The 461,373-nt window shown below is 46.0% G+C and carries 427 protein-coding genes, 2 pseudogenes and 6 riboswitches (1 of these 435 cut by a window edge); of the genes and pseudogenes, 129 read left to right on the plus strand and 300 right to left on the minus strand.

Going from position 1 to position 461,373, the window contains the following annotated elements:
* From ACYCS5_RS12085 to ACYCS5_RS12145, 13 genes are all read right to left on the minus strand, one after another.
* Window positions 1–119: the 5' end (the start) of a DUF6470 family protein gene (locus ACYCS5_RS12085; RefSeq protein ID WP_029514585.1), read on the minus strand. It extends 451 nt beyond the left edge of the window; the window shows 119 of its 570 coding nt (coding positions 1–119); it begins with the start codon at window positions 117–119; the stop codon falls past the left edge of the window.
* A 17-nt stretch (window positions 120–136) separates the two neighbouring features.
* A complete protein-coding gene (gene flgL / locus ACYCS5_RS12090; RefSeq protein WP_029514586.1) occupies window positions 137–1,057 on the minus strand; it encodes a flagellar hook-associated protein FlgL in 921 nt (306 codons plus the stop codon).
* Between the two features lie 62 nt (window positions 1,058–1,119).
* Entirely contained in the window at window positions 1,120–2,688 is a 1,569-nt protein-coding gene (gene flgK, locus ACYCS5_RS12095; protein ID WP_029514587.1) for a flagellar hook-associated protein FlgK, read from the minus strand.
* 18 nt (window positions 2,689–2,706) lie between these two features.
* Window positions 2,707–3,207 carry a flagellar protein FlgN gene (locus ACYCS5_RS12100; RefSeq protein ID WP_029514588.1) on the minus strand — a complete coding sequence of 167 codons (501 nt, stop codon included), beginning with the start codon at window positions 3,205–3,207 and terminating at the stop codon, window positions 2,707–2,709.
* A gap of 10 nt (window positions 3,208–3,217) precedes the next feature.
* The gene (gene flgM / locus ACYCS5_RS12105; RefSeq protein ID WP_029514589.1) at window positions 3,218–3,493 is read right to left on the minus strand and encodes a flagellar biosynthesis anti-sigma factor FlgM; all 276 of its coding nucleotides are present in this window, start codon (window positions 3,491–3,493) and stop codon (window positions 3,218–3,220) included.
* Between the two features lie 196 nt (window positions 3,494–3,689).
* Complete coding sequence (locus ACYCS5_RS12110) at window positions 3,690–4,100, minus strand: TIGR03826 family flagellar region protein (protein ID WP_069009992.1); 411 nt, start codon at window positions 4,098–4,100, stop codon at window positions 3,690–3,692.
* Window positions 4,101–4,846: 746 nt separating this feature from the next.
* On the minus strand, window positions 4,847–5,314 hold the full coding sequence (locus tag ACYCS5_RS12115; RefSeq protein WP_459761117.1) for a LysM peptidoglycan-binding domain-containing protein: 468 nt from the start codon (window positions 5,312–5,314) through the stop codon (window positions 4,847–4,849).
* A 384-nt stretch (window positions 5,315–5,698) separates the two neighbouring features.
* On the minus strand, window positions 5,699–6,265 hold the full coding sequence (locus ACYCS5_RS12120) for a ComF family protein (protein ID WP_341040172.1): 567 nt from the start codon (window positions 6,263–6,265) through the stop codon (window positions 5,699–5,701).
* A gap of 347 nt (window positions 6,266–6,612) precedes the next feature.
* Entirely contained in the window at window positions 6,613–8,727 is a 2,115-nt protein-coding gene (locus ACYCS5_RS12125; protein ID WP_459761118.1) for a DEAD/DEAH box helicase, read from the minus strand.
* A gap of 200 nt (window positions 8,728–8,927) precedes the next feature.
* Window positions 8,928–9,368, minus strand: a complete 441-nt coding sequence (locus ACYCS5_RS12130; RefSeq protein WP_029514594.1) for a hypothetical protein — start codon at window positions 9,366–9,368, stop codon at window positions 8,928–8,930.
* A gap of 169 nt (window positions 9,369–9,537) precedes the next feature.
* Window positions 9,538–10,260 (minus strand): response regulator, encoded by a 723-nt coding sequence (locus ACYCS5_RS12135; RefSeq protein ID WP_007432713.1) that lies wholly within the window; start codon window positions 10,258–10,260, stop codon window positions 9,538–9,540.
* A gap of 4 nt (window positions 10,261–10,264) precedes the next feature.
* The gene (locus tag ACYCS5_RS12140; RefSeq protein WP_013312293.1) at window positions 10,265–11,425 is read right to left on the minus strand and encodes a sensor histidine kinase; all 1,161 of its coding nucleotides are present in this window, start codon (window positions 11,423–11,425) and stop codon (window positions 10,265–10,267) included.
* 47 nt (window positions 11,426–11,472) lie between these two features.
* Window positions 11,473–14,190: a stalk domain-containing protein gene (locus ACYCS5_RS12145; RefSeq protein WP_165146210.1), complete on the minus strand. Its 2,718-nt coding sequence runs from the start codon at window positions 14,188–14,190 to the stop codon at window positions 11,473–11,475.
* A 266-nt stretch (window positions 14,191–14,456) separates the two neighbouring features.
* Here ACYCS5_RS12145 and ACYCS5_RS12150 point away from each other — a divergent pair, with 266 nt between their 5' ends.
* From ACYCS5_RS12150 to ACYCS5_RS12160, 3 genes are read left to right on the plus strand one after another with little or no spacing between them, the layout of a single operon-like run.
* Window positions 14,457–15,866 (plus strand): efflux RND transporter periplasmic adaptor subunit, encoded by a 1,410-nt coding sequence (locus ACYCS5_RS12150; protein ID WP_165146207.1) that lies wholly within the window; start codon window positions 14,457–14,459, stop codon window positions 15,864–15,866.
* A complete protein-coding gene (locus ACYCS5_RS12155; RefSeq protein ID WP_165146204.1) occupies window positions 15,863–18,979 on the plus strand; it encodes an efflux RND transporter permease subunit in 3,117 nt (1,038 codons plus the stop codon). Before ACYCS5_RS12150 ends, ACYCS5_RS12155 begins: the two co-directional genes overlap by 4 nt.
* Before the next feature lie 56 nt (window positions 18,980–19,035).
* Window positions 19,036–19,938 carry a TetR/AcrR family transcriptional regulator gene (locus ACYCS5_RS12160; protein ID WP_029514598.1) on the plus strand — a complete coding sequence of 301 codons (903 nt, stop codon included), beginning with the start codon at window positions 19,036–19,038 and terminating at the stop codon, window positions 19,936–19,938.
* A gap of 131 nt (window positions 19,939–20,069) precedes the next feature.
* Here the strand turns inward: ACYCS5_RS12160 and metK are convergent, their stop codons facing one another.
* From metK to ACYCS5_RS12425, 53 genes are all read right to left on the minus strand, one after another.
* Window positions 20,070–21,272, minus strand: coding sequence for a methionine adenosyltransferase (metK, locus tag ACYCS5_RS12165; RefSeq protein WP_459761119.1), 1,203 nt, complete (start codon window positions 21,270–21,272; stop codon window positions 20,070–20,072).
* A gap of 334 nt (window positions 21,273–21,606) precedes the next feature.
* Entirely contained in the window at window positions 21,607–21,897 is a 291-nt protein-coding gene (locus ACYCS5_RS12170) for an alpha/beta-type small acid-soluble spore protein (protein ID WP_341040178.1), read from the minus strand.
* Between the two features lie 143 nt (window positions 21,898–22,040).
* Window positions 22,041–22,619 (minus strand): hypothetical protein, encoded by a 579-nt coding sequence (locus ACYCS5_RS12175; RefSeq protein ID WP_165146201.1) that lies wholly within the window; start codon window positions 22,617–22,619, stop codon window positions 22,041–22,043.
* 45 nt (window positions 22,620–22,664) lie between these two features.
* Window positions 22,665–24,197, minus strand: coding sequence for a stalk domain-containing protein (locus tag ACYCS5_RS12180; protein ID WP_341040180.1), 1,533 nt, complete (start codon window positions 24,195–24,197; stop codon window positions 22,665–22,667).
* 99 nt (window positions 24,198–24,296) lie between these two features.
* Window positions 24,297–26,663, minus strand: coding sequence for a copper amine oxidase N-terminal domain-containing protein (locus ACYCS5_RS12185; RefSeq protein WP_341040181.1), 2,367 nt, complete (start codon window positions 26,661–26,663; stop codon window positions 24,297–24,299).
* A 540-nt stretch (window positions 26,664–27,203) separates the two neighbouring features.
* Entirely contained in the window at window positions 27,204–28,550 is a 1,347-nt protein-coding gene (locus tag ACYCS5_RS12190; RefSeq protein WP_029514603.1) for an efflux RND transporter periplasmic adaptor subunit, read from the minus strand.
* 19 nt (window positions 28,551–28,569) lie between these two features.
* Window positions 28,570–31,707, minus strand: coding sequence for an efflux RND transporter permease subunit (locus ACYCS5_RS12195; RefSeq protein WP_029514604.1), 3,138 nt, complete (start codon window positions 31,705–31,707; stop codon window positions 28,570–28,572).
* A 352-nt stretch (window positions 31,708–32,059) separates the two neighbouring features.
* Window positions 32,060–36,079 (minus strand): S-layer homology domain-containing protein, encoded by a 4,020-nt coding sequence (locus ACYCS5_RS12200; RefSeq protein WP_459761120.1) that lies wholly within the window; start codon window positions 36,077–36,079, stop codon window positions 32,060–32,062.
* 190 nt (window positions 36,080–36,269) lie between these two features.
* Complete coding sequence (locus ACYCS5_RS12205) at window positions 36,270–37,400, minus strand: glycosyltransferase family 4 protein (protein WP_029514606.1); 1,131 nt, start codon at window positions 37,398–37,400, stop codon at window positions 36,270–36,272.
* A 137-nt stretch (window positions 37,401–37,537) separates the two neighbouring features.
* The gene (locus tag ACYCS5_RS12210) at window positions 37,538–38,299 is read right to left on the minus strand and encodes a WecB/TagA/CpsF family glycosyltransferase (protein WP_029514607.1); all 762 of its coding nucleotides are present in this window, start codon (window positions 38,297–38,299) and stop codon (window positions 37,538–37,540) included.
* An 8-nt stretch (window positions 38,300–38,307) separates the two neighbouring features.
* Window positions 38,308–39,444: a polysaccharide pyruvyl transferase CsaB gene (gene csaB / locus ACYCS5_RS12215; protein ID WP_459761121.1), complete on the minus strand. Its 1,137-nt coding sequence runs from the start codon at window positions 39,442–39,444 to the stop codon at window positions 38,308–38,310.
* Window positions 39,420–41,435 (minus strand): DUF5693 family protein, encoded by a 2,016-nt coding sequence (locus ACYCS5_RS12220; protein WP_459761122.1) that lies wholly within the window; start codon window positions 41,433–41,435, stop codon window positions 39,420–39,422. The genes csaB and ACYCS5_RS12220 overlap by 25 nt, the downstream gene beginning before the upstream one ends.
* 260 nt (window positions 41,436–41,695) lie before the next feature.
* A complete protein-coding gene (locus tag ACYCS5_RS12225; protein ID WP_318627936.1) occupies window positions 41,696–43,414 on the minus strand; it encodes a phospho-sugar mutase in 1,719 nt (572 codons plus the stop codon).
* A 98-nt stretch (window positions 43,415–43,512) separates the two neighbouring features.
* Complete coding sequence (gene fabZ, locus ACYCS5_RS12230) at window positions 43,513–43,959, minus strand: 3-hydroxyacyl-ACP dehydratase FabZ (RefSeq protein ID WP_013312312.1); 447 nt, start codon at window positions 43,957–43,959, stop codon at window positions 43,513–43,515.
* Between the two features lie 879 nt (window positions 43,960–44,838).
* Complete coding sequence (locus tag ACYCS5_RS12235) at window positions 44,839–45,051, minus strand: DNA-directed RNA polymerase subunit beta (protein WP_069010007.1); 213 nt, start codon at window positions 45,049–45,051, stop codon at window positions 44,839–44,841.
* 10 nt (window positions 45,052–45,061) lie between these two features.
* Entirely contained in the window at window positions 45,062–45,889 is an 828-nt protein-coding gene (locus ACYCS5_RS12240) for a flagellar hook-basal body protein (RefSeq protein ID WP_029514612.1), read from the minus strand.
* Between the two features lie 13 nt (window positions 45,890–45,902).
* On the minus strand, window positions 45,903–46,787 hold the full coding sequence (locus ACYCS5_RS12245; RefSeq protein WP_459761123.1) for a flagellar hook-basal body protein: 885 nt from the start codon (window positions 46,785–46,787) through the stop codon (window positions 45,903–45,905).
* Between the two features lie 121 nt (window positions 46,788–46,908).
* Window positions 46,909–47,907, minus strand: coding sequence for a rod shape-determining protein (gene mreB / locus ACYCS5_RS12250; protein WP_023990703.1), 999 nt, complete (start codon window positions 47,905–47,907; stop codon window positions 46,909–46,911).
* 171 nt (window positions 47,908–48,078) lie between these two features.
* Window positions 48,079–48,366, minus strand: coding sequence for a sporulation transcriptional regulator SpoIIID (spoIIID, locus tag ACYCS5_RS12255; protein WP_007432737.1), 288 nt, complete (start codon window positions 48,364–48,366; stop codon window positions 48,079–48,081).
* Window positions 48,367–48,567: 201 nt separating this feature from the next.
* Window positions 48,568–49,308, minus strand: a complete 741-nt coding sequence (locus ACYCS5_RS12260; protein WP_459761124.1) for a peptidoglycan DD-metalloendopeptidase family protein — start codon at window positions 49,306–49,308, stop codon at window positions 48,568–48,570.
* A gap of 70 nt (window positions 49,309–49,378) precedes the next feature.
* Window positions 49,379–50,806, minus strand: coding sequence for a stage II sporulation protein D (spoIID, locus tag ACYCS5_RS12265; RefSeq protein ID WP_459761125.1), 1,428 nt, complete (start codon window positions 50,804–50,806; stop codon window positions 49,379–49,381).
* A 228-nt stretch (window positions 50,807–51,034) separates the two neighbouring features.
* On the minus strand, window positions 51,035–52,390 hold the full coding sequence (gene murA / locus ACYCS5_RS12270; RefSeq protein WP_029518503.1) for a UDP-N-acetylglucosamine 1-carboxyvinyltransferase: 1,356 nt from the start codon (window positions 52,388–52,390) through the stop codon (window positions 51,035–51,037).
* 324 nt (window positions 52,391–52,714) lie between these two features.
* Window positions 52,715–52,966 carry a DUF1146 family protein gene (locus ACYCS5_RS12275; RefSeq protein WP_013373430.1) on the minus strand — a complete coding sequence of 84 codons (252 nt, stop codon included), beginning with the start codon at window positions 52,964–52,966 and terminating at the stop codon, window positions 52,715–52,717.
* Window positions 52,967–53,313: 347 nt separating this feature from the next.
* On the minus strand, window positions 53,314–53,727 hold the full coding sequence (locus tag ACYCS5_RS12280) for a F0F1 ATP synthase subunit epsilon (protein ID WP_013312322.1): 414 nt from the start codon (window positions 53,725–53,727) through the stop codon (window positions 53,314–53,316).
* 70 nt (window positions 53,728–53,797) lie between these two features.
* Entirely contained in the window at window positions 53,798–55,198 is a 1,401-nt protein-coding gene (atpD, locus tag ACYCS5_RS12285) for a F0F1 ATP synthase subunit beta (protein ID WP_029518505.1), read from the minus strand.
* A gap of 121 nt (window positions 55,199–55,319) precedes the next feature.
* Complete coding sequence (gene atpG, locus ACYCS5_RS12290) at window positions 55,320–56,186, minus strand: ATP synthase F1 subunit gamma (RefSeq protein ID WP_023990707.1); 867 nt, start codon at window positions 56,184–56,186, stop codon at window positions 55,320–55,322.
* A 175-nt stretch (window positions 56,187–56,361) separates the two neighbouring features.
* Window positions 56,362–57,876 (minus strand): F0F1 ATP synthase subunit alpha, encoded by a 1,515-nt coding sequence (atpA, locus tag ACYCS5_RS12295; protein WP_307351413.1) that lies wholly within the window; start codon window positions 57,874–57,876, stop codon window positions 56,362–56,364.
* 19 nt (window positions 57,877–57,895) lie between these two features.
* Window positions 57,896–58,441 carry a F0F1 ATP synthase subunit delta gene (locus tag ACYCS5_RS12300; RefSeq protein ID WP_029518507.1) on the minus strand — a complete coding sequence of 182 codons (546 nt, stop codon included), beginning with the start codon at window positions 58,439–58,441 and terminating at the stop codon, window positions 57,896–57,898.
* Entirely contained in the window at window positions 58,438–58,926 is a 489-nt protein-coding gene (atpF, locus tag ACYCS5_RS12305; RefSeq protein ID WP_023990709.1) for a F0F1 ATP synthase subunit B, read from the minus strand. Before atpF ends, ACYCS5_RS12300 begins: the two co-directional genes overlap by 4 nt.
* 113 nt (window positions 58,927–59,039) lie before the next feature.
* Window positions 59,040–59,264 (minus strand): F0F1 ATP synthase subunit C, encoded by a 225-nt coding sequence (atpE, locus tag ACYCS5_RS12310; protein WP_025683777.1) that lies wholly within the window; start codon window positions 59,262–59,264, stop codon window positions 59,040–59,042.
* 104 nt (window positions 59,265–59,368) lie between these two features.
* Complete coding sequence (atpB, locus tag ACYCS5_RS12315) at window positions 59,369–60,193, minus strand: F0F1 ATP synthase subunit A (RefSeq protein ID WP_069010011.1); 825 nt, start codon at window positions 60,191–60,193, stop codon at window positions 59,369–59,371.
* Between the two features lie 29 nt (window positions 60,194–60,222).
* Complete coding sequence (locus ACYCS5_RS12320; protein ID WP_069010012.1) at window positions 60,223–60,603, minus strand: ATP synthase subunit I; 381 nt, start codon at window positions 60,601–60,603, stop codon at window positions 60,223–60,225.
* Window positions 60,596–60,850: an AtpZ/AtpI family protein gene (locus tag ACYCS5_RS12325; protein ID WP_069010013.1), complete on the minus strand. Its 255-nt coding sequence runs from the start codon at window positions 60,848–60,850 to the stop codon at window positions 60,596–60,598. Before ACYCS5_RS12325 ends, ACYCS5_RS12320 begins: the two co-directional genes overlap by 8 nt.
* 171 nt (window positions 60,851–61,021) lie before the next feature.
* A complete protein-coding gene (gene wecB / locus ACYCS5_RS12330) occupies window positions 61,022–62,191 on the minus strand; it encodes a non-hydrolyzing UDP-N-acetylglucosamine 2-epimerase (RefSeq protein ID WP_069010014.1) in 1,170 nt (389 codons plus the stop codon).
* A gap of 109 nt (window positions 62,192–62,300) precedes the next feature.
* On the minus strand, window positions 62,301–62,930 hold the full coding sequence (gene upp, locus ACYCS5_RS12335; protein ID WP_013312332.1) for a uracil phosphoribosyltransferase: 630 nt from the start codon (window positions 62,928–62,930) through the stop codon (window positions 62,301–62,303).
* A gap of 356 nt (window positions 62,931–63,286) precedes the next feature.
* On the minus strand, window positions 63,287–64,552 hold the full coding sequence (locus ACYCS5_RS12340) for an ABC transporter substrate-binding protein (RefSeq protein ID WP_340886625.1): 1,266 nt from the start codon (window positions 64,550–64,552) through the stop codon (window positions 63,287–63,289).
* Window positions 64,553–64,567: 15 nt separating this feature from the next.
* Window positions 64,568–65,404 carry a carbohydrate ABC transporter permease gene (locus ACYCS5_RS12345; protein WP_318627941.1) on the minus strand — a complete coding sequence of 279 codons (837 nt, stop codon included), beginning with the start codon at window positions 65,402–65,404 and terminating at the stop codon, window positions 64,568–64,570.
* The gene (locus ACYCS5_RS12350) at window positions 65,404–66,285 is read right to left on the minus strand and encodes a carbohydrate ABC transporter permease (RefSeq protein ID WP_029518514.1); all 882 of its coding nucleotides are present in this window, start codon (window positions 66,283–66,285) and stop codon (window positions 65,404–65,406) included. Before ACYCS5_RS12350 ends, ACYCS5_RS12345 begins: the two co-directional genes overlap by 1 nt.
* Before the next feature lie 173 nt (window positions 66,286–66,458).
* Entirely contained in the window at window positions 66,459–67,709 is a 1,251-nt protein-coding gene (locus ACYCS5_RS12355; RefSeq protein WP_459761126.1) for a serine hydroxymethyltransferase, read from the minus strand.
* A 120-nt stretch (window positions 67,710–67,829) separates the two neighbouring features.
* Entirely contained in the window at window positions 67,830–68,417 is a 588-nt protein-coding gene (locus ACYCS5_RS12360) for a TIGR01440 family protein (protein ID WP_029518515.1), read from the minus strand.
* A 219-nt stretch (window positions 68,418–68,636) separates the two neighbouring features.
* A riboswitch (ZMP/ZTP riboswitch) is annotated at window positions 68,637–68,718 on the minus strand.
* Window positions 68,719–68,796: 78 nt separating this feature from the next.
* Complete coding sequence (locus ACYCS5_RS12365) at window positions 68,797–69,381, minus strand: low molecular weight protein arginine phosphatase (protein WP_029518516.1); 585 nt, start codon at window positions 69,379–69,381, stop codon at window positions 68,797–68,799.
* Between the two features lie 103 nt (window positions 69,382–69,484).
* On the minus strand, window positions 69,485–70,045 hold the full coding sequence (locus ACYCS5_RS12370; protein ID WP_029518517.1) for a manganese efflux pump MntP: 561 nt from the start codon (window positions 70,043–70,045) through the stop codon (window positions 69,485–69,487).
* 142 nt (window positions 70,046–70,187) lie between these two features.
* A complete protein-coding gene (locus tag ACYCS5_RS12375; RefSeq protein ID WP_340886628.1) occupies window positions 70,188–71,435 on the minus strand; it encodes an L-threonylcarbamoyladenylate synthase in 1,248 nt (415 codons plus the stop codon).
* Between the two features lie 155 nt (window positions 71,436–71,590).
* Window positions 71,591–72,283 (minus strand): stage II sporulation protein R, encoded by a 693-nt coding sequence (spoIIR, locus tag ACYCS5_RS12380; protein WP_069010019.1) that lies wholly within the window; start codon window positions 72,281–72,283, stop codon window positions 71,591–71,593.
* A gap of 258 nt (window positions 72,284–72,541) precedes the next feature.
* A complete protein-coding gene (locus ACYCS5_RS12385; RefSeq protein WP_029518520.1) occupies window positions 72,542–73,735 on the minus strand; it encodes an FtsW/RodA/SpoVE family cell cycle protein in 1,194 nt (397 codons plus the stop codon).
* A gap of 75 nt (window positions 73,736–73,810) precedes the next feature.
* Complete coding sequence (gene prmC, locus ACYCS5_RS12390; RefSeq protein WP_459761127.1) at window positions 73,811–74,710, minus strand: peptide chain release factor N(5)-glutamine methyltransferase; 900 nt, start codon at window positions 74,708–74,710, stop codon at window positions 73,811–73,813.
* Window positions 74,711–74,713: 3 nt separating this feature from the next.
* Entirely contained in the window at window positions 74,714–75,781 is a 1,068-nt protein-coding gene (gene prfA, locus ACYCS5_RS12395; protein WP_013312344.1) for a peptide chain release factor 1, read from the minus strand.
* 271 nt (window positions 75,782–76,052) lie between these two features.
* Window positions 76,053–77,153, minus strand: coding sequence for a redox-regulated ATPase YchF (ychF, locus tag ACYCS5_RS12400; RefSeq protein ID WP_013312345.1), 1,101 nt, complete (start codon window positions 77,151–77,153; stop codon window positions 76,053–76,055).
* Window positions 77,154–77,286: 133 nt separating this feature from the next.
* A complete protein-coding gene (locus ACYCS5_RS12405) occupies window positions 77,287–77,778 on the minus strand; it encodes a GNAT family N-acetyltransferase (RefSeq protein ID WP_459761128.1) in 492 nt (163 codons plus the stop codon).
* Entirely contained in the window at window positions 77,775–78,875 is a 1,101-nt protein-coding gene (gene fni / locus ACYCS5_RS12410) for a type 2 isopentenyl-diphosphate Delta-isomerase (RefSeq protein ID WP_459761129.1), read from the minus strand. Before fni ends, ACYCS5_RS12405 begins: the two co-directional genes overlap by 4 nt.
* 266 nt (window positions 78,876–79,141) lie before the next feature.
* Complete coding sequence (locus ACYCS5_RS12415) at window positions 79,142–79,600, minus strand: DMT family transporter (RefSeq protein ID WP_165146139.1); 459 nt, start codon at window positions 79,598–79,600, stop codon at window positions 79,142–79,144.
* Window positions 79,601–79,658: 58 nt separating this feature from the next.
* Complete coding sequence (locus tag ACYCS5_RS12420; protein ID WP_165146136.1) at window positions 79,659–80,363, minus strand: Crp/Fnr family transcriptional regulator; 705 nt, start codon at window positions 80,361–80,363, stop codon at window positions 79,659–79,661.
* 59 nt (window positions 80,364–80,422) lie between these two features.
* Window positions 80,423–80,848, minus strand: coding sequence for a DMT family transporter (locus ACYCS5_RS12425; RefSeq protein WP_165146133.1), 426 nt, complete (start codon window positions 80,846–80,848; stop codon window positions 80,423–80,425).
* Between the two features lie 235 nt (window positions 80,849–81,083).
* On the opposite strand from ACYCS5_RS12425, the gene ACYCS5_RS12430 reads away from it, so the two are divergent.
* Window positions 81,084–82,580 carry a phospholipase D family protein gene (locus ACYCS5_RS12430; RefSeq protein WP_459761130.1) on the plus strand — a complete coding sequence of 499 codons (1,497 nt, stop codon included), beginning with the start codon at window positions 81,084–81,086 and terminating at the stop codon, window positions 82,578–82,580.
* Window positions 82,581–82,615: 35 nt separating this feature from the next.
* Here ACYCS5_RS12430 and cls read toward each other — a convergent pair whose 3' ends face one another.
* Window positions 82,616–84,127 (minus strand): cardiolipin synthase, encoded by a 1,512-nt coding sequence (gene cls, locus ACYCS5_RS12435; RefSeq protein ID WP_459761131.1) that lies wholly within the window; start codon window positions 84,125–84,127, stop codon window positions 82,616–82,618.
* 204 nt (window positions 84,128–84,331) lie between these two features.
* Here cls and ACYCS5_RS12440 point away from each other — a divergent pair, with 204 nt between their 5' ends.
* From ACYCS5_RS12440 to ACYCS5_RS12455, 4 genes are read left to right on the plus strand one after another with little or no spacing between them, the layout of a single operon-like run.
* Window positions 84,332–84,925, plus strand: coding sequence for a TetR/AcrR family transcriptional regulator (locus ACYCS5_RS12440; RefSeq protein WP_069010026.1), 594 nt, complete (start codon window positions 84,332–84,334; stop codon window positions 84,923–84,925).
* 44 nt (window positions 84,926–84,969) lie between these two features.
* Window positions 84,970–85,311: a DMT family transporter gene (locus ACYCS5_RS12445; protein ID WP_013312354.1), complete on the plus strand. Its 342-nt coding sequence runs from the start codon at window positions 84,970–84,972 to the stop codon at window positions 85,309–85,311.
* Window positions 85,311–85,625, plus strand: a complete 315-nt coding sequence (locus tag ACYCS5_RS12450; RefSeq protein WP_165146127.1) for a DMT family transporter — start codon at window positions 85,311–85,313, stop codon at window positions 85,623–85,625. Before ACYCS5_RS12445 ends, ACYCS5_RS12450 begins: the two co-directional genes overlap by 1 nt.
* 56 nt (window positions 85,626–85,681) lie before the next feature.
* Entirely contained in the window at window positions 85,682–86,614 is a 933-nt protein-coding gene (locus ACYCS5_RS12455) for a 1-phosphofructokinase family hexose kinase (protein WP_459761132.1), read from the plus strand.
* Window positions 86,615–86,871: 257 nt separating this feature from the next.
* On the opposite strand, the gene ACYCS5_RS12460 is transcribed toward ACYCS5_RS12455, so the two are convergent.
* Window positions 86,872–87,486 carry a LysE/ArgO family amino acid transporter gene (locus tag ACYCS5_RS12460; protein ID WP_165146121.1) on the minus strand — a complete coding sequence of 205 codons (615 nt, stop codon included), beginning with the start codon at window positions 87,484–87,486 and terminating at the stop codon, window positions 86,872–86,874.
* An 85-nt stretch (window positions 87,487–87,571) separates the two neighbouring features.
* The gene (gene mobA / locus ACYCS5_RS12465) at window positions 87,572–88,252 is read right to left on the minus strand and encodes a molybdenum cofactor guanylyltransferase (RefSeq protein ID WP_029518535.1); all 681 of its coding nucleotides are present in this window, start codon (window positions 88,250–88,252) and stop codon (window positions 87,572–87,574) included.
* Between the two features lie 198 nt (window positions 88,253–88,450).
* Here mobA and ACYCS5_RS12470 point away from each other — a divergent pair, with 198 nt between their 5' ends.
* Window positions 88,451–89,659: an MFS transporter gene (locus ACYCS5_RS12470; RefSeq protein WP_165146118.1), complete on the plus strand. Its 1,209-nt coding sequence runs from the start codon at window positions 88,451–88,453 to the stop codon at window positions 89,657–89,659.
* Between the two features lie 178 nt (window positions 89,660–89,837).
* On the opposite strand, the gene ACYCS5_RS12475 is transcribed toward ACYCS5_RS12470, so the two are convergent.
* Entirely contained in the window at window positions 89,838–91,556 is a 1,719-nt protein-coding gene (locus tag ACYCS5_RS12475; RefSeq protein WP_238437806.1) for a glutamine--tRNA ligase/YqeY domain fusion protein, read from the minus strand.
* 168 nt (window positions 91,557–91,724) lie between these two features.
* Here ACYCS5_RS12475 and ACYCS5_RS12480 point away from each other — a divergent pair, with 168 nt between their 5' ends.
* A complete protein-coding gene (locus ACYCS5_RS12480; protein ID WP_165146115.1) occupies window positions 91,725–92,450 on the plus strand; it encodes a copper amine oxidase in 726 nt (241 codons plus the stop codon).
* An 84-nt stretch (window positions 92,451–92,534) separates the two neighbouring features.
* Window positions 92,535–93,083: a GNAT family N-acetyltransferase gene (locus ACYCS5_RS12485; RefSeq protein ID WP_029518539.1), complete on the plus strand. Its 549-nt coding sequence runs from the start codon at window positions 92,535–92,537 to the stop codon at window positions 93,081–93,083.
* 97 nt (window positions 93,084–93,180) lie between these two features.
* Here the strand turns inward: ACYCS5_RS12485 and ACYCS5_RS12490 are convergent, their stop codons facing one another.
* From ACYCS5_RS12490 to ACYCS5_RS12550, 13 genes are all read right to left on the minus strand, one after another.
* Window positions 93,181–93,675, minus strand: a complete 495-nt coding sequence (locus tag ACYCS5_RS12490; RefSeq protein ID WP_069010031.1) for a GNAT family N-acetyltransferase — start codon at window positions 93,673–93,675, stop codon at window positions 93,181–93,183.
* Window positions 93,676–93,779: 104 nt separating this feature from the next.
* Window positions 93,780–95,030, minus strand: a complete 1,251-nt coding sequence (locus ACYCS5_RS12495) for an MFS transporter (protein WP_459761133.1) — start codon at window positions 95,028–95,030, stop codon at window positions 93,780–93,782.
* Window positions 95,031–95,076: 46 nt separating this feature from the next.
* Window positions 95,077–97,209, minus strand: coding sequence for a molybdopterin-containing oxidoreductase family protein (locus tag ACYCS5_RS12500; protein WP_069010033.1), 2,133 nt, complete (start codon window positions 97,207–97,209; stop codon window positions 95,077–95,079).
* Window positions 97,210–97,580: 371 nt separating this feature from the next.
* Entirely contained in the window at window positions 97,581–98,414 is an 834-nt protein-coding gene (locus tag ACYCS5_RS12505) for a formate/nitrite transporter family protein (protein WP_340886645.1), read from the minus strand.
* Between the two features lie 387 nt (window positions 98,415–98,801).
* On the minus strand, window positions 98,802–100,163 hold the full coding sequence (locus ACYCS5_RS12510) for an FAD-dependent oxidoreductase (RefSeq protein ID WP_340957138.1): 1,362 nt from the start codon (window positions 100,161–100,163) through the stop codon (window positions 98,802–98,804).
* A 384-nt stretch (window positions 100,164–100,547) separates the two neighbouring features.
* Complete coding sequence (locus ACYCS5_RS12515; RefSeq protein WP_459761134.1) at window positions 100,548–101,024, minus strand: glutathione peroxidase; 477 nt, start codon at window positions 101,022–101,024, stop codon at window positions 100,548–100,550.
* A gap of 87 nt (window positions 101,025–101,111) precedes the next feature.
* A complete protein-coding gene (locus ACYCS5_RS12520) occupies window positions 101,112–101,915 on the minus strand; it encodes a hypothetical protein (protein WP_459761135.1) in 804 nt (267 codons plus the stop codon).
* Window positions 101,916–101,927: 12 nt separating this feature from the next.
* On the minus strand, window positions 101,928–102,821 hold the full coding sequence (locus ACYCS5_RS12525) for an ABC transporter ATP-binding protein (protein WP_029518547.1): 894 nt from the start codon (window positions 102,819–102,821) through the stop codon (window positions 101,928–101,930).
* A 231-nt stretch (window positions 102,822–103,052) separates the two neighbouring features.
* Window positions 103,053–104,072: an LLM class flavin-dependent oxidoreductase gene (locus tag ACYCS5_RS12530; RefSeq protein ID WP_459761136.1), complete on the minus strand. Its 1,020-nt coding sequence runs from the start codon at window positions 104,070–104,072 to the stop codon at window positions 103,053–103,055.
* 104 nt (window positions 104,073–104,176) lie between these two features.
* Window positions 104,177–105,340, minus strand: coding sequence for an AI-2E family transporter (locus ACYCS5_RS12535; protein ID WP_459761137.1), 1,164 nt, complete (start codon window positions 105,338–105,340; stop codon window positions 104,177–104,179).
* Window positions 105,341–105,490: 150 nt separating this feature from the next.
* Window positions 105,491–106,504, minus strand: coding sequence for an LCP family protein (locus ACYCS5_RS12540; RefSeq protein WP_013312376.1), 1,014 nt, complete (start codon window positions 106,502–106,504; stop codon window positions 105,491–105,493).
* 91 nt (window positions 106,505–106,595) lie between these two features.
* On the minus strand, window positions 106,596–107,498 hold the full coding sequence (locus ACYCS5_RS12545; RefSeq protein WP_029518550.1) for a cation diffusion facilitator family transporter: 903 nt from the start codon (window positions 107,496–107,498) through the stop codon (window positions 106,596–106,598).
* 208 nt (window positions 107,499–107,706) lie between these two features.
* A complete protein-coding gene (locus ACYCS5_RS12550; RefSeq protein ID WP_459761138.1) occupies window positions 107,707–109,431 on the minus strand; it encodes a DEAD/DEAH box helicase in 1,725 nt (574 codons plus the stop codon).
* 553 nt (window positions 109,432–109,984) lie between these two features.
* Here ACYCS5_RS12550 and ACYCS5_RS12555 point away from each other — a divergent pair.
* From ACYCS5_RS12555 to ACYCS5_RS12585, 7 genes are all read left to right on the plus strand, one after another.
* Window positions 109,985–110,380, plus strand: coding sequence for a hypothetical protein (locus ACYCS5_RS12555; protein ID WP_459761139.1), 396 nt, complete (start codon window positions 109,985–109,987; stop codon window positions 110,378–110,380).
* A gap of 39 nt (window positions 110,381–110,419) precedes the next feature.
* Window positions 110,420–111,064 carry an immunity 50 family protein gene (locus tag ACYCS5_RS12560; protein ID WP_459761140.1) on the plus strand — a complete coding sequence of 215 codons (645 nt, stop codon included), beginning with the start codon at window positions 110,420–110,422 and terminating at the stop codon, window positions 111,062–111,064.
* Window positions 111,057–111,464: a hypothetical protein gene (locus ACYCS5_RS12565; RefSeq protein WP_459761141.1), complete on the plus strand. Its 408-nt coding sequence runs from the start codon at window positions 111,057–111,059 to the stop codon at window positions 111,462–111,464. The genes ACYCS5_RS12560 and ACYCS5_RS12565 overlap by 8 nt, the downstream gene beginning before the upstream one ends.
* A 178-nt stretch (window positions 111,465–111,642) precedes the next feature.
* Window positions 111,643–112,272, plus strand: coding sequence for a hypothetical protein (locus ACYCS5_RS12570; RefSeq protein WP_459761142.1), 630 nt, complete (start codon window positions 111,643–111,645; stop codon window positions 112,270–112,272).
* Window positions 112,273–112,354: 82 nt separating this feature from the next.
* Window positions 112,355–112,882 carry an SMI1/KNR4 family protein gene (locus ACYCS5_RS12575; RefSeq protein ID WP_029518557.1) on the plus strand — a complete coding sequence of 176 codons (528 nt, stop codon included), beginning with the start codon at window positions 112,355–112,357 and terminating at the stop codon, window positions 112,880–112,882.
* Window positions 112,866–113,426, plus strand: coding sequence for a hypothetical protein (locus ACYCS5_RS12580; protein WP_459761143.1), 561 nt, complete (start codon window positions 112,866–112,868; stop codon window positions 113,424–113,426). Before ACYCS5_RS12575 ends, ACYCS5_RS12580 begins: the two co-directional genes overlap by 17 nt.
* Window positions 113,427–113,428: 2 nt before the next feature.
* On the plus strand, window positions 113,429–113,872 hold the full coding sequence (locus ACYCS5_RS12585; RefSeq protein WP_459761144.1) for an immunity 26/phosphotriesterase HocA family protein: 444 nt from the start codon (window positions 113,429–113,431) through the stop codon (window positions 113,870–113,872).
* A 61-nt stretch (window positions 113,873–113,933) separates the two neighbouring features.
* On the opposite strand, the gene ACYCS5_RS12590 is transcribed toward ACYCS5_RS12585, so the two are convergent.
* Both ACYCS5_RS12590 and ACYCS5_RS12595 read right to left on the minus strand, forming a co-directional pair.
* Window positions 113,934–114,473 (minus strand): HAD family hydrolase, encoded by a 540-nt coding sequence (locus ACYCS5_RS12590; RefSeq protein WP_459761145.1) that lies wholly within the window; start codon window positions 114,471–114,473, stop codon window positions 113,934–113,936.
* Between the two features lie 213 nt (window positions 114,474–114,686).
* Window positions 114,687–114,749 carry a hypothetical protein gene (locus tag ACYCS5_RS12595; protein WP_459702486.1) on the minus strand — a complete coding sequence of 21 codons (63 nt, stop codon included), beginning with the start codon at window positions 114,747–114,749 and terminating at the stop codon, window positions 114,687–114,689.
* A 148-nt stretch (window positions 114,750–114,897) separates the two neighbouring features.
* On the opposite strand from ACYCS5_RS12595, the gene ACYCS5_RS12600 reads away from it, so the two are divergent.
* Both ACYCS5_RS12600 and ACYCS5_RS12605 read left to right on the plus strand, forming a co-directional pair.
* Window positions 114,898–115,557, plus strand: a complete 660-nt coding sequence (locus ACYCS5_RS12600) for a DNA gyrase inhibitor YacG (protein ID WP_069010047.1) — start codon at window positions 114,898–114,900, stop codon at window positions 115,555–115,557.
* Entirely contained in the window at window positions 115,538–115,897 is a 360-nt protein-coding gene (locus ACYCS5_RS12605; RefSeq protein ID WP_176715670.1) for a DUF7716 domain-containing protein, read from the plus strand. The genes ACYCS5_RS12600 and ACYCS5_RS12605 overlap by 20 nt, the downstream gene beginning before the upstream one ends.
* On the opposite strand, the gene ACYCS5_RS12610 is transcribed toward ACYCS5_RS12605, so the two are convergent.
* Window positions 115,887–117,521, minus strand: a complete 1,635-nt coding sequence (locus ACYCS5_RS12610; protein ID WP_459761146.1) for a DUF6138 family protein — start codon at window positions 117,519–117,521, stop codon at window positions 115,887–115,889. The genes ACYCS5_RS12605 and ACYCS5_RS12610 overlap by 11 nt on opposite strands.
* Before the next feature lie 157 nt (window positions 117,522–117,678).
* Between ACYCS5_RS12610 and ACYCS5_RS12615 the strand changes: the two genes are divergently transcribed.
* Entirely contained in the window at window positions 117,679–118,455 is a 777-nt protein-coding gene (locus ACYCS5_RS12615; RefSeq protein ID WP_459761147.1) for an SMI1/KNR4 family protein, read from the plus strand.
* 17 nt (window positions 118,456–118,472) lie between these two features.
* A complete protein-coding gene (locus ACYCS5_RS12620) occupies window positions 118,473–119,894 on the plus strand; it encodes an SMI1/KNR4 family protein (protein WP_459761148.1) in 1,422 nt (473 codons plus the stop codon).
* Window positions 119,895–119,962: 68 nt separating this feature from the next.
* Here the strand turns inward: ACYCS5_RS12620 and ACYCS5_RS12625 are convergent, their stop codons facing one another.
* Together ACYCS5_RS12625 and ACYCS5_RS12630 are read right to left on the minus strand one after the other, a co-directional pair.
* Window positions 119,963–120,577, minus strand: a complete 615-nt coding sequence (locus ACYCS5_RS12625; RefSeq protein WP_459761149.1) for a TetR/AcrR family transcriptional regulator — start codon at window positions 120,575–120,577, stop codon at window positions 119,963–119,965.
* 25 nt (window positions 120,578–120,602) lie between these two features.
* Entirely contained in the window at window positions 120,603–122,087 is a 1,485-nt protein-coding gene (locus ACYCS5_RS12630) for a phytoene desaturase family protein (RefSeq protein WP_209947763.1), read from the minus strand.
* A 318-nt stretch (window positions 122,088–122,405) separates the two neighbouring features.
* On the opposite strand from ACYCS5_RS12630, the gene ACYCS5_RS12635 reads away from it, so the two are divergent.
* A complete protein-coding gene (locus tag ACYCS5_RS12635) occupies window positions 122,406–123,641 on the plus strand; it encodes a peptidase (protein WP_459761150.1) in 1,236 nt (411 codons plus the stop codon).
* A gap of 115 nt (window positions 123,642–123,756) precedes the next feature.
* Here the strand turns inward: ACYCS5_RS12635 and ACYCS5_RS12640 are convergent, their stop codons facing one another.
* The 12 genes from ACYCS5_RS12640 to ACYCS5_RS12695 all read right to left on the minus strand — a co-directional run bounded on the left by ACYCS5_RS12640 (window position 123,757) and on the right by ACYCS5_RS12695 (window position 133,189).
* Window positions 123,757–123,864 carry a putative metal homeostasis protein gene (locus tag ACYCS5_RS12640; protein WP_016822819.1) on the minus strand — a complete coding sequence of 36 codons (108 nt, stop codon included), beginning with the start codon at window positions 123,862–123,864 and terminating at the stop codon, window positions 123,757–123,759.
* Window positions 123,865–124,044: 180 nt separating this feature from the next.
* Window positions 124,045–124,920 (minus strand): cysteine ABC transporter substrate-binding protein, encoded by an 876-nt coding sequence (locus tag ACYCS5_RS12645; protein ID WP_029518573.1) that lies wholly within the window; start codon window positions 124,918–124,920, stop codon window positions 124,045–124,047.
* A gap of 137 nt (window positions 124,921–125,057) precedes the next feature.
* On the minus strand, window positions 125,058–125,813 hold the full coding sequence (locus ACYCS5_RS12650) for an amino acid ABC transporter ATP-binding protein (protein ID WP_029518574.1): 756 nt from the start codon (window positions 125,811–125,813) through the stop codon (window positions 125,058–125,060).
* Between the two features lie 18 nt (window positions 125,814–125,831).
* Complete coding sequence (locus tag ACYCS5_RS12655; protein ID WP_029518575.1) at window positions 125,832–126,509, minus strand: amino acid ABC transporter permease; 678 nt, start codon at window positions 126,507–126,509, stop codon at window positions 125,832–125,834.
* Entirely contained in the window at window positions 126,490–127,155 is a 666-nt protein-coding gene (locus ACYCS5_RS12660; RefSeq protein WP_459761151.1) for an amino acid ABC transporter permease, read from the minus strand. The genes ACYCS5_RS12655 and ACYCS5_RS12660 overlap by 20 nt, the downstream gene beginning before the upstream one ends.
* A 219-nt stretch (window positions 127,156–127,374) precedes the next feature.
* Window positions 127,375–128,823 (minus strand): SulP family inorganic anion transporter, encoded by a 1,449-nt coding sequence (locus ACYCS5_RS12665; protein ID WP_307351282.1) that lies wholly within the window; start codon window positions 128,821–128,823, stop codon window positions 127,375–127,377.
* Window positions 128,824–129,111: 288 nt separating this feature from the next.
* A complete protein-coding gene (locus ACYCS5_RS12670; protein WP_340957183.1) occupies window positions 129,112–129,516 on the minus strand; it encodes a PIN domain-containing protein in 405 nt (134 codons plus the stop codon).
* Window positions 129,517–129,756 (minus strand): hypothetical protein, encoded by a 240-nt coding sequence (locus tag ACYCS5_RS12675; RefSeq protein WP_016822811.1) that lies wholly within the window; start codon window positions 129,754–129,756, stop codon window positions 129,517–129,519.
* A 64-nt stretch (window positions 129,757–129,820) separates the two neighbouring features.
* Entirely contained in the window at window positions 129,821–130,393 is a 573-nt protein-coding gene (locus ACYCS5_RS12680) for a hypothetical protein (RefSeq protein WP_322251538.1), read from the minus strand.
* A gap of 22 nt (window positions 130,394–130,415) precedes the next feature.
* Window positions 130,416–132,086 carry an ABC1 kinase family protein gene (locus tag ACYCS5_RS12685; protein ID WP_459761152.1) on the minus strand — a complete coding sequence of 557 codons (1,671 nt, stop codon included), beginning with the start codon at window positions 132,084–132,086 and terminating at the stop codon, window positions 130,416–130,418.
* 1 nt (window position 132,087) lies between these two features.
* Window positions 132,088–132,447, minus strand: coding sequence for a phasin family protein (locus ACYCS5_RS12690; RefSeq protein WP_013312404.1), 360 nt, complete (start codon window positions 132,445–132,447; stop codon window positions 132,088–132,090).
* Window positions 132,448–132,550: 103 nt separating this feature from the next.
* Window positions 132,551–133,189, minus strand: coding sequence for a ThuA domain-containing protein (locus ACYCS5_RS12695; RefSeq protein WP_250240673.1), 639 nt, complete (start codon window positions 133,187–133,189; stop codon window positions 132,551–132,553).
* A gap of 439 nt (window positions 133,190–133,628) precedes the next feature.
* On the opposite strand from ACYCS5_RS12695, the gene ACYCS5_RS12700 reads away from it, so the two are divergent.
* Window positions 133,629–134,078 carry an AbrB/MazE/SpoVT family DNA-binding domain-containing protein gene (locus tag ACYCS5_RS12700; RefSeq protein ID WP_459761153.1) on the plus strand — a complete coding sequence of 150 codons (450 nt, stop codon included), beginning with the start codon at window positions 133,629–133,631 and terminating at the stop codon, window positions 134,076–134,078.
* A gap of 135 nt (window positions 134,079–134,213) precedes the next feature.
* Here the strand turns inward: ACYCS5_RS12700 and ACYCS5_RS12705 are convergent, their stop codons facing one another.
* From ACYCS5_RS12705 to ACYCS5_RS12795, 19 genes are all read right to left on the minus strand, one after another.
* A complete protein-coding gene (locus tag ACYCS5_RS12705; RefSeq protein ID WP_459761154.1) occupies window positions 134,214–135,671 on the minus strand; it encodes a cobyrinate a,c-diamide synthase in 1,458 nt (485 codons plus the stop codon).
* Window positions 135,664–136,752 carry a cobalt-precorrin 5A hydrolase gene (locus tag ACYCS5_RS12710; protein ID WP_459761155.1) on the minus strand — a complete coding sequence of 363 codons (1,089 nt, stop codon included), beginning with the start codon at window positions 136,750–136,752 and terminating at the stop codon, window positions 135,664–135,666. Before ACYCS5_RS12710 ends, ACYCS5_RS12705 begins: the two co-directional genes overlap by 8 nt.
* Window positions 136,745–137,539, minus strand: a complete 795-nt coding sequence (cobM, locus tag ACYCS5_RS12715; protein WP_340933512.1) for a precorrin-4 C(11)-methyltransferase — start codon at window positions 137,537–137,539, stop codon at window positions 136,745–136,747. The genes ACYCS5_RS12710 and cobM overlap by 8 nt, the downstream gene beginning before the upstream one ends.
* A complete protein-coding gene (gene cobI, locus ACYCS5_RS12720; protein WP_340933514.1) occupies window positions 137,536–138,252 on the minus strand; it encodes a precorrin-2 C(20)-methyltransferase in 717 nt (238 codons plus the stop codon). Before cobI ends, cobM begins: the two co-directional genes overlap by 4 nt.
* Window positions 138,253–138,283: 31 nt before the next feature.
* A complete protein-coding gene (gene cbiE, locus ACYCS5_RS12725; protein WP_165146037.1) occupies window positions 138,284–139,540 on the minus strand; it encodes a precorrin-6y C5,15-methyltransferase (decarboxylating) subunit CbiE in 1,257 nt (418 codons plus the stop codon).
* A complete protein-coding gene (locus tag ACYCS5_RS12730; RefSeq protein ID WP_459761156.1) occupies window positions 139,533–140,678 on the minus strand; it encodes a cobalt-precorrin-5B (C(1))-methyltransferase in 1,146 nt (381 codons plus the stop codon). Before ACYCS5_RS12730 ends, cbiE begins: the two co-directional genes overlap by 8 nt.
* A 74-nt stretch (window positions 140,679–140,752) precedes the next feature.
* On the minus strand, window positions 140,753–141,397 hold the full coding sequence (locus tag ACYCS5_RS12735) for a precorrin-8X methylmutase (protein WP_069012857.1): 645 nt from the start codon (window positions 141,395–141,397) through the stop codon (window positions 140,753–140,755).
* 168 nt (window positions 141,398–141,565) lie between these two features.
* Window positions 141,566–142,345 carry a precorrin-6A reductase gene (cobK, locus tag ACYCS5_RS12740; protein WP_069012858.1) on the minus strand — a complete coding sequence of 260 codons (780 nt, stop codon included), beginning with the start codon at window positions 142,343–142,345 and terminating at the stop codon, window positions 141,566–141,568.
* Window positions 142,342–143,412 (minus strand): sirohydrochlorin chelatase, encoded by a 1,071-nt coding sequence (locus ACYCS5_RS12745; RefSeq protein ID WP_459761311.1) that lies wholly within the window; start codon window positions 143,410–143,412, stop codon window positions 142,342–142,344. Before ACYCS5_RS12745 ends, cobK begins: the two co-directional genes overlap by 4 nt.
* 92 nt (window positions 143,413–143,504) lie before the next feature.
* Window positions 143,505–145,301 (minus strand): precorrin-3B C(17)-methyltransferase, encoded by a 1,797-nt coding sequence (gene cobJ / locus ACYCS5_RS12750; protein ID WP_459761157.1) that lies wholly within the window; start codon window positions 145,299–145,301, stop codon window positions 143,505–143,507.
* A 311-nt stretch (window positions 145,302–145,612) separates the two neighbouring features.
* A riboswitch (cobalamin riboswitch) is annotated at window positions 145,613–145,798 on the minus strand.
* 57 nt (window positions 145,799–145,855) lie between these two features.
* Window positions 145,856–146,410 (minus strand): LOG family protein, encoded by a 555-nt coding sequence (locus ACYCS5_RS12755; protein WP_318627966.1) that lies wholly within the window; start codon window positions 146,408–146,410, stop codon window positions 145,856–145,858.
* Window positions 146,411–146,611: 201 nt separating this feature from the next.
* Entirely contained in the window at window positions 146,612–147,469 is an 858-nt protein-coding gene (locus ACYCS5_RS12760; RefSeq protein ID WP_342425379.1) for a uroporphyrinogen-III synthase, read from the minus strand.
* Window positions 147,470–147,570: 101 nt separating this feature from the next.
* On the minus strand, window positions 147,571–148,725 hold the full coding sequence (locus tag ACYCS5_RS12765) for a GerAB/ArcD/ProY family transporter (protein WP_459761158.1): 1,155 nt from the start codon (window positions 148,723–148,725) through the stop codon (window positions 147,571–147,573).
* A 42-nt stretch (window positions 148,726–148,767) separates the two neighbouring features.
* Window positions 148,768–148,992: a hypothetical protein gene (locus ACYCS5_RS12770; protein ID WP_165146022.1), complete on the minus strand. Its 225-nt coding sequence runs from the start codon at window positions 148,990–148,992 to the stop codon at window positions 148,768–148,770.
* A complete protein-coding gene (locus tag ACYCS5_RS12775; RefSeq protein ID WP_165146019.1) occupies window positions 148,985–150,202 on the minus strand; it encodes a Ger(x)C family spore germination protein in 1,218 nt (405 codons plus the stop codon). Before ACYCS5_RS12775 ends, ACYCS5_RS12770 begins: the two co-directional genes overlap by 8 nt.
* Window positions 150,202–151,827: a spore germination protein gene (locus ACYCS5_RS12780; RefSeq protein ID WP_459761159.1), complete on the minus strand. Its 1,626-nt coding sequence runs from the start codon at window positions 151,825–151,827 to the stop codon at window positions 150,202–150,204. The genes ACYCS5_RS12775 and ACYCS5_RS12780 overlap by 1 nt, the downstream gene beginning before the upstream one ends.
* Before the next feature lie 180 nt (window positions 151,828–152,007).
* Entirely contained in the window at window positions 152,008–152,346 is a 339-nt protein-coding gene (locus ACYCS5_RS12785) for a hypothetical protein (RefSeq protein WP_069012102.1), read from the minus strand.
* Between the two features lie 14 nt (window positions 152,347–152,360).
* On the minus strand, window positions 152,361–153,074 hold the full coding sequence (locus ACYCS5_RS12790) for a pirin family protein (RefSeq protein WP_069012100.1): 714 nt from the start codon (window positions 153,072–153,074) through the stop codon (window positions 152,361–152,363).
* 69 nt (window positions 153,075–153,143) lie between these two features.
* On the minus strand, window positions 153,144–154,001 hold the full coding sequence (locus tag ACYCS5_RS12795) for a LysR family transcriptional regulator (RefSeq protein ID WP_039271679.1): 858 nt from the start codon (window positions 153,999–154,001) through the stop codon (window positions 153,144–153,146).
* Between the two features lie 182 nt (window positions 154,002–154,183).
* Here ACYCS5_RS12795 and ACYCS5_RS12800 point away from each other — a divergent pair, with 182 nt between their 5' ends.
* Window positions 154,184–155,161 carry a DMT family transporter gene (locus ACYCS5_RS12800; protein ID WP_459761160.1) on the plus strand — a complete coding sequence of 326 codons (978 nt, stop codon included), beginning with the start codon at window positions 154,184–154,186 and terminating at the stop codon, window positions 155,159–155,161.
* A gap of 97 nt (window positions 155,162–155,258) precedes the next feature.
* Here the strand turns inward: ACYCS5_RS12800 and ACYCS5_RS12805 are convergent, their stop codons facing one another.
* The 6 genes from ACYCS5_RS12805 to ACYCS5_RS12830 form a co-directional block, all read right to left on the minus strand.
* Window positions 155,259–157,247: a methyl-accepting chemotaxis protein gene (locus ACYCS5_RS12805; protein WP_459761161.1), complete on the minus strand. Its 1,989-nt coding sequence runs from the start codon at window positions 157,245–157,247 to the stop codon at window positions 155,259–155,261.
* Between the two features lie 155 nt (window positions 157,248–157,402).
* Window positions 157,403–157,810 (minus strand): DoxX family protein, encoded by a 408-nt coding sequence (locus ACYCS5_RS12810; protein ID WP_069012095.1) that lies wholly within the window; start codon window positions 157,808–157,810, stop codon window positions 157,403–157,405.
* A 118-nt stretch (window positions 157,811–157,928) separates the two neighbouring features.
* A complete protein-coding gene (locus tag ACYCS5_RS12815) occupies window positions 157,929–158,789 on the minus strand; it encodes a M56 family metallopeptidase (RefSeq protein ID WP_340957224.1) in 861 nt (286 codons plus the stop codon).
* Window positions 158,790–158,791: 2 nt separating this feature from the next.
* Window positions 158,792–159,205 carry a BlaI/MecI/CopY family transcriptional regulator gene (locus tag ACYCS5_RS12820; protein ID WP_341071331.1) on the minus strand — a complete coding sequence of 138 codons (414 nt, stop codon included), beginning with the start codon at window positions 159,203–159,205 and terminating at the stop codon, window positions 158,792–158,794.
* A 146-nt stretch (window positions 159,206–159,351) separates the two neighbouring features.
* Window positions 159,352–160,191, minus strand: coding sequence for a response regulator transcription factor (locus ACYCS5_RS12825; RefSeq protein ID WP_025720336.1), 840 nt, complete (start codon window positions 160,189–160,191; stop codon window positions 159,352–159,354).
* A complete protein-coding gene (locus ACYCS5_RS12830) occupies window positions 160,167–160,562 on the minus strand; it encodes a Fur family transcriptional regulator (RefSeq protein WP_023990809.1) in 396 nt (131 codons plus the stop codon). The genes ACYCS5_RS12825 and ACYCS5_RS12830 overlap by 25 nt, the downstream gene beginning before the upstream one ends.
* A 187-nt stretch (window positions 160,563–160,749) precedes the next feature.
* Between ACYCS5_RS12830 and ACYCS5_RS12835 the strand changes: the two genes are divergently transcribed.
* Window positions 160,750–161,043, plus strand: a complete 294-nt coding sequence (locus ACYCS5_RS12835) for a hypothetical protein (RefSeq protein ID WP_049817035.1) — start codon at window positions 160,750–160,752, stop codon at window positions 161,041–161,043.
* Here the strand turns inward: ACYCS5_RS12835 and ACYCS5_RS12840 are convergent.
* Genes ACYCS5_RS12840 through ACYCS5_RS12855 form a run of 4 tightly spaced genes read right to left on the minus strand, consistent with a single transcriptional unit; the run spans window position 161,031 to window position 165,229 of the window.
* Complete coding sequence (locus ACYCS5_RS12840; RefSeq protein ID WP_165145422.1) at window positions 161,031–161,240, minus strand: hypothetical protein; 210 nt, start codon at window positions 161,238–161,240, stop codon at window positions 161,031–161,033. The two genes, ACYCS5_RS12835 and ACYCS5_RS12840, sit on opposite strands and share 13 nt — an antisense overlap.
* The gene (locus ACYCS5_RS12845) at window positions 161,237–162,349 is read right to left on the minus strand and encodes a GerAB/ArcD/ProY family transporter (protein ID WP_029518607.1); all 1,113 of its coding nucleotides are present in this window, start codon (window positions 162,347–162,349) and stop codon (window positions 161,237–161,239) included. The genes ACYCS5_RS12840 and ACYCS5_RS12845 overlap by 4 nt, the downstream gene beginning before the upstream one ends.
* A gap of 26 nt (window positions 162,350–162,375) precedes the next feature.
* Window positions 162,376–163,551, minus strand: a complete 1,176-nt coding sequence (locus tag ACYCS5_RS12850; protein ID WP_029518608.1) for a Ger(x)C family spore germination protein — start codon at window positions 163,549–163,551, stop codon at window positions 162,376–162,378.
* A gap of 43 nt (window positions 163,552–163,594) precedes the next feature.
* Window positions 163,595–165,229, minus strand: a complete 1,635-nt coding sequence (locus tag ACYCS5_RS12855; RefSeq protein WP_029518609.1) for a spore germination protein — start codon at window positions 165,227–165,229, stop codon at window positions 163,595–163,597.
* 224 nt (window positions 165,230–165,453) lie between these two features.
* Here ACYCS5_RS12855 and ACYCS5_RS12860 point away from each other — a divergent pair, with 224 nt between their 5' ends.
* The gene (locus ACYCS5_RS12860) at window positions 165,454–166,545 is read left to right on the plus strand and encodes a GGDEF domain-containing protein (protein WP_459761162.1); all 1,092 of its coding nucleotides are present in this window, start codon (window positions 165,454–165,456) and stop codon (window positions 166,543–166,545) included.
* A gap of 67 nt (window positions 166,546–166,612) precedes the next feature.
* Here ACYCS5_RS12860 and ACYCS5_RS12865 read toward each other — a convergent pair whose 3' ends face one another.
* The gene (locus ACYCS5_RS12865; protein WP_029518611.1) at window positions 166,613–167,086 is read right to left on the minus strand and encodes an Rrf2 family transcriptional regulator; all 474 of its coding nucleotides are present in this window, start codon (window positions 167,084–167,086) and stop codon (window positions 166,613–166,615) included.
* 66 nt (window positions 167,087–167,152) lie between these two features.
* Window positions 167,153–170,107, minus strand: coding sequence for a glycoside hydrolase family 3 C-terminal domain-containing protein (locus ACYCS5_RS12870; RefSeq protein ID WP_459761163.1), 2,955 nt, complete (start codon window positions 170,105–170,107; stop codon window positions 167,153–167,155).
* Between the two features lie 235 nt (window positions 170,108–170,342).
* Between ACYCS5_RS12870 and ACYCS5_RS12875 the strand changes: the two genes are divergently transcribed.
* The 4 genes from ACYCS5_RS12875 to metE all read left to right on the plus strand — a co-directional run bounded on the left by ACYCS5_RS12875 (window position 170,343) and on the right by metE (window position 176,431).
* Window positions 170,343–170,813, plus strand: coding sequence for an AbrB/MazE/SpoVT family DNA-binding domain-containing protein (locus ACYCS5_RS12875; RefSeq protein ID WP_029518613.1), 471 nt, complete (start codon window positions 170,343–170,345; stop codon window positions 170,811–170,813).
* A 294-nt stretch (window positions 170,814–171,107) separates the two neighbouring features.
* A complete protein-coding gene (locus tag ACYCS5_RS12880) occupies window positions 171,108–173,057 on the plus strand; it encodes an anaerobic ribonucleoside triphosphate reductase (RefSeq protein ID WP_459761164.1) in 1,950 nt (649 codons plus the stop codon).
* Window positions 173,054–173,551, plus strand: coding sequence for an anaerobic ribonucleoside-triphosphate reductase activating protein (gene nrdG / locus ACYCS5_RS12885; RefSeq protein ID WP_039271699.1), 498 nt, complete (start codon window positions 173,054–173,056; stop codon window positions 173,549–173,551). Before ACYCS5_RS12880 ends, nrdG begins: the two co-directional genes overlap by 4 nt.
* 204 nt (window positions 173,552–173,755) lie before the next feature.
* Window positions 173,756–173,951, plus strand: a riboswitch (cobalamin riboswitch).
* Between the two features lie 161 nt (window positions 173,952–174,112).
* Window positions 174,113–176,431, plus strand: coding sequence for a 5-methyltetrahydropteroyltriglutamate--homocysteine S-methyltransferase (metE, locus tag ACYCS5_RS12890; RefSeq protein ID WP_459761165.1), 2,319 nt, complete (start codon window positions 174,113–174,115; stop codon window positions 176,429–176,431).
* An 87-nt stretch (window positions 176,432–176,518) separates the two neighbouring features.
* On the opposite strand, the gene ACYCS5_RS12895 is transcribed toward metE, so the two are convergent.
* Entirely contained in the window at window positions 176,519–177,052 is a 534-nt protein-coding gene (locus tag ACYCS5_RS12895; protein WP_459761166.1) for a DUF6985 domain-containing protein, read from the minus strand.
* A gap of 382 nt (window positions 177,053–177,434) precedes the next feature.
* On the opposite strand from ACYCS5_RS12895, the gene ACYCS5_RS12900 reads away from it, so the two are divergent.
* From ACYCS5_RS12900 to ACYCS5_RS12920, 5 genes are all read left to right on the plus strand, one after another.
* Complete coding sequence (locus ACYCS5_RS12900) at window positions 177,435–177,764, plus strand: PadR family transcriptional regulator (RefSeq protein WP_039271704.1); 330 nt, start codon at window positions 177,435–177,437, stop codon at window positions 177,762–177,764.
* Window positions 177,757–178,308 carry a DUF1700 domain-containing protein gene (locus ACYCS5_RS12905; protein ID WP_165145986.1) on the plus strand — a complete coding sequence of 184 codons (552 nt, stop codon included), beginning with the start codon at window positions 177,757–177,759 and terminating at the stop codon, window positions 178,306–178,308. Before ACYCS5_RS12900 ends, ACYCS5_RS12905 begins: the two co-directional genes overlap by 8 nt.
* Window positions 178,309–178,312: 4 nt before the next feature.
* Window positions 178,313–179,164, plus strand: a complete 852-nt coding sequence (locus ACYCS5_RS12910) for a DUF4097 family beta strand repeat-containing protein (RefSeq protein WP_165145983.1) — start codon at window positions 178,313–178,315, stop codon at window positions 179,162–179,164.
* Window positions 179,165–179,283: 119 nt separating this feature from the next.
* Window positions 179,284–180,003: a 3-ketoacyl-ACP reductase gene (locus ACYCS5_RS12915; RefSeq protein WP_039271709.1), complete on the plus strand. Its 720-nt coding sequence runs from the start codon at window positions 179,284–179,286 to the stop codon at window positions 180,001–180,003.
* A gap of 187 nt (window positions 180,004–180,190) precedes the next feature.
* A complete protein-coding gene (locus ACYCS5_RS12920; RefSeq protein WP_029518622.1) occupies window positions 180,191–180,628 on the plus strand; it encodes an AbrB/MazE/SpoVT family DNA-binding domain-containing protein in 438 nt (145 codons plus the stop codon).
* A gap of 69 nt (window positions 180,629–180,697) precedes the next feature.
* Here the strand turns inward: ACYCS5_RS12920 and ACYCS5_RS12925 are convergent, their stop codons facing one another.
* Window positions 180,698–181,156: a hypothetical protein gene (locus ACYCS5_RS12925; RefSeq protein ID WP_029518623.1), complete on the minus strand. Its 459-nt coding sequence runs from the start codon at window positions 181,154–181,156 to the stop codon at window positions 180,698–180,700.
* Between the two features lie 120 nt (window positions 181,157–181,276).
* On the opposite strand from ACYCS5_RS12925, the gene ACYCS5_RS12930 reads away from it, so the two are divergent.
* Window positions 181,277–181,438, plus strand: coding sequence for a hypothetical protein (locus ACYCS5_RS12930; protein WP_176715742.1), 162 nt, complete (start codon window positions 181,277–181,279; stop codon window positions 181,436–181,438).
* Window positions 181,439–181,463: 25 nt separating this feature from the next.
* Here the strand turns inward: ACYCS5_RS12930 and ACYCS5_RS12935 are convergent, their stop codons facing one another.
* From ACYCS5_RS12935 to ACYCS5_RS12995, 13 genes are all read right to left on the minus strand, one after another.
* A complete protein-coding gene (locus tag ACYCS5_RS12935) occupies window positions 181,464–182,627 on the minus strand; it encodes a nitric oxide synthase oxygenase (protein WP_165145974.1) in 1,164 nt (387 codons plus the stop codon).
* A 150-nt stretch (window positions 182,628–182,777) separates the two neighbouring features.
* Window positions 182,778–183,254 (minus strand): Dps family protein, encoded by a 477-nt coding sequence (locus ACYCS5_RS12940; protein WP_165145971.1) that lies wholly within the window; start codon window positions 183,252–183,254, stop codon window positions 182,778–182,780.
* Window positions 183,255–183,698: 444 nt separating this feature from the next.
* A protein-coding gene (locus ACYCS5_RS12945) for an IS3 family transposase (RefSeq protein WP_459761312.1) occupies window positions 183,699–184,975 on the minus strand; the annotation gives its coding sequence in 2 pieces (ribosomal slippage) (window positions 183,699–184,585 and window positions 184,585–184,975; 1,278 coding nt in all).
* 109 nt (window positions 184,976–185,084) lie between these two features.
* Complete coding sequence (locus tag ACYCS5_RS12950) at window positions 185,085–186,812, minus strand: adenine deaminase C-terminal domain-containing protein (protein WP_029518626.1); 1,728 nt, start codon at window positions 186,810–186,812, stop codon at window positions 185,085–185,087.
* A gap of 28 nt (window positions 186,813–186,840) precedes the next feature.
* The gene (locus tag ACYCS5_RS12955) at window positions 186,841–187,899 is read right to left on the minus strand and encodes an ABC transporter ATP-binding protein (RefSeq protein WP_459761167.1); all 1,059 of its coding nucleotides are present in this window, start codon (window positions 187,897–187,899) and stop codon (window positions 186,841–186,843) included.
* A gap of 16 nt (window positions 187,900–187,915) precedes the next feature.
* Complete coding sequence (locus ACYCS5_RS12960; RefSeq protein WP_013312456.1) at window positions 187,916–188,704, minus strand: ABC transporter permease; 789 nt, start codon at window positions 188,702–188,704, stop codon at window positions 187,916–187,918.
* 6 nt (window positions 188,705–188,710) lie between these two features.
* Window positions 188,711–189,532, minus strand: coding sequence for an ABC transporter permease (locus ACYCS5_RS12965; protein WP_013312457.1), 822 nt, complete (start codon window positions 189,530–189,532; stop codon window positions 188,711–188,713).
* Window positions 189,533–189,559: 27 nt separating this feature from the next.
* Window positions 189,560–190,489, minus strand: coding sequence for a nucleoside hydrolase (locus ACYCS5_RS12970; protein WP_165145963.1), 930 nt, complete (start codon window positions 190,487–190,489; stop codon window positions 189,560–189,562).
* Window positions 190,489–191,562, minus strand: coding sequence for an ABC transporter substrate-binding protein (locus tag ACYCS5_RS12975; RefSeq protein ID WP_165145960.1), 1,074 nt, complete (start codon window positions 191,560–191,562; stop codon window positions 190,489–190,491). The genes ACYCS5_RS12970 and ACYCS5_RS12975 overlap by 1 nt, the downstream gene beginning before the upstream one ends.
* Before the next feature lie 174 nt (window positions 191,563–191,736).
* Window positions 191,737–192,081 carry a hypothetical protein gene (locus ACYCS5_RS12980; protein WP_029518631.1) on the minus strand — a complete coding sequence of 115 codons (345 nt, stop codon included), beginning with the start codon at window positions 192,079–192,081 and terminating at the stop codon, window positions 191,737–191,739.
* 400 nt (window positions 192,082–192,481) lie between these two features.
* Entirely contained in the window at window positions 192,482–192,793 is a 312-nt protein-coding gene (locus ACYCS5_RS12985) for a hypothetical protein (RefSeq protein WP_165145957.1), read from the minus strand.
* 32 nt (window positions 192,794–192,825) lie between these two features.
* Entirely contained in the window at window positions 192,826–193,122 is a 297-nt protein-coding gene (locus ACYCS5_RS12990) for a WXG100 family type VII secretion target (RefSeq protein ID WP_039271722.1), read from the minus strand.
* A 39-nt stretch (window positions 193,123–193,161) separates the two neighbouring features.
* Entirely contained in the window at window positions 193,162–194,625 is a 1,464-nt protein-coding gene (locus ACYCS5_RS12995) for a hypothetical protein (protein ID WP_165145954.1), read from the minus strand.
* An 82-nt stretch (window positions 194,626–194,707) separates the two neighbouring features.
* Between ACYCS5_RS12995 and ACYCS5_RS13000 the strand changes: the two genes are divergently transcribed.
* The 4 genes from ACYCS5_RS13000 (at window position 194,708) to ACYCS5_RS13015 (ending at window position 196,703) form a co-directional block, all read left to right on the plus strand.
* On the plus strand, window positions 194,708–195,064 hold the full coding sequence (locus ACYCS5_RS13000) for a hypothetical protein (RefSeq protein ID WP_165145952.1): 357 nt from the start codon (window positions 194,708–194,710) through the stop codon (window positions 195,062–195,064).
* 357 nt (window positions 195,065–195,421) lie between these two features.
* Window positions 195,422–195,778: a hypothetical protein gene (locus ACYCS5_RS13005; protein WP_165145949.1), complete on the plus strand. Its 357-nt coding sequence runs from the start codon at window positions 195,422–195,424 to the stop codon at window positions 195,776–195,778.
* 189 nt (window positions 195,779–195,967) lie between these two features.
* Window positions 195,968–196,312, plus strand: a complete 345-nt coding sequence (locus ACYCS5_RS13010) for a hypothetical protein (RefSeq protein ID WP_029518635.1) — start codon at window positions 195,968–195,970, stop codon at window positions 196,310–196,312.
* On the plus strand, window positions 196,296–196,703 hold the full coding sequence (locus tag ACYCS5_RS13015) for a hypothetical protein (RefSeq protein WP_238437811.1): 408 nt from the start codon (window positions 196,296–196,298) through the stop codon (window positions 196,701–196,703). The genes ACYCS5_RS13010 and ACYCS5_RS13015 overlap by 17 nt, the downstream gene beginning before the upstream one ends.
* 64 nt (window positions 196,704–196,767) lie before the next feature.
* On the opposite strand, the gene ACYCS5_RS13020 is transcribed toward ACYCS5_RS13015, so the two are convergent.
* The 13 genes from ACYCS5_RS13020 to ACYCS5_RS13080 form a co-directional block, all read right to left on the minus strand.
* Window positions 196,768–196,914: a hypothetical protein gene (locus ACYCS5_RS13020; RefSeq protein WP_023990839.1), complete on the minus strand. Its 147-nt coding sequence runs from the start codon at window positions 196,912–196,914 to the stop codon at window positions 196,768–196,770.
* A gap of 27 nt (window positions 196,915–196,941) precedes the next feature.
* The gene (locus ACYCS5_RS13025; RefSeq protein ID WP_459761168.1) at window positions 196,942–198,336 is read right to left on the minus strand and encodes a hypothetical protein; all 1,395 of its coding nucleotides are present in this window, start codon (window positions 198,334–198,336) and stop codon (window positions 196,942–196,944) included.
* Between the two features lie 21 nt (window positions 198,337–198,357).
* The gene (locus tag ACYCS5_RS13030; RefSeq protein WP_459761169.1) at window positions 198,358–200,385 is read right to left on the minus strand and encodes a polysaccharide deacetylase family protein; all 2,028 of its coding nucleotides are present in this window, start codon (window positions 200,383–200,385) and stop codon (window positions 198,358–198,360) included.
* Window positions 200,386–200,402: 17 nt separating this feature from the next.
* Complete coding sequence (locus tag ACYCS5_RS13035; protein WP_459761170.1) at window positions 200,403–200,660, minus strand: hypothetical protein; 258 nt, start codon at window positions 200,658–200,660, stop codon at window positions 200,403–200,405.
* 17 nt (window positions 200,661–200,677) lie between these two features.
* Entirely contained in the window at window positions 200,678–201,391 is a 714-nt protein-coding gene (locus tag ACYCS5_RS13040) for a hypothetical protein (RefSeq protein WP_459761171.1), read from the minus strand.
* A 155-nt stretch (window positions 201,392–201,546) separates the two neighbouring features.
* Window positions 201,547–202,740: a hypothetical protein gene (locus ACYCS5_RS13045; RefSeq protein ID WP_459761172.1), complete on the minus strand. Its 1,194-nt coding sequence runs from the start codon at window positions 202,738–202,740 to the stop codon at window positions 201,547–201,549.
* A gap of 26 nt (window positions 202,741–202,766) precedes the next feature.
* On the minus strand, window positions 202,767–203,957 hold the full coding sequence (locus ACYCS5_RS13050; RefSeq protein WP_069010972.1) for a hypothetical protein: 1,191 nt from the start codon (window positions 203,955–203,957) through the stop codon (window positions 202,767–202,769).
* A 24-nt stretch (window positions 203,958–203,981) separates the two neighbouring features.
* Window positions 203,982–205,427 carry an NADase-type glycan-binding domain-containing protein gene (locus ACYCS5_RS13055; RefSeq protein ID WP_340957254.1) on the minus strand — a complete coding sequence of 482 codons (1,446 nt, stop codon included), beginning with the start codon at window positions 205,425–205,427 and terminating at the stop codon, window positions 203,982–203,984.
* Window positions 205,427–206,878 (minus strand): NADase-type glycan-binding domain-containing protein, encoded by a 1,452-nt coding sequence (locus ACYCS5_RS13060; RefSeq protein ID WP_459761173.1) that lies wholly within the window; start codon window positions 206,876–206,878, stop codon window positions 205,427–205,429. Before ACYCS5_RS13060 ends, ACYCS5_RS13055 begins: the two co-directional genes overlap by 1 nt.
* Window positions 206,879–207,003: 125 nt before the next feature.
* Entirely contained in the window at window positions 207,004–209,766 is a 2,763-nt protein-coding gene (locus ACYCS5_RS13065) for an NlpC/P60 family protein (RefSeq protein WP_459761174.1), read from the minus strand.
* Window positions 209,767–209,817: 51 nt separating this feature from the next.
* Entirely contained in the window at window positions 209,818–210,195 is a 378-nt protein-coding gene (locus ACYCS5_RS13070) for a DUF4280 domain-containing protein (RefSeq protein ID WP_029518643.1), read from the minus strand.
* 2 nt (window positions 210,196–210,197) lie between these two features.
* Entirely contained in the window at window positions 210,198–210,722 is a 525-nt protein-coding gene (locus ACYCS5_RS13075) for a hypothetical protein (RefSeq protein ID WP_165145931.1), read from the minus strand.
* Entirely contained in the window at window positions 210,706–211,311 is a 606-nt protein-coding gene (locus tag ACYCS5_RS13080) for a hypothetical protein (protein ID WP_069010977.1), read from the minus strand. The genes ACYCS5_RS13075 and ACYCS5_RS13080 overlap by 17 nt, the downstream gene beginning before the upstream one ends.
* 372 nt (window positions 211,312–211,683) lie before the next feature.
* Here ACYCS5_RS13080 and ACYCS5_RS13085 point away from each other — a divergent pair, with 372 nt between their 5' ends.
* On the plus strand, window positions 211,684–212,868 hold the full coding sequence (locus ACYCS5_RS13085) for a GAF domain-containing sensor histidine kinase (protein WP_029518646.1): 1,185 nt from the start codon (window positions 211,684–211,686) through the stop codon (window positions 212,866–212,868).
* A gap of 139 nt (window positions 212,869–213,007) precedes the next feature.
* Here the strand turns inward: ACYCS5_RS13085 and ACYCS5_RS13090 are convergent, their stop codons facing one another.
* Window positions 213,008–213,964 (minus strand): nucleoside hydrolase, encoded by a 957-nt coding sequence (locus ACYCS5_RS13090; protein WP_013312477.1) that lies wholly within the window; start codon window positions 213,962–213,964, stop codon window positions 213,008–213,010.
* 210 nt (window positions 213,965–214,174) lie between these two features.
* Between ACYCS5_RS13090 and ACYCS5_RS13095 the strand changes: the two genes are divergently transcribed.
* Entirely contained in the window at window positions 214,175–214,768 is a 594-nt protein-coding gene (locus tag ACYCS5_RS13095; protein WP_029518647.1) for a hypothetical protein, read from the plus strand.
* An 81-nt stretch (window positions 214,769–214,849) separates the two neighbouring features.
* Here ACYCS5_RS13095 and ACYCS5_RS13100 read toward each other — a convergent pair whose 3' ends face one another.
* From ACYCS5_RS13100 to ACYCS5_RS13110, 3 genes are read right to left on the minus strand one after another with little or no spacing between them, the layout of a single operon-like run.
* Window positions 214,850–215,458 (minus strand): pentapeptide repeat-containing protein, encoded by a 609-nt coding sequence (locus ACYCS5_RS13100; RefSeq protein WP_029518648.1) that lies wholly within the window; start codon window positions 215,456–215,458, stop codon window positions 214,850–214,852.
* A gap of 37 nt (window positions 215,459–215,495) precedes the next feature.
* Window positions 215,496–216,005, minus strand: a complete 510-nt coding sequence (locus tag ACYCS5_RS13105; RefSeq protein WP_029518649.1) for a MarR family winged helix-turn-helix transcriptional regulator — start codon at window positions 216,003–216,005, stop codon at window positions 215,496–215,498.
* Entirely contained in the window at window positions 215,995–218,367 is a 2,373-nt protein-coding gene (locus tag ACYCS5_RS13110; RefSeq protein ID WP_459761175.1) for an ATP-dependent DNA helicase, read from the minus strand. Before ACYCS5_RS13110 ends, ACYCS5_RS13105 begins: the two co-directional genes overlap by 11 nt.
* A gap of 169 nt (window positions 218,368–218,536) precedes the next feature.
* Between ACYCS5_RS13110 and ACYCS5_RS13115 the strand changes: the two genes are divergently transcribed.
* Window positions 218,537–219,613, plus strand: coding sequence for a GGDEF domain-containing protein (locus ACYCS5_RS13115; protein WP_029518651.1), 1,077 nt, complete (start codon window positions 218,537–218,539; stop codon window positions 219,611–219,613).
* A 134-nt stretch (window positions 219,614–219,747) separates the two neighbouring features.
* Window positions 219,748–219,921, plus strand: a complete 174-nt coding sequence (locus tag ACYCS5_RS13120; RefSeq protein WP_013312483.1) for an aspartyl-phosphate phosphatase Spo0E family protein — start codon at window positions 219,748–219,750, stop codon at window positions 219,919–219,921.
* Window positions 219,922–220,004: 83 nt separating this feature from the next.
* Here ACYCS5_RS13120 and cidR read toward each other — a convergent pair whose 3' ends face one another.
* The gene (cidR, locus tag ACYCS5_RS13125; RefSeq protein WP_328801165.1) at window positions 220,005–220,892 is read right to left on the minus strand and encodes a cidABC operon transcriptional activator CidR; all 888 of its coding nucleotides are present in this window, start codon (window positions 220,890–220,892) and stop codon (window positions 220,005–220,007) included.
* A gap of 131 nt (window positions 220,893–221,023) precedes the next feature.
* Between cidR and ACYCS5_RS13130 the strand changes: the two genes are divergently transcribed.
* Together ACYCS5_RS13130 and ACYCS5_RS13135 are read left to right on the plus strand one after the other, a co-directional pair.
* Complete coding sequence (locus ACYCS5_RS13130) at window positions 221,024–221,395, plus strand: CidA/LrgA family protein (protein ID WP_029518652.1); 372 nt, start codon at window positions 221,024–221,026, stop codon at window positions 221,393–221,395.
* A complete protein-coding gene (locus ACYCS5_RS13135) occupies window positions 221,392–222,069 on the plus strand; it encodes a CidB/LrgB family autolysis modulator (protein ID WP_029518653.1) in 678 nt (225 codons plus the stop codon). Before ACYCS5_RS13130 ends, ACYCS5_RS13135 begins: the two co-directional genes overlap by 4 nt.
* Before the next feature lie 149 nt (window positions 222,070–222,218).
* Here ACYCS5_RS13135 and ACYCS5_RS13140 read toward each other — a convergent pair whose 3' ends face one another.
* From ACYCS5_RS13140 to ACYCS5_RS13155, 4 genes are all read right to left on the minus strand, one after another.
* Window positions 222,219–223,922 (minus strand): glycerol-3-phosphate dehydrogenase/oxidase, encoded by a 1,704-nt coding sequence (locus ACYCS5_RS13140; RefSeq protein WP_459761176.1) that lies wholly within the window; start codon window positions 223,920–223,922, stop codon window positions 222,219–222,221.
* 193 nt (window positions 223,923–224,115) lie between these two features.
* On the minus strand, window positions 224,116–225,606 hold the full coding sequence (glpK, locus tag ACYCS5_RS13145; protein WP_459761177.1) for a glycerol kinase GlpK: 1,491 nt from the start codon (window positions 225,604–225,606) through the stop codon (window positions 224,116–224,118).
* 57 nt (window positions 225,607–225,663) lie between these two features.
* On the minus strand, window positions 225,664–226,221 hold the full coding sequence (locus ACYCS5_RS13150) for a glycerol-3-phosphate responsive antiterminator (protein ID WP_069010984.1): 558 nt from the start codon (window positions 226,219–226,221) through the stop codon (window positions 225,664–225,666).
* A 205-nt stretch (window positions 226,222–226,426) separates the two neighbouring features.
* The gene (locus tag ACYCS5_RS13155; protein ID WP_459761178.1) at window positions 226,427–227,380 is read right to left on the minus strand and encodes an alpha/beta hydrolase; all 954 of its coding nucleotides are present in this window, start codon (window positions 227,378–227,380) and stop codon (window positions 226,427–226,429) included.
* A 260-nt stretch (window positions 227,381–227,640) separates the two neighbouring features.
* On the opposite strand from ACYCS5_RS13155, the gene ACYCS5_RS13160 reads away from it, so the two are divergent.
* Window positions 227,641–228,276: an NAD(P)-dependent oxidoreductase gene (locus ACYCS5_RS13160; RefSeq protein WP_322251578.1), complete on the plus strand. Its 636-nt coding sequence runs from the start codon at window positions 227,641–227,643 to the stop codon at window positions 228,274–228,276.
* Between the two features lie 159 nt (window positions 228,277–228,435).
* Here ACYCS5_RS13160 and ACYCS5_RS13165 read toward each other — a convergent pair.
* From ACYCS5_RS13165 to kduI, 8 genes and pseudogenes are all read right to left on the minus strand, one after another.
* Window positions 228,436–229,103 (minus strand): annotated as a pseudogene (locus tag ACYCS5_RS13165) (cation:proton antiporter domain-containing protein); the annotation flags it as partial.
* 131 nt (window positions 229,104–229,234) lie between these two features.
* Entirely contained in the window at window positions 229,235–229,825 is a 591-nt protein-coding gene (locus tag ACYCS5_RS13170) for a GNAT family N-acetyltransferase (protein ID WP_165145901.1), read from the minus strand.
* Between the two features lie 62 nt (window positions 229,826–229,887).
* A complete protein-coding gene (locus ACYCS5_RS13175; RefSeq protein ID WP_459761179.1) occupies window positions 229,888–231,249 on the minus strand; it encodes an MFS transporter in 1,362 nt (453 codons plus the stop codon).
* Window positions 231,250–231,340: 91 nt separating this feature from the next.
* Entirely contained in the window at window positions 231,341–232,492 is a 1,152-nt protein-coding gene (locus ACYCS5_RS13180; RefSeq protein ID WP_165145895.1) for a winged helix-turn-helix domain-containing protein, read from the minus strand.
* A complete protein-coding gene (locus ACYCS5_RS13185) occupies window positions 232,473–233,711 on the minus strand; it encodes a CynX/NimT family MFS transporter (protein WP_165145892.1) in 1,239 nt (412 codons plus the stop codon). The genes ACYCS5_RS13180 and ACYCS5_RS13185 overlap by 20 nt, the downstream gene beginning before the upstream one ends.
* Window positions 233,712–233,958: 247 nt before the next feature.
* Window positions 233,959–234,735 carry a 2-dehydro-3-deoxy-D-gluconate 5-dehydrogenase KduD gene (gene kduD, locus ACYCS5_RS13190; RefSeq protein WP_069010990.1) on the minus strand — a complete coding sequence of 259 codons (777 nt, stop codon included), beginning with the start codon at window positions 234,733–234,735 and terminating at the stop codon, window positions 233,959–233,961.
* A gap of 49 nt (window positions 234,736–234,784) precedes the next feature.
* The gene (locus tag ACYCS5_RS13195; protein ID WP_029518665.1) at window positions 234,785–235,429 is read right to left on the minus strand and encodes a bifunctional 2-keto-4-hydroxyglutarate aldolase/2-keto-3-deoxy-6-phosphogluconate aldolase; all 645 of its coding nucleotides are present in this window, start codon (window positions 235,427–235,429) and stop codon (window positions 234,785–234,787) included.
* A gap of 78 nt (window positions 235,430–235,507) precedes the next feature.
* Window positions 235,508–236,338: a 5-dehydro-4-deoxy-D-glucuronate isomerase gene (gene kduI / locus ACYCS5_RS13200; protein ID WP_023990866.1), complete on the minus strand. Its 831-nt coding sequence runs from the start codon at window positions 236,336–236,338 to the stop codon at window positions 235,508–235,510.
* A 340-nt stretch (window positions 236,339–236,678) separates the two neighbouring features.
* On the opposite strand from kduI, the gene ACYCS5_RS13205 reads away from it, so the two are divergent.
* Window positions 236,679–237,635 (plus strand): sugar kinase, encoded by a 957-nt coding sequence (locus ACYCS5_RS13205; RefSeq protein ID WP_459761180.1) that lies wholly within the window; start codon window positions 236,679–236,681, stop codon window positions 237,633–237,635.
* A 181-nt stretch (window positions 237,636–237,816) separates the two neighbouring features.
* On the opposite strand, the gene ACYCS5_RS13210 is transcribed toward ACYCS5_RS13205, so the two are convergent.
* The gene (locus tag ACYCS5_RS13210; protein ID WP_307351084.1) at window positions 237,817–238,830 is read right to left on the minus strand and encodes a LacI family DNA-binding transcriptional regulator; all 1,014 of its coding nucleotides are present in this window, start codon (window positions 238,828–238,830) and stop codon (window positions 237,817–237,819) included.
* A gap of 257 nt (window positions 238,831–239,087) precedes the next feature.
* The gene (locus tag ACYCS5_RS13215; RefSeq protein WP_459761181.1) at window positions 239,088–240,497 is read right to left on the minus strand and encodes an MATE family efflux transporter; all 1,410 of its coding nucleotides are present in this window, start codon (window positions 240,495–240,497) and stop codon (window positions 239,088–239,090) included.
* A 358-nt stretch (window positions 240,498–240,855) separates the two neighbouring features.
* On the opposite strand from ACYCS5_RS13215, the gene ACYCS5_RS13220 reads away from it, so the two are divergent.
* The 3 genes from ACYCS5_RS13220 (at window position 240,856) to ACYCS5_RS13230 (ending at window position 244,326) form a co-directional block, all read left to right on the plus strand.
* Entirely contained in the window at window positions 240,856–241,863 is a 1,008-nt protein-coding gene (locus tag ACYCS5_RS13220) for an acrylyl-CoA reductase family protein (RefSeq protein ID WP_459761182.1), read from the plus strand.
* A gap of 257 nt (window positions 241,864–242,120) precedes the next feature.
* The gene (locus ACYCS5_RS13225) at window positions 242,121–242,681 is read left to right on the plus strand and encodes an RNA polymerase sigma factor (RefSeq protein WP_459761183.1); all 561 of its coding nucleotides are present in this window, start codon (window positions 242,121–242,123) and stop codon (window positions 242,679–242,681) included.
* A complete protein-coding gene (locus ACYCS5_RS13230; RefSeq protein WP_459761184.1) occupies window positions 242,641–244,326 on the plus strand; it encodes a DUF4179 domain-containing protein in 1,686 nt (561 codons plus the stop codon). The genes ACYCS5_RS13225 and ACYCS5_RS13230 overlap by 41 nt, the downstream gene beginning before the upstream one ends.
* 109 nt (window positions 244,327–244,435) lie before the next feature.
* Here the strand turns inward: ACYCS5_RS13230 and ACYCS5_RS13235 are convergent, their stop codons facing one another.
* The 10 genes from ACYCS5_RS13235 to ACYCS5_RS13280 all read right to left on the minus strand — a co-directional run bounded on the left by ACYCS5_RS13235 (window position 244,436) and on the right by ACYCS5_RS13280 (window position 256,845).
* Entirely contained in the window at window positions 244,436–245,260 is an 825-nt protein-coding gene (locus ACYCS5_RS13235; protein ID WP_165145880.1) for a carbohydrate ABC transporter permease, read from the minus strand.
* Entirely contained in the window at window positions 245,260–246,126 is an 867-nt protein-coding gene (locus ACYCS5_RS13240) for a carbohydrate ABC transporter permease (protein WP_165145877.1), read from the minus strand. Before ACYCS5_RS13240 ends, ACYCS5_RS13235 begins: the two co-directional genes overlap by 1 nt.
* Before the next feature lie 16 nt (window positions 246,127–246,142).
* Complete coding sequence (locus ACYCS5_RS13245; protein ID WP_165146388.1) at window positions 246,143–247,375, minus strand: ABC transporter substrate-binding protein; 1,233 nt, start codon at window positions 247,373–247,375, stop codon at window positions 246,143–246,145.
* A 348-nt stretch (window positions 247,376–247,723) separates the two neighbouring features.
* Window positions 247,724–249,106 carry a lanthionine synthetase C family protein gene (locus ACYCS5_RS13250; protein ID WP_039271784.1) on the minus strand — a complete coding sequence of 461 codons (1,383 nt, stop codon included), beginning with the start codon at window positions 249,104–249,106 and terminating at the stop codon, window positions 247,724–247,726.
* The gene (locus tag ACYCS5_RS13255; protein WP_340845497.1) at window positions 249,103–250,986 is read right to left on the minus strand and encodes an ABC transporter ATP-binding protein; all 1,884 of its coding nucleotides are present in this window, start codon (window positions 250,984–250,986) and stop codon (window positions 249,103–249,105) included. Before ACYCS5_RS13255 ends, ACYCS5_RS13250 begins: the two co-directional genes overlap by 4 nt.
* Entirely contained in the window at window positions 250,986–254,129 is a 3,144-nt protein-coding gene (locus ACYCS5_RS13260; protein WP_459761185.1) for a lantibiotic dehydratase, read from the minus strand. The genes ACYCS5_RS13255 and ACYCS5_RS13260 overlap by 1 nt, the downstream gene beginning before the upstream one ends.
* Window positions 254,130–254,196: 67 nt before the next feature.
* Entirely contained in the window at window positions 254,197–254,964 is a 768-nt protein-coding gene (locus tag ACYCS5_RS13265; protein ID WP_165145868.1) for an ABC transporter permease, read from the minus strand.
* A gap of 13 nt (window positions 254,965–254,977) precedes the next feature.
* On the minus strand, window positions 254,978–255,772 hold the full coding sequence (locus ACYCS5_RS13270; protein ID WP_029518679.1) for an ABC transporter permease: 795 nt from the start codon (window positions 255,770–255,772) through the stop codon (window positions 254,978–254,980).
* Window positions 255,769–256,497: an ABC transporter ATP-binding protein gene (locus ACYCS5_RS13275; protein ID WP_029518680.1), complete on the minus strand. Its 729-nt coding sequence runs from the start codon at window positions 256,495–256,497 to the stop codon at window positions 255,769–255,771. The genes ACYCS5_RS13270 and ACYCS5_RS13275 overlap by 4 nt, the downstream gene beginning before the upstream one ends.
* 174 nt (window positions 256,498–256,671) lie before the next feature.
* Window positions 256,672–256,845, minus strand: a complete 174-nt coding sequence (locus ACYCS5_RS13280) for an FDLD family class I lanthipeptide (RefSeq protein WP_194362209.1) — start codon at window positions 256,843–256,845, stop codon at window positions 256,672–256,674.
* A gap of 465 nt (window positions 256,846–257,310) precedes the next feature.
* Between ACYCS5_RS13280 and ACYCS5_RS13285 the strand changes: the two genes are divergently transcribed.
* Window positions 257,311–257,661 (plus strand): hypothetical protein, encoded by a 351-nt coding sequence (locus ACYCS5_RS13285; RefSeq protein ID WP_165145865.1) that lies wholly within the window; start codon window positions 257,311–257,313, stop codon window positions 257,659–257,661.
* The gene (locus ACYCS5_RS13290) at window positions 257,610–258,053 is read left to right on the plus strand and encodes an IS3 family transposase (RefSeq protein ID WP_165145846.1); all 444 of its coding nucleotides are present in this window, start codon (window positions 257,610–257,612) and stop codon (window positions 258,051–258,053) included. Before ACYCS5_RS13285 ends, ACYCS5_RS13290 begins: the two co-directional genes overlap by 52 nt.
* Here ACYCS5_RS13290 and ACYCS5_RS13295 read toward each other — a convergent pair.
* The 10 genes from ACYCS5_RS13295 to ACYCS5_RS13340 form a co-directional block, all read right to left on the minus strand.
* Complete coding sequence (locus ACYCS5_RS13295; RefSeq protein WP_165145843.1) at window positions 258,050–258,241, minus strand: ATP-binding cassette domain-containing protein; 192 nt, start codon at window positions 258,239–258,241, stop codon at window positions 258,050–258,052. The two genes, ACYCS5_RS13290 and ACYCS5_RS13295, sit on opposite strands and share 4 nt — an antisense overlap.
* 121 nt (window positions 258,242–258,362) lie before the next feature.
* Window positions 258,363–258,536 carry an FDLD family class I lanthipeptide gene (locus tag ACYCS5_RS13300; RefSeq protein ID WP_155271705.1) on the minus strand — a complete coding sequence of 58 codons (174 nt, stop codon included), beginning with the start codon at window positions 258,534–258,536 and terminating at the stop codon, window positions 258,363–258,365.
* Between the two features lie 935 nt (window positions 258,537–259,471).
* On the minus strand, window positions 259,472–261,550 hold the full coding sequence (gene abc-f, locus ACYCS5_RS13305; protein WP_459761186.1) for a ribosomal protection-like ABC-F family protein: 2,079 nt from the start codon (window positions 261,548–261,550) through the stop codon (window positions 259,472–259,474).
* 103 nt (window positions 261,551–261,653) lie between these two features.
* Entirely contained in the window at window positions 261,654–261,797 is a 144-nt protein-coding gene (locus ACYCS5_RS13310) for an RAxF-45 family protein (protein ID WP_016822706.1), read from the minus strand.
* A gap of 80 nt (window positions 261,798–261,877) precedes the next feature.
* Window positions 261,878–263,056, minus strand: a complete 1,179-nt coding sequence (locus tag ACYCS5_RS13315; protein WP_459761187.1) for an MFS transporter — start codon at window positions 263,054–263,056, stop codon at window positions 261,878–261,880.
* Window positions 263,057–263,125: 69 nt separating this feature from the next.
* Window positions 263,126–263,225: riboswitch (purine riboswitch) on the minus strand.
* A gap of 57 nt (window positions 263,226–263,282) precedes the next feature.
* Window positions 263,283–264,242, minus strand: coding sequence for an acetylxylan esterase (locus tag ACYCS5_RS13320; protein WP_459761188.1), 960 nt, complete (start codon window positions 264,240–264,242; stop codon window positions 263,283–263,285).
* A 19-nt stretch (window positions 264,243–264,261) separates the two neighbouring features.
* Window positions 264,262–265,311, minus strand: coding sequence for a glycoside hydrolase family 130 protein (locus ACYCS5_RS13325; protein WP_340957290.1), 1,050 nt, complete (start codon window positions 265,309–265,311; stop codon window positions 264,262–264,264).
* 59 nt (window positions 265,312–265,370) lie between these two features.
* Window positions 265,371–266,204, minus strand: coding sequence for a carbohydrate ABC transporter permease (locus ACYCS5_RS13330; RefSeq protein WP_023990883.1), 834 nt, complete (start codon window positions 266,202–266,204; stop codon window positions 265,371–265,373).
* 2 nt (window positions 266,205–266,206) lie between these two features.
* Window positions 266,207–267,091, minus strand: a complete 885-nt coding sequence (locus ACYCS5_RS13335; RefSeq protein WP_459761189.1) for a carbohydrate ABC transporter permease — start codon at window positions 267,089–267,091, stop codon at window positions 266,207–266,209.
* Between the two features lie 67 nt (window positions 267,092–267,158).
* A complete protein-coding gene (locus ACYCS5_RS13340) occupies window positions 267,159–268,478 on the minus strand; it encodes an ABC transporter substrate-binding protein (protein WP_029518689.1) in 1,320 nt (439 codons plus the stop codon).
* Between the two features lie 233 nt (window positions 268,479–268,711).
* Here ACYCS5_RS13340 and ACYCS5_RS13345 point away from each other — a divergent pair, with 233 nt between their 5' ends.
* From ACYCS5_RS13345 to ACYCS5_RS13355, 3 genes are all read left to right on the plus strand, one after another.
* Entirely contained in the window at window positions 268,712–269,887 is a 1,176-nt protein-coding gene (locus ACYCS5_RS13345; protein WP_165145809.1) for an AGE family epimerase/isomerase, read from the plus strand.
* Window positions 269,884–271,083 carry a glycoside hydrolase family 130 protein gene (locus tag ACYCS5_RS13350; protein ID WP_165145806.1) on the plus strand — a complete coding sequence of 400 codons (1,200 nt, stop codon included), beginning with the start codon at window positions 269,884–269,886 and terminating at the stop codon, window positions 271,081–271,083. The genes ACYCS5_RS13345 and ACYCS5_RS13350 overlap by 4 nt, the downstream gene beginning before the upstream one ends.
* A 213-nt stretch (window positions 271,084–271,296) precedes the next feature.
* Window positions 271,297–272,310 (plus strand): substrate-binding domain-containing protein, encoded by a 1,014-nt coding sequence (locus ACYCS5_RS13355; protein ID WP_459761190.1) that lies wholly within the window; start codon window positions 271,297–271,299, stop codon window positions 272,308–272,310.
* Between the two features lie 122 nt (window positions 272,311–272,432).
* Here ACYCS5_RS13355 and ACYCS5_RS13360 read toward each other — a convergent pair whose 3' ends face one another.
* The gene (locus ACYCS5_RS13360; protein ID WP_025721956.1) at window positions 272,433–272,645 is read right to left on the minus strand and encodes a cold-shock protein; all 213 of its coding nucleotides are present in this window, start codon (window positions 272,643–272,645) and stop codon (window positions 272,433–272,435) included.
* 120 nt (window positions 272,646–272,765) lie between these two features.
* Window positions 272,766–273,281, minus strand: coding sequence for a DUF2179 domain-containing protein (locus ACYCS5_RS13365; RefSeq protein WP_013312523.1), 516 nt, complete (start codon window positions 273,279–273,281; stop codon window positions 272,766–272,768).
* A 156-nt stretch (window positions 273,282–273,437) separates the two neighbouring features.
* Between ACYCS5_RS13365 and ACYCS5_RS13370 the strand changes: the two genes are divergently transcribed.
* Together ACYCS5_RS13370 and ACYCS5_RS13375 are read left to right on the plus strand one after the other, a co-directional pair.
* A complete protein-coding gene (locus tag ACYCS5_RS13370) occupies window positions 273,438–273,614 on the plus strand; it encodes a CsbD family protein (protein ID WP_068939077.1) in 177 nt (58 codons plus the stop codon).
* A 255-nt stretch (window positions 273,615–273,869) separates the two neighbouring features.
* Entirely contained in the window at window positions 273,870–274,913 is a 1,044-nt protein-coding gene (locus ACYCS5_RS13375; protein WP_340886754.1) for a stalk domain-containing protein, read from the plus strand.
* Between the two features lie 71 nt (window positions 274,914–274,984).
* Here ACYCS5_RS13375 and ACYCS5_RS13380 read toward each other — a convergent pair whose 3' ends face one another.
* The 4 genes from ACYCS5_RS13380 to ACYCS5_RS13395 all read right to left on the minus strand — a co-directional run bounded on the left by ACYCS5_RS13380 (window position 274,985) and on the right by ACYCS5_RS13395 (window position 278,992).
* On the minus strand, window positions 274,985–275,788 hold the full coding sequence (locus tag ACYCS5_RS13380) for a copper amine oxidase N-terminal domain-containing protein (protein WP_459761191.1): 804 nt from the start codon (window positions 275,786–275,788) through the stop codon (window positions 274,985–274,987).
* Between the two features lie 191 nt (window positions 275,789–275,979).
* The gene (locus ACYCS5_RS13385; RefSeq protein WP_013312527.1) at window positions 275,980–277,161 is read right to left on the minus strand and encodes an NAD(P)/FAD-dependent oxidoreductase; all 1,182 of its coding nucleotides are present in this window, start codon (window positions 277,159–277,161) and stop codon (window positions 275,980–275,982) included.
* 27 nt (window positions 277,162–277,188) lie between these two features.
* A complete protein-coding gene (locus ACYCS5_RS13390; RefSeq protein WP_029518696.1) occupies window positions 277,189–277,620 on the minus strand; it encodes a DUF1641 domain-containing protein in 432 nt (143 codons plus the stop codon).
* Window positions 277,621–278,164: 544 nt separating this feature from the next.
* On the minus strand, window positions 278,165–278,992 hold the full coding sequence (locus ACYCS5_RS13395; protein WP_459761192.1) for an HNH endonuclease: 828 nt from the start codon (window positions 278,990–278,992) through the stop codon (window positions 278,165–278,167).
* Between the two features lie 262 nt (window positions 278,993–279,254).
* On the opposite strand from ACYCS5_RS13395, the gene ACYCS5_RS13400 reads away from it, so the two are divergent.
* Window positions 279,255–280,751 (plus strand): alpha-amylase, encoded by a 1,497-nt coding sequence (locus ACYCS5_RS13400; RefSeq protein WP_029518697.1) that lies wholly within the window; start codon window positions 279,255–279,257, stop codon window positions 280,749–280,751.
* Window positions 280,752–280,815: 64 nt separating this feature from the next.
* Here ACYCS5_RS13400 and gpmA read toward each other — a convergent pair whose 3' ends face one another.
* The 5 genes from gpmA to ACYCS5_RS13425 form a co-directional block, all read right to left on the minus strand.
* Entirely contained in the window at window positions 280,816–281,565 is a 750-nt protein-coding gene (gene gpmA / locus ACYCS5_RS13405) for a 2,3-diphosphoglycerate-dependent phosphoglycerate mutase (protein WP_029518698.1), read from the minus strand.
* A 136-nt stretch (window positions 281,566–281,701) separates the two neighbouring features.
* Entirely contained in the window at window positions 281,702–282,442 is a 741-nt protein-coding gene (locus tag ACYCS5_RS13410; RefSeq protein ID WP_023990900.1) for a Bax inhibitor-1/YccA family protein, read from the minus strand.
* A 148-nt stretch (window positions 282,443–282,590) separates the two neighbouring features.
* The gene (locus ACYCS5_RS13415) at window positions 282,591–282,878 is read right to left on the minus strand and encodes a hypothetical protein (protein WP_029518700.1); all 288 of its coding nucleotides are present in this window, start codon (window positions 282,876–282,878) and stop codon (window positions 282,591–282,593) included.
* Window positions 282,879–283,120: 242 nt separating this feature from the next.
* On the minus strand, window positions 283,121–285,415 hold the full coding sequence (locus tag ACYCS5_RS13420) for a glycoside hydrolase family 2 protein (RefSeq protein WP_459761193.1): 2,295 nt from the start codon (window positions 285,413–285,415) through the stop codon (window positions 283,121–283,123).
* A 204-nt stretch (window positions 285,416–285,619) separates the two neighbouring features.
* Window positions 285,620–286,684 carry a LacI family DNA-binding transcriptional regulator gene (locus ACYCS5_RS13425; protein ID WP_459761194.1) on the minus strand — a complete coding sequence of 355 codons (1,065 nt, stop codon included), beginning with the start codon at window positions 286,682–286,684 and terminating at the stop codon, window positions 285,620–285,622.
* A 144-nt stretch (window positions 286,685–286,828) separates the two neighbouring features.
* Here ACYCS5_RS13425 and pepT point away from each other — a divergent pair, with 144 nt between their 5' ends.
* Together pepT and ACYCS5_RS13435 are read left to right on the plus strand one after the other, a co-directional pair.
* Entirely contained in the window at window positions 286,829–288,064 is a 1,236-nt protein-coding gene (gene pepT / locus ACYCS5_RS13430) for a peptidase T (protein WP_209947651.1), read from the plus strand.
* Between the two features lie 198 nt (window positions 288,065–288,262).
* Window positions 288,263–289,099 carry a methyl-accepting chemotaxis protein gene (locus ACYCS5_RS13435; protein ID WP_069011007.1) on the plus strand — a complete coding sequence of 279 codons (837 nt, stop codon included), beginning with the start codon at window positions 288,263–288,265 and terminating at the stop codon, window positions 289,097–289,099.
* Between the two features lie 193 nt (window positions 289,100–289,292).
* On the opposite strand, the gene ACYCS5_RS13440 is transcribed toward ACYCS5_RS13435, so the two are convergent.
* Entirely contained in the window at window positions 289,293–290,168 is an 876-nt protein-coding gene (locus ACYCS5_RS13440; protein ID WP_165145785.1) for a DNA-binding protein, read from the minus strand.
* A gap of 558 nt (window positions 290,169–290,726) precedes the next feature.
* On the opposite strand from ACYCS5_RS13440, the gene hxlA reads away from it, so the two are divergent.
* Window positions 290,727–291,362, plus strand: a complete 636-nt coding sequence (gene hxlA / locus ACYCS5_RS13445) for a 3-hexulose-6-phosphate synthase (RefSeq protein ID WP_340933625.1) — start codon at window positions 290,727–290,729, stop codon at window positions 291,360–291,362.
* A 5-nt stretch (window positions 291,363–291,367) separates the two neighbouring features.
* Complete coding sequence (gene hxlB / locus ACYCS5_RS13450; RefSeq protein WP_341040269.1) at window positions 291,368–291,925, plus strand: 6-phospho-3-hexuloisomerase; 558 nt, start codon at window positions 291,368–291,370, stop codon at window positions 291,923–291,925.
* A gap of 179 nt (window positions 291,926–292,104) precedes the next feature.
* Here the strand turns inward: hxlB and ACYCS5_RS13455 are convergent, their stop codons facing one another.
* The 12 genes from ACYCS5_RS13455 to ACYCS5_RS13510 form a co-directional block, all read right to left on the minus strand.
* Window positions 292,105–294,237 (minus strand): endo-1,4-beta-xylanase, encoded by a 2,133-nt coding sequence (locus ACYCS5_RS13455; RefSeq protein WP_459761195.1) that lies wholly within the window; start codon window positions 294,235–294,237, stop codon window positions 292,105–292,107.
* A 62-nt stretch (window positions 294,238–294,299) separates the two neighbouring features.
* Entirely contained in the window at window positions 294,300–295,223 is a 924-nt protein-coding gene (locus tag ACYCS5_RS13460) for a carbohydrate ABC transporter permease (RefSeq protein WP_029518710.1), read from the minus strand.
* 567 nt (window positions 295,224–295,790) lie between these two features.
* Entirely contained in the window at window positions 295,791–296,771 is a 981-nt protein-coding gene (locus tag ACYCS5_RS13465; protein WP_029518711.1) for an ABC transporter permease, read from the minus strand.
* Between the two features lie 14 nt (window positions 296,772–296,785).
* On the minus strand, window positions 296,786–298,453 hold the full coding sequence (locus ACYCS5_RS13470; protein ID WP_029518712.1) for an ABC transporter substrate-binding protein: 1,668 nt from the start codon (window positions 298,451–298,453) through the stop codon (window positions 296,786–296,788).
* Window positions 298,454–298,683: 230 nt separating this feature from the next.
* On the minus strand, window positions 298,684–299,349 hold the full coding sequence (locus ACYCS5_RS13475; RefSeq protein WP_459761196.1) for an ABC transporter ATP-binding protein: 666 nt from the start codon (window positions 299,347–299,349) through the stop codon (window positions 298,684–298,686).
* 9 nt (window positions 299,350–299,358) lie between these two features.
* Window positions 299,359–300,648 (minus strand): ABC transporter permease, encoded by a 1,290-nt coding sequence (locus ACYCS5_RS13480; protein ID WP_459761197.1) that lies wholly within the window; start codon window positions 300,646–300,648, stop codon window positions 299,359–299,361.
* On the minus strand, window positions 300,645–301,685 hold the full coding sequence (locus ACYCS5_RS13485; RefSeq protein ID WP_459761198.1) for an ABC transporter permease: 1,041 nt from the start codon (window positions 301,683–301,685) through the stop codon (window positions 300,645–300,647). Before ACYCS5_RS13485 ends, ACYCS5_RS13480 begins: the two co-directional genes overlap by 4 nt.
* A gap of 71 nt (window positions 301,686–301,756) precedes the next feature.
* The gene (locus tag ACYCS5_RS13490) at window positions 301,757–302,164 is read right to left on the minus strand and encodes a hypothetical protein (RefSeq protein ID WP_342427468.1); all 408 of its coding nucleotides are present in this window, start codon (window positions 302,162–302,164) and stop codon (window positions 301,757–301,759) included.
* A gap of 210 nt (window positions 302,165–302,374) precedes the next feature.
* Window positions 302,375–304,138, minus strand: a complete 1,764-nt coding sequence (locus ACYCS5_RS13495; RefSeq protein ID WP_029518713.1) for a sensor histidine kinase — start codon at window positions 304,136–304,138, stop codon at window positions 302,375–302,377.
* Entirely contained in the window at window positions 304,135–305,766 is a 1,632-nt protein-coding gene (locus tag ACYCS5_RS13500; protein WP_459761199.1) for a response regulator, read from the minus strand. Before ACYCS5_RS13500 ends, ACYCS5_RS13495 begins: the two co-directional genes overlap by 4 nt.
* Before the next feature lie 274 nt (window positions 305,767–306,040).
* Window positions 306,041–306,814, minus strand: a complete 774-nt coding sequence (locus ACYCS5_RS13505; RefSeq protein ID WP_029518715.1) for a class I SAM-dependent methyltransferase — start codon at window positions 306,812–306,814, stop codon at window positions 306,041–306,043.
* A 114-nt stretch (window positions 306,815–306,928) separates the two neighbouring features.
* On the minus strand, window positions 306,929–307,270 hold the full coding sequence (locus ACYCS5_RS13510) for a cupin domain-containing protein (RefSeq protein WP_029518716.1): 342 nt from the start codon (window positions 307,268–307,270) through the stop codon (window positions 306,929–306,931).
* 347 nt (window positions 307,271–307,617) lie between these two features.
* On the opposite strand from ACYCS5_RS13510, the gene ACYCS5_RS13515 reads away from it, so the two are divergent.
* The 4 genes from ACYCS5_RS13515 to ACYCS5_RS13530 all read left to right on the plus strand — a co-directional run bounded on the left by ACYCS5_RS13515 (window position 307,618) and on the right by ACYCS5_RS13530 (window position 311,022).
* Complete coding sequence (locus ACYCS5_RS13515; RefSeq protein WP_039271834.1) at window positions 307,618–308,853, plus strand: FprA family A-type flavoprotein; 1,236 nt, start codon at window positions 307,618–307,620, stop codon at window positions 308,851–308,853.
* 36 nt (window positions 308,854–308,889) lie between these two features.
* Window positions 308,890–310,083, plus strand: coding sequence for an NAD(P)/FAD-dependent oxidoreductase (locus tag ACYCS5_RS13520; protein ID WP_459761200.1), 1,194 nt, complete (start codon window positions 308,890–308,892; stop codon window positions 310,081–310,083).
* A gap of 2 nt (window positions 310,084–310,085) precedes the next feature.
* Window positions 310,086–310,256 (plus strand): rubredoxin, encoded by a 171-nt coding sequence (gene rd, locus ACYCS5_RS13525; RefSeq protein WP_007432984.1) that lies wholly within the window; start codon window positions 310,086–310,088, stop codon window positions 310,254–310,256.
* 61 nt (window positions 310,257–310,317) lie between these two features.
* The gene (locus ACYCS5_RS13530; protein WP_459761313.1) at window positions 310,318–311,022 is read left to right on the plus strand and encodes a Crp/Fnr family transcriptional regulator; all 705 of its coding nucleotides are present in this window, start codon (window positions 310,318–310,320) and stop codon (window positions 311,020–311,022) included.
* A 131-nt stretch (window positions 311,023–311,153) separates the two neighbouring features.
* Here ACYCS5_RS13530 and ACYCS5_RS13535 read toward each other — a convergent pair whose 3' ends face one another.
* The 4 genes from ACYCS5_RS13535 to ACYCS5_RS13550 all read right to left on the minus strand — a co-directional run bounded on the left by ACYCS5_RS13535 (window position 311,154) and on the right by ACYCS5_RS13550 (window position 315,502).
* Window positions 311,154–312,974, minus strand: a complete 1,821-nt coding sequence (locus ACYCS5_RS13535) for a glycosyltransferase 87 family protein (RefSeq protein WP_459761201.1) — start codon at window positions 312,972–312,974, stop codon at window positions 311,154–311,156.
* Window positions 312,975–313,074: 100 nt separating this feature from the next.
* Window positions 313,075–313,785 carry an MBL fold metallo-hydrolase gene (locus ACYCS5_RS13540; RefSeq protein ID WP_165145770.1) on the minus strand — a complete coding sequence of 237 codons (711 nt, stop codon included), beginning with the start codon at window positions 313,783–313,785 and terminating at the stop codon, window positions 313,075–313,077.
* 375 nt (window positions 313,786–314,160) lie between these two features.
* A complete protein-coding gene (locus ACYCS5_RS13545; protein ID WP_459761202.1) occupies window positions 314,161–314,802 on the minus strand; it encodes an SDR family oxidoreductase in 642 nt (213 codons plus the stop codon).
* Between the two features lie 100 nt (window positions 314,803–314,902).
* Window positions 314,903–315,502, minus strand: a complete 600-nt coding sequence (locus ACYCS5_RS13550) for a TetR/AcrR family transcriptional regulator (protein WP_342446707.1) — start codon at window positions 315,500–315,502, stop codon at window positions 314,903–314,905.
* A 242-nt stretch (window positions 315,503–315,744) separates the two neighbouring features.
* Between ACYCS5_RS13550 and ACYCS5_RS13555 the strand changes: the two genes are divergently transcribed.
* The 7 genes from ACYCS5_RS13555 (at window position 315,745) to ACYCS5_RS13585 (ending at window position 321,312) form a co-directional block, all read left to right on the plus strand.
* Window positions 315,745–316,485: an ABC transporter ATP-binding protein gene (locus tag ACYCS5_RS13555; RefSeq protein WP_459761203.1), complete on the plus strand. Its 741-nt coding sequence runs from the start codon at window positions 315,745–315,747 to the stop codon at window positions 316,483–316,485.
* Window positions 316,482–317,243 carry an ABC transporter permease gene (locus ACYCS5_RS13560; RefSeq protein ID WP_165145758.1) on the plus strand — a complete coding sequence of 254 codons (762 nt, stop codon included), beginning with the start codon at window positions 316,482–316,484 and terminating at the stop codon, window positions 317,241–317,243. The genes ACYCS5_RS13555 and ACYCS5_RS13560 overlap by 4 nt, the downstream gene beginning before the upstream one ends.
* 123 nt (window positions 317,244–317,366) lie before the next feature.
* Window positions 317,367–317,714 (plus strand): KGG domain-containing protein, encoded by a 348-nt coding sequence (locus tag ACYCS5_RS13565; RefSeq protein ID WP_029518726.1) that lies wholly within the window; start codon window positions 317,367–317,369, stop codon window positions 317,712–317,714.
* A gap of 239 nt (window positions 317,715–317,953) precedes the next feature.
* Window positions 317,954–318,250: a hypothetical protein gene (locus ACYCS5_RS13570; protein WP_342445126.1), complete on the plus strand. Its 297-nt coding sequence runs from the start codon at window positions 317,954–317,956 to the stop codon at window positions 318,248–318,250.
* A gap of 89 nt (window positions 318,251–318,339) precedes the next feature.
* Window positions 318,340–319,242, plus strand: a complete 903-nt coding sequence (locus tag ACYCS5_RS13575) for a helix-turn-helix domain-containing protein (protein ID WP_459761204.1) — start codon at window positions 318,340–318,342, stop codon at window positions 319,240–319,242.
* A gap of 91 nt (window positions 319,243–319,333) precedes the next feature.
* Window positions 319,334–319,576 carry a hypothetical protein gene (locus ACYCS5_RS13580; protein WP_459761205.1) on the plus strand — a complete coding sequence of 81 codons (243 nt, stop codon included), beginning with the start codon at window positions 319,334–319,336 and terminating at the stop codon, window positions 319,574–319,576.
* A 554-nt stretch (window positions 319,577–320,130) separates the two neighbouring features.
* On the plus strand, window positions 320,131–321,312 hold the full coding sequence (locus ACYCS5_RS13585; protein ID WP_459761206.1) for a serine hydrolase domain-containing protein: 1,182 nt from the start codon (window positions 320,131–320,133) through the stop codon (window positions 321,310–321,312).
* Here ACYCS5_RS13585 and ACYCS5_RS13590 read toward each other — a convergent pair.
* Window positions 321,298–321,741 (minus strand): Lrp/AsnC family transcriptional regulator, encoded by a 444-nt coding sequence (locus tag ACYCS5_RS13590; RefSeq protein WP_029518733.1) that lies wholly within the window; start codon window positions 321,739–321,741, stop codon window positions 321,298–321,300. The genes ACYCS5_RS13585 and ACYCS5_RS13590 overlap by 15 nt on opposite strands.
* A 147-nt stretch (window positions 321,742–321,888) precedes the next feature.
* On the opposite strand from ACYCS5_RS13590, the gene ACYCS5_RS13595 reads away from it, so the two are divergent.
* On the plus strand, window positions 321,889–323,076 hold the full coding sequence (locus ACYCS5_RS13595) for an MFS transporter (RefSeq protein WP_459761207.1): 1,188 nt from the start codon (window positions 321,889–321,891) through the stop codon (window positions 323,074–323,076).
* A 146-nt stretch (window positions 323,077–323,222) separates the two neighbouring features.
* Here ACYCS5_RS13595 and ACYCS5_RS13600 read toward each other — a convergent pair.
* Window positions 323,223–323,318: pseudogene (locus tag ACYCS5_RS13600) on the minus strand (SDR family oxidoreductase); the annotation flags it as partial.
* Window positions 323,319–323,476: 158 nt separating this feature from the next.
* Window positions 323,477–324,421, minus strand: coding sequence for a helix-turn-helix domain-containing protein (locus ACYCS5_RS13605; protein ID WP_029518735.1), 945 nt, complete (start codon window positions 324,419–324,421; stop codon window positions 323,477–323,479).
* A gap of 166 nt (window positions 324,422–324,587) precedes the next feature.
* On the opposite strand from ACYCS5_RS13605, the gene ACYCS5_RS13610 reads away from it, so the two are divergent.
* The 3 genes from ACYCS5_RS13610 to ACYCS5_RS13620 all read left to right on the plus strand — a co-directional run bounded on the left by ACYCS5_RS13610 (window position 324,588) and on the right by ACYCS5_RS13620 (window position 332,890).
* Complete coding sequence (locus ACYCS5_RS13610; RefSeq protein WP_459761208.1) at window positions 324,588–326,786, plus strand: glycoside hydrolase family 52 protein; 2,199 nt, start codon at window positions 324,588–324,590, stop codon at window positions 326,784–326,786.
* 35 nt (window positions 326,787–326,821) lie between these two features.
* A complete protein-coding gene (locus ACYCS5_RS13615; protein WP_459761209.1) occupies window positions 326,822–328,993 on the plus strand; it encodes an alpha-glucuronidase family glycosyl hydrolase in 2,172 nt (723 codons plus the stop codon).
* Window positions 328,994–329,299: 306 nt separating this feature from the next.
* Window positions 329,300–332,890 (plus strand): family 14 glycosylhydrolase, encoded by a 3,591-nt coding sequence (locus tag ACYCS5_RS13620; protein ID WP_459761210.1) that lies wholly within the window; start codon window positions 329,300–329,302, stop codon window positions 332,888–332,890.
* Between the two features lie 180 nt (window positions 332,891–333,070).
* Here ACYCS5_RS13620 and ACYCS5_RS13625 read toward each other — a convergent pair whose 3' ends face one another.
* The 8 genes from ACYCS5_RS13625 to ACYCS5_RS13660 form a co-directional block, all read right to left on the minus strand.
* Window positions 333,071–333,184: a putative holin-like toxin gene (locus tag ACYCS5_RS13625; RefSeq protein ID WP_459761211.1), complete on the minus strand. Its 114-nt coding sequence runs from the start codon at window positions 333,182–333,184 to the stop codon at window positions 333,071–333,073.
* A 161-nt stretch (window positions 333,185–333,345) separates the two neighbouring features.
* On the minus strand, window positions 333,346–334,083 hold the full coding sequence (locus ACYCS5_RS13630; RefSeq protein WP_459761212.1) for an ABC transporter permease: 738 nt from the start codon (window positions 334,081–334,083) through the stop codon (window positions 333,346–333,348).
* 28 nt (window positions 334,084–334,111) lie between these two features.
* Window positions 334,112–334,822, minus strand: a complete 711-nt coding sequence (locus ACYCS5_RS13635) for an ABC transporter permease (protein ID WP_459761213.1) — start codon at window positions 334,820–334,822, stop codon at window positions 334,112–334,114.
* A complete protein-coding gene (locus ACYCS5_RS13640) occupies window positions 334,815–335,741 on the minus strand; it encodes an ABC transporter ATP-binding protein (protein ID WP_459761214.1) in 927 nt (308 codons plus the stop codon). Before ACYCS5_RS13640 ends, ACYCS5_RS13635 begins: the two co-directional genes overlap by 8 nt.
* 190 nt (window positions 335,742–335,931) lie before the next feature.
* Window positions 335,932–336,960 carry an NADH:flavin oxidoreductase/NADH oxidase gene (locus ACYCS5_RS13645; RefSeq protein WP_185156344.1) on the minus strand — a complete coding sequence of 343 codons (1,029 nt, stop codon included), beginning with the start codon at window positions 336,958–336,960 and terminating at the stop codon, window positions 335,932–335,934.
* A 317-nt stretch (window positions 336,961–337,277) separates the two neighbouring features.
* On the minus strand, window positions 337,278–338,582 hold the full coding sequence (locus ACYCS5_RS13650; RefSeq protein WP_039271867.1) for an ABC transporter substrate-binding protein: 1,305 nt from the start codon (window positions 338,580–338,582) through the stop codon (window positions 337,278–337,280).
* A gap of 106 nt (window positions 338,583–338,688) precedes the next feature.
* Window positions 338,689–340,335 (minus strand): response regulator, encoded by a 1,647-nt coding sequence (locus tag ACYCS5_RS13655; protein ID WP_341040295.1) that lies wholly within the window; start codon window positions 340,333–340,335, stop codon window positions 338,689–338,691.
* A complete protein-coding gene (locus ACYCS5_RS13660; RefSeq protein WP_029518755.1) occupies window positions 340,328–342,193 on the minus strand; it encodes a cache domain-containing sensor histidine kinase in 1,866 nt (621 codons plus the stop codon). The genes ACYCS5_RS13655 and ACYCS5_RS13660 overlap by 8 nt, the downstream gene beginning before the upstream one ends.
* A 121-nt stretch (window positions 342,194–342,314) precedes the next feature.
* On the opposite strand from ACYCS5_RS13660, the gene ACYCS5_RS13665 reads away from it, so the two are divergent.
* Both ACYCS5_RS13665 and ACYCS5_RS13670 read left to right on the plus strand, forming a co-directional pair.
* Entirely contained in the window at window positions 342,315–343,211 is an 897-nt protein-coding gene (locus ACYCS5_RS13665) for a carbohydrate ABC transporter permease (protein WP_029518756.1), read from the plus strand.
* Window positions 343,211–344,041 (plus strand): carbohydrate ABC transporter permease, encoded by an 831-nt coding sequence (locus ACYCS5_RS13670; protein ID WP_039271872.1) that lies wholly within the window; start codon window positions 343,211–343,213, stop codon window positions 344,039–344,041. Before ACYCS5_RS13665 ends, ACYCS5_RS13670 begins: the two co-directional genes overlap by 1 nt.
* A gap of 94 nt (window positions 344,042–344,135) precedes the next feature.
* On the opposite strand, the gene lepB is transcribed toward ACYCS5_RS13670, so the two are convergent.
* Window positions 344,136–344,756 (minus strand): signal peptidase I, encoded by a 621-nt coding sequence (gene lepB / locus ACYCS5_RS13675; protein ID WP_165145728.1) that lies wholly within the window; start codon window positions 344,754–344,756, stop codon window positions 344,136–344,138.
* A gap of 331 nt (window positions 344,757–345,087) precedes the next feature.
* Here lepB and ACYCS5_RS13680 point away from each other — a divergent pair, with 331 nt between their 5' ends.
* The 3 genes from ACYCS5_RS13680 to ACYCS5_RS13690 all read left to right on the plus strand — a co-directional run bounded on the left by ACYCS5_RS13680 (window position 345,088) and on the right by ACYCS5_RS13690 (window position 349,262).
* Entirely contained in the window at window positions 345,088–346,440 is a 1,353-nt protein-coding gene (locus ACYCS5_RS13680) for a right-handed parallel beta-helix repeat-containing protein (RefSeq protein ID WP_459761215.1), read from the plus strand.
* A gap of 112 nt (window positions 346,441–346,552) precedes the next feature.
* Window positions 346,553–348,085, plus strand: a complete 1,533-nt coding sequence (locus ACYCS5_RS13685; RefSeq protein ID WP_459761216.1) for an MFS transporter — start codon at window positions 346,553–346,555, stop codon at window positions 348,083–348,085.
* A gap of 49 nt (window positions 348,086–348,134) precedes the next feature.
* Window positions 348,135–349,262 carry a glycoside hydrolase family 88/105 protein gene (locus ACYCS5_RS13690; RefSeq protein WP_459761217.1) on the plus strand — a complete coding sequence of 376 codons (1,128 nt, stop codon included), beginning with the start codon at window positions 348,135–348,137 and terminating at the stop codon, window positions 349,260–349,262.
* Between the two features lie 80 nt (window positions 349,263–349,342).
* Here ACYCS5_RS13690 and ACYCS5_RS13695 read toward each other — a convergent pair whose 3' ends face one another.
* From ACYCS5_RS13695 to ACYCS5_RS13710, 4 genes are all read right to left on the minus strand, one after another.
* Window positions 349,343–350,290: a polysaccharide deacetylase family protein gene (locus tag ACYCS5_RS13695; RefSeq protein ID WP_459761218.1), complete on the minus strand. Its 948-nt coding sequence runs from the start codon at window positions 350,288–350,290 to the stop codon at window positions 349,343–349,345.
* Between the two features lie 196 nt (window positions 350,291–350,486).
* On the minus strand, window positions 350,487–352,445 hold the full coding sequence (locus ACYCS5_RS13700) for an acyltransferase family protein (RefSeq protein ID WP_459761314.1): 1,959 nt from the start codon (window positions 352,443–352,445) through the stop codon (window positions 350,487–350,489).
* Window positions 352,446–352,721: 276 nt separating this feature from the next.
* Complete coding sequence (locus tag ACYCS5_RS13705) at window positions 352,722–354,071, minus strand: sodium-dependent transporter (protein WP_013312591.1); 1,350 nt, start codon at window positions 354,069–354,071, stop codon at window positions 352,722–352,724.
* A 162-nt stretch (window positions 354,072–354,233) separates the two neighbouring features.
* Window positions 354,234–356,786: a DUF2339 domain-containing protein gene (locus ACYCS5_RS13710; protein WP_459761219.1), complete on the minus strand. Its 2,553-nt coding sequence runs from the start codon at window positions 356,784–356,786 to the stop codon at window positions 354,234–354,236.
* A gap of 798 nt (window positions 356,787–357,584) precedes the next feature.
* On the opposite strand from ACYCS5_RS13710, the gene ACYCS5_RS13715 reads away from it, so the two are divergent.
* The gene (locus ACYCS5_RS13715) at window positions 357,585–357,803 is read left to right on the plus strand and encodes a hypothetical protein (protein ID WP_061829527.1); all 219 of its coding nucleotides are present in this window, start codon (window positions 357,585–357,587) and stop codon (window positions 357,801–357,803) included.
* A gap of 222 nt (window positions 357,804–358,025) precedes the next feature.
* On the opposite strand, the gene ACYCS5_RS13720 is transcribed toward ACYCS5_RS13715, so the two are convergent.
* The 3 genes from ACYCS5_RS13720 to ACYCS5_RS13730 all read right to left on the minus strand — a co-directional run bounded on the left by ACYCS5_RS13720 (window position 358,026) and on the right by ACYCS5_RS13730 (window position 361,095).
* On the minus strand, window positions 358,026–358,757 hold the full coding sequence (locus tag ACYCS5_RS13720) for a hypothetical protein (protein ID WP_165145711.1): 732 nt from the start codon (window positions 358,755–358,757) through the stop codon (window positions 358,026–358,028).
* A 542-nt stretch (window positions 358,758–359,299) separates the two neighbouring features.
* Complete coding sequence (locus tag ACYCS5_RS13725; protein ID WP_165145708.1) at window positions 359,300–359,479, minus strand: aspartyl-phosphate phosphatase Spo0E family protein; 180 nt, start codon at window positions 359,477–359,479, stop codon at window positions 359,300–359,302.
* A gap of 230 nt (window positions 359,480–359,709) precedes the next feature.
* On the minus strand, window positions 359,710–361,095 hold the full coding sequence (locus tag ACYCS5_RS13730; protein ID WP_165145705.1) for a helix-turn-helix domain-containing protein: 1,386 nt from the start codon (window positions 361,093–361,095) through the stop codon (window positions 359,710–359,712).
* Window positions 361,096–361,273: 178 nt separating this feature from the next.
* On the opposite strand from ACYCS5_RS13730, the gene ACYCS5_RS13735 reads away from it, so the two are divergent.
* The 3 genes from ACYCS5_RS13735 (at window position 361,274) to serS (ending at window position 363,773) form a co-directional block, all read left to right on the plus strand.
* Complete coding sequence (locus tag ACYCS5_RS13735; protein WP_185156343.1) at window positions 361,274–361,705, plus strand: AbrB/MazE/SpoVT family DNA-binding domain-containing protein; 432 nt, start codon at window positions 361,274–361,276, stop codon at window positions 361,703–361,705.
* Window positions 361,706–361,740: 35 nt separating this feature from the next.
* Window positions 361,741–362,187, plus strand: a complete 447-nt coding sequence (locus ACYCS5_RS13740) for an AbrB/MazE/SpoVT family DNA-binding domain-containing protein (RefSeq protein ID WP_459761220.1) — start codon at window positions 361,741–361,743, stop codon at window positions 362,185–362,187.
* A 296-nt stretch (window positions 362,188–362,483) separates the two neighbouring features.
* Window positions 362,484–363,773: a serine--tRNA ligase gene (serS, locus tag ACYCS5_RS13745; RefSeq protein WP_340886806.1), complete on the plus strand. Its 1,290-nt coding sequence runs from the start codon at window positions 362,484–362,486 to the stop codon at window positions 363,771–363,773.
* A 110-nt stretch (window positions 363,774–363,883) separates the two neighbouring features.
* On the opposite strand, the gene hmpA is transcribed toward serS, so the two are convergent.
* Complete coding sequence (gene hmpA, locus ACYCS5_RS13750; RefSeq protein WP_069012254.1) at window positions 363,884–365,113, minus strand: NO-inducible flavohemoprotein; 1,230 nt, start codon at window positions 365,111–365,113, stop codon at window positions 363,884–363,886.
* A 344-nt stretch (window positions 365,114–365,457) separates the two neighbouring features.
* On the opposite strand from hmpA, the gene ACYCS5_RS13755 reads away from it, so the two are divergent.
* Window positions 365,458–366,999, plus strand: a complete 1,542-nt coding sequence (locus ACYCS5_RS13755) for a family 43 glycosylhydrolase (protein WP_340933665.1) — start codon at window positions 365,458–365,460, stop codon at window positions 366,997–366,999.
* A gap of 94 nt (window positions 367,000–367,093) precedes the next feature.
* Here the strand turns inward: ACYCS5_RS13755 and ACYCS5_RS13760 are convergent, their stop codons facing one another.
* The 5 genes from ACYCS5_RS13760 to ACYCS5_RS13780 form a co-directional block, all read right to left on the minus strand.
* Window positions 367,094–367,804, minus strand: a complete 711-nt coding sequence (locus tag ACYCS5_RS13760; protein WP_029518770.1) for a GntR family transcriptional regulator — start codon at window positions 367,802–367,804, stop codon at window positions 367,094–367,096.
* A gap of 207 nt (window positions 367,805–368,011) precedes the next feature.
* A complete protein-coding gene (locus tag ACYCS5_RS13765; RefSeq protein WP_049817047.1) occupies window positions 368,012–369,421 on the minus strand; it encodes a glycoside hydrolase family 1 protein in 1,410 nt (469 codons plus the stop codon).
* A gap of 72 nt (window positions 369,422–369,493) precedes the next feature.
* Window positions 369,494–370,822, minus strand: a complete 1,329-nt coding sequence (celB, locus tag ACYCS5_RS13770; protein ID WP_340886811.1) for a PTS cellobiose transporter subunit IIC — start codon at window positions 370,820–370,822, stop codon at window positions 369,494–369,496.
* An 84-nt stretch (window positions 370,823–370,906) separates the two neighbouring features.
* Window positions 370,907–371,239, minus strand: coding sequence for a PTS lactose/cellobiose transporter subunit IIA (locus tag ACYCS5_RS13775; RefSeq protein WP_013312602.1), 333 nt, complete (start codon window positions 371,237–371,239; stop codon window positions 370,907–370,909).
* On the minus strand, window positions 371,232–371,549 hold the full coding sequence (locus ACYCS5_RS13780) for a PTS sugar transporter subunit IIB (protein ID WP_029518773.1): 318 nt from the start codon (window positions 371,547–371,549) through the stop codon (window positions 371,232–371,234). Before ACYCS5_RS13780 ends, ACYCS5_RS13775 begins: the two co-directional genes overlap by 8 nt.
* 329 nt (window positions 371,550–371,878) lie before the next feature.
* Between ACYCS5_RS13780 and ACYCS5_RS13785 the strand changes: the two genes are divergently transcribed.
* The gene (locus tag ACYCS5_RS13785; protein WP_459761221.1) at window positions 371,879–372,994 is read left to right on the plus strand and encodes a WG repeat-containing protein; all 1,116 of its coding nucleotides are present in this window, start codon (window positions 371,879–371,881) and stop codon (window positions 372,992–372,994) included.
* Between the two features lie 73 nt (window positions 372,995–373,067).
* Here the strand turns inward: ACYCS5_RS13785 and ACYCS5_RS13790 are convergent, their stop codons facing one another.
* From ACYCS5_RS13790 to ACYCS5_RS13805, 4 genes are all read right to left on the minus strand, one after another.
* Window positions 373,068–373,505 (minus strand): hypothetical protein, encoded by a 438-nt coding sequence (locus tag ACYCS5_RS13790; protein ID WP_013312605.1) that lies wholly within the window; start codon window positions 373,503–373,505, stop codon window positions 373,068–373,070.
* A 245-nt stretch (window positions 373,506–373,750) separates the two neighbouring features.
* On the minus strand, window positions 373,751–373,906 hold the full coding sequence (locus ACYCS5_RS13795; RefSeq protein ID WP_307350890.1) for a hypothetical protein: 156 nt from the start codon (window positions 373,904–373,906) through the stop codon (window positions 373,751–373,753).
* A gap of 12 nt (window positions 373,907–373,918) precedes the next feature.
* Entirely contained in the window at window positions 373,919–374,485 is a 567-nt protein-coding gene (locus ACYCS5_RS13800; protein WP_459761222.1) for a hypothetical protein, read from the minus strand.
* Window positions 374,486–374,498: 13 nt separating this feature from the next.
* A complete protein-coding gene (locus tag ACYCS5_RS13805; RefSeq protein WP_029518789.1) occupies window positions 374,499–376,010 on the minus strand; it encodes a DUF4153 domain-containing protein in 1,512 nt (503 codons plus the stop codon).
* A gap of 147 nt (window positions 376,011–376,157) precedes the next feature.
* On the opposite strand from ACYCS5_RS13805, the gene ACYCS5_RS13810 reads away from it, so the two are divergent.
* Window positions 376,158–377,894 carry an ABC transporter substrate-binding protein gene (locus ACYCS5_RS13810; protein ID WP_069012260.1) on the plus strand — a complete coding sequence of 579 codons (1,737 nt, stop codon included), beginning with the start codon at window positions 376,158–376,160 and terminating at the stop codon, window positions 377,892–377,894.
* Window positions 377,895–378,103: 209 nt separating this feature from the next.
* Here the strand turns inward: ACYCS5_RS13810 and ACYCS5_RS13815 are convergent, their stop codons facing one another.
* Window positions 378,104–379,504 carry a transcriptional regulator gene (locus tag ACYCS5_RS13815; protein ID WP_069012261.1) on the minus strand — a complete coding sequence of 467 codons (1,401 nt, stop codon included), beginning with the start codon at window positions 379,502–379,504 and terminating at the stop codon, window positions 378,104–378,106.
* A 213-nt stretch (window positions 379,505–379,717) separates the two neighbouring features.
* Between ACYCS5_RS13815 and ACYCS5_RS13820 the strand changes: the two genes are divergently transcribed.
* Window positions 379,718–379,963, plus strand: a complete 246-nt coding sequence (locus ACYCS5_RS13820) for a DUF6953 family protein (protein ID WP_069012262.1) — start codon at window positions 379,718–379,720, stop codon at window positions 379,961–379,963.
* 42 nt (window positions 379,964–380,005) lie between these two features.
* Here the strand turns inward: ACYCS5_RS13820 and ACYCS5_RS13825 are convergent, their stop codons facing one another.
* Window positions 380,006–380,965: a helix-turn-helix transcriptional regulator gene (locus ACYCS5_RS13825; RefSeq protein WP_029518794.1), complete on the minus strand. Its 960-nt coding sequence runs from the start codon at window positions 380,963–380,965 to the stop codon at window positions 380,006–380,008.
* Between the two features lie 112 nt (window positions 380,966–381,077).
* On the opposite strand from ACYCS5_RS13825, the gene ACYCS5_RS13830 reads away from it, so the two are divergent.
* Complete coding sequence (locus ACYCS5_RS13830) at window positions 381,078–382,025, plus strand: Gfo/Idh/MocA family protein (protein WP_165145674.1); 948 nt, start codon at window positions 381,078–381,080, stop codon at window positions 382,023–382,025.
* A 41-nt stretch (window positions 382,026–382,066) separates the two neighbouring features.
* On the opposite strand, the gene ACYCS5_RS13835 is transcribed toward ACYCS5_RS13830, so the two are convergent.
* From ACYCS5_RS13835 to ACYCS5_RS13910, 16 genes are all read right to left on the minus strand, one after another.
* Window positions 382,067–383,083 carry an asparaginase gene (locus tag ACYCS5_RS13835; protein ID WP_165145671.1) on the minus strand — a complete coding sequence of 339 codons (1,017 nt, stop codon included), beginning with the start codon at window positions 383,081–383,083 and terminating at the stop codon, window positions 382,067–382,069.
* A 230-nt stretch (window positions 383,084–383,313) separates the two neighbouring features.
* Window positions 383,314–384,081 carry an amino acid ABC transporter ATP-binding protein gene (locus ACYCS5_RS13840; protein WP_165145668.1) on the minus strand — a complete coding sequence of 256 codons (768 nt, stop codon included), beginning with the start codon at window positions 384,079–384,081 and terminating at the stop codon, window positions 383,314–383,316.
* A gap of 4 nt (window positions 384,082–384,085) precedes the next feature.
* Complete coding sequence (locus ACYCS5_RS13845; protein ID WP_013312615.1) at window positions 384,086–384,802, minus strand: amino acid ABC transporter permease; 717 nt, start codon at window positions 384,800–384,802, stop codon at window positions 384,086–384,088.
* 30 nt (window positions 384,803–384,832) lie between these two features.
* Window positions 384,833–385,642, minus strand: a complete 810-nt coding sequence (locus ACYCS5_RS13850; protein WP_165145665.1) for a transporter substrate-binding domain-containing protein — start codon at window positions 385,640–385,642, stop codon at window positions 384,833–384,835.
* Window positions 385,643–385,829: 187 nt separating this feature from the next.
* Complete coding sequence (gene nikE, locus ACYCS5_RS13855; protein WP_039271913.1) at window positions 385,830–386,639, minus strand: nickel import ATP-binding protein NikE; 810 nt, start codon at window positions 386,637–386,639, stop codon at window positions 385,830–385,832.
* A 38-nt stretch (window positions 386,640–386,677) separates the two neighbouring features.
* Window positions 386,678–387,502: an ABC transporter ATP-binding protein gene (locus ACYCS5_RS13860; protein ID WP_165145662.1), complete on the minus strand. Its 825-nt coding sequence runs from the start codon at window positions 387,500–387,502 to the stop codon at window positions 386,678–386,680.
* Between the two features lie 20 nt (window positions 387,503–387,522).
* Window positions 387,523–388,353, minus strand: a complete 831-nt coding sequence (gene nikC, locus ACYCS5_RS13865; protein ID WP_080658671.1) for a nickel ABC transporter permease subunit NikC — start codon at window positions 388,351–388,353, stop codon at window positions 387,523–387,525.
* On the minus strand, window positions 388,353–389,297 hold the full coding sequence (nikB, locus tag ACYCS5_RS13870) for a nickel ABC transporter permease subunit NikB (RefSeq protein ID WP_165145659.1): 945 nt from the start codon (window positions 389,295–389,297) through the stop codon (window positions 388,353–388,355). Before nikB (ACYCS5_RS13870) ends, nikC begins: the two co-directional genes overlap by 1 nt.
* A 46-nt stretch (window positions 389,298–389,343) precedes the next feature.
* Window positions 389,344–390,969, minus strand: a complete 1,626-nt coding sequence (gene nikA / locus ACYCS5_RS13875; RefSeq protein WP_459761223.1) for a nickel ABC transporter substrate-binding protein — start codon at window positions 390,967–390,969, stop codon at window positions 389,344–389,346.
* A 158-nt stretch (window positions 390,970–391,127) separates the two neighbouring features.
* Window positions 391,128–391,904 (minus strand): ABC transporter ATP-binding protein, encoded by a 777-nt coding sequence (locus tag ACYCS5_RS13880; RefSeq protein ID WP_165145653.1) that lies wholly within the window; start codon window positions 391,902–391,904, stop codon window positions 391,128–391,130.
* The gene (locus tag ACYCS5_RS13885; protein ID WP_165145650.1) at window positions 391,901–392,818 is read right to left on the minus strand and encodes an ATP-binding cassette domain-containing protein; all 918 of its coding nucleotides are present in this window, start codon (window positions 392,816–392,818) and stop codon (window positions 391,901–391,903) included. The genes ACYCS5_RS13880 and ACYCS5_RS13885 overlap by 4 nt, the downstream gene beginning before the upstream one ends.
* Window positions 392,818–393,633: an ABC transporter permease gene (locus ACYCS5_RS13890; RefSeq protein ID WP_165145647.1), complete on the minus strand. Its 816-nt coding sequence runs from the start codon at window positions 393,631–393,633 to the stop codon at window positions 392,818–392,820. The genes ACYCS5_RS13885 and ACYCS5_RS13890 overlap by 1 nt, the downstream gene beginning before the upstream one ends.
* Window positions 393,634–393,647: 14 nt before the next feature.
* Window positions 393,648–394,577: a nickel ABC transporter permease gene (nikB, locus tag ACYCS5_RS13895; protein ID WP_165145644.1), complete on the minus strand. Its 930-nt coding sequence runs from the start codon at window positions 394,575–394,577 to the stop codon at window positions 393,648–393,650.
* Window positions 394,578–394,592: 15 nt separating this feature from the next.
* Complete coding sequence (locus ACYCS5_RS13900) at window positions 394,593–396,173, minus strand: ABC transporter substrate-binding protein (protein WP_459761224.1); 1,581 nt, start codon at window positions 396,171–396,173, stop codon at window positions 394,593–394,595.
* Window positions 396,174–396,390: 217 nt separating this feature from the next.
* Window positions 396,391–396,588, minus strand: a riboswitch (cobalamin riboswitch).
* 757 nt (window positions 396,589–397,345) lie between these two features.
* Window positions 397,346–398,653 carry a nucleobase:cation symporter-2 family protein gene (locus ACYCS5_RS13905; protein WP_029518809.1) on the minus strand — a complete coding sequence of 436 codons (1,308 nt, stop codon included), beginning with the start codon at window positions 398,651–398,653 and terminating at the stop codon, window positions 397,346–397,348.
* Window positions 398,647–399,264, minus strand: a complete 618-nt coding sequence (locus ACYCS5_RS13910; RefSeq protein ID WP_069012276.1) for a xanthine phosphoribosyltransferase — start codon at window positions 399,262–399,264, stop codon at window positions 398,647–398,649. Before ACYCS5_RS13910 ends, ACYCS5_RS13905 begins: the two co-directional genes overlap by 7 nt.
* A gap of 181 nt (window positions 399,265–399,445) precedes the next feature.
* Window positions 399,446–399,549: riboswitch (purine riboswitch) on the minus strand.
* 329 nt (window positions 399,550–399,878) lie between these two features.
* Here ACYCS5_RS13910 and rhaB point away from each other — a divergent pair.
* The 5 genes from rhaB to ACYCS5_RS13935 all read left to right on the plus strand — a co-directional run bounded on the left by rhaB (window position 399,879) and on the right by ACYCS5_RS13935 (window position 407,063).
* Window positions 399,879–401,360 carry a rhamnulokinase gene (gene rhaB, locus ACYCS5_RS13915; RefSeq protein WP_459761225.1) on the plus strand — a complete coding sequence of 494 codons (1,482 nt, stop codon included), beginning with the start codon at window positions 399,879–399,881 and terminating at the stop codon, window positions 401,358–401,360.
* Between the two features lie 12 nt (window positions 401,361–401,372).
* Window positions 401,373–402,629 carry an L-rhamnose isomerase gene (gene rhaA / locus ACYCS5_RS13920; RefSeq protein ID WP_165145633.1) on the plus strand — a complete coding sequence of 419 codons (1,257 nt, stop codon included), beginning with the start codon at window positions 401,373–401,375 and terminating at the stop codon, window positions 402,627–402,629.
* Window positions 402,630–402,696: 67 nt separating this feature from the next.
* Window positions 402,697–403,542: a rhamnulose-1-phosphate aldolase gene (rhaD, locus tag ACYCS5_RS13925; protein WP_165145630.1), complete on the plus strand. Its 846-nt coding sequence runs from the start codon at window positions 402,697–402,699 to the stop codon at window positions 403,540–403,542.
* Between the two features lie 198 nt (window positions 403,543–403,740).
* Window positions 403,741–404,634: a helix-turn-helix domain-containing protein gene (locus ACYCS5_RS13930; RefSeq protein ID WP_459761226.1), complete on the plus strand. Its 894-nt coding sequence runs from the start codon at window positions 403,741–403,743 to the stop codon at window positions 404,632–404,634.
* A gap of 140 nt (window positions 404,635–404,774) precedes the next feature.
* Window positions 404,775–407,063, plus strand: coding sequence for a GDYXXLXY domain-containing protein (locus ACYCS5_RS13935; RefSeq protein ID WP_185156347.1), 2,289 nt, complete (start codon window positions 404,775–404,777; stop codon window positions 407,061–407,063).
* A 147-nt stretch (window positions 407,064–407,210) separates the two neighbouring features.
* Here ACYCS5_RS13935 and mmuM read toward each other — a convergent pair whose 3' ends face one another.
* Window positions 407,211–408,158 carry a homocysteine S-methyltransferase gene (gene mmuM, locus ACYCS5_RS13940; RefSeq protein ID WP_165145624.1) on the minus strand — a complete coding sequence of 316 codons (948 nt, stop codon included), beginning with the start codon at window positions 408,156–408,158 and terminating at the stop codon, window positions 407,211–407,213.
* A gap of 339 nt (window positions 408,159–408,497) precedes the next feature.
* Here mmuM and ACYCS5_RS13945 point away from each other — a divergent pair, with 339 nt between their 5' ends.
* Complete coding sequence (locus ACYCS5_RS13945) at window positions 408,498–409,553, plus strand: AEC family transporter (protein WP_165145621.1); 1,056 nt, start codon at window positions 408,498–408,500, stop codon at window positions 409,551–409,553.
* Between the two features lie 17 nt (window positions 409,554–409,570).
* Window positions 409,571–410,590: a 2-hydroxyacid dehydrogenase gene (locus tag ACYCS5_RS13950; protein ID WP_165145618.1), complete on the plus strand. Its 1,020-nt coding sequence runs from the start codon at window positions 409,571–409,573 to the stop codon at window positions 410,588–410,590.
* A 51-nt stretch (window positions 410,591–410,641) separates the two neighbouring features.
* Here ACYCS5_RS13950 and ACYCS5_RS13955 read toward each other — a convergent pair whose 3' ends face one another.
* The gene (locus ACYCS5_RS13955) at window positions 410,642–411,379 is read right to left on the minus strand and encodes a response regulator (RefSeq protein ID WP_459761227.1); all 738 of its coding nucleotides are present in this window, start codon (window positions 411,377–411,379) and stop codon (window positions 410,642–410,644) included.
* Entirely contained in the window at window positions 411,376–412,962 is a 1,587-nt protein-coding gene (locus ACYCS5_RS13960) for an ATP-binding protein (RefSeq protein ID WP_459761228.1), read from the minus strand. Before ACYCS5_RS13960 ends, ACYCS5_RS13955 begins: the two co-directional genes overlap by 4 nt.
* 277 nt (window positions 412,963–413,239) lie before the next feature.
* Between ACYCS5_RS13960 and ACYCS5_RS13965 the strand changes: the two genes are divergently transcribed.
* Window positions 413,240–413,422 carry a hypothetical protein gene (locus tag ACYCS5_RS13965; protein WP_013312637.1) on the plus strand — a complete coding sequence of 61 codons (183 nt, stop codon included), beginning with the start codon at window positions 413,240–413,242 and terminating at the stop codon, window positions 413,420–413,422.
* Between the two features lie 98 nt (window positions 413,423–413,520).
* Here ACYCS5_RS13965 and ACYCS5_RS13970 read toward each other — a convergent pair whose 3' ends face one another.
* The 3 genes from ACYCS5_RS13970 to rlmN all read right to left on the minus strand — a co-directional run bounded on the left by ACYCS5_RS13970 (window position 413,521) and on the right by rlmN (window position 416,372).
* Window positions 413,521–414,453: a dihydroorotate dehydrogenase gene (locus tag ACYCS5_RS13970; protein ID WP_340933708.1), complete on the minus strand. Its 933-nt coding sequence runs from the start codon at window positions 414,451–414,453 to the stop codon at window positions 413,521–413,523.
* A complete protein-coding gene (locus ACYCS5_RS13975; RefSeq protein ID WP_029518821.1) occupies window positions 414,434–415,135 on the minus strand; it encodes a dihydroorotate dehydrogenase electron transfer subunit in 702 nt (233 codons plus the stop codon). Before ACYCS5_RS13975 ends, ACYCS5_RS13970 begins: the two co-directional genes overlap by 20 nt.
* A gap of 139 nt (window positions 415,136–415,274) precedes the next feature.
* Complete coding sequence (gene rlmN, locus ACYCS5_RS13980) at window positions 415,275–416,372, minus strand: dual-specificity RNA methyltransferase RlmN (protein WP_459761229.1); 1,098 nt, start codon at window positions 416,370–416,372, stop codon at window positions 415,275–415,277.
* A 249-nt stretch (window positions 416,373–416,621) separates the two neighbouring features.
* Between rlmN and ACYCS5_RS13985 the strand changes: the two genes are divergently transcribed.
* A complete protein-coding gene (locus ACYCS5_RS13985) occupies window positions 416,622–417,491 on the plus strand; it encodes an AraC family transcriptional regulator (protein WP_049817051.1) in 870 nt (289 codons plus the stop codon).
* A 93-nt stretch (window positions 417,492–417,584) separates the two neighbouring features.
* Here the strand turns inward: ACYCS5_RS13985 and ACYCS5_RS13990 are convergent, their stop codons facing one another.
* On the minus strand, window positions 417,585–418,490 hold the full coding sequence (locus ACYCS5_RS13990; protein ID WP_459761230.1) for a LysR family transcriptional regulator: 906 nt from the start codon (window positions 418,488–418,490) through the stop codon (window positions 417,585–417,587).
* 157 nt (window positions 418,491–418,647) lie between these two features.
* On the opposite strand from ACYCS5_RS13990, the gene ACYCS5_RS13995 reads away from it, so the two are divergent.
* A complete protein-coding gene (locus ACYCS5_RS13995; RefSeq protein ID WP_029518825.1) occupies window positions 418,648–419,388 on the plus strand; it encodes an SDR family NAD(P)-dependent oxidoreductase in 741 nt (246 codons plus the stop codon).
* An 88-nt stretch (window positions 419,389–419,476) separates the two neighbouring features.
* Here the strand turns inward: ACYCS5_RS13995 and ACYCS5_RS14000 are convergent, their stop codons facing one another.
* Both ACYCS5_RS14000 and ACYCS5_RS14005 read right to left on the minus strand, forming a co-directional pair.
* A complete protein-coding gene (locus tag ACYCS5_RS14000; protein ID WP_069012370.1) occupies window positions 419,477–419,965 on the minus strand; it encodes a hypothetical protein in 489 nt (162 codons plus the stop codon).
* Between the two features lie 163 nt (window positions 419,966–420,128).
* A complete protein-coding gene (locus ACYCS5_RS14005; RefSeq protein ID WP_029518827.1) occupies window positions 420,129–420,479 on the minus strand; it encodes a winged helix-turn-helix transcriptional regulator in 351 nt (116 codons plus the stop codon).
* Between the two features lie 161 nt (window positions 420,480–420,640).
* Between ACYCS5_RS14005 and ACYCS5_RS14010 the strand changes: the two genes are divergently transcribed.
* Entirely contained in the window at window positions 420,641–421,192 is a 552-nt protein-coding gene (locus ACYCS5_RS14010; protein WP_165145600.1) for an NAD(P)H-dependent oxidoreductase, read from the plus strand.
* A 32-nt stretch (window positions 421,193–421,224) separates the two neighbouring features.
* Window positions 421,225–421,935: an SDR family oxidoreductase gene (locus ACYCS5_RS14015; RefSeq protein WP_165145597.1), complete on the plus strand. Its 711-nt coding sequence runs from the start codon at window positions 421,225–421,227 to the stop codon at window positions 421,933–421,935.
* Between the two features lie 115 nt (window positions 421,936–422,050).
* Here the strand turns inward: ACYCS5_RS14015 and ACYCS5_RS14020 are convergent, their stop codons facing one another.
* Window positions 422,051–422,779: a YheC/YheD family protein gene (locus ACYCS5_RS14020; RefSeq protein WP_029518831.1), complete on the minus strand. Its 729-nt coding sequence runs from the start codon at window positions 422,777–422,779 to the stop codon at window positions 422,051–422,053.
* A gap of 278 nt (window positions 422,780–423,057) precedes the next feature.
* Here ACYCS5_RS14020 and ACYCS5_RS14025 point away from each other — a divergent pair, with 278 nt between their 5' ends.
* The 4 genes from ACYCS5_RS14025 to ACYCS5_RS14040 all read left to right on the plus strand — a co-directional run bounded on the left by ACYCS5_RS14025 (window position 423,058) and on the right by ACYCS5_RS14040 (window position 425,659).
* Window positions 423,058–423,603: a glutathione peroxidase gene (locus tag ACYCS5_RS14025; RefSeq protein ID WP_165145594.1), complete on the plus strand. Its 546-nt coding sequence runs from the start codon at window positions 423,058–423,060 to the stop codon at window positions 423,601–423,603.
* A gap of 133 nt (window positions 423,604–423,736) precedes the next feature.
* The gene (locus ACYCS5_RS14030) at window positions 423,737–424,315 is read left to right on the plus strand and encodes a TetR/AcrR family transcriptional regulator (RefSeq protein ID WP_029518833.1); all 579 of its coding nucleotides are present in this window, start codon (window positions 423,737–423,739) and stop codon (window positions 424,313–424,315) included.
* A 30-nt stretch (window positions 424,316–424,345) separates the two neighbouring features.
* On the plus strand, window positions 424,346–425,086 hold the full coding sequence (locus ACYCS5_RS14035) for an SDR family oxidoreductase (RefSeq protein WP_029518834.1): 741 nt from the start codon (window positions 424,346–424,348) through the stop codon (window positions 425,084–425,086).
* Between the two features lie 36 nt (window positions 425,087–425,122).
* Window positions 425,123–425,659: a Crp/Fnr family transcriptional regulator gene (locus ACYCS5_RS14040; protein WP_029518835.1), complete on the plus strand. Its 537-nt coding sequence runs from the start codon at window positions 425,123–425,125 to the stop codon at window positions 425,657–425,659.
* Here the strand turns inward: ACYCS5_RS14040 and ACYCS5_RS14045 are convergent.
* The 4 genes from ACYCS5_RS14045 to ACYCS5_RS14060 all read right to left on the minus strand — a co-directional run bounded on the left by ACYCS5_RS14045 (window position 425,592) and on the right by ACYCS5_RS14060 (window position 428,321).
* On the minus strand, window positions 425,592–426,113 hold the full coding sequence (locus ACYCS5_RS14045; RefSeq protein ID WP_080658672.1) for a DinB family protein: 522 nt from the start codon (window positions 426,111–426,113) through the stop codon (window positions 425,592–425,594). The two genes, ACYCS5_RS14040 and ACYCS5_RS14045, sit on opposite strands and share 68 nt — an antisense overlap.
* Before the next feature lie 67 nt (window positions 426,114–426,180).
* The gene (locus ACYCS5_RS14050; protein ID WP_029518836.1) at window positions 426,181–427,125 is read right to left on the minus strand and encodes a helix-turn-helix transcriptional regulator; all 945 of its coding nucleotides are present in this window, start codon (window positions 427,123–427,125) and stop codon (window positions 426,181–426,183) included.
* Window positions 427,126–427,234: 109 nt separating this feature from the next.
* Entirely contained in the window at window positions 427,235–427,591 is a 357-nt protein-coding gene (locus tag ACYCS5_RS14055; RefSeq protein ID WP_039271971.1) for a nucleotide excision repair endonuclease, read from the minus strand.
* A 70-nt stretch (window positions 427,592–427,661) separates the two neighbouring features.
* The gene (locus ACYCS5_RS14060) at window positions 427,662–428,321 is read right to left on the minus strand and encodes a hypothetical protein (RefSeq protein ID WP_165145588.1); all 660 of its coding nucleotides are present in this window, start codon (window positions 428,319–428,321) and stop codon (window positions 427,662–427,664) included.
* Between the two features lie 264 nt (window positions 428,322–428,585).
* Between ACYCS5_RS14060 and ACYCS5_RS14065 the strand changes: the two genes are divergently transcribed.
* The 7 genes from ACYCS5_RS14065 to ACYCS5_RS14095 all read left to right on the plus strand — a co-directional run bounded on the left by ACYCS5_RS14065 (window position 428,586) and on the right by ACYCS5_RS14095 (window position 433,342).
* Entirely contained in the window at window positions 428,586–429,209 is a 624-nt protein-coding gene (locus ACYCS5_RS14065; RefSeq protein ID WP_069290703.1) for an acetate uptake transporter, read from the plus strand.
* A gap of 178 nt (window positions 429,210–429,387) precedes the next feature.
* Window positions 429,388–430,926 carry an FAD-dependent oxidoreductase gene (locus ACYCS5_RS14070; RefSeq protein WP_165145585.1) on the plus strand — a complete coding sequence of 513 codons (1,539 nt, stop codon included), beginning with the start codon at window positions 429,388–429,390 and terminating at the stop codon, window positions 430,924–430,926.
* A gap of 72 nt (window positions 430,927–430,998) precedes the next feature.
* On the plus strand, window positions 430,999–431,250 hold the full coding sequence (locus ACYCS5_RS14075; RefSeq protein WP_039271973.1) for a hypothetical protein: 252 nt from the start codon (window positions 430,999–431,001) through the stop codon (window positions 431,248–431,250).
* Between the two features lie 40 nt (window positions 431,251–431,290).
* On the plus strand, window positions 431,291–431,671 hold the full coding sequence (locus ACYCS5_RS14080) for a spore coat protein (RefSeq protein WP_039272188.1): 381 nt from the start codon (window positions 431,291–431,293) through the stop codon (window positions 431,669–431,671).
* Window positions 431,668–432,804, plus strand: coding sequence for a zinc-dependent alcohol dehydrogenase (locus ACYCS5_RS14085; protein WP_165145582.1), 1,137 nt, complete (start codon window positions 431,668–431,670; stop codon window positions 432,802–432,804). The genes ACYCS5_RS14080 and ACYCS5_RS14085 overlap by 4 nt, the downstream gene beginning before the upstream one ends.
* A 32-nt stretch (window positions 432,805–432,836) precedes the next feature.
* Window positions 432,837–433,046: a hypothetical protein gene (locus tag ACYCS5_RS14090; RefSeq protein WP_029518844.1), complete on the plus strand. Its 210-nt coding sequence runs from the start codon at window positions 432,837–432,839 to the stop codon at window positions 433,044–433,046.
* Window positions 433,043–433,342 (plus strand): spore coat protein, encoded by a 300-nt coding sequence (locus tag ACYCS5_RS14095; protein ID WP_165145579.1) that lies wholly within the window; start codon window positions 433,043–433,045, stop codon window positions 433,340–433,342. The genes ACYCS5_RS14090 and ACYCS5_RS14095 overlap by 4 nt, the downstream gene beginning before the upstream one ends.
* Window positions 433,343–433,497: 155 nt before the next feature.
* Here ACYCS5_RS14095 and ACYCS5_RS14100 read toward each other — a convergent pair whose 3' ends face one another.
* Both ACYCS5_RS14100 and ACYCS5_RS14105 read right to left on the minus strand, forming a co-directional pair.
* Entirely contained in the window at window positions 433,498–434,484 is a 987-nt protein-coding gene (locus ACYCS5_RS14100; protein WP_029518846.1) for an aldo/keto reductase, read from the minus strand.
* A 174-nt stretch (window positions 434,485–434,658) separates the two neighbouring features.
* Window positions 434,659–435,288, minus strand: coding sequence for a YfbR-like 5'-deoxynucleotidase (locus ACYCS5_RS14105; RefSeq protein WP_029518847.1), 630 nt, complete (start codon window positions 435,286–435,288; stop codon window positions 434,659–434,661).
* A 190-nt stretch (window positions 435,289–435,478) separates the two neighbouring features.
* On the opposite strand from ACYCS5_RS14105, the gene ACYCS5_RS14110 reads away from it, so the two are divergent.
* The 5 genes from ACYCS5_RS14110 (at window position 435,479) to ACYCS5_RS14130 (ending at window position 440,547) form a co-directional block, all read left to right on the plus strand.
* Window positions 435,479–436,174 carry a response regulator gene (locus ACYCS5_RS14110; protein WP_459761315.1) on the plus strand — a complete coding sequence of 232 codons (696 nt, stop codon included), beginning with the start codon at window positions 435,479–435,481 and terminating at the stop codon, window positions 436,172–436,174.
* On the plus strand, window positions 436,167–437,171 hold the full coding sequence (locus ACYCS5_RS14115) for a sensor histidine kinase (protein ID WP_459761231.1): 1,005 nt from the start codon (window positions 436,167–436,169) through the stop codon (window positions 437,169–437,171). Before ACYCS5_RS14110 ends, ACYCS5_RS14115 begins: the two co-directional genes overlap by 8 nt.
* A gap of 102 nt (window positions 437,172–437,273) precedes the next feature.
* On the plus strand, window positions 437,274–438,035 hold the full coding sequence (locus tag ACYCS5_RS14120; RefSeq protein WP_069012292.1) for an ABC transporter ATP-binding protein: 762 nt from the start codon (window positions 437,274–437,276) through the stop codon (window positions 438,033–438,035).
* Window positions 438,025–439,965, plus strand: a complete 1,941-nt coding sequence (locus ACYCS5_RS14125; protein WP_029518851.1) for an ABC transporter permease — start codon at window positions 438,025–438,027, stop codon at window positions 439,963–439,965. Before ACYCS5_RS14120 ends, ACYCS5_RS14125 begins: the two co-directional genes overlap by 11 nt.
* Window positions 439,966–440,118: 153 nt before the next feature.
* Entirely contained in the window at window positions 440,119–440,547 is a 429-nt protein-coding gene (locus tag ACYCS5_RS14130) for a hypothetical protein (RefSeq protein WP_340886881.1), read from the plus strand.
* A 32-nt stretch (window positions 440,548–440,579) separates the two neighbouring features.
* Here the strand turns inward: ACYCS5_RS14130 and ACYCS5_RS14135 are convergent, their stop codons facing one another.
* The 4 genes from ACYCS5_RS14135 to ACYCS5_RS14150 all read right to left on the minus strand — a co-directional run bounded on the left by ACYCS5_RS14135 (window position 440,580) and on the right by ACYCS5_RS14150 (window position 444,877).
* Window positions 440,580–441,554 (minus strand): aldo/keto reductase family protein, encoded by a 975-nt coding sequence (locus ACYCS5_RS14135; RefSeq protein ID WP_029518853.1) that lies wholly within the window; start codon window positions 441,552–441,554, stop codon window positions 440,580–440,582.
* A 161-nt stretch (window positions 441,555–441,715) separates the two neighbouring features.
* A complete protein-coding gene (locus ACYCS5_RS14140) occupies window positions 441,716–442,678 on the minus strand; it encodes a radical SAM protein (RefSeq protein ID WP_342425453.1) in 963 nt (320 codons plus the stop codon).
* A gap of 202 nt (window positions 442,679–442,880) precedes the next feature.
* Window positions 442,881–444,095, minus strand: coding sequence for a spr1629 family repressor/antitoxin (locus tag ACYCS5_RS14145; protein WP_459761232.1), 1,215 nt, complete (start codon window positions 444,093–444,095; stop codon window positions 442,881–442,883).
* 38 nt (window positions 444,096–444,133) lie between these two features.
* Window positions 444,134–444,877, minus strand: a complete 744-nt coding sequence (locus ACYCS5_RS14150; protein ID WP_274483263.1) for a spr1630 family ClpXP-sensitive toxin — start codon at window positions 444,875–444,877, stop codon at window positions 444,134–444,136.
* A 355-nt stretch (window positions 444,878–445,232) separates the two neighbouring features.
* On the opposite strand from ACYCS5_RS14150, the gene ACYCS5_RS14155 reads away from it, so the two are divergent.
* From ACYCS5_RS14155 to ACYCS5_RS14165, 3 genes are all read left to right on the plus strand, one after another.
* Window positions 445,233–445,709 (plus strand): DsrE/DsrF/DrsH-like family protein, encoded by a 477-nt coding sequence (locus tag ACYCS5_RS14155; protein WP_029518856.1) that lies wholly within the window; start codon window positions 445,233–445,235, stop codon window positions 445,707–445,709.
* A gap of 134 nt (window positions 445,710–445,843) precedes the next feature.
* The gene (locus ACYCS5_RS14160; RefSeq protein WP_459761233.1) at window positions 445,844–447,352 is read left to right on the plus strand and encodes an aminotransferase class V-fold PLP-dependent enzyme; all 1,509 of its coding nucleotides are present in this window, start codon (window positions 445,844–445,846) and stop codon (window positions 447,350–447,352) included.
* Between the two features lie 82 nt (window positions 447,353–447,434).
* Complete coding sequence (locus tag ACYCS5_RS14165; RefSeq protein WP_029518858.1) at window positions 447,435–447,944, plus strand: DUF1036 domain-containing protein; 510 nt, start codon at window positions 447,435–447,437, stop codon at window positions 447,942–447,944.
* Between the two features lie 107 nt (window positions 447,945–448,051).
* On the opposite strand, the gene ACYCS5_RS14170 is transcribed toward ACYCS5_RS14165, so the two are convergent.
* On the minus strand, window positions 448,052–449,104 hold the full coding sequence (locus ACYCS5_RS14170) for an LLM class flavin-dependent oxidoreductase (RefSeq protein ID WP_459761234.1): 1,053 nt from the start codon (window positions 449,102–449,104) through the stop codon (window positions 448,052–448,054).
* A gap of 251 nt (window positions 449,105–449,355) precedes the next feature.
* On the opposite strand from ACYCS5_RS14170, the gene ACYCS5_RS14175 reads away from it, so the two are divergent.
* The gene (locus ACYCS5_RS14175; protein ID WP_029518860.1) at window positions 449,356–450,111 is read left to right on the plus strand and encodes an AIM24 family protein; all 756 of its coding nucleotides are present in this window, start codon (window positions 449,356–449,358) and stop codon (window positions 450,109–450,111) included.
* A 41-nt stretch (window positions 450,112–450,152) separates the two neighbouring features.
* Here ACYCS5_RS14175 and ACYCS5_RS14180 read toward each other — a convergent pair whose 3' ends face one another.
* On the minus strand, window positions 450,153–450,491 hold the full coding sequence (locus ACYCS5_RS14180; RefSeq protein WP_069012300.1) for a zinc ribbon domain-containing protein YjdM: 339 nt from the start codon (window positions 450,489–450,491) through the stop codon (window positions 450,153–450,155).
* A 263-nt stretch (window positions 450,492–450,754) separates the two neighbouring features.
* A complete protein-coding gene (locus tag ACYCS5_RS14185) occupies window positions 450,755–451,621 on the minus strand; it encodes an SDR family oxidoreductase (protein ID WP_459761235.1) in 867 nt (288 codons plus the stop codon).
* Between the two features lie 139 nt (window positions 451,622–451,760).
* Here ACYCS5_RS14185 and ACYCS5_RS14190 point away from each other — a divergent pair, with 139 nt between their 5' ends.
* Window positions 451,761–452,651, plus strand: coding sequence for a diacylglycerol/lipid kinase family protein (locus ACYCS5_RS14190; RefSeq protein WP_209950084.1), 891 nt, complete (start codon window positions 451,761–451,763; stop codon window positions 452,649–452,651).
* Window positions 452,652–452,669: 18 nt separating this feature from the next.
* Here ACYCS5_RS14190 and ACYCS5_RS14195 read toward each other — a convergent pair whose 3' ends face one another.
* Window positions 452,670–453,212 carry a hypothetical protein gene (locus ACYCS5_RS14195; RefSeq protein ID WP_039271982.1) on the minus strand — a complete coding sequence of 181 codons (543 nt, stop codon included), beginning with the start codon at window positions 453,210–453,212 and terminating at the stop codon, window positions 452,670–452,672.
* A gap of 95 nt (window positions 453,213–453,307) precedes the next feature.
* Here ACYCS5_RS14195 and ACYCS5_RS14200 point away from each other — a divergent pair, with 95 nt between their 5' ends.
* Window positions 453,308–454,222, plus strand: coding sequence for a phosphatidate cytidylyltransferase (locus tag ACYCS5_RS14200; protein ID WP_165145549.1), 915 nt, complete (start codon window positions 453,308–453,310; stop codon window positions 454,220–454,222).
* A gap of 116 nt (window positions 454,223–454,338) precedes the next feature.
* A complete protein-coding gene (locus ACYCS5_RS14205; protein ID WP_318627769.1) occupies window positions 454,339–454,686 on the plus strand; it encodes a DUF3243 domain-containing protein in 348 nt (115 codons plus the stop codon).
* A gap of 75 nt (window positions 454,687–454,761) precedes the next feature.
* Here the strand turns inward: ACYCS5_RS14205 and pdxR are convergent, their stop codons facing one another.
* Complete coding sequence (gene pdxR, locus ACYCS5_RS14210) at window positions 454,762–456,135, minus strand: MocR-like pyridoxine biosynthesis transcription factor PdxR (protein WP_459761236.1); 1,374 nt, start codon at window positions 456,133–456,135, stop codon at window positions 454,762–454,764.
* Between the two features lie 107 nt (window positions 456,136–456,242).
* Here pdxR and ACYCS5_RS14215 point away from each other — a divergent pair, with 107 nt between their 5' ends.
* The gene (locus ACYCS5_RS14215) at window positions 456,243–457,142 is read left to right on the plus strand and encodes a DMT family transporter (RefSeq protein WP_069012306.1); all 900 of its coding nucleotides are present in this window, start codon (window positions 456,243–456,245) and stop codon (window positions 457,140–457,142) included.
* Between the two features lie 87 nt (window positions 457,143–457,229).
* Here the strand turns inward: ACYCS5_RS14215 and ACYCS5_RS14220 are convergent, their stop codons facing one another.
* Window positions 457,230–459,239, minus strand: coding sequence for a fructose-specific PTS transporter subunit EIIC (locus ACYCS5_RS14220; RefSeq protein ID WP_459761237.1), 2,010 nt, complete (start codon window positions 459,237–459,239; stop codon window positions 457,230–457,232).
* Window positions 459,240–459,409: 170 nt separating this feature from the next.
* A complete protein-coding gene (locus tag ACYCS5_RS14225) occupies window positions 459,410–461,362 on the minus strand; it encodes a BglG family transcription antiterminator (RefSeq protein WP_069012308.1) in 1,953 nt (650 codons plus the stop codon).
* Between the last annotated feature and the right edge of the window lie 11 nt (window positions 461,363–461,373).

Consider the following 461,373-nt stretch of genomic DNA (forward strand, 5'->3'; position numbering starts at 1 on the left):
CGGCGTGTCGTTAATTCCATATCTGCCGAGGGCTGTCGAATCGAATACTGCCCAGGGTCTGCGTCAATATGCAGGATAGCCGGAGTTTGCCGGATCTGAAGTGTCGGAATGATGGACATCTCTCCCCCTCCTTAGACTATCTCAAGAAATCAACCAATGATGCGGATATTATTTTAGCTCCAGCTGACAAAGAAGCATTGTAAATATTCTCTTGGATCTTGGAATTCATTAAAAGCTCAGCGTAATCCGCATCCTCCGTTTTAGACTGCAAGTCCGTTAAGTTTACTTCCAGATCGCTCAATCGGCTTTGCATTAACTCCACACGGTTGGATTTAGCTCCCATTTCCGACCGGACTTTCAGCATTTTGTCCATACGCGTATCAATATTGGCCAGTTGATCCCCACTCGCTTTAATATCACCACTTGCCAAAGCTGCAGATAGCTGATTAAAAATTGTAAATAAATTATCGGCATCCGTGCTTGTTCCTACGACTTCATTACCAGTAACGTTAATGGGCAAAGCTACATTTTCACCCACTATAAAATTAACATTTCCTGTATCCGTAGCAATGGATGCTGCGCCAGACGTATCATGCGTATTATCAGCATTCAAAGGGAGGTCATAAGGCTTCTTGTCGTAGGTTTGACCGTTGAATATATATTTCCCATTCAATTGGCTGTTCACAACATCAATCATTTGTTCCTTAAGCTGGCCAATTTCTTTATTGATGCTGTCCAGCGCAGATTGTGGATTAGTTCCCGTAGAGGCCTGTACTGTAAGTTCACGTACTCTTTGCATAATTTGGCCTGCCTGATCCATGACCGTATCATTAAAATCAAGCCAAGACACTGCGCTGTCCACATTCCGTTGGTATTGTTCATTTGAAGACAATTCAGACCTGTACCTTAAGGAATACGTAATCCCTACAGGATCATCAGAGGGCTTGTTCAGTTTACGTCCAGTCGCCATCTGGTTTTGCGTATTATTCATACGCTCAGAATTTCGATTCAAATTCAGCAGAAGCTGTGAGCTCAGCATATTGTTAGTAACTCGCATAATTACACCCCTCCGTAACTAAATACCACCTGTATATAAAAACACAAGATATTTAATCATCCTTATCTTCCCACTACACCTGTGGAGTTAATTAATTTATCCAATAATTGATCGAATGTGGTCATAAACCGAGCAGCGGCGCTGTAGGCATGCTGAAACTTGATCATATTGGACATTTCTTCATCCAGTGAAACACCACTCACAGACTGGCGCATAGTTTCAACCTGAGATACGAGGGCTGTCGAGTTTTGTGTCTGTCTTGTCGCCTCTTGAGCCTCTATACCCAACTGACCAACCATAGAACTGAAAAAGCTATCAATAGTAGCCTTGTTCCCTGTAGAAACAGAAGTGAAATTGTTTAATTTCAAATTGGACATGAGGGACGCCAATGTATTATTGCCTTTAACCAATTCCTCAGTAGGAGCAGTGCCTGTTACACGAAGGGATGCTGCAATGGCGTTAGGATTATCTACTATAGCAGTATTTAACGTGATGTTGCCTGCCGTTATCGCCCCGCCATTATTTGAAGCTACAAAAAAAGGTTTACCTGCAACCATATTACCGTTAGCATCTTTATCCTCTTGGGTATAACCCAATTGATGCAAACCATTAAGACCTTTAACCGTAACTGTTAAATCCGATTGAAGTGTGCGATTGGTCCCTGTATAAGTCACTCCGTTCAGTACAGTGCCTTCTGGCAATACTGAGCCTTTAGGTAGCGTTACAGAAATATCACCGTTGGCCAATGTATTAGCAAGGTTATCCATTTGTGCAGTATAATCTGCTACAAATTGATCTCTGGAAATGATCATTCCATGTATTTCGCCTCCTTGCAAATCATTGGAAGCAAAAGCAGCTTGTAAAAAAGCGCCGTTAATACCAGTAGTCGGTGCAAACCCAGTTACTAATGCTTGACCACCCATATTAACGTTGTAGCCTTGATCAGTATCAGTTACCGTTACATTAACGATCTTCGAAATTTTATCGACGATCAAATCACGCTGGTCACGTAGATCATTAGCGTTATCTCCCAAGCCTTCAATTTTAGTAATTGATTGATTCAGGTCCGCTATGGAGTTCACATAACTTTGTAGCTCGCTAGACTTAGCCTCCACATTTGAGGTTAAATCCGCAGATAGATTGCTTAACTGTTTACTCATATGATTCATTGCATCAGTCAACGCAAGCGCATTTTCTTTAACAATAGTTCGTGCGGTTACACTTTCTGGGTCTTTACTTAAATCAGACCAAGATTTATAAAAGTTATCCAAAACCTTGCGAATCCCTGTATCAGACGGCTCATTCATAATCTGTTGTAGCTTATCAAGTGTGTTACTTCTAATTGTCCAACTACCCAGCTCAGTATTTTCTCCGCGGTACTGACTGTCCAAGAACTTCTCACGAATGCGTTCAATAGCATCAAATTCAACACCTGTTCCCAACTGACCAGGCACATTAGAACGGTTAATACCATATGCCTCCATAGGTATAGAAGCTCTCATCTTAACCGTTTGCCGTGTATAGCCTTCTGTGTTGGCATTAGCTATATTGTGTCCTGTTGTATTTAAAGCTGCCGTTTGTGTAAAAAGGCTTCTTTTAGCTGTTTCTATGGAATGAAATGTGGATGGCACTCTATTTTCCTCCTCGGATCAAGCCTTAGTGTCGAACAATCCAGGTCGTGCAGGTTGATTACTTTTCTGATCTGGATGCATATAAGTCATCTCCTGATTAGGACGACCTACAAGTAGATCTAACGAGTAATCAATAAACACCAACGATTGCTCGATGAGCTTTTGATTGATTGCATTAATTTCCTTTAATTCTGAGAGAGTGTGGGATAAGCGGCTCTGGACACTGAGGAGTTTGTTCTTATCTTCAGGATCAAAAACAAGGCGTGCCAGCTCGGTTATAGTCAAGTTAAGCTGAGACTTAATACCACGTTCACGAAGAAGCTCAAACGAAAACTCCATACGAGCTTCCTCTAGCTGTTCCACCTGTTTAAGGAGTCTGGATTCCTGATTCAAATGCTGAACCAGGCTATCCATATCATTTTCCATAACAATTTTTTTCTTACTTTTAGCTAATTCTAATAAGATAAGATGCTTTTGATCTAGCTGCTCCAGCACATCAATCAAACGCTCTAAAGGCATATTCCTTCACCTAGCTTTCGGAAGACTGCTTGAAGTAAGGTAACAGCTTATCTGCAATTTTATCGGCATCTACACGATAGGTTCCCGAAGCTACTTGTTGCTTAAGCTCCTGAATTTTCTTAACGCGATCTGCATCACTGCTGCGGTTCAGCATTTCCATCGCTTCCGGAGAAATCGAAACCTCGTCCTTGCGGCGAGACTTCTTAAGCTCCTCTTGACGCCCTGTTTCAATATTTCGTTGGTATGGATTAATAGCTCCGATGCGGTTGGTCTCGTTAATTTTCATAACTTCCACCTTCCTTAGTTATTTGATATGGTCAGAATGTATCAGACGACATAGCGTCGAACATGGTTCGTATTATGCCTCACTTCTTTATTTTGTGCATGGTTGCTAAAAATAAAAAAACCGATAAGCTCTATAAAGATTATCGGCGGTATTTGAAACTTTTTGAATAGCTGAATGTGTTTTTAATTCCCCTGTACTACTTTCCACGAAGTTTATCAATCGCGCTGTAGGTACCTGAGCCCATATTATTACTTTGATCCTGATTACTACTTTCGCGCACAGCCTGATGCAGGTCTTTAGTCAGACGTGTTCGACAAGAATCGCACATATGTCCTGCACGAATCGGTATCCCACATACCTCGCAAGGATACGTCATATTAGGTGCATTAGCAATGGAAATACGTCCCTCTCGTATAAATGTCGTGATTTGCTTTACGGATACCTCAGTAGCCTCCGAAAGCTCATGCATATGAATGCCCTTATTTTCACGTATATGTTTGACACAGCGTTCGTATTCGATTTCAATTTCTTTAATACAGTTCTGGCAGATTCCCCTGACGTTCATAATAAACAGCTTTCCACAGCGAGGACAGTTATCCAAATTCATCCTCTGTAGCGCCCCTTTCCAATTTCCGATCTTTAAATTACTTTTATCCTTACATTACCTTATAATGAAGAGCCTCGTCTAGCAAATATTTCAAAAAGAGATTTTCAGATTTTACACAATCGCACATCTTATAAGTTATCATAATAAGAGTATAAGAGAGAATGACCCATCAGCAAAAGTTTCTCTACATCTATATGCATCAATATGCAATGACATAAAAATGAAGAAAGCCCATGAAAGCTAATAACTCAGTCTAGTGTCTGTGTCTATTTATCGTCAAAAATTTCTCCGTACATTAGATAGAAAATAAAATAAGCGCCATTCCAGTTGTTTTCGGGAATAGCGCTTCATTATACAATTAAAATAGCTATATGAATATGAGTAAATGTAGAAATTAATTATCAAGATGAGGGAAAAACCGGGCGAAACAATCCTCAGAAGAATTCATGTTCACCTGTGCCCCGAATGACAACAAGAAAGTCCTGTAAATCCGGGGGAACGGCGCCATACGAATGCTCCGCACATGGAGTGTGGGTATTCATAAATCTCATGGACCTAACATCATCTCAACTTATAACCTATCTGAAATCAAGCCAGATGCACCAGTGGAAATTTGCAACCCAAAAAAACAAGCTATTTCACAAATAATTATTCAAAAAAGCATTGTTTTAATAGTGGCCTTCCCGTATACTATAGTCAAACGCTTGGTTTAAAAAACACATGTCGTTATACATTTATAATGATAATTATTTATTTGTGTTTGTTTGCGGTACTTGCAGTTCTTGGCCTGCTTTAATCAGGTTGTTGATTTTAACCAGTTCCTCAACAGTTACACCGTATTTCTCAGCAATAGAAGCCAGTGTTTCGCCCTCTTGGACATTTACTGTGATTGTATTTACAGTTGCTGGTGTTTCAGTTGTAGTCGTTGCTGGTTTTGTGGTTGTTGCTTGATTGTTGTTCTCAGTGGCTGGTTGAGCTGGTGTTGTAGTTACTGCTTTTTCAGTAGTTTCAGTTTTGAAAAACTTAGCTTCAAATGCTTTTTGTGCTGCTTCTTGCTGCTCTCTCATGATTTGGTCTTCCAATTGTTGTTTTTCGTCATCGGAGTGGGATTTCGCCATTACTTGACCTGTTGCAAGTGGACTCAACAAAGATACTGCACCTAAACTAACTGCCAACATGCTAGATACTGCTACTTTTTTCATTACGTTTTTCATGATTTATTCTCTCCTCTTTTTAGCTTTAAATTTTAATTAACTGCTTTACTACTGAGCGAGACACTCCCAATGTCCGCTCTTTAGTCATTAGCTAATCACTTATTACCAAGCATGTTAGCTATCAACAGATAGAAATTGTACTCCTCTTTTCCAAAAAAATCAACCTCTAAATTGAAATATTCTGTTTTCATCTCTCACTTCCTTACTTTTTGTTTGTCTCTATATTTTTTATTATATACCTCTCTCTAGCTTGTTGTCAAATCCTGCTGATTGTACGGCTTAAAAGACTTTTTGCTCTATTATTTAACCCTTCTTTCAAGAGAATTATAACCTTTTTTTCATAGTTTCAAGCGAAATTTCATGGGGAATACCAGATATTTAGACTTATGATCTTGCTAAGGTCAGGCAAAAAATAGTCAAATGTATTCCTTGCTCTAATGCCTTTTCTCTCAAAACACGTGCACACGCCTGCAATGTGCTCCCCGTTGTATAAATATCATCAACAAGCAAAACGGTAACGGAAAGCTTATTTTCCGTAACACATTGAGATTTAGCTTTTAAAATAAAAAACTTCAGCAAATTTGTCATATTGGGATGGACAGAAAACGCATTATTCATTGTGTTCATGCGTTCCTTTTTTGATTTAAAGCTTTGTTTGCCTGTATCTTGTGGACGAGCAAGTAAAGATAGGAAGGGGAGCTTATTCCGCTTAGCAATCTCTTCTGCCAAGATCCGAGCCTGATTGAAACCTCGCTCTGTCAGCCTCTTCTCACTTACCGGAACACAGGTCACTACATCCACACTCCACAAAGATCGCTTGAAACGAGAATGTTTAAGACCTGCAAACTCATACCTCATCGCCTGATAGGCTCGATTCATGATCTCACCCAGCAGGGAACCATACTTTTCATTCCCGCGATATTTGAACTGCCCAATCCATTCTCTCATCATTGGTGTATAGCTGGTTGCACTCCGATTGCACACATAGTAACGTACTAATCGGTCAAGCCTTACGCAATCCGGGCAAGACGTCGGACGTCCACAATAAACACAACGAATATCGTAAACCCAAGGAATTTGAAGTGAACAAGAAGTACAAATCCCGGGGAATTCGGAAAAACGCCCTGTGAGAGTGCCGCAAGCCATACATGTTTGGGACTGGCGATGGAATAACCAATTCAAAAATAGACGGGTTGTTGGAATCATCCCCATACCAGAATGCACCTTTCTTGGTAGTTTACGTACCGACATTGTTTCAGGTTTCACATTTCCAAAAAAACTTTTTTTATTTAATGCATTTAGTGCTTCGGCTCCTTCAGGTATCCTCTTTTCCGAGCCAGTTCATTCATACGTTTAATCTGTCTAATTGCTCTTTTTTGACCTCGTGTCCATTGGGGGGATGTAAAAATAACAACTCCACATGGGTCATCCTTGGACCTGCCCGCGCGACCAGCCATTTGGACAAGAGAGGCTTCATCAAAAAGACTACTGTCCGCGTCTAATACGTACACATCACTCCGTGGAACAGTTACCCCTCGCTCCAAAATAGTCGTTGTAACCAGAACACGTATTTCAGTAGCTCGAAATAAGCGTACTTTAGCGGTTCTTTCTTCATCCTGTGAGTAGGTGCCCGCAATAGGTACATCAGGCAATTGTTTAATCAGCAGCTTCACAAGTCCCTGAATATGTGAGATTCGTGTCACAAACAGGAAAACCTGTGCCCCACGTTGTATGGATACGCGTAGGCGTTGAATAAAGGATGCGGATAGCCGACCTTTTTGCAGCCATTGTTGCACTGAAGCAGTCCCCAAACGAAATGGGACAGGTAGAGGATGACGATGAAAACGAACGGGAACCTTGGCGTGTGGCAGCAGACCGCGTGCAGCCTCTTTCTGCAAGGATTGCGGTGGTGTAGCAGACAAATAGATAAACTTTCCCTTCGGCTTACATACTGCTCGTGCAGCAAAGGCAAGCATAGGATCATTGTGATAAGGAAACGCGTCAATCTCATCAATCACAACCAAATCAAAAGCTTGACGATAACGCAATAGCTGATGTGTCGTTGCCAGTGTCAACTGTCCCCTTTGCCAGCGTTCTGCGCTTCCCCCATAGAGCGTCACCATGCTCACATCGGGAAAAGCAATGGCCAAACGAGGGGCTAACTCCAGTACCACGTCGCGGCGTGGTGTTGCCACAAGTGCCGTTCCTCCGTGGTCTAGCACATATTGCAAGAGCGGAAACATCATTTCCGTCTTGCCTGCGCCCGTTACGGCCCAGAGCAAAAAACGCTCTACCTTAGTACCAGGCACCTGCCGATCAGCGTTGTACCTCGCACCTTCGCCAGGTTTCGGCGAAGACTGTCTGCTACGGGCAAGGTTGCTGCCCTGCGAAGTGGCAGCATCTGATCCCCGGCACGCAACAAAGTCGCGCCGGAACAACGCCCGGAGCCCACGGCCTTCCGGGCGAAAATGTCCCCGCACTCCGCCGTGCGGTGTGGCTAAAAAGCGCAGCGCCGCTTCGGCGGCGGCACGCTGCGCTGGGCTTAGCCCCCAGCGGTCGAGTTCCGTCGCCAGGGCTATGCCTGCTGTGCACGGCAGCGCGGGTTTCGCTGCACCGCGCAGCAGCAGCGAGCATTCACGGCTGCGTCCAAGTGCGAGACATGTCTCGCAGTAGGCGCACGCCTTACGGCCGCACGATGCGCAGCTCGTGCGGTGCACTATCCCGCTGCCACAACGGTTGCAGCGGAGTTCATGCGTACGCGCGGCAGACCAGCGCGTGCGAGGTGCTGGATCGAGGCCAGTAGCAAAGCTGAGTCGGCCTTGCAGATATGCAAGTTGTGCAGCGGATCGCCAAGTACGCTCCAAACCTGGCGCTGCCTCTGCCAGTAGCGCTTCGACTTCTGGAACGAGTAACTGGCGTCCTGACAACAAATTAGCCAGTTCATTCGCTTGTCGTGTTAAACACTCCCTCTCCAATCCATCCATTCCCGTGACGAGGTCCCTTTTTTGAATAGAACGTAAAACTCCCTTTGTTTCTCGTCTCTCATCCCCACTTTCTGTGCGAGAAGTCCAACCTTGTACATGATCCCAAATGCATATATTCTCTACTCTTCCAGATAAAATTCGTTCTCCGTCAAAAGGTTCAAGAGCCAGTTCACTTTTTAGCTGTGCGATAATATAAGCCCACCACTGCCGTTTCCCCCATCGCTCCATACCTACTAATTCCTTAAATGTTTCACACAGCTTTGTTCCCCAGGACAAGGGGAGCTCATCTCCTAATAACACCCACCTTTCGACAACATTCCCCTGCCCCTCATCTGGATTCATCCACCATGTCATATCTACTCGAATATCCACAGATAATCGGAGATTCCAATTCCCCTTATATCTCACTGCATATACTGCAATTTTCACCTTCCCCTTCTCCCCCCATTCATTACTTTTTGGGTTCTTATCACCCCAGAGAACAGCAAAAAAGCACACTTCTGTGGCTAATAGCCTGAAGTGTGCTTCACATCAAGTAGATCTCAACGATATCCCTGTTGTCTTGCCTATGCAACTGTTTATAAACATTTATATCCGATTTTGACCACGATGTCCACAATCCCCTGTTGCTAAGGAACAAGCGGAGCGTCCGCCAACGACTTGACTGTTCTAAGATCAATAACAACCTGCTTTTCACCGCCTGACTTCGGTAAAACCGGGTTCCCCGGTGAAAAACGACTTGAAATGACTGAAACATCCATATGACTATAGCGCACTAGCCGTGTCAGAATCGGTAGCGTATCGTCCATAGATTCATCATCCAGTACCGTCACATGTAGCGGCCTCCGGTGCAGCCAGGCAAGTATGTTCAACGAACGCATCACCCATTCCACACGATCTCCGTCATTGGACGTAATCACAATATAGCGAATCGCGCGATGACCTGGAGATATCGCGCATGAATCTTCGCCATTGTGATAAGCCTGAACCGCCTGTCGTATATACATAAGATGCACGACAGCGGCCCCCACGCCGTATATAAGCAATATCCAAACCAAGTGAGCCGTCACGAGGGTTCCACCTCCTCCTATAGCGACAATATATGCCGTATAACAGGAAGAGGTGTCACGGTTATGTACTGGGTTTCTGTATGAGCGGACATATCGCCCGGAGTGAAAGACGGTACAGCATTCATATCTATTAGCAGCTGCATCGTCTAATGCATGGAAAAACTACACTTTACAGCGTAACCCATCCATATTTGATTGAGTTAATAACTGCTTGTGTACGGTCATCAACCTCCATTTTTTGCAAAATACTGCTGACATGGTTTTTGACCGTTTTCTCACTAATGAATAAATATTCACCGATCATCTTGTTGCTCTTACCTTCAGCCATCAGACGCAATACTTCAGCTTCACGACGGGTCAATGGATTATTTTCACCTGCGACAAACTTCACGCCGGCTTCCTTCGTATGACCTTCAGCCATAGCCCCTGTTTCATTCAAGTAGGTCATCCGGCGGAGTTGCTGAATGAGCTTACCTGTTACCTTCGGATGGATAAACGCATAGCCTTCATGAACCGAACGAATAGCATTAATGAGGGACTCGGCCTCCATATCCTTTAACAGATAACCATTGGCTCCCTTGCGCAACGTCTCAAATACATAGCTTTCATCATCATGAATGGATAAAATGATAACTTTGACATCCGGGAACATCTCACGCAGTTTTTCAGTTGCCTCTACACCATTTTCGATTGGCATATTAATGTCCATCAGAACAATATCCGGTTTCTCTACGTTACAGAATTCCAACACTTGAATACCATCACCACATTCTCCGATGACCTCAATGTCGTCCTCCATATTCAAAATACGTTTAAGCCCTTCACGGAACAACTGATGATCGTCCGCTAAGAGAACTTTAATGGGTGCATTGCTAATTTCCTGATTTTCCATGTTGTTACTCCTTTCCCTTTTCCACGTTGGTTGGGATATGAATCACTATCTTGGTGCCTTGATTCTCAGCTGATTCGATCTCCATTCTCCCCTCGAGCAGTTCAACCCTTTCCCGCATACCAATCAGACCAAAATGCCCATGATCTTTGCTTTTTTGCTGAAAAAGCTCTGGCTTGAAGCCCAAACCATTATCCTGCACCACGATTTTTACAAGCTGCGCCTGATAGGTAATCTCAACAAGCACATAGGTAGGATAAGCATGCTTGGCAGCGTTGGTCAAAGCTTCCTGGATCAGACGGTAAATGGCTGCTTCCATCGCGGAAGAGAGACGGTGTTCCTTGCCCCTTGTTTCAAAAAGCGATCTAATCTTCGTTTTTTCTTCAAAATCCTGCACATATTTCCGGAGCGTCGGAATAAGTCCCAGGTCATCCAGGGCCATAGGACGCAAATTGAAAATGACCTTTCGCATTTCCTCAAGACTGGAGCGAACCTGTTTCTTCAAGTCTACTATTTCGTCCTGAACCATCTTAAATTCCTGCTTGGCGATCATTCTTTCCACAATTTCCGTCCTAAGCACTAGATGCGCAAGGAGCTGCGCAGGTCCATCGTGAATTTCACGGGATATGCGTTTACGCTCCTCTTCCTGAGCCAAAATAATTTTCAGACCAATAAACTGCCGGTTTTTAGCCGATTCGATGATCCGCGTCACTTGTCCCAATTCGCCCGACAAATATTCCAGCACGACTCCCATCTGCGAACCGATGGTTTCGGCGCGCTCGACAGAAGCCTCAACACTTTTGGCCCGCTTTTGAAGATCATCTCTTCTGGCTTTGAGATACATTTCCTTCTCGCGGAAAATCATCACATCGAGTTGAAGCTGTGTTGCCTTCTCATAAGCCTGCTTGATATCCTCTTCCGAATAGCGAACGAAGTCACGGCTGACCTCAGTCAACCGAATGCGGGACCGCCGATAGTTCATTTCCAGCTGGTCCACCTTTTCGATCGTTTCTGCTGTTTCCTTCAAGACGCTCTGGAGCTCCTGATTTAACGTGACCAGCTCGGTCCGGGCCGTGTCCAATATTTCGAACATCTGATATTTGCTGTTCTCCATCACCTGGATGGCATTTTTAATGACTCGGTCTATGATATCGGCTTGAAAGTCCACAAATGTTCTACTCCAATCCTAGCATTTCAAGTATATATCATACCATATCATGATTGAAGGGTGATGGTCTTCGTTTCTTGTTCCCATTTTACAGTCATTCCTAACTGCTCAGACACGAGTCTCAACGGGACTAAAGTCCTACCCCCTAGCACAACGGGTGCAACATCAGTACTTTGACGCTTCCCGTTCAGAACAACTTCTTTTTTCCCTACGGTCAAATCCATCAGCACACCACCGCGCATAACGGTGATCCGTTGATCGCCCGCATTCCATTTGGCTTGTCCGCCAAATGCGTCCAGCACATACTTAATCGGAACATACGTTGAACCATCGCGAGTCATCGGAGCTGCATCAATTGTTGTAGGTGTTCCGTTTACTGTCATTGATTTTTGTCCGATCGTCATTTGAGCTGTTCCCTTTTTAAGTCCTTCTGTGCCGACCGTTCCCGGTGTATTAAAAGAAATATTATCAAAAGCAACATTGCCTGTTTTAGCACGCTCGTCCTGACCTTCCGCCACATTGACCACATAAAGACGTTTCAGCTTCGCTGGATACGAAATATTCAAACCGCTCATATCTGCATTAATGGTTTTCCAACCGTTCCAGTCGATCACTTTAGCGAGATCAATATATGCTGTTTTGCCTTGGGCATCCTCTAGCTCCGCACGCAGCCAGTTCAGACTCTTATCCCCTCTGACATCAATTGAGATGGAAGTAGCCGCCTGTTCAAGCGTTTTCCCGGACGTGCCGTTCAATTGGGCGTAAGCATACATTTTACCACTGCCATTTGTCATATCGTAGTTCAGTTCCAGCACTTTGGAATTGGCATGGTCACCATCTCCTTGTACAACAGCCACTGTGCCGGTAACACCTTCCACATTCGAAGTAAAATCAACCGGATACGAAACATTTTCGAAGTTCTCCCAATTGTTTGTACTTGCTCCGCCAGCAGACAAGAAGACGACAGCGCTGAAACCATCATAGCGACCGATGGCATAGCCCGTTTTCACGCCTGCATCCACCGTATTTACTGTAAGTTGATTGTCCTTAACGCTTCCCTTAAAGCCAATGAACTCCCATTTGAGCGCATCTGACGTAATGCTGACACTCTGTCCATCTTTTGTCTTTGCCGTTACCGGTACAGCGATTTTAGCTCCAGCGGTAAGCGAGCCAGTTCCACTTCCTGCGGTGAGTGATGAAATTTCATCTGCTCCAAGCACGGTGACCTTAGTTGTAGCGCTGGCTGAGCCACTGGATGCCGTTAAAGTAGCCGTTCCCGGTTGGGCCCCCTTCACAACGCCGCCGCTCACTGACACAACAGCCGGGTTGCTGGACTTCCACGTCACTTGTACTTTTGAGGTATCGAAGGGATTGTAGTAGTTGTCATAGCCTTTGAAGGAATAGCTTCCGGTCTGACCAATCAGCAGCGTTTTATTGCCCTTGATGGTGAAACCTTTGAGCGTTCCTTTAGGAGCATTGGTATATACCCCCACTCCATTTACGATACTACGTTGCTCTGTACCATATTCCGTATTGAACGTAAGTCCCGCTGTCGTATCCCCCAAATCACGAGTCACCATGGTCGTAGAACCGCCCCCATCGAGGTTCATACCCTTCCAAACGCCAATATCTTTCATCAGCGTTTGCAGCTCGCTCAGGGATACACCAACGCTGTTCCCATTCTTCTCAACGGCAATGACATAAGCGTAACGCTTGTCACGGGAATATCCCAAAGCTGTACGCGCACGCGTCCCGCCTATGCTTGTTGTGCTCCGGGAAAAAGAGGTTTTCTGACCGTCATTTACTAATATGGTATGTCCACCAATCATCATCTGAAGGTTGGAAGGATCTACTTCACTCCCTGTCGATTTAACACGAAGGCGATAGCTTGTTTCTACCGTCTGTCCCACGGTCAGATGCGCTTTGGCATAATCAGCCGCTTTACCGTGAGTACGTAAAATATAGCCATCCTGCGGAACGGTCATATTCAATGTAGCATTGTCGGAGACTTGCGTAACCACACCATTTTGTACCAATACCTCGGTAGGCGTTGTCGAACTGTTTTTGGGCCGCTCAATTGCTTTCCAAGCAGATGTATAAATATACATAGCATTAGAGTGACTATAACTGCCCCCGCTCGTCTCAGGCGAATACGAAGCCTTGTTCATCCCCGCCAAAGAGAAAGACGACCCGTCTCCAGCTTTTACTGTTCCTTCAAAAGTAAACTGCTCCACCATCGGAGAACCATCTCTGGTTACAGCAAAGGCATACATGCCCGTTAAATCAGATGGAGTAGACATCAACACACCCTTGGATACTTGTCCACCGATCGGAGCTCCCTCGCTTGAGGTATTAAAATAATCCCCGTTTACACCAGCAACCGCTCCAGTCTCTTTTGCCATGCCGCCTGTGCTCTGCCGGGTCGTAAACTGTCCATTCTTCCCCGTCATGACATCCAGCTTAACGTACGGATTTTGCAAGTCTACTCGAATGATATCAGCCAGTGCTGTTCCTTTGGACCCTTTAAAACGATATTTCAATAATGTTGCACCCGAAGTAATGATCTCTTCGCCCAATTTTACAGTCGAACCAGAGGTTGCACTTGCGATTGGAGCAGACATCCAACCATTTAAGGGAATTAGAGCCCCCGTTCCAGCAACCGGACCGACCCATAATACCCCTGCCAGTGTTAACACGGCCCATCTTTTAGCGATTCCTCTGCCATTAACTTTCACTTCACTCTGTTTCTTATTACTTAAAAACATTTGGATAATAGCTCCCATCTTCAATGTATTTAAACGGTTTTGTTCCGCGCATGTACTCTATCAATAAACAAAAAAATCCTCTTATGTTAATAGACTTATTATATAGGCAAAAGTTACGAAAGTCCCGTCAACTAATTCATAAAATCTAAAACGATGAATTGACGAATGCAATATCGGCGCACTATAATACATTTGAACTCGTTAGTTCAAATAATACTTATTAGTTCACTTCTCTAATTATGACCCTATCGGAAGGATTGATAATCATGAATAAACAACGGGCCATCATCATATCTACTTTATCCCTGTGCATCGCAATGACCGGATGTTCTACAGAAAAAAAAGATGCCGCTCTAGGTTCATCTGTACAGCCAACCGTTGTGCGGACCGCAATCGTCAAATCAACGCCACTTCATACTGCCTATAACTTGTCAGGCACTCTTCAAGCCTATGAAGAACGTACACTGGCTTTTCAGAACGGAGGTATCGTCGCTAGCGCAGAAATCACTACCGGGACGGCTGTACAGAAAGGTACAACCATTGCCCGTCTAGATGACGCTGACTATAGACTGCAGGTTGCACAGGCGACAGCCTCCATTTTGGAGGCACAGGCTGGTATTGATAACGCACAGGCTAATTTACAGGCTGCTACCTCCGCAATTCAATCCGCCGATGCCGGCATTACAGGAGCTCGCGCGAATGTTAACAAGGTCAATAAAGGCGCACGTGCTCAAGAGAAACAACAAGCGCAAGCTACTGTAGATAAGGCACAAAGCGCTTATAACAAGGCCAAAACGGATAGCGAGCGTACACAGAAGCTGTTTGAGGCAGGCGCTGCTACCGCATCAGATAATGAAAATGCTCGCCTGAATGCTACCGCAGCCCTGAAAGACCTGGAACAAGCCAAGGAATCCCTGTCCCTTTTGCTGGAAGGGGCCACAGCCGAAGATCATCAATCCGCCCAAGCTTCCTTTCAAGATGCGCTTGCAGGTAAAAGCAAAGCCCTAGCGGCCAGTGAACAGGCTGTGGCTTCCCAAAAACAAGCCCATGCCAACTACGAAAAAGCCCTTGTTGCCAAGGGGCAGGCAGAACTTGCACTTTCACGCACACGTCTAATCTCTCCTGTGAACGGTGTAATCTTAGACAAAATCGTGAATACAGGTGATTTGGTCGCGTCAGGGCAAGCCGTCTATCGCATAGGCTCCATCGACCGCCTCAAAGTACTACTTCCTGTACCAGACAGTGAAATTAAGGATTGGAAAAAGGGTCAACAAGTAGAAGTAGCGCTCTATGAAGAGACCCGTCAAGGTACGGTGTCTAACGTCTATCCTTCAACCAGCACCGACACAGGAAGGGTTAACGTAGAGATTGTTATAAACAATCCACAGCGAGACTGGTTACCCGGTCAGGTCATTAAAGCTGCTCAACAGGTGACCGACAAGAATGGGATTCTCGTTCCTGCCGAAGCAGTCATTAACACGGGAAGCAAGCCTTTTATTTTCAAAGACATTCAAGGAAAAGCTGTTAAAACCCCTGTGGAGCTTGGTAATCAGGTTGTAGATAATCAGTTGCAAATCGTATCGGGACTTCGTGAAGGCGAACGTATTATCGTTAAAGGGGCAGAAAACCTGTTTGATGGAAATGCGATTCAGTCGGAGGAAGGCGGACGCCCATGATTGAGTACATCGTAAAAAAACGAAAAATTACATTGCTGTTTTTTGTCATGCTGATTTTGGTCGGAATCTTCGGTTTTTTCCAGTTACCACAGCAGGAAATGCCGGATGTCACCATACAGAATGCTATGGTAACAACAGTCTACCCTGGTGCTTCACCACAAAAAGTAGAACAAACCGTAACTAAAGAGCTGGAGAAACGCATTAAGGAAGTTGAAGGTGTTAAAACGATTAATTCGACTTCTGGTAACGGATTCTCCTCTATTTTAATTGAATCCAAAAACGGAGTTGATCCTCAAACGGTTTGGGATGATATGCGTAAAAAAGTGCAAGATGCACAAGCGGATCTTCCTCAAGGCGCTGAAGTGCCTGTTGTAAATGACAAACTAACCAGCTCTTTTATCGGCTCCTATGCCCTGACGGCTGACTCTTCCGCACCGCTGTATAAACTAAATGATTTAACAACGACTTGGAAAGATCAGCTCAATACCATTTCTGGCGTATCTAGCGTCAAATTCAATGGTCTCCCTGATCAAGAAGTACGTGTCCATATTGACAATCAGAAACTTCAGCAATACCAGCTTTCGTGGGGACAAGTGGCTCAAGCGGTTCAGGCTCAAATTGATCGGGTCCCTACTGGTAATATTGAATACAACGGACGTACCTATCAACTTATTGTTCGCGAGACCGAAAAAGCTGATGAATTGAATCAGGTCCTTTTGACACGCACCAAAGAGGGTAATCCTGTTTATTTAAGAGATATCGGCACAACGGAACTGGCCCATCCTAATACAGAATACTTTGCCTATGTAGAGGGTAAACCGGCCATTACGTTAAGTATTGGAGCAGAAACAGGCACAGACATCCCTTCTATGAGCGAAAAGGTCAATACCAAGCTCAAAGAACTGGAAAAAACACTCCCCGCAGGTGTTCACTTTCAAACTCTTTTTGCACAAAAGGATCAGGTAAGCCATATCTTTGACGACTTAAAGCGTGAAACGATTCTTGCGATTGTGGCCGTTATTCTCGTTTGTATGTTGGGGCTGAATTTGCTCACCTCTGCATTTGTTGCACTGGCCATTCCTATTTCGGTTTCGATTGCCATTATCTTTTTGCCTATGTTCGGCATCACTCTAAATCAGATTTCCGTTGTCGGTCTGATCATCGTACTCGGCATACTCGTGGATGATGCCGTAGTTGTAAATGATAATATTGAGCGTAGACTTACGGAATTAGGAGAATCACCCTCAGTCGCAGCTGTAAAAGGTACCAAAGAGGTCATGCTTTCTATTTTGGTTGCAACTCTGGCTACCATCTCAGCTTTCGCGCCATTGTTGTTTCTTCCTGGAAATGTAGGTGCCTTTATTAAACCTATTCCTGCTATTGTCTCCCTGACCATGCTTGCCTCTATGATCATGTCGCTCACCATCATCCCTATTTTTCGAGAATGGTATGAGAAGCGCAGACAGGCTCGTCACCCTCAGGGTAAATCTAAACCAGCAGGCTTGCTCGGCCAGCAGATTCATTCTTTAAACAAGCTCTATTCACAAAAACTGATGCCTAAGGTCATTCAGCGTCCCTTGTTGACAGCCATGGTCGGACTCATGCTTGGAACAGCCGCCTATGGATTAGTTCCCTTTACCTCAGTTGAACTTTTTCCTGAGTCGGAAGATCCTCATGTTGCACTAAATGTAAAAATGCCTGTAGGCACTTCAATTGCGGAAACCGACCAGGTCGTTAAAGACCTTGCAGGCTGGGTGAAAAAGCAACCTGAAACTTCCAAGGTCGTCTACAGCGCTGGAGGGACTGCCCCACAACTGTTTAGTGACATTAATAGTTCGGGTGGAAATATTAGTTATAACGAAACGGTGGGGCAGATTGCTGTCGTCGGCAAAGAAAACGTATTCGATCTCAATACGACAGTTGATGCTTGGGAACAACATGTTAAGAAATCCTATCCTGGAGTTACAGTTACGATGTATGTTCCTCGTCTCGGGATTCCAGTGGGTAAGCCCGTTTCTATTCGTATCTCAGGTCAGGATCTGAATGAACTGCAAACTCTTGCCCAAAAGGCAAAGGAGCAGATCGCGACAGTAGAGGGCACAACAGGCATCGTGGATGATATAGGAATTGAACGATATGCACTGGAGCTTGAGGTCAACAAACAAGCGATGGATCAATACCTGGTAAGTTACACAGATTTGACTCGCACCCTGCTTCTATTAAAAGAAGGAGCCCAAGTCAGCCAATTTGATACTGGAAACAGTCTGGTGGATATTAAAATGTATTTGAATCACAGCGACGAGGAGCCAAGTAAGCTTTTCCAACAATTAAGTGTAGTTAATGCAGCTGGTAAGCAAATTCCATTAAACCAGCTTGTCCAGATTAAGCCGTCATTTGCTATTCAGCAAATCAAGCATTACAATATGGAGCGGACGATTACGGTGGAAGCCGATTTGAACGGACGAACTGCAAGCGAAGCGATGGTTGATGTTGAAAGTAAGCTGGCGCAAATGAAGTTCCCAGAAGGCTACAAATGGGAGGTTGGTGGGGAAACCTCTGACCAATCGACCATATTCAAGGACTTAGGACAGCTGGCTATCGTTGTAGTCTTGCTCATTTTACTCTTGATTACTATGCAATTTTATTCTCTCTCCATTCCTATTATTATTATGACGACCGTGTACCTGGCAGCAGCCGGCGGGATTATTGGTATTTTCTTAACCGATATGCCTATCGGTTTTATGAGCATCATGGGAATCATTGCACTCGCGGGCATTGTTGTGCGGAATGGGATTGTGTTAATTGAATTTATCGAGGATGCACGACATGAAGGAATGGAATTGAAGGAAGCCGTAATACAGGCGGCCGCCGCTCGCTTCAGACCGATTTTATTGACATCCTTGGCAGCCATTGTAGGTATGATTCCGTTGGCACTATTGGGAAGCCTGCTCTTTAAGCCACTGGCGTTTACCGTCATTTTCGGTTTGTTATTCTCGACCTTGTTAACCTTGTTTGTCGTGCCGTCCTTGTATATGATCATGGCCAAATACAAGATGCGCCGTCAACTCAAAAGACAGCAGCACACAGTTATCACACCTGATCAATCTTTATGATGTATGAAGTGAGTTCGCATGCTGTCGAGTTAGTCGGTCCCTAGGGGGAAGTATGTATGGAAAGCAAAAAAAATGATATTTTACAGGCCGCCATTCGGCTGTTCTCCAGAAAAGGCTATTATTCAACATCTGTTGAAGAAATCGCCAAAGAAAGTGGGATGGCGAAGGCATCCTTCTATAAATATTTTCAAGGAAAAGAAGAACTCCCTCTAGAGATGTGTATCATTCTAGAAAATAACATTGAACAAGACATCCGGGCTCTCTACAGTAAACCTGATCTTTCTAAGCACGATAAACTACACGGTTTTATTGTACTTTACTTGAAAAATCTCGTTGAAAACAAAGTGTATCTCATGATGGATCTTCCTGAGCCTTCCATGCTTATTTTCCAGAATGAACAACTTAATTACGCATTCGAGAATCATGAATACAAATTGTACAGATGGGTTCGCGACTGCCTGATTGATATTTTTGGACCGAGCATTGAAGATCATGCATGGGACGTGACCTTTGTACTTAAAAGCATTGTGTTTGAATATATTCGCTTCTTTGCCGATCGCATGAATGATGAAACGATTGAACATCTGACACAGTTTATTATCTTCTTATCCAGTTCCTTGGCAACCAGCCTGAACAATGCTGATTCAGCTCCACATTTGTTCTGGAGCAAGCAAGGCTGGTTACCCGAAAGTGCTCTAAGTAATCCTTTTGATCAAGGCCGTCAAATTAACAGCCTTCTCCACTCTTTGGAAGACAGTATACTGCTGTCTTCTTGGAGTTCAGAGGAGAAACAGGAGTGTCAGCAAATCTACGCTCATTTAAAGGAAGAGGCTCTGAAATCGAACCCTCAGAAAGGTCTCCTGAAAGCCCTTTTTGCGTATTTGGAGCAGTACAAGGAACTGCAAAAGGTTTGTCGTTTACTTAAAAATTTATTGGACCATGCTCCGATATCCGAGTAGTCACTCAGCATTCGGTACATCAGAACAAATTCGTACTTAACAGCGAAACACATCAAAAAAAAAGACTGTTCATGCAAAGCATGAAACAGTCTTTTTGGGTTATTGCTTTTATTTTGATAACATACGAGGAATTACAGCCCCGCTTGTTCTTTTAGAATTTCAGCTTTATCTACGCTCTCCCATGGTACATCCAAATCTGTACGTCCAAAGTGACCGTAGGCAGCAGTTTGCTTATAAATTGGACGACGCAGATCCAACATGCGAATAATACCTGTTGGGCGCAGATCAAAGTTATTTCGGATCAATTCAACCAGCTTCTCATCACTCACTTTACCCGTACCGTATGTATCGACGTTAATCGAAACAGGCGTAGCTACACCGATGGCATAAGCAAGCTGAATTTCCACTTTGTCTACCAATCCAGCTGCTACGAGGTTTTTCGCTACATAACGAGCAGCGTAAGCAGCGGAACGGTCCACTTTGGTCGGATCTTTACCGGAGAATGCTCCCCCGCCGTGACGTGCATAACCACCATACGTATCCACAATAATTTTACGACCTGTCAGACCTGCATCTCCTTGAGGACCACCGATAACAAAGCGTCCTGTCGGATTAATGTAATACTTGGTTTGCTCATCCAATAATTCGGCAGGAACAACTGGCAAAATAACCTTTTCTTTGATGTCTGCTTGAATTTGCTCCAAAGTAGTATCCTCCGCATGCTGCGTAGAAACTACAATAGCATCAATACGAACAGGTTTACCATTTTCATACTCTACCGTTACTTGGGTTTTACCGTCAGGACGAAGGTAATTCAGTGTTCCATCCTTACGCACTTCAGACAAGCGCCGTGCAATACGGTGAGACATAGCGATAGGTAAAGGCATCAACTCCGGCGTCTCGTTCGTAGCAAAACCAAACATCAATCCTTGATCTCCAGCCCCAATGTTTTCCGTTTCTTTATCTACTTCAGCAGGATCACGGCTTTCCAAGGCAGCATTAACCCCTTGAGCGATGTCCGGCGACTGTTCATTCAAAGAAGTCAATACAGCGCAAGTATTATAGTCGAAACCGTATTTCGCACGTGTATAGCCAATTTCCTTAATCGTATTACGTACAATGGATGGAATATCCACGTACTCCGATTTGGAACTGATTTCACCAATGACGAGAACGAGACCAGTGGCTACCGATACTTCACATGCTACCCGTGCATTAGGGTCATTAGCCAGAAAGGCATCCAATACAGCATCGGATATCTGATCACAGATTTTATCCGGATGGCCTTCTGTTACAGACTCGGACGTGAACAAATGACGGCCTTTTACAGACATGAATTTCAACCTCCCACAATTAAAATACATGAGGATTTAATAAAAAAATCCTGACATGGTAATGGCATTATTCAGATACCTTCAAGCCATCAAATGGCGGGAGGTATCTTGTTACACCTGATTAATAAAAAATGAACCTTCTCCGGTAGGAAAAGGTTGCGTACAAGCCTCAAATGCCATGATATCCTATTTAAAACAAGGTGTCAATTCGTGTCACCCAATGACAACATTCGAAATTAGGGTAAGTCTACATGCAAACCATTTTTGATTTACATGTAAATTACCCCAGATTTTACGCTACTATATGTTCAAAAACTGTAGAAATTATTGCAACTTACAATGTACCATATTCAGATAAGCTACGTTCAGCAGATTTTATCAGTCGCTTAGTAATTTCACCACCAACCGAACCGTTCTGTCTTGAAGTTAAATCACGCCATGCTACATTCCCGCCCCCCGCAAACTCCCCCAATTCTGCAGCAAATTCACTGTCAGCCTTAGGTTGTATATGTGTATATTGGGGATTATAAACAGGTAGCCCAAACTCAGCAGCGATTTCATACTTCAAATCATCTAACCTGGCACGACTCTCGGGAATTAATCGTCTTTGACCTCTTGACGCCATCTCGTATACACCCTCCACTAAATGTATTGTCTTTCATGGGGTTAGTGTGCAGCGATTAGGTTCAACTTAGCCAAGAACAATTTGCTATCCCAAACAGTATTTAAGAAAAAGAGCCGCCGAAAGCAGCTTAAATACAAAACAGTTTACTGAACAGAATAACCGCCTCGTACCATAACGACCAGACCAAACTTCTGACCTTCTTTTACTTGAATACCTCTTCCTTCTCTAGGAAACGATAATAAATGATTTTTTTCGACAGCCTGATTATGAACAATTTCCGTTCCAGAAGTAATATCAATAGCCCCACTGGCATCCATACTATACACAACAGCATAACCATTACGTAAAATAAATTCCGAGCCTGCTTTGGCAATCAGTTTTTGACCAGGCTTTACATCAACAACCTTTAAAACCTCTGTCTGCTCTGGTGTGGAAGTTTTTCCTGCACTAGAAGTTCCTGACGCCGTTGTGTTAGAGGTAGCGTTTGTCGCTGGAGTAGGCGAACTAGTCGTTTTACTACTCGTGTTACTTGCGGGCACTCCACCTTTGATTGCCTGGGCAATTTTTTGGTCAACATAGCTTTTGGTTACGACTGGATCATCAGCTGTACCAGGTTGTCCAGAACTGGAGGCTCCGTTAACTGAATTGTTCATTAAGGAGCCTGCTACAATTCCTCCCCCAAGTAAAGCTGCAGCCAACGATACTTTATAGCGTGATTTCATGAAGTCCTCCTACAGCAGGTTATAGCAAGTATAGTTAAGTTTTAATTATTGCGCGCTTGCTCCAGTGGAACCTTGCATAGCCCAAGGCTTATTGAAAGCCACCTTCAAAGTATCAATACTTGAAACTATATCTTCCGCCTGTTGCTCAGCAGTAGTTACTTTCAAATTAGCTTCATAAACCTGAAGCTCTGTAGCCAACCCAACATCAAATTGCTTCTTAGCCATATCAGCCGCACTTCTAGCACTCACTAAGCCAGCTTGAATCTGTGAATATTGACTTTCCAATGCTTTGATATTGTTATAAATTGTTCTTACAGCTTCTTCGAGTTGTCTCTTTGTGCCTTCTGTAGCATATTGAGCTTTTTCAACATTAAGTTGTTCAGCTTCATAAGGGGTATTTCCTGGAGTATTGAAGTTGTAAAGCTTCAAGCTCAATTCAGCCAAATCCACTTTTTGCTCACTCAACCAAATAGCAGTACTGCTAGTAAGTACTTGGCTTACTTTTGTCTCTACATTATCTTTAAATTCAGAATAGACAGGCTTATCCTTCAGTTCATAACGTTGCTCTGGTTTGTAGCCAATCAACTGGTTCAAAGATACATATGCACTATCCAAATCTTTTTTAGCTTTATCCAAAGCTGCTTGATTTTGAGTCAACTGATTAGTCGCTTGGGTAACCTCATAATCACTCGACATTTGATTATCTCTCTTGATTTGTGCAACTTTAAGCTTGCGCTCAGCATCTTCGATATTCAAAGCAGCCAGCTTAACGGCATTTTGCTTTTGAAGGAGCTTATTGTAAAGATCTTTTACATTATATTCAATACTTTCTTTGGTCATTTCCAGATTCTTCTTGGTAGCCTCATAATTAAGGTTCGTTTGGGCATAACCTTTGTAAGCTTTATCTTGACCCTCATTACCTGCTTCTGCTGGAACAAAGTCAATATTTTTGCCTGTCTCTTTCAAAATTTTCCCTGCCTGATCAATACTCACTTCTCCTGTTTTCACTGAAGTACTATCAGCAATAGCCAGTTTGACTGCATCGTCATAGGTCAAGGAGTCATTATAGTAAGTATCATAAGTAACTTTGGTCACAGGAGCTGCAAGTGGCTTACTAGACAAGCTATTGGTGTCAGTAGCACTACCACTACCTTGATTCGAAATGGTCACTGTTCGTGTAGTCTGATCCCAATTTACTTTGGCGCCTAATGATTGGCTCACAAAACGTAAAGGAACGAGCACTTGACCCTTTTGAATTTGAGTTGCTGCATCGAGCTGTACCGGCTTACTGTTTTTATAAGCAAGTTTGGAGCCAATATTTAAAGTTAATGTATCGTCATTTTTAGATGCTGTTACTTTTTTAGCCTTGCTGTCCCACTCCACTTGCGCTCCCAAGCTTTCAAAAACACCACGAAGAGGCACCAAGGTTGTATTTTGACTGACTATCGGAGACTGTGTATATTGCTGAGTCACACCGTTAATAATAACCTTTATATCACCTGGTTGAGCTCCTGCAAGATTGGCGAACGCAGAAGAAAGAACTAATGTGGACAGTACTGCCACTCCAAAACGTTTCATAATTTCTCTCCTTTGTCAATAAGACTAATAAAAGAAAAGGGCTCCAAAAGGAACCCTCTTCTCATCTAATTCAGTTAACTCAAAAGAGTTGCTCTTAAATTAGTTTTTGTTTTCAACAGTAACTGTTTTTGCAGTTGCATCATAAGTGATGGATGCATCCAGCGCTCTGCTCACCCAAGCGATTGGCAGTACAGTACGGTTTTTGTTAGTTACAGCTTTAACGTCCATACGAATCACAGAACCGTTAACAGTCAACAGGTTTGTGTTCAGTTTGATTTGAGCAACAGTGCTACCTTTGATCAGGGTAACTGTGGAAGTTGCTTTGTCAAACAGGATGTTTTGTGGGGATACACCCAGAGCTTCAGCTGCATAACGTACTGGCAAGTAAGTGCGTCCGTTTTCAGCATAAGCAGCTACTTCTGCTGTTTTAGTTTCGCCGTTCACAGTGTAGGAAGTACTTCCCAATGTGAAGACAGCTTTAGTTTTAGTAGCACCTGGAGCTGGAGTTCCAACAGTTGCGATTGCTACTTCAGCAGCTGCAGTGTTGTTATCTTTCCAGTTTTGAGTGTTGTCAGTTGCGCCTTTGTATGCAGTGTAAGATACTGCGCTACCTTTCAGCTTAGCAACGATGTCGCCTTGAGCTACAGTACGGTCAACAGTCAGCTTAGGAGCCGAGATTGTGATTGTACTTGGAGTAGCAGATTCGCTGTCGATGTAGAAGCTCAGACGGCCTTTGTTGCTTTCGCCGTAAGTATCAGTAGATACGCTCTTCACTTTAACGTCACCAGCTGTAACTTTTACTTCTGGAGTAGCAGCAAAACGTACACCTGTTGGCAATTCCAAGATTACTTCACGGCTACCGTCTTTCTTAACGAAAGCTTCTTTAGCAGCTTCAGTGATTGTGATATCGCCAACTTGTTGATCGCCCAGACCGATTGTAAGGGTTGGTTTGGAAGCAGCAGCCAGAGTAACTGCTTGTTTCACAGTAGCAACCTTAACAGTACCGCTCAGACCTTGGCTACCAGCAACATCAACGTTCAGATCGCCGGAGAAACCTGGTTGCGTTGCAACTTCAACGTTCTTCAGTTTCAAAGTACCAGCGTCAGTTGTGCTGTTAGCGCTATTGAAAGTCAATTTCAAAGTACGTTTGTCAGAGTCAGTGTAGGAAACTTCTGCTCCACCCAAACCGTTAGTGTTTTCCATAGAACCAGAGAAGTTACTTCCTGGGTTATTGCTTTCAAAAGTCGACTGCCAACGAGCACCTTCAGGCAAACGCAAAGTTACAGTACGTCCTTTTACGAAAGAGCCAGCAACAGTTTCTTTAATTGTAACATCACCAATTTTTTGCTCGTCATGACCAGCAAGGATTGTTGATGGAGTAGCAACAGAAACGCCACCACCGATTTGACCGTAGCTACCTACTACGAGGGAGCTAACATCAGTTGTTGCATTACCAGAGATACTAACAGTAACATCGCCTTCTTTAGCACTGTTTTCATCATCAACATAGAATCCTACAGGCAATTGGAAAGAAGTTTGGTCGTCACTTACTTTTTTCAAAGACAAAGTAAGTGTATCGCCATCAGTGGAGTAATTCACGTCTTCTGGCTTAATTGCTTTGTCTGTCTTGGAAGTATACAAAATAGTGGCTGGTGATTTAAGAGCGGAGTCCCATTTGAAACCGCTAGGCAATTTCAACTTAATGTTGTTGTTACCCAAAGAACCAGCTGTTTCTTCTTTAACTTTCAAAGTTGCAGTAAAGTTTTCTTCGCTGGAAACAGTATCAGCAGCGCTCAAAGATACTTGACCAGAGGACACTACGTTGGCAATTGTAACTTCACCGCTAGTCAAACCACTTGCAGAAGCAGCATCAATTGTTGCTTTTACCGGTCCATTACTTGGTCCAGTCACATTGATTTTACCAAAATTCAGGTAAACCTCGGAACTATCTTTAGAGTCGTTATAATTGTTATCGAAAGATACTCTTACAGAATTACCAGTCAACTTTTCGACTTTAATCGGTTCAGCTGGGAATGGACTTTCTGCTTTAGATTTGTTATCTCCAGCATCAAGATAAACACCCAAACCATAAGTTGCATCATTAGCGGATGTAGTAACTTTTGGATCTGTAGCAAAGTTGAAACCTTTAGGCAATGTTACTGTAAAAGAAGCACCTTGTGCTAAGGAAGCTTGACTAATAGAAACTCTTGCTCTACCAAGAGAAATAGGCTCCTTAGTTGAACCAGAATTAATTGATGGATTATTTAGAGAAAAATAACTAGAAGATGCATGGATTGCAGTTGGTGCAGTCAATGCTGCGATTGGAGCTGCTACACCAGCAACCAATGTTGCTGTTGCCAGCACGTTGATCATTTTTTTATTAAACTTTGTCATAACCTTTTTTTCTCCTCCTTGAATATAACCAGAAATATTATTTTTGTCTTTTTGTCGGATCTTGTCACTCATCAGTCGTTACACCTCCTTTCCGAGCTTTATGAGAACCCTTATAAAATGATATCTGTGACAATATCACAGAAGCTTGGAATCTAGTTGAAAGAAAGCGTCCATTTATGACGTACTCCAGTATTATACAATGTGATAACAATGCAGTAAAGATTTTTTTTAGCGAATTTTGTCTTTACGCTTTTGTACCCCTTTGTTTCATACTCACCCAATTAGACGTAGCATGGGTTCAAAAAGTTGCGTCCGTTTCAAAAAAAAATTTTTTTTTTTTGAATTATGTATTCCGCTTTCCACAGTCATAATTATACTCTTGATCCTGTTCCTCCGTCATCCTACAACTTTTACCTCCTCAACCTTAAATGTACAAGGGTTATTTCCGCACATCTAATCGGTCTTTAATGGAGTATATTCGCTAAGAATTATCCATAGAATATATAAAGTACATAAAGTCTATAGATTCCCTTGAAATCTAATACTCTAATACACTTTAAGTAGTAGAAATGACGGAGTAACAGTGATTTACGTAAATATAGCCGTGACAAATTACTTCACTACATTAATCTTCGCGCCATCCGTAAGCAGACTAACGCCCTTAACGACAACATTTTGTCCTTCAGCAAGCCCCTTGGTTACCTCAACCTGTTTGGCACTTTCCTGGCCTGTCTGTACCTCTACCCGCTTAGCCACTGTTCCTTCCACTACATAAGCATACTTTTTCCCTGCCTGCTCCGTAATGGCATCCTGCGATACCAAAATGTTTTTAGGAGCTTCTGATTTCATGTATACAGTTACAACCATCCCTGATTTTAATTCGCCAGAACCATTAGGAACTGATACCTCAACAGGGTATGCCTTCAGATCATTATCCATTACCGGATTGACAGCCGATACTTTGGCCTCAATTCGCTTATTTAACGAGTCCACGCCTACAGTCACAGATGAACCCACCTGCATCTTGAGAAGCTCAGATTCAGAAACGTTAACTTTAGCAATAATAGGATTGGTATTTGCTATTGTAGCAACCGCGGATTGTGCACTAACCATTTGCCCCTGGGTTCCTGTTACTACCGATATCGTACCGGAAATCGGAGCTTTGACCACAGTATCCACCAGTTGGCTACGTGCTGTGTCTAAACTGGACTTAGCTTGATTGACAGAAGCACGAGCTACGTCAATGCCTGTTTTCTGTTGGGCAAGACGTAATGATTTTTGAGCATTGCTATATGTTGTTTGCGCACTTTGCTTGGACGTTTGTGCATTGTGAAGTGTGATCTGTGCATTCTCCACTGCAGTTAAAGCCCTTCTATGCGCTATTTGAGACTGCTCTAACTCAGATTGAGATAGAGCACCCGCACTAAACAACTGTTGGTTGCGGTTGAGCGTATTTTGAGCATCACGCACGGAACTCTGAGCATCGACCAGACTGGTCTGAGCTTGGGTGATAGTGTTGTCTTGCTGGACAAGCGCACTTTTGGCTTGATCCACGCTGGATTCTGCCTGCTGTACCGATTGCGCTGCACCTGACTCTGCTTGTTTTAAATTGGCCAGGGCAACCTGGTAAGACTCCTGGGATTGCTTAATCGAGTCTTGCAAGTCCTTTTGGTCTATAGTAAACAATGTGTCGCCTTTATTTACTTTTTGGCCCACTGTAAGGTTAATACTTTGAATTTTACCACTAATTTTCGGAGACACCTGAGCTGTCTCTTTGGGAGCAAAGCTTCCAATAATACCTGTTGAATCGTTAATACTACCTTTAGCCACTTTTGCTACTTGAACTGGAATGGCTTGCTGCGCCGTAGTCGGTGCGGCAGGGGCCTCTCCCCCACCGCAACCAGCTAATGCAACTGATAAAAGCAAAGTTGTAGCAATCAGAGCACTTTTTTTATTCATTATGTTTCTCCACCTCACCTTATATATGAACACTTTTTTGTAGTTTCGCTTCTTTTTTTAATTCTCTCTTCGCTTGTCTTTTTAATTTCCGATTCTTACGTTTTTGTATCATATTATCCATGATGACGTAGACTACCGGAATAAGAATCAATGTAATAACAGCTGCGAAGGATAACCCGAATACAACAACAACTGCCATCGGTGCTTGTGTTTCGTTACCCTCTCCTGTAGCGAATGCCATTGGGATCAAAGCTAGTACAGTAGCCAGCGTGGTCATCAAAATCGGACGCAACCGCTCAGACGCTCCATGAATAATAGCTTCATCCCGATCTTGGCCGTCTTTTCGGAGCTGAATTATAAAGTCAATCATAACTATGGCATTGTTGACGACCAAACCGACGAGCATGATGTAACCCGTCAAAGCTGAAACGCTAAGACTCGCCCCGGTTACAGCTAAACCGATAAGCACACCAATTACCGTAGGTGGAACGGAAAACATAATAACAAACGGTGTGAGCAGAGATTCAAACTGTCCTGCCATAACCATATAAATCAGAACTACAGATAGCAGAATAGCTATCCCTAAGTTTATAAAAGACTCCATCATTTGTTCAGTTTGCCCACCACCCGTATCTGCACTGTAGCCTTCTGGGAAGTGAGTACTCTTCAAAAGAGCATCTATTTTCTGTTTGACGGTTAGAATGTCCCCTGATCCATCAATATCAGCAGAAATCTGTACTTGACGTGTCTGGTCTTCACGAGTAACAGTATCGGGTACAGTCCGTTTATCAATACTTACTACGGAAGACAAAGGTACATCAATACCTTGTGGAGTGGTAATCCGCAAGGCTTGTAGATTTGACAAATCGTGGCGATTTTGCTCTGGCAATGATATCTTCACATCAATCTGATCTTCACCTGTACGATAGCTTGTGGCGACTGATCCATTAAAAGAAGTATTCACTGCAGATAAGATTTGAGTTGCTGATAAGCCATATCGACTCGCAAGCTCCCGATTAACGGTAATCTCATATTCTTCGCGAACGGCACTCAAGCTACTTTTCACATTGACCGTACCCGGTATTTTTTTCACGTCCGCAACGAGATTGTCCGAGAGTTCTCTCAGGACGTCAATATCGTCACCTTTTAGATTAATGTTAACAGCCGCACCGCTTGAAAGGCCTGTTGTGGACGTCAGTGTAATCTCTGCATCCGGAATACTATCAAATTTCTTACGAAGGCCCTCAACTACAACATCTGTTGGCTGATGCCCATCCTTGAGCGTAACACTTAAATCTGCCGAGTTGGTTGGAGTTGCACCTGAAAAGGCCGAATTGCCACCAGACCCAACTGTCACTGTCATTTTATCCAAATCAGGAACTTTCAATATTTCTTTTTCTATATCTTGAACAACCTTTTCCGTTTCTTCCAAGACCGTTCCATTAGGAAGTTTCACATTAACTGTGAATTCCCCAGTATCGGATGCTGGGATAAATTCAGCCTTAACGAAAGGAACTAGAGCCCCAGCTGCCACGAACATTAATAAAGTAATGATTAACACAGATTTTCTATGGTTGATTCCCCACTTCAGTATACGGCGATACCCACCCTTAAATTTCTCGAAGCCAATATTAAACCACACAATAGGGTTAACACCCTTATAAGTACCTGAAGAGTATATGGATTCATCTGGTATGGTAGGTAGCCAACGTGAACCGAGCATCGGCACAATCAGAAGGGATACGACCAAGGCTGCAATGTGAGAGAAAATAACTGTTAACGCCAACGGTTTAAATAGAACTCCCGCTATTCCATCAACAAAAACAACTGGTAAAAATACTACGATCTGCGCAAGTGCAGATGCCATAACGGCATTACCCACCTGCTTGGAGCCATCAATAGCCCCTTGTAGCATGCTTTTCCCTTCATGTCGTTGTCTAAAAATATTCTCAATAATAACAACAGCAAAGTCGACAAACGATCCTAACCCCAGAAGCAAACCGCTCAATGAAATAACATTAATGGTTTGTCCGGTGAAATACATCATCATAAACGTAGCTACGAAGGAAATTGGAATAACGATAGCAGCAATAATGGTAGAACGTATACTGTTCAAAAATAAAAGTAATACAATGGCTGCGATAATAAGCCCCAATATAGCATGCTCTACTAGTGAGTGTACGGAGTCGCTAATCGGTTTCGAAGCATCTGTTACCATCTCTAATTGAGTTCCCTGAGGCAATTCCTTCCGTATCGAATCTAAACTATCCTTTACAGAATTGGCGATTGAGAGGGTATTCCCCCCTGTGGCTTTAGTAACAGAAATATTGACACTTGGCTTTCCATTAAAAGTAGAAATGGTTGTAACATCATCCAAGGAATCTTCAACTGTCGCAATGTCCTTTAGCTTAACGCTCCCCTTCCCTACTGGAATTGGCGTTTCACCCATTTCTGAAACAGCTTTATATTCACCCTGAACCCGAAGTTGGATTTCTGTATTGCCTCGGTATACTGAACCAGCAGAACCCGCTACGTTATTAGACGATAGCGCTTGGCTGATTTGATCCAGCGTAATACCATAGCTTTGAAGCTTGGCTTGATCTACAGTAATCTTCACAAGCCGTTCTTGCCCGCCTGACATGCTGACTGAAGCTACTCCCGCAATTCTTTCAAGTCGCGGCTGAATAATATCCTTAGCAATAGGCTTCAGCTTGTTAACATCCTGGTCCCCTGTAAAGGAGAGTGTAATAACCGGCGTTGCATTAAGATCCAATTTAAGTACGCGCGGCGAATTTGCCGCCTTTGGAAGAGATCCTCGAACTCCATCAATTTTATCTCGCATGTCGAGGGTTGCTTGATTGATATCTACTCCCCAATTAAATTGAATGATGACCATAGATGATCCTTCTGAAGATTCGGACTGGATCGTATCTACATTCTCAATAGAAGCCAGACTCTTTTCAATAGGTTTGGTCACCAATTCCTCAACTTCCGTTGGTGTCGAGTTCGGAATACTGGTCGCTACCACAGCGATAGGCAACTTCATATCCGGCATCTGCTCGACAGGAAGCCTTAACGAAAAAATACCGCCCCCGATTAGCAAAGCAATAATTAACATAAATACTGTTACAGGACGGCGTATTGAAAACTGAGACATCTCATCACTCCCCACTCACTTCTCTATGTAATATTTAAGCACACACATCCACTACTACGATGAAATAAGCGTAAAGTTTCAGATAAATGCGCAAAAAAAACATATAAAAAAATAATAAACACATTTTGAGATAAAAGCTTAAAAAAAAGAAATTAATTACAGACGTTTAAGCTAAATCCAAAATAAAAAACGTTGTAAGGCTAATCCAAAGTTCTTACCTCATTGATATTATGGCATAGGCCCTTAATTCCAGTCAAATAGCTGATTTATAAAAAACATCCCTCTCATGTATATGAAAGGGAATTTCCATTTCGCATGGAGGGATGTTTAATAATTTCAGGTGTTTTGTTAATTAGATTTTAGGAAGCAGCTTTTTATCAGCCATAACTTTAGCTACAATAATGGCTGCATCTCCACGCAAGGTCAGGGAAGTAGGATTAAACATATATCCTTTTTTCAGATCGCTTGCATCAACAGGTGAACCCGTAATAAAGCCTTTCTTGGCAATAGCCAACACAGATGCCTGTGCATAGTAATCAATTTTGTCCGCATCTTTAAAGGTCTTAGACAGATTCTTCATGATCTTGTCATGATCTGTTTCAAGCTTCAAATTCAATGCCTTAGCGATAATGACTGCTGCATCTTGGCGTGTGATTACATCTTCCGGCATAAAGATTCTTGGTTGCGAACCTTTGACAATACCAGCGCGTGCAGCTGTTTCAATATAACGATAATCATAGAGCGCATCTGCTGATATCGTATTTGGAATAGACACGTCGTCAAAATGCTTCGCTCCGCTGAAATTAAGCGGAATTTGCAGACCTTTGACGATCATAGACGTAAATTCGCCTCTTTTAATGTAGCTGTCGGGTCCAAAGCTATTAATTGGATCCATTGGGTTCATGACACCTTTAGCCAAAATGGCTTCGATGTAATCTCTGGCGTATTTGTGCTTAATGACATCACTATACGTTTCTCCAACTTTAGCAACTACATAGTAACCGAAACGATCAAACGGTACTTTAATGGTGTGTTTTTTCGGATCCACCACACCACCAATGTTCTGCCAGTCTTTAAGATCAGAATCAAAATAGAACACCGACATTTGTTTCCCTGCATCTTGAGCAATACTACTATCATACGTCAGCGTCAATGTAGCACGCTTGGAAGGTACTAACTCGTTAGATGGGTCACGCCAGTAGAAGTTTTTGATCTTGCTGCTGTCATTTTGCGACTTGTTAGCCAATTGATAAGGATCAGCACCATATGTCACTGGATCGTAAGCATCCGTTTTGATATCATCTGCGGTACCTGGGTCAATCCAGAATACTGGACTGGACTTGGTAAAACGACTTGGGAAATCCCGGTTGAAGTATCTACTTCCGTCTGCAATCAAGCTCCGCATATCGGACAATGCTTTTTCAGTTTCAAATTCATGACGGTCTACCACACCATCTTCGCTATTTGCTATCGCAAAGTACAAAGTATGCCCAGAGAAAACCTGGTTTTTGAATTGCTGTGGTTGATCGTAATCCCGGCGAATTAGACTCGTTCCCTTCGCAAAAGCAAGTGTAAGATTACCATCGAACACTTTGTGCGATGTTTTCATCGCTTCCATGTACTGCTCGCCAGGAATATTTGTAGGCACATATTTAACAGTAATGGTCTGTTTCAGTTTTTCTTTGCCTACTGTAACCACTACGTCAATTTTATTATCTTTGTTGGCTTTTAGACCTGTTACGATGGCTTTGTAAGTTGATGGGTAATCAACGGTACCATCATAGTCAGAATCAAATCCTTCTTGAACCGCTTTTTCCTTACCTACCATAACACTATCTGCGTTACCTGCGTTCACAACAACTTGCACAAAGTTTTGATTCACGATTCTCTTTTCAGGGAGCGGACGCAAAATATCAAAAGATGTAGATTGACCTGATACTTGCAGTCGGAAAGTAGCAAATGGTCCGCTCTTGCCGCTATTGTACAAGGTAATGTTATAAGCTACTGGTGTTCCATCTTGCGAAATAGTTTGGTTTTTCAACACAAAGCTGAAATACTTTTTGTCCGGATGGTAGTACACAAGCAGGTCTTTTAAATCTTTATTTGTAAATTTATCTGTAGTAGAACCGGAATTGTATGTTGTCTTAGCATCTTCTGCTGAGAAAAACTCGTTACTCAACGTCCAGTTGACTTCACTGTCATCCGATCCCTTAATCTCCAAAATATATTGATCTTTATTAGCAATATCACTTAACGAACCATTTACCTGATCTGCTTTACCCAAATCAGCAATACTGAAAGTACCAAATACATTGATATTTTTCAGAGATGTATTGTAGTTAGTATCATCCACTTTGGTGAAATTAGCATCTTTTGATTTCGGAGCAATTTCGCTATATTTCGGCGTATTGCTCAAGCCGCTAACTGGTGTAAAAGGGATGATTCCTTGTGTGTTGGGAACAGGAATTACTGGAATATTCGTCTGTGTAAAGTTTACTTTTACCGTATTGCTATACTCAATACCTGGCTTGTATACAAACTTGATTTCATTATTCCCGTTCGCCAAGGCATTGGCTGCGGCTGTCTCAGAGGAAGCAGCAAGCTTGAAGTCCGCTCCTGAACCATCCAAATCAACCAATACATTATTAATATACAGGAATACATTTCGGTTACTTCCAGTGTAATGAATATCTGCTGCGTTGCTCACATCAAGCAATTTACCTTTAAAGTTGCCCAGCTGAGTCAATTTATAGGTATTCAAGTTTGAGCTGGATGTATTCAACGGGATTTGTTGCCCATCATAAATCGTGTCGTATTTCATAAACGGACCCTGCAACAGATTCACCGTTGCTTTAATGAACTTAGTTGAGTCACCATTCAGATAAAAATTCAGTACATTTTGTCCTTCTTTAGGCAAAGTGTCTACATAAGCAACAATTTTCTTCACTTGCGTTGACTTACCATTGATTGTCCGAATCACATCTTGAGGCGACCCTACAATATTAATCGTTACTCCGGAAAGCTCACTAATCGAAGAAGGTGCACCATTAACAACGATAAACTCCATACCTACAGGTACAGATGCAGCATCTGTAGTCTTGTTCTTCATAGAGCTACCTGTTAATTTCAGAGCTTCATCTATAGCAGCTGCTTGATCAGACCCGCTTCCCTTAATTCTGCTCAACAATTGATTATTAAAATCAGGAAGATAGTTAATATCATCAATATACGGCTGAGTGCTGCTGCGCAATGTAAATTGGACAGCCGATGGAGCTGGAGGTGTACTGCTATCCGTATAGGTTATGCCCAGAGATGCCCTGGTCAAATGATCAATAACAGCTTCTGAAGGTACAGTCACCTGAAATGGATATACTTTATAACCATTTGATGTAACCACATTTGCAGTATCAATTGTGGCATCAACTCCAGTCGCACTACCCACAGCGCTACCATTGTTACTCACATCGGTAAAACGCGCATTGATTGTGGCAACTCCTGGATCGGTTGGACCGCCTGGCACCAAAACATTACCTTTTAAAACCACACCACTTGTAGACGATACGGTAAAGTCAGGCGAAGTGGTCAGATCGGCAGAAACATTCCCATCCTTGTTCAAGGTCAAATCAGAGAATTCCGGTTTTCCCGTATAAATCGTAATTTCACGTGTAACTGTAAGAGCCTGAGTTCCGTTATTCACTTTAATATTCACTATATTTTTACCTGGACTGAGTACAACACTACCTGTTAGTTTATAGCCAGTGTAAGAGGATACATTATACGTATTACTGCTTTTTGCAGACGTAAGCGTTACACTGTCGGCATTAGGCGCCGTACCTTGAATGACTACTTTAACATCATCCGTACCGCTATTGCGAGCGTCTGTTAACACAGCTGTCTGGTTCTCTACTAATTGCTCTGTTTCACCATTCAGCGTAGCAGACAGATCATAAACCTTGGGTCCATCCTGGTACTCTACGTAAATAGAATCCTTCATCTCAGCCGAGTTTTGGCTACTTTGGAATGTAATTCGGTTCAAACCAGGAAACAGTTTGATGTCTGTAATTTGAAGTGTAGAGCCACTGACCGTAATTCCGCCTTTTTGACTCTCATTTTTATTCACCACATTAAGGGTCGTTCCATTTTTAGAGAGCTGGAATACACTATATGATATCGTGCTTCCGTTCACTCCGTTAATCGTACCGTTAACTGTAATACGGTCGGTGTTCACCGATCTGGCCGAATCCGCATCATACTTCTCATTTGGAAAAATGAAATAAGTTCCTGTCGCAGCATGAGCCGTACCTACCAGGGCCGCCGGCACCAAGCCAATGATGAGACCAACCGTCAGCAACATGGATAGCAATCGTTTCAAATCATTGTCCTCCTTTGATTCTGTCGCACCTTGGGGTACGTAATCATTCAATACTTTTTTTATCGGTAGTAAACATACAAAAAATTAGTAAATTCTCAAAAAAGGAGGGAGTTTTTTTACAGCAAACATCAAAAAAGCCTCCAAACCCGCGGTATACCGCCAAGCTTGAAGGCTTACTTTTAAATTAAAATTATAATTTTGAACGCGTTTGGGAATCTGGCTTAGCCAACAACCGAATCAGTGTGTTAATAACTGGGCGTTTGGTTTTGCCAACAAGACCAATAACCTCTGCACCGATCTGTAGGAAGAACATCATAATACAAATCACGACAAAGGTGACCCAGTTCGCTTCATTAAGCGCAGCAGACGATTGAATCACGGCCAATACACCGAAAAATGCAGCAATACCGTAGATAATCAACACCGTCTGTCTGTGACTGAAACCTAGTTCGCGTAGGCAGTGATGCAAATGACCTTTATCCGGAGAGAAAATCGGTTTTTTCTGCAACTTGCGACGAATGATAGCAAAGAATGTATCTGACAATGGTACACCGATAATAATCAATGGCGTAATAAAAGATACGATAGCAATTTGCTTGAAACCAAGCATGGATAGCATGGCCAAACAGAAACCTAAAAATAATGACCCTGTATCACCCATAAATATTTTTGCAGGATGAAAGTTAAAAAATAGGAATCCGATAATACTGCCCAGCAGCACAAGACAAAGCATAGCTACCATGTAATTACCCATCAATATCGACATCACAAAAATAGTTCCAATCGCAATGCCTGAGACACCTGCAGCCAGTCCATCCAGACCGTCAATCAAATTGATGGCATTCGTTACACCTACGATCCAAAAAATCGTAAGTGGAATGGAAATCCAGCTTTCCAAAGATGAGTATGCATCCTGAAAAGGTACATTTACAAAATCTACACGAATATCAAAAGCAAACACGACCATACACGCAACGGCAATTTGAGCCAAAAATTTCAATTTTGCATTGAGATCGAAACGATCATCGAGAGCACCAATCAGTGTAATCAGCGTACCGCCAATCAGAAAGGCTGCGATAAAGTTAATATCCCGAGAGGACAGCATTCCGTCAGGCACAAAAGGTAACACCGCCAATAAGGACAACAGAAATGCCAAGAAAATTCCCAGTCCGCCAAGACGCGGCATAATTCGGGTATGTACTTTTCGGGCATTCGGTACATCGACGGCTCCAACCTTCACAGCGAATTTCTTGACGAGCGGTGTCAGTAACAGCGCAAGTCCCAGTGCCATGATGAACCCAATAATATAGATCAATAACATTTGATCATTCGACCCCCAATTTTAAAGCAATCCCTTTTCAGATGTAACCGCATTGAATTATACTCTGATCAAAAATAAATACCAAGCTTCATATTCTGGCAAATTAGCGGGTTTTGGAGGCAGATTCAAGCTATTTATCACACTTTTGTGACGTTTTCTTTTTCGCGCATCACTTTCGCGGCGAATTTCGGCAGCGCAAGCATTCTTTTGTAACGGCTTGGCTCTTTGAGGAGTCTATATAACCATTCAGCCCGTAGCTTTTGAAACAATTTAGGTGCGCGTTTGGTTCTGCCTGATATAACATCGAAGCTGCCGCCAACCCCCATCATCACCGGTACACCCAACTTTTCCTTATATTTACCAATCCAGGGTTCCTGTGTGTCCGCTCCACGTGCTACAAACAATAAATCAGGATTTGCTTCACGAATAGCTGCAATTACGGCTTCATCCTCTTTTGGTCCAAAAAAACCATCACGCTTGCCACAAACCGTAATTGCGGGATAAAGCTCATGTACCCGCTTTGCGGTCGCTTGAATCACCTCAGATGTTGATCCCAGTAAATAAACCTTCCAATGATAGTTTTCGCCAGCTGCAAGTAATTCATGTAACAAGTCAAAGCCCGCTACACGCTCAGGTACAGGATGTCCTACATAGTTTGCAGCCCACACTACGCCGGTCCCATCCGGGACAATCAGCTCCGCCTGTTTCATCACGTTCATGTACACTGGATCTTCCAATGCTGCCATTACCATTATCGGATTGGCAGTGATCACTTGATGGGGCCGGCGAGACTCCACTGCTTGAATTAATACATTTAATGTATCTTTCATATTAAGCCTTGATACCGGAACACCGAAAATCGGGACGGTAGGCACATTCGTAACCTTATCAACTGTCACTGTATCCATCATCCTTTGCGACACAAGTAATTAACGATATGCTGCGCCGGTAAGCGAGCCTCACTTTTTAACAAAGCAATGGCCGCTCCCTGGCTCTCGATCCATTGACTTCGCTGATCCAGCAACCGCATAGACTCATTAGCCAGTTTTTGTCCATCCAGTGCCTCTGTAGTGCCTACAGGCTGGCTACCGACACGGCTGAGGAAATGATCAATTTTAGGATCATAGGATATCCCCAACGGAGGCACCTGATGGGATGCTGCATAGATCAAGCTGTGTAATCGCATCCCGATCATCAAACTGCAACGACTGACTTCCAAAAGCATCTGTTGAGGATCGGTGACTTGATCACACATGCTTACAATGCTTCCCGTCCCCCTAATATCCCCCAACAAATCCATTACCATCCTTGAAGCCTGCTCGTCATCAGGCAGATGGAAAGGTAAAAAGCGTAAGTGTACACGGCGCTCAGTAGCTAATTTTTTTAAGCCCTCCGCGATAGCCTTCAAATCGCGGCGTTCCTTATCCCAGTAACGTACAGATACGCCAACGATCGGAGGTTGATCCTGATCAGTCTCAGTTGCTGCTTTATGCAGCTCGGAACCTCGGGGCAATGGAAGCCCCATTACCGGATCAGGAACAACTTCGACAACCGGGTTCTTTAGTTTCATAGTATCCAGTAGTGCGGCAGACTGCTCATCTCTTACAGAAACATATTCACAGCGCTGAAACACAGAACGGATCATAGGATAAAATATCTTCCGTTGTACCGGGCCAATGCCCTGAGCATATACAAATGTCGGCTTTCCAGCCCATTGGGCCAGTTTCAGAATCGCCAGATAATACGGAATACTTTTAGGGCTTGTTGCATCCTGGAGCAGACTCCCGCCGCCACTTATTAGCCCATCGCTGTTTTTAATCGCTCTACGAACTTCCCCCAAACTCATCCGCGGTACAGCTTCTACTCCGTACATTTTCTGTGTCCAAGCAGGGTCAGAAGATAGAACAACAGGCTTGACCGTGATACCCGCCTGACGGCTCTCCTCCTCTAAAGCTGTCAAAATCGACTTGAGCACCGCCTCATCCCCACTATTGTGAAACCCGTAATAACCCGAGATGATTATCGTTTGAGCTGTGGTGACCATTTCTTCCAACACCCTTCCAGCACTTGCCACACGACAATTGCGATGATTCCCAGCACCAGACCGAAGCCCAATCCTAACAGCCCGCGACTAAGCGACAGTGCCGCTGGAGAGTGAATGTGAGCAAAGGTATCCACCATAGAGGCTTGACCAATAGCAGCTATAATCAGCAAATAGATTGCTTTGCGATATTTCAAACTCAGGAACGCTCCTGCAATAAACAATGGGTGAGCCATCAAAAATTCCTTATTGCGTGGACGTACACCAAACGCATTTTCAAGGAAGTTCCGGAATGCCAGCTCCGTGTTCGACACTGTACCCGCATTTCCAGTACGAGTCAAATAGTAATAACCTGCGGCTGCGATAACAGCCAATGCGATCACCCACAATACAGTAATCGGCGTACGTAGCAGCTTGGAAATTTCCTCTCGTATAGAAACGCCACGATAAAAGAAAATATATATCGCTGCCAAGAAGATCGGCAGAATGTGAAGCAAGCTTACACCTCTGAATTGGTTCAGCACAAGGCTGTAAGCAATATTATTCAACAGAGCAATAACAAATGGTACTGCAGCCAGCGACAAAATCGCTGTCCGTACGTACAGTATAAGCGTTTGAACCAAACGCTGACCTGCAGAAAGTTCAGATCCCTGTTCACGTTTAATTCTAATCGTGTGCACAGCAATGATCATTGCAACCGTTGGTCCGCTAATCGCCGCGAGTAGGGCTAGACCTTGCTCCATCAAGCTGGAGTTCAAAACATAAAGTCCTGCTGAACCTACCAAACCGAGTGCAAATGCCAGCAAAGTCAATGCCGGGACGAAATAGGACACCATAATGGAGAAGAATGCCAGTGCACCTAGTACGACAATCATTTTCAGATAGCGCTGAATGGACGAATCGACTACTTGGAATGGTTCAGCCTGTCCGAGTTCAAACCCCTTTTTCTCCATCCGTTGTACAGCGTTACCCGGCTTATCCAAGCTGTGGATCAGGTTATCTACCGAATCCTTCACCTTGGCTTCAGCAATACTACGGCTAGGCGCGGTATTCAGATACAACATGCGAATATTACGATCCTTGGTAGCCAGAGCAAAACGATCGGCCAACGTTTCCACATCCAGCGTTGCATCTTTATCGCTCAATGAGTATAAACGCACAACGTTATAGTGGATATCGTAAGCGAGCTTATTGAAGCCTGCTTGCGGTTTTTTTAAGTTTTCGATAGCAGCTAGGCCAATATCGTATTTGTTCAGCAATTTAGCAAATGCCGCTAAGCTATGCTCTTTCTCGTTATCGGTGAAGCCTTTGACTGAATCACCTTCAAACAAAATGCGTTTTACACCATTCTGCTGAAAAGAAGCAAGCATCTCTTCTGTCAACTCCTGGTTATAAGGAAGACTGTCGCTCATCCGTGGAACAATAAAAAATCCTTTGCTCCGAAGCTGCTTCATCGCAATCGGGTCAGGCTGCATGGGCTTGAGGTACGCATCCTCTGGAGATGTTTCCACAACTAACCCTTCCTGTCCCTGATAAGTCCAAGGTTTTACATTGATGTCCAGGCTTGTAAACGTACGTAAAATTAACGGCTTTAATGCCTCCGCATTTTCTTTGTCAGCAAAAACAATATACGTAAAATTCTCATTTGCAGGTGAAAGCCGTTTTTCCATATCGGCAACGTTCTGAGTCGTATAGGTTACGACACGGCCCGCTTTACGAAAATCATCCAACGTACTTTCATACATCGCCATGCTGTTCACACCCGCCTGCTGTAAGCGGTCAAGCTGCTCATTCAGATAGTCCTGCGGATGAGCCTGATACGAGGCTGCCTCCGTCAAATCCCGATAATCGAATACAATCTCTACTTTTTTACTCGAGGATTCTGTCTTCACACGATCGGCGATGACTGGAATGGAAGCCAGCAAGCCGACAGCCACCAAAATCCATAACCATTTTCGAGAAGCCGTATTCCAATACTGCCATTTCTGATACACCAAAGAACCTCCTTAATATTCGGGATTTTGCAAAATTCAATGCTGCCCACCTTGTCGTACTCAGCCTTTTGGTAGGTCACTCATTGAATTTTGCAAAATCCTCCGCTGCCGGAATAAGCCTATTTTCCCCAAAGCCTCTTCCAGGTTATTCTGCAATACAGAAATGACCTCCACGGCGTACTGCCCTTTGCCGTGAGAGGTCACCGATTACTATATCTTATCCAATTACCTTAACCTATTCTATTATAAAGGGATTTTTCTCAAGCGTCTACGCGAGACATAACAGCATCGACCAGGTGGCTGATTCTTTGCTCCGCGTCTGATAGCGAGGAACCGCGTACCGCAAAGTATACTTTGATTTTCGGCTCTGTTCCCGAAGGGCGCAGGCAAAACCACGAACCGTCCTCCAGTAAGAATTTGAGTACATTTTCCTGTGGAAGACCGTCCAGACCTTGTGAGTAGTCCAGTACCTTATCTACCTTCACGCCTGCAATCTCTTGAGGCGCGTTGCTACGCCAATCGGTCATTTTGCCCTGAATCTGTGCTACTCCATCCTTACCCTTAAGAGTACGAGACTCCAGCTTCTCAAGGAAGTAGCCAAACTGCTCGTACAGCTCTTGTAAAACATCATAGAGCGTCTTACCTTGTGTGCTGTAATAAGCAGCAGCTTCAGCGATCAGCATAGCCGCCAAGACAGCATCCTTATCGCGAGCGTAATTCCCTGCCAAATAACCATAGCTCTCTTCATAGCCAAACAAGTAGGTGTACTCGCCAGTTTGGTCAAACTGGTTCATTTTCTCGCCAATATACTTGAAGCCAGTTAGCGTGTTAAACACGGTTGCTCCAAAATGTTCGGCAATAACTGCACCCATTTCGCTGGTTACGATGGTTTTGATAACAGCCCCATTATTCGGAAGCTTGCCTGTTTCTTTCAGCTGATTCAATAAGTAGTAAACCATGATCGCACCAGACTGATTACCGGACAATACTACATATTCGCCATCACGGTTTTTCACAACTGCACCCATACGGTCAGCATCAGGGTCTGTTCCGATCAACAGATCTGCACCAATTTTCTCACCTAGCGCAATTGCCAGTTTAAACGCATCGCGTTCTTCCGGGTTTGGCGACTTAACAGTCGAAAATTCAGCATCTGGCAGCTCTTGCTCAGGTACAATATGCACCTGTTCAAAGCCGATTTTCTCCAGTACACGACGAACCGGTACATTTCCAGTGCCATGGAGAGGCGTAAACACAACTTTGAAGTTTTTGCCTGGTCCGGCTGCAATCAGCTCACGGTTCACACTCACACTGGCTACCGTATCTACAAACGCTTCATCTTCCTCTTCTCCAAGCCAAACCAACAATCCCTGTGCCTCTGCTTCCTCACGTGTCAGACTGCGAATGTCAGCAAAAGAAGGAACCTCACGGATATAACTAATTACCTGTTCAGCCTGATCAGGAACAAGCTGACCCCCTTCATCGTTGTATACCTTGTATCCATTATACTCAGGAGGATTGTGACTGGCTGTTACAACGATCCCTCCACTGGCTCCCAAATGACGTACACTAAACGAAAGCTGTGGCGTTGGACGCAAGGAAGGGAACAATTTAGCCACGATACCATTGCCCGCCAGCACCAAAGCTGCATCCAGTGCAAACTCTGGTGAAAAATGACGCGAATCATGCGCAATGACAACCGAAGGTTTGCCTTCTTTACCAGCATGCTGTTCTAAAATATAGCGAGCCAGCCCTTGAGTCGCACGTCCAATGACGTAACGGTTCATCCGGTTACTCCCTGCTCCGATCACTCCACGCAGACCGCCTGTGCCAAATTCCAGCTCTTTGTAAAAGCGATCCTCCAGTTCCTGCTCGTTGCCTTCCAATGCGCGCAACTCCTGTTTGGTTTCTTCATCAATATAAGGGTCTTGCAGCCAGCTCTCAATGCCTTCTAATGCTTTTTTACTCAACTGCGTCATACGGAATTTCCCCTCTCCATTTTTGGTTTATCAAAACAGGATTTCTATGTACACTTGCACTCGGTTCAGACCTCGTGCTTATGTCGGCAGAGCTTTATTTATTGGGGAGGGTCAGATAGAGCAAACATAATTTCGCCCTCAGCTACTACCGTATCGCCTACTTTAGCCGTAGCTTTCCCTTTGCCAAATGCGCCTTTGGAACGAGTGATTTCCACTTCAAGCGTCAACGTATCCCCAGGAACCACCTGTCCTCGGAAACGGAAACCATCCAATCCTGCCAAGAACCCGATTTTGCCACGATTGCTCTCTAGGTGCAGTAATGCCACTGCCCCAACTTGAGCCAGTGCTTCGGTAATCAACACACCAGGCATAACGGGATACCCCGGAAAATGTCCAATGAAATGAGGCTCATTCATCGTTACATTTTTAATGCCTACTGCTCTTTTCCCTTCCTCCAGCTCAATAATACGATCCACCAATAAAAATGGCGCTCGATGTGGGATAATCTCCTGAATTTGATTAACATCCAATTGCAATTTGTCCATTTACCTTAATAACTCCTCCCGCTTGCAGGTCTGACTCTGTATCAATCATGAGTTACTGCAAGCATAATATTACCCCGCCTACGCTGTATAAAAACAGCTCTTGGCGGCAACAATGTTAGATATCCTTCACCTACTGCAGAAGTGGAGGTTGAGATAAGGGGCTTTTTCCGCCGGTTATGCAACCTGAGGCGGAAGAAGCCCTTTTGCCCGTGCTTGGTTTTACCCCGCAGTGTTATAAACTTCCCCATCATTATACAGTTATCAGATGCAAAAAGAAAATTACGCGGAAGTACCATATTTGTTGCTCCTATTATGGGGGTGAAGCGAAGTTTGACTTGAGCCAAGGGGGGAGGCTACGTGATTTTTTTGATCTTCCGATCGCTGTTGCCCCTTAATTTTTTCATTTTATAAAACCTGCAAGGTTAAAATTTAGGGGCAAAGGCGGACGCTATCGCTTCTCCAGATTCAAATAAACCCCTCCGCCAAGTTACTTTTGGCCCAAAAGGAAAGCTCGCTTCAATAATGCTCGCTTGTCGCGAAAGACGAAACAAAACCGAAGGCCTCTACGATGATCTTCATTGGCCGCAATCCATGCGTGCCGTTGCAGACATAACAAAACCCTGCGCCACTGGCACAGGGTTTTGTTATTCTATACTTCCCACACAAATTGCGGGTGGCTTATTTTAATAAGAGTGGCCCCGATGGCGGGTAGCCAGCGGAGCGGGCAGAATTGTTCTGAAGAAGCGCAGCGTTTGCCTTTATCCCCGGATTCAAACATCGAATGTTTTAAAATCAAATGAATCTGGGGATAACAGCAATCGGAAGAACAATCTGCACGTGAAGCGACCTTTTCTCGCCCACCACTCATTTAAAGTAAACTTAAGGCGCAAAAATAAGATCAATGACATGCTGCCAGGTTCTCCATTCAAATACGCCTGACAACCCTTGCTTACCTACAATTACATATCCTGCAATTAAGCCGCCTAACAGCGATAACAGGAGCAGCAACGGAACTATGAAATAACGAGCAGTACGCCAGCGGGACTTCGTCTTTACAGGCACCGGACGGGAATCAGATTGTTCTTCTTTCATCACCAAATCCTTAAGCCCTCAGATTGTTGGCCATGTTCATCATCGTATCGCTAGAAGTTAATGCCCGTGCCGCCATTTGATACATCCGCTGAACTTGCATCATATCCGTCATTTCGCCCGCTAAATCCACATTAGATTCCTCGAGATAACCGGAACGCACAGATACGTCCGCTGGAACAGCACCTGCCACACCTGCAGCTCCGAATACATTTGCCTCTGTTACACCATTCAACAACACGAACAGGTTATCATCCCGCTGTTCCAGTCCTTCTGGACGCTGTACATCCATTAGCTTGATTCTCTGACCAACTGTCGGATCCCCAGTTCCATTAGCACGAATCAGCAATTCGCCATCCGAGTTAATAGCCACCTTGGAACCCGCTGGAGCAGTCACAGGAACATCATTGTTATCCAGCACGGAGTAGCCTTCAGCAGTGGTCAACATCATCGTCGCACTATCATTCGGATCAGGAATAAAATGAAAGCTACCATCACGGGTCCAAGCTTTTTGCCCATTTCCCTGAACTTCAAACATGGCATTACCCTGGATCGCCAGATCAGTAGGAATTCCCGTCTCCTTGAGCGGACCTTGCTCCATATTTTTCATGATTGCGGCCGTTCTAACTCCGTAGCCCAAATTATAACCGAGCGGCATGGCCCGTCCATTTTGGAGATAGGTTGAAGGCTGTTGTTTCACATTGGCCAATACATCTTCAAAGGAACCCTGTTTACTCTTATAACCAACTGTATTGACATTAGCAATATTATCGGCAATTAAATCCAAACGCTGCTGCACACTGGCCATAGATACCATTGCACCAATCATGGAGTTGTTCATCACTTACCCCCTGTTATACACGGCCTACTTCATTAACGGCCTTGTCCAAGCTTTTATCATAAAATTGAATTACCTTCTGATTCGCTTCATACGCTCTTAACGCAGCCATCATATCCACCATCGACTGTGAAGCATCTACATTAGATACCTCCAGGTAACCTTGACGAACGGATACAGCATCATTAGCGGTCATCATTCTAGCTGTAGCACCATCAGTATCATTCAGGCGGAAATTCCCATTACCCTCACGAACGAGCTGATACGGACGATCAATGACACTAATACCGAGCGTCGTCCCCAACGTCTGGTTGGACTGGCTATCTACCAATTCGCCCCGCTCATTTACTTTAAGCGCTGAGACAGTCCCGGTCAATTGAATTGGTTTTCCATTCGTATCCAGCACCGCTGAGCCAGTCGATGAAAGCAATGCTCCCGCTCCATTTACTTGAAAATGCCCATCACGTGTATAACGAACATTACCATTACTGTCCCGCACCGAAAAAAACGCTTCTGGACGGTAGGTGACTTCACCGTTAGCATTGATGAATTTTCCCGCCTGATCAAAAGCCATAGGTTGACCAGTAGCTGGGTCGTTCACATTAATATTGGACTGTATCGCAAAATCCGTCGCTTGTCCACTGTCCTTTAATGCTCCCTGAATGTAAGGGGAGAGGCTTTCCTCAGCAAAAACGCCAGTATTGAGCTTGCCGACCGTACGGTCCGGGTTATCAGGGTTACCACCCGTCATGGATATAAGCATTTCGGGGAAAGAACGCTGAACACTGTTCTCCTGTTTGTATCCCGTCGTATTCATATTAGCAATATTTTGCGTCACGGTGTCATGGCGTCGTTGTTGTGTCATCAATCCGGCGGCCGCAGTATATAAACCTCTCAACATGTAACGTGCACCCCAATCCTATACTCTGCTAAAATCATATGCTCGCGCGGAGGCACTAAGGCCAAAATGCTAGGCAACCTGCCTGACCGCACACGAGTCTCTTATAGTCACTATCGGCAGATTAGAACTTTTTCTTAACCACATGATCCAAATTATCCAGCATAATTCCTGTACCTTTAACAACACAATGCATCGGATCTTCGGCAACCAGTACGGGAACGCGCAGTTCTTCAGCAAGTAGCTCGTCCAATCCGCTAAGCAAGGCACCGCCACCAGTCAAAATAACACCACGGTCAATAATATCAGCTGACAGTTCCGGTGGGGTCTGCTCCAATACAAACTTGGCCGCAGCAACAATCGCTGACACAGGATCTCTAAGTGCATCCTGCACTTCATCTGCAGATATACTTAACGTTTTGGGCAATCCGGATACCATATCCCGTCCACGGATGTCCATCTCTGCACGACGTCCACTCGGATGCACAGTTCCGATAGCAATCTTGATATCTTCAGCCGTACGTTCTCCGATCAGAAGCTTGTACTTCGTTTTTACATATTTCATGATGGCTGTATCAAATTTGTCCCCTGCCATTTTAATGGAAGAAGCTGTTACGACATCCCCCATAGAGAGGACTGCAACGTCAGTCGTTCCGCCGCCAATATCCACTACCATGTTGCCGCTAGGCTCAAAAATATCCATTCCTGCTCCGATGGCAGCCGCTTTTGGCTCTTCCTCCAAAAATACTTCCTTGGCCCCGCTACGTTCCGCCGCTTCACGAATCGCTTTTTGCTCCACTGAGGTAATGTTCGTTGGCGCACAAATTAGAATACGAGGGTGGCTGTACCAGCTTTTTCCCCCCACCCGATTGATAAAATATTTTAACATCGCTTCTGTTACTTCAAAATCGGCGATGACACCATCACGTAATGGACGGATGGCTATGATATTACCAGGAGTACGTCCCACCATACGGCGCGCTTCCTCTCCGACAGCCAGGACTCTTTTTGTATCGCTTTCTATCGCGACAACGGAAGGTTCGTCAAGAACAACCCCCTTCCCTTTGACGTGGATAAGCACGTTGGCCGTACCGAGGTCGATACCGATATCATTACTGAACATATTAAAAAGGCCCCCAAAGTGATATTTTAAAAAGCTAAGATTCGACAAGAAGCGGCAAATATATGTATAAACCTACGGTTACATGTCATTTTTCGTCTTGTACCATCTTTTAACATATCATACTTCAGGGGGTTGATTCAATGGCTTTGCCAGCCAATTCACTATATATTTTTAGGACTTGCCGGAAACGAGAATCTCCCTTCGTTTGCCACTCGTTTTTTTGTACTTAATTTTCGTGGCTTCTCCCCCCCGCAGATGGCGGATGGATTTATGGTATTCAAGAATGTGCTTCACCTGATCGGCAAGATCCGGGTTGATTTCAGGCAGCCGTTCGGTCAGATCTTTATGCACCGTGCTCTTGGAGACACCAAATTCCTTGGCAATCGTACGGACCGTATTCCTTGTTTCCACGATACAGCGACCGATTTTGATGGTCCGTTCCTTGATGTAATCGTGCACGCTCCCGCCTCCCTACTGTGGATAGTTTGGTACATTATATGAGGAGCGTGCCTATATATTCGCGGTTTGGCGGGAAGACATGCTTCGGAAGGCCTATTTATTTGGCCAAAGCAGCTTATGTTTACCTTATGCACAAAAACTACACAAGAAAAAAGCAGGGAATATGGATTCCCCGCTTTGCATGCAAAGCCATGACCAGATTTATTTTTTAGGAAGCAGACCTGCTGGATTCACAGGCTTGTCATCCTGATACACTTCAAAATGCAAATGTGTTTTCAAATCCTTTTCAAGCTCGTTACGACCCGCTGAAGCAATCACATCGTTTTGTTTCACTTGATCGCCTTCTTTTACTTTCAGATCACTCAAGCTTTGGTACACCGTTTTGAGATTATTATCATGCGTAATTTCTACGACATTACCTACCAGCGGATGTTGTTCCACACGAGATACTTTGCCACTCAGGGCGGCTCTTACTTCAAACGCCTGATCGTCAGTCCGGGAAAGATCAATCCCAGTGTTAGCGGTAAATGTTTTATCGTACTCTACCATAGCTGCCGCCTGCTCATCAGCGGTCGCATTCTCATCAAAGAACGGCTTTACGACCTGTACTGCGCCAGCATCTGCCACTGGCCATGCGATATTTTCCGACTGGGCAACGACTTCCACGCTTTCTGGCTGTTGTCCGTTAACATCGGTATTCACTACACTTGTGCTTTGTACCGATGGACTAGCTGGGTCAGGTTTGAAAGACTTCTGGCTGGCATCCTGATAGACCCACACTAAAGTTAGTATAATGGCTGCTGCGGCAATGTAGGCTGCCGGGTATGCCCACCTTTTGGACAACAGCTTTTTCCACGAAGACGGCCGCGAAGCTCTTCCACCCTGAAAGGTTTTGGGTGTCTCTTCATGGTTTTGGTTCTGGTTTTTATTTTGTTCATTCATTTGCTCATCACCTCAGTAACCAGTGTTACCGGGTGCAACTCTTTTATACTTCAAAGTTTCGAAATATTTACTAACTTAGAATACGAGAGGCTTGCGCAAAAGAAATGCCAGTATAATAGTGAAGGAGTATTTGAGTGGCAGTATGACCTTCTTTGGCCATTCCATTGGCTCCCCACTGACTCATACCAACACCATGACCATAACCATAGGTTGTTATAGCAATCCGGTCCCCTTCAGCCTTCCACGTAAACTCAGCCGAACGCAACCCCAGTTTGTTACGGATCTCCGGTCCTGTAAAGATTGAGCCACCAACTTCAATCTTCTTGATGCGATGTCCTTCTGTCTTGGAGAGTATACGAATTTCTGGCATACTTCCTCCTCCAGTAGAGGCGGCAATTGCAGTACGACTTAACCCCAATCTATCGAACACGCTTTGACGACTCAGTGTGACGGTTTCTGTATAACGCGGGGCCAACTGCTTGTCCCATGGACTTGATACGCTTCGTAAATAGGGCACTGCCTTCGCCCACACATCCTCTGAATTTTCGGTGTAGCCATTGCTAGTAGAAAAAAAAGATGCCGTAATGGGCTTGCCTTCATATACCATGATCGTATCCTTGGTGTCTCGTACGGCCTGCTGAATTTTAGCCAGCTCTGCGGATTTACCAGAATGCCCCCATTCTCTAGTAAGTTTAGCTTTGGAGATATAAGCCTGATGTTTAACAGTATCCGTCACATCTGCTCCCGCAGGGGCACCGCTAGTGTCATCAGCCAGCAAGCGCCGGGCAATGAAGGTACGCGCGGCAATGGCCTGCGCTTTCAGTGCCTCCCCCTCGAAGCTGGGCGGCATTTCGGCGGCTACTACGCCGACAATGTATTGCTCCAGCGGTAACGTCTCCGTGCGACCGGTGGACGTGACATACACACGCACGTCTGGCTCTGCCGCCACCGGTACGCTACGCGTTGGCGCAGCGGGCACCGCTGGCATCGGCGGGACGCCCGGTAAGCGCGTGACGGGCGTCTCACCCTTTGCCGTCACGCTAGGCGCAGCCGGTACTGCCGTGCGGCTGCTTGGCGGCACCGGCTGCGCCGTCTGGCGAGGCCACGCCATTAGCGCGGGCACAGCCATGGCAAGCACCAGCACCCCTGCCATGGCGGCGAATGGCAGCCATGGGCGGCGGCTGCCCCAGCGTGGGGCACGCCCGGCGGAAGGACGCAGGTGCGGCAGCGGGCTTGCAGCGCATGTGTCATGGGCCGCTACTCCAGCGATAGGCAGAGCCGTATCAACGGAGTTCGCAGCGGAAGGCACGGCTGTTGTACGCCGATTGGGCTTGACGCCAGTCGGCAATGTACCTCTTGCGTCCGGCTGCTGTTGCATAAGCTTATTTTTCTGTAACAAGGTAGCTATAGAGCCAGTGTCTTCCTCCGCAAATGAAGCCTGGCGATGTTCCTTAGGATGATGAATGGGTATACGGATGCGAACCTGTGAATCTTTCATAGGCTGAAACCTCCATCAAAGGGCTAAGTGTCCGGCTGGAAGTATAGATATACTCCAGCAGATATTTTCAATCATATGAAGTCGTCCACTTTGATAGAACCATTTTAAGAGAACTGAAAGAATGAAAAAGACAGGCTATAAACAATAAAAAGAACCAAGTCCTCTCGGACTTGGTTCTTCGTTGTTTAAGAATATACGTATGCAACATGAAGCTACATGCGTTAAAGCTTAGGCGAGGGAAGGCTGAATCTTCTTAAACAGATTCCCAGACGCCTCTTCCGGCATTACGCGCTCTGTACTGGGTGAATGATCCAGTTTGGACTCTTCCACGGTCACTCTGTAAATGTCCGCTCCCAATCCGGTCAGCTTCTCAGCCAAATGAACGTAACCACGATCGATGTGATGTACACCAGATACTTCCGTTGTACCTTCTGCAATGAGTCCGGTCAGAATTAACGCAGCACCTGCACGCAAATCTGTAGAGGTTACTTTCGCACCTGTCAGCTTAGCATTACCCGTTACAATGGCAGAACGGCCTTCGACCTTAATCTCCGCATTCATGAGATGAAATTCATCCACATGCATGAAACGATTTTCAAACACGGTTTCCGTAATAATGCTCGTTCCTTCAGCGGCAAGCTGAAGTGCCATCATCTGAGACTGCATATCGGTAGGAAAACCTGGATAAGGCAACGTTTTAACATCAACCGCTTTTAACGGCTTATCTGCAATGACACGAATTCCGTTCTCATCAGGTTGAATGGTTACACCCATTTCTTCCATCTTGGAAATAACCGGACCCAAATGATCGGATATTGCGCCTTCTACATATACGTTCCCGCCTGTGATCGCAGCAGCAACCATATAAGTACCTGCTTCTACCCGGTCGGGAATGACGGTATGTTTTACACCATGCAGCTTCTCAACGCCTTCAATACGAATAACGCCCGTGCCCGCACCACGTACTTTGGCACCCATTCCATTCAGGAAATTTGCGAGATCAACAATCTCGGGTTCCTTAGCGGCATTCTCGATGGTAGTTACGCCCTCAGCAAGAGTAGCGGCCATCATAATATTCTCGGTTGCCCCTACGCTGGCTACATCCAAATAAACTTTAGCTCCACGCAGACGCCCGTTACTTTTAGCTTCAATAAAACCTTGGCCCAGGCTAATTTCCGCGCCCAATGCCTCAAAACCCTTCAAATGCTGATCAATGGGTCGCGTTCCGATTGCGCATCCGCCTGGAAGCGAGATTCTTGTGCGTCCCAAACGTGTAAGCAGCGGTCCCATAACCAAGAATGAAGCGCGCATTTTCCTAACCCACTCGTAAGGGGCTTCACAGGAAATTATCTTCCGCGCGTCAACACGAATGACCTCATCTTGGTATGTAACGCCTGCTCCTAAGGACTCCAGCACTTTGTTAATGGTCATCACATCGTCTAGAGGAGGTGCATCAATAATAACACTTTCTCCTTCTTCTCCTAGCAGAGAAGCGGCGATGATCGGCAGAACTGAGTTTTTGGCTCCGCTGACTTTGACACTCCCGGTCAATCTGTTGCCACCGCGGACGATAAATTTGCTCATCTATGGTTCCCTCCGCGCGTCATTTCTCTTTTCCATTCTGGAAAAAAAGAACATATTCCGCTATTTTCATGCCTTGCTTTTTCATTACATAAAAAAACAAGATTTTACTAATACCCTAACTGCCATCATACCACTGATTAAAACAAGTATACAAGCGTTTTTTTGTACTTGACGACCATTGTACTCTAACTGATTCAGCCAGCTATACATGTATGGTTCTTTTGTTTACCATTGTTAACAATATGACGCGATGTTATTCGACAATTCCCGCAGAGACACAGTCATAAGGTCATATAACCCGCCTACTTCATGTTAAAACAAATTCTAGAGCATCTGGCTCCAAGAGATGTAGCTCAACAGGAACCCCGAAACCAACTGTCCCAAAATAATAGCAAGAAACAAGTGCAGCAATCTGCCCTGCGGTCCTTTGGGTTGTCGGATTAACAAATCCAGCTTTAAGCTCTGTAAAGCCCACCAAGCTAATGCTATACAGATGAGCGATACGATCATAGAGATCAGCGCGGTCATACTCGCCGATTGACTTAGCTGTTCTGCCAATTGCTGTTTCCCGTTCAACCATAATTCCCCCCATCTGCGTCACAGACTTCTTTATAATACTCGGCGAACGCCTAATATGCCAGTGCTATTTCTGTTTTTAGGACATTTATTTCGACAAAATGTGATTAATCACTTCTGTTTCGTGAATTTAAAAGGTACTAAATACCTAGCAGCCAGGCAAGAAATAGGACTGTACATTTGGTCATAACAGCTAAAAAAAGAGTCCGATCACAGTGATCGAAGGAAGCAAGGTTCCTCCTCACCCTCTACCGGACATTTTCTGGCAGAAGTTATGAATTGGTCTCCTTGTCGTTCCATCCGTATACTATGCCGAACCCTTTTAAAATTCCACTTAAACTCCAATATTAATTCTTATTGGTTCTGATGCTTGTAGCATTTAGACGGTTAAGCGCCCGTTGCAGAGCTACTTCCGCCCGATGATGATCTATCTGTTCCTGCTTGCTCTGGAGCCGCAGTTCTGCCCGCTCCCTTGCCGCACGGGCACGTTCCACATCAATTTCTTCGGAACGTTCCGCGCTCTCAGCCAAAATGACCACTTTATCCTTGCGGACTTCAAGAAAGCCCCCATTGACCGCGATCACTTCGGTTTGACCACCGATTTTAATGCGTATCGGTGCAATCTTCAAGGGAGTGACCAAGGGAAGGTGTCCGGGCAAAATCCCAAGATCGCCTTCCGAGCCGCGAACACTGATGCTGTTTACCTGTTCTGTATAGACCAGGCGCTCCGGCGTCACAATCTCTAGTAAATACGTGCTCACTTGAATCCCTCCTGGAAGCTGTCCGCAGACAGCTCACTTCGTAAGGCTCGGCTAATCTTTGCCTGTATGTTTACAGCGTTTTAGCTTTTTCAACTGCTTCTTCGATGGCTCCTACAAAAAGGAAGGCCGCTTCTGGAAGGTGGTCATACTTGCCTTCCAAAATTTCTTTGAAGCTTCGTACAGTTTCTTTAACCGGCACATATTTACCTGGGAAGCCGTTAAATGTTTCGGCAACGTGGAAAGGTTGAGAAAGGAAACGCTGGATTTTACGTGCACGTGCTACCAACATTTTATCTTCTTCACTCAGCTCATCCATACCCAGGATGGCAATGATATCCTGAAGCTCATTGTAGCGGGCCAAAATTTGTTTTACCCCTTGCGCTACATTGTAATGCTCTTCACCCACAACGTCTGGAGCCAAAATCCGGGAGCTTGATGCAAGTGGATCAACCGCCGGGTAAATACCCATTTCGGAAATTTTACGTTCCAGATTCGTTGTAGCATCCAAATGGGCAAACGTTGTAGCAGGAGCAGGGTCAGTGTAGTCATCCGCAGGCACGTAGATCGCCTGAATGGAAGTAACGGAACCTTTTTTAGTAGAAGTAATCCGTTCTTGCAATTGACCCATTTCAGTAGCCAGCGTAGGCTGATAACCTACTGCTGAAGGCATACGTCCCAACAGGGCAGAAACCTCAGAACCCGCTTGGGTAAAGCGGAAAATGTTATCAATAAAGAGCAACACGTCACGGCCTTCTTGGTCACGGAAGTATTCCGCCATCGTCAGACCTGTGAGAGCTACACGCAAACGTGCACCCGGAGGCTCGTTCATTTGTCCGAACACCATCGCTGTTTTGTTGATAACGCCGGAATCTCTCATTTCATGGTACAAGTCATTTCCTTCACGTGTGCGTTCACCTACACCCGCAAATACAGAAATACCACCATGCTCCTGAGCGATATTGTTAATCAATTCTTGAATGGTTACGGTTTTACCTACACCAGCACCACCAAACAATCCGACTTTACCACCTTTGGCATAAGGAGCCAGCAAGTCGATAACTTTAATACCGGTTTCGAGCATCTCTGCTTGAGTTGTCAGCTCATCGAAAGAAGGAGCTTGACGGTGAATTGGGTTTCTAGCCGTTTCACTCATATCAGCACCATTATCAATTGGCGTTCCAAGTACGTTAAATACGCGTCCAAGAGTTGCTTCGCCGACAGGTACTGAAATAGGTGCTCCCAGATCTATGGCTTCAGCTCCACGAACCAAACCATCTGTGGAAGACATGGCAATACAACGCACACGGTTGTCACCTAGATGTTTTGAAGCTTCGAGCGTCAGGTCAATTTTGACTCCGCTCTCCAGCACAGTCCCAATATGAATGGCATTCAGGATTTCCGGAAGCTGTCCACGTTCAAACTCAACGTCGACAACCGGACCCATGATGCTCACTACGCGTCCTTTGTTCATCTTTTGGTTTCCCTCCTACAAGCTTGCACAGCCGCAAATCCGAACCACTCTGATTTGTTTTGCGCCCGCAATTTATCATAATAGTGTAGACTCTGCTATAAAACAGTCGCTATAAGCCTGATTAAGACTGAGCACTTGCTCCTGCAACGATTTCCGTAATTTCCTGGGTAATAGCCGCTTGACGAGCACGGTTATAGGTCAAGGAAAGCTCACCAATTAACTTGGAAGCATTCTTCGTAGCAGATCCCATTGCCGTCATCTTCGCTCCCAGTTCACTAGCTTTACCATCCAGCAAAGCGCCGTAAATGAGCGTTTCCGCGTAACGTGGCAGCAATACTTCCAGCACTCCTTCTGGTGAAGGCTCATACTCATAGTTAATTGAGGATGAAGCTGTAGCTGAATCCGGTGTCGCCATTGGTAACAGACGGTCAACTGTTGGAATTTGAGTCAATGCGTTGACAAAGCGGTTATAGCATAGATAAAGCTCATCAAATTCTTTAAGTTCAAAGCCTTGTACAGCCTTGCTTGCAATCGTTTTGATATCTGCAAAAGCAGGTGTATCCGACAGATCTGTTACCGATTCAGCGATAGGAAATTCACGACGTCTAAAATAATCCCGTCCTTTTCGCCCAATGATGAAAATCACAAATTCATCCTGTGAACGGTGACGTTCAGAAATCGTCTGCGTAACCTGTCGTAAAATATTGGCGTTATAACCACCAGCCAGACCACGATCAGATGTAATGATGAGATAAGCAGTCTTTTTAACCGGACGCGTTTCCAGCATTGGATGCTTGATGTTATTCGCTCCAGAAGCAATGCTACTCACAACTTCCTTAAGCTTTTCCGAGTAAGGACGAGCCGACTCCGCTTTCTCCTGAGCTTTTCTCAGCTTGGATGCAGCGACCATTTCCATCGCTTTCGTGATCTGCTTCGTACTCTGCACACTTTTAATCTGACGTTTAATCTCGCGCATACCTTTTGCCATGATTTCACCACCTTCAAGCTTTGGCAAAGCCAAAGCTAACTTCGTAAGATTCAAATCCAGCCGGGCATATGTTAAAGGGCCTGTTATTGAGGGTAAAACATGCCAAGGAAGCCAAAACCCGGAGGGCACGCTTCCTTAGAACATCTTTCATCATAAACAGGCAAATTCCAATGTATTATACCGACGTGGCGAATGATTTTTTGAATTTCTCGATAGCTGCCTTCAAAGCCGTTTCGTTATCAGCCACCAAGTCTTTCGTGTCGCGGATAGATTGAAGCACGTCCTGATGGTCAGACACCATGAAAGACAGGAAGTCTTTTTCAAAACGTTTTACATCCGCTACAGGGATATCATCAAGGAAGCCTTTTACAGCAGTATACAAGCTCACTACTTGTTGCTCTACAGCAAGCGGTTGGTTAACACCCTGTTTCAGAATTTCCATCATGCGTGCGCCGCGATCCAAACGGGCTTTTGTGGATTTATCCAAGTCGGACCCGAATTGGGAGAACGCTTGAAGCTCACGATATTGAGCAAGATCCAGACGCAGGGAACCTGCTACCTTTTTCATCGCTTTAATCTGAGCTGAACCACCTACACGAGATACGGAAATACCTACGTTGATCGCTGGACGTTGTCCTGCATAGAACAAGTCAGCTTCCAGGAAGATCTGTCCATCTGTGATGGAGATAACGTTGGTTGGAATATATGCAGAAACGTCGGAAGCCTGTGTCTCGATGAACGGCAATGCGGTAAGTGATCCGCCGCCCAACTCATCATTCAGCTTCGCTGCACGTTCCAGCAAGCGAGAGTGAAGATAGAAAACGTCACCCGGATATGCTTCACGGCCCGGTGGACGACGCAGCAACAGGGACAATTCCCGGTAAGCTGACGCTTGTTTAGTCAAGTCATCATAAACAACAAGGACATGCTCGCCTTTGTACATGAAATACTCACCCATAGCGCAGCCAGAGTAAGGAGCAATGTACAGCAATGGTGATGGCTCGGAAGCTGATGCCGTAACGACAATCGTGTATTCCAGCGCACCGTGACGACGCAATGTTTCAACAACTTGAGCTACCGTGGATTGTTTTTGACCAATAGCGACATAAATACATTTCATGCCGTTACCTTTTTGGTTCAAAATTGCATCGATTGCGATAGATGTTTTACCTGTTTGACGGTCACCGATGATCAACTCACGTTGACCACGACCAATCGGAACCATCGCATCAATCGCTTTAATCCCCGTCTGCATAGGCTCATGTACCGATTTACGGGCCATAACGCCTGGAGCCTGACTTTCAACCGGACGGAATTCTGTTGTAGCAATCGGTCCTTTACCGTCTACTGGTTGTCCCAGTGGATTAACTACACGTCCGATCAATGCTTCCCCTACAGGGACCTGCATGATTTGACCTGTACGTTTTACTTGACCGCCTTCACGAATGTCGGAGAATTGACCCAAAATAACAACACCGACATTGCTTTCTTCCACGTTGAGCGCCAAGCCCAATACGCCAGTGTCGAATTCAACCAATTCACCGGCCATAACTTTTTCCAGTCCGTAGACGCGGGCAATACCGTCGCCGACTTCAACAACAGTGCCGACTTCAACGACCTCGATATCATTTTTATATTGTTCAATCTGACTTTTAATCAATGAACTGATTTCCTCAGGTTTGATACTCAAGTGTGTTCACCCCTATCTTCTATACTCGTCTGTTAAAGGATTTCTCGAGGCGATCCAGCTTGCCGGCCAGACTGCCGTCGTACAGTGTATCGCCGATAACCACTTTTAATCCGCCCAGCAGACTCGGGTCCACTATATTTTCCACACGGATTGTTTTATGTTCACGGGCTCCGAATTCCTCGGCTACCGCTGTTTTTTCCTGATCACTTAAAGCATAAGTCGAATACACCTTTGCATGAGCAAGTCCCAGCTTGTATTCCTGAATATCGAGGTATCCGGCAAGGAGAGATTCGAACAAATCTGCTCTACTCCGCTGAATCAACAGTTTGATCGTGTTAATTAGCGAGGCAGACAACTTGCCTTCAAAACTGTTAGCCAGAACTTGAAGCTTGACCGCTTCCGTAATGTTAGGAGAATTAATGAATTTACGGATTTCAGCATCCCCCGATACAGCCTCTACAAAAGCACGTAGCTCCTGCTCGGTTTCCATAATGGTCTGTTCCTGCTCTGCCACTTCAAACAAAGCTTTCGCATACCGTTTGGCTACTACCGTATCCCGGCTCATGCTTTGCCTCCTACCTCTTTAAGGTATTGGTCGACAAGCTCTCCCTGGACTTGGTCTTCCTTGATTTCCTTTTGAATCAGTTTGGAAGCAATTTGTACCGAAGCTTTACCCACTTCGCTGCGCAGTTCGGCAACCGCCTTATTACGCTCGCTTGTGATTTCACGAACAGCTTCGTCTTTCAGGCGGACAGCTTCGTCTTTAGCCTGAACAATAATTTGCTCCGCTTGTTTGTTACCTGTTTGTTTTGACTGCTCAATAATGTCGTACGCTTCCTTACGTGCCTGCTGGAGAGCCTGCTTTTGCTCCTCAACATAAGCAGCAGCCTGTTCACGCGTCTGTGCCGCTTCATTCATTTGCTGTAATACAAGCTGACGCCGCTTCTCCATAACGGAAAAGAGAGGTCCGAATGCATAACGCGTTAGTAACCAGTACAAGATCAAAAATGCAATAATTGTGAAAACGATACTTGTCCAATTTAAACTCAATTGAAGTCACTCCTTTCCGGTGAACGTCAGTCCTAGTTATCCCTTAAGCCAAGCAACAAAGAAGGCGCGGATGGCTGTGGCCTTCCCCGCCAAACCTTGCAAGTTTCAAATTATTATGCCTTAGCGTAGAAAATAAACGCCAGAACGACCCCGATAATAGGCAAGGCTTCAACCAGACCTACACCGATAAACATTACCGTTTGCAAAGTTGATTTAGCCTCAGGCTGACGAGCGATACCTTCAACTGTTTTACTTACAATCAGACCGTTACCAATACCTGCGCCGAGCGCACCCAAACCTACTGCGATAGCTGCTGCTATTAATGCCCAAGCTCCCATTTAAAAAATCCTCCTTAGAGATGTGTATTTGTGTTGTACATGTATTTGCAGTTAAGAGCGAAGCGTACTCCTGAACTTAACTAAAAACCCGAAACTAATTTTAACTAATGCTCTTCTTCATGCGTGTCAATTGCCTGCGAAATATATACGAACGTCAAAATGGTAAAGACGAACGCCTGAATACTGCCGACAAAAATACTGAATCCTTGCCAGACCACGAGTCCCAATACGGAAGCAACCATACCTCCCACACCAAGTGCTGTCATTTTCAGCAGAACACTGATCAAAACTTCGCCGGCAAAAATATTACCGAATAGACGCATACCATGTGTCAACAGTTTTGAGAACTGCTCAATCAAGTTAATTGGCAAAAAGAATGGAAATGGCTGAATGTAATGCTTGAAGTAAGCTTTGGTATTACGGAAAATCCCCAGGAAATGAACCAGGACAAAGATCATCAAAGCCAGTCCAATGGATACCCCTGCATCTGCGGTAGGTGATTTCCACCAGCTGATACCTACATGGGCAGCTTCGCCCGGGTGAGACGCCTGTGCTTGTTCTAATGCTTCTTTGACTGGAATGATTTCATGTCCAAATACTTGGGCACTTTGCGCATTATCGAACTCGGTCACAATCCCGAACGGTAAGCCCAGCATATTTCCGACGAAGATGAACATGATCAGCGTCATCCCCAAGGAGAGGAATGGCTTCCCTTTTTTCAAATCCATCGTGCTGGTAATCAGTCCTTGAACGAATTCGACGACCCATTCCATAAAATTTTGCAGCTTGCTTGGATTGTCCACAGACAAATTGCGCGTTGCAGCAAATGCCAGTCCAAATACAATCGCGCAAGTCACAACCAGCATAATAATGACGGACAAGTCAATGTTAAATCCGCCCAATTCGATAATCGGTGATTCATGCAACATGTTTTCTCACCCCTTTCTCAGTTGAGCCATCATTTTTCCTGTAGCGCGAATATGATGCCTATAATTAAAAGAAGAAATTGTCCAGTCACCAGGCTTGCCATTACAGCGATCTCATGGAAATAGGCTGGAAATTCTAGCGCCAGCACTACTGCCAAAATAGAGGTCCCTACTCGAACGCCAAAGCCAATGCCCACCTTTTTCTTCTTGCCTTCACCGGCGGCTGCATTCGCAACCTGTCGAATTTTGTAGGCCATATACAGCACATTAAGACAGCTTACTCCCGTTCCCAGAATGATTCCGTGAGCAATGTCACGATGTTGGGGCATGAAGGCGGAGACCAGGAAACACAGAGCCATAATACCAAGCGCTACGATCCATAACATTTTTTGCATACGGGTCATCTCATTCATGGTTATCCCTCAATACCTTTCCGATCACAAGGGCAATACTTAATGCGCCTACAACCAAGCCTGCGAGAACGCTTACGCCAATCCAAATTCCGGAGCCATCAAGTTTAGCATCGAGCCACTTTCCGGCATAGAAACCACCCAATGTGCATATCGCCAAATCAATGCCGATCGCGCTCACCAATCCAATTGCCTTGAAGGCATTCCCGGTGTTATTTCGGTTGTTGTTTTGCTTGGAAGGTTTGACCACTTTTCCATGTCACCCCTGCAATTCCAGTCCATTTTACTTAAATATAAGATGCTTTGTCAATTGAGATATTTTAGCGCCCTAAAGTATAAAATCAAACGACAAAGCATCTTAAATTGCTGTATCCCTTGGTAACCGTACAGTTTAACTGTATGCTTGCCTTGTAAAGAATAATTATATCGGACGAACACCTTTTGTGAACATTGTGTGAAATTCTTCAGGACGTTCGGATTGAACGCCATAATGGTGCAAAATCGCATTGACAATTCTTACTGATGCTTTTCCATCGCCGTAAGGATTCGCTGCCTGACTCATAGAATCGTACAACGCGGAATCTGTCAAAAGTGCCTTGGTCCGATTGTACACGTTCTCTTCGCTCGTACCCACCAGTTCCAAGGTGCCCGCTTCAATTCCCTCCGGTCTTTCAGTCGTATCACGCAGCACCAGAACAGGTACTCCGAACGAAGGCGCTTCTTCCTGAAGCCCACCGGAATCCGTAAGGATCAGATGTGTATGTGGGTAAAAATTGTGCAGATCCACGACATCCAGCGGATCAATCAGCTTAATACGCGGATGGTTGCCTAAAATCTCAAATGCAGGTTCCTTCACAGCCGGACTCGGATGAACCGGATAAACAATAGCGATATCCTCAAACTCATCTGCAATGCGCTTAACTGCATTAAAAATCTGACGATGCGGTTCCCCTTGGGATTCCCGACGATGTGCTGTCATAAGAATCAGGCGTTTGCCCTGAGCCCAGTCCAGTACAGGGTGCTCGTAATCTTGGCGAACCGTATACTGAAATACGTCAGTTACTGTATTGCCTGTAACATATATTCGCGATTCAGGCTTATTTTCCTTCCGCAAATTTCCAGCCGATAAAGAAGTAGGCGAGAAATGCAGATCAGACAGTACGCCTGTAAGCTGACGGTTCATTTCTTCAGGATATGGAGAAAGCTTGTTCCACGTCCGCAAACCCGCTTCCACATGCCCTACTTCAATCTGCTGCATAAAGGCTGCATAGCTGGCGAGGAAAGTGGTCAGCGTATCGCCGTGAACCAACACGATATCGGGCTTGGCCTCACGCAATACAGGTTCCAGACCTTGAAGTACCCGCATGGAGATTTCATTTAGTGTCTGGCGATCCTTCATTACGTCCAGATCATAGTCAGGGTGAATATTGAAAACTTCCAGAACCTGATCAAGCATCTGGCGATGTTGAGCCGTAACGCATACTACGGACTCGATATGCTCTGGGTGACGCTGAAGCTCCAAAATAAGAGGAGCCATCTTAATCGCTTCCGGACGCACACCAAAAATTGTCATCACTTTGATTTTGGACATTTTCTGTTGAACCCCTTTTCATAATAAATGTCCGCTTCACAGATCTTCCATTATTTAAAATAAGGACCTGTATAACGTCCATAGATTTTGCCGAACCGCCAAAGGCAGTCTACTTGGTTCCGTACAAGCGGTCTCCCGCGTCACCAAGACCCGGAATGATATATCCATGATCATCCAGACGCTCGTCCAGTGCAGCGACATAGATGTCTACATCAGGATGTGCATCCTGCACAGCTTTGACTCCTTCAGGAGCAGCAATCAGATTCATCATTTTAATTTGAGTGCAGCCTCTCTTTTTCAACACATCAATCGCTGCGATCGCCGACCCGCCTGTTGCAAGCATTGGATCAATCACGATCAATTCGCGCTCAGTTACATCTGTAGGCAGCTTCGTATAGTATTCTACGGGTTGCAGTGTCTCAGGATCGCGGAACAGTCCCACATGACCTACCTTTGCTGCAGGCAGCAGCTTTACTACACCATCCAGCATACCCAAGCCTGCACGCAGAATCGGAATAAGACCCAGCATACGTCCGGAAATCACTTTACCTTCTGTCTCAGCAACCGGTGTCTGCACCGTAATGCTTTCCAGCGGGATATCCCGTGTAATTTCATAAGCCATCAATGTTGCTACTTCATCCACCAGCTCGCGGAAATCCTTGGTGTTGGTCCGCACATCGCGGATAAATGTAAGTTTGTGTTGGATCAAAGGGTGATCACAAACCACCAGTTTCGCCATAATATATTCCCTCCGGTATTATCGTCACGTTCTTTCGCACCAGCATATCGAACTATCCTGAGTCAAAAGGATCTATGTAACCTATTTGTACAAACCAAATAAGCACAGATGCAATGCGTGCCTGTAAATCCTGTTTATTATAACATTCCCTTGATTGATTTAACACCTGCCACCGCAACCTTTTGTCAAGGGAAAGATATGACATGTAAAATACTTAATAGGACCGCTTTACGTGTGACTTTCGTCACATAAAACCACATCAAAAAGGCCCTGACGGCACTTGACCGTCAAAGCCTGCTGGCTTTAAACTTCCTGTCCATGCTATAGCCTTTGCTTCCTCATGCAGCGGTATTCTTTTATCTATACTTCAAATTGTCCCATGCCCCCTGAAATTGCTGAAGCATTTCATCCTTTGTGATAACCCCTGCAATATAGGCTTGCATACTGCTGCTTAAATCCTGATTCAGCCCCTTCGGAAAGCGTTGGAAGTTCCAACTCCATATCTTGCCTTCCCTCACATGCCGAGATATTTCTGCACCTAGATCGCCTGTCGTCTCGTCGCTGGACGTAATACTTTTGAAGGCGGGAACAAACTTAAATTCCTTGGTGATATAATGCTTGCCTGTTTCTGATGTGACCAACCAATTGAGAAATTCTTTTGCCTCCTGCTTCACAGGCGAATTTTTATTGACCACCCAGTTCGATGCCACTCCCACCGCGAGTCTACCTCCTGTGGAGGGATCATTGTCTATAGGCGCAGGCAGAATACCCAAATTCAAGTTAGGATTAATTCCATCTATTTGCGGTTGCGTCCAGTTCCCCTGGTGCATCATAGCAGCCTTACCTGTCGAAAACAGCGTCACTTGTGTATTGTAATCCGTCGTGAGCGGATTGCGGTTCCCATATTTTATAGTCAGGTCAAGCAACTTCACCCACTGATCGAACACCGGGTTACCGGGGATGCGAGCCGTTCCTTTGTTTAAATCCTCAACATAACTTTCCGGGTTCGGCTGTCTGGCAAACGGAATATTGATAAAATGGTTCCCCAGAACCCACCATTCCGCATACCCGTTAGCAAAAGGTATAATCCCTGCCGCTTTCAGTCGCTTGGCTGCTTCCTCCAGTTCATCTATCGTCTGAGGTAGTTTGGTTATGCCCGCTTTTTTGAACAAATCCTTGTTATAAACAAAACCAAATCCTTCTAGGTTCATAGGCTGTCCATAAATCTTACCGTTAACCGTCATCGGCTTACGAGCGAAATCGTCCAGATCCTTTACCCATGGCTGATCCGACAAATCCTCCAAGTACTCCAACCACGTATCGCGGTCCTGGTAGCCCTCATTTGTGAAAATGTCCGGCTGATCGCCTGATGCGAATTTAGCCTTCAACGAAGCACCGTAGTCCGTACCACCACCGACAGATTGGATATCCAACTTGATGCCAGGGTGCGCTTTTTCATATTCTGCCTTCAGCTTATTTAGCGGTTCCGAAATCTCTACTTTGAATTGATAAATGTGTATCGTTTTCGTTTCACTCTGTTGAGCCTTCGTATTTCCGCAACCTGCAAGTGTACATGCGAGCAGCACCATCAAGGAGATGACAAGTAACGCTGTTCTTTTCATCGGATATCCCTCCCTTCAGCCTTTGACCGCACCGGCTGCAATGCCAGAAACGATGTATTTTTGCATCACCAGAAAAAACACAACAATTGGCGTGATCCCCAACACCAGTGCTGGCAGTGCCAAGTCCCATTGCTTGGTGTATTGACCAAACAACATATAGGTTGCAATCGGAATGGTGCGCAGCTCAGGATCATTCAAAATGAGCGAAGGCAACAGATAGTCATTCCATATCCATAAGGTATTCAAAATAAGCACAGTTACGAACATAGGCAGCAGGAGTGGACAAACGATGCGAAAGAACACCCCGTACCGGGATGAACCGTCCACCCTTGCCGCCTGCTCGATCTCAATAGGTACCGTTTTAATAAAGCCATGAAAAAGAAAAACGGATAAAGGCGCCCCAAAACCCAGATAACATAGGATCAGTCCTGGTATACTATTGTTTAAGCTCAATACGTTGGACACTTCCATAAGCGGCAACATAATCGATTGAAAGGGAACTACCATTGCTGCCACAAGTAAACCGAATAAAAACCGATTAAAAGGAGTGTCATGCCGAACCATCTGGTAAGCGGCCATCGAGCTGATGAGCAGCAAAAGCGCATTACTGACGATCGTGACAATCAGTGAATTCCCCAGTGCTGTGGGAAAGTTTATTTTATTCCAGGCGTTAGCATAGTTTTCAAAACGGAAGGTTGTCGGCCACGAAGCGGAATGGGCCAAAATGTCACCAAAGGATTTAACGGAGTTTACGAGCAAAAAATAGAATGGAACCAGAAAAATTAACCCGATCACAATAAGCAATATTTCAGCAACCCATGTGCCCAAACGGTAGTTTGACGTTTTTTCCATTACATTTCGACCTCCTTTTTCTTCGTGAGACGCACCTGAATGCTGGTAATGATCGCAACGACCACGAAGAAAATCATAGCCTTGGCAGTTCCCAATCCAAGTCGATTATTTGTAAACGCTTCATTATATATGTCCAACGCTACAGACTCTGTCGACTTGAAAGGTCCCCCCTTGGTGAGAGCCAAATTCAATTCAAATACTTTAAAGGACCAGGATATCGCTAGGAACAAGCAGACGGTCACCGCTGGCATAATAAGTGGCACTACAATATGACGCAAAATCTGTCTTCGGCCCGCGCCGTCAATTTGAGCCGATTCAATCAGGGCAGACGGGACATTATTTAACGAAGATATGTAAATAACCATGAGATAACCTGCATATTGCCATACAAACACAATGACAGTTCCCCAAAAAGCAGTTGGCCCATCACCCAGCCACGGCAGTTTAAAAAAGGAAAGCCCTGTTGCCTCCCCTACCGCAGAAAAGCCGCGTACAAATATAAATTGCCAGATGAAGCCGAGCAGCAAGCCGCCAATCATATTGGGCATAAAAAATACAGTTCGCAGTGCATTACGGGTACGCAACGGTTTGGTAAGTGCATAGGCTAGGAAAAAGCCAATCAGGTTCGTCAGAATGACACCACATACGGTAAACCGAACTGTAAACCAGAACGCATTACGGAAATCTGGATCATCCCTAAATATATGAACGTAATTCCCTAGCCCGAGCCATCGGATATTTTCAGATACTCCATCCCAGTTCGTCATGGAATAATACAGCCCCAGCAGGAACGGAATGACCATAATCAAGACGAAAAACAACGCCATCGGTCCCACAAATACGAGCTGCTGCAATAATTGCGCGGATTTTCTTTGACTCAATGTAATCACTCCTTTGTCGTAGATATAAAGGAAAGCGCGCATAAACCTTTACTGTAATCGCTTATTACCCAAAAATGTAAGTTTCGAGTCGTTTGGAAGCAAAAAAAGGCTGTTCTCCTCCGGCTTACGGAAGGAAAACAGCCTATAATATAAAGATTATGATTGTCGATGAATTAGTATTGAGTTCCTGGATAAATCGGGAACTTATCTGTTAACTCGCCAACCGCTTGGCTTGCTTTGGACAATACAGTATCATCTTTCGGGTTTTTAAGGGTTTCAGCAATGATTTTACCGATTTTGACCATAGCCTCTTCATCCATCCCACGAGATGTTGCAGCAGGTGTACCAATACGAATCCCGCTTGTTACGAATGGACTGGTCGGATCAAAAGGAATCGCATTTTTATTGACCGTGATGCCCACGGAATCCAATACATGCTCCGCTTCTTTACCTGTGATATTCAAATTGCGCGTATCCAACAGCATCAGATGGTTATCCGTACCACCGGATACAATGTTAATCCCCTCAGCCAACAGTGTTTCAGCCAGCACCTGTGCGTTGCGGACTACATTTTGCGCATAGTTTTTGAACGATGGCTGGAGCGCTTCACCCAAAGCAACCGCTTTGGACGCGATTACATGCATCAGTGGTCCCCCTTGAGTACCAGGGAAAATAGCTTTATCAATCGCTTGCGCCCATGCTTTGCGAGTCAGAATCAGACCCCCACGCGGACCACGCAGCGTTTTGTGTGTCGTTGTTGTTACAAATTGGGCATGCGGAACTGGACTTGGGTGAATTCCCGCTGCTACAAGGCCTGCGATATGTGCCATATCCACCATAAACAGAGCACCTACATCATTGGCAATGGAAGCAAAGGCTTCAAAATCAATAGTACGCGGATATGCACTCGCGCCAGCTACAATCAGACGAGGGCGGTGCTTGAAGGCTGCCTTGCGCACTTCATCGTAGTCGATGCGGAAGTTGTCTTCGCGGACACCATAGGCAGCAAAGTTATACAACAAGCCGGAAGCGTTAACCGGGCTTCCGTGTGTTAAATGGCCACCATGCGCCAGATTCATACCCAGTACAGTATCTCCAGGTTTGAGAGCTGCCAGATACACTGCCATGTTGGCTTGTGCTCCAGAGTGAGGCTGCACGTTAGCATGCTCAGCGCCGAACAGTTCTTTTGCGCGGTCACGTGCGATGTCTTCAACGATATCTACATGCTCACAGCCACCATAGTAGCGTTTGTTTGGGTAACCTTCAGCATATTTATTCGTCAGCACGGAGCCCATGGCTTCCATTACTGCTTCACTGACAATGTTCTCGGATGCGATTAGCTCGATATTGTGGCGTTGTCGTTTCAGTTCAAGTCCCATTGCTTCCATCACTGCTGGGTCACTTTTACGCAGGTGTTCCATCATGATTGATTACTCCCTCTCCATAGTCAATTGTTGGGTATACAAGCTAACGCCTGCTCCTCTGTTGGGTACCTCATCATCATTGCAAAAACGATTAGTACAAACATGCCGCCATGCCAAATGCTAATCGCAGTTTCCGCCGACTTCTTGCTCCAGACTGTACACCGCCCGTTGTCCGCCAATAAGTGGAGGACGGGTGAACGCCGCTGTCACACGTGCTTCGCCAATCCAGCGAAGGCTTGGGCGAAACGGAACAGCAATCGGTCGCAGATGCATGCCAATCAGCGTTTCGCCGATGTCTATCCCGGCATGAGCCTGCACGTTCGCCGCCAAACACGCGTCGCTCATAGAACGATAGGCGACGGTAGCCATAGAGCCTCCTGCTGTACGAACAGGAACAGCCGCAACCTCCATCAGTCCCAGTCGCTCCAGTACAGCACGTTCAACGACCAACGCTCGGTTCAAATGCTCACAGCATTGAAACGCTACATCAAAGCCATACTGCCTGCGAACGGACTCTACTCCAGATAACAGTTGTTGAGCCACATCGAGCGCTCCCGCCGTGCCAATTCGACTTCCAGCCACTTCACTTGTGCTAACGCCGATAACCAGCAGGCGACCAGCCCTGAGACTGGCTGCTTCTGCGATTTCCCGCACAACAGAAGTGGTCTGTGCTTCTAGCGAAATCTCATGATCCAATTGTCCCACCATTGGAACCTCCTTTGGTTGAACAGTCTCTCAGAGACTAGGCACGGTCTCATGCCCCAAGTTCAACACACTCTCTCCTGATCACAATCTCACTATATTATAGCCGATGTTTCAGATTTCGAGCAGAAAAAATGGAAGAACCTTTGAAGGAATCAACCCTCAGCTAAACATCTGGCATAACTTGTATATGAAAAAAGAGCAGTCCACACCTATGTGGAATTGCTCTTTTGCCCAGGCGACCGGCCGTATATCCGATGCTCCATCGTGGTTAATCCCACTTTTGTCGCCAGTTACATCGGATTCTCATTTTTCCACCTTATCTTAACGGATTAACCATCGAAAATCAACAGATTCCGTACAAAATAGATGAGTAAGAGCGATTTTATTCGGAAGAGGCCTTTAGCTTGTCCAGCAGCTTATGCAGCGCCGTGCGGATTTCCGCAGCTGTGACATCGTAGTCTTCTCGCGAACCGCCAAACGGATCTGAAATATCAAAGCCCGGAATCCGTTGGTGTAATTCAATCATTCGTTCACGCTCCTGCGCCGATAGCTCTTGTCCGAGTGAAGCCATCAACTGCTGTGAAGCATATAAACCGTCCAACTCCTGTACATCATTCAACACCGCATCCCGGTTCTCCACATATTCCTTAAGCGTAAATACTTTGCCCGCCGTTTGGGGAAAGCGCTGAATTACGTGCTGTTTATGTCCTTGCGTCAAGGTTAAGATCAGATGTGCCCACCCGGCAAGCCCGTCGCTCAAAGGGGTTGAGGTGATCTGATCGGATATATCGTGATCACGTAGAACCGCCTCTGCATGTCGGGATATCGGCGTGCCTTCCATCGCTGCCACTCCCGCAGAACGCACTTCCAGTTCTAGTCCATGCTCAGCAGCCAACTTACGCAGCATCCCTTCAGCCATTGGACTGCGACAGGTATTCCCTGTGCATACAAATAAGATATTCTTCAACGTTTTCACCCCCCGTATGTTAAAAAATATATAAACAGAGGATTACTATAATCCTAATCCCTTACTTTAACCCTGCACTTATTTTACACTGTCTGCGCTAAAATCAAAACATAAACATAAAGCCGAATGCCAGCAAAATGGCACCGCCCACTGCTTCCCCGTAATCTCCTAGATTGCGGCTGACCTTGCGACCCAGCAGTAGGCCCAACATCGCCATTGCTCCCCCGCAAAAACCAAATGCCAGAACAGACAGCACCAGATCACTCTGGAACATCCCCAGTGACACTCCTACAGAAAATGAATCCACGCTCACCCCAAGTGCAAACAGCAAAAGACCTAAAGGCGAACGATGATCCAATACCTGTACGCCGTCCCCTTTGAAGGAATTATACACCATATGCCCGCCTAAAAGGATGAGTAGCCCCCCTGCGAAGTAGGTCGTCACATGACCTAATAAAGAACTCATATAATGGCCCGTGAAAATTCCCAGCAATGGCATCAGAATGTGAAAAAAGCCAATAACAGTGCTGATGCGCAGCACGTCTCGCAGGCGTATCCCCTTCATGCCGATCCCTACGCCCAGCGATAACGCATCCATTCCTAGCGCTACCGCCATGATCAGAATCGTTACAACCTGCCCGGCATGGGCAGAGGCTGCCAGCATACTCCATCCCTCCATTATCCGTCTGTTCTTGTACACGTTATGCGGACAAGGGGCAAATCAGTACAAGCATGCACTGAAAGTACCCCATACCGAGAAGAGGAGGGAGGAAAATTTAATATAAGAGGCTCTGATTCGACAGAAGCTACAGGCGGACGATTCGGTGACCTGCCGCTTTAAGCAGGCGGTTCATAACGGCGTCGCCCAATCCTTTCGGCGGACAGGATTCCGCCAAAATGTAGGTGACGCCGTCCTCGTCGCAGCGGCGCAGCACGCCGTATAGGCGCTGCGCTGCCTCATGGAGCGCGTCCAGCTTGCCTAGCGTGTAGACGCGTTCTCCGGCGTAGCCGGCGGTATGCTCGTCGAACGCGAGCACTGCTGTGCGCTCTCCGCTGGCGGAAGCCTCCGCCAGCGCGGCGCGAATCCAGCCCGTCACCTCAACGGACGACGGGCCTTGTACCACGCTCAAGCGGCCTCGCGGCGCGTAGTGTGTGTACTTCATGCCCGGCGAGCGCGGCGCCGGGCTGTCCGCGTCTTCCCCGGGCGTAGCGGCCAGCGCCGGGTCCAGCACGACGGCGCGAGCAACTGCAGCGAGCTGCTCAGCCGTCACGCCGCCGGGGCGCAGGATGGTGACCGTTCCGTCGTCAGCCGCCTGCACCACCGTGGACTCCAGCCCCACACCTGTGGGGCCTCCGTCTAAAATGCCGCCGATGCGGCCCTCCAGATCCTCCCGCACATGCTGTGCAAGAGTGGGACTGGGTCTTCCCGAACGATTGGCGCTTGGCGCAGCCAACGGACAACCCGCTTCAGCGATCAAGCGCAGCGCTATCGGATGATCTGGCATGCGCACACCAACCGTGTCCAGCCCGGCCGTTACACGCGATGACAGTGCCTGCGGTACCACTGGCAATACGAGAGTCAGCGGTCCCGGCCAGAACATATTCATCAGCGCCCGGGCTGTATCGTTTATTTCTGCTACCATACCCTCTAATTGATCAGCATCAGAAACATGTACAATGAGCGGGTTATCGGAAGGGCGTCCTTTGGCAGCGAATACCGCCTCCACCGCTTTTGTACTACGAGCATCGGCTCCCAGTCCGTACACGGTCTCTGTAGGAAAGGCTACCGTCTCTCCAGCTTGGAGGAGTACAGCAGCCTCGCGTATGCCTTTTTCCGCCGCGATCCGAGTCTGTTCAGCCGAAGTTTCGTCAGAAACACCCCCGTCAGTGTTGTTCACAGGAACCAAACATCTTACATCCCACCATTGGGTATGGGAAGACTTCAATGCCTGCTTCAGCTCGCAATTCCCCTGTTCGTCCAGCTTTTGCTCCGATTTTTCCTTTTGCACAAAATCTCCGCGCAAGTCTTGCATTTGATTCAATTTATCGCTCATATCAGATCATCCCATATCTTATTGTCGTATACAGGCCAGTGATTTCGCTTGATCCTATAAGGCTACTTTGAAAGATCAGTTTATTTGGCTCTGCCATGTGTATATCTATCGTAAGCTCCATTATAGCATATGGGGAAACTTACACTCCTCAACGTTTAGGCAAACAAGCCACTCACCCAGCTGCACAGTCCCGCAAGTGCATCCCACAGAAAAAAACGCACTTCCGGCTCCTTGTCAGTGGTATTCGTCCGACTATCTCCATGATCCGTTTTTGCTGATACCGTTTGTGCCGCTGCTTCCCCACTGCCTGCATCAATAAAGCACAGCGGAGGAAACAGCACGCACCACCAATTTTGACCTTTTCCTTGCCCCAGCGTAACCCGTAGCGCTTCATAATTCCCTGCCGGGTAGACAAGACCACCGTACATTTTCGTCGGGAAAGGTACGCTCGCCAGTTCCACCTGATGATCATACGCAATGCCGCGACGAGCCAGTTCCGTACCTACCAAACGGTCAATTTCAGGTAAATGAGCATCAATCAATGATCTGGCTTGGTCTAAGCTTTGCGGGTTTTCCAACTCACTCACCCAAGCATTCATCTGCTGCACAATAGCGTCCCGTATTTCGCGTTTAACTAGCTGATCCTCCGGGCGATCCGAGTTGGCCAAAATACGCAGTCGAATGGAGTCGTGTGGAATCACCTCCAGCCCTGTTGTAGTCACTCCTGATGCTAAGGCTCCTCTTGTTCCCATGGTCATAGCAGCATCCGTCTTTTGACCTTCCCAAGACATCATTAATATCGAAATACAAAATAGTATCATTGCAGCTTGCTTTACCCAACTTCTCATCTTCGTCCCCCCAAACCCAAACTCTATCATGTCTATCAGTTTGTCCGGTTTGGGAGAGTCTAAACCTATAAGTCTTGTAAAATATTCATAACCACTTTACAGATTTTCTTCAATACACCCTCGAATCATGCTACACCAAGCTTCAGACCCTCGCCGAGGAATATAAAAAAGCCCAGATTTCACAATCTGGACTCTCGCGTTGCACCGTTTCAACTCACACACAAATACCAATCAGTATCTAGCCACAATCCAACTGTACTAGGCTTTTTTCGCCTTCGTCAAGTTCAATCTGGAAGGCTGTGGCAGATCATCCTCCAGCTCTTGGCCGTGCACCTTAATGCTCATAACCAAGCCGATACTAGCCATGTTAATAAGCAACGAGGTACCACCATAACTTATGAACGGGAGCGTAATCCCCGTAAGCGGCATAATGCCCAGAAACGCACCAATATTCTCAAAAATCTGGTACAGTAACATGGACACAATCCCGACAATAATATACGGTCCGGCGCGATCCCGGCATTCCAGCGAAATCAGGATCATTCGGTGAATCAAAATAAAATATAACAATAACAGCACTGAAGAGCCTACAAAGCCAAATTCCTCCGCTACGACCACAAAAATAGAATCCGCATACGTATAAGGAACACGCCCGGACTGTACCGAGGTTCCTTGCAAAAAGCCCTTGCCCATCATCCCGCCAGAGGCTATCGCCAGCTTGGCATTTTTGGTATGATAAGACGCCTTCGCGGTTGCCTCTTCCGGTACCAACCAAGGGTCCAACCGCTCAACCCAGTGACTACGGCCAATCCCCTTCATAAAGGAATCAATCTCATCGTGAAACGAAATATAAGCTTTGATCCCGCCGCCAACGGCGACTGCAAATACGATGAATCCGATTAACGCATGGGATGCCTTCACATTACCAATCCATAGCATACCAATGACGATGACAATGTAACCGAGCGCATTACCCAAGTCATTTTGTGCCATAACCATGGCAAACGGGACAAAGCTCACCAGAGCCACTGGAAGAACATCCTGAATGAAATACAGCCTGCTCTTGCGCTTTTTGATCAGCATATAAGTCAGAAAAATGATAAGAACCAGCTTGAATACCTCGGCAGGCTGAAGATTCAAGCCACCAATTTTCAGAAAGCCCTGAGAGTTGTTAACCGTCCCACCAAAAAATCCGAGACCCAACAGGAATATTCCGCCTCCATATACGTACAGGGCTTTTTTAATGAATATCCGAAAATCGACCATCGCTAAACCCAAGATCGCCACAAAACCCAATATATAATACCCGATCATCTTTTGATAGTCGTTGCCGTGCTCTGCCAAGTTCGTAGGGCCCCTACCTGCGCTGTATACCGTTATGATACTAATCGCCATGAGCAAAACCAGAATAAAGATAACCGGACCGTCAATTTTTTTCAATTTCTGAAGCATGATTTCCCCCTGAGCCGTTTCTCGGTCATACTCCTCTTATTCTAAAGGAAAGACTCGCAAAAAGAAAATGCACCACTACTCCGAGACGCCTAGGACATGTCGTTCAATCCCTGCAAGGTCAGGAACGATTATAATGTTCTTCCAATGACCTGCCTGTTCCAGCAGGCCAGCCACGTCTCTGGCCTGTCCCATCCCCAGCTCAAACCCGATTAGCCGGGGCGGAGCCTGAAGGAGTCCGAGCTGCTCCAGCATTGCCCGATACGGGCCGAGCCCGTCAGGACCACCATCTAACGCCATCCGTGGCTCGTGGTCGCGGACCTCCGGCTGTAGGCCAGCGATGTCAGCAGCCGGGATGTACGGCGGGTTGGACACGAGAATGTCCACCGTCGTTCCCGCAAATGGCGCCAGCAGATCGCCCTCGCGGAATTCTACGGCTGCGCCGTTCGCAGCAGCGTTATAAGCCGCTACTTTTAACGCGGCAGCCGAAATATCCCCTGCCGCTACGCGCCAGCTCGGTCGCTCAGCCGCCAGCGTCACGGCAATCGCACCGCTGCCCGCGCCGATGTCGAGCGCCTGAGGAGCACCGCTTGGCCACAGCCGATCGCCGTGCAGGAGTATCGCCTCGACGAGCAGTTCTGTCTCGGGGCGCGGAATCAGCACCGACGGCGAAACCGCGAACGGGCGTCCATAAAATTCCTGCCGTCCGATAATATACTGCGCCGGTTCACCCGCAGCTTTGCGGGCTATGATCCGTTCCCACGCCTCCTTGGCGGTGGAAGGGAACGGATCACCCAGAGCGGCGTAAAACGCCGTACCTTCCAATCCGAGCACATGCTCCAGCAACAAACGGGCATTATGCTGGGGCTCCAGAACGCCACAGCTTCCTAAAAAAGAAGAAGCCTCAACCAAGGCTTCTCTGACACTCATGTTTCGTTCCGTCGACATCCGATACACACAATCGCGCTCGTTCCCCAAAACTTAAACCTCTTGTTCCATCAAATCAGCCTGCTCTGCAATCGTGAGCGCCGATACGATTTCTTCGATCTCCCCGTTCATCACCTGGTCCAGCTTATGCATAGTTAGTCCAATACGATGATCCGTTACACGGCTTTGCGGGAAGTTGTAGGTACGGATACGCTCACTGCGGTCCCCGGTACCTACTTTGCTCTTACGCTCGCCTGCATATTTGGCTTCCTCTTCCTGACGCAACATATCCGAAATACGGGCACGCAAAACTTGCAGCGCCTTCTCCTTATTGGAGTTCTGGGATTTTCCGTCCTGACAGGTTGCCATAATACCTGTTGGCATATGCGTTACACGCACCGCCGACTTGGTCGTATTAACGGATTGTCCGCCCGCACCGCTGGAACAGAACGTATCCACGCGAATATCCTTGTCGGAAATTTCAATATCCACTTCTTCTGCCTCAGGCATAACGGATACTGTAGATGTCGATGTATGAATACGTCCACCTGATTCCGTCGTCGGAATCCGCTGGACGCGGTGTGCGCCGCTTTCGAATTTCATTTTGCTGTATGCACCGCGGCCGTTAATCATGAAAATAACCTCTTTAAAGCCCCCGAGATCATTCATGTTCGCGTCCATCAGCTCTACACGCCAGCCTTGGGTATCGGCATAACGGGTATACATCCGGTACAAATCAGCTGCGAATAGTGCCGCTTCGTCACCACCCGCTGCCCCACGAATCTCAATAATAACGTTCTTATCATCATTCGGGTCCTTCGGCAGCAGCAAAATACGGATTTTTTCATCCAGCTCCCGCTTACGAACACTCAGTTCTTCAATCTCCATTTTGACCATTTCACGCATCTCGTCGTCCAGCTTTTCACCCTGCATGGTTTTTGCAGCTTCCAGCTCTTCAACGACATTTTTATATTCGGTATATGCTTCATAAGCAGGCTGTAAATCAGACTGTTCTTTGGAATAATCTCTAAGTTTTTTGCTATCGTTCGCTACATCCGGATCGCAGAGCAGTTCGCTCAGTTTATCGTAGCGGTCCGCCAATGATTGCAATCGGTCCAACAAGCGATTCACCTCTTCAGTTAAATTAATATGAAGCCAGCTTCAATTTCACTGGCTACAGCTCTTTATTATACCAACTAATTCATGAATTAGCTACAAGAAATACTGACTAATTTAGGATTTTGCAAAAATCCACACGACATGTAATTCAATAAAAAAAGTCGCCGCCTAATATAGGCAGCGACCGCATTATCTAGCACATTTTAGAACACACATACTTGAGACATCGTCTTTTATATATCCGAATCGAGTATTGTACTCTAGAAATTTTATATTAAACATTAAAACGGAAATGCATAACGTCTCCGTCCTGCACTACATATTCCTTACCTTCCAGACGAAGCTGCCCCCGTTCCTTGGCCCCGTTCATCGAACCAGCAGCGACTAAATCGTTGTAGGATACAACCTCGGCACGAATAAATCCGCGTTCAAAATCCGTATGAATTACGCCCGCAGCACCCGGTGCCTTCGTTCCTTTGTGAATCGTCCAAGCGCGTACTTCCTGCACACCTGCTGTGAAATACGTATACAGGCCCAACAAGCGGTATGCTGCTTTAATCAAACGGTTCAATCCGGATTCAGCCAATCCCAGCTCCTCGAGGAACATCGCCTTGTCTTCGCCTTCCAGCTCAGCAATTTCAGATTCTACCTTGGCGCTAATCGGCACCACTTCTGCATTTTCAGCCACGGCAAAATCGCGTACCTTTTGCACATATGGATTGCTGTCGGCTTCCGTTACGCCATCTTCGCTAACATTAGCGGCATAGAGTACAGGCTTCATCGTCAGCAAATGAAGATCGCGTACAATCAGCCGTTCTTCATCCGACAATTCTAAGCTACGCGCAGGTTTATCAGCATATAGCGTTTCTTTGATCCGCTCCAACACTTCAACTTCTTGGGTGTACTGCTTGTTGCCACCCTTCATGTTTTTGCGGGAACGTTCAATACGCTTGTCTACGCTTTCGATATCCGCCAGAATCAGTTCCAAATTAATGGTCTGAATGTCGCTGATCGGGTCAATTTTGCCGTCTACATGGGTAATGTTCTCATCTTCAAAGCAACGTACCACATGTACAATCGCATCCACTTCACGAATATGAGCCAGAAACTTGTTACCCAGACCCTCGCCCTTGCTCGCACCGCGCACAAGTCCTGCAATATCAACAAATTCAAAAGCCGTTGGCACCGTTTTATTCGGCACAACCAGTTCGGTCAACTTATCCAACCGCTCGTCCGGTACTTCAACGACGCCTACATTGGGGTCAATCGTACAAAATGGATAGTTTGCGGATTCCGCACCCGCCTGCGTTATTGCGTTAAAAAGTGTTGATTTGCCCACGTTCGGCAAGCCCACAATCCCCGCTTTTAAAGCCATAATCAGAACAACTCCCGTTTATATAAAATATGCGTTATGCCATCCGTTAGTTTACCAACCCACATTATATATGAGAACCTATACACGCGGCAAGCATACGGTTATGGAATTCAGGATTTTACTATATCCCTATTTAGATTTCTTTGCTCATCTGGATATCTGTAATCCGATAGCCCGACTTGCGATATACATGCAAAGCTCGCTCATTATGCCCAAATACATGCAACCCGATGCGGACAGCTCCCAGCCTGCGAGCCTCCTGTTCCAAAGCCTCCATCGCCATCGTACCTAGACCCCTCCCCTGATATGAATCGTATACAAGGATATCCAGTAGAAAAGCTCCTTTTCCTTGCACGCCGTCCGTAATATTGAACCAGATGTAGCCAGCTTCCTCCTGACTCTGCCCCCCGTCATCGGAAAACATCAACATATACAGGTGAGCATGAGGTGTGTCTAGTCTCTGTGGCAGGTATCGAGCAAAACTTTCTGCCGCTCGCTCTGGTGCTTCTTCAACCGTCCATGTACCTGCTTGGATTTTCTCATCCGCATAGTCGGCAAGCGAGCGTTGTTCAAATCGATCATATTGCTCCGCATTCATCGGAACCAATGTAATAAGTCCGCTCATCCATTTACCTTCTTTCTTAGTCGAGTCGTATCTTTGAGCCCTTCTATTCCATCTACCCCAATGCCAAACATGACCGTGCGGAGTTCCAGTTCGACCTGCTCCAAACGTGCCTCCAGCGCTTCACTAGAGGCAACCGCAGAACCGAGCAAAGAACGCCCGAAGCCTGCCATGTCAGCTCCCAAAGCAAGCACCTTCGCTGCATTGACACCGTCTCTCAGTCCACCGCTGCCGATCAGAGCACCATGTGGCTGAGCGGCTCTGACTTCCACGATACAATCAGCGGTCGAATTGCCCCAGTCCGCAAACGCCTCCGCCGCCGCGCGACGCACAGGATCAGGGTTACGAAATTTCTCCACTTGGCTCCAGCTTGTCCCGCCTGCACCAGCGACATCAATAAAGGCTGCACCCGCATCATACAGTCTTGATGCCGTCTCGCCATCTATGCCCCAACCTACTTCCTTCACTCCTACAGGCACTGAAAGCTGACGACACAACTCCTCGATACGATTAAGCAGGCCGCTAAAATCCAAATTCCCTTCGGGTTGGAAAATCTCCTGCAATCCGTTCAAATGCAGCACCAACATATCTGCTCCGGCAATGTCTACTGCACGGCGACAATCGTCCACGCCAAATCCGTAGTTCAGCTGCACCGCACCCAGATTAGCAAGGATCGGGATACTGGGTGCCAGACGGCGGACTGCAAAGGTTGGAGCCAATTCTTCCCTTTCCACCGCAGCCCGTACCGAGCCGATGCCCAATGCCCAGCCGCGTCTCTCCGCTGTCTCTGCTAATCGCTCATTAATCGCTCCTGTCTCGGCGCTGCCGCCTGTCATGGAGCTAATAAGCAGCGGTGTTCGTACAGCCTGTCCTAAAAAAGTAGTATCCAGGCGAACCTCGTCAAAATGCAACTCCGGCAGAGCGCAGTGCTTAAAGACATACCGCTCCAGCCCGCTGGTGATACCTTGTCCGGCCACATCTTCTTGCAAACAAAGGCGGACGTGCTCAATCTTCCGTTCGCCTGTCCGCGCGGCAGGCAACAAAGAGCCGGATCTGTTAAAGCCGTCAGGTGCTCCTTTTTTATTCTCTGTACTACCCATCTATGTTCCACCTCATCCAAAGTCACTCTGTTTATTGTATCAAGTTCAAGAAGCACAAATAAGACCGTTCCCGAACACGGTAACCGATCTATTTATCGTCTCTTATACAAATATCGTAGCCCTTAAAGTGGTTATTTTAAGATACTTTCATTGTATCATGGATGGAAAAATATATACACGATCGTGAACATTTTTTCTTCCCCATAGATCATGTTCAAAATTTGCAATAAACCAGTTATTTTGGAAGCTCTACAGAAAAGCCGCCCCTAATTGAGCTGCCGCTTTTCTGCAAAATGTCCAAATTTAAACACAAGAATACCACCGATAATGACCAATACACCGATCAGCTTGTTAATGGTAAACGGAATTTTCTCTAATCCTAGCCATCCTAATGAATCCCACAACAGGGCGGTCCCTAATTGCGCTGTCAATACAATGGAGATCGCATAGGTCGGGCCAAGTCGTTTCATTCCTTGTACCAGACAGAACACAACACCGACACCAATCATGCCACTGAACCAGTACCACGGCTGCATATGCTGTAAAGCAAATGTATTTTCCCCTTCAAAAATAAGACTCCCGAGTAAGGAAGCCAAGAACCCTGTGCCCAGCACCAATGTTGTTGTGGCCCACGATCCTGTCCGTTCATTCACCTTATTATTGAATATCGTTTGCAGACTGACCAAGGCACCTGCGATAACCGCCAATACAATTCCTAATAACATATGTTAACTCTCCCTTGATGATCCTTGATATTCTTCTGTTTTTTACTACATGCTCCTATTACAATGATTCATAAATATTATGTCCTGCCAGTTCACTCAAACCTTTTCTGTCCCGAATGACAATATAGCCTTTTGTCCGTTCAACCCATCCATCTTCAATCATTTTGCGGATAACACGGTTGAGATGTCTATAGCTGGTTCCGATCAAATTCGCCACATCTACCAGACTGGATGCCCGTAATTCCTCATGAAAAGCTGTATTCGATTCGTCAAAAGAAACCGATAGCAGGTAGCTCGCCAGTCTGACTTCCACCGGATACATGAGATTAAAACTGGAAAAGTCGGAGTCCAGGCAAAACTTTCGCGTGACAACATCCAGCAGAAATTGCAGCAAAGGAGCATAGTCTCTGCCGTATTTGTTCATCCATTGGTGGTGAATACCGATCACATAGATCGGAGACACTGCCTCTACCGTGTTGATGACGTGACTACTCCGAATATATTCAACATCTCCTATGACCTCGATCGGTGTTTTGAAGCAAAGGATCAGGGTTTTCCCTTCTGTAGAACTGGTATAAATCTTGACCTTACCCTGCACCAGTATATATAAATGTTCAATAGAGTCCCCCTGTGAACAGAGCCGCTCCCCTTGCTCCAAACGATGCAACGACAAATAAGGATGTAGTGGCTCGTAGAGTATGGATTCCAACTCATGCAGCTGCAAAAAATATTTTAGCTGCTCTTGATCCTGAATTTCTCTCATTCCTAAGCTCACCTTCAATCTCTACATTCTAAGCTTTCTTCACAAGTTAAATTTCTATTTTAAAGCTTCAGAATAATTACACCCGCGATCATCATACCAATACCTATAAATTGTGGCAGCTTCATCTTTTGCTTCACTATACCGAACCAACCCTTGATATCTACCAGAAAGGTTAAACACAACTGCGCAATCAACAACGCCGAGATCGTGAACGTAACCCCAATATGTTGGATTGCCGTGACTTCGCTAAATATAATAATAGCTGCAAAGGCACCGCCCCAAAGATACATTGGCTTTACTTGTTTCATTTCAGCCATATTGCCATCCCTTGTAACCATCCAGACTAATGCTGCCAAAATAAAACCTATTAGCTGAGTAACAGTGGCCGCCTGCCATGTACCGATATCCTGACTAATCCGTGTATTCGCTACCCCCTGTAGCGTAATACACGCGCCTCCCAGAAAAGCAAACAAGATTCCTCTCATAAATCGTTATTCTCCCCATGTAAATGACTTTTCTATATATTAAATTATAGGGCAGTCTCTCTATAAAGGACATATGTCCTTAATGAATAGTAAAACATCCTCCATTTCATTCCATTCAGCATCCGCGTCAATCCTGCACACTTGCGTTAATAACTTGACAGTATCCCAACATAAAACTGCATGTTCCGGCACGGTAAAACGGAATGCAGCATTCAATTGAGGAGTTGATCGTCATATGATTACACGTGATCCGCTGCATTCTGTGCCGGAATATCAAAAAAGAACTAAAAAAAAGGGCCGTGCCCTTAAAATCGCCATTCTGGTACTTATCCTCTGGCTGATTGCCGTCATGCTGTACCAGACCCATAAACCATTGCCTCCGTTCGTCTCTTATGAGAGTCAGGAGTATTCAACCCATGAGGTAAACTTCTGGACGGATTTGACCTATCCCACCGGGAATGGTAATACTGCACAGCATGAAGGACAAATTTTGAATCGTATGCTCGGGATCATTGATGAAGCCGAGCAATTTATCGTCATCGATCTGTTTCTGTTCAACGACTATAAGCATAAAGGTCAGCACTTCCCCCAAGTTAGCGCACAAATGACCGATCATCTTATTGCCAAAAAGAAAGCTCATCCTGATATGCCTATCTTTTTCATTACAGATGAAGTCAATACCAACTATAATTCTGCTCCCAATCCTTTGTTGGAAAATATGAAGCGAGCAGGGATTCAAGTCGTGCAGACCGATGTAGATCCCTTGCGGGACTCTACGCCCATCTATTCGGCGGTGTGGCGTACCTTTTTCCAATGGTTCGGTCAGCAGGGCACAGGCTGGATTCCCAACCTGATGGCCAGTGACGGACCTGATGTTACGGCTCGCTCCTATCTTAAGCTGTTAAACGTCAAGGCCAATCACCGAAAATTGGTTGTCAACGAACAGACAGCGCTCATTTCTACAGGCAATGTGCATGACGCGAGCGCCTATCACTCTAATGTAGCGCTGGAGGTGAAGGGGCCCATCATCGGAGACATTTTACAAACAGAGCAGGCGGTGTTGGACTTTTCGGGCGGTGGGCAGCTTCCTGCCTATACACCACAGGCCGAACCCAAAGTTCCATCGAGTAAGGACAGCTACCGGATCAAATATCTAACTGAGGGCAAGGTGTACACCTCGGTTCTGGATGGCATCGGGCAAACGAAGAAAGGTGACAGCATTCATATGGGCATGTTTTATTTGGCTGACCGCAAAGTATTGAATAGCCTGCTGGATGCCTCTGCGCGCGGTGTAAACATCCAATTACTGCTGGACCCCAATGAAAACGCGTTTGGTCAGGAAAAAATCGGCATCCCCAATCGTCCGGTTGCCCAAGAGTTGTCCGATAAATCGGGCGGGAACATTCAAATTCGCTGGTATCATACCACCCATGAGCAATTCCATACCAAGCTGATTTATATCGCCAAGGCGCAAGGAGAGCATATCATTTGGGGTGGCTCTACCAATCTGACGCCCCGTAATCTGGATGATTTGAATCTGGAAAATGAATTGTGGGTGGCCGCTCCGGCGGACAGCAAGCTGACCCGACAGGTTGCGGCCTATTTCGATAAGCTATGGAATAATCAGGGGGCTGAATACAGCTTGGATCTAGCAGCTTACGAGGATCATTCAACATTTTGGAAAGATATTATATACCGTCTACAGGATATTTTAGGCTTTACTACATTTTAACTACCGAATAGTGCTGTAGCGAATTCGTTTATGACCTACAACAGCGGTGAAAGCAGCCGCGCGAGCGATTCCATCAAACGTTTGAACAGACGTTTTTTCATGAATTCTTCGGGTACGATCAGACTGGCAGAATGCAAATCTCGTTCGTAGTCTGTTACCATCTGCTGCACACTGTGCGTTTGAATTAACAGAGCGTTAACTTCAAAATTCAAATGAAAGCTACGCATATCCATATTGGCTGTCCCGATGGTCGCAACTTCCCCGTCAATGATGAGGAGCTTGGAGTGGAGGAACCCTTTTTCATATTCATATACCTTGACTCCAACCTCCAGTAACGACTGGAAGTACGAATGAGACGCGAGAAAAGGTAGCCATTTATCCGGTTTTGCGGGAAACAGAATACGTACGTCCAACCCGGACAAGGCAGCCATCCGTAAGGCAGTCAGGATATCTTCATCCGGGATAAAATAAGGAGTGGCAATCCAGACTGATTTTCGGGCGGACGTGATCATGGAGAAAAACAGATTTTTAAGCACTCTCCGCTCATTATCCGGGCCGCTAGCAATAATCTGCACGCCTCCGTCTGTAATGGGTTCAATACTGGGAGACAGATATTCGCTATCGAGCACCGACTCACCCGTCATGTGAAGCCAATCCTGTAGAAATATAAGCTGCAACGTCCGCACAGCTTCGCCCTTCACAATCATATGTGTATCACGCCAAAAGCCGTAGGCTTTGTTGCGGCTGAGATACTCATCTCCCACATTTAGACCACCAATTAATCCGATATTACCGTCGATGACTACAATTTTACGGTGATTACGATAGTTTACCCGGCTGGAGAAGAACAAGATCCGAGCGCCGCCGTACGCAACAACCTCTACTCCTGCATCTCTCATTTCTTTCAAAAATGACTTTGACAACTGAATACTGCCCACCGCATCGTACATAAACCGAACCTTAACACCCGCTTTAGCCTTTTCAATCAAAATTTTCTGAATGCTGGTACCGATATCATCCGAACGGAAAATGTAATATTCCATATGGATATGATGCTGCGCCTTGCGCAGCTCTTCTAGCAAAGTGGAGAAGGTTTCATCTCCATTGTTCAGAATTTGAGTTTCGGTCGCAAAATAAATCGGGGAGCGGGCCAGTCTGCGTGCCAAACGCATCAACTGCTGCTGTTCATCTGTAAAGCAGGTCAGATCCCGTTTGACTCGCAAAGCATCCTTTTCTATGCGGTCGTAAGCCTGTTGGTCACGCAATGCCTTTTTATCATACTTGCGACGCTTGAATACATTTTGCCCAAACAGAAAATAGAGAGGAAGTCCAACAACTGGCAGCAATGCCAGCAGCAAAATCCAGGACATCGTAGTGGAGGGATTACGATTCTCCGTAAAAATAATCAGACTGATGGAGATCACTGTCAGGGTGGAAAAAATACTGATGACAGTTCCTTCATTTTTGCCGATGTAATTAAACAAGCCAAAATAATAAATAATAAACACCATAGCCGCGATCAATACGGCTAGTAAGCTTCGCCTCATAACTAACCTCACTTCCAGTGGACTACATTCGACAAGTATTCTTCATTATATTGTACATGAGCCCCTTATTTCTTCCCACTTTTTTATTAAAATGTTGATAAAAAAATCCAAAGAAAAGCTTTATACAAAACACAATGATGCTGGGTTGACACTTACTTTTTTTCGTGCAAGAATAAACTAACGAACGTTAGGTAGGTGACAATAATGGGAATGGAAGAGATTCGAAAGGCCGCTCTTTTTCAATTTGCCACCAATGGGTATGAAGGAGCATCCTTGAGCAGTATTGCCGCTGAGGTCGGTATCCGAAAACCGTCTATATACGCGCATTTCCAAGGCAAAGAGGATCTGTTCCTACAGGTAGCGAGGTATGCTTTTCAAGAGCAGAATCTACGTATTTTCGAGTACTTTACGGAACGTAAAGATCAGCCGCTTAAGCATACCCTGCATGACTTCTTGTTTTGGATGGGACAGGAATATGAGAGCAACGACTCAGCCAAGTTTATGCTTCGCTTTTCCTTCTTTCCGCCTGTATCGTTGTATAACGAGGTGCTGGATATTGTTAATCCTTTTCTGGACAAAATGGAGCGAAAATTAACTCGTCACCTCCGTAATGCACGGGATCGGGAACCCTTTGGGCATATGGAGCCAGTGGATGTGGCTTTAGCCTTTATGACACTGGTGGACGGAGTCATGGTGGAGCTCCTGTACAGTGGAAGCGTCAACTACCACCGAAGACTGGACGCTGCATGGCCTATTTTTTGGCGTGGGATTACGTTAACCTCACCTCATGAAGCATGAAGCCGTCGAACTTATAAAATTTATTTTTGAGGAGAATATTCATCATGAATCGCAGTTGGATTTACGTCTTTGTTGGCGGCCTGATTGAGGTCGTATGGGTATCGGGTTTGAAGCATGCGGATTCTATACTCGCCTGGGCTGTAACCGTGCTGGCTGTGGTGGCCAGCTTTTATTTGATCATGAAGGCTGCGAAGCGTTTGCCTGTAGGCACGGTATATGCTGTATTTACTGGACTAGGGACAGGGGGAACGGTCGTAGGCGAAATGCTGCTATTCGGGGAACCGTTTCAATGGTCCAAAACGCTGTTAATCGCCCTTTTGCTGGCAGGTGTGGTCGGCCTGAAGTTAGTTACCGACCGTGATGTTCAGGAAGGGAGTGGCGCATAATGGCTTGGATTGCTTTGGTTATCGCGGGATGCTCGGAAGTATTAGGAGTCATCGGTATGAAGGGAGTTACGGTGGGCAAAGGCTGGAAGTCCTTAGTGCTTATGATCTTATCCTTTATTCTTAGCTTCTCTCTACTCAGCTATGCCATGAAAAGTTTGCCTATGGGGACTTCCTATGCGGTATGGACAGGCATCGGAACGGTTGGTAGCACGATTACAGGCATGTTCTTGTACGGTGAACAAAAAAGCGTACTGCGTGTCTTATTCATCGCCATGATTCTTGCCGCAGCATTGGGATTAAAGCTAATATCTTAGCATAAGCGAATGGCATCAAATGCTGCAAATTTTTGATCTTAAAGGAGTGGTGCCTTGTGATTACCACCGTAACGCTTAACGCAGCTGTGGATAAAATCTACACAGTTGCAGGCTTCGGTTTGAATGCCGTCCACCGCATTGAAGGCGGCCTGACGGTACCGGGCGGCAAAGGCGTGAATGCCGCCCGCGTCATCCGCTCGCTAGGCGAGCCTGTACGAGCGACCGGGTTTGCTGCCGGACACACCGGACGGCTGCTCATTGACGGGTTGAGTGCAGAAGGCGTAAGCGCCGATTTCATCGAAATGGCACATGGGGAAACCCGTCTCGCCATTACCGTGCTCGACCCGTCCGCGCGCACGCAGACCGAGCTGATTGAGAGCGGACCGACCGTTGGGCCGCTTGAATTAGCCGCACTGCGGCGCAAAATCGAGACCCTTGCCGAGGATTCGGCTTGGGTCGTATTCTCCGGCAGCCTGCCACCCGGCTGCCCGCCCGATCTATACGCCGAGCTGTGCACGCTAGCGAAGGCGCGCGGCGCGCGGGTGGCGCTGGACGCGAGCGGTGAGGCGCTGCGCTTGGGGATGCGCGGAAAGCCCGACCTCGTGAAGCCTAACGAGGACGAGGCCGCCCACTTTGCGGGAATCGACGCAGCGCGCCCGGATGCCGCTGAAGCGGCGGCAGCGAAGCTGCTGGAAGCCGGAGCGCAGCTGGCCGTTATCTCGCTCGGCGCGCGCGGGGCGCTGGCGGTAACGCATGATGCGCGCTACCGCGTGAGCCTGCCAGACGCGGACATTGTCAGCGCGCTCGGCAGCGGTGACGCCATGGTCGCCGGGCTGGTCACCGGCGCAGCTACGGGGCTGGATCTCCCTGCCATGCTACGGCAGGGAGCGGCCTGCGGCACAGCGGCAGCTCTGCACGCCATGGCCGGGAAGATCGAGCTCCAGGACGTGAAGCGTCTGGAGCAAGGCATTACGGTGACGCTGTTGTAATTCAGCGTCACTTTTTTTATTTCATCTACACATTCGCTCATTTTCATACCACAAACACAGTTGTTCCGATTCCGAATGTTCTATATTCCAACTATGCGCTTTTCCGATTTACAATCCATCCAACCCTCGGGACGCCCGAATTGCAGGCGGTGTAAATGGTGCAGGCTGTCTGGCCTTTATGCTATTTTTGATCGGTGTTCCCTTTGCATGAGCGGGGTGTTCGCTGTATTGAAGTTTTTCCTCTAACCAGGCTTGGGTCACATACTGGTAATGAAATTTATCGCCATATAAATGGCCAAGCCTAAAATAATCAGGGCCGATATTTTGTTGAGCACAGTCCCAAACTTCCCTTCTGAATCCATACGTCCCACGAGACGCCCCGCCGTTGCCAGACCAATAAACCATATCCAAGATACGGACACGGCGGCTAGACCAAAGGCCCAGCGTTCCACACCGTCATATTGAAGGGAGCTGGTTCCAATTACGCCAACCGTGTCAAGTATGGCATGTGGATTCAATAGCGATACGGAAGCAGCAAAAATCATCTGTTGTTTCGGCCGCATTGGCTGACTTTCTTCCGAAGAAGCTGCCTTCGATCTCCATAAAGTCCAGGCCATATACAGCAGAAACAAACAGCCCGCCGCATAGAGTACGTTCGTGAGCCATAGAAATTGCTGCAAAATAAGAGATACGCCCCCAACCGCAAGCGTAATCAGGATTGTGTCACAGACACCCGCCGTAATGACAGCAGGCAGTGCATTGCGAAACCGCGACTGGGACGCCCCTTGATTAAACACAAATACATTCTGTACTCCCAAAGGCAAAATCAAACCCAGCGCCAATAAAACAGCATGGATAATAGCTTCCAGCATAAATATATTCCCCCAAATTTAACCCATTATATTTCTCTGGTATTTTCTCTCCTAAATAGTCCTCGAACAGGAAGCTTGTACGTGCCTAATCCTCTTGCATTTCCTTTAAATTCTTCACGCTCTGCGTGGTCTGTTTTATACTATGCTTCAACTGCTCTATAGCAAGCTGGTAGTCCTGCGGATTGTTCATATTGAACACGGCCTTATGCCACATGTCCTCACTCACTCCCGGCAAATCTTCTACTGTCGCATAACGAACGTTCAGCTTGTCCAACCAATCGGTGAGACGAAGCCGTCCACTACGCAAACATTCCTCGGCAGACGGTAGCACGCTCCGATGGTATACAGCCAGCAACGGGTGTATACGTCCATCCATAGAAGGTATCACTGCTTGCAATGCTGGTTCCCTCGTTCCTTGCAACTCCGTCCACTTCTTAGTTACAGCGAGCAGATCATGTAGTACCTCTGGCTGTACAAAGGGCATATCACAAGCGACAACCATCCCCCACTCCGTAGTAGATGCAGATAATCCTGCATGGATACCGCTCAAGGGCCCCATGCCCCGAAAAACATCAGACACAGTTTCCATACCACTCAGGCCATATCCTTGGTTGTCACGAGTGACTACTACAACCCGCTGGGCCGCCTGCTGCAATGTAGTATACATCCGTTCAAGCATAGTGGCTCCATCAATCTCAAGCAGAGCCTTATCCTGTCCCATTCGTCTGGAACGTCCTCCTGCGACGATAATACCAGTCACTTTCACAAATATGCCCTCCTTTTTTTCTGAAAACAATTGCAAATGTGCATCATGAATTTTTTGAACAAAATTTAATTATTACATAATTGTTAATTAATTGGTTTGTTAACCCTTTCAACACATGATACATTGGAATAAAGAACCTCCCCACAGATCGGCATCGATGCGTAGTTCTCTATCGGGCTAAGAAAGGAATGGCTTGTCTTGCAAAAGAGAGAAATTCAAGAGACTCCTCTATATTCCTTAAAACTGTATAATTTTTTTCTATATGGAGCTATGGTCATTTTCTCCAGCTTCTTCCCGTTGTATCTGCAAGATATCGGCATGGACAAGCTGGAGATCGGGAGTCTGATGGCTATCGGACCTTTTGTATCCGTATTCGCGAACCCTTTTTGGGGCTATACAAGCGACCGGAGCCGTAACCTCCGACGTATTTTGCTATTTATGATTATAGGTACCTTGTTATTGCTGCAAGCTTTATTTCATGTCCATACGTATATCATGATTTATGTGTCAATGATTGGTTTTTATTTTTTTCAAAGCCCTTTATTTGCCCAAAGCAATAGCCTAATTCTCAGCTATATTGAGGGCACAGACCGGAAATTCGGCTCATTCCGTATATGGGGCTCCTTCGGCTGGGCTGTGACAGCGGCAGTTGCCGGCGTAGTTATTGACCAAACGGGGATATCCAGCATATCCACCATCTTTACGGTACTTCTTCTGGCTGCATTGATCTGCACCTTGTCGATTCCACCACTAAAAAGCTCTGTGGAGACAGCAACTATTCATTTGCGTGGCTTTGGCAGCGTTTTAATGAACGGATACTTTATATCCTTTATTTTATTGGGCATCCTTGTATCCATCCCGAATTCGATCAACAGCGCCTTTATGTCCCTGTACATCACCGAGCTGGGTGGGTCCAAACAGATGCTTGGTTTTGCTGTTTTTATGTCATCGGTATTCGAAATTGTTGTATTTTTGCTGTTTGATCGCTTCTTGAAGAAAAAGATGACCGTGATGGTAGGTTGTTTGGCACTCGTCAGTTTGCTGTTTGCCTTACGGTGGGAACTGATGGCTCTGGCCACAGACCCGATTCAGATCGTGTTTATTCAGGCACTTCATTGCGTCACCTTCGGTGGATACTTCTATGTAGGCACCCAGTTGACCGTCCTATTTACCCCTGCAGCATACCGATCATCCGGACAGGCCGTATATACCTTGACCTGGAGTGGTATATCCGGTATCGTAGCAGGTTTTGCGGGAGGTTGGCTATTCCAGAACTTTGGTGGAGAAATGATGTACCATGCAGGGGTCTTTTTCGCCCTACTTGGCTCTGCGGGATTTGCCATTATGTGGTACATGCTGTACAAGAACGGTTATCAGCCAGGACTGCCAGCGGGCACAAACGAATAGAAAGTGCCCCTTAACAACACTAGAGGAATGAGGTATCCCCTCTTCCCTTCTGGCTTGTTAGCAAGTATCGTCAAATGTATAAAGAGCGTGCATGCGTAAAATAAAGGAGTCTGCCAACGGCAGACTCCTTTTCAACTGGTCGCACGAAGCTACCATCTCTCCCACACTTTCCAACAGCCTATTGCTTAGGCAATTGGAAAGAGCTTTTCAACGATACAACACGGTTAAATACAGGCTGACTCGGTTTGGAAAGCTTCGGATCGACACTGAAATAACCATGACGGAAAAATTGGAACTTGTCCTGTGATTGAGCTTCTTTCATGTTCGGCTCGACATAGCCATGAGCAATTTCCAATGAGTTCGGATTCAATTGGTCAAGGAATGTTTTTTCTGATGCATCCTCTTCAATCTCTTCCGTGTCCTCTGCGTTAATCAAAGGCTCATACAAACGGAATTCGGCAGGAACCGCTTGAGTAGCCTCTACCCAGTGGATCGTGCCTTTCACTTTACGTCCAGTAAAGCCTGATCCGCTCTTGGTTTCTACATCATAGGTACAGTGGATTTCCGTTACATTTCCGTCTGCGTCCTTAATCACATCGTTGCATTTAATGAAGTAAGCATGTTTGAGACGTACTTCATTACCAGGGAACAAACGGAAGTATTTGCTCGGCGGATTCTCCATGAAGTCCTCACGCTCGATATAAATTTCCCGGGAAAACGGAATTTGACGTGTACCGAGTTCCGGATTTTCCGTATTATTTTCCGCCTCCAGCATTTCAACTTGTCCTTCAGGATAGTTTGTGATAACCACCTTCAACGGATCTATGACTGCCATGGTGCGAGGTGCCTTAAGCTTCAAATCCTCACGTACAAAATGCTCCAGCACCTGCAAATCGATGACTCCGTAGGCTTTGGAAATACCTGTCTCATATACGAAGCTGCGGATGGCCTCCGGTGTATAGCCGCGACGACGTAAACCGGAAATCGTCGGCATACGAGGATCATCCCAACCATCTACGTGCTTTTCATCGACCAGAAGCTTAAGCTTACGTTTGCTGGTTACGGTTTGGGCCAGGTTCAGCCGTCCAAATTCATATTGGTGCGGTACCTTTTCCATCTCACATTCAGCTACAACCCAATCGTACAGCGGGCGCTGATCTTCGAATTCCAGCGAACAGAGTGAGTGCGTTACTCCCTCAATCGCATCTTCCAGCGGATGAGCATAGGAGTACATTGGATAGATACACCATGTGTCGCCTGTATTGTGATGTGCTGTGTGTGAAATACGGTAAATAATCGGATCACGTAAATTAATGTTTCCCGAAGCCATATCAATTTTGGCACGCAACACCTTTTCACCATTTTGGTATTTGCCTGCACGCATCTCTTCAAATAGCTTCAGATTATCTTCCACACTGCGATCCCGATAAGGACTATTTTGCCCCGGTTCGGTCAGTGTGCCACGAGTTTCACGGATTTGGTCCGCGCTTTGATCATCCACATAAGCTTTACCCTTTTGGATCAGCAGGATGGCACGCTTGTACATTTCTTCGAAATAATTGGAGGCAAAGTGTTTTTCCTCCCATTCATAACCGAGCCACTTCACGTCCTCTTGAATGGAGTTCACGTATTCCGTGTCTTCCTTCGCCGGATTGGTGTCGTCAAAACGCAGATTGGTGCGTCCTCCGAATTCATCTCCTAACGAGAAATTGATCCAGATAGCTTTGGCATGTCCAATATGCAAATATCCGTTTGGCTCAGGCGGAAATCGTGTAACAACCTCCTTTACCTTACCCGTACGTAGATCTTCTTCAATAACATTTTTAATAAAATTGGGGGGAGTGATCGGCTTCTCCACGCTAATCAACCTTTCTTCCGTATAATCTGTGTAAAACATGTTCCCTTAAATATACCCTTTCACACCGCATAACTCAATAAAATGAAAATCCTTATGCTCTCTTCAGCAAAAAAAGTGACAAGTTATGAAAAAGAGTTAACATTTTCGGCAAATAAATTCGTTATAGTGTATATATCTTTTATTTTGCCCGGAAAAGGAGACCCACCCGTGTTTAAGCTGCTCATTGTGATCCTGCTGTCTATGCTTTTGTCCTCTTCCGTCATGACTTCCGGCCATCCTTCACCGGACCCGGTGAACGGAACTGTACAATCTCGTCCACTAGCCAGCGCTCCAGAAGACTCATCCGTCCGCTTATATGCTGTTAGTCCGTCACAGGGATTATTCCATTCAGCTGTATTGGAAATCGGCCAACAACGCCACACATTCCGATGGTCGGGCTCGGCAGATATTTCCACCGCACCACAATTATACTATAGGGATGTGAACGGGGATGGTGTGCGTGAAGCCGTCGTGGTCCTCACGCGTGCCTCGGGAACGGGTGTCGAATTGCAGGAGTTGCATATTGTTAACGCACGGACGATGGAAGAATATGCAGTCGAATCGGCAGCAGATGCTGTGTCCCAGCGCGTTCACAGCTCAGTGGAGCCACGTGACCACAACCGCCAGGTTCATATTGCTGTCACGATTGACGGTGTCACACACACGATGGACCCTAAAGCATCAGTATTTTACGATGATCCAGCCCAATTTACAAAGCATCTCGATTTTAGCTCTGTCGTAATGTATGATGCCGAACAGCTTCCTCTGCAAGCCACTGTATCTGGCAGTGTATCCCCAACCGAATTTGTAGGGGATTTGGATCTGAGATATGTATACGAGCATGAACGGTTCCGGGTGGGACCTATTGAATTTGAAGCTTCCTCTCCCTTTTGACGACTCTCGCAGAATAAGGTAGCATGGGATTAAATGCTAGACTGGCTGGTTTAGCGATTTTCCGAGTGAAAGAGGGGATCAATCATGTTTACATATGCGTTGGACGAACGCACAGTCCTTCGGCCGCTCACCAAGGAGCATGTGCAGCCTCTGTTTGAGCTGATCGAAATGTCCCGTGACCGCCTGCGTCAATGGCTTCCATGGGTAGACTCTACCACGGAAATCAGCCACACAGAGCAGTTCGTGCAGGGCGCCTTGAAACAAGCCGCAGAGAACGGTAGTCTGACCGCCGGAATTTGGATAGACAACGAGCTTGCTGGCATCATCAGCTACCATGAGATCAATTGGACTCACCGCTCCGTTAGCATCGGATACTGGCTTGGACACGGGTACGAAGGACAAGGTCTAATGACCAGCGCCTGCCGCGTATTCGTTGAATATGCTTTGATGGAGCTGGACTTGCATCGGGTCGAAATCCGCTCTGCAACGACGAACCGCCGCAGCCGCGGTATTCCGGAACGTTTGGGCTTTGTGCTCGAAGGCATTGTACGCGAAGCGGAATTGCTGCCCGACGGCTACATGAACCACGCAGTGTACGGTATGCTCCAAAATGAATGGAAGCAACTTCGGTAATATTGTATTGTACAACAACGCCGCAGACCTGCTCAGGTCTGCGGCGTTGTTGGTTTAGGCCGGGCATACAACCGAATTGCTGTCTGTAGCCTCCCGCCTATTTTAAGAAATAGGCCATTAACACATCATCTACGAATTGGCCTGCTATGTAAAACTCCTCATGCAAACGTCCTTCAATCGCGAAACCACTTTTTTCATAAAACATAAGGGCTTCCGTGTTGCATGAGAGTACACGCAAACTCAACTTACGTATGCCCTCCGCAGCTGCAATATCCTTCATGGAGTTCATGAGCGCTGTCCCAATGCCTTTGCGATGATAAGCTGGATGTACAGCTATATTTATTTCGAGTACATGACAATTACTAGCCAACAGCGTTGGAGGACGAAATCCAATATACCCGCAGAGTACTTCCTGTTCGATGGCGACCAGTTGAGAGCCTGGAGGCGTATTACGCAGAAACTCCCCGCGCGACTTCCAGGACAGCGAAGCGGGAGCCGTGCGTTCATTCCATACCAATTCATCCAGCGCAATCAGATCAGGAGCATCCTTCATCTCCGAATGACGTATCGTCAAGAGTTGACTTGTAAACAATTCCTTTCAATCCTTCCTGTGAAGGCTTTCCTGAAGCAATAACTACAATCATCCGTCACTTATTGTACCATAATTACAGCATAATACTGCATTTTTATTAGGACTTAAGAACTGGGAACATCCGCCTTGGACGTCATAGTATTCAAAGTATCCGAATGATGCCGGAAACGGTTCAACCAGCTGTGCAGGACGAAAAACAGGATCGACAACACCGCTACGCCTGATGCAAGCCAAAGTGTAGGCGGTAACCCACCGCCATCATACAACTTCCCCATAATATAAGGCCCCATTACCCGTCCGGCTGCGCCAATGCCCCCCACAAGCCCAATGTAAAAGGGTGCACCCCGACCTCCATGATCAGACAGGAATGCTGGAACCGCAGGTGCAATCAGCATTTCTCCCAGGGTCGCCAGAACCATAGCGAATATCATTCCAGTATAGTTCTGTGTGCCCAGCATGACAATATAAGCCGCCAAATAAAATCCTCCGGCCCATGTCATGTGCGCTGAAGCGTGATGAGCGTACAGTCGTTTTATCCAAAAAATAATGGGTTGTGCGGCAAAAATAAGGATACCATTCAGTGTCCATAGTAACCCATACATCGTTTTAGGCAAGCCCTGCTCAATAATATGGGGAGACACTCCTGTATTCCAGATCGAATTGCCGAACCATAAAAAAAGTGAGCCTAACCCCACAAAGAGATACAATCTGGTATCACGAAACAGCAAACGAGCTGGGATTTCCTCTCTTTTCTTCACAGACTTGCTGAGCTGTACTTCCCCCTCTTCCCGATCCACCCTACTTAGATAAGACCAGAAGAATCCGGCAAATACCGCAGAAGTCACTCCATTCATCACAAAGCTGAGCTGATAGGAAAGGTCCGCCAGAACGCCACTCAATCCCGTACCCACTGCCACCCCAATATTGTTAGCGACATAAATAATATTAAACAGCTCTCCACGACGGTCAGCGAAACGAAAACCTACAAACGCCTGAATCGCAGGTACAGATACGACATTAAAAAAGCCGATAAAGCCCATCATGATGACAAACGCTACCCAATGACCGCTGGTAAATGGAAGCGCGAGAAGTCCCAGCGCGTTCATCGCGAGCGAGCCAACAATCAGTTTCTTGGCTCCAATACGGTGATAGAGGGCTCCGCCCAGCACTTGACCAAAAATTCCGCCCAGAGACTGCACTAAAATCGCAATTCCTGCATCTCCCATACTACGGTTTAGCTCGTCAAACACATACATGCTAACCAACGGCCACATCAGGGAACTTCCAGCAGAATTAATCAGGCTAGCAATGAGAAACACTTTCACTTCTTTCGGATAAGACTCCAACCATTTCATATCTTTTGTTTCTCCTTTTGCATCTGACGCCATAAAAGGCATAATCTCATTGGCGCTTCACATTCACCACCGTTGAGAAGAAAGTAGCCCCCTGTCCCATATCCGACAGCCGATCAGAGGTTAACACATTGACACGCTGTCTGCGTCCTTTGCCTTCCCACCATAATCCCTGACTAATCACTGTACCGGGCAGCATCAGATCGGTGACTTTGGCTTTCAGCTCATACGTCCCCCGATCATTCCATACGGTAACCGGCTCCCCGTCCGCGATGCCTCTTGTCTGAGCATCCTCCGGGTGAATTTGTAGCAAAGGCTCCCGCTCCAGTCGCTGATGCTTGGGCAAGTTAGCGAAAGTAGAATTCAGAAAATTATGGTTTGGCGGTGAAATAAACATTAATGGATACCGCTCGTCCGCTTGCGGTCGGTGCTCTCCGTCGTACCCTTCAATCAGCGGCACATAAGAAGGCATCGCGGGCAGACCTGCTTGTTTCATTTTTTCCGAATATAGCTCAATCTTGCCTGAAGGCGTGGTTAAACGATCCAAATAAGTGGCCTTTGGCGTCATATCAAGCTTTACAAAAGGTGACTTCTTTAAGGATTCCAAGGTCACACCGTTGAGATAAGGGTTCGTTGGATTATCAAGCGCGCCTGCGATCATCTCCTCTTCACTTTCCGTAAAGGCAGCTTCATCAAAGCCCATTGCCCGTCCGAGCAGGCTAAACAGCTCATAATTGCTTTTGCTTTCCCCAAGCGGATCAATGACGGGCTGCTGCATTTGGATATAGTGGTGCCAGTACGATTTGTATAGATCTGTTCCTTCAAAAGAAGACGCGGCAGGCAGCACAATATCTGCATAGCGGGCCGTATCGGTTAGGAATAGGTCATGAACGACTGTGAACAAATCCTCTCGTTCAAATCCTTTAGTCACCCGTTCCGAATCGGGGGCTACAACTACCGGATTACTGCAATATACGAATAACGCCTTAATCGGCTGTTCCTTCTGTAGCAGCGCTTCTCCGATCCGGTTCATGTTAATCATCCGGGCATCCGGGTTCTGTCGCAGATCAGGACGCTCCAGATGGGCGCTGTTAATCTTGGCATAAGCGCCGTTGGAGCGTGACGCTCCCCCGCCGTGCTTCAGCCATTGTCCAGTGAGCGCAGGCAAGCATGTAACCGCACGTACGTTCATACCGCCATTATCATGATGCTGAAGCCCATTACCGATATTGATATACGCTGCTCTCGCAGTTCCGTACATTTCCGCCAAACGGATAATATCCGCTTCCGGCACGCCGGTAATCCGCGAAACCCGCTCTGGTGTATAGGTCTTAACATGCTCGCGCAGTTCCTCATGACCTACTGTGTAGCGATGTAAAAATTCGTCGTCCGTCAGTCCTTGAGCGAACAGTACATTCATAACACCCAGCGCGAGCGCTGTATCCGTCCCCGGATATAACGGAATGAACCAATCCCCCCATTGCGCCGTCCGGTTACGATGAACGTCAATAACGACCACCTTAGCACCTTTTTTACGTGCTTTCTCAGCCAAAACGACCTGATGCATGTTGGTGCTAATGACATTACCACCCCACACAATAATGAGGTCTGCATCCTCCGTGTCCTCCGGGCTGGTGCCGCCCTTAAAACCCATAACGGACGCCCAGCCTTCATTCCCAGCCACGCTGCAAATCGTCTGATCCAGTTGGCTTGAACCCAGCGCATTAAAAAATCGGCGATCCATTCCATCCACACTCAATACGCCCATATTGCCATAAAAGCTGTAGGGGAGAATAGATTCCGGTCCGTCCGTACGGATCAGCTCCTTGAACCGACCTGTAATGGTATTGACCGCCTCCTCCCAGCTAATTCGTTCAAACTTCCCTTCTCCTTTGGGGCCTATACGCTTCAACGGATAGAGCACCCGATCAGGATCATATACCCGCTCCGTCATATTGCGAACTTTGTTACAAATAGCCCCTTTGGTAATGGGATGATCTGGGTTTCCAGTCACCTTGATTATCTTTCCTTTTTCCTTGTGAAGCAGGAGCCCACACGTATCCGGGCAATCTAACGGGCATACAGCCGGAAAAATACCGTCCTGCTGCTCCGTCATCCGCTGTCCCCCTTGTAAGTCTTGTTGAAGCGTGGCCTCACGAGGCGCGCTATTGCGATGATCCATAGTGTTGATGCTCCTTTCCGTTACCGTTTCCAAAAATTACACTGATCTTATCATATCCACAGCTTTGGCCGATGGCAAGAGAAGGATTTTCCCACACAGCCGCTCTCCAAAATATTAAAAAAATCCGTCTGCTGCATAGAGCAAAACGGATTTTTTAAGAATCATAATTTTTTTCAACATCCTGTTTCAGCATATCTTACTGAGGGTAAAAAAGATCAAGGCATCATGGACGAGCGCACACTCATCCTCCATGCCAAATCATGGACCACTCCCAAAAAAATCCGCCATGACAGGTTACGTTCCCCCGGGCCTGTCATGGCGGATTTGCTTTGTTCATTGCTGTTTAAAGTACCATGATTAGGTAGGATCAATCAACGGATTGGATGTGCAACCGAAGAAGTAGTTGGAGATTCATTCACTGGATGTGCGCTGGCTTGAGGCTTTTTCAGATAGGCCAACCAGTAGGCTCCAGCCACAAACAGGCTACCTCCTACCAAATTCCCCAGCCAGACCGGAATGAAGTTCATAACATAATCTGCCCATGAAAAGTGGCCTGCAAAAATAGCCGCCGGAATGAGAAACATATTGGCAACAACGTGCTGAAATCCAATAGCCACAAAGGCCATGGTCGGGAACCAAATCCCCATAATTTTGCCGCCAATGGAGTCTGTGCTATATGCCAACCATACAGCCAGTGCTACGAGCCAGTTACATCCTATACCCGATATAAAAGACTGCAAAAAGCTTTCGTGTAGCTTATGTCCTGCCATATCCACCACTTTGTCCAGATAAGGGCCCGTTTCTGTCAAACCCAGCACATGCCCAAAGAAAAATGCAACGAATAACGCACCTGCAAAATTACTGAGCGTAATAATCGCCAAATTACGAAGCATGACTCCTGTCTTAATTCGTCCTGCCCATCTCGCCAAAGGGACCGCCATCATATTGCCGGTCAGCAATTCTCCGCCTGCGATCAAAACTAATACCAGACCAATAGGGAACACCGCAGCTCCAATAAAGGTGGCAATGCTTCCCCATTCTTTAGGCGCACTTGCAATAACACGTATATCCAGCAAAAACCCGAGTGCAATAAATGCACCTGCCAAAAATCCCAGTACCACCGCCACAGTCCACGGGTTGTTCGCCTTGGCCACTCCTGTTTCCACCGTCTTTTCAGCAATTTGCCCCGGTTTATAGCTCGCCATATATCCCCGCTCCTTTAATATCTATTCACTAAAATATTCTTCTTTCATATTTTATTTAAAATCAGTGATTAAGTTTGTGAAAAAAATCACTTTCGTAACTATAAAAAAAACAGCCCCTGAAAAAAGGACTGTTTTTCTGTATTATTACATCTACTGCGCTACTACGCGCTTTACATTTAATTGTATTCTTCCTTTTCAACTGCTCTTAAGAACCAAAGAACTCCACCGAGGCCTATCAGCGCCACGACTACAAGAAAAAGGATATAAAACAAACCCATAAGCTACTTCCCCCCTGATCCTTATGCTACTCTATATTGTACTATAAGGATTCATCCGTACGCCTCAGATTGTTGACAAACTTATGAACAATGTCACAGACAAATCTAATTATACAGTAACTGGGTTCCGTTCGGATATTGTAGGCAAAGCTTGTAAACCTGCCGCGTTCAAGAAATTCCAAGGCTTGTTATAATGCGGCTGGAAGAAGAAATCGACAAAGGCCAACTGGTCAATAGTCATATGGTTTTGAATGGCTACGGATAGCGTGTTAATGGATTGCGTCAAATCCACCTTCGACATAATTTGAGCACCCAGAATTCTTCGCGTCTCCTGCTCATATACCACTTTCAGTAACACTTTTTCGGAGGTTGGCATAAATTCAGGTCGGTAGCTGTCCTCAATGGTTACAGCTTCTACAGTCATGCCTTCGTCTGTTGCCGCAGCTTCCGTCATGCCTGTTCCTGCGATATTGTCTTCGTAAATTTTGATACCCGAAGTTCCTTGGGTTCCCATGTAGGCAATGGTTGGTTGCACCAGATTACGTGCCACCAGCGTACCCATACGAACTGCGTTGGTTGCCAAAGGGATATAAGCCGTTTTGCCGGTCGGATTATAGCGAATTGCACAACTGTCGCCTGCTGCAAACACGTCCGGGCAACTACTTTGCATATAGTTATCCACAATGATCGCACCGTTAGGCAACATATCTACCTGACCTTTGAGCAGATCCGTTTGAGGTCGGAAACCGATGCAGAGAATAACAAGCTCTGTTTCATATTCTCCTTTAGAGGTCACGACTTTACTTACCTTACCGTTCGTACCCTCAAAACGACTCACCGTCTCGCCAAGTACCAGCTTAATGCCATGTTCCTTCAGTGAACTTTCAATCCGGTCTGTATACTCATGGTCCAAATACTTATTCAATATACGATCAGCACTGTCGATCAGCGTTACATTTTTACCATTCATTTGGAAAGCTTCTACCAATTCAACACCAATGTATCCAGCTCCCACGACTGTAATGTTCTGTACGTGCTGGGCTTTCTCAATGATATCATTGGAATGATTATAGTTTTTACAGAGCAAGATATGATCAAGTTCAATGCCTTCCAGCTTTGGAATAATGGGCCATGATCCCGTGGTCACAATTAGTTTATCAAATGTGTCTGTAAATTCCTCACCTGTTTGGAGATTACGGGCATGCAGCGACTTGCCAGCCGTATTCACACTCGTTACCTCATGAAGCATCTTGGTCACTACACCCAAGTCAGACAGTTGATCTGGAGACGAATAAAACAGGCCGTGCGGATCTTTGACGACACCACCTACGTACAGCGCAATACCACAAGATAAAAATGAAATATTATCATTACGCTCGTAAACGGTAATTTCTGCATCTGGATAACATTTAGCTGTGTTAACGATAGCTGCTGTGCCTGCGTGTGTACATCCGATAACTGCTACTTTCATGTTGAATTCCTCCTTGGTGTGTGGGCATAAACTGTATAATAATTGTGAATAGTTTCACGTAAACAGCTCGTTAGTGTTTGTGATTTATTTCACTTCATGCGCTTATTATAGTGTGATATTTTTCACATTACAATAGCTTTTTGTGATATTCACAATTTGTCCACATTTAAAAAAGAAAGGATATACGAGATCAACTGTTTGCTGAAATGTTTTTTTGCTCCATTCAGTTTCCCCTGTAGGCGGCCTGATTATGCCCATGACTTTTACATGATACTCCCCCCTTAGACAAATGCACATGTAGAGAACAAAAAAAGGTCCGCTTCCCGGAGACATGCCGGAAATCAGACCTTTTTAAACATATATTTTGGAATGAAGGCAAAGCTACTATAGCAATTGCTCAATGGCTGCTTTCATCGCTTCTGGTGACTCCTTCGGTTCAAAACGACCCACAGGTACACCTTCACGATTCACAATGAATTTCGTAAAATTCCACTGAATTGTCCCATCTTCCTGTTCTCCAGGCTGTTGCTTTTTCAAATATTCAAACAGAGGCGCTGTATCCGGTCCATTGACGTCCACTTTGGCGAATACGGGGAAATTAACCCCGTAATTCAGTTGGCAAAATTCAGCCGCTTCCTCGCTGCTGCCCGGCTCCTGACCGCCAAATTGGTTGCAAGGAAAGCCTAATACAACTAATCCCCGATCCTTATATTCGTCATAAAGCTTTTGCAAATCCCCATATTGCGGGGTAAGTCCGCATTTACTGGCGGTATTCGCAATAACCAGCACCTTACCAGCGTAAGTATTCAGAGAAACCTCCTGATTCGCTGATGTTACGGCATTATGTGAATAGACAGACATACAGCATCCTCCTTCGTGTCACTTGGTTTAGGTTACATAACCTATTTTAACCAAAAGGTGACGGACATGCCAACATCCACAGAGACTTTACCGTGATGCCACCACTTCGAGTCTGCGTTCTTCGCGTTCGGAAGCGGACATTTTGGGGCAAGTATAACAATACCGCTGACCTCCACCTGTCTTGTAATATTGGCAACAGGACGGTTTCATGTAGGTATTTTTACCAGGGCGGTAAGGATTGTCCAATTCAACGAGACGAACCGTAAACGGATTTCTTTTACGCCCGAATATCTCTCCCTCAAGTTCACGTGTCACATACATATAATCTTGTTCAAAGCGCTCCACATCCTGAGGATCAGTCAACGATGGCTGTACTCTATCCTTAAAATACAGCAATGCCAACGGAAACTGTCCCCACATTTGGCCGATAGATGCGCTCCCCACTGTAGCAATTGCTTCCAATAGGGGCCGCATCTGCAAACTGTAAAAGTCTCGTAACACTTGCTGGGCCTGTTCGGAAGAACGGTGATCCCCATTGTTCCACGTATTGTCCAGCTCTGTTAAGTCGATGACCTGAAGACTAATAGAGGGATATTGACCTTCATAACAAATATGAAATCTGAGATTAGAAACGGACAGGTCCCAACGGCGTTCACACAGGGATACCATAAAATGCTGCGCAAACACGAGGCCACGCAACTGGTTCACAAAATAAACGGCTGCGGTTAAAACGTCTTCAGCACGCAGAAGATCGCCGTAATACTCCATCACAGAGCGGAGCTTCTCGGGTTCAAGCCATTCGGCCACTGGCCCGGAATATACTGCATCCTCCGGCGTGACTCTCACTATGTTTGCTAGTTGCTCAAGCTGATCGTAATCCAGTGATTTCATGGTATATCCCCTTTAACCTCTTGCCGCTACTTGTGCTCTAGCATCACGTCGCTCAGCAACAGAACCCACAGGTTGCTTATCTTCCACATTCATTTCTTTTATGGCTTGGCTTACCGCAGGCTGTCCAGCCAAAGCATACGGAAGACAGAGCGGTACACCTGTACGAGGATCTGTTACAATATCAGCCTCAATCCCGAACACTTCACGCAGCACATCAGGGGACATAACCTCAGTTGGAGTTCCTACCGCCTCAGCTTTCCCTTTTTTGATTGCAATCATATGCTGAGCATACCGGGCCGCATGGTTCAAATCATGCACGACCATAACAATGGTGCGCTCCTCCGAAGTATTTAGATACTCCAGCAAATGCAGCACTTCCAGTTGATGCGCCATATCTAAAAATGTCGTCGGCTCATCCAGAAACAAAATATCCGTATCCTGCGCAAGTGCCATAGCAATCCAGGCACGCTGACGCTGACCGCCAGAAAGCTGATCAATCGGACGATCGTGGAACTCGCTCATTCCCGTTACTTGAATGGCCCACTCTACCATTTTGCGATCTTCCGCTTTCATGGAACCAAAACCTTTTTGATAAGGAAAACGTCCGTAAGATACCAGTTCCGTCACGGTTAATCCTTCCGGTGCAGTCGGATTTTGCGGCAAAATAGCCAGCTGCTTAGCTACTTCCCGGGTGGATTGCTTATGAATGGATTTACCGTCAAGCAGAACACTGCCGCCCTTAGGATTCATGATGCGAGCCATCGTCTTCAGAATAGTGGACTTGCCAGAACCATTTGCGCCCACCAAGGCTGTGATTTTCCCTTGCGGTATTTCTACGTTCAGATCTTCTACAATCAATCGATCTTCATAAGCAATATCCAGATTTGCCGTTTTCAGACGAAACATGTGGAATCATCCCTTTCCCTTATCCAATATATATAGTCACGGGCTTAACGCACGACTTTCATCAAAACTTCATTCTATCTTTATATAATAAAGATATTGATAATCATTATCAAGTGTTAACTGGTTTATTTCCTATATCATACAGTGCATATCATCCAATATTTCCTCAAAAAATTCAAAAAAAGATCACAGCTCCTCGAAGCTGTGATCTTTCAAATCCGGCGAATTGCATTATGACTGTACAGAACACAGTCCAAGTGCTTCGGCCATGAGACGTATAGATTTCATTTTGGCATCAAAGTCATGAATAATGCTCGCAACCATGATCTCCTGTGCATTATAGTCCTTACTTAATTGCTCAATCTGACGCTTCACCTGTTCGGGCGAACCGACCACCATACGTTTGCGATTCTCACGTATCCGCATCCGGTCAAACGGCGTATACGGATACGCCAGTGCCTTTTCCACGGAAGGTGTTCCAGCGGAGCGCATTCCCTGCTCTAATAGTACAAGAGACAAGTCCATGCTGGAAGCCAAGCGATTGGCCTCCTCTTCGGTATCCGCACAGATCGCAAATACGGCAACAAGCGAACGTGGTTCGTCACTATGCTGGGAAGGCTGGAAGCTTTCCTGGTATTCCTTCATAGCCCCTGTGCCGCCTTCACCATTAATGAACTGCGCAAACGCAAAGCCCACGCCACGCTCGGCTGCCAGACCTGCGCTATCACCACTGGAGCCGAGCAACCACATTTCCGGTACAGTTTCTATGAGCGGCATCGCCTGTAGCGAACCGAAACGGTGATTATTGCCTGTGCTGTCATGTAAATAAGCTAACAGGTCATCCAACTGCTCAGGGTATAGATCTACACCACCTCGCATTTTGCCTTCTTGCAGGGCTCTGGTAGCAATGGGCATTCCTCCAGGCGCCCGTCCCAGACCCAAATCAATGCGTCCCGGATACAATCCCTCCAACACACGAAAGTTTTCCGCTACTTTATAAGCGCTGTAATGAGGCAGCATCACCCCACCCGACCCCACTCGAATGGCCCGAGTACGGGCGGCCAGATGTGAAATCAGTACCTCCGGGCTGGACCCAGCGAGATTTGCTGCAGAATGATGCTCTGATACCCAAAAGCGATGATAACCCAAGCGTTCCGCCTCTATAGCAAGCTCAGTGGTCTTTTGTAATGCCTGCGCATGCGTCATGCCTTCCGATACCGGAGATTGGTCAAGAATGCTGAGTTTTATCATAAAAGTCTGACCTTTCTATTTGGGAATAAGGATAGGCATTAATTATAGCATGCGTAGCCACAGTTACCCAAGAGGTGCCCCTATCAATTTTATAGTGGAAAATTTTATTTTTCGTAAAGACTTGCGTTCCCTTTATCCGCCTCATAGAGATGTGAACGCTTTTTAAAGAAACTATACAGATGTGTAACGATTACTTTCAAGACAGCATACCCCGGAACCGCCAGTACGATTCCCACCACACCAAACAAATTGCCTGCCGTCAGAATAACAAAGATAATCGTGATTGGATGTACTCGAAGAGATTTACCCATAATTTGTGGAGAAATAAATTTACCCTCTATGAGCTGTACGACTGTCCACACGATAACCATCTTGAGCAGCATAATCGGTGAGGTGACCAAGGCCACAATTAACGCAGGTGTAATGGCAATGACGGGACCTAAGTAGGGGACAACGCTCGTAAAGGACGCAATGACTGCAAGCGTCAGAGAGTAGTCCAATCCAATGATTAGATAACCAATATACAACAGCGCCCCAATACAGAAGCTGACAATAATCTGCCCACGAATATAGGAACTGACCTGATGATTCATCTCGGTCATAATGCGGTCTGTTTCTTTACGAAACATAGGCGGAAGCATTTTCAGGATAAACTGTGGCAGCTTGTGTCCATCTTTTAGCAAGTAGAACAGAATAAATGGAACCGTGGCAATCGCAAGTACCGTTTCTGTCACCACGCCCAAGAAGCTGCCCACGCCCGTCCATGCATTATTAATAAAGCTAGATAACTTTTCAGAAGCTTTGGAGGCCAGCTCAGATGGATTAATTTGAATGGTGTTCTGGAACTGGTTTACAAAATCGCTGCCGATCAGTTTCTCGAATTGTCGTTGTACTTGCTCGCTATAGGTAGGGAAATTCTGGATAAGCCCCTGTATTTGATCGCGGATTACAGGCACCACCGATGTAACCACAATCGCAATAACCCCTATAATCAGCAAAAACAGTACAATAATGGAGTATATTCGTTTCACCTTATTGCGCTCTAGTACATCAACCAACGGATTGAACAGATAGTACAACACGCCGGATAAAATGACAGGGAGAATAATCGTTTTTAACAGCACCATGACAGGTGTGAATATGTATGAAATTTTGGTAAGCACCAAGATATTCAAGCCGATCAGCAGCAGTACCAGCAGAAATAACACAAACTTGTTGTTCAGAAAAAACTTCTTGAATCGGTCTTTCCATGCCGGAGTTATTTCCACACCACATTCCCCTTCTCTTTACACAAATGAGTATATGTTCTTCATAGATACGATATATTTTTGGAACAAAATATACAAGGTTATACCCAAATAAACACAAAAGCAAACAAAGTTGTACGTCATCGTACGAACTTCGCTTGCTTTCGAGGGTTATGGAGTATCATTTATCGTGGTTGCAGCATCCACCGTCGTGGTCACAGGTTTGTTCTCCTGTTCAAAAAGATTCTGTATGAAGCGCTTGAGCTTTCTTTCGTCTACACCCAATACCTGCGCACCCTTAATGGTTTCCCCGCGCACCAATTCATTCGGCGGGATTTGCTGCTTCGCTACTGTTGTTGCATCGATATTAAAGCCCAATGAAGCCAATTGCAGCATTTCCGTAGTACTCAGGTTCGTTTCAATATAAGGAGAAATGCTATTTAAAATACTCGGCAGTTTGATTAGAGATGAGGTTGACTGAATTTTACCGCCAAGCTCGGTAATGAATTTGCGTTGCCGCTCCGTACGCGTAAAATCGGAAGTCGCATCATGACGGAAGCGTACATATTGCAAGGCTGTTTTACCGTCCATGTGCTGCATTCCCTTTTTCAAATCAATATCAAACTGGTGTTTATCTGCCTTGGAGGTATAATGCATATCTTTTTCGACATCCAGGTCAATACCACCCACAGAATCAACCAGCGCAATAAAACCATTGAAATCAGTATATACATAATATTGAATCGGTATGCCCAGCAGGTCGCTCACGGTCTGTCTGGTCAAATCCGGTCCCCCGTAGGAAAAGGCAGCATTCAATCGACTTTGCCCATGACCTGGGATATTGACGTACGTATCACGAAGAATCGACATCAGTGTAGCCTTTTTCGTAACCGGATCAATAGAAGCAACCATAACGGAGTCAGAACGCCCTGAATCCTCTCCACGGGAGTCGCCGCCTAGCAGCAGAATATTCACTCTTTCTGTCCCATCCCATTCCGGTGGGAGCGATACCTCTACAGGTTGTACATTGGTTTGAGTTTGTGCCTGCGGTTTAAATTTCGAATCCTGTCCGGAAGCAACTGAAATTTGATTCGTAAAATGATATATAGAATACGTATAATATCCGCCCACTAAAAGAACCGCCGCAGTCACAGAAATGCCTAACCATTTTAAAAATTTTCGCATATTTTCGGGTAACCTCGCTTTTATTCATCATCGTTCGGCTTTTAAAAGCATACCCTTCCTGCAAGTTATCTGTCAATTCGCGCCGTCTGTTCTAGTGGTCGTCCGCATACCATGGATTCAAATGGACAAGCACCTCATAAACCCGCGGTTCCCGCTTCATGACAGCCCCCTTAATCAGTCGAATAATATCGTGTCCCTGCTGAATCGTCAAAGAGGCATCCACTGAAGCGCGGATATCCACGATAATATAATGGCCGTGCTCACGGGCACGGATACGGTCAATACGTTGAACCTCGGCTACACTCAGTGCGGCTGCGGCGTAGCTCTCAATTTCCTCCGTTGCAATCGCCTTTTCCATAAGCACATCTATGGATTCACGGCCCATTTCCCAGGCCAATTTCAGAACTAGCAATGCCACTACGAATCCCGCAATAGGGTCACCGTAAGATAAGATTGAAATGCCCCAGTGCTCCCCAATCAGCCCCAAGCCGATACCCAGTACAGCAGCCCCAGAGGCGTACACATCAGCGAGATGATCTTTTGCCGTTGCAATAAGACCCTGACTATTGGCCGCTCTCCCGATACGAATCGTGTAGATATACAGCCACTGTTTCCAGAGCAAGGAAATAATGGCGGCCACCAATGCCAGTATATGCTCCTGTGGCATCGGTTCGAACAGTGCTGCAATCGAATGATAGCCGATAAATATACCCGCTCCAAACAATATGACCGCCACCACGCTTGCACCGATCACTTCTGCCTTGCCGTGACCATAAGGATGGTCCTCATCCGGCGGCTGGCTAGATATGCGCATCGCCCCCAGTGCCGTTGCAGAGGCAATCACGTCCCCAGCATTATGCACACCATCGGCTACCAGCACCTTGCTGTTGAACATAAGTCCTGTAATAATCTTAATGCCGGTTAATAGGATGTTGCTAATCAGGCTGATCCATGCTGAGACCATGGCGCGCTTGCCCATATCCTGTTCCTGCATGATGTATAACCCCTCCAAATTTATCTTTTGAAAAATGTATCCTAAACGCTAATCGTTTATTTCAAGGTAGCTCCGCTGCTCATGTCATCTTATGGCGCTGCTCTTTCAGCGGTATGGATGAAGATTACAATAGCCCCGGAAGATGAGCCTCCCCGGGGCTATTATGATAACCATAGTGGAGCATTCTATGAGAATACTCCTATTTTATCTATCTGGACCGTCCGCGACGGCCTCCTTGTCCTTGACCACCACGCGGGCCGCCTTTGGCTTGTCCACCGCGGCCACCTTGGCCTCCGCGTGCGGAACTGCCGCTGCTGCGGTCATACCCGCCGCGCTCGCTGCTTTGTCCCGCCGAGCGGCCTTGGCCTCCGCGTGCGGAACTGCCGCTGCTGCGGTCATACCCGCCGCGCTCGCTGCTTTGTCCCGCCGAGCGGCCTTGGCCTCCACGTGCGGAACCGCCGCTGCTGCGGTCATACCCGCCGCGCTCGCTGCTTTGTCCCGCCGAGCGGCCTTGGCCTCCACGTGCAGAACCGCCGCTACTGCGGTCATACCCGCCACGCTCGCTGCTTTGTCCCGCCGAGCGACCTTGGCCTCCGCGTGCGGAACCGCCGCTGCTGCGGTCATATCCGCTGCGCTCGTTACTGCCGCGGCTAGAGCGACGTTCGCCGCCTGCACTGTCACGACGGCCCGCCTGTTCGCGGCCGCTGCCCCGGCGTCCACCGCCGGAGTCGTTGCCGCCGTAGGAACGGCGGTCGTTTCTGCCCGAACGGCGTTCTCGACCCTGCCGATCAGCCGTATCGGAAGCAGGTCTACGCTGTCCGCCGCCCTCACTGCTGGTGAACGTGACACCAGCAACTTTCTGGATGTTCCGAAGCTCTGGAATATCCCTTGGCGTAGCGAGCGTCACCGCCACGCCTGTGCCTCCGGCACGGCCGGTACGCCCGATGCGGTGGATGTAGCTTTCGGCATCCTGCGGCATGTCGTAGTTGAAGACATGCGTGACGCCTTCTACATCCAGGCCGCGTGCAGCTACATCAGTCGCTACGAGCAATTGGAGTTTCGCTTCACGAAACGCCTTCATCACTTGCTCCCGCTTGTTCTGGGACAAATCCCCGTGAAGCTCACCGCTCTGAAAGCCCATTTCTTGCAGCTCTTCGTTCAGTTTGGCAGCCCGGCGCTTCGTACGGCAGAAAATAACAGCCAAGTACGGACGATCCGTATTCAGCATATCCACCAATGCCTGTTGCTTACCACGGTCTGTTGTTTGCACAACGACCTGACGGATTTGGCTCACCGGAACGGAAGAAGCGGATTTCACTTTGACATCTACAGGTTCGTTCATATATACACGAGCCAGTTTGCGAATACCGGCTGGCATCGTAGCGGAGAACAGCATCGTCTGTCTCCGGTAAGGAACTTCCTGAAGAATCGTCTCCACATCGTTCAAAAAGCCCATGTGTAACATTTGATCGGCTTCATCCAGGACCAGCATTTTAATGCCGCCTAGATCCAGCGTGCCACGTCTCAGGTGATCCAGCAGTCGCCCAGGTGTCCCAATAATCAGTTGTGCGCCACCTTTCAGTTTACGAAGCTGACGCTCCACGTCCTGTCCTCCGTAAACAGCTAGTAGAGATAAACTCGGCTCCGCAGCAGCCAAGCATTTAGCTTCCTCTGTAATCTGGAGTGCCAATTCACGCGTAGGTGCAATCACAAGCGCCTGCGGGTGCCGCTTGTCCAAATTCAGCTTTTGTAAAATCGGCAGTAAAAACGCAAGCGTCTTCCCTGTCCCCGTATGTGCCTCGGCAATCACATCCTGACCTTCCATCAACAGTGGAATGGACTCCTGCTGTACAGGTGTTGGCGCTGAGATGCCCTGCTCTTTCAAGGCTTCTACCCAATGTTGCTCCACACCTAATGCTGTAAAATTATTCAAGTTGTATTCACTTCCCTTATCTGTATTCAATATGTGTCACGTAAAATAGGTTCATGTGCCATATGACATCTATCGTTCCATAGTTCAGAATTCCCATTTTTGTATCGGTTCTCATTCTCCCCTTTTCAGGAAGGGAGCATATCCGTTATCGTTGAATCTGTTCATGTAACCAACATACGGCCGCAATGCGGCTCAGGACCGTTCCATGTATGACTTTCCTAGTATACGCGAAGTTGAACTGGTTTCCAAACGATTTTAATGAACAGGACCACAGCCTATATAAAAGGTGAATTCGATCTTCATGTCATATATTATGGTATAAGAATTGGTAATTCATGAATAAAGGATGGATGCTTGTGGTTAACAACTTGCATTATAATTTTATAATGGCCGGTTCCTTGTCGGAGAAGCACACTTTGTTTGCTGAAGAGTGCTTTACTAACCTGTTCGATTGTTTTGAAACGCTCCTGAATATATCAGGAATCCGCAATACCCGTGTGTCTATCTATCCAAGAAAGCCAAACACGGTAAGATCCGCTGGGACAAGCAGGAGTTGCTTCGTATTGTAACCAATGATGAATTGATTCCGCTGATGCTGGTTATAGAGGCGCCTAGTATCAAATCGTCCTATAACAAAGGGACGACGCCGGAAGTGTACATTCTTTTGTCCAATGGCCCTATGGGTCAATCTCCCAACAATTGCGGGATGCTTGTTTCGATCCGTCAGGACGTTTATGAACGTATTGACCGAACAAGCGTGGAAGACGTTATGCTGCAGCTCAGCCAGTTAATAAAGGCAAACAAACTGTTACATAGCTCGCGCAACTTTTATGCTGGCAGTAAAGCACGCGCCATTATGGATATTCTTCCATTTATGCTCGAACAGGATACCCCGGATATGAAGTATGTTTTTCAATCGTGGACTCCGTTCCCTTTCCCACACACTTAAACAATTCGTCATACTATTAACCCCAGGAGGCTGCAATTTATGCAAATTCAAGTTCAAAAGGTTGAAAAAAAAGAGAACGAATATCTCATTCATTATCAAGCCGGCGGAGCGTTGCCGTTCGTTCCGCATGATATTGTTCTGATCCATGGCAAACAGTATTTTATAGGTACGATTTTGAAGGTAGAGTCGGAACAGGTCCTTATCCGTATCAATCCAGAATATGAAGACCAACTGACAGGGTCCATCGGACTGGAACTGGCTTTCTCTCCAACCGTTTCTATTCAAGGTGCAGACAGCATTGTCGAAAAGCTTGGCTATTTCCCTCCCTTTCATTATGACCGAATTACAGCTGCTAATATGACGAAAGACCAGATTACGCTGACGATTGAGCTATCCTACGCTAGCGTGCTTGTCCCTAAATCACCGGATCTGGAGCCTTCAACTGAGGCACCTGTAATCCCTGAAGCTCCAGCAAAAGACGTCCCACGCTATGCAGTGACTTTTACATTTCTGGAAACTAAAGAGCATGTATTAAGCCCTGTAGAAACAGAAAATATCATTTTGCAACTTGACTTCCGTTATGAAGAGGCTGATATGGTCGTTGACATCGATGCCTTGTCAGGGCTGTCAGGCAGCTTTCTGTGCAGAGGCATCCGTGCAGAGATTACGGAACTTCATGAATAAACAAGAAGCCCGTGACCTGTTGCGCTGTCATTCTTTTATCCATGATGATCTGGAGCATCCCAAAATGCGAAGCGGATTTTTAGGGATGCTTCGCCCCTTCCAAGGCGAACTGATCGAGGACAATTTTCATGAACTCATGACTATCATTGAAGTTCTGGCAGATGAGTTGGAGAAACCATCCATAGAACGAGAGTTGATTGCCGCACTGTGGGGGATTTGCCAATATACACGGGCATGGGCGTTGCATCCTGATGGTATGCTGCAGCGAAACAACCTGCTAACCATAGAGCAGATCAATACCCTCGACGATTGGATTGATACGATCTCCTATGCGGTTATGGTGCTGCTGGAGGGTGGCGGACCGGAAGAAGCTTTATCGAGCTACAGACATGAGAGTTGATCCGTAGTGATACATATATCTTAGTCAAGGAGGCTGCTTTTGCACTGCTTCGCGCACATAAAAGCATGCCTTTCGCACAACATGCTCTGAAACAATTAGTTGAGCATGAAGAATTCGGTGCATCTGCCAAACGGGAGCTTTCCACATAATCGACAACCAAAGGAGAATCACTCTACTTATGCGTGTAAGAATATTTATATTCATATTGATTATCGGAATTATATGTGTGCCTGCGTATTTTATTATGAGCAGCTTTGGATTATTCCAAAACGAGAAGGTGCTTGTACATTACAAGCTTGCCCTTGAGGTAAAGGGTAAAAAATATGATGCCTGGCCTTTAATCAGTAGCTATACCGCAATAGATAAAAAAGGGGACCATCGTCAGCTCTACTATCAGGCAAAGGGCTCAGGCATGGAGTATCTGTTTCAACTAGCTTATGGACAGTATGAACTCAAGCCCTCCAAAGAAAATCCTTTTCTGGATGGGGGAATCCACTACACCATGGACCACCCTGAGTATGTGCGTGAGGAAAAGCAGTATGAGAATGCTAACGACTACACGGAATTAACCCATTTTTATAATCAGCAGGAACGGATGATTTATACCTATAATCCCGAAGCCAAGCTCGATAAAACATACGTCCGTTCCATCATCACCGCTGGGATGACTCGCACAACTGGTAATTCAAGCCGTCCGGTTAAGGATGACTATATCAATATCAGTAAGCTGTTTAAGGATAAGCTGGGAGTGAATGTGAAGGTAGATGTGGATGAGGACAACAAAATCGTTACCCTATCGATGACATGATTCACATACGATGTACCGCTGCGTTGTTTCATTTCCAACAAAGAGATCTATGGTTTACTAGGATCAAGGAGGCTGGTTGTTGATGTCATTCGCAATTGAATCAGGGCTTTTGCCTGCCCAGATCGCAGCATTGGAGGAACAGATACAGCGTATATTGCCCGCTGGCTATAAACGTTTTCTTTCACAATATAACGGATTTTATGTAGCCGCCCCTTTTTATTGCAATGTGCCCTTCGATCGAGTGGATAACGGAGACATTGATTTGACTTGTTTTTTCGGATATGAGGTATCCAACAAAAATCATGACCTTCTAGCGATTAATGATGAATTTCTGGATGAAATCAATCATGTCGAGAGCGCTTTGTTGATTGGTGCAGATGCGGGCGACAATTTTTACGTTCTGACATGTAAGGAATACACCCCGTATGTGTACTACTGGGACCGCACACATCTTCATGCTTATGATGACAAACTGAACTATGATATTGCAGAGCAGGACGAATGCGGACATTTGTATCTGGTGGCAACAGACTTTACAACGTTTTTTAATCAGGTAATTGAACGACTCAACGAGCAGAAAGGAAGGCCTACTGATGACAGAAATACATAATGCTAAGCAGGGACCGGCTTATTTGGAGGGTTGGGTTGTACCCGAAACCCCCGAGGCATGGGTCGAGCAGGAGTGGACAGGTACGCTTCGTTCACAGGCAGGACATACGAAATTCCACATTTTTTATTACGGAGAACTTATGGACGAGCTGATCACTGGTACTGAATTTGCACCCCAACTCATTATTGCAGAAGATGCAGTCACAGGTGAACAGATCGTGATCTTTGATGGAACCCGCCATGGTTACGATGCTCTGCTATGCGAAGTGTATACCAAGGAACAACAGAACAATCGTTCTCCCCTGCTGCCCTATCTGGACGAAGATGGTGAAGATACTTTCGAGGTAAGCGTAACTGCCTTTTATAATGTGGATTGGGATGACGAGTTTGCAGACGATGTAGATGAGAATGGGCAGCTAGAGCTGATCAATGGCGAACGATGCGATTTTGAAGATGCGAAGCGGAATGGCTATGATGCGATTAGCATTACGATTACCAGCGCTAAAGGTCTAAAAACAGAGATCATTCAGGAAGAACTGGCCTGACGATGGTGTTCAAAAGAATCAAGCATCGGGAAGGCGATATTTTTGTTATCCCCCTGCATGACGGCCGATTTGCGGTATGTCAGGTGATCTGCGCACTGTATGGTAGATTCAAAAAAGCGTTCTCCTTCGGGGTTCTATCCATAGGCCAGAATCAAGCGTACGGAGGTGAAACGACATATCTTCCGTTTACAAATTATCGCGGCCGATTTGAAGTTATATTCACCGCCACCCAAAATCTGACGAAAGGAGTATGGCCCATTATCGATCATCGCCCTCTTTCCGAGGAACAACAGCAGCTAAAATATTTTAATTGCGCGGGCCATCTATACTGTGGGGATGAATATATACGCAATCTGGAACTGGAAGAATATAATCAATATACGGTAATGGGCGTGGCTGGATATGAGTTGGTACAGCAATATTTAGCCCAATATGATGACCGCTAGGAAGAATAGCAGCACAAATAACCACCTTGAAGTTTGAATGCCAAGGTGGTTATTTGACCTGTTAAAAGGGTTCAAACGTATATGGGAATGATGTACGCTCTGTCCCCAATACCGACTTCACGCGCTCTTCATCCACCAACGCTTCGACGAGGCTATACAAATCCAAGGCTGCATACCGAAAATTGCCCGATGTGCGCAGATTCAAAGCATAGATTGGGAATTCCCCCCGTTCATCAGGCGATTGAATATCCCAGATCAGCAAGTCATCCTCTTCACTGGAAGCGAAAGGGACCGCATGCTCCAAAAGCTCCGGAAAACCATCTGGCTCCAGCGCCGCTTCTTGTAAAACCTCTTCTGATTCCAGCAAATCATCAAACCAAGCCCGCCAATCATGATAACGATGAAGCCATGAATCCGGGTGATCGCCAAGAGGAATATGAATGTTCCATAAGCCGCATAGTCGCCCGTAACCAAGAGTTTTGACATAATCTATATAAGAAGGCGGAAAGCCCATACCATTTTCAAAACGATGCTCTATTAGAAAAGCCTCATCATAGTAAGCCTGGAATTGCGGACGCTGTAGTCCTGTAAAAATGCTCATGCTCGCCCTCTCCTTTCGCGCATCTTTATTCACCTTTTCGCTCTTAGGCACATTGAAAAGGTCTTTTTCAAGTGTTAAAATGGGAATAAGATGTATATTCTAAAAAAGAGTGAAGATGCGTCAACATCCTCACTCTTTGGCAACAGCCGCTTTTAAGGGCGGTGGCTGCAAGTTCACGGTATTCGAAATAGACCGGTTCCTACCACGGGCGGTCTATTTCTTTTTATGGAAGGAAAGAATCAGAATCACCAACGTTGCGAATTGAATCATCAACATTAAGGTGTCTTTAACCTCCACAGGCCTCACCTCCCTCACAGGAGACTAGCCGACCGCCCATCTAAGCCATTCTGTTGTTAAGGAATATTATAACATATGAAATATAAAGAGTGCGTTTTTACGATCTTTCCGAAAAGGAGGAACGAACATGGAGCAAAAACGCTTCAAAGATGAATATGGATACAAATATGACTTTAGCGCCGTGATTAGAAGAGGAGAACAGGTAACTGTTCACTGCCCCCGTTGTCAGGGCCAAGCTTTTATTTCCATATCCAAAAAAGACTGTTATTACGTCGTTCGATGTTCTCATTGTTACTACACATATCAGCAGCCCGAATCTTATACATTCTATGCACGCGGCGTATGCAACCATTGCGAACGGTATTTTAATATCGAAATCCATGATGACCGAACGAAACTCCATAAAAATACAAATATAAACTGTCCGCACTGTGAGACACGCAATCAGGTTCCGGTGCATCGTGTGCAATCACGCGAATGGCATACGAACGTGATCCAAAACGGAAAAGACCCTATTTTCCAGCTCCAGCTGTACTTCCTAGATTACTATCGGGGGAAACCTGTCTGGGCTCTTAACCGGATACACCTGAATTACCTGCTCTCCTATATCTCTGCCGAGTTGCGAGAAAAGCCTGCATCCGGTATGATGCGTACGGCTTCCCACTCCATTCCCAGGTACATTAAGGATGCGAAGAATCGCCAGTCCATCTTAAAGATATTACAAAAGCTACAGCATAAGCCAGCGGCTAAGAGAGGAGTCTCCATACATGAGCATACAAACTTTTGACAGCCTTGAAGCACTGGTCCATGCCGTTGACCAAACAGAAATCAATGAATGGGTATTTGCCAATCTGAAACATGTTCAAAGTAATCCGCTCAATTCTACCTATTACATCATTCCCGAGGAAGAATTGTGGGAACTGGAGGATGCCGGTCTCACCGTCACCAATCATCGTGATGAAAGTATACCTGCATCTCTGCCAGACCATCAGGTGCAATCTTGGCTGGAGGTGGCGACTGTACAGGATGTCATTGAAGTGTTACGCCACAGCGGAAGCGAGCCGGATATTGAACGCATTGCGCAAGGACTGCGATATTATCATGAATATGATGCTTTTATGGAATAAGCGTTTCCAGCAGCTCTTTTACCTCAGGGACAGCCTGCTTCAGGCTGTTTTTTAGTTTCTTCGCGCCACCCCATATACGATAAACAAGCACCTCTTGTTCGTAGTTCTCCAGCTTCTTAAGCTCCTCCACCAGTACCTGTGCCTGCTCTACGGTTTCAATTCCGGATGACTTCAGTGGTTTGGCAGACTCGTTGCCTGCCAGTAGAACCCTCGTCCAAACGGGTATCGTGTCCGGTGTCAGTCCGTGTGCGTCAGCAAATACAGCGGCGTAACCGTCCTGTACGGACTGATGTTCACTGTCCACCAGCTTCATATAACGATTCACTAATGGGAAATAGTTCTTTCCTTTTAGGCCCAGTCCCATCACCGCATAGGTTCCCGGCATTGCCGACTTTTCACCGGGCTCTACATCGTTATACCACTTGAACTCTTCCATCACGACCTCAGCATATTCAGCCAGCAACGGATGCAGCGCAGGATATTCAAGTGCATTGGCGAAGAAACGATGCAACGTAGATTTAGCCAACTTGGGTACAGGCAGGTAGTTTTTCACCTTGCTTTTGAACTTCATCCGATATTCCTTGGTAAAGCCCTTTCTTAAAATATCGCATAAATATACGAGTGCTTCTCTATAGCTCTCTTCTTCCTCTGAACGAATCTGAACCTCCAGCGTTTGCAAAATATCATTGGCTTGGCAGATGACTCGCTCACTTGTATATAACGCTGGGATGCTTCCTGATCCGTTCTTAAGCCACTGGGCTGCCTGATCCGAACCCAACTGTGCAGCAATCTCCAAATACTTCTGCCGTGCATCGGCATCGGTCGAGCCCACCCGCATCGCGGTAAGCAGGAACATCTCCATGGCTGGCGCGGGAATTTCCGAAGGGAGAATATCGGGCCTCACTTTATAATCCAGTCCATAGCTTTTTTCCCGATCCGCATACTTCAGCAGAAATTCATCCTCAGCCCAATGCTTTAAGCCACTGCTGAGCTGATACCTCCATGCTTCCTCACGCTTGCGGCTGACCTTCACTTTGGCATCCATTCGATTCAGCAACTCATTCATCCGCTGGGCGTTTACAGGGTACAAATGAGGATCAAGCAAGTGTCTCACTAAGAAGAAATCGTCCTCTTCCTTCGGGATAGCTTTACTGGAGGGGTTGAGCTTCTGCTCTACAAACTGTTGGATAGTGGCTAACAGTTGCTGCCGTTTATCTTCATTTAGGAGTGAGAATGTAAAATGATTGGCCTTATTCTCCAAGACCACTTCCAGATGAAAATCCAGTCGATAACGAAAGAACATGGAGCTGAATTCTTCCGAATTAAATAGCGCCTCTATCTTTTCCTTGAACATAGGCATCCATTCGTCCTGCACCTGCTGCAATGTTACCCCATCTGTAAACCCAGAAATTTCCGCATCCGGTCTACGACGATCCCAATCAAACGGTTCGTGGGTATCCACCCACAGTCCATCCTTCTTACAAGTAACTTTTAAGTATTCATGAATCCCTTCGTGAAGGACGCTTTTGATTTGGAATTCGGCGATGCGCTTTTGCTCAGAAGCGTATGTCTGGTCAATCTCCTCAAAAATTGGACCGATGTAGGCTTGTACCCCTGATGTCATAAGATGTGTTCCTCCTTCGTCCCCTCACAAATTGTAGTTCCTACGGAATTAAGATAGACTAATCTATAACTATTTTATTTCCTGATTATAGCATATCTCTCATTTACTTTTGGACTCTACCCCTATAGATAGAGTGCCGGAAAGCAGGTGTATTCATATGTATTGGGTTTCCACACAACATACGACGGTGGCTGCCGAAGAACTGACAACTTTCGAACATACCTATGGATTAACTTTACCACCTCCCTATGTAGCATTCCTCACCCGCTATGGGCCTGGTACCTTTTGCGGACTGCTGGTGATTGAACCGCCTGATGCTCAACTATTACAATCCTATGCGGATTACGAACTGTGGAGGCATGATGATAACTGTCCGATCACCGTGCAACAGCTAGGCGAGTGCGTGGTCATCGGTAGCTCCATAGATGGGGATTTCCTAGCGGTGCACCCTCAGGTCGAAGGTTTGCTTTGGCTACCGCGACATTCGGAGGTCATTACTAAGAAGCCATTAGATGTTCAGGTTCCATTTACAGATACACTGGAGCATATACTACAGGATGAATTCGGAAGAATAGAGCCATTCCCCCGTTATTTCGAACCTGTCAGTCTGGATAGAGCAGCAACATTTCTACTATTTAATCCACCCGAGACGGCGGAAGCTTGCGGTTCAGCCCATCCGAACGATCAAGCCTTGCAAATAGCTCCAGCATCTATACAGGTATTGGCTCAGCGTTTTAAACAGCATTTTGACTCACATCTATGGATTGAAAACGAGCATATCTGCATGGCTTTTCTTCAGACTCTAGGCGGATATGTGCGTTTTAACTATGCATATGGACGCGAAGTGGCGATCATTTATGAACCCACAGCGATAGCACTTCGTGATGAAATTCTAGCATTCTTGCAAAAAGAGCATTGCCAGGTTGTAGAGTAAGAGGAGGACAAATACGAATGACAGTACATTTTGAACGAACCTTAGAAAAGCTGGGACAGATCGCCGATCGTCTGAGACAAGGTGGGATGTCTGACGTGGTATACCAATGGTCGAAGGGGATTTCTACAAGTGAACTAACTGAGCTGGAGGAACGGCTGCAGATGCCTTTGCCTGCCTCCCTGTCTGAGTTGATAAAGCGGTGTGGCAGCTTACATTTGCTATGGTGCCTCCCTCAACACTGTATTGTAGCCGATGAACCGGCTTGTTCATATGAAAGCAGTAATGGCCTTGAACAAGAACCGAATATCCTCGACGATATCACAGGAGAATTTGGCTGGAATCATGAGTATATTGGCTATTTTACATCTTATAGGGAAGATACCGACTCAGCAGCGGACGAGCAACGATATCTGATCCTTAATTATAATGGTGCGGGTGATCCGATACTGCTTGATATGGCGACATCCGCAACAGAGCCAGCGGTGTTCTGTTATGATCATGAGTTGGATCAGTTTACGCTGCTCGCGGAAAATCTACCTGCCTATATAGAAACCATGCTCACCTTGCACGGACTATGGCTGTGGGATTGGTCTAATGTGTCAGACGAGCATGGCATTCAGCTAAACAGTCCACCACTACAACTGTGGCAACGCTGGTTGGACATGTTTTGTACGATGAAGCTGGAGGATGCGCAGTCGTTGGAGACGCTGATCCATTACACCACCATGCATGGCGTAGATCATCCTGCTGTGGTGCAGGCTTTTCAAGCCTATGATCCAAAGGATATTTTTCTTGCCTGGGAGCAGCACTGGCAGAACATTCAACATAGCCAGGTTCCATTCTCTACATGGGCCGTTTGGGTAGGGGAGACCGCAGGGGTTGGGGCTGCTGATTGGGTCCGCTCCTTGTGGGAACCGGAAACCGCGCAAGTATGGACATCTTTAGCGCAAAACAATACCCTACATGCTAAGGGTGCATTTGCGTCCACACGCGCCTATCTGAGCGCCCGCTGCCTACCCGAGCAGGAAGGCTTGGTATGTGTTTGCAATCACCTGCTACAGCATTCGGTTGCAGATGGCAAATTAGAAGGATACACCGCTAATGGGCAGCTACAGCATTTTCATTCACCGCAGGTCATTAACTGGATACGGGATAAGGTCAATCATCCGGTCGATGGCTGGGCAGTACTTTTCGCCTACTCTTGTCCTACAGCTGGGCAGGTGATTGAATGGCTATCCAGTAGTGAGCTTCATCAGAAGATTGCAACGGAGGCGCTAGATATTATGATTCATCGGGATCTTCTGCCCGCTCTGGAAGCAGACGCTTGGGCCAATATCTCAGATCTGCTTCTTGCTTCTTTGCAGCTCGTGATGCTCAAAAAAGATAAGCGTCGTATTGAAGCCGTGCTTAAGCAGCTTTCAGATTTGGAGCTTCGTTAATCTTTCGGAAGGGTCGTATACGGATTCACATGTACAGTGATGTGAGGTAAAGAAAGTTAGCCGCTGCCTCAGCGGCTTAACCCCTTGAGGAAAGTATCTATAGTGAATGCGATCAATTCATCATTGGATTTTGCCATAGGAAGTTCAAAATTTAGGAGCAAAGAAGTCAAGCCGTGCAGCATACTCCATACAGAGCTGGCGAACAAGCGCTCATCTCCTTGAATGATGGAACCCTCCTCCATAACGGCTTTGAGCCCAGCTTCAAGAAGCTCAAAGCCTTTAAGGCTCCCACTGTCTATAAGACTAACCAAGCTTACAGATTCCAGGTTGCTGATAAACAGAATGTTGTAATATTCCGGGTTAGCCGTTCCAAAACGGACATACGCATCAGACACCGCCTTCAGTGTGTCCAGAGCGTTCAATCCCGCTGCCTGTGCTTCATCCGCACGTTGCTGAAGAGCCTGCAGAAACAGGGCATTTCCTTCTAGCAGGAGTTCGATTACAATGGCTTCTTTGTTTTCAAAATAATGATAAATAGTTGTTGGTGAATATTCGATCTGATCTGCAATTTTGCGCATGGAGACTTCAGCATACCCTTGATTCAGAAAAAGCGATCGGGCGGCCTCAATGATTTTCCGGCGGATCTCATTGCTTTCACGTTCTCGGCGTTTGATATGTTTCATGAGTAGATGTACTTGCCCTTTCTGCCTACCCCAATTTGGCGGCGATACGATCAGCTTCCATTATACCCGATTCCATAACCCCTTGAAACCCGCCCCCAGGCTGTGTCCAGGCCCCTACCAATGATAGACGCTTTACTGCTGATTTGTGCTTGAGCCTTTTTATACCGGACTGCCGAACCGTTTGTGCGTAGCCATAAACAGCCCCGTCGGGATTAGCGGTATAACGCTGCATCGTGCGTGGTGTGCCCAATTCGGCAACCATCACTTTGCTGCTAAAACCCGGATACAGCTGTTCAAGGCATCCCAATATCTGCTGTGTCACGGCTTCTTTTTTGGCTTTGTATTCGGGACGTGCGGCAGGCCAGTTCTCCAATCTGTCCAAAAATGTAATTGCGATGACACCCTTTCCCGGTTCATTGAGCTTAGGGTCCATGGCGTTATAATTCGTGAGCATCCAGTTGCCTTTCGTATACTGGCCGCTCATCATTACTTCATAATCTGTCTCCGAATCCGGCTCATTACGCAGGATTAAGTCTTCTTCGGTGATGCCAAGCTCATGAGGTTCACATGATAATCCCAGATATAGCTGGGTGAGAGACGTGCCAGTCTCCAAACTGCTGACAGCTTCCAGCTCACGACGGGCAGCATCATGGTTTTCCAGTAGACGGCCATAGGTATGATGAGGACTGATACCAGACACAATCCAGTTGGCTTTATATACATCCCCTTTTTTCAGACGGACACCAGCAGCTTTACCACGTTCGAGTATAATCTCAGATACCTGACTGCGCAGGTGAACTTCTCCTCCCGCTGACTTAATAGCGTCAACCAGTGCATTGGATAAAGCCTGTGCGCCTCCCTCAATGTAATACGTCCCCTCCATGTGGTAGCCGATCCAGGGAATAAAAAAATACAGGGCCGCAAGTCGCTTTGGAGGCAATCCGTAATAGGCCCACAGCGCGGTGAAAAATTCCGTGAAGCGGTCAGATAACCCAAACTGGCTTACAGCTTCCCAGGTGGTCATTTGCGTCCAGCGGAAAAAGGTCCCAGCTTTGAGCAGGCCAACCGCCTTGCGCCAGGAAGTGAGAGTAGAAAAAGCAGAAAAGCCTGTTTCAAAACGACGAATGCCCGCGAATAGACTGTCAATGGCTTTCACCTCAGTAGGAAACATGTTCTTGAGGAGCTGCACATACTCCTGAACATCGGACGGAATATCAATGTTCTGGCCTTCCCAACGAATGGAGTAAGGGTGCTTTTTGCGGAGAGGAACAATTCGCTGGTCCGCATTACAGGCCTTCAGCATCTGACCAAAGCTTCCTTCCTCGAGTCCGCCGACACCATGCAAGGAGACATCAAAAGTGTATCCCTTTCTTGTAAATTCAGTTGCGAAACCGCCAGGCAGAGTATGGCTCTCAAAAACAGCTGTTCGGTAACCGAGCGCAGAGAGTCTTGCTGCACAGGATAAGCCACCCAATCCTGCACCGATGACAATAACATCATATTGGTTCATGATTTCATCCCCCTTTTTTTTAACATCGTTATATAAGTTAACAGTGTTAAGTTAAGGAGATTATATACCATAATATTACCGTTGCGAAAGTAAAACTTTTTTAATAAAACATCAAAAAATGTAGCGCTTTCACTTGTCAGATTCCAATGAAGGTGCTATCCTTCAAGTGGGATTGTTACTGAAAAGGCAAAACCCGAGTACACTTGTGTACCCGGAGTTTGCCCTTTTTTAATTTGTATGGATTCCACAGCATACAGTTAACCATCCCGAACATGTAGTAAGCGCTTTAAAAAAATGACACCAAAGGAGATTAATCTCATGCAAAGAAGACGTTTTGCCCCTGTTTTATTATCTTTCGTGTTCCTGCTAACGATCTTTTTCCCATCCTCCAGCTCTGCCGCAGCAGCAACAGATGTCCCAGCGCCACAGGCTACCCTGTTTACACAGGTACAGCCTTTGGGTGAAGTCGTTTCTGCTGTTGTACTGAAATACAGCACCAATATTGACGGGGCATCCTTATCCACGTCTAGCTTTCAGGTTCAATCTGTACTGAATGATGTATATACAGATAGAACCGTGACCGGTGTATATACCAATGATACTGGAGCCATCACCAACCGCAGTACTCATGGTAAATATGTCGTGATTGAGCTGGATACACAAGATAAAAATGCAAGTACCCTTACTTACGATGCAACAAGCGCAGTTAACCGCATCAACACGTTGAATTATACTATTAGTCAAAAGAAAGATATTGCAACTTCAAAGAAAACAGTCATCCCAGCCTCTGCACAGACTGTAAAAGCAACAGATAAAATTACACCGATCGTAGACGATTTCCAAAAAAGCATCTTTGAAAATAAAGAAGGCTTCAAGCTGAACTACTTTACGTTTGAGCCTAAAGTTGAGCCCGGCAAAACCTACCCTCTGGTTGTATTCCTGCACGGAAACGGCGAACGTGGTGACGGAAACGGAGTAAATTTGCTGGCAAACGCCGGAGCTGTTACTTGGGCTTCTCCTGAGCAGCAAGCCAAACACCCATCCTTCGTAATCGCACCACAAAGCCCGATTGACTTGGAACATAAATTCATTTGGGCGGATGAACCACGCAACAGCGCTGTAGCCGATTTGGTACGTGAAACGGCGTTAAAATACCCAATCGACACCGACCGAATCTATATTGTTGGTATTTCTCAAGGAGCTATGGGTACGTGGAGATTGCTGGAAAAGAATCTTGACTTGTTCGCCGCAGGTGTACCCATTGCCGGTTTGACCAACTATGAAAAAGCCGTTAACATGTATGCACCTGTCGATCCTAAACACGTTGAAGTACTGAAAAACGTTCCTATTTGGGCCTTCCATGCTGCAGACGACACCACAGTTAGTCCTAAAAACTCGCAAGAAATGGTAGCTGCCATTAAAGCACAAAACGGTAACCTCATTCATTTTACTGAATACGAAGCAGGGATTATCAAACCTACAGGACACTTCTCCTGGGTACCGGCTCTGCAAAATCAGGATATGATTGAATGGCTGTTTGCACAAAAGAAATAAAAAAAAGGCACCTGCTTTCCTGTGTACCACCATCAGGAAAGCAGGTGCAATATCAAAACGAGGAGACTGAAAAATTTCACACTGGTATTGCCATTTGCAGTTAACTTGGAACCTGCTACTTCGCCCGTTTCGCAGCTTTGATCGTTCTCAAAGCTCGTCTGCGAGTTACCTTGTTCGGACTGCTGAGCTGTCTTCTGGCAGTTGCCACATCTGTTTTAGCCATGTGCACATCACCATCCTATTCACTTAGGCTCATATTGGGAGCATGCACCTAAGAAGTGTTATCGATGATTATGATTCTCATTATCAATTAAGATTATATAATGAAATGTAATAGCATGCAAGAGCTTTTGGGGCAGTGGCGACTTTAATACGGAGTCGCCACTGCCTCCCTTCCCCCAGATTAATCCACTTTGCCGCCCTCTACGACCAATTGATCTGTAAAGCCTTCTCCATAAACGGAGGTCAGTGTGTCCTTGTAGGCTTGATGGACAAAATTTTCCTTACCCAACGTTGCCAACTCATTGTTGATCCAGTCTAACAACTCCTTATTTCCCTTTGCTACTGCGGGTGCAATCGTATCTTGACCACCAAAGGCCGGGATGGTTACGGTAAAGCCGGGGTTGGCCTTTGCCCAGGCGATCAGCTCTGTATTATCGTTGGCAATGGCAACGCCGCGTTTGTCTTTGAGGGCTGAGAAAATCTCTGTGTATTGATCGAATTTGAGCAGCTTGATGTCAGGATAATTTTTCGTAAAATAGGTTTCAGCCGTCGTTCCCTTGGCAACAATCAGCTTTTGATCCGAACCCTTCAATTGGTCAATCGTGGTGATTGGAGCGCTATCAGGCGACACAATGCCAAAGGATAATTTCATATACGGATTGGCAAAATCAACTTTTTCTTTACGCTCATCGGTCACCGTAAAGTTAGCCATGATGATATCTACCTTGTTGGATTCCAAATAGGCAACCCGGCTGGCAGCATCCACCAGAACAAATTCCACCTTGGACTCGTCACCCAAGAGATCTTTGGCAAACCGCTTCGCAATATAGACGTCAAAGCCTTGATTTTTCCCTTCCGAATCCACGTAGCCAAAAGGCGGCTTATCTGCAAATACACCGATTCGAATCTTGCCATTCTTTTTAATATCCTCAATCGAAGCAAATTTAGCCGAGCCTGAACTACCGTTGGTATTACCAGCCCCTGCACATCCCACCAAACCAACAAGCAGCAAGCTCAAAGCCAGTAATAACGTCGTGAACTTCATTCCTTTTCTCATCTGTATTCCTCCCCCTGTTTGTCAGCATTTTGCATCATTCGGTTTCTTTCGCTTCTGGGTGCAACATAGAGACCAATAGAAACATGTCGATCTCTATATTGTGATTGGAAGTCGCTCATGGGATTGATGCAAAATGCTCATATCGTTTCGTACTGAAATATATCCAGAAAGTGCTGGGCACGCTCTGTTTCCGGTTGGGTAAAAAATTGCTGTGGCGTAGTCATTTCACATATCTGTCCTTGATCCATAAAAACGATACGATCTCCTACCGACTTGGCAAATCCCATTTCATGTGTCACGATAATCATGGTCATGCCCTGCTGTGCCAGCTCTCGCATGACATCCAGCACCTCTCTGACCATTTCCGGGTCCAAGGATGCGGTGACTTCATCAAAGAGCATAATTTCCGGATTCATACACAGGGCGCGCACAATCGCAATCCGTTGCTTTTGCCCACCTGATAATTGTCTCGGATACGCATCTTTGCGATCCAGCAGACCCACTCGCTCCAATAGCTGCTCCGCTTGTTCAAGTGCCTCCTGCTTATTTCTCCGCTGAACTTTAAGCGGGCCGAGCAATATATTTTCTAAGACCGTCATATGCGGAAACAGCTCGTAGTTCTGGAACACCATTCCGATATGCTGACGCACCTCACGCCAATTCACTTTCTTGTCCGTCAGGTCTTGCCCTCTATAACGGATATCTCCGCTCTGAACTGGTTCCAGACCATTGAGACATCGGAGGAGTGTGCTTTTTCCACATCCCGAAGGACCGAGAACGACCACGACTTCCCCTTTCGTTACGTCCAGATTAATCTGTTGTAGTACTTTTCGGTCTTCGAAGCTTTTGTGCAGCCCTCGAATTTCGAGTAAAACCTCCACAGCCTCTCCCATGACACCCACCCCATCCTGCTAATTTTGCCATCTGCGTTCAAATCTTTTGGAAAGTCTGGATAACGGATAGCATACGAGAAAATATAATATGAAAATAAAGCCATACACCCAAAAGGATGCCGAGGGCGCTTTGATTACACCAAGCTCAATAATCTGCTGTCCGACCTTGACCACTTCTACTACACCGATCAGCACTACTAATGAAGTGGTTTTGATCATCCGTGTCGCCAAATTAATAGAACCGGGAAGCATTCGGCGCACCGCCTGGGGAATGAGTACATGGCGGTATAACTGCCCATATGTCAGTCCCAGTGCCTGCCCGGATTCCACCTGATGCTTGGGCAGTGATTCCAATGCACCCCGAACAAGGTCACCAATCTCGGCTGCTCCCCACAGGCTGAATACGATAATTGCTGTCAATTCTCCGCTGATATTCACATTTAACAAAGGCGTAAATCCAAAATATACAACATACAACCACACCAAAATCGGAATAATGCGGAATGTCTCCAAATATAATCTCAGCACAAACCGAATCGGTCTTGATTGTAAGGTGCGCAGCAATCCCATCAGAATGCCTAATAGAGTACCGATAATAATGGAAAGTAACGCAATCTCCAGCGTAACGAGTAATCCCCCTAATAGACGCTCGAAATTGGAACCTTCAAAGAGCACATTAATCCCCGAATTCAGCATATCGCACCTTCCTTTCCACCCAAGTCAGCAGTATCGACAAAGGTAAAAGCAGGACGAGATATGCCAATACCAGCAGAATTAGCGATTCTGTCGTTTTGTAGTACATACCGATTAGGTCTTTTGCCACATTCATCAAATCTAATAAAGCAATGGCGCCAACAATGGAGGTCTCCTTGAGTAGAAAAATCGCATTCGCTCCCAGAGACGGAACACTGATGGTAAAAGCCTGTGGCAAAATAACATATCTCGCCAGTTGTATCTTGGACAGTCCGAGACTCAGCCCGGATTCCGTTTGCGTTTTACTTACGGCTTCGATTCCACCACGGAACGCCTCAGCCATATAACCCCCGCCCAAAAAGGTCATGCCCACAATGGCACACGTCATTTCGCTCATATGCAGACCTATTTTCGTAAACCCGTAATACAGAAAATATAACTGAACAAGCAGCGGCGTATTTCGGGAAAGCTCAATATAGGCAACAATGATGCCGCTAATTCCCTTCACCTTGTAATACAGTACTATACTGCATAGAAAACCGACGACTAGTGAAAACAGAATAGCAAAAAAGGCGATCTTCAACGTCAGCCACATGGCTTCTCCATATAGCGGCAAGCTCTCTACAATAAAGTCCCAGTCTAAGTTCATATGTGCATACCTTTCAATTTTCAATTATTCCTATGTATTTGCTTTGCTTAATAACAATGATTGTATTCCTGCCCAATTATTACGTCAATACTTTGATGAAAATTTGTCATATTTATCTATGGTTTAGGAAAGAAAAGTGTTGTTTTATTTCAGAAATAAATAAAAAAGCTTGAAATGAATAAATTTCATTTCAAGCTTTGATTTATGCTATACGATTCATCACACGAGTGGCTCTGTAACTACAGGACCGCCGAGCTTCTCTACAATTAAACGGCTTTCCTCATTTAACCCTTGTAGGGTAATAGTTTTACCTGAGTTTCTGTATTTTTGAAGCACCTTGCCAATAGCAGTAACCGCCGAGTGATCCCAAACATGCGAATGGCTAAAGTCCACTACAACGCGGTCCGGGTCATCCGAAGGTTCAAAATGATCAACAAAATGAGACGTTGAGGCGAAAAACATCGGCCCCCTGACATGGTACACCTTTTCTTCATGATCCTCAGTCGTACTGATACGGATTTTAGCCATTTTCCAGCCAAAATGCAGAGCACTTAGCAGTACGCCCACGATTACGCCCTTGGACAAATCATGCGTAGCCACCACGATGATCACCGTGACCACCATAATCAACGTATCTGCTTTGGGAACCTTGGCAATGTTTCGCAGCGATTTCCAATCCACAGTTCCAATACACACCATGAACATAACTCCCACTAATGCGCCCATGGGTACTTCCTTCACAACTCCACCAAGTACGAGCAGCAGAAAGGCCAAGAATACCCCTGCCGTAAAAGTGGACAAACGCCCTCTTCCACCTGAGCTGACATTAATGACGGATTGTCCGATCATGGCACAGCCACCCATACCCCCAAAAAAGCCATTTACAAAGTTGGCAATCCCTTGCCCACGGGCTTCCCGGTTTTTATTGCTTTTCGTTTCGGTCATTTCATCCAAAATGCTGGCTGTCAGCAGCGATTCCAGCAGTCCAACCAGTGCCATCGTAAAGGAATACGGCAGCAAGATCCGCAAAGTATGCCACGACCACTCAATTTGCGGCAAGTGGAATGAAGGCAGCGAACTGGTCAGCGTCCCGATATCTCCTACCGTTTTCACATTCAATCCAAATACATACGTAATGATCGTCATGATGATGATTGCCGTCAATGGAGCGGGGATGCTTTTCACAAATCTCGGTAAAATATACACAATGAGCAGCGTCCCCGCTACCATCGCGTACATGATCCAATTGGCTCCATGAAAATGAGTAAGCTGAGCCATAAAGACGAGGATCGCCAGCGCATTCACAAACCCGGTCATGACTGGCTGTGAAATAAAGCTTATAAAGCGACCTATTTTCAAAACACCCAGCAGCACTTGAATAATTCCTGCCAAAATGGTAGCTGCAAACAGATATTCCACGCCATGATCCTTCACCAGACCAACGACCAGTACAGCCACGGCCCCGGTTGCTGCCGAGATCATCGCCGGACGTCCACCTGCAAAAGAGATGACAATGGCCATCGAGATGGAGGCGTACAGTCCGACCATGGGATTGACCCCCGCAATGATCGAGAAGGCAATCGCCTCGGGAATTAGTGCTAGCGCCACAGTCATGCCCGCAAGTATATCGGCCCGGATATTACCGAACCATTGTTGTCTAAGATTCATACTGTCTCGTTCCAGCCTCCTATATTTACAGAGAGTAGCGTGTTGACTCGCAACCCGTGTGGTTTCGGGCATCCGTCCAGCTGCCAATCGCCAAGGCTCTCCTATCATTCAGTTCGTCTCTCTCAAACGACCCGGTCCGTTACATTCAGTCCATCATTATAACGTAAGGGGTTCGCAGAGACGAATGAGTTAAAAGGCTGTTTACAGAAAGAAATCATCTATTCCCTTGGAATATCGTTCATTATCTTCATCTTATTCGTTTTCTTATATTTAAAATTTTCGCAATTTCTAAGATTCTAACCTGCTAAAGTTGATCACCTTAACTTCATACTCAGACTTCGCGAACTGTAAATCTTGATCCGCCGTAACCAGTACCAATTGGTTTATAATAGCTGTCGCAAGAATCAATGCATCTGGGGTCTTGAGCTTTCTTGCAAACTTATCTTTTTGTTCTCTTCTGATACGCCCCGCTTTAACTGCGATCTCTGAATTAACTGCAATAAATTCCCCGCCAAGAAAAGGTATCGAATCTAAGTCAGTATTAGTAGGCAACCCGGCTATAAACTCGGACTGAGTTATAACAGAAAAGAAGATATTCTCTTTATCTTTCTCAGCTTGTCGTATTACTCTATCCAAAGATGAGTCAAGTCTATGAAGGGCAATAGCTGCATTCGTATCAAATAGATACCCCATCTAATCCCAATCCTCTCTGGATTGTTTAACACTCTCTTCGATCTCAAGTAATTGCTCCTTGCTTAGACTGCCTCGAGAATTTAAAACAGCTTGCAACCCTTTTGGTAACGGGGACTCTAAATCAATAACCTCAGTTTCCCCCTGTTTATTTTCTATAGTAACTTTTGATGGTTCAAACCCAATATCACGAAGGAGACTTAGGAGACGTATTCGATGTATATCCGTTAATTTTTTTGCCACTAAAATCACTCCTTAGCAAAAGATTAGTTTCCGTTCATAGCTTGTTTAATTCGTTTTCTTATACTTAAAATTTTCGCAATTCCTGCACAAGCTCCGATAGGGCTTCAGCAATCTCAGAGTCTGCATGGTGCTGGAGTAAACTCTCAAAGTCAGGCAGTGCTTGCTTCAATAATCGATAGCTATAGTCATAATAACTCCAAAAAGCTACCGGATCATAACCACGTGCTTCCTCCTCTTCCCATTCCAGTTCATCTTCTTCAGGATCGCTGTCTGCTGACCATAGATATTTTTCGTCCAGCAGCATGGTTAGGGAGTCAACAGACTTCTGTGAATCCTCTTGTGCATTTTCCATATCCAATGCTCCAACAACCGCATGGTACAGTTCCAACTCACTCGGCGTGATATCATCCGAATTTCTCGTATGCAAATTACGCAATAAGAAAAGTAACACCCACGGCGTAACCTGCCACAGTGTGCCTTGATGCTCTATCAGATCAGCAATGGCTGCGTACTCCCCATTGGATATCAATTGTGGCAACTCCGTGCCTCTACCATAAGGAGTAGTCAGGCGGTGCCAAGGCACATCTGCAATTTGGAGACCATCCATTAGGGCAGTGTTCATCTTATGAGTATCCATAACTCTCCTTTCTGGTCGGTATCTAAAACCTTCCCGATTTAAAAATGGAATACAGTAAAAAGGCAACCATTAAGAGAGCGACAACAAAGCCGATTTCAATAGCAGGTACATTCCACAGCATGGTCGCCTGATGATTCAGCGATGAACCGATAATCAGTCCGACCATAATAATGCTGAACGCTAACAGCACGATACTGAATGACAGGCGGTTGCTGATCTGATCCAGCCTGCGCAGAAGCATTTCCAGCTCCGGCACAGTAACCTCCAGCTTAAGCTTGCCCTTGCCGATAATCGAGGCTAAATGCCTCGCCTGTCCTGGCAGTTCCATCAGCGCTTCCACCAGCTCAGTCGCACCGCCGAGCAGCTTGCCTCGGATACGACGACCGCTGAAGCGTTCCTTCAGCAGCCTGTTACCAAAGGGCTCAGCCAAAGCGATAATACTGAGGTCGGGGTCCAGATGCTCCACGACCCCCTCCAGTGTCAGCAACGCCTTGCCTAGCAACAGGACGTCCGATGGCAAACCAATCCGATGGCGCTGCGCTGCGCCAAACAGGTCATTCAAAGCATCACCAATACTGACCTGTGAAAAAGGAACATCTGAGTAATCTTCGCGTATCTTGTCCAGATCGGCACGTAGCGCATTCAGGTTGGTATCCGGTTCGACCAGACCCAAACGTTCGATAGACCGAACCATGGCATCGGTATTTTTGCGCATCAGGGCAATAATGAGGGAAGCGAGATGATTCTTCATCTCTTCGCTCAGCCTTCCCGTCATGCCAAAGTCCAAATAAGCGAGACTGCCATTTTTCAGAACGAGTAAATTCCCCGGATGGGGATCGGCATGGAAAAATCCCTCTATAAAAATTTGATGCAACATGCTGTTCACCAGCCGCTGCGCCAGTTCTTTCAAGTTATATCCACGGCGTAATAGCTCTTCACGACTACCCAAGTGAGTTCCGTCTAGAAACTCCATGGTCAGTATACGGGAAGAGGTATGATCCCAGTATATTTTCGGAATATAGATATGTGGGTCCTGCTCAAATTGGAGCGCAATCCTCTCTGTATTACGGGCTTCGTGGTTGTAATCCAGCTCCTGAATGAGCGATCTCCCCAGCTCCTCTACCATCTGGCGAAGCTGATACCGCTCTACCCATTCCCAGCGCTTGGCTGCCATCGCGGTCAGTTCCCGCAAAATGTCCAAATCTCGCCGAATGATGCGATTAACGCCAGGACGCTGGATTTTAATGGCGACCATTTCGCCGCTGTGCAGCTTGCCCAGATGCACTTGCCCGATCGAAGCAGCGGCCAGCGGAACATCGTCAAAACGAACCAGTATGTCCTCTAATGACGTGTCCAGCTCCTGCTCCAAAATGCCACGCGCCGTTTCAGATGAAAACGGCGGTACCTGATCCTGAAGCTTAACCAGCTCACGGATAATAGGCTCCGGCAGCAGGTCAGCACGTGTGCTTGCCAACTGTCCAAGCTTGATGAATGCAGGTCCCAGATCCTCCAGCACAAGCCGAATCCGTTCACCTAGCGTTTTGGACTCGGGAGTTTCTCTCGTCAGCCACTTGCGAGGCAATGACAGCACCTGGAACAGTCCCATTTCTTCCACCATATAGCCAAAGCCATGACGCGCCAGCGCCATGGCAATTTCCCGGTAACGACCGGCGTGCTTCATACGAACCGCCATTTTAATCCAGCCGGTTCGCTTCTTCAGCGTCGCTCGAACCCGTAAGCGCCGCCTTTTCTTTTTCCAGCTCCGCTACCTGTTTTTCCAACAATGCCACACGCTGCTCCAAACTTGTGACATCATTTTCGGTAGGTACTTCCAGCTCCTGCAAAATGCGGCTAACCTGTTCGCGGATCACTGTTTTGAATTGTCCCTGTTCCTCTGCCCCTCGTTCGATCAGACGATCGACCAGTGCTTTGGATTCCGAAGGCGCAAGTTCTCCGCGGTTTACAAGATCCTCGACGGCTTTCTCCACCTTTTCTTTGCTGACAACGGTGAGGCCCCACCCCAATGAGATGGCTTTTTTGAACAAATCGCTCATAATATATCCTCCCCTACCTGTGATTACCTACTAGTATAACCTGAAAAGGGGAGCCGCATAAAGCTCGCAGCTCCCCTTCCTCAATGAATGGAATGATCTATGTTTAACCTGGAAAGCGTCCAGCCCACTTGGCGGCCTGAAGCAGCAGCTTGCGGTATCCCTCGTGCTGGAAGCTTGGCTGATTATGTCCAGGCATCAGGTAGACGACCCGACCCAATCCATAGGACAGTGACCATGCCGCCGGCCACCACTGGCCCTCATGTTCATATTCCATCAGTAGTGTTTTTTCAGTGAATGGATCAAAATCAAAACGATATGGCTCCTCTTGCATTTCGAACGGTTCGATTCCTTCCATAATCGGATGATCCGGCTCCGTTACCTTGAAGGAAAGTGGACCCGCAGCCGGATGCCGCAGGAAGCGTGCTCCCATGAGCTGTGCTATTTCATAACGTCCTTGCAATGTGATTCCGTTATGCAGCACAAGCAGTCCACCTCCGCCGCTGACGTAGGACAGCAGTCCTGCTGTTTGTTGAGGAGACAGAACCTCCTTACGGCTATCGCAATACGAGATGCATAGATCGAATGAGGCTAGATTTTCCTTGAGCAGCATTTTACGATTTTCACTGCATTGTACCGTCATCCAATCTTGTAAAATATGGCTAATCTCTTCGTCCACCCCTTGCAGCGGGTGAAACTCCGGATACGAATAATCTCCTAACAACAATGCTTTTCTTTTTTCCATGATAAATCCTCCTTGCCTGACTTGTATATAAGGACTTTAAAGGCGGGGTCCGTGTCATTCATTCTTGTTTGTGGGGTCAAAACGCTCAGAAAATTCTGTTTGGCCCTCATTCATTTCCCATAACACCGCCATCATTGTCCGAGCTACGGCATATATAAATAATTCTACAGACGGCCTATTAAATCCTTTAGCAGAAGATTATAGCATATATGTTCGCTCGGAATAAACTTATTAAAACTTATTCAAAATTTATAAATCTGAACGATGGCGATTCGGCCTCTTTATGGTATACTCGTAAGAAAAAAAGTGCGTCCATGCTTGATTAACAATAAAGGGCCGCTTTTTGTAAGAAATTTATGCTTGCGGTTATAGAATTGATAAGAATTGCCTCAAACCTTATACATTCTATAAATCTTAAAAAACCGGGGAGGTTGCATGAATGAAAAGGACTGGAATGACCCGGCCCTTGGACAGCTTGGGGCGAATTGTGCTTCCTAAAGAGTTGCGCATGACGATGGAGATTGACATCGGCGATCCATTAGAGTTTTTTATTGAAGACCAGACACTCATGCTCCGTAAGTACAAATCAACCAACTGTATATTTTGCGGTGCGGTTGATACTAACACCTATTTTAAAGATCAGTTTATCTGCGATGAATGTGCGGACTCGATGAAAACGGAAGATTTAGTTCCGGTCACAGCGACTGAAACCCATTCACCCCCACTTAAGCAAAACATGCATATGAAAAAAATTTATCAGCGCACAGACGTTATTTTGGAGAAAATGAGAGAGCTTATGGAAGAACATCCAGCATCTTCACAAAAACAACTCGCATCCATGCTTGGCGTGAGTCAGGGAAGGATTTCCCAGCTGAAAAAGCTCATGTAAGTGAACCACCAAAAAAGTAATGTATACGCTTCCATACCATGTAAGGTTTAAATCTATTGAAATTTAGAAAAGCCGGCCCCTTTCAGGGAATCGGCTTCTTTTTGTTTATATGAAATGGTGGACTCGTTTGCAAAACTATGGACTGTAAGCCCGGCATTGTTCCACCCAGCGTGCTGCCGCTTTGGGAAGAGAAGCGAGATGAACATGCGTGTAGGCTGCCAAAAGATTCCCTTTCGTATAGCCCTCGCTCTGGAGACCACGCATTCCCTTGGTTTGATAGGCGTAAGAGTAGGGGGCGGATGATTCGTCATAGTGCATGACAGAATAATGAAATTCATGTCCCCGAATGGTCTCTCCAGCCTTCAGCAGTAAGCAATCCTGCAAAGCGGTTGCTTCACGGTATCCCAGTGCGGCCCATTTCTCCTGCATGCGGACGTCCGACGGAATAACTCCGGCCATGTGATGGGCATTCCCCATACGATCCGTAAGAGTCCGTGCCAGTACCATATAACCGCCGCATTCGGCGAATACTGGCATATCCCGGCTCACCGCGTTGCGGATATCTTCCAAAAAACCCGTATTTGCAGCGATATCTGCGGCAAACTCTTCAGGGAAACCGCCGCCCAGGTATAGGCCGCTTGCCTGCTCAGGTACGCGTTCTCCCGCCAGCGGACTGAAATAGGCAATTTCGGCTCCCGCCTGACGCAGCAAATCCATATTTTCCGGATAGTAAAAATTGAACGCCGCATCTCTGGCGACGGCGATGACGGGACGTCCCCCGGTATCAGCTTCATGCCCTGCTGATGGAAGCCGATCCAGGGAAAATAATGGGTGCTCGGGCGGGCTGGGCGGCGGAGCCGAATCCGCCAATGCCCGCAGTGCATCCAGATCCGTACCCGCACGGATCAGCTCTGCCGCCCGTTGGAAAAGCGGCTCCAGCTCGCCGCGTTCCACAGCGGGTACTAAACCCAGATGACGCTCAGGAATATCCAGCCCGTCATCACGCTTTAACCAGCCGAGCACAGGGATGCCGCACTCCTGCTCGATCGCCTTTTTGACGATGCCATAGTGCCCTTGGCTGCCACAGCGATTCACAATTACGCCCACAATGCGCAGCTTGGGCTCCAAGCGCTGAAAGCCGAGCACAATAGCGGCGGCGCTTCGTGCCATACTGCGCACGTCGACCACCAGCAATACAGGGCTGTCCGTCAGCATGGCGATCTCAGCGGTCGAGCCGGTGTTGCTGAGCGGGTCCTTGCCGTCATACAGCCCCATGACGCCTTCAATCACGGAAATATCCGCGCCTTCGGAAGCACGGATAAAGATTTCACGCACCGTATCTGGTGAGGTCATCCATGAATCCAGATTACGGGAAGAAGTCCCAGTCGCGGCAGTATGATAGGTCGGATCGATATAATCCGGCCCGCATTTAAAACCCTGCACTCGCAGGCCGCTGTCGGCGAACGCCTTCATCAGCCCGAGGGTAACAGTCGTTTTGCCTGCGCCGCTGCCTGTTCCGGCAACAACAATACGGCTTCTGCGCGTAGCGGCAGACGTATCAGACTGTACAGCCTGCTTCATGATGTCAGTCATAGGAAACCCGCGCTACAGACAGCGTCATATTGCCGCTTTTTTTCTTCTCCAGTAGCCAATGGTCTGCACCAGAAGACAACAAGGCTGATGGTTCACTGACCCCATATGCGCCAGTGTATTTGAAGACGGTTTCCGATGGATTGGGAAGCTGCACCGTATTCAGCTCTGACGGAGTATACGTCACCAGTTCCCAACCGTATTTGGCGCAAAGGGCAAGTAAGCCCTCTTCGTCCTTTTTCAGATCAATGGTGGCAATATTCCGTACGCTTTTCACAGACAAACGCAGCTCTTGCAAGGTGTCCAGCACACCCGCCTCCAGCTCCTCCAATGCAGCCCCACGGTTACAGCCGATGCCAAGCACCAAGCTTTTCGGACGGTACAGCACGCCATTAGAAAGAAGCTGATCTTCTTCCTTCGGCTCCAATAAGCGGTCACTCACGACCAACGCGGCGTTAAACGGTTCTTGTAATGCTTCTGCCGTCGAAGCATATACCTTGATATGCCCAGGTACAGGTTTGTCATAACGCCACCAGTTCCGTTCACCTGTCTCTTGTATGAGCGCAACAGGCTCCTCGTTTACAACAGCAGCGCTCACGGGAGTGGCCTTGTCGAAGCTATCGACCACCCAACCCAGTTCCCGACCCAACATGTCCACCGGAATTGTGCCCTGCACGTCCGATGCGGTTGTAATCACCGCACGTGCGCCCAGCACAGCGGCTACATGACGGGTCAATTCATTGGCGCCGCCCAAATGACCGGACAGTACGCTAATGACATGCTCACCGCGATCATCAATGACGACCACGGCGGGGTCCACCTTTTTATCCACCAAAATCGGTGCAATCATACGAACCACTGCACCGAGGGAAATAAATAAAATAATACCGTTATATTGTTTAAATAAATCCGGCAAAATCAGTTTGACCGAACCCTCGAACAACTGAATGCCACGCTCCTGCTCATCGCCACGCTCAAACTTGGACATATAATACACATCCGTGCCCGGAAAGTTGGCTCCCAAATTGCGAACCATTTCCACTCCATGCTTCGTGATCGCCACAGCGGCAAATGGATTACTCACCGGGCTTCACTCCCTTCCGGTAGCCATGGGTGAACGACTTATCATACAGCTTGGAACGATGCGCATCCTTGTCCACCAGCTCTGGGTCGAGCGCCCAGCCCGCCAAAATCATGGCATGCATCGTTATGCCTGCTGCACGCAAATCGGCGGGTAATTGAGCAAGCGTCGTGCGCACGATCTTTTGATCCGGCCAGGTCGCGCGCTGCACAACCGCTACAGGCGTGTCCTCGCTCCAGCCTGCCGCCAGAAACTCAACGACCACCTTCTTCGCCAGTGTCGCGCTGAGGAATAAAGCCACTGTACAGTGATGGGAAGCTAGATCACGCAGCTTTTCCCGATCCGGTACAGGTGTACGGCCTTCAGCACGCGTCAGAATGACGGTCTGTGTCAGGTCAGGCACCGTTAGCTCTGCACCCAGCACGGCCGCAGAAGCAAAGACCGAACTGACGCCCGGTACGATTTCGTAGGCTACTCCGCGCTGCTTCAGCAACACCATCTGTTCCAAAATGGCTCCGTACACTGCCGGATCGCCTGTATGTACGCGAGCTACACTGCATCCAGCCTGCACAGCCTCGCTCATAATCTCAACCTGCCGGTCCAGATCCATGCCTGAGCTTTGCAATACCTGCGCCTCTGGTTTGGCCGTGGCAATCAACTCGTCGTTCACGAGTGAATCCGTGTACAATACCACATCGGCCGTGCGTAGAATCCGGGAGCCTTTGACCGTAATCAACTCCGGGTCTCCTGGACCTGCTCCTACGATATATACTTTGGGCTCCAACGTCATTTGCTCACCACCATTAAACTCAAATATTCAAGCTCCTGTCCGCGCAGCTCACGTGCGTTGCGCCATACCATTTCATAAGGAGAAGTGACCTTGGTAATGACCGATGCACAGTCCCCAAGATTGAGCTCATCCAGCACATCCAAAATCAAATCCAGTACCTTGGCAACCTTGATAAATACAACCGTATCGTGATTCTCAATTGCCCGCTTCATCGCTTCCCGATCATCCGTAGCCGGAATAATACCGACCTGCTGATCTCCGTCTGCCAAAGGCAATTCCAGCGCTGCCGCCGCGCCCAACACAGATGAAATGCCCGGAATAGATACAATTGGCACCTCTGGATGGAGATCCTTCATGAGTCGTGCCAAGTGAATAAAGGTACTGTACAGATTAGGGTCTCCCTCTGTGACAAAGGCTACATCCTTGCCTTGACTCAGTGCCTCCCAGCAAGCAACCACCGTTTTGTTCCACTCCCGCTCCAGTACAACCGGGTCCTTGGTCATTGGAAAAATGAGTCCCAGCATCTCCTTTTCCTCCGGGTTGACGTACAACTCCACGATCTCGTGAGCATACGATTTGCCCCCCCGGCGTTTCTTCGGATAAGCCACAACTGCACATTCCTGAATCATGCGATACGCCTTGACTGTAATCAGCTCGGGATCACCCGGCCCCACGCCTACGCCGTAAAGTGTTCCTGTTGCCGCCGTATTCATGCTGTCTCTCTCCCCCTCTTGAATAACCAGCTTACTCCCCTGCTACTTCATCAGCCACGTCTACCGACGGCTGTCCTGTAATGACATATATCGGATTGAGTCCGTCAAAACGCGTCATATTCAAAATCGGCTTGCTGCGCGCTGTTTGCAGTAACGTCACCGAAGTATCGAGTCCTGCTGTTTGCATCGCCTTCATACCGTCATGTAGCGTCTCAATCGTTGCAGCATTCACTACAATTCGTCCATCCTTACGCAGACGGGAAGCGCACAGACGAATCAGCTCGGACAATTCTCCCCCGCTCCCACCGATAAACACCGCATCCGGGTCTGGCAGCTCGTCCAATCCGGCAGGCGCTTTGGCATGAATAACCGGGAAATCGGTGCGGAATTTGATCTTGTTTGCTTCGACATTAGCCAGGTCGCCTTCGTTCTTCTCAATGGCAAATACTTGCCCATACTTAGCCAGTCGCGCACATTCTACCGCTACAGAGCCGGAGCCTGCACCGATGTCCCATACGATGCTTCGCTCGGTCAGACGCAGCTCAGACAAGCTGAATACGCGTACTTCACGCTTCGTGATTAGTCCTTTTTCCGGCTTGCGCTGGTGAAATTCCGCATCCTCGAAGCCAAATCCCCGCCGAATTGCAGGCACGTTTTCACCCTTACGGCGGCGCAAAATAACCACATTCAGTGGTTGGAACGTTCTCTGCGCCATCTCATCCAGCGTATAATGCCGATACACCTCATCCGGTCCGCCCAAATACTCGCCGACGAAGGCATCATATTCCGTCATGCCATAATGCAGCAGATAGGCAGCGACTGCACCGGGATGATTGCGGTCGTCCGTCAACAGCGCGACCTTGTTCTGTCCGTCAATCCGCTGCGCCAATCCGATCATCGGGCGACCGTGTACGCTTTCCAGCACCGCATCCTGCCAGCTTTCACCGAGACGCGCAAACGCCAGCTGGACCGAGCTGAGATGCGGCATAATATCCAAATGTTCCGCCCCCAGCTTGGCAGACAAATAACCTGCAATTCCAAAAAAAAGCGGATCGCCGGACGCAAGCACGACAATATCCTTGTGCTCACGCAACCGTCCCAATTCTTCCACCACGGCGGATAAGCCGCTCTTTAATGTTCGTTTTTCCCCTGCGGCTGCCTTGAAAAATCCTAGCTGGCGTTCTCCACCAACCAGCAGGTCCGCACGCTCAATTTGCTCCAATGTTTCCTGCGACAGACCTGCCGCTCCATTTTCACCGATACCAATGACACGGATCACTTTACTCACCGACTCTCGCCCTCCCCAGCACGTTCCCTTTCAGCGTTATCAGTACCATTTCCACAACGATTCCACCACCTGCATGCTCCAGACAATGCTGACATCCATAGGTACACAGCTTTTCAAAAAAGCTCAGCGCATTCGCTTCGGTCATCATATCCGCCACCTGCGTAGCTGTATTCGCCTCTGCCACTGCCGCTGCAAGCGACTCATCCACACCCGCTTCACGCGCGACCTCAGCCAAAAAGCCAAAATCCACCGGAGCGCTCTTGGAGTGAACCATCATGATACCTTGAGCGACCTTGGACAGCTTACCGGGCATACCGACGAGAATAATCTTTTTCATTCCCAGCCGTTTCCCATGCTTTATAGCAAAGCCAACAAAGTCCCCCATCTGAATAAAGGCCTCTTCCGTCAGCTGATCATACATTTGCATGGCGTATTTTTCACTGCTGCCGCCTGTGGTCAGGACGATTTCCTGGCAGTTCATCGCTTGCGCAACTGATATGGCCTGCACGACACTGGCTTTATAAGCTGACGTGGAAAACGGAACGACCACACCACGCGTGCCTAGTATGGAAATACCGCCAAGAATGCCAAGCCGCCCGTTCAGCGTTTTCTTGGCAATTTCTTCACCGTCCGGTACGCTGATGACGACACGGACACCTTTGGCCGATCCATGCTCCTCGAGCACGCCTGAGACGGCCTCCGTAATCATCCGGCGCGGCACCGGATTAATCGCTGCTTCTCCGACAGGCACAGGCAGACCGGGCTTCGTTACCCGCCCCACGCCGATGCCACCGTCCAGTTCAATGCCCGGCTCCTCGCGCCAGCTAACGGACGCGACAATTCTCGCCTGATGCGTGGCATCTGGGTCATCGCCACCGTCCTTGATCGTCGTGCAGGAAGCTTCGTCCGCGTCCAACACAGGCTCAATCAGCTCAAACGCATGATCGAAGCCCGCGGGCAGCGATATCACTGCTTCCTTCGGCGGAATGCCCGTGATGAGCAGTTGTACCGCTCCTTTGGCTACTGCAGCCGCACAAGCTCCTGTCGTAAAGCCTGACCGCATTGGCTTGTCCGGTGCGGGAGCTTCACCGCTTTTCATCCGTTTGGGCTTGTCGGCGGACGCCGCTTCCTTTTCCATGCCAATTCCTCCTTAACCTCTTCTGCTGATCATGTTCCAATTCATTTCATGATACAGCAAACGGACAACCGCATCTAGCGGACAGCCATTAAGGAGATCGCATTCAATGCTGCTACGACAATTGTACTGCCGCCCTTGCGTCCAATATTCGTAATGAACGGAATATCCAGCTTGCGCAGCTCGTCCTTGGATTCTGCCGCCGATACGAAGCCTACGGGCATGCCAATCACCAGTCCGGGCTTGGCCGCTCCTTCTTTCACCAGACGAATCAGCTCCAGCAACGCTGTCGGCGCATTACCAATCGCATAGATACCACCTTCGCTCGCCTGAATCGCTTTGCGCATCGAAATAATGGCGCGTGTCGTATTCAGCCTTTTCGCTTCTTCCATGACGTCAGGGTCAGATATGTACACATGCACATCCCCGCCAAATTGACGGATACGATCCTTACTCAGCCCCGCTTGAATCATCTGCACATCTGCCACTACCTGCTGGCCTGCGCGAATAGCTGCAATCCCGGCTTCAATCGCTTTTGGATGAAACACCATGCTGCGGCCCAGCTCAAAATCAGCAGATGCATGAATGACACGCTGTACAACGGGATATTGCTCTGCTGTAAAAGGATGCTCTCCCAATTCTTCTGTGATCATCTCGAAGCTTTTGCCTTCAATCTCCTGCGGCTGTACCGTTAGCGGTTTAAATTCTGTTTTGAAATCCATGGTAGACCACTCCCTTATGGAAAATTAGAAAATAGTTTAGGAAAATGACAATTCATTGCTACTAAAATCATGGATACCTGTAAAAACACCTGTTTTAAGATGACTATATTTTAAATACATGCCAGAAGTCGTTCCTGATGAACTGGACTCGCAGGGGTAAGGCTCAACTCAAATTGAAGTTTTCTCTTTTGCTGTACGCAGTGCGTTGATGACTCCGTCGAAATGATCAAATACTGTGCCAAATTCCACTTCCGGCCTGGAAATCAAAAGTACGTGAATCCCCAGCTCCAATGCAGATTGAACCTTTTCATCCACTGCTCCCGTGCTTCCGCTTTCCTTGGTGACCATCACGGTCGTGCCATAGTGCTTGTACAATGCTTCGTTCATCTCGCGGGAAAAGGGTCCCTGCATGGCAATAATATTTTTTTGCTCCATGCCCAGTTCGCCGCATTTCTCCATATTGTCCAGGCGCGGCAGCATGCGTATAACCAGACGAATCTCCGGGTCTCCGAGTAAATGCTTGGTGAACGTGCCGAGCGTCTTACTGCCCGTCGTAAGCATTACAGAACCTTTGAGTTGCTTCGCTTCTAATGCGGCTTCTTCATAGGAAGACACGATGTGGAGCAACGGATGATTGTCATATACAAGTCCTGTCCGCTCATAGCGAATATAAGGAACCCCGGACTCGCGAGCGGCTGTCATCGCATTCGCATGTGCTTCTTCTGCAAAAGGATGACTGGCATCAACAACCGCCTGTATTCCAAGCTCCCGAATCATTGCAGCCATTTCATCGGCTGTCATTCGGCCTGTACGTACGTCTAGTCCCGCTTCAGACAAGCTGGCTGCCGCGCTTTCGGTTACGACTGAGGTCAATACGTTGAAGCCATTGTCACGGATTTGCAGCGCCAATTCCCGAGCATCGCTCGTTCCGCATAGCATGAATATCATGAGCCCTTCACCTGCCCGCTTCCATTCACTACAGATGGCGTATGTGAATGCTCGTGATGGTGATTATGGTCATCATGGCTGTGAGCATGGACATGCTCATGAGTGTGATCGTGGCTGTGTGTATGGTGATCATGATGGTCGTGCTCATGTGCATGATGGTGGTGATGTTCATGTTCATGATGATGATCGTGGTCATGATCGTGGTGATGATGGTGGTGCTCCTGCGCCTCCAGACGGAACTGGCAGTTATCACAATTGGCTGTAACCTTGCCGAACAAACCTTCCTTAGCTCGCTCCAGCACCAGTTCAACCAATTGGGGATGGAAACCAAAATATCCGCCCATCTCCACTTGTAATGCAGGGTGAGCCTCGGCAAATTCCTGGGTCATTTCTCCGATGCGTTTAATCAGCACACCCGTGAACAGAAAATAGGGAAGCACGATAATCTTTTTGGCCCCCAATCGTACACAACGCTCCAATCCATCGGGAAAGGAAGGCTGCGTCACACCGATAAAGCTGCTCTCTACCCATGTATAAGAAAGCTTCTCCCACAGCATACGGGTGATTTTGAAAAAGTCACTGTTCGCATCTGGATCGCTACTTCCGCGTCCTAATACAAGTACCGCCGTTTCCTCGTCAGGTACCTCGACAGATGCCTCGACAGATGCCTCGACAGCGCTAATCATCCCCGCTGGAACTGCAACCGGCTGGGCCTCTTTCAAGCGGCTTAGCAGAATGCTGACGATTTTCTCGTGAACACCAATCGGACGTCCGTATACAAATTCCACCTGCGGATATTTCGCCTTTGCCCGGTCAATAGCCATCGGAATATCAATTTTGGCATGTACCGCTGCGAACAAAATAATCGGAATAAGAACGACACGCGTCGCCCCTTTCTCCACACAAGTTTGCATCCCATCAGCAATGCTGGGACGTGCCAGCTCCAAGAAACAGGTTTCCACGCACATATCCGGTACCCGATCTGCCACTGCCTGTGCAAATTCCAGCAGTTCCTGGTTCCCCTCCGGGTCCCGACTTCCATGTCCAACCAACAATATTGCATCCACTGCTGTTGTTTCCTCCTCTTGAATAGGGATAGCCTGCATGACGCCCTATTTTATATATATGCTTGTATCCCGTTCATCAGGCCTTCAGTCCATTAATCACCACAAACCGCATTCACTTCTACCGTTACTGGTGCATCTTCATGCCGGAACCCCGCAACGACACCTACACGCTTAAAAAATTTATGAAAGCGCTCATTCGGATGTCCTTTTTCCTTATATTCAGCGATGACATGCTCCACGATGTCCGTAATCTGATCACCCGGAATTCCTTCCGCTACAGGCTGAGCGGCATGAGCATTGCGGCCGAATTTTTTGCCACCGAGGAAGAGATCGTACCCACCCTTGCGATAGACGATTCCGATATCCTCTAGTACGGCTCCATAGCAGGCCATACCGCATCCGTTCAAAGCAATGCTCGTTTCCTTGGGTGCCTGTAATCCACCAAGTACAACCTGTAAATGCTCAGCCACAGGCACAGCGTCATCCTTCTCCATATTGCAGAAGTCGCACGCCTTTACCTTAAACACATCGCCAACCGGCATGACAATGAATCGTTCATCCCGCAGCCGCCCGACCAGTTCCTCGGGGTCTGCACACGGCACGCGCAGCACGATCTGATGATCCGGCGTGTATTCCAGCTCGCCATCATCACCCGCTACCTCGGCGAGCAGCGCCATCTGGCGAGCGGTGAATTTCTTGTTTCCCACACCCGGGGAAACACCCACCTCAAACAGCGCAGGCTTGCCAAAGCCGCCTGTCGCCATCCCGGCCGCGGCCCCTGCTCCGGCCACCGCCGACGTTCCGGCGGTGCTCTTGGCGGTAGGCGCTTGCCCGCTCCAGCGAGCGTTGGCTTCGCCAGGCAGCTTGCCGCCGACAGCGAGGCGGCTTAGCGCCTCTGCCGCCAGCGATGCCGGGGCCGTGCCGGTTTGCACAGCAGTTGTTGCCTGCACAGCAGCCATCGCTTGCGGGCGTGCCTGCGTCGCAACCGCAGCGCCGCTCGCGGAGGGTCCAGCGGGCGTAGTCGGGGCTGCTCCTGCCTGCGGTGTACCCTCTTGCGCTCCCAGCGACCACGGCTCCGCTTCCGTGCGGAGACGCTGATGCGGCTTGAGCGCCTGCTCGGTCGCATCCAGCGTGTATTTGCGCTGATATCCGCGCGGAGTCACGATCAAGCCGTCATACACCGTCGTCGAGGAATTGCCGATGATTACAGTCGTCAGCATCCCGATGTCGTGGTTCAGCATATCTTCCAGCGTCGTTACAATAACTTGCTGACGTTCACGATAAGCACTCTTCACCAGCCCAACCGGAGTTTGCGGATCGCGGTAACGCAGCAAAATGGACTGCGTCTCCACAATCTGGCGGGTACGCCGGCCACTGCGCGGATTATATAATGCAATCACAAAATCGGCCGAAGCCGCTGCTTCTACGCGCTTCACAATCGTTTCCCATGGGGTCAGATGATCACTCAGACTAATTGTGCACGCATCATGCATAACTGGCGCCCCCAACAGTGATGCACAGGACTGAATAGCCGAGATCCCCGGCACGACTTCTACTTCAACTCCGTCCTCGCGTCGCCAGCCTTTTTGCATCAGCACTTCGTACACCAGCCCTGCCATGCCATAGACTCCTGCATCTCCACTGGAAATGACGGCTACCTTCTTGCCCATCTCTGCTTGGCGAACCGCCTCCTGCGCACGGCTCACTTCCTCTGTCATCCCTGTACGTACAATCTCCTGTCCGTTCAACAACGGACGGATCAAATCAACATAGGTATTGTAGCCGATAATGACCTCACTTTCGGCCAGCGCATCCAGCGCCCGTTTTGTGATATGTTCCATATCTCCTGGTCCAAATCCAATCACCAACAATTTTCCTAATGGGCTCATCGGGCTCCTCCTATTCATCCTTTTCAGGGCAGCTATGCTATCTATTCCAATGATTTTTGGACATCCTGTAACTCAAAAAAGCCCCATCCTACCCGGATGGGGTTTCTATGTACGTATCTCTCATCAGACGAACAAACAGCGTAAGAAGACACGATTTGTCTTCCTCCAGCCTGCCGTTGTTTTCCATCTGTCTGTTTACGCTTCAAACGCTGCTGCACGTTCATATCCACGCAAACCTCTAGCCAACATGGAAAAAGCAACGTGTGCCTGATTTCCTGATTTCGTACACCCATCCTCTCCGCGAAGGTTAACGGTGCATACAGATCAAGGTAGGTCTCCTGGCTTGGCATCAACGGATTCTTTCGTCTTCCCCGTTTTTCACGAGTGACCAATTAAAAAAATCCTCTTCCTTACAGTGGCGGGACCGCTCGGGATTTGCACCCGATTCCCTGTTACCCTTTGCTCAACCGCAAAGGCACCTTGTCTGTCCGCTATTTGATTATGGGTCTTATCATAACCTTGCCTCAATCAGTTGTGCAAGCACGAAAAACGCTTTATTTTAAGTTCTCTGCTTTCTTTTTTAACATATGTAGCAATTCGTCCGGGTCCGCAGAGATACTCAGTAGCGCTGGATGATCAGCTCCGGTAAACCCTTCCTGAACGCTATGACGTACCATTTCTATCAACGGGTCAAAATATCCATTTACATTCAGCAGCCCAATAGGCTTGCGATGAATGCCAATTTGCGCCCAGCACAATACCTCGAACAGCTCCTCAAAGGTTCCCAAACCACCCGGAAGGGCAATAAAAGCATCGGCCATCTCGCTCATTGCCGCTTTACGCTCATGCATGCTTGCTACCTCAATAAACTCGGTAACTCCCCGATGTACGATCTCTGCATCGAATAACAGGGTGGGCATAATACCGGTGACCTGACCGTCACCCGCCAGCAGTCCATCCGCCACCTCTCCCATCAACCCCCTGCTAGAGCCACCATAGATCAGACGGATATGATGGCGAGCCATGGCTTCCCCCAGCTTGCCTGCCGCCTCAACATATACCGATGAATGTCCAGGTCTGGACCCGGCAAATACGCAAATAGAATTCATTAACGTCTCAGCTCCTGTCCTCAAGTATCATGCATCGAAACTTATTCATTATATTAGACAAATATTTTCGCTATAACAAAAAACTTTATCGATGCATGTCCAACAAAAAAAGATAAAGACCTCGTAGGCCCTTATCTTTATTTTACTCTGGATTAGTAAATATAAGTTCATTTTCTGCTTACAGCACTATCATTTTCTAACTCATTTCAAATGACCGTTCACACTCTTCAGACCGTAGCCATGCGCCGAATCACGATGTTCAAAATATTTGCCCAGCTCCACCATCATCGCGCCCATGCGTTCTTCAGTTGGGAACACGATTCGTTCAATCCCTTCTTCCACAATGGACTGTGCGGTCACTTTGCCTACCGATACAGCAATGACATCTTCACGAAAAGCTTCCAGCAAATCTTCAATTCGGTTTTGCTCTCTGGCATATTGGGCCAAAAATCGAATTTGCGGACCACTTGTGAACGTAACAGCATCAACATTACGATGGATAACATCCTCTAGTAACGCCTGCAATTTTGCTTCCTCAGGTGGGATATGCTTATAAGGAAGTACCTGGCGGGTCACTGCCCCCTGCTCGTCCAGCCATTTTACCAACCGTGGGGCTGGATCGCCATGCAGTTGCAACAGCACTTCCTTCCCCTTCAGATCGTATGGGGCGAAAGCTCCTGTCAATCCGATCAAACTTCCGTCCTCGTCTCGTACTGCTGGCGTAAAGCCACGCTTTTTGAGTCCATTGACCGTCTTGTAGCCCCGCGCTGCAATGTTGGAAGATTGCAGCAACTCTATAATCTGCTCAGCCACACCCATATCCTCTGCCATATCGAACAGGGCATCCAGCCCCATGCCTGTCGTGAAGATGTACCAGTCCGGAGGGTTCTTTACCCACGATACAACAGCGTTGCGCAGCTCGATATCATCTAGAAAAACAGTGCCCTGGGCCGGACGATGTACTGGCTCCCCTCCCATCTTCACAACTAGCAGCGCCATTTCGTCTGCTTTACGGGGACCAGCAAGAGCGACTCTCTTACCTGCCATGCGTTGTGCCATTCTGTTTCCTCCCTAGTAGAAGTCGTATTTCTTTCTACCAAGTATACAATCAGAGGGGTAAAAGACAAATAAGAATTACTTTTTCGATGAATACAGGAATCTTATAAGTGGGTGTGTCCTGTTCTGTCTCCCTGCCGGCTTTCTTTCTGACTACTGCTATCCCGCTCTCCGTTAGATCCCTTATCATCTCCGCCTTTCCCTTTAGATTTGGGTCGGAGCAACATCCATAGTACCAAGGGCATAAGTACAAAAAAAATGATCATCACCGCGGTCCACTCCCGGCTGAAATCAAAAACTTGCACGATGTTGGAGAACAGCATAAACGAACAGACATAACCTAACAAACCTACGGGCCAAACCATCAGACTCCCCCAGGCATGGGAGAACATACGCTTTACCGCCAAACTGGTAACGTACAGATCAATTCCGATCTTCGTAAGAAAGGTTGGTACGGTCAGTGCTGCCACGAACAAGTCGAACCGATCCAGAAAGTCCGTTAGCTGCAATTGACGCACCAGTTCATACGATGGATAGAACAGCCGTGACAAGATAGGAACACCAATAACCAACTCCGACTGCAACACCAGCATGATCAGAAAAGCGGTTCCGAGCAAATGCCCATACCACGCACTACGTCCATTATAACTCTTTCCAGAAATAACAAAGGGAACCATCAGGATATCGGCCATATATCCCAGCATGCGCCAGCTGCCCTTGATCACTCCCTCTACCTCTGGATGTAAGTAGGGTCTCAGCATCGAAAAATCCATATTACGCCCAAAAAAAAGCGGCATGGTCAACAGCGTCAAAATCAACATCGGCAAAAAAATCTCGGCCATATTCACGATGGTGCTTATTCCGCCTTTGGCCATAAATACCAGAGTCAACAGCAAAATAAGAGAAGTGACCACAATCGGAGTCAGCGGCAAAAGCACAACCTCCACTAAATCCGTGATAATTCTCAAATCCCGTGCAAAAATGATCAGGAATAAAATAAGGTAGACTGCAAGCAGCATACGTCCCAGCACAGGATGAGAGCTCACCATCGCCTGCATTAGATCCTGGTCAGGAAAACGACGCTTGAGTTTCAACATCGCCCAGATCGGCAAGCATAGCACGATAGCCGCAATTATACAGGTCCAGTAGGCATGCTGATTCGCGTGATCCGCTGCCTGCGCCGGAGCATGTATAAGGGTAATACCGACCTCCATCAATACACCCAGCAGTACGATTTGTCTGGTTGTGAACTGTTTCATACAGGTCATCCTCCTTTTCTCCGCAGGCATCCAATACACGATTTACAACGTAGGGGGGAGCCACAAGTCAATAAAACGGGTAATCCATGTAGCCACATAAACGGAACTCTTCGTCGATGTTCCGTAAATCCAGATACCAATGCTAATAACATACAATACGCGGGAGACCCAACGATTGATGGCAGGTGCACTATTAATACTTTTGCGATCAATCAGATACATGAAGAGCATAGCCAGCAATAAAGGTAATAAGAATACTTTATTCATTCTGGATTTTCTCCTTTTTGACCCCGAATGGTTTGGTGACCGCACCGATATTCTCAATATGCACGACCGGATCTATGGTGATCTCCACCTTGGGATATAGTTGCTCCCATTGAGGTTTAATCCGTTTCCATTCATCCGGGTGACTCGTAATAATAGCCCGGCCCAAACCAAGTATGTCTGAGTGATACTTTTGCTGGATTACCTTGACACCCTCTCCCAGTTCCCTCTTAATTTCCTCGGCTGTCTGATGTTCCAGCCACTTCAAATTTTCCTCGTTAGAAATATCGAAATCCGTCTCATTCTCCTTCACATTCCCATTGCAGTTCATATGAACGGTCATTCGAATCTCATTCCCCTGAATATAGGGCTTAATATGGACTTTATTTTCGATGAGGTGTACAGATATATAGCCTCTACCTTTGGGAGGGGGGATAAATATTTCTGTCTCCTTGGCTTGTTCCATACCCAAAAGCAGAAATCGACTGAGATGGTTATCAATAATCCCTGTTAACCTGTCTTGTCGAAAGACTGCCAATCCATCGATCTGAATATTCGTCTTCTTGTCTTTAAGACTAGCGGGCCCATTCTTCACCAGAGACATTACTGGCACCACCGGGTCAATGCCTTCCAGCAGGACGGAATTCATCAGCAGTTTAACGGAACGAGGTTTTTTCATATAGGAAAAGTTAAGCTCACGCACCATTTCCGCTGGATATTGCTCAATCGGAGCATCTGCCTGAAGCACTTCCATCGCTGACCCCTTCGTGATAACAACCAGGGAAGACAGACGGTTCTGCGGAATACGTGCAATGACATCCATCATTTTGCTAATCCCTTCCCGTGCCAGCGTCTCGCCGAACAGCAGTACCCGCCGATGGGAGTAATTAAGTGTTCGCGAAACCCCGCGCTGTTCCTCGGTACTTGCTCCTCGAAAGCTTGGACCTGTTTTGGACTCCAGATAGTAGGACTTCGTACCGCTTGTACCTCCCCCTCCTCCTGTGCTGCCCGAAGATCCGAGTTGTCCAGGCAAAGCAATTTGCATCGTTACCCGGTATTGATCGCCTTCCTTGTCTAGCCCGGTACCCATCACAAAGGCCACATCGTTCACTTCACGGCGATCCCAGCATCCTCCCAAAAGAACAGAACAAAGCAGCAGACAACAGAGCACAGCCGCTTTACGTATTTTTTGTGTATTCGATTTGGGCTTCATCACCATCCCTCCTCGGTGGTAGGCGTTCCATTCATCTTTTCCTTCGCTCGTTTGTTGTTGTCTTTACCAATCCAGGAAGGACGTTTAGTCATTTTCCACCAAGGTGCACGGACGACGATATCCTTTTGATCCGTATGGTTGTACGGGCTATATCCGCTCATGTAAGGGACACCAAACGATGTTAGCTTGGTTAGATGCGTAGCAATCAGCGTTGTCGCAATAATGATCCCAAACAATCCGAATAAACCCGCCATCAGCATGATTGGAAATCGTAGCAGGCGAACTGTGATGGCAAAGTTAAAGCGTGGAATGGTAAACGAAGCAATACCTGTGAGCGACACAACAATGACTATGGGTGCCGATACAATCCCTGCCTGTACTGCGGCCTGCCCAATTACGAGCGCACCAAGAATACTAACGGCCTGACCGACCGTTTTGGGGAGACGAATCCCTGCTTCACGTAATGCCTCAAAAGAAATTTCCATCATTAACGCTTCCACCAGTGCTGGAAAAGGGATAGATTCACGAGCCGCTGCAATACTTAATATGAGTGTCGTCGGCAGCATATCATGGTGATAGGTCGTAACCGCTACATATATTGCTGGCAGAAAGAGAGCCATGATGAGAAAAAGAAAACGAATCCAGCGCACCATATTACTGATGAAAAAACGTTCGTAATAGTCCTCGCTTGCTTGCATCATCTGCCACATCGTGACCGGGCCAATCAGAGCAAAAGGCGTTCCGTCCACAAAAATAGCAAAACGTCCTTCCAGTAATTGTGCGGTGACGGTATCCGGGCGTTCAGTATATTCCATTTGCGGAAACGGAGAAAACGGATGATCCTCAATCAGTTCCTCAATATATCCAGTCTCCAGAACACCATCAATTTCAATATCGCTGAGCCTTTTTTTTACATCCTCCACCAGTTTGGGATCTATGATCCCTTCAATATAGGTAAGGACGACGCTCGTTTGAGTTTCTGTTCCGATGGTCATGCTGTACATCTTGAGCTTGGAGGTCTTCAACTTGAAACGCAACAGTGCCGTATTGACGCGAAGGGTCTCAGTGAAGCCCTCACGCGGCCCGCGAATAACCGCTTCCGTCTGGGGTTCCTCCACGCCACGGCGGACACCACCCTTGGCACTAAAAATATAAGCACGAGGCGTACCATCTACGAACAAGGCGGCATTGCCGTCCAGTATCGCTGCCGCTACCATCTTCCATTCGTCCATCGTTTTGGTCTGGGACATCGAGATGCGAGTTTCATCCAGCGGCTCCAATTTGCCGTTTACTTCAGGGTCCTTGAGCATCATGCCCAGAATGACAGGCCGCAGGATATGATCCTGCAAATCCTCTGATTTTACCGTACCTTCAAAATAAGCCAACAACCCTTTGCGTTCAGGGGAAATCATGAGCTCTCGGTAGACGATATCAGAGCATTCCTTGAAAATGTCACGCAAAGCAATCAAATTGTCTTCCACATTGCTACGCAGCGGCTGTTCCAGCCACGAAGACTCAGGCAGTCCTTTAGGCACATTGGAATTTCGTGTCTTGCGGTCTGCGGCTGGAATCGCTCTCCGGCTCCACGGTAGCTTCGGCAACTTGGGAAAGCGCCCTTTCTTCATCGTTATTCCCCCTTTACGAATGAGCCGAACAGATAATATGACCTATAGGATGTACCAGCCTGCAAAGGATTATGTATCCAATGAACTCAACATGTTGAACGGATAACAAAAAGACCCTGCAATGATGCAGGGCCTTCGAAAAATCCATTATATATCTGAAGATTTATGATAAAGGAATGATTAATCTCCCCAATACTCCTCGGGATGGTATTCAATCTCAGAACCAGCTTTGAACGTAAGCTCATCTGTCTGATCATGATATTCCACGCTTTCCGGAGTGACGTAATACCAATGCTTCACCACGGGTCCATCATCTACTGGCGTTACAAAACGAAATACGTTCAACTCCCCGCTATAACGCACAATCGCCTCCGCCGTCCCACGCGGCAGCCCTTGAAGCGTGAAGCGAAACACGCCGTCCACCGATTCCAAACGGCAATCGAAAACCTGCTTGCGGCTGTCAGCAAAGCTTCGTCCCGTGACGGCATGCTTGATCAGCCATGTTTCCTGCTGCGCCATGTGCGCACCTCCTTTTAGGGCAAATCAATCAACATATAAAAAGCAGACTCCTCTGCTTCCAGTGCTAGCTTCGGCTCCTGCTCAATACGAGCTGAATCGCGCCCTTGCAGAATATGTTCACCGTTCACACGCAGTGAGCCTTCAATGACGAACAGGAACACGCGTCGCCCCTCGGCCTGTGTGAATTCTACTTGCTCTCCAGGCTGAAGCTTGCTTAAATAAATCGTTAAATCCTGGTTGATTGCAGCAATTTCACCCTCTGTGCCCGGTACACGTTTTCCGGCAACGACAGGCAGAAGCTGACCGTGCAGACGCTCAGGATTGAACGCTGTGGCCTCATATGACGGTTTCAGTCCTCTCGTATGCGGGCTAAACCACAATTGCAGCAGACTGACATCCTCCGTTTGTGATGCGTTGTGCTCCGTATGAATGATGCCGTGGCCCGCTGACATTCGCTGAATGCCTCCAAAACGGGTCACTGCTACATGTCCACGGTTGTCTTCATGACGCAGTTCCCCATACAGCACAATCGAAACAATCTCCATATCACTGTGCGGATGCGCCCCAAAGCCCCGTCCCGGTGTGATGACATCGTCATTACAGACACGCATAGGACCAAACGCTGTATTGTTCTCATCCTGATACTCCGCGAATGAAAAGCTGTGACTCCCCCGCAGCCAGCCCTTATCGAAGCTGAATCGGGAAGCCGCCGGATATATTGTAAACATAATAGCCCTCCTTCAGGAAGAAAAATGAGATCAAATCCCTCTCATTGTACCCGAGCCCAAGCGATAAAGCTACGCCTCTGTCTGAGTGATAATCTCATCTATAAAAGACTGCAAGGTACTGGTAACAAAGGCTTCCTTACGTCGGATAAACACCGTTGTTACTTCATTGTACGGCTCAGGCATTGCATGACCGCACACAAGGCCTTGAGACACCAGCCCGCTGATCGAAGATTCGGGAAATACGGTCATTCCAATACCAGCCGCCACACTGCCGATAATCGTCTCAAATGTCCCAAACTCCATAATCTGTTTGGGAATAATTCCTTCCATTTTGAGCCAGGTTTCCAGCCGTCCCCGGTAGCCGCAGCCTTTTTTATATAAGAGAAGCGGACGAGTCGTGAGATCCTCAACGGAAAAATCATCTCCTTGGGATACAAGGACCAGCTTTTCCTGAAATACATCAAACTGTTCAATGAGCGGATGCTTGACCGGCCCGGTCACAAAAGCTCCATCCAGCCGCATTTCTGCAACCTCCTGCACCAGAGACTCTGTAACCCCAGCCTTGAGGGACAACTCGACATCCGGGTACTTGCTATAGTAAGCATGTAAAATGGCCGGGAGGGCAATGACAGTCTCCACAATGCCAATCTCCAGTACCCCCGAAGGTGCAGAGGTATTCTGAAACGCATGTTTCATTTCCTCAAATTGCGATAAAATGCTTTTCGTATATTGCAGCAGACGCTTGCCCTCGGCATTGAGGATCATTCCCCGCTTATGTCTATTAAATAAAGGTGTTTGCAGTTCCTTTTCGAGCAGCTTGATTCTGGCCGTTACATTGGACTGGACATAACTAAGCTCGGCTGCGGCCTTGCTGACACTGCCATGCGCAGCCACCGTCTGGAAAATGTTTAAATCGTTCAGATCCACTACTGCTCCTCCTTATTGTGAAGGGTAAGGGGCCATCAAAATTGACGCGCCTTGTCACTTATTATCATTTTAAATGATCATAATGTTTATTTTCAATCATTTTACCAACAGCTTCCCATCCTTTATGATGTTGTCCATAAGATATGTCCGCTGAGACCGGCAAGGAGGAGCTTTTGCACACCATGAACAGACAAATCATGACCGGATCTTTATTATGCCTAATCGCCAGTATGTCCTGGGGGGCGATGTTTCCGGTTTCGCACATTGCATTACAACACATCAATCCACTGTACTTTTCATTTTTGCGCTATTTATCGGTTACACTCATTTTAGTCGTACTATTGTGGCTCAAAGAGGGACGGACTGCATTTCGCTTTGAGGACAAGGGCAAGACGTTGTTATTCTTCGGGTCCATGGGATTCACCATTTATAATATGGCCGTTTTCCAGGGACAGCACGCGATGGGGGCAGCAGGCACTCTGGTAGCCTCTATAATGGAAGTGCTAATGCCGATGATTTCCATTGCGATGGTGTGGGTCATGACCCGTAAAATGCCTCCGAGATATACACTAATCAGCATGGTGATTGCGCTGGCCGGGGCTTTACTGGTGATCACGAACGGAAAATGGACCTTTTTCACACTTGCCGGACAACATTTACTGCCGCTGCTGCTTATTTTCGTAGGCGTCGTCGGATGGGTCGTATATTCCATGGGAGGCAGCCATTTTGCAGGATGGTCTACTCTTCGGTATTCAACCCTAACCTGCCTGCTCGGAACTGTCGTCTCCTTCGTAGTCGTCACATTTGCCTCTGCTTTCAACTGGATTGTGGTGCCGGACTGGCAGGCTGTATGGTCAGTTAAATACGAAATGAGCTTTATGATCCTGCTTCCAGGGTTAGCGGCCCTGCTTAGCTGGAATGCCGGAATCCGAAAGCTATCACCACTGAACGGAATTCTATTTATTAACTTTGTACCGATTACCACGCTGGTACTCATGTACTTCCAAGGTTATGTCATTAGCCGTTTTGAACTATATGGGACAGTGTTAGTCATTTTCGCACTGATTCTGAACAATATGTTTCAGAGAAGTTCGCTGCGTCCTTCCGACTCACGGGATGTCCGTTTCCGTCTGGACCGCCGCAAGTCCTTCCAACGTTAACTTCTAACCCTGCAAACCAAAGATTATGCTAAAAGCATTAAAAAAGCGCCGGGATACAGAGCACAATCTCCTGTATCCCGGCGCTTTTTATTATTTTTTATGACTTTCCTTCAACCTGAAAACGTCCAACCAGTTCGCGCAATTCCTCTGCCATTTGGCTCAGATCCGCTGTAGATGAAGCAATTTCCTCGATAGAAGCGAGCTGTTGCTCAGCTGCCGCTGAGATCGACTCGGTGTTGCTCGCTGCCTCGTCCGAAATGTGGGCAATATCGCTCATAATATCTACGACACCTACAGTCCCCCGTGCCATTTCCTGAGTCACTCCGGTAATGTCATTGATATGCTCCATAGCTCGTTCCACGGCTTGGCTGATTTCCGCAAAGGATTGCTCAGACGTGGTTACCGAATCAATGCCTTCCGTCACCCGTGTCCGCGCTTGATGCATAGCGCCCAGAGCATGATTCATATCCACCTGCATCGCTTCAATGCGCTCCGAGATCAAGGTAGCCGACTTCGCTGATTCCTCAGCCAGCTTACGCACCTCCGTAGCAACCACGGCAAATCCTTTGCCATGATCTCCGGCACGTGCGGCCTCAATAGACGCATTCAGTGCCAACAGATTGGTCTGTTTGGCGATACCCGATATAACGCTGATAATATTCACGATTTCACTGGAGCGCTCATTGAGGGAGTCCATAGCCTGTCCGAGATCGTTAACGGTCTCATCGATGTCATGCATCTTCTGTACAGCCTGCGTAGCAGCCTTGCTGCCCTCCTGAGCTGACTCGGCGTTCATCTTCACATGTTCAGATACGCCCACCATACGCTCGGATACATTCGCTGCTTGCTGAGCAAGCTCCTCCATATTTACAGAGCCGTGCTTAACGCTCTGCACCTGACGTTCGCTGCCCACAGCCACTTCCTGGATAGCAATGGTGACATGCTCAATCGCTTGGGTTGTCTGATCTGCACCCGCAGCCAGTTCCTCCGCTGAAGAACTTACCCGATCTGTCGTTTCGTGTACGCTTCGAATCATCGTGCGCAAACTGTCGACCATGGTTTGGAAGTGAGCAGACAATTCGCCTACCTCATCCGTTTTTCCAGTTTCCAAATCGCCCGTCAAATCTCCTTCACTGATTCGTTCTGCTGATTTTTGCAGCTTACGAATCGGTACCAAAACAGAGCGGGTAATCAGGAAAATCGCGATAAGCGCAATCACCAGTGAGGCAGCCAGCACGAAAATGGTTACATAACGCATGGCAGCGGTGGCATCGCTAATCTCGGATTGATAGAAGGTGCCTGCAATTTTCCAGCCGGTATCCGTATTCGTTACATAGGTCAAATATTTCTCGCGACCTTCATGCATATAGTTGAAGTTCCCGCTCGGCGCAGTATACAACGTATCAAGCGAATTCTCCTGAGGAGATGAGCCCGCTTTAGCCGTAGGATGGACTACGAACTTCTTCGTATGATCCAAAATGATGATATACCCCTCCTGGCCCACTTTGATGGAGGCCAGTTTACGTACACTTTCCAGATTTAGAGAAATCCCGATAACCCCGGACTTGTCGGAAAGCGTCTGAGATACTACGACAACAGGAATACCCGATGAATTGATGATAACAGGCGTAATTGCAACCTTACCGGGCTGCTTCATCGCTTCGATGTACCATGGGCGTGTGCGAGGATCAAATGTCCCTTCATCCTCCTTGGGCACCCCCCGAATCATCAGCCCCTCCGGTGTTCCAACAAAAATATCCGTGGCATCTTCATGCAAACCCTTGTATTGGATCAGCTTCGGCTGAATCAAAGGGCTGTTTCGACCATCTATCATCGAGCCGTCCAGACGCTCCGCCAAATAACTCGCATCTTTAATTTTACTGGCGATTGCGTATTCAATAATTGAGTTAGCTGTCGCTACCCCCTGATTCGCACTGCCGTGGAGCTGTTTTTCCATAGCATTATATGATGATTTATAGGTCGCAATGGAAATACTTAAGCTCGGAATCAGCAAAACAAGTAAAAAGCCCAAACTTAGCTTGTTCCTGAGTGTCCATATCGTTTTTCTCTTTCGCGTTGTTCCCATGTTTTTTTCCCCTTTGCTCATAAAACGATATATTTGAATTACATTCCGTGTTAGTTATATCGGTTGAAAGTAGCAAATGATTTACAATAAAATTTCACAAAGGAGAAAAACAAAAAACGCGCCCTATAAGACTAAGGGCGCGGTTATATGAATATTTAGACCTGTACGTTACTGTTTTCAACCTTTTTACGGCCAAATAACTGATCCACTGCCAGAAAGCGTCCACCGACAAGCGCTTGCTGAAGGCTGGTGAACAGAATCAGCAGATCAAATTCAATCGAGCCAAAAGGCTGTCCTTTTTTAGCAGTGAGCAATACACCGATCATAACGATGGTCAATGCCGCTCCAGCCAGTCGTGTTCCGATTCCCAGAACCAGTGCAATACCCCCAACCAGTTCAACCGTAGCGACCACAGGAGCCATCCAGCCAGGGAGTCCGATACTTTGGAAGAAGCCGGAGGTTCCGTCTAGTCCCTGAAACTTTTGTGCACCGTGAACGATAAAAATAACCCCTGTAAAAATCCGTACCAACAATAATCCAATATTCATAAGCGTTTGATTCATTTGCTCATCTCCTTTTAAATTGTATAAAAACCCCGCAATAAACTACACAATGTAGTGTATTACACATTGAGAATCGGTAGCGCAAAAAGCGCCACCTGTAGGAAACATCTTGCCAAACTTAGATTAGCGCCAGTGCAAACATAAGTGTCAGCATCACTAGCACATAGCTAGAAAACATAATCGAACGCCAAGGCATCCGAATGACAGGTTCTTGCTGAGGGTCTAAAATACGTGAGATACGATAGTTAATGGACGTTTCTGCAAACGAGGAACAAGTGGCGGAGTTTACCAGGCGAGTATTGGCAGGCGTCATACTCAGAAGCTTGAGCAATGCGCTCCCAATCCCAACTGGTGAACCCGCTCGATGAATCGCTTCGTTATCAGCCAAAATTTCACGGGCCGTCTTATAATGATGGGTAATGTGACGTAGCACCGGCAAGTAAAACAGCTGTTTAGCACATACTTGCAGCAACCAGGTCTTCAACGGATCATAATGTTTCATATGATAGGCTTCATGGTATATGACAGCCTCTTCCTCGTGCTTGTCCAGTACGGACAATAGTGCAGAGGACAATACAATGCGTGGCTTCCATAATCCCATGGTAAAGGCGGCTGGCTTGGCATAATCAATGACCCATATCCGATCGGTCCCGAGTTCACCATATCGCTCACCCAGTGCTTCGGTCAGCGGCAGGTCACGCATTCGGTGCAGTCTGCGAAAAGCTGCCCTGGTAGCCATACACTGTCTGACTGCTTCTCCTCCGGCGATAGCGAAGGTAACGAAAACCAGCCCGCTGAGCGCATCCACCATGTAGCCGATTCCGTAATGCTGCAACAAACTTCTGCAAATTTGAAACACGTTATAATTCAATTTCCAGCCGAAAACATGCTGCCCGGCGTACATACCCATCTGTATAAGGGCGAAACCCGAAATCAAGGCGCCTGCTGTAAACAGTAATTTAGAACGTGTTTTCCACATCGCTACATATCCTTTTTCCATTGTTTAATTTTTTGTTCCAGACGTTCGATCAACTTCGGATCGGCCACCTCCAGAGCATCAATCATATGATTGACAGCAAGCGGACCAAATTCGTCCACCAATTCGTGACTCAGTCCCTTGGATTGCTCATCCCTGAACTCTTCTCTGCTTAAAACTGGACGATATAAAGACGTTCTCCCACGTATACTCTTACTCAGTATTCCCTTTTCCACTAAACGGTTCATCACGGTCATTACCGTATTGAAGTTAAAGTCCCGATCCCCCTCCAACGCGGTCTGCACTTCTTTGATACTCCGATCCGAAGTGGACCATAAAATATCCATAATTTTGGCTTCCAGAGGTCCGAAAAATCGGTTAAGCCCGGTTTCGCCAGCTTTAAAATTCAGTCGTTTCATAAGAAGCACCTCACACTACCGATTGTAGTGTATATCTCCTGACAAAGTCAACCGTCACACCTAATGTCAGTTTCTTCATGGAATCATATACAAACCGCCGAATGTCTCCATCCGGCGGAAATTCATCGGTATTCATAACTTTCCGCTCAATCTGCCAATCTGTATCCTACACCTCTTACGGTTGCAATATATTCAGGTTCTGCAGGCCGATCATCCAGCTTCTTGCGCAAACTTTTGACATGCACATCTACAACGTTGCTGCCGCCTACAAAATCTGTCTCCCAGATATCGTGCATCATTTGCTCGCGGGAGATCACTTTGCCTTGAGCATCAATCAGCTTCAGCAGCAAATCGTATTCTGTTTTAGTCAGATTCAATTGACTCTCTTCTTTATATACCAGCATTTTATCTCGGTCAATCCAGATGTCCTTGAACACCGTACGACGGCTGGCTTGCGCTGCCTGACGGGAAGTTGCAGGATGGCGTACAATCATCCGTTCAATGTCATGCACCATATGATTGGAAGCCAGCGGCCACACCAGCACCTCTTCTGAAGGAAGCAGCTCATGAGCATGTACAGACACCCGATCCTGAACCACGTACATAACTGGTGTGTCTTTCATGTGTTCTACCTCAAGACGATTGCGAATATCCAGTAATTCACTCTGTGGTTCGGTAGCGGTCAAATCGTAAATCAAGAGATCGCTTCCCAGATGACGCTGCACTTCAGGTTCCCAGCGATGGAAAACCATCACATCAAAACACGCATCTGACAGCGTACGCACCAACCCGTGAACTACACCCGGTACCGAACTGATCAGAATGATACGACGTGTAGTTGGACAATACAAGGGCTCATTGGAAGGAACGGTCTGCACCGTAGGTGTAGAGGGAGCAGCTAACATCGATGTCCAACTGCCCTTCACCCGTCTAGGCATGTCAGCCACTTTGAAACGATTTGTTATCTGATTCGCTTGCTTTGACATTCCTTACACACTCCTCCGAATACGACATGGGCATGGGCAATATTATACCCCGTTTCATGCGCAACCGTGTCAATCCAATCATGTGGGACTTCACTCATCACTTCATCTACTCGGCCGCATACCTGACAAATAATATGCTGATGATCGTCCATCCGCCCGTCATAGCGACTCGCAGCTTCCCCCAGCTTCAATTCACGGATTAATTCCTTATCCGTCAAATAACGCAGTGAATTATATACCGTTCCATAGGCCAGATTATATCCGCGCTCCATCAACCGATTCATAACATCGGCCGCAGTAGGATGATCGTGAGCTTCACGAACCACATCATATACCGCTTGGCGCTGCGAAGTTAAATTTAAAGTTCTCATACCGCATCTCCCTTAACCAACGCAGATTATATTAATTACAAACTTACAATCATATTAAAGATCAATTTAGAATAAGTATAAATCTTAATTTATTTCAAGTCAATGGGATCGGATAAATTGAACGGCTTTGCAACACAATGTATACAGGAGTACATGCTTAGCTTATTTATAATCGGAGGGATATTTTATGAAGATAGTGTGGATATTCACGCTCTTTATGCTGCTAATGCTCGGAACAAGTATATCGATAAAATGGCTTTCTGGTGTTCATCATCCTTGGGAGCCTATTTCATTGGCTTTTTTCACTATGCGACCATCAGAATATGTCGTCCTGGCAGGAATGCTTATAGTGTTCTTTATAAATGTGGGCAAAAAGCCAAGAGGAAACGCATTTCGCTTCCTGTTCTCACAATGGTCACGTTTCCTCAAAGTTCCTACTTCTTCCTCTGATTCTCCGCAACAGAGCCATCAGAAAGAATAAACAAGGGAAAACGCAAACAAATAATGGATGAATATAGATAAGGGACAGTCGTCCAAATTCAAAGTGGCAATCCATGTATTCCGTTCATATTCACTATCCATATTAATAATGACCACATCTCCCAGAATAAAATGGAACATCAAAATGAGCATTTGACCGGTACCGATGTATTTTTTGTCGGCAAGACGATGACTCATGAGACATTTTCCTCTCCTTTTTTATTCCGGGTCTTTCTCAGCCACGACACGATTAGCAGCAAGATAGGAAAAAACACGGCAAATATCGGAAACAGCCATTTCAGCACTAACTCGCCTGTTTGAAGGTGATCTTGATAGCTCAGTGCCATCAATACACAAGAGACTAACATGATAATCCCAAATGGCAGGATCAGTTTATGGTAAGACACTCTCAATACATCCTCTGCGGCTTTAACCGCGGCATAATAGAAGATGAAAATTTTAAAAAAATCAAAGATAATAACGCTCATAACGCCGATGACATCGACTCTGTCGATAAAATCAGATATTTCGACCTTGCTGATCATCGAGAGCAGCGGGTAAGTCGCCCGTTTGAACACATCTTCCCCCAGTGCAAGCACATTGGACAGTGTAACAATAGACAGGAGCAGCCCTCCCAGCAATATAGCAGAGACCCCTACCCCATTGGCACGATAGCCTTTTTTTAATGTGGGGAGAATCATCGCAAACGTAACCATCTCGCCGTACGGTAGCATCACGGCTTGCGAATAAACAACTTGCCATATCGGCTGCCAGCCATGCTCGGCTATGGGCAATATATTGCCGACATCTACAATGCCTGCCAACAAAATTAATATATTCGTAGCCAGGCCCAGCAGTAGCAGCAAAATTAACATGATAATGGCTGTCCGGCCTGCAACCTCGATTCCCAAATACACCACATACATGACAAGTCCAATCATTAAGGCACAAATGACTGTCAACGGCGTATGCTGAAGCGTCCGGTCGGCAATCAGGATCCCCGTGTCCCGAAGATCCCGTGCTCCGCCGTAAAGAAAAAACACGATATATAAAAAAGCAAGCGCACTCCCTGCTTTCTTGCCCAAAAGGGTTCTGCAGTACTGTGTCATTAGCAAGTCGGGAAAACGTCGGTGAAGGCTGCCATAGCATACAAAAAGCATTGCCCCCAAAACCGTGGAAATGAGGATGGCGATCCACGCATCCTTGCCCGCATTCCTTCCGGGAATAGACATCATGGATGTGCCCATCTCAAACAACACCATAAGAGAGATCATCTCTTTTGCACCTATCCGTGTCTTTTTTTTCATGGCCTTCCCTCCTTGCTCTATTTTCACTAGTCTGATTCCCCCTTGGAGTATGGGTTAGTCCGCGACTGAGTGTGTTTCAGTACAGAAGTCACTTGAATACGGACGGTGCTTTCCGCAAAATTACGGCTCCATTCGGAAGAGAGTCTTTTCCATTGTTTGGGATAGCTCCTCTCCAGCGCAAGGCCAAAGCCTATTACATCGCTACGGGTACGCTGAACCTCTCTGACTGTTGAAGTGATCACTTTCTTCGTCTCCTCTGTCCATTTCTCCTGCAGTCTTTTCATCGCCTCCGGACTTTGTAAGTTAATCGAGCACTCGGCTTCCTGTACCGCCCCGGTCTGTTTTAGGTTAATCACAAAAACAGGCTCCCCTTGCTCCATCCGTGTGTGTATCTTGGTTGAAGAGAACAAGGTTTCGATGCCAATGGTTTCCCTATCCTTACCGCAGCTCAGTGTTGTTTGGGCACCTTTCACCTTGTTGTTGATCATAGACAGTCCAATGGCCTGATCATCATCCAACCAGCGGACAAGCCGATCCTTTTTGAACACCCCCATTCCCTTAATATGAACAATAGCTTTCGGTAAAATATTGTCCACATTGTTCTTGCTTGAGGCCTGCTCTAAATTCCCATTGACCCCTATGCCCGTCAGCACAGGACCGCCACCCTTATGAGACATGCTGCGAATCACATCGTCGATAGTCACCGCGTAATCCCCGGCATACAAACGCTCCGATGTTTCCAGCTTTCCTGAAATATCATTGGCGGGAATACGACCGATTGCGGTCATGATTGCCAGTACATCCTTCCCAGTATTACCGCGTGCCACCAGCATTTTCACCGGCAGCCGGATTTCTGTAGACCTTTCCAGAGAATCCATCATATCGCCGATTCCAGCCCGTGCCAGCTTTTCACCAATAACGATCAGTTTGGTATGCGCCAAAGAAATGATCCGCGGAACCCTTTGTGAGGCTCTGCGGAGCGCTTGAAACAGATTTTTTCCCTTTTCCCGATACAAAACGACTGGAGTATCTCCTCTCGCTTTGGCTCCGGCGATTTCATCTGCTACGATCACCTGTAGGGAAACCTCATAATCCGACTCCCCAACCAAATCAATTCCTATCCCAGCTACTACTGCTCTCTGGTTTAACTCCACAGAATCCCAGCAACCGGATAACAAGGGAGCGAACAGTAGTAAAACCAAACACAGCCCCCCTATTCTCCTCTTAAAAGTTACTGCACTTTGTTCATTCCTCTTCCGCTGATACACCCTGATTGCCCCCCTCCTGCATCGGTGTGGTTTTATCAGAAGAGGAAATCCCGCTTCCATCCTTCATTCTTTTCTGGTTCTTAGATGTAATGCTTTTAGGACGCTTCCTCATCATCCAGAACGGGAGTCGCAATACGGCATCCTTTTGACTCTCCAGCACAAAAGGGCTGAAAGGCGCCATGTAGGGCACCCCGAAAGAACTCAGACTGTTCATATGAGCAATCAGCGCAATCAACCCCAATGTAATGCCGTATAGCCCCATAAACGCTGACAGTATCATGAAAATAAACCGGCACAATCTCCCGGCCACTGCCATGTTATAGGCTGGGATTGCGAAACTGGCTATTCCCGTCAGGGCTACTACAATTGTGAGCAGCGGGGTGACGACTCCGGCTTCCACGGCCGCTTGACCCAACACAAGCGCTCCTATAACGGATACCGTTTGACCACCCGCACGCGGCATTCGAATACCCGCCTCACGCAAAATCTCAAAGGTAATCTCCAAAATAAACGCCTCTAGAAATGCCGGAAAAGGAACGGATTCCCGCTGAGCCAATATGCTGATCAGTAGTGGAGTCGGTATCATTTCATAATGGTATGTTGTTAAGGCAATGTAGAGAGAAGGCCCTAGAATAAGAATAATGAAGCTGATATATCTAATGAGCCGAACAACAGTCGCCATATCGTAACGCTCTTCATAATCCGAAGAACTCTGAAAAAATTGGGCAAATACTGTAGGCATCACCAGTACAAACGGAGTCCCGTCTACGATGAGCGCCACTCGGCCCTCCATAATATTGCTGCTGATGGTGTCGGGTCTTTCCGTGTTAAAAATCGTTGGGAATGGTGTGAAATGATTTTCTTGTATCATCTCCTCAACCATGCCGGACTCAAATATAGCGTCAATATTGATGTTTTCTATCCGTTTACGAACCTCATCTACGACGCCTGGATTTGCAATGTTCTTCATGTACAGCATGGCCACATTCGTGAGAGACGTGCTTCCCACTTGGAACATCTCCAGTGTAAGATCGGAGCTTTTAATCCGTCGCCGGACCAGAGAAATATTCGTGAATAGGGATTCTACAAATCCCTCTTTCGGTCCTCTGACGACTGTCTGTGTTGTTGGCTCGCTGACTGCGCGTGTCTCTCCCCCACGCGTGCCGCACGCAATCGCTTTTTCGCAGCCTTCCAATAAGATGATCGTGTCCCCCATTAACAGTTGTTCCATCATGGAACTCCAATCATCGCAGTCCTTCACTTCTCCCAGTGCAAGCGCATGACTCTGTATTCTTACGTACAGCGCTTCTGCATTCTCCGCCTCAGCAGCCACTTCAGCAGATGGGCGGCTAAGCATGGATCTCATGATGAGTTCATTCACCGTATCCGTTTTAGCCATACTATCTAGAAACACAATAGCGGCGGGAACCTCCGCCCTCAGCCCCAATTTAAAGCGACGCATCAGAAAGTCTGGGCTATCTGACGTCAATTTCTTAATTTGCTGCAAGTTGGTTTCCAAACAAGTATCGATTTTTAGATAGCGCGGAGAATTTCCATTGTTCTTACCCGCACCCGACTTTTTATTATGTTTGCGATAGGGATAGCGAATCATGAGCAAACCTCATCTCCAGTAAGGCAGCAATAGATACCGCCCATTTTTCCTTATTCTTGTATCTTTGGAGTATGCTCAATCTATTCCCAGTTATGCACCAAATACGTGAACGAAACGTTATAAGCGTACCCGCGTAATAAATTTCAATAAATTCTTCATTTGCAAGCTTAATGTCAGTTTTTTTGATAAAATGAAGAAATATGCCTCTCGGGAGGGTTAACATCTTGTTCAGTACGTTTTTTGTAAATACCTGTATCCTTGTCACCTTTTTGTACATAACCGGCCTCATATCACAAAGATATAAAATCCGTCTGCACACCTTGAAGCGTAAGATGCATTGGATTGGAGGCGCCCTTTTTGGGTGCTACGGCATTGTCATGATGTACTATTCAATTCCAGTAGGATTTAATACGATTGCCGATCTTCGTCATCTGGCCATCGTAGCTACCGCCACTTACATCGGCGGCCCAGCAGCGCTCACGGCTACTCTGTTTATATGTATAGGTAGATTATTGCTGTTTGGTATTAACGCTCAAGCCATCGTAGGCGCTATTTTTATGATACTCGTTGGCCTGGGGTGCGCTTTATTGTCACATCTGTCCTGGTCACGTTTACCCAAGCTGATGATTATGAACGTTTTTGCTTTGGGCATTATATTCTGTCCCCTTATGATTAATTTGAAAAATCTTGATGATGTTCTGCACGTGTATCCGCTCCAATTCTTCATTTCCATGGTCGGCGGATGTCTTCTGTACCTCATTGCTGAATCTATCAACACATCCAATGAGCTGTTACTTCGTCTGGAGCATACCTCCTACACAGACCATCTCACTAATTTAAGCAACAGAAGGCAGCTTGAGTTCTCATTGGAAGAGAAGCTCCCTCAAGCTCGCCAACGTCATGAGCATTTATCCGTACTGGTGTTGGATATTGATCACTTCAAGGAAGTCAACGATACCTACGGACATGCCGCAGGAGATGCAGTGCTGCGCCAGCTTGGACAGATTTTAATGGAAAAATGTCGTCCTAATGATGTAGTCACCCGCAGCGGGGGAGAAGAATTCACCGTACTCTTGCCGAATTGCGCTTTTCGGCAAGCACTTCGCATAGCTAATCAAATTCTTAGCGGAGTAAATCAGTATGAGTTTGTTTTAGCGGACGGGTTTATTCTTAAAGTCACCGTGTCCATCGGCGTGACAACCTTTCCAGGTACCGGGGAAGATATGTCCGGGGCAGCCCTATTGGAGCAGGCAGATAAAGCTCTATACGAAGCTAAAAATGCAGGACGTAACCGGGTTTGCTCATATGAAATATAATTTGAGGCATGACCAATTCATAGAAATAGCCGATACAACCCTCTCTTGAGAGTTGTATCGGCTATTATCATTTTGAATCTTCATTATGATTGCATTTCCCCACCACGAGTGATGTACGCTTGGCAAGCGAAGCCAGCGTATGGGCCCCCCATACTTCCAGCATACGTCGTTCGCTCTCGGCTAAAATTTCGGATACGGCTATCGCCAACTCCTCACAAAAAGGATTGGTTTCCGGTTCATGCATCATACCCGGGAAAATTGGATCACATATTTCAATGGCGTGGTATATATCGGCAAGTGTAATATGGTCGGCCGAACGGGTAAGCACATAGCCTCCCTCACGACCTTCGCGTGCTGCAATCAAATCTGCCTGTACAAGTCGCGTCAGCACCCTGCGCACCAAAGTGACTTCGCAGTCAATGGAACGGGCAATAGAACCGCTGGCACAGAGTTCTCCGTGCTTTTCCAAATAGACAAGCGCCTTTACCGCCACCCCAAGCCATCTGGGCGTTGCGGTGCGTAGTCTTTTTTCACTATTCAAATGAGATGACACCCCTAAGCTGTAGAAACTTCGTTGAATGCATTGTACGTGATGTCAGAAGTAAGTTCAAGCCTGAAAGCCGGAATCCTCTGTAGCATGATCGCCCAAAATAAAATGAGCTAACCGCACTTCCCCGCTCAACAACAGATATACATCACGTATGCCAGAGACTGAATGTACCGCTTCGGAGAGTGTAACCCAAGCTTGTGCCCCTCCTGTATTGCCCACGTTCACACGTGCCACGGCTTCACTATCGGGTGCATCCAAACACAGCTCAATTGTGGCATCACTGCTGTTGCCCGACACGCGGCACTGAACCTCGGTCACACTCACCGTATCCATGTCTACGCCATGAAAGGCAATCCAACCAGAACGTTGAGGTGTGCGCGGACGTACACAGGCCTCCTTTTGCTCCTTGCTTTCATCTAGTACGATGTCGGAGCAATCATCGAAGTTTTCAGCGCGGATACTTCGTCCGGCTTGGCGTGGTGGAATGACTTCGCCTCGAACGTACACAGGGTGCTCCAATCGGATATCCGCTGAGGAAGCACCAGCCAGCAGTGTATATTCACCCGATTCAACGCAATAGCAATCCCGCGTAACATCCCAGATCGCCCAATCCTTCATCCGAATCGTAAAGGAAACCGTTCGCGTCTCACCTGCCTCTAAGCGAATACGTTGAAAACCGCACAATGTCTTCAATGGTCGCTTTACTCGTGAGGCACCAGGCCGTACATAGAGTTGCACAACCTCTTCACCAGCAGCTACGCCCCGATTCGTCACCTCTACCCACACCTGGAGCGTATCCACGGCATCCAGTGCAGCAATAGATGTTACGCTATCCTTCAGGGCATCTGTACGCAGGTCACTATATTCAAAAGGCGAATACGTCAATCCATGGCCAAATGGATACAAGGATTCACCTTCAAAATATTGATAGGTACGACCACCGCGAATAATATCGTAATCTTTGATGTCGCCCAATTGATCCTCGCTCTGAACCCAGGTCATGTTCAAACGCCCCGCTGGCGCGTAATCTCCAAATAACACATCCGCTATTGCCGTACCATGCTCTTGTCCCGCATGAGACGTGTATACGATCGCTGGAATATGCTCCTGAACCCAAGGGATGGCAAATGGATAGCTACCCGTCAGAACCACAATCGTATTCGGATTGACGCGATACACTTCCTCGATAAGCCGTTGCTGGGAAGCTGCCAGTTCCAAGCCTGGGCGGTCATTCTCTTCCTTTCCATTGATGAGCGGGTGATTTCCAACAAATACAATGGCTGTATCTGCCGCTTGCGCAGCGGCTATCGCTTCCGCTAAACCATCTGACACCGTCTCTACCTGGAATGTTGTATGGCTCTGTCCTGAAACTGTCGAGGCTGTCGAGGCGTTACACTCTACAGCGTTAAGTGCGGATTTTTCAGCCTCCACTACCTTTAATGAGCCCTCTGTTCCGGCAATGACTGGTTTTCCATTCCATGTCGTCCACAGATGCTCTCCTTGTCCAACAGGAGTCAGCCCAAAGACCTCTTTGACATACCAGCCATACGCTTCATCAGCTGTCACACGAAGCGTTATTTCATCACTCGTCACGTAAGTACCCAGATGCTCATCATGTAACGTCACACTGCCATAGCCCCAATCCGTCATGGTCAATACCGTTGGGTCTCCATCCTGGGATAGGCGCATCTCACCAGAAGAATCAACTGCGAGCTTCAATCCGTCATTCGCCGCCGTCAAGGTCACGCGATCCTTGGCATCACGGTACACGACGCGTTCCTTCTCGTCCTCACCTTCCAGCTTGGTACGAATCGCCTCCAGCGGTGTAACCCGGTATGGCAGCGTACCGGAATACCAGTCGCGGTACACCTCATTGCCATGCGTACCAATGACCGCTACTTTGCCACACCGGGCAGGGTCCAATGGCAAGAGTTCATGCTCATTTTTAAGCAATACGATCTGCTCCCTCGCCGCACGCAACGACAATTCACGGGCTTGCTCTGTCATGAGAGCTTCCTCTCCGATCGAGGCATAGGGGTTGTCTGCAGCCGGATCAAATTCCCCCAACCGAAAACGGACACGGAACGTATGAAACAATGCCCGATCCAAGTCTTCTTCTTGCAGCGATCCTTGTGCCAAAGCTTCTCGAATCGCCCGCTTGGAGAGCTCCGCATCATCTGTAATGCTGTCAATTCCCGCCCGAATAGATTCGGCCACACCTGGCGTGTGGGAATCGTAATACTGATGATCGTTGACAATCCCCATGACATCACCCGCATCACTTACGACAAAGCCGTCCATCCCCCATTCGTCCCTGACAATATCGTTAACCCCATGATATAACGTAGCAGGCGTTCCATTAATCAGGTTGTAGGAAGTCATCATCGACTGGGCGCCGCCTTCCATAAAAGGCTTCTCAAAGGCTCTTAGGTAATATTCTCGCAGGTTCCGTGGGTCTATACTGGAGGAGCCGCTTCCCCGGTCCACTTCATTGTTGTTACCCAGAAAGTGTTTCAATGTGGCAACCGCTTTCAAATATACCGGATGATCCCCCTGTATTCCCTTGACTAACTCCTTCGACAGTTCTCCCGTCAAATACGGATCTTCGCCGTAAGCTTCCTCATTGCGTCCCCATCTTGGGTCACGCTCCATATCCACCGTAGGTGCCCACAGGGTCAGACCGTTTAATTTAGGATCACGACGATAGTAGACACGCGCCTCATCTGCGATAACAGAGCCGATTTGGCGCATTAATTCCGTATCCCAAGTACATGCCAATCCTACTGGCTGAGGAAATGAAGTCGCCTCACCCAACCATGCTATCCCGTGCGCCGCTTCCGTACCGTGCTTGTAAGCTGCGACTCCCAATCGGTCAATGGCCGGCTGATATTGCAACATGGATTCGATCTTTTCCTCCAAGGTTAGTCGTGACACGAGATCCCGTACACGCTCATCCAGATGAATCTTCGGATCTTGAAATAAATATTCGATATCCGTTGTTTCATGACTCATATCCGTCATCTCCTTATTCCATTTAAGAATATGATGAAAAGGTATATATGAAAGCGTTTTAATATATCATAGCTAAAAAGGAGTATCCCGGCAACAATACCGAAAACATCCTATACTGGATGAAAGAGAGTTGCAGCATAAAGACAAAAAAAGTTGCATTTTACCCTCAATATACAAAGCTAAAAATAATATTTTTTGGTATAATCAGGATATATCATTGAAGGAGGAAGCGCTGATGAAAAATACCGGAATGACAAGGCCCCTGGATCAATTGGGGCGAATTGTACTCCCCAAGGAAATGCGCACCACAATGGATATCAATATCGGTGATTCGCTTGAATTCTTCGTAGACGAAGAAGGATTTGTATTAAGAAAATACACGGGTGTCTCCTGCAAATTTTGCGGCGCGGTGGATCACTTAACTTATTTTCGGGACAGCTTTATCTGCGCTGATTGCATTCAATTATTAAAGACCGATGAAAATGTGCATGCCACAAGCAATGATGCTATCCAGGCTCAAGAACATACCCAGCCGATCCGAAACAACACAACGTGGCAGCCCAAGCAATCCAGAGTGCAGCAAGGTGAAATGGTAAAAAAGCTTCGCAAGCTAATTCAGGATCACCCGAACCTGCCACAAAAAGTGTATGCAGAAATGCTCGATATCTCCCAAGGCCGGGTGTCCCAGTTGAAAAAGTTACTCTAAACCTTCTAAATTCTATATCCCAAAATCATACACAATGTACCGACAACCCTATTCATTTTTTTGTCACAACTTCGATTGCCAGGTATAGAGTAAGGCGCATATCTACGGATGTGCCCCTTACTCTATACCTGGTTTTTTCGTGTCGGCCGCTCTTGCTAATGTGACAATAGTCACATACTCCCGATGTATACGTATATACAATATATAGATCGAAACAATTGGTTATCACTAGATATCATCAATATGTTGTTTTTGTGAAAAATATATATATTTTACTATATGGAGGGTTTTACGATGAAGGTGCTGGAGGAACATCAATTATACGACATCGGCGAGCGGGTCATTGGGGCACAAGATCTGGACATGCTGCGGGAGAATGCAAATTTGAATGGAGAATCGTTCAGCGGCAAAATGAGCAAGCTTGGGTCCGAGTATGCCAAATGGTATGCGCGCCTGCGGGTACTTCCGCCTGAACTGACGAACGCGATTGATCACGGATATGTATATGTTCACGATTTGGACCAATACGCACTCGGAACTACGAATTGTATCTTTATCCCTTTTGGCCGGTTACTACAAGACGGATTCAATACAGGCAATGGCTCTGTACGCACACCGCAAACGATTATGTCCGCCATGGCACTAGTTGCCATCATATTCCAGTCTCAGCAAAATAGCCAATTCGGAGGTGTCTCCGCCAATAAAATAGATTGGGACCTTGCCCCATACGTTGCCCGGTCCTTCCGCAAGCATCTGCGCAAGGGACTTCGGCTGTTCGAGGAAGAGATAGAATCTAGTCTGACTGACGATGAACTACATATGGCCAATCCCCATTTGCAAGAAGCCTGCCCTCGTTCATACGCATTCGCTCGCGAAGAGACGGAGACGGAAACCCGACAGGCTGCTGAATCGCTCATTCATAACCTGAACACCATGAGCAGTCGCGCGGGTGGACAGATTCCATTCACTTCACTGAATTACGGAATGTGCACGTCTGCTGAGGGACGGCTTGTTACTCAATCGCTGCTGGAGGCCACGATTCGCGGCTTGGGTAGCGGGGAAACTCCTATTTTTCCACAGCATATTTTCCAATGCAAAGAGGGAATCAATCAGGTAGAAGGCGACGTCAATTATGATTTGTTCTTACGGGCGGTAGAATGCTCTAGCAGACGGATGTATCCCAATTTTGTGAATGTGGATGCCACCTTCAACCTGCCTTTTTACCGTGCTGATGACCCGGATACCATTATAGCGACAATGGGTTGCCGTACCCGCACCATTTCTGACCGTTTCGGTAGAAATCGGCAGAGTGGCAAGGGAAATCTCTCTTTCAATACCATTAATCTGGTGCGGCTTGGCATTGAGTATGGTATTTGCACAGGCAAACGCCTGACACCTGACCGTGATCGCTTTGATGCGAGACTAGAAGAAGTTATGCGCATTGCGGTGGATGGCTTAATCCATCGCTATCAAATCCAGACCAGCCAGCCGGCCAAAGCCTCGGACTTTATGATGCGCGAAGGGGTATGGGAAGGTGGAGAACAACTAGAGCCAGATGATAAGGTGGGAAGCATACTAAAACACGGTACGCTTTCGATCGGATTCATCGGACTGGCTGAGTGCATGAAGGCACTATACGGGAAACACCACGGGGAGGATGATTTCGTATACCGAGAGGCACAGCGAATCATTACTTCTATGCGCGTGTATTGCGATCGAATGAGTGAATATCACAATTTGAATATTACATTGTTCGCTACGCCTGCCGAAGGTCTGTCGGGCAAGTTCACCTTGCTGGATCAACGTGATTTCGGGATTATTCCTGAGGTAAATGATCGAGAATATTACACGAATTCTTTTCATATTCCCGTGTATTACACGCTCCCGGCTGCTCGTAAAATCAGCTTGGAAGCTCCGTTCCATAACCTATGCAACGCTGGTGCGATATCATACATTGAGCTGGACGGTAATGCGCGGAATAACCCGGATGCGTTTCTTAAAATTGTTCAATACGCGCTGCATCAGAATATCGGCTACTTCTCCATCAACCATCCGGTGGATCGTTGTACGGAATGCGGTTATGAAGGAATTATCGGGACAAGCTGCCCCCAATGTGGCACAGATGAGGAGCACACACACTTTCAGCGCTTACGTCGGGTAACCGGATATCTGACAGGAGATTATACCGTTCGCTTTAATGCTGCAAAACAGGCAGAAGTTCGAGATCGGGTGAAACATAAGTGAATTTGTGTGGCTACATTCCGGAATCTCTGAACGAAGGATACGGCCTGCGCACCGTCGTGTTCATTAGCGGTTGCCGTCATGCCTGTCCCGGATGCTTTAATCCAGCGTCGTGGAGCTTCCGTGCAGGTGAGCCATTCACACCCCAACGACAACAGGAAGTCATTCGTGACATCATGGATAATCCGTTGTTGGATGGACTGACTCTCTGCGGGGGAGACCCGTTTTTCTCAGCAGCAGAATGCTCGCAATTTGTGCGCGACTTCCGTGCGGCCTGTCCCGACCGAACCGTGTGGGCTTACACTGGCTTTGTCTATGAAGATCTACTCACAGATCAGGAGCGACAGGAGCTAGCACTTTTGTGCGATGTGATTGTGGATGGTCGCTTTGTAGAACAGCAAAAGGACCTGACCCTTCCCTTCCGGGGCAGCCGCAACCAGCGTCTGGTAGATGTAAAAGCCAGCATTCAGGCAGGTTACACCGTTTCATTGACTTAAGGCGAAGGTTACTCGGCAAATGCTATATCTAATCTAGGACAAGTCTCCATCATGGATGAGGCTTGTCTTTTTTTTGCATATCCCTAACAGATTCCATTGCAGTTTCTATCGCAGTTTCTATCGCAGTTTCTATTGCGCATCCTGCAAGTTTCACTTATGATGGTGAACAAGTATACGAGTGCATAATTATTCGTCATACCTTAACCGCATAGCTTGGAGATAGGTGTCTGTTCTATTCAGATCAGGCTTAAAAGGGAAGCCGGTGCAAATCCGGCACGGTCCCGCCACTGTAAACGGGGAACTTTCAGCTGTTCATACAACCACTGGTCCACAGACCGGGAAGGGATGCTGAGAGTCATGATCCGTAAGTCAGGAGACCTGCCTATTTTAACAACATCGCAAGTACCTACGGAAGATAGGGAGGTGTTAAGAGCAGTCGCCGTATTTTTGATTTTTTAATCACGGAGGCATTCTTTCCCCTACTTATTTTTAACTCTGGGGGGAAGAATGCCTTTTTTGGTACGTAAAAATAAAACAGCCACCCACTAGGAGGAAAAGTACATGTCCGTCATTGAATGGCCTGAATTGTCCGGCTTAATTAGCAGTAATCTGGGATATCCGCGTATCGGCGAAAACCGGGAATGGAAGAAAGCACTGGAACGCTTCTGGAACGGCAGTATTAGCGAAAGCGAACTGCAAACGGAAATGAAAAGATTACGGTTGGAGCATCTGAGCAAGCAGCGTGACAAGGGGATTGATCGCATTCCTGTCGGAGACTTCTCCTATTATGATCACATGCTGGATACATCTGTGATGTTTGGCCTCGTACCCGAACGGTTCAACCATCGTCCCGCAGGTCCGATTCCTCTGTCCGTGTATTTCGGGATCGCTCGTGGACAGAAGGGAGCAACCGCCAGTGAAATGACCAAATGGATGAACACCAATTATCACTACATCGTTCCTGAATTGGCAAACGCAGTCCCGGTGTTCACTGAAAATAAACCTTTACGGGCTTATCGTGAAGCAAAACAAGAGCTAGGCATTGATGGGAAACCGGTCCTCATCGGCCCCTATTCATTCGTTACCCTTTCCAAAGGCTATGATCGCAAGGAGCTTGCTTCTATTATAAGAACCTTCCTGCCTTTATACACCCGTGTCCTGTCTGAACTAGCAGCAGAAGGTGTTCAGTGGGTCCAAATCGATGAACCTGTCCTGACCACCTCATTCCCAGTAGAGGATCTGGACATTATTCAGGAAGTCTATGAAGCTTTGGCCCAAGCTGCGCCCTCTTTAAATATAATGCTGCAAACTTACTTTGGCAGCCTGGACCATTATGAGCGTCTGTCCGCACTTCCGGTACAGGGACTGGGTCTTGATTTTGTGTATGATGATGGCGAAAATCTCCAGCATATATTGCAGCATGGTTTCCCTAAAGGAAAAACGCTGGGCGCTGGGGTCATTGACGGGCGCAATATATGGCGCAGCGACCTTAACGCTGTGGCTATCCTGCTGGGTCAGTTAGCAGAACAGACCACTGCCGAGCAGCTTATCGTACAGCCATCATGCAGTCTGCTGCATGTGCCAGTCAGTCTGGAAGCAGAGCACAAGCTGGATCGAGAACTGGTGCAAGCGCTGGCTTTTGCCGATGAAAAGCTTGAGGAAATCGCCGTCCTGACGGCTGCACTTGGCAAACACGATCCATCCGCACTCACCAAGCTTGGACAAAGTGCAGATGCGGTAGCCCGTTTCAACAGCTCAGCGGCACGCGTACAAACAGCTGACGATCTGGCTGACTTGCTGGCAAAGGAGCCTCTAACACGCAGCGTTCCTTTCGCCGAGCGTCGTGAGATTCAGCAAAATAAGCTGAAGTTGCCTCCACTGCCTACGACGACCATTGGTAGCTTCCCGCAAACCGCCGAGATCCGCAAGGCCCGCCTGCACTATCGCAAAGGAGAATGGTCTGCCGAGCAATACCGGACGTTCATCCAACAGCAAATCAAGGAATGGATTGATATTCAGGAGGACATTGGCATTGACGTGCTTGTACACGGGGAATTTGAGCGGACCGATATGGTTGAATTTTTTGGCGAAAAGCTGAATGGCTTTGCTTTTACACAAAACGGATGGGTGCAGTCCTACGGCTCCCGCTGTGTCAAACCGCCGATTATATACGGAGACGTCTCCTTCGATCAGCCCATGACTGTGGAAGAAACGGCATTCGCTCAATCGTTAACTTCCAAGCCTGTTAAGGGAATGCTTACAGGCCCTGTGACCATTTTGAACTGGTCTTTTGAACGCAATGATATTCCGCGTAGCCAAGTTGCTTTACAATTGGCTCTGGCATTACGGGCAGAGGTAGAGGCACTGGAACAAGCGGGCATCAGCATGATTCAGGTCGATGAACCCGCAATTCGTGAAGGGCTTCCGCTGAAAAAAGAACAACAGCAAGCCTATCTGGATTGGGCAGTTCAAGCCTTCCTTGTGACCACGGCCACCGTTGAACCTGCGACCCAAATCCATACGCATATGTGCTATTCCGAATTTCAGCATATGATTCAGTCCATCTCCGACATGGATGCCGACGTTATATCTATTGAAACTTCGCGAAGCTACGGAGAACTGATTGTCAGCTTTGAAGATCAGGTATACGACAAAGGCATCGGTCTGGGCGTGTACGATATCCACAGTCCGCGCATCCCCGATGTATCTGAAATGCTAAGCATGATCCAGCGTGCCCTGCGCGTACTGCCATCAGATTTGTTCTGGGTTAATCCGGATTGTGGTCTGAAAACCCGCACCAAAGAGGAATCTGTCGCCGCCTTGCGACAAATGGTACAAGCGGCTCAAGCAGCCCGGGCTGCATTGGCTGTATCCAACTAATTTTTTATCGTTTCGAATCACGCCTTCATTTTCAACATATTCTGTTCCCCTTTCCGGTCCTTTCTGCTAAAAGCCCGGGAAGGGGATTTATTCTAGGTCATATAATGTATAAGCGCCTTGAATATGCTTCATTTTCATCTGCTTCATATGTACGCCTAAGCCATGTTCTCGATCCCAGGAACAACTAAAATTCAAATACAGTTCATCCTTTGCCGATGAGTCGGAAATCAATATAGACATAAGCTGTATTCGATTCAACAATTGTTCCGGCCGCTCCACATAAGGCGCATATTCATCCGGGTCCTCTCCCCATGTACTGTAAGCATTCCGATACTTTTCCACGATGCCAGCATAATGATGGTGTATGGATTCCAACACTTGAGGATGAATAGCTGATGAATATTCCATATACTGCTCCCATGTCTTTTTTTGCAACAGTGTAGGTTCTTCTATAGTCTGTGCCTGTTCTTCGGAATCGGCTCCCACGATAAATTCGACTTCTACTTCCGAGGGCTGCCCGCAAAAATCAAGTTGCACTACACCACGCAGAACAATCTCCTCGGATACATCCCAAGACTCATCATCCTGTTCCAGTTCCATATACCAATGTTTCCAGTCCATTCTTTATCCACCTCTTCATAAAAAGTAATTTTTAACCCTGTTGAATACTTTACAATCTATCATTTTAATGAATGAAATTAAAGCGGCATCCTATCTGTGCTTCCAGCCATATTTCGATGAATTCCCAAATAAAAATACTTTTTTCTACAACATTCGCTACTCAATAAAGCCTCCAAGGAAGGAAATCTGTCCATTTTGACACAAATATTTTATTATTAAAAATTTAGTACCTTGCATTAATCAGTACATGATGTTAAATTATACCTGACTACTGTTCTATAATTAGTACCCGTGACAAATTATGCACAAACACACGTTTCTTTCCCTTATTCCGAACGACACCTATGAATTATTGATAACATCCAGGAAGGGAGCACCGCTCGTGAATGTGAACATCCAATTCAAAAAAGGGGTACTGGAACTGTGCGTTCTAGTTCTAATTGGACGCAAAGACCGTTATGGCTACGAGTTGGCGCAAGCCGTCTCCCGTCATATTGAAGTAGCCGAGGGAGCCCTATATCCACTGCTTCGCCGTCTGGTATCAGAAGGATACTGCACAACGTATTTACAGGAATCGACCGAGGGGCCTCCTCGCAAATATTATCGGCTGACCGATACTGGCAGTCATTATACAAGAATACTTACGCGGGAATGGAATGATTTTGTCCATAATGTCGCAAGCCTACTGGAGGAAGGAAATACCGATGAATAGAAAACAGTTTCTTACAGAGGTGGAACAGCGTCTTTCTCCTCTCCCTGCAGAGGTACGCAATGAGCTGCTTAGTGATTTGAGCCAGCATTTTGACTACGGGTTGGTTAATGGCAAAAGCGAAAGTGAGATTGCCCATGAGCTGGGTAACCCAGAGGATATTGCCCGAGAAGCGTTGGATGATCCCCATGCAGCCTGGAACGCTTCTCCTCCGCTTCGCCAGGGCAGCTTTGCACGCAATATTTTTACTTTCCTAGGGCTGTTGTTTCTCAATTTGCTAATCTCCATCCCGATTATGGCTACCCTATGGGCAGTATGGGCTTCATTGGCTGTGGTATCGATCAGCTTCATTGTAGCCCCCCTTCTCGCTGTTACTGATTATGCGCTAAACAGCACCTTTTACCCGGCCAAATTCTTTTTCTCTATCACGTTGACGGGTATAGGTCTATTGCTGCTGCCTGGTGTACGTTATCTCTTACTCCTTATGGTCAAAGGCACAGTACGATACTGGAAATGGAATCTGACTACCCTGAGGGGAGCTTACTAACAACATGAATAAAAAGTGGTTTATTGCAGCAGGTCTGTGCATTGTCATCGGTGTAGCCGGAATGGTGGCCTACGGTGCCCCATGGAGTCAACAAGTCATGAAGGAAACAACTGCGATTAACAAAAAATGGACGTTTACACGTGGTCAGCTACAGAAGCTGAAAGTGGACAGCTCTGATGATGTCTCTATTTTGTTTACTCCTGGCTCTGGCGACCAAGGTACGATACGCATTAGTGGAGAAGTTCAGACAAAGGTAGCCGACCAAATTCATAATGCCCGAATTGAGAACGGTAAGCTTACGATTCAATCGGAGCCGGCCCCTTCCTTGTCATTCTTCTCGATCACTCCTGATTTGGATCAAACGATTACCGTAGAGATGCCCTCCGGCGAAACACTAACTGACCTACAGGTAGATGCACATTCAGGGAATGTAAAACTTCAGGATGCCTCCGTGCAGAATACTTCCATCACCGCTACTTCAGGCACTGCCGAGATTACAAACCTCCAAAGTACCCACCTGATCGCAAATTTAACATCCGGCAATTTTACAGCCAGTCAGCTTGCAGCAGATATGGAGTTAAAGCTTACTTCAGGTGATGTTACCATTCGTGATTATAGCGGTAATGGCCTTATTTCCCTAACCTCAGGGGAGACAAATATTACGCAACGTGCCGTAGCCAACTTGGAAGTGAATGCTGATTCTGGTGACGTGAAGATTAAGCAAGCTCCCGATTTTAAAGGTGTTTATAATGTCCGCTCTGACTCTGGGAATATCAATACTCCCGAATCTGTTCCCGGTAGTGTGAACGTGATTAAGGTCGAAACCACTTCAGGGGATATTTATATTTCCAAATAGAGACCTCTAAATGAATGCCTCATCAGAGGCGAAGTTTGGTTCAATGAGTTTAACCTTGTATAATGTAACCATGTGCCCAGATGCACAACCACATTATAGATTAATAAGGAGGAGACTGGATGGAACTTAAGAATAAAACAGCTATTATTACAGGAGCCAGTAAAGGAATCGGTAAAGCAATTGCCGAAACTTTAGCTAAGGAAGGCGTTAACCTGGGATTAATTTCACGCACATTGACTGACCTGCAAAAGCTGCAGGATTCACTGGGGAGTACATACGGTGTGAAAGTGGTGAGTGCTGTTGCAGATATATCGGATCGCTCACAGGCCGCTGCCGCTGTAGCCTCACTGGAACATGAGCTAGGCGCTGTCGACATTTTGATCAACAATGCAGGCATTGCTACCTTTGGCACAGTCGCGGAGATGGACCCCGAAGAGTGGGAACGTATTATTCGCGTAAACCTGATGGGAACCTATTATGTCACACATGCTGTGCTTCCAAGCATGCTGGCGCAAAAGAGCGGAAACATTATTAATATTTCCTCGACGGCAGGAGAACGGGGTTTTGCAACAGGCTCAGCATATTGCGCATCCAAATTTGCTTTGATGGGCTTCACGGAAGCACTGATGCAGGAAGTTCGCAAATCTAACATTCGCGTCACCGCGCTGACTCCAAGCACTGTCAATACAGAACTGGCGGCAAACGCAGGATTACCTATTGGTGATGAGGATCGCATGCTTCAACCGCAGGATTTGGCCGATCTGACATTAGCCACATTGAAACTGCCTCCACGAGTTCAATTAAAAGTAGCCGGTATTTGGACAACCAACCCACAGTAGTTCGACATGACATCTTAGATTCATTGGCTGTACAATGCTCCGGCAGACGTAATTGTTCGTCATGCCGGAGCTTTTTTTTTCAGCATAGCTATACCAAAACAAACTGTAATATAAGCGCTTTGTACTTCCAGCATATATACATACAATTCCTACAACTATAAGCGCATTTCAGGAAAGGGGAAAAATGATGAAGAACACAGGAATGACACGGCCATTAGACCATTTAGGCCGCATTGTGCTGCCTAAGGAGCTGCGCAATTCTATGAATATTAATATTGGAGATGCCCTCGATTTTTTTATTACCCCAGAGGGACTGATGATTCGCAAGTATACGGGGGTTTCTTGCTATTTTTGTGGTGCCGTAGATCATTTGAGCTATTTCAGGGATCATCTGATATGTAAAAGTTGTATTGAAAATCTGAAGAGCGATAATCCTTCTAGTCATTTGAGTGAAGCACGTCCTGTCCAGCCCAAGAAAAGAAGGAGTTACAGAAATCAGAATGATCTCCTGAATAAACTAAAACAGCTCATGCAGGAGCACCCAAATGTATCTCAAAAAGAATTAGCCGAAATGCTCGAACTATCCCAGGGACGCGTGTCGCAGCTTAAAAAGCTACTCCTTTAGATCATCCGACCCAATCTCGTCTGTTTTAATCAACAAAAAAAGAGCCTGACGGCTCTCGGATCATCTTTGTTACGCAATGTCAGACTGCTCCATAATCGGGACCCGATAGGCCAGCAAGGACTCGTCTATTACGGCAGAAATAAACGTTGCATCTATTTCAGGCACCAACCCAAGCGCATAATTCCATGCGTTTTCTTCAATTTGCAGCGCAAGTCGTTGCCGGGTCCCTATCCCACTCTCTTGCTCCAACGCATCGGAGAGGTCCACTAATTCTGTATCGGCGGCGTGCCCAATCTCATGTGCAAGCACAACTGTAAAATACTCCTCAACTCGATCAATGCTGCCGAACATCTGTAAACACTGTGTTTCGATAACGTCCGTATACATGGTAATGGCGTGAGCATTCATAGCATATTTGCCCCCAATCAGCCTTCCACCAGGAAAACGTTTCTCCAGCTTGACTGTCACACCTATAGCAGCCCGTTCCAAAAGCTCAGCGACAATGCGCTCTGCCTGATATCTTTCCAACTTAACTTCGCTCCTCAAACCAGAATATATAAAGTGATATTTACTCTAAATTCATGAAATCATGGATGTGTTCATACCATACACAGTACGATATTATACCTTTTTACAAAGGAGAATACCATGTCAGAAGATTATTATGTAGGCTGGGGAACACTTGCCCTGATTAATGCCGGCTTGGCACAATCCAAAAATCGGAGCGGGCTAAATTGGTTTTTTCTCTCCCTATTAATAGGACCACTGGCTACCCTATTTATCGTTGCATGGGATAAGCTCGAGTCCTAATCCAGCAATCAGGTCATTCCCATCGTTATCCGGAATGAAAAGGGCAGCCTTGGCGTTTCTGCTGAAGCACTGTATCTGATGCTGTATTAGCCTGTCTCGACATATACGACTTCTCTTGAACTCCGAAATTCGGCTTCACAAGCCGATTATCGTAGGAATTATGAAAAATATGCGTTGTCGCCGGGGATAGCGGGGGAATCAGCCATGTCCAATTGCCTGTCAGTGCGCGCCCAGCCTTGGCTTCCCGTTCCTCAAACAGCTTGAATTGTGCCGCTGCGGTATGGTGGTCGACAATGCTGACTCCCGCCTTTTTGAAAGAATGCAGCACAGCAATATTCAATTCCACCAGTGCCCGATCACGCCAAAGCGTTGTTTCACTCGTCGTATCCAGCCCCATCAGCTTAGCCACCTGTGGCAACATATTATAGCGGAAGGTATCCGCAAAATTGCGGGCGCCGATTTCTGTTCCCATATACCAGCCGTTAAAGGGAGCCGCTGTATAGATGATACCGCCAATCTCCAGCGTCATGTCCGAAATCATAGGCACAGCATACCAACGTAATCCCAAGGAAGCGAAACCCGAGATTTCTGGATGCTCAATGGCCACCTCCATTACCAAATGTTCAGGAATATCATATAGCTCGGGAGGCCGGCCGCCTGCTTCCACAACCAGTGGCAATATATCAAAAGGAGTCATCGCTCCTTGCCAGCCCATGTCTTTACAAGTATTGGTAAAATCTACCGAGATCGGGTCCCCGATGACCCCTTGATCGGTTTCATATCCAGCGTAACGAATGAGTTGATGGTTCCAGATGCGGATATTCGGCTGCCCTGGCTTGGAGGCGCGGAATACAGTAAGCGTTGGCTTAATTTTACCGCCATTCGTTCCTATGCGTATATGCTCCAAGAGCTCGCGAACCACTTCCGTTGCATCTGACGCGCCCCGCGCATCCCTGACCAAAAGCTTGTCCCAAAATAAGCGACCGATGCAACGATTGCTATTGCGCCAAGCCATGAGTGCCCCGTGCTCCAGCTCTTCGTACGTATGATCATACATTCCCGTAGTCTCTATGTCGTGACGAATATTAAGAAGCCGGGCCTCCGCTTCATCGCGGCTTCGGCCCAGCTCCTCATAACATGTATATATAAACTGCTCCGCTTCATGCAAAAGCTGTTGTTTCACTTCCATAACACACACCCCATCCCGGAAGCTCTATGACTCTAGAGCCTGTGGTCTTCCACGCCTTCTCGTTATTATACTCCAGTGGCAGAGTGGAACCAACGGGATGTGTGTCTTGTTCACCTGATCTCCATATACATGGAAGTCTATACCAATGGGTTATCCCAAATACGCACTCAGCATCCAGATATGTTTATCCATTGCTTCTCTTAAGCCGTTAAGAAGATCCTCTGTCGCTTTATCCTGTGCCGCTTCCGCTGCTTCCATCCCACTAGCCAGCTCAACAGTGATGGTTTTAAAATCAGCAACAACGGACTTCACCATATCCTCAGCTGTCTGCTCACCTGCGGACTCCTGAATAGCTGAAAGTTGCAAATGCTCCTTCAAGGTCGCAGCCGGACGGCCACCAATAGCCAACAATCGTTCAGCAATCGTATCTAGATTAGCTGTTGCTTCATTATAAAGTTCTTCAAATTTAGCATGCAATGTGAAGAATTTAGGTCCTTTCACATACCAGTGGAAATAATGCAGTTTCGTGTACAATACAGACCAGGTAGCTACCTGACGATTCAATGCCTTGTGCAATTCTTGAATAGCCTCTTGTGTAGGTGCGTTCGTATGATTTAATGTACTCATGTTTAAAATCCCCTCTCGTTCAAATATAGTTGGTGTAAAGCTTGGATGCTCGTTAGCAGTAGTGTCTGATTTTCTTCAAAATTCCATGCGTCAATCTAATAAATCTTAATCAATTAATTTAGACTTAATCTAAATCCTGTTTTAATTATAACACTGTGACGATGTTTTTCAAGTCCTTATTCGATTTTAATCATGAAGATTACATGAACTAATTGTAAAGCAAACTCTACATGCAATCGGGTACCCAGAATCAAGACTTGTTTATCTTTTATACATAGGTTACATCAATAGGAGGATAGAAGATGTTAACTTTGTCTGCTAAAGCATCAAAAAAGAGCCGGCCCATAAGTAAACTGTACCCTCTGTAAAGGACATTTTAAAAAGGGCTTAGGCTGCTTGAAGAAGATGATCTCTGTATTGAACAGGGGTCATCTTTTTTAAATTTCATTGGTATCTGTAATGGTTGTAATAAGTCATATAGTCATCAATTTCACGTCTTAGCTCTTCCATAGTCGCACAGGGTTTGATGGAGGCCTCATCCTTAAAATGACCAAAGAAGGATTCTTGGGGGGCGTTATCCCAACAGTTTCCTCGTCTAGACATCGACTGGTTTAACCCCATTTTCTTAACCATCTTTTGAAAATCAGGATGTGTGTAATGTGTTCCTTGATCCGAATGAATAAAGGCACCCTTTGCTTTTTTAAATCTTCGATTCTTCTTCAGCTTTAGAAGAGTGTCCGTCGCAAGGTCCATAGTGATTCTCTCTGAGACATGATAAGCCAGTATTTCATTGGTTGAACTGTCCTTGATCGTTGATAAATAAGCTTTCTTGCCTGTACCATAATATAAATAAGTGATATCTGTCAGTAACACCTTGCCGGGGATGTCCTGCTTAAATTCCCTATTCAAAAGGTTAGGAACAACCCGATGTTCCTGAGTCGCCTTCATCATCCTTTTATAGGGATTTGCCTTCCGGAAAGGACATACAATGCCGTATTTCTTCATAATTCTCCGGATCCGTTTTAAATTGTAGACAACCTTAAACTGGCCCTCTAATATCATCTTGATAGAACGGGCCCCTTTCTTGCGTCTTTTGAAACGGAAGGCCTTCAGGATCGTTTCTTTTACCTGTTCATCATCCTGTTCTCGTTGCTTCCGCTTTTCCGCTGATTCGGAAGACCAGTACTTGTAATAGCCACTCTTGGAGACCCCGGCCATTCTGCATAAATGGTTCACCATTCGATGAAGATCGTATTTCCGGATAACGGTATGGATCAAAATATATTTCTGGCAAGGTGGCAAATTTACTTGTCTTTCAGCCCCCATTCCGCCATACGGATCTTTTTTAACAGTTCGTTCTCCGCTCTTAATAAGGCGTTTTGCGCTTCGAGCCTGGCGTTCTTTTCTTCCAGTGTCAGTTCCCTTCTAAGGGGTCTTCCAGATGATTGGCTCCTTGTATCGTGCAGACCCAAGACACCGTTTTCCCGGAAGCTCGCACGCCATCTTTTTCCCGAGGATCGTACTCGTTGGAGTCCGATTACATGTACATCAAATCCGCATTCCTCAAATATAGCCCTCGGTAGCTTGCCCTTTTTATTTTCTGAAATAAAAAGTTTCTTGAATTCATCCGTATATGTAATACCTTTTGATGTAACTGACTTAACATAAAGATTGTTAGAAAGCTGTTCGATTTCTTTCTCTGTAAATGTCTTTTTACTCATTCCAGTTCCACTTCCCATTTTTCTCAATATATAAAAAGTACCCTACGGAGAGACTTTTTTAAAGTGTCTACTCTATAGGGTACAGTTTATAAGAGGGTCGGCTCTTTTATTATTCTTGCATCTCTGAAGTTTCCACGATTAAAGGTACAACCTTGCCAGCATTTACATCAATCAGGCCGTGATCGGTAATTTTCAAGGCCGGGCTGACCGGCAAAGAATGCGTGCTCAGCGACATGATTGGATTGTAATGGCGATAGCCCAGCGACAGCAAGGCTGAACGCAGCTCCTTCACATGCGCCGCAACCATTTCCAGCGGTCCTTCTGTTAAGATCCCGCCTACGGTTAAAGGCAAATGGGACAGCACCTTGCCATTTTCAACTACGCAAAAACCGCCTTGGCTGGCAAGAACCGTATTCGCGGCCAGTATCATATCTTGCTTGTTATGCCCTACGACCAGCAAGTTATGGTTATCGTGCGAATAGGTGGTTGCCACTGCCCCACGTTTAATCGTATCTCCCCCGATCAAACCGTAAGCACGGTTGCCATTCTTTCCATACCTCTCAAACGTAGCAATCAGTCCATGTTCACCATGTTCCCATACCAGTTCCCCCTGCTCTACTTGTGCAGGTGCAATCCGTTCACTTGTAAAAGTAGAGCCATCTTTGACCATCATAACACGGCATTGATGTGTGCCATCAGCTACATCCATCTTTACAGTAAAATCCTGCTCCGTGAGGGGATTGAGCTTCACACTTTGATAAAAGTGGGCGGGGAAGCGGCATTTTATTGGTGCTTGATGGTATTCCTCGAACTTATCGAATACCTTGAGTCCGTCCTTATAGACTTGCTCCACATCAAATTGACCAAGATCCGACAGCAGTACAAAGTCAGCTATTTTTCCCGGTGCAATGGTTCCGCGGTCATGCATACGCATCCGTGCAGCAGGAGTAAACGTAGCTGCATAAATGGCATCCTCAGGCTTCATGCCCATTCCGATTGCTTTACTTACAATATGGTTTAGATGCCCTCGCTCTACGAAAGAGTCTGGCATCACATCATCCGTTACAAAGCAAAAATGTTGTGCCACATCTTCCTGAATAAGATAGTCCATCACTTCAGGGGTCATGGATTTTTCCTGGATTTCAATAAACATCCCCGCAGCCATCCGCGCCTTCATACCTTCAATACTTTGGTGAGTATGGTCTGAGCCTATCCCCGCATAGATCAACTGATGCAGGTCCAGATCAAGCAACTGTGGCGTATGACCTTCAATGATCAGCTCCGGGTAGTGCTCACGAACATGGCGTAAGATGCGATTCGTCTTGCTCTCCGGATCACGAATGACATCCACATAGTTCATAATTTCACCCAGGCAGATCATTTCACCCGTTTGCAGCAGCGCATCAATCTCGGGAATACCGATCTCGCCTCCTGAGGTTTCGAGCGGTGTTGCCGGGACGGAGCTTGGGATGCCGTAGAACATATCAGCCACGCAATCCTTGCTGGCTTCCATCATTTCCTGGACGCCTTCCAATCCGAAAACATTCGCCATTTCGTGCGGTTCTGGTACAATCGTCGTTATCCCATTGCGAATCAGTCCATAGGAAAAGGTTGCCGGTGTCACCATTGTGCTTTCGATATGCAAATGGATGTCGATCAGGCCGGGAATCATATATTTCCCGTGCCCTTCGACAATTTCAGCAGCCTCGAAAGACTCCAGACCACGCTGACCGATATACATAAACTTGCCATCAAGTATAGCTACATTACCTTCTTCGAACGTCTTGTAGTAACTGTTATACACCTTAACTTGTAAAATCATTTTGTCTGCACGCATGATGTATCTCCTTCATCGAACCCGCTGATTATTGGACCAGCACCATTTTATCTGCCGGAAAATGCAGGGTAACTCGCTGACCACTCAGGTAGGGCGTATCCATTTCCTGATTAGCCGTAAAGTTGCCTTTCGCCGTTTCTACCACATACTGATAGCTACGCCCCAGGTAAGTACTTACCTTAATAATACCGGGGAGCTCATTTTCTCCTGTCTCGTTGCCTTCTGTTCGAATGACCAAATCATCCGGACGAATAGCGCCCTGACGAGCACCCAGCTGGGCCGTACCCTGATTACGCGCTACGCCGAATGAAAGATCACCTGTATTCAGTCGAATACGATCCCCTTCTTCAGTACGCTCGTCAAAGCTTAGAAAATTATTAAACCCAATAAAACGGGCGACAAATTCGGTCGTCGGATATTTAAAAATGGTCGATGGAGCATCTAATTGTTCGATGTTCCCCTTATTCATAATCGCAACCTGGTCAGAAATCGAAAAACATTCCTCCTGATCATGCGATACGTATACAGTAGTGATGCCCAGTTCCTGTTGAATACGGCGGATTTCCACACGCATATTTACACGCAGGTTAGCATCCAAGTTACTCAGAGGTTCATCAAACAACAGCAGATCGGGTTCAATCACAAGCGCTCGCGCAATCGCAACACGTTGACGCTGTCCGCCTGACAATTCACCAGGGAAACGTTTTTCAAATCCCCTCAGGCTAACCGTATCCAGCATCGTCATAACGCGGCGCTTCACATCATCTTCCTTTACTTTGCGTAACCGCAAACCAAAGGCAACATTATCAAAAACAGACAAATGTGGGAAGAGTGCATAACTTTGAAATACAAAGCCGAAGTTCCGTTTATTCACCGGAACCCGAGTATAATCCTTATCGCCAAATAAAAATGTTCCTTGTTTAGCTTCGAGAAATCCTGCAATGAGACGAAGTGTGGTCGTTTTGCCACAACCACTCGGTCCGAGCAACGAGAGCAATTGCCCCCGTTCGAGCTGCAAATCGAAATCCTGCAAGATCAGTTGGTTGTCATAAGCGACCGATACGCGATCCAGAGTAAGCAGTGCCATAAGGTTGAAGCCTCCATTACCTTTTAGTGAAGTAAGACAATCCCATCAGTCGTTCAATCAAGAACATCAGGATACCGGTCAAAATCATCAGCATAACCGAAATCGCCGCTATCGTCGGGTCAAAATAATTTTCGACGTAAGTCAGCATTTGAATGGGCAGGGTGCTGAAGCCCGGTCCTGTCATGAAGACGGAAATGTCGACATTGTTGAATGATTCCAGAAAGGCAATCAGGATAGCCGCAATAATGCCTGAGCGGATGTTGGGCAGAACCACTTTGAAAAAGGTTTCCAGCCGTCCAGCCCCCAAACTAAGCGCTGCTTCCTCAATCGCAAAATCAAAGTTAGACAAACTGGATGCAATGACTCTAATAATGAACGGCAACATAATCACCGTATGTCCGATCAATAGTCCAGCATATACTGGTAAATGGTAAACTATGATCAAATAGCGCAGCAGTGTAAAACCAAGCACAATACCCGGTATGAGCAACGGAGAAAGGAACAAAGCATTCAGCGCATCCTTCCCGCGAAACGAAAAACGACTAAGCGCATAGGCGGCAGGCATACCGATCAGTAGTGCCAAAATGTTGCCTAGCAGAGAGACCACAATGGACGTTTTGAACGTGGACATAAACAAATCCACTTCAAAAATATTTTCATACCAGCGCAGGGAAAAGCCCTGCGGAGGGAATTTTAATACCGTGCCCGGCTCGAAAGAAGTGACCGATATGATCAACAGCGGACCGAGCAGAAAGATGAAGACCAGCAGGCTAAAGAAGCCTAGTCCGTAATGTTTCTCCCGCATATCCACCTACCCCTTCGGATTGAGTTTATGGGCCGCCTTATTTAAGAGACCGACCACGATAAATGTAATAACAATCATAATTGTTGCAATAACAGACGCTAAAAACCAGTCGTTTAGCGTCATCGCGTTCTGATACAAAAATGTAGCGATAACCCGCTGTTTTCCTCCAAGTAGTGCTGGTGTCGTATATGCAGTCAGGCTGCCCACGAAAACGAGAATGCTTCCAATGATCAGGCCAGGCACAGACAGCGGAAATACGATTTTACGAAATGCGCTGAATCTGGAGGCCCCGAGGCTCTGAGCAGCATGAACAAGATCACCGTCGATATTTTCGAGTACACCAATCAGTGAAATAATCATCAGCGGTAAAAACAAATGAACCAGACCAATAATCATCGCTGCCGGAGTATACAAAATATTCAGCGGCTCATCTACAAGTCCTAAACCGATGAGCACGTTATTTAACAGTCCCTTGCGACCCAGAATGACCATCCAGCTGAATGACCGCACCACCGGACTCGTCAACAAGGGGAAGATAGCCAGCGCTAACAAAATCCCTTTACGACGCGGGGCCTTTTGCGAAATATAATAAGCCGTCGGGAAGCCAAGTAATACGCACACGAGTGTCGTTACGACACTGACTTCCAGCGTAGTCAGCAATATTTTCAGAAAGTAAGGGTCCTTGAAGAAATGGAGATAGCCTTCTAGGGTGAATGAGCTGTTCTGTACGAAGGTCGAACCGATCGTCAACACAATCGGAATGACCATGAACACCGCCAGAAAGAGCAGACCTGGCAGCAGCAGCCAATACAAGTATGTTTTCTTCATGGGTAGCTCCTTGCGGTTATCAAAATGTTATTCCTTATTCAGCACCTGGATAAACAGCTCCAGAAAAGCTTCGCTGTCCACCTGTTCGCATACATTCATATTGGGGCTATGATTGAGGCGGTTCTGCACATCGCCCACCGTTTGTCCGTCACATATACGACTGGAGGTTTCCACGTCAACATACAACGACGAGGTATCGACTAACCTCGAATTCAATGCGACACCTACGGCAAGCGGGTCATGAAGCGCACAGGCTTTTACCCCGTTGCGTTCTTCATAACGCTTGGTATAAACGGACGTGCTTTCAGCTACATAATTACGAATTGCTGGGCGGGTCAGACGAGCAATATGATCCGCAGTCAGCAGAGCCTTCCGTGTTACATCCAGTCCCACCTGTATCAACCGACCAAATCCCGCATGAAATACGATTCGTGCGGCTTCAGGGTCAGCATACATGTTGTACTCCGCTACAGGTGTAATATTGCCGCACCCGTGAATAACACCGCCCATAAAAATGACTTCATCGACGTGATCCGTCAGTTCGGGACACTTCAGCAGCGCCAGTGCCAGATTGGTGAGTGGCCCGGTGCAAATGAGCGTCACTTCCCCCGGGTGAGCCATCACGGTGTCAATAATGATATCCGATGCAAAACCTTCGGACGCAGACATGGCTGGGACTACTCCACTCAGTGCGCCTCCAATGCCGTCTTCTCCATGGACACGATGCTCGTGCAGGCCTTTACGTATTAAGGGGGCCTCCGCCCCCCGATAAACCGGAATATCCGGTCTATCCAAAAGGTCGAGGATTTTGCATGTGTTCAATGTTGCTTGTTTAAGTGAAACATTACCGCATACCGTAGTAATCGCTTGGATATCCAGCTGACCACTTTTGGCGGCTAGTAAAATACCCAACGCATCATCAATGCCCGTATCTACATCTAATATAACCTTCTTCATTATTGTGCAACTTCCCGGTTCCAGCGATCTGTCCATGCCTTGATATGATCGTTAACGAACTTCATATCCAGCTTGGTCAGCTTGTTCACTACCTCTGTACCGTACGTAATTCCCTCTGTATCCGCACCGGACAGTACCACCTGCGTATTCACCGGGGAATCAACCTTTGCCTTGGCAGACTTTTCTTGAACTTCCTTACTCAGCTGCCAGTTGATAAATTCCTCAGCCAGTTCCTTCTGGTCGGAGCCTTTCACTACATTAATTGTGTTCATTACTGCGTATGCACCTTCACTAGGAGCTACAAATTTCGCTCCTGGCACAGCCGCCTGCAAATCTTTGAAGTACATTTCCATGATTGGACCGCCGGCAATTTCTTGTTGACTAAACATGTTCACAAACTCAGATGTTTTGCTATAAAACTTAACGATATTCGGACTCAGCTCTTTCAGTTTTCCGAAGGCTTGGTCTTCATTAAACTCCTTACTACCCGCTACCTTGGAGGCTGCATCTACCATCATCGGTCCGGCAGTCGCCGTAATATTCGGCAAAGTCACGTTTCCTTTGAACTCAGTTCCCCACAGGTCAGCCCAAGAGGTCACATTCTTTTTCACCAGCTCCGGATTATAGGCAATACCGAGACGCCCGACCGTATAAGCAGGACCATACTCCTCACCCAGCGGTGCTTTGGCAATATCATAAATTTGGTTCAGGTTCGGCACCTTGCTGCGATCCAGCTTCTCAAACAATCCCTGTTGGATTCCTTGTTGAGCATAATAATCGGACAGATAAATCAGATCGACGTCTGTGCTGCCTTGACTGATTTTGTTCAACCGTTCCGCGTTATTTCCAATTTCGACCACGATATCAACGTTATGTTCTTTTTCAAAAGGCTCGTACACTTCTTTGTTAAAAAAGTCCTCGGAAAAGCCCCATGTGGAAATAACTAGTTTCTTTTTCCCATCAGCTAAACCATCTTTTCCATCTGTCTGACCGCCAGTAGCATTACTGCCGCAACCTGCCAGTACCACGGATGCCAAGGTCACAGCCATAAACCCTTTAAACCATTTCTTCATATGAAACTCCCCCTATTTTTTATTATGCACACCTTATGACACAAAAAAGAAAAGTACTCTTGTAAAACAAGAATACTTTTCTTCGTAAACAAAGAATAAGTTGATCCCGCTGCGCGTTATAACAGGTTCTCCCCTCAGATAGATCCGAAGCGAAAAGCCGAATATCCAATTTTATTAGGATTCCTTCAGAATGATGTTCGTAATAGCCCACTGCGTTGCTGAATCATAATCACGCAGTAAAGCATCTATATCGAGCTCCATATCCTCAATCAGCTTCTCGCGAAGTCTCTTCTTGTACAGCATGGACATTCGGAAATCCACTTCCAGCTTCAAGCCGGGGGCTTCCACTTCCAATGCCGCCGAGCGTGGAGAACGCCGGTGCTTCGCCACAAAGGTAACAATGTTGTTCTCAACGGTGGCCCGCAGCAGCGTGGTCCCGAAGCCGAACAGTTCCTTTGAAACTTCATTGTAAATCTGGCACATCCGCTTCTTGCTTTCGTTACTGTCGAGCAGCGTCATGAACCCACCCTCATCAGCATATTACGTACAATCAATCTTTCAACACGATAGATTATACATAAATATACGATAAATAGCAAACAAAAATCCCTAATCCAATCACATATGATGCGAAAAAGCGAACAATATGTCGAACTTTGTAGCTTTTCAACATTTTTACACCTTTTTTAACTCATCCTCAAGCTTCCGAACGCTGCTATATTCGCCCACAGGGTAATTTAAGGTAGACTCCGGTAAATCTCTGGCCAAAAGTTTTATCGTTGTCATTCCAGAGGAAATTTTTTTCCTTCTACTATATATGTAGTTTTTACTTAAATGCATTTAACCGTACCCCGCGGGAGTCCCCTAGCGATTGTACGGTTTTTTTGTTATGTAGCTGACTGGCCAGATGGGAACCTCTTCAAGAAAAAGCCGATTGAATCCACGAGGACACTACAAGAGTAGCCGGCCACAGCAGCATAAAGTTAGCTATGATATACGCCTTCTTAAAAGCATAACGATGATAAAAATACCAACAGCTCCATGATATGAATATTCCTATCGGGTAGCTCATTATGACATAGGCAAAAATATAATTGCTGAGATAATCTCCAGCTGTTGGTGCATCGAAAGAAAATGCGACCACCATCAGCATGGCCTGATAGGCAAATAGCGTTAAGCCATAAACGATATTCAATATAAGTAAAATGACAAATGCATTTTGATCTTTCATGATGTTCTCCTAACTATTGCAGTCCGCCTGTATCACCATTGTGCAGCCCGTTTGCGTCTCTCCTCACGCCGATCAGCTTCTTCCATTTTGCGAATATAACGTTTCAACTGCTCTTTATGCTCGTCCAATTCTTGTATTCGTACCGTGGTTCCTTGGAGAAACACCTCCATTTTACGTGTTAATTCAGCAGCTGATTCTCCCCGCCATTCATGCAGCCTACCATATATATTTTTCATCTGCTGCTCCTGATGCTGAAGTCTTTGCTTTAGCTGCTCGCATTGCTGAACAGCCCTACGCAGATCCCCCAGGCTCAAAGATATTCTGCTCATCTCTTTCGCCTCCCGTTGTGTTCTTCCAGCTGCTCTTTCTTATTGATCCACCATCGTAAATTCCTGGCCCTTACGATCTATATATTCTGCTATCTCCGTAATCGATTCCTGATACCAGCGATTAATCCGATCTAACGTTGCCGTTGCACTATGCGCAAGCGGGGTCAAAGACTGACTTTCACTTGTCCCGATATGAGCCTGAAATAACTGAATGGACGCACGGGTATCACTGGAAAATCCATGCAAGCTAGAACGCATCTGATTAGCCGCATGCTTTAGCTCCTCAGGTGTTAATTGAATTGTGCCTGCATTCTTGTTGCCCACAAAATATGCCCCACCATGGGTGCGACCATCTTGTTGTCCTGCTCCCATCAAATTCACACCCAGTGCAGTAGCAGCAAACTGCCCGAAGGCCCCCATTTGTCCCCCATAGCGTTCAACCAGATCGCCCATGACTTCCTTGAGCTCTGCTCGCGCGGCCAGCATTTGCTCGTATGCCTGCACCCGTGGATTGCCTTCCACCAATTGACCGTCCATCGTGTACAGTGGATTGCTGATATTGCCATTTTCATCAAACGTAAAGTTTCCCATGCTATGAGTGTTCTCTCCACCTAATACAGAATTATAGAATTTGGTGAATGCATCTTGCTGTATCATAGGCAATGTAATCGGAACATAAACAATAGGAGTCCATTTTGGGCCAAGAATTAGTCTTTCCAATTCGGTTTTTCTTTCCAAGGGAATTGAAACAGGAATAGTAAACTTGGCTACATTGGCAGTCTTATAATCACTCCCAATATGATACGTTTCCCCCACATGTTGGTTAGCCTTAGTGGCTCCCCCACCAACACTATCTCCGGGATGGGCAAAAGCCACATTAGTCTTCTTGAATTCTCCTGCTTTTACCCTCTTTTGAAGATCTTCAGGCAATAAATGTACAATACCCGGAGCAGCAAAACTCACGGATGATAAACCATTTTTCACTGCAATATATTCTGCTTCTGCACCGCCTAAAGAATGGCCTGTCGTAGAAATTTCAGCAGCGGGGTACTTCTTCTTCACTTCGTCATACAGTGTTTGGGCTTTTGTAAATTGATTATCCTGATACTGTGACTCATACTGATGAAATGAACTTTGTACCTGTGGGGGGAGCTTTTTTATCTCTTCTTGATTATTTATATAATAATCGTGAACTTGATTTAAATTTTTCGCTCGTCCGCCCACAACATCGCTAATGTCCGTTCCTATGTCCATCGCTCTACTCCATATTGGTCTTCCCCCTGGTTCAGTTCCCCTATATCCTATAATCACCTGATTGCTATTCTCATTGTGAAAAACGGTCGCATCAAATCCAGAACCGTTCGTGTCATGTAATAGTTTTTCGTCTAAATCAACAACCCTCCAACCAGGAATATCTTCATTTTTATAAGTCTTTGGATCAATATCCAATAGGTAAGCCTCATCTGCTATCTTCCAGTATGTTTTTTCACTAATATACTGCAATTATTACCCCACCTTGTCTAATCACCTAATATATTATAAAGTTAGAAAAAGTTGATACTTTCAAAAAAGGAGCATCTAAAAATTGAAAAGAAAAAAAATTTGGGTTACTGCTCTCATCTTATTCTTCATCCTAGTAGGAGCTCTCTATTACATGCACTACGCATCAAATATAAAAAAAGAAGAAGCCGTTAGAACAGGTATACCTATTGGAAAAGAGTACATCAAAAAATACTATAGGGCTGATTTCATATTTAAGAGTTATGACTATGTAGGTAGCTATGTTAATAATACGGTTCATCTAATCGGCTATATAAAAGGACATGAAGATCAATCGATATCTATCGCTTACGATTTTGAAAAAAAAGAAGTGCTTAGTGTAACCGGACCGGATTGGTTCATTGACAGTCGATACCCTAAAAAGAATGTTCCACCATTTTAAATATCAAGATTTGTATGCAAAAAAAAAAACACATATGATTCATTCCAGTTCAAGAATATATTTTTCCAATCTAAGGAAGTGAAATCATTATAATACTTCCTGTTTACTTGCGGTATAGTTGAAAGTAAAAATAAGTATAAAGTCGTTGGTTACTGCATTTTGGGTCGCAGTTCATACCTAATAACGATTAGGACTTTGTAACTGTATGTTAGAAGAGATTTGCGTATATGAACACAATTTTTAAACGTTGTACCGAGCTAATCCTTTTATTAAATAAATGAGCTATCCTACTATTATTATAAAAAGCAGTAATGTTATGAGTTTATAGTCAGGAGATACTAAGGAGAAGAATTCAACTTGAAGAAGAAAAAGGATTGGGGAAGCATCTTTATAGTAGTTTCAATCCTCGTTGGAATCTTTTGTTACATGCAATATACGGAGGATGTACAAAAAGAAGAGTACGTCCAATCTGGCATACCTATTGGAAAAGAATACATTAGAAAACATTATAATGCCGAGTTTATATACAAAAATTACGACTTTATTGGCGGCTATGTTAACTCTACCGTTTATCTTCGTGGCTATATAAAAGGACATGAAGGTCAGATAATCTCACTAAATTACGACTATAAGAAAAAAAAGGTACTCTACGTAACTGGACCGGATTGGTTCATCGACAGTAGGAATCCTAATAAGATTGTTCCGCCATTCTAAAATCAAGTCTGTATTCAAATGCCCTCTAACAGATGACTTTTTCCTAAATATGAAGAAGTAATATCATTAAAATACTTCCTGTTACTGAGAGATATTTGCAACAAAAATAAGAACCACGTCATTGTTCACTGCATTCTGGTTGTAGTTCACATTAAATTATAAATAGCATGTTAGGGGAATGTTGCGTAAATGAACACAATCCTTAAATGTTGCACAGTTCTCATCATAATATTAACCATTCTGGGCGGTTGTGGTTTTTCTACCGCTCAAGAGGAAGAGGTAGTGGAGTCTGCTACTACTGTCAGTATCAAATATATTAAAACTCACTATAATACGGATTTCGTATTAAAAAATTACAATATTGAAGAAAACAGTGTCTTTGCAAGAGTACATCTTTACGGCTATATAAAAGGAAACGATACAGACTTAATTAGGATATCCTATGACTTGGACTCAAAAGAAATCGTCAATGTTACGGGACCGGATTGGTTTATTAATAGTAAGGTTATAGATAAGAATGCACCTTATTCCTAAGAAAGCTTATAGCATATTTAGCTCAATTTTAAGGAGAATACTTCAACTTGAAAAAGAAACAACTATGGCTTTTTGTCTTTATATCACTTGTCATTCTGCTAGGAGTTTTCTTTTACATGCAGTACGCATCGAATGCCAAAAAGAAGAAATCGTTCGGACAGGCATACCTATTGGAAAAGAGTACATTAAGGAATACTATAGGGCAGATTTCATATTTAAGAGTTATGACTATATAGGTAGCTATGTTAATAACACGATTTATCTAATCGGCTATATAAAAGGACATGAAGGTCACTCGATATCCATTGCTTACGATTTTGAAAAAAAAGAAGTCCTAGATGTATTAGGACCTGCTTGGTTCATCGACAGTAGGAATCCTAAAAAGAAGTAGAATATTGAACCATGATTGCAGAAAAGGCCCCTTAGGGGCCTCTTCCAGTCGTCGTTAGTCATATTTAGCGCTCTTCACCTTTGGTGCTATGCTTAGTTACATGAATAAAAGGATATTCGCCTTTGCTTATTTTACGTTTCCATTCTTGAATCATATCTTCCTGGGTTGGCGGTTTCTCGTTTACGATTGCTCCTGTAGTTACTTTAGCCATTGGTTTACCCTCTCTTGTTGATTTTAGTTATTGCGTCTTTATCTTTTCTCCAGTCATTTTGATGTTACCATTCATTTCTACCAAACTTGTTTTACATTTTAACCCGATGGCATCTTTTGCTGTGACCTGAATTGTGTTCCCCGCATTGAATACCAAATTTCCATCAGCCTTAACACGGATGTCCTTTTTACTCCGCAATTCAATGCCGTGGTCATCCAACAGTCGAATCACCACTTCATCGTCGTTCCCCGTGATTAAAATTTCATTTTTCTCAAAAATAATAGCTTTACGGTACTTGGTCATAAAGATCTTCGTGGACGGGTCCTGAATAAAGTCGCCCCCTTTGGATCTCTTGCGGATCGAATGAGTTACAATGGCGTCCTTTTCTTTAGCGGTCGGAAAGTAAATGTCTACAAAATCAAATAGCTCCGGCATGCAGTACCATCCTGTATTCCCTTCCGATGTATAAAATGTAGCCGTTGGGAAAGCGTAGGTTTCCTTGACATTCGGCTTGACCTTATCCATTTCATAAAAGAAAACCTTCACATGATCCTGCTCGATTCCAATGACCTTGGATTTCAATGACATGCCCCGAATGTCCTCATTTACAATCAAATCCTGTTTCATTCCATCCGCTGTAGTCAGCACATATTCATGCCACAAAGCACTATGTCGTATAAACGCAACCGATTGCAGGACGTATAATGCTTTCCCTTTAAATTTAACCTCCCCCCCAATTTGCAGCAGGACATCTCTAGCCCCTGTCGTTTGCACTTTATAATATAAAAGATCGTCATCCTTGCTGGCTCCTGGTTTGGTTTTTCTCGTCATGGAGTAGTTATACTGCCTGAGCTCAGGCTGATTGACGCCATCCGGCAATCCAAAATAAAACTGAGGTTTTTCACCAATCGGATCAGGTATTAGTCCCCAACCAAGCCGAGACGCTATACGTTTTAGAAACGACCAGTCCGTTTCGTCGTATTGCATCGTAAATTCCTGTAAAAGCTGATCTTTTAAGCGGCTCGTACAATTGGCTTTGGGATAGGATTTGAGTACATGTTCAAGTAATGCCTGCACCTTCATCTTCACATTTTGAAAGGATTGTTTATGAAGCACTTCATCCAGCTGGCTTGTATAGGAGAGGGCCTCGACGACCAAATAGGCTACATTGGACACCAACTTGATTCTGAACTGCGTGACTAATCCCCTAAATAATACACTCTGCTTTTGATCGTCATTCATATAAGAAACAACTAACTTCGCCCCTGCTTCCATATGATCTGTATATTCTTCCATTTGAGCATCCGTTAATACACCTGTCAAAACGACCTTCACATGCTCATTCATTTTCTGTACAACTTTAACTTTTGGATTTTTAAGAGATAAAACCGTTCCATTATACTTGATGATTGGATATCCCATGTTACCGCTCCCTTTTGTCGGTTAGTTTACGTTTATCCGTTGTTTGCTTACGTATTGAATGACATCTTTAATGGTTTGATTATGTCCCTGATCGTTAAGAGCCTCATCTAATGCAGAGAGAGTGGTAAAGGTTTTATTTTTTTTCTGAAAATAAATGTCCGCTATAGGGAATTCATCAACTCTACCAGGTCCATGAATCCCGTTGTCAACATCGGCAATGATGATAACATCCTTCAATCCATCCTTATTCACATCCTTGAAGGCCACTGCTTCTACTCCTCCGTAACGTGCAACCCACTCACGGTTCCCGTAGAAATCGGGGAATGGATACAGAATATGTCCTTGGTCATCCAATAGGAAGAAAAAGAATTTACGAAAACCTTCCGGATACCCATATGTGGATACAAACCGTACTTTCCCAAAGCCTTCGAAAGTAGTTTGAAAAGACTGCGACTCTTCAATTTCATATTGGTCGGTATTCAACTTTTCACCGCTAACTGTGGAAACAGACTGATCCTCAACGGAACTTAACTCACTCCATAGTTCCTCATTTTGCCTAATATTCTCTGGAATTTGTGCAAAACGAATTTCATACTCCGCATGGTCCCCTACCACATGTGCCATAGGTACACTCATCCCCAATGAATCATTTGTGAAATAACTAAACGATTCCATTTCTACTTCCGCAAGCGAACCTTTGGTTACATCCGCATTTGTTAACAATTGAATCAAATCATCTTTTGTGAAATCACCAATTAATCCTTGTTGCTCCGGCTGAACAGCTGTAATCTTCCCGCTTTTTATAAGCTCAATAAAAGGTTTCTCGACCTTTACCAGATCCCTCAACCTTATTCTTGAAACCTGCTTCATATCCAGGTTCGTCGTATAAAACATATGAGTAGGATAGGCTGCGTCCTTCACATAATGAATACCCGTATATTGAACACTCAAGAATCGTTCACTTTCTCGTTTGATCTCATAATCAATTTCGACATGGACTCCAGCATTGGAATCCGCATAGTTTTGTAATCCTTCTAAAGCATCAGCCTTAAGAATTTTGTTTAAAGATTTCTGCTTTGCAATATCCTTGAGTTTTATAATTTGAGGGTATTTAATCACGATCCCATTTTTTGAATATTCCTCTTGAATGAGTTCATAGCTTTGCCGTTCACTATGAGTATTCAAGGCAGTGCTATATTCGGAATCAATACGGACTTCTCCACTTTTGGAGAACTCAATGATAAGGTTTTGTTCAGAATCATCACTGTTTATGAAGAAACCATCGCCGTGGTCTAAAACCTCGATACCTATGCTATCATGTTGTCGACTCTCTAAAATAATGGGCTTATTCATATCCTTGTTCAGTTCCCACGCATCCGGAAGCTTCATCTTACCTACATTTATGCTTTTCTCCGTCCACTTTTGTCCAGACAACTCCCACAGATCAACAAATACGGGGTCTGGATGATATATGGAGACATACCCCCCTAACCACAACTGTATTCCTTGGTCTGAATCTCGGACCACGAAGTCTGTAGTCAATTCTGGCCCGCCATTCTCAATCATCTGAGCATGTACAAGTTGCTTCGAACTCCACCACTGAATAAATGTGTATTTATCTCCGATCGTACCTGTCACCGTTTTAGGTGCTCTATAATTCATAACCCTAACGTTTAGCTGCCCACTTTTTAACTGAAACGGTTTTGTTAAGATAGTGAGATTGTTATCGAACTTTTCTACTAATTCTCCATCCTTCATCTCTACACTTTTTGGCTCGATTAACAACAAATTAAATTCCTGTGTGAACTCCTCAAGCTTATTTTGTCTGGTATCATAATCCTTATTTTCATCGTTGACTATATGAAGTTTTTTCACTAACGTGTCCAGCTTTTTCGAAAAGGAAATCGTTTTATCTTCATTTTGGAGAGAAAGCGCATGATTTGTTTTAGTTGCTGGAGAATTTTGTTCCTTCATGCATCCATTCAGCGCTACACAGGAAATGAGTAGTAATAGGACGCAAGAAGCTCGCCCGTACTTCAAGTAATTCATGCTGGATATCACACTTTCTACGATTTATCGTTCATCTCTATACTCATAATCTTCCACTTGCCTGACTTTTTTTCTAATGTAAATAGAAGTCCTTTGTTTGATTCCTCTTCTTCTGAGCTACTCTTTACCAAAAACACCCGCTGATTAGCCTCATAAGCAATCTCTTTTACATTCAAGTCTAATCCTGTATAGTCCATAGCGGAAAAATCTATGATATCTTCAAAATGATTTTTCGGACTTGCTGACAACGCAGTGAATTCCGCCATTTCAGGCAAGTGTATCAAGAAGCGATTCATAAGATAATGATCTTCAAATAATTTTGGATAATATCTTTAGGAACCGTAGGGTTTACAAATTTTTTATTCTTATTTTCATATAGAACTTTTGTTTTTTCGGGTCCGCTGCTATCGAATTTCTGATATGTCATGATTGTATGTTGTTGAGTATCCTGAAAACGATAGTAACTCACATCCTCAAAAACACCATCTTTATTAATGTCCTCTAGCTTCCTGATTCCTTGCCCTGTTGCTTCTGGATAATTGTAATTCAGGTTGCTAATTCGGTTATGGCCTAAAGTAAATATAGAGAATCCTTCGGCCTCATCCACTTCGCTAGTGGAATATACTACGATAAACTTTTGTTCTGTTTGATCCAGCTTCATGATCTTCATGTCTGTATTAAGATGTGCAACTATAATTGGGTCCTCTAATTTACCAATGATGTGATAGCCAGCATCCTCTCGGACTACAAATACGTTGTCAATCACCCCTTTTTCTAACCCAAAAGCAAGCACGTATTCCGGCTTTCCATCAAGGTCCAAATCTTCTTTTGATATTTTCTGAAGCTGCTCATTTGGGGGCTGGATTTTCTTTATAAACTGATCTAATGTGTTAGAATCTATGGCGTAATTTTCATTTCTTTTATTAATCGGATTCACAATATTGCTATTCCGATCTTGTTTTTGAGCAGCAGACTCTGGTTCAGTCACAGCTTTTTTCTCTATCATTTGAGTGCTAGGTTTGATGGGTTCAACTGCTTGCTGCTTCTCATTCGTAGATTTTACGGAACATCCATTTAATAGCAGACTAAATAACAATATTAAAAATAGTATTGTATTTTGTTTTATAAAGTTGATTTCAAAAAACTCCCTTTTTGTATTAATCACTGTACGTTTATTCGTTGTTTGCTTACGTATTGAATGACATTTTGAAGTGTTCGGTTATGTCCAGTTTGATTGATACTCTTATCCAATTCAGGCAGGGTAGTGTATGTGTTATCTTTTTTCTGAAAGTAAACCTCTGCGACAGGCAGTGTCTCTATTCCGTGTGCATTAACTCCGGTGATATAATCAGCAATAATAACAATATCCGTACGTCCATCCTGATTCAAATCCTTAAAACTTACTGCTTTGATCCTATCAATCATTTTACCGTTGTTACCATAAAATTCGGGGAATTCGTACAGGATCTTGTTTTCCACATTTTTGTCACTGTTAACTTCCAAAAAAAACTTTGCTTGAATCAGATCATTCGTATCCTCATCTTTTAAAGTGGATATAAACTTTACTTCTCCCCATCCATTAAGAGTGGTGGTAAATGATTGTTCCCTTTGAATAGTATAAGGTTCCAGATCAGGGTCGGGCTGAGCATCCTCTTCTACATAATCAGCACTACGTTGCTGCTTTACGGATTTCTCCATGTTATATTCAATAAAAATATTATTTACTTTCTCTGTTTTAGTATCCCAATTAATACTCAAATGTAGGCCATTTTTGGAGTAAACCAGACTTCTATTTGTTATGGTACTTGGTTGACCGTAAAGTTGTAGCACTTTACCAAGGGTATCACCAATCTTCAATCCTCTTTTGGTTTTAAACTTGGGATTTTCCAAGCTCACGGCTACTAGATAACTTTCACCATCAACCGGTTCCTCCCCTTCAAATTCGATCTTAGATAGAACTACAAATCGAATTTCTGAATCTTCATAGTTAGGATAAGATAAGTTCCATCTTCGGTAGGTTCCATTCCCACTAATATATCCTCGATTGAAGCTATCGTATCCCTCACTGTAACCCCACTTATGGATAAGTTCTTTAATATCCGTATTCCTATCAATTTTGTGCGACCGATATGATATTGTGAAGTCCTCATCCTGAAGGGGCTTTGGATCGGCAGATACAACATTTTTGGCTTTGTCTGTTCCTTTCTCTGGATAGTAGCTAGAGCTTTCTTGCTTAGCTTTAGCAGTAGCTGTTTTCCCATTGTCATAAGTATTGATATCTGAAAGACTACATGCGGTTACTCCTAAAGCCAAAAAAGTCAATATAATAAAATAACCGTAACTTGGCTTGTACACTTCTTTTCCTCTTTTCGAATTTTAGCTTATCGTTCGCCCGTTACCGTCCACTTTTTAATCTCATTACCACCACTATCTTGAGCATTTCGGAGTGCCTTGAAGGTAATAGCAGGAAGTTTTATACCTTCTGAGCTAGCAATATTTTGAGCTGTGTCTTTACTAATATTTGATAGATATAAGTCATAATTATCGGCCTCTTTATTACTTAGTTTGTTATAAATGGATTTTACATCTTCACCCCATGTACCATGACCAGCATACGGCCCACAATCTACTCTCTTCGAATTCATTCTTACAATCGGAGTTATCCAATTGCAGTATTGATATATATCACCTTTACCTTTAATCCCCTCCAAGTTGTTGTTTTTAACTACAACTTGTCTAAATTCCTCACCATAGTAAATGTATCCCAACATTTTACCAAATATTAAATTATGTGCCTTCACCAAATCCTTTGCATAATTAGTCTCGACACCATGCTGACCATCGGCTGCTCGATTTGTACTACTCGTATTAAAGCTTCCCGTCCCTTCCTGAATAATAATAGCTAACAAAAGACGTGGATCAATCTGAATATGATACGTTTCTTGTATGCTTTTTGTAGCTTCCCACAAACTGTGCAGCTTTTCCTGATTCCATTTTTGTTTAATAAATTTTTTTGAACGCTTTTTGAAATATTTCTCAGCTTCAGAACTACCGTTATACTGGAATTCAGCAGGTATCCATTTTCCAGCCGGAGTCTTTACGTTCGTTTTTGTAGGTTCATCTTTCGATTCGGTGGTAACGGGTACTTCTGGTGGTGCTTTAGTACTCATATCAATCAGACCTAGCTTCTCGCGTATAGCTCGTCCCGCCTTCTCGGCAGCCAGCTTTTCCCTGATATCTCCACTTGCCTCCGCAGTCATCCAACGAACGGTTTCTTTTTGCATTTGCTCTTGAGCCCACTTGGGGAATGTGGCCATTTCGCGTAATTTGCTTCGAAGTCCTTCTGCCAGTTTTTGCGCTTTACGCATACCTACCTCGTCACCATTGACTTGAGCAATATACCAATCTTCTTTGTATTTACGCATCCAGGTCTGGGCCCAGTCTGGGTAGCTTAGTTTTTGTTTTTTCTGTTCTGCTGCAAGATCAAATGCCTGTGCTTTCCTGTGTGCATTAGCAGTTGTTAAAGCTCTCAACATAGGGGTTGCACCAAACGTTGGCTCTTTCCATTTCATATGTCTTCTCCTTTGTTAGAAATGCTAGAAGAATCGTATCTCCGACATACAGGTATCGTGATATTTAGTTCCTCGCTCTACGGCCTCAATCGTTATTTTCACGAAAGAGGTATGAATGGGGTTATCAAGAAATTCGTTTCTTATAAAATCATTATCTATCACCCTGGTCTGCCCGTTTGAAAACTCCAGTTTCATTCGTTTAACTCTATTATTTGCTTGGAAGGCTTTGGATGACTTGGCTAAACCATTAAAAAGTTCAAACCCCTTCAGTTCTTGCATAGAGCCGAAATCAATTTTGATCCACTCCCCGATCCCGTCTCCTTTAACTCCTTCACACCAGGCTGTACTCGCATCTCCGTCCATGATGTTTTGGGCAGCATAGGAATTTCCTGCTTGGTCTGGAAGTGTAGAAGAGGCAATGATTTTCCGTGCCGGGATACTTTTTCGATATTTCATTAAATCCGTTGTTGTTTGTATCCATTGTGTAGGGGACACGTTATAGCCTATCCTGTGAAATAGATTGGAGTATTTTATAGGCAAACCTGTTTGGATGTTTCGTTGTTGCATTTCACCCTTCGAATTCACATAAGCAACCCTGTGGTTATCTAAAGTTAAAACAGGGTTCTCAGAGAATTCTGCCAACATCCTCTTCTTTCCGTCATCTAAATTCAACATGTACCACTTTTCGTCATCATAGGAACGGTAAACTATCTTATTATTATAAAGCCACTGATAAACCTGCATTGCCTTGGTCACTGTGATTCGTTGAACCTCTTTATTCGCCATCAGATCAAAAATATATAGAGTACCATTATCTTCAATACATAATTTTGAACTATTAGGAGAAAACACACTATATCCAATAGATTCTTCCGAACCAGTATAGTTGGAAATAGATAGTTTTTGAGTGACTCGTCCCTGAATATTGTATTGAAAAAAATCTCCATTATTGGTGTACACACATTTACTTAAATCCGGTGATATTACGACGTATTCCCTATCAGGTATATTAAATTCATACAACTTTTTATATGTGGATAAGTCATAAATAAAAATGGCACTGTAATCTATCATATGTGTATATCTGCTCAGTGCTATAGTCTTGCCGTCACTAGAAAATCGCATTATTTCCAGCTCACTTCTAGGGAAATCCTCTTTCTCACTTGCGTACAACCGATCAATAATATCAGTTGTATCAATAAACGTATTGCCTGTAGGATCATCCATATCAACGAGATAGTCCACAGGCATGTTTTCATTTTCCGCTTCAAAGAGCAACCAATTTACAGCCCTTTTTGTTGGAGGAGGTTTCTTGGACTGAGAGACAGAAGCATAAGTTTCATTCCGCTCCTGTCCTACTTTTTGCCCCTCATTCGATTGTATACACCCGCATAGCATGGAAAAGATCATGACCAATAACGTAATTTTACTTATCCATACTGCAGTTTTTTTCCGTTTTCTACTGTTCATCACAATAACTTCAGCTCACCTATACATGTATTTGGGAAGTCCGCGCCTTTTTTCACTTCCAGGATGGTAATCTTAACGAAAGAAGTCCGTATAGGTTCATCAAATTTGAAACGTGCCCCACTGCCCTCAAACACTTCAGATTGCCCATTCGAAAAATCAAGTTTCATTTTTTTGATTTTACTTACGTCTAAATACTTATTATTAACCCACATGAAGTTATCGGTTATATCTATACCTCTCATCTCTTGAGTTGAACCCAAATCTATAGTTACCGTTTCCCCTACTCCGCCCCCCTTGGTTCCTTCACACCAAGAGGTTGAATAATTTCCATCCGTTAAATTGTCCACATTAAAAGAACGAATACCCTGATCAGGTAGCGTAGAAGAGGCAGTAATTCTTTTCACTTTAACCTTGTTGCTATACTTCATATAATTGGTTTTTGCTTCGATCCACTGTATTGGAGCCGTGCGTATTCCTTGGTTTTTAGCAAAAGAGGATATATCCTCCTTTCTTCCATCGCTCAGATGAACCAGATACATTTTTGATGCTTCGTATTCTGCGGACAGCGCCAATTTTTGATCAGGGGATAGTATAAATGGTGCCGTACTTTTAGTTATCCACCTTTTTTCTCCGCTCTCTATATCAAATGAATAGACATCTTTTGTGTAATTGTCGTCCTCTTCAGAAATTGTATAAATTAATTTATCTTCTTGATCCCATTGCAAAAGCGAAACCATAGACCCTGTAAGTAAACGTTTTACTCCACTAATACCGGACAGATTCAGCATAATGATGCCTGGTTGGTCATTTTCCTCAAAACAGAATCTAGTGCCATCTGGAGAAAATAATCCTGAACTAATGATACCTAAATCTATTTTACGTTTCCCAATGTCTATTTTTGTCGTTTTCCTCTTTACTGCATCATATAAATACACTTGCCCATTCAACTCATAAAGATATTTACTTAAATCAGGAGAGACTACAGGGTAAGACGTTGAAGGCAGTTCAAACTCGGACTCTTTTTTTCCTGAGTTCAGATCATATACCTCAAGAATGTGTTTTTCGCCCCCTTCTTCCACATCAGAGATTGTCCTTACGATCGCCATTCGACTTCCATCATTTGATACTCTACTGACAGTTACTTGGGAGCCGCGATATTTTATTCGCTCTTCTTTAGTTTGCATCGCATCTACCAAGTCATCGATTCGTATATAGGTCTTCCCTGTAGGATCATCTAAATTGGTCAAAAATTGAGTCGGATATGGGTCTTCTTCTCCATTTAAAAGCCACCGTGCTTCTTTTTCAGTAACATTTCTATTATCTTGTGTGACCCTGTGTGATGATATTTCTTGGGGGTGAGGAGACGAGAAAGCTTCCTCTCCTTTAAACCCACTACATGCCGATATAATGGCTACAAAAGTAACAATCAATATGATTTTTATAAAATTCACTTTCTTACCACTCCCTCTTCCGTTCTCAATAAAGCCTACCTAGCTAAACGGGGCAGCACTATTTTCTCCTGAGAATACCTTGGAATCAAATATTATTATGATGTTTTAAGCTACTACTTATTTTCTTATTTGTTAATTATTGAGCCATCATCTTGTATAATACGTCTAATTGCGATAACGTTTGAATATATAAGACCATAACCTTTTCCCCAATTTGTGTTTAATTTATCTATTGTTACATTATGAGATGGCTTGAGGTCCTTTTTCATTTCAGCAAGAGTTTGTGCATTACCATGCTCGTGAATGAACTTTCCATCTCCCACATATATTCCTACATGATCTACTTTGAATTTGGTTTTCCCCCCACTCCCCCAATCAAATAAGATTAAATCACCTAACTTCAAATTTTTATAATCCCCACTGGATCGTAAAGCTTTGTAGTCAACCTCTGTTCCCCGATGGATTTGATCGCTTGTAGTACCGCCTATATGCACATTTAATATGGTCAAGTACACCGAGGAACTAAAATCAGAGCAGTCCATATAAATAGGTGGATTGTTGGGGTCCAGCTTCATCGTTGTAATTTTAGTATCCATACAGTAAGGAATCTTGCCTAAAAACTTCCTAGCGAGTTCCACAATTGCTTTCCTTTTCTCATCAGCAGAACTGTTGGATGGTGTAGGCTTTGGTTCTTCCTTCGCTGGCTTTTCAGGAGTAGTCGGCGGCTTCTTGCCCGGTTCTGCTTTCGTTGTTGTCGTTGCTGGAATTGTTGGCGTTGCAGCCTTGCTAACCTTAGGCCATGGAAGGATACCATTGGCTACTTGATGCAGGTACACTGCGAGCACATCACGACCATAGCCCTTATTTTCCAGGCCGTATTTTTTCGCAAAATCATGCAAAGCGGCGTTGAGCTCCTTATCCCAATCGCCTGTAGTTGGTAGCTTGTACGAGAAGCTGTCTGGATACTTCTTGGCAAGCTTGTTCAAATTATCTCTGGCAAGCAGGCTGTTCACGCCATACTTACTACGCAGGGCAGCCGCTTCCTTAGCAATAGCCTTTTGGTCGGCAGCGGTCAGCTTATGGGCCGCATCTGAATATTGCCCAGACAGCTCCTCCAGCCGATTCGCATCCAGATAGGATTTGGCTGAATGACCACGAATCAGCTCGTTGATTAGCACGTTGTCACGCAGTTGGTTGGCGAGAAGATGCATCTGCTTTTGCTTGGCCTTGTCGTTGGCTCCATGCGCTTCCCACCACTGGGACGTGTATTCATGCATTTGCGCTCTGGCCCAGGCAGGCATACGATCTATTTCTGCCACCTGCTGACGCAATTGTTTGGCCTTGGATGCTGCTTCCTTGGCCCCTTTTTTGTCCCCGGCTGCCACGGCTTTGTAGTAGTCCGTTTTAAATTGAAGCAGCAAATTCTGCACCCATTGCGGATACCCTTTTCCCTTCAATTCTTGAATCAGGGATTTATAAGCTTTCAGTTCGGCATCAGGCACCTGATTTTTCATGAGCTTGCTGGCCTTGATATGAAGCGTTCCATCGGTTCGGATATAGCTGGTTTTGCACGTCAGAGATATTTCGCGAGTAGCGGTCATCTGTACCTTTTTGCCATGCAGCACTAGGTCTGTATCGGCGTGAAAGGTAAGATCGTGATGACTGTACACGTGAATACCGGATGCAGGATTTAAGCGTACCAGTATCTTGTCTTTCTGGGTGGAGAGGGCTAATTCCTTATCATCGAATCTCGCCACTTTTTGTGTTTTGGTATGAAATAGCTTTCTTGACGGTTGACTGATTTCATCTCCTTTGTAGTCTCTCTTACGCAGGGATTGAACTACACGAGCTTCCTTTTCTTTGTTAGATGGAAAATACAAATGGACATGATCCCCCAGCTCAGGCATGCAATGCCAACCGATCCCATCTCCGGTATACATAGTGGGGTAAGAAAACCAGCACCCTTCAACTTTGGACTGCATGGAATCCACGGACAGATGAAGTTTAACGGATTCGTTTTCACTATTTAAATCAATAACTTTCCCTTCAATAGAGGTACCTTTGATTAACGGGTTATATATAAGCTCCCTCGGAATACCTGCTTCCGGAACGAGAATGTAGCCATATGTCATAATACCTTGCTTCATCCCTGCATGAATTTGATCAATAACCCAATGCTTTCGTCGAAACACGACCACATCTCCAAGTTCAAAACGCTTCGTATCCTCCACTTCAGCATATGTATACCGGGGGTCTGACTTTGTTTTTTGGAGGGAAAAGTTAATGCTGCGCAGTTCACCTTTCACCTGTTCTTTTGAGGCACCTAACCATAGTCTCGGGAACACGGACGTAATCTCGGCAATCAGTCCAGTTTGTAGATGAGAAGCCATTCTTTTCAGAAGCTCCCAGTCACTCTCCCCATACTGAATAGTAAAGCCATCTAACTTTTGATTGCTGTCCGTCAGGTCAATAAAATCCCCATGTGGATAGGCATCTATGAGTTCGCGGAATAGATGATAATATGTCAATTTGCCGTTTTGAAACGAACGGTTTTTCCTTTGTTGATCCATCAGATATGTAAAAGAGGCAGCCTCGATGTACATGTGATATACGCCATTTTTGAATGCAATTCTAATATTGGTGACGATTCCTTTAAAGATGCTAACTGTCCCTCGGTCTTCATCCATCTCATATACCTCTAGCACATCCTCATCATGTGCTAAACCGTCATACTTCGCATGGTCCTCATCCGGTATGAGAGCAGTAATGTACACCTTGCCGTGCTCATTTATCTTCTGTGTCAATTCAAAATCAAGCAGCCTGATAATCTCATACGGTGCATTTACTTTAATATTTCCATAAGTCAGCACAGTTCCTGCCAGTCCCATCTTACTCCCCCCGGTTGCTTTTCATGTGATGCAAATCCTACAATCTGTTAACTATTCCTGCCCGTCTGTGGTGAACGAGATTTTTCCACACCACATGCATAAGTTCGTGGAGCAGCTCATCAGAGCCGGAGATTGATCTACGTATACATCCTTTTTTCCATTCAACCAAGGCATAGAAACGCTCGGTTTGCAGGACTGCGGAATGATTTTCCCGGAATTCCCTTTGTTAGCAGAAGAGACTGCAGGATTATGCATACTACGACACATTCCGAAAGAAGGGATATGCGTCTGCGGGTGAAAATCCTGAATATTCCCTTGTAGTTTGTCACCAATACTAATTCCCCTGTTAGCTGAAACACTAAATCTTCCTGTATGACTTCCATAGCTGCAATGTATCTGTGCCCCATCCACTACATAGCTCTCACTCATTCTTAGACTCTCCTTTGTATAGATGGCCCCTCTGTATCGACCTTTTGTAATTTCAAGCCTGCCAGATTGAACTTCAAAATACATTCAGCCACATCGAGGTCTACAATGATATGATGATTGGCACCCTGAACCCTGAATATTTTATGATTCTCGACTGCATATTCATCTAAAATGATTTTCTTCAGTGTACCGTCCCTATGATATTCACTGCGTGGTGATAAACACATCAGGCTAGGCGGATTTGCCAGCCAATACCTTGTTTGCTGCATTCGCTGCATATCGGCAAAAACAACTAACTTCCAGCTTAATCCGGCTTGATATATATCAAAGATTTCCTTTAGTTGTTCCGAAACGATGGGTAACGGATGCTCTATAAAATCAATATAGTCCGCATCACCTGATACATAAAATTGTAAAATAGATTCTTCATCGGCACATGATGAGCTTTCTGCCCATTCCAATAACTGCCGGCGATTCGTCCCTACTGGATACATATACTCCGTAATACGATTATCCTGTTGAATCATGTAGTACTCCATAAGCTCTTGAATACACCACCTCACTGATTCCTTTATACTCCCCTATTCTTACTTCCAAATCGTCCTCACATTTCAAGGCCTTGAATTCAGGTAAATGTACAACCTGCTGAATAGCATCTTTCGCTAATTTCAGAATATATTGATGAAATTCCCCTGCAGCCTGGAGTACAAATCGCTCCACATCAGGCTGAAAAATCTTGTTCATATAAGGTTTTCGAAGCTGATTCAATTCATCCTCCAATTCTGCTAAAAAGCTGAATGCCCAGCCTGCATCATAGATTCCATAACAAGGTTGAGGATCAAAGAACCAATTTTTATCATAGGCTTCGACGACATAGTTATAGTTGCGATCCACCAGATACGTGCGCCTCATAGAATAAGTAATGTATCCGATCCTTGTCTTGGCCACTTCTGTGAAATTGGCTTGTAGGCAGATCGATTGAAAGGATTGAATAAAAGAAAAAATGAGTTCCTCTTTTCTATGCTCATATAAAGACGCTGCCTGATGTAATTTCTCATTCAGTACATCTTCCGCATAGGTCTTATGGAAGTGTTCTAGGGCTTCCTGTCTATTCATAATTCCACCTCTGAACCTATTATATAGAATATTTACATGATATTACTGGTTCTATCCTCCTATTTTATTACACAATTTTCATATCATGAGATTACATATGAATTTATGAAAATAGAATGAAAATAATCATATATTTTCGTGAATGTGTAATAATACAAACAAAAACCTTCCCAGAAAGGCTAGCATTAGACCTAAAAAATGAAGGTTTGCGCAAGCGAATAGGTAAATGGAAGTAGAAAGATCGGTTTATAATGAAATAATCATGTATAATTAACAATACGCTCCAAAAGCACATTCAGAGGATCGAGAATGGGATACACAAACTGCTAAAGTTTTTGGATAACCACCACTTTGCATCAGGATTGGAGATACATGACTACTTCACCTACAGGTTTTTATAATAGTATTCAAGAGGCTACCGCGCACGTCATTGATGTGTTGAGTGATATTTTACATGTAAACACCATTTTTATTACCGCTAATGATGGGATTACGAATGTAATCGTTGATTCATTTAACCGGGAAGAGATACTCGTTAAGAAAGGGGATGTGCTCCCTTTTGAGCTTAGCTATTGCAGTCTGGTGTTGGATCATCCTGCGGATCACCTCACGATTTCAGAAACGACTATTCACCCGCACACATGCGACTTAGATGTGACTAAAACTATCGGAAACCACTCATTTACAGGAATCCCTATTCGCATGAAAAATGGTCAGGCTTACGGAACCATTTGTATCTTGGACGCACCATCTGTACATTTGACAGAATCCGAACTGAAGGCCCTACAGGCTATGGCTGTATTTCTGGGTTATGTGGTGGAACTGGAGAAAGAAAAGATAGATGCTGAGATCTCTGCCCTGAGCAAGCTGGATTTGATCTCTTCCCTGAGTAATAAAATTCGGTTTTCGCTAACCGAAATATGGGGAGCCACCGACCTCATGCTGACGACAGAGTTAACAGAGGAACAACAGCAATATATGAGCATCATGGAGTCGAGCAGTCGCTCGCTTATGACGTTGTTGAGTAATATTTTGGATTACAGCAATATAGAGTCCAGGCAGATCGATGATATTGAAGATCCGTTTGATCTGAGAACGATGATGGAAAATGTATTGAGTCTGTATACAGAGGTAGCCGCACAGCGGAATCTAGAGTTGAAGCTTGACTGGAATCTCACCAGCTCGCCTATTTTTATCGGGGATGAGGCTAAAATTCGCCGTATGTTGATTAATTTGGTAGATAATGCAGTGAAGTTTACAAACACAGGAACCGTCACTTTATCTGCAAACACCCGATCTGTGACCGATGCACCTGAGGTTGAACTGGAATTAAAGGTGAAGGATACTGGAATCGGTATATCTCCGAATAAATTGAAATTGTGGCTTGAACATGACCGTGGGTACTCCCCCTCATATGGTAATCCAGGCTTGGGTTGGCAGATTACCAAACATCTATTAAAACGAATGAAGGGTAAGATGACAGGGAGGAGTGAACCTGGTAGCGGGACGGAGATAACGCTCCAATTCACCCTGAAAACATACCAGGAGTCAGCCTAAAACTGAAATTAGCTAGTGATGATATGGTATATCATGTAATAGAAGCCCGTGACGCATAACGTTCACGGGCTTTATGTTATGGGTACGTCTCACTAGGCAGTATTATCGCCCTATGCCGCACGTCTGTACATTGCCAGACTTAGTAACGTTTGGGAGCAGCCAGCTTGGCCAAATCCGCCATATACGTAAAGAAGGCTTCCGGGTCTGTATCATACACCAGATTCACAGGACGTCCATCCGCCTGTTCCACCGTTCTGCCCTGACTTGGCCCTTCTGCGATCACGCTGCAATGCACCGTCTTTTTCTTGACAATGTCCGGGCGTCCTACGGATGCAGTGGTCAGTACATCCCACAAGTAGTAGGTTGAGTTCGTTTCGCTATAGACGAGCGGCGGACATCCCGCGTAGCAGTTGCCTAGGAAATCCACGCCCTCATATCGGCGCTCGGCAGCCCAACGATTGCGTACTGCTGGAGTTAATGGTACTTTGCTTGTGCTCTCCAGCGCTACCAGATCAATCGTGATGCCGCTTTGCCACACCCGATATGCCGCTTCTGGGTCCCAGAATACATTCCACTCTGCTGTGCCGTCATGCTCCGGCTCTTCCACATTCCCTTTTTCAAAGGTGCCGCCCATCCATACCAGCTTTTCAATCTTTGCTTCAATATCCGGTGCTTCATCCAGCGCTCGCGCCAGATCGGTTAGCGGTCCAGTGAATAGCAACAGCGTCTTACCTTCAGCTCCGCGTACCTTTTCGATCAGATGCTGATGAGCTGGCAGGGATGAAAGCGGTGCTTCCATACGCCCCGATTCATTCAGTACGGGTAATGCATCCACATAGAAGGAATGTAAACGCCAAGCGGCAGGAAACGGATTTTTACCGCGTGAATTAGACTTTGCGACTTCCACAGGCCCTTTATTTTGTCCAAAACGATCAATAATTTTACGGCTGGCATCTGTCGCAGGCTCCAGGTAACCATCTGCTGGAATCACCGATACTCCGGTCAAATGAACCTGCTCCATCTGAAGCAGCATAAAAAGGGATACTAGATCATCCACTCCACCATCATGATTAAAATAAACGTTTGTCTGACTCATCTGTCTCTTCCTTCCTTTATCCCCGTAAACAGGCTTGTTCTTATCGGCAACCACCCTTCATTATGCCTGATCGCTTCACAGGAGTAAATGTGCGATAGTACGTGCATCAGGGATTTTTTGCTTGCGCCATGCTTAAGAAAGGTAGAAATGTGTGTAATAACAGGGTAGAATCATGGGTCCTAATCGGAAACGTATGAAGGAGAGATGCATATGACAGCCCGAACAATAGAAGAGTTGGAGCAGATCCGTAGAGAGTGTAAGTCCATGGTGACAAAAAGGGCTGCGGCTTCTGGTGGAGCGGTATTAGTTCCAGTTCCAGGGGCTGACGTTCTTGCTGATGTTGGCATTTTGATGCAGCTACTTCCAGCCATTAATGGAAAATTCGGATTATCTGAGAAGCAGCTGGAAGGTCTGGACGCAGAAACCAAATCCATGGTGTATGGTTTTATCACTTCGATTGGCAGCAAGCTGATTGGGCGACTCATTACCCGTGAAGCCATCGTGCAGATTTTGCAAAAGATGGGCATTCGGATCGCTACCAAGCAGGTTAGCAAGTTTGTTCCCCTTCTGGGGCAAGGGCTAGCCGCGGCAATTGGCTTTACTGCTATGCGAACCATTGGCAATCGGCATGTCGATCAATGTTATGAAGTAGCCAAACGCTTGCTGGAACAGCGAACTGCCGCAGATATCGCGCGCAACTGGACGGTTCCACAGCAGCCTCTAGAGCCTGTGGGAATTGATCATTTGCCAAACCAGAACCCGGAAGCAGCAATTCCACTACTGCCGGCATCCCCTAAAGATTAAGTCCTTCACATTCGAGTCAGCCATCCATTTCATCCGCACGGGGTACTCCAGATCAAAACCAGCTTCGGTATCCCGTGCTTTTTAGCCTTCTACCTTGGCTCCATAGGAGCGGGCCACCGCTACTGCCTGCTCGATATCCAACTTGGCTCCGGTGATGTCCAGATCTTTAAAATTCACACCATCCATCTTCGCACCGCGCAGGTCTGTTCCTTGAAGATGGGCTTTGTGCAGTCTTACCCGGCTAAGATCCGCCTCTCGTAAATCTGCTTTTTCCAAATTGCATTCGGATAAGTCGGCTTCCTTGAATCGTATTTTTCGCAAATCTTGTTTTCTTAAATCTGCATGACGCAAATTCGTATAAGACCAATCTCCGCCCGTAATTGTGATACCATCCATATTCGCCCCCGCAAAATCTGAACCTACCAGCTTGCAGTTATCAAACCGGACTACAAACAGATTGGCGCTGGTGAACAAACAATTGGTAAAAGCCGACTCCTTGTAGTGAGATGCATTCAGAATGGCCCCGGTAAAATCACAGTCCACAAAAGTACAGCCTTCCACAAGGGACTCATTCATCTCCACACCCCGAAAGCGACATCGGGTAAACTCGCAATTTTTCCACTCGCCTTCTCTGGCATCCATTGATCCAAAATCACGGTCTTCATAGACCTCATCTGTATAAAAGAACATGTTCTCTCTCCTATTCCTTATTCCCTATATCAGGAATTCAGCATTTCGGCAAGGACCGCTCAAAACCGCCTTTCATTTTCCCCAGCAAACCCTTCATCATCTGATGATCCTGCGGCGTAAACTCAGACATACACGACCGAATCAGCTTCGTATAATAAGGGACTATCTTACTTAATAGCTCTCGTCCTGCCTCTTTTAATCCGACAGTCACCATCCGTCCGTCACTCTCATGAGCCACACGTTCAATCATGCCATCTCGCTCTAATCCGTCGATCAGTCCCGTCATGGTCCCACGCGTGACATCCGCTTTTTCCGCTAACTCCGATGGTGTCATGCGATGCGGCGAGTGGCAATGCAACAGGCTAAGCACGATAATCCGACCCTGAGAAGCCCCCAACTTGGTCAAATCTGTATCCATTTCTCTGAAAATACCGTTAGCCAAGCGCGCAAATGTCACAAAAGTCTCTATATTATCTACTTCGGCATCCTCATGTCCAAAGCTACGCAGCACCCCGCGTATGGAGTCATTATGAAAATTAAAGTTCATAGTCTATCCATTCCTTCCTTAATCCCGCTTGTTCCGTCAGACGGTAGCTTTTCCATTCATCTGGCAGCAAAGAAGCATACGGTTCCTTGGCAAAACGATCATCTACCAGGACCAACAATCCTTCGTCGTGCTCTGTGCGGATAAGCCTGCCACCTGCCTGAAGAACCTTGTTCATCCCTGGATATACATACGCATAGTTGAAACCATTCCGTCCCTGTTCCGAAAAGTAATCCCGCAGCACATCTCGCTCTGCTCCAATTTGCGGCAAGCCAACGCCGACGACGACTACCCCATTTAAGCGATCCCCGGGTAAATCAACACCTTCAGCAAACACACCACCCAATACGGCAAAGCCAAGCAAGGTGTGCTCTTGCCCAGGCTGGAAGGCCTCTAGGAATCGATCCCGCTCTGGTTCGGTCATCCCCGGACTTTGTACCAACGTATTTGCGGACACGTCCCGAAGCATGAACTCCTCATATACCTCACGCAGGTATGGATAGGACGGGAAAAACACAAGCATATTTCCTTTCCGTTCCACAACCAATGCAGCCAGCATATCCGCAATCGCCCCTTTGGAACGCTCGCGATCCCGATAACGGATGGAGAGCGGCAGCAGACGTACATCCCATTGCTCCTGATGGAAAGGGGAAGGAACCTGTAACGTATAATCTTCCTCGTTTGCTCCGAGCATGTCCCGATAATAAGCAAGCGGTGTCAACGTCGCGGAAAAATAAATGGCTGAGCGGTAGCCCTTAATAGCTTGTCCCAGCAAGTGAGAAGGATCGAGGCAGAACAGCTTGACCCTCACTTCACTGCGCCCTGCTTCCACATAAGTAACGTACCGTTCATCATATAAAGCAGCAATCCGCAGCATATTCTGAGCAGTAAAATACGTATCCAGAAGCAATGCGTAGGCCGTACTTTCACTGCTTGCGCGACTTGTACTACTCCCCGTTACCAGTTCACGTTCAGCAGCTTCCACAAAAGGCACCAGCAGCTCCAGCACCTCTTGCGGCGCTACTGTCTCCACTGCTTTTCCTGTGTCTGCATATTGCTTGCGCAGCGTAATCATATGTGCGTTCACTGCACTCGCAGTCGCAGCAATCTCTGGACTTAGCAGCTTAAATTCTCGTTTCAGTTCCAAAAAAGAAGATTTCAAAATTTCCGCCGAAAACATGTCCCGGCCGCGTTCTACCAGATTATGCGCCTCATCCACCAGTACGACACCTTTTCGCTTGTGCTCCTCCAGCAATCTTTTCAGAGAAATCCGTGGATCGAAAACATAATTATAATCACTGATTATACCATCCGAGGCATACGCCACATCCAGCGAAAATTCAAAGGGACAAACCTTATGCTTGCGCGCATAACGCTCAATCACCGCCCGGGTCATTAACGTCTCATTCGCCAAAATATCGGATACCGCACCGTTGATCCGGTCGTAGTAGCCCTCGCACATGCTGCATGATCCAGCGTCACAATCATTTTCATCCTTAAAGCAAATTTTATCCTTCGCAGTCAAAGTCACCACATGCATGTGCAGCCCTTGGGCCTGCATTCTGGCATAAGCTTCTTCGGCTGCTGCCCGAGTGGTGGTACGAGCCGTTACATAATATACTCGCCTAACCTGCCCCTCACCGATCGCCTTGATCGCGGGAAACAAAGTGGATACCGTTTTACCGATACCCGTAGGCGCTTTGGCAAACAGGTTAACCCCTTCGGCAATCGTCTTGTACACCGAACCCGCGAGCGTTCGCTGACCCGAACGATACGTGTCAAAGGGAAAATTCAACATAGCAATGCTGGCATCCCGCTTTTCCGCATGTGCTCTCAGCAGGAATGCATACGGTGCATAACCAGCAATCATCTCCTGCGCGAAAGCTTCCATCTCAGTAAAGGATAGCTCGCGCCTAAATCGGCGAATGTCTTCACTGTGTGCCTGCACATAAGTAAGCTGGACCTGCATGGAATGATGTTGTTCCTCACGAGCAATCATATAGGCATACAGAAATGCTTGCGCCCAGTGTACGGGTTGACCGTCACCCTGAATATCTTCGAGAGGCAAAGAGATCGATTTAATTTCATCGACCGTCCATACGCCATCCAGCTCAATCAGTCCGTCACAGCGGCCTTCAATGATAAACAATTCGTCCTTATACTGAATTTCTGTACGTAAATGTACCTCTTTGCGGTCATGCTCCTTGTAACCTTTCTGGATAACCTGATGCACGCGAGTTCCTTCGAGCATACTGCTATTCGATCGAAAGCCGCTATGAATGCTGCCGCTCCGATGCACATATTCCACAAGTGGACGCACCGATATGTGAATTGGTTCCTTCATACGATCACCCGTTCCGGTCATAGTCCTTTCACTGTACCACGTAGATAAACGAAACGTAAGGGACAGAAGAATCGTTTAATGGTCGATTGGTATTCACTCACGCCTACTTTTTACCGAAATATAGAAACGAGGCCTTTTGCTTTATTCCCCACGATACTACAACTCTCATTACAGCATAAAGGATAGGGATATGTTAAAAGAATTAATTAACAATTTTGCGTTATTAACGAGCTTCTTATTCTTCGGAAATTTATTTTCCCGGAAATATGAACGTTACCTGACAAATCATGCACTCATTCATCAGATATTAAACGGTTTAATGCTGGGCGTGTTTAGCATTCTGTTAATGATGACCGGTTTATGGATCCGTGGGCACTTTGTGGTTGATCTCCGCCAATTGGCGATTATCATATCTGTTTATATAGGAGGATCGGTATCCGGTCTGCTGACCACCCTGATCGTCATCCTGTATCGTATTTACATCACAGGGGGATGGACGGATATTACTCTGACTGTTACGGTTAATTGCTTCATGACACTAGTCCTTTCACTTATCTTTATTCGAGAAAAAAAGCTAGCCCTCGGCAAATGGATGTCAGCCGTGCTTGGGGCTGTTGTTGTGTCGCTGTTATCTGCTTTTTTTGTGGATGATCCACCCAACTTAGAATCTATAATAATGATCACAACCGTGAAGATTCTTGGCGGCTTGTTCACTTATTTTATGATGTCCCATATCAAAAAAACAGAACGGGCTATTCACCTGCTGGAAGAGGCTGCGAACCGCGATCATTTAACCGGGCTATACAGTCCGCGTGCTTTTGATGCGCTGTTCGAAGAGGTACTTCATGCTTCCAAGACTACAAAAAAACCCTTTGGACTTGTGATGCTAGATATTGACCACTTTAAAAAAATCAATGATACGTACGGCCATTTGAACGGAGACGCAGTCTTAAGCCAACTGGGAATTTTGTTAAATCGGGAATCTACAACAAGAGCATATCCCTCCCGTAAGGGCGGAGAGGAATTCGCAATTCTACTCGGAGACTGTGATACCGAAAAGGCGGCAAACTTTGCCGAGAAGATTCGAAAAGCTGTGGAAAATGAATGTTTTCTCTTGAATGACGGAACCATACTCTCCTTAACCGTATCCATCGGGGCAGGCAGCTCTCCTGTTATTGCATCGAGGCGTTTATTGGAAAAAGCAGACGAGGCATTGTATGAAGCTAAACGATCAGGACGCAATCGGGTAGAACTGGCAAAACCATAGATATTAGTCGCTAAATGTCAGGAAAGCTGGATTATTGTTAATAAAAAGTGGTAAAATGGAAATAACATCGTTATCAAAAAAACTTCTGCCGCTAGTGGAGACATGCCTTACAATCGACATGGGGGGTGGGCTTTGTGAACCTCGAACAATTGGAAAAACTCATGGAAAAAGAACGCCGTGAACTGAATCGCATGGCTGACTTACACGGATTAAAAGATGAACGTGTATTGGACAAATCCTCCAGACTTGACCGTATTATGGACAAGTACCTTCACACCAAGCGTGCAATAAACCAAACACACTCATAGAAGCAAGCTACATCGCTGCCCCTCAGGGCAGCTTTTTTATTCTGCATCGTACTCACCTTCTCGCGGACTGACTACTTCCCGCCCTATTCCGTCCGCAACAATTGCTGTGTGAACGATATCCATTCTCTGGCGGCAAAGGACAGGTAGCGATCGTTCCGCCAAATCATCCCCAAATGCCAAGGAATGACGGGGTCTACCAATGGAAGAACACGCAAGCGCTCAGAATCCAGATCTCGGCAAATGGCCTCCGGCAACAGAGCTACTCCCAGGTTTGCAGCAACCATTTCGCTAATCAGATCCCATTGTGAGCTTTCGTACACTACACGCGGCTGAAAGCCAGCACGAACACATTCCGCAATGATACGGTCATGCAGCGTAAAATCCTCACGGAACAGTACAAACGCCTCCTCCGCCAACGCAGATAACGGTACCTCCTTGCACTCTGCCAATGCATGCGTAGGATGAACGAGCAAATTCAGCTTTTCCTCCACAAACAGAAATGTCTCAAACATATCTCCAACTGCGGGCAGCACGATCACCCCGATATCCAATGCCCCGGCTTCTACGTCCCGTTCCACTTTCTTCGCCCCGTCCTCAAATAATTGAATGGTCACATCAGGATATGCCTTATGGAATTCTCCAATGACACGCGGAAAAAAGCTCGATCCGACCATAGGGGGCAGGCCAATACGGATATGTCCCTTTTTCAGGTTCATCAAATCACTCAGCTCCGAGGACAGACTCTGAAAGGACTTTACAATCGCTTGTGCTTGGAGCTCAATGACCTTGCCCGCGTCTGTCAGTTCGATTCTTTTGCCAATTCGGTCGAACAAAGCGACCCCCAGTTCATCTTCTAGACTTTTAATCGTCTTACTGATCGTCGGCTGGGTAATAAACATGCTCTGGGCTGCCTTTGTAAAGCTACGCAACCGCGCGACTTCCAAAAAATATTGTAAATGTCGGATATCCAAAGCTACACCTTCTCCCATAGATAAACGGAATAGATTATATTCTTTATATGCATTTTACTCATGAAAGCTTGTGATGTAAAATTTCATTACAGTTTGAAAATAACCGATCACAAAGATAGGAGTCATTATATATGAAAAGCTTCATACGCGGTGTCCTCCAGATCGCCGTCCTGATGGCCTTTTCGCTCATCCTGAACGCGGTAGTCTCCTGGCTCCACCTGCCTATACCCGGTAGTATCATTGGTATGCTAATCCTTTTTATTCTGCTGCAAACCGGCTTGGTCCGGCTAAGCTGGATTGAAGTTGGCGCAAACTGGTTGCTGGCCGAGCTGCTATTATTCTTTATTCCCTCCGCTGTCGGCGTCATGAATTATTGGCCGATGCTGGAACACGATGGTATGAGCATTATGCTGGTCGTGTTGCTCGGCACCTTTCTGGTGATGGCCTGCACAGGTATGGTCGCCAGTCTGCTTGGTAAACGAAAGGAGCATAAATCATCATGATCGGTCTTCTATGTATTGTATTGACACTCGCTATTTACTGGATGGCCAAACGCATGTACCGCACACTGCCCAAGGTGTATTTGTCTCCATTGCTCATTACACCTGTTGTTATCATTTTGATTTTGACGCTGACGGGTGTGAATTACCGTTCTTATAATTCGGGCGCTCACTTGCTGTCCATGCTGCTACAACCAGCTACGATTGCATTTGCTGTCCCTTTATACCGATATTTCCCAGTGTTAAAAAAACACGCAACCCAAATCGTGCTTAGCGTGCTGTCTGGATCTGTTGTAGCCGTGTTGTCCTCCATGGCACTTGCCAAGTGGATGCACCTGAATTCTTCGCTGCTGAGCAGCCTGATTCCTCGCTCCATTACGACACCCATTGCGATGAATGTATCGCAAACGATTGGCGGCAATCCGACGGTTACAGCTGTATTCGTTATTCTGACCGGATTGAGCGGTCTTATTATCGGTCCAGTGATTGTAAAACTGTTCCGTATCGAAAATGAAGTCTCACGTGGGGTACTGCTCGGTACCGGTGCTCATGGTACGGGCACTTCCAAAGCATTCGAGTTCAGTTTGCTGACGGGGACGATATCCAGCATCTCGATGGTGCTCGCCGCTCTCTTTACCTTGGCAGCCGCCCCGTTCCTGTTCCACTTGATGCTGTAAACAATCTGCATACAAAAAAAGCAGCGATTCTCCAATAACAAGAGAATCGCTGTTTTTGTTTTGTAGGCCCCTTTTCCACATAAAGCAGTGGTGAGAACGAAACGATGGTAGAGAAGCGGAGCGGTAAAGGATACGCATCCTCGTTCCTATTAGATGGCTTTAACGTCACCTTGTTTCACCTCTACCTCTAAAGGCGTTACAGCTTCATACAGGTAAGCATCCAGCTCAGCCGTATATTGTCGTTCTTGCGCGGCGCTCCAGCCTGCATGTTCGGACATCCATGCGATGGCGGGCTGTTTCCAGCGCTTCACCTCGTCAATCTGGAAGAAAAGTGCTCCCGTTCGCCGTATGAAAAAATCAGACGGTGTCACCGTCATTTCCTGTTCCATCGCATACAGGAGCGGGACACGCACTTCCACAGGCAGTGCCGCTTCCTTCTCGGTAGTCTCCTTCATGCTGCGTGCCGCTATCGCAAACAGCCGCTCTGTGTTGGAGCCATAGCGGATTGCCCATGCTCTAGCCGTTTCAGGCGACAGGCCGAGTGCAACACCTGCTGCGGTTTGCTTACCTACGTACGCGTCCCAGCCCGCCGAGCCGCCTACGCTGCCACCCGAAATCGGGATGTGTCTGGTGCGGCATGCCCGGAAGCTCTGCCCATGCAAGCGCCCCAGCTCCCGTACCGCACGATCCACGACGAGTTCGGACATTTTCCGGTAGCCCGTCAGCTTGCCGCCTGCAATCGTGATCAGACCTGAACGGGATTCCCAAATTTCGTCCTTACGTGAAATTTCTGAAGGGCTTTTATCGTCTTCATAAATGAGCGGCCGTACCCCTGCCCAACTGGATTCTACATCCGTAACAGTCAGATTCACATCCGGGAACATTCCGTTGATCGCTTGAAGCACATACGCCCGATCTTCGACGGTCATCCGGGGATGCGCCGTATCCCCCTCATACACCGTGTCAGTCGTACCTGCATAAGTTTTTCCATCACGCGGGATGGCAAATACCATGCGTCCATCCGGTGTATCGAAGTACACTGCCTGTTTGAGCGGAAAGCGCTCAGCATCGAACACTAGGTGAATACCTTTCGTCAGGCGTAGCACCTTACCCTCCTTGGAGCGATCCATTTCCCGTAGCGTGTCTACCCATGGTCCAGCTGCATTAATAACCAGCGAAGCTCGAATTTCGTATGGTTTTCCCGTTACCCGGTCCGTTACGCTTGCACCGCTTATTCGTCCTTTGTCATACAGCAGCTTGTCAGCCTTGGCATAGTTCACCGCCAGCGCCCCTCGTGTAACAGCTTCCTTCATGACCTCAATCGTCAGGCGAGCGTCATCTGTACGATACTCCACATAGCTGCCGCTTCCCTTCAGTCCATCACGCTTCAGCAAAGGCTCGCGCTCTAGTGTAGCCTGGATGTCCAGCATACGACGGCGCTCACTACGCTTAACACCAGCAAGGAAATCATATACCAGCAGCCCGATAGAGGTGGTAAATGCGTTAAACGTGCCGCCCTTGTGAAAAGGAAGCAACATACGCTCCGGTATGGTCACATGTGGACCATTTTCGAATACAATTGCCCGCTCCTTCCCCACCTCAGCTACCATCTTAACTTCCAACTGCTTCAAATAACGAAGACCCCCATGCACTAGCTTGGTCGAGCGGCTGGACGTACCTGCTGCAAAATCCTGCATCTCCACCAATGCTGTCTTCAAACCACGATCCGCCGCATCCAGCGCAATACCCGCCCCTGTAATGCCGCCGCCAATGATTAATATATCAAAATGCTCATGTCCCATACGTTCCAAGACAGCGGTTCTCTCCTGCGCAGCAAATCCCTGTTCTCCCATCATGTATCCCTCCAGCTTTGTATATATTCACGATGCAATCTGCCAACCGAATCATCATAAGGTACAAAAAAAGACCACGAACATCGCTGCGGCGGATGCCGAGCGGTTCATGGTCTCTCCAAGTCTCCTGACGAGTATTAACTTATCTATATCGTAGCACACACGATACGCTATGAAAAGGGAAATCTGCCTGCTACTTGAACGCCATTGCGGCATGAACTGCCTTTTTCCAGCCACCATAAAGATCAGCCCGCACGTCTTCACTCATAGACGGAGAAAAGGTATGATCACTTTGCGCATATCCCCGGACTTCATCCAAACTGCTCCAAAACCCAACTGCCAGTCCCGCTAAATACGCCGCACCGAGTGCAGTTGTCTCGTTCACAGCAGGTCGTTCTACAGGCAGATCGAGAATATCGCTCTGGAACTGCATCAGGAATTCGTTCATCACTGCGCCTCCATCTACACGCAATGAACGCACAGGTACACCCGAATCGCTCGCCATGGCAGTTAAGACATCTTTAGTCTGGTAGGCCAGCGATTCCAGTACCGCTCGGATAAAGTGCTCCTTGGTCGTTCCCCGTGTCAAACCAAATGTCGTGCCGCGCACGTCACTGTCCCAATACGGGCTGCCCAGACCTACAAAGGCCGGGACAAAATATACCCCTTCCGTCGAGGTCACACGCGCCGCATACGCTTCACTATCTTTGGACTCGCGAAACATGCGCAACCCGTCACGCAGCCACTGAATAGCAGACCCGGCTACAAAAATGCTGCCCTCCAGCGCATACTTCACCTGACCGTTCAGCCCCCATGCAATGGTCGTAATCAGTCCATGTTCCGAGTCACAGGGTTCATCTCCGGTATTCATCAGCATAAAGCATCCCGTACCGTATGTATTTTTAATCATACCTTTGTCAAAGCATCCCTGACCGAACAGAGCTGCTTGTTGATCGCCTGCCGCTCCGGCAATAGGGATTTCCTGTCCAAAAAAGTGATAATCCACCGTATGCGCATATATCTCGGAGGATGATTTCACCTCTGGTAGCATAGACGCAGGAACGCCGAGAATATCCAGCAGCTCCTCATCCCATTTTAGCTCATAAATGTTGTACATGAGTGTGCGGGCCGCATTGGAGTAGTCTGTTACATGTGCTTTACCACCAGACAATCTCCAGATTAGCCAGGTATCAATCGTACCAAACAGCAAATCCCCACGCTCCGCTTGAGCTCGTGCCCCTTCGACGTTGTCGAGTATCCATTTGACCTTGGTGCCAGAAAAGTAGGGATCAATGAGTAGTCCCGTTTTGCTATGAAAAATATGATCAAATCCACGGCTTTTCAATTCCTCGCAGATCCCGGCTGTTTGCCGTGACTGCCATACCAGTGCATGATATACAGGCAGACCCGTATGTTTATCCCACACTACTACGGTTTCCCGTTGATTCGTAATACCAATCCCGGCAATTTGGCTGGCTTTCACACCTGATTCTGACAAGCAGGAGGCGATGACGGCCAAAATAGAGCTCCATATTTCATTGGCGTTTTGCTCTACCCACCCGGGCTGGGGAAAATACTGTGGGAACTCCCGTTGTGCCTTGTATACCACTTTTCCCTGCCGATCAAACAAGATGGCCCGCGAACTGGTTGTGCCCTGATCTAAGGCAAGAATGTATTGCTCCATCGTTTCCCAGCCTCCTTGCATATTTATGTATTGTTGCCCACTTGATTCAAATAAAAGCTATGGCTTATAATGCTCGAACAGTTGTTTATTGGAGGTCGTAACTGCTGTGGCTCCCGCAGCCAACGCCGCTTCCACATCCTCAGGGGTGCGAATAAGTCCGCCCGCCAAAATAGGAATGCCTGTGCGTTCGCTGACTTCCTTAATCATAGGTGGAACAACACCAGGCAGCACCTCAATATAATCGGGTCGTGTTTTTTCCACCAGCGCGTAACTTTTCTCCAGCGCAATCGTATCGAGTAGGAACACCCGCTGTACAGCAAGAATCCCCTTTTTTTTAGCGGTTGCAATCACCCCGGACCGGGTCGAAATAATCCCAAATGGCTTAATTTCCTGACACAAATATTCAGCCGCATACTCGTCATTCTTTAAGCCTTGCACCAGATCGGCATGCAGGAGCATTTGCTTGCTGCGACTTCTAGCCATCTGGTACAGGTTGCGCAGCTGCGCTACATGCGTATCCAGAAAAACAGCATACTCATAAGAACTGTCCAAAATACCCTCCAGCTGCTTCATATGCTTAGCTGCAGGTAAAATGCGTTGTCCCTGAAATGGCATGGATATCCCCCTTAGGCTGAATGTCGGTCAAACTCGTTCAAATTTTATATTATCACTCTGTTCGACGAACGTGAAGCGGTTTCATTGCAGATATGTATAAAGGCTGCCTTCCCTGCAATAGATGTCAGCAGGAAGAAGACAGCCTAATCATTCAAAGAACTGGATCAAATCACACGACGACACCCTTAAAATGCTCTATAGTGTACTAGCCCTCAAACCCTTGGCGCAGCCATGAGGTAGCGAGCATGATCGCACCGCGCTTGGCCGCGGTTTCAGACAATGGGTTCAGCATCACAAAGTCGTGGATGATGCCCTGAAAGCGTGCAGCGGTCACATCCACCCCCGCTTCACGTAGCTTGTCCGCATAGGTCTCGCCTTCATCGCGCAGCACATCGGCCTCACCTGTAATGACCAGCGCACGTGGTAGCCCTTCGAGCTGTTCTGTGGTGGCACGTAATGGGGACGCCGTGATCTGCGCTCGTTCGTTGGGATCCGTCGTATATTGATCCCAAAACCATTGCATTCCTTCGCGGCTCAGGAAATATCCTGTGGCGAACTCATGATATGATTCTGTGTCAAAGGAAGCATCCGTCACTGGATAGAACAGCAACTGCTGGCGAATGGTAGGGCCGCTACGTTCTTTGGCCAGCAGCGTTACGGCCGCCGTCATATTACCGCCCACACTGTCTCCGGCTATCGTCAGCGTATCGGGCTTCAGCCCATGCTCGCGTCCGTGCTGTGCCACCCATTGAACGACCGCGTAAATTTCCTCAATCGCCGTCGGATATTTAGCTTCAGGGGACAAGCTGTATTCTGGAAATACAACCGCTGCCTGTGAGCCGACTGCCAATTCACGAATCAGGCGATCATGCGTATGGGCATTACCGAATACCCAGCCTGCTCCGTGAATATATACAATGACCGGGAGATCGCTTGTCACCTGTTGTGGACGAACAATTCTGACCTTCACCTCACCGCCAGGCCCACCTGAAATAGTTAGATCTTCTACATCTGCGGCAGGTTTGTCTGCTGGGCCGGATTGAACCTCATTGACCGTTTCACGTCCTTTTTCAGGACCCAAATCATATAGAAACGGAGGCTTGGCATTATCGTCTGCAAATTTCTGTGCTGCGGGTTCAAGCTGTACTTTTTTACTCATATCGATTCACTCTTCCTTTCTTATCTGTGGTCTACATATATCAAATATGGCTTAAGTTTGCTCATTCAGTTTCACTTTATATATTTAAACGAGTTCCTCTCCTTCCAATCGGAGGACTTTAGTTTGCCCAACAGAAGAGCTTGACTTTTATTTTATATTGTAACTATAATAGTTACATATTAAAGTTCGTAAATGCACTGAGTACACTTACGATCAAACGAATGAATCATCCACATCATATTTATAGGAGGCTATCTATTATGAAAATTGCAGTTATTGGTGCAACCGGTAAAGCAGGAAATAATATCGTAAAAGAAGCATTAGACAGAGGGCATGAAGTAACCGCCATCGTCCGTGACTCGTCTAAAGTAACAGAAAGTCGTGCTACTGTGGTACAAAAAGACGTTTTTGATCTGAAAACAGATGATCTGAAAGGTTTTGACGTAGTCGTTAATGCATTTGCCGCTCCACTCGGACAAGAGCATCTGCATGTCGATGCAGGTAACGTACTGATCGAAGCCCTGCGTAATGTATCCGGTACTCGCCTGATTGTCGTAGGTGGTGCAGGCAGCTTGTTCACTGACGAATCCCAAACACTTTTGGTAAAAGATGCTCCCGGCTTCCCTGATTTCGTATATCCAACAGCCAACAACCAAGGAAAAAACCTGGAAATTTTGCGTGGTACCAACGACCTGAACTGGACCTTTATTAGCCCTTCTGCGGAATTTGCACTGGGTAAACGTACAGGCTCTTACCAAGTAGGAAAAGACACGCTGTTGGTTAATTCCAAAGGTGCAAGCTATGTCAGCTACGAAGATTATGCAGTTGCCGTAGTGGACGAAATCGAAAAACCACAACATCTGAACCAACGCTTCACAGTGGTGTCCGAGTCCTAATTTCTCTATTCTTGCAGCACATTTAGCATAAAAAAGACCCTTCGCCCATGTTCTCATGCTGCATGGAAAGTCCGCTCTACTCTAAAATCGGACTTTCCATGCACACTATGAGAAACTGAACCCGAAGGGTCTTTTTGTTATGACCTGTTGATACTCTCATTACAACTTATCAATGCTGGCCTTCTTTTCTGTATCGTGAGCGGAAGTCTCCCTCTTATCGCTAAAACACAGCTTGAGAATTGGAGGTGCAGCCAACGTTGTCAAAATGACAGCAATGATCACGGATGTAAAATATTGCTGTGCCAACAGGCCCGACTGTAGATCGGTAGCTGCGACAATAAGTGCGACCTCGCCGCGAGATACCACCCCGGAGCCGATCGCAAGGGCAGAACGGTTATCGAAGCCCGTCAGCTGCGCGCCGAGGCCTCCTCCCACTAACTTCGTCACCAGCGCAATCAGTGTCAAAACAACAACAAATCCGAGCTGCTGCCCTACTCCCTCAAAGGAAACATTTAATCCGTAGCTACGACGAAGAAAACTAGCCTTTTGCCAACAAGAAGTCCCAGCGAAGTTTCTCCACCCATACCGAATATATTCATTACTACCGCTAGCAGCACCACGACAAGCACATCATCCAGCACTGCGCACCCAAATTCCTAGAAACCAGCCTTCATGCACCGAGAATCCAAAGGCTTCCCTACACCAAAACCACAAATTAGCGGTAAAATAATGCCTCCAACCGCCACAGCTACCGCAGGCTTCCAATTACGTCGAAGTTGATCCAGATCCGTCTCCAGTCCAGCAATGAACATCAGCAGCAGGTTCCCCTAAAAAAGACATAAAGGAGCCTTGGTGACAGGCTCCTTCAGTAAATTCATATATTCATTTGATGTTGTCTGTCATATTTGCGCAAACAAGCAATTTTATCTCTTCTGCAAACCCGTGTAAACGTGTTGAATCAATTGTCTGCTTTTTTCACATAGCGGTTGCGGTATTCGTGGTCCAGCATACTCATCAGGATCGAATCATGGTATTCATAATTGTAGAATAAAGCATCCCGCTGCACACCTTCGCGCTGAAAGCCTACTTTTTCATAGCAACGAATGGCACGTTCATTAAAATCAAATACATTCAGCTCAATCCGATGCAGATTACAGATACCGAATCCGTAACCCAGCATGAGTACAAGCGCTTCAGTGCCGTAACCTTTCCCCTGATTTCCCTGCTCATTGATCGCAATACGGATGTTGGCACTGCGGTTCAGGCTGTCCATATCCTGCAGGGCTATATCCCCAATGACACGATCATCTTCGCGAAGCGCAATCAACAGCAACAGGCTTGAGGCATCCTGTCCTTTAGCTTCAATATAACGGGCAATTTGATCCTTGGTAAAGCTTCGTTGTGTGCCTGTCAGCCTCCGCACATCCTGATGGAACAATGTATTATAGTATAGCTCGGTGTCCTCTACGTTAACGGGACGCAAGTACACCCGTGATCCTTCAAGTAACCGTGCCACAGGCTCTGAGGCTGAAGTTTGTTGAGTCATCATGATCTCTCCCCTGCTAAAAATATGAATGACGAAAATCAAAGCAAATTATTGCGCAAGTTTGACTACGCAGGGTCTGCATTTTGCTCCGTAGTCAGGCTAGAATCAGCGAGGGACTCGCGCCAAATTACGGATTGAAGCAGCAGGCCTGCCAAGCCCAAGATTCCAACAGTCATCCCGATCCAGACAAAAGCCGTTCCCGCCCCTGCTATTCGGATCAATACTCCCCCGGCAAGCGGCGAAACGACCATGATTGCTCCAATCACGGTACTTTGGATACCGAAGACGCGTCCTACCATATCGGCAGGGGTTTTGGCTTGTAATATATAGTTCTGGGTGATAATGTACAGGCCGTTGCCCACGCCCAGCACAGCCCCGATCATAAGTAGGACTGGCCATCCTGTTCCGGGCTGCGCCCAGCCTAAAGCAGCAATTGCTCCGCCAACCAGCACATATCCACCACCGAGCCCCCAGCCTGCGCTTATGCGATTCAAGCGATTAAGCGCAAGCATGCAACCGACGGCGCCAGCACCAATGGCTGAAACCAGCCAGCCAAGCAGCGATTCATTACCCGGAGCGAGCACTCGCAGCAGCGTAGGGAACTGGTAGTCGATCATGAGAATGGCGATTAAGCCGAAAAGTCCGAATATGAGCGTATGCAAAAGCATTCGACTGCGCCATAAGAACGCCCAGCCCTCACGCCATTGGTTGAAAAAACGAGATGCGCGAACATGCTCCTCCCGCATTTGGACTTCATCAGCCTCAGGCGCTGTATGCGTAGCCGACTTTCCTTGCTGCTCGGCTGCAACAGCTTGTTGGTCTGCGCTGACCAGCGCCGGACCGATTCCGCGCAGCGGCCACAGCAGCAGTCCGGAACAGAGGCGCAGCAATGCATTGAGAATAATGCATGCCTGGGGAGACAACACAGTCAAGGTCATAGCGCCCAGTAATGGCCCTGCCACTTTGGAGGCCTGATTGACCAACCCATTCAGCGAGGTCGCCCGAAACAGGTCGTCGCTGGCGACTACCGTGCGGGTCAAGCCTTGCTGTGAAGGCATTTGAAATACGCCAGCCGCCGCGCGCAGACCGAGCAAAGGCAGTAGCCACACCGGACCCGGGACGGCGAGAATGGCCAGCGTCAATAAGGCAATAGCTGCATCGCAGACGATCATCAGCCGTGCCTTGTGTACCCGGTCAGCTAACGTGCCTGCGATGGAACCGAGCAGCAGACCCGGTAGCGCCATCACTACCGGAATAAGCGCAATCAGCATAGGGTCAGCTTCCCAGCGATAAGCAACAAGCACCTGAATGGCGATAGCATCAAACCAATCGCCAAAAGAAGCAGCCGTGTGCGCCGCAAACATCCGCCGAAAACGGCCATTGCGCCAAATGCTAGGCGCGGATTGCAATACCTTCTTTTCCTTCATTATCTACTCACCCTGCTCTCATTTTCAGCTTTTTTAGCAATAAGAACATTCTAGCGGGTCTATATCAGAGAAAAGTCAGACAGCTAAAAAATCAGGCCATTGAGATTGTCTGCTCCAGCCAGCGCCTTAGCGCCGAACGATGCAGTGTTAAACTGTTGTCCCGGTCAAGCTGATCATATTGAGCGGCATACTTCTCTTCCAGCGCTGGATAGGAACCGCAAAGCTTCAGGAATGAGCGAATTTGACATACCGCTTTGATTTTTAGTAATTCCTGTTTAGCCATATCAAGGGTATCCAATCCCTCATCCATGAGCCGCTCGGCGTTATCCACATCTCCAGTACGCAACAGCATAAGCCCGCGCATCATGCGATAACGGCCCAGCTCGCGCAAAAACGGGGCCTCCGACAGCATGCATTCCAGACGATCAGACAGTTCGGCAGCCTTTTCCATATGATTGGCAACCAGATGCATATACATCTCCATCAGCGCAACAGGCATCACAAAATTATCGAGATTATCCCGTTCCATGACCATCATGGTCAGTGGCAGACCTTCCTGGGCGTGTTCAGGTTGTCCGTTCTCTACATAAGCCTCCAGAATGTTGAGAATACGCAATTCCCGCTCCTGCGCTTCAGATAGCAATCCACTGGAAAGCGCACGCTCACATAGGACAAGCCCCTCATCCGTCACCCCTGCTGTGCACATATATAGCAGTAGCATCCAATACAATCGATCTGCGGGAGCAAAGTCCTCCCGTTCCAAGAACCAAGGCACATCCGCCTGTACAAAACGGGTATACATTTGATAAAAGACAGACAATTCAAAACCCATCTGCTCCTGCTGGGCAGCCAGCGCTACGATGGAATTTCCCTGCCCCAACAGCTGGTATTTGCGGAATAGTCCATGTACGGCGTCCTGCACCTCCTGATCGTGCAAGGACGGATGATTCTGTGGCTGCACGTCAGTCAAGGTCAAGCTGTAGCCATACCCTCTGACCGTATGAATACGGAGACCATCCCATGACTTAAGTTTTTTGCGCAATCTGTAGATATGATCATCTACCGTACGCTCCACCGGATACTCCAGCGGCCACACCCGATCCAGCAGTTGTTCACGGGTGAACACCTGGTTCCGGTTATCGTACAGAAAGCGCAACAGCGCAAATTCTTTAGCCAACAACATAACACGATCTGCATTACAAACCACACTGTAGCCATCTGCATCAAATTGTAGCCTGATCATCCACCTCGCCTCCGACATATCGTTTCTTGGCTGCACCCAGCCCTATAAACATAAGCAGAACACTCAGGCACAAAAGCAGCAACAGCGGAATGGTCCAGCCTTGTGTCGCATCATGCAAATAACCGAACAGTGTCGGCCCGGTCGCTGCCAGCAAATACCCAAAGGATTGCGCCATACCCGACAACTCTGCTGCCTGCTGCGGTGTCCGCGTCCGCAAATTGAAGAACATCATCACTAACGGGAAAGCAAAACCACCCGCTATACCGATACATATGACCCAAATCACGCTCCACTGTGTAGCCCCAAGCAGAAATCCACCCAGACCGATAAAATACAGCGCAGCCATAATCAGAACCAATACCCGCTGATCCTTCACTCGCGCCGCCCAAATAGGCACAATAAAAGTAAATGGCATTTGCGCAAACTGCATCACAGACAGCATCCAGCCCGCAGTTTCTGAATCCATTCCCTGTCCGCTCATCATTTCAGGAAACCAGGCGGCAGGAACATAGAACAAGGCAGATTGCAGCCCCATAAACAGCGTCACCTTCCAGGCCAAAGACGATTTATACACATTCACGGTTTGGGCAGATACTGCTGCTTTATTAGCTGTTTTGCGAGCCTTAAGGAGCTGGGGCACCCAGAGTAAAATACCTACGACACCCACAATCGCCCATATTCCCAAGGCACCTCGCCAGCCCATACCTCCATTTATAGCCAGCGGTATACTCAGGCCAGATGCGGTTGCTGCGACCACATTCATGGATACTGAGTATACGCCGGTCATCAGTCCGCTGTTGCGAGGAAACTCCTCTTTGATCAAGCTGGGCAGCAACACATTACACACGGCAATAGCCAGTCCCAGCATGGCGGTCCCGACAAATAATGCAGTAACCCCTAACGTTGAGCGCACTACAATACCTGCGGTCAACAGCAGCAAAGCTGCAAAAATAATAAGAGGCGATCCGAAGCGGCGCGACAGTTTGGCTACAAAAGGCGACAACAGGGCAAAAGCCAGCAGCGGCAATGTCGTTAATAGGCCACTCAGTGTATTTGAAATATACAAAGAATCCTTAATCAAACCGATAAGAGGTCCTACCGAGGTAATCGAGGCGCGCAGATTGGCACCTACCAGAATGATCCCTACGGCAAGCACCCAAGGACCGGCATGCCACAAAGATTTGTATACCAAAGCTCGTTGGTGTTGCTGTGAACTCATCTCTCCATTCTCCAATCTATCTGTGTTATGCTCAAAGGCTCCAACCAAGTGTACGGCTGGAGCCTAGCAATTTTTATCTCATTAAATTATAAAGGCATTCGTGCCATATGCATAGGACGGATCGACACAGCGCCCCAAGTCTTCAAGTTCAGCATATAGCTTCATTGAAAAAATAAAAGCTGCCTGAAAGGATAGTTTCCTTTTGAGGCAGCTTCCAGTTCATAAACTTCGATGCGACCAGCGCTGCTTAACGTACCAGCCAGCCGCCGTCCACCGCCAAGATATGACCGTTCATATAGTCGGAACCCTGACTGGCGAGGAAAACCACAACTCCCATCAAATCAGACGGATCGCCCCAACGACCCGCAGGAATACGCGACAGGATTTCTTGATTGCGATTTTCATCCGCACGGATTGGAGCTGTATTTGCCGTAGCAATATAACCCGGCGCAATCGCATTAATCTGAACGTTATGAACTGCCAGCTCGTTCGCAAATGCCTTGGTCAAACCAGCTACCGCATGCTTACTCGCTGTATACGGCGGAACAAATTTGCCACCCTGAAAAGCAAGCATAGAAGCGACATTGATAATCTTCCCGCTTTTTTGCTCTACCATCACCTTTGCCACTTCCTGGCTCAGATGATATACGGCATTCAGGTTAATCTCCATGACAGCGTCCCAATCCTCATCTTTATACTCCAGCAGAGGGGCGCGACGAATCGTACCTGCATTGTTTACAAGGATATCAATTTTACCGAATTCATTGACGCATTCTTCTACAATTTTTTTAATGGATTCTTTCTCTGTCAGATCAGCCTGATAAAAGGCAACCTTCACACCCGTTGGCTCCAGCAAACGTCTTGTTTCTTCATATTCATCATTGTTAGCTACAATGAACAGGTCTGCACCCGCTTTGGCCAAAGCTACGGAATACCCTTGACCCAAACCAGTGTTGCCTCCTGTTACAATCGCCGTTTTACCTTTTAGACTGAAAAAATCTAATGAAAAATGGTCCAGACCCATGCCTACGCCTCCATCACAAATTAGTATAAAAACCTATATTTCCTGAAGCCTACAGCGCTGCGCGTACTTCTTTATATTTAGCTACATAACGTGCTGCATTTTCTGTGATCAAGTCGTAGCGACCCTCTTTGGCTGGAGCCGTCAAATTACCCCCAATTCCCACGGCTACACATCCGTTACGCAACCAGGTTTCCATATTGTCCAGATCAACGCCACCCGTTGGCATAATCTGTACATGAGGCATCGGACCTCTAACGGCCTTAACAAAGTCCGCTCCCATCGCACTTCCCGGGAACAACTTCACGACATCGCTGCCCAATTTCATGGCTTCCTTGATCTCATTCAGCGTCATACAGCCAGGCATATAAGGAATCGCGTACAAATTGCATAGCTTCGCTGTTTCTTCTTCAAAAGAAGGACTCACGACAAACTCTGCTCCGGCCAGAATAGCAATTCTCGCCGTCAGTGACTCCAGTACCGTTCCTGCACCAATCACTGCCCGATCCTTAAATTCGTCTTTCAATCTTCGAATGACCTGATCCGCATCCGGCGTCGTAAATGTAAGCTCAATATTATCCAAGCCGCCTTCAATGCAGGCTTTAGACATGAGATACGCTTCCTCCGCTGTGTTTCCCCGAATGACTGCGACGACACCTACCGAAGTGATATGTTCCAAAACTTTCTTTTTCGTCATGTTCCTGATCCTTTCCACGAATGGGATGACCATGTACCTCAGCCGCTTGCAGGTTTACGCTCCAATACACTAATCGGATTAACGCAACTCGCTCATGGCAACCTGATCCATGTCTTTGTATGTTTTATTTTCACCGGCCATGCCCCAAATGAAGGTATAGCTGCCCGTAGCCGCACCACAGTGGATAGACCAAGGTGGAGAAATAACGGCTTCATCATTTTTCATTACCAGATGGCGCGTTTCGTTCGGTTCACCCATCAGGTGGAACATTCTTGCGTTCTCATCCAGTTCAAAGTAGAAATATACTTCCATCCGACGGTCATGAACATGTGTCGGCATAGAGTTCCATACACTGCCGTTTTCCAACGTCGTCATCCCCATAACCAATTGGCAACTTTGAATGCCTTCATCATGGATAAAGCGACGCAACGTACGGTTGTTAGCTGTTTCCTGCGAACCCAGACTTTCAGACGGTACATCGGCAAAAGACTGTTTCGTCGTCGGATACGTGGTATGAGCCAAAGCTGAAACAATATAAAATTTCGCAGGCTTTTCACTGGAATCGCTTTCAAAGATCAACTCCTTGCCACCTTTACCTACGTAGAGACAGTCTTTTGTGGCCAGCTCGTAAGTTTCACCGTCCACCTTGACCGTACCGCTACCCCCAACATTAAAAATGCCCAGTTCGCGGCGCTCCAGGAAAGTTTCCGCTTTGATTTGATCGTTACCTTCCAGTGCAACAGATTTATTCACGGGATAAATGCCCCCGATAATGACACGATCTTCATGCGTATAGACCAGCTTTACCTCCTCAGGTACAAACAGTTCCTGAATTAGATAGTGCTGACGCAACTCTTCAGTCGTAAAATGTTTGGCATGTTCGGGATGAGTTGAATAACGCATTTCCATAAAAACATTCCTCCTGTTTAGATAAACTTTTTTATCAACGGAATTGTTATAAAAGCGGTTTCTAACTCTACTTCTTAGCTAGAATTGTAATAATTATCTAAGAGGGTGTCAACCTAAAACTTCGCTTTTCCTAGAAAAACCCTTAATACATACGAAGTTTTACACGATTTTTATCTTTTGATAAACAAAATCGCATTTTTTTATCTATATTACCCAAAAAGTTTTTAGCAAATATATCAACTTCATCATTGTGAAAAACCGATTTATGTGATAATTTCAATTTATTCAGTTGGTGCATGCGCTTACAGATTAAGTTTACTAAACATAAGGAGGAATTCAAATGACCGCAACATTGGATGCTGTTACCTTCGGAGAACCGATGGCCATGTTTTATGCCAATGAAGCAGGCTCTCTGGATGAGGTGCGTTCATTCACCAAAGCGTTAGCCGGGGCAGAGACGAATGTTTCGGCCGGTTTGTCGCGTTTGGGGCTACGAGCCGGACTCGTGACCAAACTCGGCGAGGATACGTTCGGCAAGTTTATTGCCGGTGCGCTACGTCAGGAAGGAATCGACACCCAGAATGTCATGTTTACCAAAGACCACTCTACCGGGATGCTAATTAAATCCAAAGTTACCAGCGGCGACCCTGAGGTCGAATATTTTCGCAAGCATTCCGCCGCTTCCACACTGAGCATCGCTGATTTTAACGAAGCTTACTTTACCGGGGCTCGCCATCTGCATTTTACAGGTATTTCTGTCGCACTCTCCCCTGAATGCCGCGAATTCGCACGACATGCGCGGCAATTTATGAAAAAGGCTGGCAAAACCGTATCCTTTGATCCGAACCTCAGACCCAAATTATGGCCTGACACGCAAACGATGGTGGAGGCGATTAACGAGGCATCTGAGGGGTGTGACTGGCTTCTACCAGGGATTCATGAAGGTAAAATATTGACGGGCTATACTTCGCCCGAGGATATTGCTTCGTTCTACCTTGACCGTGGTACCTCACTGGTCATCATCAAGCTGGGAACCGAGGGCGCATATTACAAATCCGCAGATGCTGAAGGATATGTCAAACGCTTCCGCGTAGATCATGTCGTGGATACCGTCGGTGCGGGTGACGGTTTTGCCGCAGGTGTTATCAGCGCATTGCTAGAAGGCTTGCCCTTGGCAGAGGCAGTCAAACGCGGTAATGCACTTGGTGCGCTGGCTGTCATGTCAGCCGGAGACATGGATGGCTATCCGACGCGAGCCGAACTGGAATCTTTTTTACTCAGCGCCAGTACAAATTAGTCAGGGATCATCCCCCGCATAACCTTCACCGCTATGAGCGCAAGCTCAACAAGGCCGCGTTCAAAGTCGGCCTTAACTTCGAATAGCCCGTATTCGCATTTGTGTGACCTGAGCAGCATACGCATACTCAGGTCGTACAAGGGAATACGGGCTATTTTATAATATAAGACATGATGCTCGTCTACAGCGTTTTGACGGATTCTCCCCGATTGATATCTGGCACAAATCGGTAAATGATCGGAACCGATTCGCCGCCTTCCTCAATACTGGACAGCAGCGTTTTTGCCGCCTGCTTCCCCATATCCGCAATCGGTTGCGTAATGGTCGTAATCGGCGGATTGTAAATATGGGCAAACTCCGCATCGTCAATTCCGATAATGGACAGCTCTGCCGGAATACGTATACGACGGGCATTCACATACTTCAACACCTCAGCCAACACGATATCATTCCCGGCCAATAGCGCAGTCGGCGGCTCCGGCAGTTGGAACAGCTCCTTCAGCGTCTGCTGGATTTCTTCTCTCGGCACGCTGTGCATATATTCTTCTCGAAATGGCAAACCATGCTCTTCCAACGCCTTCTTGTATCCGCTGAGCCGCTCCACTCGTGGAGTAATCCGATTCATGCCAAGAGGCAAGGTAATTAACGCAATTCGTTCATGCTTGTGAGCCACAAGTTCCTGAATCGCCAGCTTAATCGCCATTTCGTTATCCAACAGCAGGCTACGTGTATTTACACCGTCCACCAAGCGATCCAAAAACACTAATGGATACTTTTCACGAATGAGCTGGTTGTAAATGTCTGCATGCTTTCCTGTCGGGAAGATAATCAGGCCGTCCACTTGACGGGCCTTGAGCATCTCAATATACTGGCTCTCCTTGTCCGGATTTTCATCGGCGTTACAGATTATGACCTGAATGCCAAAAAGCTGCAATTCCTCCTCAATCGCACGGATAGACTGGATCGACAGCGTATAATCAATGTTGGCTACAATGACTCCCACCATAAACGTCCGGTTCTGCTTCAAGCTGCGGGCCAGCCCGTTAGGCTGATAATTCAGCTCTTGAATAACTTCGGCAATCCGGTCCCTTGTCTGGTCGCTCATATATTTATATCGTTTGTTCAGAAATTGCGAGACAGTGCTTTTAGACACTCCTGCCTTCTGGGCAACATCTTCAATCGTCGGCTTCTTCATCGGTACACTCCTTGTCTTTCATGTACTGCGTTAGTGCAACAAAAGTATATCTTTTTTTTAGTAAATTTACCACACTTCTATTTATGAAAGCCATTATGATATAAGTTGAACTTCAAAATTGCCTATCGTGCCACTGTATAAAAGGGTGGTTCTCCCGGCAGCAAAAAGAGGCAGTTCAAGATCTTCTCTTGAACTGCCTCCACGTTTACAACTCTATCGAAAAGCTAGGTTTCAGTTGGCCCTAAATACTACTCGGATCAGTGTGCTGGGACAGGCGTTGCAGACTGATCTGGTGTATCGTGCTCGATCAGCGCATGCTTTTCCCATAACCGGCTTTTCCAGCGGGCATACATGATGACAGCACGAGTCCATTCATCAGCAGCAATCGCCAGCCACACACCGGCGAGCCCCATATCCAGCTTGAACACCAGCAAATAACCCAGCGGCAAGCTCATGCAGACCATAGAGATTAGTCCCATAAAGACCGGGAACTTGGCATCTCCAGCAGCACGCAATGAGTTAATAATGACGATATTCGTCGTCCGGCCAGTTTCTAGCAGAATGCTAAGTAAAATGACTTGCGCTCCCAAGCGGATTATTTCAGGGTTCTCCGTAAATAAACCGAGCAAAGGTACACGGAAAAAGATAACCACCGCATCAATAATCACAGTCACGAGTAGCGCCCATTTCACACTGTTCAATACACGTTTATAAGCCGTATCCTTCTCTCTGGCTCCCACGAGCCTTCCCACTACGATAGCCGTACCCATACCGACGGCCATACTGAACAAATAAATATAGCTCGAAATATTATTGGCATATTGACGTGTCGCCATCGCTTCTGCGCCCAGATAGGTCACATACAGTGTGAATATGAGCTGACACGACTGGTACATGATAGACTCCAGCGCGGATGGTACACCAATACGTAATATTTTAGAGATAAACTTTTTGGACAATTGGACGTAATATTTCCACTCGACACGAACCTCAGTGACCCGGTACATCAACCAGAAGAAGATCAAGAGACAAATAAAGCGGCTACCTACTGTAGAAATAGCAGCACCTTCTACACCGAGTGCTGGCATCCCCCAATGCCCCAAAATCAAAACATAGTTGCCGACCACGTGGATCACGTTCATAAAAACCGATACATACATCGTTTCTTTGGTAAAACCGTGCGTACGAATGGTCGCCGCCAGCGCGTTAATCAATGCCTGAAGGAAAATAGCCCCCCCGACGATGCTCATATAGGATTCCGCATACGTAAGAATGTCTCCCTGGACATTCAGCCATTGCAACATATGCGTACCAAACACAAGAAAAATTACGCTTAGCAAAAGACCTACTATCAAATTTAACGTAATGGCCGTACCTGTCACCTGGGCCGCTTCGACTAGTTTCTTAGAACCGATATATTGAGCTACGACGATAGCAGCGCCGTTGCCGATAACCTCCAGTACAAGGATAGCGATTGAAATAATTTGATTTGACGCGCCCACACCCGACACTGCATTATCAGATACAGAGCTGAGCATGAATGTATCGACGCTTCCCATTAACATAAACAGGAATAATTCAAGGAAAATAGGCCATGTCAAACGGAACAAATTCAGTTCCTTGGCTTCGGACAATACCGAACCATTTTTTAGTGCTCTGGTTGTCATTCATTCACCTTTCTTCATAGATTTATTTAACGATCAAAAGGTATGTTAGCATAGTCATTCTGAAAATACATCCCGTTTACGTAAAATGGTTTGCAAAATGTGTAAGAATTCATTTATCACCTTCTTTATAATTGATTATCGAACTTTATTGAAACAGGATATTACAAGAATATACCGGCAAATCTGGGCTTATCGACGCAATTATGAGCTAAAGAGTATAATAGAATACGAGCCTGTGAGCATTGCCGCTGACAGGTTGTGAAAATTGTTGTACGCTTCCTAAGCATAATTCACGAATTAAAGAGGGAATATATAGGACATTCATAGGGTTAAAAGGTAATAAAGGAGGCTTTTACAGATGACTCAATCATTTCAAGCCCTTGTCGTCGATCAGACGCAGGACGGTGAAGTTCAAGCAGAGGTGCGTTCTCTGGAAGCTAGCAGTTTACCTGCTGGAGAAGTATTGATTCGTGTCGCTTATTCCAGCATCAACTATAAAGATGGGCTTGCTGCCCGCAAGGATGGCAATATCGTCAAATCCTATCCGTTCGTACCAGGCATAGATTGCTCGGGAACCGTCGTCTCTTCGGAGGATAGCCGCTTTAGCGAAGGACAAGCGGTGCTCGTTACCGGATACGGGCTGGGTGTGTCTCAATTCGGAGGATTCAGCCAATATGCACGCGTGCCTGCAGACTGGGTGGTTCCACTTCCAGACGGACTCACTCCGAGAGAGGCGATGATTTTCGGGACAGCCGGATTCACCGCAGCTCTGTCGTTATATCGGCTGGAACAAAACGGCGTTACTCCGGAGCAGGGGAAGGTACTCGTCACCGGAGCGACGGGTGGCGTAGGCGGGGCAGCTATTGCCTTGCTGAACAAGAGAGGTTACCATGTCGTAGCCAGCAGTGGCAAGGCCGATGCGTATGATTACCTCAAGGCGCTCGGAGCAGCCGAGGTTATTTCTCGCGAGGAGGTCTACGACGGCGCGGAGAGCATCCGCCCGCTGAGCAAGCAGCTTTGGCAAGCGGCTGTTGATCCTGTAGGGGGAAAGCCGCTCGCTTCGCTGCTCAGCCAGATCGCCTACAACGGCTCCGTTGCCGTGAGCGGTCTGACGGCAGGCACCCAGCTGCCTACGACGGTGCTGCCGTTTATTTTGCGCGGCGTAAATCTGCTGGGCATAGACTCTGTCTTCTGCCCATACGACACCCGCGTAGCGATCTGGAAGCGACTCGGTAGCGAATGGAAGCCAGAACAGCTGGAGCAGCTCGTTGAGCGCGAAGTCGGGTTGGCTGACCTACCCAGCGCGCTCGAAGACATCCTTGCAGCCCGCTCGCAAGGAAGAACGCTTGTACGGCTGGCTGACTAAGCAGAAAGATATCGGCAATCTATCTGTTAACCTGGTTTTGCGTGAGGAAATATTCATTCCGTAGGATCTAGCTTTGCAAAACATAAGAAGCCTGTAAATCTGAACTTTTGAGATTTACAGGCTTCTTTTTTCGTGTGATACATTTGAAGAAAAACAAAATATATTGAAGCGGACGGTTTACTTTTCGCAACCAAATGAACCTTTTTCTAACCTCAGTTGTTATATAGATAAACTGCACAAGAAAGGAGAGCACATCATTGGAGAGTAATCGAGAGTTGTTTGATTTGTACCAACGAGATGTATACCGAACCTGCTACTACATGGTACATAACGCCTCGGATGCAGAGGATTTAACGCAGGAAGTGTTTATCACCCTATTTCGCAGCAATCGTGAACAGATCGAACAACTAAAAGCCTGGATAATGAAAATTACGGTCAATCATTGTCTGAATTACCTTAAACGCCGGAAGAGCCTACATTTGAAAGTATCGTCTAATCCCTATTTATTTAGCGGGGCGGAAGGTAAGCCTGTGGACAGGCTGGTGGAAGAACGCGAATCGGCAGAGGAATGGGCCGTTTATATGAATCGCCTTCCAGCCAAAATCCGCGCTGTGCTGACCCTCCGCTATATGCATGATTTCACACTGGCAGAAATATCAAAACTGCTGGAAATTCCGCTGGGAACCGTCAAATCGAGGACTCATAAAGGGCTAAAGTTATTGGAGCAAATACTGCGGGATGCAGGTGTAGAAATTCCCGAGATGGAAGGAGAGAACTATGAACAACGTAGAAAAGGCATTGAAGCGCAAGTTAAATAATGATTCGGAAATGGCCTATCCTGACTTCGATGAGATGTGGAACCGGATGGAACAGACAGGGCATACTGCCCCTACGCTAACCGACACTTTCGATTCATTCACTCCGCACCGACATAGAAATTGGCGCAAAATAGCTATCGCCGCCTCTCTGAGTGCGCTTCTCGTTGCCGTTCCCGTCTATGCCGCCATCCATTATAATTGGGGCAATCTGCTGCACGGAAGAAGCGGCATTCAGACGGCACTAAATCAAGACCTTGGACAGCCCTTGGAGCAATCCGTAACCAGAGACGGAGTGAAGCTGACGCTGCATACCGCTATTGTCGATGAGAACCGGACCGTGATTCTGTACAGCTTGGAGGTCAGAAAACGGGCAGAGAACGAGTTTTGGAATGTCAAAGGCGTATCGCTAAAAGGTGCTGCGGGGGAAAGCAGTGCAGGGGAATATAACTTTCAGCAATGGGACCCGAAAAATCAACGGTACAACGGGTACTTTGAAAGTGACTGGACACCGCAGCAAGAAACAGAGAACGTGCAGCTAACCATAGATCATATAGAGCTCACCAGCGTTCAGGAACTGGATTTGCCGCTCGATATTCGGTCGCCTCAAATACAGACGTTCAAGCTGGAACGTAGCGGCTTACAAGATATGAAGGTACAGGTATTCGAACAAGGGAAGGATAAACTAATGCTGTCCTCAGCGATTACCTTCGATTCGTCCATACCAAAGAAATGGGACAATCCACAAATTATTGCCTACAAAGGCGACAAGCCTGTGATGTCGCAGCCTGGAGGGGCTTTTGGCAAACCCGGTGATAACGGGGAGTATACAGCACAGCAATATTTTTCCAAATCGGATATGCCGGAAGGACAGACTACCTTCAAACTTCAATATGCGCAAACCGAAAAAAGTATAAATGAACCTATAAAATTTGACCTGCAGCTAAGCAAGAAGAAGATGGAAAGCGGGACGATTAAAAGTGTGCTGAATATCCCACTGGAACAAGGCAATCGGAATGTTTTGCTAGAACAAATGATTGTCACACCTACGCAAATCCGTGTCACGCTCAGAAGCAAGGAGAAATTCGCCATGATACCTTATCAAAAGTACTTTCTTTCTGTGAACAGCACAACGTTAGAGGGTAACCGTTGGTCTTCACCTAATCAGGAACGCGATCTGTACACAATCCGTTTTGAAAGGCCGTCCAATCTTGTGATTACCAAGGACACTCCCATTACTTTTACAGGCAAATACAAGGTTACGACCCATTCGGATGACAAAACGCCTCAGCGTTTAACTGATATTTCTGAGCAAAAGCAGACGCTAACGACGCAAATCGGTGGTTATCCTGTGAAGTGGACCTACTACAAACAGGGATCCGACTTATTCGTAGAAACCGAAAGCGAGGACGCTCACTTTGGAGGGATTAACCAGACGCATATTGGCCTGGGTAAAGAACGGATTATCGGCAGGCCGATCACAGCCAATTTCGCCGGAGACGGCAATAACAAGGCAGTGGATGTCTACAAGAACTTCAAAGGGAAGGAAGCTTCTATCTATATGTTCTACTATACAACGGACGACCCGGAAGCAGAGACAACCGTACCCTTACAGCCTCTGACAAGCAACAGCGAAGCATCCAAATAGCAATGCTATAAAAAGAGGGTCCTCTATACCTGTGTGAACCGTGGTATAGGGAACCCCTTTTTATTTGTCTAGTAAAGCACAGTCTGCCTGAAGCTGTTGTACCCCTACCTTACTTCACTGAACCTTGCGTAACGCCATTGATAATCCATTTTTGTGCAATCAAATAGACAATAATCATCGGCAGCAAGGCCATTAGATACGAGGCAAAGGCCAAATTAAAGTCGGTATTGAACTGCCCCTGGAACACATACTGAACGAGCGGCAGTGTATACTGCTCCGCATCGCTGATAATAATGAGCGGCAGCAGGAAGTCGTTATAGGTGGACAGACAAGTGAGAATTCCCACCGTAGCACTAATCGGTGCCATCAGCGGGAATATAATGCGCCAAAATGTCCCCCATGTCGTCGCACCATCTACCGTGGCTGCCTCTTCCAATGCCACCGGAATGGAGCGAATATAACCCACATATACGAAGACATTAAACGCCAAACCATACACCGTATGCAGCATAATGAGACCCAACAAATTAGTCATATGAAGGCCCGAGGCCAGTTTTACAATCGGCAGCATGATGATCGGGAACGGTATAAACATGGCGCTCACAAAATAAAAATATAATCCCTTAAAAAATCGTCGCTGCATATTACGGGCAATCGCATAAGCGACCATCGAATTGGTTAGCAAAGTGAGTATGACCGTCGATGTCGTGACCATCACACTGTTTTGAAAAGCGCTGAAGAAGTTGGTCATTTCTACTGCACGACTAAAATTCTCCCAATGCAGCTCGGTCGGAAAGGCAAAGGCGGAATGCGCCATCTGCTCGGGATTTTTAAGTGCGATCGTCACCGTCATATAGAGGGGAAACAGGATAAATATTGTCCCCAACGCTACCAGAAGCAGCACAGGCCAGTTGGTAAGTCTGCTTGTTTTCATCAGTTATCCATCTCCCTTCTCTGGAGGAATCGCAGCTGTAAGATGGAAATGATCGCGATCACAATAAAGTAAATAACAGAGTTAGCCGACTGATAAGCAAATTCTCCGCCTCTAAATCCCCCGGTGTATATCAGGTGGGAAATCGACTGGGTGGCCCGTCCCGGCCCACCATTCGTCAAAGCCACGATCTGATCGAACACCATCAGAGAATTTTTCATCGCCAATACCATATTGATCGTAAAAAACGGTGCAATTAGCGGAAAGGTAATGCTCCAAAATTCGCGCCATTTACCCGCACCGTCCAGGTTGGACGCCTCATACAGACTTGTCGGAATGGTTTGCAGCCCGGCCAGATAGAGAATCGTATTAAAGGCAATTCCCTGCCATACAGCTACGATGACAACTCCTACCCAAGCCAGTTGTTCACTGCCCAAAATGTTCGTCGACAATGAGGTAATACCTAAATTCTGCCCCCAAATCGTAAACACGTTCGAGAACAAGTAATTGAATATGTAACCCACGATCAACACGCTCAAAATATTAGGCAAAAAATAAATACCCCGGAAAAAGTTACGAAACCGTATTTTAGCATTCAGCCCTAGCGCAATCAGCAAACTAAGGATATTAGTCGCAATGGTAACCACAATCGCAAATTTGAAAGTAAACCAGTATGCGTTCCCCACATTGTCGTCCTGAAACAAATTAATATAGTTCTTAAACCCGACAAAGTGATACTGATGACCAAAGCCGTTCCAGTTCGTAAGCGAATAATAAAAGCCCTGCAAGGCAGGCAAGGTCAAAAATATAAAAAACAATAGCACCGCTGGCACCGTCATCCAGTAAAAAGTCGTTAGTCGCTTATTCATGTCTCCTCCTCCTCTCCTATCGGCGGTTAGCTACCTTATCCCATTCACGGTCGAGCTTGGCCAGATAAGCGTCGATGTCTCTGTTTTGCAGGAAGGCCTGCACAATAGAATTCAATTGGACCGCTTTGGGAATATAGTGATCGGCAAAATCAACGACTCGGCCCGATTTAAAATACGGCAACAGCTCCGCCACACTCGGATCATCCTGCGTAACTCCCTTCACCGCCGAAAACAGCGTTTGCTCTGTAATGTACTGCTTGCTATTCTCCGGCTTCAATAAGAAGGCAATGAACTCCTCGGCTTCCTTTTTATGCGGAGTGCTCTCCGATACGGCTAATAGTGTATCTATACCGGACACCAGCTTGACCGCCTTTTCGTCATTCCCTGTCGGTAATGGGAAAAACCCAAGCTCCACTTTCGGGTTGGCTTTGCGAATTTCAGATATGGCCCACGAGCCCTGAATGTACATCAATCCCTGCCCGTTAGCGAAAGCACGATTACCGTCGGCATAGTTTTTGCCAAAATTATCACCATGTCCGTATTTCAGTAGCTCCAGCTGCTTTTCCGCAACCTCGCGGTACTTGTCCTGAAAAGTGACCTGATTTTCACGCCGTTGCAGGAAAAAATCAATGCCCACCAGATTCGGGCCCAGCGCATTAAAGGGGAGGTTTGTTTGCCAATCATCTTTATATGTAAAATAGAAAGGAATTTTGCCAGCAGCCTTGATCTTTTGCGCCGTTGCAATCAGCTCATCCCACGTTTTGGGCACCTGTAATCCCATTTCCTTAAAAAGCGTTTTGTTATACATCACACCATTCGCATTCGCAGCATAAGGAATTCCATACACGGGATCGACCCCGGTTACATCCTTAAGCATTTTGAGGTAAATCGGATCAATCGTACGTGGCAATTCTGTATTCGCCAGATCCGTAAAAATACCGCTTTGTGCCAAAATGGAGTAGGTGTCGGTGGCCCCAAGCCCTACAATGTCAGGTACATCGTTTTTGACAACCCGGGTCAATAACACGGTCTCTGCCTCTGGCGGGTTGACCTGCGTCACTTCAATACCGGGATGTTCCTGATTGAATTGAGAGATTAGCTTATCAAAAGAACCCTTGGCCTCCGGCTTGTTTTGAAAGAATTCAATTTTCACCTTACCTGAATCATCGCCCTTGTTGCATGCGCTTACAATGATCGCTAGTAGCAGAATCGCCGCTAGTGTAGACAGCTTTTTGACCCCATTCCACATGCTCATACCTCCTTTTCCCCTATGTCAATCTATGCGGGACTAGACAATTAATACCCGTCCCTTATGGAAAAGAAACGATACACCGTGTTTGGCGGTTATATAGTAAAAGGGTACTCATCTTCGCTGTTGTTTTTCTGTTTTGTTCAGGTATTGGGTTATTGAATGGGAGTACAACAATACTGCCTTGGGATTCCATGTAAGTGGAACCAACTTGAAGGATGCTAATGAAAATACCTTGAGTCTCAGGAGGAATTAGTATGTTAAAAAAGATCCAACCGGCCTTCAAACGGTCGATTGGATCTTTTCTTACTTTTATTATGTTCAGGTTAGGGAATAACATGACATATCTTAGCGAATTAGAAGAGCAGCGTCCCAATCCGGATTTTCATTTCCTATCAATGAAGCCAACACCAAGGCAACTCCAGCACTTCCATTCAGAAAGCCAGCCTCATCTACTTCTGCTAGCCTCCCATCCAATAGGCTATGATCATAAAAGCCAAACGCCGAATTAGTATCGAACATATCCAGCACTTCTTCTAGTAGCCTGTCTCGCATCATACCTAACTGCTCATGGCCCGTATCTGAATACATACGCTGGATCAGATGCAACAATCCCCCAATACCATGACACAATGTCGCAGAAGATAGTCCTCCTTTACGATAGAGCCTTTTTTCTATATCCAAGTATGCACGTAGTCCCGTTTCGATCCAATCTTTATTTTGAAGAGCTTGTCCCGCCAGCCAGATCGAACGTGCAATGCCTGGTACGCCATAACACCAGGAATCACGATAATACTGCGTGCTTTCAGGCTGCAGACGGTTATCCACCCATTCCTCAAGGGAAACACGCCCAGGCCAAATCACGCCCTCAGTATCCTGAACACGCCAATGATGTATAAATTGTGACAGTCTGTTGATATCGCCCACTAAAGGGAGGGAGTCGGCTCCATTAAGAGCAGACAGGCTCAGAAAAGCTAATGGACCCGCGATACCATGCGAAAGTCCTAAATTAAAATTTCCCTGCGGATATTGTTTCTTTTCATTCTCTTGAAATTGATTCTCCGTGGTAATATACCATCCAGGTACAGGATGTCCATTCCAAGTACGGTCGCTGCACATTATCTGAAACAATTCAATCGTCTGGTTCCATATGGTATGCATAGTCGGGCGGTCAGAAAATAACATGGCGATGCGTCCGATCCCTGTAAAGCCTGATATGGCGTCATACTGGCTCATTTGTAATTGTCCTCTTCCCCATTCCTCCCGACATAGGGCCAAGCTATGTAAAGCAGCCTCTTCGAACCAGGAGGCAAGGGAATCAAGCATTCCTTGATAACGTGTGCCCTTCCTGGATAAAGAGTAAATAGCCAGCAAAATACCTGATAATCCACTATACAGGGATAAGTCATGGACACCCTTTTGCTCCACGATCATACGAATTCGCTCTAAATATTGGTGTCCTACAATATCCCAACCATCCTCAGGGTATAGTCGATCCAACTGACCCATTAACAAACAGATGCCCGTGAACCCACTTCCCAAACTTCCATCTGACCAACGGTCCATCTTCATCCCATCAGCCTCTATCGGGGGCGTTTTTTTCATATACATACGCACTTGATCGGGGTCTTTGTAACGATTGGAAATCTCTTGTAAGATTACAGTTACTTTATCCTTCATATCCAAATTAATGGGTATCCATTTATCACAAATATATGAAGTCGTCGTCATCCTAGCACCCTCCCTCCGCTTTCAATTAAGGAAGCTTCTTCATCGAATGAGCTGGCCTGAATGTTGTACATCTCTGCGTATAGCCCATTGAGTAACATCAGCTCCTTATGTGTTCCCTGCTCCACAATTAAACCATTGTCCATTACCACAATTTTATGTGCCAGACGTGCTGATGAAATCCGATGAGTAATAAAAATACCAATGCTATCCTTCATCAACTCCAAAAATAATACCAACAAATCCTGTTCTGCCACAGGATCCAAGAAGGAACTTGGCTCATCCAAAATATACACATCTGCTTTACGCAGGAAAGCCCGTGCGATTGCTATTCGCTGCCATTGGCCTCCTGAGAGTTGGTAGCCATCCTCAAACCATTTACCAAGCTGTGTGTCCAAACCTTGTGGAAGTTTGGCTATAATCTGGTCTATAGCTGCGCACTGGGCTGCATGGATGAGCTCCTCATCCTGCTTCATAAGCCCTAATGATCCAAACCCAATGTTATGACGTGCTGACATTTCATAATGCATGAAATCTTGAAACACGACTCCAATTTTGTCTTGAACCTGCTGCAGATCATAATCCTGAACGGGACGGTCGTTAATTTTAATGACGCCACTATAATCAGAATAAAGCTGCATCAGGATCTTCATAAGCGTCGATTTTCCTGATCCATTTTTCCCTACAATGGCTATCGTTTGTCCTTTAGTCATTGTTAAATGCATGTCCTGAATAGAAGCCTTCGATTGACCCGGGTACGTAAAGGAAACCCCTTCAATTGAAATTTGTTCAATGCAAAATCCGGTGCTGCTCTTTGGGTGATCCAGAAGTGCCTGTTCCTTTTGACGCCGAATGGGGTCCGATGTAGGCAACTGTAGAAATACAAATAACTGCTCCATATACAAATTATTTTGTGAAAATTGGACAATACCTTGGATTAGTGCCTGCATTTGACTTTGGGTTAGCATAATCGCTTGAATATAACCATATAAGTTCCCTATTAATATTTTTTTCACAAAGGTTTCCTGGATTGCCATCCATACTATCCATAACAGAACAGAAAGTTCAAGCAAACTGTACAGGAAAGTAATTCTAACTCTTTTGCCCAATATACGCCTGTCTTCTACAAAAAATCTTTGCAGTAAATTCTCATATCTTTTTAGTAAATAAGGACCCAAATTAAAAATCTTCACTTCTTTGACCGCACGATCATTTGTAAGCAAATAGGTCATATACCATGACTGTCGATATAACGGGGTACGATTCATATAGATTTCAAACTGTTCTTTGTTTAACTTAAAAATCGAGTAAACCGACACCAGTGAAATCACAAATAGAATAACCACAACCCACCATTTCCATAAGAAAAGTAAAACTGCCGAAGACAGCATGGTAACTAGACTAGATAAAATACCAGCCATTTGTGTATATAATTGGTAAGGTCGATAGGAAGCTTCTTGGGAAGCCCGCTTTAGCTGGTCGTTGATTTGAGAATTTTCATAATCCGCCAGTCCCAAGTAGCCTGATTTTTCTCCAATCATGATATTTAATGACTTGGACAGCACAGATTCAAGGACGCCCTCTACATAACTCTGACTCATCGTAACTAGACTTTTTAAAACGTGAATAAATATAAAGAGACCAAATTGTAGCATAATTATAGAGATATCATGAGGACTAGAAGAAACAATACTATTAAGTAAATTTTGCATGATAACCAAAGTAAGTACGGGCATCACACCTTGAATGATATGCAAAAAAATGCTAGAAAGCATATAGACCTTATTCATGTTAAATACTAAGGCAAAAAGCTTAAGCCCTTGACGTACAGACTTCCATATGGAAGAAGTCCTCCGATCTGTACTTTTTTGTACGCTACTCATTAGCGATTCCCCCGATATTGAACCAGGCTGTTCATAGCATGTCTGGCCATGATCATTATTTTGCGCTCCCGATCCCTGTCAATTCCAATTAATCGGTTCAAATGCATATGGATCACACTGTATATAATATCCTCTCTTGTATTGGTAGCCCCCCCCTCCCGTTCCTGCTCATGGAGTATATAATTATATTGCTCTACTGCTTCTTTTCTTGCATAAAAAATATTTTCTATGGATTCGCGACTGGATGCAGTCGAAGCTGTCATTTCCTGATCCGATCCCATCCATTGTAAAAAGAACTTCCGTTCCCTGCGAAAGTCTTTCAAATAGTCTTTGAGGTCAAATTGACGATTTAAGAATTGAAACGCACTTTCCTCATAGTAACCAAACTGGTAGAGAAGATTGATCACACTTAAAATAGCTATAACGTCCTTCTGTAAAGAAGTCTGGTTGAATCTAATGAGACGTACCAATTTGGCTGTCACTTCACTGTCACAAGAAAACATTCGTTCTGCCCACATCATGAGCTTCTTTCCACCGTAACGCTCTACTTCTGGCTCATAGGTATCGATTACAACTCTGGATATCATGCCTTCATTTAAAAGCATCTCTGTCCATTGATGAAACACGGGAAGAAACAAGTTTCCCTCCTGAAACTCCGGTAGCTTAAACCGGACACGAATATGTTTATCTGGATCAGCGTATCGGATAAAGTACCCCTGAAGGATGTTACCGTCCTCTTGATGCTTCCGCACAAATTCATCCCAATAACCACCAATAAACTCATCTTGGCGACTGTTCATACCATATAATTTGGCATAGAACCAAGGACCACCAGGAAGATAAGTACAGGTTGCCTCTGAGGAAAGGCGACTTGTATCCTCATGCCTTCTATCTAGTGTGGCAGCAACTTCCTCCTCAAAATGGTTCGTTGCTACAGCCTGTTTACGTATAAATGGAAATACAAATTCAGCCGCCAAGCGTCCACTGTTACGAGAGACTGGCGTTTCACCGACTTCACCTATGTGTTCGATTAAAGTAACTTTTCCTTTGGATTGAAGATCTCTACAAACCTGTTCAACATGCAATGGATGATTCATATCCAACAGGATTCGATTATCTAATTCAATCATATATACATAACGTGGCAGATTCCATTCTTTTTGGAATTTATACACTGAATTTTCCAAATCAATCATATTCTTGGATGGGCTAGTTGCCGCATCCCATGTCATTCTCCATGTAGCCGGATTGAGAATGACATGCTTATATCTTAGACGTGGGGTAAAAGGAGCATGGGTGGCGAATCCCCACTCCATAGATGACCAATGGCGATAACCATCCTCACTGACCTCCAAAAGAAAACGATGTATGTTAGGAGTCAATTCAGCATTGAGCATATGTCCAGCCCTAGCAATGACCTCACGATTGCGACTTATCGACTTCAAATAAAAATGATCATTACGTACCCCAACAGCAAGGTCTGAAACATGTATCTGTTGTTCCTTTGGCAGGGTATGATTGGTTCCTATTGCGATTTCATAGGGGCGAGTCTGCTTCGTTAATACTACGTTTGCCGATCTTCCCGAACTGGGTAAATACGATATTTCGGCTAACAGCTTTTCAGGCTGTAACCGTTGCTCTTCCGATTGAATGCTGGAGAACATATCAGTAAAAGGCTCGTCAAACAAATCCAGAAATCTCCCGAACGTCTTTCCCGCCCCGTCTGACCCCTGATTAGGTGCCAGAAGTAAAGTATACTCGCCACGATCTACAGCCTGCTGATCAGGGGCGACCAACTGAAAAAACAATTCCATAGAAGGTGCTGCCAACCATTTGCCTGATTTCTGCCCTTTTAACATTTCGTCTATCATGGCATCTGTAAGTACCACTTCATGTTTTCCTTCATGGATGCAAGATACGAACCATTGAAATAAAAGCTTCTCCTGATGTGATCTCGACTGGGACGGTGACATGTTTTGAAGCCGTGTTCGGTTACTCAATGGATGTTTGTAGCCTGCCGGAGCACCCATCCCTGTATCCTCATCAAGAAGCTCCAGCAAAGGAACCTCCCGATATGGACCATACTTTTCCAAAAATTCCATACAAAATTCATCCAAAGGTCTATTCTCTCGCGACGAAAGCTTAGTTAGTAATTCGGCAACACATTCAACATCCTTACGGATACATTGGGGAAGAACAACTCCTCGATCCTCCAGGGAAAGGTCGATTTGCAAGCTTGATTTTGCACTGAACATTTTGCCCATCTTTCGTCTTAAATGCTCCAACGAATCTTCCCCTTGGCCTATAGGGAGACGATTATATTTATTAATATTATCCGCGATGTTATTAAAATTCTCTTTTAACTCATCAATACCCGTTACTAATTTCAAGACGGATCGTATATGATCCAGAGGTTCGGTAGTAGTGGTAGGAGGAATAAGCTCAGATATCAAAAACTCTTGCTCAAATAGCTGCCATACATAACGGTCAATTGTCTCGATATCAGCTCTTTCAAATGTCTTATGTAGATGGTTGACCAGTTCCTGATAAGGTATGAGGGTCGAACTTGCTTCCATCACACAATCAAATACCTGAGTCGCACGAACGGACACACTCTGATCTTCTCCACCGACTATACTGCCGCATCTTGTCGTGTAGGGAACTTTAGCCCGGTTACCCTGACGATAAATTAATGTATTACGCTGAACCCGCAGCTGGCGGACAACCTCCTTACTGCTTGTGACCATTTCAACGGCTTTCATTAGCCATTCCATGTCCGGTCTTGCACGCTTTCGATACATATCTGGCTCTTGTAAAATGAGCTGAGACTGCTCTCCAAATTGTCCGTAAGTGACTCCAGATAACAATCCGAACGGCGTAGGCCGTGTAGCCATTCTAGTGATATAACGCATAAAGGATTTGATAACTTGTTCCTGTTTGCGCGGATTGTCCTGATCGCTGATATGTACTAAAGATTCAAGCAGAGTAGGGCTGGAGGCAGCTAACGCTTCACGAATAAATGGATTACGAGATAATTCCGTAAGACGATTTATTGCAACTTGTCTGATTCCTTCAGTCTCTCCGACATTGGTTAGAAAGCATTTTCCGAACTCTTCCATAGGTAGCACAGGAGTACGAAGCATAAAAAAATCCAAGGTTTTATAAAGATGCTCTTCCATTCCCATTAAACCTCCGTTCTAAGCCAAACGTTTAAATTGTTTTCTTTTGCCAACGAACAAAGCTAATAGTCGAACAAATCAATATAATCACGATTAGACACATCCAAAATCTGGTAGATCCATCTACTCTTAAAGCAAGCATAATTTGCTGGAAAGGATCTATTAACATCACAAGTGGCTTGTAAAATGGGTAGATAAACATAGATATAAATAAAATAGAAATAAACGAGAATAAAGGTCTGGATATGAACAAACACACTGCACTACTTAGCATGAGCTTTGCCAGGCAAACCAACGTTAATACCAAATAAAACACAAGTGTATATGACATAGCATCTAATGAGGTGGAAGCCTCTGCTGAGCCGTATTTAAAAAAGGTTAAGCTGCGGGGAAAAATAGTCCAACCAGCCAGTATGCCTATGAGCAAGGCTGTACCCGTAAAAACGATCGTCGTGACCGATAATGCGAACAGTTTTCCAAGCCAAAATTGAAAGCGACGGTATGGACGCAGTACATATAAACGATACGCCCCGGAGTGAATATCCCCGCTTAACTGATCCACATACAAAATAGGCAACAATGCCAGGATCAGAAATAGGGAAATTTCACTCATCATAAGCCACGGCAAGTTCAGATTATTAACAGTGGCAATCCCTTCGCCAAAGCGGAATTTCATTGTTCCACTAATTTTAAGACTGACAATATTCGCAATAACCATCAATAGAAAAATTGTATATAATAAAAGAGTAGATCTTCGATTCCATATTCGTTCCATTTCACTTCGCCAAATTCCTAGCATAAGAAAAATCCTCCTAATACAAATAATCATCCTTGGTAAAACGACGATATGCTCCCCATGTAAAAAGGATTAGATATAAAATAACAACGGTGGCAATCGCCCCATTTGCAGACAGGTTTCCGGATAAGGATGTCTTCAATCCTCTATACTGCATATAAGGAATAAATAAAAAGACTATAAGATCATGTATGTAGGGAATATGAGAAAATAGAGATGCTAATTTAAGATATAAGCCATCGAACAGCAAGGAGAACAGATTATAGGTCGTACAAATACCAATTGCATGGGTTACACTCTTGCTACACATGGCAATATAGGAATACAGACAGCCAATAGCCATAAGTGAGACAAAAGCCTTTGCATAATATTGAAATACATACATTATAAGCTCTCCATATTGCCTTGTTTCGCCTTCAGAATAGGGAAATCGCCATACTCCGACACCCCAAAGAGACAGACCCAATATAAGTAAGAGTAATAGAACAGAAACCTGTAAAACCAATAGCTTGCTCCAGAAAATCTGTCCCCGAGTAAAACGCCGCATGAAGATTAGACGCAACTGTCCACCCCGAAATTGCTCCGTATATAGAGTCGCTACTAATGCAGCTACAGCAATATTGCATATTAAAAACAAATTTTCTTGCAGGCCTATAATGACAAAGACTTTGGACAACACTTCTACCGAAGTCTTGAGATACAAAAAATAGCTGGCTGTGGAATAAGCGAGTACAGGGGTACATAAAATCAGAAGCCAGAACCATTTTCTGCTATACAATCTCTCGAACTCACTGTAAATGAGTGTCTTCATAATCCCATTAGCTCCATAAAAGCATCCTCTAGCCGTTGACCTTCCTCAACCAATTGATCTGCGGGTCCCTTCCAAACTAGCGTTCCTTCTTTAATCACAATTAATTCGTCACACATTTGCTGCAACTCATCCAGCAGATGGCTGGAGATAAAAAATGCATAATTTTCTGAATTTCGCAAACGAAGGATAATATCTCTCAACTCCCTCATTCCCATAGGATCGAGACCATTGGAAGGCTCATCGAGCAGCAGTAGCTCCGGGTTACCCAGCATAGATTGGGCAATGCCCAAGCGTTGCTTCATGCCCAAAGAATAAGTTTTCACCCTGTCGTCTCCACGCAAATCCAGGCCTACTCTTTCTAACAATTCCTCTATATGCTTTTCCCGATCGGAAGATTTAATATTCGGATGCAACCGAGACAAATTACGCAGCACCTGTTTACCCGTCATATAATCAAAAAAGACCGGGGACTCAATGATAGCGCCTACTTTGGAGAGCGCCTTTTCCCGATCCGCCTGTACGTCATATGAAGCTATTCTTACAGAGCCACTGGTTGAATGCATTAACCCCGTCATGATCCGCATCATTGTTGTTTTCCCGGCTCCATTCGGTCCAATGAAACCATATATTTTCCCCTTTTCAAGCTCGAAGGAAATGTCACTTAATAAAGCCCGTTTCCCCATTTTTTTGGATACTTTTTCAACTTTCAATAAGACATCCGACATTACACTTTCCCTCCATTACTAAATCCAAATATAAGGATGCCTCTGATATTCACAACCAGGAAACCAAAGGTTTTCTCAAAGAAGAAGAAGGGACTTCAAGGTCCCTCCTCCTTTGCTAAATTAAATAGTTATCCAATATAAAGGTTTTGCAAGTTGCAAAACAACTAAAATTTATTAACAAAGTGTTCCTAAATTACTGAAGCAAGGTGAACATGTCTCAACACAAGTTTGGGATGTATTACCGCCACCACAGCCGATAGAGCAATTCCAAATACTCCAAATTTTAGGCTCTACAGAACCTTGAGATTTGTTTACTTGAACGTCCAGATCAAATAAGTTTTCAGCCATTGCATTCCCCCCTTTCATTTAGATATACCATCAGCCTTCAGCGAGGTTCATGTTTACCCCGCCAAAGCCTTCCTTCTCGCAATAGAAGAGAAGGATTTTATATGAACAACACCCCGACCAGATCGTCACCTACTCGAAATATTGCCATATATCACGTAGACAACCGTATGTATGATCTTTGTTGATAACAAACACTTCATCTAACAATGATTTATATCTTCCTTACAAATAAAAGAATATCACATGTTGCAAAATGTAAATCTATTACTTTATATGTAAACATACATAACAAAAAATCATTAATACCAATTTATTTTAATATATGGTTATTCTATTTCCACTCTCTCATTCTCTTTACCATACAAAAAAGGGGACTGATCCCATAACGTGAGACACATCAAGACACCTTCAAGAGAATCAAGCCATGTCGTAAGATATGGAGATAACCTTGGAGGTGTTTTTACGTTGGCAACGAGAGTGAGTTATCCCTTAGAAATAAAGATGAAAGCGATTGAAATGAGATTGGCAAGAGTTCCGGTAAGAGGGGTTATGAAGCAACTGGGAATACGGAATAAGACACAGCTAGAAACATGGATGAGGTGGTATCGAAAAGGCGAAGTGCATCGTCTGGAGCAGCCTGTAGGTAAACAATACAGCTACAGAAAAGGTCCGGAACACTCTTCGGAGCTTGAAAAAGTAAAGGAGAATCGGTTCCTGAAGCAGCAATTGGACCTGCTAAAAAAGTACAAGGAACTGGAAAGGAGGTGGAACCAGAAGTCGCCGTGGCCTGGATCGAATCCATTCGAGACGAAGTGACGGTGTCTGAGGCTTGTACATGGCTCGGGATCGCAAGAGCGACCTACTACCGCTGGAAAGCAACTATGGAGACAAAGCGCACAGATGCTACGGTGGAGAAAATCCGGGAGCTTTGCATCCATCATAAGTTTCGGTATGGTTACCGGAAAATCACCGCACTCCTTCGGGCAGAGCAAAGAATGAATCACAAACGAGTTCAGCGGATGATGCAGCGTGAGGGGCTACAGTGCCGCGTGAGAATGAAGAAACGAAAGGTCACTGGGCAGCCTGCAGCCTGCTTATCCAGCAGAAAATCTGCTGAAGCGGCAATTCCTTGCAGAGGCGCCCCTGCAAAAGCTCGTTACGGACATCACCTATTTACCGTTTGGCGGAAAGATGTTCTACTTCTCTAGCATTCATGCCCGCTTGTAGGATGCATCAACCCTATCATCATGCGCATCAACGTCGTTTTCCCTACTCCATTTGGACCAATAAAACCATATATCTTTCCTTTGTCAAGCTGAAAGGAAGAATCGTGAGTTACTTGACGCTTCCCAATCACTTTAGTGATTTGCTGAACCTCCATAACAACATTAGGCATTCTTTTTCTCCTTCCAAATCTATCATAATTGAGGGGAAGGATGGGACTAAAAAGACCCCTTCCTTCCATTTTTCACTCTAATTCGATTAGGATTCGAGTTCAAATTCCATGGTTACACTGTTCAACACAATGCTCCAATATTAGAAAAACATTTTACACCTGCTGTTTCAGCACAAGTGTTGGCTGTTCCGCCGCACATTCCGGTGCATTGCCACGCCAAACTTGTTACTTGAGGTTCTACTGAACCTTTAGACTTGTTAATTTGTACATCCAAATCAAAAATATTGTTTTCCATTTTTCCCAAACTCCTCTCGATATTCATCTTTAATAATAAATACAATAATTTTGTGTAATCTAGGAAGCTAATTTATATGAAAGATATCTCAACAGATCGTCACCTATTGAAGCATCCCCATATGACATTTTCTTTATATGGTTAGACACTTTATTCAGGCATTATGCCGAAAAAAATCCTGCAAATGACTAATCAAAACTCCTTGTATCGAGTAAAAAGAAATATATATACTAATACATAATTATATATAGTTAAATTATGTATTATTTAAAACCTATTTGGTAACTAATTTTTTATGAATTCAAGATTGGAAGATATACTTCAATATTCAAGATGCATAAAAGGCCTTGATCCAACTTTGATGCGTGTCCTAAAAGTACACGAAAACGACTTTGGGAGTAAGATATAGCGAAGTCCGCTTTACAACCTGGCAACAAGCAAGTCTAGTAAGGGATTATAAATACCTATTGTAGATGGATCCTTTCTTGATGGACGAAATCATTTCATACCGAGTACTCGCTCGGTCGCGGTCTTGAAGCTCAAATGAGCCTTAAATTTCATTCACTTGAACGTCCAGATCAAATAAGTTTTAGAACCACACCCTGACCAGATCGTTATTCAAGTAATTTCCATATATGACAATACGGAAAATCTTATGTATGATCTTAGTTGACATTATAAAAATTTATCTAACAGTGATTATTTTCTTCTTACAAATAAAACAATATCACATGTTTCAAAATGTAAATCTATTACTTTATATGTAAACATACATAACAAAAAATAATTAACACCAATTTATTTTAATGTATGGTTATTCCGTTCCCACGCTCTCATTAGTCTTTACCATATAAAAATAGCCCCTCAGCAGCGCTACCTCAGGGCTATCCCTTTATAAAATATACGTTGCCTATCTTCAGCAACCAGCCTGTCACCTACTCCAGCTCAACCCACTCGCCGAGCAACATGTCCAGCTCGGCTTGCAGCTGCTCACGCGCGTCCCACAGCTCCGCCATGTGGATCGTGTCGCCGCTTGTGCCGAGCATCTCCAGCTCGGCATCCGCCGCCGCCAATTCTGCTTCTTTGGCGGCGATGGTCCGCTCCAACCGCTCGCTGGATGCAGCGGGCGGGCGTGATGGCTTCGCGGCCTTCGCTTCGCGTGCCCCAGACCCGGCAGCGGACGCCCCCAAGCGACCTGCCGACTCGGTGCGAGCACGACCCTTATCGGCTCCCGAGGTCGCTCCCGTACGCGCAGCCGCCCCTGGGCCCCTGCTCGCTGCACCAGAATGCGCAGCCGTGCCCGAGCCGCCACCGGATGCGACTCTACTTGCAGATGCCAAGCGTACCCCGGCATCCCCCTCACTTAGCAAGCGGGCGTTTTCCAGCTCCCGCTTCTTCGCTCGGTACTCATCAAAGCTGCCTAGATAAAAGGTCAGCTTTCCATCCTCCAGCTCCCACACGCGCCCAGCCAGCTTATTCACAAAATAGCGGTCATGTGAAATCGCCAGCACCGTTCCCGTGTAGGTGTCCAACGCTTCCTCCAGCGCCTCGCGTGAGTCAATATCCAGGTGGTTCGTCGGCTCATCCAGCACCAACAAATTTGGCTTTTTCATGACCAGCAACGCCAGCCGCAAGCGGGACCATTCGCCACCGGACAGCATGCTCACGGGCTTAAACACATCGGCACCGCAAAATAAATACTTCGCTAGCAACCCGCGTGCCTCGCCTTCTTCCACCCCCGCTTCCTCCTTGAAGTAAGCAAGCACAGTCGCCCGGCTATTCCGTTCTCTCTCTTGCTGTGCCAAATATCCGTACTCTACGCGCGCACCCCACTGGACCGTGCCTGCATCTGCGCTTTCCTGACCAAGCAGCAGCTTGAGCAACGTCGTTTTGCCTGACCCGTTATCACCCAGCAAGGCCACCTTTTCGCCGAATTCCAGACTGCCCGTTGCCCCGTTTAATATCTGACGCTCTCCATAAGCTTTAACAATATCTTCAAACTGTAGCACTCGGCGACCGGAACGATCCTCCAGTTTTAAGTGAAATTCTGCCCCCTGCGGGTCCAGTACAGGCCGCTTCACCAGCTCCATACGCTCCAGTGCTTTACGAATGGATGCTGCTTTTTTGAAAAACTTTTCGTTATCACCGTTGCGACCCCACTCTTCAAAACGCCGAATGGCCTCTTTCATCTTTTTGATTCGCTTTTGCTGTTCCTTATAATCTTCAAATTGCAGTAGCAATCGTTCTTCCTTTTCCTTAACGTAGCCGCTGTAGTTCGTATAATACGTAAACGCCTCGCCATCCTCAAGCTCAATCATTTTAACGGCAACCCGATCCAGAAAATAACGATCATGAGATACAACCACACACGCGCCTGTGTAGCCCTGCAAAAATTGCTCCAGCCATTCCAGCCCTTTCAAATCCAGATGGTTGGTCGGCTCATCCAGCAGCAGCAAATCCGGTCGTCCGATGAGCTGTGATGCCAGCGCTATTTTTGTTTTCTCTCCGCCAGACAGCGAGCCGAAGCTGCGCGTATACATTCCTTTGGGAATACGCAGACCATCCGCTACCTGATCAATATTTGCATCCATTTCATAGCCGCCGTTGCGCTCAAACCGTTCCTGTAGGGAAGCATACGATTGCAGCAGCTTCTCCAGAAGACCCGTATCCGCTACCGCAATCGGATCTGACATTTCCCGTTCCAGTGTGCTCATCTGATTGCGGCAATCCTTCAGCTCACGATAGGCGTAAGCCAGCGTTTCGTACACGGTGAAGCTCTCAAACTCCGCCGGAATTTGCGGTAAATAGCCGATTTTCGTATCCTTGGCGATGACGAGCTGCCCTTCATCCGGGCGGGACAAGCGTGCGATTAGGCGTAATAGGGTGGTTTTACCGCTTCCGTTGCGGCCGATGAGTCCCACCTTTTCTCCCGTATGGATATCAAACGATGCACCATCCAAAATCAGATTGGCAGCGTGGTATTTTTTCAATTGTTGGCCGTTTACTATATACATGTTCAGGCTCTCCTTTTTTTAGGAAGACCCTTACCCGGGTAACACAAAAAGAGCCGCAGGAGCAACCCCGCGACTCTTCGGAAGATACAGCAATCCGTTCGAGTTAAGGTAGGCGTCTTCTCGCGATGTTTACAACCGTATGATTAAAATTGGACAGACTTCTCCCGTTGTATGGAAAAGCATGAACAATGCCAGCCATAGCAATCGGCAGCTGGCTAATACGGTTGTTCAGCATCTCGTGATTCACCTACCTCACCTCCTTCTTCATAATTGTGTGTAGTATAACATGTTTGCTCGTATTATAAAAGAGAGCGATAGTCCAGCGAACTATGAAACAGAGTGGTGTCCTCTGACAGTCTGGGATATCCCGGCTCTGGTAATCGAAAATACACCGCAGACAAAAGCAACAATTACAAATGCCCCACCCACCCAAGCGTTCGTGGCAACAGATTCACTATTCTCAATCACTACTCCTCCCAAGGCAGAACCGAGAGCGATCCCGACCTGAAGTGCGGAGAAATTAAAGCTTTGCTGAATACTACCCGATTCGGGTGCATTTTCAATAAGATAACTTTGCATCGGGGGCGACAAGGCCCAACTCAGTATGCCCCAGATGATCAATAGTGGCGCAAATACATACATCGAGTGGATTGAGAGTGGCAGCAGGAACATCACGGCGATAAACACGCCTACGACGACTAGAATACTTTTCGCTGTTCCGAACCGATCTGCCAAAGAACCGCCAATAAAACCACCGCTCACTGCCGCCAGCCCAAAGACAAAATAGGCCACACTCACCCACGAAGCGTTCAAGCCCATCATATTTTCTAAAAACGGAGTGAAGTACGCATATAACGTGTAATGGCCCGCCAGTGTCAGCGTGGTCACCAAATGAGCACTGATGACTTTAACATTTTTTAAGGATTTCAACTGATCGCGCATAGGCACAACATGTTCGGTCGGAATCCGCTCCATAAACAAGTTGATAACGATCATAGCAACGACCGTCAACAAGGCAATGATCAGGAAAAGCACCCGCCAGCCAAACGCATTTCCAATCAGCACCCCGGCTGGAATACCAAGTACGATGGAGGAGCTAACCCCCATGGAGATAACACCGAGGACGCGGGCCTGATAGGCCTTGGACACCACTTTGACTGCAATGGTCAGTGACAATGTCACGATCAGCGACCCGCTTGCAGCGGTAATGATACGGGATACAAACAAGACTGCATAATTCGGACTCCAGAAGGCCAGCAGACTTCCCAGAATAAAGATAAACATCGACCACAGGTACAATCGTTTTCGTTCAATTTTGGCGGTCAACGCCAACAAAGTTGGCCCAGCAATAGCGTACACGAGCGCATAGATCATGATAAGCTGTCCTGCCGTGCTTACGGAGACATTCAAATCCTGTGCAATTTGGGGCAGCACGCCACCGATAATCAGCTCCACCAACCCCACCGTAAAGGTCGCAATCATTAAAATAACTACTTTGAAGTTCATTACATTAGCTCCTTTGCTGTCATGTAAATTCCCTCGTATTACGCAAAAAAATCCTGACCACAAGAAATGTACAAGACGTACACTTTTTGTAATCAGGATTTATCGGTTCCTGGTAGAGACCCTCAAACCATATTATTGAGGTTATACAAATGGGGCATTCATTTATTACGCATTCACGAAGGTTATAGCTATTACTATAAAGGAGCCTGTAGCTAAGTTCAACCCCCTACAGCCGTAAAAATTCGCTCATGGCGCGATCTGACAGATAGGGTAGATACTCATGACCGTATTCGTGATACAGGAGTATTTCCTTGTCTGATACGATTTTATTGTACACCGCAAACTGCGTGGAGGGTGGACAAATGATATCCGACAGCCCCGTCACAAACAACACACGACCACGAATACGATCTGCCAAATGTTGAATATCGATGTAGCCTAGTCGGTGAAAGAGTTCTTCCTCGCGCATATGATTCGGATCAAACCAACGAAAATAATAAACCAGTTCTTCATATGCGGATGTAGTGGCATCCAGCGCCCAGGCTCTTTTATAGTCCGACAGGAACGGATATACCGGGACCGCCACACGGACACGCGGCTCCAATGCAGCGCAGGCAACCGTTAAGGCCCCTCCCTGGGAACAGCCAAATGCACCGATCCGTTCAGGGTCGACCTGCTCCATAGACATCAGAATGCGCACCGCCTGTACCGTATCCAAAAATACATTGCGGTAATACAACCGATCCGGGTCCGGGTCGTCAATCCCTCGGATGATATGGCCGCGCACCGTCGTTCCCTGAACCTGCAAATTGTCCTCGGACAGCCCTCCTTGCCCCCGGCAATCCATAGCCAGCACGGTGAATCCGTGTGCCGCGTAGCTTACCTTGTCGAACCAATCACCACTGTCGCAGGAATATCCATGAAACATGGCCAAAGCTGGACCTTGTTCCGTAAGATGCTTGGGACGAGCCAGCTTCCCATGAATCTTTGCTCCGCCCACTCCGGTAAAATATAGATGGTAACACTCCACCAGCGGAGAGACAAAATCAGCAGGCTCCAGTGTATATTTCAGTGGCTGCTGCTCCAGCTCCAGTAGCGCCCGTTCCCAGTATGCGTCAAAATCCGGTGGCTTTGGGCTGCTCCCCATGTACGACTGCAATTGCTGTAAAGACATATCCTCCGGCATTCACGTTCCCTCCTACATGCTACATCCGGCCCGACTCACGGTCGTCTCCGACCACTTCATCCGTTGCGATGACATACTTCATAATGTCGGATACTGTCGTGTATGCGATACCTACATACGTATCAGCGGCTCCATAATAAATTGCGATTCTTCCAGTGTCCGCATCATGCAGCGTAGCACACGGGAACACCACATTCGGCACAAAGCCCCGCTCCTCGTACCATTCCTCCGGGGTCAGCACGAAGTTGGAGGAACGATATTTAACCTTAGATGGATCATCCAGATCAAGAACGGCTACCCCCATGCTGTATACCAGCCCATTGCACGTGCCTGTCACCCCGTGGTAGAACATCAGCCAGCCCTCGGTCGTCTCAATCGGTGCCGGTCCGCCGCCAATTTTTACCGATTGCCACCAGCCCTGTCCGCCCTTACTCATGACATGACGGTGCTTGCCCCAATAGACCAAGTCAGGACTTTCACTCAGAAAAATGTCGCCAAACGGTGTATGTCCACTGTCACTCGGACGGGATAGCAACATAAAGTTTCCGTTTAGCTTGCGGGGCAACAGCACACCATTACGATTAAACGGCAAGAATGGATTTTCCAATCGTACAAAACTTTTAAAATCCTTTGTTTGGGCTATCCCCAACGCTGCACCGTAAAAATCTGTACACCAGATGATATAATACGTATCCTCCACGCGGACCAGACGCGGATCGTAAGCATAATTAGGTTGGTAATCGTTCCCTTCCTCATCAACCAAATGCAACCGTTCTGTCTCAATGTCCCAAGCCAACCCGTCGTCACTCCAGCCTAGATGCAAATGCGGACGTCCGTTAATTGTTTCAGCCCGGAATACCCCTACAAACCGTCCCTCATACGGAGCTACTGCACTGTTGAAAATACGGGCAATGCCCGGCACCGGATTCCGCCCAATGACCGGATTCTCAGTATGTCTCCATACCGGAGCCTCACTGCCCTCAGGCTTATCCTGCCACGGCATTTTCGGCAGACTCTCTCCCACGATTCGCACGCTATTTACTCCCAAATCCACATTCAATTTATTCATACGTATATTCTCCTCTCACCGAGATACTTGATCTCATCTTTTTTTATTTCGTCGTTATTCTATTTCACCGAACCCTGAGCGAATCCGTTATAGATATATTTTTGTAAGGATAAAAAGGCAATCAACGTCGGAATAATGGCAATGATAATGCCCGCGCTAATGACTTCCCATTGTGATCCATAGGGGCCTTTAAACTTGAACAGCGCCGTCGATATGACCTGAAGGCTTGTTTTGGGCATATACAGGAACGGGGTGTAAAAGTCGTTGTAAATATTAACGCCCTTGATAATGATCACCGTCACAATGGCAGGCTTCAGCAGGGGCAAAATAATGCGCCAGTAGATCGTCAGATAGGAGGCCCCATCCAGCATGGCCGATTCATCCAGCGCCACCGCAATGGAATCCAGAAATTGCAGAAAAATATACACCGCAATAATATCCGTTCCCAAATACAGCAAGATCGCCGCCCAAGGCGTGTTAAACAGCTCCAACTTGTTGATAATTTGAAATGTCGATACCTGTGTCGTTACCCCCGGAATGAGGGTTGCGAGCAGGAACGCACCCAGCATAAGACTTTTGCCCTTAAATTTAAAGCGGTTCAAAATGTACGCGATCATGGAACCCGTCAACGTGGCTCCGATGATCGAAATCAACAGGATAAAAGCTGTGTTCACAAATCCGGTCAGCATATTTCCGTTAATAAAGGCTTTGGTATAGTTAGCCCAATTCAGCCAGTTCACGGGGGGAGTCAGAGGACTGGTTGCCGCATATTCAGTCTTCGTCTTCAAAGATGCAAACAAAATTACGACAATCGGCAGCAGTGCAATGAACGCACCTAGTAGTAGCGCCGCATACTTGATGCTGCTAGCCAGTATTCTTTTCAGCTTATACATGATTAGTCCTCCTCTCCCCGAATTAGCAACCGTTGAAGCAGCGTAACAGCGATTACGATCAGCAGCAGAATAACCGCCATCGCCGAGGCCAAACCGACCTTGCTGTATTTGAATGCCACATCAAGCGTTTGAATGACGAATGTTTCGCTACCATTGGAGCCACCGGTCATAATATACGGAATATCGAATGCACTGACCGCACCGCTAATGGCCAAGATGAGGTTCAACTGCAAAATCCGCTTGATGCTCGGCAAAATAATTGAGTGGAACTGATGCCAGCGGTTGGCCCCATCGATATCGGCTGCTTCATACAGATCACTGGATATGGAAGAAATCGCACCTAGAAACACAATAAAGTTAAAGCCCATGTATCTCCAGATCGACGTGCCCGCCAGCGAAATATTGATAATCTCCGGGTTGCCCAGCCACAGCTTGACATACGAACCCAGCCCCACTGCCTGAAGCAGTGTATCGAGCGTGCCGTCTGGCTTAAAAAAGAATAGAAAAATAAAACCAATGGCCACCCCGTTCATCAGGGAAGGAAAAAACAAAACGCCTTTAAAGAAATTTTTAAACCAGGTCTGAAAGCTGAGAATGCTTGCAAAATAAAGGGCCAGACCCATCTGTACAAACGTGGCTACAAAGTAATACAGACTGACCTTAAACACCGAGAAATACTCGGGATCGGTAAAGATTTTGATATAGTTTTCAAAACCCACATATTCCAGACGCTTACTATAGCCGTTCCAGTCCGAAAAGCTGTACTTAAACATATTGATCACTGGCAAGTACGCAAAAGTGATCAGCAGCGCTAGCGGAATAAATGAAAAGGCAACAATAATCGCCAATCTTTGTTTGGAGTAGCTGAGATTCGAAAATTTTAACATGCTGCACCTCCTGGCTATCCGTCCATCGACTGCTACGTCGATCCTTTCTTTTCGTCAGTTCAGATGGCTATTTTGCTTCCTTAGCAGCCACTTCAGCACGCGCCTTCACCCATGCATCGTTCAGATCTTTCATAATGGCGTCATACGATTCCGGGCGGTTACCCACCGCTGCCTCAATAATGCGTTTCTTGAAATCAGGCTGCCACAAACCAATTTCGCCCATTTTGTCGATTTTATCAACAATTCCTTCCTGTCCTTTTGGAGATGGAGTAAGTGTTTCAAAAACGACCCCCTGATCTTCGTATTGCTTCAAAATGCTAGGCATTGGAGCACCCTTCAGCGGACTAATACTGCCTGCCTGCTCTACAGCATAGTTGGACTTTTCGGTAAACCAATCCACCCAGGCACGGGCCGCTGGTTTATTTTCACTGTTTACGTTAATACCGAGGTTAAAGTCACCAGCCAGCGGCACAAGTACCTTGGAGGCATTCGTCGGGAAAGGCATAAAACCGATATCATCCTTGTTAGGAGCTGTGCTTTTGATCTGGTCAATTGCCCAAGAGCCAAGCACCATCGTACCGATTTTGCCTTGAGCAAGATCTGCCTTGGAGGTCTCCCAATCCGTAGTCGTTGGATCTTTTTCAATCAGGCCTTTTTTAGCTGCATCGTATAGGACCTTATACAGTTCATAGTGAGGCTGGCCCTTTGTGAAATTGTCATCTGTATTCGGTTGTGTGACATTCACGTATTCCTTTGTACCCGCCAATGTTGCCAGACTAGACTCCCACTGGGTCAGTGCCCAACCAGAGGCATAGTTCGTAAACAGCGGCACTGCCTTGGTTTTGTCCTTAATCTGCTGTAACGCTGTCAGGAATTGGTCCGGTGTTTTGGGAAGCTGCGTGATTCCTGCGTCCTTGAACACCTTTTTGTTATAAATCACACCAGAGTAAACCATCGCAATCGGAATACCGTAGCTGTTATGATCCACCGTACGTTCTTCAATGCCGGTATACTTGTTTTTCATCTCCTCATAAGTACCCAGTGGTTCGAAAAAATTGGGCAGCTCTTCAACTGGAATACTGCCAGGGATCAGCAAAACATCCCCGTAATCCCTGGTCCCCATCCGAATTTTAATTTGACCATCATAATCGGCCAATGCCTGGAAATTGACCTTCACGTTCGGATAAAGCTTGTTAAATTCCTTGGCGTAGTCCTGAAATACCGTATCCACAATATCTGTCCGCTGTGTGATAACCGTAATTTCACCTTCCACGGCCTTTGGATCAGAGCTGGCAGCTGGCTCATCCTTCTTTGAGGTACAGCCAGTAAACAGCCCCGCTAACAAAACCACAGATAGTAATGACATCAAAACCTTGGACAACTTCATGAGACGACTCCTCCTGTTGTTTTTTAATAAGGTTATCGTTAAAGTAACAAAATCATTTTATTATGTTAGCGCTTACTATGTCAATTGCAATATTCTTTTTTGTGAAATGGAATGGGCCGCATCTTATGAAAAAACACCAATTTAGCATGGTTGACAGTTTACAAACAGCTAGATATGATAATTCTGTAAAGTTAACGATAACCTAATATTTTTCCCGAAGGAGGCTTTGTCTCTTGGCAACACTACTGGACGAAATTAGACAGGAATGGAAGGAACACATACTCCCATTCTGGCTTGGACTGAAGGATGAGACACACGGTGGGTTTTACGGCGAGGTGGATGTGGATCTGCACACTCATAACCAAGCCGACAAAGGCGGGATTGCCACTGCACGGTTACTCTGGTCCTTCTCGGCGGCTGCTCGTGTAACAGGGGAAGATACCTATGCAGAAGCCGCACGAGATGCATTCACATTCCTGCGAGATCACCTGCTTGATCCATTACATGGAGGAATGTATTGGATGGTGGACTACACCGGGCAACCCGTGGACACGTGCAAGCATGTATACGCGCAGGCATTCGCGATCTATGCGCTAGCAGAGTATGCACGTGCCACAGACGACCCGAATGCATTGCCACTAGCTATGGAGCTGTTCCACCTGCTGGAGCAAAAAGGATATGATCCCGCCCGGCAGGCATACGGCGAGCAATATGACCGCTTGTGGAACACGCAGCCTAATGAGCTGCTCAGCGAAAATGGAGTTACCGCGCATATCACCATGAATACGCATATTCATGTTTTGGAAGCGTATACCCAATTGCTGCGCGTCTGGCCAAATGAAGAGGTTCGAGATGCACTGACGAACGTACTGGATATTTTATATCGTCGCGTTTACGATGCTTCTGCCCGACGATTGGGGGTATTCTTCGATCGTGAATGGCGCTCTCTGCTTGACCTGACCTCATATGGTCACGACATCGAAGCCAGCTGGTTGATTGAGGACGCTATGAATGTGCTGGGTTATTACCCGTCAGAATACCTGGACATGGTGATGGATATTGCCAATGCGGTAGCAGAGCGTGCTGTTCAGCCAGACGGATCGCTCATCAACGAGCGAGAAGGAGAGCGGGTAGACACCTCACGTATTTGGTGGGTGCAGGCCGAGGGGATGGTTGGTTTTTACAATGCGTTTCAACGTACAAATGACGAACGATTTTTGCAAATTGTGCGTAATCTGTGGGCCTATACTCGGCAATATATCATAGATCCACGCCCCGGAGGCGAATGGTTCTGGTCAGTTCAAGCGGATGGTAAGCCTGATGCGAGAGAGATTGCTGGACCCTGGAAGTGCCCTTATCACAACAGCCGATTTTGCATAGAAATGCTAGAAAGGATGGAAAACCAATGATTCATAGCAAATACGATGAGCTGCTATTGCAGCAAGAGGAACTGATTACACGCCCTAATGAGGTTAAAACTACCTTTTACAATGGTATCTACGAGCGCTACCTCTATCCAGTGCTCACACGCCATCATGTTCCACTTCACTGGCGGTTCGATCTGGATGCGCAAACTAATCCCTTTTTCATGGAGCGGCTGGGTGTAAATGCGGCATTGAATCCAGGGGCGATCTATCATGAAGGAAAATACATTCTTGTTTCGCGTACCGAAGGACTGGATCGAAAATCATTTTTCGCTTTGGCAGAGAGCGATAACGGCATTGATCAATTTCGATTCATTGACGCCCCCCTAGTATGGGAGGATATCGACCCAGAAGAAACAAATATGTACGATATGCGGCTGGTGAAGCATGAGGACGGCTGGATTTACGGTATTTATTGCTCTGAAAAAAAGGATCCTGACGCGCCACCTCACGATACCTCCAGTGCTGTCGCTCAGGCCGGACTGGTCCGTACTCGTGATCTTCGTACATGGACCCGGCTTCCCAACATTACTACCCAGTCCCCACAGCAGCGCAACGTTGTTCTGCACCCTGAATTTGTGGACGGTCAATACGCCTTCTATACTCGTCCTCAGGACGGGTTTATTTCCACCGGCTCGGGCGGTGGCATTGCCTTCGGCCTGTGCAAAGATATTACACAGCCCGTGATTGAACACGAAACCGTCATTGATGAGCGCCGTTATCATACGGTGTACGAAGCCAAGAACGGGCAGGGTCCCGCCCCGATTAAGACCAGCCGCGGCTGGATTCATATCGCTCACGGGGTACGCAATACGGCCGCCGGGCTGCGGTATGTGCTGTATACCTTTGCCACCAGTCTGGAAGACCCTACGCGCGTCATTGCTAAGCCCGGCGGGCACTTTCTAGCTCCTTATGATGAGGAACGCGTGGGCGACGTTTCGAATGTTATTTTTTGCAACGGTGCAGTCGTTAACGAACAAGATGAAGTTTTTATCTACTACGCTTCCAGTGACACCCGTATCCACGTAGCGACGACCACCATCGCTCGACTGGAGGACTACACCTTCAATACACCATCCGACCCGCTGCGCTCTCTCAGCAGCGCCGCTGTTCGCCGTGATCTGATTCATTACAATGAAGCGCTATTGAAAGCGCACTCTCGTCCTTCTCAGCAGACATAAGCCGCAGGCTTTATCCTGCTTGCGGAACCATGTATACTATCCATAGAACAACTGTTACCCGCAGGCTAATTGTTGTTCTATGGGCAGCTACGCTGCCAGTCTTTGTATCTTTACAGGCAGCTAAGCTACTAATATATTCCCCCAGCATTTTGCATCCATTCTTTGGATTTAGGCAAGATGCTTATCTTTTTAAAATTGGAAGGCGGAACAGGAATGAAGAGCAACGTAACGATGCGGGATATTGCAGATAAGCTGGGAGTAAGCAGCGTGACCGTGTCGAAGGCGCTCAATGACAAGGATGGGGTTAGCGAGGAGCTAAAAGAGCGTATTAAGACGCTCGCGGGCGAAATGGGTTATCGTTTCAATACCGTTGCCAAGTCCATGAAGGAGGGCCTCACCTATAACATTGGTGTTGTCATTCCCGAACGTTTTACCGGCCCTGGCCAATCGTTTTATCTGCACATCTACCAGCAAATTTCACGGGCACTGGAGCCATACGGCTACTACGGCATTCTTCACATCCTCCATCGCGAAGACGAAGAACAGCTTAATCTGCCACGTATCTATTACGACCGTAAGGTGGACGGCTTCATTCTCCTAGGCCAAGTGAGCAAGCCATATATTGAGCTTGTACAAACCATGGAACTGCCCAAAATGTTCCTCGATTTTTATGATGAGCATGCCGATATCGACTCCGTGGTGACGGATAATTTTTACGGGGCCTACGAGCTGACCAACTATTTGATCGCCCAGGGACACCGGGATATTGCATATGTGGGCAACCTCTATTCCACCAGTAGTATTCAGGATCGTTTCCTCGGCTACTATAAATCCTTGCTGGAGCACAGGTTGCCTCTCCGTAACGAGTGGGTGCTCAGTGACCGGGACGACGAAGGCTCTTATGTTGAAATGGAGCTTCCTCAGCTGCTGCCGACTGCCTTTGTATGTAATTGCGATCAGGTCGCTCACAATCTGGTACACAAGCTCATTGCTCTGGGATACCGCGTACCTGAAGACTGCTCTGTGGTCGGCTTTGACAATGATGTATACGCCACTCTTATTGTTCCGCAACTGACCACAGTCGGAGTAGACATCGAGCAGATGGCACGTACCGCAATTGATTCGATGATGAAAAAAATAAGCCATCCCGGCAGTCGCTTTGGTCGGGTCCTGGTGCAGGGTCATATTGTATATCGTGACTCCGTGCAGCCCATCGAGAGGCCATGATCATCAAATATTCCACAACCAAAAGCCGCTCAGCATGTCGCTGGAGCGGCTTTTGACGTTAATAAGTATTGCAGTGTGATCATCGTACTCACTTTCCATTGTGGATCTTGCAGAATCCTAGATTAGGAGCGCTGGGCGACAAAGGAATTGCCCGCCCGATTGAGAATCGGTAGCATCCGCATTTCCTGCCCCATCGAGGCTTGGCAAAATGGACAAGCTGGCTCGTTCAAAAAGGTGAAATCCGTTCGCATCCAGCCGTTGCAACCCTCATTTGTACACGACCAAATAGCCGTATTTTCCTCTGGAATGATTTCCGGGGCTTGGCGTCTGTACATCTATATCCCCCCTCGGTTTTTTATAGGGTAATATCCCCTGTCGGCTTACTGTTAATTCCAACCTGTGCGGGTATTAATATGCTCCAAGCTCCGAAAAATATGCGCATTTTACCAAAATGTTTATTTACGGATAGCCTTGGTCCAGAAGCCGCCATGAAATTGCTTCGGCTCTACCGTAATGACAAAAGCCTTAGGGTCCAGCTCCAGAATGGACTGATACAGCCTATTCTGGTTTTTCCGTTTAGCCAAAATTTCCATCACCAGGCGCTCTCCATCACGCCCACTGCCCAGCCAGGCTGTAACGCCGTATCCTTTGTCCCGCAGCGCATTGGCAATTCCTCCATTAATCTCATTGCTGATCACCTTAACAGTGACATAACCAAGCGCTATTTTTTCCTCAATCCATGCTCCAATCAGAATACCCAATGCATAGCCAATGGCGTATACCGCTAGACTTGCCACTTGATCCAGATACTTAAGCACAACATTCAAGCCCAATACATAGACCGTAACTTCTACGGTGCTAATGAGCGCAGCAATGTACTTCTGTCCTTTCAGCGTCAGAATCATGCGCAGTGTATACGCCGATACGTAAATAATTTGAATAACGAGAATAAATAATAAAATTTTGAGCATGCGCTCACTCCCCACTTCACGTTCTGATTTAACCCGTATCCAACATTATACCCCCGTCTGTGATATACAGCCTCTGGTTTCGTATTACCCTTGCTCGGGTAATGACTAACTACAGCATGCTGAATGAAAGTTCGATCACATAAGGAGGGCTTCAACATGAAGGATAACGGAATTAGCGATAAAATCAAAGGTAATGTGAACAAAGCCAAAGGTGAAATCAAGGACCAAATCGGAAACGCTACCGATAATAAATCCCTTCAAGCCGAAGGTAAACTGGATAAGGCCAAAGGCCATCTTCAGGAAACAGCAGGCAAACTGAAGGACGGCAAATAATCCTGAATGGATAACTTCGGTGCACTGTTTTACCTACAAGTCTCGCTGTCTTGTGCAGCGGGCTTGTTTTGTGTTGTTCGGATACTTTTGGAAAAACTTTTGCGCAAACAGGGCAACTTTTATGGTTGCTGTTGCGTCTAACCAATATAAGCACAACCCATAATGACTCTCCAAGCTGTTGGATTTTGTAGGCATTAATGTTACTCTAGTCTATGAACCAGGCTATAATTCTTAAATAAAGGGGTAGACCAACGAATGAAATCACTGAAATCTATCAAAAAACCTGTCATCATCACTGCCGTATCCGCCTTGGCCATATCCGGGGCTCTTTTCAGCCAATCCACATATGCCGCACAAGTGACTAAGCCGATCCAAGCAGTATATAACAATATCAAAATTATCTACAACGGAACCGAGGTTCCTGCTGATGCTAAAACAGAACCATTTCTACTGGATGGCGTGACGTATATCCCGCTGAAACTGGCAGGTACAGCTTTGGATAAAAAAGTAACATGGGATGGAACAAACAAACGCGTAGTCATTGCTGATAACGGCGTTCCGATTGATCAATCTACAGTTACGGCGCTGAACAACCAGATTACGACGCTGACTCAAGAGCTCAACACAGCAAAAGCAGCAAACACGACGAAGGACGCTACCATTGCTCAATTACAAAAAGACAATCAAACGCTGAAAGATGAAGCGAGCAAAAACAGCTCTAGCTCCTTGAAGGATCTTCAAAAGAAGCTGAACGATGATCACAGGGACGACTATAAAACCAACTCGGATATCACGCTGGATGGCAACAAAAAGGATATTACGGTGACCATCGAAATGACAAAATCCAGATGGACTGACCTATCCGACAGCAGAAAAGAGGACTACCTGGAGGACATCGTGGATGATATTTTGAAAGAGTATAAAGATGCCGAGGTAGAGGGTACGGTTAAGAACTCCAGTAATAGAGATAAATTAGCAACCTTTACAACCAATAGCAGAGGCAATGTTACTCTGAGGGATGTAGCTTCATCCTTCGACGCAAACACGATCCAACGTGATTTGTTCAACAGATATAGCAGCTACGCCGGAGTTGGCTTTGATTTCAGTGTAAGAGGCGACAGCAGTAAAGCTGACGTGGATGTGTTTGTAGGTTTGGATGACTGGAATAAACTCTCAGGTTTGCAAAGAAGTAACCTGACAGATGGCATCATTAGTTTCCTTAAAGACAGAGAGTCCATTGACAGAATCAATGGAACTATACGCAACAAGGACAACCGCAACCTAATTACTAACTTTTAATTATAAAAAAAGCGACAAAGGCCCTTAAGCCTTTGTCGCTTTTTTGTGATGTACAAGCAACATACATTCCACTACTCAATCAATCTGCCTACAGAAGTAATATATTTTATATAGTCTTTATCCGCATCGATTGTATCGATATTTCTTGTATAAACCAAATTACCAGGAGTGGTGATTTTCACTTTGTAAAACATACTGGGTCTAGAATAAGGATTTACACTATAGGTCCCTTTGCTATAAACAATCATGGGATTAAAGTCGATTTGCTTGAAGTCGGGTGATAAGCTGCTCTCGTACGTAGCATAAATATCCAATACGCCTTTTTTTCGATCCCAGTCAAAGGAAATAAGATCAAACGCATTCGCGTCAATGACTTGGGCCAAGTCTTGTCCCTTAAACCTCATAAGAACTGGACTTTCCGTAAAGCTATCATGTCTTAGCTTCAATAAGCCACGTTGGGGATCCCACTCCATCTTCGCATCTGTATCCTTCAACAAAATGGATACCGGTAAAAACATTGCATTACTCAGCATGATAGGGACTGTATCCATTGTCACCGGTTCGCCGTTAACCGATATTTCGGGTGATCCAATCGTAGCCGTTACATTACGCCCCAACAGATCAACAGAAGCGGTTTTGTTCGCTGCATTATAAGTTACTTTACCGCCCAGTATATCCTCAGCTACTTGGAGCGGTATAAGCAGTCTCCCCTTCTTATCCACAAAAGGTGATGCAGGGTAGGTGTATAAAACGTAATGATCATTGACCTTCAGGTGTATGGGCGTTTGTCCTTGAGCTTGAGCAGATACCAAATCCATGTTTGTAGCACCAAAACTTAATACAATCATAAGGCTGATTAATAACCTGATTTTCATAATGCCCTCCTCGTATTGTTCGTTACTAGTGTACTGCCACAGAAATATCAGATCAACCATAATTTTCAACATATATCCAAAAATACACATGACATTTTACATATACTGGTTTATAATGGATTAAACTGCAAAACAAAAAGAGAGCACAGAATTGCACTCTCTTTGAATAAAGCATATAAAAGTAAGAAATATTAATAGGCCAATGCAAAAAGTCCTTTGATGTGGGACAAGTAACGGATGTTACTGCCTTCCTTCATCAAAGTGGCTACAGCGCCTTTCAGTTGGGTGCCATTCGCGCCTACAGTGCCGATCGCGTCTGTTCTGCCCAAGCTGCCCAGTGTACCGGAGAATACTGGTGTAAAGCTTTCCATTTTCGCCCCGTTGAAATAAGCGAAGATGTTGTAACCAACTAATTCGCCCATTTGCCAAGCCAACTGTGCCGTTGGAGGGTATGGACGCTCGCCTTCAGCCGGGAACACCACTGCGCTGTCGCCAGCGAGGAAGATGTCTTCGTGAGAAGTCGATTGCAGTGCACTATTCACAGTTGCGCGACCACGGTTTACTTCGATACCAGATGCGCCAACCAGTGCATTACCTTGTACGCCGCCTGTCCAGATCAGTGTGTTCGTTTTGATCGAACGTCCGTCTTTCAGGAGAACTTCATCTGCTTTCATTTCTGTAATCGGAACACCCGCTACGATTTGAACGCCACGTTTTTCAAGGCTTGTTACGGCACGATCAACCAGTGGTTGAGGGAAGCCTGCCAAAATAGATGGTCCAGCTTCTACGCAATACAAGTTGATATCTTCGTAGTTGATACCTTTTTCGCGACAAATTGCAGGCAATTTGTCAGCATATTCGCCCACCAGCTCAACGCCAGTCAGACCGCCACCACCGATAACGATTGTAGCATCTGCTTGGTTACCGGATTGCTTGTAAGCATCCAGACGAGCTTCCACATGTGCGCGAATGCGATTGGCTTCTGCCACGGATTTCAGCGTGAAGCTATGCTCTTGCAGTCCTGGAATACCGAAGTAAGCCGTTTCACTGCCGAGGGAAATAACGAGAGCGTCATAGCTCAATGTAGCACCACTTGCCAGGGTTACTTTTTTATCGTCCGGTTTGATTTCCGAAACCGTATCCACTTTTAGGATAATATCTTTGTTACGCAGCAGTTTTTCCAAAGGAAGCGCCACAGCTTTTTCGGCAATTGTACCTGCCGCTAAACGGTGCAGTTCCGTAATAATTTGGTGCGACGCAAAGCGGTTAACCACTGTAATGGTTGCTTGACTAGCGTCCATATGCTGGCGTGCTGTAAGAGCGGCCAGCAATCCGCCGTATCCGCCGCCCAAGATCAAAATTTGCTTCGACATGTCCATCCTCCGTTCTCGATCAGGTAATTATTTGCTTTCGCGTTGGCGCTCATTCAGAATATCCAGGAAAGCCTGGCTGAAACGCAGCGTTTTTTGTACATTCGGATCTTTAAGCATTTTGAGCAGGCCGAACAGACCTACACTGCCATCCGTAGTTTGTACACGGTCATTTGCTTCAATCGCAGCAGAAGCCAATCCTTTAGCCGATTCTGTTACAGGCTTCACAAACTCTCCCATGGAGTTTTTCATATCTCCGATAAAGACAGGGTCAGTTGCCAGACTGCGAGCTACATCATAAGCGTCGGTCATCAAAGTAACCATCTCAGTCAACTTTGGCAGATTCTCTACCAGTACGGTCAGCGATTGCTGAACCTCCGGTTTCATCAATTGGTCCAGTACATCCCGAGACTCTTTGGTAGCTTCTTGTGTTACTGCCACCTCTTGTTGGTTTTCAGACATGCGTGAACGTCCTCCTTTACTGTGAAAATAGAAGTCCATCCTCTCTCGTAACCTGTATCCATAAACTCTAGCAATAAAACGTTCATTGAATTCACGCCCTTAAACATACAAGAAGCACAGCTTAAACCGGCCTATACCCTAAAGGGCAAGACTGATTTATCGCAGATGCCAATTGTATATTGCTCAGACGTTATTCTGTTGTTACTGCTGCGGAATATCTCACGAAGCGTTCCTTCGTGACTACAACAGGCCGAAACGGAACCCTATACCTCTATATTACACCTTTCACAACACAATCGTCGAAGAAATTTTAAATTTGCACAAATTTCTGCAAATTTTTTATTGTTATTTTAGATAAAAATTAGAATAAGCTCGATTTTTGTCCAAGTTTCCCTTGAAAAAGGGTCATTTTAGACTAGAGGAGAGTAATAGAGAGCGTACGTTTCAGTTCGATAATATGAAAATAACCCAAAATATATTCATACAGAGGCCCGATCATCACCACTTGTGGGTCGGGCGAACAAGCTGCATTGGCAGAATCGCCCTACCTACGTAGGGTGTCTTCAGAAGCATCAGGAATATCAGGTGGTTCGAAATCATCAGGAGACGGCTGTGGCACACCAGACTCAATGAACTCCTCTACATCGCGGGCAGCCTTAACTTGATTGCATTCATTGCAAGCACATACACAATTGACGGGCGTCGTGTGACCCCCTTTTGCCCGAGGCAGTAAATGATCAATCGTGTCACCGTAGCCTCCGCAAAAGAAACAAGTATAGCGGTCACGCTTAAGCACATATTGGCGAAATTCCTTGTTGCTATACAGTCTGCGCACGGTGTAAGGATTAACAATCACCGCCATACGCTCTCTGACCAGGGTCATGGCCAGATCAAGCTCAATCTCTTGATGCCAGCGTCTCCCCTGATCGGTTTTACCTCTTAGCCGAATCATGCCATTGCGATTGAGCCGCAACGCCCGAGTATCCGCAGGCTTCAGCCTGCTAAGCAGATGCCGAACCCGTTGCCGATGGCGCTCACGTGCTTTATCCGTGACCGGCTTCCTGCGGGGGCGCTGTGTCTCCATAGGTAGTGACGCCTCCAGGCTGTGCACAGCCGTATTTGCTTCAAGGCTATGCTGCGTCACGGGAGCAGCCGAGAGGTTCGCTTCCTCGCCGGAAGGAGCGGACGTGGCCGCACGTTCTTGCGGGGCTAACCCCCGGCAGGAACGGCAAGGACCACGCCGGGAATAAGGACCCGCCCGGCGACCCGTTCTGCGCTGAAAGTCCGTTAGAGGCTTCATCTTCTGACAATACGTACATTTTTTTATCAGCGGTTTGCTCGTTTCATCCTTGTTCTGCTGCGGTTCTGTCACGTCCACCCCTCCTTTCTTCTATTGCCTGCGCTCCACGGTTTGCCCAAAACCCGAACTATTGTTAAGTTAGATTCATTTTACCGTTTTCACGTTCCCTTTTCTAGCTATTGAGCCATTATGAACACTCAGGTATAACAAATTTTAATGATTTAGCATACGTTATACAGCGATCCTTGTTCTTCATTCAGCATCATATTGACCGTCTGACGTTTAGCCCCCCTCACTTGGTGGGTAACTTGTTATATATAAAGGAGGGACGCACATGAAAAGGAACCATACGATGATGCAATTTTTCGAGTGGAATGTCGAAGCTGACGGTTCTCACTGGAAGAAGCTTGCCCGCCTGGCACCGGAACTGAAGGCCAAAGGAATTGACGCGATATGGATTCCACCTGTCACCAAAGGCCAGTCGCCCGAGGATACGGGATACGGCGTCTATGACCTTTACGATCTGGGCGAGTTTGACCAAAAAGGCGCGGTGCGCACCAAATACGGAACCAGGGAAGACCTGCTGGAAGCTGTTGCTGCTTGCGTTCGTCACGGTGTGGCCGTCTATGTCGATCTGGTCATGAACCATAAAGCTGGTGCGGATGAAACCGAAGTATTCAAGGTCGTCGAGGTCAACCCGGATAACCGCAATGAGGTCATTTCCGAGCCCTTTGATATCGAAGGCTGGACTAAATTTACATTCCCCGGCCGACAAGGGAAGTATTCCACATTTCAATGGAACTTTGAACATTTTAACGGAACCGATTACGATGCGAGCCAGGACCGGACAGGAATCTATCGTATTTTAGGTAAAAATAAAAGCTGGAGCGAAAATGTAGATGATGAATTCGGCAATTATGATTATTTAATGTTCGCCAATATTGACTATAATCATCAGGATGTGCGCAAAGAGATGATCCGCTGGGGCAAATGGCTGGTGGACACTCTGCAATGCAACGGATTCCGTCTGGATGCAATCAAGCATATTAATCATGAATTTGTACGAGAGTTTGCTACAGAAATGATTAAAAAACGCGGGCAGGATTTTTATATGGTAGGCGAGTTTTGGAAACCGGATCTGGAATCATGTCAAAAGTTCCTGGATACCATTGATTATAAAATCGACCTGTTTGACGTATCCCTCCACTACAAACTACATAGCGCTTCCTTGGGTGGCAAGGATTTCGATCTAAGCACCATTTTCGAGGATACGCTGGTTCATACCCATCCCCTGAACTCGGTTACTTTTGTCGATAATCATGATTCCCAGCCGCACGAAGCGCTCGAATCCTGGGTGGAGGACTGGTTTAAGCCCAGCGCCTATGCACTTATCTTGCTGCGCAAGGACGGTTATCCCTGCGTGTTCTACGGCGATTACTACGGTATTCAGGGGCAAACGCCCGTGAAAGGCAAGCAAGCTGAGCTAGACCCGCTACTATATGCCCGGTACCATAAAGCTTATGGTGAGCAAAAAGATTATTTCGATGATCCCCATACGATTGGATGGGTTCGTCAAGGCGTGCCTGAGCTGGAAGGCTCCGGATGTGCTGTGGTGATCACCAACGCAAATGACGGGGAAAAGCGCATGTTCGTAGGTAAACAACGTGCAGGGGAAGAATGGATAGATTTGACCGGGCATCACGATCATATCGTAAAGATCGGGCAGGATGGCTACGGCATATTTCCCGTTCGTGCCGGCAGTGTGTCGGTGTGGGCACTTCCCGCAGAGGAAGACAGCCAGGAATCAGAAGAAGAAGAAGCGAACGCTTAATCTATACCCAACACAAAGAGGACAGGATGCGAGGAGGCGCCCTGTCCTCTTTGTGTACATAAAATCACTCCGTTACCTTGCTTTGGTTGGCCACAGCCTGCTTCTTAGCCTCTACATGACTCGGATCACCGAGATAAAAGCGCCGAATGGGATCTATATGCTCATCCAGCTCGTACACCAGGGGAATGCCTGTCGGAATATTCAAATCCAGCAATGCGGTTTCGTCCAGATTCTCCATATACTTAATTAAGGCCCGCAAAGTGTTACCATGTGCAGAAATGATAACTCGATCCTTTTTGAGAATCAAAGGTACAATCCGCTGCTTCCAAAACTCGCCGACCCGATGCACTGTGTCCTCCAGACTTTCCCCAAGCGGCAGCTCTTCTGGCTTAATATTGCGATAACGCTCTTCCCGATGCGGACTCCGCTCGTCTTTCTCATCCAGCATGGGGGGCCGCACTGTCAGGCTACGCCGCCAGATATGAACCTGCTCCTCGCCGTATTCAACGGCAGAATCCAGCTTGCTAAGCCCCTGAAGAGCACCGTAATGGCGTTCATTCAGCTTCCATGACTTCTGCACAGGTATCCACAGATGATCCAGCTCATCCAAGATGTGATACAGTGTGCGGATAGATCGTTTTAGCACAGAGGCAAATGCCAAATCAAACGTATATCCAGCCTCCTTGAGAATACGTCCCGCCTCAATGGCCTCATGAGTCCCCTGTTCAGTCAGGTCCACGTCCGTCCAGCCCGTAAATAGGTTTTGTCGGTTATACACGCTTTCTCCATGCCTAACCAGCACCACTTGATACATACACTCACTCCTCTCCTGTCAGTCTTAATGTTTTACCCAACTTCTATGTATTTAACGTAAAATGCAATTTTTAAACCGTCTATTTAAAATACAAAAAAGGACGGCATTCAGCCATCCCTTTCTTTTCACCCTGCACTTAGTCCCTCTTACTGAACTTGGCCAACAGGTCCAAAATCCGTACATACAGCCATACTAGAGTCACCAGCAATGCAAAAGCACCATACCACTCCATATATTTGGGTGCGCCTTGATCTGCTTGCTCTTCAATAAAATTAAAATCAACCAGCAGATTCAATGCCGCAATAATCACGATAAATAAACTGATGCCGATGCCCAGCCAACCCGTTTCATGGATATACGGAACATTCATACCGAAAAAATTCAAAATAAAATCAACCAGTGTCACCAGAAAAATCGCCATCGTACACAGGACCACGAATGAAATAAAGCCGCGTGTCACCTTGATGATTCGCTGTGTATACATAAAGAGCATCAAGAACAAAATACCCACGGTCAGCAAAATGGCATTAGCCACAATCCCAGGGTACTCATACTCCATAAAAGCTGAAACGCCACCCAAAGCAAAACCACTCAGAATCGCATATACAGGAGAGAGTAACGGAGCCGTCTTGGGAAAAAAGGATATCGCAAGTGCTACGCCTGCCATACCAATAAATCCTGCCGTCAGCAAAGATAGCACCTCTACAGTTCCTTCATAGGTCATGTACCAGGTAATACTGCCAGAGACGATGAGTAGAACCAGCAGAAGCAACGTTTTGTTCACCGTTCCTCCAATGGTCATGCGTTGTTCACTAGCTTCTCTTTCATCTTCGCGCAAAAAGATGTCATCACGTAAAACCGGATTGCTAAAGCTCATACAGGGTACTCCTTTTCGATGTTGTTGTTTGCTATGCTATATGTATATATCGGCACAATATGAAAAAAGTTTCAGAAAATTTCAAACAAAAAAAGCTCTAACCTTGCCTTTCGGCAAAGCTAGAGTTAGAGAGTCAGGTCGTTACAAGTTAGAAATCAGATGTAGCAATTTGGATTGTACCTGTTACTGCTCCAACTGGAGTCGCCTGAAGAGCAGCTACCAGCAGCAAAGCAACTTCTAACGTTAGACTGTTGCCCGCCGGGATAACATAAGTGATCACAGGAGCATTGACACGGGTAACCACAAGATCAACCGGATTGGCACCCGTATTATTCACGGTAATTGTAGCATTATTACCGCCTCTCAGGTTTTCAAAAAAGGACTTACCCACACCAGCAGCAAGATTGTAGAATTGCGAAGGTAAAAGAATCGCCATAGTTTTCACCTCCCTTGCTTTTGATAGTGTATTCTATGCTTCCAATCTATGAACGTAACGTTAAGTGACTCAGTAATAAGACACAATTTAAAAGACTCATAGATTAACGTACCCTATATATGTAAAAAGGAGTTGCCCTCTCAGATCCTTTACAGAATCTGCGGACAACTCCTTTTTTAAATAATGGAAGGCTCAAACGTTATAAAAAGTGGCTAGTAGGATTGTATGTTGCCTTTGCTTCATTATTGCACGTGAATGCTCAATTCCTGCGGACCGAAACGGGAAGGCGCAGAGACCTTCACACGAATTTGTCCAGCCTCCCCCTTCGACCGAATCCAGAATGCAATACGTCCTCCAATCAGAGATAAGCTCGAAGGACCGATCAATTCACCCACTCCCTCGACCTCCACCGAAACGGGATCTGCATAGAACGGCAATACATTGCCGTATTCGTCCAGAGCATCGACTACCACTCGAGTGACATCCCAATCGCCGGCTTCCAGCACTGTATCGTCTGCAGCTACGCGCAGCTCTGTCGGCACCGGATTACGTGAATAGTATCTACGTATTACTTCTTGCCCATTTACGTACCCAATGAATACAGCGTCTTCCCACTTCATGCCCCAGTGGCCTGTCAACTCGTCGATCACGACAGGGGGGTGAGGAAGCGCTGGGTACTTCTCTCGGTTCGGACGATAAACACTTTTGCGCTCATGACCGTAGATGAACTCCACCTCATCGCAATTGGTGAACACGACCAGCGGCACGATGCCTCCGATATTCCGCTCGCCACGCGACCAGTAAGTGACCGGCTCCATAACGACTTCCTGTTCGACGTTCTTCTGGCTCCGGTACACGCTCGCTGCAAATTTAGGCAGGCGGAACATATCCATGACACCGTGGTAGCAGATTTTATCACCGGAACCAAAATCAGCATGCGTGTTATAGTCAAAAGCACACCAGCCAATCGCTCCGGCAATGCCCTCATCGGCATAGGAAGCATTTTGGACCCGCGTATGGCGCAGTGCATGCTCCATTACCCGTTCCTCCTGGTCAAAACGCTTGGTCGGGTACATATGCCCGTTATATTCCGTTACCAGATAAGGGACCGGATGATCCAGCTTTGTAACGAGAGAAGGCTGGCGCAAGCCTGTCGTTTCGCCATCTACGCCTTCTGTATCGTCATACGTATCAAAATTGCGGATTTCCTTCGCCAAATATTTTTTGTGCCCACCATCATGAACAAAATCATTTATCGTATATACGTCTTCCAGCAGCTCACTGCCTACAATATAACGCACACCACCCGTAGCACGGGTCGGATCTAGCTTTCGTGCCAGCTCATTGGTACGCGTGTACAGATCATGATCATCCTGCGACTCATTAATTCGTACGCCCCAGATGACGATGGAGGGATGATTACGATCACGGATAATCATGTCCTCGACGTCCCTCACCGCCTGGTCCTTCCACGCTTTACCGCCAATATGCTGCCAACCCGGAATCTCTTCGAAAACGAGCAATCCGATCTCATCACAGCGGTCTAGAAAATGACGGGACTGAGGGTAGTGGGATGTCCGTACCATATTCAGCCCCAGCTCCTCCTTGAGCACATCTGCATCACGACGCTGCGCTCTTTTGGGCATAGCATAGCCAACGTACGGATAGGATTGGTGACGGTTCAAGCCAAGCAGCTTGATCTTCCGCCCGTTCAAGTAAAAACCGTCCGGCTGAAATTTGGCCTCGCGGAAGCCAAAGCGCACGGTCACCTGATCCAACGCTTCTCCGCCTCGTAGCAGCGTCAGCTTCACTTCATACAGCTTGGGATCATCTATATCCCAAAGCTGCAGGCCGTTCAATTCGCCTAGTTCCAGCGTCACTTCCGCCGCCGTCACCACTGCCAGCTCGGTCTCCGCCTTCACGCTCGCTCTGTCCAGCAGTTGCAGCGCGACCGTCAAGTCGTCCTGCTGATCGCTGGCGCCCTCCAGCTCCACGACGACGCGTACCGTCTTACTTGCTGCAAGCGGCTCCGGCGTTTGGACGAATACCGTTCCGAGGTGTACAGGCTCCACTATTCGCAGCTGCACTTCGCGGTAAATACCGCCGTAGGTCAGATAGTCGATGACTGCCCCAAAGGGAGGGATGTCGTCCCGTTCCGTGGAATCGACGATGACCGTGAGCACATTGGAGCCGCCATACTCGGCAACTTCGGTCAATTCAACGCTGAACGGTGTATATCCACCTTTATGCTCACCCGCTTTTACCCCGTTTAGATATACCTGGGCATAGGTCATAACTCCTTCAAAATCAACATACACTCGCTTACCTTTGGCATCTGCCGGAATGTCCAGCTCTCTTTTATACGTAGAAATAAACTGAAATGCCTTGTCGTCAAAATAATTGTACGGCAGTTCTACATTCGTGTGCGGCAGCTGAACTGGCTCATACCGACTCGCATCAATGCCTGCGCTTACTTCGCTCTCGACATATTCAGGAAGGTAAAACCATTGGTCATTCAACGGCAAAATGGTACGCATGGGCAGTCACCTCAACCTTTTATTTTCCACTCTTATACCATAGTAAAATATATATTTGAGTAAAAATAATGAGTAAAACTTAGTAAAATAAATATATGTTAAATGTAAGCATTTACAAGACAATTGTCAATCCATTTTTGTATCTTTTTACAATCAAAAAAACAGCCCCGGAAGGCAGGGCTGTCCAAATCCATAACGTTGATTTTATTGGGCATCGGTATGTAGCGGCGCACTGCTGTTGCGAATCATTAGCTCGGTCGGAATGATGACCTTGCGCCCTACCTCGTTGGGACCGTTGCGTACCGTATGCAGCAAGAACTGAACACCCGTTTCTCCCATCAGTTCGGTATGTGTTTTGACCGTTGACAGAGATGGGGTCAAATATTCCGCTGTCGGAATATCATTGAAGCCAACAATGGAGATCCGTTCCGGCACCGCAAGGTGATGCCGCTCCAGTGCCTTTAACACCCCAATAGCCACCGAATCGCTCGCAACAAAGAAAGCTGTAGGCAGGTTTTCGGGTCCTGCCAAAATAGCCGCTTCCATCGCACGGAAGCCGTCTGCCGCCGTTCCGCCGCACACATGAATATCATCCGACGTGCACAGCCTGTGTTGTTTCTGATACCGCAAAAACGTCTCATAGCGAGCATCTAGATCCGCTCGTTCGAAATCATGGGACTGCTCATCCTTGCCCATACCTACATATCCGATGTGACGATGGCCTGCGCCCATCAAATAATCCAGTGCATCAGCCGCAGCGTGAGCAAGGTCAATGACCACATAGTCTGCCCCTGTGCGCTCTACCGAATGATCCAGAAAAACGCAAGGAATGGGCAGTTCCAGCATACGTTCTACCTCTTCGCTGCTAAAATGCCCCAGCACGATCAGCCCATGCAGCCCTTCGGATGACGCCTTCAGCGCAGTCAGGTCCTCTCTTCTGAAAATACGCTCCAGCTGTGCCCCGCTTTGGCGGCACTCTTTTTCCACGCCAAACCGGATAGACAGATAATAAGGGTCTTCCAGTTCCTCGTACGTACTAAACCAGTGCACCATGCCCAACCGAATGGGTCCATCTGCCTTCTTGCGGGGCTGACGACCAATACCGCCATTTTTACGTTTAACAGTCGTATACTTCATACGCTCGGCAACCTCAAAAATTTTACGCCGCGTTTCCTCTGATACAGACAGTGTTTCATCATAATTCAGCACTCGGGAGACCGTGGATATCGAAACCTCTGCCTCCTGGGCGATATCTTTTAACGTAGGCATTGCAGACTCCTTTAATCGTTTTACTCTATTTTTACTTTTATTTTACTATTATCCCTAAAAGGTTCAACCATTTTTTTCATATTATAAGCCTAATCATGATAAAATACGTACCATAATAGAAATGACACCAAGGAGGATACACACATGAAACAGGAACTGATTGACCGCCTGACTACCTATGTTCAGGTAGATACCCAATCTGATGAAAGCAGTCACACTTGCCCCACTACACCCGGACAGCTCACATTGGGCAACCTCTTGGTGGGCGAATTGAAAGCCATTGGTATGACAGACGTAACTATTGATGATCATGGTTATGTGATGGCGACCCTTCCTTCCAATACGGATAAAGAGGTTCCCGTCATCGGTTTTCTCGCTCACCTCGATACGGCTACCGAGCTGACTGGTGCAGGGGTAAAGCCGCAATTGACGGAAAACTATGATGGGGGCGATATCACGCTGAATGCTTCGCTTGGTGTGGTTCTTTCTCCACGTGAGTTTCCCGAACTGACTCAATATAAAGGCCACACCCTGATCACAACAGATGGTACCACCCTGCTCGGTGCAGACAACAAAGCCGGGATCGCAGAAATCATGACAGCTATCCACTACCTGATTGACCATCCAGAAATTCAACATGGCAAAATTCGCGTTGCTTTTACACCGGACGAAGAGATTGGGAGAGGACCGGAACGCTTTGATGTAGCCGCTTTTGGCGCTGAATATGCCTATACGGTAGACGGCGGACCGCTCGGAGAACTGGAGTATGAGAGCTTTAACGCCGCAGCCGCCCATATTACCATTCACGGTGTGAATGTGCATCCTGGTACGGCTAAAAACAAAATGATTCACGCTGCCAAAATCGCTATGGAGCTGCACAGTCGGTTACCTGCAAACGAAGCCCCGGAATATACAGACGGATATGATGGCTTCTATCATCTCTTGGATTCTACAGGCACCGCAGAACAAGCTAAACTGTACTATATTATCCGTGATTTTGACCGCGAGAGCTTTGAAAACCGGAAAGCTTATTTAACAAATGTAGTCAAAGAGCTGCAGGCCGCATATGGAGAAAACCGTATTGCGCTGGAGCTGAGAGATCAATATTACAACATGAAAGAGAAAATAGAGCCAGTCAAGCATATCGTCGATGTCGCTTATGAAGCAATGACAAAGCTGAATATCGAACCCATTATCAAGCCGATCCGTGGCGGTACAGACGGTTCACAGCTATCCTACATGGGACTGCCTACACCGAATATTTTTACAGGTGGGGAGAACTACCACGGTAAGTTTGAATATGTGTCGGTGGACAACATGGTGCTCGCTACCAAGGTTATTGTGGAAATCGCACAACTGTTCGAGCAACGCGGCAAGTGAACTACCTATACGCAGCACTGACACGTTCAGATTAAATAGAAGGCATATCGTTTCGTAATGGAAATGGTATGCCTTTTTTTCTGATGCTTTCACTTCCTTAAAGATTCAATATCTTTATAACTTTTATCCATCTTTAGACCGACAACTATATACGAGACTATAAAAAATATACCTAGTAAAGAAAGGTAGGTTATCTATATGAATACAATAGATGCATTAATTGCAGCCATTCCCTACATACAACAGATCATGCGTGAGAAAGTGACCCTTGCTCTCTTCGACCGAACTCATGTCCTTATGTATACCCAATCGGAGGGTATGGACCTCGGCTTTGAAACAGGCTCGGAGCTACTCGAGGACTATAAGAATTTTGCCATGCTTAAAAATGGACGTGAGACCAGCCTGACCCACATTCCTGCTGAAATTCTAGGGTTTCCTCTGGATATGATCAGTATTCCTGTATTGGACGAGAAAGGTGAAGTCATTGCAGCATTTGCGGCCTCTTATAATTTGACTAACAAAAATCAACTGGATCAATTCGTATCCGAGAACCGCTCCATCACCGAGCAGCTCATTGATATGGTACAGCATGTAGCAGCTCATTCCGAGGAACTTCAGGCAACCAGTGAACAAATTTTGAAAAACACCCAAATCGCTGTGCAAAACTCGGGTAAAATCAATCAGGTAGCTGTGTTCATCAAGGAAATTTCCGATCAAACCAACCTGCTTGGATTGAATGCAGCGATTGAGGCCGCGCGTGTCGGAGAAGCAGGAGCAGGCTTTGGTGTCGTCGCTCAAGAGGTGCGCAAGCTATCCGTAGAATCCAAAAAGGCGACGGTCGATATTGAAGGGGCCCTTAAGGATGTACAGAACTCCATTCATCAAATGGAGCAGGAAATTGAGCAAATTGTTTCTTCTTCTCAAGAGCAGGCGACTCTGGTAGGCTCTTTCACTGAAGTGATGGACCGTATGCAAAAGGCGAGTGAAACGATGCAACATCTGGCCAATAGCCTGACTTCGTATGTCGTAAAATAAATTTTGGCATAAAAAAGGGAGCACACGGATCGCAAAATGCGTAAAAGTGTGCTCCCTTTATGTACAAAAGGCCTATCGGGCTTAAGGATCTAAATCTGAAACTCAAGCAGGATAAGAAAAAGAAAAAACACCATGATTTGAAGGAATCACAGGGTCTAACCCTTCCCAAATATTTCCCACCGGAAGAGCAATACTAAGAGACGCCAAGGCCATAGTTACCGAGATTAATGCCTTTTTCAGCATGAAGCCCCCTTAATAAAATGGTTTGGTATTGCTCTTGCTGTGATGGTGTTGCCCAATCTCGATAAGTCTCAAACAGAGCAACCAATGTCCTGAAATTGGCATCCACTTCTACATTGGCAGAGAATTGCAGAGAATCAAGAACATAATTTAAGGCAACGGAGTACTGCTTCTTCTTGAAATGGTAAATGGCCAATTGGTTGACCAGTTTTAGATAATATACGCGGTTTGCTCTATCTTCATAACCTTCAAATATTTTAATATCATCAGCAAAATCGTTCAGCAGGTCGTCTATATTCCAATTATTCAAGTTAGCCGCTTCCGCAATACCAACCAATCCTGGAAGTAACTCCTCTTCATTGTCATGAAGAAATTGAACGTACTCAGGCAAAAGTTCCCTTCTCCCCGAAAGTAACTCAATCGTAAATAAATTGGCCTTGGCGAGGAAACGGAATCTCTCTACTTCTTCGTGACCGCTCTGATCCAGCCCCATAAACCAGCCCATTTCGCTATACTTCATAATATAGTTTCTAGCTTCCTCATACTTGCCCATATTCTGATAGTAAATAGACTTCGCCAGATAACTGTAAGCATAATAAAACACTAGCGGGTGTTTGGTGTCCAATGTCTCATACTTGCCGTCTGCAGCATTTCTCAGTTGGGTGTGATACAGGTTTTCAGCCAACGTATGCAGAAAGTCTGCTACTCTGTTCGCTTCATCCCAATCATTATGTGTGTAGCTGAGTCTAAACAACTCACAAGCTTTATCGAGTTCGTGACTGTCCGACAACAAATAAATGGCTTCCCTTTGGTTCAAGACCTCTTCCATTAGACCCCGCCTCCCTAGCCTGAAAATTGCGGTTACCCCTAGCCCAATGGCTATTTTTCAGGGCAGTTATGCTGCTAGCCTCCATTTTTGCATACCGTATATTGCAAATATAGTCAAAACCTAACTTGAAGTCAATTCAATCATCGCTATCTTCTTTTTTTTTGCAACCTTACATTGCTGTGTACGGTTATGGATTTTGCAAAATTCGATTCCAGTCGCTTCGAAGTGCAAGATATAGACGAACCAAACCATTTCGATCTATATCTTGTTCATTGGAAGTCGCTTATGGGATTTTTGTAAAATCCTCGGTTACGAATAGTTGACTCTCCTTATAGAAATAATACTAAAAAAGACAAAGTATAGGCTCTCTAGTGGATAGTTTTTATGGTGCTATAGTATCGTGGGGGTAACTACGTTACGAATTAGTGCGTACTTTTCAACGGGATACCGGGGCCTTACAATCAAACCTGTGCATGAAACCAAAGTATAGAGTGATACTCAACAGAGCATGTACCTGTTCATCAAATACAAATTCACTTAAGGAGTGAAGTTAATAACATGGAACTTCAATTGGCTTTAGACTTAGTAGATATCCCACAAGGGATTGCATTGGTAAAAGAAGTAGAGTCGTATATTGATATCGTAGAAATCGGTACGCCGATTGTCATCAATGAAGGACTTCATGCAGTAAGAGCAATGAAAGAAGCATTCCCGAATCTGAAAGTGCTGGCTGACCTGAAGGTTATGGATGCAGGGGGCTATGAAGTGCTAAAAGCTTCCGAGGCTGGTGCAGATATCGTTACGATTTTGGCTGTAGCTGAAGATGCAACAATCAAAGGTGCAGTAGAAGAAGCGAAAAAACAAGGCGGCAAAAAAATCCTGGTGGATATGATCGGTGTTAAAAACCTGGAGCAACGCGCGAAAGAAATTGACGCTCTGGGCGTTGACTACATCTGTGTGCATACAGGCTACGATCTACAAGCTGAAGGACAAAGCCCGTTCGAAGCACTGCAAACCGTCAAACAAGTCGTGAAAAACTCCAAAACTGCCGTGGCTGGCGGTATTAAGCTGAGCACATTGGCTGAAGTCGTGAAGGCTCAACCGGATCTGGTTATCGTCGGCGGTGGTATCACTGGCGAGGACGACAAAAAGGCTGTAGCTTCCCAAATGCAACAGCTCATCAAACAAGGTTAACCCCAATGGAAACCTCTCAATATTTATCTGAGGTACTCAACGAGCTACAATGGGTTCCACAGTTGATCAGCAATGCGGAATCGGAACAGCTGATCCACTCCATCAACGCTGCGAATAAGGTATTCGTGGCAGGTGCGGGCCGCTCAGGGTTCATGATTCGCTCGCTGGCGATGCGACTGATGCACATGGAAATTCAAGCTTACGTGGTGGGTGAAACCGTAACTCCCGGCTTGGGCGAGGGCGACCTGCTCATTATTGGTTCAGGCTCTGGCGAAACCAAAAGCCTGACCTCCATGGCAGAAAAAGCAAAGAAACTCGGGGCCTCTCTGGCGCTTCTAACCACGTCCCCCGAGTCTACCATCGGCAAACTGGCCAATATCATCGTCAAGCTGCCCGGTGCACCCAAGGATCCTTCCAACAAGGATTACCAGACGATTCAGCCTATGGGCTCATTGTTTGAGCAAACCCTGCTGTTGTACGGTGATGCACTGGTACTCAGAACGATGGAGCTGCGCAAGCTGACCTCCGAATCTATGTTTGGCCAACACGCTAACTTGGAATAAACCGCGATTCCCTTACGATAACAAAGCAGGCTGTCCTTCACATGTGAAATGTAAAGGACAGCCTGCTTTTATGCTTGTATAAGCGGACGTTCGATACAGCATACATGCCAATCCATACTTCCGTAAAACCGCCATTGCGTTCAGGTGAGATAACAAAGGCCGGCATGTATTCAAACCATTTATTCGTTATTCCCTGCTGGCAACGGCGGGACTTTGGACGAATCAGCAAGTGCCCAATAGGCATATTTGGCCTTTAACTGTTCGTCGAATAATAGCGGCTTATCCAGCCGGGCTATTGGAAACGTGCTGAGCCACGTATTTCCATCATCCGTACCCCAAATCGTCACATTGCTGATATGATCCTGCTGCCTTGAAAACATATCGAACAGCGCCCGATAGCGGTGAGCCTGCCGGATCAGCATAGATTCTGGAATCGTTTCATAGCGATCTGTGTCATTGGAATAAAGACCCATATCCAGCTCGGTAATCTGATTATCCAGACCAAGCGAAGCAAACTTTTCGATGGACTGCTCAATCTCGCTAATAGCGGGAAACTCTAGGCGGATATGCGATTGGTGGCCTACCCCGTCAATCGGTACACCTTTAGCGAGCAGATCACGTACCAAATTGTACAGAAAATCCCGTTTCTTCGGCTCATGTGTGTTGTAATCGTTAATGAATAGTCGTGCGTTCGGGCCCGCCGCTTCCCTCGTGACACGGAATGCTTTTTCAATATAATCCGTACCGGTAATCTGATACCACTTGCTGCGGCGCATGCCATCCGGCTGATCAGGATCAATGACCTCATTCACCACATCCCAATCGGTGATGACATTTTTATACCGGGCTGCAACAGTGCGAATATGCGTCTCCAGCCGATCCAGCAAAAGCTTTTTATTTTCAGCTGTCGGTGTCATCGGCTGCCCACTCTTATCCTTGAACATCCAATCCCCAGTTTGGTTATGCCACACCAAAGTATGGAAGCGAATTTCCAGTCCATGCTGTCTAGCAAACTGCACAATTTGGTCTGCTTCCTCCCAATGGAACTGTCCCTCGGACGGTTGTAAGGAGATCGGCTTCATCGCATTCCCTGCAACGACGCTGTTAAAATGCTTCTGTACCAACTCTCCGTAAGCCCCTTCGGTCTGGAAAGCTTCAATCGCCGTGCCAATGCTAAACTGTCCCCCATATAATCCATGCAAAGAAGGAATGTCCTTTTCAATAGCCAGTGGTGGTACAAGTGACAGCTCGAAATCATCCATATAAAAGGAAGACGTTCCTTCTGCCGTTTCCAAATACATAGAAACAGTGTCTGCATCATGCACGAGCGTATACGTACCAGATAAATGCATCCATCCCCCTGTCGTAGTAGCCGTGTCGCCTACAACAGTTTCATACGCACTATTCCCTTGGTGATCACGCTGCACGCTGAGCCTCACCTTGGCAGGCTGCTCACCCGGCGCCAGCTTCACCCAGGCACTGACCGTATATCGGCTGCCCTTTTGCATCGTAGTAGTTACATCCAGCTTCGGTCCGGCATATGTCTTTTGTCTGCCTGTTGTCAGCAGACTGTATGAGCCGCTTCGTGCATCGGCATCCGAAACCTGCACGGTCTCGGCTCCCATACGGGACACCCATCCTTGAGCCGTACCCTCTTCAAACCCGGATACGATACCATTAGTCGGCTCCGTTGGCGTCTTCGATACCTGTGTTATTTCTACCTCATCCACATAGTAGGCCTGCGCGGGATTCGAGCTTTCCACATACAGCTTCAATGCATCCATCCCCCCGGTAAAAGTATATTTCCCCTGAAGTTTAATCCACGATGTATCCGCCGTCTCCGTCTGCGCTACCGTCTTCCATGTCGTAGTCCCGCCTGTCGGCTGCTGCTCCACTGTAAGTTTAACCATGCTCGGAACCGCAGAATGACCATCTAGCTTCACATAGCCACTAATTTCATACTCTACATCCGGCTGCAATAGCGACTTCACATCCAGCTCCGCCCCGTTCCAAGCCGCTGTGCGGGCGGTTGCCTTCAGACTGTGCGTGCCGCCATATGCTGCTTCCGTGACGGATGCAATTTGGGCATAAGTTCCCCGGGGTTTCCAGCCGTCGCTGTTTCCTTGCTCAAATCCATACGTTCCAATGGTCTTATGGATATTACCCGCTGACAGCACCGTATCCGAAACGGGCGGGGAATGTTCTATAGACGGAGCTGCCTTTAGTACAGACGCCCCCCACCAACCGACAGGCGATAACAACAGCGCTCCAGCCAGTACCAGACAAAAAGGCTTAACCCAACATGACCGCAAAGCAATCCCTCCCGTACTCCGATTTTTTGGAATTGGTATTTGGCACCATTGGTTTTCATTTACTATCCTTTGACACCGCCCAAGGTCATACCCTTCACAAAGTATTTTTGCAAAAAGGGATAAACTAAAATAATAGGCACTGAAGCGACAATCGTCATCGTGGCCCGAATTGAGGTAGGCGTGACCGACTTCGCTAGATTTTCCGAACCAGCGAATTGGCTCGCATAGTCCTGAGTGTTAACAGACGTGTTGGAATTTTGCAGTATTTTCATCAACTCATATTGAAGAGTGCTCCATTGTTCATATGACGAATTGTACAAAAACACATCGAACCAGGAATTCCATTGCGCGACTGCTGTAAACAGCGACACCGTCGCTAGCACGGGAACACACAGCGGTAAAACGATGCGCATAAAAGTGGAAAACTCCCCAGCCCCGTCAATACGCGCCGACTCCAAAATCCCTTCCGGCAATCCCTCAATAAAGGAGCGAATAACAATCACATTAAACACCCCAATCAATCCCGGCACAACATACACCCAGAAAGTCCCCAGCATCCCAAGCTCACGAATCAGGAGAAAGTTCGGAATCAGTCCACCGCTAAAATACATCGTTAAAATAAAAGCAATCGAAACAAATTTACGCAGCACATATTCCGGCCGGCTGATCGTGTACGCCACCATCGCGCAGCAAAACACCGAAGTCACCGTGCCCGCAACCGTACGTAATACAGAAATCAGCGTAGCATGGAAAATCGTTGCTTCCTTGAACACAAATTCATAATTACTCCACGTGAATTCACGTGGCCACAAATAAATCCCGCCCCGTATCGAATCATTCGCTTCATTCAACGAAACCGCCAGCGTATTCAAGAACGGATACAGCGTGAACACCATCAGGCAGAGCATAAACAGAATATTGCACGCATCAAAAATCCGATCCGAGGGGGCCCGAAATCGCCCGTGTACGGCCTTTCCTTTACCCATGACTTCCGCTCCTTTCTAAAAAATAGCTTAAGCACCCAGGCATGTAATCCATACGATGGGTAGGATCATTGATATTGGAGCCGTTGTTGGTGCTGTGATATGAGTTGTAGTTTGTGTCAATTATTTTGTTAATGTCAGTTGTTATTAGAAAAGTTATTTTTCAAGCAGTTAATGAGGTCAGCGAAGCGGCCTGTTAAAAATCCACTGACCTGCACCCGTAGTATGGATGAGCTCGCACCTTCTGTTATCACCACCACTAGCAGTCCTAAAAACAAGCGAAAGCGAAGCTGAGCCAACCATCATGGCGCATTTACCCATGGAAGCGCGAGTCACGCGCCTTCCCTAAGCTCCCCCCTTGCCACTACCCTCAGTTCTCAAAAAAGTGACTTTACGGCGGGTAGCAGCGGAGCGGGCGGAATTGTTCTGAAGAAGCGGAGCGTTCGCCTTTATCCCCGGATTTTAACCTATGATCTTTATTCCAATAAGAAAATACGGGGATAACAGCGATCGGAAGAACAATCCGCACGCGAAGCGACAACGAGCCCTCCCCAGAAACTCACTCTTTTTTTAGAACAATCTCTCCTCCCCTAACCGCTTCGCAATATGATTGGCGCTAAACAGTAAGATGAAGCTGACCACCGTTTTGAACATCCCGGCAGCAATGGAAAGCGAGAAATTACCCATCTGGATACCATATTTCAGCACAAAAATATCCAGATTCTCCGAGTAATCCACGTTCATACCGTTGCCCAGTAAGTATTGCGGCTCAAAGCCGGATTCCAGCAGATTGCCGATGTTCATAATGAGCAGGATGATAAATACAGGCTTCAATCCGGGTAATGTCACATGCCAAATCCGCTGAAAACGCCCTGCTCCATCCATCTCAGCCGCTTCATACTGCGAGGGATCAATCATCGTCATCGCGGCCAAATAAATGATGGTATTCCAGCCGACATTTTTCCATACCTCCGATGCACCGAGAATGCCCCAGAAATAGCTTCCTTCGCCCAGCCACAGAATAGGCTCCTTAATCAATCCCAGCCACATCAGCACCTCATTGATGATGCCGCCATCCGCAGATAGCGCCGTACTAATGATGCTGGCCGCGACCACCCACGAAATAAAATGCGGTAGATAGCTGATCGTCTGTACCACCCGCTTAAATACGAGCTGACGAAGCTCATTCAGCAAAATTGCTAGTGTTATAGCGGTGACAAAGCCCAACACCAAATTAATAAAGCTCATCGCCAGCGTATTGCGCATGACCCGCAGAAAGTGTTCATCCTGAAACAGAAAATGGAAATGCTTTAATCCAACCCATTGCTGATCGAGCAACTTGCGGGCAGGCTTAAAATCCTGAAAGGCAATCGTCCAGCCCCAGATGGGCAAATACTTGAAGATGAACAGCCAGATTAAAAAAGGGACGGACATCCATACTAGTGCCCGTTGCTGATTCAGCTTGTGCATAAATCCCCTAAAGCCGGTTCGCCGCGAGGGCGGAAAATGATCCGGGGAGATCGTGACAGGTGGTGGTGACGAGTGGCCCATAGCTGCTTCCTCCTTTATTTTTTACCGGGATTTTCGATTTTTTTGGCAACCTCCTTCGTGATCAACTCCTCATACGCCTTTACATCCAGCTTGTTGAATTCAGTAGTGTATTCATTCCAAATCGCATCAAACTGTTCCGGTGCAGACAGCACCAAACGCGGGAAATATTTGCGCTGTAGGTCCCCCTTCTTTTGCTGAAAGAGCTGCGCAGTTGAGCCTTGAGCAATCGGAATACTCCAGGCCGGATACCATGGGCGCTCGTCAGGTGCGGAAAACATTTGCGAGAAGGACTCTACACCATAGACTTTTAGTAGCTTTTTATCTCCCTCGGTGTAGGACATACGCGCAACCTCAGGCTGCCGTCCGGGGCCAACCGAGTTACCGTCAGGCAGGGTAGAACCGCTACCGTATCGCGGCCAACTATATTCAAAATATTTGAACCCGAATGATTCGCGGAACGCGTCCTGACCAGTCTGCTTAATTTGCTCCTCAGTCCGGTAAAAGCGTCCTTTTTTATCTACATCATAGGTTTCCCCCTTGATTCCCCAGTTGGATAATATCTGGTTTTCGTCCGTCAGCAGGTTGTCAAAAAATTTGATGATACGTACCGGGTCCTTGGCACTGACCGTAATTCCTATGCCTCGGTTATTAACGAATGACGACGGATCAATGTACTGATCCTTTATATTCTGGTCGTATACAATAGGCAGCCCTATATACTCCATATCATCATTGCCCGATTGCTTGGCAGCCTCTTGCAGATTATTCAGGGCCTGCCCCGCCTGCCAGCGGTAGTCAAAAAAGCCCAGCACCTTACCCGAAGTCAGCTTCGCCAAATATTGATCGTAATTGTCCACAAAGGACGATTTATCAAATAGGCCCTCTACATTGAGCTGATTTAGCTCTTTCAGATACCGCTTTGTGATTTCCATATCTCCATAATCCGTGGCCCGGTGTGTCTTCATATCAATAATCGTGCCGCCATCATTCGGATAGCCTGCCAGATGCATCGGCGCGTTCGTAAGAGCATAAAACCTATCCTGCGTGGTTAACGCCAGGTACCCAGTCAAGCCCTCATCTGCATGTTTTTTCGCATAGTTACGAATCAGGGCTAAATACTCGTCAAGTGTTTTGATTTTTGGAAATCCCGCTTCTTTTAATACCCTGCGTTGCACCCAAAAGGCTCCTTGCTCCAAGTTAGGCGCAGGTAAATAATCGCCTACCACCGCACTGAGCGGAAGAAAATAAATGTTCCCATCCTCCGCCTTCATCAAGTTGTAGTACGGTCCATATACACGCTTAATATTCGGTCCGTATTTGTCGATCAAATCATTCAGGGGAATAAAAGCCCCGGCATCCAGCAGCTTATCGATCGTGCCATCCGGTACTATCACATCCGGGAAATCGTTACTGGCAATAAATGTACCGATCTTCGTATTGGAATCACCCACCAAATGCTCCAGCTTCCAGTTTACCCCCGTCTGATCCTCCAGGATCTTGCCGATCCGCGTTTCATTGGTATTAATGTCCCTGCCCGCAGTGGCATTAAAATACGTGAATGTGACCTTCTCCTTGCTATCTCCTGACGCTGGCTCCTTGCCCGAGCTCCCTGAGCAAGCAGTGATCATAGATGCCATCATAACCATTACCAGACCGATGATTCCGAACCTTTTGCTTGTCATGCCAGACCTTCCCCTTTCGCCCTCTTTTGTCGATTGTGTGTGAATATCGTGCGGACGTACCGCAAGCACTGGGAATCCCGCACACTCTAAATTGTAAGCACTTTCATTTTATAAAATGCCGTCCATTTCGTTCACCTGTCTATCTAAAGGTGTTACTTAGAAAACTATAGGTAAAGGTCCTTCAAAGCAAATGGACGCCAATCCAGCATCGGCGTCCATGAAAAAACAAATTAGTAATAACGTATTTTCCCTTCTTTGATATAAATCGTTTCATCACATGCATCTGCGACTTGCTGGTCATGCGTTACGACTACAATAGTTTTCCCCCGTATATTTAAATCCTTGAGAATACCCAAAATATTCTGTTCAGATTGTTCGTCAAGGGAACCTGTCGGTTCGTCAGCCAGTATAATTTCTGGTTCTTGAACAAGAGCTCTTGCTATCGCCACCCGCTGCATTTCACCACCAGACAACATATCAACAGAATGAAAACCTAATTTTTCTAACTCTAATGCTTCTAAAACATCTTCCACCATATGACTTATCTTTGCTTTAGGGTATTTACTATATTTTAGGGGTAAAGCCACATTATCGAACACATTTTTGGTATCAATCAGAGCATAATTTTGTAAAATAAATCCTATTTTTTCTCTTCTGAAATCTGCTAATTGATTTAGAGTTTTAGTTGTCAGATCTTCTTGCTCATACATGTAAGTTCCACTGTCCGGTTTGTCTAATCCAGCAATTATATTTAGCAAAGTGGATTTCCCCGAACCGCTCCTACCCATAATTGCTGTCATAGAGCCCCTTTTAATACTCAAATCTACACCCTTTAATACTTCCAAAACCCTCTCTCCCACCTTAAAAGCTTTGTGAAGATTATTTATTGTAATCATTAAAACCAATCACTCCATTCGTTTTAAAAACATACTAACCTGCAACTTCCTGATCTTGTAGTAAAGTAGAAGTGTAGACAACGCAAATATAATTAGCATGCTCAGCAATATCGTAATGAAGTAACTACCCATTCTAAAGTTAATAAAATAAGTATACAAAAATAGACTAATTAAACCTGGCACTATCACCAAAAATGCTATCTCTGCAATAAAATAGAAAAGTATTTTCATTATCGTTGCTCCAGAGATCAAGTGAATAGATAAGTTTTTCATATTTTTCTCTAATTTAGTTACCATTAAAATCGAAATGCTAAGAATACACACTACAAATATAGTTATAGCTATAACACTGAGTACCATGATGTTCTCGTGTAGCGCTGAAAAAATAAAATTTAATGGTGGGCTGTTTGCTCCAAGAACTTGGGTATCATAAAAACCAGTCTTTTTTTGGGCTTCTTCTACCTTGTTCCTTACAAAGTAATCGGTTTCCGAACTCCAAATGTCCCCATTAATCATTTGGAGATAGTGTTTCTGTTGAAAGTTAAAGTCTTCTTTAGTATCTGGGACACTTGTAAACTGTTGTGCGGGCATAATAATATACCGATCAAGATATATTTCTGGGTTATTAGCATTAAAAACAAGTGAATCCTTTTTAACAAACCCTTTTACATAAAACTCAAAATCTTTAAACAAATATTTTCCTTTTAAAATATCTCCTACTTTATATAGTTGCTTATATTCTGCTCCTAGTAGTACAGGAATGCTTGTATGACCCACATGATTAAAATCATGTGCGGTTAAGTTCTCCCCCTCATCTGTTTCAATGGAAAACTGATCTAGTCCTTGTTTATTAATTTGTAAAGCTTTTATAGAAACATAAGGACCTTTGTTATTGATAGTAAAGACATTCGGTTCAAATCCTTGTTCATAATCCTGTGAAAATTTCGCCTTGTCCGCTCCTTCAAAATGAATGAGGTCAACAGGCTGCGTAAAAATGTAGATATACTTCTCACCTATATGTTTCTCTACATAATTATAAAAATTTTTAATTTTGGTTAAGAACATCGGTTGATTCATAAGTTTTTTTAATTCATCACTATTCGTTAGAGTGTCTGATAACTGGAAACTGTCTTGTGCCCCTAAGGCTGCTGTTTTATTTGATTTCGTAACTAAATGATTAAAATTCAAAAATAAAACCGTAACTAAAAAAAACAAAATAGTAATTTGAAGGAGAATAAATATCGTTGTACTTTTGTTCTTTTGTACGCTTTCTAAAACTTCACTGTATACCATTCTCATTTACTTAAGTCCTTTCCTGATCTACCTATCCTTTTGACAGTAACGGATATGGAAAGATAAGAAGATAAGAGAATTAATACATAGCCTATAAGCAAATATTGTACATACAGTTCAATATTTTCTGTTGAAGCCCGAGCGATCAAAAATAAGAAAAGGCTTATTGTACACATAAGCAAATAAGACAGGGAGACGGCTACATAATATCGTTTGGAAAATTCCGCCATCACTTTCTCTGACTTAATTCCCATAATCCATAACCAATTTATTTCAGATTTCTTTTTATCGTACCAATTCATAGTAAATATAACACTGGAGCAAACCAACAACAGAAATACGGTAATTATGATCGTATTACGATATATATCTATGCCCACATATCTCTGTGCTCCAGCATCACCGCGGTCAAATACATTCACCTTAACGCTTAAGTTTTCAAAAATTAAATAGCCATTTTTGAGAACAGAGGACACTGCGGGAGAATTTAGTACATAGATATTATTTAGGTGAGTTTGTTGACCAAGGGCATCCAAGTTTAGTAGCACCGTAGTATCCAGAGTTGATGGATAGGCCGCCCCCATAGAACCTATGACTTCAAATTTTTTTCCTTGGAACAGATAATACCGTCTCCCGTCAAGAGACGTAAGTGCTGATTCAGCAATACGTTGTCCAATTACAGCATACTTATGATCACTATAAAAATCGTCCTCATTAAAAAATCTCCCTGCAACAATTGGTGGCTTATATGTATCCTCTTTATAATAAAGAGCTCGCACATTCACTTCCCCAGTTTCAAGCTCCTTGAATATGGTAAATGGGTACGTTGTTCGGAGCTTACGCCAGTCCCATTCGTGAGCAGTATTTTGATCTACCATAAAGAATAAACTATTTTCTTGGTAAAGACCTCTGGACAAGGAGTCTAATTCTTTTTGTTGTACCATGTAATAACTCACAGAGATCATAATCATACTCAATAAAAAATACAGTACGAATATTGGCATTAGTCCATTCCTATAAATTTCCTTAATCTTACTTTTCATTTCAAATACCTCTCGTAATAAAAGGTGAAATTGTTAAAGAAACTAACAATCTCACCTTCTTTAGTTTTTAATTATTCTTGGCTACCGCCGTAAAAAGTTCTCGCTACAAGAATAGCTTCACCATAGCCAGTGACAGCCCTGGTACGATCCCACCCCCATTGTCTGTCGCTATCAAGACGTACACTTCCTGCCCAAGTTAATTGTGCTCTGGAATAGTGATATTCACCCTCCCACTTTGTTATAGCAACTGCTCTTTCTAAATCTGAATTTCCTGGCTTAGCTTCCGTATAACCTTGGTGATCTGGAACACTTTTCGCAGCACGTAAGGAAAGCTCTTGATGAGAATTATTATTAGAAAAATTACCCTCCCCTTCAATCCAACCTCCTTCAATGGTGCTAGAAGCATAAGCAGAGGCGGAAATTGAACCAATAATAGCAACAACCGCTAGGGACTTAATTAACTTTTTAGTAAACTTCATACTCTTCCTCCAATAAAAAATTAGTTATATTTGAAAGCTGGCCAGCTATTCAAAACTTCATTAGTGTTAAGATATCCAGAGACTATTTCTTATTATTAATTATTTAGTATATATTCATATTTACCATATAATAGAAGGCAAGTATATAGCTAAAAATGAAATTTTTTGTCGAAAAATGATTTATTTAGGTTTTTTACACTTTTGAAGGTTCTATTCCCGATCCGCAGGAATCCTAATTCGAATCTCCGTACCCACGCCGGGGGCACTGCGTATGGCAAGCTCAAAGCGGCTCCCGTAGTAAAGTTTAAGACGATAGATGACATTTTGCAGACCTATACGCTCACCCATTTCTTCCTGCCTTTGCATGTAACCATATAAACGTTGTACCTGTTCCTCAGACATGCCCACCCCATCATCTCGAACCGTTAGAATCAGTTGTCCTTCCTCATGCTCAAAATGAATCTCAATGCGTCCCCCATGCTTTAGCGGCTCAATGCCGTGGATACTTGCATTTTCAACCAGTGTCAGCGCGACCATTTTGGGAAGCAGATTGTCCAAGTCTTCAGAGCGCGCCTGCACTTCGTACTGTATTCGCTCACCAAAGCGATATTGCTGGATTTCCAGAAAACAACGGATCAGCTCCAGCTCCTCCCGCAAAGTAACCCGATCCTTGTTCCACACCAGCGAATTGCGGAATATCCGTGCCATGTTATGAATAATGTGCGCTGTCTCATCCTCATGCTTCATCAAGCTCCTCATGCGAATCGTCTCCAGCGCATTGAACAGGAAATGGGGGTTGATCTGGCTGTGAAGTGCATTCAACTGGGCATGTCTGCGCTGAATTTCCAGATTTTTTCGTTGAATATCAGCCATATACACATCGTTAATCAGTCGCTTTATTTTCAGCGTCATCCGGTTAAACTCACCTGTTAATTGCCCGATTTCATCTCGCGACTCTGTACCGGGAATCAGCTCAAAATGCTGGTTTTTCACCTTTTTCATGTGCTTTAAAATACGATGAATCCTCACGTTCAGCGAACGTGTAATCCAGATAATAATTAATGTAGGTAACAGCATATTTACACAGGTTAACAAGAGCACAAAGTTGCGGGATTCCTGCATTTCATACAGCATTTCATCTCTGGATACCGCTGCCACAATGCTCCAGCCGTTCAGATTGCTCGTAAGCACATAATTCGTCTTGAACTCCATCGTGTCCTCGGGCAGCTTGAGGGTGCTATAGGCCACACTTTTGTGGTTTATAGCAACTTTGGGATCCGTTGTATATTCGATTTCCCCTCGTTCGTTCAGCAGAAAGAGACTTCCCTGCAAATTCAGGTTGTTGAAAATCTCACGAATGGACGACATTCGCAGTTCTATTTTCAGTATTTTTTCACGACCATTTTGGGAATAAAAGTAGTTCATCCGCCGAATCAGGCTGAAAGGGTGCAGCTGTTCGCCTGTACTGTCATCGGTACGTACAAATATAGGCTTGGACTGGCGTCCAGGCGGGATTTTGGTATACCAGGGCAAGCTTCTGACCCTCTCATCTATAAAACTGACTCCCCCGGAATCCAGCAGCGTTGAATTATCGGTGTAGATCGTAATTCCACCTACGGAATGGTATACAGGACTGTAATTATTGTTCAAGATACGACGTAAATAAGAGTCATAGGCAGCAATATAATCAGCAGGGTGGGGATATGTTTGTTCCAACACCTCATTGAGCTGATGATCGGTATAAAAGATAGACGAGATTTCCATCGCATCTTCAAATTCACGGTAAAATTCAATTTTAATCTGTTCCAGTGCACGCGAAATATCCTGAATACGCTGTTCTTTCACATTTTGTGAGGTAACATGGTAAAAAACTAGATTGGTCAACACTACAGGCGCGAAAACACACAGAAAATAAAGCAGCAGCATTTTATCCCGCAATCGCACATGATCAAGAGTCGTCCTCAGCATCTTCATTCGCCGGCCCTCTCTGGCTCGTCGCCAATACTCAAGCTGTTGCGGTATTCACTAGGCGTGGCGTGCGCCGTCTTTTCAAACTGGGTAACAAAATAGTCTGAACTGCCAAAGCCCACGCGCTCCGCAATTTCATAAATCCGCAGATCCGTCTGCCGCAACAAACGTTTTGCCTCCTGAACGCGCAATTTCAGCAAGAATTCGTTAAAGTACACACCATACGTTTTTCTGAACAATTGACCGAGGTACACCGGGTTCATGTAAAAGCGAGCCGCAATACTTTTCAGGCTTATATTCTCGGCTGCATGCTGCTCAATGTAAGCACGGATGTGCTGGATGCCTCCCTGCTGACAATCCTTGCGCAGAACCCCAATATACCTTCCACTTTCCTCTGCAAAAGCTGTAAACAATCGCTGTAGTTCACCCAGGGACAGGTTCATGTCCTGCCAGTTCATCATCGGTTCTAGTGACCGAAGTGAGCGCTCATCTCCCTGCATGTTTTGAATGACCCGAACGATACTAAGTACGCATTGATGCAAACTCATTTTCACAGCCTCAGGTGCATAACATTCCTCCCGAAAGCTGCTAAATAAATAATCCACGGCCACACGCAGCTCCTCCAACCGCAGTTCCTCGACTTGTTCCGTCATGCGATCCAGTACGTCCTGATGTATGGTCTTATAGTGGAGTGGTGGCATTCCCTCCTGTAGATATACAACAATACCGCTATGGTCATAAATGTATTTATGGAGCACTGCTTCCTTCGCACAGGCGTAGGACTGCTGGATATCCTGCAACCGATTCACAGGCTCTCCTGCATAAATGAAAACCCGACTTCCCAGCTGGTCTTTTAGTGACTTCATCCCCTCTATCTCCTGTTGTAGCGCTTTCATAAAGACTTCGACCTTGCCTTCAAAATAGTTCAAAAAGAAGTCCGGTACGATAAGACCGATCCGGTTGCGATGCTCATGGACATAGAGAGGGTACTTGCCATCCATTAAATGATGAAGTGCTTGCTCTATAAGCTCCCTGAATTGGAAAAGCGATAGCATAATATTATTGTCACCAGAGCGCCAGGGATGTTGGTCACTCAGCTCGACGAGTACATAGTACATAGAAGTGGCCTCCTCAAGCCGTAGTTGCTGCTCCCACTGTGTCACCACTACATCATCCACTGGGTTCATCATCACAGTCTCTAACAACCCACCTGCATGGTGATTCTGATATCGTTGCGCATTCTGTTGTTCACGATGCAGTCTCTCACTCAGCTTGCGCAATGTAGCCGAAAAGTCACCCTCATCAATCGGCTTAAGCATAAAATCATAAACCCCATAGCGGATTGCCTGCTGCGCATAAGCGAAATCACTATAGCCGCTTAAGATAATAAACGCGGGATGTTCTGTACTCTGTTCGAGCACAGATCGAATCAGCTCTAATCCGTCGAGCACAGGCATACGAATATCGGTAATGACCAGGTCCGGGTGAATACGGCTGATTAGCTCCAGCGCATCCTCACCGTTATCAGCTTCTCCTACGATTTCAAAACCACAGGCTTGCCAATCCATGAGTTGAAGCAGCCCTTTACGAGTAAAGGTTTCATCATCTACCACAATGGCTCGATGCAGCTTCATAACACGCTTCCTCCTTTTGATGTACGCCTATTTTATTATTTTAGTTAACTATTCCAACGATCTTAGTCACTATGATAATGTAAAAACATCAGGGATTGGAAATTTTCACCACACCTATGATATGACAAATAGAGGGGTGCAAAGCATGCGCACACCAGCAGCCAAGCCAAGCAGCAAATATACAAAAAGGAGACGAATCCCTGAATGGGGGGTCGTCTCCTTTTTTTTGCTATTGCGTAAAAAGCTTTATTATTCTCTTATTCGTGAATTCAGGCTATCGCTCAGCGATGATACTGACCGCTTGCAGATGGTCGGCGTACTTTACAAACTGCTTGCGCATACCCATAACCCTTGTCCGGGCAGCATGGTTACGCATAAGGTTAAAGGTGATTTTTCCAAGTCTCAACCAGCCCTCGTCCTGAATGATACGTGGCAGATGCAATAAGTGCATGGGAACCGTATAGATTTTAACGACCTTAAAGCCTTCCTCTTTCAGCAACTGTTCCCACTCTGACACCGTCAACGGTGTCGCGTTAACTCGCATGGCTACAGCCAAGTCCTTGTAAATTTGCTTTCTGAGCGCAGGCTCAATATGGCTTGGAGCAAGGCACATCTCATGGATAGCAAACTTCCCGCCTACTTTCAAAAGCCGCCTGGCTTCCGAAATAATCTGCGCTTTCTTGGCCCTTGTGTGCATCGTCAGCATGGCTTCCCCATATACCACCGTCGCAGAGGCATCCGGCAACGGAACTTGTTCAGCATCGGCAATAATGACTTCCCGGTTTGCTCCGCTTGCATACGTTTTTACGATAGAGGCCGCCTTCTCATTCTGTTCAATCGCAATATAACGGCGGGGATTAAGCTGTAGTGTGATTTGGGCAGTTATACCCAATCCGGGGGCAAACTCAATGACCTCATCCTGCCCGGTTACGTCAAGTCCCTCTATCATCCAACGTGTCGTTTTTAACCCTCCGGGCCTAAGCACGCGCTTACCGAGACTTGCTAATACCCAGTGCCCTGGCACCTGATTGTAATCTACTGTCTGCATTGGCCATTAACACCTCTTTTTAAAATACGATAATGATATTCATTATCAATACGAGTGTAAAAAAAATAACCATTTTCTTTTTTTTATATGAGCATGTTGCTGCTATGTCTTCTTTTATATGTTCTGCGCATAGCTTTCACTTGGCGTTTGGGTCAACACTACATGCAGACTGGAATTCGTCTCTGCACCGCCACGATAGGAAAAGTGCTCATCGCCCGTAACATGAATGATATCCCCTTGGACAACTTCCGTTGCTTCGCCGTTCACAGTTACAGTACCGCTGCCTTCAAGAACAAGCAAATATACATTCGCTCCCGGGTGATTATGTGTTGGCAGCTCGGCATTAGGAGTAAAGTTGAGAATAAAAATTACATTGTCGGCTTCCTTATGCACAATTCGTTTTGTAAAGGCTGCTTCCTTATATTCCTGAAATTGAATGAGGTTTGATTTTTTCATATTGGTTCACGCTCCTGTTTGGAATTAAATTGCTTAAGATGGATTTATACCTTTATTGTATTGGATTATTTCGCTCGCCTTGTGATTGCAATCACAAAACTAAATTTAAGGAGGATTTTGCAAAAATCCAATAAGCGACTTTCAATGAACAAAATATATAGATCGAAATGGTCTAGTTCGTCTATATATTGTACTTTGGGGCGACTGGAATCGAATTTTGCAAAATCCTAAAGTCAAAAATACTTTTGAAATATTTAAAAATTTGATTTCAATCATCTTTTTCATCGACACATCCAACTAGAATCGAATTGTGTTAGACAAACAAAAACAAGCAGGAGGTTGTTCCTATGAAACCAGGATTCCAACTGGCAAAGGATATTTATTGGGTAGGAAAAATTGATAATCGTGAGGTTCCCTTTCATCGTCTTCTACTATCTAAGGGCACAACCTATAATGCATATCTATTGAAAACCGGAAAACCGACCATTGTAGATACCGTAGATATGGCGTTCGGTAGAGAATTTGCAGAGGCTGTTGCCGAATTGATCGATCCATTGGATATTCAATATATTATCGTCAATCACACGGAACCAGATCACTCGGGTGGATTGGCGGCACTCGCCTCCAAGGCAACAAACGCTACGATCGTCTGCACTGAGATTGCCGTTCCGGAAATTCAACAAATGTACAAGCTTCAGCATCGCAACTTCCTCGTCATCAAGGATGGAGATCAACTGGACATTGGAGGCAAAACGCTGCTGTTCAAAGAAACACCTTACCTGCATACGGAAGAAACCATGATTACGTACTGCATAGAAGATAAAATCTTGTTCCCTTGCGATATTTTCAGTACACACGTGGCTGTAGAGCATCTATTTGCCGACGAGGCTGGTTTTGATATCACCGAGGACTTTGTCGGATACTATCAGGCTATTATTCATCCACATCGCAGATATGTGCGCACATTAATCGAAGCTGTTGCCGATCTGGATATTGAGATGATTGCACCTTCCCACGGCTTCGCAATCCGGCATGATATTGCCAAGTTTATCGATTTGTACGCCTCTATGAGTACCGAAACCAAGGAGGATAAAAAAGTAGCGATTGTTTATGCCACCCTAAAAAATAACACTAAAAAAATGGCAAACATTCTGAAAGATTGCTTTTTGGAGAACCAAATCAAGGTGGAGCTATGGGATGTGGATAAAGCCGATGAAACGGAAATATTGAATAGTATTGCCTCAGCGGATGCTGTTTTCGTCGGTAGCTCTACTAAATATGCTGATATGACGGGCAAATTGGAAGACCTATTGCAACAAATGCAAAAGATGAATCTGGAAGGCAAGCTGGCTGCTGCGTTTGGTTCCTACGGTTGGAGCGGGGAAGCTATTGAAGTCGTGCAGGATTACTTGAACGGTACCAATATGAAGGTCCAAAGCACTTCAGATGTAATCAAATCAACAGGTATGACCCATGTGGAATTCCCGGTACGTATTCGTTTCTCTCCTACAGATGTTGAAAAAGTGAAAAAAATTAAAAATGCCGCTGAATTTGTCTCAGATCTACTGCTTAGTGTTATTTAAAACACAGTAGCATATAGCGAATAGGAGAGATACTGAATGGGTAACCCACATTACGTTATTATCGGAGGCAGTGTCGCCGCCGTCAACGCAGCAAAAGCAATTAGAGATCATGATGAGCTGGCTGAAATATCTATTTACGGAGAGGAAGCATCCTTTCCATATAACAGAGTCAAACTTTCCAAGGGACTATTTACTGATTTGCACAGTGACAAAATCCTGATCAAAAAGGAAAAATGGTTTGCCAATCAACGAATTCATGTGTATTCCGGTATCAAGATAACCGAGATACAGCCTGAGGATCGTACTATCCAAACCATAAATGGACAAACCGTTGCTTATGACAAGCTGCTACTGTGTACAGGAGCTCACAACCGTAAGCTTGTGCTAGAGGGGGCTTCTCTAAGGAATGTTCACAATATCCGTTTTCGACAAGATGCAGATAGCCTTAAAGCGGAATTGCGACAGGGAGACCGGATATGCATCATCGGCGGTGGTATTCAAGGCGTGGAAACCGCCTGGTCCTTCCAGCAAGCAGGGTATTCTGTAACCATACTGGAAGCCTCGCATCGGCTTTTGCCCCGCCAGCTAGATGAAAAGGCCTCCACTATTTTGACCGATCGTATGACCGATCGGGGTACTCAGGTACACCTTGGACAAGGCGTACAACGTATTAAAGGCACAGATCATGTTGAAGGTGTGGAACTTCAAGACGGCTCCGTTATCCCCTGCGAGCATGTCGTGTACTCTATCGGAATTGTACCTAATACGGAGCTTGCTCGCCAAATCGGCCTTGATATTGGACAAGGTATTCTGGTGAATGCGCAGATGGAGACCAGCTCCGCCAATATCTATGCAGCAGGTGATGCAGCCGAATTTCAGGGTAGAGTAGATGGGTTATGGGAAAGCGCAATGGAGCAAGGAAAAATAGCAGGTGCCAATATGGCGGGCGCATCCGTCAGCTATCAGCGTCCCCTCCCGGTAACCCTTTCGAACTGCTATGAGTCCCCTCTCTTTTCCATCGGTCTAGTAGATGAACGAATCTGCGACACCAGCCTGATTACTAAAAGTCAAGCTTCTTATACACGTATGTTCATACAAGACGGCTCTATCTGCGGCGTGATTGGCTTTGGGGATGCCCTTGCTTCACTACCATACAAAACAGCCATCATGCAGGGACTCAAACCGGATGCACCAGAGCTCACAAAAATTTTAAATGACAAGGAGAACTAGAGATGAAAAAATATGTATGTCAGCCCTGTGGATATATTTATGATCCTGCTATCGGCGACCCCGATGAAGACGTTATGCCCGGTACAGCGTTTGAGGATCTCCCGGAGGACTGGGTTTGTCCAGTCTGCGGTGAGGATCAAAGTCATTTTGCCCCAATAGATGATACAGAATAACAACCATGCACTATAACCTGTAGTTTCCGGTTTATGAATGGAGTGAATGAATGTGAATGAGATGTCCTGCCCCTGCCAGTGCGAAAAGGAGCCCTGTGCCCGCAAAGTACCTATCTTTTCCTCTTTGTCCTGCGAAGATTTGTGTAAGGTCAGCTCCATGATCCGACACCGAAAATATCAGAAGGGTGAGGCCCTAATTATCGAGGAACAAGCATCCGATACGCTGTACATTATTAAAAGCGGGCATGTCAAGCTGCTGAAGATGACGCCTCAGGGTAAGGAGCAAATCCTGCACATTCTAACAACTGGCGATTTTTTTGGCGAGTTGAACATATTTAACAGCGATGAGCTGAGTAACTTTAGTGCGTATGCCTTAAAAGATACTGATATTTGCATGCTCACCAAGGATGATATGGAGCAGTTGATCCGCAACAATCCCGATATCTCTTTGAAGCTGCTCAAAACCATTACTAAACGCTTGGCACATACCGAAAACCTGGCTCAAAGCCTAGCTACCAAAGACCCGGAAATCCGTATCGCCTATATGATTCTTGAGCTTGGACATAAATACGGAAAGCCGGATGGCTCCAATATTAAAATAAATCTCCCCCTTTCACGCGAAGAAATGGCTAATTATGTGGGTGTCACCCGCGAAACCATCAGCCGTAAATTTGGAAAATTTGAACAGCTGGGGATTATTTATAGCAAGGGTACACGAGAGATTACCATCTGCGATGTACAAAAACTGAACGAATATATGGATTGAGGCACATAGATACAATGTTACTCTAACATGAGGGCACCAAAAAAACCGCTTCTTTAACTTATGGATTGCAGTTGTTCTATCAACCACTTCCATTTCGTTAAAAGGCGGTTTTTACCATATTTTATACTCCACTAACGATCAATTGTCGTGTTCACGCCTTGGGAAGACGCTCCCCATGCAGGCCGCGCTGAAGGAAGTTCTGGCGAAACTCCGTCTGTGGAAGGAGCAGTCTCAATCGTGGTCGATTGGGAGCACTCCCACACTACTTTGACCAAATACCCAAACAACAACACATTCAACAATGATGTCACACACAAAATAATACCGTATTGATCCCGAGAATTGGAGCTATAGAAGATATCAAAGGTATTCAGGAAAATCGTAAGACTGAATCCACCTGCAAGCCATAAAAATCTGCGGTCTCGCAAATATAGATACGCCAGTACAGCTAACGCCGCCGCAGGGAACAAATACCTTTCATGCATGCTGGAAGCGAAGGTAAATACACCTGCAATGAGTACCAGTGCAGCTGCGGCTGCAAATTGTGGTTTGCGACTACGGATAAACATCCACCACGTGAACAGAGTCACCAACACAATGCAGATCATACCCCACGTATGGTAACTAAACAGGAACAGCGTTGTAGTGTCCTGCGTATAATTGCCTCCGATCAGTGCAAAAAAGTTATACGCGTTCACCGAAGCATACGGATACTCGCCGACCGTTCCCTTGTATAGGTCAAGTAGCCATAACGGTTCCTGCCCCCACGAAAATGGCAATATAACCAGAATGGTCGTCACAACGACACCGCCAATGGACAACAGCCAAGGTTGTATTCTGCGTTGTCTCAGCAGCTCGAAAAACAAAACTGGCCCATAAATAATTCCCTGTGGCTTCATCAATACCGCTACCGTAAACAATACGGTCGACCAGCCCACCCGGTTTTCCACAAGCAGCACAATCATGCCCACAATCAGCAGAGTAAAGAAAGAATCCACTTGCCCCCAGAAGGTCGAATTGATAAATACAGCTGGGTTAAACACGTAGAATATAGCCAATCCAAGGCTTATTCCATAGCCGACCCGTTTGCTCGCCAACCGGTACAGCATGTACGCTGTCACGATATCGGCTAATATATTTGGAAGCCGCAGCAGCACGGACATATAGGGACTGAAAGCATCCGTAGAGCCGATTTGACCGATCACATATAAAATATAAATATAGAACGGCGGATAATCACTTGATCCGTTCGTGTAAAAGCCCGATAAGCTATCCGCTGCTGTCGTAGCCCAGTTCCGGAATAGCATTAAATCCATGTGACCCGAAATCCATGGGGCGATCGCCATTCTTAAAAAGAAACCCACACCCAGCACAGTCCACAGCATCAGTCCTCGATTACGTTCCCCGAGCTTCCATTCACGAGCCCGAAAACGGTACGTAATAAACACGAACGCACCGAAGAACAAAGCGGCGAAAACCGCCAGCGGAGTCGCATAAGCAGATGAGGAGTTCCCACTTCTTCCACCACCCCCCATACCACCGCCAGGACCGCCCATGCCCATTCCAGATCCGTTACCAGACATGCCTCCGGGGCCTCTGTGCTGACCGTCTCTGGCGGCACCACTGCTGTCCGATGCAGACGTATCCGTTCCAGCCGTTGTACCTTGGTCACCCGATGTCGATGTCCCCTCAGTGGATGAGTCGGAGTCGGTAGTTTGGCCTGTCGTCCCCTGGTTCTTGCTGTCAGATCTGTTCGCTGAATCCGGCCCCCTCATACCTCCGCCAGGTCCGCCTCCTCCCCCAAACCCGCCGGATGGGCCCTGTCTAACAGCCGCAGACTGGGACGCGGAGCTACCTGAATAACTCCATAACGAAACGACACTAGCGACAGCACACAATATGAGACTAAATAGAAGTATATATTTCAGACCGTTCGCTTTCCAAACGTTCAAATCCGATGCACCTCTCTCTGTTTCTATTTTCCTCATATTGTATCTGCTTTAGCTTAGGACTTTGTGAGTTCTGGCTGAATGTTGGCTGAATATGGAATCATCACACTGAAGATTGTCGTTCCATCTCCATAATCGCCCTTTCCAGCTGAGATTGTGGATGCTTCAACATGTTGCCGTGACCGACAGCTAATAAAGATGGATCGAAACTCGCCAGCTTTTTGGCGCTTTTCAGCGAAATTTCCTTGTTCCAGGTAGCCAGTGCCGGAAAAGGAAACAGCGGTTTAAGCCTTCCCGATACCGCTATACCTCCTCGGGTCTGAATGGCGTCGCCTGCAATCAACGCTCGGGTACGAGTATCCAAAAATGCCATCGAACCCGGCGTATGTCCTGGTGCGCTGATCGCCAACAGCGAACCTACATGATCCCCATCCTCCAGTAAAACGTCAGGCTGGGTAAGGATATGCTTCGGTACATCGCCCCGAATTAGAGTATCCGGTTCCCCTGCCTCCAACGATACATCGCCCTGTAGCAGCGGTGCGTCCCGCCTTGAAATGAATACTTGCGCGTCAGGATACCTTGCCTTCAGCTTATCCAACGCACCCACATGATCCCCATGGGCATGGGTAAGTACAATTCGAATAATCGGCTGCCCGATCCGCGCCGCAGCCTGCTCTATACCACGGGTACTGTATGGCAATCCGGCATCTACTAAGGTGAGCCCCTCTTTCTCCTCCACCAAATAACAGTTCACCGGGAACAGCCGGGGCATAAACGTCAATTGATACAGATGCTGTACCTGAACAATACGCATTTCAGCTCATCTCCTTGTCTTCATCACAAACTAATCATATTAGTATTATAATTAATATAATTAGTTTTAAGCAACTGTTTTTGCTGCTATTCAGCCGGAGTTGGAGCTTGGGACTACTACGGGGACGATCACACTGAGAAAAACAGCAAAAAAGCATCCCCGGAACTCTGCCTCCGTGGATGCCTCTCAAAGCAAAAATTAGTCTTAGATACGAATCTTCCTGCACGCTCCCTTTGCCCAGTCTTGGGAATGGTGATATCGAGATGTCAGGAGATCCAGATATCATTGCAGAAACTTGGTACAACTTATACGAGAAAAAAGACAGCTTTGAAGAAACATTCCCAAAAGAAATGGATCCAACAACTTCATCCGTAATTACAGCCGGATTGCCTCAGCAATAGGCGTACTGCCAGACACCAGATTAATTGAACGATGATACGTCTGCTGTTCCTCCAGCACTGCTATGACCACTGCCGCCACATCTTCACGGGAAATGGTGTGGCTGGTGAAATCCTCACCGGTAGCAACTTTGCCGGTGCCCACATCATCCGTCAGGCCACCCGGACGAAGAATCGTGTAGTCCAGGTTGCTCGCTTCTAACAGGCGGTCAGCGTAATGCTTCGCCACATAATACGGTTTAATGGATTCGGGCCACTGCTCCCGTTTCTCCGCATGTAGGGCGCTGACCATAACGAAGCGTTGGATACCTGCTTGTTCGGCGGCTTCCATCGCCTTGACTGCTCCATCCAGGTCGATGAGCAGCGTTTTATCCGCTCCTGTTTTTCCACCGGAGCCTGCCGTGAATACGATAGCATCGCTACCTTTTATAGCTTCGGCAATTTCACCAACCGTCCCTTCGAGGTCAGATACCACCGTTTCTGCTCCCAAACGTTCAAGCGCTTCGGCCTGATCCGAATGGCGGGTCAACGCCTTTACACGATGCGATTTATTTTGCCCCAGTAGACGAACAAGATGTCTGCCTACTTTTCCATTTGCACCAATCACCAGTACGTTCACTCATATCCCCCCTGTATTCAGAGTCTCTCATCTACATTATACAGATGTATTTTACCCTTCGGGTCTGCGACGCAACCATGTTAGCTGCATCAGGTTGAAATCAGACTTCTTTGGTCAGCTCACCATCTCGCTTTTGCTGCACACGCAGACCTGCCAAAAAGGTAGCCATCATCACCTCAATGCTCCGGTCCACCTCTACAGGCAAACCAAACCCGCCCTTTTGTTCAAGCGAGGCAAATCCATGAAGCAGGCTACGGAATCCCCTCGCTGCATGAATGCAATCTTCTTCCTTGAAGCCGTAACCACTGGACAGGACGGTAATGACCAGCTCGGCCACGCGATCCGCAGCCTGCCTCATTTCGGTATCATTTCGATCAGTTGCATACAGCATCGCTTCATACAAACCGGGTCGCTCGCGAGCATACCGCATATACGCCTTCCCCATAGCGGTTAGCGCATCTGCGCCCGCTCTACCAACTGCTGCGCTCATCAAAGCTTCCTCCAACTGTTCGAGACTGTGCAATGCCAGTACTTGGCGCAGTCCGTTCAATCCGTCCACGTGGTTATACAAGGACGGAGGGCGAATGTGCAACTTTTGCGCCAGCGTGGTGAGCGTGACATCCCCCATCCCTTGTTCATTGGCAATGTCCTCGGCAGCCCGCAGAATATCTTGCAGCTTTACTCCGTTTCTAGGCGACATCATCCAGCCTCCTTTCATCGAATTTCTATGTAATTCGGTTCCTTATACATATACAGAATCGATCCAGATTCTATTTTAACTAATCCTGTTAGTTTATACAAAGAAAATGCCGTTTACCGCAGCCAACCTGCATCGAATCTTTACAGAAGAGCATAGCAGTCATTACTGATATAATAAAAAATAAGATCATAGAACGGATCTGATACCTTTCTCGATCCCCTACAAAGGAGCTAGCTATATCTATGGAACCCAAACCACTTCCAGCTATTGAATTTAACCACATCATCAAATATTTCACCGGGTCTGGACAACAACGTGCGGTTCTGAACGGGATTACCGCAAAAGTTTCCCCCGGCAAAATCACCACGTTGGTCGGTCCATCGGGGTCTGGTAAAAGCACGTTGCTTTCACTGTGTAACCTCCTAATGACACCGGATGAAGGGGAAATCCGTGTCCTCGGCAAACCTATATCGGAGTGGGAGATCCCTGAACTGAGACGGAAAGTCGCATTGGTTTTTCAGGATGCCCCCATGCTTCAGGGAACTGTCCTGTACAATCTCCAAACCGTAGAACGGCTGCACGGTACAGTGCTGGATGATCCTGCCAGCCTGTTGGAACGCGTAGGGCTCACCCGCGACCTGTTGGAACAGAAGGCGCAGGAACTGTCTGGCGGACAAAGACAACGCTTGGCCTTGGCGCGGACGCTTGCGAACCGCCCGGATATTTTACTGCTGGATGAGATTACTTCTGCACTGGACCCTGCCTCGGTCAAAGAGGTTGAGGAACTGCTGCTACAAATGAACAAAGAAGAGGGAACAACGATGATCTGGATTACGCATCATATGGAACAAGCCCGCCGGATAGGCCACGAAACATGGCTGATGAGCGACGGAAGACTGATAGAACAAGCGGATACGGAAACGTTTTTTAATGCTCCGCAGCATAGTGAGACCCGCAAGTTTGTAGCAGGAGAATGGGTATGACGATTGTTGCCTTGATTCTCTCTCTCGGTTTTGTATTTATCGCCATTGTCATGTCCAAATCCTTCAAACTCGGTCTGGACCGAGACATGATCATCGCCACGATCAGAGCGTCCGTTCAACTGCTGGCGATTGGATATGTATTGCATTTGATTTTTGGGATGCAAAGCTACGGATTTATCGTATTATTCATTCTGCTCATGATTACCGTAGCCTCACAAAATGTTGCGCGCAAAGGACGATTTATCCCCGGTCTCATGTGGAAGTCATTCCTGACGTTGCTGTGTGTGGAAATCGTTACACAGACATTCCTCATTGGCCTGCATATTATTCCGGCGACAGCCCGATATATGATTCCGATTAGCGGTATGATCATTGGCAGCTCCATGATTTTGTCCAGTCTGCTGGTATCCCGGCTCAAGTCGGAAGTCCTGCTGCGCAAGCCTGAAATCATGCTCATTCTGGCACTAGGCGGCACGCCTAGACAAGCCATCTTCCCTATACTCAAGGATTGCATACGTTCCAGTATGATTCCAACCATTGAGGGGCAGAAAACGCTGGGGCTTGTACAGCTTCCCGGCATGATGACCGGACAAATCATCGCAGGTGCCAATCCGATTGCCGCTGTGCGTTTGCAATTGCTCATCGTATTTACCACCATGACCTCTGCTATTTTGACCAGCGTGCTGCTCAGCCTGTTCATTTATCCGGCATTATTTAACCGCCAGCAACAACTGCACACCGAAGCATGGGAACACTAATCAGGTGAATATCCCCAGTTATCTGCTATTTGGAAAAATAAAAGGGACATGTTTAATTCCTGACACAAAGGTTAATAGATACACGTACCCGCTTTACTAAAATTCGATGAGGAGTGATTGAACATGGCTAACAACAACCAAAATGGCAAAATGAGTCGCGAAGAAGCAGGACGTCTAGGTGGAGAAGCTACTGCTAAAAATCACGACAAAGAATTTTACCAAGAGATTGGCGAAAAAGGTGGCGAGGCCACTTCCAAAAATCATGGCAAGGACTTCTACCAGGAAATTGGTGAAAAAGGCGGCGAAGCCACTTCCAAAAACCATGACAAGGAATTCTATCAGGAAATCGGACGCAAGGGCGGCGAAGCCCGTGGCAATTCAGACCAAAGTGATAGCGACGGGAAAATGAGTAGGGAAGAAGCAGGCCGCAAAGGCGGCGAGGCTCGCGCACGCCAACGTAAAAATAATTGACAATAAAGCTATGCCGTCGGTGCAATCCTATGAAGAGGCACAGACTGCGTATAAACACAAAGTAAGTTGACGTTTATGTTATAAAAGCCTATCTGCCGGAAGAATGGCAGATAGGCTTTTTGTGTAAAAGTTACTTTCAACATCGGATCATACACCTTACAATATACATAAACAGGATAAATAACCAATCATACATATTTTATTACAACTGAAAGAATGGATTATGGGGGGGTGCCCAGATGTTGATTACAAAAAATAAAACGGCTGCAACTATTTTAAAAATTATATTTTTTTCACTAATTTTCAGCTGGATTTATTATTATTCAGGTCATCACTCGACAGAAATCGCTAAGCTAGTTAAAACTACAGATGATTACTTGGTCATACAGAGAGATGCTTCTAACGGAGGTGTATATAAAGAATTATATATTTCCTCAAAGTCCGCGATCCCTCCTCTGGTTATAGGCAAACAATATTATTTCGTGTCTGATCAAAGGTACTTTCAACACCCATATATCCGCTATGTAGAGGAGTAAAGCAGAACAAGAGAAAAAAACACATGCAACTCAAGTCAAATATTCCTGCATTCCGGCTGTTAAGATGGAGTCGAAAGGAGGGAACGCTCGTGTATGAATGGAACGAAATGGTTCAGCTTATGATCGATTGGATTGATAATAATCTTACTTCAGCACCTTCGTTGTTGAGAATGTCCAATCAGTTAGGCTACTCCCCTTACTACTGTACAAAACAGTTTCATTCCCTTACAGGAATAACGTTAAGGGATTATGTGTGGATGCGCCGGATTAGCCGTGCCGCGCTAGAACTCCGAGATGGCAATGTCCGCATCCTCGATGTTGCAATAAAGTATGGGTTTTCTTCACAGGAGGCTTTTACACGGGCATTTGTAAAAGCATTCGAGGTAACTCCGGCTGTATACCAGAAGGAGCCCCGACCTATTCCGTTAGCCATTCGCGTTGAGGTGTTCTCTCCTTATCATTACCATTTGAAGGAGCGGGATAAGATGGTTAAGGATCATTTGCAAGAAGCTGAAGTCAAAATCGAGCATATACCAGCACACAAATTTATTGGAATCTGGGATACTTCTTCTCGAAACTACGGTGATTTCTGGAGAAACGGTCACAATTGTGATGAAATTTGCGGAACATTGGAAAGCATGTCTCATCTCAAGCTTCCCGAACAATTGGGCCAAACTGCGGGCTGGTTCTATCAGGATGGTCAGAAGGGATATCTCTATGGAATACCGGTTGCCGCTGACTACGCCGGAGAGATTCCCGCAGGAATGAAGTGCCGGGACATCCCCGAATCAGATTACCTGGTGTTTTTCCACCCACCCTTCAATTATTTAAAAAACAATGGAGACGTTATGAGAATGGTAGAGGAGAAAGCTTGGAACTTTGACCCTAGCAGCCTGGGGTATGAATGGGATGAGGAAACGAAGCAAGATTATCAGCGGCATTTCCCGGAAGGATATGGCTACGCAGTGCTACGTCCAGTAAAAAAAGTGTAGAGAAAAAGAATCCGAAGAAGCCGCTACGATCAGGATGCTGTTAGTCATCTTGCGGCTTCTTGTTTATTAGAATGGAATGGAGGTATAGGCAATGAAATCTTTTCGTTTTTGGCTAGTCCTAATCTCGTATCTAGTTATTACTGTAAATATTACGGGGCACGACGACTATAATATGCTATTGGCTATCGTTAGCCCATTGGTTTGGATGTATGAATCATTTCGATTTGTGCGAGAAGCAGACATCCCCATAACCATTGTTTACTTCACTACACTAGTTTTCTGGTATCTCATTGGATACGCTTTGGACCGTTTGATTAGAAAATTGAAAAATTAAAATCACTTGAAATTATCTTCTAAATTGTCGTCTACTTTGTCAGGCTCAAACTCGACCGTTCTGTTTTAAAACGATAATCATCAGACAGTGAAATCATCTTATCATAATCGCGACTCATAGAAGCGTTCATATATTCTGAAAATGTCGAGACAGCAGTCTCTTTGGGCTTATCGGGGAAGTTTATAGGGCTCCTTATCCCCTCCAAAACCCGTAGCAATTACGGTCAAAATCCCTCCTAAGACAACCAAGCAAGCCAACTTATTTCTTAGTACCATTTTCAATTAACAAAACCCCCTTTATTATAAATTTTACCATCTATTTTTCAGCGTATCACAATAGCGTGTATCTCAACTTAAAAAGATGCTGTAAAACGCAGCATAACTTCTTGTAAAGTCCCATTCATTTAAATCCAAGGTCATGCCTTTAATATAATTTTATTTTAACGAAAATACTCACTGAATTCCTTTGTTACCTTATGTAATGTCTTCTTCCCATCCTGTAAACTAAGTTCCATCAAGCGGTAACCGCTGGATCATAGAGAGGATGAGATATTTATGAGTTTGGATAATAGAGTTTTTGCGATACAAGCTGGTCTGGACGGACGTGTAAATGCAGTTATAGATCAAACCCTTGCCGAAAAGCGTCTGATCGGCACAGTCGTCATGATATATATGGATGGTTCACCCGTGTATGTCCGAGCGGCAGGGCTGGCTGATCGAGAAGAACAACGTCCTATGCAAGAGGATGCTTTATTTCGGCTTTCTTCTGTATCCAAACCGATTGTATCTACTGCGGCTTTGGTTTTGGCAGCCCAAGGATTGATTAAGCTCGATGAATCTATTGAACGCTGGTTGCCCGATTTTCGCCCCCGATTAATCAGTGGTGAGCAGCCCTCCATTACAGTAGGCCAATTGCTGACACATACTGCCGGGTTGACCTATGGCTTTTTAGAGGAAGAAGGCGGGGGTCCCTATCATCGTGCAGGCGTATCAGATGGCATGGATTTTTCAAATCTTACGCTGGAGGAGAACTTGCAACGTTTGGCTTCTGTGCCTCTGTTATATACACCGGGTAAAGCATGGGGATATTCGATTGCTACTGATGTGCTCGGCGCTATCATTAGCCGCGTATGTGGCACAAGCCTTGATGCAGCTGTTAAAAAACTCGTTACCGAACCTCTCGGTATGCACGACACCAGTTTCGCGGTCGCGGATGCCGGACGGCTTGCGGCTCCTTATGTCAATGATATATCAGAACCCCGGCGGATGCGTGAGCTTGAGGTTGCGCAGGTTTTTGAAGGTACTGCAGGACTTCGTTTTCAGCCTGCGCGAGCCTTTGATCCCACGGCTTTCCACTCTGGTGGCTCAGGTATGATTGGCAGCGCAAAAGATTTCATGCGACTGCTGGAAACACTGCGAAACGGCGGCAATCCGTTACTTTCAGAGGAATGGGTCCGCGAAATGGGCACCATCCAGACCGGGAACCTTCCCTTGGCAGGCTGGCCGGGACGGGGCTTTGGACTAGGATTCACCGTACTCCAAAATCCCGACGAAAGTGGGACAGCAGAATCACCCGGAACGTGGCGTCTCGGAGGAGCTTACGGTCATTCGTGGTTCGTTGATCCCGCACTAAGACTCAGTGTGGTCGCCTTTACCAATACAGCATTTGAAGGGATGTCAGGTCCGTTTACAACCGAGCTTTGCCAAGCCATTTACGGTAGCTCAAATAGGGTCTAATAAAGTAGGGGTTACATGTTTATGGTCTACAGGCGAGGACAGGACAATTAACGTGGTAGAGTGCCCATGCTTTCCACACTCATCCCCGAACTGCTCCAGCTTGAGCATAGACTCAACCATGACTTTCAGTAAGTAATTTTGCTCGCCGCTGATTCTATGGCACTCAATGACTTCAGGTGCAGATTGGCAAAACTCAACAAATGAATTGCATTGGTTGGTGTGCACGAGCACGTGAGCCATGATCGGCTTTCCAACTTTCTCATGTGAAACTGTGGCACGATACCCGGTGATAATACCTTTATCCTCCATGCGCCGTACTCTTTCCGTTACGGCAGGCTGGGAAAGTCCAACCTCCTTACCCAGCTCGGTCATGGAGATACGCGCCTGGTTTTGTAGACACAACAAAATTTTATGATCCACTTGGTCCATCAAATCCATCTCCTTAAATCCAAGGTAATATTGCATAAACGCAATTATTATTATGTAGTATTTCGAATATTGACTTATTATTTTATGATTTAATGAAATATTAGCATGCAAAATCAAGGACGTAAAGTAGGAGGACATGGAGAGGGAATGAAACTAATGAAATATAGTAAGCCCCTGCTTTTCATCGCACTTGGCCTATTTGGTGTATACACGATTGAGTTCGGTGTGGTTGGCATTTTGCCGGTCATCATTGAACGTTTTCATATTACGGCAGCTCAGGCCGGGTTTCTTGTCAGTTCATTTGCATTGATCATCGCGCTGTTCGGTCCCTTCATGGTGCTATTGATGTCCAGGTTTAACCGCAAGCGAATCATGACAATGTCGTTGTTTGTTTTTGCCATAACAAGCTTGCTGTCAGCCTATACATCCAACTTTTATATACTAGTGATTTTACGTATCATTCCGGCTCTGTTTCACCCGGTGTATTTCTCGCTTGCCTTTGTCGCTGCTACTGCGTTGTATCCCCCGGAAAAGGCAACGCAAGCTTCCGCCAAAGCCTTTCTCGGCACGAGCATGGGAATGGTACTCGGTATTCCAATTACGGCCTATATCGCCAATCAAATTTCATACGAGGCCTCCTTCTGGTTTACTGCGGTAGCGAATGGGATTGCAGGGATTGGTATTTTATTCATGCTGCCGGATACACCACAAGCCGAAATGTTCTCCTATCGGAAGCAGCTTGGCATTTTGCGTAAAATACCACTGTGGCTCAATATCGGGGCAGCTACTTTTATTTTTGCAGCCATGTTCTCGGTGTATAGCTATTCTGCCGAATATTTGGGACAAAATACAGGGATGAGCAGCAATGTTATCAGTTTTCTACTTATTATTTTCGGCATCGGCGGAATGCTCGGCAATCTATTGGCTGGCAAGCTCATGGGCTTGCATAAGGTACGCACCGCTCTTTTTCATCCAGTAGCCTTGGGGGGCACCTATTTGCTGCTGTACGGGATCAGTTCTTCATTTATCCCTACGCTCTTCATCATTATTGTGTGGGGGGCCGTTCATACCAGCGGACTGATTGTCGCCCAGATTTGGGTGATTGATGAGGCCAAAGAAGCTCCCGCGTTTGCCAACAGTCTTTACATCTCGTTTATTAACCTAGGGGTTTCGCTGGGCTCGCTGGCAGGGGGATGGTTTATTGCCAGAGCCGGTATCCAGGGGACGCTGTGGAGCGGTTTGCTGTTCGCCATGCTGGCGATGGTATGTATCGGGACTAAAGTAATTTATCCACGTATTTTTCGAAAATATAAAGGGTTAGATGTGCAAAACTAAAGAGTTGCAAGAGGGCCAAGCCTGTTATCATAAAAAAAACCGGTCAACACTTTGTATGGTGTTGAACCGGTTTTTGTTTAATGATTTATTCCTGCCTGTCGGATTGGATTAGAATGAAACATGCACTTCGTTGCGAATTGAATCAACGTATAACCGCCATCTGGGAACAGCACGCTTCCGGTGGTAAACTTGTTCGTCATCAGATACAACACAGTATGTGCAATTTCCTCATTATACCCCACCCCGGTGTAAACAGATGGTCGAATGCTCCGACTTTTTCAAAAAACGCCTGAACCTCTTCCTCTATTTGATTATTAAGCATGTTGATTATGTAAATTCGTATTATTCTCAGCTACTCTATGGGGATCATATCATAACTATTTTAAAGGAATACTTATTTTTATTCAGATGGGCTTCCCTGCACTGAGCTTTTGCGATAGGATGTCGGCGACTGGCCCGACCAGCGCTTGAACTGTCTGCTAAAATGCGCAATATCCCCATAGCCGAGCATATCGGCAATTTGTTGCACCGACCATTGCGGATCAGCCAACAGCAACTTGGCCTCATGCAGCACAAGCCCGGATAGATATACACGGGGGGAAACGCCGAAAACACTACGGAATACACGATTACAATGGGATACGCTAATACCTAACTCGGATGAAATCCCCTCGATCCCATCCTGTTTTTCCACCGATCCAGCCTGCCCATAGGGCTGATTCACTCTGCCCTGAAGACGACTGGCAATCTGATGGGCAAGCTCTGCCTGCACATATCCACGCCCTGGCAGATGAGCGGCTTCGCTGGATACAGCCTCCCACAACGTTGCGAACAGTTCAAACACAGCAGATTGAATCCGCATTCGCTTTGCCACCGAATCACTACCAATTCCTATGTCTTCCGGCGTTGAAAGATCGAGCAACTTGCCCAGCGCTGGTCCCATCTGCCCTGCCACGGTGCCTTCAGCTGGAAACAGCACCTGCTCCAGACGACTCAGCAGCGAGAGAAACAGCTTATCATCAATGTCGAAATGCATACAAAAATACGTAAATCCCTCTCCGTTACTATGACTGGAGTGAACAATCCCCGGACGCAGCAGCACCAGATCACCCTGTCGCTGGGTATAGCTACGACCATCCACAACCATGATCTGTTCTCCCGCAAGCACGATGTTAATTTCATATTGAGGATGCTCGTGTGGCGGATAGCTCCAGTCTCTTCCCACACTTCGTGTATGAATGGCAAACAGATTGACTGTGGTCCGCACATCGGGAAAAAAGAATTCCTCTCCGGCAGCTGTAAGGTCCGGATGATGGGGACGCTTCGGTAAACGTGGTGACGACATGTTTTCCCTCCTGGCTTACTTACATGGATATACCCCAGTATATCGCTTTCAGCGCGATTTGGATAAATAGTTGAGCGATTTGACAATGGTTCCCCACCACATGACATGCTAGGCTCTAAGTGAAGTTAATCAAAGTTGAACTTTATCATGAAAGGGGTTTCATTATATGTCGAAAAATATATTTTATAACACACAGCATGCACCTATCGGTTCCTTTTCCAGCTTTACACTTGGGTTTAAGGGTAATCGCGGCGGACTTGGTTTGGAGCTGGGCAAGCCTGCCGACGAAAATGTATATATCGGGCTGCAATCCAGAGATGGCGAATCATACGAGGCGCTTCCCTTCTTTGCATCCACACAGGATGAAAGTGCCCGCTACGACGTGGAGAAAAAGGGTAAACGAACGGAACCGCAGCTTATGGCCTTTGCTGATTCCGACATTACCCGTGAGCTAAAAGTAGGAACGGATACATGGCAGGCCGGCGATTTGACGTTCCGGCTGTACTCTCCTGTTCGCCCGGTACCCGAGCCGGGAATTGCAGGTATGGATGAACTGCGAGCAGCGTTGGTTCCGGCGGTATTCGCCGAGCTAACCGTCGATAACACGCAGGGGACTGCAGCGCGAAGAGCTTTTTTCGGCTATCAGGGCAGTGATCCGTATAGCGGCATACGCATTATAGGAGAAGATCCGCGCAGGGACACTACGGATTCTACCCCATTGGAGGAAAGACTCACAGGCATCGGCCAAGGGCGCAGTACAGCCATTGTGACCAACAGCAGCGAAGCAGTACCTGCCAGCGGATTTGCAATGGAGAAGCTGCTTGGGGAGACCATGGCCGAGAATTTATCCTTTGGCCTGGGCACGACGGGTGCGCTCCTGATGGACGTTCCCGCAGGTGAGAAGCGCACATATGCCTTCGCCATATGCTTCTATCGCGGCGGCATTGTGACAACAGGCATCGAAGCGTCGTATTACTATACCCAGCTGTTCAAGGATATTGAGGACGTGGGAAACTATGCGTTGAAGCATTTTACAGACCTGACTGCAGCCTGTGTTCAGGCTAATCGCTGGATGGAGTCGGCAGACCTGAGCCCGGACCAGAAATTTATGCTCGCTCAGGCGATCCACAGCTACTACGGCAGTACTCAACTGCTGAGTCACCAAGCGGACGGAGAACCGATCTGGATTGTGAACGAAGGCGAGTATCGGATGATGAATACCCTCGATCTGACGGCGGATCAGCTTTATTATGAATTGATTTTGAATCCATGGACGGTACGCAACGAGCTGGAGTGGTTTGTCCAAAGGTACAGCTATCGGGATGAGGTACGCTTTCCGGGAGAGGAACAGACCTATCCCGGTGGTATCACGTTTACCCATGATATGGGCGTAGCCAACGTGTTCTCCCGGCAGGGATACTCCTGTTATGAGCTGGCAGGGATTGACGACTGCTTCTCTTACATGAGCCACGAGGAACTGGTGAACTGGCTTTGCTGCGCCACGGTATATATCGAGCAGACACAGGATCAGTCATTTACGACACGTATGCTACCTATTTTGTGTGACTGCTTCGAAAGCATGCTACGACGGGATCACCCCGACCCGGCACAACGAAACGGCTTGATGGGCTTGGACAGCTCTAGAACCCGGGGAGGCGCGGAAATTACGACCTACGACAGTCTGGACGTATCTCTGGGTCAGTCCCGCAACAACATCTATCTGGGCAGCAAATGCTGGGCTGTATATGTTGCTCTGGAAAAGATATTTGCCTCAAAAGGGCTTAACTCCCTTTCACAGGAGGCTGGCTTACAGGCAGACAAATGCGCAGCAGCGATCACAGCACATATGACAGACAAGGGCTATATTCCAGCAGTTATTCAGGAAGGTAATGACTCGCAGATTATTCCTGCCATTGAGGGACTGATCTTCCCTTACTTTACAGGATGTGAGGCTGCGCTTAAGCCTGATGGACGGTTCGGTGGATATATCCAAGCACTGCGGCGCCATTTGGAAACTGTACTGGTACCGGGAGTTTGTCTGTTTGAAGACGGAGGCTGGAAGCTGTCCTCGACCAGTAACAACTCCTGGCTGAGCAAAATCTATCTGTCACAGTTTATTGCCCGCGAGCTGCTGGAACTGCCTTGGGAAGAAGCTGGGCAGGCCGCAGACGCTGCCCACGTCTCATGGCTTCTTCACCCTGAAGAATCCTATTGGTGCTGGAGCGATCAGATACTCTCCGGTATTGCCCATGGCAGTAAATATTATCCGCGCGGAGTTACCGCTATTTTGTGGCTGTATGAAGGCAACGGCAACCGTCTGACTCTCCCAGAGCATATGAGTCAGGATCAGAAACAGCATGTCTGAGGATCATCTTCACCTGCCCAAAAGGAGGCTCCAATATGAGCAAGCTTATGGATATGCCAAAAGAAAGCGGCTATGCGGCTTGGCTGCATTACAGCCGCAATAGTAAGGTACAAAAGCTGCCCGCTTGGTGCAGGGTCATCGTGGTCCATGAGACAGATGAAGTGCTTCAATCGGCTGCGAGTGAGCTTCAGCACGGATTGACCTCCATGTTTGGACAGCAGCCGAAAATCAGCACCGTTCCTGTAAATGCGCCATTCATTGCGCTGGGTACGTTCCCAACGCATCCTTTGGTCGCAGAACGATTCAGTGCGGCGGAACAGGCAGAAGTGGGCGCGGAAGGCTACCGAATTCGCGGGCTAGAGATGCCAGATCCGGCATATTCAGCTTTGCACAGTAACGATGAGTTCAAAGGACCGTACGTTATAGTCGCGGGGCAGACCTCCAAAGGCGTATTGTATGGAGTCTTTCATCTGCTGCGCTACCTTCAAGGAGGATTAGACGGCAAACTGAAACCCGCCGCCGAGGAATCATTGCACGCTCCCCTTCTAGACCTATTGTCTAATCCAGCTAATCCCATCCGCATGATCAACCACTGGGATAACATGGATGGTAGTATTGAACGCGGGTATGCGGGTGGGTCCATTTTCTACGACAATAATGCCTTTACTGCAAATATGGAGCGCCTGCGAGACTATGCCCGTCTACTCGCTTCTGTAGGCATTCAAGCGCTATCCATTAACAATGTGAATGTCCATCAGGTAGAAACCGAGCTGATTACAGATAAATTCCTACCGGATGTGGCCGAAGTAGCTGCGGTATTCCGCGCCTATGGCATACAGATCTACTTGAGCATTAACTATGCCAGTCCTATTCAGCTCGGCGGGTTAACTACAGCCGATCCCTTGGAACCAGCTGTAGCTGAATGGTGGCAGACCAAAGCCCAGGAAGTTTACGCCGCCGTTCCTGATCTGGGTGGTTTTGTGGTCAAAGCCGATTCCGAAAATCGGCCCGGACCGTTCAGCTACGGGCGCCATCACGCCAATGGAGCCAATATGCTGGCAGATGCGTTGCAGCCCTATGGCGGACGTGTGATTTGGCGCTGCTTTGTCTACAATTGCAAGCAGGACTGGCGCGATCGCAAGACGGATCGGGCCCGCGCAGCCTTTGACCATTTTAAACCACTGGATGGGCTGTTTCGGGAGAATGTCATTTTACAGATCAAAAATGGCCCCATGGATTTTCAGGTGCGGGAGCCTGTCTCCCCCCTGTTCGGTGCGCTGGAATCCACTCAGGTACTGCTGGAATTTCAAATTGCGCAAGAGTACACCGGCCAACAGAAGCATCTATGTTACCTTGTTCCCCAATGGAAGGAAGTATTGGATTTTGACACCTACGCCCTAGGAAAAGGCTCCACCATCAAGCGTATTGTGAGTGGCGCCCTGCATTCTCCCAAACCTACCAACTATGGAATAGCCGCTGTATCCAATATTGGTGCAGACACCAATTGGACCGGACATTTGCTCGCCCAGTCCAATCTTTATGGCTATGGTCGACTGGCATGGGACCCGGAGCTGTCTGCGGAGGAAATCGCTGATGAGTGGGTTCGGCTGACGTTTGGCAGACAAGGGAATAGCGAAGGCGACACAGATTTAATTTCTACCATTAAGCAGATGCTGCTCGATTCATGGAATATCTACGAATCCTACACCGCCCCTCTGGGGGTCGGCTGGATGGTCAGTCCCGATCACCACTATGGGCCGGATGTAGACGGGTACGAATATTCCAAGTGGGGAACCTACCATTTTGCTGATTGCCGAGGGATTGGAGTAGATCGCACGACCGCAACCGGGACCGGCTATGCAGGACAATATTTTGCTCCCCATGCCGATATCTATGAATCTACGGACACCTGTCCGGATGAGCTGCTCTTATTCTTTCACCATGTCCCTTATACACACTTGCTCCACTCCGGCCAAACTGTCATACAGCACATTTATGATACCCATTTTGAAGGTGCAGAACGTGCGGCCCATCTCCGAGACACATGGGTTAGTCTACGAGGGCAACTGAATGATACCATGTATGAACAGGTGCTGGAGCGGCTGGAGCATCAGGCAGAGCATGCCAAAGAATGGCGGGATCGGATCAATACGTATTTCTACCGTAAAAGCGGCATTGCCGACCAGAAGGATCGCCCTATTTATTAAGCAGGCTGTCTCGGCAATACTTTCCATACAGACTGGAACAAGACTTTATACGCTTAGGTTCATTTTCTCCTATACTGGCTTGGCTATCCGCACATCACTAAAAGGCATGCGTCTTCCTCAGACCGATGCCTTATTTTTTTGCCTGTAGACTTTTAGGCACACGGTTGCTTACGTAAAATGTCATATTTGTCCACCTTGAGTGCGCAATAAATTCTTCTTTTTATGCAACCGCTTGCTTTATACTATTTTTGTAGACGTTTACAAAATGTTGTCGAATTAGAATATGCTTTGGGGAGGATGATCGGTTTGACCTTGTATCGAAGTCTATGGAAAAAAGGGTGTATGCTTCTACTAAGCCTTGTGCTGTCTCTGACCGCCTTCATTGGCTCACCCTCTAATACGGCGAGCGCTGCGGTTGCAGATGATTTTCAAGCTTCCGTTATGGGACCGCTGGCGAAAATCAATGACTGGGGTTCCTTTAAAAAGCAGCTACAAACGTTGAAAAACAATGGCGTATATGCCATCACTACCGACGTCTGGTGGGGCTATGTGGAGAGCGCAGGAGATAACCAGTTCGATTGGAGCTACTACAAAACCTATGCAAATGCCGTGAAAGAAGCGGGACTGAAGTGGGTTCCTATCATCTCAACGCATAAGTGTGGAGGAAATGTAGGAGATGACTGCAACATCCCACTACCAAGCTGGCTGTCGAGCAAAGGCAGTGCAGATGAAATGCAGTTCAAGGACGAAAGCGGCTATGCCAATAGTGAAGCCCTTTCCCCATTGTGGAGCGGAACCGGTAAACAATATGATGAGCTGTATGCCTCATTCGCTGAAAACTTTGCCGGGTATAAAAGTATCATTCCCAAAATTTATTTGAGTGGCGGTCCTTCCGGGGAATTGCGCTATCCGTCCTACTATCCAGCAGCAGGGTGGAGCTACCCGGGACGAGGCAAGTTCCAAGCTTATACTGAAACAGCCAAAAATGCATTCCGCACAGCTATGAATGACAAGTACGGATCATTGGACAAGCTTAATGTTGCTTGGGGCACCAAGCTTACCAGCCTTAGCCAAATCAATCCACCGACCGATGGGGATGGATTTTACACGAATGGCGGATATAATTCCACGTATGGAAAGGATTTTCTGTCGTGGTACCAAAGTGTACTTGAGAAGCATTTAGGTGTCATCGGAGCAGCGGCCCACAAAAACTTCGATTCTGTGTTTGGTGTCCGGATCGGGGCCAAAGTTTCCGGTCTGCACTGGCAAATGAACAATCCTGCTATGCCGCACAGCACAGAACAAGCAGGTGGATATTATGATTACAACCGTCTCATTCAGAAATTCAAGGATGCCGATCTAGACCTGACATTCACTTGCCTGGAGATGACTGATAGTGGCTCAGCACCGAATTATTCGTTGCCGTCCACCCTGGTTGATACCGTCTCCTCCATCGCGAATGCCAAGGGTGTTCGCCTGAATGGTGAAAATGCACTTCCGACAGGCGGCAGCGGCTTCCAAAAAATCGAGGAGAAAATCACGAAGTTCGGTTATAACGGCTTTACACTTTTACGCCTCAACAATCTCGTCAACAATGATGGCTCACCAACCGGTGAGTTGAGTGGATTCAAACAATATATCATCAGCAAAGCCAAGCCTGACAATAATGGCGGTACAGGCAACAAAGTAACGATATACTACAAAAAAGGCTTTAACTCACCTTACATTCACTACCGTCCGGCTGGCGGAAGCTGGACTGCAGCGCCAGGTGTGAAAATGCAGGATGCCGAAATTAGCGGCTATGCTAAAATTACCGTCGATATCGGTTCTGCCTCCCAATTGGAAGCCGCTTTTAATGACGGCAATAACAACTGGGACAGCAACAACACCAAAAACTACTCCTTCAGCACGGGCACTTCTACGTACACGCCCGGTAACAGCGGCAATGCGGGAACGATCACATCTGGCGCTCCAGCGGGTACGATTCCCGGGGATGGCGGCGGTGCAACTAACAAGGTAACGGTATACTACAAAAAAGGCTTTAACTCGCCTTATATTCACTACCGCCCAGCTAACGGAAACTGGACTGCCGTACCCGGTGTGAAAATGCAGGATGCCGAGATTAGCGGCTATGCCAAAATTACCGTCGATATCGGTTCTGCCTCCCAATTGGAAGCTGCTTTTAATGACGGCAATAACAGTTGGGACAGCAATAACTCGAAGAACTACCTTTTCAGCACTGGAACTTCTACCTACACACCCGGCTTGAACGGGGCTGCAGGATCTATCCGAACGGGGGCACCTTCGGGGGGCGTCCTCAGCGTAGGGGCTTCTACCTACGCAACCGACCTCAACGAAGTGGCAGGAGCTATCCCAACAGAAAAACTTTCGGGTGTATCCTTAAACGTAAGTACTTCTACCTATGCACCCAACTCTAACGGAGTTGAAGTAACTGCTCAAACGGAGGCGCCTTTAGGCGCCTTCACTCCTATAGATCCGGGTACCCTCTCCAAGCCCACTCCCCTTGGCACAGACTGGAGCAAACAAAGTATTTATTTTATCATGACAGACCGATTTAGCAACGGAGATCCGTCCAACGATAACTACGGTGGCTTCAATTCCAACAACAGCGATCAGCGCAAGTGGCATGGTGGCGATTTTCAAGGTATTATTAACAAACTCGACTACATTAAAAATATGGGGTTTACCGCGATCTGGATTACCCCGGTAACGATGCAAAAGAGTGAATACGCTTACCACGGCTATCATACGTATGATTTTTATGCGGTAGACGGACATCTCGGTACCATGGACAAGTTCAAAGAGCTGGTTGGTAAGGCACACGACAAAAATATCGCTGTTATGCTGGACGTAGTTCCCAATCACACAGGTGATTTCCAACCGGGGAATGGGTTCGCCAAAGCTCCTTTTGACAAAGCAGACTGGTATCATCACAATGGTGACATTACAGGGGGGGACTACAACTCTAACAACCAATGGAAAATTGAAAACGGTGATGTGGCTGGACTGGATGACCTAAATCATGAAAACCCCGCTACCGCAAATGAGCTTAAAAACTGGATCAAATGGCTGCTTAATGAGACAGGCATTGACGGACTGCGGTTGGATACCGCCAAGCATGTACCGAAGGGTTTTCTAAAGGATTTTGACCAAGCCGCCAATACCTTCACCATGGGTGAAATTTTCCATGGCGACCCTGCTTATGTGGGGGATTACACCCGATATCTCGATGCAGCACTAGATTTTCCGATGTATTATACAATCAAGGACGTGTTCGGACACGATCAATCCATGAGAAAAATCAAGGACCGCTACTCCGATGATCGTTACTATCGTGATGCTCAGACTAACGGTGTATTTATCGACAATCATGATGTAAAACGTTTCCTGAATGACGCCTCTGGCAAGCCGGGTGCTAACTATGACAAATGGCCACAGCTCAAAGCTGCATTGGGCTTTACTCTGACGTCGCGTGGGATTCCAATTATCTATCAAGGCACAGAGCAAGGCTATAGTGGTGGAGATGATCCCGCCAATCGGGAAAATATGAATTTCAACGCCAACCATGACCTGTATCAGTACATCGCTAAGCTAAACAATGTGCGCAATAACCACCCTGCTCTGCAAAACGGCAGCCAAAAGGAAAAATGGGTGGACGACTCCTTTTACAGTTTTCAGCGCTCTAAAAATAGCGACGAGGCCATCGTATTTATCAACAACTCCTGGAATAGTCAAACCCGCACGATTGGCAACTTCGATAATCTGTCCAACGGAACCCGCCTGACTAACCAGCTGAGCAACGACTCCGTTCAGATTAACAACGGTTCAATCACCGTGACTCTCGCTCCAAAGGAAGTTAAAATTTTCACCAAGTAAACAGCGTTATTCAGTTACACTGGTTATTCAGATGTGCTAAAATAAATGATAGAAGGATATACTAAAAAAGAGCAAGGATGCTGGTAACATCCCTACTCTTGGCAACAGCCGCTTTGAAGAGCGGTCGGCTGAAAAGGGCTAGCTATTAGAAATAGACCGTGTTCCCCTCTCCAGGGCGGTCTATTTCTTTTTGTCTTGGTTCAACGCAATAACAATCGTAACGATTAATCCGATCAACGCTATTAATAGCGTGCCGAACATCATCATTAATGTCAGAGCATCCTTAACCTCCACAGGCATCACCTCCCTTCCGGGAGATTAGCCGACCGCCCACCTAAGCCATTCTGTTGTTACTGGAATTATAGCACGTAAATCCGTCCTTAAGCGACAACATTTTACAGCTTCATCCAGCCAATCTTATATGGACACTCATCGTCCTTTGCTGCTTACACATTCTACTGTGTCTCTATATGGGTATAGCTTCTTAACGCCAATAAAAGCCCAAGCACAAAAATGATGCAAATACTGATAATCCCTCCAGGAACATTCGTAAATGTTCTGCCCAGTGTGCCGTGCGGAGAAAACAATAACGGCACGGTCCATGGATAAAAGGTATTTCCAGGTGTATTAACCAAAACAAAATTCAAACACATAATCGTACACATCCCCATAATGGCGGGCACAAATTTTCTCCAGCGAATGGCGAAGAACGTGATGATCGGGATGAGCATAGCGTGCATAATAATCATTTTAGTGAAGATTCCAAGCTGATATATAACGATTTCAAAGGTTAGCGGTCTGGCCGTAATAAACATACCCAATATCGCAGATAGCACAAATGCTAACAGCAGGCTAACAGCGATGTACATATAGATAACGAGCAGCTTGCTGAAGTAAATCCGAGTTCGGCGAACTGGGTTTGTAAACAGTGCAATATGAGTGTTCTCCTGGTATTCTCTCGCATAGATATAGCAGGTCAAAATGTAATAGCTCATATATCCAGTTATTAAATTAATGGAGGATACCAAATCCATAAAGTATTCATTCCATCCATCACGATCCAAGGAAAGTTTAGGATTTATGGCGTAAGTACTAAAAGTCAAAAATACGGTTGCCATTAAAATAAACACACTTAGAAAAAGAATTTTAGTTCCTTTCAGCTTCAAGCACTCTGCTCTAAACAGGTCAAACATAGTAGCCCTCCTTTCAAAAAATCTTCATTTAGGCTCTTCTTTGATATGTCCATATGGATAAAAACAATCCAAGAAGAAAGATCACGGATAAGCTGAGCCATGCTATTGAAACATTGGTAGGTATAGTCGCATTTCTTTCATTAGGAGATAAGAGATAGGGCACAATCCAAGGGTACCATTCACTTTTGTATATAAAATTTAAAAATATAGCAGTACAAACTACGAGTACAACCACCATAAGACTTTTCCAGTGTATAGCAAAAAAAGAGGCGATTGGGATTAACATCGCATGCATCACACACATTTTAGCAAACACTTGGATTTGGTATACCCAGATAGCCATCGTTAAAGGTCGATCTGTAATAAGCATGCCTAATACTGCAGACAGAAACAGAACGATAAATAGCGACACAATAATAAATCCATAAATAATGATCAATTTACTAAAATAAAATTTAGCCCTGTTGACAGGCGTGGTAAACATAAAGAGGTGCGTGTTTTCCTGATACTCTCTTGCAAAAATATGACCCGTTAAAATGTAATAGCTGATAAATCCGGCTGCAATATTGACCAAGGAAACAATATTTGTAAAATAGTAGTCCCAACCCAGATTGTCAATTGAATATCTGTAAAAAATAGCGCTCAATCCAAACATCAACAGTACAACAGCCAGTAATATAATATAGCTCAACAAGAAGGCTTTAGAGCCTTTAAGCTTAATAAGTTCTGCTCTAATCATGCCGCTCACCCTCTCCTGAAATGAGTGTTAGAAAGTACTCCTCCAGTGTCTGCTTTGTGGTGTGTATCTCATAGACAGAAAACTGATGATCTATTAACTGTTTATTTAACGCAGATGTATTTTCAATCGGACTATGAATTCTTAGTTGTTGTGGGGATATCACATTAGATTGAAGCTGCTTCATGTGCTCTTGCAGAAATGCTTGCACTGCTTCTGCATCGTCTACCTTTACATCTGTATATTGCTCAAAGCCTTCCTCTAACCGGCTCAAACGATCTTCCGCTAACAGTTTTCCATTATGTATAATCCCGATGTGTGTAGCTAACTGCTGAATTTCGCTCAAGATGTGGCTGGAAATAAGAATTGTTTTCCCGTCTTCCTCGCACAACCGCTTCAATAGCTGACGAATTTCCTTAATTCCAGATGGGTCCAGTCCGTTTGTTGGCTCATCCAATATGAGCAACTCAGGGTCATGAACAAGCGCCCTCGCAATCCCCAATCTTTGCTTCATCCCTAGGGAAAAATCTTTGAACTTCTTTTTACCGGTATGCTCTAAACCTACCGTGGTTAAGGTACGTTCTATTCTTCCATCATCCTTCATTCCCATGTACTTACAGCATATTCTCAGATTATCACGCGCACTCAGGTTTTCGTATAAACCTGGTGTTTCAATAATCGTTCCAATTTTGGAAAAGATAGATGGATAATTCGTCTCCAACCGCTCGCCAAATAAAAAAACCTCCCCACTTGTAGGCTCAATCAGCCTCATCAGCATGCGGATGGTCGTTGTTTTGCCAGCCCCATTCTCACCGAGGAAACCGTAGATACTGCCACGCTCCACGTGTAAGGAAATATCGTCTACAGCTACCGACATCCCGAACTGTTTGCGGAGGCCCTTCGTTTCAATAACATACTGCATTTCTTTCATCCTCCTATACACACCAAATATAATTATTATACAGATTGAATCATCCACAAAATGTAAAAACCATCACATTTATTCATTTGCCAATCATTATCCCGATAAAAACAAAACAGGCACCTGACGAAGCGTACACTTCGTTGCAGGTGCCTTGTTTATATATAAACAACGTGGGATTACTTAGGCCTCAGTAGCCACGTTGATATTGTTCAGGTATGGAAGGCTTCTCGCCGCGCAGTGCCACCGCTGCATGAGTAGCCCAATATGGATCACGCAGCAATCCGCGTCCCACAGCGACCAGATCGGCATCCTCATTGCCGATAACAGACTGCGCCAAGGCCGGTTCATCCAGTGCGCCAACGGCGATGACTGGGATGTTCAGCGCCTCGCGGATTTGGCGAGCAAACGGCACTTGATAGCCCGGATAGTTGCCTGGCTTTCTGGCGCCTGCCGGTCCTTCTCCGCCCGAGCTGACATGGATCACGTCTACGCCTGCAGCCTGATATGCTCGGCTCAGCTCAATAGCATGATCCACATCGTATCCACCATCTACATATTCCACCGCGCTGATGCGGAAGATTAACGGCATACCCGCAGGCATTTCCTTGCGCACAGCCTGAATGACTTCAACGCCGAAAAGGGATAGCTCCTGACCATACACGTCATCACGCTTGTTTGTAACCGGCGAATGGAATTGGTGAATCAAGTAACCATGTGCACCGTGAAGCTCAATCGTATCCACGCCCGCTTGAACCGCACGCCGGGCGGCGTCTGCGAATTTTTGTACCATGCCACGGACTTCCTCTGTGGTCAGTGCGCGCGGCTGCTTATAACTCGCATCCGGGTATGCGATGGCCGAGGGAGCGACCGGCTCTGCTGCATCCTCAGCTTTACGGCCCGCGTGAGCAATCTGAATGCCTACCTTGGACCCGTGCGCATGAATACCGTCAACCAGCTTCTTATAAGCCGGAATATGTTCATCTGACCAAAGGCCCAGATCATAATCGGTAATTCGTCCATCCGGTTCCACGTCCGTCATTTCTATAATAATCAGCCCCGTGCCTCCAATTGCTCGGCTTAGGTAGTGAACATGATGCCAATCATTCGGAATCCCATCCTTGGCTGTGACCGAGTATTGGCACATCGGTGCCATGACCACACGATTCTTTAACTCCAAATCTTTGATTGTATACGGTGTAAACAACGAAGTCTTCAAAACGCTCATCTCCTTTTTCATCTCTACCACATAACTAAAAATGCGTTCCAAATTACACGGTCTATTATAAGCACAATCGGCACAGTCCAAACGAAATAAAGAGATTCCCCAACTGGGGTATCCCTCGTATTTGCACCGTGCAGTCATTATGTATATCGTAAGGTTGTAGATGTATTGCACACAATCTATTATCCACAACCTAATAACTTTTTGCAAGTAAATATTTAAATATTATTAAATATTTTTTTGTCTGCATTTTCCCGACTCTTAGCCATAACACAAAAGACGCCCTTACGGGCGCCCCTGCGAAACCAGTTTTATTGCGCTGAGCCTAATTGGACCCATGCCTTTTCAATCTCTGCAACTGCCTGATCCTTGTTCATGTTACCACTGATATAAGCCTGCATCAGCTCGCCAAATTTTTGATGGAATGTATCCAAGGAGTAGTTAACAGACAGATCACCGGACTTCGACGTTTTCAAAATGCTTTCCATTTCCTTAGGCATTTCAAGATCAGGAAGCGGTGCATCCTTAATTGGCGGAATCACCTTCGCTACCTGGGAGAACCAATTCTTACCGTATTCCGAAGTGTACAGCCAGTTGAAGAATTCAATTGTTTCCTTCGATACTTCGGAATCCTTATTGATACGTAGCGCCTGATCTGCACCGGTAATGATGACCGATTGATCCGCTTTGTCACTCACCGGATACCCCATGATGCCAATCTTGAGATCAGGGTTAATTTTCTTGATCGCTTCCTCATCCCACGCACCTTTACCCGTCATAAATGCAGCTTTTCCAGATGCAAAATCACTTACTCCCGCATTGCTGTCCCGTTCCAGCGGCTTATCTGTGCCATGTTTCACCGTCAAATCAATGAAGCTAAAGAAGTTGTTGTACAGCACTGGGTAGTCCTTGATTTTTGCTTTACCTGCGATAAAATCACTAACGAGCTGCTTCGACTCCACGCCTGCATCCTGTGCAGCAGCATCTACATAGTGCATGAAGATGTGCTTCCATACCCACCACTCTTTATATGCGTTCGCAAATGGAGTAATGCCCTTCGCCTCCAGCTTGGTGACCGCGTCCTGCATTTCTGCAATCGTCTTTGGCGGGGAGGTTATCCCAGCTTTGGTAAGCAAATCTTTGTTGTAAATCAACGAAAACAGGTTCCCCTTCACCGGGAGTCCGAGCACTTTTCCGTCACTGGAACTCATATTCGCTCGAACAGCATCCGTCATGGCTGCTGCTAGCGGCTCATTGGTCAGATCGGCGCTATAATCCGCATACGTGTCGATGTCGCCTCCTGCCGTCGTTTGGAATACATCCGGTGTACTACCTGAAGCTATTTTCGACTTCAGAATCGTGTTGTAGTCTGCCTGCATGATCTCCAAATTGATCTTCACGTTAGGTTTGACCTTCTTATACTCCTCGATATACGCGTTAAAGGCATCGGTATACTCCGGTGAGGCTGTGAACATATTTATTGTAACCGTTTTCAAATCTTCTTTGCCGCCAGCACTTTCTTTCGACGCATCCGTGCCGCCGCTGCTTCCACATCCGCTCAACAAACCGACCGTCAAAAGCAAACTGCCGGATAACGCCATCATCTTCTTTAACATGGATACTCCCCCATTTGTTTGTGATCAACGTCCATGCGATCATTCTAAAAAATATACTCCAATTTAAAAAGGCAGATTAGTGAAGCATTAAGGGTAAAAAAGTGGTTTATTGCAAGCTCACACGATACTCAGACGGTGATACCTGATAATAATTACGAAAAGCCTTACTGAAATAATTTTTATCTTTGTAGCCGAGCATATCCGAGATTTCTTGTATTTTCAGGCTAGAATCGCCCAGTAGCTCTTTCGCCTTGTCCATCCTAACCTTCTGTACATATTCGTGAATACCGTAACCAAACTGCTGCTTAAACAGCTTCATCAAGTATTCCCGACTCAAAAAATAGGTTTCAGCAAAGAACGAAATTTTAATATCCTCAAAATAATAACGGTCGATGTGCCTTTTGATGTCTGTTATATCAAAGGGCTGGTTCCCCGCTTGAGCATGTTGGACCCCAGCAATGTAAAGCTCCAGCATCCGATTCAATCTCTGACCGTAGTGAACAAAGCTCGTAAAATCAGCAGACAAATCGCTTTCCCCCACGTGCTCCGGTTCTTCCAAAGCTCCATCTTGATTCAACGCTGACGTAGACGCACCCAACTCAATCGCTGCCTCTTTCAGTAGAAAATGGAACTCCCGCATCAATCGATCTGCATCCTGTAAACGGAAAACAGGACCTGTTGCCAATTGTTTCAGCAGATCACCCAGCAGCACCTTTGCCCGGTTTGCCTGACCTGTCTGAGCATCCTTTTGGATCGCCAACAGTTGCTCCGTCCATGACATTTCCTCTGACGTAGCCATTTGCCGGGGCACCGTATGGAGAATAGATTCCCCTTCCAGCTTCAATACATCCGTGCTGTGAATAAGCGTTTTGGCATCCCTATAGGCAGAAGCCAGCTCCACTACGTCTGTACAGAGCTTGCCCACTCCGGCCGCTACTACCATACAGAACAGCCCATGCAGGTTCACAACCGCCTTCTGTGCCACTTGTGCCAGTAGGAGGGACATATGTTCTTCATGCCCTGGGGCCAGGGTACAGATCGAAATGACCTCGCGCTCCCGTCGCGGATGGGGGAAGCTAAAACAACTCAACCGTTCATCTGATGTCTGCGCTAATACATTCGTTACAGCAAAATCCATCAGATCGACATCGCCATGAAAACGTGTCCTGCGAATCTCATCCCTGTTCAGCAGCCGCAGCACGATCACCCCAAAGCGATTCCCCGGCTGATCCGCTCCGATCAATGGGAGCAACGCCGTATTGGCCTGCCTTTTAAAGCTACCGTCCAAAATGGACAAATATAGCTTCTCTTTCAGCTTCGGCAGTGACATATTCAGCGTAATGTTCTGGCTAATGGACTTGTTTTTGCTTTGCTCTCGGCTTTCCAGAATGTCCACTGCTTTGCGCAGTGCCTGGTTCAGATCCTGACGATTGATAGGCTTGAGCAGATAATCCACCACCCGGGATTGAATCGCCTGCCGTGTAAATTCAAAGTCGTTGTAGCCGCTAATGACAATCGTCAACAGATGGGGATATGCCTTCTCGATGGCACGGAGAAATTCGATACCGTTCAGCTCAGGCATTTTCATATCGACCATCACCACATCTATAGGGTGCTGACCCAGCAGCTCCAGTCCCAATCTTCCATTCGTCGCTTCATAAATATGTTCGATCCCCAGACGGTCCCAGTCCCCGATAATACGAATGGCTTCGCGCAACGGCTCTTCATCGTCAATAATCAATACGTTATACATGACTACTTCCTCCCCGGGGAATTTGCATTCTCATTTCCGTTCCCGTTTCATCCGTAAGGATGAATAATCCTGCCTGATCTCCATACAAAAGCTTCAACCGTGTGTTCAGATTTTTCAAACCAATATGCTCACTCTCCCGTTCTTCCCATTTTTCATGGAATGAATCCAGCACCAGTCTCAGCTTGTCCTCTGAAAATCCAGGCCCGTTGTCCCTGACTGCAATTGTGGCATTTGCATCTGTAGAACTCGAATCGGCTGAAATGACGATCAGAATATCGCTTGATACTTTTTCCAACGCATGCTTGATAGCGTTTTCCACCAACGTTTGCACAGATAACCTTGGAATCGGCAGCTCCATCAGCATTTCCTCCCATACCACTTCGACCCGCAGTCTCGCCCCGAATCTTGCTTTTTGCAGACCTATATATCGTTCAATATGCTTGAGCTCCTCGCGGGCAGCTACGATATCCTTGCCGTTGATGGAATACCGTAACGTTTGGGCCAACGCATCCACCATATCCGCCATGTCGAACATCTCCCGCTTTAATGCCTGTGTGGATATGGCTTGCAGGGCATTGTACAGAAAATGAGGATTAATTTCAGCCTCCAACGCCTTGAGTATGGCGTTCTTTTCGACCAGCTTCATGCGATAGCGCTCATTAATAAGTTCTTCGGTTCTTTGAACCATTTCGTTAAAATGCAGTGACAAATATGCAATCTCGTCATGTCCCTTCACAGGAGCTGTTGCTCCAAAATCTCCGGTGCTAAACCGCTTCATCTGGGTGGACAGCTTATGTAAAGGTCGGGTAATGGCGTTCGAGGTCAGTGTCACTAATATAATAGACACACCTAAAAATAAAGCCCCAATGGCATAGCTCCAGTTTCGTGTTGTCGTAGCTGCTTCATAAATCTGGCGGTATGGGATGGGCTTAATGAGCTGCCACCCATCCTTTTCGCCAGCATCATAGACGACCAAATACTCCTGATTGCCACTGCGATCAGACCACGTTACTCGCCCGCTTCCTCCCTTGCCAATCTGTGCCAACACTCCGGAATCACGCATCCGCTCATATAGCGGAAAGCTGTTCACATAAAAGGGAACCCCTTTAGGGCTCATTAGCATCAATTGGTCCCCTTTGCCCAGTGGAATGTTCTGCATGATTTCATCCACGGTGCTCGTATTGTAATAAAAGGACAGCACCGCCTGCGGGTGACGGGATGCAATCGACCTCAGCACTCGATGGTATGCCATAAAGCTGGCTTGTGGCGCTACATAGCCCATATCAGAGCGGGACCCCACAAAGGATTGAAATGATTCATTCGTGGTACTGGCCATCGCCTCTTTATACCAAGGAAGCTTGGGAATATCTGTATTTACTCCTTTGCGCACCGTAATGTTATACGTCTCCCTGGTCACCACATAGTATTGATGTCGGTCCGCCACGTACAGATAGATCGCTTCCAGATCGGTACGCGAATAAAACATGCTGCGCAAGTAATTCTCAATGACCATTCTCGAAGCATAGTCCCAGTTCTCATTGGCAATCGCGTTCATAATATCGTTGTAACGTAGCTGCGGAAGAGCCAACTGCTGCATTCCCTCCAAGTAATCCTCCAAATTCTGATTGACCAGCAGCAGATTATTGGTCGTGCTGGCGATGCTATGGTTAACCGACTCCTTTTCAATCATCTGATAGGAAATAATTGTGAGTGAGCCCACCACCAGAATAATCACCGAGGTAAAAAGTAGAATGAGCTTGTTCACTAATTTTTGCGTGATTCTCCTCCACATAGAGCGAAGAAACGTTCTTACACGCTCTGACATCATGATAATCGCCCCTTTTGAAAGCGTACACATTTTTACCCTCAACTGTTTTCTTAAATCCATTGGTCCGGCCCTAGAGCTATCCTATACTTTCATTATATCTTAAACAGCTTGGAACGTAAGAGCGGAAAATGTTGAGAAAAAGAGGTGCGTTATGCTGAAAAAAAGGGGAACCCGGGGCGACAAGGGCAGTAAACTGGAATTCGGTTTATTCACACTGCCCGTAATCTTGTGCATTACGATTGCATTTTATATTCCGTTTTTGATGACGATACGCTATTCCCTGACCAAGTGGAACGGCATATCCAAACATCCGAAATTTGTAGGTCTGGATAACTTCAAGCAAATCTTGCTTGGAGACGCCAATTTTGCACATGCAGCCTGGTTTACCGTCAAGTATGCCATCCTGTACATTGTATTGGTGAATGTGCTGGCCATTTTGCTGGCGCTCGTTCTCGATATGAAGTTGAAAAGCTCAGCTTGGTTGCGAGCGGCCTTCTTTATCCCTTATATCCTCAGTCTTGTAATTGTTGGATTCATATGGAAATTTATCTTCATGCAAGGCTTTGAGTCATTGGGTCACAGTACAGGCTGGGGCATCTTCCAGCTCAGTTGGCTGGGTGAGGAAGGGCTCGCGTTTGTTTCCATTTTGGCGGTATCGATCTGGCAATCCATTGGCTTTTACATGGTCATTTATATTGCAGGCTTGCAATCTGTGCCAGAGGATCTAAAAGAAGCTGCCATTGTCGATGGCGCGGGGCCGATTCGGAGATTTTTCAGTATTATTCTACCGATGCTTGCACCTTCCATTACGATCTCAGTCTTCATGGCACTGACCAACTCAATCAAAGTGTTTGACGTCATTTTATCTCTGACCGGCGGTGGGCCGGGAGGTACGACATACAGCATTGCGTATGATATTTACCGGGACACGTTCCAGAACAATCTGTATGGCTACGGAACAGCCAAAGCATTGATTTTATTCGTTGCAGTCCTGATCATTACGATTATTCAATTGTCTATTTTCAAACGCAGGGAGGTTGAAGCCTGATGCAACGCAGCCGTACGGGACGTATTTTGCTAGAAGCGGGCATGATTGTATTATCACTGTTATTTTTGTACCCGCTGTTTCTCGCCATTAACAATTCGTTCAAAAGCTTCGCCGAGGTCATGACCGACGTCATTGCCCTGCCTAAGCAGCTTTCGCTGGATAATTACGTATATGTATGGAAATTCATTGACTATCCACGCCTATTTCTGAATAACACCATTATTACCGTCGTCGGACTGGCAGGTATCGTACTGATATCTTCCATCGCGGCCTACAAGCTGGCAAGAACCAAGAGCAAATGGAGCTCCGTGATTTACATGCTGTGCATTATGCCGATGCTGATCCCGTTTCAGTCCATCATGCTCACTGTCTTGCGACTAGCGAAAGACTTAAATCTGGCAGACAGCACTTGGGGACTTGGCTTGCTGTATTGGGGCTTCGGCGCTCCGCTGGCCGTGTTTATCTATCACGGCTTTGTGAAGGGCATTCCGGTCGAGATTGACGAAAGCGCCAAAATCGATGGGGCCTCGGGCTTCCGGCTTTTCTTTTCCGTAATTTTCCCCTTGCTGAAATCAGTCACCGCCACCATTGTCATTATCGACGTGATGTGGATTTGGAACGATTTTCTGCTTCCGTTACTCATGGTTAACGGCTCGCCCAGCACTAAGACACTGACGCTGGCCGCCTATACCTTCGTCGGACAGTACACATCCGACTGGCAATACGCCATGACCGCGATGGTAATGGCTGTGCTGCCTTCGATTATCGTATTTATTTTTCTGCAAAAATACATTGTCAAAGGCGTTGTTGCCGGAGCCGTCAAAGGCTGATTCAACTACACCCTTACAGATGACCCAAAGAGGACTTGCGTAAACTTTACGCAAGTCCTCTTGTCTTCGTGATGTCCATGCCTGTACTCTGGCCTTATTTATGCTTAACCCATTGCGCGCTATCCACCGGCCAAAAAATCACATCCGCACGGCCAACAATATCTTTAATAGAAACAAAGCCAATAGCACGACTATCCCTACTATTATTGCGGTGGTCGCCCATCACAAAAATATACCCCTCAGGTACCTTGGAATCGGTTATGGTTCCATTTGGAAAGTCCACATTGTTATATAGTTCTCCCTTGGCGTGCGCATCCTGAATAGCTCCCTGAATGTATGACTCTTCTACTTTCTTACCATTCACATAAAGATTGTCGCCTTGATACCGAATCGTATCCCCAGCCACCCCAATAACACGCTTAATAAAGTCTCTTTGTTCCTTTCTCACATGGAATACAACAACCTCACTCGGCTTGGGGTCACGAAAATCATAAATCATCTTGTTCACGACCACTCGTTCATCTGTCTTGAAATTCGGTTCCATGGACGCTCCCTCAACAATAAATGGCGCAAATAATAGCCAACGTATAATGAACACGAGCACAATGGCTACAATAATGGCCTTAAGCCAATCGATCATCTCCTTTTTCACTCTTGGCTGCTTTTCCTGCAATTGTTCGACAGTTGAATCTGTCAAATGATTTCCACTCTCCATGCGCTAAAACCACCCTTTCCCACAGTCTTCATTCCTATTATATGTATAATGTTTAAGTATAATCAAATTTTCCCAGTCTGACAAAAGTGCATTTTTAGTTGAAACAAAAGTGTGAACTTTTTTTCACAACATTAAAAAAACAGTAAAAAACTGTTGATGCAAACGTTAACATATATTACACTGTGCATATACTTCATAGAGCGTATTAGACATAGGTTAGATCAATCTGTCACCCCAGGAGGTGTCCTGTTTTTACTGGTAAGACAGCATGAGCCACTTTTATATATGCTATCTTCTTTTAAAATAAGAACTCAAATGAGGAGGAATTTACATGTTTAAACGGAATGATCGTCCAAAAAACGGATTTAACGCTCTAAGACTCAGTGTTTCTTTTGTTTTCGCCTCTTCTTGTATTATTGGAACCGCTTACGCAGATACGTTACCCAACGACACCCCTTCTTCCGCACTCACAGAAGAGGCAGTTAGTACAACTGACTCAACCACCGTCTCCACAACGTTAGCGGCAGGAGATTTGTATGTGGCGCCAAATGGTAACGTGTCCAATCCGGGCACCATATCTAGTCCTACCACGCTCGAAGCAGCTCTTACACAAATTGCTCCTGGTAAAACCATTTACCTGCGCGGTGGCAACTACACCTACTCCTCAACGATTACAATTCAGCGTGAAAATAGCGGCAATAACGGCTCACTCAAAGGGCTGGTCGCTTACGGTAGTGAAAAGCCGGTACTTGATTTCTCTGCTCAAGCCTTTGGTTCAGCCAATCGTGGACTTCAGCTTAACGGAGACTTTTGGCTGGTAAAGGGCCTTGAAGTAAAGGGTGCCGGAGATAATGGTATCTATATCGGCGGTAGCAATAACCGAATCGAAAACGTGGAAACCCACCACAACCGGGATACTGGACTTCAGCTTGGACGTTACTCTCCTAACGCTTCCACTAGTGAGTGGCCTTCGAATAATTTGATTTTAAATTCTTACTCTCATGATAACGCTGATCCCGATAATGGTGAGGATGCCGATGGCTTCGCGGCCAAATTGACTGTAGGATCAGGCAATGTGTTTGATAACTGCTTGGCTGCGTACAACGTAGACGATGGTTGGGATTTGTATAGCAAAACAGAAACAGGCCCTATCGGTGAGGTAACCATCTTGAACAGTGTGGCCCACCACAACGGGCAGACCGCAGATGGAACGTCTACCGCGAACAGCGACGGCAATGGCTTTAAGCTGGGTGGAGACAAAATCAAAGTCAACCATATTGTGAAAAACAGTATTGCTTTCCAGAACAAAAAACACGGCTTCACCTACAATAGCAACCCCGGCAGCATTACGTTGACCAATAATACCTCGTGGGACAATGGACAAAGTAATTTTGCTTTTGACAAGGGTGATCACGTGTTCATTAACAATCTTTCCTTTGAGGGAAGCGCCAGTGACAAAACAAGCGGTGCAGATCAAGACAACTCTAGCGTTTGGTGGAAAAACAAAAAATCGACGAATGCCAAAGGTCTGGTAGTCAGTGCAGACGACTTTGTTAGTCTCACGCCTTCTATCACTCGAGGTGCAGACGGTTCCATCCAGCTAGGTGATTTCCTTAAGCTGGCCAAAGGAAGCGATCTGATCGGCTCGGGTACTCCGAGCGGAAAAAATATAGGGGCACGTTAAAAGCTCCGCTTTATCAGGACGCCCTGGCCCATCTACCAACTTAGACAATTCTGCATAATATAGCGACCGGTGATTGTCCTCATAACCAGACAAAATATGAGGTGAACAGATCATGGAACGAAGAATCACACTGAAACATACACTCGCCTATGGAAGCGGTAACATGCTGGGAAGTGGCGCACTTGCGATTAGCGGTGCATGGTTAATGTACTTTTATACAACCTTTTGCGGACTGTCTCCCGTTCAGGCCGCGGCCATTTTCTCTGTTGCTAGCATCATAGATGCAGTCAGCAATCCGGTCATGGGCTTTATCAGCGATAACTTTCACCGGACCCGCTTGGGCCGTAAATTCGGCAGACGACGCTTTTTCATCATGATGGGTATCCCGCTGATGCTCGTGTATCCGATGCTTTGGGTAGATGGGTTGGGTTTCTGGTATTACCTGAGTACTTATGTGCTGTTTGAACTGGTATATACCTCTGTCATGGTGCCGTATGAAGCACTGGCGTCAGAGATGACCCGCGACTTCGGCGCACGCTCCAGATTAACTGGATGGAAGGCCATGTTTGGCAAAATTGCCAATTTTGCCGCCGCTTTTATCCCTGGTCGCTTTATTGCTGAGTATGGCAAAGACTCTCCATTGCCTTTCTTTTATACCGGTCTCGTTTTTGCAGCTATTTTGCTGATTGCGATGGCATTCTTGTACAAAAACTCCTGGGAACGTCCAAGTGAGGAACTGCAAAAGGAACTGGAAGGTGAAGCTCCGCTTTCCTTTATAGATTCGATGAAAAAGTTGTTTATCGACATTTCCTCTACCTTCCGGGTCAAGACGTTCCGTCATCATCTCGGGATGTACCTGGGCGGCTTTTCAGCTGAGTGGCTGTTTACTTCTGCTTTTACGTACTTTATTGTCTTCTCCTTGTTTCAAAGCTCGGAGATGGTATCCAATCTGAATAGCTTTAACTCTGTCATTCAATTGATTTCTACCTATTTCTTCATCCAATTCTGTGTGCGTAAAGGATTCCGTATGCCATTCATCGCTGCACTCGTTGTCGTTTGCTTTAGCGTAGCAGGCTATGGCCTGCTCTATATAACGGGAGCCTCTAATACGATGGTATGGCTATATGTCATCACACTGTTCATGGGACTTGGTACAGGGGGCGTCTACTATATCCCTTGGAATCAATATACGTTCCTTGCCGATGTGGATGAAGCGTTGACTGGCCGTCGACGGGAAGGAATTTATGCAGGTATGATGACTTTTGCCGGAAAAATGGTGCGGGCCGTTGTCGTCTTCATTCTCGGCTGGGTGTTACAGCACTTTGGCTTTGTATCCGGGGCTGATAGTCAGCCCGTCGCTGCTCAGCACGCCATCTTTTATGTACTCGTGGTCGGTACCATCGTTCTCGCGATCATCGGTATGATTGCTTCTGTCGTGATGAAGCTGGATATTGACAGCCACAAGAAGCTAATCGCCGAAATTGACCGCCTCAAAAACGGTGGTTCCATGAAATCAGCTAAACCGGAAGCCCGGAAGGTATTCGAGGAACTGACAGGTTTCCATTACGATCGGTGCTGGGGTAACAATAATGTGGGCTTCAAGAACAAACCCGTTGGCCCTAAGACACACACTCCATCTATGTAACAACAATAACAATTACAGATTAATCATTTACTAAAGAGGTGACTGTATCATGGCAAATCCAACATCACAACCAACCCCCAGTCCTACAAAAACAGATTCTTGGGCTGTACGTATGAGCGATTCCGTTCTACAACGGAGCCCGGAATTTTACGAAAAATGGGAATATGACCATGGCGTGATTTACAGAGGTCTGGAATGGGTTGGCGAACTGACAGGCGATCCCAAGTACATGGAATTTATAAAAAAACATATGGATCATTTTGTTGACGAAAATGGCGTAATTCAGCGCTATAAAGTAGATGAGTACAATATTGACCACGTGAATAACGGCAAGCTGCTCTTCTCGCTGTATCGTGCCACAGGAGATGAACGATACAAAAAGGCAGCCTACCAATTACGCAGTCAGCTGGAAAAACACCCACGCACAAGCGAGGGCGCATTCTGGCATAAGCAAATTTATCCGTATCAAATTTGGCTCGACGGCTTGTACATGGGTGCCCCGTTCTATGCTGAATTCATCCGCGAATTCGGAGATCCATCAGAGTTTGACGATGTGACCCTGCAATTCAAGCTCTGCTACGAACATACGCGTGATCCTGAAACAGGTCTGCTCTACCATGCTTGGGATGAGAAGGGTGAGCAGCATTGGTGCAACCCGGAAACAGGCTGCTCTAAAAATTTCTGGGGACGCTCGATGGGTTGGTTCGTTATGGCACTCGTTGACGTGCTGGACTATATTCCAGAGGATCATGCAGACCGTCCCGTCCTGATCGATATGCTGACGGAAACACTGGAAGCCCTGCTGAAAGTGCGTGATAAAGAAAGTGGAGTCTTTTATCAAGTGCTCAACCTGGGCCATGTGAAAGGCAACTATCTGGAGGCTTCAGCTTCCTGCATGATTCTCTATGCTATTGCCAAGGGCGTTCGCAAAGGCTATCTGCCAGAGCAATATCGTCAAGAGGCAGAAATCATCCGTAAGGGTATTATCGATGAATTTATCACGATCACTGAAGAAGGACTCGTGAATCTGAACAAAACGGTGCAAGTAAGCGGTTTGGGTGGTAAAGATCGTCGGGACGGTACCTTCGCTTACTATATCAGTGAGCCGATTATAACCAACGACCCCAAAGGTATCGGAGCTTTCATTCAGGCGATGGGTGAAGCAGAACGCATCTAAAATACGCGAACGATATACCTTAATAGCAAAAAGGACGGTGGCCAGCAGCCCCGTCCTTTCCTCATTTATGCCTATCTTACTTACTTCATAACTTTAAATTCATATCCCTGTTTCTTCAGATATTCTATGATTTGCGGCAATGCTTTGGCTGTTTCTTCTTTACCATAGGTGTCATGCATGAGTATAATTGCTTTTTCTCGACCTTTGACTGACCTTATAAACTGGTTGATTAGTGCCGGTGCTTTCTTGGATCTTCCCTCTGCATCCTTCGTTAATACATTCCAGTCCACCTGATGGTAATCCTTTTGACGCAAAACCTTATCCAGAGCAGCCATTCCCTGTGGATCTCTTCTGTTCCATGTCATGTGCCCCCCAGGGAAGCGGATCATTCTGGTGGAGAATTCTGGCCCCAGAATACTTTTTAGAACCTGATTGTTCTTCTCGATCTCCTGCATAACATGATCCGTATTTACTCGTCTGTTCGGATATAAATATTTATAATTATGTGAGTACGTATGGTTTCCTATCGCGTGACCCTCTTTAACAATCCTTTTGATAAGGTTCCTGGTATGCTCATTTTCATTGGCTTCTTTACCTACAATAAAAAAAGTTGCCTTGACCTTCTGCTTTTTCAGAATATCCAATACCTGAGGTGTGACCGTCACGGATGGTCCGTCATCAAAGGATAAGTAGGCCACTTTTTTACCATCAGCTCCATCGGGCATTTGTCCTAGCATTTGCTGATTTAAATATTTTTCAACAAAGGCACCGTCTTCTACATCGGGATCGTTTTTTGGAGAGGCCGCTTTACCCTTTGCCCCTGCGCTGGATTTAACGTTTGATGATCCGGAATCCATTTTTTTAGCAAGCTCCTGGGTCGGCGCGTGTGGCTTACTATCCGAAACCTTTATCGCAATGAAAGTAATGCAACCTGCCACAAATAATATAATAGCAATCAGTATCAGCCTTCTTCTGTTCCTCTTCAAGCGGTGCTCACTTGTTCTACTATGTGAATAGCCCTTTTCCATTAGCTTATGTACCTCCACACTAAAATAAGAAAAACCACCGGATCAGGGTGGATGTACACACCTTAGAATGGACATTGGAAAAACCCTTAGGTTTAAGCCGGTGAAAATTTAGGGATGCACTTCAACCAGAGGACAACCTACTCCCGGTGGCTTTCTTGTCTTGCATTTGCATAATTACGAGTATCATTGCAGTTTATTACGATTGTTTCGTTAGGACCTGAGCTAACAAGGACGCATAAGCTTTAGCACCTTTAGGTTTTAAATGTACTCCGTCATGCTCGAAATATGAATTTTTACCAGAGCTTGCTGCATACCAGTCAATCATTGTAATTCGTGGGTCTTGGGATGCAGCTTCGGCAAGATGCTTGTTCACAATACTCTCCCATGGCCGAGGCACACGGGTATTCACGAGTATAATACGCTTCGTATCCTTCAGACTGGCGAGCAAATTCGCCAACTGATCCTTAGTGAAAGCGCCGTTCGTGCCCAGCTCAATGATAACTGTCTTACCTAGCTGTCCGTTCTGTCTTAGCTGCTCCAGTACGGCAGGCGCTTCGGCCATCTGACGACCGATCCGCCCATCTACAACAGCTCCCGGGAAGGATTCCTGAAGGTACGACTGTACATCCAACATGACAGAGTCTCCAATGGCGGTCACACTCGACCCATCACCTGTCATAGGCGTATCTTCTTTGGGTTTGTCCGAAGGTTCCGACGGTTTCGTAACATCATCCGTAGTACCAGCCTGGACCGCCGTGTTTTTAGGCGTCTGGGCTTGAGACGGGGCTGGGGTCTGCGCCTTGCTGCCCTCGGATCCTTGCAGCTTGGTGGCTTGGGGCTCCTTGGAAGCCACGGATACCGTTCCGTGAAGTGGCGGCATCGCCTTTGCCTTTGCGACTGGCTTCTCATCACTTGATGCCGCCTGAATCGTTGCATCAGGAGAAGCCACGTACAGGTGGACGGTACCCATGAGAATACCTGCAAAAAGCACAGCCGCTGTAGTTGTAGGCATCCATCTCCACCGCGCCTGTCTACGAACCGCTGAACGGATTTCTGTAATCCAGTGGCGGAATCCCCCATGGCGAATCGGCTCCTCGATATATTTAAACGAGAGAGACGCCAGCAATACGGTAGCTAGCAATTGTAAAATGATACGCGTCACATGTACGCCATCGGTATCTACTTGAGGCGTCGTTAGCGTAATAACCGGAAAATGCCACAGATAGAGACCGTAGGAACGGGCTCCAATCCAGCGTAGCGGCTTGATTCCAAGGAGACGACCAAGGTGGCTTACCGGATGAGCCAACGCTGCGACCACAATAGCAGTGACCAAGGCTATGCCCAGCAGGCCGCCCCGGTACAGAGATGGGTCGTATTCATTCGAGGCCCACGCCCAGTGACAAAGCAGCAGCAAGCTTATTGCACCGATGCTGTCCAGAAGCATACGCGCCTTAGCAGAAGCTTGCTCTTTCAGCTTGCCGCTTGGCCACACCAAGGCCAACGCTGCACCAATTAGTAAAGCAAATCCACGCGTATCCGTGCCGTAATACACCCGGCTCGGGTCGCTTCCCGGTACGTAAATCACAGCCATCAAGAGCGCAGATATTAACGCCAGACAAGTCACCCAGCCTGCAAGCACAATACGCTTGGGCATGAATTTTAGCCCGAGCGCCAGCAGTAAAGGCCACAGGATATAAAACTGCTCCTCCACCGCCAGTGACCACAGATGCCCAAGCGGAGAAGGGGGGCCGAAACTTTCAAAATACGAAACCTGATGGAAAATAAACCACCAATTGCTCATATACACCAATGCTGCAGGAACATCTCCGCGCAAGGCCGTTAGCCGTGACGGATCGAAGAGCAACGAGCACAGGACGATGACAGCCACAACCGTCAACATGGCAGGCAGCAACCTTCTGGCACGACGCAGCCAGAAATCTTTCATTTTAAAACTATGATATGTATCCCACTGACTAACCAAAATATCTGTAATCAGATACCCCGACAACGTAAAAAACACGCCTACACCCAACAAACCACCCGGCAACCAATCCGGATTCAGATGATACACAATGACTGCGATGACCGCCAGCGCTCTTAAACCATCCAAACCTGGCATATAACGACGTTGTGACGACAACCGATTAGACTTCATTTCAGCCGCCGTCCTTCTTGCAAATTCAAGCTCCCTGTCTGTTTCAATGCTCTTCTGCCCTTTCCCTCTCCTGCACATCGTCTGTGCGATGCCTTGTAGCCTTTTCATTCATTATATAAAACTTCATAATCGTAATGATTTCATTGAAGTTAAAATTAATGACAATGTTTTTATTATATCATTCCTTTCCACAGTTAGGTAACCACTGATAGATATACAAAAAAAGGCATCTCTTCCCTTAGGAAGAAAATGCCTCTTTATTCGGATTCTATTCTCTTAAAATTTGATGATACCTGAGGTATGAAGGAAGACCAACAACATCAGGATCGGTGCAACATACCGAAGACCGAATAACCATACATTGAACCAGAAGGGTTTGATGTTTGCATGCTCAGCCGCAGTCTTCCAGTAGTAACCTGTGAATATAACAATCAACAAACCGCCTAACGGTAAGAAGATGTTGGATGCGGTAAAGTCTACGAAATCAAAGAATGATTTATCCCCTACTTTTAGTTCCGGCACCAGCCCCATGGACAATGCAGAAGGGACGCCCAGCATCAAGCACAGGACCGATACGACGATAACCGAGCGAACCCGGCTCCAACGCATACGCTCCATGACATAGGCTACTGGAACTTCCAGCAAGGATACCATAGAACCTAACGCAGCAACCGCCAGCAGTACGAAGAACAAACCGCCGAAGAATGCACCAAAAGGCATTGCCGAGAAAGCAGCCGGTAAAGCAATGAAAACCAACGATGGTCCTTGAGCTGGATTAATTCCGAAGGAGAAGGTTGTAGGGAAAATAATCATACCTGCGATAAACGCATAGATTAAATCTCCACCACCAACGGCCAGCATGGCTCCACCCAGGGATTGACGGCGATCCACATATGCACCGTACGTGATCATAATCCCCATCCCAAGTGAGAGTGAGAAGAAGGCATGTCCCAAAGCAACCAATGCAGACTCTATACTTAGCTTAGAGAAGTCAGGATTCAGAAAGAAGGATACGCCCGCACCAGAGCCTGGCAGCATAAGAGCGTTAATCATCAACACGAGCAGCAGAATGACCTTGGCAGGAATCAAAATTTTATTGAACTTTTCAATCCCGTTCGATACCCCAAGAGTAACCACGACTGCTGTAAATGCAAAAACAACTAACAGCCAAACCAACGGCGCATAGCCGGAGGAAAAAGAAGCGAACTGTCCAGCAAAATCATTATTTGAAAACAGATTTCCGCTAAATGCCTCTACGGCATAATGCAGTGTCCAGCCTCCTACAATGGCATAGAACGACAAGATAACAAACGGTACGATAACAAACATGATGCTCATCTTGCCCCAAATCGGATGACCGCCTACTTTTACCATTGCAGAAGCAGCACTTCCTCGACCTGCACGACCAAGCGCAAGCTCTGCTAAAAGTACAGGCAAACCAACAAGCAACAGGCAGACAATAAACAATAAGAAAAATGCAGCTCCGCCATATTGTCCTGTAATATACGGAAATTTCCAAATGTTACCTAGTCCTGCCGCACTTCCGATCGCCGCCAATATAAATCCAGCTGACGAGAAGCGTTCATTTTTATCAGACAGGCTATTCTGCCCCTTGCTCAAATTCATTATATCCCCCTCATTCTCTCTACTTACGCATAAACATGAGCATGCGCACATAAATAATTTTTACTCATTATAGCGTAAGTAGGATGTAAGGTCATGCATAATTTTTCACTATTACCGGATTTATTTTCATAATGTTCGGTATCTACACAATACAACAGAAAACTACATTTTTTCTTCAACTTCCTTCTTTATAATGGTCTCTCCCATGCGATTGGATACTTTTTGGTAAATATACGAAATCGCCAACAGTACAACACCAAAAGAGAAGTAGGCTACAATCGTGCTTCCTGTCGTTAATAGATGCAGATCATACAACAGTAGCTTACCTGTCGACAGCAAGGTCAAGCCCAATCCAAATCTGCGAATGTAGACCACTCGCTTGAGGAAGCCGTATACAATATACAAAATGGCCAGTAGCAAATATACCAGACTGAACACAAGACCAGCATCCCCCAGGCGGAACTGAACTCCGAGGAAGGCGGTTATGATGCCCAGCAAATATACACCCATAATGACCGGATACAACTCATTACTTCTATAATGTCGGGTCATCAGTGCGTTCAGGAAATCCCTGCTGCTGAAGAATACCAGCACATTAAAGGCTGCGAGTACCACCAGCGCCACATAATCAGCAGCCGTATTTTGCGCATAATTTTCATGCAAAGTTGGAATCGCTACGGTGGCCACCAGTGCCAGCGCATAGCCTATGACGTACAACGCCAAGCTGTAGTATTTAATCACCCGATCGTACAGCAGCTTCACTTTAGGCAGGAAATAAGCCAACACCAGCGATACGCAGGTGTACAACAATACTTTGTACAAGGTGTAATGGGCAAACTCGTCGGATACAACGATGTTATACCAATGCCCGGCTTCATACAAAAGGTAGAAATACACGTTCACCAAAGCTACATATTTAAATCCTTGCATGATATGCATTTCGTACAACCGATTGTTTTTGAAAGCATTCGGACGGCTAAATTCAATCGCATAGAAGACGGTAACGACCAACATTCCCAGTGTAATGAGCGTATATTTGAGTCCAAAATAATCCGTCTCAAATCCTGACAACAGATATATAGGGAAATCGACGAAAAAGAATGCGCCCAGACACAGTAATAAAATGCCCCAGCCAGCTCGTTCCAATTCCTTCAACCGGTAACGGTGGCCATATAATGTAAGAAGAACCGCTTCGATCAACCACCCCATGGATAACCATCTAACTCCAAACTGGAACGGAATCATAAGGATGGCAAAGGTCAACGAAGTCGCATAAAATAATATTTTGGTTTGTTTCTCCTCTGGAATATATCGACGGACCCATTGTCCCAGACCCCCGTACACCAAGCAAAAGACGAGAGCCAACAAGCCTTTATAATCATCCAGGCCTGCATCGCCGAACAGAGAATACAGAACGGAACAGCTCACGACTGTATTCAGAGCCAATAGGGAGAAATCCAGCCATGACAGTTTTGTTTTTAAACAGAACGGCACCCACAGTGTCATCCCGAGGTACATCGCAAATGTAATGACTGCATACAGCATGCTCGCTACGGCGCTTTCCGATAACCACGCCAGCACAATCATCAAGGGCGTATTAAGCAAAAAGCTGATATATTGCACGACGACCCACCGTTTGCGGAAGGATACAAGCAGAATCAGCAAGTTTAACAGGAACAAATAGCCCATGGCGATATACACGGCGTTTCCTTCCAGCCCGTTCGCTGCCATATAGGAAAAGAGCGGAAGATATCCCCCTACTAAACCAAAAGAGCATATCGTTCGGGATTCATACCTTAATGACAGTAGCACAGCGGTCACTGTAACAAGTACGGACAAGCCTATGCCTGTATACATTCCTATGATTTCTAACAAAAAGTAGCTGTAAAAAATCGATCCGTACAGTACAGAAATACCGCCGCCCAAAATACCGAGCGCAAAGGTCTGCTTCTGCTTGCGGTACAGCCATTCGCCGCCGCCCAGCATCAGCGCTCCTAGCAGAAAGAAGGCAACGCCCTTCATATTTCCTGTAAACCAGTTCGAGTATGAGTATTTAAAAGCGGCTCCCACACCCAATATAATGAGCAAAATCCCCAGCTTGTTGATCCAGTTCAAGCCTAACTTCATTTCAAACTGATTTTGCTTCATGCGCTTCTGCATCGTTTCTTCGCTGATCTCTTCTTCTCCGAACTGCTGGAACTCGCTTGCCGTCTGATGAAGCAATTTGCGCTCGGCCTCCTGAAACCGCCTGCGTTGCTCCATGATTCGGTCTCGAATCTCCTCTGAGAACAGTCGTAATCGGGCGACGATCTCGTCCTGATCTTCTTTAAGCTCATGCGTAGTTTGCTGAATAAGCTGGTCCACTCGGTTTTTAGCCCCATATTCAAAGGATGTCAGCCGATTTTCCCCTTCTGTGGTTCTGGAAGCAAAATAGGTCTCCAGCTTTTCACGCGAAATGCGAATCATATTCGCCTTTTCGCTCAGCATTTGCTCCGTCAGCGCAGTGCGCAATTTTCCATTTTCCTGCTCAATATGTCGTACTCGCTCTTCCAAGTGAATGCAGCGAGCCTGATAATCCTCGAACTTTTTTCGCAGAACCTCATTCTCCAAAATGATATCTGAGGCTTCATAGTCTGCGATTAATGTTTGATACTCCTTGAGCAGCTTGTTCTGTTCTTGGCGGATCGTATGTAAACGATCTTTAAAATCCTCCATGTTCTCCTCCATCGCTGTCCATTTTGGTAATCATTACATTTTACATGAAATTAAAAAGGCATTATAGAGACTATAGCCTATTTTGAGCGTTAAATTGGGGCTTTTACTTAAATTTTCTTCCAGTTTCATCATCACAGAAAAAGCAGGACGGATATACATAAGAAATAAAGCCTACCTTTTCCCTTCGCAAACATGAAACCCAAATTGAAAGGAGATATACATGTATTCAATAAGCGGCACTATAGCTTTGATAGCAAGCATGTCCATGTTTTGGATTTTATACGATTTGAGAGTCAGCCACTCTGTAGGCTATAATGATGCCTTTTACTTATTTCCACTTATTTAATTACGCTGTGTATTTATTTTTATTGGAAAGATCACGATGAAAAAAGGAAGAACCCCGTAGGATTCTTCCTTACACAAAATTAATACTTTTTCATGAAAGTCGTCACAGACTTTAGAGCTTTCTGCATGTCACTTAAAATTAGCTTTCTTATTTTTTGTAATGAGTTTAAATTTTAACGATTGTTATTCTTCCTTAACATAAGTACGTCATATGCAATAATTACTTTGGTTTTATCTGTAGCCTCTGGAACATTGTAAACCACTTCATTTTGACTGAAGTTTCTTTACAAATAATTCATCCTTCGTTTTGATTCTGTCAGGATGACTGAGAGGGGTAAAAGAAGTGATGAATATTGATAATCTCCAAAAGTTGATGTGCGCAACCTTTTGGATTATAATAATCATGTTTATATTTTTTGGATTTATTACATAAAATTATAAAGGGTGATGACAATGAATAGGGCTGCGACAGGAACAATATTTTGTTTTATATCTGCTATGTTGTATTCTTCTTATTATCTTTGTGCAGCAATTACAGGAGCTGGGCAGTTAAATCCTTTTTATGCTCCGTTTGGTTCTTTAAAAGTTTTTGCCGTAATGGCTTTGATTATTGGAGTAGCTTACTTAATTATAAGTGAATATGGATATTTGAAAAAAAAGAAGAAGGCCTAGGCCTTCTTCTCAGGCTGTCGAGAAACCCCCTGTTTTTTAATCAGGTTTAAAATGGCCACTTTGATCAAATAAAAATGGGTCCTCAGATCGTTTTAAATCGATTTTTGTTTTAAAAGTTGAGTTTCCCCAAATAAAAAATAAAGTGCCGGAAAGTCCGTTGGACTTTCTCGACACTCTGAGAAGAAGGCCTAGGCCTTCTTCTTTTACATTATAACTTAATTACTAGAGCCTTCTTTCTACTACTGTGACTACACCTTGTACTTTACCACCCGCAAGTTTAACAGGGGTTTTAATGGTAACATTTTTGAGACGCTCTAATACCGTGCCCACATAATTATAACCAACCAGGTCCCCTCTAACTACTTTATAAATAGGGGTGAATTGTAGTTTCGCTTGATATCCAGGCTGAACAGTTAGAGAACTATTATAAAGATGGGTTTCAGTAGTCGACCAGCCACCTCCTAGAACTTGAGTTACTGCGTCATTCCATTTAACGGAAATGGTCATATTCGCACTCCACGAAAAACTTTTTGACCAACCTACCATTTGCGTTAATGTGGTGGTTTTACTTGAATTTTTAATATAGTCAGTTATATCGGTTTTCTGATCTACTTGTAATTGTTGAGGATAATATGCGGATTGAATTAATTTACGCTTAAAAACAAAGTCAAGACCAGTATCAGCCATTGGACTAATCCTATTTCCGCTATCATAAACTTGAGCTGTGACTGTCTGTGGCTGTTCTTGAGAAAGGAGCTTTTGATACTCATTTAACGAGATTTCTTCCAAACCATTCTCTGTAGTTATGTAGGCTTTAACTACTTCGGGCTGTGAAGTAGCTGACTCACTAACAGCAATATTAGAATTAGTTACCTCAGCATTTGCAACAGATACAACCGGAACAGAAATAAGAGCTAATGATAGAGCAAACAACGCAATACTTTTCTTTTTCAAAGTAATCCCTCCAATAATATTATTTTATAGAAACTTTTTTTGCATAGAAACTTACAAAAAAAGTGACTAACAACGCTAATAAATATGTGAGTATGTAATGTTATGTAATCGAGCAAAAAGTAGAGTGAAGAAATTTGCATGAGAAACCATATATACAAAAATATTGAATTATTATTATAAATTTTAATTAAAGTAAATATTTACAATAATGATTGTATCACAAAACTTCTATTTTCCTACCATAAAATTCAATAATCCCCTATAAATGAGTCCCCTCTCCTAGATAGCTAACCTTCCAAAGCTTTTAACAAGATGGAATTTCCATTTCCTTTAGGTCAAAGGATAGATTTTACTGGTCATTGGTTGGTTTTTGAAATTAATATATGCATCAATTCTTACCTATACCTCAAAATTTATTACATTTTATGACATGTTAATGTATTTTTCTCTTAAAAAAGCCATTATATAGAATGATTATATTAGTTAGATGAGAGGAGGAATAGTTTTGCATACAATGTCTCTGAAAGTATGATGTGGTCAGGTTACACCAGTTGGGTCTGCTTCCTGGTCTGGAACATACGGTTGTACTGATTAATCAGTTCATCCAAAAACATAGACTGCTCCAGCACACAGGCATGTCCGAAACCATATAGTTCATAAAGCTCATGCAATCGTTGACGGGCATCTTCCAACTGTTGGTTTAACGTTTCATCTGGATTCATAGCGCATTCCCTCCTAATGAATCTCATTTTAGGTTGGAATGTGGAAATATGGATCGCTATTTTAGCAATCAAAAAGTCAGCATAATATAACAAAAAAAGACCAGCGTCTAGGCTGGTCAATAGTAATGAATTAGTGCTCGGATCAAGCTGTGCCAACGTGGTCTTGCGGTTTGAATGTGCCAAGGGTAGGATCTTTAGCTTGAACTGGTAGTACGAGTACCAGTACAAAGCTAGCTGCTACCAAGAGCAAAGCCATCTTTCTGATCATTTTCTTTCCACACCTCCTGGTAAGTAGTATGAAACTGAGCCAATATTTCAGGAGCGGCGTATGCCCTGAAGCAGTCAAATAAACCTGCACAATTGGCAATAAGTAGTACATGATTAATTGTACCAGCTTTTTCTAAAGCGTCTAATAAACATTTGAAACCATATAAATATCTTCCTTTATTTAGACTGTACTTAGCCATCTTGTACCAAAACCGTGCACGCTGTTGCAATAAAAATGGATCAACAGAAGATGGTTCCTGATACGCCCAAATTTTAGATTCAAAACGCTGGAGGATATGATCCACATCAATATGATAGCGATTGGCTGCTTCAATGACGTTTAAGAGCTCGTTAAAAATATGTTTCTCACCAGCTATATATTCTACGTAATCCGGCAGGACACTCACATCTCCCGACATCAGCTTGTTCACATAAGTATTAATTTTCGCCCATCGCTGAAATTGACCCAACCAATGGAGCGTATCCGGGTCATTTTCCTTGACCCAGCTTAGATCAGCATAGCCCCGAAGATGTGCTAATGCCTGCTCATGATTTCCCTTCGCATCACAGGCATGAGCACACATCAATTCGGCGTAAGCTATGTATACAAACAGCGGCCTGCTTAGCTTCTTTTGTGGTTCTTTTTCCTTGCGCTCAGAGTTATGAACCATGTCATAGTGTATTCCACCTAGCTGTCCCATCTGTTTTGCATACTTATATACCTTGTCCCACTGGCTCAATGCTCTGTATACATTCGCCAAATCTTTCAGCGCATCCAGTTGATCGACTTCATGCAAACGATGGACGAATGATTCAAATTTGGCCGCTGCGTCGAAATTGAGATTCTGGTCTTTTCCTATCGCAATAGTGAACAAGCGATAGTGGCAGAGTGCAAGTCGTTCCGAATGCTGCTGTTTTTCGCCCTCGGCGACGTTTTCATAAAGATAAGCCGCCGCTTCCCGATAACCTTGTTCAAAGCAATTCTCGGCTAACTCAAAAAGGTGAGGAAGATAACCCGGATTATCCAGCAGCACACTTACTACTTTTTTCAAACAGTCTACACGCTGAAACTGCACACACCGATACAAGAATGGACTAATTCTTCGCCAGTTTAGCGGCGCATCTATAGTGCATTCTTCCACATATCTTTCATAGAAATGGTCTGTTGGTAAATTCATTCCTAACGTAATGCGATCCAATTGGTGCACCGAAATGGAGCGATTGCCTGTTACAATGCCGCTTACTGTACCCGGATTCATGCCAGCAATGTGTCCAAACTCGGTCATACTCAAGCCTTCTTGTTTTAGGTATCTTTCTAATTCTGCTCTAATCGTAGGTGTGATTTCCATGAATAAACCACCCTTTCAGCGTGAACTATAATACGATACAAATTTTTTAAAAAAATATATTTTGGAAACTTATAATATAATAAAAGTTTTGACTATCCTGATAATACCACCTTTTGCAATAACAATAAATACTTCTATTTTATTGCTTTTCATCTTGGTAATAGGAGGTCTTTTGGAAATGCCTCATGTAAAAATGACAAAAAACTTAGACCCTACAGGGCGCTTAGTCATTCCCAAGGAAATCCTGTATACGTGCGGTATTTTTCACGGTCATTCTATTGAATTTTTTGCAGATGAAAAGACGGGCACGCTATTACTACAAAGACACTACGGTCAGTCTTGTCATTTTTGTCTCTCTACCGAAAAATTAAGTGATTTTAAAGGCTTTCTGATATGTAAAAATTGCCACTATATGCTCAAGATCGTATTTATGCGTGTACAAGTCTTTCAACCCAAAGAGATCATGTCCCAACTTCTTTTAGATTTGTATGAAAGCCATCCACATGCTACACAACAGCAATATGCTGGCATATTGGGTATCTCAGAAGCTCGCATAAGCCAGCTTATACAACAAGTGTTCGATCAGACAAGTGCCCAACTGGAGGAATGAGCTTTGCCAAGTCAGATGAAGAAGGAGGAAATCATATGAAAAATACAGGTATGACTCGCTCTTTAGATTCGTTAGGACGAATCGTTATTCCTAAAGAAATGCGGATGTCTATGGGGATCGATGTTGGCGATCCTATAGAATTTTATATGGATATCGAAACGGGTTTTTTGAGTATGCGAAAGTATACCGGAGTCGCTTGTAACCTATGTAATGCTGACGAAGGTCTGACCTATTTTAGGGATTCACTTTTATGTAAAACCTGTATACAAGAGTTAAAAGAAAATATAGGCGTTAGCCGCACTCCTGCTCCAATGGTTAAGAAACCTGCGCAGAAAGGAAAGAGAGTACACCAATCATCAAAAAAATTAATCCAACGCCTAAGGGAACTTCTGCATGAACATCCCCATGCCAAGCAGGGTGAATATGCACAATGGCTTGGCGTGTCACAAGGCCGTATATCCCAGCTTAAAAAGTTGTTGTAGCTTGATTACCCTGCCGAAAATCCGTATACTAACAAAAAAGCAAACGATATTATGCCTATGAAGAGCATCCAACTCGGAGGCGTTTACGCCAAGGACCATACGTTAGCGTAGGATATGGCGATATGTACCTAAGTAAACCGGACCCGCCCGTTACAGCGGAGCAAAGTGGATTGGAGAGTCATGACATCTGTCATGCTGTCCGGTCAATTTGGGTGGCACCGCGAGATCAAAGCGCTCCTCGTCCCTTATGGATGAGGGCGCTTTTTGTATTTTTATCCGAAAAGGAGTGCGGTGTCATGTTGGATATCAAATGGATCAAAGAGCATCAAGAACAGGTTCAGACGGCAGCAGACGGCAAAGGAATACAGGTATCGGTTGCGAAGCTGTTGACCCTGGATGAGCGGAGAAAACAGCTGCTTCAGGAAGTGGAACAGCTTCGGCAGAAGCGAAATCAGTGTAGTCAGGATATTGGTGCGCTAATCCATGCTGGTAAGAGTGAGCAGGCCGAAGGAGCAAAGCATCAGGTCAAAGAAATTAACGGACAGCTAGATCTTCTGGAAGCCCCGCAACAGGAAGTAGAGGAACAGTTTCAACAGCTTTTGCTTCTGATGCCTAATATCGTATCGCCAGATACACCACGGGGGAGATCAGATGAGGATAATGTAGAGCTGGAGAGGGTTGGAACGGTTCCGAACTTCGGATTTGAGCCAAAGGATCATATGGCGCTTGGTGAGCTTCACAAGCTTATCGACGTCCCTCGGGGTGTCAAAACAGCCGGTACCCGTAACTACTATCTGACGGGAGCAGGGGTTGCATTGCATCGGGCTGTGCAGCAGCTTGCGGTGGATCTGCTGACTGAACGCGGATTCCAGTTGCTGGACGTTCCACTGATGGTACGTGCAGAGGCGATGCGCAGCACTGGTTTCTTCCCGCTCGGACTGGATCAGACGTACCGCATCACAGGAGAGGATCAGTGGCTTGTAGGCACTTCGGAAGTGCCGCTGGTCTCGTATTACAGCGGTGAGATCGTGGATGTTACGGACCCGATTCGGCTGGCAGCCGTGTCCGTATGCTTCCGCAATGAGGTCGGCTCGGCCGGAAGAGATGTGCACGGACTGTATCGTGTGCACCAGTTTGCCAAGGTCGAGCAGGTCATCATCTGTGAAGCCAGCCTGGACGCTTCAGAGCAGATGTTTCAGGAGATTACGCGCAATGCGGAGGACCTGCTTCAACTGCTGGAACTGCCCTACCGTAAGATGGCTGTCTGTACAGGCGACATGGCGCAAAAAACCTACAAGCAGGTGGACATTGAGACATGGATGCCTAGCCGTCAAGCTTACGGCGAGACACATTCGTCGTCGCAACTGCTTGATTTTCAGGCGCGTCGTTCCAACATCCGCTACCGTAATGCGGACGGCAAGCTGCGATATTGTTACACGCTCAACAACACAGCGGTTGCTTCGCCCCGGATTTTGATTCCGTTGCTGGAGCATCACCAGCAAGAGGACGGTTCGATCCGTATTCCGGAGGCTTTACGTCCATATATGCCGCGAGGTATGGAATTTTTGCGTACTCCCTTGTTATGAAAACAGGAGTGCACTTTGAAAAGTAGTACCCCATGAGCAGGATTTCCCATTGTATCATCGCAAAAAAGACGAAGGACAAATATCCTTCGTCTTTTTGATGTTTCATTGTGTCATTGTGCTTCTGCTTCCCAAGCGCTGGCAGGGCCAAAGAATTCATAGTGGATATCCGAAGCAGGGATATTCCACTCCTTCAACAGGCCGTATACCGATTGCATGAATCCCTCAGGGCCGCAAAAGTAATATTGTGCGTTACGTTCCGGTATCACGGATTGCAACCAGGCCAGATCCAAACGACCTTCCTTGTGAAAAGCCTGTGCCAGCCGATCTTGCTCCGTTGGTCTGCTGTAACACCAACGAACTGCAGCCTGTGCATGTGTGGCGACCAGCTTTTCCACCTCATTGCGCAGAGCATGGTTATCTCCGTTGACTGCTGCGTGGACAAAGGTGACAGGCCGATGCGGAGCAGATTTCACCAAGGAAGCCAGCATACTGACCATTGGGGTTAGCCCGACCCCGCCGCTGATCAGCACGACAGGTCTGCGATCTGCCCGATCCAGCGTAAAATCACCCGCCGGTGCAGATACCTGAAGCACATCGCCCTCTTGTACCTGCTCATGCAGATATACGGATACTTTACCTGCCGGACGTGACTCTACGGCATCCTCGCGCTTTACAGATATCCGGTAGTGGGATTGGCCCGGTGCATCCGAAAGGCTGTATTGACGAATATGGGTATTATGTTCGCCCGGAATTTCCATTTTTAAGCTGATATATTGCCCAGGCTCGAATTCAGGCAGCACCTGTCCATCCTGCGGCACCAAATAAAAGGACGTAATTTGGTCGCTTTCCTTAACCTTTTTCTGCACAACAAAGCTCTTAAAGTCTGACCAGCCTCCCTGCTGCTGTCCAGCCTCCTTGTACATTTCAGCTTCCATGTCTATAAATACATTAGCGATCACACCATAGGCCTCAGCCCATGCGGCAATGATCTCGTCTGTAGCCGCATCTCCCAGTACGTCTTTGATCGCAGCGAGCAGATATTTTCCGACAATTGGATAATGCTCGGGCTTAATTCCCAAACTGCGATGCTTATGTGCAATCTGACGTACCACCGGAATAATTTCCTCCAGACGGTCAATGTGCTGTGCAGCTGCGTATACAGCATTGGCCAGCGCCCCTTGTTGACGTCCTTGCTTCTGATTCGCGTGATTGAATATATTGAGAAGCTCGGGATGGGCCTCAAACATCATCTGGTAAAAACGCTTGGTGATTGTAGTTCCATGTACCTCCAAAACAGGTACAGTCGATTTGATCGTTGCAATGGTTTGCTCACTTAGCATCTTTGTATCCCTCTTCTCTCCAAAATAAGATCAACAAAGGGTGTATCAACATATGCCCCATTTGTTAATCCTCAATTTAAAGCAAGTATACCCAACTAAAGTAACCGTTTATGTGATTCTAGTCACTTTAAATTTGAATTATTAGAACATGTCAATGACAAAACGCACATTTAAAAACAATTCCGATATAACGAACGTACTTTCCCCTAACAACAGTTTCACCATTCTAAAGACTTCAATTTATTCCACTTGTAAACGCTTCCAATTGGGATAAAATCGAAGATGAGGTGCCGGACAAGCCGTTACGGCCCATCCTATTCGTGTTAAAGGAGGCAGATGATATCGTGAAGTGGATCCACAGCAGCAAATGGTTAGCCGCATGGATTTGTATCCTGTTCGCAGTGTCCAGTGCGGGTCTTCAACCCGACGTAGCCCATGCCCATACAACAGGAGTTACGCAAGCAACCTACGGGACCGAAGTGAACCAGGCGCTGAATGGTTTGGACGTCGCCAATGCCGAACTATCCCTGAGCGCAACAGCAAGCACGGCCATTACGAACGGAACGGATTGGAAAGACACCGCAGGTAACCCCATTCAGGCGAACAGCGGTAATATCCTAAAAGTAGGTTCCACTTATTATTGGTACGGCGAGCACGCCGAAAACTGGAAATTTGAAAAAGTGAACGTGTATACCTCAACCGATCTGAAAAATTGGTCCTTCCGCAGCACTATTCTCACCAAAGGTTCCGCCCCTGAGCTAAATTCGAGCAAAATCGAACGTCCCAAAGTCATCTACAACAAAACCACCGGAAAATATGTATTATGGGCGCACTATGAAAATGGCACGGACTACTCCCTAGGTCGTGTAGCCGTCGCTACCAGCGATACACCCGACGGAAATTTTGCCTACCAAGGCAGCTTTCGCCCGCTGAATTACGAATCTCGTGATATGACGGTGTTCACGGATACTGACGGTAGCGGCTACCTTATTACAGCTTCCCGTAAAAATGGCGGCGCCAACGATACGATGGCGATCTTCAAGCTGACAGCTGATTATACGGGCGTGCAGTCGTTTGTTGGCTGGATTTTTGAAAATGGCTATCGCGAAGCTCCTGCTGTTGTGAAAAAGAACAACACCTACTACCTGTTCACCTCGCAGGCATCCGGCTGGTATCCGAATCAGGGCGCTTACGCAACCGCCAGTTCCATGACGGGAAGCTGGTCTGCTCTATCGCCCTTCGGTGATCCGGCGGCTTATGGATCGCAAATCCACTCCATCGCCACGATTACGGGTAGCGCGGGAACCAGCTACATCTATATGGGCGACCGCTGGAACCCGCTCAATCTGAGCGACCACAAATTCATCTGGTTGCCACTAACTCTGAATGACGCCAACAAAACAGCAACCCTGAACTGGTACAGTAGCTGGGATCTGGATGCTGCGACAGGCGCAGTAATTCTACCGTCCCTTGTGAATCATGCACAGGGCAAAACAGCGACTGCTAGCTCAGCCGCATCCGGTTCTCCAGCTTCACTGGCGAACGATGGCAACGCCCAAACCTCGTGGAAGGCTACTTCCGCATCCTGGCCTGCATGGTGGCAGGTCGATTTGGGCAGTTCCAAGACCATCCGCGAAGTGGGTATTTCATGGTTTATGTACAAAGGATCTGAAGCGTATTACAAATACAAAATTGAATACAGCATGGATGGAGTCAACTACTCCACGATTGATCGCACAGGTAATACCACATATGGTTTTACCAGTGACAAAGTCAATTTTCAAGCTCGCTACGTGCGAATCAACCTTGTAAATGCAGTGCTATTCAATAATCCGAACAACTGGTATACCCCGACAGTGCATGAAGTCAGATTGCTTGGCCATTAACTTGCTTCATTAAAAAGAACATGACAGGAGAATCCCATATCAAATAGGCTTCTTCTGCCATGCTTGCTTTACCACCTGTTTCGTACTCATTCGCTCAACGTATCCGATTTACTGTGGTAAACACAAATTTATCATACCGATGCCGTGAGAATGAGTATTCAAACGGTATACCCGTATCCAGATAACCTACCTGCTCAATTTCTAAAACCGGATCATCCACACCACAGTCCAAATACTCCCAATCTAGCTCAGTCGACTTGGACGCGCGGATGGTACGATGTGAACTGACAATATTAAGGCCCAGCTCCTCCTTAATATGTTTGTACACTGAGCCGTGCAACACCTGCTCGGTAATACCGCTGATCAGCTTGGTAGGCATGTATGTGCGCTCTATCACATAGGGCTCGCCCTCTACAATACGCAGACGGACGACATGATACACAGGAGAATTGGCATCAATAAATAGATGCGCCGCTACCTCTTCAGATGGAAATTGAACGTCAAACGCTATGATTTTACTTTTGATTTCTTTCCCGCGCAGTACGTTTGTCAGCCCCAGCATTTCATTCACAACGACATTAACCGGGACATTGTAGACCGATTTGACGATAAAGGTTCCGTGTCCTCTTTTACGATTCAACAGCCCTTCCGACACCAACGTATCCAATGCCCGCTTAATCGTCATCCGACTTACCCGGAACTCACTGGCCAGTGAAATTTCATCGGGAATCGGATCATCACTGCTATAGGTCTTATCTATAATACGCTTCTTGACCTCTTGTGCAATCCGTTCGTATTTATTCATCTGTCTACCACCTGTACTAAAATTTGTTTTATGTCAGCATTTTACCAAAAACATCGGTAGCGCTGGTTCTTTTGGTTCTGCAGGCGGGGACATCGAGGTATTACGGTATAAGTAAGTATACCGAACAATATACTTTCTCACCAGCAGTATACAGAGTAACTTGGCACGGTGATAAAAAAAAGGCGGTCCAGAGGACCACCCACCACCTTAGAATCCGTTATTTTCGATCACTTGTTTGAACCAGTGCCCACTCTGTTTAACGGATCTTTTGCCGCCGTCCTGAAGATCGACAGACACAAAACCATAGCGATTCTTATAAGCATTCGTCCAGGACCAGTTGTCCATAAACGTCCATAAGTGATAGCCTTTCACATTGGAGCCCTCCAAGATGGCCCGTTGAACCCATTTGAGATGCTCACGGATAAAATCAATGCGATAGTCATCATGGATCATGCCGTGCTCATCCCTGAATTTTTCCTCGCCTTGAACACCCATCCCATTTTCTGAAATGAAGCATTCAATGTTGCCGTAATTCAGTCTGACATTGGTCAGAATGTCGTAAATGCCCTTCTCATAAATCTCCCAGCCCCGCATCTCATTCATCTTACGGCCAGGCATAGCGTAATAATCGAAGAATCGTTCCGGCACAAAAGGCGCATCTGGATTCGGCAGACTTTCGCGGGCCTTGACTCTGCGAGGCTGATAATAGTTAATCCCCAGCAGGCCCACCGTGCCTTGACGTATAATCTCCCGGTCCCCGTCTTCCATCAGCGGTACAAAGCCCTCTTGGCGCAACAGTTCCACGAGCAAAGGGTTAAATTCTCCCGTCACAGATGGGTCTAAAAAGGAACGGTTAAAGAACGCATCGCATATTTCAGCAGCCTGCACGTCTGCCGGGTGCTGACTACGCGGATAGGTCGGCGTCAGGTTCAAAATAATTCCGATTTTGCCCTTGTAGCCTCCCTCTTTGTATGCCTTAATGGCACTCGCGCTCGATAACAGGGTATGGTATCCCACCTGTACAGCTTTACCGAAATCCACTTCATTCGGATAATGGAAATCGTACAGATAGCCGCCTTCCACTGGGACAATCGGCTCATTATGCGTAAACCATTTGGCCACACGATCTCCGAATAGCCCAAAGCAAGTGTTAGCGTAATCTACGTAAGCTTCGACCGTCTCCCGGTTCACCCATCCTCCTTTTTCCTGTAAAGCCATCGGCAAATCAAAATGATACAAACTCACAAATGGCTCAATCCCCGCCTGATGCAACTCTGCAATGACGGCATTATAGAAATCAACCGCCTTCTGGTTCATCGCACCCCTTCCCGCTGGAAACAGACGCGACCAGGAAATAGAGAACCGGAAGGAGTTGTGACCAAGCTCTTTCATGAGTGCAATATCTTCTTTGTAACGGGTATAGAAACGGGACGTTTCGCCAGGTCCAACCCCGTCATAAAAACGGTTCGGCTCCTGCTCAAACCAATAATCCCAAATGTTCGGTCCTTTGCCGTCTCCCTCCATGGTTCCTTCTGTCTGGGTAGCCGAGGCCGATGAGCCCCACCAGAAGTCGGATGGAAAACGGTATTGAATGGTTTGCTGCTCGATATCTTTCATTTCGGTATGATTCACAGCTCTACTCCTCTCTCTTTTGCATGAATAAGCTGCTAATCCAGCAGCTTATTCACATTACATTCCAACAGTTTGATCCTTACCTGCAATGGCTGCTTGGTTAAGCTCCTCTTCCTGCTCTTTACGAACGTTCATCCGATCAATAAATTTCAGGAATGGGAACCAAATGACAAAAACGACAGCCATATTAAACAACTGCAGTACGCCTCCCATTAGAGATCCCGTAGCCATCATTCCACTAAAGAACAACGGCATCGTCCAAGGCACCTGTATTCCGTTAGGCGGTGGTACAAGCCCGGTGGACATCGCGAAGTAAGTAATCAGCGTAACGATCATTGGAGCAATGACCCATGGGACAAAAATAAGCGGATTCATCACAATCGGCAAACCGAAAATGACGGGTTCATTGACATTGAACAGACCTGGTCCAATGGCCAACTTACTGACCTGCTTCAATTGCTTGCTCTTCAGGAAGATCAGAATCGTGAGCACGACTGCCAGTGTCATACCTGTACCACCGATACCTACGGTATAAATATCCACAAACTGCTTGGTGATAATATGCGGCAGTTCCGCTCCTTTGGAGTATGCTTCATAGTTTTCAAGTGCCAGCGTATTCCAGATCGGCTCCATAACCGAGTTGATAATGATTTGACCATGAAGACCAAAGAACCATAAAAGCTGAACAAAGAAAATAGCAATCAATGTAGGGATAATGCCACTGCCCAAATGTACCAGCGGTGCCTGTACGGCATGATAAATCAGATCATGCAGGTTATTATGAAGGGTCAGTGTAACTACAACATTAATGATCAAAAATATGCCCAATGTAATACATGCCGGAAGCAAAGCGGCAAATGACTTGGCAACTGCCGGCGGAACGCCTGGAGGCATTTTGATAATAATGTTCCGCTGTGTCACTCTTCGGTAAATTTCACCAGCTATAAAAGCAACGATCATGCCAAGGAACATGCCTTTGGCCCCAATCCGATCCAACGGAATGACACCAGCAATCGTGGCACCGCTTTCTTGTGTCAGCACAAACGGGGTGAGCATCAAGAAGCTGACCAACGCGATCATGCCGCCGAATATGGGCTCGACCTTATAACTTCGGGATAAATAATAGCCGATCCCGACAACCACGAATAAGGTCATGATGTTCAGTGTGGCACTCGGCGCAATGTTCAGCAGACTGTTAAAAGTTGTATAATTGCCGTCGCCCATCCACCCTTTTAGAAACGGCAGATTGATAATAACGACGATGATGGAGCCAAAAACTGTTAATGGAAATGACAACATAAATGCATCACGTAGTACAGTAAGATAGCGGTTGTTGTTCAGTTTACCGGCAATAGGTATCAGTATCCGGCTTAATTTCTCAAACAAAGCCTATTCCTCCCCGCGAAGTGACTTGCATCAATAGGGTTGCAAGCTTTTTATGTCCTAAATTTCACATACTTATATGTTTCGCTATAAATTTCTGGATTTGAACAGCTCCAGCAATTCTAGAACCAGGTCTTTCATGGTAACCGTGGACATCAGATGATCCTCGGCATGCATCAGAAGGAGCGAGAAGGGAGTTTGGGTACCTCCCGCTTCCTTCTTAACCATTTGAAAATGGATATCATGTGCAGCACGTAAATCCTGCTTGGCTTGTTTGAGCAGTTCGTCCGCACCTTCTACATTCTCATTTCGGTATTCGGTCAGCGCCTGAATTACTTTACTGCGAGCGCTTCCACTATGAAGAATAAGTTGGAAACTAATCTGTTCTTCCGTCAGTTCAGCTATATTGACTTTATCCATTTTTGCGTTCCACCAGCTTCACGGCCTGTTCATAGGCTTTCTTACCGTCAACCATTCCGTAGGCCATCATGTCGATCACTTCTACGTGAATACCATATGGAGCTGCTTCCTTTTCCAGTTGTCCTTTCAGAAAACTCATTTGTGGTCCAATCAATACCGCGTCAGCCTTAGCCATGTCTTCTGCCGCCTGATCTTGACCTACTGCCCAAATTTCAGCCTCGTCTCCAATGGACTTAGCATATTCCTGCATCTTGGTAACCAGCAAACTTGTAGACATACCTGAGCTGCACGCCAGTAAAATTTTTTTCATGATTATTCCTTCCCTTCAAGGTATTATTGGATGTTAAGTACTAGAAAACGTTTACAGCGTAATTATAAATCCAGTCTTTCTATTTGTCTATACATTTAGGATATATGTATAGACTTTTTTTAAAATGACACGACTTCTTCACTTTTTTTCTTGAAAGTGAACGTGATCTCTTATCTTTAATCTCTCAGTAATAGCTGAAAATTAGAAAAATTTAGAATATCAAGAAACATTCCTACATTTTTATCGTCTATATTATGGAAGACCTTACGTATGAGGGTAAGATTTTCCGAAGCCCAAAGATAAAAATCAACTCACAAAGGAGCTTATGCATGTTAAAAAAGTTAGGATTAGCTGCATTGATTCTGGCTACTAGCCTCTCTGTTATTGGAACAGGCTGGGCCGCATCCAGCACAACAACCATTGAAGTTTCTAAAACTGCTCTGGATTACAACATTGCTCGCCCGCTGAGCGATGGTGCTTTTCATGATGGCTTATTGGCCGCTGAAACATCTGCTGGAAACCTTGTGTATTACAATACCAAAGGAGCAAAAGCTTTCTCACTTCCCGCCGAGCTTAAACCCATTGGTGACTTTCATGAGCAGCGAGCCGTAGTCAAAAATACAAAAACGAATCTCTATGGATACATGAACACCAGAGGGACACTAGTCATCCCTTGCCAATATACCGAAGCCAATTTCTTTTCGGAAGGAAAAGCCAAGGTGACCATAGCAGACACCAAAGAAAATGCAATTATAGATCGAACGGGAAAAATCCTTTCTCATTTTAAAGAAAATGTGGATTCAGAATATATATTTACGGACGGTCTGGCTCTTGCCTACGCCCCCATCACTGGCAAGATCGGTTTTGTGAATGCCTCTGGTCAACTAGCGATTCCTTATAAATACAAATACAGTCGTGGTTTCTCGGATGGCTTGGCTATTGTTCAAAATAGCAAAGAGCTCTACGGGTATATCAATACAGCAGGGAAAGAAGTCATTCCTCTTCAATATAAATCTGGCGGAGACTTCTCGGAGGGATTGGCCCCGGTGCAAAATACCAAGGGGAAATGGGGATTCATCAATAAACAGGGGAAAGTCGTGATTCCCTTTAAATTTACGGATGCTCAGAACTTTAGTGAAGGCCTGGCGAGTGTGAAAAATGTAAAAAACGAAGTCGGATTTATTGATAAAAACGGAACGCTGGTCATTAAATATCAACATAAATATGATGTTACCTCTCCGTTCAAAGAAGGCTTTGCTTTAGTCGGTAAACAAACACAATCATCCGTCTCAGACGGCAAATTCGGTTACATCAATCGTCAAGGGCAACTGCTGACTAAACTTGAGTACAGAGCGGAATCCTCCTCCTTCTCTAATGGCTATGCTGTTGCTTTTATCAAGCCAGGCAAAGCTTTCATTGTATCTAAACATTCCGTTTTAAAATAAAAAAGACGACCCCGGAAACAGATCGAGTGGATCTGCTTCCGGAGTCATTAAATTTCCAATATATCGAATATAATTAGTCGTGTGTGTAGAATTTCACTCCAGGCAGATCTGCTGCCACCCACGAATAGTTAATGGTATTACTGTTATAATTTTTGGTCCCCGCCTGAGCAACCTGTACTTCTTTCAAAATCGTAATCGATGAACCCTTCGGTCTGACAACGACTACATGACCATGTCCATCCTCTTTTTTAATCCCGATCGTAGGATACCCGAGATTGGCTCTTTTTTGAGCATCCTGAAAGGTTACAGAGTACCAGCCCGGCGCTTTTTTATTCAGTAAAGCATCAGCCATTTGATTGGCTAAGCCACTTGGTAAGTCAGCCGACATCGCAGACATCACGTCTTGAGCGAAAATATTACATTTCGTTCCACCTACTGGCGAATACTTCTTGTTCGTTTCTACCTTAAAACCGTCAATTACAGATGCGTAAGTACTTGCACTTCTAGCCATTGAAATTCCCCCTGAATATAAGTTGTAGAGGAAATGAACGGAGTCGCTTGAACATCTGAATGGCTCCACATTCAATTGATGTTGGCCTCCATTCCCTCTCAACTATTAGGGTGATTTCCGGCTTACTTTAACAACGTAATACGCAAGGAAAATTAACTTATTTTTATTTTTCTATTTAAATTCCATCTACAGTGATGGCACGGCCTTCTGATCCATTAGGTTGAGAAAATAAAACGCCTTTCTCGTTAATCATCACTTAGCTGAAGGCTTTCTTCACTGATTACGGTTGGAACGATAAGCTCGGGAGTAGTCGTAGTCTTAGCTTGTGTTAAATAGTCTGCTGCCCCCACCATCAGAGCGATGCCGATAAATAGCACGATCCAATTACGATTCTTTTTCATCATCTGTACCTCTCATTCTTCACTCCGCCCGTTCAGCCACTTGAACCAATGGAGCAGATGACTAAATCGGTATTCATGCTGCAAAGCATACGTCCATACTTCAGGCTCTTCACCGGGTTCCTTCCAGACGAGCATGGAAAAGTGACCCTCTTCCTCGCTTGCAACCGACAGCAGCGAAAGACGATCATCCCCGAATCGGTATGGAGCCGATTCCACCCAGTAATTCCGCATATCGCTGATCCATCTGCGAAACTGCTCTGTACCTGCGATCCGCAGCACCTCATCCGGCAGGAGCAGGTGCTCGTCGATGTCCTTCCAATCCCCCGCATATCGGTACCGCGCTGCCAGCATCGGACTGAGCGGTCGGGTTTTACCCGGGGCCAACGTAGGCATATAGGCGACGGGAACGACCGGACCGATACTCTGGATAGCATAAGACCGAGCTTCCTCCTCACTCATTCCGTAGGACATCGCCTCCGCAAGAAAATGGTTTCGTCTTACACCAAATTGATGCTGATACTGTGACATCTCATCCTGTAGCTCCAATACCATACCCTCCACTGTATCTGTTCCGATCATTCCCAAACACCTCTCATTCCAAAATATAGTTGTGCAATTCTCGTTGCGCTCGATACTTTGCCCAATTGAATTCAGACCAAGCCGATTCTTCTCTCGTCATGCTCGTCAAGCGGGCTTGTAAAAACTCATCCAGCGCTCCATGTTCCTTACGGCTAAAGTCAATCAGCAGCGGAATCGCGTCCGCCGATAGCTCACTCAAATATTCCTTATCTATCACCGATGTCGTGCGATACCGTTCGAGATTATTTTCAGCAATCCGTATATCAATGCCCACATAGTTCACGACGACATAGGCGACCAGAGCGAGTACAATATAATATTTCGCCAACGGCAGTTGACGGAAATGAATGCGCATTGCTGCAATAAGCAGTAGCAAGCCCAGAAAAATCATAAACGCGTGTACCAAATAGCGGGTGTACGTATAGCCGTATGCTTCTTCGTACATAACCAGCCGGGTATATCCCGAATACAGCATCACACCCGAACAACCCACGAGTATGTACAGCAGGCCGCTGTTCATTTTTTGCACTATACCTGAGCCAAATTCAGTCCACTTCAATACACTGATCATCAGCACAAAGTTGATACCTGTTACCATAACCAGCTCCCCGAATCCTCTTCTCGCATATTCGGCATACGAGGTTCCTTCGGGCAGAGCACCTTCCCATGCACCAAACAAATATCCGAACTGCAACACGACGAACACAACATACACCAAATTCATGACAATCAGCACCGTAGCGGTAATGACAGGATCAAACTTGATCGCCACCGGCTCGTGGTAAGGTACTGTTGATGACTGAGTTTCTCTCTGCGTATTACGCGGAGCAGGCTGTACAAATCCCCACAAGTAACAGAAGAAACAGAAGGTGAAAAAGCAGATCCAGATCAGCCGTGGCAAACCACTCCCAAAGGTCAATGTGCCAATCCATTCGGGTATGCCAGATAACAACTTTTCGAACATCCCGTCTGCCGAAGCCAGCAGAGATATAATAATGAGTAGCAACGGCAAGGCAATAAGTAGACCGATTATCACTTTACCCAATACACGCTTACGCTCATCCTTTACATTCCGAAAGGCTGCCGTCTTAAACATTCGAAACGGAGTCACGATATGGCGAAAATTTTGATAAAACCAATGGCTTAGCGCCTGACCGATAATACCGGGTTCTGACCAGCCATGCCTTTTCTCCCCGAACAGCAGCACCATATGTACGCTAATCAGAGCAGGTATCGCCAGCGCATTTAACACATATAGGATCGGATTATTGAACAGCACGTATGTCAATGCCAGCATGAAAATGATCACAAACAGCAAACGCCCTATCCATGATTTGAGCTGGAAACGATCTCGATTAAAGGCATACATATAGGCGTAAAACCCAATAACAAAAATGGGCATAGACACGCCCAGCCCATGTCCGAAGAACAGATATTGATGAACCAGCGCCAACACAATTGCGCCAGCAAAGGCAGACAGAAACGACGTTTTCGGCAAAGACGTTCCATTCATCTTGTCATGCATGATAAATACCTCCGCAAATATGCTTTATAACCCTTATTGTAGATGATAAAATAAGAAGATAAAGAGAAATTAATTCAAACAAAATTTCCTATTTTATAAAAGTGGCTACGCTTTTAATCAAATATAGGGGAAACGGAGCAACCTTGAATGAAACTCCATGCCCAATTTTTACGACTTCACTCACACGCAGCTGACGACAAGGACGAAAACCATACTATAGAGACGACGCTGGATGAGCTAGCAGCTATTTTTGACTGTACTCACCGCAACGCCTTGATGATCATTCAGAAAATGGAGCAGCATGACTGGATACAATGGACTCCCCGCCGAGGCAGAGGCCGCCGCTCCAGTCTGCGCTTCCTTATTCAGCCGGAAGACATTGCCGTGCAATCCATGATGCAAGCCATAGACCGCCATGATATCAAACGCGCGCTGGATGAGATCCGAGTTCATTCGCGCTCCTCCACCATGCAAGAGCATTTGCAAGGCTGGCTGCTAAATTATTTTGGGCACCACGCGGAGGTGCGCAGTGATCAGCAGCAGATCGACACGCTGCGTCTGCCTATTCGCCAGCAACTTTATACGCTGGACCCGTTGTACTTGAACTGGCTTGCCGAGTCCTTCGTATCCAGCCACGTCTTTGATGGCCTGGCCCGTCGGGCGAACGAAAGCGGCGAGATTTTGCCGGGATTGGCGCACGCTTGGGAGGTGGACACCACTCGTACACAGTGGACTTTTTTCCTGCGTAAAGAAGTGCTGTTTCATAACGGAAAAATACTCACCGCTGAAGACGTCGTCTATACCTTTGAGCGACTGAGTCGGGCCCCGGGAAGGAGACTTTACCATTTTATCGTCCGGCAAATTCAGCACGTCCAGGCGTTAAGTCCGACGATGGTACGTTTCGTACTAAAGGAGCCAAACGAGCTATTTCTATCCTTCCTGTGTACCAGCCGGGCTGCGATTGTGCCGCGTGAGCTTAATCAGGTGGGTGAAGCCGCCTTTGGCATCCACCCTGTCGGTACAGGGGCATTCAAAGTCACGGAAATGAACGAGAGCCTGTGTACACTGGAGGCTTTCGCACCTTATTTTCAAGGCCGAGCTCATCTGGACCGAGTGGAAATTGTCCAACTCCCGTGGGCGACTAAGCTGGAATCGCCGGATACGGAAGACACCGCTTCTTCTTTTCACATTATCCATAATCCCGTATCGGCGGGAGATACGGATACCGCATGGAGCCAGATTCACTCAGCGGCTTCGGTACGCAAATTTATCACATGTAATACACACAAGGATGGACCGCTGCGTAACCCAGAAATACGTGCCCGCATTGTAGCATGTCTGGATCATCGCTCCCTTCCTCCAGCAGTAAATTCATCTAACGATTCTTTTGAACCACTGGCGGCACTGCAAATTGCTACCATTCCCGAGTATAAAGCGGACGCAGACCGGGTTGCGGCTCAGCTCGAATCCTGTGGGTATACCTGTAACATCGTGGCCGCATCTATGAATGAATTCAAAAGCTCATCTATCCGTATGGAGTCAGACTTAATCATCTTTTCTCTCTTTCGTGACCGTGATGAGCAATTACGCCTGTTTGACTTGTATCTGAATGTATCCGGACATGTTGAGCCTCATAGCCGTGTGGATATCGAAAGACTGCTGCGTGAAATTGCACGGGAGGCCGATCACACTGTTAGGGCGCAGCAATTTGAACATATCGAAACTCGGCTCATGGATGAGCACCAGCTGCATATTTTATATGAAAAACCCGTTCAGACGGCCTATCTCCCTTCTGTGCGCGGCGTATCTTTTAACAGTCAGGGCTGGGTGGATCTGCGTCATGTCTGGTTTCCACCTGCTGTACCTCCATCATCCAAGCCTTGAGCCAAGCGGTCCATTCAAGCGCATCGGATGACCAAAAAAAGGTATCCTCTTTTCACAAGAGGATACCTTTTGGGTTACGACAATCCAGACCTTTTCAAGTAGATGGTTCAAGGGATGAAAGCGCCCATCCCCCCAACCCATGACTGTGGACATCGCTAGGATCTTCCATAGGAGGGGTAACGGGTGGAAAATTCAACAGGATAAAAACATTAAATGCGAGCAGAGAAAAAACGATCTTTTTTATCATGGATGTACTCTACCTCTCCAAGTAAGTTTTTATATTCCTCTTTGTCCTGAGAAGTGGCAGTATGCCGATACTTTTCAAATAATCCTACACATTTGATGGTGACAGGATTACCATTCAGCACGACGGAATAAGAAAGGCTCTCAAGCAAGAATTTCATACCTTTGGTATAACGGTGTTTGTTGAGATCGTAACAAGCCATCTCTGCCAAAAATCGTGCATAGAGATCTGCTGACATTTGCTCCGTATAAGTGCCTACCTTAACATGCTGATCTGCAAATGCCTCAATTTGTTTTTCAAAACGTTGCAGTACATGGTCTACATTAAAATCATAACGGTTGGCCGCTACCATAATTTTATGTAACCCCACGAGAATTTCGCCTTCGTTTTTTTCCAAATAATCTACATACTGTGGAATCACATCCAGACTGCCGGACATCAACTGGTATAAATACCCGTTGGCCTCAGCCCAGTTGCTACAAAGGGCCTTCAAACGCCGAGCTTCTTCCGTATCCTCTTGCACCCAGCTCAAATCAGAGTATAGGGATACAAATTCCAGTGCCTTCTGATAATCCCCGCGCTCATCCCACACCCCGGCACGCAGCACGTAAGAATATACAATATACATAAACAAAGGACCCTTAGGTTCCTTGCCACGCTCCGGTCTTCTGGTATTTCCGTATTTTTGCTCGTATTGTACCTTGGCTTTTTGAGCCATTTTTTCAGCATACCATTCTACTTTATCCCAACGCCGCAAGGAGGCATAGGTATTAGCCAAGTCTCTTAAGGCATCCAGTTGGTCTGCTTCACCCAGTCGGTCCACAAAGCTTTCGAAATGTGTGGCTGCCCATAAATTTTCGTCCTGGTCATCACCAACGGCAATCGTAAATAAACGGTATTGGCAGAGCGCCAGACGCTCTGAATGTTGGTACTTCTCACTTTCCGAAACATTTTTATAAATAATTGCAGCAGCCTCGAGCTTACCTTCGCTGAATAATTCTTCTGCTGTCTCAAACAAAGCTGGGGCGTATATGAGATAGTCCATCATAAACTCCACGACTTGCTTAATACAATCCAGTTTGTTCAGCTCTGCACAGCGATGCAAAAAGGGACGAACCCGTCGCCAATTCGGTGCCGTATTCCGTATAAATTCATCAATGTATAACTCATAGAGGCTCCCTTCTTCAAGCCCCATGCCTGCACCAATCCTATCCAACAGCAGCATCGCAATCGGACGATTACCGTTAATAATGGCACTGATCGTTCCTGCATTAATACCTGTGTTCTCCCCAAACTTACTAATCGTAATTCCTTCTCGTCTGATGTACTGTTCCAGCTCTGCGCGAATTGTGGTTGTTTCCTTCAAACCAGGCACCCCCAGGGATTACTTGCATGATTACAATACAAAAAAAGAAAATTCCCGTGAATATTCCCTTAATTATACAAAAGAAAGCTCGCTTAGCCAACCGCTCCAGTAAATTTATATCAAAAAATTCAATAATTCTCCGAATTGCCGTATACTACGGGGAGGTGAGCCGAGCAGCTACACCCAATCGGTACGCAGGAAAGGATACGACAAATGGACAACACCCCTACAGCAGAACAAGAAATTGCACAATGGATGGTCGCGCAGATCCGTGAAGTGGGCACCCTGAAACAAGAAGATGCAATTGCATATGTACGCTCTGAGTATGGAGAGCAGTATGTGTTTATAAGCGAGCATGGTCATGTATCTCTGGAAAAAGAAATCAAAAAAGCATTTCGCAAGCTTCATGGTGGCAGAATCGCCTGGGATCGTGACGGATTTCTCTGGGCCTGGACTTAACAAGCAAAAGCATCTGCCCTAGGCAGGTGTTTTTTTAATGATTTATCCATATATCCTCTGGAGTCGGTTAATTTCTTCCTTCACAAACTGTCGGAGTATTACAGGCTCCACAACTTCAACCCTGCCAATCCAATCCATAGCATCGCGGCAGGCCGCTTCATAACTATACATGTTGACCGTTAGAATGAAATGAGTGCCTTCCTGTACAGACTGGATGATTTCCATCCTTTTCGCTATGATTTCCGCTTGCTTCTTATTCGTTCGGATCAGAACGGGATAGTATTCTTTCTCTGCACAAAGCTGCTTAAACGCGGTTTCTTGTCTCATCCAATGATGCTCCAGCGAAAAATCCTCCGGAACCTCAAAGACTTCCGCAGACGGCTGAACCTCCTTGATTCGCTCACACTTAAAGGTCCGAACCTCCCGCCCAACTTCACAGAAGGCAATGAGGTACCAATCTCCTTTTTTCACCACAAGTCCGTAGGGATGCACATGACGGGAAGAACAGATTCCGTCAGCTTTTTCATATTGAATGTTTATTTTATGGGACCCCCACACCGCAGCTCTTACGGACTCAAGACAAGGAATGGCTATACGTTCCGTCCACCACGGCGTATCATCAAAATAAAACCGCGCTTTGGCTTTCTTAATATCGGACTGATACGAGTCTGGCATCGTCTGTTCCAGTTTGAGCAGAGCATTCTTTAACTTCAAACCCGATTCCGTGGGCCCGCCTGTATAAATGCCCATCCCTGTTAAATACAACTGAATGACATCCCCGCCATTCAACTGTTTCAGGTTCGCCGTATAACCCTCCATTAAATAAATTCCGCCCTTCGGGCCGGAAGCGGTAACAATCGGAACGCCGGCTTCAGCCAGGAGGTCGATATCCCTGTAGATGGAGCGTACAGAGGTTTCCAGTGCCAACGCCAATTCCTTGGCTTTCATTCTCCCTCTAGATTCGATACATAATAAAATCGCGATTAAACGATGCAGTCTCACAATCATTCCTCCACAATAGATGGTTAACCCGAATTGAAAAGATAATGCAAAGATTGTTGACACCCTGTTGGCAGTAATAGGTGTGTATCATAGAAGTAAAGAGGTGTGATGGATGATGAATATTGGAATATTGGGGACGGGATTCGGCGCGTATCATGCCTCACTGTTAAACAACCATCCCAAGGTAAACAGAATCATGGTATTTGGAAGGAACGAAGCCAAGCTGCAAAAGCTGAAAGAGGAGCTAAACGTAGAAGTCACACAAAATATAGAGGATATTCTGCTGGATCCAGACGTGGATATCGTCGATCTATGCCTGCCTTCCCACCTACATAGGTCATATGCGGTGGATTCGCTGAAGCACGGTAAGCATGTATTTTGTGAAACGCCGGTTTGCTTTAATCTCGAAGACGCTCTTCTTATGCAACAAGCTGAGAAGCAATATGACAAAAAGATTCTGGTCAACCAGTTCATTAAGTTTGACCCCGCCTATACCTATCTGTATGAAGCATACCGCCAACAGAAATACGGGAAGCTCATTTCCTTATCTTTGAAGAGAGAAACGTCTCCTCTGTGGGGGGATCTTGGACTAAGCTCCATCCCTACTCAGTTCATGATTCATGAATTGGATTTATTGACCTGGCTATTAGGCCCCTGTGATCCTTGTACAGTCTGGGGTACAGAAGTTACTCATCCTGAACAAGCACAGGTTCGGGCTTACTTTCAGCATCGGGATACATTCACAGAAGTCATCGCCTCATCCCACTTGCCGGGGAGCTACCCATTCACAGTGGCCTATGAGGCTTATTTCGAAAAGGCTAAGCTGGTATTTCATGAAAGCGACGAAACCGATCTTATACCTACCGCATTATATGAGTATACCGCATCAGAACAGCAAAAAATCAACCTCGAATCTGCCAATCCATACGAAAAAAGTTTGGACCATGCACTTGAATGCTTTGGTGGACATCCGGAAAGCCTGATTCCACTGGAGTCAGCTGTACAAGCGCTGAAAGTGGCTATTGAGATTAAAAGCAGACTGGGGAAAGCCCAGCGTTAACCCGGTATTTTTGCAAAATCCTCATCTACGGAATCAGCTTCCTATAAGGAAGCTGTATCCGCAGGCAGGGAAACTTCGTCCGCGTAGTTCGTTGCCATAATCTTGGCTACCCCTGCCGGGTCGTCCGTCTGCCCCAACGCCCACATCATTTTCGTCACTAGCGCTTCCGTTGTCATGTCATACCCCGGAATAACACCCTTCTCCAGTACCTTTTGCCCCACTTCGTAAATCGTCAAATCCCCGCCCTCATAAGGACATTGAGTAGTCACGACAATACTCATACCGTCCTTCATCAGCTCCTCTATTTTGCTGATCAGGCTTCTTTCTTTAAAAGGAACGCCGCCCATACCAAAGCCCTCAATGACGATACCTTTATAGCCCAAGCCCTGAATGGCATCGAAGATCGCCGGATTCGTACCCGGAATCAGCCTGAGCAGAAATACCTCCGAAGCATACCCGTCGTTGTATGGGTGACGAGCGGTACCGCGATTTGCAAATACGCCCTCCGTATAGATCACCTTACCGTTCTCCACGAGTCCGATATACGGATAGTTAATACTCTCAAAAGCATTATAGCTGCGTGTTCTGATTTTTGAACTGCGGCTACCGTTGATAATTTTGCCGTTAAACACGACAAAAACCCCGGCCACCTCGCCACATGCGGTCAGGAATGAGTCGATTACATTCTTTTTGGAATCGCTGTGCTCCGCCAAAATAGAAACCTGCGAACCTGTCACGACGACGGGTTTGTCTACAGTTCCCAACATGAAGCTCAAGGCTGATGCTGTATAAGCCATCGTGTCCGTGCCGTGTGCAATGACAATACCGTCGTATTGATCGAGCGAACGATGTACCATCCGGGCGATGGAAGCCCAATCCTCAGGTTGTGTATTTGTGCTATCAATGCTCATCAGATTATGGGCATCAATCTCGCAAATCTCCTTCAGCTCCGGAATTTCCGCCAAAATATTTTCAGCCGATTGGGTCGGTGTCAGGCCGTTTTCCTGATAGGAGGAAGAAATGGTCCCTCCGGTATTAATGAACAAAACCTTTTTCATATCCAATGTTCCTTCCCGATTACATCTTCACTGTATTGTTCTTAGAATTTATCATGAATAAGTGTGATAAGCTACTTTGCAATGGAAAAGAATTGGAGATATGAGGGGCCAAAAAAGCACGACAAACAAGCGCGGGCTTTCCCTCCTCCTGCGACTTGTCTAACGTGCTTTTTACATAGGTACAATAAGTCTACAGCGCTGCACATACCTATAAGCCATCCATGTACTTCTTATGGGAATACAGGCTGCTCCTGTGGCGCTCTCTGTACCAACGCTTTGCCCAGAAACTGCCGTGTCCGTTCTTCCTTCGGATTGGTGAAAAACTGCTCCACGGGTCCCTGCTCCACAATCACGCCATGCTCCATCAGCACAACCCGATCCGCTACATCTCTCGCAAAACCAAGCTCATGCGTGACAATAATCATCGTATTGCCTTCACTCGCCACCTTTTGAATGACGGACAGTACTTCATCCACCAGTTCAGGATCAAGTGAGGAAGTCGGTTCATCGAATAACAACACCTGTGGATTCAATGCTAATGCACGGGCAATCGCAACTCGCTGCTGCTGTCCACCCGAAAGCTGGGCAGGATAATAGGTCATACGATCCTTTAACCCGACCTTTTCCAAAATGCCTTCACTGATCTCTCTCGCCTGCTTACGATCCAGCTTTTTCACACTGGTCAGACCAATCATCACATTGTGGAGTGCATTCAAATTTTTAAACAACTGATATTGCTGAAATACCATGGCCGTTGCCATCCGTAGTCCGAGAATGTCCTTTTTTCCCGCCTTGGCCGCGTCTACCTTTACACCCTCAATTTCAATGACACCACTGGTCGGCTGCTCCAAAAAATTAATGCTGCGCAGCAGCGTGGACTTCCCCGATCCGCTTGGGCCTAGGATCACTACGACTTCTCCTTTGCCCACCGTCAGGTCTATGCCCTTCAATACGTGATGCTGCCCAAAATGCTTATGAATTTGATGAAGTTGAATCATACCCTTACTCACTTCTTTCGTAAATTCGAATACGCTTCTCCAGCACGACAAGCCCGCGCTCAATAATAATACACACCAACCAGTAAATCAGAGACACCGCAACATATACCTCAAAAAAAGCCAACGCCCGCGCGCCCATAATTTTAGCCTGTCCCATCATATCGACGACACCAATCATAAAAATAAAAGACGTATCCTTCACCGTACTGATCAGCGTGTTTCCCAAATTGGGCAAAGCCACCGTCAACGCCTGCGGCAGTACAATTTTGAGCATAATTTGTGTTTGGCTCATGCCGATGGAATTAGCAGCCTCAAATTGTCCCCGATCGACCGAATGAATCGCCGCCCGAAATGTCTCCGACAGGTATCCCCCGAGGTTCAATGAAAATGAGAGCAACGCAAACAGCTCGGGCGGAATGACATAGACATTGAACTGCTGTAAGAATCCATATTCGCTCTGGAAATAATACAAAAACTTGGGTATTCCGTAATATACGAGAAACAGCTGCACAATGAGCGGTGTTCCCCGAATGTACGAGACATACAACGTAGATAACGGTGCCAAGACAGGCACCTTGTATATCCGGATTAAGGCCGTAGCTAACCCGATGATCCCACCCAGCAGCATGGACACAAACGCAATCCATAAGGTCACGGGGAGATACTCGACGATCTGGGGAAGGCTTTTCAGCATATAATCAAGATCAAACAGCTTTTCCATAGGAACCCCACTTTACCCTTTACATTGTTATTACTGAGGAATAAATTCCCCGCCTGTCCATTGTTCAGACAATTTTTTCAGTGTTCCGTCCGTTTTCAGCTCTTTAATGATCGGGTCGATTTTAGCTTTCAGCTCTTCGCCCTGCTTATCCTTTTTGAACACCAGGTTGATGTTATCGCTTTGCACCGGCTCGCCCACAGCTTCCACCTGCAAACCTTCCTTCTTGATCGTTGCCGCCGCCATAACCGGATCATTCACATAAGCGTCCACTCGGCCATTTTGCACGTCTTGAAGGTTATCGGACGAAGTACCTGTATCATTATATTTCAAAATAATTTTATTCCCGTTCTTCGCATTATACTGTTCCAGCAACTGTGTGTAGGAATCACCTACCGAGGCTGCTACCTTCTTGCCTTCCAAATCCTTGAGGGAATGAATATCCGTTCTACCCTTTTTCACAATAATAACCGACTGAGCCGAGAAATAGGACTCATCCGAGAACAAATACTTTTTCTCACGTTCAGGATTTTTGGCAACTTCATCTGCGATCATCTGAACTTTATTCGAATCCAGTGCAAGGAATATCGCATCCCAGCCCGAGGGTACAAATTCAATCTTATAGCCGTCCAGCTTCTTGTCGATCTCCTTGACTACTTCCACATCGTATCCGGTCAGCTCGTTTTTATCATTCGTAAAAGCAAACGGCGGGTAGTCATTTTGTGTGCCGACATAGATGACTTTATCCCCCGATGCCGCATCCTTCGAGGAACATCCACTCAAAGCACCCGTTAATAACACAAGAGATAGGCCAATCGCTGCTACCAAAGCAGATTTCTTCATATATGACATCCCCTTTTTTAATATCCAAGTAATTTACTATGATTTTTTATTATAACGGGTTATTCAAATAATACAACAAGTAAATTTCATTTCAATTATTTATCTGAGGATTTTGCAAAAATCCCATAACGACTTTCAATGAACAAGATATATGTTGCACAAAAAAAGGACCCTTGCGGGTCCACTGTTATCCATGAAGCGGAAAACGCTCTGCTGGATGTTCCGGCAAAATGGACGAGATCAACCGTCGTACAGCCGGATGAGCAGATTCAAAAATCTGATCCTTCTCATCACAGCGCTCGATCAATCTCCCCTGCTCCATCACAGCAATGCCATCGCAGACAGCATAAGCTGCCCGAATATCATGCGTGATGAACAGATATGACAATCCAAACGAAGATTTCAGTTCTCCCAGCAGGGATAAAATGTGCATCTGGTGAACCATATCCAGACTGCTGACGGACTCATCCAGCACGATCAGCTTTGGTTTGAGCGCAATCGCCCGTGCGATGTTGATCCGCTGCAATTGTCCGCCGCTGAATTGATGCGGATATTTAATCCGATCCTCTGGCTTGAGGCCGACCCGTTCCAGTAGGCTTTCGACCGTTCTTTTTTGTTCCTGCACCGATAACCGTTCGTAATTGTCCAATGGCTCCCCAATAATCTGCCCGGCGGTCATTCGGGGGTTTACAGCAGAGTAGCAGTCCTGAAATACGACCTGCATATCCCGTCGCATTCCCCTGCGGACTTGGGGGCTCGCATTATAAATGTCCTGTCCCTGGAACAGCACCTGACCCTCCTGCGGCTTCTCCAGCCCCAGAATAACCTTGCCCAGCGTGCTTTTACCAGCTCCACTGGTTCCAAGTAAGCCTAGGCAAAACCCACTCTCTATAGTAAGTGAAACGTTAGCCAACACAGGGGGGCGTGGTTCAGAACGGCCCAGCCATTTGCGCCTTCCATAGCTATGAGTTACTTTCTTCACTTGTAGCATACGCATTCGCTCCCCTTTTGAAAGTGTGACCGTCGAACAGGCGACTAACCACCTACCTGATTCATGCCCCGAATGGACAACTTGGGTCTGACATGCAGCAGCATTTTCGTATATTCATCCTGCGGGTGATCGAACAACTGATGGACCTCAGCCTGCTCAACAATACGACCCTGCTGCATGACAGCCACTTCATCCGCCAATTGGGAAATGACGCCCAGATCATGCGAGATCAGCAAAATGGACGTATTGTATTCCGTACGCAAGCGATCCAGCTCTCTTAGCACCTGTAGCTGATTGACCACATCAAGCGCCGTCGTTGGTTCATCCGCAATAACCACTGCTGGCCGCAGGCACATCGAAATGGCAATCATGACCCGTTGCAGCATCCCGCCGCTCAACTGAAACGAGTAACGCTTCATCAGCTTGGCTGGATCGGGCAAATTCATATTTTCCAGAGCCGTTATGGCAAGATCACGGGCCTGTCGTTTGGTTAATCCAGTGTGCGTACGGACCGTTTCCATAAACTGAGCTCCGATCGTATACACTGGCGTAAAGGCACTCATCGGATTTTGCATAATAAACGCGATTTCCTTGCCTCGAATACGGCGCATCTCCTCGGCCGCCATTCCGTTCAGCTCACGCCCGTTCAGACGGACACTTCCTTCTATGTCCATCGTCTGGCGATCCAGCAATTGGAGCAACGCTTTACAAGTCACGGTTTTGCCGCTTCCACTCTCGCCAACAAGACCCAGAACTTGTCCCCTTTTCAGCTCAAAATGAGTTGGCTCCAGCAGAGACACCGTCCCTGCATCGGTTCTGAGCTTCACCTGTAAGCCGCTGACCTCCAGCACCTTCGCCCTGTCGTCCATCGTTGTAACACACTCCTGTTTTACTGACGTTTGGCAATTCCGTATCGGTCGGACAGCGCCTCCCCCAATATATTGAAGGCCATCACCACCACCAGAATCATAACCCCCGGATAGATCATTAATTCCGGATGGCTGCGGATGTATCCCGTTCCCTCATGAATCATCGCTCCCCATTCGGGGGTCGGCGGTTGGATGCCCAAACCGAGGAAAGACAACGCAGAAATATCCATGATCGCCCAGCCCATTTCCAGCGTACCAATGACCACAATCGGCCGCAGCACATTCGGAATAATATGCCGCCGGATAATGGCTCCTGAGGAGGACCCGCTGATCCTTGCGGCAGCTATAAAATTCCGTTCTTTCAGACTGACGACCATATTGCGGCACATTCTGGCATAATACACCCACTGCACCATCATTAATGCAAGCAGCACCTGCATGAGGCCCGGTCCAAAAATACCGACAATGCCCAGCACAAGCACCAAATTCGGAAACGCCATAATACCTTCACAAAACCGCATCAGCACACTATCGACCCAGCCGCCCACATAACCCGCAAGCGACCCGACCACAACGCCGATGCTAAGCGAGGACAGGAAAATTAAGGTTGCAAAGCCTAGCGAAATCCGTGCGCCATACAGCAACCGGGATAAATTGCACCGACCCAAATGATCGGTTCCCAACCAGTACTCTTTGGAAGGTCCCTCCAGCTTGTGCAGTAAACTGACTTTAACCGGATCATGGGGAGCCAGCCAAGGAGCTAGCGCCATAATAATAAAAAGAGCAGCCAGTACGACAGAGCAGACCACGATTACCTTTTGACCTTTGAACATTGTACGCAATCTTATCATCACTGCTCTGCTCGTCCCTTCGATGAAATACGGGGGTCCATATACAAATGCACCAGATCAACGAGCAAATTGCATACGATGAACAGGCATGCCGCCAAAAACACATAGCATTGTATGACGGGAATATCCCGGTTAAAAATCGCCTCCACAAAATAACGGCCAAACCCGGGCCATGAAAACACCTGCTCCACAATAATCGTTCCGGTCAAAAGTTTGCCCAGGTTCATACCCATACTTGTAATCAGTGGAGCAATGGCAATTTTCAGTACATGCTTGAGCATGATCACCCACTCACGGATTCCTCTAGTTCTCGCATACTGCACATACGTTTCCTGAAGCTGCTCCAACACACTGGAACGCAGCAGGCGCGTATATAAAGCAATCAGAACCAGCGACAGGGTTAACGTGGGCAGCACCAGATGCTGCCACGTTCCTCGCCCCTCTACAGGGAGCCAATCCAATCGAACAGAGAAAAAGAAGATTAACAAATATCCCAGCCAGAACTGGGGAATAGACGCCCCAAAATATGAAATCCCTCGACTAAGCATGTCGATCCAGCCATTTTTACGCATCGCTGCTAGCACGCCCAACGGGATACTCACTAGAATAGATAGCACCATACTGCTCACAGCCAATTCAAAAGTGGCGGGCAGCCGAACTTTGACCTCATCCCATACCGGCTTGTTGGTCAGATACGAAGTACCAAAGTCCAATTGACTGATTCTTTGAAGTGTATGCATATACTGCGTCAGCAAAGGCTGATCCAGCCCGAACTCATGTCTTTTCTGCTCCAGAATCTCTGGAGTAGGATAAATATGAGCAGCACTCAAATAGGCCTCGGCCGGATCAACTGGTGAAATATGAATCAGTGCAAAGGTAACGAGGGTGGCAAAGAGAACAATAGGAATGACCGCTACCATTCGCTTCCCGATATAGCTGATCATAAGTTGTCCTCCTATCCTGTAAACGAACGTTACCCTTCAGTTTTAACTACTTCCCGATTTCAAGCCCACCAAACGGATTTTCATCCCGATTGGCCGGGAATACAAAGTTCGTAATCTTTTTCTGATACACTGCCGTTTTCTTAATATACGAAATAGGCACAATGGCAGATTGCTCCTGAAGCGTCTTCAGAATCGAAGCATACAGCTCTTGGCGCTTGGTTTCATCTGTCGATGAGAGCGCCTCGTGTACTTGCTGATCCAGATCTTTCTTCATGGGAAGGGCGCTCAGCGTCTCGGAAATTCCGAAGCTCTTCTTGGCAATGACGTTAATAAAGGAATGCGGATCATAAGGCGCACCATAGTTATACCAGAAGTACAGATCAAACTGGTTGGATCTAAGGCGCTTAATTTGAACCGTCAGCTCCAGTCCGGTCAGGTTCACTTTGACACCCAGTTCTCCCCATTCGGCCTGAATGGTTTCAGCCATCGCCTTTTGGATTGGATCGGTTTTATCAAAAATCAGCTCAAAATCCAGCTGTTGTCCGTCTTTTTCCCGTACTGTACCGCCTGCGGGCAGCTTCCAGCCAGCCTCATCCAGCAACGCTTTGGATTTTTCCACATCATAGCCAACAGGCTGTAGGTTTACATTCGTATACGGATAGTTTTTGGATAAAACCGTATCCGCTTTTTCCTCCAGCCCTGAAGTCACACCTTCCACCATTGCCTGCTTGTTAAAGCCATGCTGGAGGGCCAGACGTACCCGAAGGTCTGCCAGCTTGGGATTGGACGAGTTGAGCAACAGACTTCTTGTTCCGACAGGCTCGGACAGCGTGGTAACATACTGATTCGTGTCGCGAAGCTGTTTGAAGGCATCCAGACTAATGACACCCTCTCCATAAATCAGATCCAGGTCGCCTTTTTCAAAGGCCATCACACGGGTTTCGCCATCGGGAATGATTTTGACCGTAATTTTATCCACCTTCGGTGCAGTACCCCAATAGTTCGGATTACGCTTAAAGGTTGCATACTCATCTTGCTTGTATTCATCCAGCATCCAAGGTCCTGTACCTACAGGTTTCTTGATTCCTTTGGACGTATCTCCATCATCCGGGAACCCAGCTTCACCCAGAAAACGGAACGGACGAACGACAGACAAATCCTGAAGCACTGGGTAGTATGGCTCTTTGAGCGTCATTCGGAAAGTGCTGTCATCTACAGCTTCAGTTTTGTCGAGAACGCCTACTATACCAAGCCAGCTGTGTGTTTTCTCATTTTTCATGATAGCGTCAAAGTTCTTTTTGACAATGGCCGCATTAAATAGTGTCCCATCCGAAAATTTTACACCTTTGCGCAGCTTAAACGTATATGTCTTACCGTCCTTGGAAATAGTCCAGGATTCAGCCAAAGCAGGTTCCAGCTTGCCTCCTTGCTTGTAGCTGACTAACGGCTCATAAACCATGGATTGTGCAAAAAGTTGGGAAGGATTGTATACATGAGGATTCATCGTGCCAATGTCACGCGGCCACGATAGCGTGATCGACTTTTCATTGGCAGCTCCGTCAGTAGAGGTGGATGCAGGTATGTTCTCCTGCTTTGCGCAGCCCAAAACAACGGATAATAAGAGGAGCGCCACCAACATAAGGGTAGCAGTCTTGCGGTGTCGAACGGACATCAATGTATTTCCCCTTTTCTATATATGTGATAATGATTATCATAATCATATTTAGAATAGGTATCACGCTCAATTTTGTCAACACTATTCGACAAGCAACCCTCTTATTTCTTTTAAATTTGTAGAATGAGGATTTTGAAAAACCCTAAACTTATGGCTTAATTCGCCAACGTTTGAAACAGAGTACGCGTGTACTCATGCTGTAACAAGTCTTCATCCCATTCCCTAAATATTTCCACAATCTCCCCCTGAACCATGACGGCAACCCGGTCACAAAACTGACGAGTAGATGGGAGATCGTGAGTGATAAATAGGTAGGACAACTGACGTTCCACCTGCATTCTCTTGAGCATGTCCAGTACAGAAGACTGCGTTGTCGTATCCAGATTGGCGATCGATTCATCGAACAAGATAATATTTGGCTCCACCGCCAAAGCTCGGGCAATACATACCCGCTGCTTTTGCCCGCCACTCAGCTGAGCTGGGTATTTTTCCAGACTGTCAGCCTCTAATCCTACCGATTCCAATAGAGACAGACAAATATCCAGCGCCTGCGGCTTTCGCTCAGGGAAATAGTTGTGGATTGGCTCCATTAAAATATCTCGAATGGTCATACGGGGATGCAGCGAGGAGGACGAATCCTGTGCAACCAACTGGATTCGCTTGTACAGCTGAACATCCTTCATCTTTCCGGTGTGAATGGGCTGTTCATCCAGCCAAATCTCTCCTGAGGTCAACGACTCCAGCCCCAGAATACATTGTGCCAGCGTGCTTTTGCCACTTCCACTTTCTCCAACCAGTCCAAGACATTCTCCTTGTCGTAGCTCCAGACTCACCTTCTTCACGGCCTGTTCGCTATCTTGCGTGCTGAACCAACCTTTTCTCCGTTTGCGGACAGGGTATGTTTTGGTCACATTCTTCAATTCCAGCATCACTGGTGCATCCTTCCTTCCAGGCTCATCTCCAACACTCGATCTGCTATGCGACTCATACCTTGGCGATCATGTGAGATCAACAATATGGTGAGATCAAAGTCTTCTCTCAACTGTCGCAGCAATGCCAAGACCTTGTCGCGGTTGATCACATCCAGCGCCGTAGTAGGCTCGTCGGCAATAAAGAGGCTCGGACCGGAGCTTAGCATGGCAGCCAGTAGCACCCTTTGACACATGCCTCCACTTAGTTCAAAAGGATATGACGACAAAATATGCTCAGGATCTGCAAACCCTACCTTGCAGAGCAGAGAGCGCAAATAGGCCTCCCGCACTGGAGTAGCGCCTCCTCTGGCTATTTCAGAGGCACGGCTCAGCACCTGCCGCATCCGTGACAGCACGCTCAGTGGATGGACTTGCTGTGATGCAGTGTGGGATGGGGTAGCATCAGCGTGCCCCAGCTCCATCTGGTCTTGCGGCATCCAACGCCGCCCGTGCAGTCTAAGCGTATCCATCAGCTGGGCGCGGACAGTCCGGATCGGGTTTAACCCGCTCAGCGATTGTTGAATGAGCAGGGCAATATCCTCTCGGCGCAGCCTTTGCCAGCGCCGTTCCTGGAACGGGAGAATGTCTTCCCCGTTATAGTAGATACGCCCATGCGTAACACCGATACCTGGCTCCAGCATGCCTGCGATTGCGTGAGCGGTCAGGCTCTTGCCGCATCCGCTCGGTCCAGTCAGGACCACAATCTCCCCTGAATATATGGAAAAGCTCACATCACGCAGCAGTGGTTTGCTCCCACTTCTGCTTGCTCCTACGCCTGTGCGGCAGATTTCCAAATGTTCCACGTGTAACAACGGTTTTCGACCTGCCACTTGTTCTATCGTATCCTTGCCCCCAAGGGCTGTTTGATCCTCCACTATTTGGCCGCCTCCTTTTCCGAAAAGCGGTCACCCAAAAGCTGGCAGGCAAGTACGAATAGCATAATCGCCAAGCCTGGGAAAATCATGACATGCGGAGCCACCTGAAAATATGAGGTGGCATCATGCAGCATCACGCCCCACTCTGGCTTAGGCGGCTGTACCCCCAGTCCAAGAAAGGACAGCCCAGCGATCATCAGCACCACGCGTCCGATATCCCATACCGCATAAACCAACAACTGCGGCAACGCTTGTGGCAATACATAACGACTCAGTATACGTACGTGTGAATTGCCGGATAAACGGGCATACCGAACGTAGTCCTCCTGACAAGCTTTTTGAACCAGACTACGGATATATCGGACATAGCCCGCCCACCGTACCGCAATAATGGCAAGGGTCATGTTAACAAAACCCGGACCCAAAATACCGACAATTGCCACTGTTAAAATAATATCAGGAAAAGCCAGTACGCCGTCGATTCCCCGCATGACCAGCTGGTCCACGCGTCCGCGCACATAACCAATAAGCAACCCTATAGGCAGACTGAAGCACAACGTAGCTACAGTAATTGCACATGCGATTAGCACGCTCGTCCGAATCCCGTAAATGAGCCGTGACAGCACATCCCGACCCAGATGATCCGTACCGAAAGGGTATTTCCGACTAGGTGGTGCCAGGCGGTTCAAAAGGTCCACTTGGAGAGGATCATGAGGAGCGACCCATGGAGCTAATAACCCAAGCAGCACGATCAGACCAAACAGTAAGCCCCCTGCCAGCAAGCCTCCTTTAAAGGGAAGCCGTATCTTTTTCATTTTCAGCTTCCTCCTTAACGCAAACGTAGCCTCGGATCTATCGCCGTCTGGACCACATCCACCAAACACTGAACTCCTACAATTAAAAATACGGCGAAAATAACATACCCCTGAATCACCGGATAATCTCGCTGTGTAATCGCATCTATAAAATACTTGCCCAACCCCGGCCATGAAAAAATGGTCTCTACAATCACATTACCTGCCAGCATAAATGATAGATTGGTACCTAGCAGTGTAATTATAGGCAGAACCGCATGCCTAAATATCTCAAAAAACAGGATATGCAAACGTGAAAAGCCTCGAGCCTTCGCTGCTTTCACAAAATTCCGGTCACCCAGCTCCAGCATTTGAGCGCGCAGTACGCGTGCTTGCACAGCTCCCAAACCTGCGCCAAGAGTCAGCGCTGGGAGCACTAGATGTGTCCAGTCCTCCCTTCCCATGGATGGGAGCCAGCCCAAGCGAACGGAGAATAGATAGATCAACAGAAAACCAAACCAAAAAGAGGGGATCGACGATCCCAGCAGGGCGAACAGCCTGCCCAGACGATCCAGTGGGCCGCTGATTTTTAGCGAGGCAGCCAGCCCCAGCCCCAGCGTAAGCACCGTCATGACGGCGAAGCCCGCAGCAGCTAGCTCCACAGTAGCAGGAAGTCTGTTCCACAGTTCGGCTAGCACCGACTCCTTGGATACATACGAAGTGCCCCAATGCCCTGTGAACACATCCCGCAGCCAGTTCACATATTGAATATGAAGCGGTTCGTTTAAGCCCAGTTCCTTTCGTAGCGTCGTCAACGCCTCCTCAGAGGCAGGGATATTATGCGCGGTGAGCAAAATGGTAGCAGGGTCTCCAGGGGCCAGCCGCATCAGTACAAAAGTCAGCGTGGACACCACGAATACAATGATAAGCAGCTGCGCCACACGTTCCAGTATAAAACGAATCATAGGATACGCAGCTCGTTATTCCGCAATATCGGATTGCGCTGTAATGTAGTAATACTCGATCGGATGGGGTGTAAAACCCTCCACCCCTTTTTTCACACCAAACACATTATCAGGATGCACAATGAACGACTGTGGCAAATCCGTATTGATGATATCCAGCGCTTGTAGTGTCACAGCATTACGCTGCGCTGTATCCTTCGCCAGCTTCAAGCTGTTCAGAATACTCTCTAGCGGTTTGGAACTATAACGGCTTACATTGGCTTCGCTTTTCGAAGAATAAAACATGTCCATAAAATATTGCGGCTCTCCTGTATGAGCAGTAAGCATACTGTACATAGCAAAGTCCCAATCGTTTTTGGTCAACGCCTCGTCGATATTTTCCACCTTGCGAATCTTGACCTGGATTCCCTCTTTCAGCAATTGGCTTTGGATGACCTCAGCCATAACAGAGAGCTCCGGACGCTGAGGGAAAGTCAGCAGCGTAACCTCGAACGGCTTGCCTTGCTTAGTCCATGTCCCTTGGGCGTCCTTCTGCCAGCCATCCTTCGTCAACAGTTGCTCTGCCGTTCCGTCCAGCGCTTTACGCTCAACTTTACCGAAGGGAAGAATGCTCGGGAACGGGCTGCTTGCCTCCGTACCGAAGCCCCTCATGACGGCGCTCACAATCGATGCGCGTGGAATCAGGCTGTCCACCACCTTACGGTTCGCCGCATCCTTGAATACTGGCGATTCCATATTGTACACGATCATATGGGTGCGCAAGGACGGAGCTGACAGTACTTGTAACTTGTCGTTCTTTTTCAGTACCTCTGCGTTATCAACCGGAATATCCGTCGCTACGTCCACCTCGCCGGATTGCAGCGCCATCAGGCGCGAATTCCCGTCCGTAATGAACTTCATCGTCGCTTCAGCTAATCGTGCCTTCTCGCCCCAATATCCGTCATAACGCTCTACGACCAAGGATTGGTCCTTGTTGAACGCTTTGACTTTAAAGGCGCCTGTCATCGCTGGGTAACTCTGTTCATCTTTCATCGATGCCACATCCAGTACAATCGTCGATGGATCAGCTAGATTAGACACCAACGCCGCATTCGGCTGGTTTGTCGTGATCTTCAAGGCCAGCGGGCCGCTTACATCAATGGACTTCACATTCAGTAAATCCTTCGCCAGATGGCTTTTCTCAATAGAGCGTAACAAAGACGCTTTTACACTTGCTGCATCCATACTTTTTCCATTATGAAAAGTGACTTTATCCTGCAAGCTGAACGTCCAAACTGTAGGGCTATCCTGCTTCCACTCCTTTGCCAGCCAAGCCACAGGCTCCAGCTTTTCATTCAAACGTACCAGTGTCTCACCTGCACCGGATCGCATCACATCCCAGCTATTATCTCCATGCGGGTCAACGCCTGACGGTTTCCATGTATACGCCATTACCAGCTTTTTATCTGTCGCTGTTTGTTGTGCTGACGCGTTTTCACCCTTGCCGGAGCTATCCGACGTCCTATTGCTGGCACATCCCGAAAGAGCCATAACTGCCAGCAGCAGCATCACCCCTGTACATATCAACCATGAACGCCTACTACGACTGCTTATCATTCGATGAATCCCCCTCTATCTTGTAAAATCGCATAAACCTAACGCAAAACGCGAAAAAAGCATTCCAGACCACTTAATTAGCAGTCAGAAATGCCTTCAATATAAAATGTCAGAACTCACCTCGAAGCCAACTCCAAAAACATAGAAGGGATCAGATCGGTTTCAGACATTCCGTATGCAGCACGCCTAACCACCTCCCCAGCATCCCGTGGGTCTGACAGTGATGTCAAAACAGGCAGGTCTCCTGACTCCAGGCGTATCTTTCAGGCCTTCCCGGTTCTTCACAATTCCAGTGGCTGTTCTGAAAGCTCCAGCAGTATCCTGCTGATGCCTGTATACAGTGGCGGGCCCGTGTCGGAATCAACCGAACTTCCCTTTTAAGTGAACATGCTCAACAACTATGTACATCGTCTCTACGAAACCCCATACATAGAGTTGTCCGGCTCACACCTGTTTTCTTCCTTTATTTCTTTTCATTACGATCTTATTTTGTTGTCACAGGCTTGTCAATAAAGGCTGCACAATAATTTAAATTTGAACGATAAGGTAGAAACAAGACATAACCTCCAATTGCGTGCACGCAATTGAAGTGTTAAAATTAGGTATAGAGTAAACCACCGTGTCCGTATACTAAAAAGAGTCTTCGCCGCGCCAACGGCAAAGACTCTTAGGACTTGAAAGGCTGTGGATCACCACCACGGCGCGCTGCATAACTAAATGTCAATGCAAACGAAACCCACCGTTAGGGGCCAACCTAATTACGCGGTGGGTTTTCGCTTGTTCCGAAATTTTCGACGTAGCCAGCGATAAAGTTTACGAATACTAAACGCCAGGCTTAGTAACGTAACCATCCAACGCAACACATCGTAGCACGACACAAGGTTGACCATCGGCTTCACCCCCTTTCGGGAAGCTGCACCGTGGTCCGAAAACATCCACCACTATTCAAAATCCATAAGGTAAATTATACCATGATATCGCCCGCTGCTCTAGCAAATTCTTCTAGTAAGTAAACTGGAAAACGCACCAAATTAGAGCTACCCATTTCATTCCGCAGTTTATCTATATATCCCCAGACAGCAAGGGGATCTACTATCTGGATAACCCCATGCCAAACAGCCGGAAAAGAGGCATACGTCCTCTCTCCGGCTATCTTTATTTATTTCTAATCATCAAACCTTCTGTGGAACCTCCTGAACCGTCACGCTTTTGACCGATTCCCCTTGTTTTCTCGTCAAAACGATGTTCAAGACAATCGCTGTAATCGAGCCCGAAACAATACCATTTTGCAACAACATTTTGGCAAAGCTCGGCAGCTGGTCGAACATTTGTGGCAGAACGGCAGAACCTAGGCCCACAGCAATACTGCATGCTGCGATCAGCAGATTGCTTTCCTTTCGCAGATCCACTTCTGACAAAATAGACATGCCTGATGCAGCGACCGAGCCAAACATGACGATCATCGCCCCGCCCAGCACAGCGTTAGGAATCACTGTCGTTAAAGCAGCCAGCTTAGGCAGCAAACCGAGAACAACCATGATACCGCCCGCAGCAAAAATAACGTTCCGCGATTTGACGCGTGTGAGCGAGATCAGACCCACATTTTGCGAGAAGGCTGTATAAGGAAACGCGTTAAAAATACCCCCAAGCATAATCGCAAGTCCTTCCGAACGGAGTCCATTGACGATCTGCTTTTGCTCTACCTTTTGATCAATCGCCTTGCCTACTGCCAGATAAACACCCGTAGACTCGACCATGCTGACAATATTGACGATAATCATCGTACAAACTGCCATAATGCTAAACTCTGGCTTACCAAAATAAAATGGCTGCGCAACACTCACCCATGACGCATCTGCCACGGGAGCAAAATGCACCATTCCCATCGCATAAGCAACCACCGTGCCTGCAAACAGACCGATGAGCACGGAAATCGAGCGCATAAAGCCCTTTGCCAACCGATTCACAAGCAGAATAACCAATAATGTAACCAGCGCCAGCAGCAAATTACGCGGCTGTCCAAAATCCGCGCTGCCCTGGCCACCTGCTACATTGTTCATCGCCACCGGAATAAGGGATAGACCGATAATTGTAACGACCGAACCCGTAACGACCGTCGGGAAAAAGCGTAGCAGCTTGCCATACAGCGGTGCCGCAAGCACCACGAATATACCAGACAAAATAATGGCACCGTACGCTGTCGCCAAATTTGAGGTCGAAGCAATCGCGATGATAGGCCCTACTGCCGTAAACGTACAGCCTAAAATGACAGGCAGTCTACTACCGAAAAAGCGTGTGCCCATAATTTGTAATAACGTAGCAATCCCGCAAGTGAACAGATCGGCAGCCACCAAATAAGCCATCTGGGCTGGAGTCAGGTGCAATGCTCCCCCTACAATTAGAGGTACAGCAATGGCTCCAGCGTACATCGCCATGACATGCTGGAAGCCCAGTGCGAATAACTTTTGTTTACTTAACATCCCACATTCTCCTTAACAGGAGCAATTACTACGCCAGCTTCCTCTATAAAATCGACCTCGCCTGGTGCCATGGAAGCGATACGCGCAAGAGAACGTACGGCGATGCCTCTTTGCTCCAACAGTCCACGGCCTTCCTGGAAGCTCTTCTCAATCACACAGCCAACCCCGGCCAGCTCCGCTCCTGCTTCCTTTACAATATCCGTAAGTCCGACCAATGCTGCACCAGTTGCCAAAAAATCATCTACGATCAGCACATGGTCGCTGGCATCAAGGTATTTTTGGGAGATACTCACCTGATAGGTTTCCTGCCGAGTGAACGAATGAACCTCTGCGAAGTATACCTGCTCATTCAGCGTGATGGCCTTCTTTTTCTTCGCATAAATGAACGGGACCCCCAAGGCAATAGCAGTAGCCATTGCAAATTGAATACCACTAGCTTCAATGGTAAGCACCTTGGTGATCGGAGCACTGCCGAACAGGCGTGCAAACTCCTTACCAATCTCTAATGCTAATGCTGTATCTACCTGATGATTCAAAAATGAATCCACCTTTAATACGGTGTCAGATAAAATTTGTCCTTCTTGACGAATACGTTCCTCCAAAACTTTCATTATGCGAGTATCGCTCCTTCTGTACTTTAAAATAGTGAGGATTTTGCAAAATCCTGAACAGTAAAACCTGCCAAAACCAAAAAAGGACAGGCTCCCTTGAGTTGTTTCTCAAGTGAAGCCTGTCCTTGGGGTTATAATCCCTGACGGATTGGCGCACAAATAAATGCCCGCATTCATCCGAAGCCGATGCGCTATCACTCATAGTCGGACGATTACAGTGGTCATCCGGTAGAAACTTTTGGGCCATATCCCCAATATTATACGAGTCATATGAAATTGATATCTTGTATACTACACCCTCTGGCGGACGGTTTCAAGATTATTTTTCATACAGACAGCGGCTTTTGGAGAACCTTCCACAATTGGAATATCGTAAAATCACATCGACCTTTGTTGAAGGTATATATATAGTAGAAAACAGATGTTAAAAAACAAAAATACATACAAAACAACACTTAATTTTAATTATTATTTCAAATACAAAAATAAAACCACAAAATAGACTTCCGTTTCTGTTGACTGTAAAGAAAAACGGAAGTAGTATGGAGTTAGTTAAGAAAACAAAAGGCAGACTTTCAGGCTGCCCGTATTTTATCCATGCAAGGAGATTGGATATGAATAATTATCTTGCTGTTGATATTGGAGCTTCAAGCGGTAGGCTCGTAGGTGCAACTCTGCAAGGTGACCAACTACACTTGCAAGAGCTTCACCGTTTCAACAACTCCTTTACCGAAAAGGACGGGCACGATTACTGGAATATCGAGGAACTATTGAATGAGATTATTCAAGGCTTGCAAAAAGCTAAGCAGAAGGGGATTCATTCCTGTACGCTCGGCATTGATACATGGGCTGTAGATTACGTGTTACTTAATAAGAAAGGTAACCGCATTCATGAGGTATACGCTTACCGGGATGCACGTACCCTCCACGCACCCGACAGGCTGCATCAGCTCATCAGTCGAGAGGCTGTGTATGAGAAAACAGGCATTCAGGAACTAAACTTTAATACCCTGTATCAACTGTTTGTCCATGATCGGGAACAGCTTGCCCAGGCGGATAAAATATTGATGGTCCCTGATTATCTGTACTATCGCCTGACAGGCATCATGACCAATGAAATCACGAATGCGTCCACGATGCAGCTTCTCAACGTGAACACCCGAGAGTTTGATGAAGACCTGCTGTCCCTGCTCCAACTGCGGCGCAATCAGTTTTCAGAGCTTGCCGAGCCTGGGCGGGTTCTGGGTTCTCTTTTGCCGGAGCTTGTTCAAAAATACGATCTTCCGGACTGTCAGATCATTCTTGCGCCTACTCACGATACTGCATCGGCCGTTGCAGGTGTTCCGTCACAGCGGGAAGAATCTTGGGCTTATATTAGCAGCGGCACGTGGTCACTACTGGGAATGGAACGATCCGAAGCCTTGAATACGAAGGCAGCCATGCAGGCGAACTACACGAATGAGTGGGGCGCTTACGGTACGTACCGTTTTCTGAAAAATATTATGGGATTGTGGATGATTCAGGAGGTCAGAAGAGAAGGGGGCTGTGCACATAGCTTTGCCGAATTGGCCCAACTGGCCTCAGCAGAAGCACCGTTTGTCAGTCTTGTCCTCTGTAACCATTCATCCTTCTTAAACCCGGATAGTATGACCCTTGAAATCCAGCGATTCTGTGAAGAAACAGGCCAGCCCATCCCCAGGACGCCGGGTTCACTTGCCCGCTGTATTTTTGACAGTCTGGCCTTAAGCTACCGCGATGCCTTACACGAACTGCAACGTTTAACAGACGAAACGATTACCAGATTGCACATTGTCGGCGGAGGCGCTAACAACGAATTACTATGTCAGCTAACCGCCGATCTCTTGGGAATTGAGGTTCAGGCAGGTCCTTCCGAATCTACGGCCATCGGCAATATTGTCGTGCAATTAATTAGCTCTGGTGTTCTTGAGAATCTCAAGGCTGCTGGCCGAACCATCGCCCGCTCCTTTCCGACTCGGCTATATGAGCCACAATCGGTGGAAGGCGTGCAAGAACTTTTGGATCGCTGGGAGCAGCTTAAGATACAAGCAACATCCTCTATTCACATATCTCAATAAAGGAGTAAAGCCATGAACGAAGCCATTGAAGCCAGTTATAACGAAGCGAAAAAGCTGTATGCCCGCCACGGTATTCAAGTGGACGACATTTTACGGAAGCTTTCACAAATCAAAATATCACTGCACTGCTGGCAGGGAGATGATGTTCAGGGATTCCTGTTCAAAGACAAACAGCTTAGCGGGGGGATTGCCGTAACGGGCAGCTACCCGGGCAGAGCCGGCACGCCGCATGAGTTGCGTCAGGATTTAGAAAAAGCCTTATCACTCATTCCGGGTAAACACAAGGTCAATCTGCACGCCATCTATGCGGACACCACAGAACAAGTGGATCTGGATCAACTGGAGCCACGCCATTTTCAGAACTGGGTAGACTGGGCCAAACAGCAAGGACTTGGGCTTGATTTTAATCCAACCCTGTTCTCCCATCCTAAAGCGGAAGACGGCTTCACACTGAGTCACAAGGATTCGGAAATCCGTGATTTCTGGATCACACACTGCAAAAAATCACGCAGGATTGCCGAGTATTTTGGCAAAGAACTCGGTCAGCCCTGTGTCACAAACCACTGGATGCCGGACGGCTATAAAGATACTCCGGTTGATCGGTTGGCTCCAAGAGAACGTCTGCGTGATGCGCTGGACGACATTTTCAGCGAGGAAATCAGCGAGGAATACAACATCGATGCGGTTGAAAGCAAGCTGTTTGGCATTGGCTCGGAAAGCTATGTCGTGGGCTCACATGAATTCTATATGGGTTACGCCCTGACACGCGGTAAATCTATCTGTCTCGATGCGGGTCACTTCCATCCAACCGAAGTCATTTCGAACAAACTGTCCTCTGTGCTGATGTTCACCGACCAATTATTGCTCCATGTCAGCAGACCGGTTCGCTGGGACAGTGATCATGTCGTGACAATGGACGACGAATTGCTGGACATTGCCCGTGAGCTGGTTCGCGGTGAATTGCTTTACCGAACCCATATCGGTCTTGATTTCTTTGATGGCAGTATCAACCATGTGGCAGCATGGGTCATCGGAACACGCAACACGATTAAAGCGCTGCTTCGCGCTATGCTCGAACCGATTGAAGCATTAAGGCAGGCGGAAGAGGATCGGGACTTCACCACTCGTCTTGCTCTAGTCGAAGAATTCAAATCGTATCCGTTTGGTGCGATATGGGATTACTATTGCGCTCAAAACAGCGTTCCCGTTCGTGAGGAATGGCTGGCCGAAGTAAAAAACTATGAACAACAAGTACTGTTGAAACGATAACTGCTGAAACGGTAACTACTGCACTGATAATGCTTATATTCATATCATCCAAAGGGAGAGATCATCCATGACTACTGTGCTGGAGAATCAAAAAGAACGCAAATCGGGACTGGATATCCCATTTGTTCGCGAGATGGCGGAAATTACACAAAACATGTGGAAATTCGGCTGGGATGAACGCAATGGAGGTAATGTAAGCTATATTCTGGATGAAGCCGAGGTTGCAAAATATATAGATATTCACCAGGTCATTCGGACGATTAAACCTGCTTTCCCGGTGAATGAACTGGCTGGTAAATATTTTATCGTCACCGGATCAGGTAAATATTTTAAAAACGTAATCGCAGATCCAGAAGCAAACTTAGGGGTCCTTCGTGTCTCCCAGGATGGCGAGCAATTGGAAGTCTTGTGGGGCCTCAAACATGGCGCAGTGCCTACCAGTGAGTTGCCTTCTCATTTTATGAGCCACATTGAGCGCTTGAAGATCGATCCTAACCATCGTGTGGTGATTCATAATCATGCCACCCATGTTATTGCCATGACCTTCATTCATAGTCTGGACGAAAACCAATTCACCAAAACGCTGTGGGAAATGTGTACCGAATGTATTGTCGTCTTTCCAGACGGTATCGGTGTAATCCCTTGGATGGTACCGGGTTCCAGCGAAATCGGCCGCGAAACGGCTAAAAAAATGAAGGATCATCACGCTGTATTATGGCCTCATCATGGCATTTTCGGAACGGGCAGCTCCATTGATGAAGCGTTTGGTCTCATTGAGACGATTGAAAAAGCGGCGCAAATTTACATGCTCATTGCTCACCATGATAACCAGCAACGGATTACAGATCAGGAATTGGCCGATCTAGCCAAAGCCTTCAACGTTACTCCAAAAGAAGGAATCTTGAACGTATAAATATAGGCTAATCCCCATCTCATAATACAGAACTTAAAAGGCTCCACGGGTCATCTCAAACCGGCCATGGAGCCTTTGGCATACGCAGTTTTAATTATATAACCCTCAATTCCAATGAATTAACTTGTAATTGTGCTTTCCTTTATATACAATAAAATCAAAATTCCCTTATCTCCACCAAAGGAGAGGTGACAAGTTATGAAAAGAGCAAAAAATGAAGATCACTTCGACATCGTGGAAGACCATTATTTCACAGCTACCGAATTGGAAAAGTCCAGCGCCATTTGGCCTGTCAGACTGGGTATGGATATTTCGAAAACAAGCTGCCATGTCGGTCCCAAGGCTGTTCCTTATTTTTATTTGATTTTTGTGCTTGAAGGTCAGGCTGAGTTTATTTATAAGCAACAGAAGTACCGTGTCCAAAAGTCTGATTTATTCTGTTTTTTTCCGCATGTTGCCCATGAATATTACACCGATCACCAGCACCCTTTGCAAAAGGTATGGATTGCCTTTGAGGGACCCAAATCCCTCGCGCTACTGGAGCGGATCGGAATTAATCCCTCCACGCCATTTATGGCTAACGCCGTGAGTGAGGAAATCCTCGAACTTATCTCTAACCTGTTTTCCATCGTACACGACAACAACAGACAGGGCAGCGATCTGGCCCGCTTGATTATACTGCACCAGATCTTCGAGGAGTTGTCCCGCAACACATCTGACGTACTGCGCAACTTTGTATGCTCTGATTATTGGCTCCAGCAGGGGAAAGACTACATTGAAATGCATTATTGTGACCGTGTTACGATTGAGCAAATTGCCGAGCATGTAGGTGTGGATCGTGCCCACTTTTCACGTAAGTTCCATTCCACCTTCCTCATCTCTCCCGCCAAGTATTTGCAAAACCTTAAGATTAACGAAGCCAAAAGATTACTGGAGCAGACAACTTACAATTTGTCGATCATAGCCCAGTCCATCGGCTATACCGATATGTCCACCTTTTCCAAAGCATTTAAGAAAACAGCAGGGATTCCACAGAGTGAGTATCGCTTCCGACATCAGTCCCGGCAAGAGATTCGTACCGTCAATGCCTAGCTGGAATCCAGTAACGTTCAAGAGAGCCGCCGTATACGGTGGCTCTCTTTTTTTATGACCTGATCCTAATTAGTACTTGGTTCTGAGACCTTTCAACGTTATAATAAGCATCAAACCAACAGGAAAGGTACGTGAAATCCATGCTGCGATTCAATGCGATACGTACGGGCTATCTGCTGGGCATCTCACTGGTACTTGCCGCGATTATTTATTTTTTCGCCTCCAATTGGGGCGGACTGGATCGGACAGTCAAAATTGTACTGGCTGCTGCGCTTATTGTTCTGTTCTATGGCTTGTCTTTTGTATTTGCACGGATACGTGCTGTTCCCGGTCAACAAGCTTTTCTGTCAAATATGTTTTTGGTGGCTGGCTGTATAGCCTTTGGCGTTTCTGTGGCATTGCTCGGTCAAATTTACAATTCCCATGCGGACAGCTACGGGTTGTTTTTCATTTGGTCGGTGCCAGCTCTACTGCTTAGCTGGATTACTCGCTACAATCCTTTTTATATGCTGTCTTATGTACTAATTCACCTCGGTTTGTGGCTTTATTTTTACCCTACGATGCAAAGTGCATCTTATAGCGAGCTGGAATCGTTGTCCATTGCCGGAGTGTTCGCACTGGTCAATCTGTTGTTGTTCCTATTGGCGTTCCTTCATCGTATACATTCTGCTCCACTACAATATATGAGCTTTACTGTTTTTCATATAGCGATGTTGGCGATGACCAACTCTTTTGCATTTGATGGGTATGGCCTGGTCATGAATATACCGCATATCGCTGTGATTGCTTTAGGATTTTATATATTTATCAAGGTACGGCTGAATAAAACACTACTGACCTTGAATGCATTGGCGCTCTCAGCGTTTGCTGTCTTTAAATTTATAGAGCTAGCAGAGGCTTACTACTCATCTCTGTTTTTTGTTTTTGGTTTGATTTTTGTGGCGCTGCTGCTGACCGGTAACGTGTGGTTTTTCCGTTATTTGAATCGTTTGGGGAAAACACCGCCGGAAACAGGGGAGATATTCAATGGGGAAAACGGGGATATCGTAAAATCCGATGTGGAGACGACCGTTCCCGAGGAACGTGGCAGTGAATGGATCAGCAAAACCGTATCCCGTGTAATCAAAGTGGTTGGAGTGCTGATCGGTAGTATATCTCTCATCGGATTGATTATGATTAGCACGAATGTAAACCACACCGAATATGTACTGTTGGTTGTGTCGTTGCTGCTTATGATTTTGATGATTGTCATACCGGAATCCAAGCTAGATTCAGTCATACGTTATACCCTGCTAACCATCAGCTATATTACAGGCTTGGCGGCCATTCTATGGTCAGATCAGTCGCTGCTTTCGGTATTATTTCTGATCGTTTCCATCGCTGGATGGTTTCGCTCCAAGGGGAAAAGGCAGTTGTTTTTTGCCTATACTTTTGTAAACCTGAATCTGGCGACCATTTTATTTCAGCAGCATCAGGAGTGGGATGGTTGGAACTGGACCTATAAGTTCATCATCTTCTCTCTTTTCATCGTCAATGCCGTGTTATATGGGGTAAGTTACTTTATATCCAAGACGGAGTTAAAAGAACATCTACGGAATAGCTCATTATTTTTCAGCTTGCTGTTCCTGTTTTGGGCGACGTTTTTCGAGGATGTCGTTCCACACTCTTATATGTTCATTAACATTTTTTATTTTGTTATCGTTACCGGGATGGTCTTTGCCTTTGCCCGTGTGAAACAAAAATCGGAGGCCATCACGAGCGTTGTCTTCTGGTTTATTTTTATCGGCTTCAAATACTATGATTTATTGTGGACGCTACTGTATAAATCTTTTACGCTGGCGCTACTGGGGATCATTGCACTCGGCTTGACCTGGTGGACGGATCGGCGAATGGCCCATAGCGGCAAAGCAGCATTCGATGCCGACCACCGCAGCTTTAGCTTTATGCGCTTAAGCCCGTTACTCATTGCCATTGTCATCGTGCTACAGCTGGGAATCATCGGCTATCAGACGGCGAGAAGCGAAACCCTGCTCGCCACAGGGGCTTCCATTAAGCTCAAACTGGCTCCTATAGACCCGCGCTCCCTGCTACAAGGCGATTATGTGGCATTGAATTACGACATATCTACCCCTACTTCCAAGCCCCCTCTTCAGGAGGAAGAATGGAGCCGAGGCAAGGTCAAAGTCGTTCTCACACCAGATAGCCAAGGAGTATACATCGCTGATCGCCTATATCAAGATGGTGAAAAACTTGCCAGTCATGAGGTCATTCTAAATGGACAGTGGTATGGTTCTCGTATTGTGTACGGTATTGAGAATTATTTCATCCCTGAGGGAACCGGACGTACTGTAGAACAGAACGCACATTTTGCCCATATTCGGGTGAGCCGCAATGGAGACGCACTGCTGGAACGTTTGGCAGAAAGCTGACCGGATCGGCGCAGATAGTTAACAAAGCAGGCTGAACCAAGCTGCTCCATTGCTGGAGCACCACTTGGTTCAGCCTGCTTGTTTTTTCGGGTCATCGAGTTACCCTCTTATAGTTAATCTTTATCCCTGCGCTACGCTTATCCTCGTTTATACATCTCTCGTCCACGATGCTATTTCCTCAATATCCTGCGGCTGAGTCCGGCAACAACCGCCAATCAGACGAGCTCCCGCTTCATACCATTGACGGGCACTTTGTCCGAACGTCTCTGTACAAGTGCTGCCATGCCATGTCTTGGTGACCGGGTCATATTCCTCCCCCAGATTGGGATATACCACCACAGGCTTATCCGTGTGATTGCGTATTTCGTGAATAAGCGATGGAACGAAATTCGGCAGAGTGCAATTGACCCCTACAGCGGCCACTTGCTCATGCCCATTAAGCCACTCAGCACATGCAGCGGCAGACTCACCATTGCTGATATGCTGTCCATCCTTTGCGCTAAAGCTGATCCAGGCATACGTGCCGGGGAATTCCTTCAGCAATCGGGCGATGGCCTTGGCTTCAACCAGACAGGGTATCGTTTCACAAGCTAAAATATCTGCACCCGCCTCAATCAGAGCTTTCATACGCGGCCTGTGAAACTCCACAAGCTGTTCCTCGCTCAGCTTGTAATCGCCGCGATACTCTGATCCATCTGCCAAAAACGCCCCGTAAGGGCCAACGGAGGCCGCAACTAGCGGCTTGGGACGATGTCGCTGACTTGCAGTAGCCGTCACGTCAGCCCAAAACTCATCTCGTGCCTGCACAGCAATCCGCACCGATAATTGAATCAGTTCCAGCGCCTCAGCTTCGCTTAAGCCTCGTTTAACATAGCCTTCAACGGTAGCCTGATAGCTCGCAGTAATCGCACAGTCTGCCCCAGCCTCAAAATAATCCCTATGTACACGCTTGATCGACTCCGGATGCTCATGGAGGATTTTAGCTGACCATAAGCTATCGTTCAGATCATGTCCATGACGCTCCAGCTCGGTCGCCATTGCGCCATCCAGCACGATTAGCTGAAATTCGTTCAGTATATGTTGTATCGGATTCATGCGGCCCCTCCTGCTCGTCTTTTCTATTTAACCCACTAATCAAGTAGGGTTTAATGATTTACATTATAGCACGGATGTTGATGAGCATTCACAAAGCCAAGAAATAATCATTTTGTGAAGTGAAGACGTCCCCTCTCGTTTCATTTGCGATCTGATGTAACGTATAAATTTTTTAAATTAGTTTCATAAGTTAAATTAATTAGATATTGTTCTTTTTTTCACAAAGTCATTTTACTATAAAGGTGCAAACCAACACTTTGGCCAAAAGATCAGGGCATTGCATCGTCACATTCTGCATCGTCATATATGTGAAAAAAGGTACAAGAGAGGGTTTTATTTATGTCTTTACTAGAAATGATTACAGCGACCTTAACAGATAACAAAATTGTCAGTTCTATCGCTTCCACCGTTTTTATTATCCTTCTTGGTTTCTTTTGCCGCAAGAAGGGGATTTTTAACGCAGCAGTAGGAAAGATGTTATCCAAGGTTGTTCTAACCGTGGCTCTACCAGCGCTAGCCTTTAATTCTTTCATGCAGGATATCAATCCTACAATGTTAAAACAAGGAATTAATGTTTTAATATGGGGAGTTCTAATTTATATTATTCTCATCTTTATATCTAAACCGTTCTTCCTGAGCTACAACAAGGATAAACAGGATGTTTTGCGGGTGTTAACCATTTTCGGTTCTACGACTTTCTTCGGGATTCCAATTGTCGGAGCCATTTACGGCCCTACCGGAGTGATGTACAGCTCCATTTTTAACATAGGGTACCGCATTTTCTTATACTCTTATGGCTATATCAAAATGAGCGGTCTGAAAATGGAGCTTAAAAATCTCAAAACCATGTTTATGAATCCAATCGTTATCGCCACGTTTCTAGGCTTGTTTGTTTGGTTGTTTCAAGGTTATTTGCCACAGATGCGTGTAGCTACAGAGGATGGGGCCATTCAGCAGTTCGCCTTTCTAAGAATTGATCAAACCGCTGTCTGGCTGTTCAAGCCCATGACCTACCTAGCTGGACTAGCTTCTCCATTAGCCTGGTTATCGATTGGCTCGACATTGGGGGAGATCAGCTTCAAGTCGGCAGCTACGGATAAGACCTCTTGGTATTACAGCATCGTTAAGGTTTGGCTTGTACCTATTGTTAACATCGTCTTGCTGGCCTTGTTGACTGTATCTCATATTCTGTCAGTTGATTCTGTCGCTTTAGCTACTATTGTCATCATGATGGCTACTCCTACAGCTACCGTAGCCGCAGCCTATGCCATCAGTTTTGATAAGGAAGCCATATTGACTTCCAATGCATCACTTCTATCAACTATCACTTCTGTCGTCATGATTCCAGTGTGGATCATTACGCTTAATGTCATTGATAAAATTGGAATTTTCTAAATCAGGGGGTAAACAACATGTTAAAAATCATTTGCTATGGTGTCCGTTCTTATGAGAAACCCTATTTCCAGGATCTCAATAAATATAACTTCCAACTAACGCTGGTAGAAGAGTTGTTAACCACCAGCAATGCACAATTGGCGCAGCATCACGATGCCGTTTTGCTAAGAGGAAACTGTGCTGCCAATCGGGAAAATATCACAAAATTCAATGAATACGGCATTCAATATATTTTCACCAGAACAGTCGGAATCAACCACATTGATTTGGATGCCTGTAGCGAATTCGGAATGAAGGTGGCACGCGTGCCATCCTACTCTCCGAATGCCATCGCCGAGCTCTCCTTAACTTTGGCTATGATGCTGTTCCGTCACACCGCTTATATGACTACCAAAAGCTCTTTCAAAAATTTTATTGTGGATGAGCATACATTCAGCAAAGAGATCCATAACTGTAAAGTTGGGATTATCGGGGTTGGACGCATTGGTCTGACAGAGGCCAAATTGTTTAAAGGATTAGGAGCTTCTGTTATCGGCTATGATGTGTACCAATCCGACGCAGCCAAGGAAGTCATTCCATTCACAACCTTGGATGAGCTACTGGCAGAGAGCGATGTTGTTAGTGTGCATGTTCCTTATCTGCCGGGACAGAACGACCAAATGATTAATGCTGGCTTTTTAGCAAAAATGAAAAAGGGATCTATCCTCATCAATACCTCACGTGGAGAATTACAAGATAATCAAGCCATTCTAGACGCTTTACTCAGTAATCATTTGGAGGGATTTGGGACAGATGTCTTCCCTAAAGAGGAAGAACTATTTTTCAAAGCGTTTGAACCATGGCAAATGCTCCCGGACCCAACGATCCAGAAGCTTGTGGAGCTGTATCCAAGAGTTTTGGTAACGCCTCATGCTGGCTCGAATACCGTTACGGCGTTATCCAACATGATTGAAACTAGCTACGACAACTTCCATGATATCGTTACAACTCATTCTTCGGATAACCTGGTCCCACTTCCTGTCCTCTCTATGAAATAATTAGGAAGCTCGGTACTCTTGTTGAACAAAAAAAGAACCGCTATTTCCATATTACAATGGAAATGGCGGTTCTTTTATATCAGGATTCAACTGATAGAGCATTAGCGGTCTGCCAACCTTATGGTATTCTATCGATTCAACGAGAAAGCCATCGTCCACCAGGAACTGAATATATTTTTTGACCGTGATACGGGACAAGTCCACTTCTCTAGCTAACGTTTCAACTGAGAAGGGGCCGTCCAGCTCTTGAATACTCTTCAGTATTGTGGTCATGGTCAGTTTGGACAAATTTTTAGACAGGTTTTTCGATACATTATGCGGTGGATGTTCAACAGGTTTTTTCTTTTCCACACCCGTATGCTCTTCTTTATTAAAATAATGGTCAATAACAGCTTGATTAATTCCGTTCCCTTCCTCCATCACTGTGGCCAGACGCTGGATTTTCTCAACAGCCAGTCTAAAGCGTTCGAATGTAAAGGGTTTAATTAAATAGTCTGCAACACCATAAAAAACAGCTTCCTTCACCGTCTGAATATCTTTTGCAGCCGTAATTAAAATAACTGGAGCATGATATTGATGCTCCTGCATATGAGATAATAAAGTTAATCCGCTTTTTCCAGGTAAATAAACGTCCAGTAATACCAGATCCGGTGACCATTTTTGAAGACAGTCCTGTGCTTTCTTGACGGTATCTGCCTTACATACGACGTCCAAATTGTCCATGCGCTCGATAAACTGTTGATTGAGCTCAGCAACCATCGGATCATCCTCAACAATTAGAACCTTCATTTATTTGTCACCTCCAATGCACAGGGCAACTCTACATATATACTTGTTCCCAGACCCGGTTGGCTATCAAGCTCAATGATTCCTTGATGATTTTCCACCATGGTTTTAACCAGATTCAAGCCGTAGCCTCTGTCTTCTCCTTTGGTTGAAAAGCCATGCTCGAATATCCTTTTTTGCATCTCAAAATCAATCCCCAACCCATTATCTTTCACTTTCAAAATGAATACATTTCCCTCACACTCATAGTTCAATTTCAGCTCAATTTTGCCGGGTTCTTTTTTTTGTAAGATGGAATCTATGGCGTTGTCAAAAAAATTGCCCAGGATGTGTATGACATCATGAACGATATCCTGCATCTCCACATTAGAGACATCCGAGCTTTCTGCAAGAAGAACCGAAATATTCTGTTCGCGTGCTTCGTTGATTTTACCCATAATAAAACCTGCTAATGCCGGAACTTTAATTCTCTCCGTCAAAAAGCCTACCTCATCTTGATACCGGTGATTTAACTGATGAATATATTGACTGACCTCCGCATATTTCCTCATTTCAATCAGCCCGGATATTACGTGCATTTTGTTCATAAATTCATGGGTCTGTCCGCGAAGGGAGTTAATATAATATTTTGTACCACTTAACTGGTTGCTGAGATGGATCATCTCGGATTGGTCGCGCAGCGTTGCAACTGCCCCAAAAAACTCATTTTCAATATATATAGGGGTTACTGTCGCAATGACCTCTATACCATCCACATAAAATGAGCGATCCTTGATTTTCTTTTTATCATCGAACACTCTCTTGAAAAGCACGTTATAAAAGTTGGTATCCAGTTGCTCGCCAATCGGGGCTTTCATTTCTTGGTTTGCCAGTTGATACTTGGCCTGAGCTTCTTTGTTCATAAGCATAATTTTCTTGTCAGCCGAAATGGCTATAATTCCTTCAGCGACCTCATTTTCAATAATTTCTTTTTCGCGCAATCGTGTTGCTATCTCTTGCGGCTCAAGCCCAAATAAAATGGTTTTGATTTTCTGAGCCAGAATGATCGCGCCTAGAACTCCACTAAAGAGCCCCAGCATCAGCCCCCCAAAAATGGTATACTGCGCCTGCATCAAATCGTGATTTAGGGTTCTCATGGTCAGCCCAACACATACAATCCCAATGACCTCATGCTGTTGATTAAATATCGGCGTAAAATATCGGTAACCTTTGCCCAAAATACCTATATTCTCAGAAAAATGTCCCTGACCCGATAGCGCTCTTCTGGCATCATTCAAATCCGAGAACGGTTTGCCAACCATCGTTGCATTCGGATGAGATAGCCGAATTAAATCGTGGTTCAGAATGACAACAAAATCCACATTAACGTTATGCATGACTCCAAGCGAATAGTCTTGGATCTGCTTCACAGGAGCTCCTTGCTCGACATTACGAATAACATCTTTGTCACTGGCAACCATCTTGGCAACACCCGAAAGTTTTTCCTTTGTATTATCAAAATGTTTGTTAATCACGAAATTACGAATGAGAAGCAAGGATATAATTAAGGAAATAATGATAACTAAAACAACCAAAATAATAATCATGAATTGTAGCGAAACTTTGAATTGTCGTCTCGGTTTCGACTTACCTTTTGACCGCAACCCCATCACCCAATTTCTATATCAAGCTCTCCATTGGGAAGAAGAGCCTATCTATTCCCCTATAACCCCTTTTTATTCGACATTGTTTGACAATTTCCTTTTTATTTTGCAAGCTTTACGCGCCTCATGATCCTTTACCTGAAATAAAACTTTATGCTGAATAAGGAAAGATCAAATCTCCATAATAAGGACGTATACCTAACGAAAGGGAGGATCACGGATGATTGACAATCTCGAAAGCAATTACAACTGCGCTAATGCAGGACAAGACCTTCATCAGCTCAAGCAGGAACTCGCTGCGCTTCAGGAACAAGGTGCAAACGACCAGGCGTCCGAGGAAGCCATTCATCGGCTGGAAAATCAAATTTCGTTCATCTTGAACAAGTGCGATATTAACCACTAATGGCGTTTGCTGTTTGGTCAAATAAAAAACAAAACCGGCTTGTCTTTTAAAGACAAGCCGGTTTTATATGAATTAGTGTATGCAAAATGGTTCCAAATTCACAAAATTCCCCGTATCTCATCCAATGACTGCACCTTTTCCCGCTGCATCCATTGTTCAAGGCCATGTACCAGCTCGGCCCCTGCATGTAAATGGACAAAATTGTACGTTCCTACCTGAATGGCAGCGGCACCTGCCATGGTGAATTCAATAATATCTTCCACTGAGCTAATCCCGCCCATCCCGATCACCGGAATCGACACCGCCTGTACCACCTGGTGAACCATACGCAAAGCAATCGGCTTAATTGCCGGGCCGGAAAGACCCGCATACGTATTGGCAAAAACACTACGACGCCGACGTATATCAATTTTCATCGCAGAAAATGTATTGATCAACGAAACTCCGTCTGCGCCTTCTTCCTCGCACATAACCGCCATCTGCGTGATATTCTCTGCGTTGGGAGACAGCTTGACAACCAACGGAAGTGCCGTCACATTGCGCACCTGACGCACAACCTCCCGCGCTACCTCCGTCTGGATACCAAATTGCATTCCACCCTGCTTCACGTTGGGACATGAAATGTTCAATTCCAGCATATCAACGCCTCTGCGGTTCATCGTGCGACGCTTTTGTGCATTTTCCGTAATCATCGCTACGGCCTGAACATATTCCTCCAGATTGGAACCGCCCACGTTGGCAATAACAGCCGTGTTCCAGTGAGTCATGTCATCCAGTTCATCCTTCAAAAAGGCGGCAACACCCGGATTCTCCAGCCCCACACTATTGAGCATGCCGGATGCTGTCTCATGTATTCGTGATCCCGTATTACCAGCCTTCGGATGCAGGGTTAGTCCCTTGCCGACGATGCCGCCCAATAATTCAGGAGAATAAAATTCCGCATACTCACGTCCGAATCCAAACGTACCGGAAGCCATGATGATCGGGTTCTTGAACGGTACACCCGCAATATTACACGCCATGGAGATCATCGAACTCCACCTCCTCCACCGGGAATACAGGCCCTTCTTTACATACCCTCCGATTGCCTCCACGGGTACGCATCGTACAGCCCAAACATGCGCCAATACCACAGGCCATGTGTCTTTCAGTTGAAATATATAAACGGGACGACGTATCCACCGTTTTTATAGCGAGTGCTTGCAACATCGGAGTTGGCCCGCAGGAAAACATATTTGCATAGAGCGTCGGATCGATCTGTTCGACGATGCTTCCCCCTACCTTGACCTGTACAGATGCCGCTACAGCTTCGAACGCTTCAACCCCGAAGGCTTGCTGTGCAAACCCTAGATAAACATGCGCATGCGGGTAATACTTTGCAGCCAACAGCAACGGAGCTGTACCCATGCCACCGCCGATTAAAGCCAAACTGCCCTCTACCTGCGGAAAACCGTTTCCGAAAGGTCCTTCTAACTGAATTTCCTGACCAGGCTGTAATTGGGAAAACAAATTTGTCCCCTCTCCAACAACCCGATACAAAAAGGAAATACTCTCTTCCCCGATATCATAAATGCTGATGGGTCTGGGTAGCAGTGGGTAACCTGTCCCGCTGCGCAGCATGTAGAACTGCCCCATGTTCCCTTTAAACTTTCCCTCTATTTTCATCACATAAATGCCCGGAACGAGCGCCACATTCGAAATTACGTTAGCCATATAACCCCTCCACTAACCACTCACTATAACGTAAAAGCAGCAACTATTACGTGACTATTTTCACATTTCTGGGTAACGTTTCGCCCTACGGCTCGTGATATAAAAAAGCGTACTCCTGTTAGAGAGTACGCTTGTGTATTTAACTAATGGCTTCGCGCTCCGCATCGCGGCTACCCTTGGCATCCTTGCGGATTTGTTTGCTGCGTAGCTGTCCGCAGGCTGCGTCAATATCGACTCCATGCTCCAGCCGAACACTACAGCTAATACCTTGTTTCTTCAGCACATCATAGAAGCCCGTAATCGACTCCGACTCACTCCGCTGGTATTGGCTATGCTCATCCACTGGATTGTACGGAATGAGGTTGACATTGGCCAGATTACGACGATGGCCCACCAGCTCAGCCAGTTCGAGCGCATGCTCCTTACCGTCATTAACATCCTTCAGCAAGATGTACTCCAGCGTAATTCGACGATTTGTTTTGTCCAAATAATAATCAATCGCCTGCATGAGTTTCTCAATCGGAATCGCCCGGTTGATCTTCATAATGCGAGTCCGAATCTCATTATTCGGGGCGTGGAGGGAGATCGCCAGATTGACATGCAGGTCTGAATCTGCAAATTCAATGATTTTATCAGCCAATCCGCTTGTGGAAACGGTAATATGCCGCGGCCCAATCGCTAGCCCTTTGTGATCCTTAATGACCCGAATGAAATCGGACAGGTTCACGAAGTTATCAAACGGTTCGCCAATTCCCATCACAACAACATGACTGACCTGGTCGCCCGGGCGTTCCTGATCCAGATACAGCTGGACCTTCATAATTTGCTCTACAATCTCACCACTGGATAGGTCGCGGCTCTTCTTCAACAATCCGCTCGCACAGAAGCTACATCCAATATTACATCCTACCTGTGTAGTCACACATACGGATAAGCCAAACTTATGCCGCATCAATACCGTCTCAATCAAATTACCATCCTGAAGCCGGAACAAGAACTTGACCGTCCCGTCTGCTGACTGTTGCTTCACGTGTTCTTCAAGTGTTTCAATGGAAAAGTGCTCTGCCAACAGGCGTGTACAATCCTCATGAACCTCTGCCATCGCTGCAAAATCAGTAACCCGCTTCCGGTACAATGCGTCCCATACCTGCAATGCCCGGGATTTCTTATGCCCATGCTCGATGAGCCATGCTGTCAATTGATCTAGCGTTAATCCATAAATGGATTCTTTTTTCATGTTCGATCCTCTTTTCAAAACAATCAAATTCGTATTTCTATATATAAACCCTAGCCATCACGACTCGTCTCAACGATCATTGCATCATAGCATGTTTAAGCAATCTGCGCTATTTAAACGCCTCTTTCATTGTCCCAAATTTTAATTATGAACACAAGGGGGCAGGCACATTGTTTTTCCTGTTCAACAAGAGCACGCAAAGACAGGATTACAGATACTCCTAATGATATGATTACAACCAAGGAGGTGATGCGGTTGGAATGGTTGCTTCGGATCAAGAACGCACTGGATCTGATGGAAGAGAGAATGCAGCAGCCACTCGATATCGATGAAATTGCAAAGGCAGCCTATTCGTCTCCTTTTCATTTTCAGCGAATGTTTCATATGCTAACTGGCTTCACGGTAGCAGAATATGTGCGCAAACGTCGATTGACCTTGGCTGCTCAGGAATTGAGTCTTTCTTCCGCCAAGGTGCTGGATGTAGCGTTCAAATACGGATATGATTCCCCCGAATCTTTTTCTAAAGCGTTCCGAAAGATACACGGTATTTCTCCCTCTGAGGCCAGAAGCCCTGGGGTGAACCTGAAAGCCTTTCCACGCATCACCTTCCATCTATCGTTGAAGGGAGATCAGGAAATGGATTACAAAATTGTAGAGAAAGCGGCCTTTACGGTCATTGGCAAGTCCATTCAAGTCACCACTAAGAACGGCGATAATCTTCGAGAAATCCCAAAATTCTGGAACGAACTGAATGCGGATGGTACATCAGATCGGATTCATGCCTCGGGAACAGGCGACGATATACTCGGTATTTGTTTGGATTTCAAGCATGGGGAAGAAAAATTCACGTACCTAATTGCCGCAGAAGGCAGCGAGGATGTAGCGACCGCAAATGGGCTGGAATCCAGAACCATTCCGGCTTCAACCTGGGCAGTGTTTACATCCATCGGCCCTATGCCTCAGTCGATCCAAAAGGTATGGCAAAGAATTTTCCAAGAATGGTTCCCTGCCAGTAATTATGAGCATTCAGGCGGGCCGGAACTGGAAGTGTATACTATGGGAGATTCACATGCTGAAGACTACCGAAGTGAAGTTTGGATTCCGATTAAGAAAAAGTAAACAAACCGAACCGACTGCGTATCGCAGTCGGTTTTTATACCGTACTGCCTTTACATCATAAGGTGACAGATAACACACTTCCCTGCATACTCGCTACTCTAGCTTAATGGTCGCATGCAATCCCCCAAGCTCCTGCTTCAACACAGAATATAGCCTTGAACCTGCCGGCTTTAGCGGATAGTCTGTTGCTTTGCAGAGAAGTCCGAAGGTCATATCAATCAGGCTGCCGCTTAATTCCCTCACCGCTGTTCCTGCCGGGACAGAACTGACCAGAATTTGTGGCACAAGTGCAATCCCTAAATCGCTTTCCACATAAAATTTCAGAGCCGTCATGCTGCCAATTTCCATCGTATTTAACGTGGTTATTCCATATTCCTTCATGACCATTTCAAGTTTGCGACGATAGGGACAAGTAGCCGACGTAATAAGCAACCGCTGCCCCTGTAAATCCTCCGGCCCAATGTTTTCTTTTTCCGCAAGCGGGTGATTTTCAGGCATTAAAACTACAAATTTCTCCCTAAATAAAGGCTCAAAATATAGCTCTGTGCCCAAATCTGGTGTGGAACACAGCGCTAAGTCAATATCCCCCTTGAGAATACGCTCGCTTAAGGTAGGGGTATTTCCAAACTCAACAGAAACCCGAATGTTCGGATAATGGGTTAAGAAACGTTTTAAAATTCCTGGTAGTCGATAACTGGCAGTCGGTTCGGTCACTCCTATACGAATGTCGCCTGCGGTCCCTCTTTGCAGATTGTCCATATTTTCCTGCAATTGCTCCATATCCTTTACAATATGTAGACTTTGCTCGTAAAACATCCTGCCCGCTTCAGTTAACTTTATTTTCTTGCCCCGTTCGATCAGTTGAATTCCCATATCGGACTCCAGCTTCTGTATTTGCATCGTCACGGTAGATTGTGCATAATTCAACTCTTCCGCTGCACGCATAAAACTTCCGTAATTCACAATCATTTGAAATGTTTTGAGTGTTTTAATGTCCATTATCAGACTCCTGTATAAACAATTGATTCAATTTTATTGAATTATAAATTCATTTAATTCAATTATACAGAATACAATACCTCCTCTACAATGATACATATCAGATCGTATTATTTTTCAGACGCAAATGAACTGGATGGAGAAGGAGCGAATTTACATGGATTTACATCAAAAAGTAGCATTGGTTACAGGTGGAGGTACAGGAATTGGGAGAGCCGTGTGTATGGCCTTGGCAGATCGAAAAGCTACGGTAGTCGTAAACTATTCCCGCTCTAAAAACGATGCAGAGGAAACTGTACGTATGATCCTTGAAAAGGGCGGACGTGCTATCGCATTACAGGCAGATGTTTCCCGAGATCAGGAAGTTCGAACTATGGTTGACCAGATTGTCCAGCAATTCGGTACGATTAATATACTCGTGAATAACGCTAGCATTACACATCACATTCCGATGGATGATCTGGAGGCAGCCACGGAAGAGGTATGGGATGATCTATTTGATGTAAATGTAAAAGGCATGTTTTACTGTGCCAGAGCCGTAGCTCCTTTTATGAAGCGTAGTAAACAAGGAGCTATCGTCAATCTGGGAAGTATAGCAGGGCAAACAGGGCTAGGTTCTTCGCTTCCCTATGCGGTATCCAAAGCGGCCGTCCACGGGCTGACCAAATCTTTAGCACGGGCACTTGCGCCGGATATTCGCGTCAATTGCATCGTGCCGGGAGCTGTAGCGACAAGATGGTGGTCAGGCAGGGAAGAGCAAATGAAAACATTGGCTCCTCATTTACTCCTACAGCGCATTTCCACGCCCGAAGATATCGCCAGCATGATCTGCTCTGCTTTGGAACAGGAAGCCATGACAGGCCAGATTATTACGGTAGACAGCGGACAAACGCTGTAAAGATACTGGGACTTCTGAGTAAAAACAAGCCGCCTTCTCAGACAGAAGGCGGCTTTTGAGCTATCGTATACCGTCGTTAAACTACGTTTTAGCTTAAAGATACCGCAATTCGTGTACCTTTCACGAATTTAGCAAATAAGTACCGAACAAGCGGCCCTACAATTAAGAGCTGCAGAGGGAAAGCAAAAATAAAATTCTTAAAAACTAAAGATAAGTAATTTTTAAATAATGAATCTCCCGAAAGACCATTAAAAAAGTAAGCTGTCCCCAATCCATAAAGTGACATACAGAGAACCATTCCAATGACCATACAGCATGAAAGGGACAGAATCACAAATACCTTTTTGGATTTATCGTATGGTAATGAGAAGGCTATTTTCTTTGCTAATGGACCGACAATAAATAGTTCCAATACGAAAGCAATGATAAAACATAAAATAAATTGAAAAACCATTACTTTTAGAGAGATTGTGCCAATCAAGTCATTTGTATATAGATTATAAAATGTCATGAATACGACCATCCCCAAGCACATCATGAAACCAAAGTAAAAATCTTCTTTCTTCGTCGTTGGCAATTCCATCATCCCTTCTGTGTACCTTGGTAATTATATAAATAGTCGAAACCTCCACATAAGTGAACTTTCTGTGAACTTTTTGGCAAACGTTTTCTTTTTTAGAATATAAGAAATAGGCATCGTTCAGCTCAACGATACCTTGGAATGTTGCAGTTCATATCCCTCAATGATCTGCTTTTAAATCTAAGCCAAATCTCTTCAGCTCAATAAAAACACCTTCAAGTCGCTTCCCTTTTTCCGTTAACGAATATTCAACACGCGGAGGAACCTCGGCATATACCTTTCTCTCTAACAGACCGTTATCTTCAAGCTCTTTCAGGCGTAGGGAAAGCGTTTTGGGACTAATCCCCTTCATGGACTTCTGAAGTTGGCTGAATCTCAGTGTTCCTTCGATAAGCAGGTCACGGATGATTAAAAAAGTCCATTTCGTTCCGATCAAATCAAGTGTTTGGGCAATAGGACACGGCTTGCCGGGTATTCCTTTGGTCAATTCAATAGGTTCTTGGTCGTGCATAGGAACTCCCCCAAAAATTATCTGTTAAACCCAATGATATCACAATAGTTCCTTTAGGGAAACTATATGAATTAAATATCACTACTTTCCTAAATAAACTTACTACATATACAATATCGCTGTAGCAACTAACGTTTTCTCTAATACAAGGAGGTGAAGAGATGAAAAATATACTAATCATTAACGGTCATCAAAAATATGATTCGTCTGAAGGGAAATTGAACCAAACATTGATAGACAATATGGTGCGTCTCTTAAGTGAAGAGAACAAAATCAAAATAACGTCTGTTCAAGACGGCTATACCCTCAGCGAAGAACAAGAAAAATTTTTATGGGCGGATGTAGTCATTTACCAAACCCCCATCTACTGGTTCAGCGTTCCTGGATTATTAAAGACTTATATGGATGAAGTCTATGCTTACGGTGTATTCTTCACGGGTGCTCATGAATATGGGAGCGGAGGTTTATTAACCGACAAGAAATATATGTTCTCCACAACTTGGAATGCTCCGGAAAAAGCCTTTAATGATCCAACTCAATTTTTTAATGGGGCTAGTCTAGAAGCTGCACTCCGTCATTTGCATTCTGCGCATACATTTCTCGGTATGAAGCCCTTGAAAAGCTTTGCATGCTACGATGTTATTAAAAATCCAAATATACCTAAATTTATTGCTGATCTTGATACACATCTACAAGCCGTATTACATGATTAACAAATCCAGATGAATACTAGGAGGGAATCCATTTGCAAAACCAAAAGATTGTCATTATTGGTGGAAGCTCAGGTATTGGTTTAGAAACAGCTAAGCAAGTCATTTCGCTTGGAGCGGAAGTGGTAATCGCCAGCCGCTCGGAGGATAAATTGCACAAGGCCAAAGAAATGCTGGGCCCTCGTGCTGTAATACATGTGCTGGACACGTCAGATGAGCAGCAGGTAAAATCTTTCTTCGAAAAAGTCGGCCCCTATGATCATCTTATCGTTAGCGCGGCAGAAACATCAGGTGGGTCATTCCTTCAGTCGGAGACGGTTCAAGCCCGCAAGCTATTCGAAAACAAATTTTGGGGCCAGTATTATGCAGCTAAATACGGAGCTTCCCAACTCTCAGCCGAGGGTTCCATTACCTTATTTTCAGGAGTGGTGGCATACAAGCCGATGATTGGCTCCTCTGCGCTCGGTGCTGTGAATGCAGCCGTTGCGAATCTTGGTCAAACCTTGGCGTTAGAACTTGCTCCCATCCGCGTGAATGTCGTCTCACCCGGCATTATTGACACACCTTCCCGTAGCAAAATGCCTGAAAATACACGCAATCAATTCTATGATACAGTCGCGCATAAGCTCCCTGTGAAGCGAGTTGGACTTGCGGAGGATGTTGCACGAGGCGTACTTTATTTGATTCAAAATCAGTTTGTGACCGGAACAGTCCTTCATGTGGATGGCGGACACATTTTAACATAAAAGCTTCGTCCTAAATCTGTCAGTCATTTACCAAAAAAAACGGAGAACGCTCCCGCACCTTGGCTTGGGCGTTCTCCTCCTTTTCTTATCCATGAATGATTTCACAAACTTTATCCTAATGATGTATACGACGTTTGTTTCTCAAGATGTTGCGAATCATCTTGTGATTGGGGAGCTGCCTGAACAACATATGTCCGGGATGCGGATTGGCCTCGATAATCCAAATTTGGCCGCTCTTCTCAATAGCAAGATCGATGCCCAACTCGCGAACCGGATGATTTTTATCTATCGTGTCGGCAATGATTCTAGAAAGCTCGGTGACCTGGTCCAGAATCTCTTTCATTTTTGTTCTGTCATTTTTAAAGACCCTTAAAAGCACTTTGGACAACGGCGCCGCATGTCCTCCCTTCCGATAGTTGGTAACGACTTTTCGAGGTGCAGCGACACGGCCGGTTATTCCTGAAATGACCCATTCCGATTCCGGCTTCTGCATATACACTCTGGCATCAAAAATCGAACCTTTGTACTTGGCTAACTTAAGTCCTTGCTGTACCAAATAACGACGATGAGGTCTCCGATAGGTTCTAACTGCTCTTCTTACAGCGTGGGATCTAACGATTCTGCGACTGGAGCCACAACGAACCTCATATTTCCTCCCCAGCTTTTTCGCACGTATGATGCCAGTCCCTCCACTCCCATAATTAGGCTTGATGAAAACTGTGCGATAGGTATCCAGCATCCGTAAAGTCCTTGCATTACTGATCCAGCGGGTTTCGGGCAAGTGAGAACGTAAAATGGGATGTTGTCGCATTTCCTTGTATTGAATCATCTTTCCAATGGGCACGAATATCCCTCGATTCTGTTGGGTTTTTGCACACACTACATGAATATGCATCTATATTCTATCTTGGTAACGGCGAATGCCACAGTTTGCTATGAAGAGGCAAATCTCCTACTTTCTCAAGTCGAGTCTTCTTTGGTTTCAAGAGAGAGATGGACAATGTGTCTTTACATGACAAGATTATTGTAAATACCTATAAGGTTGATTCCAATAATATATTAGACCAATAACAATTCTGGATATATGATGTATTAAAAAATAACGTGAGGAGGAACGTTAACATGTCTATTTATGATTTTCAAGCAACCTCAATTAATGGGGAACCGATTGAACTCTCAGACTATAGAGGTAAGATTCTCCTTATTGTAAACACTGCCAGCATGTGTAGCTTCTCCAGTCAATTCACTGATCTGCAAAAGCTCTACGAAAAACGGAGGGAACAAGGTTTTGAAATCCTTGCATTTCCTTGTAACCAATTCAATAAAAAAGAGCCGGGTAGCAATTCGGAGGTTCAGGGAATTTGCCAAATTAACCATGGAGTAACCTTCCCACTATTTGAGAAGACGGATGTAAGAGGCTTATCTCTTCATCCTTTATTTCAATATCTGACCCAACAGGCACCGTTTCAAGGCTTCGATATCCAGACCAAAGACGGTCAATGGATGGAGGATTTCCTGCGGGATAAGTATCCGGATATATACGCTGGCGACGGTATCAAGTGGAATTTTTCTAAATTCTTGGTCGATCGCGATGGCCATGTGCAAGGGAGATTTGAAGTAACAACGGAGCCCTGGGCCATTGATCCCGTCATCGAATCGTTATTGTAGTATTTCTGTTCACTTCTTTGGATTCTTTTAAAAAAAGGGTATCGAATGACAAAAACGTATATTTGTCATTTGATACCCTTTATGTTATCCTGACTTTAAGGAGGTGACTCACACGGCACTTGACCGTGTCCCTATGGAAAAATCCTCAGATGTGCTAACCAAGGAACAGATTCTTATCGCTACAGAAGACACACTTAGGCGTTTTGGTATAGCCAAAACCTCCGTGACCGATGTTGCCAAAGTATTGGGAGTAAGTCATGGCACCATTTACCGACACTTTAAAAGTAAAGCCGAGCTTCTTGAAGGTGTGACCGAAAAATGGCTGAATGAAAAGATTATCGGCCCATTAACGGAGGTCTGTCAGAATTCATCTATACTGGGAACGCCACATTTAAAACGATATATACAGACCTTGGTCGAACTTAAGCAGTATTATGCCCGCGACGACGAGGAAATGTTTGAGATGTATACGAGGGTCACCGAGCAAGCGGCTGATTTAATCGACCAGCATATCGCCCACATTGTGGATCAGCTCGCTGATATCATTATACGCGGAGACATCACATCGGATCAGCCAGCCCAACTGGCGCGTACCCTTTTCTATGCCACAGCCCGTTTTCATCATCCCGCTCATGCTTACGAATGGAAGAATCCCGTGATTAATCGGGAGTTTTCGGATGTGTGGATGCTTTTAGAAAAAGGAATCACTTAAAATAGATATGGAAGGAAGGTCCAAACACATATGAAGCATTTGGACGGAAAAACAGCAATTATCACCGGGTCCTCTAGAGGAATTGGACGTGCCATTGCCGAGCAACTGGCTGATCTGGGCGCTAATGTAGTCATCAATTATGCCAGCAGTCCGGACAAAGCTCAAAAAGTCGTGGAGAGGATTATTCAAAAAGGCGGCAAAGCCATAGCACTTCACGCTGATCTGGGCAAAATGAGTGATATTGAAGCATTATTTACAAATACGATTGCTGAATTCGGTAAAGTGGATATTCTGGTTAACAACGCTGGGCTGATGATCACCCAACCTCTGGCTGAGGTAACCGAAGCTGATTTTGACAAACAATTCGCACTGAATGTAAAGGGCACCTTCTTTGCCTGTCAGCAAGCCATGAAATATATGGAGAATTACGGAAGAATCGTGAACCTGTCCACATCCGTGATCGGACAAATGTTCCCGACCTATAGCGTATACGCAGGTACCAAGGGCGCAGTGGAGCAATTTACCCGTCAGCTAGCCAAGGAATTCGGAAGCAAACAAATTACGATCAACGCCGTGGCTCCCGGTCCTGTGAACACCGAGCTTTTCCAAGCTGGAAAAACCGAGCAGCAAATCGAAGGCATGAAAAAAATGAATGCTATGGGTCGGCTCGGCGAACCGGAAGATATCGCTGATGTGATTGAGTTTCTGGTCAGCGCCAAATCACAGTGGGTTACCGGGCAGACAATCCGCGTCAATGGCGGGTTCATCTAAAAAGCTGGAATACATGGAATGGAGGTTATTACGTTCATGATGTTACACAAAGGTGAGACCTTATTTCGACAAGGAGAATCTGGCCCTTTATATCACCTCAAGAGCGGCTTGTTAAAAATTGTCCGAGTCCATGAAGACGGCTCGCAAATTTTAGTTAATGTGATTGTGCCCGATGAAATCATCCCGCACCACTCCCTGATCAGCCCCAATCCTTATTATGGTACAGCAGTCGCGCTGGTAACCTCTGAGGTTGAGGTTCTGTCACAAAAAGAATGGTATCAGGCGCTGGAGCAAGACCCGACTCAATGTCGGGCTATCGCTTTACAGCTACAGGATAAGTTGCGCATGATGCAGCAACGAATTGACCAGCTCACCGAGGTGTCACCTGCCGAAAAGCTTCGGAAGCTTCAACGCTGGTTCCACTCCTACATCGCACCCGCCACGTTAACGGACGTGCTGACGCAGGAGGAAATCGGCCAGTTTATCGGGCTACGCCGGGAGACGATTAATCGGCTATTGCGTGCTTCAAGCGCTCCTTCTGCAAAAGATGATGACGATAATGCATCTCGATGAGCGAAAACCACTCTCCAGCATTCAACGCGCCGAATCTGGGATGAGAGACGGTAGAAAGCCCTGTTGATTTCCCAACGATCGGCTCAATCTCTCTCATTTTACGGATCACAGCATTTAAACCCTCCACAATTTCTTCTTTGCTCGTCGGTTGTGGGGGAGTATACTGCGGAGATGGTGGAACTTGGATACGTATGGGCGGAAACCCTCCTAGATTAAAAACGGCCGTACCCGCCTCCGTTTTAACCCCTGTCTCCCCATTAGGCTGTAGACAAACATCAATGTTCTTCAGGTGCATATACAGAGCAGAGTTCACCAAATGAAGATACATTTGTCCAAGCGACCATTGGTCCTCCTGCGGTGTGTACTGCAATTGCTCCAAGCTAAAGCTGTCCAATTCAAGAAGATAGTGTTGTGCCGTTTCTTCAAAACGCTGCAATGTTTCGGTTGTATTCATATATTAGTGACTGCCCCTCTCTATTAAAGTAGCTTTACTATACAAAAATGCTACTGACAGCATTATGTCAGTAGCATTTCAACATTTTTTCCACTTCCGCACGTATCCGCTCCCGGAGCGACTCAGGCTCCAGCACAACCATATCCGCGCCCCAGCCAAGTATCCATTGCAGTAATTCCTCCGGCTGTCTGACGCGGAAAAGTATATGCAATCCATCTGCACGCTCCTCTATAGCCTCCATATAAAAGTTGTTCGCTTCCTTCACCTTATCTGCGATATCGGAACGTGCTAGTATGCGAACAGTCACATGACGGTCATCGGTTTGCTTATAATCCTGCAAATGAAAATCGACAGGCAAATGAAACCTGTCCTCCAGTACCATAAGCTCGTCCATACGTGACAGACGGAAATGGCGAAGCTGCTGCCGCAATTCACATTGCCCGATTAATACCCACGAACCACGAAGCAATACCAGACCATAGGGAGCGACCACACGCACACTTTGACGATTCCCGTCAGCCTCTGGCATTCTTTTGGAGTAACCAAACCGTACCATTCGTTTTTCCAATACAGCAAGACGCAGCGTTTCCAAGTAGGTTTTCTCTCTATGGTTTGCCCCTTCACCCACAGCGAGTAATCTCATGGTTGTACGCACCCGGGAAACTTCCCTGCGGACGCTCTCTGGTAAAATGGCTTCAATTTTCCTGCGGGAGGTTTGCGCCTTGATACCGTAGTCTGTATCAAATTTTTGTTCGATAAAATCCGTCCCGATTAGCAACGCCACAGCCTCTTCTGCGGTAAAGCTCACTGGGGGCAGGAAATACCCCTCCATCAAGGAATATCCAATGCCCGGTGCTCCTACAATCGGTACGCCCGATTCGCTTAGAGCCTGAATATCCCGATAGATGGTTCTCACACTCGTTTCGAATATAGCTGCCAAATCCTCAGCTCGTAAAATATCCTTACGCTGCAACTCTAGCAAGATCGCTAGCAAACGATCTGTTTTGTTCATACCATGGCCCCTCTCTGGAAGGATCTAAAATGCAGAAATACAAAAAAGCAATAAGGGCAGTACAGTCACTGCGACTTATTGCTCTTTTTTTCATGCGGAAGTTACTCCATTACTTAAAAAATACTTTTTCAACGTTATATTTAGCCTTTTGTGAATTGATAATGTAGGTTTCATAAATTTCTCGCTCTACCGCATCTTCTACAATACAAACCTCGATAATCGCAACCTCATTCCGCTTGTCCTTGATCGGCGATACGTTATCTTCAAAATGCTTTTTGATTCTTGGTCTTAGCTTTCTTGCTTTACCAACGAACAGCAGTTCCTCCTGCGCATTGTAAAACATAAAGACGCCAGCCTTATCTCTAGGGATCAGGTGAAAGTCGGTAAATCCGTAAATATGGCTGAGCTCAGGGTTAACCTGTTTGGTAATCGTGATATCCGGAGTTGGAATTGTTATATTGATCACTATGTCACTTCCTCATTCTATATAGGTGTAAATATTATCACAAATCCTGCGGTAACACCATTCAAGATAATCAGGGAGTGTCCCCTGGAACAGGCTTCGTCGTTTTCTCAACGATTCTTTCCAGTACCCAGACAAGTACCCCCACTGCAAGGCTGGCGATGACCGCCATAATCGCCGATCCGCCAGCATGTAGCAGCAACACGGGAACCCAAAGCAATCCGAGCAAACGATGCACAGTCCGCATCCACTTGTTACGAACTTTGTTAATGAAGAAGCCATACCCGGCGATCGCCAGCAGAATGACAAATCCCGCAATCCCGGTATAGGTTTTGTTATCTTGAAGCTTGGTTATCAAAAAATAAATACCATGAGCGGCAATCAGGATCAAGGTCGCCCAACCCAGAAGTTTATGGAGGGAATGTAACAACCGCCCGGCTCTTCTAACCAACATTGATGGCGATCTTAGCTTCTTCTTAAACCAGAACCAAGAGAAAGCGGCCGCACCAAGAAATACGGAAATCGTACCCAAAGTCTTGAATATTTCCCCGTTGCCCCCAAGCCCTTCTCCACGAGGATGTACGCCCACAGGCCCTGTAGACCCACCTTCTGATAGCCGTGGGCCAGGTCCACCGCCGGAGAGCGATGACATGTAGTAATAGTAGATGACGAGTAGAACTGCTACCGTAACTGCAATCATAGCTGGAATCCAAACGGCCCTTTTCGTCTTCATTTGTTATACATCCTTCCTAGGAAAATTGCCTTGAGTGTACCTGGTCAAGCTTAAAACAAGATTAAAGCAAGCTGAAAGTATTTCTTTTACCTCAGTCAGTATCGAGGATGGTCGTAATAACGTTAATACAGGCACCGTAATAGATAGAAATCTATGAATTCCCTACTATGCGAGCACGCCGGTTTCCGTTACAATATGTCAGTGTGATTCTGGCATCGGCAGATTGACGCGTACTTGAATATTATTGGAGGCTTCTATTTTTTCATGCAAAATGAATCTCATTCTAACGTAAAAATTATAACGGCCGATCCGAGTGCGATCGGCCTGTTTGGCTTGGCTATTGTAACGCTTGTGGCTTCATCCCAAAAGCTTGGCCTCACCGAAGGCTTAAGCTTCATCATTCCTTGGGCTATATTTCTCGGTGCTTTTGCACAGCTGTTTGCCTCCATTCAGGATGCAAAACATAACAATACCTTCGGCATGACGGCATTTGGTGCTTACGCCTTCTTCTGGTTAGCCGTAGCTAGTAGCTGGATGATTAAAATGGGCGTGTTCGGCTCAGAGCTGGCATCCGCTGTAGATGGCAAACAGCTCGGCTTTGCCTTTGCGGGCTATCTCATCTTTACGCTCTTCATGACTATTGGAGCGATGGAGACGCATAAGGTTCTATTCTTTATTTTTGTGTTGATTGATTTTCTATTCCTCGGCCTTAGCTTCGATGCATTCGGCGTTGCCCCAGAGGTGTTCCATACCATCGCCGCTTATGCTGAAATGGGCATTGGTCTACTCTCGCTGTACGGTACAGGAGCTGCCGTTCTGAATGCACATTTTGGCCGAACATTTCTGCCCGTAGGACGTCCTTTCGGTATTTTTAAACCACGTCCTTAGCTGCATATTTAAACCCACAAAGCCTCCTTTCGCGCCGATCCGCGTTAAGGACGGCTTTGTTTCTTTTCCATCACTCCCTCCTGTATCAAAAAAATACTAAAGAGAGTCGTTTAGTGAATATAAAACCCCACAATGATAACAATATACATAAATTGTATACAAAGGGGTTTTTGTAAAAATGACACAAGGCAAATCTCGTATCGCATTTCCGCAATTTCCCGAATCGTATTGGTTAGCTTCCACTGACATCCCTAACTTCCCCAAACTTAGTGAGGATATTCAGGTGGATGTTGCCATTGTAGGTGCGGGGATTACCGGTATTACCACTGCTTATTTACTTTCTAAAAAAGGATTAAACGTCGCCGTCGTCGACGCAGGGCGGATACTTCATGGGACAACCGGTCATACTACCGCCAAAATTACCGCACAGCATGATTTGATCTACAGCGAGTTTATTTCCCATTTTGGCAAGGAAAAAACCCGGCTCTATTACGAAGCCAACCACAACGCTCTTCAATTTATCAAACAAACGGTAGAAGAGTTTAATATTGATTGTCAATTTACAGAAGAAGATGCCTACGTTTATACATGTGAAGATACGTACGTTGGAAAAATCGACGACGAATATAAAGCTTACGAGCAACTTGGCATCCCGGGAAGTTATGTCGAACAAACGCCTCTGCCGTTTTCAACTAAAGCAGCTATTAAGATGAAAAACCAGGCCCAGTTTAATCCTGTACCTTTCTTAAGATATTTGGCAAACCAAGTCATCCGTCAGGGCGGGGAAATTTATGAGCAAACCACCGTTGTAGATGTGGAAAAAGGAAACCCTGCCATCATTACAACCAGCGACGGAAAGAAAATTACCTGCAACCATGTCGTATCCTCCTCACATTTTCCATTCAATGATCCCAACGGTCTTTATTTTGCGCGATTGCATGCCGAGCGGTCTTATGTACTCGCGGTCAAAACCGATAAAATCTATCCAGGTGGTATGTATCTAAGTGCAGAAACCCCAAAACGTTCACTTCGCTCCGTAATGGTAAACGGAGAACCAATGGTTATCGTCGGTGGGGAAGGTCACAAAACAGGACAAGGAATCTGTACTTTCCAGTACTATGAAGCTTTACAAAAGTTCGCGGAGCAAACATTTGGATTAAAGGAGATCGTTTATCGCTGGTCGGCCCAAGACTTGTATACGCTAGACAAGCTCCCTTATATTGGGCAGGAACTATCCAACACCTCTAACATCCTCGTTGCTACGGGTTATAGAAAATGGGGGATGACCACAAGTGTAGCGGCAGCCTTATTAAATACGAATCTGATTACCAGAGAGGAAAGCCCCTACCAGGATCTTTTCTCCCCTTCAAGGTTTCATATGGACCCCGACATTAAAACATTTGTAACTCAAAATGCAAATGTGGCTAAACATTTGATTGCTGGAAAGTTAGACATCAGCTACAAAAAAGCCGAAGAACTGGAACACGACGAAGGGTCGGTCATCCGGGTAAACGGCAAAAGAGCAGGCGCATACCGAGACCCACAAGGAGCATTGCACCTAGTGGACACGACATGCACCCATATGGGTTGCGAAGTCGAGTGGAATGAAGCGGAAAGAACATGGGATTGCCCTTGTCATGGCTCTCGCTTTTCATATCAAGGCGAAGTCATTGAAGGACCGGCCAAAAAAGCACTTGGCAAGGTTGAAGCCGAATAGCACGATCCTTTCGAATAAACCTAGTTAGGCTGGATAACATACCTTTGAGAAACATAAAAGAAAGGTGATCCGATGATAAACCAACAGTCTACATTAGCGGCGCATGAGTCCTTAGAAATCCACGAAGCGCTTAATTTTAAAACGTTATGCTTAGCCAAGTCCAAATTAATGCAGGGCTTGGTATTCGATCAAGAGCTAAAGGATCTAATGGAAAAAGATGTTCAGCAATCTATACAAGCTATTGCCGATTTGCAAGCATTGTATGTTAAAGCACCGTTTCAGGCACCTGTTCCAGAATTCCGACCAACACCAATTTTAAATTGAGGTGAATGATGTGACATTAGATCAGACCCAGTCCGCTAAAATGGATTATGTGGATCCAAAAAACTCATTAAACATGCCGGAAATGGCAGACACGACCTTAGCGATGGATTTTCTGATTCGCGTCAAGGAAGGAGTTCGAAATACAGCCGTAGCCTTGACGGAAACCGTCTCTCCAGATGCCAGAACTCTGTTGCGCAATCAACTGCATCAAGGCATCGCTCTTCATCAGGAAATCACTGATCTTATGGTACGAAAAAAATGGTTTCATCCTTATGATCTGCAAAAGCAGTATCAATTGGATCAACTATCAGCCAACAAGACGGTGGACATCAGCAAAATGAAACTGTTCCCAGACGATACCACCCGCAAGGGTATGTTTGATCGCACGCCGGACGAACATATGGGAGGAAACCAGGCATGAAAGCAGTGACCTACCAAGGTATCAAAAACGTTGTGGTTAAAGAGGTTCCGGACCCAAGTATTCAAAAAGCCGACGATGCGATTGTCAGACTGACGACAACCGCTATTTGTGGTTCAGATCTGCATCTCATTCATGGAATGATTCCGAATCTACAAGAGGATTATGTAATTGGGCATGAGCCGATGGGGGTTGTAGAAGAAGTCGGCAGCGGGGTAACCAACTTGAAAAAGGGAGACCGCGTGATCATTCCGTTCAACATAGCGTGCGGTGAATGCTTTTATTGTAAAAACCAATTGGAAAGTCAGTGTGATCATTCTAATGAGCATGGAGAAATGGGCGGTTTTTTCGGCTATTCAGGAACAACTGGTGGATATCCGGGTGGACAAGCTGAATATTTACGTGTGCCTTTTGCCAACTTCACTCACTTCAAAATTCCGGAGAGTTGTGAACATCCTGACGAGAAGCTTTGCCTGATTGCTGATGCCATGACTACTGCATTTTGGAGCGTCGATAATGCCGGAGTAAAGAAGGGGGATACTGTCATTGTTATTGGCTGTGGACCGGTAGGTCTGCTAGCCCAGAAGTTCGCCTGGTTCAAAGGGGCAAAACGAGTCATTGCGGCAGACTACCTGGATTATCGTCTGCAACATGCGAAGCGTACAAATCATGTGGAGATTGTTAATGTGGAATCGCAAGAAAACATCGGCAACTACCTGAAGGAGATGACCAAAGGAGGTGCGGATGTAGTTATTGATTGTTCCGGCATGAGCGGTAAAATGTCTCCGCTAGAATCCTTGGCTTCTGGTCTCAAACTTCACGGTGGAGCTTTAGGAGGATTGGTCATAGCTACACAAGCTGTCCGCAAAGGCGGGACCATTCAAGTTACCGGTGTATACGGCGGACGATATAACGGTTTTCCTTTGGGAGACATTTTTCAGCGAAATGTTAATTTACGTACGGGACAGGCACCTGTTATTCACTATATGCCTTATATGTATGAGCTGATTGATACGGGAAAGGTGGACCCAGGAGACGTTGTTACACACGTCATTCCGTTAAGCGACGCCAAACGTGGATATGAAATTTTTGATACCAGACAGGACAATTGCATCAAAGTTGTACTTAAACCTTAACTATATATTGGAGCATTGGAGGTAAACGTCATATGGTGTATGGCCTGCACGAAACACTTGAAGTCCATGAATTGTCAGCGTTCAAAACAGTGTGTCTTACCAAGTCTAAAACCATGCAAGCATTAATCTCTGATCCAACTCTCAAAGCTATATTACAGCAGGATGTTGACTTATCGACCCGCCAATTACAAGAACTCGGTACCCTCTTAGATCAAGCCATTTCACAGGAGGTTAAGCCATGAATACACTGTTGGAGCATTTGACCGGACTGCATACCTTAACGGACCAAGTCATTGCAGCCGATTTTCTGAACGCGGCCAAAAGCGGTGTGAGAAATTACGCTATGGCCGTAACAGAAGCGGGAACTCCAGAAATTAAGGCAATTCTTACGAAGCAACTGGATGAGGCTATTGATATGCATGAGCAGATTTTAACATACATGATCGAACGTGGCTGGTATCACCCATGGAACGTAAAAGAGCAGCTTACGATGGATCTACAAAATATCAATACTGCATTGCAAGCCCCTGTTTTATAAAGATAGGACGCTCACTTCGGTCGTACATTCCTGACCGTAAGACGTCCCTTGGGGATTTTAAAAGCACACCCTTAGCAGTATATGTAAACCCACAAAGCCGCCTTTCACGTCGATACGCGTTAAGGACGGCTTTTGGGATTAACATGTTATCTTAATTATTCGGCTTGCCAATTCGGCATCCGTTCTGCAGGATAACGAAGACCCGCTGCCATTCCTTTTGGAATAATTGCGTTAATAGCTTCCATTTCCTGTGCGGATAAAACAACATCGACGGATCCTGCATTTTCCTCTAAATACGTAACCCGCTTGGTTCCTGGAATCGGTACAATTCCCTCTTGCGCAAGCAGCCATGCCAACGCCAGTTGAGAAGGTTTGACCCCTTTTTGGGCGGCAAGGTCCTTAACATGCTGCACGAGATCCAGATTTTTCTGGAAATTCTCAGGTTGAAAACGTGGCACAGAGCGACGGAAATCATCTTCTGCAAAATCATCAAACTTCTGAATTTGTCCGCTCAAAAAGCCGCGTCCAAGTGGACTGTAGGCCACAAATTCGATGCCTAGTTCCTTACACGCCGGTATAACTTCATCTTCTGCTTCTCGGCTCCATAAGGAGTATTCCGTTTGCAGCGCTGTAATCGGATGTACCTTGTGAGCGCGTCGAATGAGCCCAGGAGAAGCTTCGGACAGCCCCAAATAGCGGACTTTTCCCGCTTGAACCAAGTCACTCATCGCACCAACTGTTTCCTCGATAGGCACATTCGGATCAACACGATGCTGGTAGTACAGATCAATTACATCTACACCCAGTCTTTGCAGGCTGCGATCACATGCCTCTTTTACGTATTCGGGACGGCCACTTACACCCATAAATGCGCCATCTTCCCCACGCATAATGGAAAATTTAGTGGCTAATACGACTTCGTCGCGGCGGCTCCGCAGGACTTGGCTAATCAGTTTTTCATTTTCCCCCACACCATAGACATCGGCAGTATCCCAAAAGTTTATCCCTAGCTCCAGCGCACGATGAAGTGTTTTGATCGACTCCTGCTCATTCAACTCACCGTAATATTCGGACATTCCCATGCAGCCCAGACCCAGTGCAGATACTTGAAGGTCACTGTTACCCAGTTGTTTCTTTTTCAATTTCTATCACTCCTAAATTGTCAGAATAGTCATCGTATTTCCTAAGCACCACGTCACATTCCGTATGTTACTACTTAAAGTTAACTTGAAGTCAAGCATTGTCTCGTTTTGAAACGAGAATTATTATGTATGAACAGAAGCGGTCGGTAGCTTCTGGACGGTAGGGAGATTCACTTACAGAGCTAAAGCCTCTTCCGTAATCTTCTTGATATCAATGGATGAAGGCGTTTCTTCCTTGACCATATCGGGCAGGATATTTTCCAAAAAATACTCAACGCAGTGTAATTGAATATTCTTGATTTTTACAAGTGCATTACGGTACATGACTATAAATTCTTTTTCCGTATTTCCCCGCTGAAGTTCTGCAAATGCTTCGTATACCTGATCCATCTTGTCCGCAACTTCAAGGATTAAACCTTCTACAGAATCATCTTTACCTTCCCTTAGCTGTTTGCGAAAAATAGCCTTAAAATCCTCGGGAATATTCTCTTCAATAAAATACTCAATCATACCCTCTTCGACCTGTTGGATTAATAATCGTAGTTCCTTAGAGGAGTGCTTAACTGGCGTTTTGATGTCTCCAATAAAAATCTCCCCGTAATCGTGACTGCTCGTAATCTCGTATAGCTTTTTCCAGTCAATACGGACACCATTTCTCTCTTCAATATCAGCCAGCGTTTTGGCGTATTGTACGACTTTCCAAGAATGTGCCGATACGCTGTGTTCCTCGAATTTAAACTTACCCGGACAACGGATGATTCTTTCCAGCTCATTTAGCGACCGAAAATACGTGTGAATCCCCATCATTGCATCCATCCTTTAATATATATATGAGATAGTCAATCTAAATCCCACTATAAACCTCAACTATTAACAGCAGATTATCGCAATATCAAGTGGAATTCACACATGTAGCATATACACAATTTTTGCTATACACTTTATAAAAGAGGAATTTGCAAAATCCTGAAAAAAATATAAAGTGGTGAATTCGTTGTTCAAAATCTTATTAATTGAAGATGATGAAACTTTGTTCCATGAAATGAAGGATCGGTTAACTCAATGGAACTATGATGTGCATGGCATCCAGGACTTTAATAAAGTCATTCAGGAATTCACAACGATAAAGCCTGATCTGGTCGTGATAGATATTCAATTGCCGAAATTTGATGGGTTTCATTGGTGTCGAATGATTCGATCCCACTCTAACGTCCCCATCCTCTTCTTATCTTCACGGGATCATCCTACGGATATGGTGATGTCGATGCAGCTTGGAGCGGATGATTTTATCCAAAAACCGTTTCATTTTGATGTACTCATTGCCAAATTACAGGCGACACTCCGCCGCGTATATAATTACAATACAGAACCTGTCTCCCTTAAAACATGGTGTGGCGCAACGGTCGACTATGAAAAAAATGTAGTAGCCAATGAGACTGGCTCCATCGAATTAACCAAGAACGAGATTTTTATTTTGAAGCTGCTGATCGAACAAAAAAATAAAATTGTTGCACGTGAGGAATTAATTAAAAGCCTCTGGGATGATGAACGTTTTGTCAGCGACAATACCCTGACCGTCAACTTGAACCGCCTGCGCAAAAAATTGGACGAGCTGGATTTGGGCCGTTTCATTGAAACGAAAGTCGGGCAAGGCTACATGGCTACAGAAGAGGCACCTGCCTATGATTAAAAAATACCTTATAGAGAGACGGAGCTGGATTCTACTGTTTGTGTGTCAGCAATTCCTGATCCTGTTCATTGCTTATGTGGATGCAGCAATTCCGTTAATGCCGATTCTTTATATCGTCTTCTTATCTATGATGATTTTCTTGGTTTTTTTAATCATTCGTTATCCCAAGGAAACCAAGTTCTATACCACACTAGAAAAATGGGAGAGTTCTCTTGAACTAACGGGTATAGGCGAACCGGAGAGTCTGTTTGAGCAAATCATTGAACAAAAAATCACGGGCCAGAACGAACGGTTACAACAGATCATCTCGCAAAATCAATTGACACTTGAACATGAAAAAGATGAACTATTATCCTGGATTCATGAGGTAAAAACACCTTTGACCACCATGCATTTGATGATTGAGCGGTTGGACGACAAGTCCCTAAAAGCTCAGTTAACCTATGAATGGCTACGAATTCACTTACTGCTGGATCAGCAGCTCCATCACAAACGAATATCTTTTATTGAAAATGATCTGTATGTCGAGCAGGTGGATTTAAAATCTCTGGTTTTTAAAGAGATCAAAGCATTACAGTCATGGTGCATCCAAAAGGGGATCGGTTTTGACATCCAACTTGAGCACATGGAAGTGCTGAGTGATGCCAAATGGCTGGCTTTTATCATCAGACAGCTCTTAACCAATGCCATCAAATATAGCGATGCCAGTGATATTATCATTCACAGCTATGAACAAAGGGATCGAATACAGCTTGAGGTTCAAGACTTTGGACGCGGTATTGATCCGAAGGATATACCCCGTATCTTCGAGAAAGGTTTTACCTCCACAACCCAACATTCTGATCACACTTCAACGGGTATGGGGTTATATTTAACGAAAAAGGCAGCACAAACCTTGCTCATACATATAGATGTGCACTCCAAACCGAACGTAGGTACAACCTTCACTTTAATTTTTCCCAAACAGAATGATTTCGTGAGTGTGGTAAGCATGTGACAGAGATGTCACATGCTTTTATGTATTGTTCGCCCAATCAAAGGAAAAACATCGGCTCTATTTTTATAATAAGGCTACAAGAACAATAAGGAGTGCATCGAAGTGAACATTTTAGAAGCTCATAAAATCCGTAAAAGCTACGGTAATAAGTTCAATATGCAGGAGGTTTTGAAGGGAATAGATATCCTTATTGAAGAAGGGGAATTTGTCAGTATTATGGGAGCCTCCGGTTCAGGTAAAACCACATTGCTGAATGTTCTTTCCTCTATTGATAAAGTGAGCCAAGGTTCCATTAGAATCAATGATATCGAAATGACGAAAATGAAGGAAAAGCAACTGGCTGAATTTCGAAAAGAGCATTTAGGCTTTATTTTTCAGGAGTATAATCTGCTGGATACGCTAACGGTGAAGGAGAACATCCTCTTACCGTTATCCATCACCAAAACGCCTAAGAAAGAAGCCAACCGAAGATTTCAGGAAGTGGCTACAGAATTGGGGATTTATGAGTTGAAAGATAAGTATCCCAATGAAATTTCGGGTGGACAGAAACAGCGTACATCAGCGGCCAGAGCGTTTATTCATGAGCCCAGTATTATTTTTGCCGATGAACCTACGGGTGCACTGGATTCCAAGTCGGCTTCCGATTTATTAAACAAGCTGGGCCAGTTGAACCAAAAACGCAAAGCAACCATTATTATGGTCACGCATGATCCTGTCGCTGCCAGCCATTGCAGTCGGGTTATTTTTATTAAGGATGGGCAAATGTATACGCAGCTTCACAAAGGCGAGCAGGAAAGACAAAGCTTCTTCCAGGATATCATGAAAACCCAAGGGGTCTTAGGCGGGGTCCAATATGAACATTAATCTGCTCATTCTAAAAAATTTGAAAAAAAACCTGAAAAATTACTACCTTTATGTTTTTGCCCTCATTTTCAGTGTTGCACTCTATTTCGCTTTTGTCACACTACAGTACGATCCCTCCATGGACGAAGTGAAGGGGTCTGTTAAAGGTGCAGCTTCCATACGGGCAGCTTCCATTTTACTGGTCGCTATTGTCTGCATTTTTCTTATGTATGCCAATAATATTTTTATAAAAAGACGAAGCAAAGAAATTGGCCTATTTCAATTGATCGGAATGACTAAAAGTAAAATTTTTCGCATCCTGAGTGCTGAAAACCTAATTTTATACTTTAGTTCCCTCTTCATTGGGATTGGGGTTGGATTCTCCTTTTCCAAATTAGTGATTATGATTTTATTTAAGACGACGGGCGTCGAAGCCATTGCCACTCTATATTTCTCTAACCAAGCACTGACTCAAACACTCATCGTTTTTGTTGTCATCTACCTGCTGATCATGCTCATGAATTATTCTTTTATCAAAAGACAAAGTATTTTGTCCTTGTTCAGAGTGACCTCAACCACCGAAGGGAAAATCAAGAAAATATCGATCTTTGAGATGATCATCGGGATCATTGGCATCTCTCTCATCGCTTTAGGTTACTATGTTTCCTCCAAATTATTTGGTGGAGACTTTACATCCATAAATGAATTGTTTATGGCTATGGTGTTTATTTTGGGCACTGTCATCATCGGAACACTCCTTTTTTATAAAGGATCTATCCGCTTTATTTCCAATATCATCAGAAAGAGTAAAGGCGGCTATTTGAACATTAATGAGGTGCTATCTCTCTCATCCATTATGTTCCGCATGAAGTCCAATGCTTTGTTGTTGACCATTATTACGACAGTATCGGCACTTGCCATCGGTTTACTTTCCTTAAGCTATATCGCCTATTATTCTGCGGATCAAGCAGCTGAGGACAATGTACCTTCCCATTTTGCCATGACGAATGTACCGGATGCGGAGAAATTCAAAGCGTTACTTCATGAGCATGATATAAAGTATCGTGAAAAGAAAATTGAAGTGATTCAAGTCAGTGTGAAGACAGCGCAAATTATGGAGACTCCTATGGAACAATTAAATGATGGTACGGATTCCATGACACTGCCTGTCGTAAGCGACCAATCTGTGGAGGGTACGGATGTAACTCCAGGCCAAACGGTTTTAACGGGCTATAATGATATGTTACAGAAATTCATGTCCTTGAAAGACTTTGGCCCCTTGGATTTGAAGGGGAAAACAGAAGTCATACCTCAACAATATGTGGGTCTAAAAAAGGATTATGTCATTCCCTACTATTTTGCAGCCGGGGGAGTACCCACTGTCATTGTAGACGAAACCATCTTTGAGCGGTTAAAGAAAGATGTAAATCCTGAGATTCAAAAGAAATCATCCTTATATATTGGAATTGATATGATAAATGCAGAACAGATTGAAGAAGCCAATCGTCTCTTTGCAGCTGCGAATTTTAATGATCAACAAACATCCCGCCTTGAAATGAGCAGCAATCAGAAGCGGAACATGGGAGTGATCATGTTTGTAGTTGGCTTTTTGGGACTCACCTTTCTCATTACATCAGGCTGTATCCTTTACTTTAAGCAAATGGATGAGAGCGAAGATGAAAAAGCCAATTATACGGTGTTAAGAAAGTTAGGGTTCACCCAAAGTGACCTGCTTCGAGGCATTAAAATAAAACAACTCTTTAACTTCGGCATTCCATTAGTGATTGGCCTATCACACAGCTATTTCGCCGTTCAATCCGGCTGGTTCTTGTTTGGAACCGAAATTTGGATGCCTATGATTATCGTTATGGTGCTGTACACCGCCTTATATTCCATTTTCGGGATACTATCCATACTGTATTATAAAAAGGTCATTAAATCAGCATTATAATCGGCAAAAAGCAAAAAAGCCCCAGGCGAAAGTGCTGGGGCTTTTCCAAATATTTGAGCATTTTCGTTCCTACATGTACAATAAAATAACTATCATCGTAACCCCAAAGGGGGAGAGCTTATTTTATTATTAATCATCAATGGCATCGGCATCGTGGCCAATATCATACTCGGTTCCTTTATAGGCGCAGCTATTTTTATGGGAATCGTTTTTTTCCTGATTGGCTTGCCTGAGTTTAAAAAATCGCCGAAACTTACGAAAAAGGCTAAAAAAGATATCGCCTATATTATGTCCACATTGTTAACCCTTGTTGTATTTATGGTTATCGTTTTCTGGAATATCCGTGCCTCAGGTGATTTGATGCTAGCAGGTCCGCTAACACCGCAAATGAAGTTTCACTGGGGACAAAAGGTGTTGATGCTAGGGTTACTGGAGGGCTTATGGTCTGTCATCACCCTAAAATGGCTATTACCCATCTTTTTTGATCCGCTGGATCTCAGTAAGAAGCAAATCCTCGTTCTAGTGAGCGGGATTGTATTTAGTGTGGGTTCAGGAATTTATGCCATACTTGGAGCTAGTTAATGGTTCGCCTCTACAGAGGCTCGTGTGAATGCTTAACGCAAAGGTTCAAAACCCTCTGCTTGCTTAAGAATCCGCTCAATTTCCGCGCATGTCTCCGGTTGCAGCGTCACTTCGACTGCTTTTACATTTTCCTCAATTTGTGCCGGTTTAGTAGCCCCAATAAGTGCAGCGCTGATACCCGGTTCTCTCAGAATCCAAGCAAGCGCGAGCTGTGACAGGGTAACACCCAAATTCTTCGCCAGCTTATCCAGCTCCTGGACACAGTTCAGAACGGTATCGTTCATGTAACTGCTGATGACATTATTGACAGAGGCATCAGCCCCGCGGCTACCCGTCGGTAAAGGTTGTCCAGGCTTGTATTTCCCCGTGAGGACCCCTTGGGCCAGAGGCGAAAATACAATTTGGCCGATGCCTACCTGCCCGGATACCGGAAGTACCTCATGCTCGATGTAACGTTCGAACATATTATAGATCGGCTGATTGGCAATCAGCGGGCGCAGATTCAGCCTTTTTCCAATCCCATAAGCATCCATGAGCTGGGCAGCACTCCATTCGCTGACAGCAGCGTACAGAATCTTACCCTGAGCCTGAAGGTCATCGAGCGCTCGCAGCGTCTCTTCCAAAGGAGTGTCCGGATCATAACGATGACAAAAGTACATGTCGATATAATCCGTACCCAGACGCTTCAGACTCGCTTCACATTGCTCCATAATGTGCTTGCGTGACAGTCCCCTGTCATTGGGACCGGAATCCATAGGGAAGTACACCTTAGTAGATAATACATAGCTATCTCTTCGATAAGACTTCAAGGCAGCTCCCATAGCCTTTTCGCCTTCTCCCCGGTTATACGCGTTCGCGGTATCAAAGAAATTAATCCCGAGTTCAAAGGCTTTGGCAATACAGGTATGAGCTGCTTCCTGCTCGGCGGCTGTACCGTACGTCAACCAGCTCCCCAAGCCGATTTCACTAATTTTAAGACCACTGTTGCCTACATTTCTATATTTCATATCTACTCCTTCTTTCATAAGAGAATTATATTTTTATATTTTAACATGTAAACCCTTTCATTAAAATCATTGATAAAGGATTCATGGAGTTACATGAAGGATATCTACCACCCTGACTGTTAGGGTGGTAGATGCTTTAGTCTCACAATCTCAAATCATGTCTACTTGCTTCCTACAGGAAAAAGCGCATCATATGCAGGACAAGGCAGTTTGTCGAGAAACTCCTGAAGCTGCTTCGGTTTGTTTTTGTAAATATCCTTTAAGGATGTTCCGTTATAGATATTGCCGATGACCACAGGATGGCATAGCTCACAGATCAGAATGTCCCCGTTCCCGTGCAGATGGAGCTGTTTTTTACCATCAACACAATTGGAAAAATACACACCCGGCTGTTCCTTGAAACCCAGTGCTTCTGCGAAACGGTCCATACAGGTGAAATACAATACAGTATCATCTTTTTTATGTGCAATCAGGTCATGAACGGAACGGACGAGCGCTTCCTTGGTGGAAATAGCGTTCCAGTTGGTATGATCCATCACAATGCTGTTTTGGATTTCATGGATGCGCACACCGAGATCATATACCATTTCGCTAATAGCTGGCATGTTGTTTTGTGTCTCCGCAAACAGCAACGTCTCCAACACCGTTTCCAGCTTGGCCTCGGTACATAACCGGATATTTTGAACAATTTTCTCATACATGCGAGGATGAACATGATAATATGCTGCATATTTATCAGCATCCGTGAAGTTGAAGGAGATATGAATGTTGGAAAGACCTGCATCACGCAGTTTCTCAATTCGTTCAGGGCTGAGCAAGCTGGCATTGGTGTTGAGCTGGGTAGCGATTCCTTTGCTCGAACAGTGAGCCACAATGTCCAGACAATCCTCATACTTCAGGGTCACTTCTCCCCCGGACAGTCGCACACGTTTTAACGTTGGAATGTCATCAATAATATCAATGACCTCTTTGCTGCTAATGCATTGCCCATCGTTCCGCTGATATGCGCAGCAGTAATCACACTTGAAGTTGCAATTAGAGGTGACCCCGACTTCCAGTCCCTCCAGCTCGTAGATGCCCGGCTTTTCCAGTTCAAGTGCTTTATATTTGTTCTCTATACTCACTTTCTCATGATCCTCCCGATCTCAGGCTTGTGTCTTGAATTCCCCTGAAATTATACAGAATAGGAGCGGTTTGTAGATATGACATTGGTAACGGCGAAAATGGAATTCTAAAATTTGAATTAAACAAAAAGAAACCTGCATCTAAAAAGGTAGGTTTCTCGACAGTCTTAAAGCCTTAAATATATGTTTTAAAAAGTTATAGTTACACTTGCTTAGCTACATCAGAGATATGCTTGGATATATCCGTGACATTTTGCAGACTAAAATCAAGACTTTTCGCCAAATATTTATTAAAAAAGTCAGGGACAATTCCGGTCATATGATAAAAGAAGGATACTTCTGTTTTCCAATCATTCTCAACCATTTGATGGATGTTTACGAGGCCCTTTTTAGAAACAAGGTCGATGATTGTCTTGATTTTTGTTGGTTTCTGAATTGTAATTAATTCATCGAGTGGTTCAATTTTCAAATAACCTTTTCGATGTAAAGCTGCATAGAAGTTCCGATGATCTTTTGGTTTAAGATTTCCCAAATGGGCCGCCCTGTATCCCAACACTTGCAGCGAAGTCTTCCATTTCTTTTTCAAATCCAAGTAATTATCTGGATTTGTGATATGAACCACATTTTTCATATCAAGTGTAAATTCGTCTTCAGGTAATAAGAATGCTCCCGCAAACATATTTGCTTCATTTTCAATAATTTTGTGTTCTTTTCGATCTAGATTGGCAAATTCAAGGCGATAATGAAGCAATAGATGTCCCAGTTCATGTGCTATATCAAAGTTTCTCCGAACGGCTGATCGTTTCATATTCCCTAATATGATATAAGGCCGATCGTTTCGAGTCCAGAGACTATAAGCATCAATCTCGTCGCCCATTGCCTTCTCAAAGGCGAATACTCCACTTTTTTCAACTAGAAACATAAGATCGTCGTTTGTATCTTGCGCTAGTCCCAGTCTTTTTCGTGCCAAATGAGCAACTTTATCAATTTGAGTGGATCTATCGTCATCTGAATGGTTTAGATATTCGATAACTTCATCCCTTAAGCTGATAATTTTGAGGGTAGGGAGGCTAACTCTGGCTGTGATATAGTTAATAAAAGCATCTAAATATTCAACATGCTTCGCTTCCGCCTGCGTCTTCGAGATAACATTCAAAACTTTTGAACGATAAGCGATGTTCATTACGTTTACGTTGGCAGGTGTCATATTCCGTGCAAGCATGTCTTTAGTATAGAAGTATTTACTTTTCACGTTAAAAATCCGCTTTAACTCATTCACGATTTGCATTTTAGGAGATGTATACGCATTCTCGTACTGCCAGACTGCTTGTTCTGTAACACCTAACATTTCGGAGAGCTGTTTTCTTGAATATCCATGCATGATCCGTAGATTGGTCAAATTTTCACCTATGAACATGCTGCTCCCTCCTTATTGGACTAACCCGTCTTGTTTGTCTAGTTGTGTTGCTCTTCTTCCAGGATCCCAATATCGAAAGCTGCTGGGTCCATAATATCTTCACTCATCTCTGGCGCGACTACTTCGCGATCTTCCTCCGTTAAATCAGCTCCAGAAATAAGACTTGAGAGGTCTTCTATCAGGTAAGCAATATTATCCTCAGGATTAGGCAAATAATGCATTATTTCAGATATCTGATATGCCTCATCAAGTGCATATGTAAGTATATGGAACTCATTGTAGGATGATTTAAAGCTTTCGAGTTCATCTTTTACCTGACTCTCTAAAATTAGAAAAGAAAGTTGTTCAGGTACCCCCCTTATCTTCGAGGATTGCTGAGTAGGAGAAAACAATAAATCTTTGTTAATTTTTGAAAGTTCATGAAGATAGGTACGGCGTGGACCTTTCCCTCCGTAATTACTAGGTAGCTTTGCCTGTGAAAAACATTTCTCATTGAAATAGGCCGCGTTCTTAATAAGAAAAAGAATTTTAGAGTCTCCATGGATAAATTGGAGATAGTCCCACGTTAATCCAGCTTTCGATTTTTTATATGTAAAACCGTAATCAACGCATTCTTCTGCGATCTTACTTTCGATAAAGTTACCCTTGGTCCAGGCAAAAGCTGAACTGATCTTCATTTTTGCTTTTCGATCTTTACGATGCTCAATATAATCGCGATATCCATCTACGATAGCATCAACAATCATTTTGTTGTGTTCGGAATTAAATTTGAATTTATCCATATCCATCGCTCCGATTCATAGGTATGAAGAATACCTATATTTTAATCGAAATTCGGACTTAAGGAAATGATTTTTTTTGTTTTTTTTAAAGTCGGACTGTATATTGAATAAAATCTTTATAGTCATTTAGGTTTTAAAACGATGTTGCCTTTAAATTATTCTCATTCCTCCCGCAGATCATCCGTCTGTTGACGAGAGATGGGCACACTAACGCTGGTTAGTTAGCAACAAGATTTTTTTAATTACCACATGTTTACAACTTATTCTCTGTAATTGTGATCAATATGTGAACCATGCATAGTTTTCATTTCCAAATCCATACTGAATATATTTGTTGGTAATGGAGGCGGGAATTGTGGATAAAAGAATGAATCTGCTTATGTTCAGCGGCGATTATGATAAGGCAATGGCTGGACTGATTCTGGCAAATACAGCGCGGGAATTGGATGTGGATGTGACGATGTTTTTTGCGTTCTGGGGATTATCACTGGTTCGTGATCCCGAGAAGATGACGCTTGAGGATAAGACGATTTACGAGAAACTCATGGACTTGATGACGCCCAAAGGGCCTGAATCCTTACCGCTGTCCCATATGAATTTTAGTGGTCTGGGCAAACTGATGCTAACGGAAATGTTGGAAGACAATGAAGCCCCAAAGCTGATCCACTTCCTAAAAGGTGCCCGGAAGAAAAACGTCAAATTTTATGCCTGTAAGCTATCGGTGGATATTATGGGTTTTAAACCGGAAGAATTTATACCTGAACTGGAAATTATCGAGGCCAAAACGTATCTAAAAGATGCGCTCGAATCCGATATGCAGTTGTTTATATAGGATAGACTTGCGCCTTATCCGGCTGTTGGATGAGGCTTTTATTGTGACTAAATGATGACACTCGCCCATTTTTTTTAACCCATTCGGACCTACTTACGTACCCTAAGAAGACAGAACGACTTGGGAGGCGCCGTATGCTCATGGCTCGAATTGGAAGCAGTAATTGTAGGTATCAGCCTTCTAACGAGGCTTATTTCCAAAGGTATCGCGAAAGTACAATCGGATATCACCAGACCTTTGAATCTCCATATGGGCAAAAAAAGCTGATTTATGCGGATTGGGCAGCCAGCGGCCGTCTGTATGGACCCATCGAGTCGAAAATAGCTCATGAATTAGGCCCTTTCGTGGCGAACACGCATACGGAGTCTAATTTGACAGGAACTCTAATGACCCAAGCCTATGAAGAAGCGAAACAAATCATTAAAAGCCACGTTCATGCCAATGAACGTGATATCATCCTGTTCGCCGGGTCCGGTATGACAGGTGCAGTGAACAAGCTTCAGCGACTGTTAGGATTGAAAATACATGAAAAATTAAAGCCCTTCTACCCCATCGCCGAAAAAGAACGCCCCGTTATTTTCGTTACACATATGGAGCATCATTCCAATCATATTTCCTGGGCAGAAACCGTTGGAGACGTTGTATGTCTTCCTCCGGGTCCCGGCGGGATTGTCGATCCAACTCATCTCGAACGACTGCTGCTTCAATTCCGGCATCGCCCTATCAAAATCGGCGCCTTTACCGCCTGCTCTAATGTTACAGGGTTCGAAGTACCGATTTACCAGCTATCTCGCAAAATGCACGAACATGGCGGCGTTTGTTTCATTGATTTTTCAGCAAGCGCACCTTATGCCGAGATTAACATGCACCCCACAGATCCTCTCGAGAAACTGGACGGGATTGTATTTTCACCCCACAAATTTCTTGGGGGCCCCGGTACAAGCGGCGTTTTAATTATGGATTCGAGACTATGCCTTAGTTGTGCACCGGATCAGCCCGGAGGGGGTACAGTTAGCTGGACCAATCCTTGGGGTGGATACGAGTATAAAGATAATACTGAAGCCCGTGAGGATGGAGGAACCCCTGCCTTTATACAGGCCGTTCGAACGGCGCTCTGCATTCGGCTGAAAGAACAAATGGGATACAACCGCATGTTGGAGCGAAAAAAGGAACTGACATCATTATTACTAAAAAGCTTGAGTACCATACCAGGACTACACATTTTAGGAGGAAGCAGCCAAGAACGAATGGGAATCGTTTCTTTCGTTGTCGGTCCTATTCACTATAACCTGATCGTAAAACTATTGAATGATCGGTTTGGCATTCAGGTCCGGGGCGGCTGCTCTTGTGCAGGCCCCTACGGACATTATTTGCTGGGCATCGACCCCCAAACGTCTAAACAAATGACAGACCTGATCGATGCAGGAGACTTATCTCGAAAACCGGGCTGGGTGCGTCTGTCGCTCCATCCCATGATGACGAATCAGGAAGTCTCCTATATCGCCTCTTCCATACGGGCAATCGTGGAAAACATCGTGACCTGGCAAAAAGATTATACCTATCAACCAGAATCAAACGAATGGAGATCTATAAATGAACATAACAAAATAGACATCAGCAAATGGTTCAATTTTAGCGATTAAGAGACTCGTGTCCGTTCCCTTCTTTCAAAACTCTCATAGAATACTCTGTAGGATTACTATATGAGGAAAGAAGTGACGACAAATGGGTCTCAATTTTCGCAACAGTACCAATGCGGCTATCTTTGTGGTCTTTGCCTATCCGGACTTCAGCTGTACTCCTGTTAACTATTCTAAAGCAGGCTGGTACCGTGTTAACCCTGGACAGACTATTCAGGTTTGGAGCGGCTTCGCAGGAGGGAATACGTTCTTTTATTACGCTGAAGATGATTTTGGACGCGAATGGCGGGGTTCATATTTCACTCAAGTTCCTGAGAATGCCTTCAATTGGTGCTGGGATACAGGCTGTACCACTTGTAGAAGCGTGGGACTGCGGAGAATCGCAGTTAGTCCGTTCGTCTTGGACTACACCATCAACTTTGTAACGAGCAGCAGTCAAAGAAAACCTGCATCATCCACACTCCGCATGACATTGCCTTCCAAGGCAATCCAAGAGAAACCTATCCTGCGCAGAGTCCCTGCTAAACCTAAGAGACTAAAACAAGGTAAAACCCTGTTGCAAAAGCGCATCACGCATAAAAAACGGACAAAATAAAAAATGATCTGATCAGCTCATATATAGATTATTTTAGAGTTAAGAAAGGAGCGGCCATATCGCTCATGGTCTGCCCCTTTCTCCTTTGTCTACTGAGATCAATCCACCTATTTACTCTCGGATTCCCACTTGGATATCTCTTCACGAACCCGTGGTGCTACCTCTGTTCCCAATAGCTCAATAGCTCTCATGACATCGTCATGCGGCATCGTACCGACGGGCACGTGCAACAGAAAACGTGTAATGCCTACCTGTTTACGGAGATGAATGATTTTCTTGGCAACCGTGTCTGAATCACCTACATATAACGCTCCTTCAAAGCTGCGTGCGGCATCGAAGCTGGAGCGAGTGTAAGGGCCCCAACCGCGTTCACGCCCAAGCACATTCATGCTCTGCTGAGTGGAAGGGAAGAACTTATCCGCTGCCAGCTCAGTAGTCTCTGCGATAAAACCATGTGAGTGTGATGCAACCGGAAGCAGCGATGCATCATGACCGGCATACCTCGCGGCTTTTTTATATAGTTCCACCAACGGGGCAAACTGTACAGGGCTACCCCCGATAATCGCCAGAACCAATGGCAAACCGAGCAATCCTGCACGAACCACAGATTCCTGATTCCCCCCACTCCCAATCCATACGGGCAACGGATTTTGAACTGGACGCGGATACACGCCCAAATTGTGAATTGCAGGCCGATGTCCGCCCTTCCAGGTGACTTTCTCGGATTCTCGGATTTTCAATAACAGCTCCAGTTTTTCATCAAATAACTCATCGTAGTTATCCAAATCATACCCAAATAACGGGAACGATTCGATAAAAGAGCCCCGGCCTGCCATAATCTCAGCTCGTCCATTCGAAATGCCGTCCAGTGTAGCAAAATCCTGAAACACACGTACGGGATCATCCGATGAAAGTACCGTAACTGCACTGGTTAATCGAATCCGCTGGGTCTGTGCAGCAGCAGCAGCGAGGATAACAGCAGGTGCAGATGCCGCATAATCTTTACGATGATGCTCCCCGACGCCGTACACATCCAGCCCTACCTGATCTGCAAGCACAATCTCCTCGACCACTTCACGTATTCGTTGTGCGTGACTGATAACCTCCCCCGTTTGGGGATCCGGCGTTGTTTCTACAAACGTGCTTATCCCTATCTCCACTTGCTCTACCCCCTATTTTCATGTTTCATTCTCATTCGGCTGCTTTCGAAGCCAATCATTTTAAAAACCGATATCTTTATATTGAACCTTTTTCGCATCTTTTTCAAGCTCTCCTTTTCTGAGTCTGAAAATCAGCCAAGGGAAGTGTCAAGATTCGCCGCAGGAAAAGAAGTCTCTTTGTCGAATATTGTATGGAACAAAGAAGTTTCCCATCCCCACACCATGAATACAACAAGGAGGCACTTACATTTATGGCTTTTGTTATTAATAATTTAAAGGATAACAGCAATGTTGCTATCACTGACCAATTAGGCGGATTTACGGTACTGGAATACATAACAGATTTGAGCTGCACCTCGGTTGCGGCTGCGCAAGACAATTACTATATGAGCAAAAGTAACATGCGCCGCAAGCAACTCATGATCGAAATCAACAATAGTGAGATTATGATGAAGGCGGGAGCCATGCAATATACTGTGGGTAGCATGGAAATGACTACCGGTGTAAAAGGCGTGGGAGGCTTAATGCGAAACTTGGTGTCCGGCGCTGTAACAGGGACAGGTGCCATTAAACCGCACTATAAAGGCACGGGTACCATTATGCTGGAGCCTACCTACCAATATATTTGGCTTATTGATGTCGACAATGATGATATTGCCATCGAAGACGGCTTGTTTTTGGCTTGTGACACGACGCTGGACATATCCGTCGTTGCACGTAGTAATCTTTCCTCTGCCGCACTGGGTGGAGAAGGGTTATTTAATTTAAGCGCCCGCGGAAAAGGAGTTCTGGCACTTCAAGCGCCAATCCCTTCCGAGGAAGCGGTCGTTATAGAATTGCAAAATGATGTGCTGAAGGTGGATGGTAACTTTGCCCTCATGTGGTCCAATACCTTACAGTTCACCGTCGAAAAATCTGGAAAAACCAAAATGGGCTCGGCTGCTTCCGGCGAAGGGCTGGTAAATGTGTACAGGGGAACAGGAACCGTATGGTTAGCGCCCTTATAAACAAAAAAAGGAGAAGCCCTCGGCTTCTCCTTTCTTACATTTTAATTCTTTTTTACAAACTCCGATTTTAGCTTCATTGCTCCAAAACCATCAATTTTGCAGTCAATATCGTGATCGCCATCCACCAGACGGATGTTTTTTACTTTGGTGCCAATTTTTAAGACGGATGAGCTTCCCTTCACTTTAAGGTCTTTAATGACAGTTACAGAGTCACCATCCTGTAGGATGTTACCATTCGCATCTTTGACGACCTTTACGTCTTCACTACTTGCTTCTGGCTCGGTAGACCACTCATGAGCGCATTCCGGACAAATGAAAAGACTGCGATCCTCATAAGTGTACTCTGAATTACATTCAGGACAATTTGGTAAATTAGACATGGTATTATGTACTCCATTCATTTTCAAATTCTACTGCTGTGCTAAGCTTCCCTGGATAGACCAAGCTTGCTCCAAGTCTTCCTTGGAGTTCCCTACAAGTATATTGGATAATCCGTCACGATTCCACTCATGGATGAAACTAATCTGAGTATTGTTGCACCTCATATGTAAGCGTTCTGTCTGCTGAAAATGTCCATAGGTGAACATATAACTAAAAACGGATGTTGCCTAACGTAGGCAGCATCCGCTTTACGGCACGTTTATTATGCTTGGATTTGCTTGATCAGTTCACTAATTCCTTGGCTAAGCGGTGTAAGGGGGCGTTTCAACAGCTTCTCAAAATCGCTGCTTACGACATCCAAGGCTCCTTCACGAATCGCTTGTTGAATACCAACCACAATAGGGATTGCTCCTTCCGGGACTCCCGCACCGAGCATAACCTCGGCATACGTAGCATCATCCACCTGCTGGACAGGAACGTTTTTGCCCAGAACCTCAGCAAGTACCGCTGCAAACTCTTCTTGGGTAATCGGCTTACCGGAGAGCTCGTATATTGTATTCTCATGTCCTTCACCAGACAAAACAGTTGCAGCTGCTTGCGCATAATCTGCGCGGGTAGCCCAACCTACTTTACCGGACCCTGCCGAGGTTAGCCAAGGAGCACCCGCGAGTACGGATCGGATCGTGCCTGCCTCATTCTCCAGATACCAATTATTACGCAAGAAGGAATAAGGAATACCTGACTCGCGAATGAACTCCTCCGTGATGCGATGTACGGGCGCAAGAAATAGAGTGCTGGCAGCGGCATTGGCAGCGCTAGTATAAGCGATGAAGCCTACTCCAGCACGCACAGCAGCATCAACAGCCGCTTTATGCTGACGAATTCTAGTATCATTATCCCCGTCTGCGGATATAATCAGCAGTCGATCTACTCCAGCAAACGCTTGGTCCAGCGTCTCCGGTTTATCAAAATCACCGTGACGAACGTCAACGCCACGAGACCGTAAGTTCTCTGCTTTTTCTGGATTTCTTACGCTAACAATAAGATCGTTTGCGGAGACAGATGTAAGCAACGTATCTACCACGATGGAACCCAGTTGCCCTGTTGCTCCTGTTAATGCGATTTTCATATGAAATCCTCCATTCAGATTTTATTTACTTTTATATAGTAACTAAAAATATAACACATGTCTAATCTAGAGTCTAAAGGTCTGCTTTGCGGGTAAGAGTGGGTAACCCAAACTTTCCCCTAGAGAAAGGAACATGTATATGAAGAAAGCTATGATCATTGTAAATCCCTCTTCCGGCAAAGAGGAATCCCTCCAACATGTCAGAAACGTAGAAGAAACTCTACGTGATCAAGGATACGTTGTTACGGTTAAAGAGACAGAGAAGGAACTGGACGCCACCCGTTTTTGCGTTAATGCGTGTGAGGAAGCTTGTGACCTAGTCGTTTCCATCGGTGGAGATGGCACACTTCACGAAACCATCAACGGTTTCATGGATCAAGACCACCGTCCAAGACTGGGGATTATCCCCCTTGGGACAGTCAATGATTTTGCCCGTGCCTTGCAAATTCCGCTAAGTCCCGAGCTGGCGATCCGTACACTGACTTCTGCCCGCGTGAAAAACGTAGATATGGGCCTCTTAAACGGCCGAATGTTTGCCAATGTTGTTGCTACAGGTTCGCTTGCTGAATCGCTATCAGCTGTATCGTCAGACGATAAATCCATGTTTGGCACATTTGCCTACTTCAAAGAAGGCATGAAAGAGCTTATCAGCCATCCAGCCCACTCACTTATCGTCCGCTATGATGACAAGACCTGGGAAGGAAAGTCCCCACTCTTTTTGGCCACGTTAACCAATTCAGTTGGCGGATTCGAGAAACTGGCACCCGATGCGACTGTTGACGATGGTCTGCTTCACTGCTTTATTTTTAAAAACCTCAATATATTGAACACCGTGACGGCCAGCATATCCTTATTTTTAGGCAACCTGAAGGATCATAGTGATATCGTTTACTTTACTGCAAAGCATGTAAGTGTCAGCTCCGCAGAACCGGTCAGTACGAATGTAGATGGTGAGGAAGGGCCGTCTTTGCCTATCGAGCTTGGTATTTTACCGCGTCATATCGAGGTAATTGTGCCGGAAGGGGTCTAGGTCATGCGGTGCTGGTCCTCAAGCTTGAGGATCATACTCGCTCAATTTCCCCTCGTAGATCAAATGGAATCGATCACTTTGCCGAAAATCGTCTGGCGTAACAAGAGCGGGCAGTTTGTTCCATATTTTTATGCCGGATCGCTGTAAAATTTCCGCGACGAATTGCGAACAAAAATAAGAATTGCTGAACTCGACTGGTTCTTTGAGTGCAATACCAATCAAACCCAGTAAGTTATACATATATTTTTGACGACTTCGGATAAATACATGTAAAACTCGCTTCATTTTTTCAACTTCACGGTCGGTTACTTGAAGCTGGTAGATAACACATGTTGTATTCGGAAATCTGCTGTATGTACCTGTCTTAATATCCTCTTTCACGAAACCACCATCCAGAGGGTTATTAGGGGTCTTTCTGCCGAAGCTGTATAACTCCGAAAGTTCCCGGTTGAAGGAAATGGAGGCGTGATTGTATGGCGCTCTCGTATAGCTTTTAATGACTCTCGTAAGAAACGTTCCCGTATTCGTAAGCAAGATAAAGACGGATTGATCTGCTACCATTTACGAAATTTCCCCTTATCAAGTTGGAATTATTCCTTCATAATAACATAGGAACCCTAATGGAACCCTATTTCGCGATAAGTTGGTGAGTGGTAATGGACAGTTCGATATTAACGTTAATCCTTATTTTTACAGCCTTATTGGTCATCCATCTGATTTACATAGTAGTAGTCAAAACACAGCCAGACAAAGACTATGCAGGGATTGGGCTTCGCATCAAGACATGGTGGGGTATGTTCTTTATCTTTTGCTTGGCAACTCTTTTCAATCCGATTGTTTCACTGCTTTCCCTGATGGCACTCACCTTTTTTGCGCTAAAAGAATACTTTTCCATGATTAGATCCAGAAAAGCTGATCGCAGATTGTTTCTATGGGCGTACTTGGCGATTCCCGTACAATTTTATTGGATTTATATCGGGTGGTACGGAATGTTTATTGTTTTTATTCCTATCTATGTATTCTTACTGCTACCGCTCCCGCGATTGATCAACAAAGGAACGGTTGGATTTCTGCGCAGTGTCAGCTCGACCCAGTGGGGACTCATGCTGATGGTTTTCGGGTTGAGTCATCTGGCCTATTTTCAGTTTGCTACGCCGCAATACGGAGCGAAACTTGTACTTTTTCTAGTGGTACTGACGCAGCTCAATGATGTCGTACACTATCTAGCATCACTCTATTTCGGAAAACGGAAAATCGTCCCGACATCCAATCCCAATATAACTTGGGAAGGCTTTGCATTCGCTTTTCCCGTAACTATAGCGGCTTCCTATTTCATCTATCCCTATCTGACGCCGTTTGACCTGAAATTTGGAATTATTTTCGGCATGCTGATCAGCTTGAGCGGTTTCTTTGGCAGTTTAACGGTTTCCGTGCTGAAGCGGGATTTATTAATCGGCGATGATGATAAGTTCGATGCTTTGAAAAAAAGCTATTTAAGCCGGGTGGATAGTTTGACCTACACCTCACCCGTCTTTTTCCACGTAATTCGTTATTTTTTTGACTTTATGTAGCGATTACCTCCGCAATACTCCGCTTCTCATCGGTTTCATTTTGGTTAGCCGGGGTAAGTACTACCGTACCGTAAGCAGTCCTTATCCTAGAAAACGATCTTGAGGAGGCGTTAGAAATGGCAGAGCACAATCATGTTGTGAATAAGGAAGGCGAAGTGGCCTTGAACAAGGTAGATGACGTATTAAATCGGATAGACGACAACAAAAAGGATGACATTCTGGGCAGCTTTGATTCATTCAAAAGTTATTTGAGCGACAAGATTGAAATGGCTCAAAATATTGGTTTGAATGAAGAATTGATCGCAAAAGCAGCTGAGAAGATAGCTGGATATCTGGCAGCCAAAGAAGAACCTCGAAACAGCGAGGAGAAGCTCCTCCAGGAGCTGTGGAAAGCGGGGGACAAGGAGCAGCAGCATGCGCTTGCCCATATGCTAGTACGCGTGGCTCAAACCTCGTATGAATAGTGATGATGGAACACAATATCTTGCTATGAAAAGGGCAGCCTATCCTCACCTAAGGATAGGCTGCTTTCGCGTTTACTACCGTTGCAGTGCGTTCCTGATTCTGCGAACCCCTTCACGAATTTCATTTTCCTTTAGATGCCCATAGCCCATGAGCAGCCGGTTCCCTTCAAGCTGTGCCGCAAATACATTTTGACTATGGAGACATTTCGGCAAATCCTCTCGGAACGGGAACTGAAACTCTGCTACCAAATGTAAACCCGCCGATCGGCCACACACCCGATATTGCCCTGTAAAATGCTGCTCAAGGCTATCAATCAGGACTTGACGACGCTTGGCATACACTTTCTTCATCTTATGTACATGTTTATGAAGGAGTCGCTTCCTGATATACCGACTCAACACAATTTGCTCCAGGCTCGCCGTCTGGTAATCCGCCAGTTGCTTTAAACGGATAAAATCAGCGACTCGTGACGAGGGAAGAACAATATAGCCGATCCGCAGCGCGGGGAATAATATTTTGCTAAACGTCCCGACATATAGCACCCGTTCTGGGTCCAGACTCTGCAAGGAGTGGACGGGCACCCCGTCATACCGGAACTCACTGTCATAATCATCTTCGAGCAGAAGACATCCTGTCCGGGCTGCATACTGAATTAGCTCGATCCGCCTTTGGATCGGCAAGATACCCCCCAGCGGGAACTGGTGCGAGGGTGTCAGATATGCCAGTTTGGGGTGTTTCTTTTGCGGCAGATCGGCTGTTATAACTCCCGAATCATCAACAGTCATACTCCGCAGTGTGGCTCCTGTGGCCGCCACAATGCTTTTTAAATCTTCATTTGTCGGTTCCTCTACCAGGGCTTCATCTCCAGCTGACAGTAACAGACGGGTGACAAGCTGAATCGCTTGTACTGCTCCGCTAGTGATTACAATATGTTCCGGGCTGACTTTCACTCCTCTGGTGTGACTCAAATAGTCGGCTAGCTCCCTGCGTAACTCAGGCTCTCCAGCAGGATCGCCATAACCTAGTGCCAGATCAGGAGCCTCTTTGCATACGCTCTGAAGCAAGTCAGCCCATGATTTGCGCGGAAATAATTCCAATGCAGGAAGGCCTGTCCGGAAGGAAATTACCGACATCTCATTTGAATATGCAGATTCCACTGCAGACGCAGACGCCTCGATAGGCGGTGCGGATACATAACCTGGAAGGACGGCCCCTTCGGCTACATAGGTTCCTGAACCTGAGCGCGCAATGGCTAAGCCTTCGGCTAGCAGCATTTCATAAGCTTCGAGGATAACATTCCGGGAAACGTTCAACTGTAAGGCCAGCACCCGGGTCGAAGGAAGTTTATACCCTGCATTCAGTTCTCCAGCTAAAATACGGTCCCGTATTGCTTGATATACCTGACGCAGCATCGGAACTGTCACATTCTTATCGATAGATAACCACATAGCTACCCCCCAAGCGGTACTGTCGAAAACCTCTTCAACTGGATCTACAAGTGCCCAGTTTCTATTGCTACAGTATATATCAATATCTGTACAAGAGGTGAGATAAAATGAACAAACCAACCTTTTCGACTTACATGGAATTAGTGATCGCCACTTCCATTGTCGGCAGTTCTGTGGTAGTCGGCAAACTGGTCGTGATGCAGCTGCCTGTTTTTTTATCGCAATCTGCCAGTCTGGCTGTTGCCCTTCTGTTCTTGGTACCCATTGTATTCATCAAAAAGTATTCATTAAGGATCAGCAAACGGGATGCCTTAATCCTGTTCATTCAAGCACTGGTCGGCATGTTTCTCTTCCGTGTCCTAATGCTGTACGGGCTGGCCTACGCCTCTGCTTCCGAAAGCGGAATTTTAACTAGCTTAACCCCAGCTATTGTTGTACTTCTTTCGTATGTGCTGCTGAGAGAAAAGATTACGCTCCGCCCCGGACTAGGGATTGCCTGTTCACTGCTCGGTGTTTTGGCACTACAAGTACCTCACATATCGGCGCTCTGGTTCAATGCTCCTAACGCAACCTCGTTCATTGGCCTGCTGCTTGTTCTGTCTGCTGTGTTCGGAGAAGCGGCACTGACAGTGTTACGCAAGATGCTATCCAGCCATGTCTCTTCCCTGCTTGGAACCATGTATATAACACTCTTTTCATTCCTCATGTTCCTGGCTTGTTCCTTTGTGGAGGCCCAACAGTTCAACTTTAACCACGTTGGTGTAGGGGAGATTGGGCTAGTCTTATATTATGGTATCTTTGTCACCGCATTAGGCTACGTATTATGGTTTAGGGGTGTATCAAGAGTACCGGCTAGTACAGCAGCTGTATACACGGGTTGTATTCCCGTCAGCACACTGCTGCTGTCCTATATCATCCTCCGTGAATCCTTCTCATTTGCTCATCTGGCTGGTGCAGGCTTTGTATTTCTCGGCATCATACTTATATCACGCGGTGAACGCCGCTGACTCACGCAAAGACCTTCTCAAAAAAAAGGCTCCCGGCTGAAACTTCGGGAGCCTCTTTTCTTTATTTTAGGTTCTTATCGCATTGAATTAATGCACCTGATCCAGCAATTGATATGCTTCTTCCTTCGTAGTAACTGCCAGAAGCGCCTCTCTGAAATGATCGTCCATCAGCTTACGCGATAACATTTGCAGCACTTTCAGATGCGCATTTTCCTTGCTGTTGCGCGGTACGGCAATCATAAAGATCAGTTTTGCTTCACTTCCGTCTGCACTATTCCAGTCAACACCGCCTTGCTTGATGCCAAAGACCACGCTTGGCTTCAGGACAGCTTCCGATTTGCCATGAGGAATGGCAATATTCATTCCAATGCCTGTGGAGCCTTCTTCCTCTCTGGCTAATATCGCCTGTTTGAAATCACTGGCAGAGCTTACGGCTCCAGTTCTCTCAAGTGCTCCGATCATTTCATCAACCACAGCATCTCGTGTCGTTCCTTCCAGATCCAAATTAATCAGATCCATCGTTACAATATCCGTCAGTTTCTCAATGTGCATGGCTTGCGAAGACACTGCTGGCCCGTTATTTGTGACAGTTGTTGATGCAGATGACTCCGCCGCAGCAGTCGTTGTAGTAATCGCAGATTGCCCAGCTCCTGCGGTAGAATGTCCAGGCATCGCTTCCCCAGCAGCATCCGGAGTTACAGTTGCTGCAATATCTTTTTTCAGCAAGCTCACCAGGACAACCGATACGGCTACGCCGACAATAACGGCAATGAAGAACATAAGCACATGGTCCACTGCACCAAGTACAGCTACAATCGGTCCACCGTGAGCTACCTTATCACCTACATTTCCCAACATGGCGATGACAGAACCGACCATGGACCCTACCATAATACTGGGAATAACACGCAGTGGATCTTGCGCCGCGAATGGAATCGCACCTTCGGTAATCCCGAACAACCCCATCGTGAATGTTGCCTTCCCGGCCTCGCGTTCCGCAGGTGCAAATTTACGTTTGTTGATCATCGCTGCAAGTCCCATCCCAATCGGCGGAATACAAATCGCAACGGCGATTGGCCCCATAATTTCATAATTCCCTTCGCCGATCATGGCCGAACCGAATAAGAAAGCAACTTTGTTCACAGGGCCGCCCATATCAAAGGAGATCATCGCACCTAGAATCAATGCTAGTAGAATTGAACTTGTACCTTGCATACCTGCAAGCCAGCCCGTTAAAGCTTCAAACAATTGTGCGACTGGAGCACCAATCACAAAGACAAAGATTAATCCAACAATTAACGATGCCAATACAGGGATAATAATAATAGGCATGATCGGCTGTAACGCTCGCCCAACCTTCATTTTCCGAATACCCAGTGCAACATAACCCGCCAGAAAACCAGCGATAATCCCGCCGATAAATCCGGCCCCCGCCTCACTTCCATAAAAACTGCCGTTCGCAGCAATGAATCCGCCAACCATACCCGGTGCAAGCCCCGGTCTATCCGCAATACTCATTGCGATAAATCCGGCGAGGATCGGTATCATAAAGGTAAACGAAGCTGAGCCGATATCCTGAACCGTCTTCCAAAATGAACCGTCCGGTATAACCAGACCGCCTGGTGTCTTCTCACCGCCAATCGTCAACGCAATAGCAATGAGCAATCCTCCAATGACGATAAAGGGTACCATATAGGATACACCGTTCATCAAGTGTCGGTAGATGGGATTTTGTTTCGGTTTGTTCTCCTGTGAGCTACCCTCGGCAGAACGTGACTCTGCTTGGTACACAGGTACATTCCCCTTCATCACCCGCTGGATCAATTCTTCCGGACGGCGAATGCCATCCTGTACGCCTACGACCAGCAGTTTCTTACCGACGAAACGGTCTTTAACCACCGTTTTATCCGCTGCAATAATAATGCCATCTGCCTCACGGATCTCCTGCTCGGTCAGTTGATTTTCGACTCCAATGGAACCTTGTGTCTCAACTTTCATCTCAATGCCCAGCTTTGCTGCTGCCTTTTGCAGATTCTCAGCTGCCATATACGTATGTGCAATTCCGTTAGGACATGAGGTAATCGCCAATATCTTCATGTTCATTCCCCTTCTCTCTGGTGTTTCCGCTTACATTGATAGTATAAACGCCTATCCTGCTGTTATCGGGCGAACTTTTTACCGGAACTTTCGGAAAAACGGAATTATACCGACAAAAAACAGGACTTATCTATAAGTCCTGCTCCAGAGCACGCCTTTTTGATTTTAGTTTATCCCTTCATTCTCCCTAATAATCTCATCGCATCGGTCTCCTTAGATAAGGCATGAACCAAAGCAGGTTGCTCACTGATCAGGGACAATTCCTTGAATAACTGGCGCATCTCTTCCCGCCCATCCTGTTTAACCGCAAGCAAGAACACAAGCTCTACTTTCTCGGTCCCCCAGGTAAGCGGCTGCTTCAAGGTAGCGATTACAATAGAGGACTGCCTTATCCACTCAGAACCGCCATGCGGGATGGCTATGCCTCCCCCAATCGTCGTAGCCGACATTTTTTCTCGCGCCAGTACGCTGTCCACATAACCGGGCTCCACATATCCTTTGTCCTCCAGTATTTGCGCCAGCTTGGAGATCAATTGTTCCGGATGCTGCACTTCCTGCTGGGGAAAGACCAAAAAAGGTGTTGTATATTTAAAAAATACAGATTCGTCTGCCGCCCTATGTTCCGGCTCATCCAGTCGTCGGATCACTTGCTCCAATCGACGCTCGTCCTTGGCATCCAACAAGGGAGAGACGAGAATGTGCGGAATGTTCATCTCTGGGAGATCTACAGTGGTAATGACTAGATCCACCTCCTGGGCTGCCAGATAGTCCTGGACTTCTGCTTTGGAAAGGGTTGTCTCCACATGTACAGCCGGAAATTTACGTTCCACCTTGGTGCGCAGCAGTTGGGACATACCAATGCCCATGTGACACACGATGATGGCTCTCTGGGGATGACTCTCTTTCTGGTGCAATCGCTCCACAGAAGCCTGAAAATGTAGCGTTAAATACGCCGCTTCCTCCTCGGGGAAGGATAACCGGATCCATTTCCCCACCTCTTCCAGCGTAATAATAACTCGGTCGAACATGTAGGGGTACATCTTCTTGATCTCGGCCAGCATAGGATTGGACACGGTCAACCCATATTGAAGACGGTTCAGGGTCGTATATAAATGGACATTCAATCCTTTCAGCAACATTTTGTCCTTGGAAAAGGCAATCATATTCAGCTCGGACATCCGCCGGACTAACTGCTCAATCAACTCAGGCAAAAGCGGGTGGCTATCTGCCAGCTCACCTTGTTTTCCTGTTCTTTCCTCCTGCTGGTAACGGAACTTCCCGCTAAGCAGGTGCAGAGTTAAATACGCTGTCTCTTCCTTGGAAAAAGGCACGGCAAACAACTTTTGCAATTGCTGCAAAAAAGACGTAGCCCATGTAAATTCGCGTCTCTCCTGCAAAAAGGCAATGTCCTGCTTGGAGAGGGAAATGGGTTGTCCCATCTTAGTTCGTTTGACCATTAAAAGGATATGCAGCATTAGAGCTTCGAAAGCTTCGTCAGTAAAGCTGAGCTCATTGCGTTTTTGCAATGCTTTTAATTCATGATTTATGGTTGTAATCTCGTGCGATTCAAACTGTTTGCGCATCAACTGTCCTGTTAACTCAGGACTGTCAATCAGCTGGTTCATCCGCGCCAAAGCGATGCGCTTATTTTTCTCAGAGCCTTGAATGGTTAAGCCTACGCGCTGCTTGGTAATTAAGGCCAGATTAAAGCTGTGCAGCCAGCCATCAATCTTCTCCATATCTCTACGAATTACCGTCTTGTTCACATAATACTGTGAAGCTAGATCCTGGATGGTCACAGGCTTGGCATTCATCAAGAGCCGATAGGCGAGATGCAGTACCCTTTCCTCATCCGACTCATGTTGGGCTGTACTCTCGTCCGCATACAGTCGATGGAACAATTCATTCTGATCTGCTTCACCCATCTCTAGATAAATGCCGCGTCCCGGCCTTCTCACCAGATTGGCATCAGAATGCTTAACGATATAATCTTCAATTACTTTCAGATCGTTGCGGATCGTCTTTTCAGAGCAGTCGGTCAGATCTGCCAAATCCTGCGCTAACCACAACCGGTCCGGTTCAGTTAACAACATGCGTAAAATTTCCATTTGCCTTTTATTCATTCCATTCTCCC

This window comes from Paenibacillus sp. SEL3, from assembly GCF_054602585.1.

Bases quoted from the DNA above. Each gene is read 5' to 3' on its own strand.
- ACYCS5_RS12790 (WP_069012100.1), bottom strand. From the start codon at position 153,074: ATGTTTACAATATATCCGGCGGCTTCCCGATTCAGCTTCGATAAGGGC.
- ACYCS5_RS13805 (WP_029518789.1), bottom strand. From the start codon at position 376,010: ATGCATGACAAGATGAATGGAACGTCTTTGCCGAAAACGTCGTTTCTG.
- ACYCS5_RS12935 (WP_165145974.1), bottom strand. From the start codon at position 182,627: ATGGAAGTGAAACAACAGCTTTTGCATGAAGCGGAGCAGTTTATATAT.
- ACYCS5_RS14145 (WP_459761232.1), bottom strand. From the start codon at position 444,095: ATGTTCATAGGTGAAAATTTGACCAATCTACGGATCATGCATGGATAT.
- ACYCS5_RS14180 (WP_069012300.1), bottom strand. From the start codon at position 450,491: ATGTCTAATTTACCAAATTGTCCTGAATGTAATTCAGAGTACACTTAT.
- glpK (WP_459761177.1), bottom strand. From the start codon at position 225,606: ATGGAGCAATACATTCTTGCCTTAGATCAGGGCACAACCAGTTCGCGG.
- ACYCS5_RS13570 (WP_342445126.1), top strand. From the start codon at position 317,954: ATGTTGATTACAAAAAATAAAACGGCTGCAACTATTTTAAAAATTATA.
- ACYCS5_RS13765 (WP_049817047.1), bottom strand. From the start codon at position 369,421: ATGAAAGATATCGAGCAGCAAACCATTCAATACCGTTTTCCATCCGAC.
- ACYCS5_RS12120 (WP_341040172.1), bottom strand. From the start codon at position 6,265: ATGATGAGAGAATGGATTGGGCAGTTCAAATATCGCGGGAATGAAAAG.
- ACYCS5_RS12525 (WP_029518547.1), bottom strand. From the start codon at position 102,821: ATGTTTCGTCTGAAAACGGCAAATCTGGATATTGCTTATGAAGATCGA.
- ACYCS5_RS12115 (WP_459761117.1), bottom strand. From the start codon at position 5,314: ATGAAAAACGTAATGAAAAAAGTAGCAGTATCTAGCATGTTGGCAGTT.
- ACYCS5_RS12195 (WP_029514604.1), bottom strand. From the start codon at position 31,707: ATGTCTCAGTTTTCAATACGCCGTCCTGTAACAGTATTTATGTTAATT.
- ACYCS5_RS12780 (WP_459761159.1), bottom strand. From the start codon at position 151,827: ATGAAGAAAGGGCGCTTTCCCAAGTTGCCGAAGCTACCGTGGAGCCGG.
- hxlA (WP_340933625.1), top strand. From the start codon at position 290,727: ATGGAACTTCAATTGGCTTTAGACTTAGTAGATATCCCACAAGGGATT.
- ACYCS5_RS13295 (WP_165145843.1), bottom strand. From the start codon at position 258,241: ATGCCTAATGTTGTTATGGAGGTTCAGCAAATCACTAAAGTGATTGGG.
- ACYCS5_RS13935 (WP_185156347.1), top strand. From the start codon at position 404,775: ATGCTGCGATTCAATGCGATACGTACGGGCTATCTGCTGGGCATCTCA.
- ACYCS5_RS13020 (WP_023990839.1), bottom strand. From the start codon at position 196,914: ATGGCTAAAGTAACTACAGGAGCAATCGTAAACGAGAAACCGCCAACC.
- ACYCS5_RS13115 (WP_029518651.1), top strand. From the start codon at position 218,537: ATGTTAAAAGAATTAATTAACAATTTTGCGTTATTAACGAGCTTCTTA.
- ACYCS5_RS13690 (WP_459761217.1), top strand. From the start codon at position 348,135: ATGGCAAATCCAACATCACAACCAACCCCCAGTCCTACAAAAACAGAT.
- hxlB (WP_341040269.1), top strand. From the start codon at position 291,368: ATGGAAACCTCTCAATATTTATCTGAGGTACTCAACGAGCTACAATGG.
- ACYCS5_RS12645 (WP_029518573.1), bottom strand. From the start codon at position 124,920: ATGAGAAAAGGAATGAAGTTCACGACGTTATTACTGGCTTTGAGCTTG.
- ACYCS5_RS12570 (WP_459761142.1), top strand. From the start codon at position 111,643: ATGCGTGTAAGAATATTTATATTCATATTGATTATCGGAATTATATGT.
- ACYCS5_RS12950 (WP_029518626.1), bottom strand. From the start codon at position 186,812: ATGCGTGCAGACAAAATGATTTTACAAGTTAAGGTGTATAACAGTTAC.
- ACYCS5_RS12690 (WP_013312404.1), bottom strand. From the start codon at position 132,447: ATGAGCGATTTGTTCAAAAAAGCCATCTCATTGGGGTGGGGCCTCACC.
- ACYCS5_RS12870 (WP_459761163.1), bottom strand. From the start codon at position 170,107: ATGAGTCATGAAACAACGGATATCGAATATTTATTTCAAGATCCGAAG.
- ACYCS5_RS12980 (WP_029518631.1), bottom strand. From the start codon at position 192,081: ATGACGCTGCTCGACAGTAACGAAAGCAAGAAGCGGATGTGCCAGATT.
- ACYCS5_RS12655 (WP_029518575.1), bottom strand. From the start codon at position 126,509: ATGCTGAATTCGGGGATTAATGTGCTCTTTGAAGGTTCCAATTTCGAG.
- ACYCS5_RS12650 (WP_029518574.1), bottom strand. From the start codon at position 125,813: ATGGGAGAGGCTGTGGAGGTTTTACTCGAAATTCGAGGGCTGCACAAA.
- ACYCS5_RS14200 (WP_165145549.1), top strand. From the start codon at position 453,308: ATGGACAGTTCGATATTAACGTTAATCCTTATTTTTACAGCCTTATTG.
- ACYCS5_RS13075 (WP_165145931.1), bottom strand. From the start codon at position 210,722: ATGATTCAACAGGATAATCGTATTACGGAGTATATGTATCCAGTAGGG.
- ACYCS5_RS13185 (WP_165145892.1), bottom strand. From the start codon at position 233,711: ATGAGTTCACAGCAACACCAACGAGCTTTGGTATACAAATCTTTGTGG.
- ACYCS5_RS12915 (WP_039271709.1), top strand. From the start codon at position 179,284: ATGGAACTTAAGAATAAAACAGCTATTATTACAGGAGCCAGTAAAGGA.
- flgM (WP_029514589.1), bottom strand. From the start codon at position 3,493: ATGAAAATTAACGAGACCAACCGCATCGGAGCTATTAATCCATACCAA.
- ACYCS5_RS13485 (WP_459761198.1), bottom strand. From the start codon at position 301,685: ATGAAAAGTAAGATTAAGGAAATTTATAGGAATGGACTAATGCCAATA.
- ACYCS5_RS12445 (WP_013312354.1), top strand. From the start codon at position 84,970: ATGAATCGCAGTTGGATTTACGTCTTTGTTGGCGGCCTGATTGAGGTC.
- ACYCS5_RS12565 (WP_459761141.1), top strand. From the start codon at position 111,057: ATGAATAAACAAGAAGCCCGTGACCTGTTGCGCTGTCATTCTTTTATC.
- ACYCS5_RS13470 (WP_029518712.1), bottom strand. From the start codon at position 298,453: ATGACAAGCAAAAGGTTCGGAATCATCGGTCTGGTAATGGTTATGATG.
- ACYCS5_RS12695 (WP_250240673.1), bottom strand. From the start codon at position 133,189: ATGGAAAAAAGAAAAGCATTGTTGTTAGGAGATTATTCGTATCCGGAG.
- ACYCS5_RS13055 (WP_340957254.1), bottom strand. From the start codon at position 205,427: ATGAACAGTAGAAAACGGAAAAAAACTGCAGTATGGATAAGTAAAATT.
- ACYCS5_RS14165 (WP_029518858.1), top strand. From the start codon at position 447,435: ATGGGTCTCAATTTTCGCAACAGTACCAATGCGGCTATCTTTGTGGTC.
- ACYCS5_RS13800 (WP_459761222.1), bottom strand. From the start codon at position 374,485: ATGATCGGAACAGATACAGTGGAGGGTATGGTATTGGAGCTACAGGAT.
- ACYCS5_RS13385 (WP_013312527.1), bottom strand. From the start codon at position 277,161: ATGTCGAAGCAAATTTTGATCTTGGGCGGCGGATACGGCGGATTGCTG.
- ACYCS5_RS13890 (WP_165145647.1), bottom strand. From the start codon at position 393,633: ATGAAAAAGATACGGCTTCCCTTTAAAGGAGGCTTGCTGGCAGGGGGC.
- ACYCS5_RS14185 (WP_459761235.1), bottom strand. From the start codon at position 451,621: ATGAAAATCGCATTAACAGGAGCAACAGGGCAACTGGGTTCCATCGTG.
- ACYCS5_RS12585 (WP_459761144.1), top strand. From the start codon at position 113,429: ATGGTGTTCAAAAGAATCAAGCATCGGGAAGGCGATATTTTTGTTATC.
- ACYCS5_RS13640 (WP_459761214.1), bottom strand. From the start codon at position 335,741: ATGCAGTATGTTATTGAAACGAAGGGCCTCCGCAAACAGTTCGGGATG.
- ACYCS5_RS12755 (WP_318627966.1), bottom strand. From the start codon at position 146,410: ATGAATTCTATTTGCGTATTTGCCGGGTCCAGACCTGGACATTCATCG.
- ACYCS5_RS13660 (WP_029518755.1), bottom strand. From the start codon at position 342,193: ATGTGTACGCTTTCAAAAGGGGCGATTATCATGATGTCAGAGCGTGTA.
- ACYCS5_RS12705 (WP_459761154.1), bottom strand. From the start codon at position 135,671: ATGACTGACATCATGAAGCAGGCTGTACAGTCTGATACGTCTGCCGCT.
- ACYCS5_RS13780 (WP_029518773.1), bottom strand. From the start codon at position 371,549: ATGAAAAAAATTTTACTGGCGTGCAGCTCAGGTATGTCTACAAGTTTG.
- fni (WP_459761129.1), bottom strand. From the start codon at position 78,875: ATGGGTAGTACAGAGAATAAAAAAGGAGCACCTGACGGCTTTAACAGA.
- ACYCS5_RS12540 (WP_013312376.1), bottom strand. From the start codon at position 106,504: ATGCGAAAATTTTTAAAATGGTTAGGCATTTCTGTGACTGCGGCGGTT.
- ACYCS5_RS13270 (WP_029518679.1), bottom strand. From the start codon at position 255,772: ATGAAGACACTCATTTACAGTGAGTTCGAGAGATTGTATAGCAGAAAA.
- ACYCS5_RS13245 (WP_165146388.1), bottom strand. From the start codon at position 247,375: ATGTGGAATGGGGTCAAAAAGCTGTCTACACTAGCGGCGATTCTGCTA.
- abc-f (WP_459761186.1), bottom strand. From the start codon at position 261,550: ATGTATATAGTAAACGGCCAACAATTGAAAAAATACCACGCTGCCAAT.
- ACYCS5_RS12670 (WP_340957183.1), bottom strand. From the start codon at position 129,516: ATGGGGTATCTATTTGATACGAATGCAGCTATTGCCCTTCATAGACTT.
- ACYCS5_RS13135 (WP_029518653.1), top strand. From the start codon at position 221,392: ATGATCGGTCTTCTATGTATTGTATTGACACTCGCTATTTACTGGATG.
- ACYCS5_RS12505 (WP_340886645.1), bottom strand. From the start codon at position 98,414: ATGGCGAGCTATAAACCGGGGCAAATTGCTGAAAAGACGGTGGAAACA.
- ACYCS5_RS14125 (WP_029518851.1), top strand. From the start codon at position 438,025: ATGAACATTAATCTGCTCATTCTAAAAAATTTGAAAAAAAACCTGAAA.
- ACYCS5_RS13565 (WP_029518726.1), top strand. From the start codon at position 317,367: ATGGCTAACAACAACCAAAATGGCAAAATGAGTCGCGAAGAAGCAGGA.
- ACYCS5_RS14195 (WP_039271982.1), bottom strand. From the start codon at position 453,212: ATGGTAGCAGATCAATCCGTCTTTATCTTGCTTACGAATACGGGAACG.
- flgL (WP_029514586.1), bottom strand. From the start codon at position 1,057: ATGCGAGTTACTAACAATATGCTGAGCTCACAGCTTCTGCTGAATTTG.
- ACYCS5_RS13315 (WP_459761187.1), bottom strand. From the start codon at position 263,056: ATGAACTTCAAAGTAGTTATTTTAATGATTGCGACCTTTACGGTGGGG.
- ACYCS5_RS12625 (WP_459761149.1), bottom strand. From the start codon at position 120,577: ATGAAACATATCAAACGCCGAGAACGTGAAAGCAATGAGATCCGCCGG.
- ACYCS5_RS13050 (WP_069010972.1), bottom strand. From the start codon at position 203,957: ATGAAATGGAAAGAGCCAACGTTTGGTGCAACCCCTATGTTGAGAGCT.
- ACYCS5_RS13370 (WP_068939077.1), top strand. From the start codon at position 273,438: ATGAAGGATAACGGAATTAGCGATAAAATCAAAGGTAATGTGAACAAA.
- csaB (WP_459761121.1), bottom strand. From the start codon at position 39,444: ATGGTCACCACAGCTCAAACGATAATCATCTCGGGTTATTACGGGTTT.
- ACYCS5_RS13775 (WP_013312602.1), bottom strand. From the start codon at position 371,239: ATGGATAAAGTCAATATAGCTGAACTGACGGAAGAACAGATTAGTTTC.
- ACYCS5_RS13490 (WP_342427468.1), bottom strand. From the start codon at position 302,164: ATGAAGTTTACTAAAAAGTTAATTAAGTCCCTAGCGGTTGTTGCTATT.
- ACYCS5_RS12685 (WP_459761152.1), bottom strand. From the start codon at position 132,086: ATGGCGGTTCGTATGAAGCACGCCGGTCGTTACCGGGAAATTGCCATG.
- ACYCS5_RS14225 (WP_069012308.1), bottom strand. From the start codon at position 461,362: ATGAATAAAAGGCAAATGGAAATTTTACGCATGTTGTTAACTGAACCG.
- ACYCS5_RS12385 (WP_029518520.1), bottom strand. From the start codon at position 73,735: ATGCTTCAGAAATTGAAAAAAATTGACGGTCCGGTTATCTTTATTCTG.
- mreB (WP_023990703.1), bottom strand. From the start codon at position 47,907: ATGTTCAGTAATGATATCGGTATCGACCTCGGTACGGCCAACGTGCTT.
- ACYCS5_RS13435 (WP_069011007.1), top strand. From the start codon at position 288,263: ATGAATACAATAGATGCATTAATTGCAGCCATTCCCTACATACAACAG.
- ACYCS5_RS12185 (WP_341040181.1), bottom strand. From the start codon at position 26,663: ATGAGTGACAAGATCCGACAAAAAGACAAAAATAATATTTCTGGTTAT.
- ACYCS5_RS13350 (WP_165145806.1), top strand. From the start codon at position 269,884: ATGATTCATAGCAAATACGATGAGCTGCTATTGCAGCAAGAGGAACTG.
- cobJ (WP_459761157.1), bottom strand. From the start codon at position 145,301: ATGAGCCCATTAGGAAAATTGTTGGTGATTGGATTTGGACCAGGAGAT.
- ACYCS5_RS12530 (WP_459761136.1), bottom strand. From the start codon at position 104,072: ATGATAAAACTCAGCATTCTTGACCAATCTCCGGTATCGGAAGGCATG.
- spoIID (WP_459761125.1), bottom strand. From the start codon at position 50,806: ATGAAAGATTCACAGGTTCGCATCCGTATACCCATTCATCATCCTAAG.
- atpB (WP_069010011.1), bottom strand. From the start codon at position 60,193: ATGTTGCATGAATCACCGATTATCGAATTGGGCGGATTTAACATTGAC.
- atpG (WP_023990707.1), bottom strand. From the start codon at position 56,186: ATGGCAAAAGGTATGCGCGAGATTAAACGTCAGATTAAAAGTGTGCAG.
- ACYCS5_RS12405 (WP_459761128.1), bottom strand. From the start codon at position 77,778: ATGAGCGGACTTATTACATTGGTTCCGATGAATGCGGAGCAATATGAT.
- ACYCS5_RS13040 (WP_459761171.1), bottom strand. From the start codon at position 201,391: ATGATAGAGAAAAAAGCTGTGACTGAACCAGAGTCTGCTGCTCAAAAA.
- ACYCS5_RS12515 (WP_459761134.1), bottom strand. From the start codon at position 101,024: ATGTCTGTCTATTCACATAATGCCGTAACATCAGCGAATCAGGAGGTT.
- ACYCS5_RS13095 (WP_029518647.1), top strand. From the start codon at position 214,175: ATGACAGCCCGAACAATAGAAGAGTTGGAGCAGATCCGTAGAGAGTGT.
- ACYCS5_RS13150 (WP_069010984.1), bottom strand. From the start codon at position 226,221: ATGCCATTTCAGGGACAACGCATTTTACCTGCAGCTAAGCATATGAAG.
- ACYCS5_RS14150 (WP_274483263.1), bottom strand. From the start codon at position 444,877: ATGGATAAATTCAAATTTAATTCCGAACACAACAAAATGATTGTTGAT.
- ACYCS5_RS12110 (WP_069009992.1), bottom strand. From the start codon at position 4,100: ATGAATTTGGATAACTGTCCTCGCTGTGGAAAGCTGTTTATTATGAAC.
- ACYCS5_RS12145 (WP_165146210.1), bottom strand. From the start codon at position 14,190: ATGTTTTTAAGTAATAAGAAACAGAGTGAAGTGAAAGTTAATGGCAGA.
- ACYCS5_RS12240 (WP_029514612.1), bottom strand. From the start codon at position 45,889: ATGAACAACTCCATGATTGGTGCAATGGTATCTATGGCCAGTGTGCAG.
- ACYCS5_RS12785 (WP_069012102.1), bottom strand. From the start codon at position 152,346: ATGGCGCAGCAGGAAACATGGCTGATCAAGCATGCCGTCACGGGACGA.
- ACYCS5_RS13850 (WP_165145665.1), bottom strand. From the start codon at position 385,642: ATGAAGAAATCTGCTTTGGTAGCAGCGATTGGCCTATCTCTTGTGTTA.
- ACYCS5_RS13810 (WP_069012260.1), top strand. From the start codon at position 376,158: ATGAAACTCCATGCCCAATTTTTACGACTTCACTCACACGCAGCTGAC.
- ACYCS5_RS13495 (WP_029518713.1), bottom strand. From the start codon at position 304,138: ATGAAGATGCTGAGGACGACTCTTGATCATGTGCGATTGCGGGATAAA.
- ACYCS5_RS12605 (WP_176715670.1), top strand. From the start codon at position 115,538: ATGAGCATACAAACTTTTGACAGCCTTGAAGCACTGGTCCATGCCGTT.
- ACYCS5_RS12475 (WP_238437806.1), bottom strand. From the start codon at position 91,556: ATGTTTTACACAGATTATACGGAAGAAAGGTTGATTAGCGTGGAGAAG.
- ACYCS5_RS13205 (WP_459761180.1), top strand. From the start codon at position 236,679: ATGACCGCAACATTGGATGCTGTTACCTTCGGAGAACCGATGGCCATG.
- ACYCS5_RS13415 (WP_029518700.1), bottom strand. From the start codon at position 282,878: ATGGCGATTCTTTTACCTTCGCAATTCTACAATCTTGCTGCTGGTGTG.
- ACYCS5_RS14205 (WP_318627769.1), top strand. From the start codon at position 454,339: ATGGCAGAGCACAATCATGTTGTGAATAAGGAAGGCGAAGTGGCCTTG.
- ACYCS5_RS12415 (WP_165146139.1), bottom strand. From the start codon at position 79,600: ATGTTATTAGGAATTGTATTGGCGGTTATCGCAGGTGCCTTGGTCAGT.
- ACYCS5_RS14160 (WP_459761233.1), top strand. From the start codon at position 445,844: ATGCTCATGGCTCGAATTGGAAGCAGTAATTGTAGGTATCAGCCTTCT.
- wecB (WP_069010014.1), bottom strand. From the start codon at position 62,191: ATGTCCAAAATCAAAGTGATGACAATTTTTGGTGTGCGTCCGGAAGCG.
- ACYCS5_RS13425 (WP_459761194.1), bottom strand. From the start codon at position 286,684: ATGCCTACGTTAAAAGATATCGCCCAGGAGGCAGAGGTTTCGATATCC.
- ACYCS5_RS13530 (WP_459761313.1), top strand. From the start codon at position 310,318: ATGTCCTGCCCCTGCCAGTGCGAAAAGGAGCCCTGTGCCCGCAAAGTA.
- ACYCS5_RS12375 (WP_340886628.1), bottom strand. From the start codon at position 71,435: ATGAGCGATAAATTGAATCAAATGCAAGACTTGCGCGGAGATTTTGTG.
- ACYCS5_RS13460 (WP_029518710.1), bottom strand. From the start codon at position 295,223: ATGGGTAAAGGAAAGGCCGTACACGGGCGATTTCGGGCCCCCTCGGAT.
- ACYCS5_RS14220 (WP_459761237.1), bottom strand. From the start codon at position 459,239: ATGAAGATATTGGCGATTACCTCATGTCCTAACGGAATTGCACATACG.
- ACYCS5_RS12590 (WP_459761145.1), bottom strand. From the start codon at position 114,473: ATGAGCATTTTTACAGGACTACAGCGTCCGCAATTCCAGGCTTACTAT.
- ACYCS5_RS13590 (WP_029518733.1), bottom strand. From the start codon at position 321,741: ATGGACCAAGTGGATCATAAAATTTTGTTGTGTCTACAAAACCAGGCG.
- ACYCS5_RS14075 (WP_039271973.1), top strand. From the start codon at position 430,999: ATGATAAACCAACAGTCTACATTAGCGGCGCATGAGTCCTTAGAAATC.
- ACYCS5_RS12340 (WP_340886625.1), bottom strand. From the start codon at position 64,552: ATGAAAAGAACAGCGTTACTTGTCATCTCCTTGATGGTGCTGCTCGCA.
- ACYCS5_RS13900 (WP_459761224.1), bottom strand. From the start codon at position 396,173: ATGATAAGCAGTCGTAGTAGGCGTTCATGGTTGATATGTACAGGGGTG.
- ACYCS5_RS13555 (WP_459761203.1), top strand. From the start codon at position 315,745: ATGGAACCCAAACCACTTCCAGCTATTGAATTTAACCACATCATCAAA.
- metE (WP_459761165.1), top strand. From the start codon at position 174,113: ATGTCCGTCATTGAATGGCCTGAATTGTCCGGCTTAATTAGCAGTAAT.
- ACYCS5_RS13240 (WP_165145877.1), bottom strand. From the start codon at position 246,126: ATGAATAAGCGACTAACGACTTTTTACTGGATGACGGTGCCAGCGGTG.
- ACYCS5_RS12440 (WP_069010026.1), top strand. From the start codon at position 84,332: ATGGGAATGGAAGAGATTCGAAAGGCCGCTCTTTTTCAATTTGCCACC.
- ACYCS5_RS12835 (WP_049817035.1), top strand. From the start codon at position 160,750: ATGAAGATAGTGTGGATATTCACGCTCTTTATGCTGCTAATGCTCGGA.
- ACYCS5_RS14035 (WP_029518834.1), top strand. From the start codon at position 424,346: ATGAAGCATTTGGACGGAAAAACAGCAATTATCACCGGGTCCTCTAGA.
- ACYCS5_RS13860 (WP_165145662.1), bottom strand. From the start codon at position 387,502: ATGGACGACAGGGCGAAGGTGCTGGAGGTCAGCGGCTTACAGGTGAAG.
- ACYCS5_RS13400 (WP_029518697.1), top strand. From the start codon at position 279,255: ATGAAAAGGAACCATACGATGATGCAATTTTTCGAGTGGAATGTCGAA.
- ACYCS5_RS14105 (WP_029518847.1), bottom strand. From the start codon at position 435,288: ATGGGGATTCACACGTATTTTCGGTCGCTAAATGAGCTGGAAAGAATC.
- ACYCS5_RS13235 (WP_165145880.1), bottom strand. From the start codon at position 245,260: ATGAAAACAAGCAGACTTACCAACTGGCCTGTGCTGCTTCTGGTAGCG.
- ACYCS5_RS12355 (WP_459761126.1), bottom strand. From the start codon at position 67,709: ATGATGGAACACCTGCGTAAAAGTGACCCAGCAGTGATGGAAGCAATG.
- ACYCS5_RS12985 (WP_165145957.1), bottom strand. From the start codon at position 192,793: ATGAAAGATCAAAATGCATTTGTCATTTTACTTATATTGAATATCGTT.
- nikE (WP_039271913.1), bottom strand. From the start codon at position 386,639: ATGCGTATGCTACAAGTGAAGAAAGTAACTCATAGCTATGGAAGGCGC.
- ACYCS5_RS13790 (WP_013312605.1), bottom strand. From the start codon at position 373,505: ATGGCTAGAAGTGCAAGTACTTACGCATCTGTAATTGACGGTTTTAAG.
- fabZ (WP_013312312.1), bottom strand. From the start codon at position 43,959: ATGGACAAATTGCAATTGGATGTTAATCAAATTCAGGAGATTATCCCA.
- ACYCS5_RS14065 (WP_069290703.1), top strand. From the start codon at position 428,586: ATGCAAAATGAATCTCATTCTAACGTAAAAATTATAACGGCCGATCCG.
- rd (WP_007432984.1), top strand. From the start codon at position 310,086: ATGAAAAAATATGTATGTCAGCCCTGTGGATATATTTATGATCCTGCT.
- ACYCS5_RS13580 (WP_459761205.1), top strand. From the start codon at position 319,334: ATGAAATCTTTTCGTTTTTGGCTAGTCCTAATCTCGTATCTAGTTATT.
- ACYCS5_RS13180 (WP_165145895.1), bottom strand. From the start codon at position 232,492: ATGATCAGGCTACAATTTGATGCAGATGGCTACAGTGTGGTTTGTAAT.
- ACYCS5_RS13210 (WP_307351084.1), bottom strand. From the start codon at position 238,830: ATGAAGAAGCCGACGATTGAAGATGTTGCCCAGAAGGCAGGAGTGTCT.
- ACYCS5_RS13615 (WP_459761209.1), top strand. From the start codon at position 326,822: ATGAGCAAGCTTATGGATATGCCAAAAGAAAGCGGCTATGCGGCTTGG.
- ACYCS5_RS13330 (WP_023990883.1), bottom strand. From the start codon at position 266,204: ATGTATAAGCTGAAAAGAATACTGGCTAGCAGCATCAAGTATGCGGCG.
- ACYCS5_RS12735 (WP_069012857.1), bottom strand. From the start codon at position 141,397: ATGGATTTCAAAACAGAATTTAAACCGCTAACGGTACAGCCGCAGGAG.
- ACYCS5_RS12930 (WP_176715742.1), top strand. From the start codon at position 181,277: ATGTCAGAAGATTATTATGTAGGCTGGGGAACACTTGCCCTGATTAAT.
- ACYCS5_RS13065 (WP_459761174.1), bottom strand. From the start codon at position 209,766: ATGGGACTGGCAGGAACTGTGCTGACTTATGGAAATATTAAAGTAAAT.
- rlmN (WP_459761229.1), bottom strand. From the start codon at position 416,372: ATGAAAAAAGAATCCATTTATGGATTAACGCTAGATCAATTGACAGCA.
- ACYCS5_RS12965 (WP_013312457.1), bottom strand. From the start codon at position 189,532: ATGAAGAAAACATACTTGTATTGGCTGCTGCTGCCAGGTCTGCTCTTT.
- ACYCS5_RS13500 (WP_459761199.1), bottom strand. From the start codon at position 305,766: ATGAAGCTGCATCGAGCCATTGTGGTAGATGATGAAACCTTTACTCGT.
- ACYCS5_RS13010 (WP_029518635.1), top strand. From the start codon at position 195,968: ATGAACACAATCCTTAAATGTTGCACAGTTCTCATCATAATATTAACC.
- ACYCS5_RS13250 (WP_039271784.1), bottom strand. From the start codon at position 249,106: ATGACGACGACTTCATATATTTGTGATAAATGGATACCCATTAATTTG.
- ACYCS5_RS12175 (WP_165146201.1), bottom strand. From the start codon at position 22,619: ATGAAATCACGCTATAAAGTATCGTTGGCTGCAGCTTTACTTGGGGGA.
- ACYCS5_RS13390 (WP_029518696.1), bottom strand. From the start codon at position 277,620: ATGTCTGAAAACCAACAAGAGGTGGCAGTAACACAAGAAGCTACCAAA.
- ACYCS5_RS13705 (WP_013312591.1), bottom strand. From the start codon at position 354,071: ATGAATTTGAGCAAGGGGCAGAATAGCCTGTCTGATAAAAATGAACGC.
- ACYCS5_RS13355 (WP_459761190.1), top strand. From the start codon at position 271,297: ATGAAGAGCAACGTAACGATGCGGGATATTGCAGATAAGCTGGGAGTA.
- ACYCS5_RS12360 (WP_029518515.1), bottom strand. From the start codon at position 68,417: ATGGTGGGACAATTGGATCATGAGATTTCGCTAGAAGCACAGACCACT.
- ACYCS5_RS14090 (WP_029518844.1), top strand. From the start codon at position 432,837: ATGGTGTATGGCCTGCACGAAACACTTGAAGTCCATGAATTGTCAGCG.
- ACYCS5_RS13255 (WP_340845497.1), bottom strand. From the start codon at position 250,986: ATGAGTAGCGTACAAAAAAGTACAGATCGGAGGACTTCTTCCATATGG.
- ACYCS5_RS13595 (WP_459761207.1), top strand. From the start codon at position 321,889: ATGAAACTAATGAAATATAGTAAGCCCCTGCTTTTCATCGCACTTGGC.
- rhaA (WP_165145633.1), top strand. From the start codon at position 401,373: ATGAACGAAGCCATTGAAGCCAGTTATAACGAAGCGAAAAAGCTGTAT.
- ACYCS5_RS12580 (WP_459761143.1), top strand. From the start codon at position 112,866: ATGACAGAAATACATAATGCTAAGCAGGGACCGGCTTATTTGGAGGGT.
- ACYCS5_RS14080 (WP_039272188.1), top strand. From the start codon at position 431,291: ATGGATTATGTGGATCCAAAAAACTCATTAAACATGCCGGAAATGGCA.
- ACYCS5_RS13910 (WP_069012276.1), bottom strand. From the start codon at position 399,264: ATGAAAGTTTTGGAGGAACGTATTCGTCAAGAAGGACAAATTTTATCT.
- ACYCS5_RS13025 (WP_459761168.1), bottom strand. From the start codon at position 198,336: ATGGGATATCCAATCATCAAGTATAATGGAACGGTTTTATCTCTTAAA.
- ACYCS5_RS12100 (WP_029514588.1), bottom strand. From the start codon at position 3,207: ATGCCTTTAGAGCGTTTGATTGATGTGCTGGAGCAGCTAGATCAAAAG.
- ACYCS5_RS12620 (WP_459761148.1), top strand. From the start codon at position 118,473: ATGACAGTACATTTTGAACGAACCTTAGAAAAGCTGGGACAGATCGCC.
- ACYCS5_RS13975 (WP_029518821.1), bottom strand. From the start codon at position 415,135: ATGGCTAACGTAATTTCGAATGTGGCGCTCGTTCCGGGCATTTATGTG.
- ACYCS5_RS12170 (WP_341040178.1), bottom strand. From the start codon at position 21,897: ATGGCGTCAAGAGGTCAAAGACGATTAATTCCCGAGAGTCGTGCCAGG.
- ACYCS5_RS13795 (WP_307350890.1), bottom strand. From the start codon at position 373,906: ATGAAAAAGAATCGTAATTGGATCGTGCTATTTATCGGCATCGCTCTG.
- ACYCS5_RS14095 (WP_165145579.1), top strand. From the start codon at position 433,043: ATGAATACACTGTTGGAGCATTTGACCGGACTGCATACCTTAACGGAC.
- pdxR (WP_459761236.1), bottom strand. From the start codon at position 456,135: ATGTGGTTATCTATCGATAAGAATGTGACAGTTCCGATGCTGCGTCAG.
- mmuM (WP_165145624.1), bottom strand. From the start codon at position 408,158: ATGAATCCGATACAACATATACTGAACGAATTTCAGCTAATCGTGCTG.
- ACYCS5_RS14005 (WP_029518827.1), bottom strand. From the start codon at position 420,479: ATGCACGACCAAGAACCTATTGAATTGACCAAAGGAATACCCGGCAAG.
- ACYCS5_RS12370 (WP_029518517.1), bottom strand. From the start codon at position 70,045: ATGCTGGCAGCCTCTGCCCATGCCGGGCAGGTTGTAACGATTCTGATC.
- ACYCS5_RS12610 (WP_459761146.1), bottom strand. From the start codon at position 117,521: ATGACATCAGGGGTACAAGCCTACATCGGTCCAATTTTTGAGGAGATT.
- cobK (WP_069012858.1), bottom strand. From the start codon at position 142,345: ATGATATTCATGCTATGCGGAACGAGCGATGCTCGGGAATTGGCGCTG.
- ACYCS5_RS12990 (WP_039271722.1), bottom strand. From the start codon at position 193,122: ATGAGCAGAATATCTTTGAGCCTGGGGGATCTGCGTAGGGCTGTTCAG.
- upp (WP_013312332.1), bottom strand. From the start codon at position 62,930: ATGGCGAAACTGGTGGTTTGTGATCACCCTTTGATCCAACACAAACTT.
- ACYCS5_RS12875 (WP_029518613.1), top strand. From the start codon at position 170,343: ATGAAAAATACCGGAATGACAAGGCCCCTGGATCAATTGGGGCGAATT.
- ACYCS5_RS13715 (WP_061829527.1), top strand. From the start codon at position 357,585: ATGAATAGGGCTGCGACAGGAACAATATTTTGTTTTATATCTGCTATG.
- ACYCS5_RS12775 (WP_165146019.1), bottom strand. From the start codon at position 150,202: ATGAAGCCCAAATCGAATACACAAAAAATACGTAAAGCGGCTGTGCTC.
- metK (WP_459761119.1), bottom strand. From the start codon at position 21,272: ATGTCTGTAAAAGGCCGTCATTTGTTCACGTCCGAGTCTGTAACAGAA.
- ACYCS5_RS13015 (WP_238437811.1), top strand. From the start codon at position 196,296: ATGCACCTTATTCCTAAGAAAGCTTATAGCATATTTAGCTCAATTTTA.
- ACYCS5_RS13320 (WP_459761188.1), bottom strand. From the start codon at position 264,242: ATGCCGGAGGATATGTCTTTACAGCAATTGCAGTCGTACATGGGGAGC.
- ACYCS5_RS13610 (WP_459761208.1), top strand. From the start codon at position 324,588: ATGTCGAAAAATATATTTTATAACACACAGCATGCACCTATCGGTTCC.
- nikB (WP_165145659.1), bottom strand. From the start codon at position 389,297: ATGATCAGCTATATCGGGAAGCGAATGGTAGCGGTCATTCCTATTGTT.
- ACYCS5_RS12840 (WP_165145422.1), bottom strand. From the start codon at position 161,240: ATGAGTCATCGTCTTGCCGACAAAAAATACATCGGTACCGGTCAAATG.
- ACYCS5_RS12805 (WP_459761161.1), bottom strand. From the start codon at position 157,247: ATGGGAACAACGCGAAAGAGAAAAACGATATGGACACTCAGGAACAAG.
- ACYCS5_RS13335 (WP_459761189.1), bottom strand. From the start codon at position 267,091: ATGTTAAAATTTTCGAATCTCAGCTACTCCAAACAAAGATTGGCGATT.
- ACYCS5_RS12845 (WP_029518607.1), bottom strand. From the start codon at position 162,349: ATGAAAAAAAAGACACGGATAGGTGCAAAAGAGATGATCTCTCTTATG.
- ACYCS5_RS13155 (WP_459761178.1), bottom strand. From the start codon at position 227,380: ATGAGTAAAAAAGTACAGCTTGAACCCGCAGCACAGAAATTTGCAGAC.
- ACYCS5_RS13665 (WP_029518756.1), top strand. From the start codon at position 342,315: ATGCTGAAAAAAAGGGGAACCCGGGGCGACAAGGGCAGTAAACTGGAA.
- ACYCS5_RS12960 (WP_013312456.1), bottom strand. From the start codon at position 188,704: ATGCGGGAGAAACATTACGGACTAGGCTTCTTTAGCCTGCTGGTCTTC.
- atpE (WP_025683777.1), bottom strand. From the start codon at position 59,264: ATGGGAGCTTGGGCATTAATAGCAGCAGCTATCGCAGTAGGTTTGGGT.
- ACYCS5_RS12895 (WP_459761166.1), bottom strand. From the start codon at position 177,052: ATGGACTGGAAACATTGGTATATGGAACTGGAACAGGATGATGAGTCT.
- ACYCS5_RS12485 (WP_029518539.1), top strand. From the start codon at position 92,535: ATGTTTACATATGCGTTGGACGAACGCACAGTCCTTCGGCCGCTCACC.
- ACYCS5_RS13605 (WP_029518735.1), bottom strand. From the start codon at position 324,421: ATGTCGTCACCACGTTTACCGAAGCGTCCCCATCATCCGGACCTTACA.
- ACYCS5_RS13550 (WP_342446707.1), bottom strand. From the start codon at position 315,502: ATGTCGCCTAGAAACGGAGTAAAGCTGCAAGATATTCTGCGGGCTGCC.
- ACYCS5_RS13960 (WP_459761228.1), bottom strand. From the start codon at position 412,962: ATGATTATTATTTTGGTTGTTTTAGTTATCATTATTTCCTTAATTATA.
- ACYCS5_RS13090 (WP_013312477.1), bottom strand. From the start codon at position 213,964: ATGAGTCAGACAAACGTTTATTTTAATCATGATGGTGGAGTGGATGAT.
- ACYCS5_RS13725 (WP_165145708.1), bottom strand. From the start codon at position 359,479: ATGAATCCAGATGAAACGTTAAACCAACAGTTGGAAGATGCCCGTCAA.
- ACYCS5_RS13520 (WP_459761200.1), top strand. From the start codon at position 308,890: ATGGGTAACCCACATTACGTTATTATCGGAGGCAGTGTCGCCGCCGTC.
- ACYCS5_RS12430 (WP_459761130.1), top strand. From the start codon at position 81,084: ATGATTACACGTGATCCGCTGCATTCTGTGCCGGAATATCAAAAAAGA.
- ACYCS5_RS12160 (WP_029514598.1), top strand. From the start codon at position 19,036: ATGGAAAGCAAAAAAAATGATATTTTACAGGCCGCCATTCGGCTGTTC.
- atpD (WP_029518505.1), bottom strand. From the start codon at position 55,198: ATGAACAAAGGACGCGTAGTGAGCATCATGGGTCCGGTTGTCGACGTT.
- ACYCS5_RS13085 (WP_029518646.1), top strand. From the start codon at position 211,684: ATGACTACTTCACCTACAGGTTTTTATAATAGTATTCAAGAGGCTACC.
- ACYCS5_RS13635 (WP_459761213.1), bottom strand. From the start codon at position 334,822: ATGATTAGAGCAGAACTTATTAAGCTTAAAGGCTCTAAAGCCTTCTTG.
- ACYCS5_RS12235 (WP_069010007.1), bottom strand. From the start codon at position 45,051: ATGAAAGAAGAACAATCTGATTCCCGTCCGGTGCCTGTAAAGACGAAG.
- ACYCS5_RS12560 (WP_459761140.1), top strand. From the start codon at position 110,420: ATGCAAATTCAAGTTCAAAAGGTTGAAAAAAAAGAGAACGAATATCTC.
- rhaB (WP_459761225.1), top strand. From the start codon at position 399,879: ATGAATAATTATCTTGCTGTTGATATTGGAGCTTCAAGCGGTAGGCTC.
- cobM (WP_340933512.1), bottom strand. From the start codon at position 137,539: ATGACGTTGGAGCCCAAAGTATATATCGTAGGAGCAGGTCCAGGAGAC.
- ACYCS5_RS13585 (WP_459761206.1), top strand. From the start codon at position 320,131: ATGAGTTTGGATAATAGAGTTTTTGCGATACAAGCTGGTCTGGACGGA.
- ACYCS5_RS14050 (WP_029518836.1), bottom strand. From the start codon at position 427,125: ATGAACAAAACAGATCGTTTGCTAGCGATCTTGCTAGAGTTGCAGCGT.
- ACYCS5_RS12225 (WP_318627936.1), bottom strand. From the start codon at position 43,414: ATGACGCAGTTGAGTAAAAAAGCATTAGAAGGCATTGAGAGCTGGCTG.
- ACYCS5_RS13360 (WP_025721956.1), bottom strand. From the start codon at position 272,645: ATGTACAGACGCCAAGCCCCGGAAATCATTCCAGAGGAAAATACGGCT.
- ACYCS5_RS12730 (WP_459761156.1), bottom strand. From the start codon at position 140,678: ATGGAAAAGGAAGCGGCGTCCGCCGACAAGCCCAAACGGATGAAAAGC.
- ACYCS5_RS12320 (WP_069010012.1), bottom strand. From the start codon at position 60,603: ATGAATGAGATGACCCGTATGCAAAAAATGTTATGGATCGTAGCGCTT.
- ACYCS5_RS13630 (WP_459761212.1), bottom strand. From the start codon at position 334,083: ATGTTTGACCTGTTTAGAGCAGAGTGCTTGAAGCTGAAAGGAACTAAA.
- ACYCS5_RS12825 (WP_025720336.1), bottom strand. From the start codon at position 160,191: ATGTCAAAGCAAGCGAATCAGATAACAAATCGTTTCAAAGTGGCTGAC.
- ACYCS5_RS13965 (WP_013312637.1), top strand. From the start codon at position 413,240: ATGATTGACAATCTCGAAAGCAATTACAACTGCGCTAATGCAGGACAA.
- ACYCS5_RS13475 (WP_459761196.1), bottom strand. From the start codon at position 299,349: ATGATTACAATAAATAATCTTCACAAAGCTTTTAAGGTGGGAGAGAGG.
- spoIIR (WP_069010019.1), bottom strand. From the start codon at position 72,283: ATGAGAAGTTGGGTAAAGCAAGCTGCAATGATACTATTTTGTATTTCG.
- murA (WP_029518503.1), bottom strand. From the start codon at position 52,390: ATGAGCAAATTTATCGTCCGCGGTGGCAACAGATTGACCGGGAGTGTC.
- ACYCS5_RS13905 (WP_029518809.1), bottom strand. From the start codon at position 398,653: ATGTTAAGTAAACAAAAGTTATTCGCACTGGGCTTCCAGCATGTCATG.
- ACYCS5_RS13670 (WP_039271872.1), top strand. From the start codon at position 343,211: ATGCAACGCAGCCGTACGGGACGTATTTTGCTAGAAGCGGGCATGATT.
- ACYCS5_RS12180 (WP_341040180.1), bottom strand. From the start codon at position 24,197: ATGAAACGTTTTGGAGTGGCAGTACTGTCCACATTAGTTCTTTCTTCT.
- ACYCS5_RS12245 (WP_459761123.1), bottom strand. From the start codon at position 46,787: ATGTTGAGAGGTTTATATACTGCGGCCGCCGGATTGATGACACAACAA.
- ACYCS5_RS13830 (WP_165145674.1), top strand. From the start codon at position 381,078: ATGATGAATATTGGAATATTGGGGACGGGATTCGGCGCGTATCATGCC.
- ACYCS5_RS13840 (WP_165145668.1), bottom strand. From the start codon at position 384,081: ATGATTCAACTTCATCAAATTCATAAGCATTTTGGGCAGCATCACGTA.
- ACYCS5_RS12500 (WP_069010033.1), bottom strand. From the start codon at position 97,209: ATGGATCATCGCAATAGCGCGCCTCGTGAGGCCACGCTTCAACAAGAC.
- ACYCS5_RS13480 (WP_459761197.1), bottom strand. From the start codon at position 300,648: ATGAGAATGGTATACAGTGAAGTTTTAGAAAGCGTACAAAAGAACAAA.
- ACYCS5_RS12800 (WP_459761160.1), top strand. From the start codon at position 154,184: ATGAACAGACAAATCATGACCGGATCTTTATTATGCCTAATCGCCAGT.
- ACYCS5_RS14045 (WP_080658672.1), bottom strand. From the start codon at position 426,113: ATGAATACAACCGAAACATTGCAGCGTTTTGAAGAAACGGCACAACAC.
- pepT (WP_209947651.1), top strand. From the start codon at position 286,829: ATGAAACAGGAACTGATTGACCGCCTGACTACCTATGTTCAGGTAGAT.
- ACYCS5_RS14085 (WP_165145582.1), top strand. From the start codon at position 431,668: ATGAAAGCAGTGACCTACCAAGGTATCAAAAACGTTGTGGTTAAAGAG.
- ACYCS5_RS13945 (WP_165145621.1), top strand. From the start codon at position 408,498: ATGTCTTTACTAGAAATGATTACAGCGACCTTAACAGATAACAAAATT.
- ACYCS5_RS13505 (WP_029518715.1), bottom strand. From the start codon at position 306,814: ATGCAGACAGTAGATTACAATCAGGTGCCAGGGCACTGGGTATTAGCA.
- ACYCS5_RS12615 (WP_459761147.1), top strand. From the start codon at position 117,679: ATGTATTGGGTTTCCACACAACATACGACGGTGGCTGCCGAAGAACTG.
- ACYCS5_RS12300 (WP_029518507.1), bottom strand. From the start codon at position 58,441: ATGAGCCGGGATACGGTAGTAGCCAAACGGTATGCGAAAGCTTTGTTT.
- ACYCS5_RS12810 (WP_069012095.1), bottom strand. From the start codon at position 157,810: ATGAATCAAACGCTTATGAATATTGGATTATTGTTGGTACGGATTTTT.
- ACYCS5_RS14190 (WP_209950084.1), top strand. From the start codon at position 451,761: ATGAAGAAAGCTATGATCATTGTAAATCCCTCTTCCGGCAAAGAGGAA.
- ACYCS5_RS14070 (WP_165145585.1), top strand. From the start codon at position 429,388: ATGACACAAGGCAAATCTCGTATCGCATTTCCGCAATTTCCCGAATCG.
- nikC (WP_080658671.1), bottom strand. From the start codon at position 388,353: ATGATAAGATTGCGTACAATGTTCAAAGGTCAAAAGGTAATCGTGGTC.
- ACYCS5_RS13215 (WP_459761181.1), bottom strand. From the start codon at position 240,497: ATGACAACCAGAGCACTAAAAAATGGTTCGGTATTGTCCGAAGCCAAG.
- ACYCS5_RS13230 (WP_459761184.1), top strand. From the start codon at position 242,641: ATGAACAACGTAGAAAAGGCATTGAAGCGCAAGTTAAATAATGATTCG.
- ACYCS5_RS13340 (WP_029518689.1), bottom strand. From the start codon at position 268,478: ATGAAGTTGTCCAAGGTTTTGATGTCATTACTATCTGTGGTTTTGTTA.
- cobI (WP_340933514.1), bottom strand. From the start codon at position 138,252: ATGAATACGGCGGCAACAGGAACACTTTACGGCGTAGGCGTGGGGCCG.
- ACYCS5_RS13080 (WP_069010977.1), bottom strand. From the start codon at position 211,311: ATGAATAGACAGGAAGCCCTAGAACACTTCCATAAGACCTATGCGGAA.
- ACYCS5_RS12640 (WP_016822819.1), bottom strand. From the start codon at position 123,864: ATGGCTAAAACAGATGTGGCAACTGCCAGAAGACAGCTCAGCAGTCCG.
- ACYCS5_RS13995 (WP_029518825.1), top strand. From the start codon at position 418,648: ATGGATTTACATCAAAAAGTAGCATTGGTTACAGGTGGAGGTACAGGA.
- ACYCS5_RS12765 (WP_459761158.1), bottom strand. From the start codon at position 148,725: ATGAAACAGTTCACAACCAGACAAATCGTACTGCTGGGTGTATTGATG.
- ACYCS5_RS13540 (WP_165145770.1), bottom strand. From the start codon at position 313,785: ATGCGTATTGTTCAGGTACAGCATCTGTATCAATTGACGTTTATGCCC.
- ACYCS5_RS12630 (WP_209947763.1), bottom strand. From the start codon at position 122,087: ATGAACCAATATGATGTTATTGTCATCGGTGCAGGATTGGGTGGCTTA.
- ACYCS5_RS13845 (WP_013312615.1), bottom strand. From the start codon at position 384,802: ATGGAAAAGCTGTTTGATCTTGATTATATGCTGAAAAGCCTTCCCCAG.
- ACYCS5_RS13820 (WP_069012262.1), top strand. From the start codon at position 379,718: ATGGACAACACCCCTACAGCAGAACAAGAAATTGCACAATGGATGGTC.
- ACYCS5_RS12940 (WP_165145971.1), bottom strand. From the start codon at position 183,254: ATGAGTACATTAAATCATACGAACGCACCTACACAAGAGGCTATTCAA.
- ACYCS5_RS13700 (WP_459761314.1), bottom strand. From the start codon at position 352,445: ATGAAGTCTAATCGGTTGTCGTCACAACGTCGTTATATGCCAGGTTTG.
- ACYCS5_RS12665 (WP_307351282.1), bottom strand. From the start codon at position 128,823: ATGAATCTTAGACAACAATGGTTCGGTAATATCCGGGCCGATATACTT.
- ACYCS5_RS13105 (WP_029518649.1), bottom strand. From the start codon at position 216,005: ATGAACTTTAATTTTCATAATGACTCCATACGCGGGGTGCTGCGTAGC.
- ACYCS5_RS12520 (WP_459761135.1), bottom strand. From the start codon at position 101,915: ATGAAATCACTGGATTACGATCAGCTTGAGCAACTAGCAAACATAGTG.
- ACYCS5_RS13365 (WP_013312523.1), bottom strand. From the start codon at position 273,281: ATGCTCAAAATTTTATTATTTATTCTCGTTATTCAAATTATTTACGTA.
- ACYCS5_RS13560 (WP_165145758.1), top strand. From the start codon at position 316,482: ATGACGATTGTTGCCTTGATTCTCTCTCTCGGTTTTGTATTTATCGCC.
- ACYCS5_RS12635 (WP_459761150.1), top strand. From the start codon at position 122,406: ATGCAAAGAAGACGTTTTGCCCCTGTTTTATTATCTTTCGTGTTCCTG.
- ACYCS5_RS12955 (WP_459761167.1), bottom strand. From the start codon at position 187,899: ATGGCACTGCTTACTCTGGATCGCGTATCGGTCGCTTATGACAACCAA.
- ACYCS5_RS14040 (WP_029518835.1), top strand. From the start codon at position 425,123: ATGATGTTACACAAAGGTGAGACCTTATTTCGACAAGGAGAATCTGGC.
- ACYCS5_RS13030 (WP_459761169.1), bottom strand. From the start codon at position 200,385: ATGAATTACTTGAAGTACGGGCGAGCTTCTTGCGTCCTATTACTACTC.
- ACYCS5_RS13465 (WP_029518711.1), bottom strand. From the start codon at position 296,771: ATGGGCCACTCGTCACCACCACCTGTCACGATCTCCCCGGATCATTTT.
- ACYCS5_RS12135 (WP_007432713.1), bottom strand. From the start codon at position 10,260: ATGGAAAATCAGGAAATTAGCAATGCACCCATTAAAGTTCTCTTAGCG.
- hmpA (WP_069012254.1), bottom strand. From the start codon at position 365,113: ATGCTAAGTGAGCAAACCATTGCAACGATCAAATCGACTGTACCTGTT.
- ACYCS5_RS13160 (WP_322251578.1), top strand. From the start codon at position 227,641: ATGAAAATTGCAGTTATTGGTGCAACCGGTAAAGCAGGAAATAATATC.
- ACYCS5_RS12420 (WP_165146136.1), bottom strand. From the start codon at position 80,363: ATGAGAGAAATTCAGGATCAAGAGCAGCTAAAATATTTTTTGCAGCTG.
- ACYCS5_RS13710 (WP_459761219.1), bottom strand. From the start codon at position 356,786: ATGGAGGATTTTAAAGATCGTTTACATACGATCCGCCAAGAACAGAAC.
- ACYCS5_RS13070 (WP_029518643.1), bottom strand. From the start codon at position 210,195: ATGAGTGAGAGCTATGTAGTGGATGGGGCACAGATACATTGCAGCTAT.
- ACYCS5_RS12855 (WP_029518609.1), bottom strand. From the start codon at position 165,229: ATGATTCGCTATCCCTATCGCAAACATAATAAAAAGTCGGGTGCGGGT.
- gpmA (WP_029518698.1), bottom strand. From the start codon at position 281,565: ATGTATCAAGTGGTGCTGGTTAGGCATGGAGAAAGCGTGTATAACCGA.
- ACYCS5_RS12150 (WP_165146207.1), top strand. From the start codon at position 14,457: ATGAATAAACAACGGGCCATCATCATATCTACTTTATCCCTGTGCATC.
- ACYCS5_RS12190 (WP_029514603.1), bottom strand. From the start codon at position 28,550: ATGAATAAAAAAAGTGCTCTGATTGCTACAACTTTGCTTTTATCAGTT.
- ACYCS5_RS13685 (WP_459761216.1), top strand. From the start codon at position 346,553: ATGGAACGAAGAATCACACTGAAACATACACTCGCCTATGGAAGCGGT.
- ACYCS5_RS12880 (WP_459761164.1), top strand. From the start codon at position 171,108: ATGAAGGTGCTGGAGGAACATCAATTATACGACATCGGCGAGCGGGTC.
- ACYCS5_RS13655 (WP_341040295.1), bottom strand. From the start codon at position 340,335: ATGTATAACGTATTGATTATTGACGATGAAGAGCCGTTGCGCGAAGCC.
- ACYCS5_RS13260 (WP_459761185.1), bottom strand. From the start codon at position 254,129: ATGCTTCGTACTCCTGTGCTACCTATGGAAGAGTTCGGAAAATGCTTT.
- ACYCS5_RS13650 (WP_039271867.1), bottom strand. From the start codon at position 338,582: ATGTTAAAGAAGATGATGGCGTTATCCGGCAGTTTGCTTTTGACGGTC.
- ACYCS5_RS12830 (WP_023990809.1), bottom strand. From the start codon at position 160,562: ATGAGAACTTTAAATTTAACTTCGCAGCGCCAAGCGGTATATGATGTG.
- ACYCS5_RS12760 (WP_342425379.1), bottom strand. From the start codon at position 147,469: ATGGCACAACGCATGGCAGGTAAGAGAGTCGCTCTTGCTGGTCCCCGT.
- ACYCS5_RS12450 (WP_165146127.1), top strand. From the start codon at position 85,311: ATGGCTTGGATTGCTTTGGTTATCGCGGGATGCTCGGAAGTATTAGGA.
- ACYCS5_RS12155 (WP_165146204.1), top strand. From the start codon at position 15,863: ATGATTGAGTACATCGTAAAAAAACGAAAAATTACATTGCTGTTTTTT.
- ACYCS5_RS12975 (WP_165145960.1), bottom strand. From the start codon at position 191,562: ATGAAGAAATGGTTTAAAGGGTTTATGGCTGTGACCTTGGCATCCGTG.
- ACYCS5_RS13410 (WP_023990900.1), bottom strand. From the start codon at position 282,442: ATGAGCTTTAGCAATCCGGTTTTACGTGATGACATCTTTTTGCGCGAA.
- ACYCS5_RS13300 (WP_155271705.1), bottom strand. From the start codon at position 258,536: ATGGAAAACAATATTTTTGATTTGGATGTACAAATTAACAAGTCTAAA.
- ACYCS5_RS13990 (WP_459761230.1), bottom strand. From the start codon at position 418,490: ATGGACATTAAAACACTCAAAACATTTCAAATGATTGTGAATTACGGA.
- ACYCS5_RS12910 (WP_165145983.1), top strand. From the start codon at position 178,313: ATGAATAAAAAGTGGTTTATTGCAGCAGGTCTGTGCATTGTCATCGGT.
- ACYCS5_RS13680 (WP_459761215.1), top strand. From the start codon at position 345,088: ATGTTTAAACGGAATGATCGTCCAAAAAACGGATTTAACGCTCTAAGA.
- ACYCS5_RS14030 (WP_029518833.1), top strand. From the start codon at position 423,737: ATGGAAAAATCCTCAGATGTGCTAACCAAGGAACAGATTCTTATCGCT.
- ACYCS5_RS12575 (WP_029518557.1), top strand. From the start codon at position 112,355: ATGTCATTCGCAATTGAATCAGGGCTTTTGCCTGCCCAGATCGCAGCA.
- ACYCS5_RS12510 (WP_340957138.1), bottom strand. From the start codon at position 100,163: ATGAAAGTAGCAGTTATCGGATGTACACACGCAGGCACAGCAGCTATC.
- ACYCS5_RS12660 (WP_459761151.1), bottom strand. From the start codon at position 127,155: ATGAACTTAGACTGGGACTTTATTGTAGAGAGCTTGCCGCTATATGGA.
- ACYCS5_RS12345 (WP_318627941.1), bottom strand. From the start codon at position 65,404: ATGGAAAAAACGTCAAACTACCGTTTGGGCACATGGGTTGCTGAAATA.
- ACYCS5_RS13110 (WP_459761175.1), bottom strand. From the start codon at position 218,367: ATGACCGGAACGGGTGATCGTATGAAGGAACCAATTCACATATCGGTG.
- ACYCS5_RS12425 (WP_165146133.1), bottom strand. From the start codon at position 80,848: ATGAGAGGAATCTTGTTTGCTTTTCTGGGAGGCGCGTGTATTACGCTA.
- ACYCS5_RS14115 (WP_459761231.1), top strand. From the start codon at position 436,167: ATGATTAAAAAATACCTTATAGAGAGACGGAGCTGGATTCTACTGTTT.
- ACYCS5_RS13265 (WP_165145868.1), bottom strand. From the start codon at position 254,964: ATGCTAGGAATTTGGCGAAGTGAAATGGAACGAATATGGAATCGAAGA.
- ACYCS5_RS13375 (WP_340886754.1), top strand. From the start codon at position 273,870: ATGAAATCACTGAAATCTATCAAAAAACCTGTCATCATCACTGCCGTA.
- ACYCS5_RS13170 (WP_165145901.1), bottom strand. From the start codon at position 229,825: ATGATGACTCAACAAACTTCAGCCTCAGAGCCTGTGGCACGGTTACTT.
- ACYCS5_RS13220 (WP_459761182.1), top strand. From the start codon at position 240,856: ATGACTCAATCATTTCAAGCCCTTGTCGTCGATCAGACGCAGGACGGT.
- ACYCS5_RS12820 (WP_341071331.1), bottom strand. From the start codon at position 159,205: ATGAAACGACTGAATTTTAAAGCTGGCGAAACCGGGCTTAACCGATTT.
- ACYCS5_RS12700 (WP_459761153.1), top strand. From the start codon at position 133,629: ATGAAAAGGACTGGAATGACCCGGCCCTTGGACAGCTTGGGGCGAATT.
- ACYCS5_RS12495 (WP_459761133.1), bottom strand. From the start codon at position 95,030: ATGAAATGGTTGGAGTCTTATCCGAAAGAAGTGAAAGTGTTTCTCATT.
- ACYCS5_RS13970 (WP_340933708.1), bottom strand. From the start codon at position 414,453: ATGATCTCCATGGCGTGTAATATTGCGGGTGTACCGTTCAAGAACCCG.
- ACYCS5_RS12545 (WP_029518550.1), bottom strand. From the start codon at position 107,498: ATGCAGGAACAGGATATGGGCAAGCGCGCCATGGTCTCAGCATGGATC.
- ACYCS5_RS14215 (WP_069012306.1), top strand. From the start codon at position 456,243: ATGAACAAACCAACCTTTTCGACTTACATGGAATTAGTGATCGCCACT.
- ACYCS5_RS12260 (WP_459761124.1), bottom strand. From the start codon at position 49,308: ATGAATGAACAAAATAAAAACCAGAACCAAAACCATGAAGAGACACCC.
- rhaD (WP_165145630.1), top strand. From the start codon at position 402,697: ATGACTACTGTGCTGGAGAATCAAAAAGAACGCAAATCGGGACTGGAT.
- ACYCS5_RS12600 (WP_069010047.1), top strand. From the start codon at position 114,898: ATGGAGCAAAAACGCTTCAAAGATGAATATGGATACAAATATGACTTT.
- ACYCS5_RS13950 (WP_165145618.1), top strand. From the start codon at position 409,571: ATGTTAAAAATCATTTGCTATGGTGTCCGTTCTTATGAGAAACCCTAT.
- ACYCS5_RS12770 (WP_165146022.1), bottom strand. From the start codon at position 148,992: ATGAATAAAGTATTCTTATTACCTTTATTGCTGGCTATGCTCTTCATG.
- ACYCS5_RS13515 (WP_039271834.1), top strand. From the start codon at position 307,618: ATGAAACCAGGATTCCAACTGGCAAAGGATATTTATTGGGTAGGAAAA.
- ACYCS5_RS13835 (WP_165145671.1), bottom strand. From the start codon at position 383,083: ATGAAAAAGGTTTTGTTCATTAATACCGGAGGGACCATTTCTTCCTCC.
- ACYCS5_RS14060 (WP_165145588.1), bottom strand. From the start codon at position 428,321: ATGAAGACGAAAAGGGCCGTTTGGATTCCAGCTATGATTGCAGTTACG.
- kduI (WP_023990866.1), bottom strand. From the start codon at position 236,338: ATGGAAATGCGTTATTCAACTCATCCCGAACATGCCAAACATTTTACG.
- ACYCS5_RS12905 (WP_165145986.1), top strand. From the start codon at position 177,757: ATGAATAGAAAACAGTTTCTTACAGAGGTGGAACAGCGTCTTTCTCCT.
- ACYCS5_RS13380 (WP_459761191.1), bottom strand. From the start codon at position 275,788: ATGAAAATCAGGTTATTAATCAGCCTTATGATTGTATTAAGTTTTGGT.
- serS (WP_340886806.1), top strand. From the start codon at position 362,484: ATGTTGGATATCAAATGGATCAAAGAGCATCAAGAACAGGTTCAGACG.
- ACYCS5_RS13930 (WP_459761226.1), top strand. From the start codon at position 403,741: ATGAAAAGAGCAAAAAATGAAGATCACTTCGACATCGTGGAAGACCAT.
- ACYCS5_RS14175 (WP_029518860.1), top strand. From the start codon at position 449,356: ATGGCTTTTGTTATTAATAATTTAAAGGATAACAGCAATGTTGCTATC.
- nikA (WP_459761223.1), bottom strand. From the start codon at position 390,969: ATGTCCGTTCGACACCGCAAGACTGCTACCCTTATGTTGGTGGCGCTC.
- ACYCS5_RS14135 (WP_029518853.1), bottom strand. From the start codon at position 441,554: ATGAAATATAGAAATGTAGGCAACAGTGGTCTTAAAATTAGTGAAATC.
- ACYCS5_RS13955 (WP_459761227.1), bottom strand. From the start codon at position 411,379: ATGAAGGTTCTAATTGTTGAGGATGATCCGATGGTTGCTGAGCTCAAT.
- cls (WP_459761131.1), bottom strand. From the start codon at position 84,127: ATGAGGCGAAGCTTACTAGCCGTATTGATCGCGGCTATGGTGTTTATT.
- ACYCS5_RS13440 (WP_165145785.1), bottom strand. From the start codon at position 290,168: ATGGAAGAGGTCTTGAACCAAAGGGAAGCCATTTATTTGTTGTCGGAC.
- ACYCS5_RS12680 (WP_322251538.1), bottom strand. From the start codon at position 130,393: ATGGATACTCATAAGATGAACACTGCCCTAATGGATGGTCTCCAAATT.
- nikB (WP_165145644.1), bottom strand. From the start codon at position 394,577: ATGATTCGTTTTATACTGGAACGTGTGGCGCAGCTGCTTATCATTGTA.
- ACYCS5_RS13175 (WP_459761179.1), bottom strand. From the start codon at position 231,249: ATGAAGGAAAAGAAGGTATTGCAATCCGCGCCTAGCATTTGGCGCAAT.
- ACYCS5_RS13195 (WP_029518665.1), bottom strand. From the start codon at position 235,429: ATGACGAAAAAGAAAGTTTTGGAACATATCACTTCGGTAGGTGTCGTC.
- ACYCS5_RS13510 (WP_029518716.1), bottom strand. From the start codon at position 307,270: ATGAAAAAATCAAACCTCATTCAATTTCAGGAATATAAGGAAGCAGCC.
- ACYCS5_RS13740 (WP_459761220.1), top strand. From the start codon at position 361,741: ATGAAAAATACAGGTATGACTCGCTCTTTAGATTCGTTAGGACGAATC.
- ACYCS5_RS14025 (WP_165145594.1), top strand. From the start codon at position 423,058: ATGTCTATTTATGATTTTCAAGCAACCTCAATTAATGGGGAACCGATT.
- ACYCS5_RS14010 (WP_165145600.1), top strand. From the start codon at position 420,641: ATGAAAAATATACTAATCATTAACGGTCATCAAAAATATGATTCGTCT.
- ACYCS5_RS13695 (WP_459761218.1), bottom strand. From the start codon at position 350,290: ATGGAAAAGGGCTATTCACATAGTAGAACAAGTGAGCACCGCTTGAAG.
- ACYCS5_RS13280 (WP_194362209.1), bottom strand. From the start codon at position 256,845: ATGGCTGAAAACTTATTTGATCTGGACGTTCAAGTAAACAAATCTCAA.
- ACYCS5_RS12460 (WP_165146121.1), bottom strand. From the start codon at position 87,486: ATGCTGGAAGCTATTATCCATGCTGTTTTATTGGCGCTGGGTTTGATT.
- ACYCS5_RS13140 (WP_459761176.1), bottom strand. From the start codon at position 223,922: ATGGGAGAACAGGGATTTGCTGCGCAGGAGAGAACCGCTGTCTTGGAA.
- ACYCS5_RS13130 (WP_029518652.1), top strand. From the start codon at position 221,024: ATGAAAAGCTTCATACGCGGTGTCCTCCAGATCGCCGTCCTGATGGCC.
- ACYCS5_RS12815 (WP_340957224.1), bottom strand. From the start codon at position 158,789: ATGTGGAAAACACGTTCTAAATTACTGTTTACAGCAGGCGCCTTGATT.
- ACYCS5_RS13100 (WP_029518648.1), bottom strand. From the start codon at position 215,458: ATGTTCTTTTATACAGATGAGGTCTATGAAGACCGTGATTTTGGATCA.
- ACYCS5_RS13735 (WP_185156343.1), top strand. From the start codon at position 361,274: ATGCCTCATGTAAAAATGACAAAAAACTTAGACCCTACAGGGCGCTTA.
- kduD (WP_069010990.1), bottom strand. From the start codon at position 234,735: ATGGGTCTGGACCATTTTTCATTAGATTTTTTCAGTCTAAAAGGTAAA.
- ACYCS5_RS13275 (WP_029518680.1), bottom strand. From the start codon at position 256,497: ATGTCGGATGTCTTATTGAAAGTTGAAAAAGTATCCAAAAAAATGGGG.
- ACYCS5_RS12205 (WP_029514606.1), bottom strand. From the start codon at position 37,400: ATGTTATTGATCTATATTATTGGGTTCATCATGGCACTGGGACTTGCG.
- ACYCS5_RS13785 (WP_459761221.1), top strand. From the start codon at position 371,879: ATGTTAAAAAAGTTAGGATTAGCTGCATTGATTCTGGCTACTAGCCTC.
- ACYCS5_RS13730 (WP_165145705.1), bottom strand. From the start codon at position 361,095: ATGGAAATCACACCTACGATTAGAGCAGAATTAGAAAGATACCTAAAA.
- ACYCS5_RS13985 (WP_049817051.1), top strand. From the start codon at position 416,622: ATGCGGTTGGAATGGTTGCTTCGGATCAAGAACGCACTGGATCTGATG.
- ychF (WP_013312345.1), bottom strand. From the start codon at position 77,153: ATGGCTTTAAAAGCGGGGATTGTGGGCTTGCCGAACGTGGGCAAATCA.
- lepB (WP_165145728.1), bottom strand. From the start codon at position 344,756: ATGGAGAGTGGAAATCATTTGACAGATTCAACTGTCGAACAATTGCAG.
- ACYCS5_RS13760 (WP_029518770.1), bottom strand. From the start codon at position 367,804: ATGAATAAATACGAACGGATTGCACAAGAGGTCAAGAAGCGTATTATA.
- ACYCS5_RS13325 (WP_340957290.1), bottom strand. From the start codon at position 265,311: ATGAATAAATTGAATGTGGATTTGGGAGTAAATAGCGTGCGAATCGTG.
- ACYCS5_RS12970 (WP_165145963.1), bottom strand. From the start codon at position 190,489: ATGAAGAAGGTTATATTAGATGTAGATACGGGCATTGATGATGCGTTG.
- ACYCS5_RS13420 (WP_459761193.1), bottom strand. From the start codon at position 285,415: ATGCGTACCATTTTGCCGTTGAATGACCAATGGTTTTACCTTCCTGAA.
- ACYCS5_RS12920 (WP_029518622.1), top strand. From the start codon at position 180,191: ATGAAGAACACAGGAATGACACGGCCATTAGACCATTTAGGCCGCATT.